Below are 461,373 nucleotides of genomic sequence, written 5' to 3'. Positions count from 1 at the left end.
CAAGCTTTAGCTGCAAGAAGCGTCCTATCTAATTTAGATGTTTATTTATCAGCTTGTCAGCTCGGAATTACAATCACTTCTTTAGGGCTTGGTTGGCTTGGTGAACCGACTGTGGAACATATACTACGACCGCTCTTTGAAAAAATTAATATTACTGGAACAATGGCTAACACTTTATCTTTTGTTATTGCTTTTAGTGTTATTACATTTTTCCACGTTGTATTAGGTGAATTAGTTCCAAAGTCTTTCGCAATTCAAAAAGCAGAAGCAATCACACTCAAATTTGCAAGACCGCTTATTTTATTTGATAAAATTATGTATCCATTCATTTGGCTACTCAATAGTACAGCTATATTTTTCACAAAACTACTCGGATTAGAACCTGCGAAGGAAAGTGAACTTGCTCATTCTGAAGAGGAATTGCGACTCATTTTAGGTGAAAGTTTTAAAAGCGGTGAAATAAACCAAACCGAATATAAATATGTAAATAACATTTTTGAATTTGATGATCGAGTTGCGAAAGAAATTATGGTTCCTCGTACCGAAATGATTTGCTTGTCTACTGAAAATACGTTAGAAGAAAATATGGATATCGTCGCTACTGAAAAATATACACGCTATCCAATCATTGAAAAAGATAAAGATGATATCATTGGAATGATCAATACGAAAGAAGTATTCCATGATCAAACGAAAGGTATTTATAAACCACTTGAATCTTATATACATCCTGTTCTAACTGTATTTGAAACAGTTCCAATTCGTAAAACGTTAGTCCACCTTCAAAAAAATCGCGTTCAGATGGCAATCGTTATGGATGAATATGGTGGTACTGCCGGACTTTTAACGATGGAAGATATTCTTGAAGAAATCATTGGAGAAATTCAAGATGAATTCGATGCTGATGAATCACCTATGATTGAAAAGCGTACACCTAAGCTTACTGTTTTAGATGGAAAGGTGCTTATTTCTGAAGTAAATGATATGTTTGGCCTACATATTGATGATAGTGATTTAGATACAATCGGAGGATGGCTTCTCTCTCAAGCAGTTGACTTAAATATTGAAGCTGGCTATTCCATTGAATATGCTGGTTTTCAATTTAAAGTATTAGAACTTGATGGACATCAAGTCAAAAAAGTTGCTGTACATAAACTAGATATTAAAAAGGAGCTATAAAGTGACTGTTTTATTAACAATTTGTATCATTGCCTGTTTCGTTGTTTCATTTCTCGCCTTTATTTATCCAATTATCCCTGGCATACTAGCTGTCTGGGCTGGATATTTGATTTACCATTTCGGTATAAATGGAGGCGAATTAACAACTTCTTTTTGGATTATTCAAGTCATTTTCACTCTTTTCATTTTCGTTGCTGATTTTATTGCAAATGGATATTTCTTAAAAAAATACGGTAGTTCTAAATGGGGCGAACGTGTCGGAATGATTTCTATCATTGTCGGCTCGTTCTTCTTCCCACCATTCGGACTTATTATCATACCGTTCTTATCAGTATTTATAACAGAACTAGTACATAAAAAATCGCCAAAAGATGCTTTTCTAGTTGGAGTCGCTACTGTAGTTGGTTTTTTAAGCAGTACAGTAGCGAAAGCAATTCTCCAAATCATTATGATTATCATCTTCTTGTGTTATATCATCTTTTAACCATCCCGACTTCGGGATGGTTTTTTAATATGCAATACCTACTCGACTATTTTCATATATATTTTTCTTACATAGATCCCATGCAAAGTGTGCTGTATCACCCACTGTAATTTTTGATCCACCCTCTGGCAATATATCTTTTTCAGTTCGATATACCTCTGTCGCCTCACCATCTATTAAATGTGTCGGACAAACAACTGTCCAACATAAATTATTACTATTACTTAGTACCTTATATGCAGCCAAATGATCTTCCGCTGCCGTTGTCGTTTTCCTTTTTGATTCCGGTGATTGAAAACGATATAAATTTAGATCTGTTCTTGCTTGTAAAATACCAGCTGTTCCTATTGTTATGATTCTACGAATCCCTTCTTCTTCCATTTTCTTTATAATTTGTGGCATACTCTTCGCTAATGTTCCATTTTGATCCGTTCCAAGTGCACTAATTACTATATCGCTTCCTTCTATCGCTTTCTTTATATCATTTTCGTTCAATACATTCCCTTCTATCACTCTTAACCTTTCATGTTGTATTTCTATTCTATTTAAATCACGCGCTAATGCAGTCACTTCAGCTGAATCCTTTAATGCTAAATTAATTATGTTTGAACCTACTCGTCCTGTTGCTCCCAATATACATACTTTCATTTGTTTTCCCCCTCTTTCATTCTCTTTCTATTTTTCAATAATCTCAGTCAATTTACAACAAAAAAGCTTCCTCATATATAAGAGGAAGCTTTATTATTACTTTATTTCTTTTCTTTAGAATCAGTAGACTTCTCGGTTCCGCTTGTTTCTTTATCCTTTTTGTCCTCTTGTTGTGTTGTTGTGTCGTCTTCTTTCTTCTTGTCCTCACCTTTACTACAACCTACCATTAATAAAGAACTTGCAAGTGCCATAGCAGTTAATGATTTAACCCATTTGTTCATTTGCGTTTCCTCCTTGTGATAGAATATGTACAACCTCATATTACTCTCTATTTTTAAAGGAGAGATTGAAAAACAGTAAATATACGGTAAATTTTTGTAAATTTTCCGATAACAAAACCTAATTTTAATTTATATATTTCATTTCCAATCGATACACAATAAAATTAGTTTTTTTCTCTCAATGGACGTAAAAAAACTAAGGCGCATACCATTTCGCCTTAGTTTCTCATGCAAACTTTTCATTTTCATATAGATGTGTAATCTTATATTCCTTCTTCATAACATATTGCCACACACTATAAGCGTAACGGTTCATTTTCAGGAAACAATTTTCCAAAAATGAGCGAAACTCTGGGTTAGCAACTTCCACTGCAACTTGAGCAAACTTTAAAGCTAATCGTTTCAAATGCGCAATATAACTGGTTGCAATATGAATATCCCCTGTATATTTACTAACTGTTTCCTTTCCCATTTCATGCAAATCAAACTCCATTGTTTCACAGGTTATATGCTGCACATTCTCTCCTTCTTGAAAATTTACTTGTTCATTATATGCTTGTAACATATATGGTAAATGGTGCTGTAATAGATTTTTTAATTCTTCGTCTCTGACCTTTCCAGCATACTCTCCAACCTTGTATATTAGCATATAACTATATTTCATTAATTCTTTCATACAGTCCATTAAAGCGCCTCCCTTCTCTTTTGTCCATATACTATAAATATGATGCTAAAACATTCGCTATTCTCGCTAAAAACCAATCCCATCTACTAATTTTCTCAAAATCTTCTTCAGAAAATCGTTTTGATTTATGAAAGTCTACCTGTAATCGACTCCATACGTCATCAACAACTGTTTTATCATATATGATACAGTTAGACTCACAATTTAAATAAAAACTTCTATTATCAAAATTCGCTGTCCCAATATCAACAATTTCTCCATCAATAATTGTTACTTTCCCATGAAAAAATCCATTTCGATATTGATAAATCTCCGCTCCAGCATGTAACATATCTTTCAAATATGGATAGGCAGCTTGTTTTAACAATATGGCATCACTTTTAAATGGCACGAGAATTTTCACATTAACACCACGATTTAATGCAGCTTTTAACTCTTTCACCATTTCTTTACTCGGTACAAAATATGGTGTAGCGATAATTAAAGACTTTTTAGCCTTTTTTAAAAGTGCCCCATACTTTTCCCATAAGCCTTTTCCATTTGAAAATAAATATTGATATTTCACATTCCCTAATGTAGGTATACTTTCATGTATAGGCATTTTTTCTCCTGTATCTTCTTTCCAATCTTCGGCGAACTTTCTTTCCATATCCGCTGCACCCTCACCATGGATGCGCACGTGATAATCACGCCATGGCCCAAACTTTGGATTTTGTCCAAGGTACTCCTTTCCGATATTAAAACCACCGACGTATGATACCTTTCCATCTATCGTAACAATACGTCTATGATTCCGTTGATGCAAAGAATAGAACACATTTTTCAGTTTCGGTTTTTTACTAAATGTAAACTTCACACCGTTTTCCTTTAATCGGCTAATTACCTTTTTCTTCAGCTTATATCCACCTATCCGATCGACTGACAATTTCACTTCTACTCCGCTAGATGCTTTTTTCTCTAATAACTGTAAAAACTCTTGGCTTATTTCATCTTTTCCTACAATATAAAAATGGATATATATATACTTTTCTGCATCGTTTATATCCTCAAATAATTTTCTATATAACTCTTCACCGTTCGTATATAATTGAAATTCACCTAATCGAACTTGTCCTAATTCATATTCACTAGCCATTTCCTTCCCCATTTCCACATCGATGTTCATCCAAATGAATACACCTATTAAACAAAGGATTATAGCGAAAAAGTGCTTCATGGATAAATTCCTTTCTCCACTTACTGTTATTTCTATATCTTCCCTTTTTTATTACATTATCATTCAAGAAAATATGTCATTGCATGATATATGTCCATATCAAACAATAGCTCATTTGCATATTGTATGTTGTATCTTAAAATAAAAGGAGGAAATAACAATGGGCTTCGCACATGGTAATGGATTTGCGCTATTAGTCGTATTATTTATCCTCTTAATCATCGTCGGTGCTGCTTGCTTCTGCTAAGTAGCTACTGTCATATGATATGTGGATGAAAAAACTATAAAAGCGGACACCTATTTTTAGGTGTCCGCTTTTCATTTTAAAACCATTTCCGACTGCTATAGTAACTTAAATGGCTAAATATTCATCTCAAAAGGTTAACAATGTGGCTACTTTCTTACTCTCTGCCTTACGTATATGACGCTGTTCTGCACGTAACACAGCAATACGATGTAATTCTTTCTCTTCTTCTGTTTCAGGGATAACACGCGGTACTGGAACTGGATTATTTTCCTTACTAAGTGCCACAAAAGTAACGAATGACGTTGCCGCTATACGCTTCTCACCTGAAATTAAATCTTCAGCTACTACCTTCACAAACACTTCCATCGAAGTTCTTCCCGTCCAAATTACGAAAGATTCATAACTAACACAATCTGAAGAACGAACAGGATGTAAGAAATCGACCCAGTCCATAGATGCTGTGACACATTCCTTTCTCGAATGTCTGGATGCTGAAATAGAAGCAACCATATCCATCTCCGCTAATATCTTCCCACCAAATAGCGTGTTATGATCATTTAAATCTGTTGGGAATACTCGGCTCGTTTTGAACACCCTTGACTCATTGGCTGTTTTCCCCTTTACTTCTGTCATTGTTATCACCCCTTTAATGATTTATCCCTAATATTTCAATAATCACTATACTAAATGAACTACACGTTTAATATTAACAACATTCAGAACTTTTAGTCCACAAAAAAGAACCGATTTTATCAATCGGCTCCTCTAAATACATATTGTTCTTTCGGCTGTTCAACTTTATTCCATTTTGTTACTTCTAATACAGGAATATTCGCATGAAACGGCTGATAAAACTCAGTAGTTATCTCTCCTTCTACTTGAATCCAGTCATCATTATTCCACTCTACGCCTTCTGGCTTTTTCACTAACATACCATACACACCAGAATCTGCTACGCAATGTATAATACCGAAACGGAATAAGAAGTATTGTTCTTTTTTAGAAGAATCATCCCTAAAAACAAACCCTTTAAAAGATAATTTTTTCCCAGTAAACTCGCCAGGATAATTATAAATTGTTTCCATACCCTTTAGGAAGTCTTCATCTTTCAAATTAATATTGTCTTTCGTAACAAACTCTTTCTTCCCTTTTTCCATTACACCACGGTATCCTTCTTTCCCGTAATAAATGCTCGTATCAGGTCTTAGAAATTGTCTTGTCATAAATGGATCCTTACTTTCTGCTTGTGCAACAGGAAAGTGAAATCCTTTCGCTTTAACAATATCCGAATCTAACGTCGCAATTGGGAAAAATAACCCTGAGATAATTGGAAAACAAAACAAGGAGTACGAAAATGCTTTTTTCCACCATGTATTCTCATCTTTTGAATGATCATGCCCGCAATGGCTATGGTCACAACTGCAATCATTTTTCTCTTTTTCCTTTTGGTGCTCTTTTTGGAAAACGACGATAATTTGTATAATCGTTAAGAAACCTAAAATAATTGCTGCTGTTGTTGATAAATAGGCATACTTCATATTGATATACTTCGTAATGTTACCGGAAATATGAAGCTGCGCAATTAATATTGTAAAACCTAATAATATATATGCTCGAAACATAACCTACCACCCCATCGCATAAATGAGTAGTGAGCTTGCATAAACAACAAGAGTAACTGTAACTATAACAACAATTACAAATTTAGTTTTAAATGTCGCAAGCATCATAAACATATTTTTAATATCCACCATCGGTCCGTAAACGAGGAACGCGACAAGTGAAGCTGTTGAAAACGTACTTTGGAACGAAGAAGCGATAAATGCATCTGCCTCTGAACAAAGTGATAATATATAAGCAAGTCCCATCATAACAGCTGATGAAGAAAACGGACCTTGTCCAATAGCAAGAAGTGTTGAAGTTTGTACAAACGTTTGTACCGCTGCTGCAATTAACGCACCTAGTACTAAATATTTTCCCATTGAGAAGAATTCCTCAACAGCGTGTGTACATACATCCCACATTTTTTTACGCAGTGGACGCTTATTATTCACTTCTGGGAAGTGATCATCTCTTAATTGATGTTCTTTAAACATAAAGGATAATATAATTCCAACGATAATGGCTACGATAATCGCTACAATAGAACGATACCATACCATGTGCATACTACTCCCAAAGGCAACATAAGTAGCAAATAATACAACTGGATTAATAATAGGTCCAGTTAACATAAATGCAATCCCTGCGTATGGTGGAACGCCTTTTCCAATTAATCGTCTTACAATCGGAACAATTCCACATTCACAACCTGGAAACAACATACCTAAAAAAGTAGCTAATAAAACAGACAGAAATCGGTTCTTCGGCATCCATTTTGCCACCATATCTTCTGTCACGAACATTTGAATGAATCCTGAAATAAATACACCAATGAGCACGAAAGGAAGTGCTTCGATCAATATGGAGATAAAAATTGTATTCATTTGCAGGAATGCTTTCGGTAATTGAAACAATTCCATGATGTATTTCCTCCAACTTTTCATTAACAATATGTAATTTTAACCCCATTTCATTAATTGAACAAGGTTTATATGGCATACATACCCTTTATATACATTACATTGTACAAGTTATATTCTATTCAAAATTTGAGATTTCATAGCAAAAAAGCTGCTCTAGCGTAGTTATATAACTATGCTAGAGCAGCTTTCTTATCGTTAAAAGTAACGTTTCTTCCAAAAAACAAAAGCTAACGTGAAAGATAGTGTTACACATATGATGAGTACAATTACAAAACCGTGGGCTTCCCCTTCAAACGGAACCTTTACGTTCATTCCAAAGAAACTAGAAACCATCGTCGGTAAAGATAAAATGATCGTAATTGACGTTAACAGTTTCATAACACTATTTAAATTATTTGATATAACGGAGCTAAAAGTATTCATCATTCCACTTAAAATGTGACTATATATTTCCGCCATTTCAATAGCCTGTTTATTTTCAATTAATACATCTTCTAATAAATCTTGATCGTCTTCATACATTTTTAAAAATGTACTATTACGCATTAACTTTTGAATTACAATTTTATTAGCCTTTAATGACGTTGTAAAGTATACTAAACTTTTCTCAAGGCCTAACAATGTGAAAATCTCTTTATTTTTCATTGACTGATTTAATTGATGCTCTAAATCAATTGTTTTTCGATTTATTTGCTTTAAGTATCTTAAATAATAAGTAGAAATCGTATATAAGAGCTGAAGTGCAAAGCGCGTCTTCTTAAACGTATAAAATTCTTTAATACGTTGATTAATAAAACGTTCAAAAATTGGATTCTCTTCTAAGCAGATTGTAACAAAACAATCCGGCATCACAATCATACCTATTGGAATCGTGTCATAAATCGAATTTCCTTCTTCGTCATGTCTAACTGTCGGAATATCCACGATAATTAAAGTATTATTGTCTTCCTTTTCAATACGAGAGCGTTCTTCATCATCCAAAGGGTCTTTAATGAAATCTAAGTCTACATTTAAAGTTTGTACTAGATATTGAATTTCTTCTTCTGTTGGATGAAGTACATTAATCCAGCACCCCTTTTGCATTTCCTCAATCTCTTGTAGTTTTCCGTTTCGGTCTGTTAAATATATATTTAACATACTATCACCCCGATTCTTTTTACATGTAGGAATCTACCTCTCTTAAATCACAGTTTTTAAACCGCCATTCTCAGCATATGAAACATACGTTTAAATTTCAATAGAAAAATTATTTTGAAAACGTTTTTATAAGAAAAATATTATAAAGTGAAACTTTAATCAGTGGGGGGCTTCATCCTCACCAATTATTAGCCCTTACAAATCGGGCTTTTACGGGTTATCCGCCCCCAACCAAACTTCTTTTTTTCGCTGAATTTTGAGGTGAGGGTCTCACTGCCCGTTAAAGCGGGATAAACATAGAAAAAGACAGAGTGCTCTCTGCCTTAAAAGCTTATGTTGCCTTTATAACATATTTAGAAAGCATCCACAAGTTAAACCCGACTGAAATCGTATAGCCCGCGTATGTTGAAATGATAAAACTTACATAATCGAAATACGGAAGCAATACAATATTTAAAACTATCTTCACAATAATTCCAATCACTAGTCCTAGCACCGTCTTCTGCTGTTGATTGATTCCTTGTAGCATAGCAGCCGTTACTGTAAAAAGAGAAAATAGTATGCAAGCAGGAGCATAATACTGTAAAATGATTCTCCCCATCTCTGGATCATTTCCAGCACCGAATAAAAGAGTATATACAGGTTTGGCTAACACCATCATTCCAATTGCCGCCGGTACCGTAATTGCTACTACTAATACATTTGTTCTCGTAAAATGTTTGTACAATAGCTTCGTATTTCCTGCTGTGTAAGCTTTCGTCATCTCTGGTACGAGAGACATACTAAAAGCTGTCGCAACGGATACCGGGATAAGCACAACCATTTGAACAAGACCAATTATCGCATTAATTTTTTCCGCTTCTCCTTGCATATACCCTATTTGTATAAGTAGTTTATTAATTGTAAATGTATCAATCGTCTGATACAACGGAATTGCTAAGCCCACCACAACAAAAGGAATAGAATATGTAAAGAGCTCCTTATACAATGAGAAAAAAGATTTCGTTGTTTGTGGTATACTTTCCATCTCTTTTTTCTTTAAGTGCCTTCTCCTTCTTATATAATACGCACTTAAAACAGTTAATCCACCTACAGCTCCCATAAATGCACCGAACGTTGAAATACCAACCGCTAGCGAAACAGAAGCTTTTAAAACATATAAAACGACAAAGCTTCCTATTAAAATGGTTAAAACCCGAAAAAATTGCTCTACAACTACACTTAATGCAGAAGGCCCCATCGATTGGAATCCTTGAAAGAAGCCCCTTAATAAACTCATTACTGGCACAAGTATTAACGCAAAACTTACAATTCGAATATTAGTAGTAACCGCTCCTACACTATTCCCCGTTTGATCATTCCCATCGATGACAAGTTTAGCTAAATGCGGAGCTAGCATATATAACGTAAAACACGAAATGACTCCCATTATAAACATAAACACGATTCCACTTTTCAACACTCTCTTAACCGTATGATAATCATTCAGTTGATCATATTTTGATACCATCTTTGAAACAGCTAGCGGTAATCCCATTGTTGCTATACTGAGCATGATGGTATAAGGACGATATGCATATGTGTATAGAACGTAACCACTCGTACCGACCATCGCTGTAAATGGTATAACATATATAAACCCTAACATTTTTGATATCATCGTTGCCATCGTTAAAAATATCGTTCCACGTATAAACGGTGACCCTTTCATCACATTCCTCCGCTACGCTTTATTATTACACATTATGGACAACTCCTTTTCTTTAGAACCGAAACAAACAAAAAAAGCCAATGAAAAATCATTGACTTTAACGCGCTGCTTTTTTCTTTTTGAAATACTTTAAACCAAAGTATAGAGCAATAAAAAGAACAGCTCCTATAATTATGTAATGTGTGTAATCAGATGCATACTCTTTAATTTGTCGCCAATTCCCACCAAGTTTTTCACCTAAGTATATAAATAGAATTGACCATGGAATGATCGCTACAACCGTATAAAGTGTAAATAGTTTTAATGGCATCTTAGCTAGCCCTGCTGGAATAGAGATCGCATGACGTACTACTGGGATAAAGCGCGCAGAAAATATTACGCCTGCTCCATAACGCTTAAACCAACCTTCCGCTATGTCTAAATGATGTTTATTAATAAGTAGATATTTCCCATATTTCTCTACAACCGGACGCCCTCCGTAGTATCCAAGCCAGTATAAAAAGATTTGCGCTAAAGTACCACCAATCGTTCCGGCGATAACTGCACCCACAAAACTAATTTTACCATTCGCTACTAAAAAGCCAGCATACGAAAGTACAATTTCACTCGGGATTACTTCAATCATTAAAGCAAGAGCTACTCCAAAGTAACCTAAGCTTGCAAAAAATTGCAATAACTGATCTATTATGTTTGCTAACATGTTCTTTTTTATCTCCTTTTTTCTTCACATACCATCCCATTATTACATAAAGGCTGCAATCTGCCAATATCTTCATTTTAACAATATGTACAATTCAAGCAGGATTAATCTATTAATTTCTCTTTCTGCGGGTCTTTCATGTAGGCAAACATCTCTTTAATTTGGTTTTCTGTATTTCTAGCAATTGATAAATTAGGCAATTCATTTTCACCAAAAAACTCCACCTCTTCTGTTTCAATGCTAGTTTTCTTTTCTCCACCAATAATCTCGCATCCAATGAAAATCTTATATACATGCGTCGCCGATGGAGATGGTTGATGTTTTTCTTTATCAAATATAGCTAGTAACTTAAAATGATCTACCTCATAACCTGTCTCTTCGAAAACTTCTTTTGCTACAACTTCGGTTGGCGTATAACCGACATCAGCCCATCCACCTGGCAATGCCCATTTCCCATCGCTTTTTTCTTTCACAAATAATAACTTTTCATTTTGAAAAACAACCGCTCTTATATCAACTTTAGGTGTTTGATAGCCTGTCTCACTTGCAAATAATTTCTCTACGACTTCCCAATCTGTTTTCGTATAATGTGACATCATTGAAATAGAAATATCTCGTAATTGCTGGAAACGCTCAATATCATACACATCCTTAGAATACGTTAAACCCGCTTGAGCTATAGATTGTATTTGTTTTACCCAATCAATCCATTTAATCGTCATATATCCGCATCCCCATTCTCTATCAAATATATTACTTCATTTTTATTGATACATCTTTATTATACAAAAAAAAGAGATTGATAACGTTTCAATCTCTTTCAAAATTAATCCAATTCATGTAAGTGGTCTTGTATATACTTTCTTCTTTTATTTATATATTCATAAATCATATCAGCCTCTTGATCAAATGTTTCTAATTTTTCTTTCATGTATGGATCTTGTAGTAAATATGGGCGAATCAATTCACACAACCCTTCTACTTTCGGCCTCATAAACGAAACTGTGAATTGATTTTCTAATATTTCTTCCAAAATACTTCGATACTGCTTTCTAAATACAGGTATGTCTAGCAATCTTGCACTTAACGTATTATACCCTTGAATGCGAATATATTCATGATTAAGTGGTCTCCCTTGTACATCTCGCCCCCAAGTCGCATCATAATCCCACGGTATAACTTCAAATAAATTTGTTTCATCGTTATGATATAGTGCATAGTTATGAACGAAACCATCAAAGTTTTGCGTAAAAATAACTCCTGCTAACCATCGTAAATATTTATCTACATGTAGAAACTTCCCAATTTCTTTTTCATAGGCTTCCCTCGTCAAAGTATTCGCTTGAAATACAAATTCACTCAGTTGTTCTTCACTATTTTTATTCGAATATTTAAATTCATAACCCGCAAAGAGCTCTGTCTTAACATCTTTATCTCGTTCACTCATTAATGAAAAATTCGCATCATCATCTATTGCATAATAAATAGAACCACTCGGTAATCCTCTATTTTTTAAAAAATTTTCATCAACCGATTCTAACTGTAAGTACACACCTTGAATTTGACCATTAATTTTTATAAATACATGTTGTGATTTTGGCGAAAGTACACCAATATCATGAAAAAAATCTAAAGATAATTTATTTCGTATGAGAGACGGATCCATAAACTCCGAATTCAAATGAAACTCTTTCGCACCTTGAAATTTTTTAGGCTTATAAAACATAACATGATAAGACTTTTTCTCAAATTCGCGAATATGAGCTCCTCGGTATACGATATCAATATCATACTTCTTTTTTCCATAAGTTAATTTTGCTGGCACTGGACTATCTGACCAAATGTCCTTTTTCAATTCCACTAAGTACATTGGATGAACAAAAAAATCATATGAAGGCAGCATGTTTTCTCATCCCTTCTCAGTTCTCTTCCTTCAATGTATGCGCCTTTTCTTGTCCATACATCCGCAATCATCTATTTATATAAAATTACACTCTTGTCCTGTTCAGAAAGATGCCTACATACATATCATGTTAAGGAAAAAGAATACCTTTTCACTTTAATACATGATAAGGAGGATTTCTATGAAACGTGATATTAGAAAAGCTGTCGAAGAAATCAAAAGTGCTGGGATGGAGGATTTCTTACACCAAGATCCAAGTACTTTTGAATGCGATGATGATAAATTCACTCATCATCATCATTGTACAACTGGATGTAAATGTACAACTGGGGGTAAATGTCCAAGAACAAGATGTACTCGCGTGAAACATTGTACGTTCGTTACAAAATGTACGCACGTAAAAAAATGGACATTTGTTACGAAATGTACACGTGTACGTGTTCAAAAATGGACGTTCGTTACGAAAGTAACGCGTAGAAAAGAATGCGTATTAGTTACAAAACGTACTCGCAGAAAACATTGTACATTCATTACAAAATGCATACGCTTTGAAAAGAAATTTTTCTGGACAAAACGAAGTTTCTGTAAAAAATGCGAATTCTTCCCTAACAGACACGGTCACTCTTGCGATGATTCATGTGATCATGGTAAAGACTGTCACGATAGTGGACACAAATGGAATGATTGCAAAGGCGGACATAAATTCCCATCTTGCAAAAATAAGAAATTCGATCACTTCTGGTATAAAAAACGTAACTGCTAGTTTTTATACCACCCAAAAAAGGCCGTTTTGCGGCCTTTTTTACATTTATTGAAAGTGACTTATATCTGCAAATTGTTTCACTTTACCAATACCCTCTTCAAATTCTATTATGCTCAAACTGGCACTATGCATAAATGGATCATCCCACACATTTTCTATTTCCATTCCCGCGAAATACCCTATAAGTAATTTTGCTGCTGCCGCATGAGAAACAATCAATATGTTTTGTCCTTTATGCTTCTCTAAAAGAAGCTGCATCCCTTCAATTACTCTTTCATAAACGGCCTCAAAATTTTCGCCTGATGTTGACTGAAAAAGATGTGGCTCATTCCAAAACAGATGTACTTCTTCTGGAAATTGCTTTTCTATATCCGCGATTGTTTGTCCTTCCCATATACCCATGTTAATTTCATAGAAATGCTCATCCGCTATAATGGGTATATCACGTTCCCCTTTTATTAACTCTGCCGTATGAAGTGTTCTTTCGCTCGGACTACTATAGATCGCATGGATTGGTAAATCTTTCATTCGATTCCCTAATTGTTTCGCCTGAACTATACCATTTTCAGTTAAAGCAGAATTTTTCCGTCCCTGCATTCGCTTCGCTACATTCCACTCTGTTTCACCATGCCTTGTTACATATATAGTTGTTTTCATTTCTTACTCCCCCTCACCATGTTGGTCGTAATTCCCACGGTTCAACTCTCCCTACAATCCACTCCGCTCGTTTACTTTCAATCCCTTTTATAACTCCATCAGCTATCTCTTCATGAGTAAGCCATCTTCCATATGTATCTTCTAAAATAAAACCTAAAATAATTCTATGATAAATACATCGCGTACTCCCTATTTTTTGTGCAGGCATACGTGATGCTTTACTACCTAAAATATGAAATAAACTATATGTTTTAGACGACAAATCTAGTTCTTTACAAATATTTGATAGTGCATGCTTTGCACTTGTGTGTACCCATGCAACAACTAATGTGATTGGGCCATTTTTCTTAATTGTACTTTTAATAGCTAGCTTTACATCTTCATCATTATGATAATCTAACGAAAGGCATGTAATATTTTCTGGTGCAGAACTCATTCGCTTAACATTTTCTAATTTCACTTCATCTCGCCCGATAATAGAAACATAAAATCCTTTCTCACAAAACCACATAGAAACTTTCTTTAGCATTCCTGTTCCACCAATTACAAGTGCATGCAAATGCTATCCCTCCCTAATAAAATGTCATATGAGGTTTCTCATCTCTATAATAATTTAAACGGTCTTGCAGTGTCCCTGAGTGAAACTCAAATTTATGACCGTCAGGATCAACAAAGTATATAGATTCGTAATCTCTTACATCACGTTCTCTTCCTTGTAAAATATGAACATCATTTTCTTCTAATCGCTGTATTAGACATTTAAAGTCTTCTTGTTCAACAGAAAATGCAATGTGCGTATAAGATTGATGAATCTCATTTCTCGAAATATGCGTCTCTTCATTAAGCGCTATCCATACTCCACATATGTTAAAATAAGCCAATTTTCTTCCTTTAACTAATAATTCTCCTTCTAATACTTTTTCATAAAACATAATAGAGTTTTCTAAATTAGATACCGAAAAACAAATATGATTGATTCCCCTTAACAACTATAATTCCTCCTTATACAAATAAAAGATGAGCGAAAATTCACTCATCTTTTATTATACTATTTTTTTGTAATATATGCCCATTTATAACTGAAGTCCCCGCCAAACGTATGGTTAGCAATGCCTTTTACAAACGGCTTCTCTAAATAAGCTGTACTTTGTTGGTACGTAGGAGAAATTGCTGCGTCTTGACCAATTAAGATTTTTTCAGCTTCCGCAAGTGCATTCCAGCGTGCTTTATCATCTTTTAATAGCTCTCCTTTTGATTTCGCTACTAAATCATCATACTTCGGATTAGAATAATCCATTTCATTAAATGAGCTTCCAGTAACAAACATATCAATATAAGTCATTGGATCCGGATAATCAGGGCTCCATGCAGATAATGAGAATTCGTATTGGAATTTCTTTTCTAAATCTAGCTTCTGCTTGTATGGTTGCTGTTTCAAATTTACTTTAATACCAGGCAAGTTTTTCTCTAGTTCTTCCTTAATAAAGTCGCCTACTTTTTTCCGGCTACCGTTATCATCGTTTAGTAATTCAACCGTAATTGTATCTTGACCAAGCTCTTTCTTCGCTTCTTCCCATAATTTTTTTGCTTTCTCTGCATTATCTTTACTATCACGGAAGTTTTTATTTACAGAGCGGAAATCTTTTCCATCCGGACCTGTCGTGAATTTTTCAGGTACTAAGAAATATGCTGGCAATGAACCGTCATTTAAAATGACATCAGCAATTCCTTTTTTATCGTATGCTAAATCAATCGCTTCACGTACTTTTTGGTTTTTAAATGTTGCATTTTTTTGGTTAAAACGTAAGAAATATATGCGTGGATCTAACTTCGTTTTAAATTCATCTGGCTTATTCTTTTTATATTTATCAACAAATTCAGAAGTTAAAATAACTCGATCTGCTTGATCACTATCATATAAATTTACTCCCGTGCTTGTTTCCTTCACAATACTTACATTAATTTCGTCTAATTTTACAGTATCTTTATCCCAATAATTAGGATTTTTCTTCAACTGATAATTTTGTTCATGTTTCCATTGACTCATTGTAAATGGTCCATTATATACTAATTTATCTGCTTCTAATCCGTATTTATCTCCTTGCTCTTTCACATATTTTTCATTTAATGGGAAAAATGTAGGGAACGACGTAAGCTCAAGAAAATAAGGTGCTGGTTGCTCTAATTCTACTACCAACGTTTTATCATCCTTCGCTTTAACACCCAATTGATCTGCTGGTAATTCACCTTTATTTACTTTCTGTGCATTTTTCACATCAAATAAAATGAATGCATATTCTGCCGCTAATGCTTTATCTAATGTACGTTGCCATGCATATACAAAATCTTGTGCTCGAACTGGATCACCATTTGACCATTTCGCATCACGTAATTCAAATGTATATGTCTTTTTATCTTCACTAATCTTCACATCTTTTGCCATACCTGGTGTTGGTTTATTATCTTTATCTAGACGATATAAACCTTCCATTGCATTTACAAATACACGGAAAGATACAGAATCCGTTGATTTAGATGTATCCATTGAAGGAATTTCAGCTGTTTCTAGCAAATTTAAAACTTGTTTATCGGCCATTCCCTTATTCGATTCTTTCTTCGTTGTCGAAGCCTTCTCACCATTCCCACATCCTGCAACCAATACACTTGTCGTTAACGCAAGTGCAGCAATTGTTGTTGTCTTTCTCTTCATTCTTCCTTCCCCCAATCTATATGTATAAGTTAAATCCTATATAATATATTTCATTATACAAAAGATTCTGATTATTTTAAATATTTATTTTAACAAACATAGAAAAAAGCGATCGGAAATTTCTTTCCAGCCGCTTTCTTGAATAGCATTTACTTGTAATCCATCCTCTATATCAAATGGATTTTGAACTTTAAATATTTCTTCCATCAGCTTCAAAAACTCTTCTTCAGTTTTAGATTCACCATTAACCATAAGTGAGTATGGTTCCACTTCACCTAATTTATAATCGACAACAAATTGAATCTTCACCTTTTGTCTTGGCGTTCCGGTGTTATATCCTTGGAATTCTACTAATTCTAACCCTTCCGTTCCACGATAATATATCCAACCTGAATTTTGAAAATAATTTTCGAAAGATTCACCTATTGAAAAGAAAGGATAGTCATAAAGCGAGCTTGTACGAACCTTTTGAATAACGTCTCGATCAGTCGGAAAAAAGAAATGACTAAAAAATATGCTAGCAACTGCTAAAATAGTAACAATTGTCGCTCCCATTTTGCTCGTTCCGCCGCTATCATTGATTAGATAGTTTTCAACTGATTTATCTTTTATTTCTCTTGCTTTTATTCGGTATATACGTCTTTCCGCAAATTGATAGTATAATCCATTTGCAAAAATCCCCATTCCAAACAGAATAAAAATGAGTAATAAAAACGTAAGAGGCACCATATTAATGATTGGCAACGCTACATTAAATCCCATATAATACGAAAATGCATCACACGCTACTAATAACAACATAAATAAAGCAGCTGGTACATAATACTTACGATATCCTAGCCAGCCTATATTGAAAATAGCAGCCCAACCATTCCAGCTCCACCTAGCAATCCGCTTATTCTCAAGATCCCATTTCCTTTTGTAATACGGATATTGTCTCCCTACATATACTTCCAGTTCTTTATCTATTAACGAGCTACCTTCCTCTTGTTCATTATCCAAGTTTCGCTGACAACTTGCACAATTTAACTGTTCCTCCTCGCAAGGTTGCCCACAATTTATACATTTCAAAACAATCCCTCTTCCCATCCATACGTCATTTCAAAATACCTTCGTGTTTTAATAACCACTCTTTCCTCCATAAACCACCAGCATATCCAACAAGCTTTCCACTCTTTCCTATTACACGGTGACATGGAACAATTATTGAAATTGGATTCCGACTATTTGCCCCTCCTATTGCCCGTACAGCTTTTATATTTCCAACTTTCTCTGCAATATCTAAATATGAAGCACTTACGCCGTATGGAATAGTATAAAGTGCATCCCATACATTTTTTTGAAATGCTGTTCCCTCCGCAGACAGCGGGACCGTAAACTCTTTTCTTTTCCCTTTAAAATATTCATCTAACTCATTTATACATTGTTCTATCATTTCATTTTTATTTTCTTCTTGTCGTTCATCAACAAATATAACAGACGTAATTCCTTCTTGATTCGCTGTAATTTCAAGCAAACCTAATTCGCTTTCATAATAAGCCTGGTACATATGCCATCCTCCAATTCAGTTCATATTAGTCATTGTAACACGAATATACAAAATTTTTCGTATAAGCGTTTTATTAGAGAAACAAAAAAGAGAATGGTAAAATATAAGAAAATTCAATCAAGGAGGCTATTTGATGAATTCCAAGCTTTTTTCACCTTATACAATTAAGAACGTTACACTAAAAAATCGTATCGTTATGTCGCCTATGTGTATGTATTCCTCGGGGAATGAGGATGGCAGCGTTACGAATTTTCATCTCATTCATTATGGAACTCGCGCTGCTGGCCAAGTAGGTTTAGTTATGGTTGAAGCAACTGCGGTGTTAGCTGAAGGACGAATTTCTAACAAAGACTTAGGTATTTGGGATGACAACCTAATTGAAGGCTTACATAAAACGACTACTTTTATACATGATAACGGCGCAAAAGCTGCCATTCAACTCGCTCACGCCGGAAGAAAAGCAGAATTAGAAACAGATGCGTTAGCTCCTTCAGCCATTCCATTTAATGAAACAATGAAAATGCCAATAGAAATGAGCAAACACCAAATTAAAAATACTGTATTAGCTTTTCAGCAAGCTGCAGTACGATCAAAACAAGCTGGATTTGATGTTATTGAAATACATGGCGCTCACGGTTACCTTATCAATGAATTCCTATCACCACTTACTAATAAACGGACGGATGAATACGGCGGCTCACCTGAAAACTGCTATCGTTTCTTACGCGAAATCATTGACTCGATAAATGAAGTTTGGAACGGACCGTTATTTGTCCGTATTTCAGCAAATGATTATCATCCTGAAGGGTTAACAGTTCAAGATTATGTTCAGTATACAAAATGGATGAAAGAACAAGGAGTAGATTTAATCGATTGTAGCTCTGGAGCTGTTGTCCCTGCACACATCGATGTTTATCCTGGGTATCAAGTACAATATGCTAAACATATTAAAGAGCATGCTAACATTGCAACTGGTGCAGTTGGATTAATTACGACCGGAGTACAAGCAGAGCAAATTTTAAACAATAACGAAGCTGATTTAATTTTCATCGGACGTGAGTTACTTCGCAATCCGTACTTCCCGAGAATAGCGGCCAATGAACTTGGCTTTGAATTGCAAGAACCATATCAATACAAGCGAGCGCCAGGGAAAATTCATACGAATAAATAAAACCGAGAAGTCATTCTTCTCGGTTTTATTTATTCTATCGTTGTAATTTCATTTGAATTATAAGTATGGATACCCGATTCTTCTCGCAGCGCGGTTATATACATCCCTTTCGCCACATCTTTAGCTGAAATTGGTTTATACTTTTTGAAAGCCCCTTTAAAGATAAAAGGAATAATACGAGATAACTTTTCAGCCATTTGTTCGCCGAAACGAAATTCTTGTCGATTTCCTACTAATAATGATGGTCTAAAAATGTGAATACCACCGATCACTAACTTTTGCAATTCTTCTTCCATTTTCCCTTTCACTTGTGAATAAAAGAAAAATGATTTAGGATTCGCTCCCATAGAAGACACGACAAGGAAATTTTGTACCCCTTGTTTTTCAGCTAAACAAGCAGCTCGTAACGTATATTCATAATCTACTTTTTTAAAATTTGCTTTTGTTTTTGCTTTTTTTATTGTTGTTCCTAAGCAACTAAAAACATCATCCACAGCAAAGAACTCTTTATATTCCTCTAATACCGAAAAATCAACTTGTTTCTGCTGTAACTTCTCATGTTGCAATTGCATTGGCTCTCTTACAAAAATAGTAACCGAATCGTAGTAATCTGATTCAAGTAATAGACGCGTTATCTCTTGTCCAACTAAACCACTTGCACCAAGTATTAACGCCGTTCGCTTATTCATATATGCATATACCTCTTATTTTACTTTTCTCTCCTTCAGTAAAATACAACCTTTAGGAGTTTCCTGCTCTTATTTTACCACAAGTAAAACACTATGCGTACGCATAGTGCTTTACTCACTCTTTTTTCTCATCTCTCTCTTGTAATTTCGTTATTGTTGTAGCGTCCCCTAAATTACTTATTAATCTTCTTAAAAAAATTAATACGAAAGATAATGGCAATACTACCGCTAATATTAATAAAATAGCTTCCATTAAGTAACCCAAGCGCTCATCCCCCTCTTTACCTCCTTTTCAATATATGAAAACAGCGTTGTCACATATGCATGCATTTGCAAAAATAATACACCTATATTTGACAACTTTATAACAAAAACAAATCGGAATGATTATTATTTATTGCAACTTTATTAAAGATGTATTATACTAAGTTCGCAAACTAAAACGTAATTATTCCGTTTTGTATTAAAATGATATTTTTCTTCTATAATTGGGGAAAATATATCCGTAAAAAAGAAAAGAGGAGAACTTCATGCCTAAAAGATTGACTATATTTTCATTCTTACTTATTTTTACCTTAATTTTCGCTGGCTGCTCAAATAAAAAAGAAAGTAATGCCAAGAAAGATGGAAAGCTAACAGTTTATACAACGATTTTCCCACTCGCTGATTTCGCAAAGAAAATTGGTGGCGACTATGTAAATGTTGAAGCAATTTACCCACCTGGTGCAGATTCACATACATTTGAACCAAGTCAAAAACAAACAGTACAAGTTGCAAAAGCCGATTTATTTGTTTATAACGGCGCTGAATTAGAACCATTTGCTGAAAAAATGGAAAAAACATTACAAAAAGAAAATGTTAAAATTGTAAATGCATCTAAAGGTATTGAGCTTCGTGCTTCTACTGAAGAAGAGCATCATGATCATGGAGATGGCCATAAAGAAGATGAACATCATCACGATAAAGACCCACATGTTTGGTTAGATCCTACTCTAGCAATGAAACAAGCAGAAAAAATTAAAAATGCACTTGTAGAATTACAACCTGAACATAAAAAAGAATTCGAAAAAAACTTTGCAGCACTTCAAACTAAATTTACTGATTTAGACGATGGATTTAAGGCAGCTGTAACGAACGCAAAAACGAAAGAAATTTTAGTTTCTCATGCTGCCTATGGTTACTGGGAACAACGATACGGCCTAAAACAAATTCCTATCGCTGGAATTTCAGCTTCTGATGAACCATCTCAAAAGCAGCTTGCTGACATTACAAAAACAGTAAAAGAACATAATCTAAAATATATTTTATTCGAAACGTTCTCTACTCCAAAAGTAGCATCCGTAATTCAAAAAGAAACTGGTACAAAAGTTTTACGCTTAAATCACTTAGCTACTATTTCTGAAGATGATGCAAAAAATAATAAAGATTACTTCACTTTAATGGAAGAAAACGTAAATACATTGAAAGAAGCAACAAACTAATCCATTATATTTTCTAGGCAGCTGAATCTGTTATTCAGCTGCCTTTTTATGTATTTATCCTTGACTTGACCAAAATAACAAGTAAAATTATCCATATTAGCTTGAAAGCTATATTAATTTAGAAGGTGAGTTGGAATTATGAATCTTCACATTTGTGAAGTAACAGCAAAAAATTGGCGTTCAGTAGTTGCTTTAGACGTCGCAAAAGATCAGCAACAATTTATTGAAAGTAACGCGTTTTCTTTAGCAGAATCATTATATGAAGGAAACGGAACGTCAGTAGGTTTATATGATGGCGAAACACTTGTAGGATACGCAATGTATGGATGGTATTCAGTAAAACATAAAAGTGTATGGCTCGATCGCTTTATGATTGACCAACAATATCAAGGAAAAGGATACGCAAAACGTTTCCTTCGCTTACTCATTCAATTCTTACAAGAAAAATTTGAATGTAAAATAATTTACTTAAGTTTACATCCAGACAACAAACTTGCAATGGGACTGTATGAATCATTTGGTTTCCGCTTAAATGGGGATATTGATGATGAAGGTCCAGTTGTAGGTGTTGTAATGGAGTTACTAATAGACGAAAATACAAGCCTGTGAAAACAGGCTTTTTATTATACAGTTATCAATTTTTAGTTTCTTTCCCTTATTTAATTCTGTTTTGTAATCTAATAGAATGCTCATAAAAAATAAGCCTGCAATTTACGCAGACTTATTTCACACACTCCTCGAAATGTTCTTGGAACCACTCTTTATTAATATCTTTTCCGATAAAAACTACTTCACTTACTCGCTCTTCACCCTCTTGCCACTCTCTATCGTACGAAGCGGCAAATAACGTATGTACACCTTGGAAAACGATACGTTTATCTACTCCGTCTATCGATAAAATTCCTTTGTAACGATATAAATATTCCCCTAGCTCTTGAACGACAGCTGACATCCACTCATTAAGCTTTTGTAAATCCAGCGGACGTTCTTCACGTAATACAAATGATTTCACACCTTCTAAGTGGTTATGTTCTTTATGAGGGTAAATTTGCAACGTATCTTTCGTTTTAAACGTTTGAATTTGTAATAAAGATGGTATATCTACCTCACAGTTAGTCGCCTCGATTAACTTTGCAGTCGGGTTAATTCCTTGAAGTTCATGCAAAAGATTTTCTTTCTCACTCTCTTCAATTAAGTCTAATTTATTTACTAAAACGACATCAGCAAACGCAATTTGCTCTTTTGCTTCTAATCCTTTTTCAAAATGTTTATGTATATGATAACTATCTACCACCGTTACAACACCATTAATTTGGTATGCAGATTGAATGACTGGATCTAAAAAGAATGTTTGAATAATCGGCCCTGGATTTGCAAGGCCAGTCGTTTCAATTACTAAACCATCAAAATCCATTTTCCCTTCTGCTTTTACGTCCAGTAACTGTTTTAAAGCAACAAGTAAATCTTCACGTACAGTACAGCATAAACAGCCATTTGTCATTTCCATAATTTCTTCTTCTACATTCATAATCAACTGATTATCAATGCCAATTTGCCCTATTTCATTTACAATCACTGCTAATTTCTTACCGTGATTTTCTGATAAAATACGATTTAATAAAGTCGTTTTCCCTGATCCAAGAAAACCAGTTAATATTGTTACTGGAATCATTCCTTACATCTCCTTATAGCTATATGTTTCTACATTATAGCATATAGAGAAAATCATTTTTTTAGCAAAACATATTTATTGTATGTACACCCCCCAAACTATATAATAATACGTAGTAAGAAAGCCTTTTCAAAATAATAATTATTCATCAAGGGGGTACTTATAATGGAACGAGTTCAAATGAATGAAACGCTAGAATTCTCTCGTATTATTCAAGGATTTTGGCGTTTAGCAGAATGGAATATGACGAAACAAGAATTACTTTCTTTCATTGAAGATTGTATGGATATGGGAATTACTACTTTTGATCACGCTGACATTTACGGCGGATATACGTGTGAAGGATTGTTTGGAGAAGCTTTACAATTAAAGCCTTCCTTACGAGAAAACATGCAAATTATTACAAAGTGTGGAATCGCTCCCCCATCACCGAAATTTCCAGAGCGATATGTTGCTCACTACAATACTAGTGCAGAGCACATTATTCAAAGTGCAGAAGCATCACTAAAAAATTTACATACAGATTATATTGACGTATTACTTATTCATCGTCCCGATCCTTTTATGGATCCAAATGAAGTGGCAAAGGCATTTTCACAATTAAAACAAGAAGGAAAAGTTCGTCACTTCGGTGTATCTAACTTCTTACCTTCACAATTTAATATGTTAAGTTCGTACTTAGATTTCCCGCTTATTACGAACCAAATTGAAGTTTCTGCATTGCAGCTTGAGCATTTTGAAAAAGGGACAATTGATTTATGCCAAGAAAAACGAATCAATCCAATGATTTGGTCACCTCTTGCTGGTGGGGAAATTTTTACTGGTCAATCCGAACGTGCCGTACGTGTACGCGAAACTATGCAAAAAGTTGCTACTGAGCTAGGTGTTTCTAGTATCGATACGGTTATGTATGCTTGGTTACTTGCTCATCCAGCTAATATGATGCCAATCGTTGGCTCTGGTAAATTAGATCGCGTAAAAACGGCCGCTCTTGCTACAAACGTTAACTTAGATCGTCAACAATGGTTTACAATTTTCGAAAGCTCTAATGGACATCCTGTACCATAATACACAAAAAGAAGAGCTGTTTCTTTACAGCTCTTCTTTTTTATATGTATTTCTCGTCATTGCAAATACACACATATCCCTTAATCCATTTCCATCTACCGCAACACTCGCACTTTCTAACGTACCTTCTAACTTAAAGCCTAATTTCTCAGGTATCGCTCTACTCTTCTTATTTAAAGAATCACAACGAATTTCTACACGGTTTGCTTTCAATTCAGAAAAAGCGTAATCCGTTATACCTTTCGCAGCCTCTACCATATAGCCTTTTCCGCTAAACCTTGTATCAATCCAATATCCGATTTCAAATTGAGGTATATCCCAATTAATACGATGTAATCCGGCTGAAGCAATAAATTCACCTGTTTCTTTCGAAAATACTAGTAATCTTAAATCCTCACGTTGCAAAAATTGAATATGTGATTTTCTAATACTTTCTTCTACTTCTTGCTCTGTTTGCTCTTTTTGTGCAAACACCATCCAAGGTTTTAGTTCTTCTATTGAAGCCTGAATTGCATCATATACAACTTTACCATCTCCTGGTTTCGGCATTCGAATAAAAAGCCTGTCAGTATAAAATTCAGAAGGAAAATCGAATAATAACGGATTCACTGTAAACACTCCCTATATTTCTTTTATATATAATAATATCCATCTCAAGTTATATAGTAAAGAATTTTCTGAATTGAAAACCTTTTACTCATTCACTTCCACCGCTACACGAATTCCAGATTCAATCGCACCTTGAATCCATCCGTGATATAGCGTTGTATGATCTCCAGCGAAGAATATTCTCCCCTCTGGTTTGACAATCGCTGGTTGCAACTCAGATTCTTGACCTGCTTGAAAAAGTGCAAATCCTCCAAGCGCATACGGATCCAATGTCCAGCTTTTTGATATTCCAGATATGAACTCATCATACACTTGACCACCTAATATTGTTGCTAAGTTGTGTAATGCGTAATAAATACGATCACCTTTTGATAAACCATCCCATAACAACGCGTCATAAGACCATGTATAGCTACCTAACATCATAGCCGGTCCTTTCTGCCCAATTCCATAACTTGGATAATAGGCATAACGAATTGGCAAATCTGTTATAATTCTGCCGCCTAATTGTCCTTGTTCTTCCCAAAATCGGCTTTTAAATTGAATTCCTATTTTCGTCGCAGGCATATAATGTAATTCACGAATTGCTTTCCATTTTTCATGAGATATAGAATCAAACGGATCTACTTCTACAAAACGCATTGTCGAAAACGGAATGGTAACAATAACTAAATCTCCTGTAATACTACTATATTCAAAAGTTTCCTCGTTCCGATAGAAAGCTGTCACACCATTATCGTGTTGATGTAGCTTCATTAATTTTTGATTATATATAATATTCTCTTCTAATTGCGGTAAAAATGACTTTGGCAATCTATCGTTCCCGCCCACAATTTCACAAAATCCGCTCTCCTCTTGCATAATGTATAGAAAGCGTAAAGTCTCTACAAACGATCGTTCCAAAAAACCTTCTAAATCTAATAGAACACCAATCATCTCAATTGTTACTGGCGAAAAGTAAGTATTATACTGATAAGGATGATACTTTAAAAATTGCCCAGTAGAGTATCTTCCAAAATCCTTTACTACAACGTCCCAATTTTTTTCTGGGTTCTTTTTTATAAAATTTATAATGGGCTGTACCGCTAACAATAATAATTCCTCTGACGTTTTTCCAACTTCATTCATTTCCACAGGATATCTTAGAATACTTGGATCTTTTTCATATTGTTTTAACGTCGTTTTCCGTCCATTTACGTATATAATATCCGTCTCATTCCTATTAATAAAAGGTCTCACCTGTAGCCCAAATTTTCTTATATATGTCATCGTTAATGTATGCGAATATGGAATCCTCATTGCTCCAACATCTAAATATAATCCGGTATCTTCCATTCTAACCGTTTCTATACGGCCACCTACCCGGTTATTTGCTTCAAAAATTTTCACATCATGTCCTGCAGCCTTTAATAAAGAGGCTGAAACTAACCCAGCCATACCAGCTCCCACTACAATAATCTGTTTTGGGCTTGTCGTCTTATTCAATCCTTTATCTATAACTTTTAACGCTTCATCCATTTCAGTGTTATACATTATATCTTTCTGCACAATTCCACCCCTTACTTCATCAAATGGACGTTAGTGGTTTAGTGCATTTTATTCATAAATCCCCATAAACATAACACCATTGCAATTTGAATATTCACTAAAAGTACATAAGAGACGGATCTCACTTTTCTTTATACTTCGTATAATATAGCAACTACAAAGAAGGAGTGGTTAAAAATGAAACATACCTATGACTATGATGCTACAAAAAAATATTTAGAATTAAAGAAACAAAACTTATGTAAAAAACTTAGCAATATGACACTATCTGAAAAAGAACGTGAACAACTAAAACGTGAAATTGACAACTATGAATATATTTTAAATCTAGTCGAAATGAATCATTATGAACGCGGATTTTCTCGTTAAAAGCGGAAATAAGATTATCCGCTTTTCATTTTGAGCATTTCACTACGCATTTTTCATAAGTAAATATATAATAGGATGTACATTAAGATTGAGAGGTATATTCTATGATCAAGTTAAGTGTATTAGACCAATCACCTATTTCAGATGGTAGCACAGCAGCCCAAGCTTTTTCACATACAGTTACGCTTGCACAAGAAATTGAAAAACTCGGATTCACACGTTTTTGGGTATCCGAACATCATAATTCCGTAAGCTTAGCTGGTTCAAGTCCAGAAATACTTATTTCTCATATTGCCGCAAAAACAGACCGTATTAGAGTCGGTTCAGGTGGTGTTATGTTACCGCATTATAGCCCATATAAAGTTGCTGAGAATTTCCGTGTTCTAGAAGCACTGTATCCGAACCGCATCGATCTCGGTGTTGGTAGAGCTCCTGGTGGTATGCCAATAGCAACTCGCGCACTTCAAGAAGGGAAAATGGTCTCACTTGATCAATATCCAGAACAAATTGCAGACGTTGCAATGTACTTACATGATCAAGTACCAGAAAACCATCACTATGCAAACTTAAAAGCCACTCCAGTTATCCCAACATCTCCTGAAATGTGGATGCTCGGTTCTAGCGGAGAGAGCGCTAAAATTGCTGCAAACAACGGAGCTTCTTTCGCATTTGCGCAATTTATTAATGGCTTTGGAGGCCCTGAAGTTATGAGGGCTTACCAAGAACAATATCAGCCTTCATTTTTAGGAGATAAGCCTAATTCAATCGTTGCCATTTTTGTTATATGCGGAGAAACAAATGAAGAAGCGGAAAAAATTGCTTCTAGTTTAGATTTATCAATCTTATTATTAGAGCAAGGAAAACGAACTACTGGTACACCTTCTATTGAAACTGCTCAAAATTATTCATACAGCGCTTATGATTTATTCCGTATAAAAGAAAATCGTCAACGTATGATTGTTGGTGATCCGTCTTCTGTAAAAGAAAAAATAATAAACTTAAGCAAAGCATACAATACTGACGAATTTATGATTGTCACGATTACTCATCAATTTGAACATAAATTAAAGTCTTATCGCTTATTAGCAAATGCTTTTAATTTATAATTCTAAAAAGAGATGCATCACATATGATGCATCTCTTTTTCTTACTACTTATTGTTTTTATTTCCTATATATTCAATAGCTTCTTTTAATAGCTCTTCAAAGTTAATAGGATAATCATGATCTAAGTCAGGCACAACTTTATACTTATGTTCTATATTCTTCTCTCTTAATAGTTGTACAAATTGCTGCGTGGATTCGAAACAATCTTCATCTTGATCCCCGCATACTATATATCCTTTTATATGTTTATCCTGCAGCACTCTTAGCAATTCATCCCATTCTTCAATCTCGGGAAGCCATGGTGCCATAAAAACAAAACCATCAACCTCTATATCTTTTTGCAAAATCGTATATAAAGCTACTCTTGCCCCTGCAGAAAAACCACCAATGATTACATTTTCTACTGTATGGTTTTCTATAAACTTATTGTAATGCCCTTTTAATTCTTCTTTCCCTCTCTCTATATCATCCCAAACAAATCCATCTGAAAACTGAATTTGTGAAGACTGTGGTAAAGCTAACGTGTAATCTTGTGTCAAAACTGATTTCCAATATGGCTCTACTATTTGAATATTTTCTTGGTCACCGTGCAATGTAAGTAGTAGATTTCCTTCTTTCTTGCTGTATATATATTTCACATCTGGTCTTTCCTTTTTATGTGCTAATTCTTCTCTTTCATTACATAATTGCACCATTGTATGAAATTCTTCAAATTTATGTAGTGATTTTAAATCTTCGTCGGAAATTAAATACTCATTTCCATACCAGAATCCCTTTTCTATAATGGCCTCTCTCATTAAATGTAATGCTTCTTTTTCAAGTCCCGATGCACTTGCGAGTGCATACTTAAAATTATATATTTGCGCCTCATTCCCTATTACACCTGTAGCGTTTTCCATTATATAATTGTACGCTTCAAAACTTCCTTTATTTGCATAACAACGTAACGTTTCATTTAATAATTGAATGTAAGTCATGCTATTTTTCATGTACCAATTCCCCCGAAACCTTTTATAATATTTTTTGCGAATCTTTATACCACTTTGTATAACTCACGCTAACAATACCTTATTCTCAAAATGATGCTTCATAGTTACTCTTCCCTGTCCAATACATTTAGTATAAATAATAATAGACTGAAAAATCAATATTTTAAAAAACAAAAAAAGACAACAATATATGTATTGTTGTTTTCATTACATCTACCCGCTCTTTTGTTTTTTTCTATCTGGTTTACTTGAAACTAAATAATGTTTTTCTGAAATATATAAGTCTCTTTTTAAGCTACGATTTAAGTAAGGTCCTAGCTTCATTCCGCATATGAGGCGATCTTCGCTACCTTCAACAATTGGGAACATTTCTTTTTCTGTTACGTATTGGTCTACTGCTTTTTGTACGACATCAATTTCTTTCACTAGGCTTAAATTTTCTGCTGTATGTTCAAATACCTCAAGCGTTTCCTTCGTTATGAGAAAATCATTTGTTGGAAATGCAGGTAAATACGGTTTTAACAAATCATAATTTACTGTATAATCTTCATTTACTAATACTGTATAAACGATATTAGCATTCGTTTCTAAAAACTGAGCCATCGCTTGTTCTAATTCATCTTTCGTAATTTCCCGCTCTTCTTTTCCAGTTCTGAAAAAGCGAAACATCGCATCGCCTCCTTTTTACTATATTATAGCATAAAAGAAAACTGAAAAATCATAAAAAAACCCATTGAAATAATTTTTCAATGGGTTTCTATTATATTTATCGTTATTTTAAGAATGCACTTAGCATCCATACATGCTGTTCTAATGTTGTATGAATTGCTAACAGCATGTCAGCTGATGTTTCATCACCAGCTTCACCTGCAACTTCCATACCTTCTTTTAATTCTTGAATAAGTGCAGAATAATCATTCACTAATGTTTGCACCATTTCTTCTGCAGATTCTTTGCTTGTCCCTTCGCTGACACTAGATGTTGCGAGATATTCTTTCATTGTCGCTAATGGTTTACCTTCTAAAGCTAAAATACGTTCTGCTAACTCATCAATATACGTTCCAGCCTCATTATAAAACTCTTCAAATTTCTCATGTAATGTAAAGAAGTGTGGCCCTGTCACATACCAGTGATAATTATGTAGTTTAACATATAACACATTCCAGTTTGCTACCTGCTTGTTTAATACTTCAACAACATTTGTTTTCGTACTCATACAATCACTCCTCTTATCATTTTGTAATGTTTATCTTTTAATAACCTAATTACATTTTACCATACATTCCCTTTCCTTTCGAACAATTGGCTTATATGTAACAAAGTTTTAACACCTTTAATGCTTCCCTAATATCATTAAATTCATGTATTTTTTCAAACACTTCATACGTCTAATTGTCCAAGCTCATACATATGCATAATAGTACATCAAGCTCATCATAGTAGAAAGAGGGATAACATGGACAATCAACAATGGCAAGTAGCAAAGAAAGTAGCCGCTACTTATATCGGAACTGTCGTTGGAGCCGGATTTGCTACTGGACGAGAAATTGTTGAATTTTTCACAGTGAATGGATTATACGGGACAATTGGCATATGTGTAAGTGGATTTTTTTTTATTTGGCTTGGCACAAAGATGATGTTACTTTCATCACAAATCGGGGCATTTTCAGCGCAAGAATTTAACAAATATTTATTTGGGGATGTATTTGGGAATGTTGTAAACACATTATTATTACTCGTTTTATTCGGCGTAACGAGCGTTATGTTATCAGGGGCTGGTGCAGTATTTGAAGAGCAACTTCGCTTACCAAGACAACTCGGTATTCTTATTACAGTTATCGCTTGTCTCATTATAAGTAGCCGCGGATTACAAGGTGTTTTTGAAGTAAATACACTTGTCGTACCTATTATGATGATTTTTATTATCGGACTTGCTATTACAACCTTTTTTCACGGTACAACTCCTATTAACAACACTATTCCTGCAGAGAGCTGGAATATGAAATGGATTACTAGCCCTATTACATATGTCGCCTTAAATCTTTCTCTCGCCCAAAGTGTTCTCGTCCCATTAGCCAGTGAAGTAAAGGATCGAAAAGCTATTTTTTGGGGTGGGATTTTAGGTGGTGCTGGACTTTCTTTAATTTTATTATGCAGCCATTTAGCAATCTTATCAGTCGATCAATTTTACCAATATAACATCCCAATGGCTGAAGTCATAAGAAGATTTAATGCAACTTTTCACTTCTTTTTCGTTCTCATTATTTTCGGTGAAGTTTTCACAACTTTAGTTGGTAATGTGTTCGGAATGACAAAACAGATGCAATCTATTACTGGGTGGAAAAATAACAATATTATTTTCTTCATTTTACTAATTAGTTATTGCTTTAGCTACATCGGTTACAGTGACTTACTTCACATTCTATATCCTATCATCGGATGGGTAAGTATTGTTATACTGCCAATCATTGCGTTTAAACAACTTCAAAAAACATAAAAAAGCATCCATGTTATTGGATGCTTTTTTATGCTCATTCACAATCATCACATACTTCCCAGTATGGTCCCATTTCTAATGCTAAATATGGCTTTAACTGCAACCGAATCATTCGACTAGGCATGCGCTCTAAAACAAATTGAATACCTTCTTCATCTTCGTCTAATTCAACTTTTGAAATCGCAATTCTTTGCATAGTCGTAATGGGAATTCCATCTTTATATAAAGTGATTTTCACCTCATCGTATTCATTAAAATATAATTCGACACTCATTTGATTTTTCAGTATTTCATCAACAATTTTAAATGTATTATTTTGTTCTTGGATTATATATTTCCATCCGCCTCTATCTTCTTTCGGAGCTGTTTGAAATAATGTCTCCAAATCCTCGTATAGCATAAGATAACCCCTCTCTTACTAAAAAACGATGAGTATTTTATATACCCTTTATCTCTATCACTATCCATAGCTATTGTACCATATATCAACGTTCTTACCGTATTCATTTGCTTCATACATACTTATAAAACAACTAATTCTATCTCCATTATTATGTATATTACCTCATTACTCCATACACTCTTACAAGTTCAAATAACGACAGACTTTAATCCATGTAAATATTGTCTACTCTCTGCTTTTATTAGCTCACAGCATTCACACTTTTACATATAGTAAGACTACCACAAATAAAAAAGGAGAGTGACTTATACCACTCCCCTCAAAAGACCTTCCCTATAGCTGCTAAAACTAATACGATTATTAAAATTGCAAATAATAATGAGACAATGAAACTAAAAATAGGTAACGCTTTCTTTTCATTCTTCTTAAATAGTAACTTTAAACTAAGAAAAATATTTACTGGTACAAATATAAAATAAAAATATTTAACAATTTGCACCGAGCTATTCGAAAGTGTTTTTAATATAAACACTTCAATTAGAAAAACAATAAAAAATGAAATACTTAGCCAAAATGAGACGTAACTAAGCCAAGAATGTCTTTTTGTCCCCCAATACACTCCCATAATACTCTCCTTTTATTTGTATTCTATACGTTAATAATTATACACAAAGCTAACAAATACCTCTATTTTTCGACAAACATTATGCAAAATACCATTTTAAACGTCATAAAGGAAGTTTACATCTCCATTTGATTTTACACAATAAAACAGACTACCCTCTATTGGCATAATGCTACTAGAGGTAGTCTGTTCTCTATTAGACTTTAAATCTGTCAATTAGTCCTTGCAACTCTTCAGCCATTTGAGATAACGTGCCTGCTGCAGATCCAATTTCCTCCATCGAAGCTAGCTGTTCTTCAGCTGAAGCCGCAACATTTTGTGTGCTTGTCGCATTATTTTGTGCTGTCATTGCAATTTGTCCTACCGAAATAGATACTTCATTTGCCCCTTTTGACATTCCATTAGCCGTTTCAACCATCGTCTTAATTTGATTAGCTATTTCATTTGTAGATTGTAAGATTTCAGCAAAGTTTTGCTTCGTTTCATTTGCGATAACAAGTCCAGATTGAACTTCCTCATTTACATGATTCATAGATTTGACTGTCTTACCCATATCATCTTGTATTTCACATATTAATTTACTAATTTCACTAGAAGATACGCTAGACTGCTCTGCCAATTTACGCACTTCATCTGCAACAATTGCGAAACCTCTTCCATGCTCACCGGCTCTTGCGGCTTCAATCGCCGCATTTAGAGCTAGAAGGTTTGTTTGATCTGCAATATTTTGAATTACTTCTAAAATATCACCAATTTGTTTTGATTTATTATTTAGTAATTGTATAACTGCATCTGATTGTGAAACCGATTCTGCAATAGACTGCATCTGGTTTACTGTTCTTCCTACTAGTTTCCCACCATCTTCTGCTTTTTCACGAGTATGTGCAGAAGCCGTATTAATAGATGATGAACTATTTGCTACATGTTGAATTCCTTCCGTTACATCAAACAGTAACATAGCGCCATTTTCTACGCTTGTTGTTTGCGTCGTTGCCCCACTTGATATTTCATCCATTGCGATTGTGATTTGCTCAGTCGCTTCACTTGCTTGCCTTACACTTGCAGTTAGCTCTTCTGATGCCGCTGCAACATGCCCAGCTGAATCGTTAATTCTTCCAATTAACGTCCGTAACGAATTCGTCATCTCATTAAAACCTTTAGCAAGTTGGCCGATTTCATCATTAGAATGAATTTCAATTGTTTGCGTTAAATCCCCTTCGCTTATTTCTTTAGAAGTAACAACTAATCTCTTTAAAGGCTTCGTAATTGAAAGTGTTACAAAATAAATAAGTGCCCCGCCTACTACTAATGAGATAAGCATAACAATTAACATATTATAAAATACAGGTTGAGCAGCTTCAATTACTTCACTTGAGTACATCGTCCCACCAATTTTCCAACCTGTTTTTACATTTGTAGCAAATACCATATTCTTTTCACTACCGCCATAAGAATATGAAAAAGCACCGTGATTATCTTCATAAATTTTCTTTGCCCAAGAATCAGCCGCTTTTTCCCCTGATTTTTCTTGTGGATGAGCAATTATTTTTTGCTTTCCATCTAAAATGAAGGCATATCCTTTTTTACCAATATTAATTAACTTTGATGTTTTTAATAAATTATCTAAACTTAAATCTAGCGCAACAACTCCATTTTTATCTTCTGTTTGTTTTGCGATTGTTACGACAATATGTCCATTTCCTTTTGCCTTATATGGCTCAGTAACAACAATACCACCTTGTTTTGCAACCGCATCTTTATACCAAGAACGCTCTGTTGGATCATAGTCTGCTGCCATTTGTATATTTGGTTCTTGTACAAATTTTTTATCATTTCCGGCAACATATACTTGTTCAATATCTTTATTTAAATTTATATATTGAGATAACATTTTTCTTAATTCATCCTGATTATCTCCTTGATACATATTCCCTTGAATTACTCGTGCAAAGTTATTCACATCGTTAAATTTTGCTTCAATCATTTGATTGATTAAATTATCTAATATTTTTATATTATCGTTAGCACTACTCGTAATTTGTGATTCAAAATTCTTTTTAGCAGTTTGATAAGACATGCCCCCGATTATAGAAACGGCTGCAATTAAAATTACAAAGAATGAAATTAATAGCTTTTTTGCTACTTTCATATTACGAAACAAATTTAATAGTTTACCCATTATGAACCTCCTAATTTTCAAATTTAAAAGTTAAATTGAGTTAATTATGAATATTTCCCGTTCCCTAATTATTATTTTCATAACCTATTATGGTGAATACTTTGTAAAGTTTAAACAATTAATTTCCTTTTGTCTATATATACGAATAATATTATTATAAAATTTACAAATAGAAAAAACCAAAGGGGCCCCTTTGGTTTTTACATTTTTTTATGTTGTTTAGAAATTTTCTTCCATTTATCACGCTCTGCTCTGGCAAGGATTGCATCTTGTTTCCTCATAAAATACGCCAGTTCTCTTTGTAATTTTTTATAGCTTTTCAAACGATCTATCGTAATAAGTCCATTTTCAATTGCACTATACACCGCGCATCCTGGTTCATTCTCATGCTTACAATCACGGAAACGACATGTTGTCGCAAATTCTTCAATATCAGAGAATGCTGTTTGAATCGCTTCGCTGCCTTCCCAAAGTTGCAATTCCCTCATGCCAGGCGTATCAATCACGAGAGCGCCACTAGGCAATTGGAATAATTCTCGATGCGTTGTCGTATGCCTCCCCCTACTATCCTCTTCACGTATATCTCCCGTTTTTGCTACATCAATTCCTATTAGAGCATTTAACAAAGTTGACTTTCCTACCCCTGATGATCCAACTAAAGCAATTGTTTTCCCTGAAGAAACGAATTGTTTCAACGAATCTATACCTGTATGCTCTAAACTATCAACAACGAAAATAGGAACACCAATTGCTATAGCTTCCGTTTCTACAATTTTCTCTTCCACATCATTACATATACTACTCTTTGTTAAAACAATAACTGGCATAGCGCCGCTTTCATACGCTAATAATAAATAACGTTCCATCCTTCTAACATTAAAATCATGATTAAGTGCATTCACTAAAAATAAATAATCTACATTTGCTGCTATAATCTGTTCTTCTGTTCTTGTTCCAGCCTCTTGTCTTGAGAAAGAACTTCTTCGCTGGAAAATACGATGAATAATTGCTTTCTTTTCATCTTCTATTTTCTTTATATACACCCAATCACCAACTGCTGGATAATCGCCTTTCGTAACTGCTTCATGCCGAAACTTCCCAGACAGTTCTGCCATATACTCACCATCATTACAAATAATTCGATATATATGCTTATGCTCGAGTAAAATTCGTCCTACTTCAAAGTTCTCAACAGCTTGTTCCTCAAAAAAAGAATCCCAGCCGAACGATTCTAAAATATTTTGATTCAAATTGATATCCTCCCTAGTGTAAGCTAAGCGGAAGGATCGTGCGCTCACTTATATAGTCTCGCCCTTTCCATCCACCTTTGTATTTGGTTTATTATTCATATAAGTTATTTTCGCCATAATACATCACCCCGTTCTTCTTTTAATTACTCTCATTATATGGAATTCTCCTATAAAAAGCTACATTATTTAACGTAATTTTCAAACAACTTTCTTTTGAGCATTCTAATTTGTCCTCGGTGACTAATTTCATCTTCTAGCACATGATACCAAAGATAGTGCTGGTTATATATTACACCGTTAGGCCACTTTCTTTCTGACATGAGCCACGGATCGCTCTACCCGCTTCCCCTAAATACAGTGCATCTTCCCATATTTCTAATTCTTCTTTTGTAAAGTCACGATTTTGAAATGAAATAAGCTGATGAACTTTTTCAATAGCTGCTATATGCTTTAATAAGGCGCCAATTGAATTTCCGCTGCTCTGCATAATTAAATCTAATTGCTCAACTGATAAATTTTTTACTTCGCCTAATGTTACAGCCCTCGTATGCTCCAGCATGCTTACTAATTCCCCTATATTTTTTGTATAACCATCTACACTTCTTATTCGATAATCTATCTTCATATCACGCACCCCTTTCTGCATTCATATTATTGTAAAAATGATTCATATAATAGACTGAAACCTTTCGAAATTTTCTGTTATAATTAAATTGAATACAAAATATACCCAAACAAACTTTCTCAATATGCTTATATGAAATATTAAAAGGAATCAATATAAAATAATCGAATCTTATTCACTAAAAGGAGTGGATTCGATGGAAATGTATCAATGGCTAACCGCTGTTCTCGTTGGTGGCATTACCGGCTTCGTTTCCCATCTAATCAATAACCAAGGTAAGTTATTGCTTCCACGCCGTTTGAAAACATTTTTTCATTTTGGATTTTTAACTGATATTTTTACTGGTAGCCTAGCCGCACTTCTTGGGCTCGTTTTATTCGATGTCACCGCGATAAAAGAAATTATAAAAGTATCCATTGTAACTGCTATTTCTGGCCAAACTTTCTTACTACATCAAGCTCTTGGTGGCGAACAGGCTAAAAATACGCAAATTGGGAAAGCTGATGAGAAGATTCAAGAAATTGACAAATTATTGCGACGTTAGTGTATACTTTCTTTTAAAATTATTGTTATAATGAGAAATAAATATTTTCTATTGCGTCGTTTGTCAGGAGAAAGGGTGTTTCGTATGACAAAAAAGAAAATAGAAGATTTCTTAACAAACTCCGAAAAAGAGGAACTGCTAGAAAACTATAAATGTTTACGAGAAGCCCGCACAAAAAGCGAAGCTAACTATTTTGGTGAAGCAGTAAACCATCTATTAAATAAAGCAAAACAACGAATTATTAAAGATGCAGGTATACATGATGAAAATGCTGCAACTGTTCAATCAAAGAGAAAAGCACTGTTTTAGCTACATTAGCTAAAACAGTGCTTTTTATTTAGAATTTTTTTCTTTCCATGCTATATTCTCTCCGCCTTTATCTTTCCATTTTTACAGTTTCAAAAGTCATCTAGACCTAAAGATCAACCTAATAATATTAGCCCACGCAAACCATTTTAATAATAGATAAAATAATTGAACTAGTAATGCTACAAACTAAATAAGTTTATTAAATCGCTTCTTTTAAATCTGAATGCGGATTTGGTCCGTATTGATTGTCATTTTCTTCACTTTCAATGATAAAAAATACAAGTAAAACAACGCTACCAAACGGTACAAAATTTAATAGTTGCCACCATCCCGTTTTCCCAATATCATGTAATCGTCGTGCACCAACCGAAAAACTTGGTATAATCATTACTAACATAAATAGCAACGCAATAATAGCAACTAACACCTCTGAAAATGATGATAAAAATAACAGTAGCCAAAAAATTACGATATTGGATAAACTAAAAATCCAGTACTCTTTTCGCGTAGCTCTACCACTAAAATTCCCATAATTCTTTAGAGCTTTCAAATACCATTGCATTTAAACCTCTCCCTTTTATCCCTAATAAAATTAAAATATGTAATTATTAACAGATAAGTAGAAATATAACACAACATTTATGTAAAATCCATATCCCCATCTAAATTGCCCTCTATTTAAATAGTTTTTTCCTTCGGCATTTTTCACATTACTTTCACATCTATTTCACAAATATAAGTAGTCCGATATGCTAAACTAAGTATATCCTTTTCCAAGGAACTATATGCCGATATATAAATCCCTATCTTTATAGGGATTTTTATTTTTTGATTCCTCATAACTTTGTTACAATACATTTCTTCTACTATTTCTATACTTTTAGTAACTACTTTAATTAAAAGCACATTCATGTATTCACACTCTTATTAATTCTGATTTGCGAAATATTTATACAAGCTTTATGATGCAATTCCTGTTTCACTATTTTCAGTAAGTTTTTCACTTTTTCTAAACAAAAATAAAGCTCCTATATATAGTAACGCAGTAAAACTACCTATAAGTATAAAATTGTGAGATACTGCAAATAACATTCCTGCTATTGCCGCACCAATCATTTGACCAATATACATAGAAGCATTTGCAAGCGCGGCTCCTGTTCCTCTTGCTGCACTAGATATGTTTTGTAAGTGCCTCATCATTAATACAAACAAAATTCCTGTCCAAAAAAACAAAGCAAAGAACGATAACTCCACCAATACAATGTTCTTTACATGTGGAAGTAATACATATAGCACTGCTGTAAATATAATTCCACCATAGAAAGAAAGGTTATAACCAATTTTATTTACGATTCTAGGACCAAAAATATTACCAGTTAAATTTCCTAACCCTAATACGAGCATAGCTGTACCTACTTCATGAACTTGTAAGCCAAATTGAATGGAAAGCCATACACCAAAAAATGAAAATGCAGCAAAATTTCCGGTTTGAAAAACAAAGTATGCAAAATAAGAAAGTGAAACCTTTGAATCTGTAAGTAATTGTTTATAACGCTGTAAAATCGCTTTTTTATTTCCACCTATATGAACCGACTGTATTTCTGGTAATACAACATAAATAAGAATGACAAGTAGTGCTGATAATATACCAATGAAATAGAATGGGATTGTATAATGTATCGTTGCTAAATAAGCTCCCAGTGGCAGCCCTAAAATTTGAGAGATTGATAACCCTGCTGTTGCAACCCCAATTGCTTTCACAATTTGCTTCTTCTCTATAAGGAGCGGAATAGATGCCCACACTTGTGGAGATACAAAAGCTGCACTTACACCTGCTAAAAATCTAAATGTTAGCATCCATAAAAAACTCGGTGCAATTCCACACAAAAACGTACTTATTGCAAAAAAACTCATACCTAGTACCATCACTTTTTTTCTGTTTAATCCATCTGATATAGGACCAGCAATAAGCGCAAATCCAGCATACCCTAAAGCATACGAACTCACCATCCATCCTGACAACTCAGTTGAAACATGATACACCTGTTGCAATGTCGGCAACAGTGGTGAAATTAAGAAAGTATCTGTACCGATCATAAACATTATCATAAAAAATACAGCTAGTACTCTGTTCATTTAGACCTTCTCCTTATATAAACAGAGGGTACTCTCCCTCTGTTTAACTAATCTTCTAAAATAGATTGGATTTCTTTCATGACTCTTTCATTCAATGCAACGTCTACCGCTTTCACACTTTCTCTTACCTGCTCTGCCCGCTTTCCACCAGGTATAACAGTATCAATTCCTTCTTTATTTAATAACCATGCTAATGCTAAATGAGACACTTCAATATCATTTTCTTTAGCTAGCCCTTTTAACTTTTCCACTTTCTTAAAGTTACTCTTATATGTATTTTCTTCAAATAGATTTACACTTTGGCGCCAATCGACTTCATTCAATTTGAAATATTCTGTATATTTTCCGCCTAACATTCCAAAAGCAAGAGGTCCATACGGAATAAATGAAATACCCGCTTCTATACAATACGGCAAAAGTTCTTCCTCAGCCGTACGTTCTAACATATTGTAAGGTGATTGTACAACATCTATATGACCATGTTGGTTCGCTTCTTTTAATTGTTCTATGTTTACGTTCGATATTCCAATTGAACGGATTTTCCCTTCTTCTTTTAAACGAGTAAGCTCTCCAATTGAATCTATGTAACTTGTTTCAGGGTTTGTAAAATGTAAATAATATAAATCAACATAATCAGTCTGTAATCTTCTTAAGCTATTTTCCACAGCATTTCTTAAATAACTTGGTTCATTGTTAATATAAGTTTCTCCATTTAACAACGGTTGAATTCCACCTTTTGTAGCAAGTATAATCTCATGGCGTTTTCTCTTTAATACCTCTCCTACTAATTCCTCAGATCTACCGACACCATATGAATCTGCTGTATCAAAAAATGTAATCCCTTGCTGAATAGCTTCTTCTACTAATTGCTTTCCTTCTTCTTCATTCACATTAGCATATAAATTATGTCCCCCTACTGCATTTGTACCTAAACCCAGCCTTGAAATATTTAATCCTGCCTTTTGCAATTTTGTATACTTCATTTTTTCTCCCCCTATATTTCTATCGTTCGAATATATTCGAACGATAGAAATATACCACTTTATATGTTATAGTGCAAATATCTTAACTTATACAAGTAGGTGAAATATGCGTACACTCTATCATCCAAATCGAGAAGAAATTCAATTTTCTTCTGTCTTATATGCACTTAGCGATCAAATTCGTTTACAAATTGTAAATATGTTACTAGAGAAAAATGAACAATCTTGTGGTGCTTTAAACATCCCTGTTGCAAAATCAACTTTATCTCACCATTTCAAAGTTTTACGTGAGTCAGGTGTTATGTACACGCGCCTTGAAGGAACACAACGTTTCATTTCAATTCGTGAAGAAGATTTAAATGCTAGATTCCCAGGTTTATTACAAGTTGTATTACATGCGACAGAGCCATATTAAAAAAACATCTCATATTCATATGAGATGTTTTTTTAATATGGCTATTCTTTTAATAAATCTAATAATCCATTACCTTCGGATGTACGTTCATACCCTAAAGGTACAGTTCTTTTAATAAGTTGTGCATATATTTCCGGCTCTGATAACTTTCGACCGTATTCTTTCTCACACTGTTTAATGAGCAAGGCAAGCGCTCCAGCAACATGCGGCGTCGCCATGGAAGTTCCACTTAACACTGCATATTTCCCATCTGGATACGTAGATAATATTTCATCACCTGGCGCTACTAGATCAATTTCTTGATTTGAATTACTAAAACATGTGATTTTCCGTTCTAAATTGACAGCGCCGACTTCAATTACTTCCGAGTAAGCACCTGGGTAATCTAGTTCCTCTGTATTATCATTACAATCTCCATTATTCCCAGCAGCACATACAACGAGAACATCCTGCTTTACCGCCTTTTGAATTGCTTCATGTAATTCTGGAACATCTTGCGGACCACCAAGTGACATTGAAATAATTCTCACTTTCTCTTGATTCGGCCCTCTCCAATTTACAGCATAATGAATTGCCTCAATAATTTGCTCATAACTTCCAGAACCATCTCCCGCTAAAACTTTTAATACTAACATTTTAGCAAGTGGTGCAACTCCTAATACACCGACACCATTTTCAGTTGCTGCAATCGTCCCCGCGACATGAGTACCATGTCCGTTATTATCAAGATACACATTTGGATCAGCTTCATAATCTTTTGTGAAATTTCTTCCGCCGATAATACGATCTTTTAAATCTATATGATTAGTATCACACCCTGTATCTAATACGGCAACGACTACATCTTGCCCCTTCACACTCTTTTCCCATACTTGCGGAGCGTGAATCAGTTGTACACCTGGTGGAATTTCATTTACTTGTTCTACAACCTTATTTACGGTAAATGGAATCAATTGTATACCTTTTTGTTTATTCACTGTACTACTCATCGTAATCCCTCCTGAAAATGTATTATTTTCATTTCAGACCACTTTTGAATACGTGTAAATGTAACATTCGTTTTATTCTTTTTGTTTTCCTTCTTTTCAAATATTTCTCAACATCATTTACTAACTCTATACTACTTTTGTATTTCCCCTATGATTTATAGGAAATAACAGCCTGGGTCATTCAACTAATAACCAAAATAAAAGGACCAATTAATGGTCCTCTTACAGTCTTTTAAAAGAATGATATGTAATTTGAAAAATAATATAAATTAAGACTAAACCTCACTCTTGTTTAAAAACTTTTCTATTTCTTTTACTAAATATTCCGCTCCCTCTATCCCAACAGTAATATTTCCATTTGCTAATGATATGTTCTGCTCTGAAACATCACCTGTGATTTGGCAAGCATTGTAAGGTTGATATTTTTGTAAAATGATTTTATCTGCTTCTACAAAAATTTCAAGCGGTGATTTGATTTGTATTCCCAATACATCGCGTAATTCTTTAGGGATAACAATTCGTCCTAATTCGTCTACTTTTCGAATAACTCCTGTTGCTTTCATATTTCTCCCCCCTTTCTCTCTATTAATTTTTTTCACCTCGCTTTTTCCATTTTATCACTTTTTAGCAATACTTGCCTCTTTTTAGAAAATTTTGTACTCGAGTTAAAAAAACACATTTAATGCATACGTAATCTCTCTTTCAATTGTTTTACATAACGGGATCTTATAAGTAAGAAGTATACAACTTGAATACCTATGAAAATACTTAATACAACTGTATTTTCTTTAAACAATGAGTACTCAAACATTTGCCCTAACGCCGTTAAGGCTACTGCCCCATGTAATGTTGCAACACCAATTGGAACGAAGAATAAAAGCGCCAATCGAATTGTAACTACCTTCGATAATTCCCTGCTTGTCAATCCAACTTTTCGAATCATTTCGAACAAGCGAACATCATCCTCCAAATCGGAGAATAAACGGAAGTAAAGGAAACTTCCTGCGCAAACGAAAAATACTATACCAATAAAGAAACCTACAAATAAAATCGGTCCTGCAATTTGTAAACTTTGGTTTTGCTCGTACTCTTCCGCACTAAACGTTGAATATTCTTGATACGGTTTAATTTGATGCGTAAGCTCTTTACCAATTTCAATCTCATCTTTCGTTCTTTCAGTTTTATACATATAATCTTTTGTCTCTATAAATCCATCTTGTAATGAATCATATTGATCATTAGAGATTACATAAACATTTCCTCTTAATATTTTCCCCAATGAAGATGAAGTAACTTTTTTCACCTTTAAACTTTCATTCATATTAGGTAAAGTAATTTCTTTTCTTTCTTTCATCGCTGGCCCTGGTATATCAGCTGACAAAAATACAACCTCTTTATTTGCTACAGTATTAAATGGTTCTCCCGTTAACTTTGCATATTCCTTATAGTCTGATTCTTTTATAAAAGTGGCGCTTCTTAACGACTGTTCCTCCGTTTTCTTTGTCGAAATATTAGTTTTTGAAGCTGCTATATTATGTTTCTTTAATCCTTTGTCAATCATTTGTATATGTTGTGATTCGTTACTATTCCCTTGCTTAGAATGGTAATGAAACGCAATTGGTCTCTCCATTATCCCTTTCGTCATGGATGCGAAGCCTACTAATGTCCCTATTGCGGAAAATGCTACAGTAGAAATAATGGTTACAATAAAGAACATTCTTGCGTTATCTCTCATACGATACGCTAAATCTGATAACGTAATAATATTAGTCTGTGTCCAATAGAAACGTTTACTTTTTTTACATAATCGAATAATAAAGACACTCAGCTGCTTGTACAAAAAATACGTCCCGATAATAACTACCGTTGTAACAGGAATCATCATAATAAATACCATTGCTCCATGTGATAGAAGAGCTCCTACATAGCCAGCACTAAGCAATACTACTGCTAATATTGAAGAAATGATTGATGCTTTCGGTTCCGGTTTCGCCTCTGCTGATCCTCTAAACAACTTCATAATCTTATTTTTACGAATCATTCCTGCACTAAACAATGATATGATCATAAATAAAATAAAAAACATAATACCCGTTACAACAATTGCTTTCATCGGTATGTAATAGGATAAGGAGATATCTAGTTTCAATATCATCGGAGCGACAAATAGTAATACCCCTGAAAATAACATACCTGAAAGAATACCAAAAATAATTGCCCCTATTCCAATCATAATATTTTCAAAAAAGATCAGACGCTTTAATTGATATTTCGTCATACCTAGCATCATTAAAATTCCTAGTTCACGCTTTCTCGTTTTTAAAAACATTCCCATCGAATATAAAATAAAGAAGAATGTAAATAAGTAAATAATAGACTGTGCAAAAGACATACTTACGAATACGTACTGACCTAATTCTCCTGCACTTAATGCCGGATGAAACGCAAAAAATGAATACACAAAAAAGGCCATAATTGCAAATGCACTACTCAAAAAATAGGCTGAGTATGTCCGTCTATTTCGGGTTACATTCCGATATGCTAGTTCTCTAATGTTCATATTACTTCTCCGCCCTTCTACTATCTATGTTTTTATATTAGTAAAGTGCGGAAATACCTTCCATCGATTCAAATGACAAAAACCTTACATTTTTGAAAGGTTTAAAAAAATTGCTTATACGTAGCACTTTATTTATAATGACTACATTCATATTCATACACACATCCTATTGTATATTCGTTAGTTTTGCGAAATAATAAAGGATAGAAGTATGTACCATTATACATATAAACTTATTTACCGCTTTAATATGAATAGGAGGAAAACATAATGACATTACAAGAACAGATTATGAAAGCATTACATGTTCAGCCTGTAATTGATCCAAAAGTTGAAATTCGTAAACGAGTTGATTTCCTAAAGGATTATGTAAAAAAAACAGGTGCAAAAGGATTTGTACTTGGTATTAGCGGCGGACAAGACTCTACGTTAGCAGGACGCTTAGCACAACTTGCAGTTGAAGAAATTCGTAACGAAGGTGGTAATGCAACGTTTATCGCCGTGCGTCTTCCTTATAAAGTACAAAAAGATGAAGATGATGCACAATTAGCATTACAATTCATTCAAGCAGATCAATCTGTTGCATTTGATATTGCTTCAACTGTTGATGCTTTTTCAAATCAATATGAAAACTTATTGGGTGAATCATTAACAGATTTCAATAAAGGTAACGTGAAAGCACGTATCCGTATGGTTACTCAATATGCAATTGGTGGACAAAAAGGGCTACTTGTTATCGGAACAGATCACGCTGCAGAAGCTGTAACAGGGTTCTTTACAAAATTCGGAGATGGTGGTGCAGATTTATTACCATTAACGGGATTAACGAAGCGCCAAGGACGTGCATTATTACAAGAGTTAGGCGCAGACGAGCGACTGTACTTAAAAATGCCAACAGCTGATTTATTAGATGAAAAACCAGGTCAAGCTGATGAAACAGAGTTAGGTATTACTTATGATCAATTAGATGATTATTTAGAAGGTAAAGCAGTTCCAGCTGACGTTGCAGAGAAAATTGAAAAACGTTACACAGTGAGTGAGCATAAAAGACAAGTACCAGCGTCAATGTTTGATGATTGGTGGAAATAAATTAAACATAAAAAAGAAGCTAATCTTCATTTAGCTTCTTTTTTATATGTTAACGATATACCCCTACTCTTTTCTCCAATAAATCTTGCAGGCAATCTTCATGTTGTTTACAAAATAACGGTGGCATGTCGTCTAACGGGAAAAACTTCAAATCCAACGTTTCATCACCATCTACTTTTTTGTCACCTCCAACTATTGAGAATGAAAAGAACATCACAATTGACTGGGCCTTGTCTCCATTTGGATATGATTGAAAATATTTTGTATACACTCCAATAAGCTCATTTATTTCTACATCATACCCGGTTTCTTCTTTTATTTCCCGGATTGCAGTTTCCGCAGCTGATTCTCCTATCTCCATTGCACCACCTGGAAAGCCCCAAGCGTTAAAGTCTCCTCTTTTTTGCAGTAATACTTCTCCTTCTTTATTAAATACACAACCACCGGCAAAGTTTAAGAAAACATAATCATGTCCTACTTTTTCACGTAATTCTTTTATATAATTCGCCATTCTCATTCCCCTTTCATACCTCTTCTATCGCTATTTCTTATCTTTTTCAAGCAATTCAATGATTCGATCTAGCTTCTGGTTCATATTAATCACGTGGTGTTTCTTTGCAGCACTGCTTTGTAATACTCTTCTAATAAACAAAGTAAATGATATGAAAAACAAAACGATAAGTCCGATTACTAAACAAGTATATATCAATGTAAAAATATCGCTTTCGAACAAGTTCATTCCACATTCACATCCTTATCCTTTTATTTTATCACATAATTCTTAATATTCAAAAGTAATCAATCAATAAATAAATAAAAAAAGCACCTTTTACAGGTGCTTTTTCCCATTGCTTAATACGTAAATGTAATTGTCGCTAATGAATAACCCGCCAATGCACTATAAGGCGCTACTTGATAAGACACACGCTTTGCACCTTTTGGCCAATTTATTTCATTTAATACTTTCTTTATATCTTGCATCGTCCCATCCATGGACTGCTTATATCGCACTTCTACTTTTTCTGGTTTGGCTGCAAACTGTTGCTGCAACTTTTGCTTAAATTCATTATAATTTTCTGCTCCGTATTCTGCAGATAAGTATTGTAAATTTGTTTCTTTTAACATCTGCTCATATACGACAGTTTTTGAGCTACCAGCTTTTATTTTGTTTGTTAATTCACCAAAATAACTTGTAGTTGCTGCTGGATATTTACTACGATCCCAGTCGTGATCTTTACTTAACTGTTCGTCAGACATGTTAAAATATGAGTAAGTTACACGCCCTGCTTTATCTGGTACTGGATCATCAAATGTAGTATCTAGGTGATACCATTTGTTTTCAATGTTCACTAAATTCCACGCGTGAGCTTGTCCGTTTCCTGTGCCTGTTACAATATGGTTTTGAATACCTGCCTCTTTTAACAACTCATACGTTAATAATGTATATCCTTGGCAAACGGCAGAACGATTCGCTAATGCTTCATATGCTGTATACGCTTGATAAGACGTATCATAAGACACATGCTTAACAACGTAATCGTGAATAGCTTTTACTTTCTCATGCTCATCCATCCCTGGTTTTACAATTGATCCAACAATTGATTTCGCCTGAGCTTTTACATATTGAGTTTGTTCTTTTGATTCACGGTATTTTACTTGCAGTGTAAACGTATAGTCCCCTGGCATTCCTTTAATAGAATATCTAGTAGACGCTACATTATATTTTACATACTCATCAGCATCTACAATTTTATTAAACTCACCATACAATTGATCCATAATATTTCTAGCATTTCTATCTTTTGTTTTATATGTGATTGTAATATTTTCTTCTCGATTATCAATCTGTTTTTTTAATTCTTTTCTGAAATCATCTAATAACTTTACATCTGATTGTGCTGTCACTGTAGTCGGATTTGTAGCTGCATAAGATACAGATGACGCTTGCAAGCCTCCCATTACTATAGTTGAACAAAGTGCGGCAGCTGTCACATACTTACTTGTCTTTCCCATCTTGTCACTCCTTATATTCTATAACTATACGAAAAAGTATCGTATAGTTTCAGAGTATACAATACTTTTTCGTATAGGTCATATGAGATTATGCATATTAACTAATTCACATAAAAAGGTTGTTCTTTTTAAAAGAACAACCTTTTTTCATTAGCATGTTTGTAATACACAGCATGTATTTTCAAAACGTTGATTTTTCAAATCTTCATTACTAATACAGAAATATAGCATCCCTAGTTCTCCCCAAACCATATTACAATTTTTATGATCTGAATCAATTTGGAATAAAAGAGTCATTTGCTGCGGGTCTACCCCCATATATTCTCCTGTCTCATATAACACTTCTTCTTGTACAGAGAATGGCTCACCAAACATTTGATGGTTATCGTAGTTATCTGGAATTAGCTCTTCAAGTAATTGCAAGAAACGATCTGAATCAGCCTCATCTTCAATGAAAAGTTCTGGTAATTTGTATGTCAGTTCAAAAGTAATTGCACACTGGTTATATTTCGCTTGTATTTCATTTTCTCTTCGTAATTGCTCTACAGGAACATCATAATAAAGTACACGCCCAGCTTCTGTTAGATTCACATTTTCTTCAAAATAATTTTCAATGCAAAAGAAATACAGCATCCCCGTCTTAGGAAGATTGTGATTCATACCAACGTTTTGTAAATCACTTAAGTTAAATTGCGCGATAAATTGTAGTGGATTTCCTTTATGCTTTGGATATTCAAATAAAGCTGGTAGATCAGGAACTCCTCCCATTTTCGAACTACCTATCGCAACAGTTCCCTGCTGCTTTGGCACAACTTTTATACAAGGAAATACAGTATTAATAAGTTCTTCTTTCAAGTGTGTTAGTTCATATTTATCAATTAATACTTCAATTTTTTTATTCATAAATTCTCCTTACATTTACATACTTATTTATATCATAGTACAAAGATTATACTTCATTCTTTACAAAATCAACAAGCCTCCCAAAAACGGGCTTATCCTTCGTACGCGAACAAGTTTAAAAAAGCATACTATACATTGTTCCTACAAACACGATAGTTCTTTAGTTCTTCCAGTACATTTTCCCCTCGTTCATTTTTATTTTTAATATAAGGAGGAATTCCACATGGGTTACGGATATAGTTGCGGCGGTTACGGTTACGGCGGTAGCTGTGGTGGTTGTGGTTACGGAGGTTTCGCTTTATTAATCGTTTTATTCATCCTTCTAATCATCATCGGAGCTAGCTGTTGGGGCGGCTTTGTAGGCTGCTAGTAAACTTAAAAACCATTGTAAAAAAGCACGTACAATACGTGCTTTTTTGCCATTTCCAAATCTTTTATTTGAAAGGAAGTATGTTTAATGAAGATCGATGGTGTTTTTGAAGGAGGCGGTGTACGCGGTATTGCACATGTTGGAGCAATTTGCGCATTAGCCGAAAAAGGTTATGAATGGGAACGTGTAGCTGGAACATCAGCTGGTGCAATTATCGCGGCACTTGTAGCGGCAGGATATTCTTGTTCAGAGCTAAAAACGATTATAACTGATATCGATTATAACAAATTTACGAAGAAAACCTTTATTGACAAAATCCCCTTTATCGGAAAAGGACTAAGTGCATGGACTACTCTAGGTATATACTCTAATGTATTTATAGAAGAATGGATTGAAGAATTACTTCGAAAAAAAGGTGTTCATTTATTTACTGATTTACCGGATCTAAACAAACTCAAAATCATCGCTTCTGATATTAGTAATGGTAAAATGGTTGTCTTTCCTGACGACTTACCAAACTACGGATTTTTAAATTATCGCTTCTCTATCGCTAAAGCGGTAAGAATGAGTAGTACAATCCCCTTCTTCTTTGAACCCGTAAAATGGAGAACTCCAAAATGGAAGCAGCCTTGTTATATGGTTGATGGAGGAATTCTAAGTAATTATCCAATTTGGATCTTCGATTCACCTACCACTCCTCGCTGGCCGACTTTCGGATTTCATTTTGTAAAAGATGAGATTCAAGCTGATCCTGCTCACTATAACGAGCCTATTTCCATGTTCAAAGGACTATTTAAAACAATGATGCAAGCTCATGATTTACGTCATTTAGATAAGGAATCAAAAGCAAGAACGATTACAATTCCAACAGGAACGATTACAAGTACTAATTTTGAACTGACAAAGGAAGAAAAAGAATGGCTTTACAATTCTGGTTATAACTCTGCTAATAAATTTTTACAAGCTTGGAACTTTAGGCAATATATCGATGAATATAGAAAAGGAAATCAAGACCGAAAGACAAATCGATTTTTTCGTCAACTTGACTCATAATATTATTACTTTGCGTATAAATACGAGAACGTTTAACAACTTAATAATAAATAAGTCTAGTAATTTCTTATATTACTAGACTTATTTATTATTATATAATCTCGTACATTGTTTAAGGATACGTTAACCCTTCGGCTTCCTCTGCAGTAATAACTATGTAACGATTTCCCGTTCTTAATCCTAACAGTTCTGCTTTTTCAATCGCTTCTTGCTTCGTCTCCGCATAAGCAGCTAAATATTTTTCTCCATTGATCATTTGGCAAATTACATATTGTTTCATTACTTTCTCCTCTTACTTTTTCATTAGTTGTGCAAGTTTTTTTATACCTATTTCAATTTCTTCTAACGTTGCGTATGAATACGATAGGCGCAAAAATTGATTTGCACTTCTATCATATAAAGTACCTGGGTTTAATAAAACCTTTTCTTGCAGAGCTTTATCAAATAAACTGCGATATGAAATGGTTACTTTTATATGTACCCATATATAAAATCCCCCTGTTGGTTCATGCCAAGTTGCTATTTCACGAAGATATTTATCTAACATTAGTAACATAAAATCTCTTCGTTTTTTCAATTCACTTCTTACAAAGCGCAAATGCTCATCATATAGACCATTTGTAAACCACTCTGCTGCAATTTGCTGGGATATAGTGCTTGAACCATAATCTGTTTGCATTTTTATGTCTGACAATCTTTGAATTACTGGCTCAGGTCCAACAATCCATCCAATTCTTAACCCTGGACTAATTACTTTGGACATGCTTCCAATATGTAGTACGATTCCGTTTTTATCATAGGCTTTTAAAGGTTTCGAACAAGGTGCATCAAACCATAAGTCTTGATACACTGCGTCCTCTATAATAGGTAATCCAATTTCATTACATATTTCCATCACTTCTATTCGTCTCTTCGCATTCATACTAAAGTTCGTTGGATTATGAAAAGACGGGATTGTATATAAAATAGATGCATTAAATTGCTTCTTATATTTTGTAATATATGATGTATTTAAACCGTTCTCATCCATTGGTATTCCAATGAAACGCATTCCTGCGGATTGAAAAACATTAAGCGAATATAAATAGGATGGTTTTTCTAATAAGATGGATGCCCCTTTTGGAAGAAGCCCCATAGAGATAAGTTGCAGCGCTTGAATTGCTCCGGAAACAATTAATATAGAGTCCGGAGATACACATATACCATGCCCCTTTAAGTATTCGGAAATCTTTTCCCTTAAATAAAAATTTCCTTTCGGCTCTTCATACCCAAGCGTCACATTTGACTTTAAAAGCTTATTCATAATTTCTTTCATCTTTTTCTCAGGTAAGAGACTCGGCGCGAGCTCACCTGTTCCTAATCGAATTACATGTGGATAAAATTCAGCTTGATTAATCTCCTGAATAGCTTGGAGATTCGGATAATGAAGTCCTGTTTCTACATAAGACTGCCAATTAGGCGGAGGTGCGTAAGTTGAAGCATTCTCATTATTATTTACAACAATTGTTCCTTTCCTGCCATTCCCTTCTATGTATCCCTTTGCAACTAGTTCATCGAAAGCCATTACAATTGTGCTTCGATTCACACCAAATGTATGTGCCAAATCTCTTTGTGAAGGTAATTTCGTTCCAACGGTCCATTCTCCATTAACGATCCTTTCTTTTATATACATTTCTATTTGTTTATACAGAGGAGTCGCTAGAGACATATTCGGTTTCCAAACGAATCTTTCCATTATATCACCTTATATTCTTTTTGGTTGGTAACCTCCCCAACCATATGGATGGATACAAATTTTCATTTCTTCTATACAATATACACTATCATAATGAATTAAAATAGGAGGTAATATGATGAGTGAAGCAATTATTCATGGTATCATTCTTGCATTTGGACTTATCATTCCATTAGGTGTACAAAATGTTTTTGTCTTTAACCAAGGTGCGAGCCAACCAAACATTTGGAGGGCAGCCCCTGTAGTATTAACTGCCTCTATATGTGATACGTTACTCATATTGATTGCAGTGCAAGGTGTCTCCCTTGTACTCCTTACTTTTTCTTGGCTAACTAACTCGTTATATATAATTGGATTTTTCTTTCTCCTATACATGGGCTTTGTTATTTGGAGAAGTAACCCTTCCAACGATGTAAAACAAGAAAAAAGTATGCCCTTAAAAAAGCAAATCCTTTTCGCAGCATCCGTTTCGTTATTAAATCCACATGCTATTTTAGACACAATCGGTGTAATTGGAACAAATTCTATTCAATACATAGGAAGTGAAAAATGGGCTTTCACACTTGCAACTATTATCGTTTCTTGGATTTGGTTTATAAGCTTAGCGTTAGCGGGGAAATTTCTAAAAAGACTAGACTCAACCGGAAAGACAATTTTATTATTAAATAAATTTTCTGGTCTCATCATATGGGGTGTCGCGCTTTATATGTTAAAACAAGTTATTTATTCTTAATGAACGAAAGAGAATTGCATGTTACTCAAAACATCATGCAATTCTCTTACAAATTATGAAGTAGGCTCTGGTTTCTGTTTTACCGTCTTTGCATCCTTTGCTGGTTTAATCCAAATGATTGCTATGACAGCACCAATGGCAGCGAAAATACTTGTCAAATAAAACACTTCATGGTCCGCCCCTTTCATGAAAAAAGAATATAAAGGTGGTCCAGCTGCTACACCGATAAATCGCATTGAACTGTAAAATGACGTAACTGTTCCCCTTTGCTCCTTTTCAATTCCTTGTGTAATGAGGGCATCTAAACATGGGAGTGCCATACCAATCCCTATCCCCATAATAACGAGACAAAGAAGTAGTAAATAAATCCCTTTTATAAATAAAGGAATGATGACTGATGCAGCTGCCATTAAAAAACCAATATAGATACACTTCTTCATAACATTTTGATTATCTCCAATTTTTTTACCGGCCATATATGAACTAAGTGACAGTACAAGTAACGGGATAGCAAGCACACACCCTTTCCATATACCATGAATGTCATACTTTGATTCCAGTATAGTCGACAAATAAAAGAGAATTCCGAATAAAATAAGCATAATAATTGCACCTAATGCAAAAATGGCAATTAACCATCTTCCTTTTTCTCGAAACGTAGACAGAATAGATTTTATAAACTCTTTAAGTGGTGGTACTTCTCCTTCTTGTTTCTTTGCCTTTACTAGAACAAGTAATAAAACAATTGATACTACGCATAAAATTGGAATCGCCCAAAATGGTAAGAACCATACAACGGCAGCAAGAGCAGACCCTAAAATAGGGCTCAGCACTTTCCCAAATGTATTGGATGTTTCTATGATTCCTAAACCTGTACTAACTTGTTTTTCGTCTTTGTATAAATCACCAACACACGGTATAACAACTGGCATTGCACCAGCAGCACCAATACCTTGAATCGCTCTACCAATCAATATCCAATTGTAGGGATTATCAACTTTCCAAGATACCCAACCAGTTATCGCTCCTCCTATAGCTGCAATCAGCAAACTCGGAACCATTACCATCTTTCGTCCCCATCTATCTGATAAATAACCAGCAATCGGTATAAGTAGAATGGCTACGATAGAGTAAATTGTAATAATCATGGATACTTGAAACGATGAAATATGTAATTTCTTTTCAATAGTCGGCAGAATTGGGATGAGCATTGAATTCCCTAATGTCATAACAAGTGGAACTGATGCAAGCGCAATTAAACAACAGTTTTCTTTTTTTAACATGTTGGCTTCGAAACCTTTCATCATATATTTCTTACCATATAATAGCCCCGCTGGAACGTAACTTTTCATTCCACCAGGGCTATTACATCTTTACTACTTCCCATTCACAACAAAAGAAATTGGGGAAATTATAGTATTATTCCTATTCTTTGAATCCAGTTCACAATATATCCATACCAATTAATTGAAAAAAAAAGAAAGGAAGAATCCTTCCTTTCTCCTATAACCTTCTACAATTAGCGAGTATATCCGCCACCAAGTTGTTGTTCTGCCATCGCTACAAGGCGTTTTGTAATTTCACCGCCTACAGAACCGTTTGCACGTGAAGAAGTATCAGCGCCAAGTTGTACACCAAACTCTTGTGCAATTTCATATTTCATTTGATCTAAAGCTGCTTGTGCTCCATGTGATGCTAATTGATTAGAATTACGATTTCTAGCCATTACCAATCACCTCCTTATTTATATATAAATTGTGTTAAATTCAAATTAAAATACATGGAAATTTTTGGTTATTTTTTACCATAAAAAAAGAGCCTCTAAAACGAGACTCTCACATCATTTCACATTACGAAGTTACTACTTCTAATTTTCTATTTATTAATACTTTCATTTCTTCTTTTAATATCTCTTTTGCATTATGTCCAAACCATTCTAAGGAAGCAAAAAGATCCGTACCTCTCACTTCCTGAATAATCTCATCATAATTTACAATACCTTCAAATAACGGAACCATACCAATACGACTTCCTGCTGCAGCATATACATTGTTAGGTTCAAACACATGCAAATAATCCGCTGAAGATATATTCTTAAAATGGTAATGTAGTGTCCACGGCTTTAATCGATGGAAACTGTCTATTGGATCTGCGCCAGACTCCCATATATGAAGAAAATCAAGATTTATTTTTAAATTCGGATGATTTACTTCTTCTAATAGTTCTATAGTAGAAGGCAATGTGTCCGTTAGTGTATTGGGATGTGTTTCTAACAGCACATACATATTGTGCTGAGCAAACACATCACAAATCTTACGTATTCGCTTCACATACTCTTTTCTCTCTTGTTCCGAGAAGTCCTTGCTCCCTTTTTGCCCAGCAAACGTGCGAATTTTATTCGTATTAAACCAATTAGCTAGTACTACAAGTTGTTCACTTTTCTCTATCGTTTTTTCAAAATCTGCTGATAATGATATATCTAAGTAATCACTTATCATCGTAATTTCTAAGTTTTTATCCTTTAGAAAAGTCAATTCTCGTTCTGTCGTTTCGCGTTCTTGTATATACAAATTTTGTGCATGTGTCCCCCACAATTCAATTCCTTCAAAACCGTTTTCATATGCAAATTGAACAATATCAGTAAATGAAATTAATTGATGACGAAATGAAATGGTACATAGCGAATATTTCATAGCATTAAACTCCCCTATCTTAAATTCAGTTAGCTTATTAAAGAGTTGCGACAGATTGATTTGTTTTCATACCTTTCCATGATAGAAACTGTCTCTCTAATTCCTTCTTAATCTGCAGTTCAATTGCATTCATTTCATCCAGTTTTTCAATAATTGATACTAGCATACCTTTATTATTCGTCATTGCCATTTTAATTGCACGATACTGTACATTTGTAAATCCTTGTACAATATCCTCTACCCGATCACACCAATAATCAAATTCTTGCTCCGAATATTGCAACGTTTCACGGAAGTATGCAAAGGCATGCTCATAACTATATTTACGAATTGCAAGTACTGGTATTTGTTTTACTGCTGCTACAAGTCCAGAAAGCGCATATCCTTCTTCCTCATTTGCCATTTTTACAATTAATTTTTTCAGTTCCATAGTCAGTTCATTGTCGTTCTTTTTGAATGTTTCTGTGAAATAACTAGCTACTGTTTCTTGCGTTGGCTCCCCAATTCCTTCTATATCAATGAAATACCCTCCACCAAATGGGTTATCTTGAATAGAGTGAAGTACTTTTTCTCTTTCCATATTTCCTTCCCAACGAAAATCTGGATCTAGCATGAACCACTCTTCTTCTTTCTCTGTTTTTGATATCATTAAATAATGTGGAAACGGTTTTTGATGAAATTTATTTTCCCTCTCTGGTAATAGAGACATATCAACCATTACAATGACATAACGATTTTCCGGCTTGTTTTCTACTAATTCTAAAAACGTTTCTACATTGCTATCTTTATCTTTTGCATGATCATACCATTCGTTTACTTTAATACCGTACAATTTTTCAAACCAAAGTAAATAATGATCATGGTTAATGTTTTCAGAGTGATATGAAATAATTCCGCCTTCTGTTATATCAAAATCTCCATCCCATAGTCCAAAATAAAATGGACGAAAATCAATGTCGCTACGCCTTTTTATAATTTCACAAAAACAACTCACTAAACAGTGCACTTTAATTGAAGTCATACTCTCATCCACTTTCCTAAAGGTTAGTTATTCACATTTACTTCCTGTAACGGCTCTAACTCCTCCATAAAATCAAGCAAAGATCCTACAGTAAGAAATGCCTTTGGATCTACCTCATCCTCTGGAACGCATAGCTTTACATCCATTTCTATGTATACAATAAGCTGTAACATCATTACCGAATCTATATATAAATCTTGATTTAAGCGCATCGTTTCTTCTAAATGCGTTACATTTTTCAGTTCCATTTTTTCTATCATAATTTTTAACACGGCATTCTTTAACGCTTCCCGTCTCATGTTGTAACCTCTCCCATCTCTAGTAACTTTCTACTTACTTTTCCAGTTTTATTTTTAGGAATTTCATTTACACTTTCAATTTCATACGGAACTTTATAAGAAGGTAAGTGCTGAATACACCATTCTCTTATTTTCACTGGATCAACATGAGAGATCACTTTCGCTTTAACTATTTCGCCCATCACAGGATGTTTCCCTCGATATACAATTGCCTCTTGCACACCTTCCAATCGAAGCATCGTTTCTTCTACCTCTATAGGAAAGACTTTTAATCCTGAAACATTAATTACATCGTCCATACGCCCCATAAAATGAATGCCACGCTCAGATTTATAACCTAAATCTTTCGTGAAAATTTCCTTATCATTCATTTTCACGACAATTTCTTCCGGTGCATTTTCATCTGAACCTATGCTAATACTTGCATGAGGTAGAGGGTTTCCTAAATCTAAATGGCTTTTCATATCATGACATATACTAATACAACCTGCTTCAGAACAACCGTATTGCTGCATCATATATGTTGTCATTTCTTTTAGTTTATAAAATAGTGCTTCTGGCAAAGGCGATCCTGATGTCATAATTTTATGAAACTGGAACGTTCCTAATGGAAAACTCCCCATAATGTGTAACATAAGTGGTACTGCATATATGATATGTTTTTCTGTATTGCGAACTATATTTAATGCGAATTTAGGATTTTTGTTCGTAATGATTACAGGTTTGCTCCCCCTCGTAATTGCTGATAACGTACCACATATTAGTCCGTATGAATGTGAAACAGGAGCCATAACGATTGGCACTTCATCTACTTCACAGTTTAAAGCTTCATTATAGGCAGTAATTTCTGTATCAACTTCCGTCCATGCTCTACGAATCAGTTTCGGTTCTCCCGTAGTTCCCGAACTATATTGCAATAAAGAAGGCTCTTCTAGTAAAAAGTTCCCTACTTCTAATTTTGTAAAATCGCCATATTCTCCATATAAAACTCCTACACAATTTGCACGCTTTGCCATTTCAATAACCGTTTCTTTTGGCGTATCTTCATGTATAAGTAATACTGATGATTTCTTTTCTTTTAAGAAAAACACAAGCGTAATAATATCGAATGGATCTTTCAGACAAAGTGCAAATCTATTTCCTTCTGCTTCTTGAAATTGTTCCAATTCCTCATAAACTTGTAATCTCAAATTAAAATCACTTTTGCTATACTCTTGTTTATTAACGATTAGCATAATTTCCCCCTGTAACAATTGATTTTTGTTTCATAAGTTTTCTTACTCTATACAATGGATTTGGAACTTCATGAACAAGCGATTCCACATCCATATATAATCGACGTTTCGTTAATTGTTCAGCATAGAATGTAGGTGCATATAATTGAATATTTTTAAATCTACCTTTCAAATGTGGATATATTCTTAAATGATCTTCAATTTCTTCAACAACCATCATCCAAAAATGTTCTTCTTTCAATCCATATTCATCCGCAAGTACGAATGCTAATTCTCCTAAATTAAACAGGAATAGTGCATCTAACACCATCTCTTGCAAACATTCAATGCCATCCATTTCAAAGAAATCATTCATTTTTCCATTCGCATATGTTTTATGCATTTTAGTAAAGTCGGGACATTTGTCAACTTCTTTCAAATATGGACGATAAAACTCAAGCCCTTCATGAAAATCCTTTAACGCAATACGAACAGGCACCCCTTCTTTATGGACTAGAATCATATTTTGTCCATGTGATTCCAGTGCGATGCCATGCTCTACAACAAGATGTATAACTGGTATTATCGCTTTTTGAATAAGTAATTGTAGCCAATCCTTCATTCCATATTTATTCAACCACGCATCAATAATTGGTGTACCATCTTTCTCTTTAGCGTATAAACCATTAAAAGGAATTGCATCCTCTTGTGCATCTAAATACTTATGAACGCTTTCGCGCCAAATACATCCTAATGAACCATATATAGCTTTCTTATTCGTGTCATACGTTACACTTGAAAACTCACTTAACAAGATTAAACGTGCTTCATCCATTAAATAGGCGTCATTACTTACAACATCATTTAACCAATTTGATATTACTGGTGCACTCACAACAGAGTATGGTTTCAGCGTACGAAGTGTTGAAGTGTTGAGTAAATTCATCGATAATTTAACGTACGGTTTCTTTGGACTCGTAATATTTCTTAACGTTCTCATTGACTGTTGCGCGCAATAATCGTCCTCTGATGTTCCTAAATAAATAATAAATTTACCCTGTATATGATCCGCATAATTTGAAATGATGAAATTCTCCCACTGCCATGGGTGAACAGGTATAAACACGTACTGTTTTGGATTACATCCCTTATTACGAATTCGTTCCATAAACTCTTCTAATTTACGATCGCCAATCTCCTCTTTTAAAAGGTTGTTATACATCACTTCATTCTCATAACCTACAGTCGCATAATTCTTATGTGCTGCAATCCATATGAGTTTTATTGGCTGCATAAATTCATAACCATATTGAAAATTGTCACGATATTGAAATCCAACACGTGCTTTATAACTAGGATGGTATGGATGGCCATCTATTAATTGGCTTTCAAACTCATCGTAAGATTTTTGAGTATATTCTCTCTTATTATTTCTTTCATATTGTGCAATCGTGTCTTTAAATATTGTTTGTTCTAATTCGTGCATAAAAGAATCTAATTTAGCTTGTTCTACACTAGTAACCCGAAAAACTTCTTCTAGAAATTGCGAGACAGACTGTATTTCTTGCTGTTCATCTTGAACTCTTACTATTAATGAGTCTAACGAAATACGTCCAAATGTCATCCGTTCCCTGCCATAGCATTTGTACGTGACACTTTTGTCTTCTTCATCAAGTCCTTGTATTAGAAAAAGAAGTTGTTCTTCTTTTTCTATGCGAACCGGTGTAATAATCCCCTCATAAATTAACGATTCTACTAATTGACGTAGCACTCTTCTTCGTACTGAAATGTAATCTTCTGATTCGAGCGCCTTCAATACTTTCGTATGATACATGTCCACTCTCATAAAACCCTCCACCTTATGACAAAATACCATTATTTGTATTACGTGAAATTTTAACGTTATTTATGAACGAACAGCCACTTCTCTAACGAGTGGATTATGTACTTGCACATAAATAGCTTGCTCCAATGGATTACTTAACTCATCGACATCGAAAAATCTCGTTAGTAAATTTGCTTTACACGCTAACTTATCTTCGTCCAATAATTCTCTTAAAAATGTAGAAGGTTCCCGGTTATATGGAAGAAATGATTCAAGTACAGACCTTAATTCCGAGAGAAGAATTTCCTCCTTAATTAATCCTGCTGTGCCAAAACCATTAATGAGGCCAAACATATGATTGAAAATTAAGTAGTAACGAAATCTCTCATCCACAATATAGTCGTCATATAAATTTCCAGTACGTTCTCCAATACCAGCTAATTCATTATTAAGCATCTCTTTCATTGAGTTACAGAAATAAAATCCTTGATTATCACGGAAATAATATTTGATCGGATAACCATCTTTTAGCTGAACAACGCTATTTTGCTGATGAGCTTCTAATGCAACACCATACTGTAAATACATCCATACCATTGGCTTTAAAGAAATATTCATATATCGTCTAAACCACTCTAAGCTTACTTCTTCACAGCTTTTACTTTCTAAATCTGCTAGGCGATGAATAATATTCGATAACCGCGTACGCTCCCCAGGTATAGCGTCTTGAACTAGCCCAGCAATTAATGTTGCGTCGTTTGCATGTTCACTATAAAAAGGATTCTCACGAATAATCACTTCAAATCCAGATTCTTGTGTTCCATAATTTAATGTAATAAAGGCTGGATCACAAATAAAATCAAATCCTGGAAATCTTTCTCGTACTTCACCAATAGCCGTATTTAACATTTCCTTCCCTTCAAGACCACTCTCAAGTTCTTTCAGTTTATTAATACGCATTGAATTCGTTACTTTCACCGGAAATGAAAACTTAAGCATATACTTCGAATTGGGATGATATAGCGTCCTTAGTGATGATGTTGCCATATAATACTTACCTACAGGACCAATATACTCAAGCAATTCTTGAACTATCAAATCTTGTACGTAAGCTTGATGCAAGAGCCATTCTGCCTGAAGCGGATGAATTGGAATTAATGCATATTGATCTTCCTTACAGTACTTCGCTATAAATTCCTTACTAACCATCTCATCATTACTTAATTCTTCTTTTATAATCATTGTTGTAGAATCTGATAATAATGATTTTTCATTTACTATACTTTTATGTGCCCGAAAATAATGAAGCTGACATTCTCCTTTTAATTCTGGAGAATACATTGCACTTTTCCAATCCAATATCCCCTGTCTACTCTTTGGTGTAGGATGAGTTAAATGCCCAAATAATAAAGACTGCTCCGCTTCTATAAAAGTTGTATGAAAACCGTATAATGCGGATGTATCTTCTATTCTCTCTTTTGTAAATTCCTCAATATTTTGACAACTACGGATAACTCGAAGCATAAGTTCCGCAGGATTCGTTCCTTCTCCGTAGTTGATAGACATCTCTTTTATTAAAAATGTAATAACTGTAACATAATCTGCTGTAATAACAGAATGACTATCTCCAATTTGATAATAAAATTGTTCTCCAAACAAATGGCGATCTGTTGATGATTTATATATAACTTCTCCATACAAAGTAACGTTCTGTGCCGATAGCCGACAACATAAATATGTGGGGACTGTATCTCTATTCAACGTATTACTGAAGATACTCTTCATTCTTTCATCCTCTGTAATCCATTCTCCACTCCCTGTTTCTCTTAAATAACAGTTTAAAAAGCTTTGTAATGTTGCATGTTCTGCGATTTGTTTCGCATGCTGCATGTTGGTCCTCCTCTTTATATTAACGCTATGAGAATTTCATATTACAATTGATAATTGAACATCGTTATCAATTATGATTCTAATTGATAATGATATTCAATTCAAGAGTATATTTCAGAATTTTTTTATCAAATTAAATTTTTATTTTTTTCTTTCTTTTCTTTAATCTAGTTAAAAGTACACTAGAAAATTTCTTGCTTTCAAACTAATTACCTACTATTTTTTATTAATCCATTTTTTGATGGATTAATAAAAAGGTACACCAAATGAGGTATACCTTTCCCTATGATATATTTACATAATATTATTATATGTATAAATCTATATAGCTGTTTGTTTTTGTAACAAATTTAAATCTCTCCAACAATACGCTGTTTCTTCTACCCTTACTCTCTCTAAAAATTTCGTATCAATTTTTTCCGGGTTAAATTTTTCATAAAACTTTTTAGAAGGATTATTCGTAACAACCCAAACTAAAAGTGATTGCATATCATTCTTTACACATTCTGATAGTAACGCTTGAAATAACTTTTGTCCTATTTTCATTCCTTGATACTGTTGTAAAAGGTAGATTGCATATAATTCTCCATCACAATTATATGTATCAGTTCTTTCTATCCCCCCATCGATGAATCCAACTATTTCTCCATTTAAATTCTCTGCTACAAATCTAAATTGATGATTACCTTCTTTTTGAAAAATATCTTCCCATTGTTTTTCTCGTTTCTCATATGCTATATTATCTAGAATTTCGTCAGCAAATATCCCTTTATACGTTGCTTTCCAACTATCGACATGCACCTTTGCTATACCTTGTATATCATCCTTTATTGCTCTTCTAATATGTATTCCCATCATTTCTCCCCCTTTATTACTCATCATTATATCAATTTCATTCCTTAAAAATCCAAATAAAAAAGAGTGAATTCACTTCACTCTTTTTTATCACAATTATCTACTTTCCACTTCAACTGAAACTACTCGATCAATCTCTTTCAGGGAACTATATAATTCTGTTGTATATAAATCTTCTGGAGCTAAAATAACCATCTCTAGTTGCTGAAATGCTCCACTATCTATATCTTTAATTTTCACGCGTTTCACATGCATGCCTAAATTTTTAATTTGCTTAAATATACCATCTAACTCATGATGCTCTTTAACAGTAATTTTTATAGATAAATCCTTTTGTCTTAATGAATACGGTCCTGCAATTTTCACAAGTTGCGGAAGTACATTAATCGCTAAAATAATTAAAACCATAGCAACTGTCGCTTGTAAATAAAATCCCGCACCAATTGCGATTCCTAAAGCTGAAGCAGCCCACACCATAGAAGCTGTTGTTAATCCAGAAATAACGTCATTACTTCTTCGTAAAATGACACCTGCGCCAAGAAAACCAATTCCACTAACAATTTGAGCGGCCAGTCGCATCGGATCCATATTTGTATGTCCTGGAACAGAATATACATGCACAGATTCAATTGAAACCATCGTAATTAAACAACTTGCTACAGAAATAACCATACTTGTTTTCACACCAAGTGGTTTATTCTTTAGCTGCCTATCTATCCCGATGAATAATCCTAAAAAGAGTGCTAAACCTAATTTGAGTAAAAATTCATATGACATATTCCTATTCTCCTTACTTTACAATGTTTCCCTTAGAATAACTCACTATAACTCTTTTATGATATCAATTCCAGTCTTTTCTATTCATTTAACGTAAAAAACCGAAAAAACATTTATAACGATGTTTCTCCGGCTTTTTATTACACTTTAGATTCTTCTTTATTTCTGATCTTTAATCTTAATTTCTGCACCTTTGTAGAATGCTAATTTACTGTCATTATACTCTTTTGTAAATTTGTTAAACTGCTCTTTCGACTTTTGTGCTTCCACATTTAATTCATTAACAGTTTTAACTTTTTCACCGATTTCTTTTAATTTCGTTTCTTTTACTTTTAATTTTTCATACAGTTCTTTTTCAGTTGCTAACACTTTCGTGTAATTTTCATTCATCTTTTGGAATGCATCATAACGATTCTTATACGACTCTTCTACTGCTTTTGCTTGTTTTTGTAACTTCTTATCTTCAATCTTCTCTATATTACTTTGAACAGATTTCGTTTCCTTCTGTGCTTTTTCTAGCATTTCTTTCTCACTTTTCAATACTTTTTCACGATCATCTACATTTGCAGTAGCTTGCTCTATTTTCTTCACAACTGCTTCATTATGATCTTTACCTTCTTGCAAAATTTGAGCATATAATTCTTGCCCTTGTTTCTCTAACTGCTCTAATTTTTTTGCTTCATCCACTAAAGATTTTTCTTGTGTTGCTGCTGTTTCAAAAGCTGTATATAGATTTTCTTCTGGCTTTTCACCGAAACAACCTGTTAAAAGTCCTACTGATAATGCTCCAACTACTGCTACTTTTCCATACTTCAACGTTCATTCCTCCATTACATACGGTTATCATGCCAGAAGTTCACTGGGAAGTGACTCTCTTCATGATAAGCTTCAAACTCATAACCTTTTTCTTTTAGCCCCTTTAAAATTGCTGGCACAGCAGCAACTGATTGCGGGTGAATATCATGCATTAAAATTACTTCTTGTGGTTTTGTTGCGTTTGTTAATACGTTTTGAGCAATTTGTGCTGCAGCTGCATCAACTGGCATTTTATTGTATCTCCAATCTAATGAATCAATTGTCCAATCCCATACTTTAAATCCGCCTTCTACCACTTTATTTCGAAGACCTTCATTCAATCCAGGCATCGAACCATATGGAGGACGTGTTAATTTAGGTGATTTCCCAATAATATTAGCGATTAAACCTTGATCTTCTTTCATCTCATTTACATACTCGCCATTTTTATATAACTTTGCGAAATTATGTGTCATACTATGCATGCCTACATAATGACCCTCAGCATTTTCACGTTTCACTAAATCAGGAAATTCTTTTACATTCGCTCCAATTAAAAAGAACGTCGCCTTCGCATCATGTTGTTTTAGCGTATTTAATAATTCAGCCGTATATTTCCCTGGCCCATCGTCAAATGTAAGATAAGCAACTTTTCTTTCTTTTCCATTAAAACGACTTGGTGCCGTTTTATTCATTTCAACTTTCGGCTGTTCACTTGCAAGCTGCACTACATTTTCTTGTTTCGCAACAGCTTTTGCTGGTGAAGTAATTGATTGAAACATGTAATACCCAATAGCTACTGCGGCAATCGCTATTAAAACGACTACTATTTGTTTAATTTTTAAAGCTTTTTCCATTCTATCGAATTCCTCTCCCTATTAATCTTATATATAAATCGCCCAATATAATTATACATCTATTTATTTTTATTTCACCATATAAATAGATTTTATTTGTATTATAATGGGAGTTTTATCAAAATTGTTGTTCCTATTCCTTCTTTGCTTGTAACACTAAGCACACCGCCATGAAGCTCTACCATTTTTTTAACGATAGCTAAACCAATACCTGCACCTGCAGCATGATTATTAATTTGGTAAAATGATTGCTCAATATATGGTAAATGTTCTTTAGCAATTCCAATCCCTTCGTCTCTTACCTTAATCACTGCTTGTCCTTCTATTTTAGTCGCTTCAATGTGTATTGTACTTTTTTTATGTGAATACTTAATTGCATTTTGAACAATATTCAAGAAAACTTGCTTTAACCTATTTCGATCTCCCATCAATTCAATTCGGTCTATAGTAGTAATAAATTGAATTTCCTTCTCTTCCGATTTAGGAGTTAATTGCCAAATCGTCTCCTCTAGTATATCGTACAACTGCACCTTTTGTTTATATAAATTAAAATGATTTGATTGTAATCTTGAAAAATCTAGCAATTCTTCTACTAAATGAATCAATCTATCTGTCTCACCTGAAATAATGCCCATACCTTGCTTTATTTCTTCTTCTGTTAAATGATCTACTGTTTTTAACGTCTCACTCCAACCTTTAATTCCTGTTAAAGGCGTTCGTATTTCGTGCGAAATAGAAGCAATGAATTCATTTTTCATCTGCTCAGCCTTATCTATTTTATAGGCCATATAATTTAAACTATGTGCCAATTCACCTAATTCTCCAGGATAATCTTCTTTAATTTTTTGCTTTAATGTGCCTTCTGCAATTTGTGAAGAGGCTTGAATAATGGATTCAATTGGCTCAACAAATGAATTTGCCAAACGTCTACTAATTAAGAAGGCGACTCCCGAAATAACAATACCTACAGAAATAGTAAACGTAATAATTTCAATAATCTTTTTATTTACATTTGTTAAAACAGTCGTATATTTTAAAACACCAATAGTTTGTCCTTGATGTATAAGTGGGCTTAGCACCTCTAGTTGTTTTTTATTACCTTTCGTAGTAACTTGATTATACATTTCACCTTCTAATAATGATTGTGGAATATTCACTTTACCTTCTACCTTTTCACCACTTGAAGATTGTATAACCGAGCCGTGACGATCAATTAACTGTAATTCTGTTCCTTCTAATTGAAAGCTACTAATTATGTCACCACTATATTCTTGTAATCGAATAAAGTATAGTGAATTGTATTCTGAAAAAAAACGTGTACTCGTTTTCGCATGAGACTCTATATATTGCACAATACCATTATAATAGTATCGATAAATTGAGACTGAAAATACAACTTCAAATAATACAAGCATAAGTGTAATGACCGTCATAAAATATAAAGTCACTTTCCGTTTCATCTCATACTTTCCTTCCACACATATCCTTTTCCCCACACCGTAAGAATAAATTCAGGTTCTGATGGATTACATTCTATCTTTTGACGTAACCGTCTCATATTTACATCTACTACTTTCGTCTCACCTACGTAATTGGTTCCCCAAATCATATTTAAAATTTCATCACGCGAAACTGGCTTTGAAGCCTGATTCATTAAATACTGTAATATCATATACTCTGTAGGTGTTAAATCGACTAATTGTCCATCTTTATACAATCTTTCTTCTATAATATTTAACGAAAATGGACCTGACGTAACAATATTCGTTTTTTCTTCATGTACTTCTATTCTTCTTAATAAAGACTGTATACGTGCAGTTAATACTACTGGACTAAACGGTTTTGCAATATAATCATCTGCACCTATTCCTAGTCCTTGCACCTTATCTTCATCTTGTACACGTGCGGTTAACATAATAATACCCATTTTTTTATTTTCTTTCCTGATAGCCTTACAAACTTCTAAACCATCAATCCCCGGTAACATTACATCCAGCAGTGCTATATCAACAGTTTGCTCACTCAAAATCTGTAATGCTTCTTCTCCAGTAGTAGCTTCTATTACATAAAATCCAGCACGTTTTAAATTTAAAACAATAAAGCTACGGATCGTTAATTCATCTTCTAAAACTAAAATTTTTGACATAATTCCCACCTCCTACTCTTGTTGATAATCCGCTAGCGGTTTTATATATGCTTTCACTTTTTCAAATTCCGATTGCTTCGGTACTGCATATACGTGAGAAGCCGTTTTAATTGCTGCGCTGTAGCCTTTTATATTGAACCATTCTTTCCGCTTAAAAATATGAACTTCAAGCCATATTTTATTTGTTCTTGTATCCAAAAACTTTTGAGAATTTGATTCTTTTTGCTGATCTGGTATTGTAATTTTCCCTATTAACTCTTTAGGAATTTTCACATAATACCCTTTTTCTATATCTATATATCGTTCTTCAATTGGTTTAATTCCAGATTCACTCCACTGTATGTAACGTTCAAAAAGCGGACTATCACCATGTGATTTATCCTCCCAACCTTTTGGACGTACAGTACGAACAAATTCAATAATGCCATCTTCATTAACATCTTTACTTTCTACAACATATTCATTAAATAAATCTTCTTTCCCACCTATAGGTAATACTTCATAATGATCCTGATCAAATTTTGCTACATAAGTTATACCTGAATGAGCGCCAACTCCTGCATCAATTACTACCGCCTTTAGTGATTTAGATATACGACCCATTTGTATTCTTTGAATACTATTTATAAATGGATCGTATGACACTTCAGATAAAGTCTTAAATTGTTCCATGAACTCAACTGTCAGCTTCTCATCTTTTTCAAATGTAACAAGGCTTATATCTTTCAGTCCATTTTCATTTAGATCCTCTATGAATAACTTCGTATAACTTCGATTATATATTTCCTTCATCTCTTCATTTTCTTCCGAAAAAACATACATAACATGTTCTAACGATTCACGATTTACAGAGATTCCGATTAACAACTCTCTCTTCCCGTTCCCTGTAAAATCACCGACTTCAACGATATCTACATCTCCACCATCAAATTTATGTGTGGACTTTATTCTCCAGCCATTTCCGATTTCTTCATATACGGCTAAATATACGCTATGATCTTCATTCGGCAATTTATAAAATAAGATGGCTTCTTTCTTATTATCTTGTTTAAAATTCATTGACCAAATCATCTGTTTATCTTTGTTAGACATTGGAGTAAGTAAGCGATAATTAACAGGTAAATCTTTATCAATTTGTTCCTTTAATTCATTAATCCATTTTTCATTTGTAGGAGCTTCCATTAGACTTGTTGGAGCTTCAGACATTTTACATCCAGTCAATATAAAGATAATTCCCATCATGCTTAACCATTTCTGCATATGATATCTTTCCTTACCACAAATTTTGAATATGTCCTTTTACTTTTTTACCTATCCATTATACTCATACATATGAGTATAATTTTTCTAAACTAAAAAATCGTTACAGAAAAGTTACAAATACATTCCAAAAAAAAAGATTGGCAAAAGCCAATCTTTTTTTATTATTCGTTTCGGACTGATTTTGGCGTTACACCTAAATGATCATTTAATTTTTTTGAAATATCTTTTACATTTTTTTCATTTGGAATGTAATAATAAATACCACCGATACGTTTATCTGTACCTTCTATTTGCATTTTTTCCATTTCCAAATTAGATCCTGCCATATTTTTTGTAATGGCCAGCATATCGTCAAATGTTAAGTTCGTTTTCATATTTTTATCAACCGCATCCAGTAAAGAGCCCATTTTGCTAATTGATTGAACAGACATCGCTTTTTTAGCAATTGCTTCTATTACAAGTTGCTGTCTCTGTCCACGCATTGCGTCACTATCAATTTTACGCGTTCTTGCAAGTGCAAGTGCTTGTTCTCCATTTAAATGTTGGTAACCTTTTTCTAAATGGATCATACCAGCCTGGTCTTTACTATCTTGTTCAGTGAAAGTAACTGGGACATCAATATCAATACCACCAATTGAATCGACAATTTGTACGAATGATTCAAAGTTAAACTTCACATAATAATCAACAGGTACATTTAAAAATCTTTCCACCGTATCGCGTGTACTTTCTACGCCACCAAATACGTGAGCATGAGTAATTTTATCTAATTTTTTTCTAGTTGGAATGTAAACACGTGAATCACGTGGGATACTTACTAGCTTAACAGACTTATCATCTTTATTAATTGTTGCTAATAAAAGTGCATCTGTTCGAACTGCTTCGCCATATTGGCTTTTTCTCATTTCACTTCCATCTACACCCATGATTAATATTGAAATATTATCCTTTAAAGGTTCGACTTCTTTATCACGCTTTGATGACTTATCAATTTTTGCATACGCATCATTTACAACAGCTTTTGCTTTATTATATATAAACGAACCATATCCTACTCCTCCAAAAATAAGTAGGAAAAATGGAATTAATATGAACCATTTTATTGACTTTCTTTTAGAACGCTTTTTATTACTTCTCGTATTTTGTTCTAATTCAGAGCTCATACCCATTCGCCTCTCTTTCTCTTTACCAAGTATAATGTAAGTCTATTTATCTTCATATTGAATTTCCTTTCACTAACCTTACAATTTTGTAAGGTTACTACTTAAACCCAATACGTATTCCATTTCACATTATACTCTCGTACTTATTTTTGGCAAGTCACTATTTACCAATTTCAAAAATTTAGCACTTCGCAACATGCGGATTTACAAATTTATTAACTCTTTCATTTTAAATTAGAATGTCTTTTTCCTAACAAACGATATGAATAAAGAATCCAGCTAATTATAAAATCTCTATGAATACAGTATATTTAACTTTATTATTTCTCAAACGGCGTATACACACTTTTCTTCCCCTGATTATCAATGTAAGCCGACTTTGCTTTTATTTTCGTTTTTTCTATTTCCATGTCTTCATTTGAGAAGTTCACAATGATTTTAATATCTTTTCCATAAGAAACAGATTGTACTAGCTTATCTTCTGACAAATACGCAAAATTCGTCATCTCTTCTTTTACTGCTTTTTCATGAACTTCATTCCAAACTTTTAGATGCTCTGTAATTTCTTTTTTATGCTTATTCCACTCTACTTCATCTAAATGGTACAACGGAGGAACATTATACAATAATTCAGACAGCATTCGATTTCCAACTTCATCTTTTACCTTTAAACTTCCCCATTCCCAATGATGCGTTGTAATAACGGAATCATTGTATACTAATTTATATAATGGTACCGAATATACTGGGTTTAAATATACTTGTTTATATTCTTCTTTCAATGGTACTTGTTTTGCATATTTTTCAGGCACATTTTGATTTGGTGACCAATATCCACCGACATAATACGGACTTGTTTTATTTTTCCGCATATCTTCATCGTCCCATTTAATAACAGGTGTTTCAATTCCGTGTGCAAATGCAATCGTACTACTAGCAAAATCATTTCCGCCTTCAGAACCAACGACCATACCCTTTTCTTGCGCAATGTAGTCCATTCGTTTTAAACGTGCTTTTAAATCTTGCTCTTGCGTCGTTATATGTTTCGCTGAATAGTCATCGTAAATTTCACCTGTCGCATCACAATCAATAAACCATGAATTATATTTAGGACCATTTTGTAATATATCATTCATGCGTTCCTTTACACTAGGCAGCGATAAAGTCGGGTTTAATTTGCGACCTCTACCTAAAAAGCCTTGCACCTTTTCTCCGTTTTTCTTCGTTACAGTAGCCTCTTCGTATAATGATGGGTCATTAAAGGATGCTGTGTTCCAATTTTTATCACTTTTTTCGTGAATGGAATGATACGAATCATACGGACCAACTAAATACCCCATTTCCTTAGCTTTTGTCACGAAATTAGGTTGCATAAATCCTTGTTCCCAGTTCGGCAGACCAATCCATGCTTTTTCTATTCCTGCCTCTTTCATTTCCTTTAGTATGTCCGTTCCATCTGCATTACCCCATTTACTTACCTCTTCAACCGCATCACCAAGTAGCGACTTTAATAAATGCTTATTTAAGCTATACAATTCTGTATTCGTTAAGTGACCTACACCTTTCTTTAATAGCACACTAGCTTCCTGATTAACGTTTTGAAAAATATCCTCTTTATAAAATTCCTTCATAGATAACACTTCGTTTATATAACGTAAAATAACATTTTTTTGATACTTATCAATAAAATCTTGTTTACTTACTTGATCTAATACATTCAGTTCCCCAGGCTCTGAACTATTCTTTTGAATAAGTTCTTTTATATGACTAAACAGCGGGCTATTTATTTGCTCTCTTAGTTTTGACCAATTTATATTACTTTCTGATAAACCATTTTGATTCCAAAAATAAAAATGCGCCGCTCCATATAACTTTTCGATTTCTTTATTTTTTCTAGCCTTTTCTTGTAATGTTTTAAATTCACCTTTTTGAACAATATCATCCTTATACAGTTTAGTAATGCTTACCGCATCATTATTTGTCACATATAATTGAAATCCATATGTTTTATTTTTATTTATGCTCGGAAATTCATGTGTAAAATCAAATCCTATTTTCGGATCCGAATGAAATTTCAATTCATTATTAAACATATTCTTTGCAATATATACAATTGAATATTTCGAACCATTTAATGCGAAAAACTTCATAGAAAATGATTCAGCAAATGAATATGCATCATCCTTTAAAAACTTCTTCCAATTCTCATCATTGCTCGGAATTTGCTTACCCTCCCATAACGGAAGTGTATAATTTTCAGCTTCTACTTTCGGCCATGTAAAGCTTTCTGCACCAGTCGATTCCACTTCAATGTTTAAGTGGTCTTTTTTCTTTTCTAATTTTATTTTTACTTTTTGATCTGGATATTCCCACGATGTACGATCCTTTTCTTTTTTTACATTCGATACCTTCATTTTCGGTAGGGGTTGTGATGCCTGTTCCTTTACCCCCTCATGTTCTACAGTTAATGTGAATGTTTCTGGATTTACATCATAAGTAAAATCTTTATACGTCGCTTTCTTTATTTTAGACTCTTGTACAGCATTACTACCTTTTACGTCACAACCGACTAAAGTCGAAAACGACATAGTTGTAAGAAGACATATCGCTATCATTTTTTTCATCCTCTGCACCTCCACCAATGAATATACAGGTGCTTTGTTACAGGAATGTGGCAAAAAATAATAGAGCTAGCATTTTGCTAGCTCTATTTGGAGTATTAAAAGTTGATATGAACAACTATAACTTGCTTAGAAGATATGTAATACAGTAACTGCGTTTTTTTCTCAATAATTATGAAACTAAGCAAATCAAAATTTTAACAAGCATTCTTCAACTGAAAAAATAAGTGTATACAATGTATCCTAAAAATAGTACTAAAATGATTATTCCTGTGCCTTTCCAATTCATACCGCCTGCTATATCAACTGGACTACCTGTTTCCGCTCTATTGAGTCCGTCACGTAAAGAACCCGTAGGATTACTTTTTAATTCACTTTGTCTCATACGCTCTCTTTTTTCTTCTGGTGACTCTTTATTCATGTAATCACCTCCAAAATGAATGCACTCTTTACTTACATTATTCAAAATCAACATTTGTTTTATATTTTCTTCCGAAAAAACCTAATTTAAAATAGGTTTGCAACGTAAAGAAAGCTAGCCATGCCAGCTTTCTTTACGATCCAATATGCTCTTCCTTATTTACAATAATACCTTTATGGTCGATTTCAAGCTCACATACTTTCATATCTGTAAATACTCTCGCTAACTGCCCAGCGATTTCTTGACGTTTCTCATATGGTGCTAATATAAAAATAGATGGTCCCGCACCGCTAAGTGCTGTGCCGTACGCACCAAATTCTTTTGCGCATTTACGAATAGATGGTAATAACGGTACGAGTTCTAAACGATATGGCTCGTGAAAATGGTCTCTCTCCATCATTTCACCTACAACTTCCCACCGCTTTTGACATAATGCAGCTACTAATACGTTACTTATCGCACTCGCTTTAACTGCCTCATGAAACGGAAACATCTTTGGTAATACAGATCGACTTTCATCTGTATTTAATTCTTCATTCGGAATGAGAGAAACTACACCTAATTCCTTGCTCTCAATTCTTACGACGGAAACATCCTTTCCATCAAGTGCTCCAATTACAGTTCCACCTAATATAGAAGCAGCAACATTATCAGGATGTCCTTCAAAATTTGTAGCAATTTGAACTTTTTGATCAGCAGTTAAGTTCAAATTGCCTAGTTGATTCGCAAGCTCTATCCCAGCTACAATCGCTGATGCACTACTTCCTAGCCCTCTCGTTAATGGGATATTACTAGTAACTTCTATTATATGGGGTGATATAGAAGGACATACTTTACATGCCGTGCTAACGATTAAATTTTTATCGTCTGCTGGAATTGATTCTTCAAAGGAATGGATTACTTGCCATTTATCAGCTTTTTCTTTAACCACCACATCTAAATACAATGACAAAGCTATTCCAACTGAATCAAATCCAGGACCAACATTCGCCGTACTAGCAGGGACACGAACGCTAAATGGTATCACGACATAATCACCCCTTTAATATGATCTTTAATTTGTTCTATATCATTTGACACATTTGCGATGTCTAGTTGATTTGAAGAAATAGCGATATCAGGATCCTTCAAACCATTTCCAGTTAATACTGCAACAACTGTTTCTCCCTTTTTGATTTTTCCAGATTCAACATGTTTAATTACGCCGGCTAATGAAGCATTTGATCCTGGTTCAGCGAAAACTCCTTCAGTTTTTGCTAATAACCTATACGCATGTAAAATTTCTTCATCTGATACCATATCTATTTCACCACGAGACTGCTCGGCAGCCTCTACTGCATACGACCAACTTGCTGGGTTACCGATGCGAATCGCTGTTGCAATTGTTTCAGGTTCTTCAATTACATGCCCTTTTACAATTGCAGCTGCTCCTTCCGCTTCAAAACCATGGATTCTTGGCTTCTTATAACCTTTTTCTTTCTCATATTCACAGAAACCTTTCCAATATGCTGTAATATTTCCTGCGTTCCCAACAGGGATAGCTAGAACATCTGGTGCATTTTGCAATTGGTCACAAATTTCAAATGCTGCCGTTTTTTGCCCTTCAATTCGATAAGGATTCACTGAATTTACTAACGTAATCGGCTCTTCTGCAGCAATATTTCTTACAGCCTTAAGTGCATCATCGAAATTCCCTTCTATTGAAATAATTTCAGCTCCATAAGCGACCGCTTGCGCTAATTTTCCATGTGCAATCTTTCCTTCTGGTATTACGATAATACATTTCATCCCAAGACGTGCCGCATATGCTGCAGCTGATGCTGATGTATTACCTGTTGATGCACAAATGATTGCTTCTGAACCTTCTTCTTTCGCCTTAGCAACTGCCATGACCATACCACGATCTTTAAAAGAACCTGTCGGATTCGCTCCTTCGTACTTACCGTATAGCTGAATCCCTAATTGTTTTGATATATTTAATAATGGAATAAGTGGCGTGTTTCCTTCCATTAAGCTGACATCAGGTGTATTTTCATTCACTGGTAAATAAGACGCATACTGTTTTAATAGTCCTTTATACATATTGTTTTTCCTCCTCAATAATGTAGTAACTGTTTATTTCACTTGCGACAGCTTCTATCGCTTCTAAAACTCGTTCAAATTGATACTTGGAAGTTCGATGTGTCACAACAACGACTTCTGCCAGTTCACGGTTTAAAGGTAATTGAATAACCTCTTTTAAACTTACAGAATAATTAACGAAACATTCTGTTATTTTTTGTAACATCCCAGGCTCATCTCGTAATGAAATACGTAAGAAATATTTCGAAACTACTTCTTCATCACCTTGTAATTCATAAGGAACTGGTTCTTTTAACGCACTTTTATTTTTCGGAACTTGATTCATATTTTTAACGATTGAAATAATATCACTTACTACAGCAGAACCAGTCGGTAACTTCCCAGCTCCGGGTCCATAAAACATTACTTCTCCTACCGCTTGGCCATGGACATACACCGCATTAAATTCATTATTCACATTTGATAATGGATGCTGGCTCGGTAAAAGCGTCGGTTCTACACTTAAATGAATGGCTGGTCCTTGTTTTTCAGCCTTACCAATTAACTTCATAGTAAATCCTAACTTTTCAGCCATTTGTAAATCTTCTTTTTCGACCTTTCGAATCCCTCTTACTTGCACATCATCTAATGAAACATTCATCGAAAAACCTAAGTTTGCAAGAATTGCTACTTTTCTTGCCGCATCTAGTCCATCTACATCTGCTGTCGGATCCGATTCTGCAAAGCCTAATTTTTGTGCTTCCTGTAAAGCCTCTTCATAAGACCATCCATTTTGACTCATTTTTGTTAACATATAATTTGTTGTACCATTTACAATTCCCATTATTTTTTCAATTTGATCTGATGCTAGCCCATCAGTTAGTCCTCTTAACACTGGAATACCGCCCGCTACACTCGCTTCGTAACATAAATCACAATCATTATCGTTCGCCAGTTGAAGAAGCTCTGCACCATATACAGCCATTAAATCTTTATTTGCTGTTACGACATGCTTTTTATTTCGTAAAGCCTTAACAATATGCTGCTTTGCTTCTTCAATTCCACCCATTACCTCTACTACAATATCAATATTTGAATCATTTAGAACTTCATCTGCATGACTTGTTACTGCAATTCCATCAATACAAACATCGCGTTCTTTTTCCAAATCACGTACAACGACTGTTTTCACTTTCACTTCGTATCCTGTATCAAGTGCGATTTTTTTATAATGTTCTTTCAAAATATGAACAACACCACTTCCGACCGTACCTAAACCTAATACCCCAACATTTATAACGTTATTCATCTTCTAATCTCCTCCTAAAAGTTTAATTGTTACATCTATAAATCACCTTACTCTGCTTTTTTGTCATGCAGGTGGTGGTTATTTCCGTACTTATAAATCGTTTCATATTACCGCACCTCCTTTCAAAGTAATAAAAAAACACACTCTTCCCTAGGAAAGGGACGAATGTGTTTTCGTGGTTCCACCCTTGTTCCAATCTAGACGTACCTCCTCCTAGATTGCTCAAGTTCAGATAACGGCTGATACCGTCAATAATTACTAGATTACTCGTTCACTATTGAAGTTCAAAGGTGGTAAAATCATTTCTCGTGTTAGGAAGCTCACACCCTTGGCTTCCCTCTCTGTAAACCGTAAAAATGATTTCGTGTCCTTATCGTTACTTTTTTCGTTCATGTTTATTTGTTAACTCATTATACTCGCATAAAAAACAAAATCAATAATATTTTTAATTATTTTAAATTTTCAATCTATAATTCTATAAAAAAACACATTCTTCCCTAGGAAAGGGACGAATGTGTTTTCGTGGTTCCACCCTTGTTCCAATCTAGACGTACCTCCTCCTAGATTGCTCAAGTTCAGATAACGGCTGATACCGCCAATAATTACTAGATTACTCGTTCACTATTGAAGTTCAAAGGTGGTAAAACCATTTCTCGTGTTAGGAAGCTCACACCCTTGACTTCCCTCTCTGTAAACCGTAAAAATGATTTCGTGTCCTTATCATTACTTTTTCGTTCATGTCTATTTGTTAACTTATTATAGTTATCAACTTTTTAAAAAGCAAGCCTATTTTTACTAACTATTTTCAAAATAATTTTTTATTATATTTCACAATAACATTATGCAACTGCCACTCAATTTACCTATTTTGTCATTTCTCCAGTTTATAAATCAACGGTTCATATATAAAGTGAAACTTTAATCAGTGGGGATTTTGTTTATCCCCACCTAACTTCTTTGTTTTCGCTGAATTTTGAGGTAGGAATCTTACTGCCCGTTAATGCGGGATAAATTCCCCATTCTAAAACCCGTACATACCCACCTTACAAAACTATATCAATAAAATTTTCAATACAATCTTTTTGTATAACTTTCTTCTAAAGAACGTGCAACATCTTCTTCTGAAGTATTCACTTTCGCATGCTCCAGCAACATTTTTGCTGCTGAAGGTAACTCTTTTTTATTTAACCAAGATTCTGATTCCCACATCTTAGAACGAATAAACGCTTTTGCACAATGAATGTAACACTCTTCTATTTCAACAACAATTCCAAGTAACGGATTGCGTCCATTCGCCTGCATTTCTTTCAAAATTTCTTCGTCGTTTGTAATATATGCTCGGCCATTTATTCTGAGTGTCTCCCCAAGACCTGGAATAAAAAAGATTAGTCCTACACGTGGATTTGAAATAATATTCAAAATGGAGTCTATACGACGATTTCCTGGTCTTTCTGGAATGATAATTTTATTATTATTGAGTACGTATACAAATCCAGGTGCGTCTCCTCTCGGCGAGGCGTCACACTCCCCCAACTTATTTGCAGTAGATAATACTAGAAAAGGAGATTTAGAAAGGAAATCTACACAATGGTGGTCTAATGATGAAATAACTTTTTTCAATGCTCGCTCACTTGGTTGCCCCAATATTTTTCGTAACTCTTCCTCTGTTGAAATAATCGATTTTATTTCCATACGCTCTATCTCCACTTATAATCGCCCCTTTTTCTTTATTTTCCCAAAATTCAATACGAATATTGTATAATAAAATTTGCAGAAAGGGGAATTACAATGACAGAGTGGTTAACAATATTTGATTCTGAAAGAAATACACTTGGGAAGAAATTACGCGATGAAGTGCATCGTGACGGTGATTGGCACGAAACATTTCACTGTTGGTTTGTAGAAAAAGATGCTAAAGATATATTCTTATATTTCCAGTTACGCTCTAAAAATAAAAAAGAAGCTCCATGTATATGGGATATTACTTCAGCTGGACATATTATGCATGATGAAGATGTACAAATTGGTGGTCTTCGTGAAATCGAAGAAGAATTGGGGCTTTCCTTTCAAACTACTGATTTAGTATACAAAGGAATCTTTAAAATAGACTATGAAATTTCAAATCTTACTGATCGTGAATTTTGTCATATGTATTTTCACAATGTCATCAATCCACTTCCATTCGCACCAGGTGAAGAAGTAGACGATGTGATGAAAGTACATGCAACTTCTTTTCTACAACTATTAAATGGAGAGATTTCATCTTTAAAAACGATTTCAGTCTTAAACAATAAACCGATTACGATAACATTTGAAGATATTTATCCGTATGATCTTGCATACTATGAATTTGTTGTTGCACAAGGAAAAGAACTACTAAAAAATAATAGTTTGTAAATATAATAGGACTCCTATCTATCATTGACTGAGAGTCCTATTTTCCTTATCATCATTGTTCAATTGTCTTTAATCTGTTCTCTACTCGTATAAATAAGCGAATGATTAACAATACCATAACCACCATAATCGCTATTATTGTATGTGGATATCTAAACAGTATACTAATAACACTTCCAATTAACATCATGATAAATCCGTTTTGCTTCATCACTTCTACACTATACCTGTTACCCGCATCCCATAATTCCTTATTTTTCATAGATCGTTTCGTACGATAACCATATGCCGCATTAATATCGGTCGGTGGATTTTTTTGAAGAATAATTGCCGCAAGTATAAAAATAATACCAATCAATATGCTTATTCCTATGTTTACGAGTGCATCAATCAATTATACCCCCCTAACTTACACTTTCATTATACGACACAACCTTTATTTTTCCAATTTATAACACATTCACTTTCTTTCTTTCGATGTCTGGAACATACTTGGAAGTGTTACAAAACGTGCCCCTTTCGTTTTTAACTGCGGAATGATTTTGTCTAGTGCATCAACAGATCCTTGTAAATGCCCACCTGGAGTAGAATGCTGCAGTATGACACTACCTGGAAATGAATTCCCTAACACATTATTTGTAATCGTATCGGCACTTACACCTTTCCAATCAACTGTATCAACACTCCACTGTACAATCATAAAATTTTGCTCAGTTGCCCAATTCAATTGATTTTCAAGTATTTCACCATACGGTGGACGTATAAATTTAGGGGCATAGCCGGCTAAACGTTTTAATATTTCTTCCGTTTTTATAATTTGATTACGGTACTCAACGTCATTTACTTTCGCTAAATTCGGATGACTGTACGTATGATTACCAATTACATGCCCTTCATTTGCAATACGCTTTACTACGTTCGGAAATTTTTCTGCGTTTTCACCAAGTAAGAAAAAAGTAGCTTTTACATTATGTTGTTTTAACTTATCTAATATTTTTGGCGTGAATTCTAAATCTGGTCCATCATCAAATGTAAGAGCGACTTCCGCTTTATTATACGGTCCTGAAAATGCGTACGCATATTTTTCAACCCATGAAAATGGTGTCCACGATCCACGATCATATGCTTTCATTTGTACTTCATAATTTTGAGGGATATATGCGTATGGCAATGAGTTTATATAGTCTCCATAATAAAATGAATTATATGGCATATAAGCATACGAAACATCTCGTTCTAGTCCCCATTGATATGGAGCAAACATTTGTGGCGAATAAAAATAATACATGATAAAAAACCTCCCTAAATTTTCATATGTGATTCATCTGCACTTTGTTAGAGAAATTGTTATTCATAAACAAAAATAAGACTGTCCTTAATTAGGACAGTCTTACTACTTTATATTATTAATAAATTGATGTACTATCTTTTGGCAAAGCTTTCACATGTTTTAAATAGTTCGTCACTTTATCATCCTCATCTTGCGGATATTGATATTCATACGTGTTAGCGATTTCGTTCGCCACTTCCCTAAATAAATCACTCATGACAAAGAATGACTCCCATATGTTTTCATATTCAGCATTAGAAAATGTCCTTTTAAATTGCTCCCACATATCTTCTTCAATATATTGCTCGAAATGCTTTCCAAACTTCCCTGTATTAACTGTAAAGTCTGTTTTCATACCAATATGCCATTCTAGCATTACAATGAACATATCTCGCACTGGTCCTTCAAGCATTCCTTTTGCATAAGAAAGTTCCTCTCTCCATAACCCTTTTGCCACATTTGTACTACACCACCAAAATTCATTACAGCAATCCAAAAACTCTTTTTCTGTAGGCTTTTTTATTAAGTAATCCTTATCGCTTGCTGGCGGGAATCCTTCCATACAATTATCTTTATCAAGAAGCAGTTTACTTAAACTATCTTGTCCAACGAACTTTTTTATTAACTCAACTGGAACTAGCGTTAAATCAATCCGATTCCCATCCATGAACTGCATTAAATACGGAAACTTCCCATCTTCATCTGGTTGAACTAACGACATTTCTTCTGGCATTTGTACTATCATTATTTCTCCAAATCTATGAACCCAATTATGATTAGACGTAAAAGATTGTATATCATTTACAACATACATAATATCATAGTCTTGAAAACAATCTCTTTTCACATTTGGATTTACACGCGATCCATTCATGATAACTGCTCGAATTCTTTCATCCTCTTTTGCTATATTTATAATTACGTCTAACATTTCTTTTTCAGTTCTCATCTACTTATATCCTCCAATTTTTTAATATATAATATAGTGTTATGTATATTGGAGGTCCACGAGCTAATCTCGTTATACACGATACATGTTATAATTTTTGAAACTTCTTTTTCATCCTTTTTCCTCCTTACATCACTCTTTTACAACTGCCATCCCTTTCAATTTCCCAATGCTTTCTACCATTCACTTTTAATTATACCGAAAATTCTGTCTCGAATACAAAAAATAAAGAAGGGACATCTACCCCTTACAGAATAGATATCCCTTCTTTTAAAGTTAAATTTAATTCCTATGGATTAGTAGACCAAAGCCCAGCAGATTTAATAAATGTACGTTTATTTAATTTCAGCTGCGCTACGATAAATTCTGCAATATCTTCTGCTTGCATTACTTTATCAGGGTTTCCATCAGTTAATCCTAAATCTACAGCCATATCAGTTGCTACTGTACTTGGAGTTAAAGCTGTTACACGAATGTTATGTTTGCGAACTTCCATCGCTAACGATTCTGTTAAGCCAAGGACACCAAATTTAGAAGCACTATATGCACTTGTTACAGGTGCACCTTTTTGTCCTGCTGTAGATGAAATGTTAATGATATCACCAGATTGTTGTTCAATCATGCTCGGTAAAGCTGCACGAGTTGCATAGTATACACCCATTAAGTTTACTTGAATGATTTTTTCCCAATCAGCAACGTCTAGTTCTAAAAACTTACCGAATTTAGAAATACCAGCGTTATTAATTAAAATATCGATAGATCCTAAACCATTTTTTAACGTTTCAATCGCAGTTGTTACTTCTTCGTATGAAGAAACATCAGCAGTTGCAATAACAGCTTTTACACCTTCTGCTTCTACTTCTTTCGCTACAGCTTTTAAGTTTTCTTCTGAACGAGCTAATAAGCCTACATTTACGCCTTCTTTCGCTAATGCGATTGCTACAGCGCGACCAATCCCTCTACCTGCTCCTGTAATTAAAGCATTTTTACCTTGTAATAATTCTGCCAAGTATAACACTCCTTAATCATCTCAGTTATGTATTATATTAAAATTGTATCTATGTTTATGTAAAAAGGCAATGATGCACTTTCATGTGCGTAGGTTACTTGTAGGTAACTGTAGAAAATTACTATGCATTCATTACACGTATTTATCATTATTCATGCAAAATAAAGACACCCTTCTCATAAGAGAGTGTCTGCGTATGAAATAAAAAATGGTTCTTTATCACTACACTATTTTTCTTCATAATTAGGAATACGCACAATAAATTCAGTACCTTTTCCTTCCTCACTCTCCACTTTTATCTCTCCTTGATGAAGGTCGAGTACTTTCTTTACAATAGCTAAACCTAAGCCACTTCCTCCATAGGCACGATTTCGTGAAGAATCCGCTTTATAAAAACGCTCAAAAATATGTTGTTTCTGTTCTTCTAATATACCAATTCCTGAATCATGGATACGCACTTCCACTACTGTCTCATGTTCCTTTAACTGAATAGTAATCGTACCACCGCTTGGAGTAAATTTAATACTATTATGAATTAAATTAATCCACACTTGACTCATACTTTCTTGGTCAGCAATAACATATACTTTTTCTAAATCTAGTTCTAACTCAATTTCTTTTTCAGCCCAGAGTGGTTCACTATTTAACACAATTTGCTTTAATTGTTGATCTAATCGATAGCTCACTCTTTCTGGTGTATACTCCTCTGATTCTAAAAGAGTTAGCTTTAGTAAATTTTGACTTAGTTTAGATAATCTCGTTGTTTCAGTTTCAATAATGGTAAGATAATGCTTTCTTTTTTCCTCAGAAAGATTATCGTCTTGTAGTGCTCTAGCAAATCCTTTTATAGAAGTTAACGGTGACTGTATTTCATGAGAAACATTCGATACAAACTCTTGTCTCATTTTCTCCATCGTATTCAGTTCATCTGTCATATCATTTATACTTTTTACGAGCACGCCAATTTCACCATCATACTTTTCTTCATTTCTTATTTTTACGGAGAAGTCTCCTTTTGCAATTTTTTGTATCGGTTCAATAATAGTCCAAATCATCGCCTCTCGTTTTGGTCTCATTAATATTCCAATCAATGTCCAAATAAGAATAATAAAGACAAAACCGACCATATCACTAATTAGAAAGGCAACAAACGGCGATACGTTTACGTCAAAAGCATTCAATAAACTAGTTGCTACATAAAATGCGATAGACCAAATGATAGTAAGAATAGAAAAGAGCGCTAATACTGCTCCAAATACTTTCAGCATCTTCAACTTACTCATTCGTTTTCTTTTTCTCATTTACTTACCTCTAAGCGATACCCTAATCCTCTTATTGTTTTAATACTAAATTTCGATTGCTCTTCTTGAAACTTCTCACGTAACCGATTAATATGAACGTCTAGTGTACGTTCATTCCCTTCAAAATCATATCCCCATATTTCTTCAATTAATTGCTCTCTCGAACAAGTTCTTCCCGATTTAGCCCCTAAAGTAAAGAGCAGCTCAAATTCTTTTAACGGTAACGTAACCGTTTGTTCTCCAGATGTAACTTCGAATGTTTTACGATTTAATAATACATTTCCAACTTGAATCGATTGCGAAACTGTAATTTGGTAACGTTTCAATAATGCCTTTACTCTCACTACTAGTTCTATAGGATCAAATGGTTTTACAAGATAATCATCTGTCCCAAGGTGAAATCCTTTTACTTTTTGTGATGTTTCTCCTTTGGCAGTTAGCATCAGAACCGGGATATCATAGTATTTTCTTAATTCAAAACATACATCAAATCCATCCATATTTGGCATCATGATATCAAGAATAACCATATCGACTTTTACGTCATCCATTTTCTGAAGTGCATCTACTCCATCAATTGCCTCATATGTTTGAAAACCTTCTCGTTCTAAAAATACAGAAACGAGTTCTCTAATGTGTGGATCGTCGTCTACTATTAAAATTTTAGGTATCAAAGGAACCATTTCCTTTCTACTTAGCATCTAATATATTTTTTAAAAATGAATCATCAGTGGAGTAAAATCCCACTGATGATTCATTTTATAATGCACCCTCTTTAATTTTCAATTGCTGCGTTGCAAACTCACGATACATATCATGCGTCTGTAATAATTCATCATGCGTACCACTACCTGTAAGATTCCCTTTTTCAATAAAGATAATTTTATCTGCATCTACAACAGTAGAAAGTCTATGTGCAATCACTAATGTTGTTCTGCCTTTCATTAAGTTATTTAATGCTTTTTGAACGACAGACTCAGATTTACTATCTAAGCTTGAAGTTGCCTCATCGAGCATAAGAATTTGCGGATTTCGAAGTAACGCTCGGGCAATAGCAATTCGCTGTCTTTGTCCCCCAGAAAGCTTCACACCGCGTTCTCCAACTTCTGTTGCATAACCGTTTGGTAAGTCATGAATAAACGCATCAACATATGCCATTGCAGCTACTTTTTCAATTTCTTCATCCGTTACTTCGCCTTCAACACCGTAACAAATATTATCACGAATTGTTCCATCAATTAACGGACTATCTTGTGATACGTAACCGATTTGACGTCGCCATGACTCTAATGAATAACTCGTAATTGATTCTTCCCCTAATTTAATGGCGCCACTAGTTGGCTCATAAAAACGTTCCAATAATGAGAATAACGTTGTTTTCCCACTACCACTTGGTCCTACAATCGCTGTCACTTTTCCAGATTCAATTGTGAAATCAATATTTTTCAAAACTTGCTCTTCTTCGTTATACTCAAAATGTACATTTTCAAGAACAATCGGTTGCTTAGCATTTGTCACTTTCACACCAGTTTCATGATCTTCTACTTCATATTCTAAAATCGTACTAATTCTTTCCGTTGCACCAATTGCCTTTTGGAATTGTGTAAAGAACATAGATAATTGACTCATCGGCATTACAATTTGAACTAAATACAAAATAAATGCTACAAGTTCACCGGTTGTTAATGCACCGCTAGAAACTCGCATCCCGCCATATCCTACGATAATAACAAGTAGTGCCATTAAAACAAACGACATAACTGGCGAAATTAATGCTTGCACTTTCCCTTCTTTCAAACCAAATTGTAATAACTTTTGTATACCTGTGTTACCCGTTTCATATTCTCTTTTTTCTGTATTTGAAGATTTCACTAAACGAATTTCTGATAACACTTGCGTTAACACACTTGTAAAAGATGCCGTTTCATCTTGAAGCGCTTTTGAAATCTTATACATTTTTCGTCCAAGTGGAACTAAAATTAATACAGACAACGGAATAACCGTTAAAAGTAACGCAGTCATTTTCCAATCTAAAACAAATAATACAATTAACGATCCAACAATTGAAATACCACCTGTTAATAAGTTTGACAAATGCTCAGAAATTAACGTTTTCACTACACCTGTATCATTCGTCATACGGCTAATTGTATCACCTGTTCTATTTTGATCGTAATAAGATACCGGCAAGATAAGTACCTTTTTCCACAAACGTTCTCTTAGTCCCGCTACAATCTTCTGCCCAATATAATTTAGTAAATATATAGACAACCCTGCCGCAATAGTTTGCATTACAAAGAAAGCAACTAATCCAACAATTTGTCCTGCACTAATTGAAGAAAGCGAAAAATTATCTACTAATCCTTTTGTAAGCATAGGAATAAATAAACTCGCTCCCGTAGAAAGCAAACTCATTAATAACGCAAAAACTAAAATTCCTTTCGGAGGATTTGTATCTTGAATAAGGCGTAAAAACTGCCTCCAACTCCCTTTTTTCTTCATTTCATTTCTAACTTCCATTCCTGTTCATCTCCTCGTGTTAAACCAAACTGTTCTTTCTAAAATTAGAATACGATACAAATGTAAACTGAATGTAAACACACTTTTTCTATTTTTACAAAATATACATAAAAACTCATCTTTACAACAGGTATAAACATCTGATATTATTACCTGGTACTTAATATTATTCTATGTAAATTATAGATAAATAATTTACAACACGATATAAATCTCCAGTTAGTGAAAGGAGTATCCTTTTTGCAAACAAATATACATTCTGAAAAGGAAACAATTATTTTTATTCATGGATTAGTTGGCAATCGTCGCGCCTTCAAAAAGGAGCAAAAACGTTTTTCTTCCTCCTACAACATTATAACTTATGACTTATTAGGTCACGGTGATGATAAAGGAGAAGCAATCGACTTTTCATTACAGCGCCTCGTAGATCAATTATTAAACTTATATGAGCATGAAGGTATTAAAAAAGCACATATTTGTGCGCTAAGTTACGGCTGTTACATCTCTACAATTTTTGCACAAATGCATCCAGAAAAAGTATTAAGTATTTGTCATATTGGAGGACATTACAATAACCCTTCTCGTTTATATAATGTATTTCAAAATTTTTGGGAGAAGCGAGGAGATGAATACTCTAAATGGCTCTCTCAATACGCAAATACTATTTTTCCAAGTGGTATACTAAAAGCAAATCCGTTCGCAGTCATTTCAAGAAATATTTACTACCGTTTCGGATTACAATTACATTCCTCCATAATTGCCCAGTCATTACGACATAGGTTAGAATTCGATTTAAAATCTAAATTAAAATCACTTCCTCACCCTATACTATGGGTAATGGGAGAGCATGATCATCTCTATAAATCTTGTCTATTTGATTTGAAATCTATTTTGCCTAACGTTCTATATAGGGAAATACCTTTAGCAGGACATGCAGCGAACTTATTTCGTCCTAACTATTTCCATGACTTATATGATCGATTTTTAAATGGAAAGTTAAAATAAAAACTATTAAACTTCCAATTTATTCAACTATAAAAAGGCTTCCCAAGTTTCCTTGGAAAGCCTTTTCTCTATACGAAAAGTATATAAAACTACTTTTTCTTAGTATGCTTTTGTGTAACCTAATAGGTGCTTGCTCCAGTAAGAGTTACTTACAGAACTAATACGTACACCAGTTGCATCTGTTTCTGCACTAATGAACTGACCGTTTCCTAAGTAAACACCCATGTGAGAAGGACCTGATTTATAAGTATTTTGGAAGTATACTAAATCACCTGGTTGTGGATTGCTAGTTTTTGTTTTAGAGCTCCAGTATCCAGCAACTGTTTGACGAGCGCCTTTATGACCAGTTTGATTTAATACGTAGTGAATGAATCCACTGCAGTCAAAACCAGCAGGTGTTGTACCAGCAGTTCTGTATGGTGAACCATTTAAAGATCTAGCGAATCCAGCGATTGAAGATGTATCTCCACCTGTTGTTGGTTTTTGTACGTCTTTACCTGGTTGTTGAACGTTATTTGTAACATTATTGTTATTTGTAACGTTGTTTACTCCGCCTTTTACAAACTTAACGAAGTCTGCACTTACGTAACCTGTGCGGCCGTTATGGTTAATTTTGTACCAACCATTTTCAGCACCAGTAACGTTTAATACTTTACCATTTGTTACTCCACCGATTACAGCGTTGTATGTAGCTGGGCCTGTACGTACTTTTAAAGCACCAGTGTTAACAACATAAGAACCACCAGTTTGAACTGTTGTAGTATTGTTGTTTGTAGTTGGTTGTTTTGTTTCGTTAGATACAGCAGAACCACCTTTTGTTACGAAGTCTTTGCTTACGTATCCAGTTCCACCATTGAAGTTGATTTTAAACCAATCTTGTACTTCACCTACAACTTGTACTGTTTTACCTTTGTTTACAGAACCTAATACTGTATGAGATGTACTTGGGCCTGTACGTACGTTAAGTGAAGAAACGTTTACTGTGTAAGTACCTGTTCCTTGTTGAACAGTCGTTCCTGTTTTGCCACCAGTCGTTACGAAGTCACCACTTACATAACCTGTTTGACCATTTACGTTTACTTTGAACCAACCATTTTCTTGTCCAACTACTTGTAGCACTTGGCCTGATTTTACTTTAGAAATAACGTTATGTCCTGTACCAGCACCTGAACGAACATTTAATACATCAGCAGTTACTGTGTATTTTAATTCAGAAGTTGTTTCTACAGTTTTTGTTTCAGTTACAGTCGTTTGAGTTTGAGTTTGAGTTTGAGTTTGTCCATTAATTTCTTTTAGCGCTTCATTTGAAACTTGTGCATGAGCAGAATCCATTCCTGGAACTGCAACGCCAGCTACAGAAGCTGCTGCTAAACCTGCAATTACTTTTTTCATAAGTTGTCTTTACTTCCTTTCCCTACTATCCTCTTAAAAAAAACTAAAACTTTAATACTTTACAATATTATCAAAGTAAAATATTCATCCAGTTCCATTTTTTAGCAAGAGTTTTATTTTTCACACAGAGTTCATTTTAAATGAACAAAGTGAAATCCGTGTGAACTTCATGTGAACTTTATCATTAAACACAGTGTTTCTGCAATGGTTTTTTCAAATTCCTTATATATCGCATGAAAATTCGACATTCTATTTAATATTTTAATATAAAATATCCCTTTTCTATCTATTATAAAAAATTCTATTAACCTAATACAAACTCAAGCATGTATTTCCTTATAAAGCTCCTTACATGAAGTATACTTTCATCATGACAAAAATCACTCTATTTATCAATAGTATAATATTTTTAGAAAACTAAATTTCTATACTATCTACAATTTTGAAATAATTTGACGAATTGTAAGATTTATTTCACAAAAGCCATTTCTCCTTTAAAGAAAACACACACTATACCAACTGTTCTCTTTTTCCGATAATGGAATTTATAGGATGTTTATAGTATTATATACATATCTTAATAAAAAAGAATTTTAGCGAACTGATTAAAGTTTCATTTTATAAAATGAAACTTTAATCAGGAAGGGTTTTATACATCCTCCGCTAATTATTAACCCTCACCACTCGGGCTGCCCATTGATGCGGAGTTTTATTGGAATAAAAAGAGGAGGCATATTTGTGAGAAATATAATAGATGATCCAATACAAAAAAACATAGAGCTATACTATACTTTTATTCAATTCGTTTCAATGATAACATTACAAAAAGTATCAGCTATTGAAACACGTAAAAATGAATTAAAAAATCAGATGAAAAATGCCGGACAAAAAACCCTTATTACGTATAAAAAAAGGTGAACAGGTTATATTCCTGTTCACCTTTTATCAAATTATTTTATTTATAAATTTTCACACGGTTTTCTAACGGTTGGAATTCTTTTTCACCAGCATGTACTACCGGTTTACCAAATGGCATTTGCGCAGTGAGTTTCCAATTTGCTGGAACATCCCACTCTTTTCTCACTTCTTCATCAATTAGTGGATTGTAATGCTGTAACGTAGCACCAAACCCTTCAATTTCTAAAGCTGTCCAAATTGCAAATTGTAACATTCCTGATGATTGCTGAGACCAAGTTGGGAAATTATCTTTATATAATGCAAAGTTAGCTTGAAGGCTTTCCACTACTTCACTGTCTTCAAAATATAAAACCGTTCCATAACCACTTTTAAATGCATTCATTTTTTCTTCAGTAGGTGCAAAGTTATTTTCAGGTACAATTTTTCGTAACGTTTCTTTCGTAATATCCCATAATTTATCATGTTGTTCTCCTAATAAAACAACAACGCGAGCACTTTGAGAATTAAAAGCTGAAGGTGTATGTTTTACAGCATGATAAATCACTTCTTGAATTTTCTCATCAGAAACTACTTGCTCTTTACTAATTGCATAAATAGATCTTCTGTCTTCAATTGCTGAGTAAAAATCTTTTGCCATCATAATTCCCTCCAATTTTCAATTGAGGCTATTTCATATGTATATATCATATTACGCCCCTCAAACTTATTATTAATAAGCTTATAACTTTATAATATCACAGCAACAAATAAACTCAAATGATAACACTTGTATTTAGAAGCTTTTTCCTTTTTAAAATAAAAATAAAAAGACTGTTTGTTGTTATCTAAAATTAGTAACAACAAACAGTCTTACTTATGTAGCGATCTAGATTCGTATTTTACTTACTTAATTAACTAATCCAAATGCATACGACATTAACTTATTTGTCTCTGTAAAACGTTTTGTTTTACTTGATGTCCCCATGACCACTGTAATAATTCGATTATCACCTTGCTTTGCAGTCCCAGTAAAACAGTATCCTGCACTATCTGTAAATCCAGTCTTTAGTCCGTCCATTCCTTCTATATATAAACTTTTATTATTTTTATTTAACATGTCGTTTGTGCTTATAACATTAATATTATTAAATGCTAGCTGACTTTGGCGTAAGTGAGTCACTTCTAATATTTCCGGATAATCTTTTATAAGATGATATGCCAATTGCGCTACATCAGCAGCCGTCATTTTTGTTTCACTTCCATCTGGCTCTTGTAATCCAGAAGCATTTGCAAATTTAGCATGTTCCGACATTTTTAACTGTTTCGCTTTTGCATCCATAAGCTGAACGAAATCTTTCTCCGATTTTGCCATATGTTCTGCTAAAGCCACAGCTGAATTATTAGCTGACTCAATCATTAATGCATGATATAAATCTTTAACAGTTAATGTATCATTAACTTGTACTGGGATTCTCGCTCCCTCTGTTTGTGCCGCCTTCGCACTCATTTTTACTGGATCTTCCCAGCGAACTTTCCCGTTATGTATACTCTCTAGTAAGAGATACGCTGTCATCATCTTAGACATACTAGCCGGTGCAAAAGCTTCATTTTCATTATATTGATAAATAATATCTCCATCACTCGCATCGATAATCATAGCTGCTTTTGCGTTAATTTCTGGTGGGATGTACTTTGGCGGGACTACTTTTTCAGTAAATCCTGCTTTAGGTAGTTCTGCCACTTGCAAAGGTTGTCCCTCTACATTCGCTATGCTCTTTTGATTTCCTTGGAATAAGAACCAACATATCCCTAAAATAATGACTAATAGGACTGTCATCCTTCCCCATTTTAACCGATTCATTTCAAAACTCCTTTAGCAAACCTTTTATACACTCACATTTAACCTTATCAACAATTCCTTTATACAGTCAAGGTAAAAGGTATATTTATTCATAGTACAGCAATGATTATTTTAATTTACTTATGTTAAACTTACAATATTGAAACGTAAGAATATTTAATAATAAAATCTCGTAAATAAAGCGAAACTTTAATCAGCCCCACCAATCAGGCTACCCGTCAAATAGCGAGATAAACTATTTAATAGAAGGGTTTCATACAAATGCTACTTCCAAAATCATTAAAATACGGAGACACAGTTGGGATTTACTCCCCTTCTTCACCAGTAACCTACACTTCACCAAAGAGATTTGAACGAGCAAAATCTTACTTACAACAGAAAGGGTTTCATATATTAGAAGGTTCATTAACAGGTCGATATGATTTTTATCGTTCTGGTAGTATACAAGAGCGTGCTGAGGAGCTAAATGTCTTAATAAGAAATCCTAATATTTCTTGTATTATGTCAACAATTGGTGGGATGAATTCAAATTCAATATTACCTTATATTGATTATGATGCTTTTCTAAAGAACCCTAAAATAATGATTGGGTATTCAGATGCAACTGCTTTATTACTAGCAATTTACACCAAAACAGGAATCCCTACATTTTATGGACCAGCTCTCGTCCCTTCCTTTGGCGAATTTGAACCTTTTGTTGATTGCACATACAAATATTTCGCTGAAACTTTACTACATGATCATTCTCTTCCTTATCATATAAAACAACCATTATTTTGGTCAGATGAATTTATTAATTGGGAAGAAAAGACAAAGGAGAAAGAACTTCGACCAAACGATTGGATTTCAGTAATTGATGGAAAAGCTACTGGGCGTATTATTGGCGGGAATTTAAACACGATACAAGGAATTTGGGGTAGCCCCTATATGCCACATATTCAAGAAGGCGACATTCTCTTCATTGAGGACAGTTCAAAAGATGCAGCTACTATTGAAAGAAGCTTTTCATTACTTAAAATTAACGGTGTATTCGATAAAATTTCAGGTATCATTCTTGGAAAACATGAGCAATTTGATGATTGTGGTACAAATCGAAAACCTTTTGAAATACTACTAGAAGTACTTCAAAATCAAAGAATTCCTTTTCTAGCTGACTTCGATTGTTGTCATACACATCCAATGATTACCATGCCTATCGGTGTTCAAGTAGAGTTGGATGCAACAAATAAAACGATACATATTGTAGAACCTTGGAAAAAATGAATGCATAGCTTCTATTGTTTTACAATAAAAGCCATGATACTATATAATTTGGAATGTGAAAGATTAAACAAAATATGTTCCAATATCTAACACTAGAAAAATTAGGTATAAATATATATTTATATGCAAAAGAGAGTGAATAAATGAAACCAACTATTAAAAATTACGTATTTTTACATGTAGCTTTTTTGATATATTCTATCATTATGGTTTACATGAAATGGGCAGCTAAATTCCCCATTGCTTCCATCTCATTTTTTGTTGCTTATTTCGGATTAGTTATACTTTTATTCGGATATGCAATTTTATGGCAACAAGTAATTAAACATTTCGAAATTTCAAAAGCATATTCACATCGCGGGATTATTATACTGTGGTCAATGCTTTGGTCAGTATTTCTATTTGGAGATACGATTCAGTGGAATCATTTACTTGGTGCAGCTATTATTATCGTCGGAATTGTGGTGGTGACAAAAGATGAATAGTTATATGTTATTATTTATTTTCGGGATAATTTTAGCTAATTACTCACAAATATTATTAAAAAAAGCTACTTTGCAACAATACGATTCTAGAATAAAAGAATATGTGAATCCTTATGTTATTATCGGCTACTCTTTATTTGTAATTAACGCCGGATTAAATGTTATCGCCATGAAGGGCATGGCATTAAAACAAGCATCAGCATTAGAATCCTTAAGTTATATCATCATATTAATTTTCGGTTGGTATTTCCTAGGAGAAAAAATAACGAAACGTAAACTCATCGGCAACATGATTATTATCGTTGGTGTAATCGTTTATTGTATCCAATAGTAAAAAGCTCCGTTTATCACAAACGGAGCTTTTTACTATTGACCTAAATTTTGCACTTTATCTTTCAAATCTCGAACTTGATCTACCGTCTGCATAAGCTCGGAGTTTTTAAATTGCTCTACATCCACTTTTCCTTCTTCTATCTTTGTCATCGCCGTATCAATTAACGCATTTAACTTTTCGTTATATCCGACGATTTGTTGATGAATATCCTTTGCTACATCAGGTGGCGTTAATTCATTGAATGCGGGTATATCTTGTTTAATTTCACTAAGCTTCGTTTCTAATTCTTTTCGAGCCTCGCTATCATTAACGGCCTTTTCTGCTAATGCTGGTGCATCATTTGCAAATGCACTTATTTCATTTACATAGTCTGTCGCCTTTTGAGCATAATCTATGGAGTTCTTTCCTTCTTCCACTATTGAACATCCCATTAAACCAATTGAAACTATAAATACTAATAAAATTGATTTTATTTTCATTTTAGACCCCCTTCGTCTTTATCATTGTCTGTAATTTTCTCTATACATAACTTCTAGCTAAATTGTTTATAACCTTTTTCAAATAGCTATTTATCCTCTTACATGCCCTATTATCGTTACAACATCTATTTCTATATGTACGCTTATAATATCTTCAATTATATCCATATATCCTTGTCCTATAGCTGTTCCATAGTGTAATGTAAGCCCCTTCTTTTCATACACTGACTTTGGCACTGAAAAAATAAATCTCCTCAAGTTTCTTTCATCAGCTGGTTCCATAATTAAAACAATCCCATCCTCATCAAACATATACGCTCGCCCTCCAACTTTACATTCACTATGGCTCAGTATTGCCTTGGTCAGCAAAATTTAAAACATAATAAGTTAAGATACACTCTGCTCTATCATAAAGTGAAACTTTAATTAGCCCTCACCAGTCGAATCTTTATCGGCAAATAGCGGGATAAAAATAAAAAGCATTCATTCTTTTTTGTTAAGAATGAATGCTTTTTAAAAAATCAATTTCTAACTCTAGCATCTTTTTTTGACGAGGTTTTACTTTCCTTACGGGAATTCCAGCGTAAATATACCAATCATCTAAACTCTCTTTTACCATACTCATCGCGCCGACTGCCGTACCTTCTCCTACAATTACATTTGGAAAAATAATAGAATTGGCACCAATAATCACATGTTTTTTTAAAATAACTTTTTCTGCTTTCACATTCCTATATTGATTCGGGACGGTTGGCCCCATTAATGTATTTCCACTGAAATCATCAAGTACTGCATATACGATTGTTTTAGCTGAGATGTTTGCAAAATCATGCATTTCAATCCCAACTTCCCCTCCATATAACGCTGTATACGCTGATATGTGCGAATAACTTCCAATTGTGATTTTACCACTTAAAATGCAAAAATCATCAATTCTTACATGATTGCCAACTGATATAGCACTCGGATTATATATACTTGCTTTTTTACTAACCAATACATTTTTCCCAACAGATAAAAATCCAATTTGCTTTAGTTCTTCTTGACTATAAAAACTATTCATCTACCGACACCACCTTCTGCTCTAAACAGATTACAATTTGCTCTACTAGTTCTTTCGTCATTCCTTCCCATAAAGGTAAACTTACGATTCGTTTTGCTATTTTATTCGTCTTTGTTAAATCTGTAGACTTATAGTTTTTAAAAAGAACTTGTTGGTGGCAAGATGGTGAAAAGTATAATCTAGCTTCTATTTTCTGTTTTTTCAGTTCTTCTATTACTTGTATATTGCGAACTTCTTCTGGACAAATGATAGGCATAAATTGGTGAATAACCGCTTCTGTCTTTTGGACTTTCCACCCTTTTTTCATTAACCCAGTATTTTGTAACAACTGTTTATACCATTCAGAAATACGGCTGCGTTCTTTTAATTTTTGATCCCACTTTTTTATAGTCGCTATCCCAATAGCTGCTGCGTATTCAGACATTTTACAATTAAACCCCATCATCGTACATTCACGATTTTTATCAAATCCGAAATTCCCCATTCTTTTAATACGTTGTATATCTTCTTCGTTTTTACTATATATGAGCCCTCCTTCACCAATTCCGAACGGCTTTGTTGCATGAAAGCTATATACAATCATTCCACTAAAATCTTGACCGTAATGCATCCCTCCATTCATTAATCCAAATCCCGGCGCCGCATCTACGACAACCGGAATCCCCTTCTTCTCTAGTTCTTCATATTCTTCTAAGTTCATCCATGATCCAAAAGTGGCGTACGGGATAACAATCGCAACCTCTTCTTTTAATTCTTCTATTTTATCCAAAAGTACGGTTTTATCCATATACCAATCATCTATTGAAATATCAATAAAGTACGGTTCCAATCCACACCAAATAGCGGCTAAGGCAGTCGCAGGGAATGTAAAGCTAGGCATGAGAGCATACTTTCCCTTTCTTCTTTTCTTTAGTTGAATAGCCGCCATTAACCCTAACGTTGCGTTTGCTACTGTTGTAACAGCTCCCCTGTTTTGAAAAAATGACGACATAATTGTTTCCTCAAAACGTTGATTTATAGGTCCATAATTCGTATATATGTGAGATGTATCAATTTCCTTCAATTCGTCCAAATACTCACTTACAGGTACAGTTGAAGCACGTAAAAAAGGAATATTCTCCATATCTATCTATTCCTTCCTATCATTTTCGGACAATATAGAGCATATCTGTTTCAGATAATCCAAACTTCCTAGCACTTTTCATTCCTTGTTTTTCCGCTATGTTATATAATTCTACCTTAAATCCTGCATTCATTAATCGTTGAATAAATCCCGATTGATTGTAAATTCTCACATGATCTTCTTGACCAAAAGCTAATTTCCTCAATTGTGGTGTTACAATTAATTCATTCTCTATAATAAAATCTACATTCATTACGATCGGTACTTGAATAATTCCCCATCCATTTGGCTTTAACACTCTATATAACTCTCGCATTGCTTTGTCATCATCAGGAACGTGTTCTAACACATGGCTACATAATATTACATCAAAAGTATTACTATCATATGTAATCCTTGTAACATCAATTTCCTTCATTAATGGATCCTTTGGTTCTAAGTCACCACATACATACGTAATATTTTTATACTCGTTAAACCAATCTCTTAACTTCGCTTCAGGTGCAATATGAAGCATTGTATAGTTTCTATTTAACAAGTCCGTTTCCGTTTCAATGTACGCACGATACAATCTTTCACGATCCATCGAATTGCAAACTGGGCATATCCCTGTATCTTTATTCCACATCTCAAATTTATATTTCGGAAAATCATAATGCGCTGGCCAAGGTGAAAATTTTTCAAATTGTTGATTGCAATATTGACAATAACAAGATTCTTTCTCAAACATATGAGCAACTAACTTGTTTAACCCTTTTTTTATCTTTTCATTATAAATTTGATCTAGTTCGCCATTTTTTACTGCATCCTTAACTATAAATCCCGCATTTTCTAAACAATAAGATAAACTCTCTTTATACTCACTTTCGGAGCTTAAAAATCCACTATTATATGCATCTATAATTAATTCAATCCACTCTTCAATTGTCATTAAAATAAAATGCATTTGTTTTTGATTTTGTCCACTATGTTGTCTAAAATAACTAAGAGGTTCTTGCATATAAACTACTTTTCCTTTCCTCATCATATCTAGCCAAGTTGCAATGTCATTAATAGCAGAATAAGCCTTTCCTTTAAAATATCCAAACTTCCCGTCAAACAAATCCCGATTAAACAAAACAGTTGTCGGCTCACCAACTACATTTTTTAAGTTTTTTAACATATAATTTCCTAATTCTTTTCCTTCAAAAAGTGTAGTTTCTTTCGCGATTTTCATATTTAATGTTGAAGGTGGTAATATCTCTCCATTCTCATCAATCAGTTCACGATATGACGTCACAAATGAAATATTTTCTAACGTCAAAAAGTATTTCATCATTCTCTCGATCTTTTCATGATGAAATAAATCATCATCTAATAAAAAGTTTATATAGTCCCCGTTCGCAAGTTCTACACACTTATTAAAGTTTTCGGCAACTAACGGCGTTTCATTTTTAACATATGTAATACACTTATATTCACGTAAGTACGGTTGAATCATGGCATTGACTTCATTATTTGTACTATCGTCAGAAATAATAATTTCAATATTTTCATATGTTTGATTCAAAGCGCTGTTGAGTGCTAATTCCAAGTAATAAGGTCTATTGTATGCAGGAATAAGTATACTTACTTTCGGTAATGAAGAATTATTATTTATATGTTGTTTTTTCTTTTCTATGTTTATTTTCTTCGCTCTAATTTTTTGGTAATAGTCTAATGTATATAATATTGATGATGGAACTATCCTTCTTGCATAATCTAGAAAATTAGTTATCGCTTTGTCTAACTCTTTTTCGGTGGATAAGAAACCATATTGTTCTCCTGCTATAATACTGTGTGAAAAATCTTCTAACCCATCCATCATTTTATTAGATTCATTTAACTGTTGATCTGGATGTAATCGAAAGTAACTCAGTGTCTCTGCTATATATACTGCTTTTCCTTTACTTAATAAAGATAACCATGAAGCTATATCTACGTTACATAAATACCGCCTCTTATCAAAAATCCCATATGGTTCTTGTAAATCATTTTTACGAAATAAAACTGTTGTCGGTTCTCCAATATAATTTTTTTGATCCACAATTACCTTATTTCCTAATTCTGTTCCCTCTATAATGGTATCCTCTTCAAATAAACGGACAGTCGAATAAATATGTCGCAGTTCTTTCCCTTTATCATCAATGACTTGACGATGAGATGTTACAAGCTTAATTTCATTATCTAAATCATTGAAAAAATACTTCATCATTTTTTCAATTTTATTCACATGAAATACATCATCATCCATTAAAAAATTTATATACTCACCGTTCGCTTCATTAAATAACATTAACGCATTTTCAAATTGTCCGAGAGTTGACCTATTTTTTATATAAATAATATTTGAATGATCACATAAGTATTTTTGTAACAATTTTTCTGTTTCATCATTCGTGCTGTCATCTCCAACTATAATTTCTATATTAGGGTACGTTTGTTCTAACACACTACATAACGCCTTTTCAAAGTAACTAGGACGATTATACGTAGGAATTAATACACTTACCAACGGAAGTTGCTCTACCATTTCTTCAGTTCTTTCAATACGAGTTCTCATTTTAACTCTCTCACCTCTTCGCATATTATTTATATACGCGACACAAAAATCACATTACTTTAACTGTATGGAGCCTATATACTTTTATGCAAACATGAAACAAAATATCATACTTTTCGTTCCTGAATAAACATATTTAATAATGCGGAAATTTTATTTGCACCTTTTTTATTCATATGATCACTATCATAAAAATCATCGTCACAAAATAATGGCGAATCAAATAGATCTATAATTTGAAAAGAATATTGAGTTTGAAAATCATTTATAACTTTATAAAAATCTTCTTTTAATTTCTTACTACTACAATTGAAATAATGTGAAGTAACAGGGAACACAACAATTAATGGCTTTATATCGTTTTTTAACAGTAATTCTAAATATTTCTTAAAAATCATTTTATTTTCAACTAAAGTATGAGGATACGCCAATTTAGCATGTGAAGCTGCTCTTATTTTCCCGTGTTCTTCAAAAGGAATATGAAGAGAAGTAGTATTCCATTCAGCATTTATCCAAGGCAGCGTCAATGATTCATCTTTTAGTTCGTCTAATAAAATATATTCAAAATGCAAATTAAAAATAGAAAGAAGTGGTTTCGGAGTATTTAGATGTGAGAATCCATCAGTGGGTAGAGGAGAATGAACTACAGTATGATGACCATCTTGAAACAATGGATAATATACTTTGTGAATTCTATATGATTCAGATGATAACGACATATCAAAGTAAAACGAGAAATAGGCTATTCCTATTAAACAATATTGAAATGAATGATTGTTTGATAAAAGTTGTGACGCTATTAAATAATCATAGTATAGATCTTGCGATGGAAGTGTTAATTTTATTGACTTTTTTGAGAGAAGCTCCGTACTTATGCCACAATGTGGATAAGACAAACCGGTAGCAAACAATTCATACGTCGGATCACTCTTTGCTTTTTTCATAGAAATGTATAAAGACATAAGATCCGGATTTATTTGATAGATAGAAATTAATTTATCCTTCCATTCATACATGTATTTTGTTAAATTAATAATTTTTGAACTTTGCACGCCCCTATTTATCAAGTCATTTGTAAGTTTTTCTGCGTCCCCTCTCCAAATGACTATATATTGAAAAGAACTTTCTATACGAACAACATCTGAAACGTCTACAACATGAACTATTGTTTTACATTTATTTTTGTCTAACGTATTTCGAATCCTCTCCCCTGATAACTCATCACTTAAAACAATGATTTTATATTGCTCCTTCATGTACATCCCCTCCATTATATGTATAATATGAAATTCATTTTTAATTCGTAACAATCATATACACCTGCAATCTAACAAAAAAATAGCTCCACCATTAGGCGTAGCTATTTTTACAATTATTGCTTATTCAAATCATATTCCTTTATCTAACTCATAAAGTTTACGATACTTTTCATTTTCTTTCAGAAGTTGTTTATGACTACCTTGCATGACAATTTGGCCACGATCAAGGAATATAACTTCGTCTACATGTTCTATTCCTACAAGATGGTGCGTAATCCAAATAACCGTCTTTTCTTCCGTTGCAGAAAACATTGTTTCGATTAAAGACAATTCTGTTTTTGGATCTAAACCGATAGTCGGTTCATCAAGTACAATAATTGGTGTTTCTTGCATAAGAGTTCTAGCAAAAGCAACCCTTTGTCTTTCCCCACCAGAAAACCGCTTTCCCATTTCATGCATTTTTGTTTGTAATCCGTCTGGAAGAGAAGTAACATGTGAAGCTAATTGTGCTTTCTCTAAAGCTTTCCATATCTCTTCATCCGTCGCCTCCGGTTTGCCAATTCGTACATTATTTCCAATTGTCGTATCAAACAAATGCGGCTTTTGATTTAATACAGAAATATATTTAGATAAAAGATTCGTATGAGCTCGTTCACCATTCAATACAACTTGGCCATTTACTGGGCTTAACGCCCCTGTTAACAATTTTAGTAAAGTAGATTTCCCTGTCCCACTTCTCCCTAAAATAGCAATTTTCTTCCCTGCTTTTATTTGTAATGATACATCTTTTAATACAATCTCATTACTATCTGGATAACTATACGATACGTGATTCAGTTCAATATCTACATGTTTTGGTTCAATATAATCTTTCTCTCCATGCAAATCCGTTTCATCATGTAAAACACTATCACTTTCTACGCCATTAAGACGATGGGTAGATTCTACGTACGACGGTATTCGATCGATGGCATCTGCAATAGGAATAAGCGCGTTTGTTACAGATAAAGTCATTAATACGAAAGCTGCGATAACTGTAGGAGCAATTTGTTCACTTGCCGCTTCATTCCCAGTCCATATGATCATCGAAATAACTACAATACCTACTACTAATTGAATGATACTGTCCCGAATATGATACCAGCGTTTCACTCTCTTTTCGATTTTTAACAACTGATCATTTTGTTTTACATACTCATTAATAAATTCATCTTTACGACCACTTGCTTGCCAATCAGATAATCCAAAAACAGCATCTGTCAGTTGTTGATACAAACGGTTTCTTCCTTGCTTTAAAGTAACATGATGTTTCTTCATCAAAAGTAATGATACAAACGGAAGAAGAAAAACGATAATAGCTAACATACAACCTACAATAAGTGCAAAAACAAAATCAAATGCACCGATAACAAGTACGAAGATACTATAAACAACTAGCGCTAATATGCTAGGAAATATTGTACGTAAATATAGGTTTTGCAAATGCTCTATATCTTCGGATAACACTCCTAACATATCACCCGTTTGAAATCGAGAACGGAAAAATAACGCCTGTGGTTCTACTATTCTATATAGCCTCGTTCTCATTTTTTCTAATATACGTAGTACGACATCATGTCCGACTAGGCGCTCTATATAATGAAATACAGCTTGCCCTATACTAAACGCTCTTGTTGCAACAATAGGAACATATACAGCCATTACATTTTCTGGTCTAAGGGCAGATTTTGAGATCAAATAACCTGAAATAAAAAGTAACATCGCTCCTGAACTAACTCCAAGAAGACCAAGGAAAATAGTTAAAGTCATTCTACCTTTATTTTGTTTTATATAAGGTTTAACCCAGTTACTCATTTCTCTCCCCTCTCTTCCCTATGAAAATGTAATGTCTCATTCTCTAAAAGTTCTTCATACGTCCCACTTTCTTTCATTTCCCCTTTATTTAAAATAAGGATATGGTCCATTTGTTTCATCCAATGTAGACGGTGAGTTGCTAAAAATACTAACTTTCCATTAAATAAACGTAACATCGCTTGCTTTATTTCAAATTCGGTTTCAATATCAAGATGTGCCGTAGGCTCATCTAATAAAATGATTGGTTTTTTACTTAAAAGCGCACGCGCCATAGCAACACGCTGTTCTTGTCCGCCACTTAGCATACGTCCACCTTCTCCAATTCTTTCGTGTATCCCATTTGGAAGTGATGTAACGAGTGAACGAAGGCCGACTTCATTAATAACTCTTTCAACTTCTTCATCTGTTGCATTTGTTTCATAAAAACGAATGTTATCCTTTAATGAAAGCGGAAAAATATAAGGTTGCTGCGGAATATAAGCAATATTTTTTTGCCACTCTTCACGAGTAGATCCATCAACTTCTAGACCATTTACTAACATCTTTCCACTCGAAGGAGATAAAAAACCTGCTAATACGTCGATTAACGTCGATTTCCCTGCACCACTTTCACCAATAACACCAATAGCACCGTTACCTTCCCAAGTAAAATTAATTCCTTCTAATATAGCCTTTTCAGATTCAGTATTATTAACTTTGATATCTTGTAATTTCAAGCTACTAGAGGCATTCCATACTATATCTTCATTTAAATCTTTCTTTTGTATTCCTTTTTGTTGTTGCAAAATCTCTTCTATTTGCTCCATCGCAATTTGTCCATCTAATGTCGCATGATAATTTGCTCCCACTTGTTTAATCGGCAGAAAATATTCCGGAGCTAAAATCAAAATTGTAAGAGCTGGTAATAGTATAATCGTTCCATCTATTAAACGTATCCCTAATCCAACTGCCACAAACGCAATTGATAAACTCGTAAAAAAATCTAATGCAAAAGAAGAAAGAAAAGCAACTCGCAAAGTACGCATCGTTGCTTTTCTATATCTTTTACTTACTTTTTCAATCTTTCCTTCGTGCTGTTCACTTTTCCCTAAATACTTTAATGTTTCTAAACCTTTTAACGTATCTACAAAATGATTCGAAAGTACACGATATATCTCATACTGACTATCTGCCATTTTTTGCGCTGCTAATCCGAGAAGAATCATAAATATGATCACGATAGGAATCGTTACAACTAAAATGATTCCAGACTCAATATCTAGCGTAAAAACATATAGTACAATTAGACCTGGAACGATACTACTTCTAATCATTTTAGGAATCGTTAATTCAATATATGTTTTAAATTTATCAATCCCCTCAATTGATAAGGTAACCAGATGACCAGTTCCAACAGTTTGAACATACCTTGGACCTAATGTGAAATATGCCTCTATCAATTGTTTTCTTAGTAACGACCCTGTTTTTTCAGCAAAACGTTCCACTAATATTTGTGATGTTCGAACTACTATGTTACGCGCTGCAAACGCGATACCAAAATACACAACTTCACTTAATATTGTTTGTACTGTCTCTCCATGAAATAAAAACGTAATAGCTCGTGCTAAAAAGATTGTTTGCGCAATAATACTAAAAGCTTCTAAAATACTAATAATCGTTAACGCTACATATAAAATACGGCTACCGGGATAAGACGGAAGTCCTCTTTTTCTTTTCATTAGTACTCCAAATCGTTGTCTGACTTAACAGGTTGTCTAAATACATAATAACTCCATATTTGACTTCCGATAACGAAAGGCAAAATAGCAATCGCAAAGTAAGTCATAAGTTTTAATGCATAAGCTCCTGATGCTGCGTTGTAAATTGTCAAATCATTCATTGCTCCTAAAGAGCTAATCATAACACGTGGGAACATACCGATAAATACACTCGCACTTAGTAAAATGATTGTTAAACTCGTCATAAAGAAAGCCCAACCATCTCTTCTTCTTTTATTTAATAAAGTGGACACTAATAGTGCTACAAAAGCTCCGATTGGTACCATAATCCATTCTGTTCCATGAGCAGTGAAAATGTCGGTTTTCCATAACCCCACACCAGCAAAAACAAGAAGTGTAATTAATGAAAATGGTGCAATTTTTATTGCAGCAATTCGTGCACGTTCTCTCAATTTACCAGTTGTACGTATCGTAAGAAATTGTAATCCGTGAACAATACATAGTAGGAGAAACATTACTCCTCCAAGTAACGCAAATGGATGAAGTAATTGCAAGAATCCACCTACAACATTTTTACTCTCATCAATAGGTACACCTACCATAAAGTTTGCAATCGCAACTCCCCAAAGGATAGGAGGTAACATACTTCCAATAAACATCCCCCAATCCCATGCACTCTTCCATTTATGATTATCTATTTTCGCACGAAATTTAAAGGAAACACCTCTTAAAATTAAAGCAAGAAGCATAAATACAAATGGAATATAAAAACCACTAAATAAAGTTGCATACCAGTGCGGAAATGCCGCAAACATGGCTCCACCAGCACAAACAAGCCATACTTCATTCGCGTGCCAGAACGGTCCTATTGTATTTAAGTAAACTCGTTTTTCAAAATCATTCTTTCCTAAAAACCTCGAAACCATTCCTACACCAAAATCGAAACCTTCCAGTACGAAGAATCCAACAAACAAGATTGCAATAACTAAAAACCACAACTCATTAAGAGATAACATACTCTTCCTCCTTATCAAATGGATCATGGCTTTGATAATCCTTTTTCGTTTTCTTATTCGTGTGGCCCTTAATGGTACGAACAAATAAGTACACACAAATTCCACCCATAATTAAATACATTGATGTGAATGAAATAAGTGAGAATAATACTTCACCGAATGTTACATTTGGTGATACAGCATCTTCTGTTTTCATTACCCCAAATACTACCCAAGGTTGACGACCCATTTCAGTCATAATCCACCCTACTGTATTACCGATGAATGGAAGAGAAATTGCATACACCATTAATTTTAAATACCACGTTTTTTCAGCTAAACGATCTTTTCTTGATAAGAACCATCCGTAAGCTCCTAGAAGAAGCATGAATGTTCCACTCATTACCATCGCTCTAAAACTCCAAAACATTGTATGCACTGGAGGAATATAATCTCCAGGTCCATATTTTTCCTCATATTGTTTTTGAATTTGATTCATCCCTTCAACTTGACCGCTAAACTTATCATACGATAATAGACTTAGCATATAAGGGATTTGAATTTCAAACGAATTTTCTTTCTTCTCTGTATCAATTTTCGAAAATACTGTAAATGGTGCTGGATCCTCACTTGTATTCCATAGCGCTTCAGCTGCCGCCATCTTCATTGGATGTGTCTTAATTAATTGTTGCGCTTGTGCATGACCAAAGAACAATACAAGCGCCGTTGTAATTGTTCCAACAATGATAGAAATGCGGAAAGATTTTTTAAATACTACAGTTTCTTGTCCTTTTGTAATTTTCCATGCACTTACACCAGCAATAAAGAATGCACCTGTTGCAATTGCCGCTGTAATTGTATGCGGGAATTGTACCCATAGTTGTGGGTTTTGAATAATGGCTAAGAAATCATTCATTTGCGCACGACCATCAGCTGCCATTTCATACCCGACAGGTGACTGCATAAATGCACTTGCAGTTAAAATCCAGAATGCTGATAACATCGTTCCAATTGAAAGGAGCCAAATACACATTAAGTGAATTCGCTTCGGTAATTTGTCCTCACCGAATACCCATAAACCTAGGAATGTAGACTCAATGAAAAATGCCAGTAATCCTTCAATTGCAAGCGAGGGACCAAATACATCACCTACAAAACGTGAATACGTTGACCAGTTCATACCAAACTGAAATTCTTGTAAAATACCTGTTACTACACCTACTGCAAAGTTAATAAGGAATAATTGCGTCCAAAACTTTGCCATCTTCTTATATACCTCTTGCCCTTTTACCACATACAACGTTTGCATGATCGCAATAATAAAAGCTAAACCAATTGACAGCGGAACAAAAAAGTAATGGAAAATCGTTGTTGATGCGAACTGTATTCGTGCCAATTCGAGCGTTTCCATACTAAAATCACTTCCTTCATAGTTTTTATAATAAAAGTTAATTGAGCAATCTTATCAAACTCAATTATTAAGAAATACGAAAAGACAAAAACATTTTGTATGTATTGTCGAAAAATATGAAGTTTCAGTTTTTCAAACTATTGTAATGCTATTTTTTACCTTTTCACTATTTCTGTAGTGTTTTATTCGTTAATCGAATTGTATAATATACCTGCATAGTAAATTCAGGTTATTTTTGACGTATTATTGACATCATTTTGTCTGAAATATGTCTTTTGTCATTTTTTTGAATCAGATTTTTCTCATTAGCAAAATGTGTTTTTTCAATATACTTCTTACTTTTATATCTATAAAACAATCGTTTTTTCTTCATACGCTTGACTTTTACTCGGAAAAATGTCCTCGAAAGCACCCACGATAAATGCTTATTTTTTGTCAAGAGAAAAATGTATTTTCAAAATTCAAACTCGAAATAATGTTATTCAAAAATAGAAAACAGCTTCCCTCTTCCTCGACTAAAAGTTCATTTTTTTGTCATTTTTCCAGAACAAATAAAAAAACTGAGAGTCGATTAAACTCTCAGTTTTTTTATTTATTTTGCTGTATGTTTTCTAACGGCTGGTAAAATTTCAGTAGCAATTAATTCAATATTTTTCTCAATTTTATCAAATGGTACACCGCCAAAATCAATTTGTGCCATAAAGCGTTGTTGGCCAAACAATTCATATTGGTAAAGCATTTTCTCAATGATTTGTTGTGGGCTACCAACCATTAAAGCATCACGGTAATCTATTGCATTTGTAAATTGCTGTTTCGGATACCCATCACCGCGCAGTGTAAGCATACCAGCATTAATGTGAGGGTAATATTCACTAAGTGCATCTTGTGAATTTTTTGCCGTATAAAATAAACTCGTTGTCGCAACTGGTAAACTAGCTGGATCAAATCCGCTTTGCTGAGCAGCCTCGCGGTAAGCATCTACTGACACTTTAAAGTTAATTGCTGGACCACCAAGTGTTGTTATCATCATTGGCACACCTGCACGTCCTGCTTTAATTGCACTAGCTGGTGGACCTCCAACTGCACGCCAAATTGGTAAGTTATTATTTTTCGCTCTTGGAATCACCGATGCATGTGCGAGCGGTGCTCTGAACTGTCCATTCCATGTTACATGTTCCTCGTTATTAATTTTTAATAAAAGATCCATCTTCTCTTCAAATAATTCTTCATAATCATTCACGTCATAACCAAGTAAACTATATCCTCCAATACGAGATCCACGACCAGCCACAATTTCTGCACGTCCATTAGAAATCAAGTCAATGGTAGCGAAATCCTCATATACTCGAACTGGATCAGATGTACTTAATATCGTTGCGGAACTTGCAATTTTTATATTTTTCGTAGCTTGCGCGACCGCACCTAAAATAACTGTATGAGCTTGCGTTGTAAAATGTGTTTGATGACTTTCGCCGACAGCAAACACATCAAGTCCTGCCTCATCTGCTAACTTAGCTGTTTCAATTAGTTCGTGAATTCTTTTCTCTGGCGTAATTTTGTCCCCATTATGTGGATTTAAAACATGATCACCAATTGAATATAATCCAAACTCAATTCCTTTTCTTGTATCTATACGGTATTTTTCCATAGTTACTCTCCCCTTTAATAAAGTAGTATTAGTTTTTTTCTAAAAACGTTGGTAAGTCAAGTTTATCTCCGTATTACCTACACCATCACTTGATTAGTCAATTGATGGTGTAAAAAAAATTACTCTTGCGGTAATTCTTTTTTTTCACTATGCTTATGAACTTTCGTCATCAGCTCATATAATATTTTCTGCTCTTCTTCATTTAATACATCATCAAAAAACGAAGATTGAAATGCAAGTTGCTCTGGCAATGCTCTCTCTAAAGCTGCTTCTCCTTGCTCTGTAAGACTAATTGTTTTCGTTTTCCAATCTTGTTTTCGTACAATATATCCTTCTTTTTCAAGACGAGTTAACATTCGAGAAATGCCACCTTGTGTAACAGTTACCTTTTCAGCTAACTCCATTTGTGTTAGTGGTTGATACGTACGTATTTGCAAAAGCACATCAAATTGAGCTGTCGTTAAATCAAAACGTTTTAAAAACTCATTTGACATTTGATTACTTTGGTTCGTAAATCGTATTAAACGTAACCATATTAATGATCCTATCGTATTATCACGCATGTTTTGTCACTTCCTAGCGTTCATCTTACTATCACTTTACTACGCAAGTGATAAAAAAGCAAGAAAAAATGTAATAAATATATCGATAGAGTATTGCATAAATAATGATAAGTAAGAATTCATATAAACATGAATTCTTACTTATCATTATTCTTAACTTTTCCTTTCATTCATTACTATATTTAAAGCTGCCATAGCTTTTGGCCAACCAACGTAAAAAGCCATATGTGTTATTAATGCAACCAATTCATTCTCCATAACCCCATTTTGTTTAGCTAGCTTCAGATGAAATTGTAATTGTTCTGTATTACCGAGACTGATTAGTGCTGACACAGTACACAAACTTCTTTCTCTTAATGTTAAAGTGGCATCTCGCCACACTTCCTCAAATAATATCTTTTCACTATAATGAGCAAATGCAGGTGCCATTTCTCTCATTTTCTTTTTAATATGTACTTCAATAAGTTCATTTTTCATTTTTCATTTTTTTCTCCCTTTATTTTCACCATTTGTGCTATTCCTTGACCAAATGACCAGTTTTCAGCAGCTGTCTCATTTAGTGTAATAAAAATATCCGAAGTTTTAACGCCGGAATATTCCGTAATTTTTAAGGATACCGATTGATACAAATCTTTTTTCTGTTGCACCGTTCTTCCCGGTCCACATGTAATAGAAACATAAATCATATTCTCTGTTCTCTTTTCTCCTCTTTCCAACAAATAATATGGATTATATAAAAATTTGTTTTGTTGGTAGGGTAAGAACATTTGAAAATAATCATTTTCAGGGATGTTAAAATGTTCAATTAATGAAAGATGGATACATTCACCCATTTTTTCCAACTCTTCTTCATTTAATATGTTTTCAGGATAATAAATCTTCACAAAAGGCATAGATTTTCATTCCTTTTCTTATTTTTTTATATGCAACAAAATTTCATCGTGAAATGTGTAAAATCTCATATACTGTAACACCTTTATTCACTGCAATTTCAGGCTTCTCTTCATAAAAATTAAACCTACTATACCCCCATTTATCCGGATTATAAACGATTACATTCCCTAAACACTTTTCGTTGTTTTGTACATTTTCATTCATCGTTTTTAATTGAGTCCCAATCAGTGTTTTACTTTGAGAAATACTTCCTGCATATTCAACAACATATCTACTTTTCTTAAATCCATCACTTAGATTAACCACTAATGGAACACCTATATTTATTTGTTGCCATCCAAAAGATTGTAAAATGTTATCGTAATACCCTTCAAAGATAAATTTATTCATCCCTTCATGACCATTCCAAATATATAAAGGTGCATAGCAGTTATAAAAATTCCCGTCTTTCTCCGTTTCCGTAATTAAATAAGCTTTAAAATTTAGTGCTTGGAAACCATCAGTTTTATAACCATTATCCTTTACCCTTTTCTTAATAATTCCCATGTCATAATCCTTTGGAAGAATGACCTTATATTGCATTCCAATCATGTTTATCACTCACTTTCTATCCTATATACATAATGATAAACCGATGATTGACTAACGTAAAATAGGTATAAATTATGTTTGGTATCATTTATAATGATAGTGCATAAGGGGCTGAGATATATGGAAATAAATGATCTTATTATATTCAAAACTGTTGCCAGTGAGGCTTCTATTAGTAAAGCTGCTAAAGAGTTAGGATATGTTCAACCGAACGTAACTGAGCGAATCAAAAAATTAGAACAAGAATTAGAAACGCCTTTACTACATAGAGATAACAAAGGTGTTTCCTTGTTACCTGCTGGTGACATTTTATTAGATTACACGAATCAAATATTAACTCTATTAGAAGAAGCGAAAGATAAAATTAAAACAAGTGGGTCTTCTTATATAATCGCGACGTCACAATCGATTTTGACTAATTATTTAAGTAAGCGTATTAAAGAAAATTTCATGAATTATCAAATATATGTAGAAAATAGTAGTCATTTGCCAAAATTACTGCAGCAACAAAAAGTTGATATGGTCATCACTTATGACGATGATTCTGGTGCAGGTTTTAAAAAAGTATTTACTACTTCAATTTCTATAGGCTTACTAAAAGATCAAGAAAAATGTATCATTGACTATTCAAAGGAACTCTTCTTCGTTAGTAATGACAAAAAGTGTCCTTTTAGAAATAAGACGATACAATTTCTAAAAGAAAATAATTTATCTCAGCGTCAACTTCAACAATTAGATTCTTATTCGCTTATGGAAGAGTTTATTCAGGACGGAAAAGGGATAGCCTTTTTGCCGATTAAAAATGATAAATTGGTACCAATTGAAGATGTTCCAGTTGAGAAATTAGCTGTTCATTTTTTTACAATTCAAAACTCTTTCAAACAAATCCCTGATGAACTATTTGGTTAATAAAAAATCCCTCCTTTATGAATCTAAAAGAGGGATTTTCATATTCTATACAATTGATTTTTCACACATTTTGCTCCACTTCTGCACTTTTCTCCTTCTTATTCCGTTTCATATTCTTCAGTCCCTTAACCGTGCCAACTAATCCTTTCGGGAAAACTAGCAATACGATAATGTACAATAAACCAAGAATAATCGTCCATCGTTCAAAGATCGGATACTCTGTAGCTAGTTCTGATAAATAATATTTTAGAGATTCAATAATTCCAGCTCCTGCAATTGCTCCAATTAACGTTCCAACCCCACCAATCATCGTCATCAATAATGCATTTAATGTCATTTCAATTGAAAATACAGTCGTATTAACAAAACGCAATGTGATAACAAATAAACCACCGCTAATCGCAGCTACTACTCCTGCAACAATGCTAGCAATAATTTTATAATGAAGCACTTTATATCCTAGTGCTTCAACACGTTGCTCATTTTGGGAAATTGCCTTTAATACTTTTCCAATAGAAGATTTGGTGAAAAGACGTAACAGAACAAAAATGATAAGTAAACATATAAGTGTTACATAATAAAACGTAAAACGATCACGGAATACGTCTGGTACACCAAATGTAAAACCATCTCCTCCGTGAGTAAGCCCACGCCATTTTTCAGCAAGTACAAAAAATAACTGTGAAATAGCAAGTGTTAACATTGCATAAAAATGACTTTTCAATCGTAAAGAAAGCAAACCAATTATATAACTAACGATTGCTGAAACGATAATTGCAGCTACTATTCCAATTAAAAAGTTCGTTATTGATACGCCTTGTCGATCAAATAAAAGTGCTACCCCATATGCTCCTATCCCAAAGAACATACAATGACCGAACGATACAATTCCTGTATACCCAAGCAATACATCAAAACTCATTGCAAAAATAGCAAAGATGAAGATTTGAGTGAACAAAATTAACAGGCTCCGTGAATCATTTACGAACGGAAATACACTTAAACAAATGAGCATACATACTCCGAAGTATACTTTAATTCGGTCCGATGTGTTGTTCACCATTTCACCCCTTTTCACCAACAAGTCCAGTTGGCTTCACTATTAAGAAAAATAGTAACATTAACATATTAATTGCAAGTGATAAATCTGGTATAAAATACGCTGTAAAAGCACCAGCTAATCCGACAATTAAAGAAGCAATAGCTGAACCTTGAACGCTTCCTAATCCACCGATAATTACTACTATAAAAGCTAAAATTGCATACTGCATGCCCATCTCGGCGAAAATAACGCCCGAATACGGTGCTAATAAGAATCCTCCCAAAGCTGCCATCCCTGCCCCTAATAAAAAGACGAAAGAAAATATCGCTTTTACATTAATACCAAGCGCTTGAACCATTTCTTTATCCATTACACCTGCACGGATCATAAGACCTATCTTCGTCTTTTTGAGTAATAGTAGTAGTGCAATGTAAATAATTATCCCAATCAAAATAACAAATAGACGATATTTAATTAATATAATACCTCCGAATGTAAAACTTCCTTGTAACCATAACGGTAATTTTGCACTAATAGGGTTTGGCCCCCAAAATATTTTAATACACTCACTAAGAACGAGCATTCCTCCAAGCGTAACGAGCAGCTGTCGAACGTGATTTCCATATACCGGCCTAATAAGAAACCTTTCTAAAATAAATCCTAGGAACATTCCCATGGCTACTGCTCCAACTAAAGCTAATATATAACTTCCTGTCACATTAAATAACCAAACACCTGTAAATGCTCCCCATGCAAATAAACCACCGTGTGCAAAGTTTAAAACGCTCATTAAACCGAAAATAAGTGAAAGACCTGATGCTAACAAAAAAATGAGCATCCCTGTTGAAATCCCATTTACAAATAAATTGATTAACACATCCATCCTTTTCACCTCGGATTCATGTTAAGAGATTCCTAAATATTTATGACACATTTCCTTATCCTTTTTTAATTCATTCATAAAACCGTTATGAACAATTCGTCCGTTATCCATAATGTAAAAATAATCGCCAATTTGACTGGCCATCATAAAATTTTGCTCAACAAGTAAAACTGTTGTTTTCTCTTTCATCTTCAAAATAGCTACCATTAATTTCTCCACCATTATCGGGGATAGCCCTTTGCTCGGTTCATCAATAAGTAATAATCCATCACTATTAATAAACGCTCTTGAAATAGCCAACATTTGCTTTTGCCCTCCGCTCAAGAGCCCACTTTTCTTATTCCAAAACTGCTTTAAATCCGGAAATAGTTCCAGCATCCACTCTATTTTCCCTTCTACTTCCTCACCTTTTCCCCTAGCAAGAGCGAAAGTTTCTTCTACTGTCAAATCATGAAAAATACCTTGATTTTCTGGTACATACCCTATTCCTTTCCTTGAAATTAAATGTGTAGGTAATCCACTCACTTTTGCACTATCATAATAAATTTCACCATCTGCAATGCGGTGAAACCCCATCACTGAACGTAATGTCGTTGTTTTCCCTGCCCCATTTCTACCAAACAGTACAGTAATCGTCCCTTTCTCAACAGCAAGAGATACTCCTTGCAAAATATGAAACTGATCTAAATACGTTTCTATATTATTCACTTGTAATAGTGCCACTATATAATCCCCCTAAATAAGCACTTTGTACACGCTCATCTTTCATAATTTCTTCTGGCAATCCTTCAGCCAATAACTCTCCATGAAATAAAACGATAAGATGATCTGACAAACCTAGTATCATATCCATTTTGTGTTCGATAAGTACAATTGTGCTCTCTGGATGTTTCTTAATATTTTCAATCACTTGTAATATAGCAGGGACTTCCTCAACCGAAATACCTGCCGTCGGCTCATCAAGTAATAACACATCCGTTTTTAAAGCTAATAACATCGCAAGTTCTAGCTTCCTTTTCTCTCCATGTGCCAAATCTTTCGCTAATACGTTCTCTTTTTCATGAAGTAATACTGTTTTTAAGAAACGTCTCGCCTCTCCAACTTGTTGCTTTAATTTTGCTGAACTCGGGAAAAAACTATAGTAATCTTGTACGAATGATTGAACACTTAAACGGACATTTTCAAGTACCGTTAATTCTGGGAATATGTTTGTAAGCTGAAAAGAGCGACCGATTCCTAAGCGTGTTCGATCTGAAATCGATAGTTTTGTAATATCTTGCCCTTTAAAATACACTTCACCTGTTGTGGGTGAAATCTGTCCACTTAGTAAATTAAATAACGTTGTCTTCCCCGCACCATTTGGCCCAATAATAGAAATGAGCTTTCCTTTTTGGACAGTTAAATTTACATCTTTAATAACTTGATGTTCACCAAAAGATACACTAAGATTTTTCGTCTCTAGCAAATGTGTCACGAAATCCCTCCCTTTAAAGCCGTGAGTATGAAAGAAATATGTATAAAGAGGGTCCCCCCTCTTTATACTAAAACAACAGAAAATTCAGTCTATTTATTTTGAACTGGTGGTTCTGTTTCTTTCATCGTTAATTCTCGCTCTAACACTGGCACCGGATAATCAACACCGTCTTGCTTTTTCAATGTGATAGAATACAGTGTCTGCATCGCTTGGTGGTCCTTCTCTCTAAACTTCATCTTTCCTTTCGGTGTATCAAATTCCATTCCTTCCATTTTCTTAATCAAGGTATCTACATCTGTATCACCTTTTGTTTTCTTTAAGGCTTCTACAATAGAAATTGCTGCTGACATTCCTCCCGCTGTAAACAAATCTGGCACTGCACCATTAAAACGTTTTTTATGCTCTTCAACTAGCCAATCATTCACTTTATTTTTTGGAAGTGTGTGATAATATACAGAAAAACCTTGCATACCTACTAATGCATCCATTGTTTTTAATGCTGGTATATCTGGCGCACCTGTAGAAATTTTAATACCTTGCGCTTCCACATTCATATCTTTCAACTGTTTCCAAGGTGAATTTGCCCCTGCCCAAACGATAAATAAATAATCTGGTTTTGAACTAATGATATTTTGAATATTCGCTGTAAAATCTGTTGAATTTGTATCCGCGTATTGCTCATTCACAATGTTCGCACCTAATTTTTTCGCACCCGCTTTAAATGCAGCAATCCCTTCACGACCAAAAGCGTTATCTGGGGCAAATGTTGCAATCTTTACATCTTTTTTCGCAATTGCTGCTGCTCCTGCAATCGCATCTTGTGAGGAACTTCTTCCAGTTCTAAAAATATATTTATTCCAGTTCTTCCCGGTAATACTATCCGCAACTGCCGGTTCTACAACCATAATCTTTTCATATTCTTCAGCCAGTGGTAAAACCGCTAACGTATCACTTGAACTAGACGATCCAACTAAAAAATCAACTTTCTCTTCTTCTAATAACTTCGTAGCTTTTTTAACTGCTACATCCGCTTTCGTTTCTGTATCTTCTACAACAAACTTAATCTTTTTCCCATCTACTTTCCCAGTTCCACCAGTTGCATAATCTAACCCTAATTCAAATCCGTTCACTGTTTGTTTTCCATACGATTCTAGCGGTCCTGTTAAAGAAGCAAGGACTCCTACCTTAATCGTTTTTTCATCCTCTGTACTTGTTTTCTTTCCTGAACAAGCTGCCGTTATTAATAACGAACCTAAAACACAACCAGTAAACATTGTTTTTAGCCACTTACGTTTTTTCATCGACATTGTGATCCTCCCCATACTTTACTTTCTGATAGAATCAAACACGCCAAAATCCCCTGTCCGTAATCATGACTAACTAATTCGATAGATAATGGAAAACTCTTGTAGTACCCTCTACATTCGGCACAAATATATAATCACCTTCCTATGTAATGGAAACGGACATACAATCAATATATATTCTGCAATCCAATTGAAAATACTGTTTCATTTCAGTAATGACCATACAAAAAGACTAACTTATTTTTAAGTTAGTCTTTTCCCCTTAATTAGAGTTAAGTTCTACTTTCTCTAACCCTTCAGCCAATTGTTTCTTATCTAGTCCTTCTCCTATTACTACTAAGTTTGTCGGGAAACCGAAGTCTTGTTCTAATAAAGTTGGTACTCCGAACGAATATTGGAATAGGTGAGGGTATTTATCTCCATGGAATTTCACAAAACCTTTCACTCGATAAATACTATCTGGTAAATTCGAAAGCCATTCATATAATTTGTCTTGATCAATCGGTTTCGTAAATTGATATGTCATTGTTTGTATATGTAAATGCTGTTTGACATGTAGTGTCTCGTGTTCCTCATCATTTGGAAATTCTGCTTCTTCTATATCTTTTAAAGATATATTACAATACTTTGTCTCATACATTTTCGCATGATCATTTATTGCCTTTACTTCTTCAAATACTGTATTCTTATCTTCATCTGTTAGTAAATCTGCTTTATTAACAAGAATGTGACTACCAAATTTCAGTTGCTCATGCAATAGCTGTTGTACATTTGCACTTAATATACTTCGATTTAACCACCTTACTGCATCTAAAACGACTACAATTGATTTCACTTCCAGAAAAGGAGCTAAAATTGGCGAGACACACGCGTCTAACACTTCAATTGGATGCGCAACACCTGTCGTTTCTATATAAATTACATCTGGTCTTTCTTGTTGGTATAACGAATGTAATTGTATTTCAAGCTCTTCTTTTAACGTACAACAAATACATCCTTTAAGAAGTTCTCTTAAAACATTCTCTTTTCCAATAATATCTGTATCTACTGAGTATTCACCAATTTCATTCATTAATACTGCAACTTTTCTATTCTTCTTTTTCTCTGCTAACAATAAATTTTGTAATAATGTTGATTTTCCACTACCTAAAAAACCACCTAATATATGAATCTCCACTTTATTCATTCAACCGACCATCCATTTCTTTACTTCAAATGTATTCAAAGCGTAATAATTACGATTTATATTTATCATTTTATTAAAAGAATGACCATTTGTAAATATAAGAGATTCACTGTTCATTTACTTCATATGCAACTCTAACTCCAGACTCAATTGCCCCTTGCATCCATCCATGTGTTAATGTCGTATGCTCTCCTGCAAAATGTACTTTTCCAGATGGTGGTGTAATATACGGAAATAACTCGAGCTCTTGGCCTGGTTCGAAAGCTGTAAATGCACCGCAAGAATACGGATTTTTACTCCAGCTAAAAGATGTTCCAGTGACAAACTCACTATAGACGATGTCCCCGTATATTTCCGCTAAATTTTTTAATGCGTACCGAATACGATCTCTTTGCGGGAGACTATCCCATGTTAACGCCTCATCTGCCCACGTATAACTTGCTATAACGATAGCTGGTCCTGGAGTATGAATGCCATAACTCGGATAGTATGTAAACCGTATCGGTAAATCAGTAATAGATTTACCGCCACACTGTCCCGCTTTCTCCCAAAATCTACTTTTAAACTCTATTGCAATTTTAGTTGCAGCAATATAATTTAATTCACGAATTGCTCTTTTTTTAAAATAAGAGAATAAATAGTATGGCTGAACTTCTACAAATCTTAACGCTGAAAATGGAATTGTAATAATAGCAAAATCACTTGTTATTGTAAATTGCTCTAACGTTTGTTCATGATTTCCTTGTAACATTACTTTATTATCTTCTTGTATAATTTTATCAACCTTATACGGCATTAAAATATGTTCCCTTAATTGTGGTAAGAATGCATTCGATAACTTATCCATTCCACCAGTTATTTCATAATATTTCGTTGTTGAAGTAAAGAAAATCATTTCACGTAATACTTCAATTAAGGACATTCCCATATAAGCTTCCATATCAAGAAGTACCCCAATCATATCTATCGCACCATCTGAATAATACTCCATTAAAAATGAACCAAGCGAATACGTTTTATACTTTTTTTCAACGATAAGCCAGTTTTTATCAGGATCCTTCTTAATGTAATTTAGTATTGGTTCTAATACTTCAATCATTAGCTCTTCTGCCGTTTTTCCTCTTTCTTTATCCAAAACCGGATATTCAAGTACACTTGGATCATTTTCAAACACATTCAATCTCGTTTGAATGTTATTCGTATAAATGATATCTGCAAAAGTTTTATTTATAAAAAGGTTTAAAGGTAGTTTAAATTTATGAATATACGCTAAGGTTAACTTATGGGTGTCAGGGATTCTCATCGGTCCCGCATTAAAATATAAACCCACACTAAATGGTTCCCGAATCGTATACACTCTGCCACCTATTCTGTTATTTCCTTCTATAATCGTTACTTCGTGCCCAGCCTCTTTTAATAAAGAACCTGCAACTAATCCAGAAATCCCTGCACCTGCAATCGTAATCCGTTTTGGGTTATTCTTTTTAACAAGCCCTGCATGAATAATATGAAGCATTTCTTCCATTGCTAATGGATTCCCCATGCCATTTCCCCTTTTACAAAGGATTTTACTGAATTATATTCGGTTCACTGAATTCCTATGTTTTGTTCGCGGATTTGCACGGATACATTTTCAAATACTTGAATATCTTTTATAAAATGTAATAAACTAGATATGACTCTATAGAAGTAAGACGTATTATCTTACATAATAAAATCAATGAAATTGCGAGGAATTTTGAAATGAAAAAAGGTATTAACCGTGTTGTATTAGTAGGAACAGGAGCAGTTGGATGTAGTTATGCTTACTGCATGATTAACCAGGCTGTAGCTGAAGAATTTGTTTTAGTCGATGTAAATGAGGCAAAAGCTGAAGGGGAAGCAATGGACTTAAGTCATGCTGTTCCATTCGCACCAGCTCCAACTAGAGTATGGAAAGGCAGCTACGAAGATTGTAAAGATGCTGACCTTGTAGTTATTACAGCTGGATTACCACAAAAACCAGGCGAAACACGTTTAGATTTAGTTGAGAAAAACGCTAAAATCTTCAAACAAATCGTTCGCAGTATTATGGATAGCGGATTTGATGGCATCTTCTTAATCGCAACAAACCCTGTAGATATTTTAACTTACGTAACTTGGAAAGAATCTGGTTTACCGAAAGAACGTGTAATCGGTTCTGGTACAACGCTTGATTCTGCTCGTTTCCGCTATATGTTAGGTGAGTACTTCGATATTGGTCCACACAACATTCACGCTTATATTATCGGAGAACACGGCGATACTGAACTTCCAGTTTGGAGCCATGTTTCCGTTGGTATCCAAAAACTACAAACACTGCTTGAAAAAGACAACACGTATAATCAAGAAGATTTAGACAAAATTTTCATAAACGTCCGTGATGCAGCTTACCATATTATTGAGCGTAAAGGCGCAACTTATTATGGTATCGGTATGTCACTTCTACGTGTTACAAAAGCAATTTTAAACGACGAAAATAGTGTATTAACTGTATCAGCTTACTTAGAAGGTCAATACGGTCAAAAAGATGTTTATATCGGGGTACCTGCTGTTTTAAATCGCGGCGGTGTTCGTGAAATTTTAGAGGTTGAATTAAGTGAAGATGAAGAATTAAAATTCGACCACTCTGTTCAAGTATTGAAAGAAACAATGGCTCCGGTTCTTTAATTAAGATAAAAAGCAATCCAATTTATTTTGGATTGCTTTTTATTTTCATTATCTCCTATGACTTTTTAGTGATTTTCTATCATTTCTTATTTTTTAGTCGCATCCTCATTATTTATATCAAGTACATCTAATAAAAAGATAAAGATTGGTATCCCGATAATAAGCCCCCATATTCCAAGGAAATGCTCTGAGAAGATAAGAATCATAAATGTGTAGAATATTGGTAAATTTGTTTTTGCAGACATAAACTTCGGATTTAAAAAATAACTTTCAAGAGCATGGATTACTGTTATGAATACGAGTATGTATACTACGTACATAACTCCGCCTACGTTGTAAGCAATGATACAAAGTGGAAACAAAGAAATAATCACACCTGCAACAGGAATCAACCCTAGTAAGAAAATCATAACAGCTAATACAAGTAGCTGTGGAAATCCTAAAACGATTAATGCAATGACAGTAAGAATACAATTTACAACGGCAATTAAAAACTGAGCCTCAATTACTTTGCCGAACGATCTTGCAAATCTTTCACCAAAATATGCAATTTCTCCATAAAAGATTTTTAACTTACTATCTTTAAACTTTGATGTAAATGTAATAATACGCTCTTTTTCTAATAAGAAAAATAAGCTTAAAATTAGAGATAATAATATTTGTAAACTTACCTTTCCTATATTTGCTATTGATTGATATATGACGTCTACACCTTGTTCTATATATTTTGATACTTCCATCCCATTAATTGTCGAAAGTGCATATTTAACGATTTCATTATCAGGTGGATTTTGAAAAAACAGTTTAAATTGATAAATTAATTGTGAAATTTGTATCGTCAGCACAGGTAAATATTTATATAATGTTGTGCCTATAAAGGAAACTAGTATTATATATAAACATGCAATAACAATTTTCCGGTTTACTTTCAATTTTCTTGAAATAAAACGTTGAAATCGATCCATTAAAAACGTCAGTATAAACGTAATTAATATTAAATTAATCATACTTTTTAATGCGTATAATACAAGCGCTACTATTATTAAAACGAGAAACCGTTGAAACCCTCTACTTCGAAAAAAACTCTTTACTTCATTCATTAAGAATTAACCTCCCCCTTCAATGGATGGAAATTGAATATATTACATTTTATGAACTCCTATAGACAATCTTTCTTACTAATTGAGAAGAATCCTTTTTTTCTTTTCATATTGTTAGATTCGTTTAACTGGAATCCACCAACATAATTTCGGTGGCAGTTATTTTTCATATAATCTTTTATAAACTAGGTGATTTTCTATTTTTGGACTGCTGTTCATACGCATATCCAATATTGAAAAGCTCTTTTTCACCAAACTGTTTCCCTACAAACACTACACCGATTGGTTCTCCATTTTTATCATATCCAGCAGGAACCGCTAATTCCGGATAACCAGCTACAGCTGATAGAAGGACTTCATCGTTATTAATCATAACTAGAGCATCCAAACCTTTTTCTACTAAATACCTATCTAGCTCTTTTCTTGCATTTTCTTGACTCGTTTGCACTACGTTTTCAAACTCTTCTTTCGTTATAGCAGATTTTTCAGACCCTTCAATTAATGTTTGTCCGTATTTTATTCGTCTTTTACTATCCTTTTTATTAAACGCTATAATCTCTTCTAACGATTTTACCGGTACATTCTTTTGCTGTGAAAGATAGTCGTTTACATTATGCTTGAACTCATATTCTAATGTTTGCAAATTATCTACACCCTCAGCACTTAACTGGATATTATCAGTTAATATCGCACCTGCATCTTGAAGGTCTTTTCTAATTTTTTCTGCTACTGCTTTTCTATTTTCATCTTGTTGGTCTACAGAAAAAAGAAGCCCTATCTTTTTCCCTTTTAATCCATCTATTGATAAATCCTTTGTATAATCAATCCTTTCTTTATCTTTCATTTTTTCTGTCATAACATCTTTTTCATCATAACCTATCATTACATTAAATAGCGTTGCTGCATCTTTTACTGTTCTTGCCATAGGTCCTGCTGTATCAAGAGTTTCAGCTAATGGAATAATTCCTGTTCTACTTACCATACCTAAAGATGGACGTAACCCAACTACTGATTGCTGCGCCGCTGGTGCAACAATCGATCCCGTCGTTTCTGTTCCAATTGCAAGCGGCGCAAAATCTGCTGCAACTACTGTAGCCGATCCTGAACTTGATCCTGAAGTATCGAATGTAATCGGACCGTACGGATTTAAATTTTGTCCTTTCTTCCCGCTATACCCGCTTGGCATTGTAAAAGATAAATAGTTCGCCCACTCAGACATATTCGCTTTTCCTAAAACAAATGCTCCTTCTTCTTTCAACTGCTTCACAATTGTTGCGTCTTGATCTGCAATCCAATCTTTTAATACATAAGTTCCTGCACTAGTCGGCATCACTTTTTCCGTCTGTACATTATCTTTTACAACGACAGGAATACCATATAAATTCGACTTTTTGTTTCTCCCCCGCTCTTGATCTAACTTTCTTGCTTCTTCCATCGCATTAGGATTTATCTCTGTAACAGAATTTAATGTTATTCCATTTTGATCATGTTCTTGTATTCTAAAGAGATAAATACTCGTTAATTCTTCATATGACAACTTTCCATCATCAATCATTTTTTGAAGCTCATCTATAGTCGCATTTACGACTTCTTTTTCTTTTATCTTTACATTTTCTATATTGATTCCTTTAAGCTGATTATGTATCGGTTGTAGCACTCTTTCTTTATCATATACAATACGCTCAGGTTCCTTTGGAAAATAATTTTTATACACGTAATATCCGCCGGCACACGCTAATAAGACAATGCCTCCAGTGATAGACAGCGTTACCTTTACCCATTTCTTCATGTTGCTTCCTCCACTCTATAAGATGCTTAGCTATACAAAAAAGAGAGTTACCTTTTACTTAACTCTCTCCAATCAAAATGCTAAATGAAAAAATGAAAGATTTCAATCTAATTACTTCTTTTTTTGCATTTGCTTTGCTAACATTTCTTTCACTTGATTATACGTTAACCCTGAATTTTTATTTAAACGCTTTACTTCCTCAACATCAGTACCTACCACTGTATATTTTTTCTCATCATTCATTTTTCTAATTCCCTTCTCACCGTATTATTTCTTATATTTCTTCCCTAAATGCGCATAAATTAACACCACTACAAAAAAGGAAGCTGTTTTTAAGCACAGCTTCCTTCTCGTTACATATTGTATTTCTTAATAAAATTTCACTACATCTTCAGTAGGCAAGAACGTTCTTTCTGCTGGTTGTTCGTTTGGTTCACCAAATGGCATTTGACCTACTAAGCTCCACTCTGCCGGAATGTTCCAAGTTTCTTTCACTTCAGCATCTACGATTGGGTTGTAATGTTGTAATGACGCCCCAATTCCTTCAGCAGATAATAGCATCCACACAGTATGTTGTAACATCGCATTTCCTTGATGAGACCAGAATGGGAACTGATCTTTGTATAATGGGGCATTTTCTTGCATTTTTTCTACAGTTGCTTGATCTTCAAAGAATAGAACTGTTCCTACACCTGCATGGAAGCCTTTTAGTCTTTCTACAGTCGCTTCAAAGTTTTCTGCTGGTACGCGTGCTCTTAGTGTTTCTTTAACGATATCCCAAAACTTTTCATGCTCTCCATCCATTAATACAACCATACGACCACTTTGCATATTGAAAGATGTTGGTGCGTGTAAAGCTGTTTTTAACACTTCTTCAATTCTTTCTTTCGTAATTGCATCGTTTTTTGTTACTTTACGAATTGAACGGCGGTTCACGATTGCTTCTTTTAAGTTTGTTGTAGTTGCTGACATTTTAATTCCTCCAAATGTTTGTTTTATAATTTATTTTGTTATTTCATAACAAGCGAATTAGCAATATCCATCGGTATTACATTGCATACCTTCAAATGAATTTGTTTTATCCTTTTCAATTTCTTTATCAATGACCCTTTCTAGTGTTTCTTTACTAGCAAGCCCTTGAATGACGTCATCTCCAATCATGACAGTTGGAACAGCCATAATATTCGCTTCATCATATGCGTGTTGAATTGCTTCTTGATGCTTTTCTTTATATTTACGAGTTACTAAAGCATCTTTAAATTCCGCCTCAGGAAGTCCTACTTCTACCGCTAATTTTGTTAACACATCAATATCTTCAATGTTTTGCTCTTCTTGGAAAAATGCTGTGAATACGCGGTGATGATACTCATTACCTAGTCCACGTTCTTTCGCAAATTGACATCCTTCGAAAGCTAAATGTGTATATGGATGTGGTGAAACACGTGGCAAGCGCATATCAATTCCAAACTTCTTCGCTGTCGGAAGAATGAAAGCATCCCATGAACCTAATTTTTCTGGTTCATTCCATGGATCTATTTTTGAATATGGACTTGGACGTAATTCAAATGGCATCCATTCAATCTCTACACCTTTCTCTTTCGCTACCTCATCTAATGGACCTTTTGCTAAAAAACAAAACGGACATATAAAATCTGAGTATACTTTCATTTTTACAGTCATAACTTTTACACCTTACCTTATCGTTGTAATCAAACCAGTTACATTGATGATAAAAAAATATAAATATTATTTAAACATTCATTTTTTCTTGCAAAGTTTCAAACAACTGCCCCATCGTAATATTTCTCAAAACTTCTTCCATCGCGGATTGCGCTTGAATTAAAATAATTTCTAACACCGCTTGAATATTCGCCCCAATTGGACAATCTGGATTCGGTTGCTCGTGAATATGAAATAGCTTGTCTTCTTCGACTACGTTCACTGCATGATACACATCTAACAATGTGATTTCATGTAAATCCTTTAGTAATCCCGCGCCACCCGGTCCACGATTTACGTAAACAAAGCCAGCTTGTTTCAAGTACGACATCATTTTACGAATGACTACCGGATTCGTATTTACACTTTCAGCCATATAGTCTGAAGTACAAAGTGAAGATGGATTGTTTTTCAAAATAGATAAAATATGAACAGCTATGGAAAAGCGGCTACTAATTTTCATCGTAATCACCACCTCGATGTAATCATTATAGTTACAACTAAAAAATAAGTCAATCCTTTTCATAGATTTTTTATAAGCAAATTAAAAAGTGCCCCATTATGATATATGAGACACCCCTTTTTATTCTGCAAATAGCGCTTGAAATTCTTCAATAAATAGCTGTACAGCGATTGAAGAATCCTTTAATGAAGGAACAGCTAAAGCAATTTCTCTCCATACTTGCGGTTCCAATTCTCTCGTTTGCACATTATGTGGTAAATTCGTTAAAGATAATTCAGCTAATATTGCAATGCCTAATCCTTCTTGAATCATATTTAAAGCTGTAGTAACGGTAGAAATTACATACTCAGCCCGAAGTGGTACGTTGGCTTGTTTAAACATATCAATGATGGGTGGTTCGTATCCGCCCTTACATAATATGATCGGTTCATTCTCCAAATCACGAATTGTAATAGAGTCCTTCTTACAAAGAGGATGATCCTCTCTTAAGATAGCAACCATTTTCCCCTTCGTTAACGGGACAATCTCCATCTCTTTATTAGGCAAAATAACAATTCCTATATCAACAACCCTCGATATTAACCAATCTTCAACTTCTTTAATTGTTCCTTCGCAAAGAACGACCTCTAAGCTCGGATACTTCTCCTTAAAATGGTTTATCATTTTCGGTAAGAAATGTGCAGAAGCACTCGGAAAACTCCCAATTCGAATCGTCCCCACTTCGTGTCCTTTCTCCATCGCAACTTCTTGTTCAATCTTCGCTACACCGTTCAAAATCTCTCTAATATGTACAAGAATCCTATTTCCTACATCCGTAACGAGTAGCCCTTTTCGTTTATCACGTATAAGAATAGTAACTCCTAACTCTGACTCAATACTTGAAATCGCATGACTAACAGCTGGCTGCGTCATATTTAACACCCTGGCAGCCTTCGTAAAACTACCTAAATCAACAGTTTTTATTAATACTTGCAGTTGTGTAATGGTCATAACTAATCACTTATACTCCTCATAAAAAAGATTCATTTTATTTATTACAGTCGATATCATATCATAGTGAAATGAATAACAACAAGGAGGTCTTTCAGTGACACAGCTTTCTCGAACTAAGACGGCCATCATCCTTACCTTTCTCGTTTTCATGTGGGGAATCAATTGGCCTTTATCAAAGTTTGCCCTGCATTATACACCACCTGTTTTATTTGCAGGCGTTCGAACTTTAATTGGAGGATTCATTTTACTTCTGTTCGCATTACCAAAATACAAAAAGTTACATTTAAAAGAAACGTGGCATTTATACGTTATTTCTTCCTTACTTAACATCATTATATTTTACGGATTACAAACTGTCGGCCTTCAATATATGCCTGCTGGTCTATTTTCCGCTATCGTATTTTTACAACCTGTTTTACTTGGTATTTTCTCATGGATATGGCTTGAAGAAGCAATGTACGGTTTAAAAATTTTCGGGCTTGTACTCGGATTTATTGGTGTAGGTGTTATTAGCTCTAGTAGTTTAACTGGACATATTTCTGTCATTGGCATTCTTCTTGCATTAGGATGTGCGATTGGCTGGGCACTTGGAACAGTATTTATTAAGAAAACTGGTCACCGTGTGAATGCCATTTGGATGGTAACAATTCAGCTTCTTATTGGTGGTCTTTGTTTAATCGGATTTGGCTCAGAATTTGAAAGTTGGTCTAGTATTGCTTGGAGTATGCCATTTGTTAGTGTACTACTCTTTATTTCATTCTTTGTTATTGCAATGGGGTGGCTTGCATACTTCACACTCGTTGGAGCTGGTGAAGCGAGTAAAGTAGGGGCTTATACATTCCTTATTCCCCTTATCGCTATTATTGTAAGTTCAATCTTCTTACATGAAGCCATTACAATGAGCTTATTTATTGGCCTATTATTTATTGTTGTGAGCATTTGTTTTGTAAATATAAAACCGAAAACACTTGCTGTAAGGCAGCAGGTTGAAGTGAAATAAATATGAGAAAGAGCCTACTATTTGTAGACTCTTTTTTATATCTTATTTTTTACGACGCACTACAAAAACACACGCACCTACCGAAGATACAATTGCCAAAATAGATAAAACAATCGCTATCAATTGCATATTACTAGTACCTTCATTCTTTTCTACATTAGATACTTCACCATGTTCTCCTGTTAATGACGTACCTTTTGCAATTGTAGTAAGTGAATGCGGTTTTTCAGCTTTCTCATCGCCTGTCCATTCAACAATTTCTCCGTCTTTATATTGTTGATATGCATCCCAAGCTATTTTTTGTTCTTTATCCGGATTTTTAGCGACGAAAGTAAATCGTTGGAACTGACCGGGTAAAATCCCTTCTCCTATTGCTTCCCATACTACAGTTTTCACTTTTCCGGCATTATCTTTTTGCTCTTCCATTTTCCACCCTGGCACTGGTTCATACTGTTGGAATTCCACACCAGACGGTATTTTCAGTGTAACTTTTGTTGTTGCTATATTCTTTTCAACTGGTACTTTTATCGTGTAAGTCTCCCAAGAACCGATGTCAGAAGTTGCTGGCTTCACAGTAACGTGCGCACTAACAGGTAACGAAAACATTCCCATTGCAATTACTGTTGCGATCATTGTTGTTCCTAATTTTTTTATGCGTTTCATTTTCAATTAGCTCCTTTTTATCTATACCTACTCTTTATCCCGCTATTCGCCGGGTAGCCCAATTGATGAGGGCTGCTTAAAGTTTCACTTTATCTGCCACCTACAATAAATTTATAATCCGTATCGAAGCTATCAAGCGATTTCGTTAATCCATGTACTTGTATATTCCAGTTTCCTGTCATGTTAATATACATACCTTCTGCTTCATATTCTCCCGGTGAAACTGCCGAAACTTTAAATGATCCTTTTCCCATATTCATATCTAACGATTGAGTCGTTAATATAATTTGTTCCATATCAGTAACGGGTTGTCCGTTCTCATCATTTAAAGTAATATGGAATATATTTTGTCCTACTCTATTAGGACTTACATTTAGCGTCATTTCATATCCATTATCTAATTGTTTACTCTCTGTAAAAGGTCCAGTAGGAGGCATCGGTGGTGTTTGTACGTTTGTCATAAAAGCTACGATTACGAAAATGATAATTCCAATGATAAACTCTACTTTCACCGTAGCACCTAATCCTTGCTTCGCTCGCATTCTCCCTTTCATATAATGAATAATTCCCAATATCCCCATGAAAATGAATAAAAGTATCTTTGTTAATAAAGCCAATCCATACTTCGTATCAAATAACGAGTGGATTGTTGGAATAAAAAATGTACTGTTAAAAAGGCCTGTTATTAAAATCACGATAACAGCACCTGTTGCCCACGGTGAAAAACGCTTAATCATATCCCAATACATATGCCACTTGTTATCCTCTTTACGTAAAAGAAGAATAATAGATGATAAACCACCAACCCATAATGAAGCTGCGAATAAATGTAGAAAATCCATAACGACAGCAATGTCTTTAAACTTTAAACCGTATGCGTGACTATTAAAGGCTTTCATAACAAGTAACCCTATAAACAATAGTATTGGAATACTCCATACTTTAAACGACGAAAACTTCTCATGCTTCACCGCAAAATACGTAACAATTATAAGCGTACTAATGAGAACCATTTGAGTAATCCATACATAACCAAAAACAGAAAGCTGTAATGTTTCTTTTAATAGTAAAGGATTGAATGCTTCTAGCCATGAAACATCAGCATTTATTTTCGCTTGCAATGGTAGGTTGAATAACAAGCTATTAAATATCCCAAATAAGGAGATCCATATTATGTTCTTACTCCTTGATCGAACCGAGGTTGCATTCCCTTTATACATAATAAGATTAAAGAAGAGAACTCCTAAAAATAGCGAGAAACTCGCATATAAAATTCCACGTTCCATAATCATATCGATTTGCGGGACATACCCCATCTCTTCCACTTGTACATCGTCTGTTCCCGCTTCTGCTAATCCAATACGGAATGGAATAACCCCTTGAATTGGATGTCCATCAGCTGAAATAGCTTTCCACTGAATAGAGTAGAGACCATTTTTGAGGTTTTCTTTTAATCCGGCTTCTAATAGTTTTTTATTTTTTTTATCAATATGAGCATCTTTTAAATCGACCCTTTTACCTGATGTATCTCTCACGTACAATGTATTAAAACGTGAAACTTGTATGTCCTCATCGAATTCAATTTTTACAACAGATGGTGCTCTCTTCAACGTTTCATTTTCCATAGGGTTTGATTTCACAACGTACGCATGAGCAGATGCACTTTTCGGTATCAATATGATAAGCACACATGCAAGTAATAACCATGTCCCTAATCTTCTCATTACTTTCACACTCATTTCACTTCTTTCTTCCTCATTGCTCTATTTTCATTCCTTTAACTTCCAAAGTTTGATTCTCCGTAGAAATATTAACCTGATTAAATATAAATTTCTATAAAGTATAACTCTTTATTTCTCTTCCACCTCTAAACTTCCAATATAATAGTAACTATTATGATAGATACAACTTACATTTTTAAAGTCGATTGTTATTATATCATAAAATATATTTATGTAAGTTATCAAAGAAGAAAAGTTATCGTGAATCATTTGTGAAGAAAATGTGAAATACATAAATAAAAAGGTATTACGTTATTACGTAACACCTTTAAAAAAATATCCCTCTCCTATTTCTCTTCCGGATAATCACAATACTCGATAATCGTTCCTTCAGTATCCGCTGGGTTAAGATAAATTAACCTTCTACCGTGCTTATTAATGCGTAGTGTATGCTCTAATGTCCGAATACCTTGTTCTTTTAACTCTTCTAGAGCCACATCTAAATCATCGACACGATACGCAACGTGATGAACACCTTTACCTTTTTGTTTAATAAAACGGGCAATTGGAGATGTCGTATTATTCGTCGGTGCAAGTAATTCAATTCTATCTCCAGCCACTTCAAGAATGGCTACTTCACTTTCCACACCAGGAGCTTCACTTACGTAACGATCTATTAATTCTCCTGATAGAACCTGTTCATAAAAACGTATCGTACTATCTATATCACGAACTGCGATTCCGATATGATCAATTGTTTTTTTCATTTTATTTCCCCTACTACTTTATTTTTTCTCATTATTAATAGTAACAAAAAAAGCTATAGAAACAAGTTCTATAACTTTTTTTATTTAACCTATTTTTTTATCCGCTCTAGTTGCTGGTTGAACTTGGTTTTTCACTTTTAAAATACTAAGTCCATATCCGATAAATCCACCGATAATCGCTGGGAAGATCCAGCCTAATCCTACTTCCTGCATCGGAAGGAATTTAGTGAACACTTGGCTTACTACTTCAATGTTAACTCCAGCTGCACTTAATCCATCGAATAAGCTGATGATAAATGTTACGATTAAGCTCACTTGATAAACTTCAGCTCTTCCTTTGAATAATGAATGGAAGAATGTTAAGAAAATCAATACGATTGCTAGTGGATAAATTGCTGTTAATACTGGAACAGAAACTGCGATTAACTGTGTTAATCCTACATTTGCAACAATTGCACTAAATACACATAGCGTGATTGCAATTGCTTTGTAAGGAACATTTGGGAATAACTTATGGAAGAATGAAGAACATGCTGATACAAGTCCCACACTAGTTGTTAAACAAGCTACTGTAATCATTAATCCTAATAATACTCCGCCATATGATCCGAAATAGTAGTTAGAAACTTTCGCTAATACTTCTCCGCCGTTCTCTAAATGTCCAAGCTTTGCAACACTTGAAGCACCCATATAAGAAAGTGCTGTATAGATAATTGCTAAAATAGATGCTGCAATAATTGTCGCTTTTGCACAAACGACCATAATTTGTGTTTTCGTTTTCGCACCTTTTTCTTTAATAGCATTGATAATGATAATCCCGAATACGAATGATGCAAGCGTATCCATCGTTAAATATCCTTCTTGGAATCCTTTAAAGAATGCATGTGATGTATAAGCTTCCACTGGTGCTTGCATATCTCCAATCGGATGTATAAAAGCAACGATTACTAAAATACCGATGAAAGTCAACTTAATTGGTGTTAAGATTTTTCCAACAATATCGACAATTTTCGCGGGATTTAGCGAAAAAAAACAAGTGATACTAAAGAATATAATTGTGAAAAGAATTAAAGGTGTAGAACCTACTCCTTCTGGCATAAACGGTTTAAGACCAATTTCATAAGAAACATTTCCTGTTCTCGGTATTGCAAATAACGGACCAATCGCTAAGTATAAAACTGTTGTAAACACAATCCCAAACACTGGGTGAGCACGACTAGCTAACGACTGCAAATCATCTTTACCTGAAAAACCAAATGCTAGCACACCTAGTAATGGTAATCCAACACCAGTTACTAAAAATCCAGCGTTAGCAATCCATACATTCTCTCCTGCTGATTGACCAAGCATCGCTGGGAAAATTAAATTTCCCGCTCCAAAAAATAGTGCAAATAACATTAATCCAATAACTACTATGAACGAAAACGGTACTTTATTCGCCATAATATAACCCCCATTCAAGTTTCCTTATCTCATTTTCCAATTTTAACTAATTGAATTTTCTGAATATTTAATTTAAGTATCAACTATTCTTGAACTCATTATAATTTGCTATATAATATTTTGCAATACTATTTTCGAACTTTTCTTTTATTTTATAAATATACATTTTTTAACATGAAAAATAGACTAAAAAACCAACATGGTCATCCATGTTGGTTTTTCCATTTACTATCATGAATTAAAATTTTGCTGCTACTTTTTTAACGTTTTCTAGACCTTCTTCAACAATTTGTTGTGAACGATCTGGATATTGATTGTGTCCTTCAATTACAACTGTCTCTGGATTTGTAATTCCCCAGAATCCAAGTACCGTTGTTACGTAATTAACTGCCATTTCCATAGGAGCCATTTGCTCTGAAGAGTAATCTGAACCACGAGCACCTAACACAACTACTTTTTTACCACCAACTAAACCTTCTGGGCCATTTGCTGTATATTTAAACGTTTTTCCAGCTTGAGATAAGTATGAAATATATGTGATTAATGGCGCTGGTACTGTAAAGTTCCATAATGGGAATGCAAATACAACCTTATCAGCTTCTAAAAACTGATTTAAATATTGATCTACTGTAGCAACTGCCTTCTCTTCTTCAGCAGTTAACTCCATGCCTTGGCTACGTTTATATCCACCTGAAATCGCGATATTTCCGTAATAAGGAAGATCTAATGCAAATAAATCTAATTCCGTAATTTCTGTATTTGGATTTGCTTCTTTATAAGTACTTACAAATGTTTCATACATTTTTGAACTAACTGCTTGCTCCGCTGGACGATCGTTTGCTTTTACAAATAATACTTTTGACATTTTTTTATTCCCCTCTACATTCGTATTTTCTTCTTTTTTACCAAATAATGAGCTAAATAGTCCCATTTTCTTCACCTAATCTTTCTTTTCATATTCATTATTCATCATCATAAAAATTCTTATTCTAAGAAAAAGTTCCAATAGATACCTTAAGTTACGCTATCACAACTTTTTGTTATTTAATTACCTTATGTAAGTGATTGTAATATAGTCACTTACTTTAGTCAAGTAACTTTTAATAAAAAATAAAATCTCAAATTAAAAATATTAACTAAAATACAATTGAACACCAAATACATCTTTATTACTTGTATAATAAACTTTGAGAGGAAAATTCATATATAGAAAGGATTTATTCATGAGCACTATAGAAAAGATTCAAACTTTTATTATTCTTTTTGCTGTTACATGCGGCATCGTACTCGGACAATTTAATATGATACATACGTATTCAGACAAATTTATTGTCCCCTTCTTATTTTTCATGCTATATGGATTATTCCTCAGCATTCCATTAAAAGAAATAAAAAACGGATTTCGCAATTTAAAATTTGCTGGAACAAGTCTTACTATTAACTTCTTATGGACACCTTTACTCGCTTGGGGGTTAGGAGCACTATTTCTTTCCGATCATCCAGCACTTTGGGTTGGATTTATAATGTTAATGGTTACTCCATGTACAGATTGGTACTTAATCTTTACTGAAATAGCGAAAGGTAATGTAGCACTTTCTACTGCAATTTTACCTGTAAATTTAATTTTGCAAGTACTGCTCCTTCCCATTTATTTATTTTTATTTGCTGGTGTCATGAAAACTGTAGCGATTTCTGTTTTAGTAGAAAGTATTGTTATCGTAATCGTCTTACCATTTATACTTGCACACGCTACAAAGTTCATTATGAATAAAATGAAAAAAGCTGAAACTCTCGAGAATAAACTCATTCCGTTTTTCAGCTCTGCTCAAATTGTATTTTTAAGTTTAGCAATAGTAGCGATGTTTGCATCACAAGGTAAATATTTACTGCAAAATATGAATGTCGTTTTATTATTACTCGTTCCTGTTCTATTGTTCTTCATCATTAATTTCTTACTAGGACAATTTATCGGGCGCATCATGCATTTATCTTACAAAGATACAGTAAGTCTAAGCTTAACAACGTTAGCAAGAAACTCACCTGTTGCACTCGCTATCGCTGTAACAGCTTTTCCAGACGAGCCTCTTATCGCACTTGCACTCGTTATTGGACCGTTGATTGAGTTACCGGTACTAGCTTTTGTTTCACAAGTTTTGTTGCTTATTAAGAAAAAACGGCAATACGCATAATAAAAACCGTCCCATTTTGGGACGGTTTTTATTATGGAAAGATTACATACAACACTTGCTTCTTATTTATCAATACAAATGAAATTACCGAAACTACAAACGTAATAATACCAATTGTAATAAAGTGAAACTTTAATCATTGGGGGTTTTGTTCATCCCCCAATGATTATTAGCCCTCACCACTCCCGCATTAACAGATCCTTTCTAATTAAAAATGATAGGAAACGTAAATATAACGAAAGCTGCCCAAAGTCCGTATATTGGCAAATACTTCGTAACGGCATCTTGGATAGCTTTTAGTCCTGATTTATTTTGCAAGAAACGCATATAGGCAAACATAATCCAAATGAGATTTGCCCAAATCAGTATGTTTACTCCTAAAACAGCAAGTCTATTAGGTGTAATCCCGTAAGAAGAAAGTCTGAATACTATGGCTGACAATGCGACAGTGTCAATAATAAGCGCCAGAACAATTAAGGAAAAATTTATATAATCTGAAATGTTCTTTTTCTCGTCCGAGTCACTCTCAACGATAGAAAATATAGTAACAGCCAATACGCCAAGCAGTATTCCGTTGAAGGCCATTAGGAAATTGCGATCCAAGAATGGATTTTTCCCGACCCAAATTACCGTTATAAGATAGATAAGCAAGGTAATCAGGACGAGAGGACTAAAAATTTTAGATATGTATGGTGTAATATTTTTAGCAAGCTTAAGATTCATTGATACTAAGTATGCAGTCACAATAGCGAGAGCCGCTGCTCCAAATAAAACAACATTACTAAAATAGAATTCTCCTATATCTAAGTCAACAAAGCTAAATAAACGCATGGTGAATACCGCAAGTATCATTCCGCTCACTGCCATGCTCCCGTAGAGAAGACAATATTCTAAATTAAATTTAATATAGGCTAATCTTGTACTGCCTTTTGAATATTCATTTCCTGTAAATGCAAGCCCTACTAAGACCCATAAAAATATAGGAAGATGTAAATACGCAAGTATGGTACTGTCTTTATAATTTACTGGCAGCGTATTAAGATAATACCCGGAAATTAGGAACAACGCTGCAAGGGAATAAATAATACTTTTTTTCGGAGTATTATTGTAAACAAAATAAGCAGCAATAAAGGGAATTACACCAAAAGCCAAGTTAATTGGAGCAATTGCTTCCTGCTCAACAAAGTGGAAAATGATCCTGGTGCTTATGCCGGCCAGAATAGCTAAAAGGCCCATGAATAAGAAACCTTTTTGAAACAAAGATGTTTTTTCTTTATTTACTTTCTCCTTGAAATGCAACCTTTCATACCAAGCAGCTAGAACCTGGGAATCAGGGTTTTGGTCCCATGCTTGTGAGAATGCTTTTTTAAAAGCTTTCGGATCTTTTCTATACATCTTCTCCAACTCATGGGGGTTATCCATATTTTTAACAATTAAATTGTTACTGTTCATAGTTATACCTCCTCTAATTAAAATAATAAGATTGTTACCTTTTAACAAAAGTACTTCACTCATTTATTATGATTTTGATTTTAATATAAAATTTATTGTTTTACAATAAAAAAATATCATTTAAAGACTTTTTTTTATCGTTAAATTTTATATTAAAGAAAAACAAAAGAGCATGACAATTTTATGTCATGCTCTTTTAACAAATTAATTCTCAAATACAAAGTTAATCTTATTATCTTTCCACTCTAATTTCGCATCAAACGTTTTCTCGCCCTTTTTAAAGCCTTTAATTAAATCCGTCTTTTCACCTTTTAAGAGCTTTGTCATATTCTTTTGCGAAATTGTTTTACTTAATATCTTCTTTGAAATGGTGAAATCACATTGCGTTGTATTATAGTTAGAACAACCGTAAAACGTTGACTTATCAATTACATCGCCATCACATTTTTTACAGCTACCAACCTTTTTACCCGTTGTAAATTTCGATCCTTTTCGTTCAATCGATTCAACATGTAGTCCAGTGAAATCCCACTTCTCAGACATTTCCACTGCATCTTCAATAATTTTAGCTGATAGCTTTTTCGTCTGTTCCATAAATGTAGCTGGTGAAGCTGTACCTTCACCAATTTCCGCAAGACGTTGTTCCCATTTCGCAGTCATTTCTGGTGAAGCTAGTATTTTATCACCAATTGCGGTAATTAATACTTTTCCTTTATCAGTCGCATACACTTGGTTTTTCTTTACATCTATATACTTACGGTCTTTCAGCATCGTAATAATACCTGCGCGAGTCGCTTCCGTACCTAAACCTTCTGTTTTCTTTAATACTTTCTCCAGCTCTTCATTCTCTAAATACTTACCAGCTGTTTTCATTAACGTAATAAGTTGTCCTTCTGTATAGCGCTTCGGTGGCTGTGTTTTTCCTTCTTTCACTTTCACCTTTACAACTTTTCCTTCTTCGCCTTCAGCTACAATTGGAAGAATGGTTTCGTCATCTTTATCGTCTTGGAAAATAACTTTACGCCAACCTTCTTGAATTTGCTGTTTTCCTTTTGAAATGAATTCAGCACGTTCATCTACAAGCGTTACAATCGTTGTATAGTCAAAGATTGCAACTTCATAATGAGCTGCAATAAGCCTTCTTACGATCATATCGTATATTTTCTTTTCATCACCTGAGAGTCTGCTTGGGTTTGTAACTTGCTCTGTCGGAATAATTGCGTAGTGATCTGTTACTTTCTTTTCATTTACATAACGCTTGTTATTCATAATGGATTCAACCGGAGCCGGTAATAAGCCTTTATATTCATCAAACTGACTTAACTTCTGTAAAATATCAGGGAACGTCGCTGCTTCTCCTTGTGTAACATAGTTAGAATCTGAACGTGGATAAGAAACAATCCCTTTTTGATATAGTGCTTGCGTTATATCAAGCGTCTTTTTCGGTGAAAACTTAAAGGCTTTATTTGCCGTTGCTTGCAGTGATGATAAGTTAAATAAAAGCGGCGGCTGAAACTCTTTACGCTCCGTTTTCATTTCCTTCACAACAGCCGGTTTCCCTTGGCAAAATGCCGCAATTTTATTCGCCATATCAGGGTCTTTTAAGCGGGATTCATTATCCTTTTCCCATTTTCCGTCATATTTCTTTCCTTCTATATTAAAGGTTGCAAACACTTCCCAGAAAGGCTCTGACTTAAAGTTTTCAATTTCTTTCTCTCGCTTTACAATCAATGCTAACGTTGGTGTCTGGACACGACCAGCAGAAAATACATCATTCATTCCTTTTTTCTTTAGCAAAATACTAAAGACACGTGATGCATTCATACCAACAACCCAGTCAGCACAAGATCTTGTGTATGCTTCGTAATACGTATTAATTGTATCTGATTCATCAAGTAGATTTTTAAACCCTTGGTAAATAGCTTGCTTCGTTAAAGACGAAATCCATAGACGCTTCATCGGCTTTTGCACGTTACAAAGATTAATAATATTTCGTACGATCAGTTCCCCTTCACGCCCAGCATCGCCTGCGTGAATAATTTCTGTTACCTGTGGATTATGTAACAGCTGTTTCACAACGTTAAACTGTTTATACTTCGACTTTGTTACTTCAAATTGAAAACGCTCTGGAATCATCGGTAACGTATTAAGTGACCATTTTTTCCACTCTGCGTGATAATGCTCTGGATTACATAACTGCGTCAAATGACCAATTGCCCATGTACAGTACGCTCCATTTGGAAATAACTCATTCGCTTCTACCTCTAAATATCCATCTTTCCGGCGATATTTAAACTGTGAAACAAGAGCCAACCCTTGATCTGGTTTCTCGGCAATAATTAATTTCATTTTATAACTCCCTATCTGTATTCCAGTGTTACTTTCATTGTCTATATGTTTAGAAGCGATGATAAAACAACAATCTTATTTATCATTCGCGGTTTGTCTCGCAAATGTGAGACCTATAATATTATACGCTTATTCTTTATGGCTTCACAATAGAAACTCATAATATAACAATTTCTTTCACATGCTTATAATTAAAAAAGACGCCCTAAAAAATCAAACGTCTCTTTGCCTACATCTATGAAATTGTGCAGATAATATGCAGATATTAATAAGCATAAGTACCCTCCATATAAACATATGATGAAATGAACGATAGGACAAGGAGGTATCATAATGTTTGCTTATACGTTAACTACCTTAACACTTTGCTGTACTTCGATTCTTATTACATCCTATATTTCCAAACGTAAGGGTACCCTAATGGAGTATATGGTATTTATTATGTCTTTTAGTATGAGTATCGGTTTAAGTATTGGTTTTTACTTAGGCATTCTCTTTAAGGAGGAATTACTATATTCTACTTTGCTTGCTATTTCAATTAGTGGTTTTATCGGCTTTTTAATCGGTCTACGTTTTCACCTATATACCGCTTTAGAAGGAATGTTCTCTGGATTAATGGCAAGTATGATGGGAGCAATGATTACAGAAATGTTAAACGCTCAACAAGCTCATAGTATATTGTTCATTAGCCTTTTACTTACTATAACGATTACTATGTCCTGTGTGATTCAATTATTATCGGAGAACTTTTCTACTTTTATCCAACAGCGTTTTTTGTCATTACTTTCAATTAGTGTAGTAATTATCGTTGCCGTATTCGCGACATTCCCAGATCATACTCCCTCACCTACATCCGGGCATGATCAACACATACATTAGTACTTGCAACAAAAATGAATAAGCAGTTATCCATAGGATAACTGCTTAATATTACTCTGGCTTATTAGGAATGTTTCGGTTTGGAACATAATCCGATTTGTAATCTGTATATTTTACTTCTGTTACCATCCCAGCTGAAGCATGGTGTAAATCATGACAGTGGAACATCCAATCGCCCGGATTATCTGCTACAAAGGCTACTTCATATTCTTCTCCCGGTTTTAAGTTCAATGTATCTTTCACAATTGGAGAACCTTCTATCGGTTTTCCATCTTTACTCAATAACTGGAAGAAGTGACCATGTAAATGCATTGGATGATCGTCCATTTTAGAACCATTTACTAATTTTACTTTTACTAAATCACCCTTTTTTACTTGAATTGGGTCAATATCTGGAAATACCTTTCCGTTAATTGTATATACCATTTCATTTCCATTCATTTGCGTATTTAAGTCCATATTATATGTGGCAGTATACTCTTGATTTAACGTGAAACTACCTAATTTTTTAGTACCATATTTCATTATATCTACTTTCGGTAATTTTTCTTTTTCGTCTGTTTTATCTTTCATCTCTTTGCTGCCATCATACTCAATAACAGCTTTCATTCCTTTTGCACCTTTATTTTTCGAATGGTCTTCAACATACCATTTCCCAGGATTATTAGCAGTAAATTCAATATCATAACGTTCACCCGGTGCGATTGAAATTACTTTATCCTTTATAACTTTTGGATCGTTTATTGGTTGACCATCTGTCGCAATTACTTTTATATCATGGCCATGAACATGTATATCATGTGATAGATAACCAGCATTGACGAGTCTAAGACGAACGTTATCTCCCTTATTCACTTTTAATGGCGCTACTAAATCACCGCTTTTTCCATTGATTGTGAATAAATCGTACATACTCATATCATGACCTTCCATCTTCATATTTCCATGGTCCATTCCTTCCATATTACTAGAGTCTTTTTTATCACTGCCCATGTTCATATCAGAATGAGCCATGCCGTTCTTATCATCATTCTTTTCCCCATTTTCATTACCTTTAGATTTATTACCTATTTGCCCTTTTGTCATTTCTTTTAACTGCTTATTCATTTCTTCTTTATCTGTAACCCATTCATCCAACATTAATGTGTAATCTTTATCATATTTTTCCTTTGTATCTTCTACAATGAGCGCTCCATACAAACCTCTATCTAATTGATTTACAGAATCTTGATGCGAGTGATACCAGTACGTTCCTGGTACGTTCGCTTCAAATTCGTAAGTGAAACTTTTTCCTGGTTCAACTGCATCTTGTGTCACGCCTGGAATTCCATCCATGTTATTTGGGACAGGATATCCATGCCAATGAATAGATACTGGTGCAGATAATTCATTTTTTAATGTCACTTTCACCTTTTCACCTTTTTTCACCCGAATTTCTGAACCAGGAGATGAGCCATTAAATGTCCAGACTGGAACAATAACACCGTTACTTAATTTTTGCTTTTCTTCTTTCGCTATTAAAGTAACTTCTGGTCCTTTTTCAACTTTCAATGGTGTTGTAGCTGTTTCAGTCTGTAGTGTTTTTTTATCATTCATATTTTTATGATCATTTGTTATATTTGTCGTCACAGAACAGGCAGCAATTAAAAATATTACAGAGACTGTAACGGCTATTAATACAAATCGCTTCATGGAAAATCCCTCCTTTTTCTTTTTCAAAATCATTATAGAAGTTGATTTTCAAGAAAATAAGGAGATGTAATTAGATCTTACGTAAGCTAATTGGAAGATTACTAAAAGCGGAGACATTACAAGAGGCGAATATTTTAGAAATACAAAATATTTTCCTTGTAGCGACTATACTAGCCGTTCTCGTATTTGTTTTGACGTTATTTCTTAAGAAACAATAACACTGCTATTATTAAATAAGAAAAATGTAGCTAAAATGCTCTTCACAAAAGAACTTACATTTTTGTATAATAAGAACTAATGTTCCTTACAAGAAGACAATAGACTCAAATTACACAAATATATCAAATAGAAGAGGATTGATATACGATGAAAATTGATAGACCAAAAATTTCACCAGAGTTATCTTCAAAGAATTTTCAAGATATTTTTTATGAAGAAGATCCAACATTGGAAGTGTGTGAAATTATAGACTCCACTTTCGAAAATGAATCTGTAGATAGAGTGCGATTATATGATGCGGTGATAAAAAACTGTAAGTTTACTAATACAGACTTTAGCAATATTGATATTACAGATGTTTGTTTTGAAAACTGTGATTTATCAAATGTTAATTTAAGCAATTCTTCTGTTCACAGAGTCGAATTTAAAAACAGTAAATTAATCGGAGTAAATTTCACAGAATCTAGCTTAGGAAATGTTAAATTTGAGAATTCAATTTTGAATTTAGCGGCATTTGGAAATTCCAAACTAGAAAAAATCATCTTCAATGAAACTTCATTAAATAATGCAGATTTTTTTGACTGTAAACTTAAAAAAGTTGAATTCCAATTATGTAGTCTTGATGAAGCTAATTTTGATCAGACATCACTGAAGGGGATAGATATTAGTTCTTCTACCTTTGATACACTTACAGTTTCAGTGAACGATTTAAGAGGATGTAAAGTATCAACATATCAAGCTGTTCAGTTTGCTACTTTATTAGGATTAATAATTAAAGATTAGTATTTCGAAGAAAAGAACCCTATCCCGAATCATGGATTTTTTAATTGTCCACGGTTCGAGATAAAGTTCAAATAAATTAGTGATGACTCTTTTATTATTTAACTACAGCTTGGTTTCCTTTTACATGTTCATTATTTACACTCATAAATTCTTCAATTTCTTCAACTTCCCTAATGATATCTTTTGATAAGTTTTCATACCCGTCTTTCGTTACAAGAATGTCATCTTCAATACGAATTCCAATTGATTCTCCTTCAATATAAAGACCAGGTTCAATTGTTATAACCATACCTTCTTCTAACACTCTATCTTTATATGTTCCTACATCATGTGTATCTAAACCAAGGAAATGGCTGACACCATGATAATAGTATTTTGATAACTCTTCATCTTCTTGAATTAAACCAATTGCTTTACACTCTTCTGCCAGTACCTTTTTTGTATGCTCATTTAATGCAGCGAACTTTAATCCTGGCTTAATAAGCGCTGTTGTTTCTTTTAATGCTTTTAATACAATATTATAAATTTGTTTTTGACGACTAGAGAATGTTCCATTTGCCGGGAATGTATAACTAATATCAGCGTTATAGTAGTCTTTTTGAGCACCTAAATCTAGTAATACTAAGTCACCATTTTGAATTTGTGCATCATTATCTTCATAATGAAGAACTGTAGCATTTTTCCCACTCGCCAAAATTGTATTGAACGCATGGTGCTTAATGCCAGATGATTTCAGTGTAAAATCAAATTGAGCTTCTAATTCATACTCCATCATGCCTGCTTTTGCATTTTTTAACACATTGTAAATACCATCTTTCGTTACAGCAATCGCTTCTTTAATAATTTCAATTTCTTCCTCTGTTTTAAATACTCGTAATTCACAAATGTTCGGATATACATTACCAATTGTTACGTGTGGGTATTTTTCTCTTACATGTTTAGCAAATGCTAATGTTTTTGTCTCCGTACCATTCCAATCACGACGTTCTATATCTAAATATAGATGCTTCGCATTTTCTGTAAAAAGTATATTTGACATTGTCTTTTCAAAGCTATCTAAATATACAACTTTCTTTATACCTGAAATTCCCTCTGCTTCTTCGCTAGAAACTGTCTTCCCAACCCATTTTTCCATTACTGGATCTGATTTTTCAATGAAAAGTGTCTCTTCTACACTATTCCCAAACTTTTTCAGCATAAAAATAACATTTGGTTCATCGATTCCCGTTAAGTAGTAAAAATTACGATTCGGTACAAATTTATAATGTGCATCAGCTGACATATGCGGTGCTTGTCCCGCAAATAAAATCGTAACGGATTCATCAGGTAATGTTTTCGTTAGTCTTTCTCTATTTTGAGCAAAAAATGTTGATTTCATAATACTCCCCCTAGTGTTCTATGTATGCTTGTAAAGCTAATTGTCCTCTGTTATTCATTTTATTATTGTTATAATTTTTCGTCAATTTTTAACCTTTTAGATGGTGTTGACATAATAAAAATTAAGCGTTAAAATAACTATATATTAGTAAGTAACTAATATAATTAAATCTAACTAGAGGTGAATCAAATGAAAAACATTTTATTCCGTATTAACGAATTGTCAAAAAAAGAAAAAGCAACTGGATTAACAGTTGATGAAAAACAAGAACAACAAATGTTACGTCAAAACTATACAGAAACATTTCGTGGAAGCCTAGATTCCATTTTATTAAACACAAAAATTGTTGATCAAAATGGTCTTAACGTTACACCTGCTGCATTACAAGATGCTCAAATACGTTTAAAATTAAGCAAATGAGTTCCGAGCTAAAGAATTCTAATAAAACATAAAAAGAGCTGGATTTCCTATATAGAAATTCCAGCTCTTTTTATTGTCTTTTTTAATTTAGTAAACGAGCGATACATCGCAATTCTCCACGACACAATCATCGCAAATGCAAGTAAGAAAAACATTCCGCTTAACTCTGCCAAATCAATTGATTGGCTTAAATATGACTTTAATGCCACGCGTACAGCTAATAAGCCTACTAAAATAAATATGAATGCTTTTGACGGTTTCATAAATATATGTTCGCCTTTTATTTCGAACTTAGTTGTTTTAATAAGAAAAATAGAGAAAATAAGCCCTATACTAATTGCCTCGACTATTTCTAACGATGTTAATCGAAACTCTGGTAAAAAGTACATCATTGCGCCTGTACTCATAAAAATTGGCGGCAATATAATTTTCTTTTTCGTTACCGGCTTTTTCGCTGCTTTAAAACGTAGAAACATTACCCCAACAGCCATACAAACTGCTACGACACTTGATAAAAGTGCTATCATACTTTCCACTCCTATCTATTTAAATGACTTTTTTAACAAAATCATAAACCAATAAGTAACTACATGCTGCATTATAGAATTTCTTCATTATATTCCTCCTGCTGTAAACTTTCCATATTCGCTGCAATCATTTTACGCAAAGTTTATGAACGGAATATGAACAAAAAAGCCATTCTGCAATTAATAATTGCAAAATGGCTTTTTAACTTATTTTAAATCGTCAATTGTGAAAGCACCTGGAAGTAATTGCTCAACAGTCACTTCTTTTTCATCACCTTTTACATTCGTTAGTAATACAGGCATTTTCGGATCACAGAATTCAGCAATTACTTGTCTACACGCACCACATGGTGAAATCGGTCCATCAGTTTCTCCTGTAATAACTAAGTAACTAAAATCGCGCTCCCCTTCTGATACCGCTTTAAATATTGCTGTTCTTTCTGCACAGTTACATAAACCATAAGAAGCATTTTCTATATTACAACCAGTATAGATTTTCCCTTCTTTCGTAACTAACGCTGCGCCAACAGGAAATTTAGAATACGGAATATACGCTTTCGATAACATCTTGTTTGCTTCTTCAATATATTTTTTCTTATCCATATTATTTCCCCCTCAAAGTAAATGAAATGATGATTAGTCAGTAATAACTGTATGAACTAATTTAGGAGCCACTGCTGTTTCAGCTATAGAAATATTCTCATAAATTTTTGCTTTTACATCTTCTACATTTTCACGGTTTGCGTAGATTGTTACGAAAGGCTCGCCTTCTTTTACTGCATCGCCAACTTTTTTACGTAACATTAATCCTACTGCTAAATCGATTTCATCTTCCTTCGTTGCACGACCTGCACCAAGTAACATAGCTGCAATACCAATCTCATCTGCAACAATGTTAGAAATAACACCTGAAGTTTTTGCAGGTACATCAATTACATACTTCGCTTGTGGCATTTTTTCTGGATTGTCTACAATTGAGCTATCTCCGCCTTGATTGCTTAAGAACTCTTTAAATTTCGCAGTTGCTTTTCCGTTTTTCATCACTTCAATTAGCATTTCACGAGCTTCTTCTAACGTATTTGCTTTTTTCGCAAGTACGACCATTTGACTTCCTAATACAAGTACTAATTCTGTTAAATCTTCTGGACCTTCACCTTTTAACGTATCAATCGCTTCTTTCACTTCTAGAGCATTACCAATCGCAAATCCAAGAGGTTGTGACATATCTGAAATAACTGCCATTGTTTGACGTCCTACGTTATTTCCGATACGTACCATTGCATGTGCTAATTCTTTTGCATCTTCTTCTGTTTTCATAAATGCACCAGCACCTGTTTTTACATCAAGTACGATTGCGTCAGCACCAGCTGCAATTTTTTTACTCATAATTGAACTTGCGATTAAAGGAATTGAGTTAACAGTTCCTGTTACGTCGCGTAATGCATAAATCTTTTTATCTGCAGGTGTTAAGTTTCCTGTTTGTCCAATAACAGCTACTTTGTCACGGTTTACAATATCAATGAATTGTTCTTTCGTAATTTCAACGTGGAATCCTTCTACCGCTTCTAATTTATCAATTGTTCCGCCTGTATGTCCTAAACCACGACCAGACATTTTTGCTACTGGTACATCTAAAGCAGCTACTAACGGTCCTAATACTAATGTTGTTGTATCACCAACACCGCCAGTTGAATGTTTGTCTACTTTAATTCCTTCAATTGCTGATAAGTCGATCGTTTCTCCAGACTCAACCATCGCCATCGTTAAATCTGCACGTTCGCGATCTGTCATATCTTTAAAGAAGATTGCCATTGCAAGCGCACTCACTTGATAATCAGGAATACTTCCGTCTGTATATCCATTAATAAAGAATTTGATTTCTTCAGTCGTTAATTCTTTGCCGTCACGTTTTTTTGCAATAATATCTACCATTCTCATTACAATCACCATTCCTTTTTATATTATATAAATCTATTAAAATAATAAGCCAACGATTGTTGCTGATAAGAAACTTACTAATGTTGCACCGAATAGTAATTTCAAACCAAATCTTGCGACTACATTCCCTTGCTTTTCATTTAAGCTCTTAACTGCCCCTGCAATAATCCCAATTGAAGAGAAGTTTGCAAATGAAACTAAAAATACAGAGATAATCGCTGTCGTTCTATCTGAGAAATTAAAGTTTCCTTGTGCTAAATCTGTCATAGCGACAAATTCATTTGATACTAATTTTGTTGCCATAATATTTCCGGCATTAACTGCTTCATGCCAAGGTACACCCATAATAAATGCAAATGGTGCAAATGCATAACCAAGAATTTCTTGGAATGAAATACCGATTACACCTTTAAATACTGCATTAATGAATGCGATAAGAGCAACGAAACCGACTAACATAGCTGCTACTGTAATCGCAACTTTAAATCCATCAATAATGTATTCCCCTAATACTTCAAAGAAGGTCTTCTTCTCTTCTTCTTGTACTTCTAACATATCTTCTTCCTCAGTAACTTCATATGGGTTAATGATAGAAGCAATGATGAAACCACCGAATAAGTTAAGCACTAAAGCGGTTACAACATATTGTGGTTTTAATAACACCATATATGATCCAACGATAGACATAGAAACTGTAGACATTGCTGATGCACATAATGTATACATTCTTTTCTCTGGCAATAACCCTAGTTGTTTCTTAACTGAAATAAATACTTCAGATTGTCCTAAAATCGCAGATGCAACAGCGTTATATGATTCTAGTTTCCCCATTCCATTTACTTTACTTAATGCTAGACCGATAGATTTCACAATAATAGGTAATACTTTAATATGTTGCAAAATACCTATTAAGGCTGATATAAATACGATTGGCATTAATACACTTAAAAAGAACGAAAACTCTTTTTGATTTACTAATCCACCAAATACGAAATTCACACCGTCAGCGGCATATTTTAATAACTCTCCAAAACCATCTGCTATTCCGCTAATTAATATATTCCCTACACTTGTATTTAATAATAGAAACCCCAAAATGAATTGTAATATAACCATCGTTATGATTGGACGATATTTGACTTTCTTTCTATCATTACTAGCAAGCCAAGCGATACCTAAAATCAATACGAGGCCAAAAACACCGATTAAGTATTTCATAAGCCGTTTCCTCCCATTCGTATCCGCTTACATTTTTTTCAATTATTAAAGCAATAGATATACTTTAAACGTATATCTATTGCTTTAACCTTTTATCGATTAGTAGTTATCTGTAGCACCTTTTGCATCATTTAATACGATTGCAACACTAGCACTTGCTCCAACGCGAGAAGCTCCAGCAGCTACCATTTTGTCTGCATCTTCACGTGTACGAACACCGCCAGATGCTTTTACACCAACGTTTGGTCCTACTGTTTTACGCATTAATGCGATATCTTCAGCAGTTGCTCCGCCAGTTGAGAATCCAGTTGAAGTTTTTACGAAATCAGCACCAGCTTTTACTGATAATTCACAAGCACGTACTTTCTCTTCATCTGTTAATAGGCAAGTTTCAATGATTACTTTTACAAGAGCTTTTCCTTTTGCTGCTTGTACTACTTCATAAATGTCTTTTTCAACAAGTTCGTTGTCGCCATCTTTCAAAGCGCCTACGTTGATTACCATATCAACTTCAGTTGCACCTTTTGCAATAGCATCTTTTGTTTCAAATGCTTTTGTTTCAGTAGTGCTTGCTCCTAATGGGAAACCGATTACAGTACAAACGTCTACATCATGTCCAGCTAGTTCATCAGCCGCTAATTTTACCCATGTTGGGTTAATACAAACAGAAGCGAATTTATATTCCTTTGCTTCTTCGATTACTTTCATAACATCTTCTTTAGTAGTATTAGCTTTTAAAATTGTATGGTCAATTAACTTTGCAATGTTCATTATCTTCACTCCTCATATCTTTTAACAACTTCATTCTAACTCTTAGTTGAACAAATGTAAATACACTTTTGAAATTTTGTTCATTCTTTTTTAAAAGGAATTTTCTTGTAGTAAATAAAGCGCATTCTAACAAAGAACACTTCCTATATAATCAAATTTTCTATGTTAACAATGGTAGTATGTATCTCCATATCCATAATTATTTTTAAAAAGGCAATTTGTGTTCAAAAAAGACTCCTATCATTCATACATAACAAAATAAAAGGAGTTCTCAATATGTTAATTTTGAGAACTCCTTTTATTTCTAACCTTTTTGATAATGTAACAGTTCTTTTGCTGTATGCTGATCGATAATTAATACATTTGCATACCCGCCACGTAACGCACCATCAATTGCTTTTATTTTTCTATTACCACCTGCAACTAAAATAGAGCGTTTCTTTAATTTCAGTTCCTCTAACTCAATTCCAATGGTACGCTTATTGATTTCTTCACTACTAATATTTCCGTCACCATCAAAGAAACGTGAACAAATGTCACCGACCGATTGTTTTTTGAGTAAATTTGTTTCATCCTTATCGAAATAACCTAATCGGAATAATAGCGCTTCGTCTCGCACTGTTCCTACAGTGAAAATTGCAATATTCGCTTGTTTTCCCATTTCGATAATGTGATGAATATGTCGATCCTGCTCCACTAATTCTTTTGTCACTGCATTATCAAATATAACCGGAAGAGGTAGATTTCTTGGCGTCGTTTGAAAAGCATCTGCAAATAAAGCTATCGTCTCATTCGCATATGTATTTACACTTGAATGACTAATACCACCTTTTAGCTGGACAACCTCTACCCCTTTTACATGTTGCGGTACGATTTTTCTAGCGATTTCATACATCGTCATTCCCCAGCTTACACCAACAATATCACCGTTTTTAACCGTCTTTTCCATATACTCAGCAGCATATTTACTTATATACTCTGTAATCGTTGCATATTCCGGTACTGGAGAAAACACAACATGTGCCTCTAACAAGTTGTACTTTTCTTTCAGTAAATTCCCAACGTTATCTAAATCCGCAAATGGATCGGCGATGCTAATTTGAACAAACCCTTTTTCTTTCGCGTACTTTAACAATCTAGAAATCGTCGGTCTTGAAATATTTAATTTGTTAGCAATTTCTTGCTGACTATAATCTGATTGATAATATAATCTTGCAACTTCAACGCTTAATTGTTGTTTATCTTTTTCCATAGTAACTCATTACAAATCCCTTCCTGTATTTCCCTTTCGTTACAAGCATTATACAGCTTTATGCAAAAAAATTCGACTACCGAATTTTATCTAACTGAACTTCTATTCCACTTATTATATACAATGAAACCTTATTGTGTAGATTTACAAACCCAATATAGAAACACTTACAACATATAAATCAGTTTATATGTAATTCATTCTTTATTGCTTTTCCTGTAGTAACGATAACAAAGCCGTTCAATAAGAAACATGAAACATCGTCTAAAAGCTATTCAAATACCCCTCATAAACAAAAGATACTGTTCATAAGGGGTATGTATTCAATTTAAGTTTATAAAAATCGGATGGAAACACTGCAAGTTCTCACTTATTTAGAATAAGAGAAAAGATGATGTTTTATTTGTTCAATAAAATAATGATGGTGTATATTATCGTTAGATACGCGACTTGCCATAATAGCTCCCTCCATTGAAGATGCAAGAAAAGAAGCGAGCGATATAATATCTATATCTTCTTTAAGTTCTTGTTTCTCTATTCCTTCTTTTATGAGAGAAGCCATTAACATTACTGTATCATCATAACCTTTTGCTGCTGCTTTTTGTAATTCTGGAAATACTCCAGTACTTTCAATTGCGCTATTAAGTAATGGACAGCCTCCAGCAATAGGAGGATTATTAGCTGCATCTTGATATACAAGGAAAATTGCAAGGATTTTATCGATTGCTGTCTTTTTATTTTCCATTGCTTTATGAAAATGACTCCACATAATCTCACCACTTTTGTCATAGGCAGCAAGGACAATTTCTTCTTTACTTTTGAATCTACGATAAATAGATCCTTTAGGTAGTTCAGTAGCTGTCATTATATCCTGTATGGATGTGCGAGTTATCCCATTAGTATTAAATAAATATAAAGATGTTTCAATAATTTTTTCTTTAATCTTATCAACTTTAGTCATACTTTGTAATCCTCCTAATAAAAACGAGCTTAATATTCCAGGTGATATTTACCATCTATTTTCTTGAATTTTTTTGTAAGTATAAATAAGTTTGGAACAAAAATATATTATCCATCCCTATATTATGTGAACCTCAAACCATACAGTTTGAAAAGAGGTAATCAAATTGTATTACCTATATCATTAAAATGAATTTTCTGTCAAAATTAACATGTCCAATTATTTAATTCAGTCCTGTTATACAACTAATTTCACCTACAATTGTAGAAGGTGTAAAAATATATAGTTAATTTTAACGTATAGACTATGATTATTATATATAATTTTTATTAATATGTTTAGCTAAAGTGTTTGAACTACTCCCACTTTCACTTCGTATATTAGGATATCTCCCGCAGTCCTTGCAGTTAAAAGCCTTATCACTTCATTCTATAAAAAGCTAATTGTCAAAAATTAATGAGTACTGAAATTTGCTTGTAAATAAGCAACTGAGATATAAATATATTTGTTATTTACCATTTTTATTTTATTAATAATTTATAAAAGGGGTTTAAAAAACTAGAAACTTATAGTATCATTAGTTTCCGAACCGAACGGTCCGGTTCGGTATTAAATAAATATATTTTAGAAGGAGAACCTAATGCAACAAGAAAAATCAAAGATTCTAAGTAATTTCATTATGGAGGCAATAAAGTGAACTTTATAAAAATGAATAAAAAAGAAATTATTATGTTAATAGTTTATACAATGTTTGCACTACTCCAAATTGGCTTGTTCATATTATTTGGCCTATCACTTTTAACTAACAGTAATTTAGTTGAATCAGAATTTGCTCTTAGTGCCATCGGTTTGACTGTACCTGCTATTGTAGGAATAATTTTCTTTAGGAAAGAAATTATTGAAAGTTTTACTTATTTTAAAGAGAAAACAATTTTGAAAATAGTAAGCATTCCTATGGTGGTTTTACTTATGGTAATTGTGGAAAATTCTATTATGCATTTTCTAAACATAGGTCAGCCAGAGAACCAAGAACAGGTCCTTACAAGGGGCGCAGAGGTGCCTATTATATTCACATTACTTCTATTTGGGATTATAGGGCCAATAATTGAAGAAATCATATTTCGTCATATATTAGTGAATCGTTTTTCGGAATATGTTGGTACTGCTATTGCATCCATCGTTTCGATTATAATTTTTGCAGGTCTTCATTCAAATCAACTTTCGGATCTTGCTATATATTTACCTGGCACGGTGATGCTTACTGCGGCTTATCTTATTTCTAATAGATCCCTTGCATATGTTATAGCGATACATATGTTAAACAATTTTATTCCTTTTATTTAATTGCATATGTCATAACAAGACATATGTAATTGAAGGTTTTGATGCAAAAATACTCTATGTTTCTATCGAGTATTTTTGGTACCAGAACCACTTTTTCTAAGGCATAAGAAATCTTATCAAAACTACAACTTATTAGGAGAGTGTCGGTCATGATTGTAACAACAACTTCTGGAATTCAAGGTAAAGAAATTATTGAGTATATTGATATTGTAAATGGTGAAGCTATTATGGGTGCAAACATTGTCCGCGATTTATTCGCTTCAGTTCGTGATGTTGTCGGTGGCCGTGCTGGTGCTTATGAAAGTAAGCTAAAAGACGCTCGTGATATTGCAATGGACGAAATGAAAGAACTTGCAAAACAAAAAGGTGCGAACGCTATCGTTGGTATTGACGTAGATTACGAAGTTGTACGTGATGGAATGTTAATGGTTGCTGTCAGTGGTACAGCTGTACGTATATAAGTAAATAAAAAAACGGTTCCTCCCTTGGAATTTATACTTTGAGGAGGGGCCTGGTTCTGTTGCAGATTTTAAAGAATAAAAAGAGATGTTGATAAAGCATTATACGTCGAAAAAACACAGTTTGAGTGTAAACTGTGTTTTTTTATATAGAAGCCTCATCCCATCACTATCAAGCTAAAATTTTGTGTTAACTTGTAAAAAATGTACATTTTTTACTTTGGGGTAATTTTGAATCCTTAAGCTTATGGGCATGTGCTGGTACCCTCTAATACTGTACAAATTTTTTATAAATGGTTGTAAGGTTCTACGTTTTTGACCATTCTGTACAACGATAACTTTGGTTTATTGATTTCACCTGTAATCTGGTAGCCTATCCTCTGATACAATTTAATGGCAAGTTGGTTCTCTTTCTTTACCGTCAGAGAGCATTTGGCAAAGCCTTGCAGCGAAGCCTGTTCCTCAGCAAACTCAATTAATCTGGTACCTATCCCTAGTCCTCGACTTTCGGGCAGTAAGGCAATTGTTCCGATGTGAAACTCGTCATCTTCTCCCTCCTTCAAGGTAAACATGGAATAAAGCATTTTGATATTCAGAATGTTATAAACAACAAAACCCAGCTTTCGGAACGAAAGCAGCTGTTTAAAAGTGGGCCAGGCAAGACGATTTAAAACGGGTATGGGATAGCAAGTAATCATCCCTAAAGTTTTCCCGTCCATTTGAGCTTCATAGGCGTATTGATGACTAAAACGGTTGTTCTCCTGCCGCCATAGCTTACAAAATGTCCAATCGACTGTGTTCTTCTCCTCAGATCCTGCAAGTGGAAACGCCATGTATTCCAATGCCATTACATTTAGCTGGGCGCCGACCATGGATTGATGAACAGCCTTTACAATAGAGATTTTATTCATTATCCTATTGCTCCTTTTCACTTTCTATATTATTAATATTAATTATCATGGATTTGAATCAGTTCACTTCCCTCTCAATTCATCCTTAGCTTTGAAACCATAATAAAATGTATTTAAAACAAGCTCTGCAGCAGATTTTTTAGCCACATTTCCTTCATGTACCTGTTCCCAGGTATGGAAAAGCAGAGCATAAAGCGTATTCAAAATCCATTCACTGCTAACTGTTTGCTGAAAGTAACCTCTTTGTTGTAGCAATTCAATAACGCGTCTTAAGGGTTCCCTCAGCTTCTCTTCTGCTTCACCTAATTCTTTGTTGTTAAATACAGATGCATCATGACCTAGAAAATAGATTTTGTCACCTAAAGGGATTAACGCTTCAATGAGTTCCGGGATATAGTTTTCGCTTCTTTCCTCATCCAGTGGAATCTGGTTTACAGTATCACTTACCAGTTGTATAGCCCGATGGCCCAAGAACAGCATCAATTTCTCCCTGCTTTCGACGTAGCGATGGAGTGTAGCAATTCCAATTCCCGCATATTCCGCAATTTCATTCATCGAAGCAGTAGGATTTTCAACAAGCAATATAGTAGCTGAATCAAGAATTGCATTAAATCTCGCTTCCTTCAACGCTGACAAGTCTTTCTTCATCGTCAATCTCTCCCTTTTTCTATATAAAGTCGTCATTTTTGATAGATAAATATATCATTTGATATTATAATAAACAATCTCAAATAAAGTGTCCAGCTGCTTAATGTAGCTTTTCAAAAAGAATTATATTCCTGAAACTGATAGTACTTTGAATGTTTCATTTTTAGTATTTCATTATTTAGATAACGATGAAGAAATTGAATTCTTTAATGTAATAAATACAAGAGCCAAAGGAAATGGTACGAGTTACTTTCTGCATAAAGTTATCGGTTTATTTTAAAATTCACTTCCGGGTATTGGGTTATCAGCCTTTTAAGGGTTGAGCCGTCATCCTTCTGTTTTACATACTGGTCAAAAAATGCCAGGCTGAATTCGTTAATAATACGATGAACTTCCTTTGGATTTTCACCTGGGCTTTGCAACAGAGGTGAGAACAAATGTAAATCGGTAAAGCTTGTATGATCCGTATGAGGAATGACCATTGACATACCACCGCCAGCTAACCCGCGTCCGTATCGCTCCCTCACTTCAAAGGGATCTGCTTCATCAGGCTCTTCTGCATTCATGAGCAGAAATGGTTTTCCAATGCCACTTTCAGGCAAGATTTCACCATACAATGTACCATCCATATTGATAGCTGCTTTGACACGAGAATCTTTTGCAAGTATTTGTGCTGCGGTAGCTCCACCGTAAGAGTGGCCAAACATTCCAATTCGCGAGGTATCCAGTCTTCCTGTAAAGAAACCGGTCTCATCGTTTTCGTTAAGTTTCTCTATCTGATTAAGGACAAAGCTGACATCTTCCTCCCATAATTTTATGTGACTATCTCCTTCATCAGTTAAATTGATGGGCTGTACGTAAGCAGTTCGACCACCTGGAAAGACGGTAGCTGCAGCATCAAAGGTATGATCGATACTTAGAACAATATATCCTTGACTAGCCAACTCCTCAACTTGAAACGTGTTTTGATTACGAAAACCATTAAAACCATGAGAGAAGAGTAATATGGGATAGTGATTCTCTGAGTCTGAGAGTTGTAAATCCATAAACGAATGAGACTTTACCAATTCCATGTGGCTGAATGCAAATGCAGGAATAGACAATGTTTTTTCCAATCCCTTGGAGAGCTCATTTATGTTACGAATATAAGGTTCTGGATCCCCCTTGCTTTTTTCAGCTGCAGGATACCAAATTTGCACCATCAGTTCGCGCCGATCGTTTGGATTTTTTGAATATGGTTCATTTCTCTGATGATCAACCCAATGATATAGCTTCGTACCGACCCTATGTGGACCAGTTGGTTCTTCAAATGAAAATACTGGCATAAGTAAGGGTAGCGCAACTGCTACAAACAAATAGATACATAGTAACGAAGTCTTAACTATGAATATACCCGAACTTCTAAAGCCCTTTTTCCGCCCAGCTAATAAATAGCATAAAATTAAGATAACCGGGGATACATATGCCGGAATCATCTGCCACCTAAAACCTTCTGCCAATAACTGAACTGTAACCATTACAACGGCAATCAAAGTAGCTAATTTAGACCACTTTTTCGTTTCTCTGCCTATTAACAGTATCCAACTCAATAGACTAAAATTCACTACTATCAAAACAACTTCCCAGAAATTCATTGGCCTATCTCCTTTGCATGCATTTTACTTCTAATTAAAGAGGTAGTTTTCAGCCTAAGCAAAAGCAGATGAAACACCTATATAGTTGCACCAATTATGCTTAGTAACCGTTTCATCCACTCTACTCCTTTATTCAAATTAAAAACTTAAAATGCCCAGCTACCTTTACGAAAAATTGGTTCTACAGTTCCATCTGGTAGAATACCGTCAATGTCCATCTCACTGCTGCCAATCATAAAGTCCTCATGTGTTACAGAAATATTTGCCCCTAACGTTTCAAGCTGATCGTTTTCTAAATCTCTTCCATCCTCTAAGCAAGTTGGATAAGCTTTACCAATCGCTAAATGGTTCGATGCATTTTCATCAAACAATGTATTAAAATATAAAATTCCCGATGCTGAAATTGGTGATTCATGTGGTACAAGTGCTACTTCACCTAAATAGCAAGAGCCTTCATCCACATTAATAAGCTCCTGTAATAAATCATGTCCTACCTGTGCTTCAGCTTTAACAATTTTTCCTTCTTCAAATGTCAGTTTAAAGCCATCGATAATATTCCCTTGATAAACTAATGGTTTTGTATTGCTTACATAGCCATTTACACCTTGTTTCATCGGTAACGTATAAACCTCTTCTGTCGGCATATTAGCCATAAAGATAGTATCATCAGGAGTTTTACCACCTCCAGTAACCCATTTATGCTGTGGTGCTAATACAATTGTTAAATCAGTACCTGGCGCTGTATAGTGAAGCTTCATATATTTTTTATTGTTCAGTAGGACCGCACGAGATTCTAAATTTGTTACATGTTCACGCCATTTTTCAATAGTACTGCCTTCACCAATACGAACAGCTTTAAAAATAGCCTCCCATAATGCTGGTACTTGATCCTCTGCTGCTAAATCCGGGAACACCTTCGATGCCCACTTTGGTGAAGGAACTGCTACCATCGACCAAGCTATTGAATCCTTCATTACGGCGTTGCGATTGTTTCTCAGAGCAGCTCCTGCTACCTTTTGATAGGTAGCTAGACGATCAGATGAAATACCTGTAAATTTATCAGGATCTGTAGCATCTATCATTAATAGTGCTCCTTTACGTTCGATCAGCTCATCATTCATTTTGACTATCCACTCTGGGAAGCGATTAAATTCTTCATCTGAGGCATAATCAAAGTACGCACGTTCCATTTCTTCATCCGAAAAATTAACATGAACACGCGCTGCCCCAGCCTTATAAGCCTCTTTCACAACTATACGGGCGAAATCCAGTGCAACTACTGATGTATTGACTAATAAGTATTGCCCTGGTTGAATATTGACACCGATTTTCACCGTAAGTTCTGCATATGCTTGTAATTTTTCTTCAAAAGTCATATTATTTACCTCGCTTTTATCAAATTGGTTTTGAATTCCCCTCACTAACCTGCTTTCATACCATACTTTCTAAACTTTGATTCAATTAATATTGGTTTGTTTTTCAAAAAATCTAATCGAAAGGTATCAAACACTACATCAAATTATAGAGTTCTTTATTGTGAAAGCTCACTCATTTCTTCCCAATCTTTTCAATGCTGCTGCACCTAAAGGTTTACCATCAATGGGGCGTTTAACATTCTCAATCACTTCTTTATCTTTACAAAAGTATTTTTGATAGATAAATATATCATTTGACATAAGATTAAATCATTTTAAACGAATTATCAAGTCGTAAAATTTAATTTTTAAAAAATTCGGTAAAAAAACTATATGAACATGGATTCTATCAAAGGGAGCGATAACGAAAAGATTTTTACGCACACATGGATAAAACACATGACAAACTTATATATAATTGCAAGTTCAACCCTTACAAAAAACAGGATAAAAAAATAAACAGCAGAACTAGTCCACTGTTTACTTCGCCACGCCTTCATGTAATTTTTCTGTATAATCTTTTACATCTTTCCAGCTATCTTTCGCTGTATGTAAATCTTCTTTTATAAACGTAAACTCTTCCGGACTAATTCCTTTTACGTTTTGTAGTAAATTATTATATTTTGCACCTACTGTATACCATTGATTTGATATGTTTTGTAGTGCTGTAATTGCTGCATCAATTGTTTCTGTCATGTTTGTTGTTTTATTTTTTACATCAGTCAAAATTAAGACTTCTGCTTGCGCTCCTGAAATTCTATCTTTTAAATTAGCGATTTCTCTTTCTGCATTTGCGATATCTTTTTTCGCAACCGCAATCATCGGCCCGCCAGCAAGACATGTTATTAGAGCTACGCAAAGTACGCCACCAGCAATGACCATATCATTACTCTTTTTAATCGAATCGTTATATGTATTTATTTGTTGCTCTAGAGCTGGAATACCAGCATTCGTACTTGCCAATATCGCTGTTAACTGATTTGTATCTTCTTTGAAACTATTTGTATCTTTCGCCATTCTATTGCGAAAAGCTTTCAAATTTCCTAATAATCCATCTACCTCATTTTGATTCTTTACAATATCTGCATACAACTTTTCTAAATCCGCTTTTAATTTTCCGCTATCCTTTTGATCAATCGCTATTAACATGTCATTATAATACGATTGAAAAGTATTATTGTAATTTATAATATTTTGATCTGTTTTCATAATTTGAGGCTTCATATTATTTAACCAATATGCTGCATTAATTTTTGCATCTCTTTGATGCTGAATCATATTTCCTTTAAATTCACTATTAATCGAACTTATTTTACTTAAATCCGTCTCTTGTTGATTTTGAATTAATTTTGCATATGAATCCATTGCAAATATGCTTGATGTCGTTTGTGCCATTACATCTTGGAATCCTGCTGGTCCAAGAGAATAGTTTTTCACATTTTCTTGTAGCACCGTTACATTTTGTTCTGCTGCAAAAGGATGTAAAGGAAATGCGTTACTCGTTGCCACCCCAGCAATCATTACCGCTAAAAGACATTTTTTATAAAATCGTTTCTGCATATTTTTCACCTATTCTCTTTATAAGGATATCAAAAGCTCCTGCTCACAACTGAACAGGAGCTTCAACTCATTCATCAACACTTAACGCCCTAACGATTCGTATTCGATTATGCTTTTTTCGTATCTACTACTTTAATATCTTCAGCATAAATCTTTTCTGCATAGTCTTTAATGTTTTTCCAGCTATCTTTCGCAATGTTTAAATCTTCTTTAATGAAAACAAGATCGTTTGGACTAATTGAATCCACATTTTGAAGTAAAGAATTGTATTTTGATCCCATTGTGTACCATTGGTTTGAAATATTTTGTAACGCTGTAATTGCAGTATCAATTGTATTTGTTAAATACTCTGTTTGTGTTTTAATGTTCGTTAATCCTGCTACTTCTAATTGCGCAGTTGTAACTTGTCCTGTTATCTTTTGAATTTCTGCTTGTGCATTATCAAGCTCTTTCTTCGCTAATACGATTCCAGCTGTACCACCGCCTACAGCTGCTGCACCACCTGCAATTAATGCTACTCCTAGCGGTGTTCCTGCACCCGTAGCAATAACTACTGCACCACCGATAATTGCAATTGGTCCTAGAGCTGTCGCAACAGATGAACCGATAATAATTGCATTATATTTACTAATCGCTTCATTGTACGTTGTAATTTGATTTTGCAGAAGCGGAATTCCTGCATCTTGACTAGCTAATATAGATGTAATTTGATTTGCATCACCCTTGAAGTTTTGCGTATCCGAAGTCATTTTATTTCGGAATTTCTTCAAGTCTTCTACTAACTGATCCACTTGCGCTTTATTTTCATTAATACTACTTGATAATCTAGTTAAGCCTTTCGTAAGAGTCGCTTTATCCTTTGCATCAACTGCAGCAACTAAAGTATCATAATAGTTTTGGAATTTCGTATTGTAGTTAATGATATTTTGATTCGTTGAAATAAGCTGTGGTTTTAATACATCTAACCATTGCTTCGCATTTCCTCTAGCTGTATCTTGGTGCTGAATTACTTTCCCTTTTAAAGCCGCATCAACAGACGATACATTTCCAAAGTTAACATTACCTTGTTTAATAATTGTTAAAGCGTACAGATCCATTACTAAAGCATTTGAACCTGTTCTTTCCATTGCATCTTTCAAGCCTTCTGGTCCTAATGAGTATTCTTCATAGTCATTATAAGCTTTTGCTACCGCATGAACTGGAGCTTGTTTCACTGTACTTTCAGCTGCATACGTATGAGCCGGCATAATATTTCCTGCTGCAAATACTGCCATCAGTGCTGATAGAGCCATTACTTTATAAGGTTTTTTTGTCATTTTTCTTCTCTCCCTATATCGCTAATTATTTTTCTGTTTAATGTACTTCAACGTTTGTAACGTAATCTTCAAATTGATTTGTTTGCTTATTCATTTCATCACTTACTTTTTTAATTTGATTGAAATGTTTTTGAAGTAAACTACTGTCTGTATACGTACCTTCTTCAACATTTGTTTGAATTTGAATCATATTATTATTTACAACTTTCCAATCCGTTAATAACGTTTCTAAAGTTGTAATTTGACGATCAATTAATTCTGTAAAGCTATTTACTTGATCTTCAACGAATGTAATTTGAGTCGCCTCTGCTTCAGTTTGTGATAACTTTTGAATAAGTGGTAATAGCTCTTTTTGCTTTTGTTGAATGCGAAGAGCTGCTTCTCTCGTTTGACTATCTGCAGCATTTACAATTTCATTACTTAAAGTACCGATAGAAACAAAATCGATTGTTTTCGTTTGTGCAGTTTGATTTGTGATTGTAAATACTTGTTTACCGATATTAATAGAACCTTTAATGATTTCTTGAGGTCTATTCAAAATAGTAGTTAGTTCAGCTTGAATTTCCCCTTGAATTCTTTTAATATCTTCTCTTAATTTCACAATATCTCCACTTGATCCTTGCAGTGTTTTTATTGCTTCATCGGCTTTAATTGATAAGTTGTTACTATCTTTGTCTAATACTGTTTTAAATCGATTTAACTCTAATAAATCTTGCTCCATACTCTCTTGGATGCTTTGTACTTGCAATTGTAATTTTCCATATGCACTCATAAAATCTGCTTTTGCTTGCTGATCTTCATTTACGTTTCCTGCTAGTTCATAGAGCTTACTATAATAGCTATTAAATCTAGTGCTGTATCTCATCATTTCTTGATTTAAGTCAATTAGCTTCGGATTATATTCATCAATCCATTCTCGTACATTCGCCTTTGCAAACTTTTGATGATTCGTTAAGCTACTCATCGCATTTACCTTAATGTCTGGCTGTTGCAAGATAATTAATCCGTATGCTTGAATAAGCGGTGATTGTGATCCTAACATTCTAATTGAATTGGATAATGTATTTGGAGCAATTACATTTTGCGCATATACTGTTTTCACTTCTGTTTGCCCCTCCTTAGCGTAAGCGCTTACAGGAATGAAGCAACTCGTAGATACTGCTGTAACCAATAACCCTGTAATTAAAGTCTTTTTCACTTTAACTCCTCCTATGTATTAGCAACTATTACTATCGCATTTTATTATTCTATTTTCTTGCCCATAATTTGAGATGATTAAAATAGAGAACGTTCTCACCGTGATCCATGTATGAACCACCTCTCTCGTATTGCTACAGTACTTACTTATCGTCACAAAACATTTTATTATTTTTCATATGTGTTTAGTATGAATAATATTGTATAAATTTTCTATTTTATAGAAATTCCCACATTCACATAGTGAATATATTACGTAAAAATATTATTCATTTCAAACTAAACAACATGCGTAAATATGAAATTTCGTTTTGTTTTCATATATGTTTTGTACTGTAAGGTCATTTAAACACAGCTGTTTATATAACGTAAAGAAGTATTTTCATTCCCTTTATTTTCAAGCTTTCATGTCCTTATTTCAAAATATAATCCGATTCACTTTATTGATTGAAATATCTACATATCACAACAGAAAACACTACTTGAAAATAACCGATAAAATTATATCGATATAATTTTTAAACTCATATGCAATTATGCATAGCATATACACAAAAAGGATAGCTTCATTTTCACGAAGCTATCCTTCAAAAATCTTCTTATTTTTTCAAATGATATGGAACTGTCGTAATAACAACATTTCTTTTATAAAGTAAATACGCACGTATGAGTAAACTGGATTGATTATGAAGAATGTTATGCCAACCTTTTTTCGGAATGAACTGTGGTATAACGACCGTAACGCGGTAATTCGATTCACTTGCCTTATATTGCACTGTATCAATGAACTTCGTTAACGGCTGAATAATACTTCTATAATGAGAATGTAATGTAACAAGCCTTACTTCAGGTTGCCACACCTTCCATTTCTCTTCAAATTTCTTTTCCTCTTCTCTGTCAAAAGCAACATATACAGCGATAACTTGATCTGCAGAAAGAGATTTCGCATAGTTCAATGAATTTTCTACTACATGCGTCATACCTGCTACAGGAACGACAATTACATTCCCCTCAATTGGAATAAGAGGTTCACAAGTTTTTAAACTTAATTGATCACCCACTGCATCATAATGCTTCTTAATTCGATGAAACAAGAAGATAATAGCAGGTAAGAAAATAAGAATCGACCAAACTTGTGCAAATTTAGTTAAAAAGAACATGCTCATTACGATAAAACTAATAACTGCACCAATTAAATTAACCGTTAATTTTAAAACCCATCCTTCAGGTTTTTCGCGAAGCCACTTTAATACCATCCCTGTTTGAGAAAGTGTAAATGGAATAAATACCCCTACTGCATATAACGGAATTAAATGTTCTGTTTGTCCTTGGAAAGCTACAATTAAAATAATCGAAGCAACTCCAAGTATTATAATACCGTTTGAGTAACCTAGACGGTCTCCTCTAATCGTAAACATTCTCGGTATGAATTTATCTTTTGCGAGGTTAACCGCTAATAAAGGAAATGCAGAATAGCCTGTATTAGCTGCGAGAATTAATATTAAAGCTGTTGTACCTTGTATGAAATAGTACATGAAATTACGTCCAAATGTTTGTTCAGCAATTTGAGAAACAACTGTTACTTCTTTACTCGGCGTCACTCCGTAATAATAAGCTAAAAATACAATTCCTGAAAATAACACAGCAAGTAATGCACCCATTGCAAGCAATGTTTTTGCAGCATTGTTTGGCGCAGGATCTTTAAAGTTCGGAATTGCGTTTGAAATTGCTTCAACACCTGTTAAAGCAGAACTACCTGATGCAAATGCTCTTAACAGTAAAAACAAACTAATACCCGCAACCGGCGTTCCGATCGGCGTGTGTAAAGTTGGTGAAACGTGACCAGTCAAAATATTATATATGCCTACACCAATTAATATAAATAGGGCTAAAACAAATAAATAAACAGGATATGCTAAAACAGAAGCTGATTCCGTTACTCCTCTTAAATTTAAGATCGTAATAAATATAACAAATATAATCGCAATGATTACATTATGTGCATGTAAACTAGGAAAAGCAGATGTTAGCGCATCTGTACCTGCAGATACACTTACCGCAACAGTTAAAATATAGTCGACTAATAAAGATCCTCCAGCAATTAAGCCTGGATTCATCCCTAAATTTTCTTTTGATACAACATACGCTCCCCCGCCATGCGGATAAGCAAAAATAATTTGACGATAAGATAAAATAAGGGCTGTCAATAATACTAATACCCCAACAGCGATCGGAATGGAATACCAATAAGCGATCGCTCCCACACCTGCTAAAGCAATTAAAATTTGTTCTGGACCGTAAGCAACTGATGACAATGCGTCAGAAGATAAAATAGCTAAAGCTTTCGTTTTATTAAGCTTTTGTTCTCCAAGCTCTGTTGATTTTAACGGTCTTCCAATTAAAAATCTTTTAATAGATGAAACCAATGCTGTCCACTCTCCAATAATTTTGTACGAACTTTTCTGCTTGTTACAGCCAGTAAACTATTTCTTCAGAAAACAAAAAATGTCTACAAGCCATAGCGAAATAGACTTGTAGACATTATTTTTTTTGTCGCACAAGCTCCACCTTCCTTCTCAATATAACGCTTACGAGGTTAGCTGTCGGATTCGGGCCTATGAGTAGCCCTACCTTTTTCAAGGATTCACCCCATCGGATTATGTACTAATCCGTAAAAACGGGTCCCCCGTACCATGCGGTTTCAGCGATTTAGAAAATTGAAACTGTGGATTATAATACTCCTTTATTTTCAAAAAGTAAACAAAAATTTTTAATAAGAAAAAAATTAAAATGATTGCGCATAATCCGCTGAGAAATATACATAATGAATATTAAAAATCCGCAAAGGAGACCCATATGTCTAAAGAAAAGAAGCCTATTTTTTCCGATTCATATTTAGATGCAGTAGCAAATGAAATTAATCAGTTATATGGTAAACGTGAACAGGAAATAAATTTGACAGATAGAACGAAAAGAAATAAATAATTTGTCATACAAAAAAATAAAAAAGATAGCAATACACTTATATATTGCTATCTTTTTTATTTTTTCATACATCTAATTCTATTACAGATTTGTTAAAGGTCATCTCTTCATACACCTTTAAATTTTGATATATAGATTCTAATAATGGTGCCGCTATAGAAAATTTCTCTGCTACATCCAGTAAATATCCTTGCAAGTGCTTCCCTTCAATAAACGAACCCTTTTCCATATCACGTTGCATTGATGACTTCATATCATACGAAATTTTATCAATCGTTTTCATATGTTCCTGGGCAATATTAGCCTTTACTGGAGCTCCTAATACTCTCATGATTTGTACAGATTCCTCAAACACATTACGGATAAAATCACGGCCGCCTTCACTTTCACGGATTGGTCCAATTGGTGCACGCATTAACGTTGTCACACCTGACATTACAGTAATAAATAAATATTTATGCCACATATCTTGCGTAATATTTTCACTTAAAACAAAACTAGATTTCGTACCTGAAAATGCTTTAGAAATATGCTTTACTCTCTCTGAATTTTGAGACTTAATTTCTCCAAACACAAGTCTGTTGGCAGCGCTAGTTTGTACAATTTCTCCTTGATCGTTTAACGTCGTCTCGATAAAGCATAAACCGCCAATTACTTTTTCTTCGCCGAATTCTTTTTGTAATAGCGATAAATGAGCGATACCATTTAACAATGGAATGATTACAGTATTTTCGCCAACAAACGGCTTCAAATCTTGAATTGCCTCGTTTAAGTGATACGCTTTTATTGAAAATAAAATAACATCAAATGGAGAAGCTCGCTCTTCTTTCGTTATTAATTTCGGTCGGAAGGAAAAATCCCCGTTAACACTTCGGATTACAAGTCCTCTTTCCTCTAATTGTTTTTTCCGTTTACTACGAACAAGAAACGTGACATCTTCTCCCTTCTCGACTAATCTGCCACCAAAAAATCCTCCGACTCCACCAGCGCCTAATACTAAAATCCGCATACAGCATCCCCCTTTTCAAAATACAATTTTATAACTTTTAGTATACATAACATTATACATGTTCCCTGCTAAATAAGCTGAATTTTCACTCTCAATTGAGTATAAAAGAGTGGTTATTTTCAAATAAATTTGGGCATGTTGTTTCTATAGCATATATGGAAAGGACACAATGTAGATGGAGGCAATACAATCAATTGAGGAAAAAGGTGTAGCAACAGCTATATTTCAATTTATATTCCCGTTTTCTTTTAAAACTGGATATGAACAAAATATGTTCCCTTTCTTACAAAAAAACGATTTTCGTCCTTTTCGGCTCGATCATCTCGATGATGAAAATACATATTATGGGGAGTTTAAAGTTTCACATCAAAATATGGAAGCATACTATCTTTCATTTACCAATAAAATTCTCTTTCCTCACTCAGAGCATCAAAAGGGCTTGCAACGTTATTCAAAGGACCTTAACTTAACTGGACATTTAACAACAAACCTTATTTCAATCCCATTCAAGATACACTCTATTGATGTAACACTTTGTCCTTATGAACTTGGCTTCTTAACAATTCGAACAGAAGTAAACACTGCTCCAAACATGACTTTATCTGAAGCAATCGAATTCGCTGCTCGCTTCCGTGTACTTGAAACTAAAAATGATACAAATGAGACTATTTGTATTGAATGTAACGGAAAAAAGTATTCCCAAGTGGAAAAATTCATTTTTGGTTATTTATTTCATGGTGTAACTGATTTCTTTGAAAAGAAGAGATTAAGAAGTTCATACTTTCAAACCTTCCCTTTCTTCGAAGACCAAAGAATGTACGTCCAAACTTTATTGTCACTAAAAGAAGGTATGGAACTTAATGAAGTGGATGTTTATCGTACTTCTAGTCTTTCCGGATTAACAAGTGATGGTAAGCCATATGTGAGTGCAAATAACCTTCCTTACATTCATGACTATTTAAAAAAACACGCTTACCAGAGATGGGCTCCAAATCGTTATTTCATAATGGAAGAACATATTTTTACATGTGTAACAAGTGAAGGAGAACGCGAAATCGCTAAACTTGCTAGTCAAATGTACGGGGAATTTTATTACGCTTTATTATTAAACCTATTCCATAAAATTGTTTTATTAAAAATGGCGAACGCCTATGCTGAGCTAAATATTGAACAAGATACTAATGAAATAGAGAAATTAATTTATTCGATCAATTCGTTCACTGCTAATTATTTTTCTTTAGAATTAGTATCCCAATCACAGAGTGAAGATATTTTCTTCCGCTTAAGAAAACTTTTTAATATTGAGGTTCTATACTCGAACGCGAAACAAAATCTTGATAGTTTGTTTAAATATCAAGAAAATGTCGCCTCTAAAAAAGATAGCCTTTTATTATTAATTTTAACGCTCTACTCTGTAGTGGGCCAAATGTTAGGGTTTACTATGATTGACCTTTTAAGAAACACCGATTCAAACAAAATATCGTCACCTCTTGAATTTTTCGCTCTATTAATTGCGATTAGCGGCATTGTCATTTCACTTATTTTAGGAGCCCAAAGTTTATACCAATGGGGTCTACAACATAAACGAAGAAAAGCTTGGGTAAAACAAACTGTACTTTCTGCCGTTAAAGAGAAAGAAGATAAAAATTAAAGAAGATTATTTTCAAATTCTTGGCCCGCTGCAGTAAGTGAATTTTTATCAGCGATTTTCCCATTATATCGGCGCAACTCGAAATATATCAGCGATTTTTTTAATATATCGACTTACCGACAAATAACAGGACCGGATAATAAAAAAAGGGTGCTCCAAAATTAAACTTGGAGTACCCCTTTTATTATACGAATTCAGTTTACTTCCCTGCTTCGATTTGCTCTAATGCAGCAGCTACTTGCTCTTCCGTTAATTCATGTTGTATTACGTAGCGGTTACGTGGACTTACACGACATTCATGAGAACATGCACGTAAATATTTCGCTTCGTTTTCTTCAGAACATAAAATTTTCTTATTACATTCTGGATTTGAACAGTTTACATAGCGCTCACAAGGTTCACCTGTAAAGTGGTCTTTACCAACGATAACATGTTCTTTTTGGTTTACTGGTACAGCAATACGCTCATCGAACACGTAACATTGTCCATCCCAAAGCTCACCTTGTACCTCTGGGTCTTTTCCGTACGTTACAATTCCGCCGTGAAGCTGACTTACATCTTCATAGCCTTCACGAACTAACCAACCAGAAAACTTCTCACAACGAATTCCGCCTGTACAATAAGTTAAAATCTTTTTACCTTCAAGTACTTCTTTATTTTCACGAATCCAATCTGGTAATTCACGGAATGATTCGATATCAGGTTTAATCGCACCTTTGAAGTGACCTAAATCAAACTCATAATCATTTCGTGCATCAATGATAACTGTATCTTCTTGTTTCATTGCTTCATAAAAATCTTTTGGTTCTAAATACTTGCCAGTTATTTCGTGTGGGTTAATGTCATCTTCTAGACGAAGTGTAACTAACTCTGGACGAGGACGCACGTGCATTTTCTTGAATGCATGACCATCAGCTTCATCTATTTTAAATACGATACCGTCAAAACGTGGATCATTGTTCATTGCTTCCATGTATTTCTCTGTTTGTTCTACAGTTCCAGAACAAGTTCCGTTAATACCTTCTTTCGCTACAAGAATTCTTCCTTTTAATTCAAGTGAATTACAAAATTCTAAATGCTCTGCCGCGAATTCTTCTGGGTTTTCAATTGTTGTGTACATGTAATATAGTAATACTCTGTATGGTTTTGTAGTTGCCAATGTATTTCTACCACCTATCTAATTTTTAAAATCATGTATAAGTTAACGTTCATATCAAAACATATATAATAAGAAAATGAATCCCATTTTCTTTTCTTTATACTATTTTCTATCAGTTAACAAAAATAAAAAACAAGATTACACATCAAAACACTATGGTTATGTTGTAATCCCAATATATTATATATCATACAAATGCAATTCCATCAATTAATATGCTGGATTATCGGCTTTATGTTCACATAAATTTCAAAATTGACCCTTTAATTTATTATGTTTCCCCACGTCATCACACCATAAACTCCCAATTTATTTTACGTTATCACACCATCCATTGCATAAAGGCATATAATTTGCATTAAGGAAACTTTCGTGTTCAAATGAAATTATCATATAACATATTTAAATGTATTGAAATAATGAGTAAGAATAAATACAATAATTTCATCAAGTTAACATTTTAAAGGGGAAAACTACTATGAATAAAGATATAACAAAAGATGAACATCTCCCTTCTGAAAGTACAACCGTACAATCAGCTCACTTAGCTTTAAGTGGAGAAACAAAAGGCTGGAAAAGACTGTTACCATTTTTAGGGCCCGCTTTTATCGCGTCCGTTGCTTATATTGATCCTGGCAACTTTGCTACAAATATCGCAGCTGGTTCACAATATGGATATTTACTATTATGGGTTATACTCGCTTCTAACTTAATGGCTGTATTAATCCAAACTTTATCGGCTAAATTAGGAATTGCTACAGGAAACAATTTACCCGAAATAGCTCGTGAAAACTTTCCAAAGCCTGTGTCTATCGGCTTATGGATACAAGGTGAACTAGTTATTATGGCTACAGATTTAGCGGAATTTATTGGAGCTGCATTGGGGCTTTACTTACTATTTGGAATCCCCATGCTACCTGCCGCTTTAATTACAGCAGCCGGATCATTTATTATCCTTGAATTTCAACGTAGAGGATTTCGTCCACTAGAAGCTATTATTACAGGAATGATTTTCATTGTAGTAATTGCTTTTGGGATTCAAGTTTTTTATGCAAAACCAGAATTAAGTCCCCTTCTTTCAGGACTATTTATTCCAAAATTCCAAGGTGTAGACAGTATATTACTTGCAGCAGGGATTTTAGGTGCGACAGTTATGCCGCATGCAATATACTTGCATTCTGCATTAACACAACGCCGTGTGGTCGGAACAACTGACGAACAAAAGAAAAAGATTTTTCGTTTCGAATTTATCGATATTATTATTGCAATGGTTATTGCTGGAGCAATTAATGCAAGTATGTTAATTGTAGCAGCTGCACTATTTTTTAAAAATGGCTTGCACGTTGAAGATTTAGATGTTGCTTACACTCAATTTACCAATTTAGTAGGTCCTGTATCGGCTGCATTATTTGGGATTGGACTTTTATCAGCAGGACTATCTAGCTCTTCTGTCGGTACAATGTCGGGTGATATTATTATGCAAGGTTTCATTCGCATGCATATTCCGTTATATTTACGCCGATTTATTACAATGATTCCACCACTAGTAATTATCGCTTTAGGTGTAAATCCAACATACGCTCTAGTCATGAGCCAAGTCGTCTTATCATTCGGTATTGCATTTGCATTAGTGCCACTTATTATGTTTACAAGTAATAAAAAGATTATGGGTGCACTCGTTAACCACCGCATAACAACATTTATCGCATGGATAATTGCTGCTCTCGTTATCGTTTTAAATATCTTCTTACTGTATCAAACATTTGTAGGGTAATGAAAAAGGGTATTCCAATTTTAATTTGGAATACCCTTTTTGGATGAAATGATTTTCTTCTAGTTACCACTTATGTATGCCCCTCTTTCCGGCATCATCACACCATTTTCAGTTCGAAAGTAAAGTGGCAATCCTTCCGCAAAAAACATACTTACTTTGGACGGATCTTGCCTTTGATGATGAATATGTAAATGCGGCTCACTTGAACTTCCTGAGTTACCAACTTGCGCAAGAATATCCCCTTCATTTACACGTTGCCCTTCTTTTACTTTAATTGAGCCTTTCTTTAAATGACCAAGGAACAAAAATGTGCCCGTTTCATCTAGTCGTAAATAAATATGATTACCAGCCATTGACTGAAAATTATCCGATCCCGGAACTAAATCTTGTTCATTATTATTAATTGATACAACCGTCCCAGAAGCTGGCGCCATTACTTTTGCTCCATATATTCCGTAATCCTCTAACTTACTACTTTTCACTTCAGCAGGTGGAATGAGAATATCATATGCCCACCTTTCATTTGGTTTTATAACGTGATAGTTCGTTTCTAACCGATCACCACCCCAACCGATTAATGCTCGTTCCTTCAAAGGAAGACGAACTACTACTTTAGGACTCATAGATTGTATATCTGCTGGGTAAGCAATTCTACCTATATTAGCAAACCAACCGAAAGGCCAAGCTCCAATTATAGAAAACAGAATGATTAAAAATAGAGTTCTATCTATCCGCTTTCTAAAAATGCCTTTCCAAAAAAATATTATTATTGATCCTATTAAGAGAAAAACGGAAATTACACTAAAAGCCTGTATACTCCACCAAACAAAGACTGATGTAACACCATTAGCTACATAAACTAAGATCCAACTTATAATTAAAAAAGAAACTATAATTACTAATAAAAATTTCTTCCACATGTCGCATCCCTACTCTCATATCCTTTTTCTCAATGATACAAAGTAAAAATTACGACATATAAAAGAAATACTTACGACTTTCTTACTTTTTTATACTGCGGTAATTTCACAGTAAAAACTGTTTCTTTATCATTACTACGTACAGTGATATCCCCTTGATGGAGCTCGGCTATACTTTTTGAAATTGCAAGTCCTATTCCTTTACCGCCCGTATGAGAACTACGTGATTTTTCACTACGATAAAACTTCTCAAAAATGTAAGGAAGGTCCTCTTTCGGAATACATTGTCCAAAATTTTTAATTTCTACTTCAACATTCATTGTTTTATTGAAAATTTCAATTGCAATTCCCTTTCCATCTCTCCCGTACATAATACTATTACCTATTACATTTTCAAATAGTCTCACTATAAGTGTCACATCAACTTCTACATGTAGCACTTCATCACTTTTAATATAAAAGCTCATATTGGCATCATCTAATTGTGGTACAAAGTCAATCATGATTTGTTCAATTAATGCTTTCATATCTACTTCATCTTTATGTAATTCAATCTCTCTATAATTTATTTGACAGTATTCTAATAAATCATCTACTTGATTTTTTAATTCATAACTTTTTCGCTTTAATATACTTACATACTGTTCACATTCTTCTCCATTCGAATGAAGTTTATTTCCTAACAGGTCCGCATAACCGATTAAAGATGTTACTGGCGTTCGTAAGTCATGAGAAATATTACTAATCATTTCATTTTTCATTTCCTGTGATTTTTTTTCATTCTCGATAGACTCTTTTAAACTTTTCGCCATTCTATTAACATTTGCCGCTAGTTCACCAATCTCGTCATTTTTCAAAATAGGTATATGTATTTCAAAATTACCGTCACTTATTTCCTTCACGTTCTTGTTAATTTGAGATAACCTTTTCATCAGTGTTTTTGTCATTAATGCAAAGTATGTTGTAGTAAAAATCAAAAAAACTATAAAATATAAAAATGAATATTTTTCCTCTAAAACATTAACCTGACTATATATATTTCCAACCAAAATTTGAAACACTATTATACTTACAGTCGCTAACAAGATGCTACATATGAATGCGATAAAAAACTTAGCTCTAATGCCTTGTAATGATTTAATCTTCAATTTTATATCCGACTCCCCAAACATTTTGTATAAACTTCGGTTCTTTTGGATTCTCTTCAATTTTATTTCTCAATCTTGCAATATGAACCATTACTGTATTATTACTTTCATAGGCTCTTTCGTTCCAAACGCTCTCATATATTTCTTCAATTGTGAACACACGATTCCTTGCAGCTGCCATTAAGTGTAAAATATCATATTCAGTTTTCGTAAGATTGATTCTCTCTCCATATAACATTACTGTTCTCGACACTTCATCTATTTCTAAACCTCTAATATTTATTTTCTTTTCCATTACTTGGGGAGCATTTTGATTGAAATATGTATACCTTCTTAATTGAGCTTTCACTCTTGCTATAAATTCAATTGTACTGAACGGCTTCACAATATAATCATCTGCCCCAGTACTAAATCCAATTACCTTATCTACATCCGATGATTTCGCGCTTAAAAACATAATTGGTAAACTATGTTTCTCTCTAATCCTTCTACAAAGTTCTATACCATCCATTTGAGGCATCATAATATCCAAAATAGCAAGTTGAATACTGTTATTATTTATTATTTCTAAAGCCTCTTCTCCGTTATGAGCACTAAAAACTTTAAAACCTTCTTGTTTTAAATTCACATTAATAAATTGAATAATATCTTTATCGTCATCTACAATTAATATCGAATTTTTTTCCATTTCCAAACCTCTTTTTTGAAATATATTCCACATCTAAGTTTATCATAAATCAAATCTACCCTTACACCTTGAATAATCTTTATTTTCAGATTAAATTATATAATAACAAATACATTCTATTTTCATGTGCAAAGGAGCGAAAATATGTTTCCTTTATTAAAAACTGAAAGACTTATTTTAAGAGAACTTACCGAAGAAGATGCACCGCGTATACTACAATGCTTTTCTAATACTAATGTACTGCGCTATTATGGCCAAAAACCGTTACAAGATGTTGATCAAGTGAAACAAATCATTCATAACTTTAAGTTGAGTTACAATGCAAGAAGCGGTATAAAATGGGGAATCGAATTAAAAGACAAGAAAGAACTCATCGGTACCATTGGTTTTCACGATTGGTCTTCTGAGCATAAACGAGCCAATATAAGTTATGCCTTTTTGCCTGAACACTGGGGAAAAGGATATGCGACTGAAGCTGTTTCTGAGGTTATATCATACGGTTTCCATACGATTCATTTAAAGCGGATTGGAGCAATTGTATTTCTTGAAAATGAAGCTTCCAATAAAGTACTATTAAAATTAGGTTTTGAAAAAGAAGGCGTTCTAAAAAATTATATGTATCAAGATGATATCCCATATGATACGAATTTTTACGCTTTATTAAAATCAGTTTAATAGAATTTATGTGTAAAAAACCTTACTTTTAAAAAGTAAGGTTTTTTGTATTTATTCATTAGCAATATAAGCATTCTTATAAGTATAAATACCACCAAATTGATGCTTTTCAATTCCTTTTACATAATCCTTTTGTACATATGCTGAGCCAATATGATAAAGCGGCGCCACCGCAGCATCTTCTAATAATACCTGCTCGGCTTTTCGCAACGCTTCCCATCGTTTTTCCGTATCTAGTACAAAATCCGTTTTCGCTTTCTTTATTAATTCATCGTAACGAACATTAGAATAATTCATTTTATTATTCGGATTCCCTGTCGTAAATAACTCTAAATAACTAATTGGGTCTTTATAGTCAGGTCCCCAATTTGCCATAGTTATATCGTAATCACCTATTTGTTCTAACTGTAATTTTTGCTTAAATGGCTGTTGTTTAATTTGTATCGCGAGTCCTTGCAAATTCTTCTCTAAATCACCTTTTATATATTCTGCCATACGTATTGCGTTATCTTGTTCGAACGTTAAGAACCCTAGGTTTACTTGTTCTACCCCAAGCTCTTTTTTCGCTTCTTCCCAAAGTTTTTTCGCATTTTGCAAATCATATGAGGAAATATCTCCATTTTCTTTTCTAAAATCTTTACCAGTCACTTCATTTACATGACCAACTGGTACAAGTCCACTTGCAGGTTTTGCTCCGTTATTAATAAAGTGAGCAACGAAATCATCTTTATTTAACGCTAATGAAATAGATTGACGCACCTTTTTATTTGCTAACGCGTTATTTTTTTCATTAAAACGAAGCATAGCAATTCCAGGATCACTCGACATATGTAATTCCTTATTCCCTTTATACTTGTCTACAACTTGCGAATTAATAGGTACTCGATCCAAATCTCCGGCTTCATATAAATTTACAGCTGTCATTGTATCCTTTAGGATATGAAAGTTTATTTCATCTAATTTCACTTTCTTTCGATCCCAATATGTAGTATTTTTCTTTAATTGAAACTCTTGTTCATGCTTCCATTTTTCTAATACAAATGGACCGTTATATATGAGATTACTAGGTTCCAATGCATAATTGTTTCCTTGTTCTTTCAAAAATGATTCATGCTGTGGTAAGTATATAGGTAGTGCTAACAACTGTAAAAAATACGGAACTGGCTGTTCGAGTTCAACTTCTAACGTATAATTATTTATCGCTTTAACCCCAAGTGCATCAAGAGGCATTGTTCCCTTATTGATCTCTTTCGCATTTTTTACATAAAAGAGCATGGACGCATATTGAGAGGCTGTTTCAGGGTTAATTGCACGTTTCCAAGCAAATATAAAATCATTTGCTGTTACATTATCCCCATTTGACCATTTTGCATCTTTACGCAAGTCAAATGTATATTTCTTACCATCTTCACTTCTTTTAAACGATTTTGCTATGGCTGGAGTAGGCTGATCTTGATCGTTTAATACATATAACCCTTCAAATATATTCTGCATAATGTGTGCTGATGTACCATCTGTTGTTTTCACAGTGTCCAGAGAAGGAATTTCTTCTGATACTGTTACATTTAACACTTGTTTTTTAACCTCTATGTCACTTTTATCCGCTTTATTATTACAAGCTGTTAATAATAAAGATGTAACAAGTGCCATTACCATTAAATGGCTCTTTTTTCGCTTCATGAGTTGTTCTCCTTAAATATAAAATATTATAAAGCGTAATATATTATAGCAGAAATACTAACAGAAAGATGCGACATTCTTTTGAATATTTATTCGTTCAAGAAAAAAGCTATCCTTTTAAAAGGATAGCTTTTTCAACTGCCACATAATTATCTATCTTTGCAGACCTCGTTTATAACGACTTGCTTCAAATATAATACGCTCTTCATCTAACGTTTTACATTCGCCATTCCAAACGACACGTTTTCCGTTAATAATTACATCGCTTATATCTTTTCCACTAGCAGCATATACAAGGTGTGATAACACTTCATCCGCTGGTTGTAAATGCGGCTTATTAGACGGGTCAATCGTAATAAAATCAGCACACTTACCAGCTTCTAGTGACCCTGTTTGTTTCATCCCGATTACTTCAGCAGCCCCTTTAGTCGCAAGTGTAAGAGCTGTTTCAACTGGTAATGCTGTTGCATCTTGGTGAATACCTTTTTGTAATAAAGTCGCTATGCGCATTTCTTCAAACATGTCTAAATTATTGTTAGATGCAACACTATCTGTTGCAATTCCTACTTTTATTCCTGCTTCTAGCATCGCTTTTACATTCGCTATACCAGAACCTAGTTTTAAATTACTATTTGGGTTATGTGCTACTCGAACATCATGTTCTGCTAAAAATGCACGCTCATCATCATTTAATACTACACCGTGTGCAATAACTGTTGGGCGTTTAAACAATCCGCAGCTCGCTGCATATTCTACTGGACGTTTTCCGTACTGTGCTTCAATATCACGTACTTCACGCTCTGTTTCAGAAAGGTGGATATGAACCATTGTTTGATTCTCTACTGCAATCCGTGCGCACTCTTCTAACAATTCTGTACTACATGTATATGGACTATGTGGTGCAACCATCGTAGTTAACATGCCACTTTCGTTATAGTAACGCTTCACATATTTCTCAGCTTCTTCAATCGCTTTCTTTTCATCGTCTTTCGTTCCGAAGCTAAATAAAGTCCTTGAAACAGCAGCTCGCATCCCGCTCCTTGATACCGTTTCCATAATTGCGTCTTGATCTACTCCAATTGGATTAAACATGTCAGAGAATGATGTTGTACCACTTTTCACCATCTCAAGTAATCCTAATTCCGTACTAGCGACCGCAATTTGGGGAGTAAATTGACTTTCCAGTGGCCAAATTCTCGTCTCAAGCCACGGCTGTAATAACATATCATCGCCAATACCTCTTAGGAGACTCATTACAACGTGTGTATGTGTATTTACAAGCCCTGGTAAAACCCACTTTCCTTTCATGTCAATTACTTCATCTACTTCAAAATCATTAGCGAATTCTCCGCTCTTTACATCTATAATTTGATCATTTTCTACAATGATATATCCATTTTCTATCACTTCGTTTTGTTCATTCATCGTTACAATTGTAGCGTTTACATAAGTTGTTTTCAAAAGTATTTCCCCTTTCAACTCTATGAAGTTCCCTTTAATAAGTTACCACCATTATAGTAACTTATTAAAGATTAAGAGTCAAAAGATAATTTTAATTCTTTCGTTATTTTTCCCTTCAAAATGCTATATTGTTTTTCATTTGTATCTGCAAATGCTTCTTCCCGATTTGACTTTTCATCCATATAATTCAATTTCCCATTGAATTGAGTCTCTGTAAAATCAAATCTCTGCCCATCTATAAAGTTATAAAAGTGCCATACCTCTCTTACTTTTGTCTTTTTAATTTCTCCTCCATATATGTCTTGAACGACAAGAGCTGTAACACCACATTGTCCCTTTGCTGGGTTTTCAATTATCCACTTTGAACTTGTTTCAATCGACCACGATTTTATTAGTGCTTCATATATTCTTTTTTCCTTTACATCATCCATTCTAATCTTCCCCTACTATTAATAGTTTTACACATCATATTTCAAAAGAGGCAGTACACGACCCTTAAAGACAGTTGATGGTGTCTCTCCTATTAACTGTGCTCCCATTTTCAAGTAATATCCTTTTGCATTCGGATCACTATCAATCGTAAAACTTTTTAATCCTAGTTCATTGGCTTTTTCTATTACATACTCCCAAAGTATTTTCCCGTAACCTTTTCCTTTGTAATCAGGATGAATGTACAAGAAATCGAGAGCTTTATCATTACGTAAAAATGAGAAAAAACCAATCTTCGCATTATCGTTTTCTAAAACATATACAAAATTATTTTTTATGTATTCTTCTGTAATTGTTAAATCTTCCTTACAAGCAAGTATGAATTCTTCACTATAATCCCACGTTGCTTTTGATTGTAGTGCGAGTTCACTTAATTCATTTGCTTCACTTAATAACGCTTCTCTTATCTTCATGATTCTTTTTCCTCACCTTCGATATGTAAACTACTAAATTGATTCGGAAAGCACTTCAAAAAACCTTTTATTTTCATAAATTAGAGATTATTTTTATAAATCTTTATTATAACCAGTACAATTTTCAACAATTTTTTTAAAGAAAAAGAACGCCATCCCTAAAAGTTGGCGTTCTCTTTTTCTAAAATTTAATCTTCAAACTCACTCATTCATTTTACTATTTTGTACGATACAAACCTATACAGTTTCTACTACCACTTCAAGCATTGTTCCATTTTTAGCATAATTCGTATGCCAAGAAAAAGCTTTTTCTAAAATATGAGGAGTTTGTCCACCTCTTGTTTTTGCTTCTTCGTAATAAGCACGTAGTTGATCACGATACATTGGATGTGCGCAATTCTCAATAATAAGTTCCACTCTTTCTCTTGGCGCAAGTCCCCTTAAGTCGGCATACCCCTGTTCAGTGACGATAACATCTACATCATGTTCAGTATGGTCTACATGAGAAACGAAAGGAACAATACTTGAAATGTTACCACCTTTCGCAATCGATTTAGTAACAAAGATAGCTAAGCGTGCATTTCTTGCAAAATCACCAGACCCACCAATACCATTCATCATTTTTGTACCTAAAACGTGAGTAGAGTTAACATTTCCGTATATATCTAATTCTAATGCAGTATTAATTGAGATTAATCCAAGGCGACGAATGATTTCAGGATGATTGGAAATCTCTTGCGGACGCATCATTAATTTGTCACGATATTTTTCAAAGTTAGAAAATACTTGTTGCATTTTCTCTTCAGAAAGCGTGATAGAACAACAAGAAGCAAAATTGACTTTTCCAGCATCCATAAGATCAAAAACTGCATCTTGTAAAACCTCGGAATATACTTCTAAATCTTCAAATTCTGAATCTAACATTCCATGCAATACGGCGTTAGCCACTGAACCAATTCCTGATTGTAACGGCGCTAAACGATTTGTTAATCGGCCTACTTTAACTTCTTCTCGAAGGAATTCTATTAAATGCTGTGCCATAATAACAGTTTCTTCATCCGGAGGAACAATTGTCGATGGCGAATCCAATTGATTCGTAAACACAATTCCCTTTACTTTTTCAGGATCAATTGGAATACCGATTGTTCCAATTCGGTCATCTGTTTTCACAAGCGGAATTGGAAGCCTCTCCCCTTGTTTACCTGGTTCATATAGATCATGTAGCCCCTCTAATTGCGCGGATTGAGCCATATTCATTTCAATAATAATAGACTTAGCATTTAAGGAAAACGCTAAGGAATTTCCAATTGAAGTGGTTGGAATAATCATTCCGTCCTCTGTAATCGCAACCGCTTCCAAAATAGCGAAATCTATATCCAGAACGTCAGCGCGGAGTAACTCTGCTGTATGAGACAAGTGTTGATCCACAAATAAAAAGTCTCCGTTATTAATTCCTTTTCGCATAGTCGCGTCAGCTTGGAAAGGTAATCTTTTCCCTAAAATTCCTGCCTCAGCAAATAATTTGTCTACATCCGAGCCTAAAGAAGCCCCAGTATAAACATTTACTTTAAAAGATTCATCATTCTTAACTCGGTTTACAAGCGCAAATGGGACTGCTTTTACATCACCTGCACGTGTAAACCCACTTAAGCCTAAAGTCATTCCACTTTGAATCCAGGTGGCTGCTTCTTCAGGTGTAACTACCCGATCTTTTAGACGTTGATCTCTGATTCTATCTAAATTATTCTCCATATGTAATCCCTCTCTCATTGAATATTCATAATTATTTTACACATTAACACTATCAAAATAGGGATTTTAGTATACAATGCCGAAAATTCAGACAGAACAGCAAATCTAGGTTCTAAAGCAGAAAAATTTAGAATCCTAGAAGCTTACGGAAATAACTAGCGTATGATTGACTAACTGGTACTCTCTCACCATTATCCATCGAAAGTACAAAAGTAGAATGGGTATCAGGATAAATCGCTTTAATATGATTAACATTTACAATAAACGAACGGTGACATCTAATAAATGAATCTTTCGGAAGCAAGTATTCGAATTCTTGCAGAGAGTATTTATGTGTTCCTGATAACTCTTCTGAATTCACGTACGTCTTTTTATCTTTAGCCTCTAAATACATAACCTTTGAAAAAGGAACCGGAATCCAGCCGTCTGTTGTTTTTAAAGTAACGACTGACTTCCCATCCGTTAAAGCTGGATAAATTGCCGTTACGCACCCTTCAAGCTTTCCATTGTTTGAAAATGGTACAGCCATTCCATGATAAGGAATACCAAAAACATCCCGATTCATAAACTCAGATGTTTTTTGATTCATCACCATCGCTTTATGAGCAATCGTTCCTTCCTTTATAGGATCCCCGACACTAATCTTTAAATCAATTCGTTTACTTGGCCGATAGTAAATATATTCTTTCGTATTCGAAACAGCAATTGAAATTTCATCTGAAAATAATTCCCCAACAACATCTAGTAATAAACCTAATGTTCTATCTTCCATTCTATTAACACCTCATTCACTATTATACTACTATTATGAACGAGCATCTGTTGCTTTATAAAAAGTTTGATTTTAGGTTACTTTTAAAATTAGTTTTATTCACTATTACTTCGTTACTACAAAAAACCTCACTTCAGAAAAGTGAGGTTTCCTCTCATACAATATTTCTTTATTTTTTGAACGACTATAGAATAAGATTTATTTTTTATTAAGTAAAGTGAATTTAAGAATTTATTGCCCCTATTTCTGTATAATAAATAATCCCAAATTACAAACAGTTTGGGATTATCTTTCTCATTTATTATGCGCATCTAACCACGAAATTAAATCTTTAAATACTTCATCCTTATTTACTTCATGAAACATTTCATGTCTACCATTTTCATATAAACGTAGTGTCACGTCTTTCACACCACATTTTTTATAGTTTTCATATACTTCTTTTACACCTTTCCCCATATCGCCAACAGGATCACGATCACCAGAGAATATATGTATTGGAAGATTCTTTGGCGTCTTCTTGTATTCTTCTAGTTTATTTACTTCTAATACTCCAGAAAATAATTCTCGGTAAAAACTCGTCGTACAAATGAAACCACATAACGGATCCGCAATATATTTATCAACTTGATTATTATCTGAAGATAACCAATCAAATTTTGTACGATTTGGCTTAAAGTTCGAATTGAAGTTTCCGAAAGATAAAAAGTTTAACATTGGACTTTTCGTTTTTGCCCCGCGCAATTTCATTTCGATTGTTGCTACTTTATGACCAATAGCTCCTAAAAGCCCTGGATTTCCACCTGTTCCTGAAATCAGAAATCCATCGTATAGTTCACCCCTAAGTTGTACAGCACGTCTTGATAAAAAAGAACCCATACTATGTCCAAGTAAAAACAAAGGACTTGACTGCTCTTCTTTTATCCTTTCTGAAACAAAGATAACATCCGATACAACTTGATTCCACCCTATATTTGGTTCAAAGTGACCATAATCTTCTTCTTTTTTTACTGTTTTCCCATGTCCTTTATGATCATGCGCATAAACACCATACCCTGCTTCCAATAAAGCATCTACAAATTCTGTATACACCCCTGCATGCTCTGTCATGCCATGTGCAATTTGAATAATTCCTCTCGGATCTCCTTCTGGTAACCACTTACGCAAATAAATTTCCGATCCATCCAATGCCGTAACGAAACTTTCCTGTACATTCATTTCGTCAGCCCCCAACTCTATTATGTATAGCTTTAAGAAAATGAATATCCATTCACTTTTCTTATTTTATATTATATGTAATTGCTTTCATTATGACAAATGATGTATTTTTCAGACTTGCTTTTAAACTAATTTCTTGACGAATTCAAAATAAAATTATATAGTTACTTACATAAAGTAACTATATAATTTTTAGGAGGTTCCTACTATTATGATGCCATCATTATTTTTAGCACATGGTTCGCCTATGCTCGCTATTCAAGATACAGACTATACACGATTTTTAAAAACACTTGGAGAAACATATAAACCGAAAGCAATTGTTATTTTCACTGCTCATTGGGAAAGTGAAGTATTAACGATTTCCTCATCAGATAACGAGTATGAAACAATTTATGATTTTGGAGGTTTTCCCCCTGAGTTATACGAAATCAAATATCGTGCGAAAGGCTCTTCTCATATTGCATCTATTTTAGAAACAAAATTTAAGAACAAAGGTATTTCAGTCCATCATAATATGACGAGAGGTTTAGATCATGGTTCATGGACACTCCTGCACCGCATGTATCCAGAAGCAAATATTCCTGTCGTGCAAATATCAGTCAATCCATTCCTTTCTGCAAAAGAACAATTTGAAATTGGAGAAGCACTTAAAGGACTCGGACAAGAAGATATTTTAGTAATCGGGAGTGGCGTTACCGTTCATAATTTACGAGCACTGAAATGGAATCAAACTACACCTAAAAAATGGGCAATTGAATTTGATGATTGGATTATTAAACATATGCAGAATAACGATAAAGATGCATTGTTTAATTGGGAGAAAAATGCTCCTCATGCACAATTAGCAGTACCAAGAGCAGAACATTTTGTTCCTTTATTTATCGCTATGGGAAGTGGTGAAAATAGCGGTGAAGTCATTCACCGTAGTTACGAGCTTGGTACATTAAGCTATCTATGTCTTAAATTTTAAAGAAAAGGATGAAGCATTCATTGCTTCATCCTTTTTTATTCACTTAGTTAACTAACTTCCAAACGTTGTTTCTCTGATACTTCTTCGTTCTTATTATGAAAATAAACCCAAATACACGCAATAAATAATAGTGAAGATGTAGAGAGGAAAACATATTGGAAACCTGCATGCGCTGCAATTTGTCCCCCGAGCACTGGACCAATCATATTTCCTAAAAACTGAAATGATTGATTATATCCAAATATTCGTCCCGTAACATGGGTTGGTGTATGTTGTTTTAGTAGAGTTTGTACGGAAGGTAATAATCCTGCTTGTGCGATACCTAATAAAAATCGAAGAATTAATAGTTGCCAAGCTGACGTTACAAATGCTTGCGGGATAAAAATAATTCCTGCAGCAAATAACGCTACAACTAACGTTTTTTGAGGACCGATATGATCTGATAATCTTCCTAGTCTTGGTGCTGCCAAAATAACTGCTAATCCTGTCGCTGACATAACTGCACCCGCAATTGTTTCAATATGTGCAGTATGAGGACCTACTAAATTTTTCACGTACAATGTAACAATTGGTTGAACTGACATATTAGCAAGTTGAATAATAAATGTTGTTACAAATAAACTAATAATTAAATGCTTCGCTGGGACCATCGTCCATACTTTTTTCGGCTGTGTTTTTTTTGCTTGAGCAGAGTGATTTTCTTCATGCAGGAAGAAAAAAACGATAAGAAAGGAAAGGAATAAAAAAGCTCCCGTAACAAGAAAGACATGACGCATTCCAATTAACTCAGACAAATAACCGCCAAGTAACGGGCCAAGTAACGAACCGCTCACACCACCAGTTGAAATTGTGGAAATCGCCCAACCTGAATGTTCTTTCGGAGTTTCTGCTGCAATAAATGTCATCGCTGTTGAAAGGAAACCAGATACTGCTCCCATTAAAAATCTTAGTGCGACTAGTTGATACACATCCGTTACAAACCCCATAAGCGTCATAATAATCGCCATACCGAGGCTAGCACGAATAAGCATCAATTTCCGTCCATGTATATCACCAAGCTTTCCCCATATTGGCGATACGATCGCACCCATTAAAAATGTTACACCAAATGCAAGTCCCGACCACTGTGCAATGCTTGAAGTGCCAGTTACTCCTAATTCCTCAATATAAAAAGATAAGAAAGGAATTACTAAACTCATACCGGCTGCAGTGGTAAAACAACCTAGCCAACAAATCATTAAATTCCGTTTCCAGCTGGCCATTTTCACACCTTCTTTCTTTAGATACCCATTCTACACCCTTTCTTGTAAAAAGTTTAGTAATTTGCTTTATATGCAAGATTTACTACAAAACCCGCTATTTTCTAGTAAAAAACACTACATCTCTACATCATTTTCATAATAAAACCAACTCCTCTATATGAAGTTGGTTACTTATTATCTATCGGTATTAAACGAGCATTACAATTTCTCTCGTAAAACTCAATGGGACCTGCTTGTCCAATAATCGCATATTCATATCCATCTTGCTTCATATTATATAAACAATGATGCAATAATTCTTTTCCTACACCTTTCACACGATTTTGTTTCGCTATGCCCATTGGACCAAACAAGCCTTTCTTTCCTCTCACTACATCGTAACAGGCGAAACCAACTATTACTTCCTCCTGCTGTGCAATATAGATAGGTAACTTTTCGTTATATGTCCGAAATCCATAATCAACCGACTGTAACCACCGTTCACCAAATTCATCCACTACAAATCGTGATAACTTATCAAAATCAGAAGGACTAACTCTTCTTACATGACAAAATAATGTATTATAAATAGATTTAAAACTATTTAAATCAACCGCTAAGTCTCTCGGTGCAGCTGTAATACGTAATATATCTTCTTGCATTTGTGTATGTATAAATCCACCAATATTTGTATCTACACGAAATAATGCATACATAACATGTCCTTCATTTACTACTACTTGCTGAAAGCGTTCCATACGTTTCTTCGCTATTTGTAAAATTTCTATCGCCTTATAAGATAGTTTATATTGCCCTATTTTTTTATACTCTTGATTATGTAAATCGAATTGTTTTCGTAACGAAAGTTTTTCTAAAAAATCTGGACCGACTTTGTGAAACAAATACATAAATAACTCAGCGCAAACTCCTGTACCTTCTTTACACATACCTATAAACAGATGGACTGGGTGAATTATGTTATACTCACTCTCTTTTGCTGCAATCTCCAATATTTTATGCACACGTTTTGTAAATTGAAATTCCTCCATATGTGTTTCCATCCTCTACTAATTTACTAACAAACCGTAACCATAAATAATTGAAACAATTACACCCACTACCAATATACCTGGAAGTAAATTTGCCACCTTGATTTTAATAATACTAAGCAAGTTCAATCCAATAGCAGATATCATAATGCCGCCCGTAGCCGTCATCTCCACTATAAATTTGTTCATTAATTCTTTCGGGACAAAACTATTAATTTGTGTTGCAAAAACTGCAATACCACCTTCATATAAAACAACTGGAATCGCCGAAAATACTACGCCAATTCCTAGAGTTGTCGTTAATATAATAGAAATAAATCCATCGATAATCGCCTTTGTAAATAAAATATCATGATTTCCGCGAATCCCACTGTCAAGTGCACCAAGTATCCCCATCGCGCCAATTGCAAAAATTAAAGTAGCTGTTACAAAACCTTCTGATATGCTACCTTTCCCTTTCGATCCAACTTTATTTTCTAGCCAATCCCCTAAATGTTTTAACTTTTCTTCTAATTGTAACCATTCTCCAATTACCGTACCAATCACTAAACTCAGTATGACAACAAGAAAGTTTTCACTTTTTAATGCCATTTGAAGCCCAAGCACAGTAACCGCTAAACCGATTGCGTGCATTATCGTCCCTTTCATACTTTCTGGAATCCTACTAAATAATTTACCAAGTAAAGTACCAAATATAATACAAATTCCATTTACAACTGCTCCTAATATAACCATTTCTCATTCTTCACCCTTCGAATTCTTTATTTCTATATTTTGGTTTATACATTGATTTACAGGTTATCTATATGTTAACTTAATATTGAGAATATTAACAAATGTTTTCCACTACATAACCCGCTATTTTTTGTAACTTTAATTACCTTTAATAGATTCAGTGTTAATTTAATTGCGGGATAATATTAAAAGGGAAGGTATATATGAAAACTTTACTAAAACGATTTTTGTTAATAGCCTTTTTCATTACACCGATTGTTTTATTAATCAATTACTCTTTTATTTCAAAAGCAAAAGACAAACCCGATTTGCAAAACAAATCTAGTAAAACCGCTTCAAAAAGCGAAAAGAAAATAGAAGACCAAGAAATCACACTCACCTTCTCTGGTGATACAATGTTTGATTGGCAATTACGTCCTATAATCGAAAAGAATGGGGCTGATTACCCATTCCAACATGTAAAAGAAGAAATAAAAAAAGCTGATATTTCTTTTGTGAATTTAGAGTCGGCATTTACAACGAAAGAAAAGAAAGCACCTGGGCAACTGTTTTGGATTAAAAGTGATCCATCTACACTACAAGCTATTAAAAACACTGGATATGACATCGTAAATATTGGGAATAACCACACACTTGATTATGGGCAAGATGGATTATTAGATACGATTTCTCACGTAGAAAAATTAAAGTTCCCTTACATTGGAGCCGGAAAAAATGCGAAAGATGCATATACAGCACGAGAAATGACCGTAAAAGGGAAAAAGTTTAAATTTCTTTCCTTCGTTCGATTTATGCCTGATTCTAATTGGGTAGCTGGTGAGAATAAACCTGGCGTTGCGAATGGCTATGATTTAAATCTTGTAACAAAAACAATTAAAGAGCAAAAACAAGATGCAGACTATTTAATCGTCTATATGCATTGGGGCGTTGAAAAATCAAATCGTCCGGTAGAATACCAAAAGCAATATGTACCTAAAATGGTTGAAGCAGGAGCTAACGCAATTGTCGGAAGCCATCCACATTGGTTACAAGGGTTTGAGTATTATAATAAAGTCCCTATCGCTTACTCATTAGGTAACTTTTTATTCCCGAGTTATGTGAATGGGAAAAGCGCTGAAACTGGCGTATTAACTTTAACTTTTAAAGGAAAGGATGTCCAAATGTCATTCAATCCTTATACCATTCGCAACAACCAAGTTTCCCCTGTAAATGAGGGAGAAAAGAAAAAAGCTCTTCAATATTTACAAACAATTTCAACTGATGTAGAAATTGATGATACAGGGAAAATAAAAAACAAACGAAACTAGACAGCTCGAGATCTATTTCTCTGTAATATACTTTACAGAATAGGTGATAAACATGCTGAAAGACTTATTAGAAAATGTAAGTTTGTTAGAAAACGTTTATAAAATGTCTATAGCAGTTCTACTTTTATGTTCCTTTTATTCTGTGAGACTATTTAAAAAAATAAAGCGAGAGAGAAATCTTACTCCTTTTGAATTTACAATGTATGTAATCATTCGTATTGCGATACTCTTTTGGTTAGCTAGCTTTATTCTTCTTGAATTTAATGAGTACCTAGTTTAACTATAAAAAAGATAGAACAAGCACTATATTCCCTCGCTTGTATCTATCTTTTTTATTTAGATGCTAACTCTTCCCTTCTATTAAATAAGCAAATCAAACAAAACAGGGTTTTTATTAAGCTCCATAAATTGAATATTATTTTCTTTAAAGCGAGTAATTAATTGCTCATAATCTCCTTTATGTTTTAATTCTACTCCGACTAATGCTGGACCATTTTCTTTATTATGTTTCTTAATATACTCAAAGCGCGTAATGTCATCTTCTGGTCCTAATCCTTTATCAAGAAATTCTCTTAGCGCACCTGAACGTTGCGGAAATTCAATGATAAAGTAATGTTTCAGTCCTTCATAAATGAGCGAACGCTCTTTCATTTCTTGCATTCTATCAATATCATTATTTCCACCACTTAGCGTACATACAACTGTTTTACCTTTTATTTCATCCCTGTATAAATCAAGTGCTGCAATAGAGAGTGCACCAGCCGGTTCAGCTACAATCGCATTTTTCTTATACAGTTCTAAAATCGTCGTACAAACTTTTCCCTCTGGTACTAAAACAATGTCATCAATTACATCTTTACAAGTTTCAAAAGTTAACTTTCCTACCTTTTTAACCGCTGCCCCATCAACAAAACTATCTATTTTCTCTAATGCGACATTATCATTTTGAAGAAAAGCCTCTTTCATAGATGCAGCTCCCATCGGTTCTACACCAATAACCTTTGTAGTAGGACTAACACCTTTTACATATGTACCAACACCTGATGCTAATCCACCACCACCGATTGCTGTAAAGATATAATCAACCGGTTTCTCCATATCATGCATAATTTCAACTGCCACTGTCCCTTGACCAGCAACGACATACGGATCATCAAACGGATGAACAAATGTCATTCTATTTTCTTCACAATAACACTGTGCTTCTTGGAAAGAGCTATCGAATGTATCACCAACTAATACAATCTCTGCGAAATCACCACCGAAAAATTGTACTTGTGATACTTTTTGTTTCGGTGTTGTTGTGGGCATAAATATTTTCGACGGAATCTTCAATAAATTACATGTATAAGCAACTCCTTGCGCATGATTACCAGCACTTGCACAAACAACACCGTTTTGTAACTTTTCTTTCGGTAAACTTTGAATCAAATTGTATGCACCACGAATTTTGAAAGAGCGAATTAATTGTAAGTCTTCTCGTTTTACATAAACGTCACAATCATATTTCTCAGATAAAACTGTATCACGTTGTAACGGTGTTTTAATAACGATATCTTTCATGCAATTATGAGCCATTAAGATATCTTCAATTTTCACTCTCTCCTTTACCTTTTGCACCATTATATATCATCCTTATCTCTTTTAAATTGGCTCAATCAAAATTTGGGATTTTCAGAACAGCCCCTGTATTCGCCGATGTTACCATTTGTGCATAACGTCCAAGCCAGCCAGTTTTCACTTTCGGTTCTGGTCGTTTCCATTCTTTTTTACGCTTTTCTAATTCCTCATCACTCACTCTTACTTCTAACAAACGTTCTTCAACATCAATACATACAATATCCCCTTGTTCAAGAAGTGCAATCATCCCGCCCGCTGCTGCTTCTGGTGAAATATGTCCTACTGAAATTCCACGTGAAGCTCCAGAGAAACGTCCATCCGTTAATAATGCAACCTCAGCACCTAATCCCATTCCAGCAATTGCTGATGTTGGTGCTAACATTTCTGGCATACCAGGGCCACCTCTTGGTCCTTCATAACGAATGACAACTACATCTCCTTTTTTCACTTTCCCAAGCATAATGCCAGCAAGTGCCTCATCTTGTGAATTAAAAATAACGCAAGGTCCTTCAAAACGCTTTACTTCTGTTGCACCGCTTTTAATAACCGCTCCATCTTTCGCAAGGTTGCCTTTTAATATACGCAATCCTCCTTCCTCACTATGAGGGTTTTCAAGAGAGTGAATAACTTCCTTATCTTTAATCTCTGCCTCAGCAATATTTTCTCTTAATGTTTGCCCCGTAGCAGTTATTCGATCAAGATGAAGTACTCCTTCTTTCCGGCTCATCTCTTTCAAAATTGCACTAATCCCGCCCGCACGATCAATATCTTCCATATGCCAATTGGAAGCAGGGCTTACTTTACATAAATGTGGTACACGTCTTGAAACGGCATCAATACGGTTCATATCGTAATCTAATCCAGCCTCTTGCGCGAGCGCCAATGTATGCAACACTGTATTTGTTGAACCGCCCATCGCCATATCAAGCGCAAACGCATCATCAATTGCTTCTTCCGTTACAATGTCTCTTGGTTTAATATCTCTTTCAATTAAAATTTTCAATTTCTCTGCTGCTTGTTTAATTAACTCTTCACGTCTTGGATCAATTGCTAAAATACTCCCGTTACCAGGAAGAGCTAAACCTAACACTTCACATAAACAATTCATAGAGTTCGCGGTAAACATACCCGAACAAGATCCACAAGATGGACAGCCATGATCTTCAATATCTTTTAATTCTTCTTCTGAAATTTTCCCAGATTGATAAGCTCCTACTCCTTCAAAAACGGAACTCAGATCAACAACTTCTCCTTTAGATGTTTTTCCTGCTGCCATCGGGCCGCCTGAAACAAACACAGTCGGAATATTAATACGTAGTGCAGCCATCATCATACCTGGTGTAATTTTGTCACAGTTTGGGATACAAATCATGCCGTCAAACCAGTGTGCATTTACAACCGTTTCTACTGAATCTGCAATTATTTCACGACTCGGAAGAGAATAACGCATACCAATATGCCCCATCGCAATACCATCGTCAACTCCAATTGTATTGAATTCGAATGGTACCATACCTGCCGCACGAACTGCCTCTTTTACAAGTTTCCCAAACTCGTTCAAGTGTTTATGCCCTGGAATAATTTCAATAAAAGAATTACAAATCGCTATAAAAGGTTTATCAAAATCTTCATCTTTCAAACCAGTTGCTTTTAATAAACTACGGTGCGGCGCTTTATCAAAACCTTTTTTAATCATGTCACTTCTCATCTTGTCAAATCCCCTCTTACATATTTTTCATTTATACTCTCTTACTCTATTTCTTTACTAATTCTTTCGGTGCATGAATCCAACTCATCATTTCACGAAGCTCTGCTCCCACTTTTTCTAATTGATGATTTTGCTCTGCTTTTTTCATTGCGTTATACGTCGGACGCCCTGCTTGATTTTCTAAAATCCATTTCTTCGCAAATTCACCTTGCTGAATTTCTGTCAAAACACGCTTCATTTCCTTCTTCGTTTCATCTGTAACAATTCTCGATCCTGTTACATAATCTCCAAACTCTGCCGTATCTGAAATAGAATGGCGCATAGTCGTTAATCCACCTTCGTACATTAAGTCAACAATTAGCTTTAATTCATGCAAACATTCAAAGTATGCAATTTCAGGGCGATATCCACCTTCCGTTAACGTTTCGAACCCGGCCTTCACAAGTGCAGTTACCCCGCCGCAAAGTACAGCTTGCTCACCGAATAAATCCGTTTCGGTTTCTTCTTGGAATGTCGTTTCAATTACACCCGCCCGTGTACAACCTACACCTTTTGCATACGCTAATGCTACATGTAGCGCTGTTCCCGTCGCATCTTGATGCACTGCGACTAATGCCGGAACACCATTTCCTTCTTGGAATACACGGCGAACGAGATGTCCTGGACTTTTTGGTGCGACCATCGCTACATCTACGTAACTTGGCGGATTAATTTGTCCGAAGTGAATGTTAAATCCATGTGAGAAAAGTAACATTTGTCCTTCACGAAGATTCTCTTCTACCTCTGCTTTATACACATGAGCTTGCTGTTCATCTGGCAATAACATTTGTACAACTTGTGCGGTTCGAACCGCTTCTGAAACAGACATTACTTCAAATCCATCCGCTTTCGCTACTTCATACGACTTACCAGGACGAACACCAACTACAACCTCTACACCAGAATCACGTAAATTTTGTGCTTGCGCATGACCTTGTGATCCATAACCAACTACTGCAACAGTTTTTCCTTGTAATAACTCTACATTTGCATCTTTTTCATAATATGTTTTCATATTCCATACACTCCTTATAATTTATTTACTTGCAGAACATCAATTAATTTTTTCAACTGACTAACAAGTAATGTCGCTTCATTTTCAGTACAAACTGCTGTGAGTTTCATTTCAGAAACACCACTAGTATCTCTTTCTTTTAAATGTAAAGAAGAAATATAATAACCACGCCGAGCAAAAATCCCACTTATACGTAATAAGACGCTTGGCTCGTTATGAATAACGAGTGAAAAAGTATGACTCATTCTTCCCACCTCTTCATAATCATTTCGTTATTCCCTTTGTTTGGCGGAACCATCGGAAATACGTTTTCACCTTCTTCTACACAAAAATCAACTACGACAGGACCTTCATGAGCAAATGCTTCTAACATCACTTGTTTTGCCTCGGTTGAATTTGTTGCTCTTAATCCCTTTACTCCATAAGCTTCTGCTACTTTCACAAAATCTGGTGATCCAATTTTTGATTCTGATAAACGATTTTCATAAAACATTTCTTGCCATTGCCTTACCATCCCTAAAAATTTGTTATTTATGATAAATACTTTTACAGGGATGTTATTTTCAGCAATTGTTTGTAGTTCTTGAATGTTCATTTGAAAAGAAGCGTCACCTGCAATACAAATGACAAGTTCTTCTTTTTTAGCTAGCTGAGCACCAATTGCCGCTGGAAAACCAAACCCCATTGTTCCTAATCCTCCAGAGGTAAGGAACGTCCGAGGTTTTCTTGCTTTATAGAAGTGAGCAGCCCACATTTGATGCTGACCTACTTCTGTTGTGACAATCGCTTCACCATTCGTTAATTCACTTACTAAGTTGATCACATGCTGTGGTTTTAACTCAGATTCTTTTTGCTTATAAGAAAGTGGATATTCTTCTTTCCATGTCTTTACTTTCTGAAGCCATTCGTCTGTTTGTGTATAAATAGACATATGTAACAGCATGTGTAACGCTTTTTTTACATCACCAACAATCGGATGTTCTACAGTTACATTTTTATGAAACTCAGAAGAATCAATATCAATATGTACTTTTTTCGAGTTTGGAGAAAAAAGTTCTAATTTTCCTGTTACACGATCATCGAAGCGAACACCTAATGCAAGTAGTAAATCACATTCTGTTACCGCCATATTAGCAGCGTATGTCCCATGCATACCAAGCATCCCTAGAAACAATGAATCATCCGGTGGATATGCACCAAGTCCCATTAAAGTTGAAACGACTGGAATACGGTTCTCCCTTGCGAATTCTAAGAGTTCATCGGATCCACCTGAATGAATGACACCTCCTCCAATATAAAGAAGTGGACGCTTAGATTTTGAAATTGCTTTAGCCACCTCTCTAAGTTTCATGCTGTCTGGTACAAGTTCTGGTTTGTACCCCGGAATATCAACTTCTTCATTAAAGAAACTGGTGACTTTTGCATTTTGAACATCTTTTGGAATATCAATTAATACTGGTCCCGGGCGCCCGCTTTTGGCGATGTAAAAAGCTTCTTGCACAATTCGTGATACATGATTCACATCACGAACCTGGTAATTATGCTTCGTAACAGGTACTGTAATTCCGACAACATCCGCTTCTTGAAATCCATCTTTACCAATTAAAGGCGTTGCAACTTGCCCGGTAATGACAACTAAAGGAATCGAATCCATATAAGCGTCTGCTAAACCCGTAACTAAATTTGTCGCCCCTGGGCCAGAGGTAGCAAAGACTACCCCGACCTTTCCAGAAGCTCTCGCATATCCTTCAGCCGCATGAATAGCAGCTTGTTCATGACGAGTTAAAACATGTTTCAAACCACTTTCGTATAAAGCATCGTATATTGGCAAGATTGCTCCGCCCGGATAGCCGAAAACGGTCGTTACACCTAATCTCTTTAAACATTGAATCACATGCCCAGCGCCTGTCATTTCTTCATACTGTAATTTCTCATACGCTGTATACTGCTGCTTCATTTCCATTAACTCCTCTCCTTATTTACGCTAAGCTTTCCGTCAGCCCGGGAACACGTACTCCTCTTTCTCTCGTTAATTTTTTAAATTCTTCGGTCAATTGTTTCGTTACACTTCCTGGTTTCCCATCTCCAATTTCTCTGGAATCAACTTTTACAACTGGAATTAACTCCGCTGCTGTTCCTGTTAAAAATACTTCATCCGCTACATATACATCATGGCGAGTGAACGGTCTTTCCTCACACGGAATACTCAGTCGCTCACATAGCTCGATAACACTATTTCTCGTAATACCTTCTAATGCTCCTAAATAGGATGGCGGGGTTAATACTTTTCCATCTTTCACAACGAAAACATTATCACCAGAACCTTCACAAACATATCCTTGTTGATTTAACATAAGAGCCTCTAACACTCCTGCTTGTGCTGCTTCAATTTTTACAAGTACGTTATTTAAATAATTCATTGACTTAATACGTGGATCTAACGCATCTGGCGTATTACGTCTTGATGCAACAGATACAACGCTTAGCCCATTATCATAAAATTCTTGTGGGAATAACTTTAATTGTTCTGCAATGATAATTACGCTCGGCTTCACACAACTTCTCGGATCGAGCCCTAAGTCACCTTTTCCTCTTGAGACAATTAAGCGAATGTAAGCATCAGTATATTCGTTTTTTTGGAGTGTATGTAAAACTGCTTCTTCCATTTCTTCTACCGTCATTGGAATTGTTAGTAAAATAGATTTCGCTGATTCATACAATCGTTTCACATGTTCTTTTAAACAAAATACATTTCCTCCGTAACTACGAATCCCTTCAAATACACCGTCTCCGTATAAAAAACCGTGATCATATACTGAAACAACTGCCTTTTCTTTTTCTACAAATTCCCCATTCATGTAAATGTACTGGTTTCCCATCTCACATCGCTCCTCTTTTTTTCTCTATTTTTTGCAATCTATTTCTACATCGATTGCTGAGATGAGTATTTTTAACAGAATATTCAGTATATAAACCTTAAAAATATACTCGTCTCAACAATCGATTACTTACATACTTGTAGCAATCCATTGCTGAGACGAGGGAATCGTGGTACCACTCAGCTTCCTTATACTTCTCACGAAATATAAGCTCTGCAAGTCCAATTAGACTTTTGTTTTTCTATCGGGAACAACCCCGCTACTTTTTACTAGTTTTCAAAAGTAGTGCTCCAAGGTGATTTTCAATGAGTGAATTGTTACCACCCTCACAGCCTCGGGGCAGCTCTCTGAAACAATCTTTATCATTTACTCTCCTCTTCTACGCATTCTCTTCTTCTATTTTTAAAAATAAAAACTCTCGCCTCAGCAATCAACTACTACAATTTAGTAGCTTTGATTGCTGAGGCGAGAGTTTCGCGTTACCACTCAGCTTCCTTATACTTCTCACGAAATATAAGCTTTGTAGGTCCAATCAGACCTCCGTCCTTTTACCGGAGACGATGCCGCCGCCCTCTACTCAGTTTCCCTTTCGCAAGCGATGCTCCGAGGTGATCTTCAATGATTCGATTGTTACTACCCTCACAGCCTTGGAGTAGCTCTCTGAAACGATCATAATCATCTACTTTCCTCTTCTTTGCATATACAACATATAAAGTTAGAAAATTCTTAATTAACTTTTATTTGTTACACGTATTATAGGACGTTGTTCTTTTCATTGTCAATATGTTTTTTCAAAAAAATCAAAATTCATTCTATTTATTTTTTCTCAAATCAAAATTGGAATGCATTACTTACATACACTCATATATTACTTAAGTATGTTTGCATTACTACATAAAGAAAAGCTTATAAAGTTTATGAGGAGATGAGGAAACTATGTTAAAAGGGAAAGTAGCGTTAGTTACAGGAGCAAGCCGAGGAATTGGACGAGCGATCGCTAAACGTTTAGCAAATGACGGTGCATTGGTTGCTGTTCATTACGGTAGTCGAAAAGATGACGCTGAAGAAACTGTTCATGAAATTCGATCAGATGGTGGCCAAGCTTTTTCTATCGGCGCAAATCTAGAATCCTTACACGGTGTAGAAAACCTTTATAACGCTTTAGATACTGAATTACAAAAGCGCACTGGTGAAACACAATTTGATATTTTAATAAACAATGCTGGCATTGGTCCTGGTGCTTTTATTGAAGAAACGACTGAACAGTTTTTTGATAGAATGGTTTCAGTAAATGCAAAAGCTCCATTCTTTATCATTCAACTAGCACTACCACGTTTACGTGACAATAGCCGAATTATTAATATTTCATCCGCTGCCACCCGCATTTCTTTACCTGATTTTGTTGCATATAGTATGACGAAAGGCGCTATTAATACAATGACTTTTACGCTAGCAAAACAGCTTGGAGCACGAGGAATAACGGTGAATGCAATACTTCCAGGATTTATTAAAACAGATATGAATGCAGAACTCTTGAGCGACCCAATGATGAAGCAGTACGCTACTACTATTTCCGCTTTCAATCGCTTAGGTGAAGTAGAGGACATTGCCGATACTGCTGCATTTCTTGCTTCTCCAGACAGCCGCTGGGTTACTGGACAATTAATTGATGTGAGCGGAGGATCTTGTTTATAAAAAACATATATTTTCAAATCTTTTTTATTGCGCAATAAAACAATTTATATAATACTATATAAAACATATACATTTAGGAGGATTACAGCAATGTCCGAAAAAACATACGAACTCGCAACCTTCGCAGGCGGTTGCTTTTGGTGCATGGTAAAACCATTTGATGAACTTCCTGGTATTCATAAAGTACTTTCTGGCTATGCAGGAGGTCATGTAGAAAATCCAACATATGAACAAGTAAAAGCTGGAACATCTGGACATTTAGAAGTTGTTCAAATTACATTCGATCCTTCTATTTTTCCTTATCAGAAATTACTAGACTTATATTGGCCACAAATCGATCCAACTGACGATGGCGGACAATTTTTTGACCGTGGTCCATCTTATCGTACCGCTATTTTTTACCATAACGAAACACAAAAAGGGCTTGCTGAAAAATCAAAACAAGCTCTTGCAGAAAGCGGTATGTTTAAAGATCCAATCGTGACTGAAATTCGTCCTGCTGCACCTTTTTACGAAGCAGAGGAATACCACCAACATTTCTATAAAAAGAATCCAGAGAAATATGCTACTGAGCAAAAAGAATCTGGGCGTGAAGACTTTATAAAAGAAAATTGGCAAAAAAAATAATAAAAACGCATCGTGCGTTTTTAGTACGTTGCGTTTTTAGTACGTTGCGTTTTTATTTTTGATAAAAGTACCATACAATTAACAGAACAATTGCTGTTAGTGACCAAAGTATTATCTCGTTTTTCACTCTATTCTTTTTCTTAGTCATTTCATTCCCTCCTAATAACTATTAAACATATTCAATTTTTTCTTTGTTTAATTGTCCATCTTATATACGTGAATACATCCTTACAAATTCTAATAGCAAGACCACCAATAATTCCGATTGCAATGGAAATTACTAGCATCTGTCCAAAACTAAAAGAATTTGTGTACATTATGTAGAGAACGATACATATAAGTAAAACATCCGGTAAAGAAAGTAAAAACCTTTTAAGCATTCCTTTATCTCCTCTATACTTTTTAATTTATATCTTCTACTGTAATTTTGAAATAAAATTTGTTCAAAAATTCCATTTACACCCTCATTTTATGAAAAATAATAAGAATCCCTTTTCAAAAGAGATTCTTATTCAGCAGATTTAAGTTTAATTATTTTCTACATATCCTATTCCATAATTACTCCTAAAATAGAATAATATTACTAATGATTTATTGTAAATTGACTATTTGCCAGGTAACCGAATGTCGCGCCAGCTAACTACATCGCATTGGCCAAATTCATTATTACCTACCGCGATCACCGTGCCGTCTGATTTTAGTCCGACTGTATGTGCACAACCAGCCGCTATCGCTACAATATCTCTCCAATCACTTACGTTACATTGACCATACTCATTCCAACCCACTGCCACCACGGTACCGTTTGATTTAAGTCCGATTGTATGATTCGTACCAGCCGCTATTGCTACAATATCTCGCCAGCCACTTACATCACACTGGTTATGTTTATCATTCCCCACTGCTGTCACCGTACCGTCTCGTTTAAGACCAACAGTATGAAGATACCCAGCCTTGACCGCTACAATACCTCGCCAGCTACTTACATTGCATTGACCATATCGATTATTCCCCACAGTCGTCAATGTGCCGTCCAATTTAAGACCGACTGTATGCCAGTCACCCGCTGTGACTGCCACAATACCTTGCCAACTGCTTACATTGCATTCTCCTTCTTTATTTCGGCCCACCGCTACTACCGTGCCATCCGATTTCAGGCCAATAGTACGACGCCACCCTGCCGCAACCGCTACAATATTATGCCAATCGTTTACATCACATTGTTCATGCTTATTCCAACCCACTGCTACCGCAGTACTGTCACATGTAAGACCGATTGTATGAGCATTACCCGTGTTCGTTGCCATATGAACATTGCCCACTGCGACTGCTTCAATATCTCGCCAGCCACTTACATTACATTCCCCTTCTTTATTCCGGCCCACCGCTACTACCGTGCCATCCGATTTCAGGCCAACTGTATGACAACGCCCCGCCGCTATCATATCTTTGGGCCATCGCTTCACTTTTTCTTTCGATAAAAGGTAATCCATGTTTTACCTCCTTGCATATAAGCAACTGTATCATAATAGATATTTTTATCAAATTTCATTATAAATCTACATTTACAAAGAAAGCTTATTGTACTTCTTCAAAAAATAAAAACCTCCAGTTTAAATACTAGAGGTTTTCTCGTTATTTCTTCAAGCGTTCAATAAAATCGTTCAATTTATCTAGCGATTTCATATTCTGATTGCAAGCTACACCATCTTTGCAAATGTAGTTTCCCTTTTTAACGAAAGTTCCTGGTACATCGCCTTTAATTTCAACTAAAAACATTCCTACTTCTTCATGTCCATGACATAACGAACAAATGCTTTTTTTATTTAAACTTTGGAACGTTCCTTGCAGACCAACAAATTTATTTTTATCATTTTTCGCTATAATAAATTTCCTGCTTGACCCCTTATCAATCCAGCTTAAATAAGATATTTCTTTCATATCCATTTCTTCCATATCAGGAAGTTTTAACTTTTTCGCTTTAGGAAATAATTTTTTTAATGTTTGTGCTGTAACTTCTTGAAACGGAATTACATACGGATTTATTTTCATTAAAAATGATTCTGCATCTTCTCTATTTTGAACTGTTAATACCGTATCAATTAACTCTTTCTGTTCATCCGTTAAATTCTCAAATACATGTATTATCTTTTCAATCGCAAGCGATTTTAACGCTTGAATTACACCTCTATCATTTGCCGTTGCATGCCCGTTTGCTAAAATATAAGCTTGTGATTTTATAAAATTATATTGATCACTTCTAATAAACGCTTCCATCTTTATCACTCCATACAAATTGTTGATCTAGTTTTATTGTATACAATGATTACATTTTTTGATATGTAAAAGATAACTTAGAAACAAACATTACATATATCACTTATTCTCTACCGCTGCATTTCCTGACAAAAGAAGCCATCATCTGTTTTCCATTCCGCATATAATACGTCTTCAAATTTAGTAATTCCTTTTTGCTTTATTTGTTTATAAAGCCATCCTTCATCAAATCCCGCTTCCCTCAAATTATCCTTAACTACTTTTCCATCACTAATTAATGAAATTGGTAAGTATACAGGCTTATGTTTTAAACTTAAATCATTTATAGTAGGAGATTCGTATTTACTTTTTTTCAGAACGCTTATGTTTCCGTTCGGTTCCAATATCATATATTCAACTTCTCGGATTGAAAATATATCTTTTTGTTGCCTAAGCATTTGTTGTAATTGGTTTATATCCAAATGATTTACGCTTAATTGTTCACGATCAATCTTTCCGTTACGAATAATAATTGAAGGATACCCTTCAAAAAACCTTCTTGTTCCTCTTACTTTTTGTGTTATCACTTCTATAGTATAAATTAAAATTACCCAAACAAATACTGAATATAAAATAGACCATACTTTAATTTTAGGATCATATATTGAATTTCCAACGAGCTCACCTAGGACGATTGCAGAAATAAAATCAAATGGCGTTAGCTGAGATATTTGTGTTTTCCCTAATATTTTTGTAGCAATTAATAGAACAAAAAAACCAACTAAAAGCTCTATCGTTATTTGTCCAATATGATTCATATATGTTCACCTTTCTACTTTTCAAGTGCTCTGTATACCATTTAGTAAAAAAACGGCACATTTTTTCTATTATCATGCCCGTTCACACCTCATATATCCAATACATATAAAACAAAAAGAGTCTGATTCAAAGTAATATATGAATCAGACTCTTTTCCTCTTATTTAGAATACACAATCTTTTTAATCGTTTCCCCAGAAAGAAAATATTCTTCTGCAAGTTGATGAATAGCAATCCCACTTTTAAACGCTTCTTTAATTGCTTTATTTCTTTCATCTAGTTGTTTTCTTCCGCCAGATCGTGTACCCCATTTATAATGTTTCGTTTCTTGTTTCGGAATGTAAATTGTTTCACCTTGTATATACTTTTGAATTTCAGTAATTAAACTCTCTGGTAAAACAGCATTAGCTTTTACGTATTTCATTTCTGCTCGCCCCTTATTTTTTATGGTTCATTTCAATAAGGTGCAAAGCCAAATATAAAAAATGATACGAGCTCATATAGGCGATTGTATATTACTTGTCTACCTCACGCAAAGTATCGCCATTTCCATACTTGGCTTTGCATGAGACGTTGCAGTGTCTGGCAATTGAATTATAATCGCCATATAAACACCTCCTAATATACCTTTTGCATTTTATTATATGATAAATTCCTTCTCCTTGCATCCACACCCTTCTTAAAGCACGAAATTACTTAGTTTGATATAATACTTTTTAACTGAATTAAAAATCATTGTGAGGTTACATTATGAAGAAAAAAATTATCATTACAATCGTTACACTATTCTTTATTATCACGGCATTATTCGGAACATACAAATTGATGAACGCAAGAAGCTTTCAATTATTTGGAGATTTAACACAACGCGTAGAAACAAATGAAAAAGTGATTGCTTTAACTTTTGATGATGGCCCTACTAACAATGTAAAACAAATATTACCGCTACTAGATAAATACAACGCTAAAGCTACTTTCTTTTTAATTGGAAATGAATTAGAGCAAAATTTATCGTTAGGAGAAGCTATCGCGCAATCTGGACACCAACTTGGAAACCATACATATTCTCATAATAGAATGGTTTTCAAAACACCTTCTTTTATTAAAGATGAAATAGAAAAAACGAATTCATTAATCCGCCAAACAGGATTTACAGACGAAATTGATTTTAGGCCCCCTAACGGTAAGAAGTTAATAGGGCTGCCATATTATTTAAATAAAAACAATATCGAAACAATCACATGGGATCTTGAGCCCGATACTTTTTATAAATCTGCGGCTGATAAAATTAAATACGTTAATAAAAATGTAAAACCAGGTTCTATCATTTTACTGCACTCTATGTATGATGAGTCTAATGAAAATTTACAAACGATTGAAGGTATTTTAGATTCTTTATCTAAGAAGGGCTATCAGTTCGTAACAGTAAATGAATTGCAAAAAAGAGCAAAATAAAAAGGTAGCGTATCTTTGTATGATACGCTACCTTTCTTTTTATATAATGCCAAGTACATTTAAGAATACGATAATAATCGCAATTGGTGCGATATAACGTAGTAAGAATAACCATAATACGAATAGTTTATAACCTTTATTTTTACTTACACCTAGCTCTTTCATTAATACATCTTTCTTCATTTTTAAAGGAACAAAGATAGAAACTAATAATACACCAAGTGGCATTAATACGTTACTTACTGCATAGTCCGCTAAATCAAAGACTGTCTTCCCGAAAATCTTCAGATCACTTAATATACCGAATGATAATGCTGATGGTACCCCAACAACGAAGATTAATAACCCTACGATTAAGGCCATTTTTTCACGTTTCCCTTTACCTTTTGATGTTAACGATGCAACACTAATTTCTAACATCGAAATTGCTGATGTAATCGTAGCGAAGAAGAATAGTAATAAGAAAACGATGAAGAATAATTTTCCGAATGCCATTTTACTGAAAATAGCTGGCAATACGATAAATAATAGTCCTGGTCCTTGAGATGGTTCCATCCCAAATGCGAACACAACTGGGAAAATTGCAAGTCCTGCAAGTAATGTAATAACAAGAGTTAAGGCTACGATAGAAAATGCTGAACGTGGTAAGCTTTCTTCTTTCGGTAAGTATGAGCTATACGTTACCATAACGGCTACCCCAACAGATAATGAGAAGAACGATTGCCCCATTGCGTATAAAATGACTTCTGATGTTACATGTGAGAAATCAGGTTGTAAGAAGAAACGAACGCCTTCTCCAGCACCATCTAACGTAAGTGCACGAACGATTAATACAAAGAATAAAACGAATAGTGCTGGCATGAAATATTTATTTACTTTTTCAACACCATTTTGTACACCTTTACTTACGATGAAAATAGTAATAAGGATGAATAATAGCTGTGATCCAACTGCTAAATATGGATTGGAAATGATTTCACCAAACGTAGCTTCGTATGCTCCATTTCCTTCCCATAGTCTACCTGTAATTGCATTCCATAAATATAATAAAATCCAGCCTCCTACAACACTGTAGAAAGAAAGTAATATGAAACATGTTACAATTCCTAATTTACCTAACCAAGGCCATAACGTTTTAGGAGCAATCTCTCTATATGCATCGACAGCCTCTTTTTGTGTACTTCTTCCAATAACAAATTCAGCTAATAATAGCGGTAAACCAATTAATAATGTGAAACCGATGAAAATTAGGAAGAACGCTCCGCCTCCTCCAATGCCGGCCATATATGGGAATTTCCAAATCGCCCCAAGACCAATTGCCGAACCTGCTGCAGCTAATACGAAACCTAATTTCGATGTCCATTGCTGTGAATTCATTTGTTAATCTCCTCTCTATCTCTTTTTCTTTGTTACAATTCGGTATTTATATTGTTCTATCAATACTCTTTTCTAATACGTTCACTTCCTCCCTAATAATAAAAAAACGCCCCTACGTAAATACGTAGGGACGACAAAATTATCGCGGTACCACCCTAGTTGTGAAGAACACTAAGAAACCACCTAAATAAAAACGCCCCTACGCAAAAACGTAGGGACGATAAAATATCGCGGTACCACCCTAGTTATGAAGCCACACCAAAGTTAGGACCTAAATAAAAAACGTCCCTACGTAAATACGTAGGGACGATAAATATCGCGGTACCACCCTAGTTGTGAAAAAATCTTCACCACTTTATTTGATAACGGTATAAACTACCGTCTTTCATTTCCTCAAAATATGAGATTTATGAAAGATGCTCCAGGACGAACTTCACGAATAATCTATATACTGATTCACACCAACCATCAGCTCTCTGAAATAGGGAGATATTCACTACTATACCCTTTCATTGCCCAAATATTATTTTCCGAATTGATTACTATCATTTTTATCACACATTAAAAATAGTGTCAACTTATATTTCGAATTTTTATGTATTACAATCTATTTAAAAATTCGAAATATAAGTTTTAGTTTAGAAAACAAGTAGCTTAGTACATAACGAATTCTAACAGGCAATAGAAAAAGAATTACGTATTATTGATACTTATTCAATAATACAAATCATCTAGAAACATAACCTGTCTCTCTGTATTCATTTTTTAAGAGTTTGATGGATACCAAGAAAATTTCGCATCACTATCCAGTGGTCTATTTTTCGTTTCTTCTTTACTTACACGAAACCATTCATTTAGAATTTGAGTTTTGGGCAATTGAGCAGCAAGGCTATCTTCCCAAATTACATGTGAGAACCAGGCTTTCGTTTCCCATTCAAACTGCAATTGTGCGAACGAAATTATAGGGTGATCAGCTCCACGAAATTGCTCATTTACTGCATTTGAAACTTCTGGAGCTTGCGGTAACAACTCGTTCTGAATTCTATTTCTTATCGTCTCATTTTCTAGCTGATCCCAGAAATACAATTGCCCATTTATTTGATAAAAAATATCAAATGAAGCCTCACCTTTCTTCAAATTCAATAACACGAAGGCACGTTCCACATCATTGTCAGCCGCTTTTACAGCATTAACAATTATATTTTGTGCCATTGATACCCAGTAACTAGTCGCTTCCTCTACCGGTGATTCAACATACAATTCTTCACTTAATTCATGAAGAGTAGCTTCTTGCTCATTTACTTTTTCAACTTTTTTAAAAAACCTATTAAAAAACCCCATAACTTCCCCCTTATTACTATTTTCTATTCCACAAAATAAAAAATAGATTTTTCTTGCTCATCCACATTTACTCCTGGCGCGTATGTATGAACTTGTTGCAACACTTCTTCTATTAGCAACTCTAACTCCTGCACACTTTTTTCTGGATTCCCTATTAATGTGTCCACCATACGTTCATATAATTTTTCAGGTTTAATAGTCATTCGTTCCACATTATTAGGCATCCATTTAAACGCTGGATGATGTACGTACATTTTATTCAAACCAAATAAAACACCGAATATGTTCCTTTGTACTTCGCAAATAACGTCATAAAGCATAAGCCAATCTTTCCGTTTTAAAAGCGCCTTTCGATTGTGCCAACGATTACTTAACCATAGATTTTCTGAAATCATCCGTTTTGCTAGTTCATCTGGATATGCCGCTACTTTTTCTTTTAATTCATTCACTTTCCCTTCTCCATACAAACTAACACCATCATGAATGGATGATACAATACATTGTTTTTCATAACTTATATCATATTGATCCACCACATCCGAAATCACTTTCTCTACTGTCTCTGTTAAAAAGTTACTAATCTCTAATTTAATTCCCTCTTTCGTTAAATACGTTTCCGACCATTCTTCTTCCTCATACGGATGATACGATAATATTGTCCCATCAATATGATGAATAGGGGCCCTACGATCCTCATCTTCTGGCGGTGTTGACCATAAAATATGTAATTCTATATCTGAATGTTCATCTTCAAGCTTTCTAGCTACTGAACCCGCTAAAATAATAGCTTCTACTTTCGGATTTTTCCTATAAATCTCTGAAATCTCTATCGCTTTCTCTTTTAATCCCATTTCATTTCCCCCTAAAATTGCAGTAATCCCCTATATTTCATTTATCTATTTCGATATTACAGCTTGCATTACCTTTTCAAATTCCTACTTAATCATATTTCTATCCAATAGCGCTGAATAACTTCACCAGTACGAGAAGAAACTACTTCATTTTCTAACACACCTCCAACCTTTTGAATCGTTTTAGCAGAACCGATATTGGATTTATCGCAAGTTATTAATACTTTCTGCAATCCTAATTTTTGCGCTTCAGCTAATGCAAGTTGTAGTTGTTTCGTAGCGTAACCGTGGCGACGTTTATTCGGATGGACACTATATCCAATATGACCGCTTTCCCGTAATAATTCTGGATTTAATCTATGTCTAATATTCACAAAACCTATAAGTTCCCCTTTTTCAAAACTTAAAAACTGACTAGATGGCACTCGATTAGCTAGTAAATTTTCTCCTAGTTCTTGTTTACTCACTTTTTCAAACCATTCATCAAGAGAATCAAAGTTTTGTAAAGAACTACTTCCATTTGGTTGTTCCCCTGAGTGTAAAAACGCTTGTCTATACGCCGTAATATGCTCACTATATTCATGGATTGGTTTTAATAGTTTCATTGTTCTTCTCCCCCTCTTCATTCCATAAAACAAACACCTTAATAGCAGCTACTCACTATTAAGGTGTTTCTATCCTTTTTATTCAAATAACCCCATGCTTAAATAACGTTCACCTGTATCAGGCGCAATACATAAAACTTTTTTACCAACGCCTAGGCGTTTCGCTATCATGATTGCAGCGTAAACAGATGCTCCAGAAGATGGCCCAACTAATAATCCTTCTTGTCTAGCTAAGTTTCTCATTGTCGTTAAAGCCTCTTCATCTGCAATTTGAATAATTTCGTTATACACTTCTGTATTTAAGTTTTTCGGAATAAATCCTGGGCTTGTTCCTACTAGTTTATGAGGACCTGGTACACCACCGGATAAAACGGGAGATCCTTTCGGTTCCACTACTGCAATATATAAGTTTGGCAATTTCTCTTTTAACGTTTCACCAGTCCCTGTAATCGTTCCGCCTGTTCCTGCCGTTGCAACAAAAGCATCAAGCTCTCCATCCATTTGTTCATAAATTTCAAGTGCAGTCGTATAACGGTGAATATTCGGATTAGCTGGATTTTCAAATTGTTGCGGGATAAAACTATTAGGTATTTGTTTTTGCAGTTCTAACGCCTTCACAATTGCTCCTGGCATTCTTTGTTCTGCTGGTGTTAAAACTACTTCTGCTCCGTATGCTTTCAATAAATTAATACGCTCTTTTGACATATTATCTGGCATAATTAAAATCGCTTTATACCCTTTAGCTGCTGCATTCATCGCTAAACCAATCCCTGTATTCCCGCTTGTCGGTTCAATAATTGTATCTCCTGGTTTGATGAGACCATTTTCTTCTGCAACGTGAAGTAAATTATAAGCAGCACGGTCTTTCACACTGCGCGATGGATTAAACATTTCTAGTTTCACATACACATCTGCTGCGTCTTCCGGAATAAATTTAGATAATCGGACGACAGGTGTATCTCCTATTAATTCCGTAACGTTTTCACACAATTTCATAGCGCATCCCCTATTCTATCGTTTTCTTATCACTTGGCAGTAACCATGAAGTGAGTCCAATTAATGGTAGACAACTACATAATAGCATAATAAATTGCAGGCTATATATATCTGCTAATTTCCCAAGAACTACAGCACCTAATGCTCCAAGTCCAAATGCAAGACCTACGATTAATCCTGACACCATTCCCACTTTTCCAGGCACAAGCTCTTGTGCATATACAACAATTACACTAAAACTACTTGAACTAATAAAACCGATACATAAAAATAACGGTACGACCCACACAAGTGAGACATGTGGTAATAACAGTGCAAGTGGCGCTGAACCTAACATTGAAAATACGATGATATTTTTCTTACCAAATCGATCTGCTAACGGTCCTCCGAAGAAAGTGCCTAACACACCAGCAATCATAAATGCGAATACGAAATACTGGGCATTTTTTATAGATAAACCGTAATGCTCTATTAAGTAAAATTGATAGAAATTCCCGATACCAGCACCGTACCAAGAGCGTACAAAAGTAAGAAAAACAAGAAGTATAATAACGAATTTAATGTGTGTACTTACAATTGCATTTTCCGCCTCAAGTGCAGCCCTCTTCTTCCTTCTTACAGCACCGGTTGCTAATTCATTTTTGTACCAATTCGATACGAAAATTAATAATGCAATTCCTACTGCTGCAAATGCTGTAAAACCTAATGAACCAATTTGACCGAGTGGAACGAAAATTAGCGCTGTAAAAATAGGAGCTAGAGAATTCCCCGTGTTTCCCCCAACTTGATAAATTGCTTGCGCTAACCCTCGTTTTGCACCTGCCGCCATATACGCAACACGAGCGCCTTCTGGATGAAAGACTGCGGAACCTAAACCAATAAATAAAACAGAAATAATAACAATAATAAAGTTTGGTGCAAACGCGAGTCCAATCATTCCAAGCATACTTGAAAACATGCCGAGTGGTAATAAAAATGGTGACGGCTTCTTATCTGAATACATACCAAACACCGGTTGCATAATCGATGACGTCATATTTAATGCAAACGCAATCCACCCTACTTGCATATAGGATAAATTCATCGTTTTTTCCAAAATAGGAAACAACGCCGGCACAACTGCTTGCATCGAATCATTTAAAAAATGCCCAAAGCTAATCGCAAATAAAATTCGATATATTGTCGGTGTTTCTACAGTTTTTTTGTGTGAAACTGCCTGCATATGTGAATCTCCCCTTTCTGTACAAAATATATATTTATTACAGTAGGTGTAATAAATTCTGACTTTTGAAACATTTCTATTCTATACTGCTTTCATTTCTTTTTCCAGAAATATAACTTAACTCCCGTCATTGACTTGCATCCTTGTAACTTTCAGCGGTAAAACAGTACAAAAAAAAGACAACCCAATCACATACTGGGTTGCCTCTTACATTAAATTGCAAAATGCTTATACTTCTCGTAATCACTCGTCTTACATTCTATTTGTAATTTGGTACCTTCGTTTTCGTAACTCGTAGATAAAACGTGTGCATGATTATTGAAATACGAAACTACCTGTCCTTGATCATATGGAATTAACATTTCACACTTCGTATATTCTTTATAGATGTGTGAGCGAATCATTTCTACAAGTTCTTCAATTCCAACATGTTTCTTCGCTGATAAATAAACGCGATCTTCTTGCACTTTCGGAATTTCAACATCTACCATATCTGATTTATTATAAGCATAGATCGTTGGAATATTTTCTACTCCAATTTTCTTTAACGTTTCATTTGTAATATCAATTAATTGTTCATAATTTGGATTTGCGTAATCTACAACGTGAATAAGTAGGTCTGCTTCCGCTACTTCTTCTAACGTTGAACGGAACGCCTTCACAAGATGATGTGGTAATTTACTTACAAATCCAACTGTATCTGTTAATAAAAATGATTTATTATCTGGCAAATCAATATTTCGTACAGATGTTTCTAACGTCGCGAATAACATATCTTTTTCAAATACTTGTTTTTCTTCTGTACCATTATAAATTTCAAGCATTGCATTCATCGTCGTTGACTTTCCTGCATTCGTATAACCTACTAATGCTACAACAGGTATTTCATTTTTCTTACGCTGCTTTCGTTGCGTTTGACGCTGGGCAACGAGCGCTTCTAAATCTTTATTCAAAACTGAAATTTGTTCTTCAATTTTACGACGGTCTAACTCTAACTTCTTTTCACCGACACCTTTATTTTTCGTACCAACGCCGCCGCTCTGTCTCCCTAACGATTCACGAAGACCGATTAAACGAGGCATCATGTACTGAAGGTGTGCTACTTCTACTTGTAGCTGTGCTTCTTTCGTTTTCGCACGTTGCGCAAAAATATCTAAAATTAAAATGGTACGATCAATTACCTTACAATCTAAATCCTCTTCTAAATTTCGAATTTGTGAAGGAGATAATTCATCATTAAAGATAACCATATTCGCATCTATTTCTTGTACATACGCTGCAACTTCTTCAATCTTTCCTTTTCCGATATAATGCGATGGATTTACTCGTTGTAAATTTTGCGTTACTTGCCCAATTACCTCTACATCACAAGCTTCCGCAAGATTTGTTAACTCTTCCATCGAATATGCAAAATCATCTTCATTACCTACATTTACTCCAACTAAAACTGCTCTTTGTAATACTTCTTCCATATATTTATTCCTCCATTTCGATTACGTAAAATAAAAAACACAGGTCGCTGCCTGTGTTTTCGTAAACGGATAAGGGTTCACCAAAGAAATAGAAGAAAGCTATGCTTTCATCCTATTTTATAGTCAAAAAGTCCCAAGATTGTATACGTATCCACAGTAAGTGTTCACTTATACAATCCCATTCTATTTATAAAGGCAAAACAAAAAGAGGGCGTATTCGTCCCTCCCTCTTTTTCACATATAAGCTTAATAAAGGGTTCCTTTAAAATAGGCAGACCAATCCCGTTCACTCTGTACACAGACAGAGCCTTTGAGCGCTATTCAATTATTGGCACAAAGTATTGAGACGTAATCTGATTAAGATCAAAGGAAGCCCCTCCGTTCATTTTAAGTTACATAAAGTGTAGCATAAGTAATTCGCTTTCACAAGTTTTAACAACCTATATCACACGAAAGAAAATCTTTATATTTTTACTTTAATCGTCATTTTTTGCGAGTTTTTCTCACAATAAAAATAACAAAAACAATCATCAATAACAAACCAATGGAAATAATAGCAACTTGCCGCCAATTTAAACCGCTCACCATCTCACCTTTTAAATCCACTTTCTTCGTCGGAACAGACTCTTTTGCAATTTGACTTAAAGCCGCTTTGTCCGCCCCTGCCTCATCCAATCTCTTCGTTCCACTACAACTATTTGTGTGTAATTGTTTTTCTGATCCTCTTTGAGTAGAAAATACTAAGTACTCTCCTCCTTCTACAAAGCGAAACATACAATCACCACCCTTTGTATATACGATAATTTGCGAAGAAGTTGTCCCTTTCCAAATTTTCTTCACTTCAAATAACACTTCAGTTCCAACCCCTGCTTTCCTTCCAACCTCAATTACTTTTCCCTCAAACACTACATCGTTTTTTTGAAATGCATCTTCTGTTGATACTTTAATACAATCACAAGCATAAGATTTCTCTGGAAAAATAATAAGAATAAAGCTACAAATGATGACGACAGGAAACATGTGTAAAATCCTTTTCAAGGAGCTCAACTCCCTTCATTATCAATTTTAGAAACTTCTCGTATATTATTTTTACAGCACTCGCCAAATTCCTTCATAGTAAGTTAAGTATTATCGTTTTAATACAACAAAAATCTTTATTGACATTTTTATAACCTAATATTAGTATCAGGTTATAAAAATAAAAGTTAGGAGATGTTCCTATGCATTCTAAATCTCGTATTATTGCAATTGGTACTTATGTTCCAGATCAAATATTGTCTAATAACGATTTAGAAAAGATGGTCCATACGAATGATGAATGGATTGTACAAAGAACAGGAATGAAGGAAAGAAGAATCGCTAGCGGCGAAGAATACTCCTCAAACTTAGCCATTAAAGCAATTGAAAATTTATGTACAACATATAAGAAAAACTTAGAAGATGTCGACTGTATCATTGTCGCTACTACTACTGCTGATTACGTTTTCCCTAGTGTTGCTTGCCAAATACAACAATACTTCAACATACCTCATACACTAGCTTTTGATTTAAATGCAACTTGTGCTGGTTTTACATATGGACTACACGTCGGTAATAGCTTAATCACTTCTGGATCACATGAAAAAGTACTTGTCGTAGCGACAGAGACATTATCTAAAGTTACTGATTATACCGATAGAACGACCTGTATTTTATTCGGTGATGGTGCTGGAGCTATTTTATTAGAAAGAGATGAAAACACCCCAAGCTTTATCGCTGCTCACATGGGAACAAACGGTGATGGCGGCATTCATCTATATAGAACAAACTTATCTACTACTATGAATGGCACACCACTGCAAACAAATGAAAAAATCGTTCAAAATGGAAGAGAAGTATATAAATGGGCAACACGCACAGTACCAAAAGGCATAAAAAATTTATTACATACCGTAAATATGCAAGTAGATGATATAGACTGGTTCATACCCCACAGCGCTAACTTACGAATGATCGAATCTATTTGCGAAAAATCTCAAATTCCAATACAAAAAACATTAACGAGCGTGGAATATATGGGGAATACCTCTTCAGTCACCATTCCAATCGCTTTAAATTTAGCTATAAAAGAAGGGAAATTAAATAACGGAGACACACTTTTACTATACGGATTTGGTGGCGGACTTACGCATTTAGGGCTTATTGTAGAGTGGAATTTAATTTAAGTGTATAAAAAGAGGTTCTAGTCAGTAACTAGAACCTCTTTTTCATTTAATTTCTTGCCCCTTTTCGAGACCATATCACAACAGGAATAAGTAATAACGCTAACACGCCTCCAGCCAATGACAATGCCGCATAACTTGAATTCGCTACTACCATACCTGACATTGCTCCACCAGCAGCTCCAGCTAGCGCAATAAAAACATCTATTTTCCCTTGTGTTTTAGCACGTGTAGACGGTGTTGTGGAATCAACGATTTGTGCTGTACCACTTATCAATCCGAGGTTCCATCCTAGCCCAAGTAAAGACAGAGCAACGATTAATAATAATAAAGAATCACTTGGCGCTATCGCAGCTATGACACCCGCTGCAAGTAAAATCACTCCACCAGCTATGCTCATTGTAGTTCGGCCAATTTTATCAATTAACATTCCTGTAACGAGAGATGGAAGATACATTGCACCTACATGAAAACCTATCACAAGTCCTACTGCACTTAAACCGTGACCGTGGTGTCCCATATGAACTGGCGTCATCGTCATAATCGCAACCATCACTATTTGCGTAAGTATCATTACGATTGCTCCAACTGTAATACCTCGTTTATTTTCTTTCGCTTCTTCTATTATTGGTTGTCCTTTATATGTATGTTCCTGTTTATATCTTTCTATTATGTTAGCAATAATCAAAGGATCTGGACGAAGCATAACAAAAAGAACTAGACCCGCCAGTATAAATGCTGCTGCCGATAGTATGAACGGACCTGCAAGTTTAGGAACTCCAATTGAATGAGCAAAACTTCCCATTACCCCTACTAAATTTGGTCCTGCAACTGCACCGAAAGTCGTCATTACCATCGTAATACTAACAGCCGTTGCTCTCTGCTTCTTATCTGCTAAATCTGTACCTGCATAACGAGCTTGTAGATTCGTGGCTGTACCAGCACCATATATAAGTAAAGAAATAAGTAAAAGAATAATACTATTTGTTAAAGCTGCCATTACAACACCAATTGCTCCAAATCCACCTACTATAAACCCTGTTGCAAGACCTATCCGGCGTCCATATCGTTGCGAAAGCTTCCCTACTATGAAAGCTGCTAATGCCGATCCTAATGTAAACATAGCAGTTGGTAATCCTGCAAACGCATCTGTTCCAAGCATTTGCTGCGCAAGAAGTGCGCCCACTGTAATACCAGCAGCTAGTCCTGCACCGCCAAACATTTGTGAAATGCTGACGATTATTAACGTTCGTTTGTATAGTTTTTGTTGCTCTTCTTCTGTGTACACATGATTATCTATTAAAGCCCCTGCCTTATCTAGCAATTCCCCATCCTCCTTTTAAAATTAATCCCTCTTGTTAATGTACTATGTATAACGTTACATATTCAATGGCATTTTCCATTCCTTCCTTTCATTCTAAAAAACTTTCTAATCATACTCGACTTATCCCATGCTATATTAAAAATACTACTATTCACAATAGGCAAGGAGGAAACAATGAAAAAAACAGTAGAATTATGTGAAGCTTGCAAACATGATCCAGTATATAAAATAGAAGAATCCGATCAAGCAAATCAACCTTATAAATTATGTAACCAATGTCATGAGCGTCTTATTTCGTTATCTTTACATCCTAAAGAATGGTACCACCTTGTAATGATTCACTCACCTTATAAATATTATTTGCATGATAGTTTTTATGAAGAAGATGGTAAAGCGAAGCAACCAAAATTAGAGATGAATGAGCACAAACTTACACCCGTGCCCACTTTAGAAGAAGTTCGCTCTAGTTTAGAGGAATTACTTGATTACACCATGACTAGATGGTTTCTTCAAGAAGCAGAAATTGAAGCTCTTAATAGGTACGATCAAAACGAAGTACTAGATGCTGTTATAAACCGCTTTTCAAACACAATGAATGGTGTAATTAAAACTAGATTACTTGAGATTGTTATATGTATACTAGGAGAATTCGCCTCAGATTGGATAAGAAAACTGTGGAAGGCATTTGATGAAGATTTACTTGCACCTCTTTCTCACGCTGCAGCTTATTGTTTACCATTTGAAGAAGCCTTTCCTTTAGTAATAGAAAGGCTAAAAACAGTATTAAAAAGTGAGCTTCCGACCACTTCCTTCATTTGTCTGCATTCTTTTCAATCCTCAGAAACATTAGATTGGATAGAGGAACATGCAGTATCATTTCATAACGATTGGGCGCGATTAGCTGCAGTATCACAACTAACTTGGAGACGAATTAAGTCTTGGCTAACAAAAGGACACCCTTTAAGTTTAATAGCACTTGATGCAATGGTTAGCTGTATACCTGCAAATGAAGATGTACTATATGAAATTGCTCCAAAAATTTTATTAGCAGATCCGTCAGAAATAAAGTCAACCTTAATAGCTTACAAACAAAGAGACAATGTTCCAACTGTCAAAAGAAGTGTTGAAACTATTTTAGAAAACAAGACAGAAATATTTCAATACATGAATCCTTTACAAATATCTATCAAAAAGAAACCACAAAACTTTTTAGTTATGGATGGCACAGTACAAATCCATGAAAACAGACTGGATGAATACGTAGACTTCATTAATACAAACAACTTTACTGATGTTTACATTAATGATCTTAGGTATAGTTTGCACCATATTAATTTTCTTGAACACTGCCCGCAAATTGAAAGCTTACACATTAGTAGTATATATATTACTGATTATTCAGCCCTATATAAATTAAAAAACTTAAAATCTTTATCACTAGAAGAACCACAAGTTCCACTAAACTTAACAGAGCTAGAAAGCTTTACAAATTTAGAGGAACTTCACATAAAGTGTAATAAAAACATTAAAGGCTTCGAATCTTGTCCTAACTTAAAAGAACTATACATTTGGAAATACAAACCGAAACAAAAGAACCTTGAAGAATTAATGTCTTTACAAAAAATTGAAAAACTAAGCATTACACAAGGGAACATTAATTCATTAAAAGGATGTAGGTCATTACCTAAATTAAAGCATTTAGAACTCAATTATTTAAGAAATTTAGAGCATATTGATGAAATTGAAAACAATGCTTCAACTTTAAAACACATCGAATTCGACCATTGCAGTAAGCTTAAAAACCACGAATATTTGCGCTATTTAACGGAATTAGAAACTCTCATCTTATCAAGTTGTGGTAACATACGAAATCTACAATTCATTAAAGAACTACAAAAATTAAAACATTTAAGCTTCGTGGATTCTACGATTGTAGACGGAAATTTAGAATCTTGTGTCGGAATTGATTTTGTTGGTTTTAATAATAAAAGGCATTATAGTCATAAATTTAAAGAATTAAATCCAGATTTTTCATACTAACGTAAGGAAAACAGGCTAATAGCAGCCTGTTTTCCTTTACGCTTCTTCTACTAATCTTCCCCTTCTCTTTTTACTCAAAGCTTTCCCTTCCCAAAACAACAAACTTACGAAAGCACAAATTAAAATAATTGGCACACTTGCTTTATATAAATCTGTAAAACTCATAGCCATCTGATTCTTGGCATAATGATTCACATCATTCGAAAATGTGAGTACCTCTTTCTTTATACTTTCCTCTTGTTTTTCAACTTCTTTTGTCACTTGCCTCATAACTTCTTCTCTTTTTACATCTCTATATTCTACTGGAACTTCTCTTAATATTTCATCCGTCTTGTCGCGAATCAATTCTTCCTTTTTCTCTTTACTTAATCCCATTGTCATTGCATTTTGTTTCTTATTTATATTCGACTCTAAACTTTGATTCTCTATTTTTTCTTTAGTCATTTGTAAAATTTCAGTTTGCTCAGTACTATTCACATGAATATTACGCACCTTTTCTTCTGCATAACGATATACTTTTTCTTTATTTACAGTTAAATTGTGAGTTAAGTTCGAGACAAATATTGCGACCGCCAATACAATTCCGACTTGTCGTAACATTGATACAACACTTTGAGAAGCAGTTAACAATTCTCCTTCAAACGAAGACGCACTTAAAACTGTAATTGGCCCCACTACTAAACCATATCCAACACCTAATATCATACATGGAATAATAATTTCTATATTTGTTGAATGAACATCAATCATTTGCAACCAATAGTAGGAAAGCCCCATAATAAGAAATCCTGACAAAATAATAGTTACTTTTCCGAGTTTTTTAATTAAAGTTGCTGCAACTGGTGAGACAAAAAATATCATTGCTGAAATAGGTGTCACTAAAAAAGCCGCTTCAATTTCCGTTCGACCTTGTAGTTTCGTCAAGAACGTTGGAAGCAATACAGTAACTCCAATTAAAAATAAATTACTTAATATAACAACGATAGACGCTCCGACAAACATTCGATCTTGAAATAACTTTAAATTCACCATTGGATTATGAATCTTTCGTTCTACTAAAACAAATAGAATAAGAGAAATAGTGCTAATTGCATAACAAGACAAAGCAATATTACTTTGCCATCCCCATGTATTACCTTTTACTAATATGAGAGTAAATGAAAAAATTGCTGTGCTACTTAATAGTAGTCCTATCCAATCTATTTTTGAGATAATACGTTCTTCATTTTTTATTTGTAGCATGATGCAACATAACACGATTCCTATTATACAAACCGGAACATTAACGAAGAACACCCATCTCCATCCTAAATTTTGTGTAATAATTCCACCTATTACTGGTCCCATAGCAGCTGACAATCCTTGTGTTACTCCTAAAATCGCAAGCGCAACATGCCTCTTAGCTAATGGCATAGCTGATACACCAATTACCATACTTGTTGGAAATAAAATCGCTGCCCCAATACTTTGTATAAAACGAGAAAAAATAAGAAAATCACCTGTATTAGCAAAAGCGCAAAGTACCGATCCACCACCAAAAATCACCAGACCCAGAATATACATCTTTGCTTTTCCAAAGATATCAGCTATCCGCCCTAACGGAATGGCAAGTACTGCAATCGTCATTGTATAAACATTTAATACCCAAGACATCTTTTCTAATGAAGTATTTACACTCGATTGTATTGCCGGTAAAGCTATATTCATAATTGTCGTATCAATCATACAAAGAAAGATACCTAGACACATTAAAAAGACAATCTTAATACCCTTTGATTGCTCCATCTTTATATACCCCTTTATTTATTGTGAATGCGTTTTTCATTCTTCTGTTTTATTGTTTTCTTTTGCCTCTAACTCTTCTAATTTTCTCTTCAAAGTCTCCACTTGTGCACTATACGATGCAATACCTACATCTAGTGAAATTTCTTCGACGAAAGTAATACCTACTCTCCACTTTTCATATTTCAATCGAAGATCTGCAATGTACGCTTCTTTTCTTTCAATTTCATCTTTAATCCATTTTTTTATTGTCACATCATCACTATAGTTGCCAAAATACATTCTCATTAAAAAATCCGAACGTAAAACATCCTTCTCTACAGGCGTCTGCATGTATTGATAAAACTCTTCACGTCCTTCATCTGTAATAAAGTACATTTTCTTATTCGGTTTCCCCTCTTGCATGACAACCTCTTTTTTTATTTTCCCTTCATTCTCCAATTGTCGTAACGTTGGATAAATCATTCCAAAACTTCCATCAAAAAAATGAGTAAATACGTCTTCAAACACAATTTTAATATCGTAACCAGACAATTCCTTTTCCATTAATAAACCTAAAACAACATCTCTTCCCTTCAAAGTAAAACCCCCACATAGTATATAATCAATAATCATATTAACAATGTTAATACGATTATTGATTATATACCTTATTCTGTTAATTGTAAAATGTTTCTAAATAAAAAAGTCCCATAATTTGGTTTCACCAATTCACAGGACCATTTTCTTTTTTACTCTTTAACACCTACATCTTGCAAAACTTCAATATCCTCTTTCATTTCATAATAATAAGAAGGCAATTCTATACCATGTTCTAAGAAATAATCCTCTATGAATGAAATAATGATTTTTAACGTTTTCACACGGGCATACAATTTATCGTTACTTTCAATAATATGCCACTTCGCATTTGGCTTACTTGTTCTTTCAAACATGTCTTCCATCGCTTCAACATACTCATCCCATTTTTCACGATTACGCCAATCTTCGTCTGTAATTTTCCATCTTTTCAAAGGATTTTTCTCTCTATCTTTAAATCTCTTTAACTGTTCCTCTTTACTTATATGGTAGAAGAACTTCCCTATTATGTAATGGTCATCTGTTAGTAGTTTTTCAAAATCATTAATCTCATCATATGCTCTCATCCACTCTTCCTTTGTAGCAAATCCTTCAACACGCTCAACTAACACACGACCGTACCATGAGCGATCAAAAATGGTGATTTGCCCGTACTGTGGAATTTTGCGCCAGAAACGTTGCAAATAATGGTAACGTTTTTCATGAGGTGCAGGCGCTCCAATTGGATTTACTTGGAACCCACGCGGGTCAAGATGTTCCGTCACCCGCTTAATTGCCCCACCTTTACCAGCCGCATCCCATCCTTCCATAACAAGCATAACCGCGATTTTTTCTTCTTTCAAAATTTGCTGTAATGCTAATAAGCGCCTTTGATATTTTTCGAGTTTCTTGTTGTACTTAGATTTTGATTCAATTTTTTTCGTTAAGTCTACTTTAGCAAGATGTCCATTTTCCATAAAACAAATCCCCCTTGTTGTATGACAATGTTATTTTAACATATTTTTGGGAATTTTTTCATATCCTAAATAGCTGTGTAGAAACATCTTTACACAGCTTCCTTCTCTAATTTCACATATACAAGCACATTTAACTACATTAAAATAAATAATTTATACGGAACTCTTAGTATTTTTTTATTAAAACGTAAAAATAACCCTTTTAAAAAGGGCAGCAATCTAAGTATAGAAAAAACAAATTTATTCTTTCTTACTACATAGGTAATGATGCTAGCTATAAGAGTAGTGAATAAGATATTGATTCACCACTCACAACAACCACTTTACATTATATGGTATATTTACTCGTAAAAAGAAGATAATAACAAGTAAATCCATTAAAGAATGGGAGCTCTAAAAAATGAAACGAAAAATATTAACTCTCTTTACGCTTATATGTTTAGCACTACCAATGCAAGCTAATGCTTACACATTTCAGTCACTACCGATTGCGTCAAAGTCTAAACAATGGTATGTCGAAATTGATAAATCTCATAACTCAAACAAGCAAGCAATTCAGCCAAAACAAGGTGTATTTGATACGTATAGTTTACTCGTAAAAAACATCGGTCATGATGTATCAAATGTATCTGTGGAAATACTTGATAACAATCCTACCTCTAAGGCTACCTTTAAACCTACTACACCTAATGAAAATATTTCTAAAAGTCATACAAGCTTTGACTACATGGTATTCCCATTAGACTTTAATAGTCATAATTTTAAAGTTGTAATCACTTGGGAAGAAAAGAATTTCTCTTATAACGGCCATCCGGTAAATGAAGGTAAAAAAATGAAACAAACATTTGTATTTAATGAAGACTAAGTCCTAATTTCTTTAGGGCTTAGTCTTCTTTTTTGAAACCTGCTTGTATCGCTTCCGTCACTTCTTTTGTGATTTCTAATTTTGTTGCTTCCATACTAATTTTTTTGTGCCAAATGTGTATGGAAGGCTTTTCATTACAAAGATGTTTTATTAATACTAGTTGATTATATGCTAAGTTATTTTCTATATAGGTCTAGCCCTCTTTTCCCATATAATCAATTAAATCGACGAATACTCGGTACAGACAATGCTATTCCAATTGTTAAAATTACTAAACTAGCTAGTGTTATAATAGTTATCTCGCCACCTATGACAGTAGCTAACCAGCCTACAACTACGTATCCTAATGGCAATAAAGCAAAAGAACCCAACATATCAAGGCTTGCCACTCTTCCGAATGCTTCTTCTGGTACAAGCTCCTGTAAACTCGTTTCCCAAATGAGTCCAAATATCATCATGCCAAATCCTTCAATTGCCATTAAGAATATTAAAGCGGGTGCCCAAGAAATGAATGGCATAATTAATAAAGCAATGCCACTCATTAAAACACCTCCATAAGCCAGTAATCCTCTCTTATGCCACAGCTCTTTCCCACCAAATATTAATGCGGCAATTACAGCCCCACCACCAGAAAAGGCCATGCCAAGTCCATACACGTAAGCTTCAAAATGATGATGAACATTAAATAACCATGGAATTAATACGACGATAATGCCGGCATAACAAATATTTATAAAAGAAAAAACTAAAATTGTAATCCACAGCCACGGATGACTTTTTAAAACTAAAACACCTTCCATAAACTCTTGTTTGTAATTAAGCTTACTCTTTTCAATGGGTTTTACTTTTTTAAACTTAATTTCTTTTAAAAATAATAAACATAAAAATGATAATAAGTACGTTGCTGCATCTAGTCCGAAACCTATCCCTGCAGATGCAACCGATACGATTAACCCACCAAGTGCTGGCCCAATTAATCGTATACCTTGATTACTCATTTGAGTGAGTGCGTTAGCTGCATTACGAATTTCAGGGACGAATACTTTCGCCCTTACAGCAGAATATGCTGGCTGGAATATCCCTTCCATAAGTCCGTATATGGCAACGAGAATATATAAAATCGTAATTGTTAATAAATCCATAAATATAAGCGATGCAAGTAATAGCATTAATATACAGCGGATTATATCCGTAAATAACATTAACCTAACCCGATCAATTCGGTCTACAATTAAACCCGCAAACGGTAAAGCAAGAATATTAGGTAGCATGTACATTGCCATCGTCATCCCCATTACAACTGTTGAACCAGTTAATGAATACACAACAACTGGAAGTATGACCATAGTTATCGAACTACCTAAGGCCGAGAGTAATTGTCCAATCCATAAAAACTTAAAGTGCGTTGATACTTTAACTGGTAATAATAATTTTCCAATATAACCTAAACTTTTCTCCTTTTGTATTTCTCCTTGCATGTCTCTCCCCTCTTTTCGAATGACTATAGAATTTATAATATATAACTGAAAATTTATAACATTCCATTTCTAATTATATAAGAAACAATTATGTTATGGTAAAATTATCAAAAAAATATAAAGGAGAATACATCATTATGCCTCCAAATTCACATAACATCGAACATCAGATCTATACAATGTGTATGATCCAACGTAACAATGAAATTTTACTCATAAAACGCCCCAGCCATCGAGGTTTCCCTGGCTACATCGCTCCTGGCGGCAAAGTAGATTTCCCCGAAAGTATCGTTCAAGCCGCTATAAGAGAAGTAAAAGAAGAAACCGGATTACTTGTTTCGGATTTAATTTTTAAGGGATTAGATGAATATGTAAATCCGAAAGGGAATGTTCGGTACATGGTATTCAACTATTGGACAGACTCATTTGAAGGTGAACTTCTTTTGAACCCTCCTGAGGGTGAATTATTATGGATACCAATCGATACAGCACTAAAGCTACCTATGCAAACTTGGTTTAAAGAAAGATTCCCATTATTTTTTGAAACAGGCACATTTGAAATTCAACGTGTTTGGGATAATGAGCTAAATAAACAAATTTCTATGACAATTACCCATACATAAAAAAGCTTGGAAACCCATCCAAGCCTTTCTTACTTCTGTGCAATTTTTTCAATCTTATAATGAATATGTAAAAATTCAAGTCCAAATAGCCACATGATATGATGAGCTGTTAACATTTTATCCTTACCCTCTGTAATGATGAAAGTCTCTGCTAACGGTAAACGGATTGTTAAGAACCGAGTATGTAAATAAATCCCCTCATCTCCCTGACCATTTTCTCTTAACTTACTAGTAATGATTAAATCATGACTATCATTATATAGTTTCAAAATACCAGTCATATTCGAATAAGGTAAAGGTAAGGCGATATTCATATATGTCTCATTCTTATTTGTATGCTTTGAATAAAGAGCTACAAAAATAGATTCACCTGCTTCATTTTTCCTTATCCAAGCCCTTACATTCTCTCTTCCATCTTTCTCATCTATTACACTAATGATAGAGCCATGCATCGTTTCCCAATTGCCGCCCATCCCTAAATGTATTTGTTCCACACGCTTGCTCATTTTCTCATAGCAAAGTGCGAACGGACGGAACCAACGAGCCCATTTAATATTCGATTGCAATTCATACTCTGCTGTATTTTCATAAAAATGAATCATACTTAAAGGAACCTTCGTCACATCAAATGCCTCACTATGAAAGTCATTTACTTTATCGACTAAACCGTTGTATTCCTTACTGTCTACTAAATTGTTGCTATATAAATAAGCCTCACCAATTGCCACATTTCCTCTTAACTTACTCATTGGTTTCCCATAGTATTTATAATTCGGAACACTCTTTTCAATCACCCAGCCGATAAATGCCGGTAAAGCTACTCCAATTCCATTGACAACACCATGAATCCAAACCATTTGAGCAATTGTAATCGTCATTACATGCTTCAAATTTCCGTATGAATATATAAGTGAGAACATAATTGTAACCATGAGTGTACTAGACGAAACGATTAGAAGAATCTTTGCACTGATAGCATTAAATTTTGCTCTCCAAACGTAAAATCCATACCCATAAATTGCACATAAATATAGGAACACTGCAAAAAATTCAAATATTCTTGAGTATGTAATTCCTATTGCAACTGTCATAGGTGAAATCATGATGATAAACATAATAGCATCATACACTTTACTTCTCTTTTCTCTTTTTCTCCCTATTAAACCAGCTGATAATGGCAATAGAAACGCCGAATAATGAAAATGTGCAGCTGTGAGTAAAACAATGTCAGAGCTAAAATGCATAATTGAAAGTTTTGCTACTGAAGCAAAAAACCAAAAACCACCTAAAAACAAATAAATAAACGCACTATCTATGACGGTCTCCTCTAACAGCTTCCATCCTCTTTCTAGCAATCTACTTACACCAAATAACGCAACAATTCCTGTATATACAAACCAAACTAGCGCAAATACATATTGATTTGTGACGAAAGCTAGCATTGCACAAATTGCTGCGATTGGATATAAAAATGATACGGATTTATAAAATAATAATTGCGATCCATCTCTTTTTCTTTTATCAATAATACAAAGTGACATTGGTATAAATAATAAAACAGATAATAATATAATTGCTTCAACAGGATTTATATTTGACCACTCACATATTAGAAAAATAACATAACAAGCAAGCCCAAATATTATATTTTTCATATCGTTTATTCCCTTTCCACAAATGTTCCCTTATATGAAAAAAGCGAACCAATTAACGGGTTTCGTACTTGTACATGAATTCGAAAACACTGAAGTGTTTCATCATAACTTTCAACAATTTTTGCCTCACCATACAAAAATTTTGGTAACGGCATTTTTCTTCCAAACATATAAAACCATTGTTTCTTTGAAGAAATATGCATTGCACCTAACTCATCGATATGAAAATGCAGTGTAGAAACGAGTAAATGTGGTTCACCAAAATAATCTAAAATTTCATTTTCGTTTTCATCCAATTGCATAACTGCATTAAAATATCTTTTCTTATTTCACCTATTGATTCCCCTTCTCCAGCTATTTCAAGCCCAAATCCAATCTTTGTTTTATACAAAAACTTCTGTGGTTCTCCTTCTTTTTTCTCTAAATACGAAATTTCAGTAAAGCGAGCATCCCACTCTGTATGTATATGTGGTTCTTGCGTATATTCCCATAATTTTTCCATCGTCGTGTTCATTTTTGTCGCAACATAAATAGGCTGTTTCCTTTTCATTCTCCCCACCTCCTATGCACTATAAGTTTAATGTACATGCAATGAATTTATTTTGCTACATTTTTCACAAACTTCCTCAGAAAAAAGAAAGAATTTTTAAAATATATATAAAACACTTGATTCCCCGAAAAATTTAAATTATTATAAAACAAATGTTACCAACAACTTCATAAATCAAACACTCTCGCCTAAAACGTGAGATAGAGGTTGCGATACTTATGAGTATTCTAATGGAGACACAGAGATGTCTATGAACTTAGATGAAAGGAAGTATTGCCGAAATTGATAAATTTCTCTGCATTTATCAATTGGGGCTGTTTTCGAATAGAAACAGAACTGTCATATGTACAAACGTGTACGTATGAAGAGCTATCTACAAAAAAGAGATATCATTTTTTATGATATTCCTTTTTTGGCGGTTTTTTTATTAGCTCCGTTTTCTGTTTCCCTTTTCCTGTAACAGCACCATCCTCACTTATTTGAGATGGTGTTTTTTGTTTGTCTTTCTGGTAACTACAGGAGTATTGGGATTGATATATTTCCTAATCTATTCTTAAAAATAGACGAAAGAAGGAATTTGTAATGGAAACAATTGTTCAAAAATTTGGTGGCACTTCTGTCGGAAGCGTCGAACGCATTCAACATGTAGCAAATTTAATTATTGAAGAATATGAACGAGGTCATAGCATTGTCTCTGTCGTTTCAGCAATGGGAAAAAGCACAGATGAACTTGTCGCACTCGCTAACGCTATCACAGAAAATCCAAGTAAACGTGAAATGGATATGCTTCTATCTACAGGAGAACAAGTAACTATTTCATTATTAACAATGGCACTGCAAGCAAAAGGCTATCATGCAATTTCATTAACAGGGTGGCAAGCAGGTATTACGACAGAATCTGTACATAGTAGTGCACGGATTACTGACATTCATACAGATCGTATTCAATCTTATCTTGCTGAAGGTACGATTGTTATTGTAGCTGGTTTCCAAGGAGTCAGTGAAGATTTTGAAATTACAACGCTTGGACGAGGCGGTTCTGATACAACTGCTGTCGCATTAGCCGCTGCACTTAAAGCAAAAAAATGTGATATTTATACGGATGTTACAGGCGTATATACGACGGACCCACGAGTTGTAAAAGATGCTTACAAATTAGACGAAATTTCTTATGACGAAATGTTAGAGCTTGCTAATCTCGGTGCTGGCGTATTACACCCGCGCGCCGTTGAGTTTGCTAAAAATCATAACGTAGTTTTAGAAGTTCGCTCAAGTATGGAACAAGAAAACGGAACAATTGTAAAAGGAGAATGTAACATGGAACAACAATCAATCGTTAAAGGTATTGCATTTGAGGATAATATTACACGTGTCACAATTAAAGGACTAGAACAAGGCTCGCTTTCAACAGTTTTCTCTACATTAGCAGCAGCACACATTAATGTAGATATCATCATTCAAAGTATTACAAATGAAGGAACTGTACATCTCTCCTTCTCCATTCACTCGAATGATTTAAGGGCAACTTTAGAAGTTTTGGAACAAAATCAAGAAACTCTTCACTATGAATCTGTAGAACATGAAAATCACTTAGCAAAAGTATCAATCGTAGGATCTGGCATGGTATCTAACCCAGGTGTCGCTGCAAATATGTTCACTACTTTAAAAGAAGAAGATATTCATATTAAAATGGTAAGTACATCAGAAATTAAAGTGTCTGTCGTTATTGACCGTCTTCATTTAGTAACAGGCGTTGAGGCGCTGCATCAATCATTTATGGCGAAAATTGAGCCTTTCGTGCAAATGAGCTAATTTGATATGTTTAGTAACGCTTATAAAAAAAACATATTAATCTACTTCCTTCCTATTAAATAAAAAGCTATTCGTTAACAAGATGCTATATGATATATTAAAAAACACCTTGTCACATTTTCCTATACTGTGACAAGGTGTTTTTGACTGAAAGGAATTTGTAACTACTTAGTAGTATAATTATGAGGATAATTAAATAATAAACTTTTATACATAAGGAGATAAGACTATGGCAAAAAACAAATTACTACGAATGGACAATGTCAGCATCGTTGTAGAATCCCTTGATAACGCAATCTCTTTCTTTGAGGAGATTGGCTTGAATCTCGAAGGTCGAGCAAATGTCGAAGGTGAATGGGCTGGTCGCGTAACTGGACTCGGTTCTCAGTGCGTAGAAATCGCTATGATGGTCACTCCAGATGGCCACAGCCGAATTGAACTTTCGCGATTTCTCACCCCTCCTACTATAGCAGATCACCGAAAAGCTCCTGTAAACGCCCTCGGTTATCTACGCGTCATGTTCACTGTCGAGGATATTGACGAAATGGTATCGAGACTCACTAAGCATGGTGCAGAGCTCGTTGGCGAAGTAGTTCAGTACGAGAACTCGTATCGTCTCTGCTACATTCGTGGAGTCGAAGGAATTTTAATCGGTTTAGCAGAAGAACTCGGTAATAAATAAGTAATGTTTTATAAAAAAGAGGGAATAGCTCTATATTTAAGCTATTCCCTTACTTCTATTAAAACAGATGAATGTTTTCTTTCTTGCAAGCTTCACGTAAATCGTCAGGCCATACAGAAGATTGAACTTCACCGATATGTGCTTTACGTAAGAAGTACATGCACATTCTTGATTGTCCAATGCCACCGCCGATTGTTAATGGTAGTACGTCTTCTAGTATACCTTTATGGAAATCATACTCACGTTTGAAGTCTTCACCAGTTTTCGTTAACTGCTCATCAAGTGATTTACTATCAACACGAATTCCCATTGATGATAACTCAAATGAAGATTGTAGTACTGGGTGCCAGAATAAAATGTCACCGTTTAATTTCCAATCGTCATAATCAGCTGCGCGTCCGTCATGCTTTTCACCTGAACGAAGTGCATCACCAATTCCGATAATGAAGACTGCACCGTGTTCTTTTGCAATTGCATGTTCACGATCTTTCGGTGTTAATTCTGGATATTTATCTTCTAATTCTTGAGAAGTAACGAAAACAATTTCTTCCGGTAAATACTTTCCAAGGAACGGATATTTTTCAAATAAGTGATCTTCTAAATCTTTGAATATTCCATAAATTGTTTGTACTGTTTTTTGTAAGTATTCAACAGTACGCCATTCTTTTTGAACGATTTTTTCCCAATCCCATTGGTCAACATAAATGGAATGCGTTGCATCAAGTTCTTCATCACGACGAATCGCGTTCATGTTTGTATATAAACCTTCACCAGCTTCATATCCGTATTCATGTAATGCAAATCGTTTCCATTTCGCTAGTGAATGAACAATTTCTAATTCTTCTCCTGAATGTAACATATCAAATTCAATTGGACGTTCTACACCGTTTAGGTGATCGTTTAATCCTGATTTTTTCGTTACGAATAATGGTGCAGATACGCGGAATAGTTCAAGGCGTTTTGCTAATTGGTCCTCGAAAAATGTTTTAACTTCCTTAATTGCGATTTGAGTCTCTCTTACTGTCATTAATGATTGATACATGGTGGTTTCCTCCTAAAATGTTTGGATGTTGTGAAAAGAAGCCAACAAAAAAAGCCCTTCTTTCCCAAAAAACTGGGACGAAAGGCTTTGGTTCCGCGGTACCACCCAAATTAGCAACAGAGGTTGCTCACTTATACAATACGGAGATGAAATATCTCGATACTGTTCTTCTTGTAACGGCGAAGTTCCCGGCTAAGTCTACTTTCCTATAAAGGATTTCGGTTAGCAACTCCAGGAGGTTCTTCATAATAGGCTTCGTATCAGGCTCACACCACCCCTGACTCGCTTAAACTACGTCCTACTACTACTCGTCCTTTCATAGTCGTTTTGTTGTCACATCTCTGAAACATTTTATTAATGATTATTCTATACAAAAAATAAAGAAAGTCAACAAAAAGTTTTAAAATATTTTTCAATTCTTTATTTTACGGCTTTATTGATTGTTGTTAATTTAACATCTTTACTTTTTCTGCCTCGTCAATCCAAAAAATGTTTCACTGACCGAAACTAACGTATACACAATAATTAATGTGATCGTTCGGAATATAGAATCCGCAGTATTTCTTATTATTTTCATTTTCTTTATAATTCCTTTCAGTTTACTTGCAATTTCATGATATACTATAGCATTCAAGCAGTTTGTTTTTACTTAAAACAAACATAGTCATTTATCCAGAATATTTTTCTAAAACATTGGCTATTATTAAATAAGATTTTTTATATAACGGAGTGATCATATGAGTAAAACGAAAGCAAAACCGAAAAAAGGTGTAGGACAAGGTACAGGAAGTAAAGGATGGAACCGTTGGCAATCAAGTGCAAAGAAAAAGGCAGCTGCCAAACCCTACAAAAGTAAAGGTACAAAGAAGTAATTTAAATAACATTTGATTTCTTTACTTTGTACAAAACAAAATATAATTATTACAACAAAAAAGCTATGCCCTCATAAATTTGAAGGCATAGCTTTTTTATATTAAATCATTAAAATATCTCGAATTTCTTCCTCTGTGATTGAGGACAATTTCTCTTCTCCCGGCTCAATCACTTCAGCGATTAAATTTTTCTTACTTTCTTGCAGTTCATGCATTTTCTCCTCAATTGTTCCCTGAGCTACTAGCTTTATAACTTGCACTGTATTTTTTTGTCCCATTCGATACGCCCTATCGGCCGCTTGTTGTTCAACAGCTGGATTCCACCATAAATCATATAATATTACTGTATCTGCACCAGTTAAATTAAGTCCGGTACCACCAGCTTTTAAAGAAATGAGAAATAGATCTCCTTCTCCTTCGTTAAACCGATCGCACAGCTCTACACGATCCTGCGCTGGTGTACTCCCGTCTAAATAAAAGTATGGAATTGCTTGTCGATTTAACTCACGACCAATAATGGAAAGCATCTTCGTAAATTGAGAAAAAATTAATATTCTCTTCCCTGTACTTCTACATTCCTCTAAAATCTCTAACAGTTGTTCAAATTTAGCTGAACTTCCTTTGTAATCATCAACAAATAAAGCGGGATGACAACAAATTTGTCGCAATCTCGTTAAACCAGCTAAAATTCTAATTTTATTTTTACGTAACGTGTCTTTGTCTAAATGCTTTAACGTTTCTTCCCTTAACTTCGCTAAATAAGCAGCATAGAGACTCTTTTGATCGGGTAATAACTCCGATGATTGTAAGTGCTCTATTTTCTCTGGCAACTCATTTAATACGTCCCCTTTTAATCGTCTTAATACGAATGGTTTCACTCGCTTCGCTATATCTTCACGCCTTAAATCACCGAACTCTTTTCTTCCTGGTAATAATTCCGGGAAGACGACATGGAAGATAGACCATAGCTCTTCTAATGAATTTTCTACAGGTGTACCAGTTAGTCCGAAACGGTATTCAGCTTGAATTGTTTTCACAGCTCTTGCCGTTTGCGTTGTAGGGTTTTTAAACGCCTGTGCTTCATCAAGAAATAGTGTATGAAATGGTCTTGCATATAATCTTATATCTCTTCTCAGTAATGGATATGACGTGATTACGACATCAAATTCCGTTATATCTTTCAAAATTTTCCGGCGCTCTGCTTGGTTTCCATCTGCAATAACTGCTCTAATATGCGGGGCGAATTTTTTCAATTCACTAAACCAATTATAAACAAGAGATGATGGTGAAACGACTAATATAGGCAGTTTCTTTTCTCGAATCTCAGGCAAAACAGAATCTATAAAAGCAATGCTTTGCAACGTTTTTCCAAGTCCCATATCATCTGCTAAAATACCGCCAAAACGGTAATGAGCAAGTGTTTTCATCCATTCGAACCCATATACTTGATACTTTCTCATTTCTGCATTTAAAGTATTTGGCACAGCAAACTTTAATTTTTTCGGGTTTTGAATGTTTTCTACTAACTCTTGAACAGAATCATCCAAACTTAAAACATTGCCTTCATGAAGTCCGTTCATCCATTTTACACTCCGAATAAGCGGAACATTTACCTCTTCTCCATGTAAAAATTCTTTCCGAATACCTGATTCTTTTATAAACTGATTAATTTCATTAAACTCTTTACTCTCTAGCGATAAAAACGAACCATTCGCCAATCGATAATATTTACGTTTCTCTTCAAGGGCCGCTAATACACCTTTAATTTCTGCTTCTGGTATTCCTTTTATATCAAAACGAAATGACAACCAATCAATTCTTTCTTTTCTTCTCACTCTAATAAGAGGAACTGCATCCCCTTTACTAATTCGCAATTTGATTGCTGTTGTCGCATAAATATCAACTAAACCTTTTAATGTTGGCACAACGTGATATAAAAAGTTATACTCAGCTTCTTCATTATGCATAAAGTAACCGCCTTCTGTTTTTGCAAAAGCACTTTCACTCATAATGTCTAAAATCTCTTTTTCCTTTTTCTCATCACGATTAAAAACAGACGGCTGTCCATCCTCTTCTAGCGGATTAATCATGACGTTCCCATAGTGAAATTCAAGACCTGCTAATAAGCGATTTTTCACGCGGTCTAAATACAATTTCGCTTTTAGCGAAGGTGTTTCAACACGATCCGATATTACTTCATCAATGTGTACAGTTCCGAGCTTCATTAATCCTGGTACAACTTTCGCGACGAAATGTTCCATCTTACTTTCTGGAATATAAAACTGATTACTATTTGAGCGACTCATCATCTTTTGTAATTCAATAAGTCGCATACAATCTTCAATGTGTAAGTGATATAATTTCCCATCGTAAAGTGCATTGTTATACATATCCATAACTTGTACACGATTTAAACCCTCTATATGAAGTGTAAATCCGCCATTATTTCCCTTCGTAAATTCAAAGTGTAACGGCAACAACCCTTTTGAAACTTGTAATCCCTGAAACAGTTGTTCATTTTGTTTCAGCTGTACATATTCAGCTTTAGAAAGTGAAAAGAGCATATCTTTCCATGAAGCTGGTGGTATAAATATCATACTTTCATCTTGTTTCGCATGTACTTCTAGCGTATCTTCATACATTTTTTCGTTATGATACATTTTAATGAGCTGCTGAATAATCGCATCCGTTTCTTGTTTAAAACTATGTACATCTGGTGTATATGTAAATTCATTTGAACAATGAAAAGACTCTCTTTTCTCCACCTTAAAAAGAAATTCTCTAATATGATTTATGAAATACACTTTGGCAAGTTTCAATTGAATTCCAAGAAGAGCCCCACCACTTCTCGTAGCAACTGGTGTACATATAAACTCAATATCTAATATTTCACGTGTATCAAAACGGTGTTGTTTACTTTTTGGCCTCAGTGGTTTGTCTGCAAACAGCTGAAACATACCACTTGTCAATTGATCATTTCTGCTACTAGTGGAGCTCATTCCACCTGTTTGTTGATTATAGTTTATTTGTATTAATACTGCTGCAACATGTTGACAGTACGTTTGAAAAGACGCTAATGAAGGACAACTACATTTTGCAACAACATCACCCTTTTTAGCTTTTGCTACTGTAACATGGAAATCCTCGTTCCCTTTTACTGTCGCCTCACAAATTTCTTTATTTTCATCGTAATGATCTATTATCACTTTATTTGATTTATAATAGGCTTCACCTCTTTTATATGAGGTCTCTCCGCACACTTCTTTAATAATCGATTTATTCAATGTGAAACTCATCGCTTTGACACTTCCTTAATATAAAACCATTTTCTCTTACTTAACATTTTACATGCTCCACGAGAAAATATAAAATGTTGATTTAACAAAAGAAGATGCTTATTTATAAGCATCTTCTTCACTCTATCTCCATCAACCTCTTCGCCTCAAAATACAACACTTGAATAAACTTCTTCGTATTAATTCGCGTATGACCAGAAGATGCGAGTTCATCTTTCGTCATTTCTGTCATCCGTTTTCTAACTACGGTAAAATCGAAAAATTTTGGAGCATAGCTTTCAAATTTTGGATTTGAAAAGTCTGTTAATCCTAAAGAAGCCAAATGATTTAACGACTGATAAATAGCTCGACGTACTCTTTGTTCAGACGCTTTTTTCTCTTTATCAATATCCGCCTCTAAAGCTAGATCCCCTAATTTCCTTATCGTAATATGATGAAAAATTTCTTTTAACGCAGGAAAGCCAAACTCAAATGTCTGTGCCTTTTCTTGACCATATAAATATTCCAGCATACTAAGTAAATCTTTACTTCCATTCTCTCCGGCAATACCGAGTTCTGATAGTAAAAAGCGCCCTAAATCCCCTATCTTTTTTCCTTCTTGCACTGGTTCAGTACGCAATTGCGGCTTTTCCCACTGAAACACGTTATTCAATGATTTTTGAATATCATGTATAGAACGCTCCAATCTAATACGCTCCATCACTTTGCGTACAACAGATACAACTTCGATTTTGTTTAATGGTTTTGTAATATAATATTCTACACCAAGTGTATATGCCTCACCTATAAGCTGCTTCGATTCCACTTGAGAAATCATAATGATTTTCCCCGTGAAAGTTGACGCAATGTGACGAACTGTTTCAATTCCGTCCCTCATCGGCATCAACAAATCAATAAATAAAATATCTACTTTTTTAAAATTTAGTTGATCCGCTTCAATAAAAGCTCCGTCATCCGCCTCACCAATTACTTCTCCAAGATCTCCATCTTCAATAATTTGCGAAAGCATCGAACGGAAAACTTCATCATCGTCTACGATATAATAAAACAAATCTATTCCCCTTCCTGCTTTAAACTATCCTCTGGTAAACAAACGATAAACTTACATCCTCTTTTATTTTCTCGGTCTTCTAATTTCACTTCTCCGCCTAGCTCTGTTACCATTTCATTTATGTAAGAAAGCCCAATACCAGTTGACGGTGTTCCCGTTTGATCATACTTGGAAGTAAATCCTGGCTTAAATACTAATTTCTTATACTTTTGTGTAATACCAGGCCCATCGTCAATTACTTCAAAAAATATATGCTGATTTCTTTTATATAGCTTAATAATAACGAAACCTTTATCTTCAATTGCTTCAACTGCATTTGCAACTAAGTTATTAAAAATTGATAGCACTGTATACACGTGGTATGCAGCATGCTCACCTTCTATATGTTTAGAAAAACGTATATCCTTTTCTAGCATTTCAGCATACTTCTCGTTTATTCTAACAATCATCTCTGCTAACTCATGTCCTTCTACATATTCAGCCACATTTTTATCTAATAACAGTTTAGATAATCCTGCAAATATCCTTTGATTATCCTTTTTTATTTCATGCACTTCCCCCGCTATTTTCAATGCTGTTTTACTACTTGAATCAGCGCTTACTTGTAAATTTCGATATAGTTGATATGCTTCTTGTGTAATTAACTCCGCATTTTGTAACGTCTTTTTCAAATGAACAGATTCCACATATAAATTAGAAAGATGCATTAACATATTTTCATTTTCTTTTCGAACTTGCGATTCTTTTAATTTCGTTTCATATAAATTCATCATATTTAAAAAACCAAGTGCAAAGAAACTACGAAAAATAGCAATAATAATAAGTTTATTCACTTCAGAAATCGTTATTGTTGTACCTAGTACTAACATGTGATAAAACGCAAGTTCTGACATACTTGCAACAATTTCAATTGAAATTCCAAGGCATCCAATAATGATTGGTTTCTGATGGAACTTATTTACCCTACAAAGCGAAAAAAAACTGCCATAAATAAAATAATAGAAGAACACAGGATAACGCAAATAAAATGATTCTGTCATATGAAATGAACCTTGCATGATCCAGTCAAGACATACTCGGAATAAGACTACAGATATACCAACAAGAATACCTGCAACTCCTGCTGGTACTCTTCTTAAAAATAATAATAAAAAGAAGAATAGCGGTGTACCGAAGCTAACTCGAAACGTATCATTAAAGGGATGAAAGTTCAGCTCCCCAGCAATCGGAACAACGACCATTAATATAATTAAAAGGGACATATCTTTCTTCCATAATTGATTCCAATTCAAAGGTGACACTTCCTATACTTTTTTTCAGTAGTAAAAGTGAAAGCCCGCTTATTGTTATAAACGGGCTTTTTTTCTATATTCTAACCTTTTCTACCGCTTTTATTTGGCGATACTCTGGCTTCCACATTGCTTCTTGCACTGCCATCTTGATATCGTTATCACTTAAGTTCACTCTTGCAACACCTTCTGCAACTGCAACTTTCGCTACTTCAATTGCAACCATTTCTGAGATATTACGTAATTCTTCGACCTCTGGTAAAATAGGTGCTCCTGGCTGACTTGTATCTACCATACTTGCAACTGCTTCAGCAGCCGCTGCGAACATTCCATCCGTCATGACGCTTGCTCGTACTACAATTGTTCCAAGACCAAGCCCTGGGAAAATAAGTGCATTATTTGATTGTCCAATCACATACGTTACACCGTTATATGTAACTGGTTCAAATGGACTTCCTGTTGCAACTAACGCTCTTCCTTCTGTCCACTCGATTAAATCTGCTGGTTTTGCTTCAGCAAGTGGCGTTGGATTCGACATTGGTAAAATGATTGGTCTTTCTACGTGAGAAGCCATTTCTTTAATAATCTCTTCTTTAAATGCACCTGCAACAGTAGATGTACCAATTAAAATTGTCGGTTTTACATGTTTCACAACTTCAGCAAGTCCGATCACATCATTTTCTTTCCACTCACTTACTTCTGCTTCTTTTCTTGCGTACTTAATTTGGAAATCAAGAAGATCTTCCATATTATCTGTAACTAACCCGTTACGATCAATACACCAGAAACGCTTATATGATTCTTCTTCAGATACGCCTACGCGGACCATCGCATCTCTAACTTGATCTGCGATACCGATTCCAGCCGTACCAGCACCAAATACAACAACGCGGTGTTCACTTAGCGGTACACCAGAAGCTTTCACTGCCGATAATACTGCCGCAAGTGAAACTGCACCTGTACCTTGAATATCATCATTAAACGTACAAACGTCATGACGATATTTATCTAAAATTTTTCGTGCGTTACGAGAGCTAAAGTCTTCCCAATGTAAAAGTGCTTTCGGGAATTGTTTGTTTACCGCTTGTACAAACGTATCAATAAATTCATCGTAAGCTTCACCTGTTATACGAGGGTGACGATTTCCAATATAAAATGGATTGTTTAATAGCTCCTCACGGTTTGTACCTACATCTAAAATTACCGGTAATACACGACTAGGATCGATTCCAACTGCAGCAGTGTAAACAGCTAATTTTCCGATTGCGATGTTAATACCACCAACGCCCCAGTCACCAATTCCTAATATGCCTTCTCCATCTGTTACAACGACTAAATCAATGTTCTCAGCTGTTGCACCGATATTCGTGAATGCTTCTTCGATACCTGATGGATCGTTAATTGATAAATAAACACCACGTGGTTTACGATATTCATGACTATATCTTTGAATTGCTACACCGACAGTTGGTGTATATACAATCGGTAACATTTCACGTAAATGATCTGTTAATATACGATAAAATAATACTTCATTTCGATCATGTAACGCAGTTAAGTATACATTCTTTAATAAATCATCCGGCTGAGAACTAAATTGTTCGTATGCTCGGCGTGCCTGTTCTTCTAACGTTAAAACCGCTGGCGGTAATAACCCTTTTAAACCTAACTCTTCTCTTTCATTTTGTGTGAAAGCTACCCCTTTATTTAAAAGTGGTGTTGATAATACTTCTGCTCCTCTTAATGTTGTTTCTAATGCACCATTAGAAGCTACTGTAAACTTGCTCATAACATCCCTACCTCTATTCATATATAGCATTTCTATATTGTAAACAAAAAAGAGGGGATTGTCCCCCTCTTCTTTTAATTTTTCTTTAAAAGAGTTGCTCCTGCAATCCCTGGGTGTGTCATCTCGAATGGATCTAGAATTAACTCTAAGTCTTCTTGTGACAATACACCATTTTTCACACAAAGTTCTCGAACGGATTGGCCTGTTGCAATTGCTTCTTTCGCAACGCGAGCTGCTGCTTCATAACCGATATGAGGGTTCACGGCTGTAATAATTCCTACACTTTTCTCAACATACTCTTTTAAGCGATCTTCATTCGCTTCAATTCCTTTTAAGCAATTATCTGTAAAGGCACGGAAACCGTTATTCATAATGCTAATCGATTGCAGTAAGTTGAAAACAAGTACTGGTTCCATCACGTTTAATTCTAATTGTCCTGCTTCTGAAGCAAGGCAAATTGTATGATCATTACCTATTACTTGGAACGCAATTTGATTAATAACTTCTGGCATAACAGGGTTTACTTTCCCTGGCATAATAGAAGAACCTGGTTGACGAGCTGGTAACATAATTTCCGCTAAACCAACACGTGGACCTGATGCCATTAAGCGAAGGTCATTTGCAATTTTAGACATATTCATCATACATACTTTAAGCGCTGCAGATACTTCAGTATAAGCATCCGTATTTTGCGTTGCATCTACTAAATCTTCTGCACCAACAAGCGGTAATTCACTAATTGCAGCTAAATGTTTTACAACTGCTTCAATATATTCTGGATCTGCATTTAAGCCTGTACCAACTGCAGTTGCCCCCATATTTACTTCATATAAATGTTGACGCGATTGTTGAATTCGTTTCATATCACGTTCAAGTACGCGAGAGTATGCTTTAAATTCTTGTCCAAGACGGATTGGCACCGCATCTTGTAAATGTGTACGACCCATTTTAATAACATGGTCAAACTGTTCTGCTTTTAATTCAAATACATCATGCATATAACCCATCGTTTGTAATAAGCCTTCTAATGCATTTAATGTTGCGATATGAATCGCCGTTGGGAATGCATCATTTGTTGATTGGGCCATATTTACATGACTATTTGGACTAATATAATGATAGTCTCCCTTTTCCATTCCTAATAATTCAAGAGCACGATTGGCAATGACTTCATTTGCATTCATGTTCATTGAAGTACCTGCTCCGCCCTGAATTGGATCTACGATGAAATGATCATGCCATTTTCCATCAAGAATTTCTTGAGCAGCTTCTGCGATTACACCGCCCTTGTTTAATTCCAATCTTCCTACATCTGTATTCGCAAGCGCTGCTGCTTTTTTTACAATTGCGAACGCTTTAATTAAACCTTCATGGATTTTGTATCCTGTAATTGGGAAGTTTTCAACTGCACGCATTGTTTGTACGCCGTAGTATGCATAGTTTGGTACTTCTTTTTCACCTAAAAAATCTTTTTCAATTCGAACACCATTTTTAACTTCAGTTAATGTTGCCATGATTATTCACTCCTTAACGATTTCTTATGCTGCTTTTGTTTCTTTGACTGTTTCTACATATTGTTTTGCTTTCTCATTATCGAATTCGCCTTCCCACTTCGACATAACAATGGCCGCTAATGCATTTCCTAATACATTGACAGATGAGCGAATCATATCTAAAATGCGGTCAATTCCCGCAATTAATGCGATACCTTCTAGTGGTAACCCCATTGAACCTAACGTTGCTAATACAACAACGAACGATGCACCTGGAACTCCCGCCATACCTTTGGATGTTAACATGAGAACGAATAATAACGTTATTTGCTCCGTTAGTGACATGTGCACACCGTACATTTGTGCAACAAACAATGCCGCTAACGCTTGATAAATAGCCGATCCAGTCAAGTTAAATGTATAACCTGTCGGAATTACGAAAGAGGCAACTGCCTTTGGACAACCGAACTCTTCCATTTTTCTCATTATATTAGGTAAAACAGCTTCTGAACTTGCTGTTGTAAACGAAAGAATCAGTTCTTCTTTTAAAATTTTCATTAATGTAAAAATGTTTACTCCAACCATTCGTGCATTAATACCTAATACAATCACAACGAATAGTATAACAGTTACGTATACAGCTAGCACTAGTTTTCCTAGCGGAAGTAATGTTGCTACACCAAATTTTGCAACCGTAACGGCAATTAATGCGAATACACCAAATGGTGCAAATTTCATAACTTGATTTGTAACCCAAAACATGGCTTCGAGTACGCCTTCAAAGAAGTTAAAGACTGGCTTTCCTTTTTCTCCAATTGCCGCAACTCCTAAGCCGAATAATACTGAGAAGAATATAATCGGTAATAGGTCACCTTGTGCAATCGATTCAAATACGTTTTTCGGTACAATGTGAACAATTGTCTCAGCAAAACCTTTCTTCTCTGTTGCATCTGCAGTCTGTTTATAAGAAGAAATATCACTTTGCTGTAAATTACTCATATCAACGCCAGTACCTGGTTGGAATATATTCGCTGCAAGTAATCCCATTAAAATAGCAATCGTCGTAATAATTTCGAAATAAAGAATTGTCTTACCACCCAGTTTCCCAAGCTTCTTCATATCTCCTACACCAGCTACTGCAACAATTAATGCTGAAATAACAATTGGTACTACAATCATCTTAATTAAGTGAATAAATATATCCCCAATTGGTGTGATATAAGAAATCGCCGTTTTATTGCCATAAAAGACTGCCCCTACTACAATCCCTAAAACAAGCGCGACAAAAATTTGTGTTGCCAATCCGAATTTTTTCATTTATGTTCATCCCCTTCATGCGAACGCTTTCAATTTGAATTTATAAAAGCTACTCACACATCTTATAAGCGAACCTACAAAATCATACAAAAACCTACAAGTTCGTCACAAAAAATTCAAATATTTTTCTTCTTTTTTTCATTGACACCATTTTGTTAAAAAACGATAAAATAAACTTGATAAGTAATCAGATTGTTTCGTATAATCAAAAAGATATATACTTAAAACAAATCAAAATGAAAAGGAGTGGATGTTATGAAAAACTATACAAAGCACTTCGTCCTATCTTCTTCTTTTCTTTTTCATTTTCTTAAAAAGGAACAAAGGCATTCGCCTTTGTTCCTTTTTTATTGCGATCTATATAGGGGGAATTGTTATGAGACCATATAAACGTGTCTTAATTAAATTAAGCGGCGGTGCACTTGCCGATCAAACTGGAAATAGCTTTAACTCCAAACGATTAGAACATATCGCAAACGAAATTTTATCCATTGTTGATTTAGGTATCGAAGTATCCATCGTCATCGGTGGCGGTAACATTTTTAGGGGGCATCTAGCTGAAGAATGGGGAATCGATCGCGTAGAAGCTGATAATATCGGTACGTTAGGTACAATCATTAACAGCTTAATGCTTCGCGGTGTTTTAACAAGTAAAACAAATAGAGAAGTACGTGTTATGACGTCCATTCCATTTAATGCAGTAGCTGAACCATACATTCGCTTGCGTGCAGTCCACCATTTAGATAACGGTTATATCGTTATCTTTGGAGGCGGAAACGGGCAACCGTTCGTGACGACAGATTATCCAAGTGTACAAAGAGCCATTGAAATGAATAGTGATGCCATATTAGTCGCAAAACAGGGTGTCGATGGCGTTTTTACAAGTGATCCGAAGCATAACAAATCAGCAAAAATGTACAGCAAACTAAACTATAATGATGTCGTTAGACAAAATATACAAGTTATGGATCAAGCGGCATTACTGCTTGCCCGGGACTACAATTTACCAGCACATGTCTTTAACTTTGATGAGCCTGGAGTCATGAAAAAAATATGTTTAGGCGAACATGTGGGGACGTTGATTAATGATGATGTTACGATGTTGGTGCATGAAAAATAATGATTTCCCACCAAAAAAGGGTGTCTTTTGTAGGCACCCTTTCCTAATTCATCATCACAAATAGAAGTCAACCAATCCCGCCACTTTCTCCTTACAACGCTCCCAAAAAGATAACTTTTCAAAAAACTCTTTCGTCATTTCTTTCGAATCATGAAAATCCTCTGTTAACGCCTTATTAACTTGTCCTACAATAGGACCACCATAAATATAAAAATTCATTTCATCATTTATATTGAAGCTACGCGAAGTAAAGTTTGTTGTACCAATAACGGTTAATTCATTATCAATAAGCATTAATTTGCCATGGAACATTCCTTTTTTATACCCATATACAGTAATCCCATTATTAACAGCTTGACGTATGTATGGATACGCCGCTTCTTTTATAAGAGGTAGATCTGGTTTATATGACCAAAGTATTTTTACTGTAACACCACGCTTTTGTGCTGCGATTAAAGCATTCATGGATTCTTTATTTTTTGCTATAAAATACGGCGTTGCAATTACAATGGAGTGCTGAGCTTGTTTTATGAGCTCTATATACTTTTCAGCAACGTAATGCCCATTGTAACTAGTCATAGTATGTAATGTATTCCCTTTACTAGCTTTATTCGTACTTCTCTTTATCTCTTCTTTCGTATCTCGTTTCCAGTCTAAAGCGAATTGCTGTTCTAAATCTTTTGCTCCTTCTCCTTTAAGTCGTACATGATAATCACGCCAATATCCAAATCGCTTATCTTTCCCTAAGTACTCATCTCCTATATTAAATCCGCCTGTATAGCCAATCTCCCCATCAATCGTCGTAATACGGCGATGATTACGATGGTGAAGTGAATAAAATCCGAATGGCAATGTAGGTTTTCTACTATATGTAAAATGTACACCACTTTTCCGCAATTCATTTATCACCTTTCTTTCAAATGATAAATCATTAATGCGATCAACTGATAAATAGACGTTTACTCCTTCTTTTGCCTTCTCTTTTAATAAGTTTAAAAAAGTATGACTACTTTTATCATCCGACAAAATGAAGAAATAAGTGTAGATGGAGCTTTTCGCTTCTCTTATATCAGTAAATAATTGTTTATAAAAAGGCTTCCCTTCTACATATAATTGAAAGTCACTATAATGAGGCGCATACTCTGTCGGCATGTTTTTCCCAGCTTCCATTTTCCTACCTAAGGTAACATCGATATGCATCCATATTAAAATAAAAACGAAAATAGCAATAGCAATAGAAGTAACTCGCAATATTTTTTTAATCATTTTGATTTCCTTCCAATCATATTCCTTACTATTTCGTAGTGTTTCATTTAAATATGTTTTCATACGAAATGTATTTCTTATTTTTATTGATACTAAACAGTTAAAGGAGATACGAATATGAGAAAAGGAAAAACTCCTATTGTTTTTATCCCAGGTCTTTTCGGTTCAATGAGCAATATTATTATTCCCGGCACTGGTAATTGGAGTTTTGGACTTTCTGCATTTGTTTACGAACCATTCATCATGATGCTAGAAAGTATGGGGTACGAACGAAATAAAGATTTGTTCATCTGTTTTTATGACTGGCGGCAGCGTATTGTTTTTTCTACACAAAAATATTTATTACAAACGATTGCTTATGCTAAAAAGATTACAGGTTGCGATAAACTAAATCTAATTTGTCATAGTATGGGCGGCCTTCTTGGACGTTCTTACGTTCAAAGTGCAACATATAAAAATGATGTGAATCAGCTTATAATACTCTGCACACCAAACGCTGGATCTTCACCAAATTATAGTTATTGGACTGGAGGTACTCTCCCTATCCATGCCTCTTCTAAAATAAATATCGTTCATTTTTATGTGGAACAATATATTTGTTACTTAAGCATCTTACATAAAATGAATAAAGTTGAGGCGATACACATTTACTTTCCAGGATTACAAGATGTTATTCCTTGTAAAGATTACGGAAATTATTTATTTATAAGATCCGGCTCTTCTATTACATTTCTTCCTTATAGTAAGATGAAAACGAAAAACCCTTTCCTCGATACATTAAATGAAAATAGATTTATTATACAAAAAAGAAATATTGAAACGACACTCATTGCCGGAGATGGAGAGGAAACAATTCAATATTTACAAGTCGTCCCTTCACATTCCAAACTGAAATGGACAGACGGCAAAGTCGTCGGTGATTTACTTACAAAACATGGTGACGGTAACGCTGTTCTACATAGCGTTTTTCTTCTAGAGGGAAATAAATATGTTTTGCATGCTTCACATAACGAAGTGCTCTACAAAAGCATTCCTATACTACAAAAGATACTCTAAATTCCAAAAAAAGGTATGGCATTAAGCCACACCTTTTCACATTAAACAAAATTCCTCGCATCATTATTTCTTCCAAACTTATAAATAGCAATTAAGAAGAATGCAATTGCGAAAGCGAATAAAATTAAAATGTTTAAATACAACTCCGAGAATGGTATTCCTTGTTGTAGTTTCGATACTGTGTCTAACAACCAGCGCTGTGGAAGAAAATTAGCTACTTTTTGTACTGCACTTGGCATAATGTCATATGGGAAATAACAACCCGCTAGTAAGCATGTTGGTACAATGACCATGTTTTGCATCGCATTTGCCGATGCTGAGTTTTTCGAAAAAGCTACAAGGACTAATGATATTCCAATTGCGATTAATGCAAATAGCATTAGTACGCCCATCATCACTATGAAAGGCATATTGATATTCGTATGAAAAACATTCGTTAGGAATAGGATTGTAATCAAAATTTGTACTGTTAGTATTATCATATTTACCCCGACATTAGATAATATGAACTTCTTCCCATCTATCGGCGTTGATAATAGTCTAAAGTACGTTCTATTCTCTTTTTCTTTTAAAATATGACCTGATAAGTTCGCTGCTGAAAACAGCATAAACATAATAAGGTAACCCATCGTTTGATTTGTCATATCTTTATTTTTCGAAGTATCTTCTAGCGTCTCAGTTTTCATTTTAAATGAACTTTTTTGATACCCTGCGTACATATTGTCGAATGTACTTTGATCTGTTCCTGCTACTTTACTAATAGCTGCTATATTATCAATATAATTATATAAATATGATTTTATAAATCCTGTTACTTGATCACCTTTAATCGATGAAATTTCAATATGCTCTGGTTTCCCTTCTCGAACACTTTTTGAAAAACCAGAATCTAATGTAATAACTCCATCAAGTTTTTTGGAAGTGAGTTTATCTTCTACTTCAGACTCCTTAACCTTACTCACATTCACATGATTTAATCCTTCTAAAAACTTTATCGTATCATTTGCTATTGGCTCATTTTCTTTATTTACAATCCCGATATTTAACGTTCCTTGCCCTGCATTTCCGTATATCGAAAAGGAAATGAGCGTCCCTATTATCGGCAAGCTAATTATAATGAGTAAACTTTTTTTATTTTTCAAAAGCACAGATAACGTTTTTTGTATGAGCCATAAAATATCCTTCATGCTATAGCCCCTCCCGTCTACGTAATGCAATAATTGCAATTAATAAAAAGAGTGCTGAAATTCCAATGTTTAAAGAAATGACTGGTAGTGCTGCCCCTACATCATTTGCATAAATAATTTTCATAACAGCTGTATTTGCCCAAGTTAATGGCGATAAATTCGTAACGAAATTTTCTTCTACTACGAAATATGCACCTCCAAAAATAGAAGCTAATTGCACAACAACCATAATAATTGCCCTAGACGCTTCAGCTGTTTTCGTGATATATCCGATTCCTAAACCGAAGCTAATTGCTAGAAAGACTTGTGTTAATAAAATAAGAAATATAATTCCAAGATGGTCGCCCCAATTCGCTTGAAAAACAAATTTACTAAATAACATGACGAGTAATATGCACAGGGCATTTGCTACTAGGCTACCAAGTACTTTTCCAATGAATATTTCAGCTTTACTTATAGGTGCAGCAATGAGACGATCTCCTGTTTTACGTATTCGTTCTCCTCGAATTAAAGAACTCGCTCCCATCGCAGCATATAGTGCAATCATCGTTGTCATTACAACCGCATAGTAATCCATAGAACCTGGTTTTTTCGCAGCTTGTAAAGATGTTTCTTTTATATAATCATTATGATTTCCGTTTGAAATAACCGTACTAACCTTAGTAGGATCTACTTTTGCAACTTCGACCGCTACATTGTACTTATCAACAAATGTTGTAAGCATTCCTTCCACAATACTTCCCTCAATACTACTTTTGTCACTCCCATAAAATTTTGCACCATCTTTATTTAACTCTACATAAGCGGCATATTTATTTTGCTTCACTTCTTCTTTCCCATCTATACTACCGGAAGCTTTTTTAAAATGAATACCTGATTTATCCACTTCTTTCGTAAATGCTTCAAATGATTGAGAAAACGTGCTACTCGCTTCATCTTTATATAGCACTTGTATATCTTTAATCGAATGACTATCACTATTAAATGCGTTGGTTAACGCTGTTCCTAACACAAGCATAAGCACAATCGGAAATGCTAACATAAAAACTAAAGTTCTTACGTCTCTGAAATCTCTTTTAATATGCATAATTGCAATATTGAAGATGTTCAATTGATGAACCTCCCTTTACCTTTTCTTCATTTACTTTTTATTTATCTCGTAAGTTTCTTCCTGTCAATGTAAGGAATACTGTTTCTAAGTTGGGAGCCTGCTCCTCTAATGAACGAATTTCAATATCATGATTGATACAGTGTTGAATGATTTTATTTAAATTATTTAATCCCGCATCAGAATTCACTTTAATTACGTTTTCTTCAATTTGAACTGCTTTCACACCGTTTATCTCTTTTAATTTTTCTACATCTAAATTCTCTACCGATTTCACTTCAATCCAAATATCTTTCGTGTCAGTAATAATTGCTTTTAACTGTTCTTTCGTACCTTCTGCAATTACTTTACCGTGATCTACTATCGCTATTTTCGTACAAATCTCTTCTACCTCTTCCATGTAATGACTCGTATAAATAATTGTACTTCCCATTTCATTTAATTTACGTACTGACTGCAAAATGTAGTTTCTTGACTGTGGATCAATTCCTACTGTCGGCTCATCCATAATAATTAATTTCGGTCTATGTGCAATTGCACAAGCAATATTCAATCTTCTTTTCATCCCGCCAGAAAAGTTCTTCGGATAGCTTTTCTGTTTATCACTAAGTCCTACAAATTGAAGAGCTTCCTCTACCCTAGCTTTTAATTCGGCTCCTCGTAATCCGTACAACCCAGCAAAGAATTTCACATTTTCATAGGCAGTTAGCTCTTCATAAATCGCAATATCTTGCGGAACAATACCGATATTCATTTTCGCAAATCGATTATGTTTCTTTATATTTTTTCCTAATATGCTAATTTCACCTTCATTACTTCTTAACAAACCAGCAATCATATTTATCGTTGTACTCTTACCAGCACCATTTGATCCTAAAAAGCCAAATATTTCTCCTTCTTTAATAGATAAAGACATATTATCAACTGCGATGAAATCACCAAATTTTTTCGTTAAATTTTTAATTTCTAATGTATTCATCATTTCACCCCTATTTCGGTTTCTCTGCTGTTATTATAAACAAAAAGAATGAACCTGCTCAGTGCAGAAATTCATTCTTTTCACATGAGAATATTCACTTTTTTCATATGAGATGGTTCATCTTCATCCCATTCTCTTATATCGGAAACAACATTGTCACTGAAAAACCACTTGTTCCATCTACAATAATTTTTCCGTTTACTGATGCTGTTCGCTCCTCCATCCCCATAATACCGAGACCTTTCTTAACAAAAGCTGCGCCTTTCCCGTTATCCTTCACTTGCACCTTAACCATCTTGTTAAGCACATGAATATCTATAGAAATAACTGTCGCATCAGCATATTTCATTGCATTTGTTAGTGCTTCTGTAACATTTTCACCGATAATTTTCCACTGAATGGGAGAAATCATATCTAAGTTCCCTTTGTATACAAAAGGAATATTCACATCATTCTTACCGGCAAATTCCTCTATGAATAATTTCATACGATGAATGCCAATTTGCTCAGTTGGTGGCTTCATATTTTTTAATGTAATGCGAATACTTTCAATTCCATCTTTTGAAATGTGAATTGCATTTTGTAATAACTCCGCAGATTTTTCTTTATCTATTTCCATTAATCTTTTTGCTGCTTCCATTTGAATAAGTGCACCCGTCATCGAGTGACCAATTTTATCATGAATTTCTTGCGATAACCGATTTCTCTCTTCTAGCTTAAATGTGTATTCAGATTGTCTTATGTACTCTTTATTTTCATGTAAGCTTTTCGTAAGTCGTTGCATATCTTTTCGCATCTTATCATTTTGCGATTCAAGCTTTACTACACGCGATATATATCGATCTGCCATAGTTAAAACGAGAAAAGAAAATGCAACAATTAATCCATAAGTCATTCGAATACTTTCATCTGCAATCGTAATTGGGAGCATCATAACGACAAAGCGTGGCCAATTCTTTTCTATGTAATGGAATGTAATTTCGTATAAGTTCAAAGGTAAAAACAAAATAAAAAATGGATGAACCCTCCATGTAAATAACATAACTATGCCAATGGACATACAGATTAATATTTTTTTATACATATCTTTTTTAAATATAGAAATCATTACGTTTACAGAGAGGTAAATAAGTAATGTAAATATAACCCATGGTAAATTTGCTACATTTGCGTAAATATAACTAAACACAATATATAAAAAGACAATTAATTTACTTACAGTTAACCAAAACTCCATATCATTAATCTACTTTCCCTGTTAAGTAATAAATCGCAATTTGTGTGCGATGTTCAAGTCCAGTTTTCCCTAAAACTGACGTAATATAATTTGCAATTGTTCCCTCAGATATAAAAAGCTGTTTCGAAATTTCTTTATTTGAGAAACCTTTTGCAATTAATGCGATAATACTAAGCTCCCTTTCTGTGAAAAGACTCTTATCAATTTTACATTCTTCCTCTTTACTTTCCATTAAATTAGACTTAATTTTATCGAGGACAACATCTTGCATAACAGTTTGACCGTTATATACTCCTTTTATCGCATCACGAATACGCTCCGGATCGTTATTTTTTAATAAATAACCTTTCGCTCCGTTTTTTACTGCATCCAAAATATACTCATCATCATCAAACGTCGTTAAAATAAGCGGTTTTGTTTTCGTCTCTTCACAAATGAACTTCGTCGCCTCTACACCGTTCATATTTGGCATACGAACATCTAAAAGAGCAATATCAACTTCATGCTTTTTACAATATGCTACAGCTTCTTCCCCATCATTTACAGTATCTACCACTTCGAACTCTTCGTATGTATTTAAAATAATTTTCATGCCTTCTCTAATAAAAGAGTTATCATCCGCTATTAATATTTTAATTTTCATGTTTGTTAGTATGGCCCTTCCCCTACTAACATTCACATCCTTTCTTCCCGTAACATTTCCTACTTGCTCATTATATACTTCTCTTTACCATTTTTTCACACCTTTTTTCATCTAGCTCTCCTACAAAAAATATATTATTCTTTTTTTACAATATGTGTAGGGTGACTTATCATTCTTTACGTCTATATAATAGAATGCGTCAAAAAGGAGGGAGAGACCGATTGAGGAAAAACAATTAATTGAAAAAGCAAAGCAAGGAAGCGAGCATGCTTTTCGTATCCTTGTACAAACATATCGTCATTATATTTTTCAAGTTATCTTTTCTATTTTAAGACATGAAGAAGATGCGAAAGATGTTACACAAGAAGTATTCGTAAAAATTCACACCTCTCTCCCAAATTATCAATTTCGCGGATTAAAAACGTGGATGGCACGTATTGCCACCAATCACGCTATTGATTATAAGAGAAAGAAAGCTAGAGAAAACGAAGAACTCTCCTTATGTAAAGAAACAGAGGAAAATATAAAATCCTCTCATAACATTGAAGCTTTACTATTGACGAAAGAGCAAAAATTACTCATTGCTCAAAAACTGAGAGAACTTCCCGAAAATTACCGTGACGTCGTTCTCGCACATTACTTAGAAGAAAAAAGTTATCAAGAAATTGCTTTACAGGAAAACATCGAAGTAAAAACAGTCGAAATGAAACTGTATCGGGCACGAAAATGGATTAAAAAACATTGGAAGGAGGAAGAGTTTCTATGATGCATTATTCAAAAGAAGATTGGCGCAATTATACATTAGATTTTATAGAAAGCAATGAACGTGAATCTATGGAAGAACATCTTTATGAATGTGATGATTGTTTAGCACTTTATATGGAAAGTATTGATGAACAACATGAAAACCTTCCAATGATAAATGATGATTCATTTACGAACGAAGTTATGACGCAAATTAATTTTGAAACACTACAGTCTAATAAAAATATAAAAACAAACTCACTAAAGCGCACAATCATTCACTACATAATTGCGACTGCGGCTACAATTATTTTTATGGTAAGTGGTTTATTCCAATATATTTTTACAGCGACATCAAATTTCGAGAAATCTTCAAAACATAACGAGTCTTCTATTTCACAACAAATTGTAAACAAATCGGTAGACACATCCAAAAAGAACGGAGGTTCAAAGCATGAATAAAAATCCCTTTTTAGCACTTGTATTAGGGCTAATTCCTGGGCTTGGACATTTATACTTAAAAAAGCTAGGACGGTTTATTTTATATAGCGGAGGATCTTTATTTCTATTCTCCTTTGCAGTATTTTGTACAATAGTAGTAAGAGAACGTGATATTGCTTTTCTTTCTCTATTTTTACTAGCCGTTCTATGGGCAATTAACTTACTAGATTTAGTTATCACCATTATAAAACAAACGAAAAAACAAGAAGCTGGAGAATTGATAAATTCCTCTAAAGAGAGCGAACGATTTTATATCATTCTCCTATCTATCATCCCTGGACTTGGCCATTTCCAATTAGGACTTATGCAACGCGGTCTTACGTTTTTAGTCGCTTGCGCTGGCTTAGGCAGCATGATTATATTTGTGACTTTATTAACATCTCAAGGAAGTTTCCTTATCTTCCTTATTACGTTACCTGTTTTATGGATTTATAATTTCTTTGACGTTGTTCAGCAACTACAGAAAAAAGAACGCGACGAGCAATTAATTGACCGTACTATTTTCGAAGATTTTGAAGAACATCAAGAGCAGGGAAAGAAAAGTAAAACATTTGCTTCTATTTTAGCGATGTTCCCTGGAGCAGGTCATATGTATTTAGGCTTACAACGCCGTGGTCTTCAGCTTATGGCAGCCTTCTTACTATCTATTTATTTACTCGACTTATTAAGACTTTCTGCATTTTTGTTTTTAGTACCAATCATTTGGTTCTATAGCTTTTTTGATGCGTTACAGCAAACAGCAAAATACGGAAAAGAACGAGTTCAAGACGAACCCATTATCGATTATTTTATAAATCATCAAAGATGGATCGGTATCGGATTAATTACACTCGGTGGTTATTATTTATTAAATCAAACAGTCCTTCCTATTTTGAATGATTATTTTGCAACTATATTTAATATTCATCTTAGTGAACTATATTATCGCTATTTCCAAACATCTATCGTTGCGTTCCTTTTAATTGGCGGCGGCTTTAAATTGTTACTTGGAAATAAAGAAAACAAAGGTGGGACAAGCGAATGAGGACTTGGCGTGTTGGAACATTCTCAATGGGGCTTTCTATTATATCGTTAGGATGCTTTTTACTATTTTCAGTCGTAAAAGGAATTCAAGTATTAGATACACTAACTGCATGGTGGCCAGTTTTACTTATCATACTTGGAGCCGAAGTTTTACTATATCTTCTATTTTCTAAGAAGGAACAATCATTTATTAAATATGATATTTTTAGTATTTTCTTTATCGGCGTTTTAGGAAGCGTCGGAATTGCTTTTTACTGTTTATTATCAACTGGATTACTAGAAGAAGTTCGTCATTCTATTAACACAACGAGGCAAACGAGTAATATTCCAGACGGACAATTTGATATACCTGAATCTATCAAAAAAATCGTAGTAGATGCAGGACATCAACCTCTAACGATAGAGGGAAATAATACAAATCAAATTCATCTTTTGGGAACTTATGAAATGACAACGAAAGCAAATGAAAAACTCAATTTAAAACGAGATGATTTCCTTTCAGTTCAAACGGCTGGAGAAACGATGTATATCACTTTAAAATCATTACCTGTTCAGCATACGTTATTTAATTCAGCACCACAGGTGAAACCAACGCTTGTTCTTCCGCAAAATAAAAATGTGGAAATCCGCGCTTCAAATAACGAACTATCTCTTTATCCAGGTCAATTACAAAATAATTGGTTTGTACAGGAAAGCTCAAGAGTGTCTGTCCATCTTGCAAAAGAAAGTGATATATCTTTAACAGCAGTAACGAATCAAAAAGAAACACATGGAAGTACACCTTGGGAACAAGTAGAAGATTTAACGAAAAACGAAAATACTTCTTCAGAAGAACATCCAGAATTAAACAACCAAGAACATTGGTATAAAAATTCGATTAAAACTGGAAATGGGACGTACAAGTTAAATATTGAGAAAGCTTATAATTTGAATATGAGTGTTCTCGAAAAATAAAAAACCTTCCGCAATTGCGGAAGGTTTTTCTCATATAATCGCTTTAATTCCTTCTAACACTAATCCAATCATAAATCCGCAAACAGCCCCGTTTACTCGGATCCACTGTAAATCTTTACCGACGTTATTTTCAATCATTTCGATTAACGTCTTATCATCTAACTTATCAAGGTTTTCTTGTACAAGCTTACCAATTTTCGAATGGTTCTTCTCAACAAGACTTACAACTTGTTTTTGTAACCAATCTTCTATTTTTTGAACTGTCTGTTCATCTTCTTTTATTTTATTCATTTGTTTTTGTAAAAATGGAATAACATATTTATCAGCAAATTCTTCATTATTTACAAAAGCAACTGCTCTTTGCTGTATTTGCTCTAGCATCTCTTTTATTTTGTCAGTAGCATTCCAATTGGCAATCCATTTTTCTTTCCAATTTTCTAATTCTTGTAGTAACGCTTCATTTTCTTTTACATTTATAATTTCTTGACGAATTTTCGCTAATATAAGTTGTCTCGTGCTATTATCTGCATCTTGTAAGCTGTTAATATTGCTAATAATAAACTTCTGCAAAATGCCGCCAATTTTATCTTCATCTACAATATTCATAAACGATTTCAATGTAAACTGTAAGAATCCATCTACTTTTATATTTTCCATCGCCTTCATACCTAAACTTCCAAGCTGGTAGCGTGCTTCATCTTGCGCTGTCCAATCTTTCACTTTTACTAAAATGTAATCAAGTGTCTTCTCATCATATTCTTGCACAACTAATTGATCAACAAGCACTTGTAAGATGTTACTTGTATTAATTATATGTAAATACGTCTTTAATTCTTTTTCAATAATAACCGCTAATTTTTCTGTATCGATTGAAACTATCGCCTTCTCAGCAATCGTTACAATGCCTTTTTTCACAGCATCAGACTGTATTTCTCTCTCTGCAATTTGTAGCACCATTTGTGCTAGCTGCATTTCTTTTACTTTATTCGTAATACTTTCTTTCGTTAGCCACTCATTTTCTAACGTATTGATGAGCCCTTTCGTTACTCGTTTACGGTTTTTAGGTAACAAAGCTGTATGCGGAATTGGAATTCCCATCGGGTGACGGAATAATGCTGTAACTGCGAACCAATCTGCAAGCCCGCCAACTAACCCAGCTTCAAATCCCCCTTGTATAATCTCTCCAGCTATCGTTCCTTGAAAAGGGATAGAAGCCGCAAAGCCTACACCCATAACCCCAAGCGAAATACCCGCTATATATTTAGTCTGTAATGACATCGTATACACATCCTCTTATTATGTAAAATAAAGCTTTTTGTTGTATTTATTCAATATTAGTTATCCTTTATATATACTATAAAGAACTATTGTGAAAATAACAAAGATTTTTATGTACATGAAAAAATGAGGCTACAACTAGCCTCATTTTTCTTATACCGTTAATTCCAAACCTTTCCTATAATATTCATTCATTACATCTTTTGGAACCATACTTCCACCCGTTCCCCACACAATATGAGTACCTTTTTTCACCTTCTCTGTTAACTGTTGCTTTTGTAAATACTCATCTTCTTTACATACTTTCACTGGCCCTATCATACCTGCTAGTGCAGAGGGCTCTAAATAAATATTCTCCGTATCAGCTAGTTCTTTTAACAATCTATATAACTCTTCATCGCTTACTGTGTAATTCCCACTCAAAAATGGTTCCATCGTTTTCCCGACAAATCCAGACGGTCTTCCTACCGCTAGTCCGTCCGCGTCTGTTACATTATCAATCCCGATATCTTGAACAGCAATTTTATCATGAAGTCCTGTCATTAAGCCGAGTAACATACATGGAGAGTGCGTAGGCTCTGCAAAGAAACAATGAACATTGTCTTTATACAATAACTTTAAACCGAATGCTACTCCACCCGGTCCTCCTCCTACTCCGCACGGAAGGTAAACAAATAAAGGATGGTCTTTATCTACTACAACCTCTAACTCTTCTAATTGCTTTTGTAATCGTGATGCTGCTACTGCGTATCCTAAAAATAAATCATGTGAGTTTTCATCGTCTACAAAATAACAGCTAGGATCCGCATCCGCTTGTCTTCTTCCTTCTTCTACTGCTTTACTATAATCATCTTCATATTCAATAACGTTTACACCTTTACTTCTTAATAAATCTTTCTTCCATTCTTTTGCGTCTGCTGACATATGAACAGTTACATTAAAACCTAGATTCGCACTCATAATCCCTATGCTAAGTCCTAAATTCCCTGTAGAACCTACTGCAATTGAATGTTTGGCAAAAAACTCTCTACATGTATCACTATCTAAAATGGAATAATCATCTTCTTCTGTTAACATACCGTGCTGCAATGCTAGTTGTTCAGCATGTTTCAACACTTCATAAATGCCGCCCCTAGCTTTAATTGATCCTGATATCGGAAGATGACTATCACATTTTAATAATAATTCTCCTAAAATAGGTTGCTTGTAAGTTGTCTCTAAAGCTTCTTTCATAGAAGGTATTTTTACTAAAGGTGATTCGATTATGCCGTTCGTCCCTTTCGTTTCAGGAAAAACTTTCGCAATATATGGTGCAAAACGCTTTAATCTCTCTTCCGCATCTTTTACATTCTCTTCATTAAGTGGTGAATCTTTTATTGCCCTTTCATACTTTTCTATGTGTGGGTTTATCCAAAATACTTCTTCTGTTGCAATAAGTTTATTCACTAATGGGTATTCTGCTTGTAATGCCCCTATTTCTTTCATTTTGTTTCCTCCTTATATCCTTGTAGCTCACCATATAATAAATTATAATTAAATTAATTTTAATATAGTTTAACACAAATCGTTCACTTTAGTTAATTTTAATTTAATTTATTTAAATATAATTTAATAATCCTTAAGGAGATTTTCATTATGGAAAATATAGATATTGGTAAAAAAATTGAAAAACAAAGAAAAGAAAAAGGTTTAACTAGTAAAGAACTAGCAAAGATGGCCAATATTACACCATCTATGTTAAGTCAAATTGAACGTGGGTCCGCTAACCCTTCTATTCAAACATTAAAAGTGCTTGCTAAAGCTCTTGATGTACCAACATTTAGCTTTTTACTTGAAGATACAAATACAGACGATTTAATTGTACGTTCCCATAAACGAAAGAAAATGATTATCGATAATTTATCATATGAAATGCTTTCACCTGATTTCACTGGAAATTTAGCAACAGCAATTATGACCGTCCCGCCTAATACAGCTTCATCAGAAAATGTGCTAGAACATAAAGGAGAAGAATTAGCATTTGTCTTAGAAGGGAAAATCACATTATATTTAAATGAGGAAGAATACGTATTAGAAACTGGTGACAGTGTAAAAATACCTGCTTATTTAAAGCATAAATGGGTGAATCATTTTGAGAAAAATGCGGTAGTCTTATTTTCTGTTACCCCGCCGATTTTTTAATATATGTAATAAAAAAATAGCCATGTACGGGGAATATCCGTTAATGGCTATTTTTTATTTTTTAGGCACCAACAAAATCCCTAAACTAATAATACAAAAGCTCATTATTTGCTGTACTGATAGACCAAACAGAACCGAATTTTGTTCACTAACAAGCGAAATAATAATATGAGCAAACCCCTCAACAATTAGAAAAATACTTATATTCCTTCCATTTCCGAGCCTTTCATTTTTCATCCATAACAAGCCCATTATACAAAGAGCAAGGATGATCTCGTATACGAAAATAGGGTGATATAATAGTTTAGATTCATATATTTTCATTCCCCATGGTAGTGTCGTTTGTGCACCTACTTCATGATGAAATAGAAAATAAAAGATAATGCTCACACACAATCCAAAAGGCAGTACATCAAGTAAAATACGAAGCGAAAATTCTTCCTTCTTACTTTTCCAAACAATGTATACACTAGCAATTACGCATCCTACTACAATATGTTGCATACTTCCAACAGCTAATAATGCTTGCACTGGCGATTCAAAAGCCCATACAGGATTTAAAATTACTGGTGCAAACTTCCATACAAATACGATGATAAGAAACGCATTTGTTACGGCATCCATCATTTTTTCATATGATACATTTTGATGCCTCATCTTTCGTTTCATCAACATCAATCCAAATAGACTTCCAATTATAAGAGATACGGGTTGTAATCTCACGATCCACTCCATCATCACGAAATCCCCTTTTAGCTCTCAATCAATTTCTTAAATTTCTTTTCTAATTGATCTGGTGGCAATACACCTCGTACATGATCTACTATAATTCCATCCTTATTAACAAAAAATGTCGTCGGTAAAGAGAATACTTTATAATCTAGTCCAGCTACTCCGTCCATATCTAGTAGAACCGGAAACTCAAATCCATAGCGATTAGCAAATGCGCTTGCTTCTTGTACTGGGTCACTAACAGTTGCATTCACCGCAAAAATTTCAACATCCTTTTTATATTTATCATACATATGAACTAAGTCAGGTGCCTCCATTTCACACGGCCCACACCATGATGCCCAAAAATTAATAATATATGGTTTTCCCTTGGCATCATTTAACGACTGCAACTTTCCGTCTAATCCTTTTAATGTGATGCCAGGTGCTTTAAAACCTACTTGTGGTAATACTTCTTTCTCTTGTAACTCTGCTTGCTTTGCTTTTCTTTCCTTTTCTTCTTTCTTTGAATTATAAAAGTTAACCCCCGCCCAAGCGAGAGCACCTACTAGTATAATAGCAATTAGTTTCTTCACTTTTCTTCCTCCTCATTTTTAAAAACCTGTAAATCCACCGAATAGACGAATAAAGAATGCTGTAATTTTCGTCATTTGATTTGTATACAATAAAATACCTGTTACAATCATCATTCCACCGCCAATTTTCATCATGACATTGGCATATGTAACAATCCATTTTACCTTCCCAATAAAGAATGCCATCACGAAAAATGGAACCGCAAACCCAAGAGTATACGCTGTAATATAAAGAAGCGCCCCTTCAGGATTCGTCGCGCCAAGCATGAGTACAGCTGAAAATATCGGTCCAACACATGGCGTCCAACCGGCTGCATATGTCATACCGACTAAAATCGAGCGAATATATCCAGTCGATTTACTTCTATACTGCACCTTTTTCTCTGCCATAAGCCACTTAGGCTGAAACAAGCCCGTCATAAATAGCCCCATTAAAACAATAAAAATCCCACCAATTTGTTGAATCAATTTTTGGTTAGATGAAAATGTTATTCCAATCCAACTTACCGATAAACCTAACGCGTAAAATATAACCGAAAATCCGATCATAAAAAATACTGTATGTATAATCGCTGATTTTTGCATAATCCCACGATTTTCTTTTAAATCTTGAATAGACACACCTGTAATATAAGATAAATAAGATGGATATAGCGGTAAAGAGCACGGTGATATAAATGACAACACTCCCGCCCCAGCCACAAGCCAAATTGTTAAATCTGCTGCATTCATTTTATTCCCCCTAAAACACTACAATGAGTAGTGTTTATTCTTAAAAAAAGAGGCTATATGCACTCTCCGACAATAAGTACAACCGACATACAGAATAAACCTACTGTTACATATACCGAATTCGTATGTAACGGAATAGTAAGCTTAACAACCTTTTCATTTAACACTTGCTCGATTCGTAAATTTATTGCTGTTTTTGCAAATGAAGCTGTAACACATCGATTTTCCATTGTCTTTATTTTAATTAATTTTAATAACGCGCTACCTAACTCAAATGAAGATTCCATTTTTTGCATCGCATATTTATCAGCAGCTAGCTCCTGATACGTATGATATCGCTGTAACAACCCTTTTAATATCGGTATGTACATCATTCCTTCTGCTAATAGCGTAAAACAAAATAATTTTAGCGGATCCCAATTCTTTTGATGATATTCTTCATGGAAAATAATCGCATCAATTTCTTCATTTGAAAATATTTGAAGCAACCCTTCCGATATGACAACTTTCGGACGAAATAGCCCAATTGTAAATGCCGCAACTTCCGTAGTCGGCAATATATATATTTGTTTTCTTTTTCGGACGAAAGGGATAAGTACTTTTTGTAATTTTTTACTATAGAAAAATTGTCGCCAAATTCTTTTGCACACGATTAATACAGTAAGTAATAATAATCCAGCGATTATAATACGAATCAGCGATAATTCTTTCATATGTTTTTCTAACTGGAACAAGCAAAAATTTGAAAGAAGGAACATCTTATTTTGAAACAGAAATGGATATGTAACGTAATACACTAACATACTGAAAAAGAGGATACTAACAATTACTGCTAACAATACGATTTTACGCATTTGCCATTTCATTTCATTAATCCTCTCTTTTTAACTGACTCAATTTGTCTTCTAACTTTTTTATTAAAGTCGGATCAGCCTGCTCTAACTCATCTAACATATGATTTACAACTAAATCTCCAAATTCCCCCATCAATTCCTGTGTCATTTTCTTCGTTTGATTGGATAAGAATTCTTCTTTTGTTTGTACAGCACGATATATACCACTTCTTTTCACAGTCTGTTTTTCTAAGTGTAATTTCTCTACTAACCTGTTCATAACTGTCATAACAGTGTTAAAATTCACAGGTGATTCTTCACTTAATTTCTGCTGCACTTCTTTAATAGTAATACCATCGCTAGACCAAACAATCTCCATAATTTTCGCTTCAAGCGGTCCAAAGAAATGATTTAACCCGTGCTCATTTAACTTATAGTTTTGAGTAAACATTGTACAACTCCTTTCACACTACGAATTGTAGTATAAATTAAATGAAAGGTCAAACGTAAATGATATATATGAAAATTAACTATCCATAAATACATAGGCTATTCCATTCATTTTAAACCTAATTTTTCTCCAAATGTATCAAAAAGATACTGCTCTAATATTTGTACACTAAACTTCTCATTACGTCCAAGTGCAAATAATTCCCGATCTTTCGCTACGATAGTATCTAACGGAATAGCTACATTATCCACTATTTTTGTAATTTCAATTATATTACTTTTTACATTTACTTCTGTTTTAAATTCAACGTTTTCTAACACTATATGTGAACGTCTTCCTGATGCAAAAAAAGTAAAATTAGGATTTTTAACAACGCCAATTTCAGTCTCTAACGCATATAAATAGTGAAAAATTACATCTCTGTGTCCATCTTTTATTATTTTTTCATCCTTCTCATCGTCTAAGTATTCTTTCAGCTTCGTTGTAAATTCAAATCGAAAATCCACTTTTTTCACGCTCCTTCTTTGTATTTCATATTAAATAAATATATTGAAATAATTTTAACATATTGTAATACAACTTCCTATTAAAAGTAAAAACTGTTTTAAAAAATCGCTATTATTTCCGATACCCTTTTAAAATATAAGTATAAATTCAATATGAATCAATGCGTCATTATATCTATTTAAACATATTTTTTCCATATTTTGAAACATTAGTATGAAATATTATATATCAATGTATGGTTTCTAATGCATTGGTATATATAGTCAGTAGTTTCTTTACTATTCCGATATACTTAAGCTACATTTTCTAATTATTGATTACATTACGGAAGGAATGTAACTCTCTTCTATCGAATTTTTATATAACAAAAATAATTAGGTGGTGCTTTACTATGAAATTAGCTGTCATTGGTGGCGGTGATTTACAAGATTCAAATCACTTGCCTATTAATGAACGCCTTATAGAATTAACAAATAAACAGTACCCAAAAATATTGTTTATTCCAACGGCTAGTCATGATGATGAAAGCTATATAAAATTATTTTTAGACACGTTTGAAAAACAATTACATTGTGAAGTACAAATTTTACGCATTACAACAGATTCACCTTCTAAGTATGAAATAGACGAGATGATTCATTCAGCCGATTTAATTTATCTAGGTGGCGGGAACTATATTCACATGCTTACGCAATGGAAAGAACATAGACTCGATGAAAAATTATTATTGGCTCTGCAACAAGGAACACTTATTGCTGGTTATAGCGCTGGTGCTATGTGTTGGTTCACGTCTAGTATCCGATCAGATTATGAGGGTTCTGGTTATATAGAGAGTAACGGTTGGGGAATTGTTAATAAAAGATTCTGTCCACATTATAATCAATTAAACAGAATGAACGCCTTCCATTCCTTTTTACAAAATCATCAAGGGAATATAGAAGGAATTGCACTGGAGGATAATTGCGCTTTATATATTACAGAGGAATCCTTTGAGATTATCGGTGAATCGGAAAAAGCATGGGAGTTTTATATGAGTGATAAAACACTCATTAGACAACATTTTGATATAACTTTAAAAAGCTATTTGTAAACCTGCACTTACGAAAAAATGTCCCTAAGTCTAATAACTTAGGGACATTTTTCTATTTAACTAACTAATCGTGTAATTCGTTTCTTTTGCCATGAAAGCTTATAATATGCATACTGCAATAGTAAGCTGACAATAAATGCTGCTGGATACCCGATCCAAATGCCTTCTATTCCAAGACTTGTATGGTAAGAAAGATAATATGCTACGGGTACTTCTACAAGCCAAATTGAAACAACTCCAATAACAGTTGGCCAAAGTACTGTACCGCTCGCTCGCATTGTCGCACTAATAATTTGTGCATGACCGAAAATTAAATAACTCCATAACGTAATCATAACTAAACTATGAGCAATTTCAATTGTAGTTTGACTCGTTAAAAATAGTGATAAAATGTCTCTTGAGAATAAGTAAATAAGAGATATTAACACACCACCGATGACGTAGTTCATAATAATTCCGGCCTTCACAACTTTTTGCAATCTATCAAATTGATTCGCACCAATCGATTGTGCCGCAAAAATAGAAACTGTAATACCAAGGCTAACTGCTGGCATTTGTACATAACTTGCAACTTGATTCACAACGCCGTAAGCAGCTGTTGCATCCGAACCGTAACGATTTACAAATGCGATTACGGCAATTTCAGATAATGAAACTAATATCATATTAATACTCGCTGGAATACCGAGCCTTAGTAATAGCTTTAATAACTCCCCATCCATTCGAAGGTATTTTCTAACTGTTCCATCTAGTTGTAATGGGTGATTTTTCTTCTTTAAATACACAAGCATGACAATAAACGTAATAACTGTAGATATAACAGATGCATAGGCCGCTCCATACACATCTAATTTCGGAGCTCCTAACCATCCAAAAATAAGAATCGGTAATAAGATCATATTTAGCGCTGTACTTACAATTAAAAAGTAAAATGGCGTTTTAGAATCTCCTGTACCTCTCATAAATGTTGTATATGCGAAATATAAAAATAATACTGGCATCGATATAAATAAAATCCGTGCATAATGTACACTTATTTCAATAATATTTTCTGGCGTTCCCATTAGACGCATAATATCCATCGCAAAAATACTGCCTATTATCGCCAACACAACTCCAATAATAAAGGTAAACGTCAACGTCGTACCAACGATAGCTTTTAAACGATCTTCGTTTTTAGCACCAAACGCCTGACCAATTAAAATAGAGCTTCCTGAACCGATACCAATTACAAATGAAACGAGCAAGAAAAATAATGGGAAGAATGCTGATATAGCCGCTAAATCATTAACTCCAAGCCATCTTCCTACTACTACCATACCAAATAATTGTCCAACTGATTGTAGTACATTACTTAATAATAACGGTACTAAAAACATCGACATCGATTTCCAAATCGGTTTACTCTCACTTTCCAACTTATGTGACTCCGCACCTTCTTTATTGTTATCTGCAGGTGGTTTCAAATTTCATTTCTCCTTTTATTAAACATCTATTTTCAATCTCTATCTCTTTGTATAGTTGTTATAATACTGTGCTTCTATTCATTTTCTTTTCGTATGATTATAACTTCACCCAATATTGACTTCCATCGGCTGTTCGATCTAAAAATCCATATTCGATTAAATATCTTCTTAAAGTTACAAAATCAGGGTATACATTTTCTATCACTGTATTTACTTCTTTTTCAGTATACTTTTTATTACTATCAAACTTCTTCACTAAATGGCGCAATATAATTAATTTACGCTTTTGTTTCTTCGGAAATTTAGAGAGAGGTCCATCTAATCCTTCTGTAAAATGAGCTTTTAATACTTCATCATTTTCTTCTTCCGTAATATTGTATCGATCATCCACCATCGTTGCTGTTCTATGAATTGGCACAAATTTCGTTTGTACTTTTGATTTTTCTTCTGATAATTCCATTAGCGCTAAAAATACTTTTGCTTGCTTCATTTTCTCTCGCAGTGTAAATCGATGATTACGAATTGTTGATGTACTTCCGCCATCCATCTCTTTTACAATTTCTTTATCATTCAGTCCCATATGGAAAAACTGAACCATTTTCTTTTGTAAATCCGTTAAACCAGTAAATTTCTTATCCATATTTAACAAATAATCAAACATAGACGTATGCTCATTTTGAATATGCAATTGGACGAACTTCTCTGCTTCATACAAAACTTGATTATCTTGATAAATAACACCTTTAATAAATGTTTCACCACAAGCTAAGCAAATGTACCCCTCTTTTTCTTCATCAAACACATACCCTTTCTTTAATTCCTCTATTGACGCATCCCAAAACTTCTCTGAAATATCGCTCATACTAAACACTCCTTCAAAATGTTTATTTAAAAACCAAACAAATCACTATATCGTTTATTATCACTTCATCATCTTATCACAACACAAACAAACATTTCAACGTTTCGTTTGCCCATTTTATAAACTTTTATAAAAACATCTATCGAAAGGATTTAATACAACGAAAAGCGAATATGTTTATACAAATTCATTTTATAGGATGTAAAATAGAACATGAATATTCTTCAAGACCTATGGTTTACCGTTAAGTAAATTGCACAGAATACATATGCGATTAGTGAATATGAAACCGGTATTCACTCATTCCAAAACTTCAGTATTCAATTTTAACTACAAAAAAGATGTTTCCGTATAAGAAAACACCTTTTACTTTTTATCCCGCTATTTACCGGGCAGTAAGCCTCCCACTGATTAACGTTTCACTTTATATATTCTATTTACAGTCTCTACTAAAACCTTACTTGCTTGTACAAATGTATGCTTTCGATTTCTATCTTCAACAAATTTATTAGCACAACTACTCATAATCATCATACAACTAATTATGACTAACGCTATCTTTCTATTCTTGTAAGTCACTTTATGCCACTCCACTATTACAAAACTTCTTTTGAATTTATCCCATCAAGAAATTTTACATGAATAATAAAATGTATGAATATGCAATTCTGCATATTCACACGTTTTATCACAATGTTATGATTTAATTTAGTTAAAGGACAAGTATACTGAGGTGACTAACTTGAAGTTTAAAGCGAAAAAAAATCCATTCCACGTCATTTTCATTACATTATTTATAATTATTTTTTTCATTTCGCTATTCTTCCAAAATGAAAATTCTATTTTTTTCACCCTCATGATGCTATTAAACATCGTGAATCTTTCTTCATTCTATTTCTCTCACTACAACATAACGGAATCATCTCTTGTTGTAAAACACGGTTTCATTTTTCATACTGAAATTCCATTTGAAGATATTCGTCACGTTAAATACTCTGGTAAAAAACTTCATTCAAAAAAATGGACTAGACAACAATTAGAAATCCATTACAATTTATTTGACTCAGTGACCACTTTCGTACCACTAGAAGAAGAAAAATTCATTTCACTCTTAAAAGACAACTGCCCACAGATGAAAGTAATGAATACGCCTGCTAACAAATAATATATTTTGAAGCTTGTAGTATTGCAAGTAGATGAAACATAAAAATGAACATCAAAAAAGCCAAGATTCTATAATAAGAACCTTGGCTTTCTCTATTACTCTTTTGGAGCAATCATTTTCTTTGGATCTACAATTTCATCAAATTGCTCTTCTGTTAGTAGCCCAGATTGCAATGCTGCTTCTTTTAAAGTTAACCCTTCTTTATGAGCATGCTTCGCAATTTTCGCTGCATTTTCATATCCGATATGTGGGTTTAGCGCTGTTACAAGCATTAGTGAACGATTCACATTTTCATTAATTACTTCTTCATCTGCTTCAATACCAACTGCACAATTGTCATTAAACGAAACAATTGCATCCGCTAATAAGTGAGCTGATTGTAAGAAGTTATAAGCAATAACAGGTTTAAATACATTTAACTCAAAGTTACCTTGGCTCGCAGCAAATCCGATTGTTGCATCATTCCCCATCACTTGCGCTACAATCATCGTTAATGCTTCACTTTGCGTTGGATTTACTTTCCCTGGCATAATAGAGCTTCCCGGTTCATTTGCTGGAATAATAATTTCTCCAAGACCACTACGTGGACCACTTGCAAGCCAACGTACATCGTTAGCGATTTTCATTAAATCCGCAGCTAATGCTTTTAATGCACCGTGAGTATATACAACTTCATCATGGCTCGTTAATGCATGGAACTTATTTGGTGCAGAAACAAATTGTTTACCTGTAAATTGACTAATTTCCTCTGATACCATCTCACCAAATTTAGGATGAGCATTGATACCTGTTCCAACCGCAGTTCCACCAATTGCTAACTCTTTCATATATGTATTACTCTCTGCAATCATACGCTCTGTTTTTTCAAGCATACGGTGCCATCCGCTAATTTCTTGCCCTAAAGTTAACGGCGTTGCATCTTGTAAATGTGTACGACCAATTTTTATAATATGTTCAAATGCAGTTACTTTTTCTGCTAAAGTTTCTTTTAATTTCGTAATTGCTGGTAATACGTGATTTTCTACTGCGATTACACAAGCTACATGAAGCGCCGTTGGAAATGTATCATTTGAACTTTGTGACATGTTCACATCATCATTCGGATGAATATGTACCTCAGATCCCTTCTCTTTCAAAATGTGATTCCCACGATTTGCAATTACTTCATTCACATTCATATTTGACTGCGTACCACTACCTGTTTGCCATACGACAAGCGGAAAATGTTCATTCCATTTCCCTGCAATGACTTCGTCAGCTGCTGCAACAATTGCTTCTGCTTTTTCTTCTGATAGCTTTCCTAATTTTTGATTGGTAAGTGCTGCACTCTTCTTTAAAATTGCAAATGCTTTTACAATTTCAAGCGGCATTTGCTCTGTTCCAATTGGAAAGTTTTCTTTACTACGTTGTGTTTGTGCTGCCCATAATTTATCAGCTGGAACTTTTATTTCTCCTAATGTATCTCTTTCAATTCTGTACTCCATGTTTTCATCCCCTTGAAAATATAATACCTACATCTCTTATAATAACAGACTTTCTCTTAAATGATAAGAATTCTCACTCTTATATATAGATATTCTATATTTATTTTAAAAAATTCCTCTTGACCTAAACTTAAGTTTAGGCTGTATCCTTTCCATTGTAACCTACTATAACACTACTGGAGGAATTCAATATGAAAAAATATGCTTTTATAACAGGTGCAAATAAAGGAATTGGATATGAACTTGTTCGTCAATTAGCAGAAAAAGATTATCACGTATTTTTAGGTGCTCGCAATGAACAACTTGGACAACAAGCCGTAGAATCTTTAAATGTTTCAAACGTTTCCTATATTCAAGTAGATATTTCAAATTCACAATCCATTCAAGAAGCAACAAAGAAAATTTACGAAACGACTGACCACTTACATTTATTAATTAATAACGCAGGCATAGCGCTAGACTTCAATATACTACCTAGTGAATTAAATATTGAAACTTTACGCCAAGGATTTGAAGTTAATTTTTTTGGAACTTTCCAAATGATGCAAGCCTTTTTACCATTATTAAAGAATTCGAGCAACAGTAAAATACTAAATGTAACAACTGACATGGCCTCACTAACAATGTTTGCTAATGGTGAAACACATCCAATTAATACACTAGGATATAATTCTTCCAAAACAGCTATTAATGCTTTAACATTAGCTTTTAGTAAAGAATTTGCCACTAACGGTCCAGAAGTATTTGGGGTAACTCCTGGTTTTACAACTACGGATCTTAATGGAAATTCCCCCGGTGGCCATACAACCACTGAAAGTGCTAAAATTATTATTAAATATGCATTAAGTGAAACAAACTATAATGGTAAAATACTTAACAAAGATGGCATTATACCTTGGTAATAAAAGGATGAATGATATGTATTATACAATTGGGCAAGTCGCCAAAATGCAACATTTAACTATTTCTCAAATACGTTATTACGATAAACAAGGACTGTTTCCTTTTCTGCAAAGAAACGAAAAAGGAGATCGAGTTTTTGATGAAGAAGCACTGAAATATTTAGAAATGATTTTGTGTTTAAAAAACACCAGTATGCCAATTCAAAAAATAAAACAATTTATCGACTGGTCTATGGAAGGAGAATCTACCATCCTTCAAAGGTTAGAATTAATGAAACAACAGGAGACCAATGTCTTACAGCTCATGCAAGACACTGAAAAAAACTTAAAAAAGATACAACAAAAAATTGCTAAATATGAGAATGAAATTACTTTAGCAAATGCTATTAAAAAATAAAAAAATCACCTTCTACATATTGTAGAAGGTGATTTTTATTTTATGATGCTTGCTTTCCTTTATCTGCATCATCTACATACCAGATGAATTTGCCTGTATATCCGTAAATAACTGCTAAAATTAACGATACGAAGCTTAACCACATAAACGGAACGTATGAGAACGTTGCTACACCTAAAATACCAGCCATAAAAATACCATTATCAGACCATGGAACCATACCTGAAGTTAACGTTCCACCTACTTCTGAGTTACGCGCTAATACACGACGGTCTATTTTTAATTTATCATAGCTATCTTCCATAATTTTTGGTGTTAAAATTAGTGATACATACATCGCACAACCAAATATATTAGCTAAGAATGCCACGATTAATGTAGACAATGTTACATTACCTGCAGAATTTAATTTCTTCTCAAATTTTGATACGATTACTTTTAAAACACCTAGTTTTTCAAGTAATCCACCAAATCCTAAACCGAAAATAATAACGGCTACTGAGCCAAGCATGCCGTTAATTCCACCACGGTTTAATAACTTGTCAACAAACTCAACACCAGATTGAATTGAGAATCCGTTATAAGCTGTTCCAATCGCCTCTCCAAAGTTCATCCCTTGGAAAAGAGTTGCCCAAATTGTACCAATTAAAGCTCCCATTGCAATTGTTGGCATAGACGGTTTCTTCATCGCTAATAGAACGATAACAATGACCGCCGGAACAAGCATCCATATTTTAATATCAAATTGCTTTAATAAAGCTTCTTTTAAAAATTCTACTCGATTCAAATCTACATTATCGCCGCCATACATCCAACCAGCTACAGTAAACATAATACTAGTAATAATATAAGCCGGAACATCTAATACGAGCATAGCTCGAACGTGAGCAATAACATCTACTTTCGCCATAGAAGCTGCAAGAACTGTGCTATCAGAAAGTGGTGATAATTTGTCGCCGAAATAAGCTCCTGAAAGAACTGCACCAGCAACAAGCGGAAGTGGTAAACCAAGTCCTTCACCAATCGCCATCATAGCAATACCTGCTGTTCCCACTGTTCCCCAAGACGTTCCTGTTGCGATAGAAGTTATAGAACAAATAATTAATGTTGCTAATAGGAATATGCTAGGGTGAATAAATTCTAATCCATAATAGATTAATGTTGGTACTACCCCACCAGCAATCCATGTTCCAATTAAAGCACCTACTGCAACTAAAATCAGTATCGCTTCTAATCCGTTAGAAATCCCTTTCGTAATTGCATCTTGCAATTCTTGATAACGAAATCCTAATCTTAATCCAAGCGCAATTACTAAAAACCATGAAATAAATAGCGCTAATTGAATTGGGAGATCAAAAATCGTTTGGAAGGAAAAGACAACAGCAAGAAATAGTAATAAAAGAACTATGATTTCTAGCATCGATGGTAATCTTACACTTTTCATTTTTTTCTCTCCTTACAAGTCGATAACATGACGTATGTCGTCTTACATGTATGTAATATACAATTAGCGAAGACAAAACAAAATTTTCATATTATTTCGATTTATTTTTCCAGTATAATATATTCACAACCCTTTCTATTGTAAAAGTAGATTACGTTTTTCGCAATGAAAAATATAAAAAATGTTGTATTTTTATTTATCCCGATATTTCCGGCCAATAAGACCTCCGCCTTAAAATTCAGTAAGTACAAAGCAATTAGTTAAGAAATTAACTACTGTAAAATCCCGGATTGACATGAACGTATTAAAGCTTCACTTTATTTACAAAGAACAATCCCATACTAACTTTTTTAATATTTGCTGCAACAAAACTTTTTACAACTATCTTAACTTTTTAATTAACACCATAATTTCCCACACAAAAATAGGGCACACATCATTAAAATGATGCATGCCCTACCTTTATTTATACATATTTTGTATTTCTTCTTTATTTTTAAGTATTTCCTCAAACTTATCACTACAACCCTTCGGAAATAACACTCCCAGTCCATATGAATGCGCAAATTGAAAATGAGGGTACTTCGCTTTTACCTCATCCCAAAACTTATACACGCCGAAATCACTACTTCTAACTTCAATATCATGAAATAATACAATACCGTTTTTCGCGACTTTCGGTATCCATGTATTATAATCGTGAGAAACAGCTTCATACGTATGATAGCCATCAATATGCAAAAGATTTATCGTTTCATCTTGAAACCGGTCTACAGCATCATCAAAAGTAGATCGAATTAAATTTCCTATATTAAGGTAGTTATCGCTCACTACTTTCTCTACTATTTGAAAAACCCCTTCTCCATATGGACCTGTATGCCCATCTCCAGCCCAAGTATCTACTGCAAAGCATTTAGTCGATAACCCTCCATCTTTTACTCCCTGGCAAAAACTAAAAAAGGAGGCTCCTAAATGTGTACCTAACTCAACTAAAGTTTCTGGTTTTTCAAATCGTACTAAGTCATATGCAAAATCTAAATGTCCACTCCAAGCAGATTGTGACCGAATAATAGGACTAAATGTTTCAAATTCAAATGATGGTTTATGAGTAACCCAGTTCATCGCATAACTCCTTCTGCACATATTTTTAACAAACCAAATTACTCTTATCTTTATTTTTTTATCGCCATGATTATGATTCTATTTCATGAAAATATGAAAAATTTATTCTTTTCTATTGAGGTAAAGCATCATATACATATGGATCAGTTGGCTTATTAATTTTCTCGATTTTGTTTACTTTTACAAGTGGAAAGACTGTTCCTTTATATGTCGTTTCATCTAATAATCCTGTTATTTTCACCCATGTTTCTTCTGGAATTTTTTCAATATTTTTCCCGGTAACAATCATCCCCCAGACTGATGCATCCGCAATACAACAAGTTATGCCATATCGAGCCACTACTACTTTATTACCCGTCACATCTTTATCCTTATATATAAACCCTAAGAATGTAATTTCTTTCCCTTTAAACCAATTAACATTTTGACCAATTACATTCATTGTTTGAACATAGTCCTTATCCTTTACTTGTAGTTTACGCTGTCCTAACATACTTTTTACTACTTGCTCTTCCGTTTTATAAGTCGTTGATAAATTTGATGTTTCTTCTGGATCAACGGATACTTCTCGCCCATCAAAATTAACCTGTTCCCCCTCTTTTTCATTCCTTTCCAGACTTCTCGACTGTACACTTTGATTCATACCCCTTTTTCCTGCTAAACTTCCATCAATTGTTACACTTCCAAAGAGAAAAGCACTAACTATCGGAACAACAAATAAAACATATACAAAGAAACTTTTTATCCCTGATTTTGATGTTGTATGATGTTTACAACAATTACAATCATGCTGTTTTTCTCTTCCATCTCCCCAAACTTGTACAATACCAAAAATTAAAATTACTACAAAAGCTATATACGTAAATTTAATCATTTTTGGAGCGATAAAATTATAAATATTCCCTGTTACAAGTAGTTTAAATAAGAGCATTGCTAAACCAATTAAAATAATGCCACGTATATAGCGATGATACGCCTTCTGCTCCTCTTTCTCCATTCTTTCTCACCTCCTATAACATTATGATTTGCAGAATGGTATACACAGATACAATGACAATTCCTATCAAAAAGAATACAAATCTCTTTTGAAAATACGCAAATAGCATTAACGTATTTTTCATATCAAGCATAGGCCCAAACACAAGAAATGCGAGAAGTGCCTTTACCGAGAAAACATGTCCAAAAGATGCGGCTATAAAAGCATCGGCTGCAGAACAAATTGATAAAACATAACCAAATCCCATCATAATAACGGGAGCAATTACTTCGTTATGTGCTACTACATCCAGTACATTCCGATCAAAAAACGTTTGAAATACACTTGCTAAAAAAGCACCTATCAATAAATACTTACCAGTATCAAAAAACTCATCTACAGTGTGATTCATAACATCTTTCCAACTCTTTTTTTTGCTTGTTTGAACTGAAACCTCTACGTCTTTTAAAACATTTCTTTCGCGATAGCAATAATACACAATTAGACCTATGAATAGAGCAACTAGAATTGTTATCCCAAAGCGTGCATATACAACGTAATCATTTTTTGGAAACGCATATACAGTAGATAAAAGAACGACTGGATTCATAATGGGTGCACTCATTAAAATAACAATGCCTACATGAAGTGGTAACCCCTTTTGAATGAGCCTTCTTACAATTGGTATAATGACACATTCACACATTGGAAAAAGAACTCCCACAAATACTGCTGGAATCATTGCAACAATTGGAGATTTCGGCATTACTTTTTGAATCATATCTTCCGTCACAAACACTTGAATACATGAAGAAACAATGACCCCTAATAAAATAAAAGGTATTGCTTCAAAAATGATACTTAAAAATACCGTATTCACATTCAACCATTCCTGCGGCATATTTTTATGCAAATTTACTAGACTTGTAAAATCTACAAAAAATAATAAAAAGAGAAACATAGCGATAAGAGCTATGCCTACTACTTCTTTTGAAACTCTATTAAAGACCAAGCTTCTCGCCTCCATTTTATTTATATGTAAACATGTGCTTGTCCAAATGCTTCATACTACAGCACAAATTTTATAGTCTATTTCTATTCTTAAATCGTAATCATTATGATTTATTATTGATTTTTCTTTTCCCATCGTTTAATATAAAACGTAATCATTACGATTTAAAGGAGAGATCATTTCATGAAAAAAGTACCTATCACTGTATTAAGTGGTTTTTTAGGATCTGGAAAAACTACCTTACTACATCACATTTTGACTAATAAGAATAACTTAAAAGTAGCTGTTATCGTTAATGATATGAGCGAAGTAAACATTGATGCATCTCTTATAAAAAAGGGTGGTTTTTCACGTACGGAGGAAAAACTAGTAGAAATTCAAAATGGCTGTATTTGTTGTACACTACGAGAAGATTTAATGATAGAAGTGAATCGTCTTGTGGAAAATGGTGATATTGACTATATTATTATTGAATCTTCTGGTATAAGTGAGCCTATTCCAGTTGCTCAAACGTTTACTTATACAGACGAAGTTCTTAACATTGATTTAACGAAAAATTGTCGCCTCGATACGATGGTTACAGTTGTAGATGCAAATAGATTTTGGGATGATTTTGCAGATGGAGAAAGTTTATTAGACCGAAAACAAGCAATCGATGAGAATGATACCCGGGAAGTTATTGATTTATTAATAGATCAAATTGAGTTTGCAAACGTAATTATTCTTAATAAGATAGATTTGCTAGAAAAAGAAGATGTGATAGAGCTTCATCATTTACTAAAAAAATTAAATCCTAATGCAAAAGTTCTTGAATCTTCGTTTAGCAAAGTACCATTACAAGAAATTTTAAACACAAATCTATTTAATTATGAAGAAGCCAGTCAATCGGCCGGCTGGATACAAGAATTAAATAGTGACCATCATACACCGGAAACGGAAGAATACGGTATCAATTCCTTTGTTTACCGCCGCAAATATCCTTTCCATCCCAAGCGCCTTATGAATTGGCTAGAAAAATGGCCTTTAGATGTTGTAAGAGCGAAAGGATTCTTCTGGCTGGCATCTCGTAATAATATGATAGGGCTTCTATCTCAAGCAGGTTCCTCTATTACAATTCAAGGAGCCGGTGAGTGGATAGCGGCATTACCTGAAACTGAAAGAAATCAAATGATTACAGAAGAACCAGAAGTATTGAAAAACTGGGATAAACAATATGGAGATCGAATAACCGAACTCGTATTTATCGGAATTGATATGAACCGTTCTTTAATTGAACAATCATTAGATAGTTGTCTATTAACAGAGAAAGAAATGAAACAAAACTGGAATACATTTATTGATCCTATCCCGGCTTTTACTTATACTTCATAATAATTAATAAAAGGCTTCAGTAGAATGAAGCCTTTTTACTTTATAGCACTCTTATTTAATAGGTTTGCTTTAATTATAAATACAATTGTACCTAAAACAATTAATATAGCATATACGATACCAACTACCCCCCCTATTTTTTCTAAGCCAAGCGGTAATATTATAGTAGCAACTCCAACTATATAAGAAAATGCTCCTGAAAGCTTCGCTAATTTATTTTTATCTCCAACAAACGTTTCTTCTTGATATCCTGCTAACAAAAACAACCTCTTTTTCACATGTATTTGATACCCTAAAAAAATGATAAGTAACCCAACAAATAAACAAACTAAAAATCCAGCTAACATATCCTCCCCCTCCTCTACAATATTTTACTATACATAAAAAAATAAAATTAGAAATTTCAGTTTATTAACGAGTCATTCTGTGATATATTGCATATTGTATTCAATTTGTATTTTTAGAAAGGAGAATTTTAGATCATATGGATTCAAATCGATTAAAAGGAATTATAATGGTCATAATCGGGGCTTGTTTATGGGGCTTGTCTGGTACAGCTGCACAACAACTTTTTCAATATGACAATGTTTCAACCGAATGGTTAGTTACGATCCGTTTACTTATATCTGGAATTATTTTGCTCATTATTTCCTCATTCGGAACGAGAAAAAAAGAGATATTTGGCATTTGGAAACAAAAATCTGATGCTATTAAAATGATTTTGTTTGGTCTATTCGGTATGCTTGCTGTACAGTATACGTATTTCGCTTCAATTAAAGAAGGAAATGCTGCCGTGGCAACATTATTACAATATTTAGCTCCTATATTCATCACTGTATACTTACTTTTCAAATGGAACGTTCGTCCATCAAAAATTGATTTCATTTCAATTACCCTTTCATTAGTAGGCACTTTTCTCTTACTAACAAACGGGTCTGTTCATAACTTGGCTGTTTCTACACCAGCTATTATTTGGGGTATTTTATCTGGATTATCTCTCGCTTTTTATAGTTTATATTCAAAGGAATTGTTAGAAAAATGGTCTTCCTCCGTTATCGTTGGATGGGGCATGATTATTGGGGGTATTGGTGTAACGATTGTACACTTTATTTCTACAAACGAATTCATTTTATTATCAACTATGAAATATGTAAAACTAAGTACCCTACCGCTCATCACATTTGTCGTCATTTTCGGGACACTTATTGCCTTTTATTTATACTTAGACAGCATACGATACCTGACTCCGAAAGAAACAACATTATTTGGTTGCACAGAACCACTCGCAGCTATTATTTCTTCTGTACTTATATTGCACGTGCCATTTCAATCTTTTCAGTTATTAGGCGCTTTTTGTGTCATTGTAATGGTGCTCATCTTAAGCCAAAAGCCGGATGAAGGGAAACAAAAATTAAAGCTTGTTCATGCAAAAAAGGAAAATATACAATGAAAGGATTGAATTCACTATGCCTGTCCCTCAAAATTATAAAAAACCAGGAAGAATTTCAGCAAAATCACTCGTTTTAAATCAACTACAAAATTGGATTATTGAAGGTGTACTGAAGCCCAATGAAAAAATTAATGATGGGGAATTGGCTGAGGCACTAGGAGTAAGCAGAACACCTGTAAGAGAAGCACTTCAAATATTAGAGCTTTCTGGATTAGTGGAAATGGTACCAGGGCAAAAAACAAAAATTGCTCCTATTAAGTTAGACGACGTATCTATCATTTATGAAACGATGGCTGGTCTTCACTCTATTATAGGAAAGCAAGCTCTTCAAAACATTACAGACGCTGATATTCAACTACTTTCTGAAATAAATGATCATTTTCAGCACTCTATAGAGAAAAAAAACGCAAAACAAGCTTTAGAATTAGATATACAATTCCACAATACAATTTCTTCTATTGCTAAAAACCAATATATTGAACCCTTTTTAGAAAATATGCAACTTCACGTTTTACGTCTTGAATATTTGTTTTTCCAAAACTTTGTTCCAGCAAGTCAATCTATTGAAGAACATCACTCTATCATTCAAGCATTACAGAAGCAGGACGAAAAACAAATGGAACAAATAATGACCCAAAACTGGCTCCGTCCCATGAAAGAAATACAAAAAATAATTTCTACGAAATAAAAGGAGAGCTGGTTACACAAAATCGTAACCAGCTCTCCTTTTACTAATCTATATAGCTATGCCTGAACATTTGCATAATCTTCCATATCTTCGTACTCTTTTTCCAATTCCTCTAAAGACAGCTCGTATAATTGTCGGTCGCGAATCTTAAACACACCTGCCCCAATTAACTCATCAATTAAATGCCTCTTACGATTTTCAACAGCAAAACGGAGTTGACTACTCATCTTTTAAAAAACTCCTTTCTACAATCATTGAAAATGATAATCTTTATCAATTACCACTTTTGATTATAAAAGATGACTCTTTATAAGTAAAGTAATTTCATGAAATATTTACCTTGCAAAGTATTTGTGGCCACATTATATATATGTATGCCGTGCGAAAAATGTTATGACACTTTTTCTTATCCTTTTTCTTTCATACTTTGCAAGTTGTCTCATCGTGATGAAATTCACCATCTATTTCTACTTGAATGGTGACATGTTCTACATGAAATTTCTCCTTTAATACATACGTAGCCTCTTTTAATACACTTTGCGTTTCATTACCTTTAATAATAAGATGACATGTTAATACTTGAAAATCTGATGTGACAGACCATATGTGCAAATCATGAACTTCTTTGACAATCGGAATATTTAATAACGTACTTTTTACCTCTTCAACATTTATGTGCTGTGGTGCACCTTCCATTAATATATGAACCGTATCACGTGTTACACGCCATCCACTAATAATGACTAAAATAGACACAAGAATACTAGCAACCGCATCTGCAGCAGTCCATCCGAAAAATTTAATAAGTAACGCAGCAATAATCGCTCCGACGGAACCCAATAGATCGCCTAGTACGTGCAGGAAAGCACTTCTTAAATTCAAATTACCTTTTACATCTCCGCCCCTCATTAATATCCAAGCTGATAAAATATTAATAAGCAGACCAAGGACTGCAATAATGAGCATCCCATTACTAGCAATCTCAACTGGTTCTTTAAAACGACGGATTGCTTCAATAAAAATGTATACCGAAATGACAATAAGAACGACACCGTTACATAATGCTGCTAACATTTCGACTCGCTTATACCCGTATGTTTTCGCAGTTGTTGCTGTTTTTTCTCCGAGTTTAAACGCAAGTAAACTTAAAGCTAAAGATACTGCATCACTTAGCATATGCCCCGCGTCAGATAGTAGTGCTAAGCTATTTGTTACAAATCCACCAACAACTTCTGCAATCATAAAACTTGTTGTTAGTAGGAAGGCAATTAGTAACGCCTTTTTATTTTTTGAATGACCATGATCATGCGAATGTCCCATACTTATACTCCTTTAAGTACAATATCTGTATGTTAGTATGAAACAAACTCCCCATCTTTATCCCGAATTGACTGATTGTAAACGCCCGCTTCCTCTGTATACACACTTCGCTATTTTTTAAACAATCCCTTTTTCTCAAATAAAACAAGACTACTTCTTTTTTATTTTCATATTGTTTACTAATGAAAGAATTTTTAAGGAGGTTACTTAAATGAAACGTTTATTTCTCTGTATGGAACGTGAACTTGTTGTAGTGAAAGAACACAATGATAACTATGAAACGACTTATCACTTACAAAATATGCAACCTACCTGTATCGCTGTTGATCCATTTCAAAAGAATCGTGTATATTGCGGAACATTTGGACGAGGTCTATGGTTCAGTGACGATAGCGGGGATTCATGGAGACCAATTGGAGATTCTTATCGTTACTTTGATTTCCCTAAAGAAGATGGTATTTTGCACTCCTCTATCACTTCCATAACAATAAGCTCAAATGAACAAGTTAACGGATATGGTGTCGTTTATGTCGGCACAGAACCGAGCGCTTTATTTCGCTCTGAAAATGGTGGTGAAACGTGGACTGAACTTAAAAATATGAAATCATTATTATCTTCTTATACGTGGGCATTTCCGCCTAGACCTTTTACCCATCACGTACGCTGGATTACAGTTGACCCAAATAACCCTAATACAATACACGTTTCAATCGAAGCTGGTGCTGTTATTCAAAGTAACGATAAAGGGCATACATGGATTGATAAAAAATTCGGTGCCCCTATCGATGCACATCAATTGCTTATGCACCCTGAAGCACCAAATCGCCTTTATGCATCATGTGGTGACGGATTTATGGGCGGACCTGATCGTGCATATCTTGAAAGTTATAACAATGGAAACAGCTGGATCTCATGTAGTGAAGGACTTGAACATCATTATTTATACAGCATGGCAATTGATCCAGCTGATTGTGATACGATTCTCGTTTCTGCCGCGCCAAGTGCTGATCTCGCTCATCATCGTATCCCTTATGAATCTTATATTTATCGAAAAACGAAAGATACTCCGTTCCAGCAAGTACAACAAGGACTACCATCTGCAATCGGTACAGTCATTTCGATGTTTGCTACAAACAAGGTAGAACCACATACGTTTTACACGTTAAATAACAATGGCGTCTTTCAATCCAATGATAGCGGCGAATCGTGGGAACAACTAAATATTTCGTGGAAAGATGAATATAAAACGCAGCATCCGCATGCATTGCTCGTTACTAGTTCTTAACAAAAAAAAGACTGCCTAAATGATTTTAGGCAGTCTCTCTTTTATTTCTTTAAATCAATGACAATATCATCTAATACAATACCCTTATTGCCTCCCAATCTTCGAGGTACAAAACGCTCCTTTACTTGTCCTTCAACTATTGTTACCGATCCATAATTTTCAGGATTGTGGATTCTTAAATTAACGTGAGGTGTTATTATTAACTTAGTAGCGTTCTCATTAAGTTGTTGGAATGTTTTACTCCAATTAAAATTATAAGAATCTTCACCTGAACCTCCATTTCCTTCTCCATAATACTGATTACCTAAATCATCTCTCACTTCTAAATCGACATCCACTCCATCCCATACACCCCTTATCTTTTGAGATACTTCTTGGTTGTAATATAGAATAAACGAAATTGGTGTTATTTCCATTCTCTCCATATTTACTTTGACACCATCTTTTTCTGTACTACCTCCAATCAATGTCTCTTTATTTTCTATTCCTTTTAGATTAATATTAAAATTCCAATCCCCTTTTATCTCTTCTTCAGTTTCTAAAATGGCTATACTTTGTACATTCCATTCAACATTCACTATAGTTTCTTTACTACCAACTAGATCGCTACTTGTTTTTATTAAACCTGTATATTTTCTATCTGCGACTTTAGTAATTTTATTGCTACCTGATTGGGTACCTGCTCCTTTAATAGTTAAAAAATCCAACGTACTTGGATTTTCGCCTAGATCTCTGTTACTTTCTATAGAATAGTTTATTGATACTGTCTTCCCATCAAAAATGGCATCATTAATCGTTATCTTTATTCCCTTGCTTTCTTTTGTCATATTTAGTACTGTAGTGTATTGTTTATAATTATAATGAGGCTCCATTATCTTCCCTGCGTCAGTTTTAGAGTTTTCATATAACCCCGTTCTACCATTATCTAAAAATCGGAATATGTCACCTACAATTGGCAACCCTCCAGCATATGTAGGAAAACCGATACCAAGAGTTGCAACTGATAATCCTACTAAAATAGATGCAGCAGCGACACCTTTTTTCCAACTTTTCATCTTTTTCTTCGTACGTATCGATTGTTTTACATTTCGTTTTACTTTTTCCTTTTCAATTTCAGAAGCCTCAATTTCTTCTAGTTCTTTTTCATCTATATCAATATCATTTAATAGTTCATAAATGTCTTTCATATTGCACTACCTCCAAAACTAATATTCGTAGCATTTTGTTGTAGTTTCTTTTTCCCCCGGTACACTCGATTATCAATTGCTGCCCGAGTTAATCCTAACTTGCCACCTATTTCCTCTGTCTTCATACCAAGTAAATATTTCATAATGAACACCTTTTGATCTAGCGGTTCTAATTGATTAATGAGCTTCAATAATTCTTCCCTATCTTCCATAACGATTAATTCGTCTTCTGCTGATTTTTCTGTACTGATATGAAACTCATCTGAAATGATTTCTACTGTTTTAGTCGATTTCCGGTAATAATCAATTGCTTTAAACTTCGCAATCGCTGCAATCCACTTTTTAAAATCACTCGGCTCTCCATGAAATTTATTTGCGTTATTCCAAATGGAAAGAAATATATCGTTTATACATTCCTCTATGAGTCCATCATTTTGAATTGGGAGTAGAACTTTATGCGTGATCCCCTTTATGAGTGGTAAGTATGTATCGACAACAAATTCTAACGCGTCTTCTTTTTGCCGCTGTAATCTTTTTATAAAATTTTTCTCATTTGATTTCATGTAGCGATTCCCCTTATTGTTTTGTAAAAGCTTTTACATCCTATATAACGTCTGAAAAAATTTTTTCTCTCATCTTTTTTATTTTTTGTATGTAATGGAATACTTTCCCTTAGCCATTGTCTCACATAACTATGCGTTCAAAGAAAATTTTCTCAAGTCTGTAATTTAATTCATGTAGTACACTATTTATATAGTCATTTTTTAACTTGATGTACATTTTATTTCGTTAATCTACTATTTTAATTTAGGAGATGAGATGTGTATGTGTGGAATTACAGGTTGGGTAGATTGGAAGGAAGACCTTTCAAATCAACATGTTATTTTAAAAAAGATGGCAAATCGTATTCAGCATCGTGGTCCAGATGCTGAAGGATTTTGGTTTTCACCTCATGCGGCCTTTGCACACCGGCGTTTAATTGTAATTGATCCAGAAGGCGGTACACAGCCGAAGACATTCCGTGCTGGTGATTATACGTATGCTCTTACTTATAATGGAGAAATTTATAATTTCCGTGAACTTAAAGAGCAGCTTCAAAAATGTGGGCATGCATTTGAAACCCATTCAGATACAGAAGTGTTACTACATGCTTATCTAGAATGGAAAGAAGACTGCGTACAACATTTAAACGGAATTTTCGCTCTCGCCTTATGGGATGATCAGAAGCAACAATTATTTTTAGCGCGTGATCATTTAGGTGTAAAACCACTCTTTTACACAGAAAGAAATGACAGCATTATTTTCGGATCTGAAATAAAAGCGTTATTAGCGCATCCATCTGTTCCTGCTGAAATTGATGCGGATGGCATAAATGAAATATTTGGATTAGGCTTATTTCGAACTCCTGGATGTGGCGTCTTTAAACATATTCAAGAAGTGCGTGCTGGACATTGTATAACGTTTACACGTCATAAAAAAGTAGTTACGAAGTATTGGAATTTAGAAAGTAAGTTCCATACAGACTCTATAGAAGATACATCTTCGCATATTTTATCTATTTTACAAGATACAGTAAAAAGACAATTAATTGCCGATGTTCCTCTCGTTTGTATGTTATCAGGCGGATTAGACTCTAGCGGTATTACTGCACTTGCGGGTAAAGAATTTGCTGCGGAAAATAAAACACTTCATACGTATTCCGTTGACTTTGTAAATAGTGCAAAAGATTTCGAGCTGACATTTGCTCGCACTGGTTTAGACGCTCCTTGGGTAAAACGCGTTTCTGAACATGTCGGGACAGCGCATCATGATATTATTGTGAATGCTGAAGAATTAGCAAATCACTTATTCGTTCCCCTTCATGCGAAAGATTTACCGAGTGCTGGTGAAATGGAAACTTCACTATATTTACTATTTTGCGAAATGAAAAAAGATGCGACCGTAGCTTTATCCGGTGAATCGGCTGATGAAGTATTCGGTGGATACCCTTGGTTTCATCAAGAAGAATTACTATATGTAGATAAGTTTCCTTGGCTAACAAATTGGAAAAATACATCTCCTCTTCTACTAAATGAAGTAAGTAACCAATGTAATCTAGAAAACTATATTGATACACGATTCCAAGAAGCGATACTTGAAGTACCTACTCTTGAAGGGGAAAGTAAAAAATCCGCGAAACAACGTCAAATGTTTTATTTATTTTTAACAAGATTCCTTCCTTTCTTACTTGACCGTAAAGATCGCATGAGTATGGCTGTTGGATTTGAAGTTCGTGTACCGTTTTGTGATTATAGATTAGTTGAATATTTATGGAATGTTCCTTTCAACATAAAAAGTATTGATAATATTGAAAAAGGCATTTTACGTAGAGCACTACAACCAGCTTTACCTGACGATGTACGCAATAGAAGAAAAAGCGCTTATCCAACTTCACAAGATCCACTCTACTTACAAACAATCCGTAATGTAACACTTGATATGTGTAGCAATAAAAACAATCCTATTTTCTCACTTATTAACCATTCCATCTTACTTTCAATTGCTGATCAAAGTAATAAAGAGATTAACAATTTTGAGGCAAGAAGTGCCATGGAGTATATGCTACAAGTAAATGAATGGTTAAAAACATATCATATTCATATTGCTTAACAAAAAGGAGTTCAAGGATAAAAGCCTTGAACTCCTTTTATATTAATTAGCACATTGTTTATTATCAGTATCAATAGACCACCCAATAATCGTGGCACAATCTCTACCTTTCCACTGCAGTACATTTGTTAATACTGGCTCAATCTGCAAGCTATTCCCGTCATGTAATATTTCTACTAAAGATTGATCATCATCAAACCTTCGTTTATCACACTCTAAAATACCGTCCGTTGCCATTACAATGTGATTCATTCCTTTTTCTAATCCTCTTACACCTGACGTAAAGCAAGGTGTATTTGCTGCAAAAATATTTTTCCTGCCAATATATTCGTAATTTTTCCGTTTATTTAATCGTCCTTTTCCATTTTTCGTTTTCTCAGAATGGAATAAATACGCGAAACAATCACCAACTGATAACCAATATAAAAATTCGCCTTTTCGTAAACAAATTAAGCAAGCGAGTTCCTCATCATCTTGATCACACTTTTTAATAAATAACTCATCTGTAAATAACGCTAATAAGTACATATGTGTATGATGAAAAGCTAAATGTATTGGATATGAGAATAACTCTTTTAGTTTTTCTTTTCTTTCCGAAATCGCTTCTATTATATAATCTATATTTTTTGTTTTGTGATGTGTATCAAAAATCATAACAAATTCAAAGTGTAATTCAGGATCCCACCAAGCCAGCACCGCATCTCCTCGTTCGTATGCATCACTCTCTTGATTTCCCCCATATACGCCGACTGAAAGAGGACCACATTTTTCAACATGTATTTCATCTACATACATCTGTTCATGACTAATCCATTTGAATGTATTCACAGCTATCATCCTCTCTCTTGCTAAATGTATACCTTTACACATAGATTACCTTATATTTCAATAAAAATAAACTTTTTCAACATTTTTTATCCAAATAAAAGGGTTTTATTTCTAAAATGACGAATATATCTTACTATACGATATAAAAAGGGGATTTATTATTATGAACAACATTAATCAACATTGGGAGAGCATTTATTATCACTTACGATACGAATACGAGGACAATCTTTCCCACCAAGCAATTCGTATTTTACAAATCGTTTCTCGTGAGAAAGATATAACAATTGGAAATGTCGCTACTGAGCTTAGTCTTTCTCATAACACAGCATCTGAACATATAAAACGCCTTATTCAAAAGGGTTTCATCGTTAAAGAGAGAAATAAAAAAGATGAAAGAGTGGTAAACCTTACATTAACAATTGAAGGAATTGAAGTATTAGAAAAACATACTTTACTAGATAAAGAAAAGATAAAAATATTAGAATCACAGTTATCAAAAGAAGAACAACAATTAATTGAAAAAGCATTTTCCTTATTAGCGAAGGAGGCAAAATATGCATTTCCTCGTTAAAGTAATCGTTTCGGCACTTATTATCGGCGTTATCACTGAAGTCGCTAAACACTACAGTACGATAGGTGGCTTTATTGCTGCCCTTCCTCTCGTGAGTTTACTTAGTCTATTTTGGATTTCATTCGAAGGCGGAAATAAACAAGAATTGAGTCAATTTGCTTTAGGGGTATTATATGGATTCCCCGCATCAGCACTACTATTATTTATTGTCTATATTGGTTTAAAAAATTCATTTACACTTAGTACATCTGTCCTACTTGGTATAGGTGTTTGGTGTATCGTTTTTGCTTGTCAAAAATTATTTCAAGCTTAGGAGGAATTAACATTCATAAATTTGTAGAAATAATGGGGCAAAATATAGAAGTACATATAAAAGGAGATGGTAAACAAACTGTAGTCATTCAAACCGGAATGACTTGCTCATTTTATGATTGGTTTCCTATTATAGAAAAGCTTTCAGAGCACTTTACAGTTGTTTCATACCATCGCCCAGGTTACGGAAAAAGTGATTTAGGCAATCAGCCGCGTACAATAAGGCAAGTTACAAAAGAGCTACATATGTTACTAAACAAACTAGCTATTCAAGAACCATTTATTCTAATCGGTCATTCCTATGGAGGATTATGTGCACAACATTTTGCGATGTTACATGAAGATAAGCTGCAAGCACTTATTTTAGTTGATTCTACTTCGATGAACTTACACCGTTTAGATGAACTTCATTTACCAATTTCTGATCAAACTGATTCTGATGATGTTTGGTTTCAAAAATATAATATATATTCCAAAATGGATGTAGACACACTTTATAATGAACTAAAACCTATTCTCACCGATCAATCAAAACAGCAAATTGAATTCTCTACCTCGCCTTCATTATATAAAGCGACAGCTTCTGAACTATCGGCGTGGAAAAACTGTGCTCTCTCACTAAAAGAGCTATGTAAAACATTAGAAATACCATTAATCGTTATCGGTAGAGATCCTCAATATTCTATTACTCAATTGACTAATGGTGGCATGCCAAAAGAGGAAGCAACACGACTTGAAGCAATGTGGCAAGAACTAATTCACGAACAATTACACCTCTCAACTAACAGCCAATATATTCTTGCCGAACATGCTAGTCACGGTATAGAAAATGATCGACCAGATATTATTATTGAGGCGATTCATTTCTTACAAATAAAAAAAGGAAGCAACTAAAGCTGCTTCCTTACTTATCTATTCATAATCTTCTTCATCATCGATTTCTTCGTAATATGAACTTCCATTACTTACATATATAGGGCCATTCGCAACATCAATACGTAGTACCCACGCCCATGGCACAGCTAAACGTTTATGTATCGCTCGCCAAAAGCTCATTGATTTTCTTTCGTACTCCTGGAACTCCTGAAGTAACTCTTTGTAGGAGGAACCGTCTAACTGAATATTTGCTTCTAACAAACGAGAATGGGCATAGTACTGTAACTCTAGTTCAGCAGCAATTTCCATTTCTTCTTCCGTTGCCATACCAATGATTGTTCCATCTTCTGGTGCAATTTCATATACGTTTTGAACTTCAATAAGCCCTTCTTTCTCTTTCTCAAACATGTAAACAGCCTCCTTTAACATATATTTTTTATGTTACAAAGTCATACTTCTACAATAACTTCTCTCTTTCCTCTTTTTTTGATAAACTTTTACAAAATATTTAACCGATGACCTGTTTTCTCTATTCTTTCAGCAGAAATGAAACGATTTTTATCAAAATTTAATTTATACACATCAGGCATATGAAGTGTTTTCCAAAACTCAAAATCATATTTCGAATTAAAATAATTCATGAGTAATACCATAATATTTCCATGCGTACCTATTACAATATTCTTACCTTCATATTGTTTTAATATATTTTGCATACATATTACAGCGCGCCTTTGTGCGATATCATTCGATTCTCCGCCTTCGTATGCAAAACTCCAATCTTCCCACACATTCTGCATAGCATCATTAAAATTTGATACCGGCTCTGTGCTCAATAATCTTTCACGCAAATCTTCTTCTGTTTGTATTGATAATTTATATGTATTCGCAATTCCTTGTACAGTTTGGATTGCTCTTTTGTACGGACTAGAAATAACAACAGCAATATGTGCATCTTTTAATAAGCTTGTAACGTTTTCTGCATCCAATTGTCCTTTTTCAGATAAAGGTCGCTCCCGTTCTTCTTTTGTATAGGTAGAATGAGCATGGCGAACGAAATATATTGTTGTCATTTTTCAATCTCCTTTCTTATTTTCAATTTATATTCAATAATAAGATTGGAAAATCCTGTATTACAAAAGAGCACTTTTCATAAGTGCCCCTTTGTTTACATAATAAAATTATTTCATTATAATTTATTTCTGAATTCCTCACTTATGACAATATCTCGAATAAAGTAATCCATATTACTTAGAAGTTTTTCAAATGCTTTTTCACTCAAATTGTTCATCATAAAGACAATCTCAATCTTATTCCCTTTTTTATCAGTACCATAGAAACTATTTGTTAATACAAATGCAGTAGAACCACCTTTCTGTCCAGCAAATTCGAACATACCCTCTCCTACGGTTCCTTTAAATATATTCTCAATCTCACCTTGCATTTGTGGTGTAAAATAATTTCTGCTATTTATCTTTTCCAGTAAACTCATGTAATCCTTCGCATTTGCACTTATAAACCGATCTGACCAAATACGCTGAAAGTCCATATCGGCTTTTAAAGATATCTCGCGTTTTGTCCATTCTTTCTCGTCTTTCATCCATTCATGTATTTGCCATACATGCTTAACATATTCATCATTAGACATATTACGTAGCTTGTCCAATGCTTTATTTTGAGGAATATGCAGTTCTTTTTCAACATAGCCCCTCATATATAATGCCCCTGTATACGTTGGATAAAATTCATCGTGACTATTTAAGCCTAACTCTTTCAAACTTTCATTTATCCGCGCTGCTCCAAGCTTGTCCAATAAATATGATGCATTCGCATTCGAACTATAATGGATCATTCCTTTCACTACTTCTTCTAAAGAAGTTTGACCACCCTTCACTAACTCTTTAACTTTTACATCATCTAGCCATGCAGGGTGTGCACCACCATCAGTATTTTTCACATAGTATTTTTCTAATTCTTTCAATGAAATTTGCTCGTCTTTTCTTATTTTCCCTTCAGCTACTTGCTTAGCATATTCAATTGCTATAACGATTTTCGACATACTTGCTAGCGGTAGTTTTTCTTTTTCATTTATTGATGTCAATGTTTCACCATTTCTTTTAACAATTAAAGAAGTTGTTTTATCATCCTTATGTTCTTTTATGTAATTTAGCACATAATTAGAGTCTTCTTTGGAATTGACATATTCCTTCACTGAAAAGAAAGCTATACAGCCTACTATAGTAATTCCAGCTATAATTCCAACAACTTTTAATCCCCTCATGATACTCCCCCTAAAATAAACATATTATATATTATACTAAATAAATTTCCCTTTTTAAGTAATAATTAGATCATTTATACAAAAACACTTCTTTTCTTAAACAACAAAAAAACATGCCTTCATTAGGAAAGCATGTTTTGTGATATCCTTCACATTGTTTAGTTAAAAAATAAATGTTTACTTACCATGATGTAACATTAAATCACTAAGTTCTTCTTCAATGTGATTTAATTTCGCAACGCCTTCTTTCCATTTATGAATATAACGTGAAACCCCAACAAAAAACAAAACAATAATTGTGGAAAGAATAATACCATATACGATTGCTACAGTACTCATAGTTACACTTCCTTATAATTAGTAATGTGGTTATTAGTTATATTTTTATTATAAACCTTTTTCTTTTAAAATACTTCGATTTCAACTTTTTGTAACAAAATTGATTTTTCTAACATTTCGTTCGTGAAAATGGCATATTTTTCACAAATTATACAAAACTTCACCATATGTACTATTACCATATGAGTTATATTATTAAATAGAATAAAGGGGATGATATACTATGACGACTTGGTTTATTGTAATGTTAGTTGTATTTGGAGCATTTAAAATTATCGTTTCTAGCCTTCCTAACTCTGTTATTGAATCCATTATTAGTCGCTTTGAAACACATCCACAACTCGAAGAAGAGAATGTGACTGTTACAATGAACGGAAATAACTTAGTAGGCGAACAGAAATCAAAAATTATTCATGATTTTAACGAAGGTTTATTTTTAGATCGCTATTATGCACCACCCCATAATGAAGGCACTCCTTTAATTATCAATGCAAAACGTGGTAAAAAAGATTTTACATTTTATATTTATAGTCATGAAGAGCATGTTGATGTTGTAAAACAATATAAAAAGAAGGTAGTTGCTTATAGTTTACGCTCTAAAAACCTTCAAAATAGTGATATGTTCGTGTCAGCTGATTTAGCTTAATACTCATATATAAAAAGGAATCCACGGCATATGGATTCCTTTTTACTATTTACTGAAAAATAAGCTCTGTCTTCAAACTATCTTTCGGTAACAACCAGCCTTTTTTCTCTAAATTCGCCATTAATAATTCCCTTTGCTTTGTCGCAATACTTTCTTCATTTGTTTTAAATGACACTTCTATTACGAAGTCATCTTCTACTTTTCCGGTATTACTTAATGGCCAAATTTCAATATTTGCTTTTATGTTTTCAAAATCTCCTGTATATCGTTTCATTAATACAGGACCGTAAATATGGGAATTCTTTAACATCTCTTCTCCCCAATTTGTATACAACCATTTGTTCATTTTCCCTGGTAATTTTTCTATTAACATGTTTTGAGCAGCTTGTTTATTTGGTAAATCAAGTATTCCATATCCTTTAGCACTGTAACTTTTCTTATTTGAAATGCTTAATGTTTTCTTCTCAAATCCCCAATCTATTTCCGCCTCATAACTATCCGTATTACTATCGAATCCTTCTTTTTCAGCTACTTCTAGTGCATCTTGAATTACACCATTTTGAATAGGATATCTTTTTTTATATGTTAGTTCAAAATCTTTACTAAATTCTTTCTTTCGAATTCTAGCAAACCAACCTTCCTCGCTTAAACTTTTATTCGCAGTATCTAAAAATTGCACTTGTATTCTTTCATATTTTGTACCAGCCTGGAAATGTTCTAACACCTCTTGCTTCATCTCTTTGTTATCACCTAATACTTGTTCTGGCTTCAATAATAACTTTACTTCAAAACTAGGTTTCATTGGACTAGCAGCAACCCCTTCCTTAACGTTATAAAGGAAACAACAAAAGAAAATGCTTACGAATACAAATACTTTTTTCATATACCTATCCCCTTTGCATTTCAAATGACTTCTATACGTTCCATTGCAAGTGAATATACATTTTCATATCCTGCTGAACTTAGCTTTTGTTGTAATCGATCCGTATCCTCTTTCAAAGCGTGCACTAGCACCGTATGTTCTGGTAATAATGTATTTAACATCTCTTTAACGTCTCTTATACTTTGGTGAACTTTATATGGAACTCGCTTCACCCTACATTCTTTACCTACATGCTCTTTCATAACTTTTTCTGCAAAACTCCCTTTCGCAATATGCCCAGTAAAAATAACGGCATTTCGCTTTTCATTCCGAAGTTGTTCATAATATAACTGCGCTCGTTTCGTTTGCATATTCGCATCACTCATTACAACTATTCCGTAACTATTTTGCATACTAATGTCATTATCCATCACTATTATGTTTCTTTTTAAACTCTCCATAATCCATTTAAATTCTTCATTATTTTTTATCCAATCTTTATATACGAACATCTCTTCAAATCCAGCCAAAATTTCTTTATCTACTATAAGCGGAAATGCTTTATATCGTTCATATAAATACAATACTATATCTTGCGCCCTACCAAGTTGTGGAAGCGGTAATAATGCTATTCCTTTATTTTGCATAACTCGTTCAATTTCTGCACATAGTTCGTTTACACGTTCATTTTGCGAAACATCATCTGTGTGATAAGCGGCATCCACAATTGCGATTTTTATATTGTGGCCCAATTTCTCAGGTAAATTAGCTCGTAGTATATTAGACTCTGCTGAATAGTCACCTGAATAAAATACGTATGTATTACACATATCAACTAAAAACCAAACAGCTCCCAATACATGGCCACTATATCCCCATTGAAACCGCAATGAAGGAGTAATTTGTATCCATTCATTCGGATTACTAATCTCATCAATATATACATAATTTAAATCTTTTATGTTTTGGTCACTATAAGGTACATTCCATCCTCGCGTCACATTGTAGTTTCTCCATTTTTCATAATAAGTTGGAAGTTGCTCCTTCGTATAACGAGTTGTCCAAATTTTTTTCTTATATCCATACTTCGCTAATAAAGGTAAACCCATCGTATGATCTTCATGAATATGTGATAAAAATACTGCATCTAAAAACGGTACAACTTCCCTCTCTATTTTTGGATAACTATCCTCATATGATCGATTAATACCACAATCAAATACTATTTTCGTTTCTTTATTTTTTACGAAGTAGCAGGAACGACCGTATTCTCCCGCTCCTCCCCACACTTCTATTCTCATCATGCTACCCCTTTTCGTTTTTGCTCCATATGCTGCAGAAATAATAAACATAGTGTTGTAAGTCCAACTGAAACGACAGCCATCGCCATTCCAATAGATACTTCTCCTTGTTCAAATTGAGCAAAAATAAATGTTGCTGACGTTTCTACTGATGGAGGTAGTACGAGAAGCGATGCTACTAACTCCCTTATCGAAATTGTAAATGTCATCGCCCATCCGGCAAGAATACCTGGGATAATAAGAGGCAATATTATTTTTCTAAAAATATAAATATAATTTCCAGAAAAAACACTTCCTGCCTGCATGAGAGAATCATCAATTTGTCCGAGTGATGATTTTACATATTGCACCGTGTAAGGTAAAAACAGAACAACATACGTTACGATAACCATGATTGGTGTATTATAAATTGACATAGGCATATATGGTGAATTCCAAAATAGAATAAGACCTACAACCATAACGATTCCTGGTACCATGTTCGGTAACATACCGCACATATCAAGACATTTTTCAGAGGTTTTTTTCCCCTTTCGAATCATAAGTGCCAAAAAGACTCCAATCATTACCGCGATAATCGCTGTTACGAGTGAAAAAAGAAAACTATTCCATAAAGCCTCTAATCCCGGAGATCCTATTGTAAACAATGCCTCATAATGGCTTGTTGTAAAGTTATTTACATGTAAACCGCCGCCTCTTAATTTTGACAAAGAAGCAATAAGTATAGAAAAGTATGGAATTCCAATTGATACGATTAATAAACCAATTACATACATCCATGCTACAACGCGCATAAATATAGACAAAGTATATCTTTTAGATTTCACACCTTTTCCACTAACCATTGCATATGAATACTTTCGATTCAATACATTTTGCATATACCAAATAAGCATACAAGCACTAAGTAATAAAGAAGATAATGCTGTTGCACTACTAAAATCAATTGGCCAACTCGAAATAAATTTATGGATTTCTGATGTTAACACGTGGAATCCTATTCTACGTCCGAATGTAGCCGGTGTTCCAAATTCAGCAATCGTCTTTACAAAAATGAGTAAAGCACCCATTACATAACTTGATACTAATAACGGCAATATTATTTTTCTTAAACGATAGAAAAAACTTCCGCCATGAACTGCTGCAGCTTCTTCTTTACTACTCCCAATCTGAAGTAACGTGTTTTTCAGCATGAAATAAAGGAATGGGAATAAATGCAGACTCATAATTAAGACCATACCTCCTAAACTAAAAAACGATGATGAAACTGTCTTTAGCATCGGAAAAAATTGTTCAAAATAGCCGTTAGGTTGCATGAACAAAATCCAGCCCATTGATCCAATATACGGCGGTGTCATAAATGGAATCATAAAAACAATATCTAACTTACTATACTTTCCTACATCTGTTTTGCTCATAATAAACGCCAATGGAAATGCAAATATTGTAGCTCCTATTACAACGAGTACACCTAGAAGCATCGAATTCAGAAAAATCCCAGCTAATCCACCACTCTGCATCACTTCAAAAGGCTTTAAAAAATTCCAACTGCTATTTTCATATACACTAGAAAATAAAATAAGAAAAAGTGGAATGACGATTAACATCGCCACAAGTAATAACGCTACCGTCATTCCAACTTGTCTTACTGATACGAATCGATTTACCATGGAATCACCATCTTATTGAAATACTTTCTTAAATTGTTTCCCTATTTCATCTTGCTCTTTCTCAACTGTTTTCCAATCAATATTTAATACTGGAATCTCTTCTACATTTGGTCTATTTTCAGCTTTTATATCTGTTCTACCAGGCAATAAATACGCTTTAGAAACTTGTTTTTGTACATCATCGGATAATAAATAATCAATAAACTCTTTTGCACCTTCAACATTTTTACTATCCTTCATAATCCCCACTGCACGTGGGCTAATAACTGTTCCGCTTTTTGGATATACGATATCAACAGGTTCACCCTTTGCTTTTGCGCTATACGTCATATAATCAACACCCGCAATGACCATATCTTTCGCACCTGTTACAACTGGGTCTAACGCTTCCTGGTTTGCTCCTGCTACTGTAACTTCATTTTTCTTAAGCTGCTCAAATAAATTCCATCCATCTTGTCCATTCTTTTTCACGTATCCTGTTACAAAGTCTAAAGCTGAACCTGAAAGTGCTGGATCTGGAAGATTCACTTTCCCTTTCCATTCTCCTTTCGTTATATCGCTCCAATCTTCAGGCGCTGTCTTCACATTTTTTGTATTGTACACAATCCCTAATGCTGAAGCACTATACCCGAAATAATGTCCTTTTTCATCTGACCATTCAGAACGCAGCTTATCAGCTTGTTTCGCCTCTTTATAAGCTAACGTTTGACCCTCTTTCTTTAATCCTTCCATCGCTGGTAAGGAAGCGAGTACGACAACGTCAACGACTGGATTTTTCTTTTCAGCTTCCATTCTCGCTAAAATTTTACCAGTTGTCCCTTGAAACATTTCCACCTTTATACCAGTTTTCTTTTCAAAGTCTTTTTGAATTTTTTCTGCTAATCCTTTTGGCCCTGCACTATATACAACAATTTTCTTTTCATTCGTATTTTTACTTTTTGCATCTGCATTACCTGTCTTTGAACTACAACCCGTTACTACAGTAGAAAATAGTAAAGTACATACAAATAAAGACTTAAGCGAACTGAATTTCTTCATACGATTCTCCCCCTATATGATGAATACATTTTTTTGGTACATATAACGATACTGGTTTCCCGATGCTTAGCTTACTATTGTGATAGGCTGTCCAGATGCCTAAAGTCCCCATATTTACTTTCACTTCATAACGTTCTCCTACATATGTAACGTGCTGAATTTCACCTGTATACATTTCGCACACATCATTTTTTGTCCAACTCACATGCTCTGGACGAATCATTTTTTCACCCTCTACAAGCCAATTCGCCTTACCAACAAATTTGGCAACAAATTCATGAGACGGTTTCACATAAATATCTTCCGGTGTTCCTTTTTGTAATACTTCTCCTTGTTTCATGACAATAATTTGGTCTGACATTGACATTGCTTCTGTTTGATCGTGAGTGACATACAGTGCAGTTAAACCAATGGAATGAACGATATCCATAAGCTCTATTCTCATTTCTTCTCGCAAAATTGCATCGAGTGCACTTAGCGGTTCATCAAACAAAATAAAATGAGGTTTTGTTACAATTGCTCTAGCGAATGCGACACGTTGTTGCTGTCCACCAGAAAGTTCGTGTGGATACCGTTTCTCCATACCTTGCAGGCGAACTCGCTTTATCGCATCTTCTACTTTTTCTCTTAAATGATTCGTTTGCTTTGTAGCTCTTAAACCAAATGCAACATTTTCAAAAACAGTCATGTGCGGCCATAAAGCAAAATCTTGAAATACCATACCGATATTCCGTTCATGAGGAGATGTCTTTATCTTTTTTGTAGCAGAATACATGCACTGGTCTCCAAAATATATTTCTCCCTTATCCGGTTCTTCAAGTCCTGCTATCATTCTAAGTAAAGTCGTTTTCCCACATCCCGAAGGTCCTAAAAGTGTAGTGAATTCCCCTTGTTTCATTACAATCTGCAACGGCTTTAACGCCTGTGTTTTTCCAAATGTCTTTTCTAATCCACTAATTTTAATATCCACCGTTTCACCTCTCTCCCCTCATTCTTAACCTGCTTTCATTCTATATGGAAGATTTATACTGAATGTTAATGTACTGTAAAGATTAAATTAAAAAACTTCTAATAAACTATTTATTTCTATAGATTTTTTCTATAGTTAAAATAAAAAAGGCGGCAATTCATAATGAATCTCTTAAAATTAGAAATTGTAGTACTTATTAAGAAATACAAAAAGCTTACAATCGTTGCAGAAAAACTTGGCGTTAAACAACCAACTATTACTTTTCATATAAAAAGCTTAGAAGAAGAACTCGGTGTGTCTTTATTCGAATTACGTTCTGGAAGGTATTTCTTAACAGAGGCTGGTGAGGCTTTGCACCATTATGCTTGTAAAATAGATGCACTTATGAAAGAAGCTAGACGTGTCACGCAAGAGTTTAGAGATTTTCATAAAGGTGCTATAACAATCGGCGCTAGTTATGTACCAGCGACTTATCTTTTGCCAGAAGTCGTTCATCAATTTCAATGCGAATTTCCCAATATAAAAATAACGCTACTAGTGAAAACAGCCCCTGAAATTCGAATGATGCTACAAAATCACGAAATCGATCTTGGGATAATTTCCGCTGCTCCATTTGATGAACCTCTTTTAAAACAAACGAATATAATGCCCGATACACTTGTTCTTGCCTTTTCCAAAGAACATCATTTTTCAAAGAAAGACAATGTATCGTTACAAAATATCGAAAAGGAACGCATACTATTGCATCGTAATCCATCTACAACGAGAGATTTACTTACACAATGGACGTTGGCGCACAACATTACATTCCAATCTGAAATTGAATTAGACTCATTAGAAACGATGAAACAAATTTTAAAATATGGTAATGGAATTGCCTTTATTTCTAAACTTGCTATCGAGCAAGAAATACAACGAAATGAGCTATGCTATATACCAATCCCTGAATTTGAATTTCAGCGTAATATTTATACGATTCATCATGAGGACAGATGGAATTCTAAAATCATTTCTTTTTTACTACAGAGCATCACTTCATTTGCAACAAAAAATTAAAAGGCTGTCGTTATGCACGACAGCCTTTTAAACTATAAATCTATTTATTTTTCTTTGCCTCAATTTTTGCTTGCGCCTCTTCAGCCTTATCTAATGCTTCTGATACTTTCTTCTCTTTTTCTTTCACTTCATCTATACTATCGACAGCTTTAATAATTTTATCGATTCCTTCTTCTTCTACCTTTCTACGCTTTACCACTCTTTCATTTACTTTCTCTTCCACATCTTTTGCTTTTTGAAGCATATTCTCTGCATTTGATGTTACAGCTTTTTCAAGTTCATCATCTTTTTTCTTTTGTAACACTTCATTTGCAATGTCTTTCGCTTCTAAATACTTAGCGTCTTTTAAGGCTGTTGCTCCGTGATCCATTTTCTCAGCAACTTCTTTATATGATTTCGCTTCGTTTCCTGATTTCTCTTTTTCTGCTTTTTCGAACCACATTGTTGCATCACTATACTTTTCATCTTTCAATGATTGCATACCTGTTTCAATATATGTGTCATAATTGCTACATCCAGCCATTACGACTAATAGAAAAAGCATAACAAAACTTAATTTTTTCATGCCGTTGTCTCCTTTTCTTTGCAAGCTCACTTTACTTTAACATACATGAAAAAGAGTTTCAAAAACTAAAATACTAATTCGGTCACTTTTATAATGATAAGTCGAATTTTCATTATTTTCTTATTTTTAAGCGGACACATCTACTTGTTTTTTCGCCATATGTTGCTTTACTCCAACTAATACAACTAACAATAACCCTCCGCCTATTGTCATCATAACAATGCTAGTTGGCAACATATCTAATAGTAGTCCATATACAATCATACCAAGTGGTGCGATTGCAGTCGCAATTGTTTCAAGTAGGCCAAACACACGCCCTAGGTAGCTCGGATCTGTCGTTTTTTGCATATGTACTTGCATTGGAATGTTTACAATCATAATTGCTATACCAGTTAACATCATAAAAGCAATATAGTAAATAAAACTTGCTACTTTTGGAATGATAACTAACAACGGAAAGACTGTACATAAACTTAAACCTGCAAACAAAAACAGTCCAGTATAAATAGAACGAAACGGAGTATTCACTTCTTTACGCACTGATAAAGCAATCGCTCCCATTAGCATCCCGACTGCTAACATTCCTTCTACAGTACCGAGTTGCTTTGAAGATAAATGCAATGTATGGACGATAATGTAAGGAAGTGCAACTGTTAGACCACACGCAAAAAAGTTTACCCACAATGCTATTTTCATTAAACCATATATTTCATGTTGTCTTTTTACATATAAAAAACCTTCTTTTATACTCGTCAAGAAATGCTCTGTACTCTCAGCCACTTCTTTTTTATATAAATCAAATACGATAAATAATTGCAAAATAACCGCTAAAAAGAACGTAATACTATTTAATAGGAAAAACGATTTAATTGAAAAGAAACCATATACAACTCCGCCAATAATCGGTCCTAAAATATTTGATAAAGAAGCCGCCGTTTGATTTAAAGCACTCGCTTTTTGAATACGTCCTTCATCTACTAAACTCGGAATAGACGAAGTTAATGCAACAGAATAAAAACTTGCACAAATTGATAATAATGCTGCTGAAATATAAATAAAAAGAAGTGATGGTCCAAATATAGTAGCAAGAATAAACATACTAAGCATCGTTAAGCTACTTAATAAATCAGTACCAATGACAAGCCATTTTCGATTCACACGGTCTGCTACAGCACCAGCAATTGGGCCACAGATCATCCTTGGAAGTGATCCGCAAACGAGCGTAGTTGCAAACCCCATCCCTGAACCAGTAGTCTTTAATACATATAACCCCATTGCGAACGTATAAATACCTGCGCCTAATAAAGACGTCATTTTTCCAATCATCATTAAAATGATATTTCTCGTTGCAATCTTCATTCTTGAATCATGTTGTCCTATACTTATATCTTCCATTTTTGACTCTCTCCCCTTAAAAGTTAAATTGTGTTAAACTTATTATATAATCAACTTTCCAATTTTCACAACAAAAAGTTAAATGCAATTAAACTTTTTAAATATAAAGGAGCAACAATATGGCAACTCTCGGCGAAAAAATTAAAGCATTACGAAAAGAAAAAAAGCTTACGCAAACAGCACTGGCAGGTTCGGAACTGACAAAAAGTATGCTTAGTCAAATTGAAAATGGAAAAGCTACACCTTCTATGAAAACATTACAATATATTGCGGAAAAACTTGAATGTGAAACGAGCTTTTTATTAGAAGAAGATGAAGGAGAAATTGTAGAACTCATTCAAAAAATGGAGCAACTAATAAAGGCAAATAAATGCGATGAAGTATATAAGACTTTACTACCTATCGTTCAAACAGAGCTACCTTCTACTTTAAATACAGCTCGCTTATATAAACAGTTCCTAACAGGAGCAACTATTATGAACGATTATCATATTGAATATTACGTTGAAACTGCTGTTTCTATATTTGAAAAATATACTTTATATCGAGAAAGCACTGAAACGAAACTACTGTTTTACTATATGCTCTTCAAACGTAAAAAATATAAAGAATGTTTACAGATGATTGCTACAATTCGTGATGAATATAAAGCGAAGAATTTAGAAATGGATCTCATTACACATATACAATTATACTTAAAAGAAGCCATTATTTTACTCGCATACGGCAATTATGAAAAATGTGAAAAAGTCATTTTAGATGCACTTGCATTTTCAAAAAAACATCAAGTGTATTATAAAACAGATGAATTTTATCGCATTTTATCTTACCAAAAAGTCATTACAGCTGATAAAGAACAGTATTTATATTACATAAAAAAATCGGAGCAATTTGCCATTTTTACAGAAGATATTCTATCCATTGCGATTATTGATATTTTAAAAGCTTACTACTACAACACAATTACTAATGAATATACAATCGCATTAGAACATCTAGAACAATTCCGAGAAAAACTAAAAGATGAACCAATCTTTCAAGACGATGGATTATATTATCTTGAAAAAGGAAAATCTTTGTATGGCTTAAAACGTTATAAGGAAGCTTTGGCAATATTAAAACACGCTACCATACCAGATTATATGAGTCATCCACTTGATCAATCGTGGGTATTAACAGCTGGGTCTTATCGTGCCCTGTGTCATATAAAACTTCAAGATAAACCAGCTGCTCTGAAAGAAGCAAAAGAAGCAGTTCAAACGATAGATGGTTATCCTGATTCCATCTTTTCTTCATTTATTAAAGAAACATTACAAATAATACAAAAACTTTAAGAATGTCTCTAAATGGTATATTATTCCTCTTTTTTAGCAAAGATAATAATGATGGGAGGAATATAAATGAATATACAACGTGCAAAAGAGCTTTCTATGTCAGCAGAACAAGCCAATGTCAATTTTCAAGGCATGCCTGTTATGATTCAACACGTCGATGAAAGCAATGAAACCGCCCGCATATATGAAGTAAAAAACCCAGGACGCGAATTAACTGTTCCAGTTAATAGCTTAGAGGAAATATAAGAAATGCCACTTCTCTTTTGAAGTGGCATTTTTCTTCTTTCAGATTACTTATTATAAATTTCTTCAACCCTTTATTTTACATGAGCTGAAAAAATAAGAATTTTCTACTTCTTTTCTTTTTGTGACCTGCTAAAATACAAACTATGGATTAATTATTCGTACTATACATTAAGGAGGAAAAATAATGGCATCTACTTTAGAAAAAAACAAGCCTTATTATGCAGTTATATTCACTTCTAATTTATCAAATGATACAACAGACTATAATACCGTTGCCGAAGAAATGGAGAAACTTGCAAAGCAACAACCTGGATTTTTAGGTGTAGAAAGTGCAAGAGGTAATTCTGGACTCGGAATAACAATTTCTTATTGGGAATCACTTGATGCGATTGAAAATTGGAAAAAGAACACCTTACATAAAGAAGCGAAAAAAAGAGGTCGTGAGCAATGGTATGAAAACTTCCACCTGCGTATTTGTCTTGTTGAGAAAGAAATTAAGTTTCATAGAGGTACTTTATAACTATGAAGGAAAAATTAGCTCTCGTTATTGTTCATGAAATATATGGTGTGAACGACCATATGCATCACGTTACCCAGCACTTTACTTCATCTCATATAGATGTATTCTGTCCTAATCTGCTACAATCGCAACCTGCATTTCATTATATTGATGAAGAAAAAGCATATCATTTTTTTATGAATCATATTGGATTTGAAGATGGAAAAAAGCAAATTGAAACATTCATTACTCATCTTTCTAGTCGTTACACACATATTGGACTTATCGGCTTTAGTGTTGGAGCTACCATCTCATGGCTATGTAGTAACAATCCGAAAATAGATTTTATTATCGGATGCTACGGTTCCCGTATACGTGACTATGTTCACATAAAGCCTACATGCGCTACACTACTTATATTCCCTGAAAAAGAAGCTAGTTTTTCAGTATCCGCTTTCATTCAAACATTGCAGCAACAGAATAACCCTTTATTAGAAATAAAACAACTACACGGTGAACATGGATTTCTAAATCCGTACACTGAAAAATATAACGGGCACTCTACAAAACAAGCATATAATGTAATAGATTCATTTCTTGTAAAAAACACTCTTATACAGGAGATGTAAATGACACTTACATTACTCTTACTTATTTTCATATTCATTGCCTTTTTCTCAGTGCTAACTATTATTTTCGTAACCGTAAAAAAGGGGGAGTTTTCCAAACGGCCCTACTTACAATCTATTATCGTTTGCATTTTTTTTTACAAATTGGATTTTATATTTATCAACTTTTTATTCGTTACTTCCCGAGAAAATTAGTGAGTTCCTATTCCTACCCATTTGGTTTTTCCTTTGTATTTTAGGTTTTATAACTTTCTTGCGCGAATGGAGAAATAATCGTGTATTTTCCATATGTATCGTTCTTCTTTCCTTTATTAGTTTTTTATTTGGGTTATTGTTGTTAGTTCTTTTGGGGATGTAATAGAAGAAGGAAGAAAAGCCAACTTTCAACTTTTCTTCCTTCTATGTTTACCTTTAGTTTTCACTGTCACTGATTCACAAGGTGTATAATATATTTGAGGTGTCGCCTTATCAACAAACATCATAAACGTAACGAAACCGATAATAAAGAAAATAAACAACGTTAACAAAATTGCTCCTATCGTTAAAAGTATCATAACACCACCCCTATATTTTCATGTTATTACACCTTTCGCTATTATATGAGCGTAATCCTTTTTAGAAAAAGAAACGTAACAAAATAATCACAACCACTCCTGTTAATACTGTACCTAATAAACTACGAGTATATATGGCTACAAGAAATGTTGGAATTGCTGCGATCAGGTAATCCCATTGCACCGTCTCATGCATAAATAATACTTGTGCTAAAAGTGCTGCTAATATTGCAATTGGTATGTAATTTAACCATTTTAAACCCCAGTCTGGAATTTGTAGTTTGCTAAATACGAGTAGAGGTAAAATACGTGGCACGAGTGTAACAGCTCCTGCTGCTAGTAAAAGTAATAATACATCTAATCTCATTTCCATTTTTCAATCACCACTCCAATCGTCGCAGCTAGTAAGGTTGCGATAATAACCGCTATACTATCTGGCATAAATAGGTGTGAAACGTATGCAAGTATAATCGCTACAATTGCAACACTTAAATGAATTGCTAGCTTTGGTTTACTACTTATGAGCTGAAGTACAAATAATCCGATAAACATCGCTGGTAATGCATAATCCATCCCGTATGTATGTGGATCTGGTATCCACTCACCAAACAGACCACCAATAATGGTAGCAAGAATCCAGTTTAAATAAGCCGTTACATTTAGCCCAATCATCCATCTTTCGCCTAAATATCCTTTTTGCGCTGCATGCTGCACTGCGACGCCGAACGTTTCATCTGTAATTTGCGAACCAATAATGACGTTTTTTAATAGAGGTAGTTTCGTAAAGTACGGTGCGAGGGCAGCACTCATTAATAAATGGCGTAAATTAACAAAAAACACAGTAAAAATAATTGCGGAAGCAGGAGCACCGGCTGCATACATACCAGCTAATATAAATTGGGCAGAACCTGCATAAATTAAAGTCGACATAAATGCAATTTCAATGATAGAAAAACCTGCTGTTTTTGCAATTACACCAGCTGCTATACCGATGCTCAAATAACCAAATACAGTTGGTAAACAATCTTTTACTCCTTGCTGAAATGTATCATCGCTCTGCAAAGCTACATGTGCCTGAGCTTTACTCATCTCTATCATCCTCCATTCCTTCTAAAGTTCGTTTTCCTGTTACGACATGGACTAAATCTATATTTTCACGCCATAACGTATCTAACTTATCAGCTCCAAATTCCTTCGTGATTTCTTCAACCATAATATCGTGCCGCACATACTCTGTAGCAACGAGAACTAGCGCTGGGTCATACGTTGTAACGGCCCATGAAGTGCTATCATTTGAAAAGTTCGCAATTAATACCTCCTCTCCATCACGAGCAATAACAGTTAAATGACCACCCATTCTCTTTTCAACAACGTGGGGCGTCATATAATTATGGTGAAACGTCGCTCCTATTTTTGTTTCTGGGGCTCCAAATAAGATTGAAAATATATGTACGCCTTCCTCTTCCTTTTGATGAATGTATGGCTCAATTTCATGCACTTGATCTTCCCATACAGAAATCCATAACTCTTCCTTTGCCCTATTAATTATATTGCATATCTCTTTTAAAACACGATCATTTGAACGAATATGCGAAATTACATCTATTTGTCGCTCTTGTTCTAAACAATTTAATTTCTCATCTAAAAATTCAAAGGACTTTTCAAAGTCTTTTCGCATTCGATTCATTAATTCGGTAGCTGGTACTGGTACATATTTAACTGGTTCAGAGGGTACAATATGCACCGCTCCTTTATCCATTAACTTACCGAGTACCTCGTAAATCATAGAACGAGGTACTCCTGTTTGTTTACTCACTTCATAGCCTGTTACTGGGGAGTGTTTTAACAATCCAATATACGCTTTACATTCATACTGGGAAAATCCCAACTTTTGTAATTCCTTTATAATTTCATCCATCGGTAATCCCTCACAATCTAAATCGCCCTTACTTCAAAACGACGATTTTGCTTCCCTTTACTTTTTACTTTATCAATAACAAGTGTTCCTATTTCACTCGTATTTTTCACATGTGTGCCTCCACAAGCTTGTTTGTCTAAATTTTCAATTGTAACAATGCGGATTTCTTGGATAGTAATTGGCAGGAGATTTATTGCTGTTTTAATCATTCCTACAGCATTTTCTGCTTCTTCGCGGCTCATATAACGAGTGGAAATTTCTTTATTTTGCTTAATAAGTTTATTCACTTCCTCAACAATTTCTTCTACTTCCACGCTCGATAACTCTTGTAACTCATTAAAATCGATACGTGCTTTATCAGGATAAATTTGATTTCCGGTGCATAGAGCTCCATACTTTTCATAAACGACAGCTCCGATAAGATGCAGTAAAGAGTGATGACGCATTAAATTATGACGTCTTTCCCAATTCATCTCTAATTTAACTGGACCTAATTTTACTTGAGCTTCATCTTTTATATAGTGAACTATTTCTCCCTGCTCCTTCTTTACTTTTTCAACCTCAAATACAGACCCATCTTGTACAATGACACCCGTATCACATTCCTGCCCTCCACCAGTTGGATAAAAAACTGTTTCTTTTACAAATACTTTATTCCCTTCTACTTTTATCACTTCTGTTTCACAACTCGTTTTGTATGCATCTTCTAAATATAATGCCGTTGTCATACTCTCACCTCTTTAGTAGTTATAGTTATACCTACTAATATAAAAAAGAAGCTCGGTAAAGTCAATTGATAATTCTGAAATTTAAAATTAATAAAAGACTCCTTTATTAGGAGTCCACTATCTCAATATTTCATTCGCTTCTTTTTCATAAATTTTATCAAATGACGTCATAACACGCTGTGATGCTTGAATCATCTTTTGATCTGTCATAAGATCTGCCATCTCTTTCGTCATATCTACATTTGAATTTTCTAGCATATGATTTTTTACTATTCCTGTTCCGTTCGGTAAATTAGCAATGTTTCCTTCTGCTAGTGTAAAGCTTTTGTTTTCACGTTGCACGAGACGAGCATTCGTTTCTGCATCTACTGTTTTTGTTTGTAACTGTGCAATTACTATTCTCTTAATATCTGGTTTTTGCAAAGTTCCATCGTTAACTTCTCTATAAATTTCTCCATTATTAGATACGAAGAACTCAACATTTTCAGGAATACGAATACGCTCATTATTGACATCCATAACATAAGCACCTGAAGATGTTTGTAAATATCGATCACTATTTAATGTGAAACTACCATCTCTCGTTAAAAACGTTTCATCATTTTTAGAAGTAACAAAAAATGATGTTGTACCGGCCGCGCCGTCATCTAAAAAGAAATCTGTAGCGCTATTTGTCATTTGTATATTTCCTTGTACTAAATTCACATGCGTTGCAGCTGGTACTACAGCGTAATCGACCGAACCGATATTTGTTACCGCCCCATCTCCGCGGCGATATGTGTCTTGTACATCAAATACTTTAGACGTCATATTTTCTGCTTTAAATCCTGTCGTTTGAGCATTTGCAACGTTATTCGAATGAACATTAATGCGCTGCATGTAATTCATCATGCCCATAGAACCTATATAAAGACCGTTCATATTCGTTTGAATAAGGCAAGCGCCTTATTCTTCACCTCTTTTCTACGATGTTTGTAACATTTGTTTTGCTAAATGTTCAGCTGTAGCGATATGTATATTTTTCTTTATGTCTTGGCCATCTGTCATTAATACAATAGGAGCTGATGATACTGCTGGAATTTTCAACAATTCGCCACTACTTGCTGTTTCATCAAATTTCGTAAACACAATACCATCTATATGAATATCTTTAAAGTTTGTAATAATTTCAATCATATCTTTACTTTTCATTGAAGCTGATAACGTTAAACAAATATAATCTGGTTCTACTTGTCCCATCGTTTCAATCATTTCTTCCACTGTTTCTGACGTACGATAATTTTTCCCTGCTGTATCAATTAAAATATAATCGACGCGTGCTTCTTCTTTAAAATACGTAAGCGCTCTTGTCATTGCAGCTTCATCACGTACAGCAATTACTTCCGATCCAATTGTCTTTACGTTATCTTGCAATTGCTGCACTGTCCCTATGCGCGAATGATCTGTCGTTATAAAACCAACTGTTTTGTTCTTACCGTGAAATTGCCATGCCATTTTCGCCAGTGTCGTCGTTTTACCAACGCCAGTTGGACCGATTAATGCAATTGTTTGTACTTCTTTTTCAAAGACGTTTTCCGTATTGAAATGAGATTTCATATCTTCCAATATGTACCTGATAACTTCTTCTTCCGTAATCATCGTTGCATTTTCAAACTTTATTTTTAACTTTTCAGCATATGCATGAATGAAATATTGTTCCACATCGTTTTGTTCTAGCATCCGAATTACTTTTTGAATAATAAACGGTACAGATTCTTGGTTTTCTTTCTTTGTAACCACTTCTTCTTTCTTTAGTGGAACGACTTGTTTCACAACTTTTTTCTTTTTCGTTACTTCCGTTTCTTTCGTCTGTTTCACCACAACAATTCCTTTTTCAAACAGCTTTAATAGTTTCTCTTTTTTTCTTGCCCATTCTTCACTATTTCCTGTTTGCATCGCCGCGTATGACATAGGAGTCGTTACATTTTCTAAATTGTGCAGTACTGATTGAATTCCATTCGCCTTCACAATTTGTTCTGAAGGATCATTCACAACATCCATTAACTGTTCATGAAATTGAGCTGTACCTTCATTCACTTCTTCCTGTTTTTCTTCTGGAAAAGCAACTAACATTTCATAATCCTTTTTCCAAAAAAACGGTATATTTCGTTTTACACTTTCATCGACAACGTAATAATAATCTGTACCATATTGGTCAAATAACTTTCGATACAATTCATTTTTCGAAGCTGCTTTTATTCGCATTAACGCTTCTTTCTTTTCTGTACTTTCCATTACTTCACCCCCTACTATTCAATATAGGCAATTTGATCCACAACAATTTCTGGTGCTAATTCGCTAATACAAAGTACTTGTGCTTCCACTTGATAACGTTCTAGCAGTCTTACAATCGCAAATCTAAAATCTTTTCTACGTGTTAATAACACTGGTTCTCTTCCCATTAAACGTGCTTGTTTAAAGACGCGCTGCACTTGCTCAACGACACGTGTTTCTAAATCTAAATCCCAGTTTAATAAGTAACCTTGATATGAATTATTCACAACATCCGCATCTAACTCGATTGAATCAGAGAAGAGCGCTGCATATATTTTTCCGTCTGGATTTTTCGCATTTTCACAAATAACTTTTGAAATACATTCACGAACAAATGATGTCACACCGTCAACGTGGTTTTGATAAATTTCTTTGCCGTCAATAATACCTTCAATAATTGTTGGTAAATCACGAATAGAAATACCTTCTTTTAGAAGTTGTTTAATAACATTTTGAACGAGTGATAAATCAATTTCTTTCTTCTTAATCTCTTCTAATAGAACGCCATTATCATTTTCAAGCGAATTAATTAAATCTTTTACATGTTGGCGCTGAATTAATTCGTGAAGATTACGTCTAACGACAACATCTAAATGTGTAATTAATATGCTAAGTGGCTCTAACACTTGATAGCCTTTCATTTGTGCATCTTGCACCATATGCTCTAAAATCCAATATCCATCTTCACCGAAAATTGGATCTTTCGCTGGCTCTGCATCTAAATCAGCCATTACGTTTGGCGTTTTCAATGCTAATAAATAACCTGATTTTAAAACACCCTCAGCCGCCTTCGCACCTTTAATACGAATAATGTAACGTCCGCGTGGTCTAAAACTAGTATTATCTTTAAAGTTAATTCCAGGAACATTAATACCGAGGTCAGTAATAATCGACTTCCTCATAAGAACAACTTTATCACGAGCTGTTTCCCCGTTAATTTTCTGCTTTACAAGTGCTGCTAAATCTAAACCGAGTTCTACTATAATTGGATATTTATCCGTAAATACTCCAAATGAATCTTCCACTTGTTGCAGTTGCTCATCTTCGCCTTGAATCATTTCTATTTCTTTTTGAAGCTCGTCTTCTTTTTCTTTCTTTATTCGATTTTTATTACGAATGCCCAAGAAGATAATCGTTCCGCCAACGAGTGCGAATGGTAGAAACGGTAGCGGAGTAAAAATACCCATTGCGATAAACAAACCACCGAGCGCATATACAACAACTTCATGTGCTAATAACTCTTTAAAGATTCCTTCCGTTACCGTATCCGGTGAACCATCAAATACACGCGTTACGATAATACCTGTTGAAATCGCAAGCATTAACGAACCGATTTGGTTTACGATTCCGTCACCGACAGTTAACTGTGTATAATGAAGAGCCGCATCTGCAAAGCTCATTCCTTGCTGCATCATTCCGACAATTAAACCGAAAATAATGTTTACGAATAAAATGACAATCCCGAAAATAACGTCCCCTTTAATGAACTTCCCGGCACCATCCATCGCTCCGTAAAACTCTGTTTCCATATTTAATTTTTTTCGTTTTGCTTGTGCATCTTTTTCTGAAATAATACGCTGGTTTAAATCAGCATCGATAGACATTTGTTTCCCTGGTAAAGAATCAAGTGTAAAACGAGCTGCTACTTCAGCTGTACGCGATGCACCGTTTGCAACGATAAACTGGAATATGATTAATACTGTAAAAATAACGATACCAATTAATAAGTTTCCGCCAATTACGAACTGGCCGAACTCTTCAATAACATGACCGGCATTTCCGTCTGTCAAAATCGCTCGCGTCGTCGAAACGTTAATCGATACGCGGAAAATCCCGATTAATAACAACATCGTTGGAAATGACTTTAATTCATCCCACTCGTTAATACTTGTCGCTCGCATATAAATAAGCACTGACATACTTAGTAGAAAAACGATAATGATATCAAGTATAAATGGTGGAAGTGGAATTAAGAGCGCCACTACGAATGACGCTGCTAAAAAGATAGAAAAATAGGTTCTTGCAGAATCTATCTTAAACAAAGAGATCTCCTCCAAACGCGCTATTATACTTCAAGTTCATTCGTCTGAATTAAATAGCGCATAACTTCAATTACAGCTACATATAAATCTTCTGGAATCGTCTCATCTTCCTCGACTTGATAATATAAAGAACGAGCAAGCGGACGGTTTTCCACCATTGGTATTTCTTGTTCACGGGCAAGCGTTCGTATATATAACGCGAGCTCATCTTCCCCTTTTGCAACGACAATTGGTGCTGCATCAACGTGTTTATTGTAACGAAGTACGACCGAAATATGAGTCGGGTTGTTTACAATAAACGTTGCGCCATCCATCTTCTTCGCAATTGTTCCTTGCAAGATTGCATGCATAAAGTTTTTTCGTTTCCCTTTAACTTGCGGGTCCCCTTCATTATCTTTATGCTCTTGTTTCACTTCTTCTTTTTTCATCTTAATATCTTGCTCGTACTCCCATTTTTGATAAATGAAATCAATAATAGAAAGAACGATTAAAATAATTAAAATTGCTAAGAAAATAAATTTAATTTCCCTAATAATTTCAGTAAGTGATGCAGTCCAGTTAAATCCAATCATACTGACAATTTTCTCTAAATTCTTTTTAAAGAGAACGTAAGCGACGTAACCGATTAATCCCATATAAAACAGTGATTTCAAAATATCTACTAAACTTTTACGACTAAACAGTCTCGTAAAATAGTTTTTCGGATTAATACGTGACGCTTTCGGTTTAATGACTTTAGAAGAAAATAGGAAGCCGACTTGAATCATATAATTGAATAAATGAAAAGCGTATACGAGTATTAATATCGGAGCTGATACTTTCAGTAATAAAATCCCCATTAAATAAAAATACTCGGTTGAATCTGTATTTTTTCCAATTTGATCAAACAGCACCGCTACGGAATTTGCAATCTCATACCCTAGCCAATCTCCGAAGAAATAAACGACAACTGCTAATACGAGAATGGAAAATAAATTATTTAAATCTTTACTCCGGGCAATATTCCCTTCTTCACGCGATTTTTTACGCTTCTGCGGGGTGGCCTTTTCTGTTTTATTATCCTTTGCCATGCGCGTCCCCCTACTTCGTTAAGAAAAAGTTAAATAGTTTCGTATATTCTTCAAGTAATACATCCGTCATATTTTTAAACACATAACCGAGCATCGGTACACTCATCGCAATAAACAAAATACCACATGTAATTTTAATTACGTATGCATTCATAAAAACGTTTAATTGCGGAGCGTTTTTTGCAATTAAAATTAGAACAAAGTTAATGATGAATAAACTTCCCATAAGCGGAAGAGCAATTTCAACCGCTGATGTGATCGCAAATAATAGCGTTGCGAGTAGACTATCTAAGAAACTAGTCGTCAGCAATTTTGAAATCGCCTCTGTATATTGAAACGACTTTAAAATCGTGGCAACGAAATAATTAATGCCGCCAAGTGAAATAAAAATAATGAGAAAAAATATATCAAAAATGGTTGATAGTAAAGTAGACTGTGAGCCCGCATTTACATCAAACAAACTTGCTTGTGATAAACCGATATCAAAGTCTAAAATATGCCCGGCCATTTTCGGAATGTTCCACAGCATTTCTACAATTTTTGAAAGTGATAATCCAATTACAATTTGCGTTCCTGCATAAGCTGCAACGTCCCAAACTGTCTTGATGTGAGAGACATCCACTTGATCAGCCACTGTAATTGAAAGAGCAAGTCCAACTGTAACCTTCGCCATTGCTGGAATGGATCGTCCTGAGAAAAACGGTAAAAAATATAAAAATGAAGTAATGCGGCAAAACGCAAAAAACGTCGCCGCCCATAATTCCATATTCATTTCAGTTCACCTATCTTAGTACGAACGCAATAGCGATGGGATTTTATCAAATAAATCTAGAATAAGCGTCGTTAACTCTTGAAACATCCACGGTCCTAAAATGATAATAACGAGGACAATACTCGCCATTTTCGGTAAAAATGTCAGCGTTTGCTCTTGAATTTGCATCATCGCCATAATGACAGCGATAATAATAACGACAATCATACTTACGCCGGCAACCGGCATTAAAATCATAACCCCTTTATAAAAAAAGGTTTGAAAAATATCTATAATTGGTGACGTATTCATTTATATGACTCCTATCACATAGCATCAAACGCTTCAGGCGACCGTCTTAAACATAATATCGACAATTTTTGTATATCCACCTAAATATACGAAAACGAGTATTTTAAACGGTAAACTTAAAATCATCGGCGGTACCATCATCATCCCGAGGTACATTAAAAGTGTACTAATAATCAAATCTATAAATACAAACGCTAAATAAATGAACATCCCTGTTAGTAAACCTTTTTGAATTTGCGTTAACGTAAAGGATGGTACAAGTGTAAATAAGGAAAGATCTTTCAAATCTTTCGGCAACTCTTCTCCGCGTACTTTCAGCATCATTTTCAAATCATGCTTATACGTATGCTTTGACATATATTCTTTCATAATAGGAGCTGTCGTTTCCGCAGCTTGGCTTACTGTTATTTTCTCTTTCGTCATCGGATCCCACACATCGCTCTTCAGTTGCCCGAGTACAGGCTGCATCGTAAAGAGTGATAAAAATAATGCAAGTCCAACAAGCACTTGGTTTGGTGGTAAATTCATTACCCCAAGTCCTTGACGTGTAATCCCAAGAACGATCATAAAATAAGTAAAATGTGTAAATAATAGAACGATAGAAGAAGATAATGATAAAAGGGTAACGAGCGCAAATAGTTGTACACTTGAATTACTCGTAAACTCTTTTCCATTTTCGAAATTAATAAAACCGTTCGGGGCCGCATACGCTGGATTTACAAAAATAATTGAAAAAACGATAGAAAATACGAAAATAACGGCTAATAATGATAACTGTTTCTTTATTCTCATGATGGATCCTCTACTTTTTTCGTTTCAGTCTTCACCGCGTCTTCTAGTGCTTGTTGAAACTGATTTCCTGTTCCGGTTAATTGCACAGACTGCACACCGTTATTACTAATAACAGTGAACACTTGCTTTCCGTCCACTTCAAATAAAAAGGCACTCGTTTGATGATTTAAATACACGCCGTCTTTTACTTGAATATGGCCATTTTCACCCTGCTTAAAAAACTGCTGTTTGCGCGTCTTTTTCGTCATATAATATGCACCGTAACCGAGCGCACCAAACAGTAAAACGACTTGAAATAAGGTCGTCATATACGACATATGACTCCTCCTCTACTCTTTATCTTGCATTTGACTTTGGGCTTTCATAAGCGCCGCTTGTTTCTTATCAGCTTCAATTTCAGAAATGATAATACCGAATTTCTCGTCCATTACGATTGCTTCACCGATGCCGACTTTCATATTACTTAAATACACATCTACTTTATGTCCTAAGTTTTTCTCTACTTCCAGAACATCGCCAACTTTTAACTGCTTTACATCACCAAGTGTAATAGATGACTTTCCAAGCTTTACACCGAGTTCAATCGAAATATCTGAAACAGTATCAATATGTGCCTTACCTGCTTCATTTCGCTTTCCTGCAAAATCTTCTAATCCCATTAATGACACGGGAGATACTTCATGCTTCATATGGATCCTCCTACTCTACAAAACTTTTAAATAGGAGCGCCTTACGCGTTCCATCTTTTCCAATAAAACAATTAAATTTATGCTTTCCATCTACATAACCAAGTAATTCATCCGAAACTTTCGTATGAAGCGGAATAATATCGCCTTCTTCAATTTGTTCAATCTCACTCATTGTCATTTTCTGCTCACCAATTGCAACGTGAACAGGTTTGTACACTTGATTTACTTTCACTTCCACTTCAGACGTATACTTTTTACGTTTATCTGAAGAATGTTCGACAATATTTTCAGACGTTAACTTATCCATAATTTCTTCAACAGATAAGAATGGAATTCCGATACGCACCGTCGTATTCCAAAAATCTGTTTTCATATTTACGTTAAGTAATGAAATAATATCGCTCGCTGTCGTAATCTTTAGTGCATTCGGATCTGTTTCTGTCGTTACAAATTTCGGTTCAATCGCAACAACACTTTCAAATGATTGCTCTAAATTTTTACAAAGAAGCAAGAATATATTATCAAGCGTTAAAAACTCAAACGCTGTTAACGGTCTACGCATCGTAAAGTTACGTTTACTATCTCCGCCAAGCCAACATTCATGAATATAAATAACGAATGCTAAATCAATCTCAATAACAATTTCTCCAAGCTCTGGTAAACCGAGATCAATTACGCAATATAAATAATAATCTTTCGGCATCTTCTCCACATACTCACTCGTAAATGGAACTTGCTCAACTGTTGAAGGTTCTAGTTCAATCGGAATACGCATACGCGCTGATAACGTCTGTGACGTCTGCTTTCCAAACGTAGAAGCAATCGCTTGCAAACTACGTAAATGCTCAACACCGAACTTCTCTGGTCTATTAAAATCATACTCTTGAAATTTCTCTTGCTTTCCTGCTTCTTGTGCGAAAGCTGGCATTTCCTCGCCTTCATTTACCGCCTTCAGCAGGGCATCAATTTGCTCTTGGCTTAATTTTTCGCCACTCATGACAATCCCCTTCCCTACCTTTTCAATTCAACGATTTCAACGTACATCTTTCCATTCTTCGTCAAAATCTTTCCGGTTCCAATCTCTTCATTCTCAAGCATAAGACGCACCGTATTTTTCGTTGAATTTTCAAGACGATACAATGTACCTTTCGTAATATGAAGCAGATCTTCAATTTTCTTTTTCGTATTTCCGATTTCAAAATAAATTGTTAACGGAATATCATCTTGTAATTTCAAATCTAGCCAACTCCCATATCATGTTCACGAAAATTTCATGTTCTCTCTATATATGAAACTTCTTATTTTGAAACGTCGATATTTAATATTTTTTTAATATATCCTTGCGTTTCTTTAAATGGCGGTACGCCTCCGTACTTTCTCACATTACCAGGACCAGCATTATAAGAAGCAAGCGCCAATACTAAGTCGCCGTTATTTTTCTTTAAATAACCGCTTAACTCTTTCACGCCACCTTCAATACTTTCAGCTGGTGAAAAGGGATTCTTCACACCCATCTCCTTCACATTCGCTGGCATAAGCTGCATAAGACCCATCGCACCGGCATGTGACACCGTTTTCGGATTAAAATTAGACTCTACTTCAATCATTTTTTGAATTAACGTTTTTGGAATTCCATATGTACGACTTACTCGATCAATAATATCCTCATACTTCCCTTCATTGGAAGAACGTATTTTTTGAATATTATACTTCTTCGTTAATTCCCACGTATCAGCGGCCTCATTTTTCGTTTCTGGGAAACGTCGTTCAAACTCTTTTTGCGCAACTTGCACTTCATCTGCTTTCTTCGTTTCAGCCTTTTCTTCAGGCTTACTCGCTTCCTCTACTTTATTAATAGTTTCTGCCGGTTTATTAACAACCGCTTCTATTTTCGTAGATTGTACCGGCTGACTCATATCTTCTACTTTTGCCGGCTGCGTAGTTTCTTTCGTCTCCTTCGCAGGTTCACTCTGCAACTTCTCTTGAAAACGGCTACTAACGAATGCTTGTGGACTACTTAGCTTTTGCTGAATTTGCCCTTTCTTATATGCAAGCACTTCTTTTACTATATTTCCAACTATCATAATATCACCTTTTCGGTAAACAAAGATAATCTAATATTAGAGTTTTTTTTTAAAGTTTGCAATAATCCTTTTAATAATTATGTAATAAAAAAATGAATATATTGTTAAACTGTTATTTTTTTATATTTATTAATTCGAATTTTTAGTTGACACCCGTTGTAGCAAGGATTACAATAAATCTCGAAATTGATTTTTTCGCATATTACCGTTTTTCAATTTGCAGAAAAGTCAATATAAAAAAATGGGGGTTTCTTAACATGAGAATTAATACAAACATTAACAGCATGCGTACGCAAGAGTACATGCGCCAAAACCAAGCAAAAATGAGCAACGCTATGGACCGTTTATCAAGCGGTAAACGTATCAACAACGCTTCTGACGATGCAGCAGGTCTTGCAATCGCAACTCGTATGCGTGCTCGTGAAAGCGGATTAGGAGTAGCTGCTAACAACACACAAGACGGTATTTCTTTAATTCGTACAACTGACTCAGCAATGAACTCAGTATCTAACATCTTACTTCGTATGCGTGACCTTGCAAACCAATCTGCAAACGGTACAAATACAGATAAAAACCAAGCTGCATTAGACAAAGAGTTTTCTGCATTAAAAGAACAAATCGATTACATCTCTAAAAACACAGAATTCAATGACAAAAAACTTTTAGATGGTTCTAATAAATCTATCGCAATTCAAACATTAGACTCATTCGACAAATCTAAACAAATTCAAATTAACTTAGCTGATACTTCTACAACAGCTTTAAAAATTGCTAACTTAACAATTGCTGACACTGGTTCTACTGCTGGAAGCGGAACAGCACTAACAGGTGCAGTAGCTGCTGACATTACTAAAGCAGCTACTGAAGCAGGCAAGTTGGTGGCACTTGATGGTTCTACTGGTAAAGGGGACACTAAAGGCTCATTAGTTACTTCTGTAGAGGCTTTTAAAACAGAATTTGATAAAGTAAAAAATAGCATGAATTCTTCTGATGTTGAAAAGATTTCAGCTGCTATCGAAAAATTTGAAACTGGTTCTGGTACTACATTAGATAACGCAAAAGAAATTGGAAAAATCTACGAAGCAGCTGTTGCCCAAAATGCACCTGTAGCAACTACTGACGTTAATGGAGCAAAAACTGCTGCAGATGCTTTATCTAACTTAGCTCTTAATGCAGCAGATGCAGATACAAAAATGGATACATTTGTTACTAATTTCAACACAATTAAACATGCTATGAATGCTGATGACGTAGAGAAAATTTCAGCTGCTATCGATAACTACAACAAAGTTGATGGATCTGGAAAAACAATTGAGAACGCTCGTGCAGTAGGTGCACTATTCTCAGCTGCTATCGCAGGTAAATCTACTAGTGGTGCTACTGCTGGAACAGGCAATGCATCTGCTGCAGTTAAAGCAATCGATGCTGCATTAGAAGCTATAGCTTCTAACCGTGCAACTCTAGGTGCTACATTAAACCGTCTAGACTTTAACGTAAACAACCTAAAGAGCCAAGCATCTAGTATGGCATCTGCTGCTTCTCAAGTAGAAGACGCTGACATGGCGAAAGAAATGTCTGAAATGACTAAGTTCAAAATCTTGAACGAAGCTGGTATCAGCATGCTTTCTCAAGCAAACCAAACTCCACAAATGGTTTCTAAATTATTACAATAAGCCATTTGAGTTAGTTTCCTGAATAAACCTCTCTGCTTGCAGAGAGGTTTATTTTTTCTATATAGATAGATTATTTATAAAAGCTTTCTTTTTTTCTTTTTATGTGGAAGAGAGCATCTGCGGTGCATAGAAGCGGTTAGTGCTTATCTTGATCCCCTCTTATGCTAAAACACAAATAGCAAATAAGCATAAGCCTTTTTATCTTTTCATGACCTTTTATTAACTTTAGAACACTAACTATATCAATCTATAAGGGGTGTCTATTATGCGTATTGGTACGAATGTTTTAAGTATGAATGCTAGGCAGTCGTTGTATGAGAATGAGAAACGTATGAATGTGGCAATGGAGCATTTGGCGACTGGTACGAAGTTGAACAACGCTTCGGATAATCCCGCTAATATTGCAATTGTGACTCGTATGCATGCGAGAGCGAGTGGTATGCGCGTGGCGATTCGTAATAATGAGGATGCGATATCGATGCTTCGCACGGCAGAAGCTGCCCTTCAAACTGTGACAAATATTTTACAGCGTATGCGTGATCTAGCCGTTCAATCTGCGAACGGTACGAATTCAAATAAAAACCGTGATTCACTGAATAAAGAGTTTCAGTCTTTAACAGAACAAATTGGCTATATTGGCGAGACAACTGAATTTAATGATTTATCCGTATTTGACGGTCAAAACCGCCCTATTACATTAGACGATATCGGTCATACAATAAATATGACGAAACATATTCCCCCTTCCCCTACACAACATAACATCAAGATTTCAACAGAACAAGAAGCAAGAGCGGCGATTCTTAAAATTGAAGAGGCTTTACAAAATGTATCACTTCATCGTGCCGACCTTGGCTCTATGATAAATCGTTTACAGTTCAATATTGAAAATTTAAATAGCCAAGGTATGGCGTTAACAGATGCTGCATCTCGAATTGAAGATGCAGACATGGCGCAGGAGATGAGTGATTTTTTAAAGTTCAAATTATTAACTGAAATTGCGCTTAGTATGGTTTCACAAGCGAATCAAATTCCGCAAATGGTTTCTAAACTACTACAATCGTAAAAGTTCATTTTCCATCTTTGGAACGATTCCATATAAAATAAAAGGGAAATACATATAAACTATGTATTTCCCTTTTATTTTGTACCCAAATTTTATTACTGTGTTACGGTCATAACTTGTCCACTACGATCAACCATTATTTTCATTTTACCGTCTTGTGCATTATATAGCCCTAGTTTATGTAATTCCATTTTACAATCTTGTACGAAAGTTGGTAATTTACGAATTTGATCGATATCAGAACTTGTAATGAAATGAATTAAAAGCTGCGTCATACCTTTAATATCTTGTACAAGCTCTTCTTTCTCTCGTTTTAACCTTTCATTTTCTAGTTGTAACGACTGCAATTCACCTTCTAAGCTACGTGTATTCTTTGCTTCTCTAGAACGCCCTGCTGCCATGCTAGAAAGCTTATAAATACCTTCCATAAACTGATGTAGTTCGTCTTCTTTCCTTTCACTACATTGATTAATTGTTTCAAAGTTATCAACGATACCAGATATAACTGTTACAAGATTTTTTTCATCTTCTTTATGCTGGATTTCTTCTTTTAATTCGTACTCATTTTCTTGTTTTCTTGCAACGATTGTCTCTTTTACTGGTATATATTTTCTCTTGCGTCCTGGTTTTTGTTTTTCAATATTTTCAAACGGTATTTCACGTTTTTTCAATTTATAATACGTATTTTGCAATTGACTTTCTGTTTTTGGAAAAAGATTTAGTTCATTTTTACTTACGTATTTTGAAATATTTAAAATGTTTAAACCGTGACGTTGACAAAATTGATACACTTCATACAGTAGCTCTAGTTCAGACTTCAGCCATGTAATTGCTGATTTTTCATATGCTCGCATCCCGCCATTTTTTTCTATATCTATTTGAAATAATACCATTCTATTATGTAAATCAACTAATTCTTCATACTTTACTTGGAATTCTTTTTCTATTTTTTTAAATTCCACCTCTAGTTGCATATCGTTCATTTTATTATTTGACATGTTTTGTAAAAGACCTAATACATTAATTGCTGTGTGGTGATACATAATCTGTGCCACTCCCCCTCATCCTTTCACAATTCTCATCTGACTCCCATGTCTTTTAAGAAAATAGCAATTTTTACATATCCATATTATAACAGTTCGAAATTATCTGTCAAATAATAAACATACAAAAATGTATAGAAAGTATAAAAATTTGGAAAATGTTTTTTTATTAATATGCAAAATTGCATATTAATTACATTTAATTATATTATATGGTATTTTGAATATTTTTTCACCGAAAAAATTTGCGTTACCACGAAATATTAATAAAATAACCATTGAAAATACGTTCTTTTATATTTTCAAATCAAAAATCTTCAAATGAAGATTTTTTCATACATACAGCAGCAAACACCCCCAGAAACCTTTCATTTTTCTGCCAGCTTAAAGTATAGAATACTAAAAAGGAATTAGCCATATGTAGCATTGGCTAATTCCTTCCTCTCTCTAACAAAATAGAGTTATAAACCCAGTCTTCAAATCCTCAATCGAAGTCTCACTTCTTCTTACCTAAAACTACTTCATACCTCTGAACTCACATCGCATGAGACTCTATTAAGCACTGAAAAATTCCTTACATAAGTAGTTCCTCTATTCCTACTAAATAGAAAAATGTTATACACCAGCTCTTCTAGTTACCTATATCTCAACATCGCATAGGGCTCTATTAAGCACTGACCGCTCAACACTTGGCTAGAGCTTCTATTCCGGCTAAATAGAAACTTTTAAAGTACTAACTTATCAACTAAACCAATTAGCTCTTGAATATCTGGCTTACTTACTTGAGCATTTGCTCCTACAGCTTCACCTTTATGGAATAATTCATTTGTAATTAATGAAGAGAAAATAATGACTGGTAAACGATTCATTACTTCACTATCCTTAACCACTTTCGTTAAATGATGTCCATCCATTTTTGGCATTTCAATATCCGTAATTAGCAAGTGAATATGTTCAAACATTTTTTCGCCTTGCTCTTTCGCTAATTTTTCAATTTGTGCTAACGCTTCTGCACCATTGCTGAAGAAGTTCATTTTCGTATATCCAGCTGATGATAATGTTTCTTCTAATATTTGGCGAAGCATCGCTGAATCTTCTGCAATGTAAATTACTTTTTCAGCTCGATCTGTTTTTTGTTCTAATCCTGCAATTGATTTATTGTCATAACCAGTGCCGCTAATTTCACATACAATTTTTTCATAATCTAATAGTAAGATGATTTTTCCATCTAGTTTTACAATACCAGATGTCGTTTCTTCTAGTCCCATAGATAATGAAGCAGGTTCATCAATTTGTTCCCACGAAATACGTTGAATACGATGCACTTCATCAACGCGGAAAATAACTTTCATTTGGTTTAATTCTGAGATGATAAATTTCGTTTGATCAAGTGGCTTTGTTGACTTTAAATTAAGAGCCATTGCCAAGTTAATAACAGGTAAAATTTCACCACGTACTTGAACAACACCTTCAACTGCATGATGAGATTCTGGCACAGTTGTAACAGGGAATGGATTAATGATTTCACGTACTTTCATTACATTAATACTAAATAGGTTTTCACCAACAGTGTACGTAACAATCTCTAATTCATTTGTTCCGCTTTCTAATAAAATACTTTGTGCTTGTGACATAAAGGTGTCGCTCCCCTTCCATTAATTCCGTATATCTAATTATTAAGCTTTATAAAAGCGAAAAAGTCAACTACCTATATAAAAAATATAGATAGTCGAACGATTCATTTTATTAAAAAACAATTAATCTTGTATAAACGAAGCAAGTGCCTCTAATAACACTTCTTGTGCTCCTACAATTTCGGTCGGCATTGCTTCCCATTTTTTCGAAAGCTCCGTCTCTACTCTTATTCTCAGCTCAGAATTCATTTCTGCTAGCACATATTCTTTCGTTGCTATATCAACATCAAGTAGCGCAAGTGCATATAATTCCGGGTCATTTATTTCTTCGAATAATCGTTTTAATACTACCGGTGCTATATGTTTTAATTTTTCAATATGAATTTCCTTATCCGAAAATAGTAACTCATATTGAATAAACGTAACATTTTCTTTAATCACTTTAAAATAACAATTATTTTTTTTATCATTCACAAAATAACCGTTTGGATCTGCGATAATACTTTCTACTTTACGAATTAAATCTGGCAAACTATTCGCCGCCATTACAGTCCGCTGCTCAACCTCACTCGGCGAAATGAATGTAACGCGATACTTATTTTGCGCCATCCTCCTCACCTCTCCTTTTATAAAAATCTATCGTCACATACTATCCAGAAGGCACTTGCCTACTATGAAATGATTATCTCAGTACGCCTCCATAGCTCTATTCTTACAACTAGGAGCTCTTCTGGACCATAACTGTTTATCAACACTAAACTTTGCTTACCTCTTCTTATACTACCCTAGTAACTCTCCATACCTCTATCCTTACACATCAGTCGAGGCCCTATTAGGCACTAACCGCTCCAAAACATCGCCAGGTCCTCTCTCAAAACCTAAAAAGTGCTTTTAAGAACCTTTCAATAACTCTATGTTATTAAACCAAAACGCTATTTGCTGATCCGTAATATTTGGCAACATAACAAAAAACTCACGACACTTCATCTCATCCTTAAACAGTTGATACTTCCAAACGCTATCGCTACCAACACTTATGAAATAAAACTCATGGATACGGCCAATGATTGCTTGTTTTTCACCAAATGAATACGGAGGCACTTGCTTAATTTCAAATTGATCTGGTAAATATACATGCTCTTCTCGTTCTATTTTTAATACTTGCTCGGCAAGTTCACGTTTATTTTCGAAAAAAGGCAATTGTAAAATTCGCTCTTGTCTTGTCATACGAATAAAAAACCCTTTCTACTCCATTACATTTTTTCCATGCGATATATTATCGAATTAAGTTTACAACTTCATTTAATACTTCATCTGAAACTTTAATTACTTTCGCATTTCCTTGGAATCCGCGTTGGTATAACATTAAGTCAACGAATTCTACAGATAAATCTACGTTTGCACCTTCTTGTGCACCACCGCGTACTTTACCTGCACCGTTTTGACCAGATGCACCAAGAGCTAAAATACCTGTTGTATTCGTTGCTGTATAGTTACCATTACCTGTTTTCATTAGTCCGCCTTCGTTTGGGAACATCGCAACAGCTAATTGACCTGCAGATTTCATACTTCCATCAGAATATTTTACCATTACGTATCCACCGTCAGCAATGAAGCAATCTTTAACCGTCGCTGCTGCTCTACCATCTACGTCTGTTACTGATAATGTTTTATCTGTTGGATGATTTGTTAAATGGCTTAAGTCTAATTTTATAGAACCGCCATCAAATGGAATATTGGCTCCTTGCTCTTTCGGATTTGGATTTCCGACAGCATCAAATGTCATATTACCACCTGCACCTGGAACATCCTTAAACTCTGTTTCTTTTTTCGAGTCATTACGCATTTGTACTTTATATGTATAGTTATGTTCACTCGTTTGTTTAAACTCTACACGCATTGTCCATGTATTCCCCGCATTATCATATACAGGTAAATCTTGTGTAATTTGTTTTTCACCAGTTGGAATATTCCCTTTAATTGTCCCTTTCGATGTTCGAATACCACCAATTGCTGTTCCCATTGGAATTTGCAACGGTCCTGGAATTCCAGATAAATCAACTTCACCAGTTGCCTCATTTGCAGGGTATGCAAATACGTATTGACCTTCAGTATTCGTAATATAGTAATCTGAAGATATCCCAAACGTACCTTTACGAGTAAATTCCATATTTCCGCCTTTTGAATCACCCACAACGAAGAAACCATTACCTTCCATTGCGGCTTGTGTTTTACCACCTGTTAACGTAATTGTACCATCACTATAATCCGTAACCGTACCACTCATTTTCACACCGTTACCAATACTTTTCGGATTTGTTCCGGCGTATTTACCGTCACCTTTTGCACCAATCGAATTGTTATATAGTAAATCATCAAACATTGCTTTTTGTTTTTTATAACCTACTGTTTGTGCATTGGCAATATTATTTGAAGTTACACTTAATGCATTTTGTGTTGCATTCATTCCTGTAATACTTGTATATAACGCTTTAATCATAACGTATGGACACTCCTTATGAATTTGTAGTTTTTACTTCTTCAGTTACTTTTTGATCGTCTTTCTTTGCGTCTTCTGGATTCGTTTCTCCAATCGGTTTATCAGACACTCTCTCAACGAAACGAAGAGATACAACTTTATTATTAATAACGAGCTGCACATCGTTATTTTCTGCAAGGCGAACTGTCTCTACTTGACCAGTTACTTTGTTTCCTTCGCCGTCAACACCTCTTACGTATTTCCCTAAAAACTTCATTCCACCATCAAGTGCTGTTGAATACATCGTTGATTGCAGCTTATCTACTGCTTTCGTCATATTCTGTACTTGTTCCATAAGAGATAACTGCGCTGTCTGATTCATCATTTGATTCATATCCATCGCATTAAATGGATCTTGATGTTGGAAACTTGATAAAAATAATTTTAGGAAATCATCTTTCCCCATTACCCCAGGAGTCTTTTGCGCTCCTGCCGAAACTCCATTACTTTGTTGCACTGGCGATTGTACACCATTAACAGGTACATTACTTTTTTGCGCTCCTGCTTGTAACGGAATATGATTTGTACTCGTTGTATTTAATCCAACTGTTGGCACGCTTTATTCCTCCAATAATCCCGCAAATTCTGTTGATTGTTGTTTTTCATGATTTGTATTTGCTAATTTTTGTTTTTGCCTTTGCTCTTGTTCTCGCTGTTCTTTACGATTTTCATCTTTATCTGAATAGCTAATTTGAATATTGATTTCTTTTTCTTTTAACTTTAATCTCAATTCATCAAAAATGATTTCAACACGTTTTTTCGCATCGTGTTTTTCCATTTCTACGTGAACGTCAATTTGATCTCCGTGTTTTTTCATAAACACTGTTAATGTACCAAGTTTTTCTGGATTTAACTGGAATAAAACACGTTCTTGTTTCACTACAAATTTTTGCAGCGCTTCTACTTGCGCTTCCATTTTCTTTCCTAAGTCAGGTAATGAAACTTTCTCAGCACCACTATTTGATTTCCCTACTTGTTCGGTACTCGTCGTTTTATTTAATAATTCTGCACCTGCAGAGCTCGAATCGTTTAATGCATCAACTTCTGGCAACTCTACCTTTGCATCATCGCTCTCAAGTTTCGGAAGATCTACCTCTTTAGACTCTTCTTGTTCCTTTGCAATATTACAAGTTTCTGTTTCTACAACCTTCAATGCTTGCATCGTTTGCTCTGGCATCTTCATTTTGTCTAATACCATTTGCATTGTATCTTCTAAACATATAGCATTTTTGATATTCATATTTGAAAGAAGTTCTTGTAATTGTTGTAATTCAGCTGCAGGTAATTCATTAAGTTTAATATTGCCATATTCTTTATATAGCTCTTGTATTTTTTGTATGTATTGATATAACAATTCCGGCTGCACATGTAATTGCTCAATTGCAACCATTTGCTCAGATACAGCTAATAACAACTGTTCTGTCTCTTTTTTTTCTTCTTTCTTTACAATTGGTTCTTCTTTCGTTACCGATGGTTTAGAAAGGTTATATTCTTTTTTCTCTTCTTTTGGTGCTTCTTCTCGTTTCGTTTTCTCCGTTTTCGGCTGCTTTTTATTTTCGATTCTCATCGTACGATCGAATGAAGAATCTTCATTTTTCGATTGTACTTCTAGCCCTTTTTCTTTTTGCGGAGGTAAACTTTGTTGCACCGGTAATACAGACTGTATCACTACATTCACCTCATCCATTCATACACATTTTCAAATCCAGAAGCATTTTTTCTTCCAGCTTTTCTTGTGCTTTCGCAAGCTTTCTGCAATCTTCTTGATACATCTCATCAATGACACGTTCTTTTTCTTTTACTTGCTCTAAAAGGCTTTCATTTTTTTGAATAAAACCTTCTGTTTTTTTAATTTTTCGATTCCATTCTTCTATTCTTTCAGGTGAAAACGTATGTGAAGAAAGCATGCCAGCCATAATACGTTGCCCAGTTTGTACGACTTTACTACGCGATTTCACAACATATAAATCATATTCTTTTTTTTGTTCTATTTTTCTTTTTTCAGCTGTTAATTCATACACTTCTTTTAAAATATGCTCTTTTTCTTGATTTATTTGCAATTTTATTGTGTCGTACTGCTGTTTATCCACCTGTTTTCATAGCCCCTTCCTATTATAACGTTCTCTTTTTCTATTATATAGTTTTTTTCCAAAAAAATCTGTGAAATATTAAAAAACAAAAAAATAAGACCTCTTGGGCAGAGGCCTTATACTATATGGTGTATCGCTTCAACGATATCATCAAATGGGAAACTATCCGATCGGCCTTGCTTTAAAAATGTATTTATGCCTTCTACTTTATTTTTACATTCAAAAATATAAGCATTTTCTTCATTTTCTTGAATCGTTCCTAACTTAAAATACAATTCATTTTCTTTATAAATTGATAAAATCTTTCTCATTTCATTTGCAAGTTGCCAATGATGTGGTGAAACGATTTCTTCCATAATCCTACTTACTGAATCTAATACTGAAATTGCAGGATAATGACTAAGCGTTGCAAGCTCACGCTTTAATACGATATGTCCATCTAAAATACCACGTGCTAAATCTGGTACAGGACCATTTAAATCATCCCCATCAACAAGTACCGTATAAATACCTGTTATAGATCCCTTTTGTGTTTTTCCAGACCGCTCTAACAACTTCTTCATATAACTTTCCATTAACAGTGTTTTACCACCAATCGGTAACTCTTTAACAGCAATATCAACACTTCTTCGTGCATCGGCAAAACGAGTAACAGAGTCCATCATAAGTAATACGTTATTGCCTTGATCACGGAAGTATTCAGCAATAGACGTTGCGAGTTTCGCTGCACGAAGTTGCATAAGGTGACTTTCATCTGACGTCGCTACAACAACGACGCTTTTTCGCATCCCTTCCTCGCCTAACTCTTTTCGAATAAAGTCTTTTACTTCCCGGCCACGTTCTCCTACTAAACTAATAACGTTTATATCAGCTTTTGCATTTTTTGCTATCATTCCAAGTAAAGTTGATTTACCAACACCTGACCCAGCAAAAATACCAATCTTTTGACCGATACCAATTGTTAGCATAGAATCAATTGATTTTATTCCTGTTTCAAATACATCGGTAATCTCTTCACGTTCAAATGCATGTATAGGCGGTGCATCTAGTTTTATTTTCTGTAATGGAATGTTTTCAGCTTCCTCATTTAACACTTCACCATTTGCACTTAACACTTTTCCGAGCAAGTGATTACCACGTGGTACAACAACATCTTCTGAAACTAGTGTCACTGAATCTCCATAACATACTTTTTCTGTCTGTTCAAATGGAAGTAGCATATTATTTTCTTTTTCAATGGCAATCACTTCACATAAGACGTTATGTTCTCCAACGAAGCAAACATCTCCGATCTTCGCTTTCGGCCCTTTTGCTACGAAAAACTGTTCTTGTACACTATGAACTTTGCCTACTTTCGTATACAGCGGTGTTTCAATGAACTTATTCCATTTTTCGTTCTCATTCATTAACAGGCGGCTCATACATTTTGCTCCTCAAATAACTTCTCTTCTTCCCATTTCTGACGAAGTTTCGCAAATATAGGTGCAAATTTAAATTCAAAGAACTCTTTCTCTTCTTCCAGAACAAATTCACCAAACTGCAGGGAGAAATCATATTTCCATTCTACTAATTGTAGTAACCAATATTCTTTCGTATTCTCCTTCTCTTCTTGAATACGTTCAAACGTTTCTGGATGTACTGTAATGATTAATTTTTCAAACGAAGTTGGCAATGTTTGCACGATGCCAGTTAAAATAGGTAGCACATCAAGCAATCGTGAATCTACCGCTTGATTCACAATTTTTTCTGCTAAATGAAATGATTGATCCCATAATAACTCTGTCCATTCATATGCTATTTCTTGTTGTTCTTTTTGAAACTGCACACGCGCTGCTTCCATCTGTTCCATTTGTTCATGAATATGCATTTGAAATTGTTCTTTATCTTGTAATAACTGCTGACGCTCTCGTTCTAGCATTTGCTGCTCTTGCCTTAGCTGATTCATTTCCATATGTAATGATTCTTGCTGGGCGCGAAGCTGTGCATGATCTGCTTGTAATTCTTCCTCTTCTATTTGGACTGAAGCTGGTTTTGGAAATTGTAATTCATACGTTTCTTCAGAAAAAGAAACAGAATTCTTCGGAATTCTGTTTTTAAATAAGGACATCCTCTTCACCTCTTTGAACGATAATTCTTCCTTCTTTCTCTAGCTTTTTCACTGTACCAGTGATCGTTTGCTGCGCTTTTTCAGCATCCGTCATCTTAAGCGGTCCTAAGCCATCTAATTCTTCTAGAATCATCTCTTTACGGTTTGAAGACATACATGTAAATAATTTCTCTTTAATTTCTTCTTTTGCAATTTTAAGTGCTTTCGCAAGAACACCGTTATCTGTAATTTCTTCTAATACACGGCGAAGCGCAAGATCTTCAAGACCAAGTAAGTCTTCAAAGACAAACATATTTTCTTTAATTTTCTCAGATAACTCATAATCGACTTCATCCAGTTTTTGAAAGACTGTTTTTTCAACACCTCGTGAAACATTATTTAAAATGTTTACGATTGTTTTCAAGCCATCAGTTTTATTAATTGCACTAAATGCCATATTATTTAATTTCGTTTTTAACAACTCACCAATTTGATTAATTAATTCACCATCAACTTGTTCTAGTTTCGCAATACCCATTACCGTTTCTACTCGCTTATGATCTGGCAATCTCTCAATTAATTGAGACGCAAGTTGCGGTTTAATATAAGAAGCGATAATTGCAATTGTTTGTGGTGACTCATCATTAAGCACTGTAAGAAGTGGTTCTAAATCTGTAAGTGAATTTAAGAATTCAAATGGATTATCTTTGTTATACCAAAGGTCTTCCAATAATTTTTCCAGTTCGTCTTCTGGCATGTTTTTAAATATACGACGAATATACTCTTTATCTGGAGTGACTAAGTTCAATTCTTTTACATTTAGTTCATATAAGAACTCTCCTAGTACATTCTCTAACGTTTCTGGTTTATATACACGAAACTTCGCAATTTCACGAAGTAATACTTCTTTTTCCTCAGCTGTCATATATTCAATGACTTTTGCTGCCACCCCTTCGTCTAATGTACGAATGAGGATGGCAGCTTTTTCTTTGGAGGAGATTTCATCTAACATCGTTGTTCCTCCCTTACTGTCCGTTTAACCATTTTTTAATTACTTTTGCAGTACCTTCTACATGTTCTTTCGTAGCATCCTGCACTTGTTCATCTAACGTTGGTTCTTTCGGTTCTTCTGGTTCAGGTTTTGGCTCTGGCACTATTTTTTCTTCAGGAATTTCCAAGATACTTTCATTACTTGCAGCAATTTCATCTTCTGCTAAGTATTCTTCATATTCCTCTTCTTCTTTCTTTCTCTTACGTCTTGCTAATAAGAACCATACTAGACCACCGATTGCTAATAAGCCAGCTGTAATTCCACCGAATAACCACCAGTTCATACCACTTTTTTCTGGCTCTTTCTCTTTTTCAGCTTTCGGCTGATCGAACTGAACAGTTACAACGTTAACTTGACCATTTATAAAGTTACCGTTCGGATCAGCTTGAAGTCCTGCCGCTGTTCCAATTGCTTCTTTGAAAGTAGTCATATCAATTCTTCGTTTTACTAACGTATCATTATCTACCCATACAACAACATTTGTTTTCGTTAATTCTGGGTGTTTCTTAATTGTTTCAACTGTTTTATCTATTTCATAGTTTTCGATTTTGTTGCCATTTTTATTATCATAGACAACTTTACCATTTTGATTATTGTTCGTACCGTAGTTTGGCACTTCACCGTTCGCTGTAATACCAGCACCTTGCTTCGTATCTGCCCCTTCTTGCGCAGTAGAGCTTTCTTCTTGCTCTTGTTTACTACGAAGTACACCTTTATCACCATACTTCTCTGACTGACGTGTAACTTCATCGTAGTTTACAGATACTTTCGTATTCACTTTATATTCATTCGGTTTAAACATCGTCATTAACGTTGCATCAATATCTTGCTTTAATTTACCTTCAAGTTGGTGCTGCATCTCTACTTCTTTCTCATAAGAAGAGGAACTACTAGAATGTGCTTCATCTGCTCCTTTTGAGATAACACCTTTTTTACTATCAATAACACTTACTTCTTCTGCTTTCACACCAGGAACCGCTGCACTAATCATTTGCTGTATACCTGCAACTTGATCAGCCGTTAACAATTGTCCACGTTTCACTCCAACCGTAATCGCCGCTGTTCCTTTCGCTTTTTCTTCATCAAAAATTGTCTCTTTTTCAGGCAATGTAATTTGAACATTTGCCGTTTCAACTGTCGCAAAGTTTCTTACAATATCTTGTTCCAATTGCTTCTTCGTACCGACAATTTGCTTCATTTTTTTATCTTGTTCACTTGAACCGAGAGAGCTTTCTAATAAAATTTCTTCACCGCTTTTCGAATTAAACGGTAAGCCCATCCCATTCATTTCTTTTCGAACCCATGGAGCATCATTCTTTTGCACACGAATTGAACCATCGGCCGCTAATTGGTAATCGACACCTAACTTCGATAATTCTGCTGTAATCTCTTGTTTATCTGCATCATTTAAATTTTGATATACAACAACATATTTATCTGGCAAGGTGAAGTATAAAAGTGCTCCTGTTACAATCGCTAAAAGCGCAGCACCGATTACTAACTTATGCCACGTTTTTAACGATTGGATAACATTTTTCATCTTTTCCATTTAAACACACCCGTCCACTTTCCTAAATTTGCATATTAATTAGTGACTTATAATTTTCAATAAGATTATCACGTACAAGAGCAGCCGTTTTCATTTGAGACTCAGCTTTCTTTTGCTGAATTAAAACGTCATGTGTTTCTCCTACCCCTTTAGTTAGTAAATCATATACTGCTGTTTGTGCATTGTTTTGCGTTTGATTCATATCTTCCAATAAATCAATAAACTTTTTCTCCGGAGCTACAGATGTTTGAGAAGTTTTCGGTGCACCAATTGACTGAATTGCTCCAAATGGTTGTGTATGTAACATTGGTTGAATTTTCATATTACGATTTTCCCCCTTATCCTCGGCCGATTTCTAAATCTTTATCAAGCATTTTTTTATTCGCATTTAATACACTCGTATTCGCTTCATACATTTTTTGAGCAACCATTACATTCGTCATTTCAGCAGTTACATCAATATTTGGATAACGTACATATCCTTCTTCATTTGCGTGCGGATGCGTCGGATCATACACTAAATTTTCCGTTTTGTCTGCTTCAATACTTTTTATTTTTACTCCATTAGTAGGAGCCCCATCTAACATACTTGCAAAACTATTGTTTGATTCTAACACCACACTACGACGCTCATATAAATCTGCCCCCGGAGCCGCCGTCGTATTTGCATTTACAATATTGTTAGAAGTAACTTCCATCCACTTTCTCGCTGTCGTTAGCCCTGAGCCACTTGCATTAATTGCCTGAAACATCCGTTGTCTCTCCTTCTACTTTTAACGTCCGCGTGCCGCTTGGTTAATTGCATATTGTGTATTAATTGCGTTAATTGAAATACCGTATAACTGATTTGCTTTCATTAAATCTAGCATTTCTGTCGTTACATCCACACTATTTCCGTCTTTATTCGTTTGCATTGATTTTGTTTGAATCTTTGCATATGTATTTTTCGTATTTACTGTCGGTAAGTGCATTTCATTCGTTTGATATAAATCTGGATTGCTCTTTAAATCAGCCGCATTATTTTTATATAAGGCACTACTTTTATTCATCTGCTCAGCAAATGTTACATCTTGTGCTTTATAGCCAGGTGTATTCGCATTTGCAATATTACTAGAAACAGTATTTCGTTTCGTCACTAAATAATTCATATAATGGCTTACATCACTCACTAAATCTGGCATATTCCACACCCTTCCTTTTCTAACGTAATGATCCACTGATAGAAGTTTCACTTCATTATTTATTTTCTTATATGCGTTTATTAAAATATTTACTATTATGTACCCTTACATATTTTATTCCATTTTTTCATTGTTGTCTTTAGAAAAATACAAAAATATAAAAAAGAATGCAAAAAACTGTATACACATAGTAATCTATAGAACATTTCAATAGATAAACTACAAACTAAAGTCCATTTTTCTATTATTTAGATTACTATTATTTTTTCATCACAGTCATAAAATGAAACCTCAATCAGCGGCGTTCTTTATGTAAACGAAGGAATAGACCCCCTTTTAAAAGGGGAATCTGTTTCCAAACGTTATTATTAATATTTACCGTAAAATGAATTAGCCTTCATTCGCCCATCATTTGTCATAATCATTTCTTCCAAAATCTTTTGCCTATCCCGAATATGCTGAGCTGCCTTAATAATGAACGGGCTTACTTCTGCTGCAACTTGCGCACGCGTTTCTTCATCCAATGTCATCATCCAGCGATTTAACATCTCACTCTTCTCAGCAAACTCTCTGTCTGACACTTGCAATTCACCGATTTCATTAAAACAGCTGACAAACGTCCGATAAATATCATTGTTCATTTTCAAGTGCTCCGCGGTAACCGTCTATTAAATCTTGTAACACTTTCACAATTGCATCAATATCTTTCGCTTCACGAGTTACTTTCATCGTTTGAATTTGAATGCTAATCCAATCATATAAACCATAGAGACTATCATATAAATCTTTCGTAATTTCAGGATTTAATTGAAGTTTTAGTTCTTCAAAAATACGTTCTAATTTTTCAAGAAGTGCGTCCCCTTCTTGTAGTTTAAAAGTATGTAAAAGTTCTTCTAAATTACGAAACTCTACAATACATCTTTCATAAATAAAAATTGTATTTTTAATCGGATTACTCGTCATAATATCATTTTGCATATAACGTTGCCATGCTTGCATACGATCACTTCCTCAACTTTCATTAATCATCACTTTTTTGTTTTGTCATTGCTTTAATTGTTTTTAGTTGGCTATCAAGCGCCGCCAATGTACTCTCTAGCTTTTGATACTTCTTCACAATTTCATCTTGCTTTTGCAAGTTTTGCGTCTCAATATCTTTAATCTTTTTATCTAAATCACTTACACGTGAGTCAATGTTTTTAACTCTCTCGCCGACCACACCTTTATCACCGAATAGTTTATCAAGCGGTTCTTCCATCATTTTTCCTAAACCGTTAGAACTAAAGAAAAATTGCTTCGCTGCATCGGGTTTTTCTTTTAATGCTTGTGTTAATTTTTCATCATTAACTTCCATCGTCCCATCTTGCTTTAATTGAATACCAAATGTGAATAAATAATTGCCATCTTGAGAAAATGTTACGACATTGTTCATTGCCTGACGTACACTTTGCATAATAGCTTGACCTTGGAAAGCTCCACCTTTTCCAGCAAAGATATCTACTGTAGAAACAGCTTTATTATAATCAGCTACCATTTTTTTAATAACATTCGATGCATCTGTTACGTTTGAATCACTTACTGTAAATTTCAAATCTATACCTTTTGCTTTTGGATCTGTTGTTGTACCAGCATCTGGCGCTCCTTCTACTTTCGGCTCAGTTACCTTTAACAACTCAATTTTCACACCAGGAAGAGCTTCAATTGTATTAGTAGAACCTTCCCCTTTGATACCATTAATAGTATACATAGCATTTTGTGCTTCATTGATTGTATTGAGCGCTGTGCCATCCGCCTTAGCTAAACCCATATCTTGAAATAGTGTAGATGTGTTCGCCTCAAACTTAATCTGTCCATCTGTTCCCTCTTTTTTCGAGGTCATGAAAATTTTATTTCCAAGTGTATAAGCTGATACGCCATAATCTCCATCATTAATCTTATTAATTAAATCTTTATATGTCATATCAGTTGTTACTTTTAGTTCTTTACCACCTAGTTTTAATGTTTCATCTTTAGGAAGCTTTGCATTTATATCTTTAATTTCATTTGAAGCTATTTGATGACGCTGTGCAAGCTGTGTAATCGTCATATTAAAAGTTCCTGCAATCGCACCACCATCAGCTTTTACATTAATATAACCGTCTTGTGTTGTCGTTACTTTTTTCTCATTTCCTTTAAAAGCCGCTAAGTTTTTAAAAGTTTGTGTAAAAGAACTAAATTCTGATTTTAAACTTGTATATAGTAGCTTATCATTTGTAAGGTCATTCTTTTCTTTCGTATATGGTGTTTTCCTCATATCTAAAGCATTCATTTCTAATTCGACGAAGTTAGAAGTATCGATCATATTATTTCCGAGGTTCCAAATTTGTTGTCTACCACCAATACCTGTCATCGTTGTTCCTGCCATTTTTCTCACTCCTTATAGATTACATGTAGTCTAAAATACTCGTTTTACTCATCGTACTAACCGCTTTAAGCGTCGCTTCATACGTTGCATTTATATATGCCAAGTCAGAAATTGCGACCGCTAAATCAACATCCTCAATTTCTTTACGGTTTTCTTGAAGCGCTAAATTTTGCTCACTTAAAATTGTTTTAAACGTCTCCATTGTGTTCATTGTTGAACCAACTTCAGTCGTACGGTTAATGATGCCATCTAAGTTTTTCTTATTTTCTCCTAATAACGGTTGTAACGCTTTTTGGTCACCTTTTTGCATCGCTTCGCTCATCTGTTTTAACGTTTTTATAACCGGGGATAATAATGCTTCTCCGTTACGAAATGCCTTTAATTCATAACCATCATTTAATTGCCAGTTCACATCATTTTTTCCGCCCTGGTACGTACCATCTTCTGTAAATGGTGACTTTTCTGCACTATCACCACCGAAAATATAACGACCTTGCTCTTTCGTATTCGCTAAATATACAACTTGTTTTAAAATTTGATCAATCTCTGCACCGATGGCTTTCAATTCTTTTTCACCATTTGGCTCATTTAATGCCTGTACCGTTAATTGATCTGCTCTCGTTAAAGATTTAAAAATACCTTGTAAAGTATTTTCAGTTTGTGTTAATACATTTTTTGAGTCAGCTAAATCTTTTTGCATTTGTTCAATATTCGCCAATGAATGTTGAATCGCAAATGATTTACTCGCTGCAAGTGGATCTTCACTCATAAGAAGATTTTTCTTCCCTGAAGTTACTTGATTTCTATGGTATTGTTGTTGCACATTCAAATCCATTAACTGATTCTTTGCCCAGTTTGCATTTTGAAATGTAGATACTCTCATTTCTATCTCCTCCTTATATATTTCCAATCAATTATTATCACTTATCGAATAATCGAAAATAGACTATCAAACACTTCATTCATCGTAGTAATAGCTTTAGAGTTTGCGACGAAATATTTTTGGAAGGCCATTAAATTTACCATTTCCTCTTCCATATTTACACCTTCAACGCTCATTTTTTCTTGTTGAATACCTTCTAGTAAGTCGCCATGAATTTTTTGATAACCATTTACTGCACTTTTATCAGATGCAACACGAACTATAAATTGGTCTAATGCTTGTTTATAAGAAAGACCTTCTTTATAATCGTCATCTGTAACTGCTGCTAGTTTATTTGCTGTTTCAGCAGACATTTTCATTTTCGAAACATCTTTTTGGAATTCTGGATTTAACTTCATATCCTTCGCATAATCTCCAACGAAGAAATCTTTTCCCATCACTGTATTTACTTGATTTTTCATCGAACTCATTAAGTCTTCGAGATTTTTTTTATAATTAACAATCTTCGCTTTCGTATCAATCGCTGATTTTATCGCCCCGCTAGTTACAGAGATCTCTGAACCGTAAATCTCAACTGACATTGGGTCTTTTTCTTTATTTAATTGAAGTGGATATGTATCTTGTCCATTTACTGTTAAAATACCATTCATTCTAACACTCGCGATATTAGGATTCATAGATTCATAAGATACTTCGATGTTTGCATACTTAGACATCTCTGTAACGATGCGATCTCGTTCGTCTAAAAGTTGATTCGGCACTTGTGTACCTGCTTGTCCAATTTTATGATTCGCTTCTGCTAAACTAGCAGCAAGACGATTAAATTCATTAACATGCGCCTCAATATCTTCTGCTGTCTGTGCTTCCACTGTATCTAAGTTTTTCGCAAGACGATTCACTTGACTTGTGAACTTCCCAGTTTCAGAAATTAATGTATCGTAGTAGTTTGGTTGTTCTGGATTTTTTGCCACTTCACGAAAGGCATTAAAGAAACCGTCCATTAAACTAGATAATGAATTCTTTCCTGTCGTTCCAACCATAGACTCTACACGTGATAAAGTCGAATTCATGTAGTTATAGTAAGAGAGTTGAGATAATTGATCATTAAACTGCTTCGTCTTTACCTCATCAGTAATACGGTCAACACCTAGCGTTTGTACACCGTAACCAATCCTCTGTTCTGGCGTATGACCATTGCTTGCTCCAACAGATCCGTAATTCACCATTTGACGCACATAACCCGGTGTATGAATGTTAGACAAGTTTTGTTTCGTTGTTTGTAACCCCATTTGAGCCGCTAACATACCCGATAGCGGTGTATTATAATCAGATAATCTCATAAAGCTTCACTTCTCCTTTACAATAGTTCGTTCATAAAGATTTGCGAATTATTGTTTCGCTCTAAGTTGTATTCAGAAACAGAATCCACAATACTTTCTGTAGTTTTTAATAGTACGTTTAAGTAATATTGATTTTTCAAAAGAATCATTTTTACATTCTCTTCTAATTCAGTTACGTTTTTTTGTAATTCTTCCATTTTTTCAATTTCTTCTTGAGAAAAATACGAAAATAACGCACTTACACGAAACGATTCAACTCCTTGTTCTTTACAGAACTGAACAACCATTTCTTCAAATGAGCTTGATAACCCTTTTAAACCATCAATGTACTGCAATTGCTCTACTTGTAACTTTTGAACTGCATTTACATTTTTATTTTTTAAATTCTCATATATTTGCTCTCCAAGCGCTTGAATATTTTCATACGCTTTTTGTATAATAACAAGCTTTTCATATAATTGTATGTACATATAGCTTCCTTCCTTTTACAAGACTAAATTTACAATTAAGCCATGGATTTCTCCAATTTGATTTAACATTTCTAAATGTCCTGTTTTCGTATTAATTAAATTCATAACATCTTCTAATTCATTCAATCCCATTTCTGCCTGTTTCACAATCGTCATTTTCTGTGAATATCCGTAACGCGGGTGACGAGACATGACATCTTTATACTGCAATACATTATCAACGTAAAAATTCAAAAATGATTTTACTGTATTTTTGTATTCCATTACATTATCAAGCGTTAATTCCATTTCAATTTTCTCTTTAATTTCTCCAATATTATCGACAAACGCTTCCATTTGTTCTAGTAATTTATCTTTTTTCGGATCTGCATGCAAATTATCCGAAAATGCAAGTCCTGTCCTGACATTTGCTTCTTTCGGCATTTGAGTAGCAGGCGGTATATGCGATAAAATTGGATTATGCGAGATAGAACGTAGCATATATATCACCTATTTATTTTTTTATTTCTTCCTAAACTTAATCGTAAAATCCAGTTATTTATAATTATACTCTGAACAGTAATATTTTGCAGTTATTTTTTATAAAAGATATGTTACAATTTAGCATGAGGTGGCACAATTCTATGAATATTTTCCTTTGTGGTTCAAATCAATTAACAGCATTAGATCAAGAAGAAATTAAAAAATTTTTAACTGACTATGCTCACAAACATAAAATTTACATATTATGTTATAAATCTATTGAAAATGAGGTTCTTCGTTTTTTCGTTGAGAATGAAAGACTCGCTCAAAATTTATGCCTTTACACGCTGCAACCATTGCAAGCAATTACAGATGAATTTCAAGAAGTCGTTGATTACTTAAAAAAACACGGAGCCGAATATGTTGCTTTTGATCATCCTTCTGACTCTATTTACCGATCAGATTATATGTTTTTTGTTAAACAAATTATTGAAGACACTGATTTAGTTCTCTGTTTTTATAATGGGGACAAACATACATCTGTCATCCCTGTCGATGTTGCAAAAGAAGCAGGTATTGATGCTGTCATTTATGATTTACCAGGATTACATGAAAAGCAAATGAAAAAAAGCTTTGAACAAAAAATTCGTATGATGTAAAGGGGGAGGCACAATATCATTATTGTGCCCATTGTAAATATGATAATTGAACAAGATTATGATCATTTTATCGCGAGTTTTAAACAACAATTCAATATGGACATCGCTTCATATAAACAAGATAGAATGCGCCGTAGAATCGATGCTTTCATTTCGAGAAAAGGCTTCGAAAACTACACTAATTTTTTAAACAAATTACGCGCTGATCAAAATTTATTTTTAAATTTTATTGACTATATTACAATTAACGTTTCAGAGTTTTTTAGAAATAAAGAACGATGGCAAACTTTAGAGTCGAAAGCACTACCAAAATTACTCGAACAAAATAGCGGAAAATTAAAGGTATGGAGTGCCGCTTGCGCTGCTGGTGAAGAACCGTATACACTCTCTTTAATTTTATCGAAGCATCTTGCTCCATTTCGTTTTGAAATTCAAGCAACAGATCTTGATTTTCATATTTTAGAAACCGCAAAACGCGGTCAATATACAGAACGTTCGTTAAAGGAATTACCTACTGATTTGAAAGAACGTCATTTCACAAAAGAGAATGATCTATATTCATTGCATCAAAACATTAAACAAAACGTCTCGTTTAAACAACATGACCTTTTAATGCAGTCATTCGATACAAATTATGATTTGATTATTTGTCGCAATGTAATGATATATTTCACAGAAGAAGCAAGAGTAAAACTTTACGAAAAATTTAGTCGTTCTTTACGAAAAGGCGGTGTACTATTTGTTGGTAGTACGGAACAAATTTTAACACCCGAACGTTACAATCTTCAGCGATTTGATACATTCTTCTACGAAAAAATATAAAAGAGGTCGTCACAATGGAGTGACGACCTTTTTACATAACTCGAATTAAAATAATACCGACAATCCATACAAAGAGAAAAAGAAGCGTCATAGACCATTTATGTTCTTGCATCGTTTGTTTCAATGCCTGTGATAATTGTGTCATGTTCATTTCCGCAAGCGCTCTCCATACACTTACATCCCGATCTTTAGCAATGCGGTCTGTAACACTAATTAAAATTGTTTCGTTAGACAATTTCGTTATATAAGCAGTAATAACCGTTACCATCAAATTTATATTTCCTTCTGAAGAATCACTTTCCACTCTAGAGATAAGTGCACTCACATCTAGTAACGGAATATGTACTTTTCTACCAAATGATAGTTGTACTTCAGCGAAATCATATGTTCCATCTAACAAAGGAAGTTCTTTTATATGCGCCTGCTTAACAAGCCCTTGTAGGCTTCTAATTACTTGTTCAAATATTTTTTCTGTTTGCTTACCTTCTCCAGATAACGTATGTAACTTTTTAAAAAGTTGTAACACTGTATCCATCTCTTTAGAAAGCATTTCCTTCATAATCTTTCCATCACTTAAACTTGCAAGTAAAATGCCTATTTCATTATTTTTCGAAATAATTTTAGACTGTCCAGTAAACACTAAATTGCTACGCTTTCGTTCTTTCTGGATTTCATGCTCCGAAATAGCTGCAGGCTGTTTTAATGGTTGTAACGCCTTATCTTCAATTGTCGTACGTTTAATCTCCATTTAAGCGCCTCCACTACTATGAAATAATTAGCCCCATTCTTTATTACTCTTTAAAACTAAAAACAGTACGAATAAACCTGACATGATAGTAAACACATCAGAAGCTTGCACTCCCTGTTCACCTTTTTCTTCTTTCTTGTCTTTCGGTTCTTCTTTTTGTTCTTTCTTTTTAGAGGCAACTTGTTTGTTATTTTTCTCTTTTTGGTCCTTCGCCTTATGTACTTCCTTGTTGTCTTCGAACGGCTCTTTTATAACGTAAGTAAATTCCTCTTTCTCTTTCAACGGTTCTTTTATAAACTTATTTACTTTCTCATCTCGCTTCGGAATTTGAACAACTGGCAAATTTTCTTCTGGAACCGGGTTTTTGACTTTGGAATCTTCTTGCTTCTCATTTTCTTTCTTATCTTCTAATTCATTTTCTAGTTTATTATCTAATTTATCTAATTTATCTTCTTTCTCTTCTATCTTTTTATCATCTTCATTTTTTGGCGCCAAAACAGAAATGGTATATTCACTTTCCTCAACAAGTTTATTACCTGCTGCATCTATTATCTCTACAAGTAATTCGTATGGCCCAGCCGGCAATGCTTCTGTTATTTCAAATACTTTTTGCCAATCCATATCATGCTTGTTGTAGTCTAATAAAAACGAAAGCTCTTTATTTTCTTTCCCTTTTAATGTAACGCGCACTTCTTTTACAACCGATTCTATATCTGATGCTTTTACTCGTATATGTATAGAATCTCCCTGTTTTCGTTCAACTAAGTTCTCTTTTACTTCATCAATAGTAACTTTCTGTAACTTTGGCAATTCTTTATCTATAGTTGGCGTTTCATTTTTAATACGAATGAGCGGGACTTTCACTTCATTTTTTATGAGCTCTTCTTTCTCATTCTCTTTGTAACTTTGAACGAGCTGAAGATTCCAATCACCTTGCAAATCAAAATCCCCTGCTTTATAGTTAGCAACCCAGCTCTTCGTTTCTTCATCATACTCAAAAGATAACATTCTTTCTTGCGCATATTGCTCCCCATTTTTTTGTAACTGCAATATACCTTTCATACTTTGAATGTTTTTCCCATTTGGTTCTACAGCAATTCGCACCTCTTCGCCAACTTTAAGCTCCGGCTTATTTACTGTAATAATTCCCTGTTCTGTTTCTATCTTTCTTTCACTCAATTGTTTATTTACTACTTCTTGTTGTTCTGCTTCTTTTTGTTTCTCTTCATCTTGCTTCGTTTCCACTTGCTCTGACGATTCTTGAGATTCCTTATTTTCTTCTTGTACATTCACTTCATTTATTTTTTGATCTGACTCAATTTGTTCCTCAGCCTGACTTTGCAAGGGGAAGAACAAGCATACATGTATGCATAGCCAACTCATTAGAAAAAACTTTACGTTTTTCATCTACTAGTTCAAACTCCTATTTCAATGCCTTATAGTGATTTCGTCACTTTTACTCCGAAAAATCCATCTACATTTACAAGTTCACCATACGCCACTAATACATCATTTACATAAATACGAATTGGTTCATCAATATCCTCATCTAGCACAACTGCTTCATTTTCTTGTAAACTTAATATATCTTGAATCGTTTTCACTGTACTTCCAAATACAAATTTCACGTTCATTTCTACATTTTGTAGAATGGACGTGTCCATATATACTGGTTCCATTTGTTTTACTTCTTTAAATTCAATAGGTTGCACAACTGGTTCTACAATTTTTTCTTCTTCAATTTCTTCTGTGGCAATCTCTTCTTCTTCCACCATCGGATACAGAAGTCGCCTTACCATTTCTTTCGCTTCAGAAATTGGCAAAATTTGATACATTTTCGATTGAAGCAGATCACCAATTTCAAGATTGAACGTAATTTGAACGAGTTCGTCCACTTCCATTGACTCTCCCAAATACTCCATTTCTTCTTTTAACGTTACAAATTTAACATTTGGCGGCGTCATGTCCATTTTTTCTTGGAACATTTCTGACATCGCCGTAGCAGCATGACCCATCATTTGGTTCATAATTTCTTTAATACCGCTCAGTTCTAATTCAGTAAGCTCTTTTTCCGGATCAACTTCCCCTGTTCCCATCATCATTAAATCTACCATTGTTAAGGCGACATCTTTCGTAAATACGAATACATTCTCATTCTTTAGCCCTTCAACAAAGTCGACATTTAAAATAACAAATGGCACTGGTACTCCATCATAATGACGAACATTAATTGCTTCCACATTTGGTGTACTAATTGTAACTGGCTGATTTAAAAGCGTTGACAATACTGTTGAAGCGGAACCAATTGAAATATTTGCAATTTCACCAAGCACATCTTTCTCTTCTTGTGTTAAATGCTCTTTTTCAACTTGTTCTTCTACAATCTCAGTTTCCACTACTTCTGATGGTTCGACTGTTTCTTCTACTTCACCAGATAATTGCATTAATTTATTTACCATTTGTTTCGCATGCTCAACTGAAACAATTTGTACAAGTTTAGAGTTTACAAGATTATCTATCTTTAAATCAAACGACACTTTAACAATCGTATGATTCCCATCGATTTCAGAGATTTTCTCCATTTCTTCTGATAACTTTACAACTTTAATCGTCGGCGGAGACATATCTACTGTATCTTGGAAGAATTCCGACATAGATGTAGCTGCGAATCCCATCATTTGATTCATCGCTTCTTGTACAGCACTTAGCTCTAATTCACCAAGTTCTTTTCCGTCCTCCACTTCACCTGTTCCCATCATCATTAAATCAGCAATGGATAATGCAACATCTTGCTTAAGGACAAGAAGGTTTTCCATATCTAATCCTTTTGTAAAATGAATGTTTAATACAACATGTGGAACTTCGACATCTCTTGAATCATATAAATCTACCAACTCTATGCGAGGAGCAGTAATGCTTACTTGCCTATTTAAAATTGTTGATAATACAGTCGAAGCTGAACCAAATGATATATTTGCAATTTCGCCAAGAATATCGCATTCTTGAGGCGTTAAATGCTCATTTTCTTTTTCTAGCACAATCGTGCTCGTATCCCCTTTTGTGTGTTGCTCAGGCATTTTCCCTGCCTCCTCATTTCTGTTTTTCTATCAAATAATATAAACTCTTATTTTAGCAAACTCATTAGTATAAAACGTTACTATGTATCCCATTATTAGATTCGTAGCAATTAGCCAAAAAGCTCCCCAATTGTATACAAGTGGGGAGCTTTCCTTCATTCCTATTATAAACCTTCTGGGTTTAAAATGAGGACCACTCGTCCATCACCGAGAATCGTCGCACCAGAGAAATAGTTAGAACTCTCTGCAAAGAAGTCACCTAATGACTTTAAGACTATTTCTCTTTGACCGATAATTGTGTTTACAATAAGTCCATAGCTGCGATGTGTATTACGAACAATTAACACAGGAACCATTTGACCATCATATGACGCAAACGCCTCATCTACTGTTTTTTCACCAAATACAGTACTTAAATGTTTCACTTCAATAATTTGATTACGATAATTTAACACATCTTTCCCTTGTAAGGATTGGATGTCTTCTCTCTTAATTCGAATTGCTTCAACGATATTTCCAAGAGGTAAAGCATAACGCTTATCATTCGTTTGAACAAGCATAGATTGAATAATAGACAACGTTAATGGAAGTTCAATTCTAAATGTACTTCCCTTTCCTTCCTCAGAATCAATAATTAAATGTCCACCTAAACTATGAATCGTATGTTTTACAACATCTAATCCGACACCGCGTCCAGAAAGATCTGATACAACTTCAGCTGTACTAAATCCTGGTTGGAAAATAAGATCAAACACTTCACGATCTGTTAATCTATTCGCATCCGCTTCAGTTACAACGCCATTTTTAATCGCTTTTTCTAATACTTTCCCTTTATTAATACCGTTTCCATCATCCGTAATTTGAATAACGACATGATTTCCACTATGAAAGGCTTCTAATTTAATCGTACCTGTCTCATTTTTACCTGCATCACGTCGTTTTTCAACAGTTTCAACACCGTGATCGATTGCATTTCGAATTAAATGAACGAGCGGATCACCGATTTCATCAATAACAATTTTATCTACTTCAGTATCTTCACCTGTAATTTGTAAATCGATTTTTTTCCCTAAATCTTTCGCTAACATACGTACCATACGCGGGAAACGATTGAACACAGTTTCAATCGGCACCATACGCATATTTAATAGTACATTTTGAATATCTTTTGAAATATCGCCTAATCGATTTAAATGTTCAATTAGCTCCTTGTTTTGAATTGTTTGAGCCAATTCATCAATGCGCCCACGTTCAATTACACTTTCTTCAAACATATTCATTAATCTTTCGATTTTCTCTAATTGAACACGAATTGAACGATTCTCCACTTTAGCATTTTTCGTTTTTGTAGTACTTTTAGCTGGCATAGTACTTGAAGGTTGATTCGTTGCCTCTATCGGTGATTTTACTTGCGTAACCACAGCAGGTTGTAGCTTTTCTTCTACTTGCACAACTTCTTGTGTCACGACTTTTTTAGAAGCTACTTCCTTCGATATAGGTTCTCCTTGCTTTACTTCCACTTTCTCAATTTCAGAAACATGAAGTACTACTTGTTTCAACTCTTCTATACTACAATCCGTATCCATAAATACTGTAAATTCAAATCCGAAAGCATCTGCTTCAATTTCTTCAATACTCGGAGCTGTTTTTTGTATATTCCCTACATTTTGCAATGCTTCAATACACATAATGGCACGTACTGCTTTTAAAATCGCTTGCTGTTCAACTGTTATATGCACTTCATGCGAAACTCCATCATCGGTGTCTATATGATTTTGCTCTATATGTTCCGTAGGAGTTTCTACATTGCCGTTCAATAATGCTTCTAATTTCTGTTTAGTTGAGGCTACATCAATATTGCCCATTCCACCTTGTTGCACATCTGCAACCATCTTCTCCAAATTATCAATGCACTCAAAAATCACATCAATAATATCCGCATTTACAACTATATTTCCATGACGAATTTCATCTAACACATTTTCCATCTTATGCGTTAAATCAGCCATTTCCGTAAATTCCATGCTCGCAGACATACCTTTGAATGTATGAGCGGATCGGAATATTTCTCCTACAACATCCATATCAGCAGGATTTTGTTCTAACACTAGCACATTTTCATTTAGCGACTGTAAATGTTCTTCTGACTCTTCGAAAAATATATTTAATAGATCTGTTTGCATTTTTATCCCCTACCTGTCTAACAAACATTTCATTTATGTATAACAATTTAGTGTTTTACAATGAGAAAAAAGGGGGCCACACGTCGATCCGCTATCACTGTTTTGATTCCTTGTGGCACCCCTTCTATATTAACTATTTGCTACTTTTGTTAAAGCTTCAATTACACGATCCGCTTGGAATGGCTTTACAATAAAGTCTTTTGCCCCGCCCTTAATTGCATCTAATACCATACCTTGTTGTCCCATTGCAGAACAAATAACAACCTTTGCACTTGAATCAATTTTAATAATTTCTTTTAATGCTTCAAGCCCGTCCATTTCTGGCATAGTAATATCTAATGTTACAATATCAGGTTGAAGTTCTTTATACTTTTGAATCGCTTCTACCCCATTCTCTGCTTCGCCGATAACTTCAAAGTCAGCATTACTTTTTAATAAGTTTTTAATCATCGTTCGCATAAACATCGCATCGTCTACTACTAAAATTTTATGTGCCATTCTTTTTAATTCTCTCCTTCTATGTATAAATATATCTTAATATTTCACCTTATCATTCTCACTCATTATACAAAATAAAATGATAAAATTTAATATTTTTTTAAAAGAATTTTCGTATTTTTATTATTTTATTATTAAAATAATAATATACTACTCTTTTATATAAATAACAACGCGACGGTTTTTTTCCCAGTTTTGCGGTGAATCATTTGGTACAATTGGCTTTGTGTCTGCATATCCTACCGCAGCTAGCCTTTTATCATCCACATTATACACTTCAATTAAATGGTGAATCATATTTGCCGCTCGTGCTGAAGATAACTCCCAATTAGAAGGGAATTTCTCGTTATGAATAGGTCTACTATCTGTATGTCCCTCTACAACAATTGGGTTAGGTACGGATTGAAAAAATCCAACTAATTGACTTATTATCCCTTTCGCTTCGGGCTTAACGTTTGCATCGCCTGTATCAAATATTAAATTATCTACTATAACGACGCTTACCCCTGTATCCTCCCGATATACATTCACTTGACTAATACCGTTATTATCTACATACGCTTTTAACTTCTTATATAATTCATCCATTCTCTTTTTTGAGATCATTTTTTCATCATTTTTTTCATGTGAAATATCTGGTATTGTATTTTCCATTACTTTTGCATCTACTTGCCCCGTATCACTAAACTTTTCAAGCATCTTTGACAATTTTACTGCATCTTGCTTTGATGTAGCAACTAGTAATACAAAGAAAGTTAATAATAACATCGTTAAATCTGTAAAAGTCGTCATCCAACGAGGTGATCCCTTTTGCGGTCCTTTACTCATCATACCACTCCTTGAAATATTAGGCTGCTCCTTTTACCTTTTTTACCTTTGTTTCGTATACGTATGTATCCAGTTTCAACTTTAATTTAGAAGGGATTTGTCCACGATACAATTCTGAAATTGCTTCTATTATAAACTTCTTCTCTGTATATAAATCTTCAATACCACGATATACTTTTTCCGCAAGAGGGATTACAATCATATTCGCAAGTACAGACCCATATAATGTCGTTAACATCGCAACTGCCATCCCTGTACCAATTTGCGATGTATCTTGTAAGTTTTGGAGCATAATGATAAGACCAATTAAAGTCCCTATCATGCCCCAAGCTGGAGCAAAATCACCAATTTTATCTAATAATGCTGCTCCTTTTCTTAACTCATACACTTCCGTTTCAATATCTTTCAATAACACTTCTTTTAATTCATCTTCATCGTAACCGCTTAACATTAATCGAATTCCTTTTTGAATAAAAGGATTATCCACTTGCTCTCCATCTACCTCTAAAGAAAGCAAGCCGTTCTTTTTAGACTTTTTCGAAAAATCGACAAACAAATCCGTTAACTGTTCTAAATCTTCTTCTCTTCTATGTAAAACAGTAAAAATGCTTTTCGTATATTTTTTTATTTCTCCAAATCGATATGCCACAACAATTGTCGCTGTTGTTCCCCCTATGACAATTAAAATAGATGAAACATCTAAAAAGTTTTTGAAAGCTTTTATTCCACCGCCGCCAAGCATAATTGCCGCTATCACTATAATGAAACCTACTATAATGCCCACTGGGCTAGAAATATCAAACTTCCTTTTTCTTCTTTGTGGTCTAGCTAATACTTGATTTTTCTCTCCCATATTTCTGCCCTTTCCTTTCCATTTTTATATAACATTTTTTTATTTTAATAATACGTTTTGACATATAACATGTATTATACGCTCATCATCTGTTTATCGCAATATACTCATGAAATTGACACATTTCATTTCTATATTAGAATTATATTATGAATAAATGAGGAGGATCACGATGGAACACAACATTTTACAAGTCATTGCATTAGCAGAAAAACTAAAATATGAAATGCGACATAGCTGGCTTTCCAACGGACGTCAAGAAAGTGTTGCCGAACATACATGGCGTATGTCTCTAATGGCCATTTTAGTTGAACCTTATTTGGATCAAAAAGTAAATATTGAGAAATTACTTAAAATGGTTATTATTCACGACCTAGTCGAAGCCGAAGCTGGTGATATCCCTGCATTTGATACAATGAATAGTCATGAATTACAGCTACAAAAACAAAAAAATGAACTAGAAGCTATTTTAAATATTAAACAAACATTAACAGGTTCTCTCGGTGAGGAATTATATGACTTATGGATAGAGTTTGAAGCGAAAGAAACGTACGAAGCAAAAGTTGCTAATGCACTCGATAAACTTGAGGTGAAAATCCAGCATAACGAAGCTGATATTGATACGTGGCTACCAATTGAACATAAAATGACGTTCCAAGTAGCAAAGCATACAAACTTTGATTCTTTCCTATCTAAATTACAAAAAATTATTGAACAAGATGGAGAAAAGAAGTTAATTGCTGCCGGCATTGATGTTGAGGCATGCAAGCAATAATGAAATAAGACACTCAACAAGAGTGTCTTATTTCATTATTGTTGATATAGCCTGCTTATAAATAAGCTGTTGTTTTCCATCCACTAAGATTAAAACTGTAAATTTATCCACTCCAACAATTTCTCCTACTATTCTAACGCCACTCTTTAAGAAAATTGTAACTGTACCTTTTTCTTCTTTTATTTGTTTATACAATTCTTCCTGTAAATGTTCCAATTACTTTCCTCTCCTTCCTGTGAAACATCTTAATATAAAAAACTATAAATTTTATTTATGCACTTTGTCTTTTATGTTCATAAACTTATTAATAAGTATATCTAAATCACGACTAAATAACAAAACTTTATCATGATCCAATCCGTGTCTCGCAACAAGTTGAATTAACTCTTTCTTTTTGTTTTCTATTTTATTTTTTAATTGTCCCATCTCCATCTCTATACTAAAACTCCCTTTTCCCATAATATTACTTGTAAAATTATAGTACATATTCTCTCATAAAAAAATAAGAAAATGGTTTTTTTTACAATTTTTTATTTTTTATGCCTAAATTATGAATTACGTAAAGGTTTATTTACAAATCACTAACATGCAATCCTAATGAATCTACAGGCATTTGTCTAATTATAAATGAGACTGGCTCGTTTTCTATACAAAAAACATACTGTATATAGTAGTCCATGAACCATATAGATTAACTTACTAAAAAGGAGGAAAACATATGAGTTATGGTGGAAGTTGCGCTGGTTTCGGCGGTGGATTTGCTTTGCTTATCGTACTATTCATCCTTCTAATCATCATCGGATGTAGCTGTTGGGGTGGCGGCGGATACGGATATTAATATATCCTATCCTTGAAAAATGAACGAAAAACTATAGAAAAACAGCTCAAATATGAGCTGTTTTTTTCATACTTTCGTATGAATTTACATCCCTCTTATTTGCGATTTCAACTAGCAACATATTGTTTACTATGGAATAAGAAACATTTTTACTAAGGGGGATTACAATGATTAGAGGTCTTTACGAAGCACATTTACCTGTCCGCAACTTAAAAGTATCAATACCTTTTTATGAATCACTAGGGCTAAAATTATATAAAAGAGGAGATAATATTGCTTTCTTTTGGATTAAAGAAAATGAGAGTTGGCTCGGCCTTTGGGAAGGCACAGAATACAAAGTGAATTATCACCCCTCTTTACGACATATCGCCTTTCAAGTAAGTTTACATGATTTAGAAAATGCGATTCATTGGCTAAATCAAAAAGGAATTTCAGCACGAAAAGACTTTGGAATGGAACCAATTGAACCGATTGTTTTTCCGGAATTAGCACATGCAGCCGTATACTTTAACGACCCTGATGGAAATAGTTTAGAATTGATTGCACAATTACCTGTTGGACTTTCTACAGCGGAAAAAGTGTATTTAAGTGAGTGGAAAGAACAAATTCAAACATCGTCATTACATAGGGAGTAATCTATTTATGTCGGTTTCTTATTCCACACTTCTTAAAACAAATAAAAACTTCAATAAACTATTTTATGGGCAAACATTAAGTGTACTTGGGGATTGGTTTCATACTGTAGCTTTATTAACATTTGTCTACAGCATAACGGAATCGCCGTTTATGATCGCACTTACTTTTATAAGTAAAAGTTTACCACAGCTTCTTCTTAGTCCATTCATAGGCGGAATTGTAGATCGTTTCTCTAAAAAGAATATTATGATTTTTACCGATATTACACGGGGAATTCTAGTCCTTACATACTTACTCGCAGGCTATAAAATTGAGATTATTTTCATTGCTAATATATGTTTATCTGTACTTGCTTGTTTATTTGGACCGGCTAAACAAGCAACCCTAAAAAATATCGTACACCAAAATCATTTCGTAACTGCTAACTCTCTTTCTAGTACAATTAATGGTTTTATGTCTATTATGGGGGCTTCTTTGGGCGGAGTAATTGCACAATCTTTACATATTGAGTTCGCTTTTTTAGTAAATAGCCTATCATACTTTCTTTCCGCCTATTTTATTTATAATATGAGTATTCCTGCTCATGATACTTGTAACAAGAACAAAGCATTTTTCACTGATATAAAAGGTGGTTATACATACATATTACAAACAAAAATCATTTTAACATTAATTCTTGTCGGCATTTCATGGGGGATTATTGGAGGCGCTTATCAACTACTTCTAACGATCTATGCCGAAAAAATTTTCCATACGAACATTGGGATTTTATATACGGTTCAAGGGGCTGGGCTTATGATAGGAAGCCTTCTCGTTAATCTTTATATATCCCATAATAAAGAAAAAATGAAAAAAGTATTCGGTTGGGCCTACTTATTACAAGGAATTTTCTTTCTCGGATTCATTCTATCCGATCAACTTATTATCGGTATCATTACTTTATTCTGTATGCGTATAGCAGGAGGAATTATCGTTCCACTTGATACGACATTACTTCAAACTTACACACACGAAAATATGATAGGTAAAGTTTTTTCATTCCATTATTCTATTTACGGATCTCTTATTCAGTTATCGATGTTTTTTACAGGAGGGCTGTTAGAAATTCTTTCTCCTCAAATGATTGGCTGTTTATTAGCTACATGCTGTATTTTTGTAAGTTTTATATGGCTGTTCTTGTTTTACCGCGGGGATCTCAGTGAATAATTTAATGATAATCAATACATTTTGATCCCACTCATTATTTGTTTCCCCATAATAAAATTGTTTAAAAATACAAGTCAGATTTTTTAGTTAAAGAGCCTTATATGGCAACACTATTTGAGAAAAAACTAGATATTTATGTTAAAATACAAATAAGTTTGTGAAATATTGCACTTAAATAATAGACTTTAACTAGTTAAACTTGATTAAATAGGAGGGCTGTTTTGGGTATCACATTCATTTTCATATGTATTATATTAGTGGCTTCTATTTTGCAAGCAAGTACAGGTTTTGGCTTTTCCATAATGGCAACCCCTTTCTTACTTATGTTATTTCTACCACAAGAAGCTATACAAATAAATATTATTTTATCTTTAATTATCTCCATTTCACTCATTTGGAAAATAAGAATGGACGTTGATTTTGTTCTACTGAAAAGGTTTATTTTTGGAAGTATAGTTGGTGTTCCTTTTGGCATTTTAATTTTCATTTCCGTTAACATAAACACTTTTAAATTAGCAGTTAGCATCCTACTCTTACTATTAACATTGTTGCTAATATGCAACGTTAAGGTTAGATCAACACAATCTAGAGATTTCATAGTTGGCGGATTATCTGGTCTTTTAACGACAAGTATCGGTATGCCAGGTCCTCCCCTGTTACTTTATTTTACAGGAACTAATACTGAAAAAGAGAAGTTAAGAGCAACTACATTAGCTTTTTATCTGTTTATATATTTCATTAGTCTAGTAACCCAAATACTCTTTACTGGCACAAACAAAACCATTTGGGAATCAAGTTTTTATGCCATTCCAATTGTATTTTTAGGTTTGTTTATAGGTCAAATTATTTTCAAATGGCTTAATCAACGAATTTTTAAAATATTTACGTATATTCTTTTAAGTTGTACAGGGGGTTATCTTCTTATTGAAAGTTTGAACTTGTTATAGAAGATGCCTTAGATTGTGCCATAACAGATATGTTCAAACAAAATTATTGCTGTATTTTCCGGCAGGGTATTCCATATCAAAACTTAAATAACTTTATTGACAGTTTACAATTAGCAATAATCTTTCTTTCATAAGATAAACATTTCAAATCAAATACTAAATAAAACGATAAACAGCGGCTATTATTCCGCTTTTACTTACTATTGGCATTTCATTCTCATTTTCTATCACTTTTGTAAAAAATTATTAATTTTTATTTCTATGTATATGATAACAAACAAAATACCTAAGTTCAGAAAGAATAAACAACTTTCTGGCCTTAGGTATTTCTCCTTCCCAAAAAGACAAACCTACATCACAGGTTTGCCTCTTTACTCACTTCTTATTTAATCCTTTTTCACTTAAGAACTCTTTCATATGCATTCTTTTTTCTTTAGACATAAACGAACTCATTGATTCCGTCCATGTTACATTTTTCTTGTTTGATGATCTTTCTTTATAATACGCGCTCATCGTTTCATCATATTCATTTAATAATTCATCATATTTCTTTTCATCATATCCATTTTCATGAAGGATTGCTGCTACTGGTAAACGTGGTTTCACTCCATGATCTTCATCTGGTACGCCGACTGTCATTCCGAATACAGGATATACTTTATCAGGTAAATGAAGCAGTTCACTCACTTCTCTCGGATTATTACGAATACCACCAATATAACAAATACCGTATCCTAGCGATTCTGCTGCTAGTGCTAAGTTTTGCGCAAAAAGCGAAGCATCTACCGTCGCAACGATAAAGTCTTCTACTCCCTCATGCTTTATCTCTGTACTATGTTTTTTACATGCAATTTCAAGTCGTTTTAAATCTGCACAACAAACAAAAAATGCTGCACAGTCCTTGACATGACGATTTCCGGATAGCTCTGCTAGTTTAGCCTTTAATTCCTGATCTGTTACATATATAACAGAATACGCCTGTACAAAATGTGATGAAGCTGCATGTTGCGCAGCGTGCACCATCTTTTCTACTACATCTTTCGGAATTGATTCTTCTTTATATTTACGAACTGAAACATGTTGCTCCATCTTATGTATGATCTCATTCATGAAAATCACTCCTTTTTTCTCTTCATAATGAAAAATTAACATATCTTTTTCAATTTTCACAACTTATAAGCACAAAAAGAGCAATTCTTTTTGAACTGCTCTTTTTTAAAACGTTTATCGATACGGTAAATGAAATTACACTTATCATATTACGCCGTTTTCAAAACTTTAATACCTTTTACGATATTCCAAATGAAGTAGTAAATTCCTACAAGAATGAACCCTGCATATGTGATAGCCATTCCAATTCCAGCACCGTCAGATTGATTGAAACCTAAACCGTACATACCTGATACTGCTAGTCCTCCAAATAAGATTGCGTATGGGAAAACATGTGACCAAAATGCTTTTTTCGCGTGATACTTCACTTCATCTTCTGCAACAAAGTACACGATAATTGGTAGTAAAAATGGTGCAAAAAAGATACTAAAGTAACATAACGAAGATAAAATATTATTTCCTTTCATCCGATTCACCTCTAAATAGTTTTTGTTACCTTCATTATGTCAGGAAATCATTCTAGAAACTATCGCTTTACCTTTCACGAACGTGACATATTTGTAAGATTTTCCTCAAACTAAATCCCGCCTGAGTTTCAGACGGGATCACTTTCACTATATTCGATTCATAAACCAATACTCTGTAATTGCTAAATATTCTCGTACATTCGATGGAATGATGATTGGTTTCGGTGTTTTTGCCGGAAGACCTTCTAATTGTAAACCTTGTTTGGCCGCTATTTTTTTCGCTCTAAACATGTGAAAATCGTTTGTTACGATCATACCTTTTTTCATATCGGCTGGAATTAACGGTTTTGAGAATGTAATATTCTCATCTGTACTCGTAGATTTGTCCTCCATTATAATGCGGTCTTCTGCAATATTTTGTTTTATTAGTCCTTGTTTCATTGCTAATGCTTCTGAAATGTCTTCGCCTTTTCCTTGTCCTCCAGATACGATAGCGATTGTTTTCTCATGTGATTTTAAATATTCAGCTGCTTTATCAATACGATATTGCAATGAATAAGATGGTTTCGTCCCATTTACTTTCGATCCTAGTACAATTATGTAATCAGCATCGTAGGTTGCATTCATATGCCCATGCTTATAAATGTGATATTGTAAAAAACCCGCATACACGGCGCAAATCATTATAACAACTAAAATGCCCTTCATTATTTTCTTCTTTCTCATATCCATATACTCCTATGTTCTTTGCTTCTTTCATGATAATATCCATTTATTTGTTTGTATACAGACAAATTCCAATTCAACCTAATTTATCCTCTAGAAAGTAATATTTATATTTCTTTCGGGAACAGTAAGTACAACTTTGCACGAAGGAGTGTCTCTATTGCTTCTCTTTTTATGTAACGTATCGTTCTTTTTTATTTTATTTTTACTATCACTTAAGATGCTCGGTAAATCAGCTTTAGCACAACTAACTCCTCATGATTTTGGTGCTATTATCTTTTTATCTTATTTAGCTTTTCAGGCCATACCAGTCTCTGGTGCTTTGCAAGCTTTTCTCGGTATGCTTGTAATTACATGTTTACATTTAATCCTTACAAAATTAAGCCTATTCAACAAACTAAATCGTTTTATTCTCGGGCACCCTATTATTTTAATTAAACATGGTGACATTATTTTTGAGAATTTACAAAAAAGTAGATATCCAATTGCTGAATTACTTTCTAACCTTCGCGTTGCAGGATATCCAAGTGTTCATGAAATTGAATACGCTATTTTAGAAGCGAACGGCGCTATTAGTATTTTACCAAAAAGAGAACTTGTACCATTAACTCCAAAAGATTTAAACATAGAAGTTAAGTATGCTGGATTACCAATTGCACTTATCGTCGATTCACAAATTCAATATGATAACTTAAAGTTAATACATAAAGATGAAAAATGGTTATATAAAGAATTAAAGGAAAAAGGAATTACAAATATTAAAAACGTTGCCTTTGCTTCTGTTCAAGAAACGGATGGATCTTTTGCGATTAGTTTAAAGGAATAAAAAATCCCCTTAATTGCTTAAGGGGATTTTCTTCATCATATCGCTTCTTTCTCTCCTGCCATATTTAATGGAACAGGATGTTTCATACGATTCATCGTAAATACGATAATCGCTGTCATTACTTCTGCAACTGGCATAACGAGCCAAATTCCGTTTATCCCAAATAATTTCGGCATAATCCATAACAATGGAATAATAAATAGTAATCCTCGGCTCATTATAATAAGTACTGATTTCTTCGTTTGTCGCACTGATTGGAAATACTCTCCATACACAATGTTATAACCTAAAAATACGTATTGGATAAAGAATAAGCTAATACCTGTTAAGGTTAACTCCAATAATTCTGGAGATTGAACATCAAATAAACCAATGATATATTTCCCGAAGAATAATCCGACAATTATCGCAATGCCTCCGAGGACAACTGCAATTTTCACAGCAAACTTCAATCCTTCACGAAGTCTCTCTGATAAATTTGCCCCATAATGGAAACTAGCAATTGGCTGTAATGCTGCTCCAACACCAAAGAATAATAGTAATGTCATTGCATGAATACTATTCACCATCGCATAGGAAGCTACTCCTACTTCTCCTGCATATTGGACGAATGCGATATTAAAACCAATCGTTACGATTGCAACCGTACTTTCTGCTGTAAAACTTGGGAAACCAATCACCATAATTTGTTTGACAGTATCCCATTCAAAATGGAATTTCGTCCACTTTAAAATACTACTTTTTCTAAAGAAATGAGTTAATAATACAAGGAAACCAATCGCTGCCGAAAGAATAGTCGCTGAAGCAGCACCTGTTACGCCCCATCCAAAGATAAAAATAAAGATATAGTCAAACACTATATTTAATACAGCTGTTACAACAAGACCAGCCATTGCTAAATTAGGATTTCCATCATTCCGTATGAATGTACTTAAAATATTTTCTAAAACGTATATCATTCCAAATGTTAATAATACGTGTAAATAGTCTAACGCATATGGTAGAATCACTTCATTTGCACCAAATAAGTATGCTAAATCTTCTATTCTCCATAAGCAAATCGCTGCTAAAATCCCTACGATAACAACTGCTACCGTCATGGATTGAGTAAAAATAGACCTTGCTCTTTCTCGTTTATTTTCGCCTAATGCAATGGAGTATAACGTTGCCCCGCCCATTCCGATCCATAATGAAATAGAGAAGAAAATCGAAAATGCTGGAATAGCCACGTTCACTCCTGCTAAACCGTTCGCCCCAACTCCTCTACTAATCATGACCGCGTCAATTACAATATTCACTGACATTAATACCATTCCAAGAACGGCTGGTATTAAATAAGAAATAAATAAGCTTTTTATCGGTTTTTCTCTTAATTTTTCTGTTGCTTCCATACTCTAATATGCTCCTTTTTTTCAACTCTCTTTTCTTAGTTTAAACCTTCAAGTAACTTGAAGGTCAAGAGAGAATTAAAAAAACAGGTAACTGACTTATACTAATGAATGTAAATTTGTAATCAATTCAAAAGTTTTCATCTTATTTTTTCACTACAGGAATTTGAATTTCTGTTACTTGCTCCTCTGGATTTTCTGTTACAGACCAATCAATCAATCCAATCTCAATCGAATCTCCATGTACTTCGTAACCTTCTTTATCAATGTATGTAAGTAACTCCTTGTACGTTGCATCTGTTTCTTCATACGGTCCATGATGATAAGAGCAAGCATATAAACCTTCTTTAATTTCATCTGAAGTATGCACTTCATACGGCATATAATCCAAAAGAATAAATACACTGCTATATGCTTGAAACTCATTTTGCATTAATCCTTTTTTCGCAACAGTTACACCAATATCTCCAGAAAATAAACTATCATCCATTTGCCTCATATTTTTTTGTAACGAATGAATGTAGTACTCAAACATATCATCCGTCGTATTTGGAGCAACCGCAATTGCTGTAATTTTTCGCTGCGGAATCTCTTTAATTACCATTTGTTCAGCTTTTGCTTTTGTTGCTTTCTTAATTAAATGAATTCTATGCTCCATTTTCGCCAAAGCATACTCAATTTCTCTTTGTTTCTTCAGCATCATCTCTTGTTGTTTTTCCAGTAAATTGAGTGCGTATGCTGGATTTCTTTCATCAATATATTTCTTAATTTCCTTTAACGGAATATTTAACTGGCGTAAAAATTTAATCGTATCTAACAGTGAAAATTGATCGATTGTATAATAACGATAATTCGTTTGAGGATCCACAATGGACGGATGAAAAATTCCTTTTTCATCATAATACCTTAATGTAGATTCTGCGATATTATGCATTTTCGCCATTTCTCCAATTGTAAAACGTTTATTTAATAACATCTTTTATTTCCTTCCATTTCTATTTATTTCATTATATGTTCATTTTCTCTTCAAAACAAAAAAGAATTCCCATACGAGAATTCTTTTTTACTATTAAACCTCTATTATTATAGGAAGAATCATCGGCTTTCGTTTTGTATTTGTATATATATACTTCCCTAACGCTTCTCTTACCTCCCTTTTCAAAATACCCCAGCTATTCACATTCTCTTTCTTTAAATTATTAATCGTAATAACAGCTAATTTATTTAATTCTCTTAGAAATTCTTCTGAATCACGGACATAGACAAATCCACGAGAAATAATATCTGGACCTGAAATTATTTCTCCATCCACTTTATTAAAAGTAATAACTATAACGAGCATTCCATCTTCTGAAAGTTGTTTACGATCACGTAATAATGCATTTCCAACATCTCCAATTCCTAATCCATCTACATATATATTTCCTGCCTGTATTCTTCTAGATTGAATTGCCACTTCATTACTTATATCTACAACATCTCCATTACGTACAATAAAGATATTTTCCTTTTCAATACCAATTGATTCTGCTAACAAACTATGGTGATGTAGCATTCTAAACTCTCCATGAATTGGAATAAAATATTTTGGCTTCATTAATGTAAGCATTAACTTCAACTCTTCTTGATATGCATGACCGGATACATGCACTCCAGTAGAACTACCTGATCCGTAAATCACCTTTGCTCCTAATGCAAATAAATTATCGATAATTCGAGAAACGTTACGTTCATTTCCTGGGATAGGGGTTGCGGCTATAATAACCGTATCTTCTGGTAAAATATCCACTTGTCTATAGTTTCCACTAGCTAAACGCGCTAAAGCTGCCATTGGTTCTCCTTGACTTCCTGTACAAAGTATTGCAACCTGCTTTGGATCTAAACGATTTACCTCATTTGCTTCAATCAACATACCTTCTGGAATATGTAAATAACCTTTCTCTAGAGCAACCTCTACTACATTTACCATACTTCTCCCTAGCAAAGCTAGTTTTCGATTTGTTTTTATACATGCTTCAACTATTTGCTGAACACGATTCACATTAGAAGCAAACGTAGAAATAACTACTTTTCTATTTGCTTTCATAAATATTTCCTCTATCCGTTCTCCTACTGACCTTTCTGATGGAGTAAAACCTGGGCGTTCTGCATTTGTGCTTTCAGATAATAAAGCTAGTACACCTTCACTTCCTATTTTAGCCATTTTATGAATATCAGGATGTTGATTATTTACTGGTGTTAAATCAAATTTAAAATCACCTGTATGTACTACAGTACCTTCTGGTGTATGAAAAACAATACCGAGACAATCCGGAATACTGTGGTTCGTTTTAAAAAAAGTTGCCTTAATAGAACCACAATCAATTTCTGATTCTGAATGAATAACGATTAATTCCGTATCATTTTGAAGATTGTGTTCCTTTAATTTAATTTCAATTAAACCTAACGTTAACTTTGTTGCATAGATTGGTACATTTAGCTGTTTTAAAAAATATGGTATTCCGCCAATATGGTCCTCATGCCCGTGCGTTACTATTAAACCGCGAATTTTTTCTTTATTTTCTTGCAAATATGTGACGTCTGGAATTATTAAATCAATCCCTAATAAACTTTCATCTGGAAATTTAGATCCACAATCAATGACGACAATATCATTTTCATATTGGATAGCATACATATTTTTTCCTATTTCATTTACTCCACCTAAAGCAACAATAGACAAGTTATTTTTTAATGCCTTCAAATTATAAATCCTCCCTTTCACAGTTATAGTTCGTGAAATAGTATGTAGAATTTATTATTTGTAATGGAAAAGGACTTCATACTATTTTATACATATAAAATTCACACACTACTCTTACACCTATATCCCAATAAGGCAGCTTCTTCCTCAAAAAGCTCCCATTTTTTCATTGATTTTTTATAAAATCTATTATATATTAATTACAGGTTCAAATTACGAGTTCAAAAGAACTTGTAATCAGACCCTTTTGTTTAATGGGTTTTACATATTTTCATTAGGCAAATTCCGAGAAATCGTATGATAAAATTAAAAATGACGAGGAGAGGATCAGATGGAATTCGAATTTTTCTTTCAAATTGCACTTATTTTATTAAGTACAAAGCTTGCTGGTGATCTTAGTGTTAGATTAGGTCAACCTTCTGTACTAGGTAAATTAATTGTCGGTATCGTTATCGGTCCAGCTGTATTAGGTTGGATTGAAAATTCAGAGCTTCTAACTCAATTAAGTAATGTCGGGGTTATTCTTTTAATGTTTATGGCTGGACTTGAAACAGACTTAGAAGAATTAAACGCAAATCGTAATTCTTCTTTAGCAGTTGCACTCGGAGGTATCATTCTTCCATTCGTAGGTGGTTACGTTTCCGGCCTTGTTATGGGAATGGAACAAGGAAACGCTGTATTCTTAGGATTACTTCTATGTGCGACAAGTGTTAGTATTTCCGTTCAAACACTTCGCGATTTAGGAAAGATGAAAACACGTGAAAGTACAACTATGCTAGGCGCAGCTGTATTTGATGACATTCTTGTTGTTATTTTATTAGCATTTGCAATGAGCTTCTTAGGTACTGATGATGTTAACTTAACAATGGTTATCTTGAAGAAAGTAGTATTCTTCGCTTCTATTATTTTAATCGGATGGAAAGGTGTTCCTGCGATTATGCGCTGGTTATCACCACTGCGCGTATCTGAGTCTATCGTGAGCGCGGCCCTTATCATCTGTTTCTCATTCGCATATTTCGGCGAATTATTAGGAATTGCTGGTATTATCGGTGCTTTCGCTGCTGGTATTGCAATTTCTCAAACAAACTACAAACATGAAGTAGAAAAGAAAGTAGAACCAATTGCTTACGCTATGTTCGTTCCAGTATTCTTCGTTAGTATCGGTATGAATATTACATTTGACGGTATCGGCAATCAAATTTGGTTCATCTTAGCATTAACTGTTATCGCTGTATTAACGAAATTAATCGGCTGTGGATTCGGTGCACGAATGACTGGATTTGACGCTAAGTCTTCTGCAATTATCGGTGCTGGAATGGTTTCTCGTGGTGAAGTTGCACTTATCATCGCAGGAACAGGACTTTCTTCAGGTCTATTGGCACAAGATTACTTTACAGCAATCGTTATTGTCGTTATTTTAACTACAATGATTACACCACCAATGTTAAAATACACTTTTGGTGCAAAAGATAAAGCAATGAAAGCAAGTAAATAAATTTACTATAATAAAAGGAGATTGCTATTTTATAAGATAGCAATCTCCTTTTTGTTTTATCTTTAAACAATCCCGTTCTTTTTTAACCATTTTTCAAAAATAATTCGTGCTTCATCATCATCAATATCATTCCCAAATGAATACACCATAATGCCATAATCATCTATATATTTACCTAGCTTCATTCCCTCCACTTTCTTATAAAAATCGTCTGCCTCATAGTGCGGAATATAAGCATCCCAAACTGGTTCATTTATTCTTTTGTACGCCATCACTTCTAAATCATATCCGTCTTCATAATATCCGATGTGATAATGTTTGTTCGGATCATATTTATCCATTAAAAGTCCCCTCCTACTAAACAAAAGCGAGCCTTATATTAAAGCTCGCTCCTCTCTCTATTTATTAAATACGTTCCATCGCCGTCTTCAACGTTCCAACAACGAAAGCAATCTCTTCACTTGAAATAACAAGAGGCGGCGCTAATGTTAAAACGTTATTATATCCTGCTGTTGTCATACCGTTTCGTCCTATAATTAAGCCCTTTTCTTTACAAGCATTTACAACACTTGCAATTTTGTCGTTATCAATTGGCTCTTTCGTCTCTTTATCATTTACTAATTCAATTCCAACTAATAGACCTTTTCCTCTAATATTCCCAACAAGCGGATGTTCCCCAATTTCATCTTTTAGTTGCTCTAATAAAAGGGAACCCATTTGCGCAGATCGCTCGATTAAATTTTCATTTTCCATAATCTCTAAGTTTTTAAGTGCTAATGCACAAGCTGCTGGATTTCCACCAAATGTATTAATATGGCGGAAGAATTCATATTCTCCTTTACCTTTAAAAGCCTCATATATTTCTTTTTTCACAGCTGTTGCAGATAATGGTAAATATGCGCTCGTAATACCTTTTGCCATTGTAATAATATCTGGCTTCACATCATAATTCATAAATCCGAATGCTTTTCCTGTACGTCCAAAACCGCAAATCACTTCATCACTAATAAGCAAGGCACCGTGTTTTTGACACGTCTCATGAACAGCTTTCATATAGTCTTGTGGTGGCATTAATATGCCCCCGCCTGTAATAATAGGTTCCATAATAAATGCAGCAATTGTTTCACTTAATTCCCACGTCATAACACGATCGACTTCTTTCACACATTCTACATCATAAATATGCTGCCCTTCAATTTCAGGCATACGGTAACAATCCGGTGGTGTTACATGTAAAAAACCTGAAGCAAACGGCTCATATTGATATCTACGCTGCGCTTGTCCCGTCGCTGCCATTGTCGCCATTGTATTCCCGTGATACCCACGGTAACGTGACATAAATTTATAACGATGTGGTTCACCTTTTTGAGCATAGTATTGTCTTGCTATTTTAAAAGCTGTTTCGTTCGCTTCTGAACCACTATTTGAGAAGAAAATAACATACTCTCCCCCAAGCCACTCATTTAACTTTTCAGCAAGCTTTATAGCTGGCTCATGGGATTGTGACATTGGAAAGTATGATAATGTTTGTAATTGCTTATAAGCCGCTTCTGCGAGCTCTTTTCTTCCATATCCACTATTGACACACCAAAGGCCACTCATACCATCTAAATATCTTTTTCCTTGTATATCTTCAACCCAGCACCCTTCAGCTTTTGCCCCTACCATTGTACTATTTGGACTAAAGGGACGCATTCCGTGCCAAACATATTGCTCATCTTTTGCTAATAATTCATCAGTTTGCTTCGTTTTCATCATTACTTCCACCTTCCATAACAACTTATTTTTCACAAAAGCTGCGCTGGTACCATGATGACTTAAATTTCTCCCTGCTATTTTCATTCCACAAAATTAAGACAAATCCTACTTACAAATCAGTAATATTTACAAGAAAATGACAAAAGAAAAAAGAGCTTTTCTTATCTATCGAAAAGCTCCTCTTTTATTTAATGTGAAGACGCATCGCTAATACCGTGACCAGTATTAGATTTCACGAGAATTTCATCAAATTTCGCTGCATCTTCTTTCTTACTAGATAAAACAGTTCCTAAATATGCTGCAAGAAATCCGAGCGGAATTGAAATAATTCCTGGTGTCGTATATGGGAATAACGCTTCCCCAACAAAAATAGCTTTTCCAGCTACAGGGTTCCAAACATTCGGACTCAACGCTACGAGAACAATAGCTGATACGAGACCTACAATCATACCAGAAATAGCACCCGTTGTATTAAAACGCTTCCAATATATTGTAAATAAAATCACTGGTAGATTTGCACTCGCTGCAACTGCAAATGCTAATGATACTAAAAATGCTACGTTTAATGTTTGGGCAAATAATGCAAGTATGATAGATAGTATCGCTACTCCAATAGATGCATAACGAGCCATGGATACTTGCTCTTTTTCCGTTGATTTTCCTTTACGAATGATTTCATTATAAAAATCATGAGCGAATGCTGATGCTGCTGTTAATACAAGACCTGCCACTACAGCCAAAATCGTTGCAAAAGCAATTGCTGATACGAAAGCAAATAAGAAGTCTCCACCTAACGCTTTGGCTAATAAAGGTGCCGCCATATTACCAGCTGGGTTTGCTTTAATAATTGCTTCATTTCCTACAAACGCTGCCGCACCAAATCCTAAGAAAATCGTCATAATATAAAATGCACCAATTAACCACGTCGCATATACGACAGATTGACGTGCAGTTTTTGCATCACGTACTGTAAAAAAGCGGACAAGTATATGTGGTAATCCAGCTGTACCAAGTACTAGTCCTAAATTTAAAGAAAGTGTATCAAGACCATCCTTATACTTTACACCTGGATTTAAAAATGAATCTTTTAAAGGTGTAGCTGTTTTCATTTGAGCGAACATTTCAGTCACGCTGAAGTTGAATTTTGCGAAAACGATAACAGAAATAATAAACGTACCAGCCATAAGTAATACAGCCTTTACGATTTGTACCCAGCTCGTTGCTGTCATACCTCCAAAAATAACATACACCGTCATAAGTGTTCCAACGATTAATACAGATGTCGTATATTCAATCCCTAATAATAATTTAATAAGTGCACCCGCGCCAACTAATTGTGCAATCATATAAAAGATAGAAATCGTCATCGTATTAAGAGCTGCAACTCCGCGAACTTTTTTCGCATCAAAGCGTGCTGCAATCATATCCGCCAAAGTGTACTTTCCTAAATTTCTAAGCGGTTCTGCAACAAGATATAGTACAACTAGATAAGCAACTAAAAAACCGATACTATAAAAGAATCCATCAAACCCAGTTAATGCGATTGCTCCAGCTATACCGAGAAATGAAGCAGCAGACATGTAATCTCCAGCAATGGCCAGACCATTTTGCCAACCAGTTAATCCCCCTCCAGCCGTATAAAATTCACTCGCATTTTTCGTTTTTTTCGATGCAAAATAGGTTATGACGAGCGTACCAAGAACAATAATTAAAAATAGTGCAAATGCAGTAGTATTCAAGTTCAGCCCCTCCCTTTTTGCATATCTTGCAGAATTTTTCGGGAGATTTCATCAAATGATTCTGCTTTTTTGCTATAAATCATACATAGTGCCCATGTCATGATAAATTGGGAAAAAGCAAATACCCACGCCCATGTAACGTCTCCAAATGCAGGTGTATTAAGCACCTTTGAATACGATGTTAGAATAGGTAATGCGATAAAAAAACTAAAAAAGAAAATACTCATTGGAATGATAAACTTCTTTTTCGTATTTAATAACAATTGAAATTCTTCCGACTGAACGACCTCTGTATAATTCACCTCATTTTGCAACTTACGTGCTGACGTATCGTCTCGTTTCATTAACCGATCCCCTCTCTTACTTGAAATACACTTCCCCCTTGCATACCTAAAGACTAAATCTTATAAATATTCAGAAACTTATATTCATTTTAGACAATCCATGCATTCATGCAAAGATTTTTTGATAGACATTTTTCGGCAATTTCCCCTAAATTTTTAATATACTTTTTCAAAATAAAGTGACACTTTACTTATTTATCCTCATTAAGACAAAAGCAGTGCTTAACGCACTACTTTTGTCTTTTTTTCCTTTTCTAAATTACGAGCCGTTTCGCTTAGCTCAACATCTTTTCCGTCTTTCAGTGTTCCAAATATAAAATCGAATACTGGATTTGAAACACCAAACCAAAACTTTTCATTTTTATAATGGTGTAATATATGTTGTTTTTTTAGCCATCTTCCAAACTTAGTGACAGGACGAATCGGTCTATGAGCAATATAATGTTTCCATTCGTAAACGAGCAGCATAATAATCATTCCGATTCCAAATGAAAGTGTAATAGTAACACTTTTTGTAATACCATATGCTATAAGTAAATATATAGTAAAACTAGGTATACTAAACCATACAGGTAAAAACAAAAGTTTTAAATCATCTGGATATACGTGGTGATCATAATGCAATCTTCTTAACATTTTTAATAGAAATGTGTTTTTAGGTGGCTTTATATGGAATAAAAAACGATGTGTCATATATTCATTAAGTGTATAGAAAACAATCCCAAACATACATGCTAACATGCCAAACCACGTAAAAAATTGCATTTTTAAAATAATAATGAAAACAAATAGAATGCTATACATAATAACGATATCATGTTGTAAAAAGAACTCTTTCCCCACTTTCTTCATCTTGTTTCCCCCTTTTCCCAAAAAACAGCCGCAACATATCGTTACGACTATTTCTTTTCTATTCTTATTCTATTCACTTTACAAATTTGCCTGCTGTTCTATTGTCGAGAAAAAATTGTTTGGTCCAAATATATTTTGCTTCGGAATAATATGTTCCACTGCAAACACTGTTACTTCTCCTCTTTGCACTTCTCCAATAATGAGCCCAAATATTTCATGATTTACTGCAAACGTCGGTTGCTTTGTTTGTAACAATCTTGCAGCATTATGAAATACCGCTTCATATAGTGGATTTCTATCAGTAATTTCTTTTCGGATTTTTGGCGCTAACGTAATTATAATTTCTTTTCCTTCAATAGTGGTTCGATACATAAAAATCTCCCCTTCAATCTTATGTGAACAACTGTAAAGCTTTGTATGCAAAATGTATAGAGTAACCTACTAAAATAATACCTGCTCCGGCTGTTATGTAGCCAAGCGCTTTTGGTTTTAATAAAGTTCTTCCAAAATGTACAGAAAAAGCAATATTTAAATTCCATAAAATAATACCAACAATAATGCAAAGACTGTACAAAAAAGCTTCTTGTTTCGTTACCTTCGTAAGTAATGAGCTAAGTGTACTTCCGTATATACCAAACCAAAAAACAAGATTTAATGGATTGGATATCGCAATTAAAAATCCTGCCATAAACGATTGCTTAAGGCCACCTACCTCTTCTTTTTTATATTCCATATTCGAGTCGAAAATTCCTTGTTTTACACTTTGAAATCCTAAATAAAATAACAAGAAAAAACCCGTGCAATACATGAAGGCTTGTACATATGTATACATAAACACAGAAGATAAACCGAAATAAATGAGAAGCATAAATAAAACATCTGCAGTCATTCCACCAATTCCAACAACCCAAGCGTGCCAAAACCCACGTTCAATTCCTCGTTTTAACATTTCAATATTAATCGGCCCTACTGGCGCAGCTAATGATATACCTAATACGATTTGCTGTATAATTGCTCCAAACATCGCTCTATCCTTTCTACTCTCTTTACTACTAGTTAATGATGTAATTTGAAAAAATAGACTAGCTTTCATAATAAAATACCCTTTTTTATCCAAAATATACAAAAGAGCCATCTAGGTGATGGCTCTTACTTTTCTATCCTATGAAGAAAAGGACATTTCCCTTTTATTGGCTCTACATCGTCTCCTATGAAATATTGTTTCCATTCATGATGTTCCGGGTCACCATAATGACTAATATTAGGATGTTTCGGCAATTGATCCCACTTTTCAACTCGCTCACGGACCATTTGTCTTGAATATGCTCCTTTAGGACGATCTCCCTCTAATCCATCAAAAATAGTGCGTGGCTGAAACCCAATAACGAGAGAATTCCCTAAATGTCTAGTTTTTCGTTGTTTATAAGCTGGCGCATTTCCAAATGCGAATATTGGCTCACCACCAAATGAAAATTCCCATAAATAATGGTCTGGATCTTCAGGAATTTGCTTTGGCCATGCTTGATTATCGTTTTCATGTAAATACTGTAACACTTTCCAAAAGGAATCACGGTAATATTCGAGTGGCTGTTCTTCACATTCCGGTTCTACAAAAAGGAAAAAGCCCCTTCTTACAATCGGCCTCTCTTTCATTAACTCTAAAAAAGATAACATTGTATGTGGCAAATGACTCCAATCATTATGAGAAAGAAATGAATAACGAAGTTCATTCTTTTTCAAAGCTGTTAAACCGAAATAACATGGAAAAGTTGGTTCTAACACAACATTTGAAAAAATCTCAAATTCTTTTGCAACCCAATCCGGTATGTCGGTTCTCGTTCTCATTCCTTCATTATCTAATAAGTAAGACTTATTCATTCTTTCACCTCATTATGTATAGCATTCAATTAAGAATATTACATACTCGGCCTGTCCTATACCTATTTAAAAATTTGACTGAAAAATTATTTAAAAATACAAAAAAATAAAATCGCTTACTTGACTAAATTCTCCCAATTCGTGTATATTTAAATTAATCATTTAGCAGAATATTCAAGAATATAGCATTTTTAGTTTATATTATTTTTTAAAATGAATTTCACTAAATGAAAATAGTAAACGCTTTTAGGAGGAATTGTAACATGCAAGGAAAAGTAAAATGGTTTAACAACGAAAAAGGTTTTGGATTTATCGAAATGGAAGGCGCTGACGATGTATTCGTACATTTCTCTGCTATTCAAGGCGACGGCTACAAAGCTTTAGAAGAAGGTCAAGAAGTATCTTTCGACATTACTGAAGGTAACCGCGGACCTCAAGCTGCTAACGTAGTAAAACTTTAATCCAACATATAACAGGAGGTTACCTTACTTGGTAACCTCCTTTGTTATTCCTTTGTATATTTCCGTTTTACAGAGCAAAAACTATGTGAAATGCGCACTATACAAAGGAGGAATTATTAATGGGATCAGAAGTAAATGATTTTGAAGAAGTGAAATTCCGTGTAGAAACAGCACAAAAAATGGTAGGATCAGCAACAATTTCAATGGATCCAGATACATTAGAGCATGCTACTACTGCTGTAGAAGCAGCTCGCTCTCAGCTTGAAATTATGAAATCTGTTGCGACTGATTTAGATGAACCATTTTTAATGAATGAGGAAAAGAAATTAAATAAATGTGAGCATCAACTAAACGAAGCAAGACACTAAAAAACATCCAGAGAATTTTCTCTGGATGTTTTTCATGACAACTGGTCCCCATACTTTTTCAATGTTTCTCCAACTGTACATTGCCTTATACAAAATGAATGAGCGTAATACTTACTATTTGTCTTTCGATTATGTTCTCGCAAAAAACATCCTTCACAATACGTTTCTAATAAGTCATTTACCTCTGTAATGAGTTGCTTTTTATCCACCTTTGCACCTCTCTATTCAGTTATTTCTTTATGACTATCAATAACTGTTCCTTCCAATGCTTGCGTAGCTAATTGATGTGCTTCTTTATTTTGTTTTCTAGATATCGGCTCACATATAAGTTTTAATTTCATTTGCTTCGCCTTTTGTTCAATTTGATCTAAATAATGATTTAAATGTTCATCATAACAAGGCCATTCTCCGGCTAATTGCTGCAGTACCACTTGTGAGTCTCCGCGAAGTGTAACTGCTTCATACTTAATCCCTAGTTCCTCGAGTATATTCATACCGTATAATAATGATGCATATTCCGCTTCATTATTATCATATATACCTTCTATATATGCATTGCAGCGAATGCGGTAGTTTGTATTTCCTTTTTTATAATACACACATATACCAACGCCAGCTTCTTTCGTTTGCACATCATACCCACCATCAAAATAAACGAGTATTTCTTGGGGCTCTTCCTCTACTTGCTTACTTAACTTTTTCATCTCTTTTAATGACCATTCTGCGTCCATTTCATCATAAAATGAGAATTCTTTTACTCTTCCTGTTTTCTCAAAATCCTCTGCAAATTGAAGTACTTCTTCTATGCTCATATACTCTGTTGTTAATTCCGTCTGCAACCCGCGCTTCGTTTTATACAACCAATGAATTTTATATTTCATACTACATTCCCCTCATATAAGACTTCTTATATGTAGCCAGCTAATGAAAGCCTCACTTTATTTTATTATATTTTATCTAGAGTCACAGCATAATATTCAATATGATTACATACAAAAAGAGCTATCCCATAGGAATAGCTCTTTCATCTATTACATAAATCTTTCAAATTGTACTCGCTTATTAATCCAGTACATTACAGGCATACCGATCGCCATTACTACGAATTCACCTGCTGCACATGTTAACCAAGTCCACATAAATGGTAGATCAAATGCAAGATGAAGTTCAATTGCAATCATAAACATTGTAATCGTAAAGATAACTGTATTAAAAATCATACGAGCCCAAACACCTTTAATAAACCGCATAGAAATAATCGTTGCAACTAATGCAAGAATAGATTGACCTACTCCAAATACTAAATCATAAGCGATCATAGGTGAGAAAAAGAGATTCGTTAAAAATACACCTAATACAATTCCGTAAATTGCTTTCTTGTTAAATACAACGAGATGATTAAACATCTCTGAAATACGAAACTGTACATTCGTAAAGCCAAATGGCTGAATAAGCATAGAAACAGCAATATATAATGCCGCTAAAATACCATTACCGACTAATGTTCTAATATTCATGACAAAATCTCCTTAGTTTTTTTACGTGGGATGGTTTCGAACCACGTTATTCGTTTTTTAGGCAACAAGATTATATTTTACGTGGTAGCCCCTCTTTCGTCAATAGATTCCTATCGTGAACTACCTTTTTTCTTTTAGACAACGTATAATAAAACATATGAAAGATTTAGGAGGTTTCACTTCATGACAGCAACAATTCAAAATGAAAAAGTGATCGTTTCCATTTCTGACAAAGGTGCAGAATTACAGAGCGTTCGCTTAAAAGAAGACAACATAGAATATTTATGGCAAGGTGATTCTACTTATTGGGGACGCCGTGCACCAATTTTGTTCCCAATTGTCGGTCGATTAGTAGATAATACATACTACGTAGACGGTAAACCATATTCATTAACACAACACGGTTTCGCCCGTGATCTTACTTTCTCTGTGAAAGAACAAAGCGAAACAAAGATCACTTATACCGTTACTAGTAATGAAGAAACATTAAAAAAATACCCATACGAATTCGAATTACTTGTTTCTTATGAGCTAGATGGACAAAGTGTTCATGTAACATATGAAGTAAACAATCCTACTTCAAAAGAGATGTTCTTCTCAATTGGAGCACACCCTGGATTCAACTTCCCTTTATTGGACGGTGAATCATTTACAGATTATCACTTATCGTTTAATGGTTTGGAACGCTTAGAAACAAGCGTATTAGAAGGACCTTATCTTTCAAACAAAAAGCAATTAATCGCTGAAAATACGACTGAATTGCCACTTACATATGATTTATTCAAAAATGATGCGCTTATTTTTGAACATATGAATACGAATGAAATTTCGATTCGTTCTCATAAACATAATAAATTTGTAAAAGTAGAATTTGATGGATTTCCCTTTGTCGGCGTATGGACACCAGGGAATAACGCACCTTTCTTATGTATTGAACCTTGGTATGGAATCGCTGATGAAGTAAATCCAGCAAAAGATTTCAAGGACAAAAAGGGAATTCAATCTTTACAAGCGAATGAAACATTTACATGTCGTTACAGCATCACAATCGGATAACTACTCTATCCCCTACTTCAAAAAAATATTTAAGTAGGGGATAATCTTATAATTTGGAGGTTTCTCATTTTGATTGAAGTATATATTGATGGTGCATCAAAAGGAAATCCTGGTCCTTCTGGTGCAGGAGTGTTTATTAAAGGCGTTCAGCCACCTGTACAATTATCAGTACCACTTGGAACAATGTCCAATCATGAAGCAGAATACCGCGCTTTACTTCTAGCATTAAAATATTGCATCGAGCATAATTATAGCACTGTCTCTTTTCGTACAGATTCGCAGCTTGTTGAGCGGGCTGTTGAAAAGGAATACGCAAAAAATAAAATATTTGCACCTCTTTTAGATGAAGCACTGCAGTACATAAAAAACTTCGATCTCTTTTTTATTAAGTGGATTCCAAGTAGTCAAAATAAAGTAGCTGATGAATTAGCTAGAAAAGCTATCTTACAAAATTAACGGGGGTATGAGTGTGAAAAAAGAGTGGATTGCTCCTCTTGCTTTATTATTTGTCTCTTTTATTTGGGGAGCTACGTTTGTTGTCGTTCAAAACGCTATGTCTTTCGTTGGTCCATTTACGTTTAATGGTATTCGCTTTTTATTCGCTGGAATTATTTTATTATTCGTTCAAATTATTTTCTCACAGAAAACTTCAAAACAAGAATTAAAACATAGTAGTTTAGCTGGATTAATGGTTGGGTTCTTCTTATTTGTCGGCTATTTATTACAAACATTTGGCTTACTCTATACAACTTCTTCAAAAGCAGGTTTCTTAACTGGGCTAAGCATTGTTATGGTCCCAATCTTATCATTTATCTTTTTAAAACAAAAAGCCACCATTTTCATCGTACTTGGTATTGCTGTAGCTACAACAGGTTTGTACTTATTAACAGCTGCTGATTCTTTCCAATTAAATATAGGAGATATACTTGTTCTTGGTTGTGCAGTCGCTTTCGCTGCCCATATTCTTATTAACGGCTTCTTTTCTAAAAAAATATCACCTTTATTATTAAGCACATCTCAAGTATTAGCTGTTGGTATATTTTCTTCTATTTGCGCTTTTTTGTTTGAAGATTGGGAAAAGTTATTTTCAGTATCACTATGGACGAATCAATCCTTTTTATTCGCACTCTTTCTAACTGCCCTGTTTGCAACATCTATTGCTTTTTTCATTCAAACATCGGCACAAAAACACACTTCTCCAACGAGGGTAGCAATTATTTTCGCAATGGAGCCCGTTTTTGCTGCATTAACAGGCGTTCTCGTTGCAAATGAACAACTTTCTATTTCTGCTATTATCGGATGTCTATGTATTTTTCTAGGCATGATTTTTGTTGAATTACCTTCCAAAACAAAAAAAGAAGCGCAGGCTGCGTGAAGTTACGCTTGTAACTTCCGCATAAAAGCCTTAGCGCTTTTTTTATCTGTAATTTCTTCCTCTTTCAATCGTTCTAATAACGCAACGAAATAACTACCATCAAACTGCAATTGATGTTTAATTGTGGCTTCTATTGCTGCGTTCACAATCCCATCAGATGCACCAGTATATCCTTGTCCAAACATAATAAACCCTTGTGCTTCCTCTGATAATTTAAATCCTTTCGTATGTAAGAATGAAAGATAATCTTCTACTGTTTGCATGTTATTCCCACCTACTCAAAAATTCTCCATCTCCTATCATACATGTTTTTACACGCTATGAGAATGAAATTTCTTTGACAACTTTGTAAATCAATCTTCTACTTCGCTTACAATGGAGGATTTTCTAACAATCTGAAGGAATATGTACAGTGGAACTTATTTCATATTAAAGGGGAGACACGATGAAACAAGCACTATTAATTATCGACGCTCAGCAAGAATTAATTGATGGAAATGAGCAAGAAAATGAAGTTTTTCGTAAAACTGAGCTATTATCTACACTAAATATAGCCCTGCAGAAAGCAATAGATTCAAATGCCCTTATTGTTTTCGTAAGAGATATCGATGTTGCTTCTGGTAGTGGCGAAGGATTTGAAGTACATAATCAAATTCAAATACCTCAGTCTGCAATCTTTATTAATAAAGCAGCAACCAATTCATTCTACGGCACTTCTTTACTTGAACTTTTAAAAGAAGAAAACATTAATCATATTGTTATAGGCGGATGTAAAACAGAACATTGCATTGACACTGCAGTTAGAGCAGCAACTGTACAAGGATTTGACGTTACATTAATTAAAAACGGTCATTCAACAACTGATTCTAATGTATTGTCTGCAGAACAAATTATTGGTCATCACAATAAAACTTTACACGGTCATTATAACGTTGATCATTTTTCTATGGTGAGAGATATCGAGGAAGACCTCTTTCAGCCGACTCATGATCAATATCGTGATTAGCGAAAAAGAATCCTTCATTCAGAAGGATTCTTTTTCACCCAAAAATTTGTGCTGCAATGCTATATAACTCATTATTCCTTTTTAATAATTGACCGCTATTTTTCATCATAATTGGTGGTGTATTCACCTTTTTAAAACCAGCAATCTCTAATACTTTCATGAAATCTTTCTTTCCTTCTAGTACATCAATTCTTAATTTACCATTATGCCCTTTTGCTAAATCATGTACAATTCTCATTGCCATCTCATCATTTTTAGCAACAACCGGCCCTATTATCTTATTTTCTGGTGTTTGTATGCTTAAACCGTAACCTAATACATTTTGTTCCTTGTCCCTTACAACGATACACTGTTCACTTTGCATAATTCTTTTCTTTAAAAACTCTTTTCTATTTGTTCCAAACGCATATTCATCTATTTTTATTATTTTTTCTAAATCACCCTCTTCATAATTCATCACATAATCTTCATTTCTTACACAATAATCTTTCGCATTGTATGAGTTACATATGTATTTAGAAACATAGCTTACTTCCCTGAATCCTAACTTTTCGTATAAAGGCTTTCCCTCATCCGTAGCAATCAACATAATGGGAGTATGAGCTAGTACACTCTTAATACATGAATCTGTTATCATCTTTCCAATTCCTCTTCCCTTATAATCTGGATGTACAATTACCATTCCGATAGATGCTAACGCCTCCCCATATAATATTATTGCTGCGCTAGCAATAAGTTCCTTTCGCTCATTCCATACACCGTATACAATACCTGCGTTAAAAATTGTTTCAACTTCTTCTCTGTTATAATCCCAACCAATATAAGAAGATAATGCTACAATGTCCTCTATTTTTTCTTGCCTAAGACGTTCCACGCTAATTTCCAATTCAATCATACTCCATCCCCTTATCTAGACATTTAAATCATTATTACGAAATCAACTTGTACATGTTTCCCTTTATTTGTCACACACATATGTTATTTTGACCAAGACTATATTGTAAATGAGGTGACAACATGCCCATTACGAATCGATTTTCTACCACCACTAACGGCGCACTCGCTATTACAGGCAATACTTTAGGCTTAAGTAAAATTAGTAATCAAAACCGTGCTGGTACAATCGGGGCAATTGGTGCATTCGTAACTACGAATACTGCTTTACAAGTAACTACTTTTCCTGCTGGTACAACGTTAAACTATACACAAAATAGTTCTACCGCTATTTTAAATATCCCTGCTGGTAGTACTATTCTTTACGCAGAACTCGTTTGGGGTGGAAACTATTTATCTCGTGATCAAAACATTACGAGTGTATTAGGAAACCCAGTTTCTTTTACAACACCTGTTTCAACATACTCGATTACTCCTTCAGCTGTTACAGCTTCAAATCAAACATTCGTTTCAAACTCTATTACATTTGGCTTTTACACTCGTTCAGCAGACGTAACAACTCTTATTCAAGCGGGAGGTTCTGGTTCCTATACTACAGGAGCGGTTCCTGGACTTGTAGATCCTATAGATGCTTCTAATGGAACAATTAATTCGGCTGGATGGACGCTTATCGTCGCTTATCAAAACGGGACATTGCCAGCAAGAAACTTAACCATTTATGTAGCTGGTAACCGTGTTTCTGCAGAAACTGGTAGTGCTGATGTCTCTGTTTCTGGATTTTTAACACCTTCAGGTGGACCAGTAAGCGGGAGATTATTTTTAAGTTCTACTGAAGGAGATGCAGATTTAACCGGGGATCAAGCTTTATTTGGACCAAATTTCAGTTCATTAAATGCTTTATCTGGACCAAACAATGCTATAAATAATTTCTTCGGTTCTCAAGTTAATAATGCTGCAGGAAACTTAGATACAACAGGGACATTTGGAACGCGAAATCAAAGTGCTTCTACAAGTACAAACATCTCCGCAGGAAGACAGGGCTGGGACATTACTTCTATTGATATTTCTCCTTATTTAACAAACTCACAAGTATCCGCCGCAATCCGTTTAACTACTAACGGAGACGCATATATGTTAAATACAGTAGGCTTACAAATTAATATAAACTCACCAAATATACAAGCGACGAAAAGCGTGAATAAAAGTGTTGCTGCAATTGGAGATATTCTCACTTATACAGTTACTATCCCTAACACCGGGCTTCTTCCTGCCAATAACGCTATTTTTATAGATAGTCTCCCTAACGGTACTTCTTTTATACCCGGCACTGTAACAGTAGATAACGTACCACAAACAAATGCAAATCCTGCGGCTGGTATATCTCTTGGAACAATTAATAATGGTGCTTCTCGTATAGTAACTTTCCAAGCTACTGTCGTTTCTCTTCCAAGTCAAAATCCTATCTCTAACACTGCTAATATTACATTTCAATATACACCAATCGCCGGAGGAACAACTTTTAATGGTCTTGCAACAAGTAACTCTGCTGGAACACAAATTAACCTTGCAGATATTAATGGAACAAAATCAGTTAACAAACTTTTTACCGATATTGGTGAAACATTAACTTACAGTATAGCCTTAGCTAATATAGGAAATATCGCTGCAACGAATGTGATATATACGGATCCGATTCCTAGCGGGACTACTTTCATTCCAGGGAGTGTAACTGTGAACGGAGTTACTCAAGCTGGCGCAAATCCCGCTAATGGTATAACAATTGGTTCAATTGCCGCAAATTCCACTACTACTATTTCATTCCAAGTGCTCGTTCCTTCTATCCCTCAAACAAACCCAATATTAAATAGTGGAACAACAACATATCAATACATTCCTGTACCTAATCAACCAGCAGTAAGTGGGACTGATACGACAAATATTGTCTCCACTCAAGTGAATAACGCCACTGTAACAATGGCAAAAGCAGTAGATAAAAATTTCGCAGATATTGGTGATACACTAACGTACACCGTTTCCTTTACAGGTACAGGTAATACAAATGCGAACAATGTTATTTTTACAGATATCATTCCTACTGGAACAACTTTGGTTCTAAACAGTTTAACAATAGATGGCACAACACAAGTGGGCGCAAATCCCGCTACCGGCGTGAACATTGGATCCATAACAAGCGGCACAACAAAAAATGTTGCATTTCAAGTAGTAGTAAACACAATACCCACGTCAAATGTCGTATCTAACGGATCAAGCGCTTCTTATCAATATACTGTCAATCCTAGCCAATCACCTGTTACAAAAAATATTTCTTCGAATCTCGTTTCCACTCAAATTAACAATGCGAATGTAACATTAACAAAATCAACAAATAAACAATTTGCTACAATTGGTGAAACAATAAGTTATACAATCCTTATTACAAACAGTGGAAATGCAGCCGCTAATAACGTTCAACTAACAGATCCACTTCCAAACGGTACGATATTGACTCTTGGTACTGTAACACTAAACGGAGTTTTGCAGAATGTAGATTCTCTCGTTGCTTTACCTATCGGCACAATTCCTGGTGGAGCTACTTTTACCTTATCCTTTCAAGTAACAGTCATTAACATTACTGCCCAAAACCCTATTATTAATAACGCTTTCGCCTCTTATATTTACACTGTAAATCCAAGTTTGCCACCGACTTCAAAAACAGCAAATTCTAATTCTGTTACATCAACAATTAGACTAGCAAATCTCCATGTTAATAAATCTGTAGATAAAACGTTTGCGGAAGTTGGCGATGTATTAACTTACACCTTTGCTCTTACTAACGATGGAAATGTTGCAGCGAACAATATATTACTATCTGATTCAATTGCGAATGGAACCGCCTTTATCCCAAACAGCGTTATAGTTAACAGTGTTACTCAGCCAGGCGTTACACCAGCTAGCATCAATATTGGTAGCATCAATGCTAATACTACAATTACAGCTTCATTCCAAGTAGTAATAACTAGCATTCCAAATCCAAACCCTATTTCAAATAGCGCTTCCATCTCCTATAACTTTATCGTTGATCCAAACGCTTCACCTGTAAGTAAGAACACTACTTCAACTACTACATTTACTCAAGTAAACGATGCAAATGTCATTTCAGCCAAAACAGTGGATCGAGCGTTCGCTACCGTAGGGGATACATTAACTTATACTGTTACTTTGACGAATGCAGGAAGTGTTTCTGCTGATAGCCCTACTTTCGTAGATACGAATCCAGACGGTACTACCTTTATTCCAAACACTTTTCTTATTAATGGTGTACTTCAAAATAACGCAAATCCAAATATAGGTGTTCCACTACCTTCCATTGCTGCTAACGGTTCACTTACCGTCTCTTATCAAGTAACCGTCACCTCTTTACCAACACAAAATCCAACATTAAATTCATCTAGTACACAGTATAGCTTTATTCTAAATCCGGGTGATCCACCAACTATAGAAACATCTGTAAGTAACACTGTAAGTACACAAATTAATTTAGCAAATGTTGTTATTGTCAAAGAAGTAGATTTAACTATCACCGACGTCGGGCAACCAATCACATATACAATTTCTTTAGCTAATCTTGGCAATACTACAGCAAATAATGTTATTGTTACCGATATAATCCCTAATGGCTCCACTATCGTACCAAATAGTATTTTTATAGGTGGTACTTTACAACAAGGTGCAGACCCTAGTAACGGTCTTCAAGTCGGCTCCATTCCTTCAGGTGGTTTTACAACGATTGTTTTTCAAATAAGTGCAAATGGGCTACCTTCACCAAACCCAATTCAAAACAGCGCTTCACTTCAATATAGCTTTATCGCTGATCCTAACTTACCTGCTCTCGTTAGAAACGCTGCTAGCAATATAGTAACTACACAAATTAATACTGCTAATATCGTTGCTACAAAACTCACAAGCACAAACTTCGCTGATGTTGGTGATGTCATACTATATGCAACTATTTTAACAAATAACGGGAATATCTCTGCTGCTAATGTAACGTTTACAGATATCATTCCAGCGGGTACCCTCTTCATTCCTAATACTGTAACGATTAATAATGTCCCTGTAGCTAACGCAAATCCTGCCACTGGCATTTCAATTGGTACGATAGGAGCGAATTCATCACGCACCGTTGCATTTCAAGTTTTTGTACCAACTATCCCTGCTGTAAACCCAATTACAAATCAATCAAGCACAACATTCCAATATACGTATGATCCATCCAAACCTGCTGTGATGCAGATGGTTGCTTCTAACACTGTACAGACAACTATTAATAACGCCTCAATTGCCGCTACTAAATCTGCAGATAAACAGTTTGCTAACGTAAATGATATTATTACGTACACGACTACTTTAACGAATAACGGGAACACACTTGCATCAAATGTAATATTTACAGATGTAATTCCAAACGGAACATCGTTTATTCCTAATAGTGTTACTGTAAATGGGAATACACTGCCTAATGTCAATCCAGCAAGCGGAATTGCAATCGACCCAATAAATCCGAATGCAAATACAATCATCTCATTCCAAGTACAAGTAAATTCTATCCCGAATCCAAATCCAATCCCGAACCAAAATAATACAACGTACCAGTATGTCGTAGATCCTAACTTACCTCCAGCATCCGCCAATACGTTAAGTAACGTAATAACAACTCAAATTAATAACGCTACTATTGTCGCTACTAAGTCTGTGAATACACCGACAGCTGCAATTGGTGATATTGTTACTTATACGATTGCAGTAACAAATACAGGTAATATCCCTGCTAGTGCAACTGTTTTAACAGATGGGCTTGGCGCAGGAGCTTCATTTATCCAAAACTCCGTAACGATCAATAATGTTCCACAACCAGGATTAGATCCATCACTTGGTGTTCACTTGGCAGATATTTCGCCAGGAGATACTATATTCATTACTTTTCAAGCACAAATTTTAGCGATACCACCTAGTAGCACATTAACAAATAATGCTCTTGTAAATTATGAATATACCGTGAATCCAAACCAATCTCCTGCTGTTGGTAGCACCGTAACAAATACAACAGTTACACCAATTATTGACGCTACTTTAGTAATAAATAAAAGCGCCAGTACAACTTTTGCTACAATCGGTGATACAATTACATTCACTTCAGCTGTTACAAACAACGGAAATACTACTGCGAACAACATTATTTTTACTGATACAATTCCAAACGGTACTACCTTTATCCCAAATAGCTTTAAGATAAATGGTGTAACCGTTCCGAATGCAAATCCACAAAACGGTATCAATATTGGTAACTTGAATTCAAATGCATCTGCTACACTCAGTTTTCAAGTAAACATTACAACACTTCCAAACCCTAATCCAATCCCGAATAAATCATCGCTTCAATATAGCTTTATTGTAGATATAAATGAACCGCCAGTTTCACGAACAGTTCAATCTAATAAAACCTTTACACAAGTAAATACTGCTTCTGTTATCGCAACAAAAACTGCAAGCAGTGCTTTTGCTGCTGTTGGAGATACAATTACGTATACAACTACCCTCATCAATAGCGGCAATACTACCGCAAACACACCTGTTTTTATCGATATATTACCACCTGAACTTTCATTCGTTCCTGATAGCGTACAAATTAATACCATCCCACAACTTGGATTTAGACCAGATAGCGGGATTTCTTTAGACTCAATTCCAGTTGGAGGAACGACAACAATTAGCTTTCAAGCTATCGTTGGCTCAATACCAATTACAAATCCAACTTTGAACCAGTCTAGCACGACATACTCGATCATTGTTGATCCTACCCAGCCGCCGGTGACAGAAACAGCTACAAGTAATCCAACTTTAGTTCAAATTAACGAAGCGATTATTCAAGCAACGAAAAGTGTGGATCGGCTATTTTCTGACATAGCACCTGGAAATTCATTTTTAACGTATACAGTTTTATTAGAAAATGTAGGAAACACAACTGCTACGAATATCATTTTTACAGATCCGATTCCAAATAACGCAGTATTTATAGAAGATAGCGTTCGAGTAGGCGGAGTTTTATTACCTGGAGTAAATCCAGCGAACGGGATACCAATTGGGGATATTATTGCAGGAGATTTTATAAATGTTACCTTCCGTGTGCAAGTAGTTAGCATTCCAAATCCAATTTTCACAATTGGACCAGGCGGACCAAACTCACCGGTTGTAAACGGCGCTTCTATTGATTATAAATTTATGACAGGACCTAATTTACCACTTGTTTCACGAAATACGACATCTAATTCTGTTTCGACACAAATAAATTCTGGAGAAATTGTGGCAATCAAATCTGTAGATAAAATTTTCGCAACGATTGGTGATACAATTTCTTATACAATTACATTAAGTAACCCTGGAAATGTCACTTCACAAAATATAATTTTCACGGATACTTTACCTGATGGGACGACATTCATATCTGGCACTCTTACAAACGATTCTGGTACACAGCAAATCGGAAATCCATCTAACGGGATTCAGATTGGAAATATAAACCCAAATGGAACGGCCGTGATTACTCTCAACGTACTTGTTACAAACATTCCAAGTATAAATCCAATTTCTAATTTTAGTTCTGTACAATTTGCACATGTAGTTGATCCTAGCCAACCTGCCGTAACACAAACGAACGTATCTAATGCTGTTTCGACAACAATTAATAGTGCAATATTAACGACCAAAAAAAGCGTTGATAAATCTATCATTTCTGTTGGAGATACGATTACGTATACAACAACTATTACAAATACAGGAAATACGACTGCAACGAATATAACGTTCACGAGCGCAATTCCAGCTAACACTACCTTTATACCAAACTCAGTCAAAATAAATGGGGTTCAGCAATCTGGTGCGCAACCAGCACTTGGAGTAACTATACCAAATATCGCTCCTGGTGAAACAGTAACCGTTACTTTCCAAGCAAATGTTCTTTCTGTTCCCCCTTCAAGTTCAATTATGGGTAATGACACAATTTTATATTCTTATTCTGTCGATCCAAACGGAACTCCTATTACAACTTCTACTTCAACGAATATCGTTACAAATCCGGTACTAGATGCTATGATAACGATGGCAAAATCGGTCGATCAAACAATTGTTACACTAGGTGATACCATTACCTATACAACCATTTTAACGAATAATGGCAATACAAATGCAACGAATATTACTTTCACTGATCTTATTCCAGACGGCACAACGTTCATTCCGAATAGTGTCACAATCAATGGCAGTACACACATCGGACTCGATCCTAATACAGGTATAACAGTCGGATCAATTGCTCCTAACAACTCAATATCTATCGCATTTCAAGTTACTGCTACTTCTACACCAAACCAAAATCCTGTAGCCAATTCCGCTACTGCTTCTTACACATTTATCGCTGATCCAAATGCACCGATTGTTTCAAGAAACGTTACTTCAAACACAGTGTTTACTACGATTAATACAGCTAACATTCTTTCATTAAAACAAGTCGATAAATCCTTTAGTCGTATTGGAGACACACTCACTTATACTGTCATTTTAACAAATAATGGAAACTCATCTGCACAAAATGTTATATTTACAGATACAGTGCCAAGCGTCACTACATTTATTGCAAACACATTTTCTATTAACGGAGTTCCTCAAAGTGGGGCGGATCCATCGAACGGTGTGAATATTGGGACAATAACAGCCGGGACTACAGTAACAGTTTCGTTCCAAGTTACTGTAACATCATTACCAAACCAAAACCCAATTGTAAATTTCTCATCAACATCGTATCAATTAGTCTCACCACCTGATGCAGAAACTTCAATTAGTAATCCTGTTTCAACCCAAATTAACGAAGCAATATTGTCTATGACGAAAAATGAAAGTGTATCCTTTGCAGATATCGGGCAAACTGCTTTTTATACTACTTCTATTACCAATGTAGGCAATACCGATGCAACTAATATTGTATTCACAGATACATTACCAAGTGGACTCACATTTGTTCCTAACACATTAACTGTCGATGGCGTTTTACAACCTAACGCGGATCCAAATACAGGTGTATTACTTGCAACACTTCCACCAAATGAAATATATAGTATCGTCTTTCAAGTTACAGTAAACAATATTCCCCCTAGTAACCCAGCACCAAATACAGCATCAACGACGTATGAATTTACTGTTGATCCTGTTAATCCTCCCGTTTCAAGTGCAGCTACTTCCAACACTACACTCCTTCAAATAAACAACGCAACTATTATTAGCACCAAAACAGCAGATCTTACTTTTGCGGATGTTGGTAATACAATAACATTTACACTTAACCTTCCTAATACCGGAAATGTGACCGCAACTGATGTAACTATTATCGATATTCTTGATAGCAATTTAAGTTTCGTTCCAAATAGTTTCACAGCTAATGGGCAAACCATTCCAAACGCCGATTTATCAACTGGTGTAAATATTGGTTCCATTAATGGTGGTAATACGGCAATCGTTACATTCCAAGCAACTGTTATTACACTTCCAACACTTAATCCCATTTCTAACTCTGCTTCTACCACATATCATTATGTCGTTGATCCTAGCCAGCCACTTATTACAACTTCCAATCAATCTAATACAACGACAACACAAATTAATAGCGCTATCCTTACTGCACAAAAAAATTCAAATGTATCTACGGTAGATATCGGGCAGGATATTACCTACACCGTTACAATTACAAATAGCGGAAATGTAAGTGCAACGAATGTTATTTTTACCGACCTTATTCCAGACGGAACTTCCTTTGAACCGAATAGCTTTACACTGAACGGAACTAGCATCCCAAATGCAGATATCATTACAGGCGTTCCAATCGGTGATATCGCGCCAAACGAATCTGTCATCGTAGCATTTAACATTATCGCCAATGAAATTCCGCCTATAAATCCAATTACTAATCAAGCTAGCGTTAGCTTTCAACATATCGTTAATCCAGCTAATCCCCCAGTTTCAAAAAATATTATTTCTAACAACGTTACAACAAAAATTGAAAGTGCTATTTTAAATACTATTAAAATAGGAGATAAAACTTTTGCAACGATTGGTGATACGATTACGTATACAACGACTATTACGAACACAGGCAATATTCCTGCTAACAACGCTATATTCTCAGACCCTTTACCATCGTGGACACAATTTGTTGCAGGATCAGTTATTGTTGATGGCACTCCATTACCATCCGCTTCGATTATTAACGGTGTTGGCATAAATACAATCAATCCAAATCAAACTGTTACAATCATATTCCAAGTACAAATCGTAAGTAATCCAACAACGTTCACACCTGAACTCCAAAACTTAGGATTTGTTAACTTCCAATATAACGTAGGCAATGCATTACTGGCTCAACCTGGCAATGTGGAAACGAATGTCTTCGTTACTTCTATTAATACAGCAATACTTTCAGCTGTAAAAACTGCTAATACAGCCTTTGCAAATATTGGAGATACGATCACTTATACAGTTTTGATTCAAAATAGCGGCAATACAAACGCTACGAATGTAAATTTCTCAGACCCAGTTCCAGCAGGAACAACCTTTGTTGAAAATAGTTTTGCTGTAAATGGAAGTACCATTCCAGGTGCAAATCCAAATAACGGAGTGAATATCGGAACAATTAGCTCGGATAGTTCCTTAACCGTTACTTTCCAAGTCATAGTTACATCAACTCCACCTTCAAATCCGATTACAAACGTAGCATCTATTCAATACACATTCATCGTTGATCCGGCCTCTCCTCCTGTTACAGGCACGATAAATTCTAATAGCGCTTCAACACAAATTAATAACGCGACTGTTACAACTGTTTTACAAGCAAATCGTTCAATTGTGTCTATCGGGGATATAATTACGTATACAGCAACATTAACGAATACTGGAAACTTCCCTGCAAACTCTGTATTACTCATTAATGGAGTTCCTGAAGGAGCATTATTTGTTCCAAATAGTGTTACGCTCAACGGGATTTCACTTCCAGATGCAAGTCCAACTCTCGGTATTCCCGTTGGTATTATCGCACCAGGTGATTCCGCTACTATTACGTTCCAATTTCTTGCAAGTTCTATTCCACCACAAGGAGCAATTATAAATCAAGCACTTACAAGTTACACGTATATTGTCGATCCAAGTCAACCTCCTGTTACAGCAACATCCTCGTCTAATACGGTTAATACAGCTGTTGTTGATGCATCGTTATCCGTAATTAAAAGTACAGATTCTCTCGTACAATCTACTGACGGTACAATCACTTACACAGTAGTCGTTCAAAATAACGGAAATACTACTGCAAATACAGTTACTTTAACAGATTTGGTCCCCGAAGGAACTGCCTTTATTCCGAATAGCGTAACTATTAATAGCGTTTCCGTTCCAGATGCTGATCCTAACGTAGGAATACCATTAAACTCCATCACACCGTCAGAAATCGTCACTGTAACATTCCAGGTTATCGTTCAATCTATTCCAAGCGTAAACCCAATTTCTAATACAGCCCGTATTGACTATACTTTTATCGCCGATCCAACTGCTCCTATCATCTCTCGAACAATTACGTCTAATCCTGCTTTCACACAAATTTCGGATGCGACTATCCTTTCTTTAAAAGCAGTCAATGCACAGCAAGCAACAACAGGTGATATTTTGACTTACACAATAACACTAGAAAATACCGGAAATATTCCAGCTACGAATCTCATATTTTCAGATACGATCCCCCAAGATACTACATTCGTAGAAAATAGTTTTACACTTAACGGAACAACTATACTTGATGCCAATCCAAATGTAGGTGTTACTTTACCTACTTTAGCAGCAAACGCTACTCACCTTATTTCGTTCCAAATTCTTATTAACGATTCATTCTCCCAAGAATCGATTACAAATCAATCCAATACAACATATACAATCCAACCAGACCCAGGGCAACCGCCTATTACTGAAATATCTACTAGTAATATCGTTATTACAAATTTCGTGCAAGCACAATTGGCAATTACAAAAACATCCAATCCAACAACTGTAGATATCGGTGGAACTATACTTTATATTTCTGAAGTGAAAAATATCGGTAATGTTGACGCAATAAATATTAATTTCACAGATTCTATCCCTGCTGGGACTACATTCGTTCCCGATAGTGTCACAATTAATGGTGTCCTTCAGCCAGGTGTAAATCCTGAAAACGGAATACCGATTGGAACAATTCCAGCAAACAGTTCCAAAACGATACTATTTCAAGTGCAAACAAATAATCCACCGAATGAAACTGAAATTGTAAATCAATCTTCAGCAACTTACCAATATGTAAGTATTCCTACAGCCCCACCAGTAAATCGCTCTGCAAATTCTAACATTGTTACAACATCACTTCAAAATGCAAATATTATTTCTGTTAAAAGTGCGGATGTAAATTTCGTATCAATCGGGCAAATGATTACCTACACAAATACACTTCAAAATATAGGAACCGTTCCGGCTAACAATATCGTGTTCATTGATAACATTCCAGAAGGTACTATATTCATTGAAGATAGCTTAGCAATAAATAATGTAATTCAGCCTGGCGTGAATCCTGAAAACGGAGTAACTCTCGGCACGATACAACCAAATGAAACAGTCACTATTTCATTCCAAGTACAACTTACAAATATATCAGAGGGCAATACAGTCATTAATATTTCAGACACTTCGTACGAATACCAAATTGACCCTAGTTCTCCAATTATTCAGCGTAGATCGTTATCAAATGCAGTAAATACTGAAGTGCGAACGGCAAATGTTAGTGCAATTAAATCCGCTAACAGATCCATTACACGTATCGGTCAAATCATCACATATACAGTCGCAGTTACAAACGCCGGTACAATACCTATTACAAATACTCTCCTACTTGACGCAATTGCTTCTGGCACCACATTCGTTCCAAATAGCATTCTTGTAGATGGCGTACCAAGACCTAACGAAAATCCAATTACCGGTATCAATCTTGATATAATTCTTCCAAATAATACGATTATTGTTACGTTCCAAGTAAGCGTAGTTTCTATACCGCCACAAAATAACATTAATAATATCGCCGTCATTCACTATGAGTATCGACCAGACCCAAGCACACCACCAATTTCAGAAACGACCTCTTCCAATGCTACAAACATACAATTTATTGATGCTATTCTTATTACTACAAAATCTGCTAATACTGTATTAGCTACTATTGATGAAACCATTGAATATACAGTATTCATTCAAAATAATGGATCGGCTACAACTAACTCCATCTTTTTTACAGATACTATAGCAGATGGAACAGTATTTATTCCAGGAAGTGTAATAGTTAATAATACTGTACTTCCTGCAGCAGATCCGAATATCGGCTTTTCCATTCCTAATGTCGCAGCAGGTCAAATGACTACAATAACATTCCAAGTTTCCGTTACGAATTTACCTACTGTAAATCCAAAACCTAATACTGCAAACATTGTCTACGACTTTATTTTCAATCCTGACTTTGCACCAATTCAAAAATCTACTACTTCCAATACTACTTTCGTTCAAATTAATGATGCTGATATCGTTTCACTTAAAACCGTTGATTTAACCTCTGTAACGATTGGTGACATTTTAACTTATACAACAACTTTAACGAATACAGGGAATACGGATGCCACTGCTGTTGTATTTACAGACAATATACCTGATGGAACAACCTTTATTGACGGTAGCGTTTTAGTAAATAACATTCCTCAGCTTAACGCCAATCCAAGTGTAGGTATACTTGTAGGAACGATTGCTCCTAACATTTCTATCCCAGTCACATTTTCTGTTACCGTCGTAGCTCTTCCTGCTAGCGGTCATGTTCAAAATCAATCAACTTCTCGTTATACAATTAACGTGGAAGAACAAATATCGACTAGCAATATTACCTTCACTGAAGTTATTTCCGCTAATGTAATTGCGACAAAAACAACACCTATCCAATATGCTGACTTACAAACTATCATCCCTTATACAATTTCCATCATAAATAACGGAAATATACAAGTCGAAAACATTATTGTTACAGATATTATCCCAGCAAATACGAGCTTTATAGAGAATAGTGTTATCGTGAACGGCAACGCTCGGCCAAATGACAATCCTCTTAACGGTATACAAATTGATACCATTCCACCTAATACGACAGCAACTGTTCTATTCCAAGTACGGGTTACTTCGATTCCACAAACAAATCCAATCTCTAACACGAGTACAATTGAATATGAATACACGGTACCAAATCGACCACCTATTACCGAAACTATTATTTCATCAGCTGCTTTAACAGAAATTAATCATGCGAATTTGAATAGTAATAAAGCTGTTGACCTTGCATTTGCAACGGTTGGTGATACGTTAACGTATACGATTACACTAAATCAAACCGGTAATGTTACAGTAAATGATGTAATCATTCAAGATATTATTCCTCAAGGTACTACGTTTATAGAAAATAGCGTCATTGTAAACGGAGAAACTCTTCCAGGAGTAAATCCAGTAAGCGGCATACCAATTGGTACTATAACTATTGGTGGAGATGCTATCGTTTCATTCCAAGTAACTGTGACTTCTATTCCAACACCAAATGAACTAAACAACAACGCAATTACTACTTTTAACTATATAGTCAACCCAAATAACGTACCTGTTACAAATACGACTACAACAAATACTGTCAAAACTACTGTCCAAAATGATAATGTCATTGCTTTTAAGTCTGCTGATGTAACAAACGCCTTACCTGGTCAAACTTTAACGTATACAATTACGATTACGAATAGCGGTAATGTAACGATTGAAGACCTTCTTGCCATAGACGCCGTACCAATAGATACGACTTTTGTTGCTGGTAGTGTTACGATTAACGGAATCAATCAGCCTAATGAGAATCCTGAAAATGGTATTACGTTAGGAAATCTTGCTCCTAATGAATTTGTTATTATTACGTTCCAAGTGACAATATCTTCTTCTACTCTTCAATCTACAATTAATAATGATGCTTCTGTTTCCTATACCGTTATCATTGATCCAACAAAACCACCTATTACAATTACAAAACAAACAAATACCGTTACAACGACAGTTATTGATCCGATGGTTCGCATTGAAAAAACAGCTGACAAATCTATTGTCGTTATAGGAGATATCATTACATTCACATTAGCGGTATTCAATCATTCCCCAATTCCTACAATCAGTACTTCTGTTATAGACACAATTCCAGCTGGTACAACATTTATAGAAAACAGCGTAACCATTAACGGCACTCCCGTTCCAAATGTTCGTCCAGACACTGGTATTAATATCGGCTCTTTACCTGCAGATTCAGTAGCAACTATAACATTTCAAGTTCTCGCAACTTCTATTCCTTCAAACAGTACAATTATAAATTCTGCAACAGTTACCGCTGCTTTTCAGTTGACACCACAGGATCCAATTATTACTTTCATTGTTAATTCAAATATCGTTCGTATACCAGTTCAATTTATAACTGCAACAGTCACGAAAAATGCTTCCGTCAGCTCAGCTTATTTAAATCAATATTTTGATTACACGGTACGCATTACAAATACTTCTGAAATTTCACTCTCAAATATTTCGTTACAAGATACTATTCCAGCAGGTTTACAATTTATAAATGGCACTGTCTTTATTAACGGTGAACGCTCTCCACTAGCGAATCCGAATATCGGTTTCCTAGTCGCTACTAATTTGGAACCAAACGAAACAATTATCGTGTTATTCACAGTACAAGTGATAAGCCCCCCTGTTAATAATCCCTTTAAAAATACGGCCAATATTTCGTTACAACTTCAAGTCTCGCCTACCGACCCACCAATTACAGTAACCGTTACAAGTAACGAAAACATCGTCACCTTTGTTCCAGAAAATCCAGATGAAGCACTTCCAAATTTAAATTGCTTCTTTGACGGTGAACGCTTCATTCGCATTACTCCTCGAAATGTACGAAATTACCTTTGGACTTGGATTTGGTGGAAGTAATTGAAACAAAAAAGAGATTGTTGTTTGGTTGAAACCAAATTACAATCTCTTTTTCATTACCTATATCCCACTACGTTGTAACTCGTCCAAGGATATACAATTAAACAACATCTCAAGTTATCTTAGTCGTAATAAGTTGGCCAGCTTCATTAATAGTAACTTTCCATTTCACTCCACTAGCAGTCTTCATGATTATACCTTTACTTGCCTCTATTTCAATATCTCCAAACATTCTTCCGCCAGTCGTCGCTAACCAAGCACTCCCATTTTCCATAGAAGATCTTGCAAAGATACGATTAATTCGAAAACGTTTATGATCTTGAGAATAACCACTTAATGTAATTCTAACTTTATATAACTGACCCGCCTTCATATTCGATATAATTGTATCGCCAACATTTAATGGAACATCCAACGCGATAACCCAACTTCCAGTTGCACTTAATGCATATTCAATTTTAATTTTCTTTGGGCTCTCTCCCCATCCAAAATACATTCCAAAACAATTTAACATTTGTATTGGTTTTTTCGTAAAATCCATTTCAATTACAACTGGATTACTATCTGGAACGTCAATATAGTTTACACTTTGTTCATCTATTAAATTAAAGCAATTTGTGAGATTTCCCCCGTACGGCACTTTTCCACTTACTTGCTTAACGTTATATTTCTGCTGAGCATTTACTAAAATATCATCTTGATTTCCTATTAAATGAGGTCTATTTAACGTCAAAGGTAACTGAATTCGTAGGGATTCTTCATAAGTAGACTTACAAACATTGTATTGTCCTTTATCTACAATAGTTGTCGAAAGCAGATTTGAAAAAAGGTAGTTACGATGAGAATTGGAAGAAAATTCAATAACAATTTGTTCACTACTCATCCGGTACGTATCCCAGATCATACAATCAAATGTATTATACGCACCTGAACAACGAATTACTTTTTCCGTTTGTTGTCTACATTGCACTTGAATATCATGAAACGTATTTCCTGAACTTTCATTTGGCAAATCACTATTTCCATCTACTTCAATCCCATACACACATCCATCAATAAATATAGATTGAAATACATTGGCGTTAATCCAGCAAGGTGTATTGATATCATTTATATATTCTGTCTTCAAATGTATTGCAGTTTGAAAGTTTTTAATTTGAATAAATTTAACTTGAAAGAAACTAATAAAATCCCATGCCTTTTGACAATAAAAATGTATAGCTTTTCCTTTATACGATGGAGTTGTATTTATTATATTTATATTTGATATAACAGATTGATTAGGTACTTCGATTTGTTGTGAACCAGAAACATAAATAACAGCAGATTGAAACAATGGATTTATAACTTGAAGAGTACCACCAACTATCGAAGCGTTACTTTGTAGCTCAAATGCATTAAAATCCCCATCAATTTGCAGTGTTACGGTAGGATCCAACTCTAATCTTACGTTTGATTTAATAACAATCGGCTTTACAATTTTGTACGTATTTACCCCTGTAATTCTAACCGTCGAAATTCGATTCGCTACACAATAATCAATAGCTTGCTGAATTGCTAATGAGCTATCATTTCCCGAGTTTGGAACTGCGCCAAAACAATCAATATGAACGCTACTTTCTGGCGCACAATCTTCTTGGGATGAAATATATTCTGACAAAATAAATTCACTCCTCATATTACCTTTTTCATATAATATGTGAGTTGTCTCTTAAAAGTTTCTATAATAAAAAAAACAAACGACCTACCCGGTCATTTGTTTTTTTTATATATATTTTTCGTTTCCTCTATCATTTTAGTTAACGAGAAATATCTCATTGCTTTCTCTCGTGCTTTCAATCTAATAGCAGTTACCTTTTCTTCATTCCCTTGTAGTTCCTCAAGCGCACTTGCGAATTCCGATTCGCAATATTCAGATATCAAAACACCTGACTCTCCATCTATTACCGCTTCATGTATTCCACCAACATCTATTGAAACAATTGGTGTCCCTGTAGCCATCGCTTCAATTACTACCATTGGAAACACTTCACGAAAAGATAATAAAAGTAAGGCGTCCATATTCCCTATAAACTCATGCGGCTCTGAAATATTCCCTAGCATCTTCACCCTTTGCTGCAATCCATATTTTTCTATTTCTTTCATAATCGATTCTTTCTCTGGTCCATCACCAGCAATATAAAACATAAAATCATTTCTCTTTTTCAACACATTTGCAATTTTGACAAATAGTTGATGGTTTTTCTCTTTGGATAATCTAGCTAATATCCCTATTTTATATGTAGATTCTTTCTTTTTCTGCTGGAATAAAAACTTTTCAATATCAACACCGTTATAAATTGTATTTATTTTTTCTTCTGCTACATGAATTGAAATTAAATTGTTCTTTTCAAACTCACTTACTGTAATAATATTGTTCACATATTTATTCATGAAATACCGAAAAAGCGTTGGCATTTTCTTTTCTAATATCGTTACATTGTGTTTCGTATAAACAATTTTCATCTTTTTTTTAATAAACTTTTGAAGTAGAAAAGCATATAATACCATTCGCAAACTATTTGCATGAATAAGTTCTATCTTTCGTTTACAAATTTCGTTTCGTAAATAATAAATATTTCTCAAATGATTCCATCGACTAAGTAATATAAAATTTTCTTTTCTAGTAAGGGATTCATATAGTTCTCCATCACCTGCAGCTGTATAAATCTTAAAATCCTCATAATGCAAATTTTTTTCTAATTTACAGAAATAATTTTCGGCTCCGCCAGTTATCAATTTATCAGTCATCAACAGTATATTCATAATTGCGTCTTCCCAACTACATTGATTTTATTTTTTTTATAAGCATGATAAGCATACTTACTAAAATAGTAAAAGCTTTGCACTGCATTAAGACTTTTTTGGTCCCTTAATAATTTCCAATACCGAAAAGCTGCTCTAACTTTATTTCTCGAAACAGAATTTGCTACAATTCGATACTTCGCTAATACTTGCTGTATCCCTTTTGCTTCATGCCCTTCATGTAATAAGTTCAGCCATAACGCTGTATCTTCCGGCTGTACACTAGGCATTTCGACATACGGAATTTTTTCACGATCAATCATCACCGTTAAACACCCGATAATTGTATTTCCTACTAAATAATGATAGTCAACAGATTTTGGTACACTCACTTCGCGATTTAATTCATTACCATTTTCATCAATTAAACTATACGACGCATATGAAAAAGCAATATTCATTTCTTCCATAAATAACAATTGTGTCTTCAATTTATGCGGCAACCATATATCATCACTATCTAAAAAGGCAATGTACCTTCCTCTCGCCTCTCGAATCGCTAAATTCCGAGCTTTAGCAGCACCAACATTTTCTTTTAATGATAATAACCTAATACGTGAGTCTCCTTCTATTATCTCTTTAATTTTTGCGGCAGATTGGTCGGTTGAACAGTCATCAACGATAATCATTTCCCAGTTTTCATACGATTGATTCTGTACAGATAAAATTGTCTCACCTATAAATCGTCTACTATTATAAGAAGGTGTTATTACAGAAACATGAGGCGCCTTATTATGTGCTGATAGACATTTTACCATCTATCTTTCCCCTTCCTTCATATATTGAAATATACTTCACAACAACTGCTAAAAATAAAAAGAACGCTTCGTTAATAATGAGTGACAATGACATCATCTGAAATAAAAATGCAATCATAGTCAATAGAAGGTATGGTTTTTCACGAAACAAAGTATGCTGCGCTAACTTAAACATTAATATGAATAAAAACGCACTATATAGAAGAAAACCAATTGTACCCGACTCAGACAAAATTTCTAAAAATGTATTGTGTACATATAATTTTTCATTAAATTGATACTCATAATAATTCGAGAAGTTAAACGCACCAATTCCGATATATGGATTGGATAAATAATATTTAAAAGCAGCTTCCCATAATGTAAATCTACCACTTCCATTATCATGGGAAAAATCAGAAATTCGTTTATTTAATATGTCATCTAATTGGCCCCCCATTACACTATTCGATAAACTAAAAATAACTACACTAAACAATACTAAACTCATAATTATTTTTATTTTTTTAGCGAAACTAGACATACATATATATACAAAAATGACAAGCACAAGCGCTAATATTCCCCCTCTTGAAAAGGTTAATAGACTCGTCGTAACACATAAAATTAACCCTAGAATGTTAGTGATATTTTGTAAATTCGTCATATAGTACATAAAAAATATTGTATTATAGAAAATAAAAATGTTAGGATCATCTAGCAATCCAATTAACCGTGGATATCCTCTATCAACTAATAATCCAGCAAAAATTTCTCTCTCTTCTCCACCGTATAAACTAAAGTATTGTAAACCGATTATATAGAGTAGTAGACTTACAACATTAAATACTATTCCTACATAAGCAATAGATGATTCAAGTACCACTATTTCAGTATTCCCCAATAAATTTCTCATTATAAAATAGCATCCTAAAACGAGTAGCACGCCAAAAATCATACGAATACTAGCATTTAAATACATAGAAAGAATTCCGCTTAAACAATAAATGAAATAAAACAGTAAAAATATAACTTCATGAAAATATAACTTTTGAATATGAAAGTCTTTAATTGTTAAACAAAAATATATGACTAAAAAAATCATATATATTTTCAATGAAAATCCAATATATAAATTGTATTTACTTAACATGACAAATAATATTAGAAGAATAATCCATCCCATTGATACTTTCATATTATTTTCCATAGGCTATATCCCCTGTTTCGTAATATAATCCTTTTTGCGTATTTTTCTTATAAAAGAAAGAAGAAGTTTTTTTAGCTCATAATCATATAGGAATATGGCAGCTACTACAATTAGTATATTAAGAACAAGCGCAATTAAATGATATGTATGCAATATATATTGCACTCCAATAAAGGTTACACCAAAATAAATTGTATACGGTATTACAATTTGGAATACAATTTTTTTCTTCACTACACTTACCGCTATATATCCCACTAAAGCGACTATTTCAAATAAAACCATAGCGTATGCCGCTCCTATCACTCCACCAAGACTACTAAAGCTATAAAGCATAACCCCACCTATCACCAATGCTACACACTGCACAACAGTCCTCTTATTTTGACAACCACTCGTCGTTAAACCGTCAGCAATGGCAATATTTAAACTTTGTAGCACAATAAGAAATGATAATATTTGGATTGGTTCTACTGCATTCCTCCATTCTTCATGAAAAAATATAGAAATAAAGTATGGTGCTAAATGATATAAACCGATCGCCATACATATTCCTACAATCGCCATTGATTTAATTTGAAGTAAATTTAATTTCGTATGCTCTTCTATATTATTCTGGTTATAATGCTTAAAGAGCACCGGAAAAAATGCACCTGCAATTACCCCTGGTACTTGATATAAAGCTGCCGGCATCCGGTACGCCACTGCAAAAACACCTACCATACTTAATGGCAATGTATAGTTAAGCAAGATAGGCGCTAATTGTGGCGTACTCATTATTAAAAAACCGCTAATAATAAAGGGAGTTAATTGCCAAAATAACGCTTTATGAATTACGACTTTCATATTCATTTTCGTCTTTCTTCTCATGATATATATACTGAATAAACCACCAATCATATACCCAAAAGCATATAAGCGAGCTGTTACATACACCGGTAACTCTCCGAAAATACAAAAACATGTAATTATAATGACAACTGATGCTGATACAACTTTTATGAGCGCTATATACTTCATACGTTCCGTCAGTTGAAAATAGGCAATCCCTATGTTTTGCCAAGTTAATCCTATTAACATGAAAAACATTACGTTTATCATCATATAAATTAAATTTTTATCCGCATACATATAATGAATAGCAATATAACCGATGATAGAAATAAAAATAAGTAGAATCATCCTTATTTTTATATACGATGATAAAATCTTCTCTAAATCTGCTCCATCCTTTGCCCCTTCTCGAAGAAACGTATTACTAAGTCCTAAGTCTGTAAAAAATAACATAACAAACGTCACTGCTATGGCAACACTAAACATCCCATAATGTTGTGCGTTAAAAAAGTTTGCTAAAACAATTAAACTGACGGCCTGAAGAAGGTTAGCTAAAATCGTACTATAAAATAGATGGATAATATTGCTTAGAATAGATCTACCCATACAAGTTCTCCTTTGCAAGTAACCTACTTACATATGTTGTTTGTTTACATATATATTTATCTTGCACCATTACCGTTCAATACAATTAAAACGGTTTTACATAAAATACGGATGTCCATCCGAAATGTTTTCATTTCAATATACTCCATGTCCAGCCTCAACTTTTCCTTTGGATCAAGATTATACCCTCCATTTATTTGTGCCCATCCTGTTAATCCTGGTTTTACTATTAAACGTTCCTTAAATTCTGGAATATACGCATCAAATTCATTATAAAAAAACTCTCTCTCTGGTCTAGGGCCTACAAAAGACATATCTCCTCTTAAAATGTTTAAGAGCTGTGGTAATTCATCAATTCTCGTTTTTCTTATAAACAATCCAACTTTTGTAATTCTTTGATCATGTTCTTTTGCCCATTGTGGTCCGTTCATTTCAGCATCCTTTACCATCGACCTTAATTTAAATACATTAAACTTCTTCCCGTTTATACCTAAACGTTCTTGAAAGTATATTGGAGCCCCTGATGTTTCTAAAGTAATCATAATACAAAAGAACAACATAATTGGTATTGTTAATAGTAACAATATGATTGAAAATATAATATCAAACAAGCGTTTTACACTTCGATTCAATATGCTAGGCTTTTCTTGAGCCGGAATCGTATACAACTTGGCTTGATTTGTTTCACGAATCATGGATCGTTACCCCCACATTCAAGAATATAAAATTATACCTATTAATTCACATTCTTTCCTATTTATATCCGCTATTACTTTTTGCACTGTACGTAATGAATCTTTTTGCTTTTTAACTGCTAAAACCACTCCATCGCATTTCCCTGCAATAATGTGCGTAGCAGGAAGTTCAAATACTTCAGAAGAATAAACGAAAATGTAATCAAAATCTTCTTTCCACTTAGCAATCGCATTATCAAATTCATCCATAGCAACTAAAGGCGTCCCTGTATGTACTGTTTTTTTTGCAGGAATACAATATAAGTAATTAGACAAATTACTAGAAAAAGATTCATAATTGCAGGAGGAAGAGCTTATTATATCGTTTACTGTTATCATGTGATCACTTTGTAATAATACATGTAGTTTAGGGTCAGAAAAATTCACATCAATAAGTAACACCTTTTTTTTCATTTCCGCAAACACTAGACCCATATTTACTATAAGCGAGGCAACAACACCTCTGTCCTTCGTTGAACTAACTGTGAACAGTTGTTTTCCGGATTTTTTCAGCTCGTGATACACCGTATAAAACTGCTCTTTCATCAGATCATCATGCAAATTGAATGGAAGCTGCTTCTTTGTCCTAAACATCGACATGTTCACCTCGATATATAGATGATTTTTTATCAACCTCTGTAGGTTTCTTTTTTCTATTTGGTTCCATATTTATGTGACCAATAACAGAGACTGTTGTTATTTTCTCTAAATCTTGTTCCGTGTATATACGTTCATCAAAATAATCTTGAAATACAGCTAAACCTATCCCAACAAAAAAACTAACAATTAAAGAAATAGGAATGATCAGTTGAAATTTCGGAAACAATTTTTCAGCCTGTTCCTGTAACTCAGGATCAGTTAATACTTTCACCCCTTGTACATTTGTGTACTGTTGAAAGCTTTTTTGTGATTGCTCTGCCAATGTCTTTACAATGTCTTTCACGATTTTCGGATTGGAATCTTTTACTGTAACAGTTACAATTTGTGAGTTGTCCGTATTCACAACCGAGATTTTTTGTGCTAATTCATAACTTGATTGCTCTAATTTCAAAGTTTTTTTGACTGTTGATATAATTAATGGGCTTTTTAAAATATCAACATACGATGTTACTAGTTGCTTATTTTCTTGTGTTTTATTTGTTGAATTTTCCTTATTAAACTCATCTAAATTCCCAACAAGAATTTGCGTTGAATATTGATATGACGGCTTTAAAACATACATAGAGATAAGAACTAAAGAAGCGGTTAAACAACACATCGTTAAAATAATCGTTACGAATCTTCTTTTCAGTAATTGTTGAAAATCTTTTATACTCATTTCTTGCTTCAATTATTTCACCGCCCTTTTCTGAATAACATCCTGCAAGTCACTCTTTACAGATAACCCTTTCTCTCTTCTATCCACTTGTTTTGTTACATACTTTCCGACTCCGAATGCAAATTTTTCTACATATACATACGAAAGCATTGCAAGTATAAACGAAAAAACAAGTGAAAAAATTAAAATAATAGGCAACGGTAATATTTCATGGAGCATGTATATAAGGGAAAACAACGATATAATATGGTATAAATAAAGACTGTAAGAAATCTTCCCCAAATATAACAAATATTTATTATGTAGCAAGGACGACAAAGTTGATATTGACAAACTTAATATGACAAATAAACATGCACTTATCGCCACTACGTAGTCTCGAAATATAAAATTATTGAGCAATTTCATTTCTCCAATAAGTCCTTCGTACATAAAAAGTAAAATCGCAAATAAAAACCATGCAATTTTCGTGTTTTTAGTACAATTACTATAAAAAACTATTAATTTATTTTTATACTTCGCAATTAGTGCCCCTAGTAAAAACAGCACCGTATAATGCAATGTTAATGCATAGCTTGTTAATGTTAAGCCCGAGCGAAACAAAAATAATATTACGACAGAACATATACTAAAACTAAACAATAATAGTAATGAACACCTTAACGTTTTTCGTAAGCAAATCATCAAAATTAACGGGAAAATTATTGATATTCGCATTTCATGGACAAGTGACCAAATCACACCGTTATATGCATCTGTATTATATTTCCCAACCAATAAAATATGTTGTGCGATTAAGCTTGAAGAACTTTCAATCGTCCATGAGCGATTAAACCATTCACTTAAATAAGAAATACCATATTCACTAATTGTAATCTGGCATACAATAGCTATAATTATTGCCACAATATAAGGAATATATATTCTGCATATACGTTTTAAAAGGTATGACCCATAGCTACTATAGTTTTTTTGAATAGATTCATACAAAACAAATCCGCTCAAAACAAAAAAGATAATAACTGATTCGTTACCACTACTAAAAATTAGACGAGCAGGCGTTTCTTTTAATAGATACACAACAAATGGTTTATTATCTTCATAACTGTAATTTTGAAATGCTGAAAAAATCATTAAATGATGACCAATCATTACTACTAATGAAGAAATCCCTCTTATAGAGTCCAATTCTTCGTATCTTTTCATCTTTTTACATCAACTCCTAATGAAATGATAATAATCATTTCAAAGCGACATCTTTATTCATATTCCTCTCCTTTCTTTTCATTCCAATTTTTCATATTAAAATGATTTTATAGTATAAATTTGAGTGTATTGTAACATTTTTTGTAATATTTTGAATAGAAAATCTCAAAAATTGGTATATACCAATTTCAACCTCGAAAAATGAGTAATATTGATAGAAAAACGCTATAAAAATATCTTGCATATTTACAAAATTAAAGAGCTAAATAGCGTTTTTTCAATATAAAATAAAAAAGATAGCCTACATAGGCTATCTTTTTTATTTTATTTAATTACTGGCACCACTATATGCTACATGTCGTTTCTCAATTCTCTCTTCAATTTCTTTCATATTTTCTTTATTATTTAATAGTGATTGTTTATTTTCAATTAATAATTGTTTAAACGATTTTCTCACTTTTTTTCTCATTTTCATTGTCCTCCTTGGGGGATGGTTTATATAAAAGATAAAGAATTATCTGTGTGTTCTTATAATAATTGATTGTTGTGAATTCTATTTGAACTTCATATGAAAATCTCGTTTATTTTCTGACAACTTTGTGAACACGAAAAAATGATTATCTAAAACTATGTTGAAATTAATTCACTTCATGATAAAAGTTATTATTTTCATCAACTTTTATCATTATATCTTGTCGAAATATTTATATATTTAAAATTGAGTTCGACATAATTTTATTTATTATCATACTGTTTACAAAAACAAAAAGAAGGTGTCACCAAGTCAAAGTTCGACTTATGCAACATCCCTCTTCCCAAACTATTTATAGCATATTTATTAATATTTCAGGTCTTCCCCAATTCATTTCTTCACAAACAAATCTAAGTTTTTCTTCATCCATTGTGTGTAATCCTTCTTCTAGTGAACATGAAATTGGAACTTCACAGTGAATTTGGGCTAATTGTAACGAAATATTTAAGTTCTCTAAATCACTTTCAATCTTCGTACGCTGCGCTTTTGTTAATGATTCTACATTTTCTAGTACAGCGGATACTGTTCCGTGCTCTTGAATAAGCTTATACGCTGTTTTTTCACCGATACCTTTTACCCCTGGATAATTATCACTTGTATCTCCCATGAAAGCTTTTGCATGGACGATTTGCCACGGCTCTACACCTTTTTCTTCCATGATTTTCTCCGGTGTGTAATATTCGTAATTTCCAATTCCTTTACGCAGAAGCATGACTGTAACGCTCTTATCAACAAGTTGAAGTAAATCCGTATCACCTGTTAAAATATAAACTTCAGCTTCATTGCAATATTGTTTTGCAAGCGTACCGATACAATCATCGGCTTCGTAGCCTTTCATACCGATAACTGGAATGGATAATTTTGCAGTCATTTCTTGCACTAAATCAAATTGAGGAATTAATTCTTCTGGTGGCGCTGCACGATTTGCTTTATAATTCGAGAACGATTCTGTTCTAAATGTCGTACTTCCCATATCCCAGCATGTAACGATATGTGTTGGTTCGATCGCTTGCGTAGCTGTTAATAAGTGTTTCATATAACCATGAATCCCGTTCGTAGGGGTTCCATCTTGTCGTTTCATAAATTGTCCGTAGACACTTGTTGCGTAAAAAGCACGAAATAATAGTGCCATACCATCAACTAATAATACTTTTTTCATAATTCCTCTCCTATTAAAAAAATAATAACCTTACGTTATCACGTAAGGTTATATAAATAGATTACCATTCTACGTTTTTGCTCAACTTTGTCTATTATACATTGTTTTTGTATATTTAGCATCATTAACACATTAAGACGTTCTACTACAACAAGTATGCAAGATGCCTGAATACGTATTTTTTCCAGTAGAAACAACGATAGCTTTTGCATTTCCACTAACAATATGCGAACCTTTAAAACATACATTTTCAAGCTCAAGTGGATTATAATCTTTCATCCGTTTTAATGGAATAAACCGTTTACGTTCAAGGTGATAGCAGCTCTCAAACTTCTCTATATTCGCTTCGTTTCCCGTTAACACAGACTCATTCACTAATAAATCATCTGCATAAATAATACGTACATCAGCTGGCACAGCATCTCCAGCCGAAAGAAAAATCATATCTCCAGGTACAAGTTCTTGCACAGGTATCTCCATCATTTTCAGTTCACTATTTAGCCCTGTACTACTAGAACATTCTACTCTAGATACAGTAATCGTTTCACGTTGTAATTCATCACACACACGTTGTTTTGAAAAACCTGGAATCATGCCACCTAGCTTCATCATTACTTCTGCAAGAAGTGCTCTTTTTGAAGTTAGTTCATTTCGGCCATATACTTGAATACGTTTTTGTGCCTCTTTCATTGATAGTCCGTCTCTTGTTGTTTTAAAATATGCAAATACAGATTTTACATCTCTTGTTGCAATTTCAATTAATAAATCTTTATTTTTTTGGAGCATTGTTTGTTCTTTTATTGATTTTTTACTTAGTTTATATGACGTGTTACCCACAGTTTTGTTTGCATATAACATATTATCGTCTCCTCCTTTACAACATAGGAAGAAACGCTTTGTTTCTCAATTTATCCACTTTACTGTGAAAGTGTCTCGCGCTTTATAAACGCTATATTGTGATAAATATAGAGGGAGGAACAAATCGTTTCCTGCCTACATCATATATTTTTGATTTGAAGTATATGGGTAACGGAACCGAGTCAGAATTTGACATGCTCCTCACCTCCTCGTTTAATTTTATAGTTTATAATATGAAATTACTCATAGCTTGGTAACAAAAAAGACCCCTACCCTTAAGAGAGTAGCGGCCATTACATACACAAATAAACGATTTCTAATATAATTAGAAATCTACGGACCTCTCCCTCACCGAGTTTTAGCACTGTATAGCATAGGTACATTACCAGCTACGTTAAGAAAAACCTTAATTCGATCATTCCTGTTGACCCATTGGCGTCTCTCGACATTTTTGGGCAGTAGCATTTCTCTATACAGGAGCCTCACCTAACAGAGACTTATTTTCATTACATTGAAAATGTTACTCTTATTTAAAATAGATGTCAACCGTAGCCTACAATTTTTTCAAATGGTATGGCAAACTAACGTATATAAAGTGAAACTTTAATCAGTGGGGGTTTTGTTCATCCCCCACTGATTATTAGCCCTCACCAATCGGTCTTTTACGGAATAAAATAAAAAACTTTACGTTTAAACGTAAAGTTTTTAATAAGTTATACAACCAGCAATTACAATCCCAATTGAAAGCGATAAAAACATAAGAAAAAGACCGACTGCTTGATTATCTTCTTCGAGACTTTTGTTTATATTAAAGCGTGGTGTAAGCCACTCAGCTAAATAAAAGACGATAATTTGAGCCAAAATCCCAACTGCTCCCCACGAAATCATATCAAGAAGTGAAATTGAATTAGCTGCTGTCGAATATAAAACGATAGCTAACCCAAGTAATCGCCCTCCAAGCACATAGCTTACCGCCTTATTACCTTGAGCCATTAACTTAAATTCCTTAACTTTCGTTGTCACTTCCATCAAGAACAGACCAATACATAAAAGTCCAAGTGTTACTGCTAAATATAATAAAAAATTAATCATTTTTCCCCCTCCTTTTTATACCTACCGGTAAATAGTACGATTCATTTCCTGTAATCTTTTCTCCCGCGCGAATACCGATACTACTCGCTTTTCCAGCAATTAAAAACGAACCAAACACATATGACAGTTTCTCGATCCCTTTTTCTGTTTCCAAGGATACGACTGGCAGTTCGATATACTTTTGAAATATCGGCAGTGACGCTTTATATGTTTGGTGTGCATTTTGAAGCATAATATTTTCGTCTTTATCGCGAATCGTAATTGTATCTCCTTCTCTCCCAAATGAAGGTTTTTGAACGAAAGAACCTTTTCCTAAAAATAAATCTGGTTCTAAATATGTAGGCAACATATATTCTTTAATCCACTGTTGTTCCTCGTTTGTATAAAAGACCTCTTCTTCTGCTAACCCCCAAATAAGACACTGAATTGATTTTGGCTGAAGTAAAAATGCTGACAAAGGATTTATTATAAAAAGCTTTCCGGCTTTTACAAGTTGCAGCAGTTCCACACCTACCAAATCTCCTGTTTCAGGATCTTGATCCTCAATTAAATCTTCTATCGGATATGTTTGGCGATATAAAACATCAATCTTCGCCCCATCTTTATCAACTAGAGCATCTTTTGTAATTCTAAGTTCTGACATTGGCACTACTTTATTTTCAACATGGCATAGCTGACTTAAATACATAGTGGTATTCCAATCCTCGATATGTTCATGATGTGCTGTAAAAACAACATTTGGATTATCTAATCCCTTTGTCGCTTCCATTACTGCTTTCGTTACACCAGAAGATAGCAATCGTTCTTGATCTGAGTTTGGATCATCATAGCCTAGATTTTCACATACTTTCCCATTCATTTGAAAACATTCCACAATAAAAGTTGGTGTATCACTATTAAACTCAAGCATTTTGATTTTGTTATCCTCTGTTACGGCAAAATCAAATCGCGAAATTACAGATTCAGGATAAAGCCCTTTCATTCTAATGAATGATAAGCTCGCAGGAGGAAAACCAAGCTCAAGAAGCTGTTCGTCACTTAAATTTCGCAAAAGTCTAGCAGTCTTAAAAAATATTTTACCCATTCGTTCAGTCGCTAAGTGTAATTGTTCCAAAGTCTGATTTGTTATAGAAAAAACATGAAACAAACTATACTCACATTCATATAAATCCGACCAAAAATTCGGATATTTTAAATAAAATTCTTTTCTATCCCTTATGTATTGCGACATATTTTAGCCCCCAAATCCTCCCTTTGAACCGCTTCCAATTCCACCTTTAAATTCAGCAGACGATTGATACGATTTAAACGCCGATGAATTTTTAAAAGTGGATTTATTTTGATAGTATCGCCCACCATAGAAGTAATGCCCACGATAACCTGAACTACTATCATCACACTGCCATACCCCAAGTTCATCATCCCAATCCCAATCAGAACAACTATTATCATTCGGTTTTGGGGGAAGATCTTGTGCGCAACCAAATAAAGTGCCAGTCATTAAAGACGTTACGACACCACCTACTAGCCATTTCGTTTTTGTCACCTTCGCACTCCCCTTTTTAAATTCTATTCCTATTATATAGGATGGCATGATAAAGTAGAAGAAAAAGGAAGAAGAGGGATTAAATGCGCTTAGAATATCGACTTAATGATGAAACGAAAGGGTATCCTGCTTTATGGAACTACGCCAATATTTCTAATTCTGAAATTATCGCACGCATGACTTGTGAATATTTTATTAAAGAGAAAAATACTTATATCGTTACTGCAACTTCGGTTGATCCAGACGGAACAGCAGTTATTTATATTCAAAAAGAAGTTTTCGCAAATGACCCTTCAGACCCTACATACTCCTACATCGGTTTTGAAATTAGAGAACTAAGTGAAACGAGTTCAAACATAATAGATAGTCAAGATGTATGGAACTATGAAGAAATTTTACCATCTCTTCATTCAGATATTATATATATTCAGCGAGACGGCATGTCTATGGAGTTCTCCTTAGATTCAAGAGAGATTGATGAAGACAGAAAGTGCTACATTTATTACGGAAACTTCACAGGTGAATCAAGATAATATTGATATATCTATGCAACAAAAAAACCTTACGTATAAAACGTAAGGTTTTTATATAGCCCCACATATGCCGTTCTCTCTAGATGTCCATAAACCTGCTCTCACAGGTGGATGCTCTCACAAATGTTTGTAACTTCCTTCTTAAAAAGATGGCATGTTAGCTACATTTAAATATTGAACTTCCATATTAAACTTATTGGTTTAAGACATGCATAAGCTACGTACACCGTAGGAATTTTATATAAGGTTAGTTGAAATAAGACCCCCGCACGTGCCGCTCCTCGTAAATGTCCAAAAACCCGCTACTCGCAGGTGGATGCCCTCACAGTTACCGTACATCTTCCTCCACAAGGAAGGCTTGATGATGGTCGCTAAATATTGAGCTTCCGTATAACTAACATCGGTTTTAGACATAAATAAGTTACGTACACCGCAGGATGTATTATTTACTTGTCGTTATATTATCACATTGTTTCCAATGTGTAAAATACAAAGTTTTTCGAGCAATCTCTTGCTTGTGACCTTATTTTAATACAAATTATTTTTGCATGCAAGTGATTAATCTTCTTCTTTTGCAATTTGATTTTCTGGATAAGAAATCCAATCACTCCAGCTACCTGCATACAATTTAACATTTTGGAATCCAGCTAATTTTAATGCAACGATATTTGGGCACGCTGTAACACCAGAACCACAATATACAATGGTTTCCTTATCTTTCGAAAGATTTTGGAAGCGTTCTTGTTGCCCAGCTCCATTCTTAAATTGTCCTGATTGCAACATTCCATCCTTCCAAAAATGGTTTACCGCTGTCGGAATATGACCTGCTTTATGATCGACAAGTTCCTCGACACCAGCATAACGCTTTGGCTCTCTAGAATCAATTAATGTAACATCCGCACCTGCACGGATATTCTCTCTGACCGTTTCCATCGTTACAAGCATATGATCTTGTATGTTTGTTTTGAATGTTTTTCGTATAACAACAGGAATTTCCGTTGTTGTCGGTAGTCCATTCTCTTTCCAAGCCGGGAAACCACCATCTAATATATATACTTTCTCATGTCCTACATAGTTACATAACCACCATAAACGAGCAGCATTTGCACCGGCTTGACTGTCATACGCAATTACTTTCGTATGTTCATCAATACCAGCCTCCGAAAGCTTGTCTGCAAACTCCTCAATATTTGGTAAAGGATGGCGGCCACCATGTTCTGCTATAGGACTTGATAAATCTAAATTCAAATCAAAATATAACGCATGAGGAATATGTCCTTCTTCATACTTTTCTCTACCCCAATTAGGATTCGCTAAATCAAAACGACAATCGATTATACGGACATTCTCATCTTCTATATGCTCACGTAACCATTCGACTGTAACTATCATCTTTAAAGACCTTCTTTCTCTTTCAAACGACTTACATACTCCATAACCATTTCTTCTGTAACATATTTACGCTGCAAGGTAACACCATTTTTTGCAAGATCATTAATTTGCTTCGTTACAACATTAATGACATCAACCGAAAATTCTTTCCCATTTGACGCAAGAGATACGGCAGCTTCAATAGCTGCTTCACGCTGTGCATCTAATTGTAAACATGCTTTTACACTTTCATTTTGTTTACGAGAATGTGCTGTAATTGCTTTATGTACTTCCATCTTCTCTTCCCCCTAAATAGTTATACGTTTTTATTCAATTCCATTGCAAGCCGGATCATATCACGACATACAATCCCATTTTCAATAATCTCTTCTTCATAATGCTTCGAAAAGTAATCAAAATCAATAGAAAAAATACGAAATCCACATTTTTGATATAAAGCAAGTTGTGAAACACTAGAATTGCCTGTACCAACTTCAAGTTTTGACATACCGTATCCTTTAGCAGTTTCTACAGCATGCCTTAATAGCTTCTTCCCAATCCCTTTTCCTTGCAAATGCTCTGCAACCGCAATATTCATGATTTCCATCGTCTTTGGCCTTGTTTCCAAAAGAACATATACACCGATAACGCTCCCCCCCTGCTTAGCTACGTATGTTAATCCTCTTTGTACATACGTAGCTATTTGCCGTTCACTTGGATCAGCAAGTAACAATAGAGACTTCGGTATAGCCTCTTTTGGAATACATTCTATTACAACAGACATAAAAAATTCCCCCTTCTCTATTGTTCTAAACCCTCCTTGTCTACCATAAGTAATAGAAAGGAGGGATTCACCATGGACAACAATGAGAAAAAATGCAACGTCATCTCTATTGATGGAAAGAAGAAGAAAAGCGACACGTATTCCTATCCAAAATTAGTAGTTGAAAACAAAACATATGAATTTTCTTCATTCGTCTTATGCGGTGAAACACCAGATGGCAGACGACTCGTTCTTACTCATATGATTTCTACCGATGAATTTGCTGGATTTGTAAAATCTTTAGATACTGTACTGCAAAAGAAAATTGAACGAATCTTTTTCTCATAACGACTATATAACATAAATTTCTTTTTCAATCTCTACTAACTGCTTTTGCAATTGTTCTTTACTTTGTTCATATAGAGATACATCGATCGTTTCAGCCAATGCAAACAATATACTTTCGTAATAGTTCATCACATCTTGCTGCATCACTTTTTGGAATAAGTTCCACTTCATATCCCACTCTTGCTTATAATGATGAACAAATAAATCTTTTTCATCAGCTACATAGTTTGATACGAACGGTTCTAATACAGATTTAGCGTCTTCTTGCATAAAAGCTTTGTCATTCTTTTCAAAAAAGCTTTTCTCATTTTTAAAATGTGCCAGTGCTTTTTTGAAATCTTTTATTTCAACTGAAGGGAACGGTTCTTTATGTGTAATATCTTTATATTCATACTCCACTGTTCCATTCATAGAAATTGATTCATTTTCTACTTTACAGTTCACTGCAATTTCGTCCTTTGCACGCTTCATCGCTTCGTCTATCCATTTTTCAAGGCGTAATGATGTCGCACGCATTTCTTGCAATAAATCATGCTGAATAAATGCTACTAATTCCATAACACACTGTTGCAATTGTGTTTTCACATTTCCATCCGTTCGAAGTGACGCCGGATTAATAAATTCAGTAAACACATCGTTATAGCGTAGGAATAGACGCTGTTGCACGTAATAAAGCAACTCTTTCACTTCATTTTGCATCGCCTGTTCTTCAGCAAGTACACTATATGATGAAATGATATGAAGTAGTTGATCACGCTCTGCTTCATATTTTTTCGTTTGCTTCTCTTTCTCTTCATTCCCCTGTTTTGCACCCTTTATCATGTTTACTAAAAGCTGATCTGCCCCTTGCAAAGCACCATATAGAGCATGCACAGAAACAAGCATTAAATCTCTCATCATAAAGGACGTAAATGATTCCTCAAACTTCGTAATCCCAGAGTTTTGTAAAATACCATACTTCTCTTTTTCAACATTCTTTCCTTGTTTCTCTTCAAGCGCACATAAACTTGAAATTGCAAATAAACGCGGATTTCTAATACCGTATTGCAGCAGCTGATCTGCGATATAACCTTTTACCATTTCAAGTTCTTCTTCAGACTCTGCTAAATCCGCCGCATTAATTAAGAAGAACATTTTATCAAGGGCAAAAGTATCCTTTACACGACCAAGCTGAATTAAAAATTCACGGTCAGCACGAGAGAATACATGGTTATAATATGTTACAAATAAAATAGCATCTGCGTTTTTAATATACTGGAATGCAACATCCGTATGGCGAGCATTAATAGAATCCGCTCCAGGTGTGTCTACAAGCGCTACTCCCTGCCTTGTTAAAGCACAATCATAATAAAGTTCCATATACTCAACGAAGCATGATTTCTCTTCATTCGCTACATAATCAGAGAACTCTTCTAATGTAACTTGTACTTGTTCTCCTAAATAAGTAGAAACTGCATCATACCCTTTTTGTACCGCTCGTAAAAAGCTAAATGTTGTTTTTTGCTTCCCAGTTGGTGAAGGATATTTCATAACTTTATCAATTTGTGCTAACGCTTCATCTAACGTAGCAATCTCATAATGAAACAGCTTATAAACAGCTTTCATATCTTCTAATAACGCTTGCTTTGATTTAAACTGAACAATTACTGTTCCGTGTGGTTTTTCCTCTGTAACCGGCAAAATTTGATTAATCGTTGCCGTCGTCGGGTTTGGTGATACAGGAAGTACTTTCTCACCGAGTAAGGCATTGGCAAATGATGATTTTCCAGCACTAAATGCCCCGAATAACGCTACTGTAAATTGTTTTGTTTCCACACGTCTTCTTTTCTCTATTACCTCTTGCTGTACATGTTTCAGCGCTGGCAATGGCTCTAATATCGTTTCAGCTTTTTTCACTTTCTCTAATATCCGCTGAATATTTAAAGCCGCCGTTCCTTTCAGCTCTTCTTCATGAACCGCTACGTTATCGCTTACGATTTCCTGCTCTTGTAGTGTAAATTTCTCACTAACAATTTGCTTTTCCCTTTGCAATATCTCATCTATTTGCAGCCCTTCAGGCGTAGCAACATGATCGTGCCAAACATTTCGTAAATAGTCTTCATATGCCTCCAAATTGTTACTGTATTGTAATTGTGTTTCTTTCGCCGTTTGCAGCATCGTATATGTTTCAATCTCTTCTTCAATACGAGCAACTGCTTCTCTCACCTTTTGCTTTAAAACGACCGCACTTTTATCAAAAATTTGCTGCGCTTTTATAAAATAACGTTTCTTCAGTTCATTCGCTACATCCGCTGTATAAAGAAGTAAGTAATCACCTGTGAAACCTGCGCCTTGTTTAATTACTTCAGCCAACATTTCTGGTCCGAAAGCAATTTCTAACCCATATATGTCTTTCCCAATTTCCTCCGTGAACAATCCTTCTTCTTTTAAGAAGGCTACAATAAATTCCTTCACATGAAAATCAAGCTGCGTTTCAACAGTCTTTTGAAGGGCAGAATAAAACGCCTCTACACGTCTTTGTTTTTCTTGCTCCGTCTTTCCTTTCGCAAATAGCAAACCGACCTTAAATTTTGTTAATTTCGTTTCTAAATATGCATTTGCCAATTCTCTCATTTCAAACGGCATTAAATATGCGTTATCTAATATAGCTTGTAAACCTTTTATAAATTCATTTCTCACATAAGATTCTTTACTTGCCTCACGATTTTTCGCTTCCGTTAACTCTTCCTTCTTTTCAACTACCTCTGAAATAGAAAGTGGTGATGCTAACTCTTCCTCATATTTCAAGAGAGCTTTTTCATTTTCAGAAACAATAAACGAGAAATGTTCTCCCATTAAATATTCTGTTTCTCGCTCCATTCCAGTCCTTACATACTGCTCTTTTTCTTTCATAATAGAAGTAATTAACGCTTCTAAGCTTCTAATTTCATTATGTGGATGGTTCATCATTCGTAATGACGTATAATAAACACCATCTACTTCAATATCCCAGTTAGAGAATGATTGTTTTACACTATCTTTATAATTCTCAAACGATAATTCATTTTCTTTATGTTTATCTATTTGATTTACAACGAGATAAACCGTTTTATTACGTTGTTTCAATTCTTTAACAAATTGTAAATTCACTTCCGATTGGACGTGATTATAATCCATCATATAAAAAATGACATCTGCCAGATGAAGTGTCGACTCTGTCGCTAATTGATGGGCATCATCTGTTGAATCAATCCCTGGTGTATCAACTAACATAACCCCTTCAGGAATCGGCGCGTCGTTTCGATAAATATGAACACCAATTACTTCATCGCCGTCTTTACAAATTTGTTTTAATTCTTCTGCTGAATATGCACCGTCATATTCGTACTGCTCTCCAGATTTAACCGTTACAACAACACGATCCATTCCTTTTTCAATTTTGACAACGTTAGCGCTTGTCGGAATTGGACTTGTCGGTAACAACTGCGCTTTATATAGATGATTCATCATCGTTGATTTCCCTGCAGAGAAGTGACCGCAGAACGCTATCATAAGCTGTTCTTGTTTATATTTTTGAATTACCTCAAACAACTTTAAACTATTCTCTGCATCGCCGTGTTTTTGCCACTCTTCATAAAAACAAACAAGTTTTTTCATACCGTTTGTCTGTACTATGTTTGTCATCCCCTTGTTCCCCTTTATCCAAGATGTATATACTTTTCCCCGCTATTTGCGAGCTCATAACCAGTGAGAGTTACACCTACCCATTGATTACAGTTTCACTTTACTATCATACTAAATTTTCAGCATATTCTCATTAAAAATAAAAAATCCCTTTCATTCTTTTTACAAATGAAAGGGATTTTATGTCATATCACTCATTTTGCTGTTCCTACTCCATTTAAAACATACTTCGCAATAACTGCATATACAGCGACTGTACCTGCTACTAATGCATATACCATACTTACGCACCAACCTTTTTTGATAATGATTATCACTTTTGAATACAGTTTATCATTAAAGAGAATCATTATCAACACTTTTCATAAAGAAAGCTCCTTATAAGAAGGAGCTTTACTGCCTGTTTTGAAAAAGGTTAAAACTTGTTGTGCACTCTTATTATATCTCATCCTACATAACTTAACAGTTTAAAAAAATGGAAATATCCCCTATCCCCTCCACCTTACATTTCGTATAATAAAAGGGAATTACTTAACAAGGAGGAAAAAAATGACACAAAATCTCACACAAGGCGAGAGGATACACTCCATTGATATTATTAGAGGAATAGCTGTACTAGGTATTTTTCTTGTGAATTGGCCTGTTATCGCCGGGGTTGACTCACGTGATCTTTCAGGAATTTACGAAGGGATAGACAGCTACATTCGCCTATTTTACGATATGTTTATTCAAACGAAATTTTATACAATTTTTTCGTTTTTATTCGGATTAGGTTTTTATATTTTTATGAGTCGTGCTGAAGCGAAAACAGATCATCCAAAAATTTTATTTGTTCGCCGCTTACTTATTTTATTATTATTCGGTTTCTTACATTACGTTCTTTTATGGGACGGAGACATTTTACATACTTATGCGATTGCTGGATTTTTCTTATTTTTATTTTATAAGAGAGAACCTCGTACTATTTTAATATGGGCTATCGTTTTATTGAGTATTTTTCAATTCATTATGCCAATGGCTGGTATTACGGTTGCATTGGTACCAAAGGAAGAGCTAGGTTTTTCCTTACCTATCATGCCATTAGAAGACTGGCTGTCACAAATACAAAATCGTTTCCATGCATTTTACGCTGATGGAATTGGATTAAATTTACTTATGCTTCCAGAAACAGTTGGGCTGTTTTTACTTGGTTTATACGCCGGCAAAAAGGATATTTTCCGCCGCGCGAAAGAGTTAGATCCAAAGCTTAAAAAATGGCAAATTATTATGTTCCTTTTTACATTACCAATGTGGTTCTTCATGGTTCGTTACTTCTTATCAAAACCATTTTATGAACCAATTTATATGCAGGTCTTTACAATGTTTAGCGGAAAAACGTTATTCATATTCTACATTTTCACACTAATGCGTTTATTACAAAAAGAAAAATGGCAAACGTTATTACGTCCATTCCAATACGTTGGACGAATGGCATTAACAAATTACATCTCGCATACAATTGTTACATTACTTGTATTTGGTCTATTTCTTAAAAATTATTATCCTGCTCCATTATGGGTTGGACCAATATTCTGCATTAGTTTCTACACGTTACAAATCTTTATTAGCCGCTGGTGGCTTTCACATTACCAATACGGGCCACTTGAGTACATTTGGCGTCTTGGTACTTACGGGAAAATGATGCCACTTAAAAAGAAAAGCAAGGTCTCATAACGAGACCTTGCTTTTTTACGCTTCTCTTACTGCATTTTGCATAGATACTGGCTCTTCTTCTACTTTCACTTTGCGCTGCGGCACCATATTAAATACGATATTTAAAAGTACTGCTGACGCACTTCCAAGTACAATTCCGTTATCTGTTAAAATACGAATGCTTTCTGGAAGTTGTGAAAATAATGTAGGAACGACTGTTACGCCAAGCCCAATTCCGACAGAACATGCAACGATTAATAAGTTTTCTTGTCTTCCGAAGTCAACGCTACTTAACATTTTAATACCATATGCCATAACCATACCGAACATCGCTAACATCGCACCGCCCAGTACTGATTTCGGAATAATTGTTGTAATAGCTGCGATTTTAGGAATGAAACCAAGTACGATTAACATACCACCGCAAGTATAAATAATAACGCGATTTCTTACTCCAGTTAATTGAACAAGTCCTACGTTTTGAGAGTATGTTGTATATGGGAACGCGTTGAAAATGCCACCTAACACCATCGCTAATCCTTCTGCGCGATAGCCTTTTGTTAATTCTTTTTCACCGATTTTTTTATTGCAAATATCAGATAATGCAAAGTATACACCCGTTGCTTCTACAATCCCTACACAAGCAACGAGAATCATCGTAATAATTGGTGTTAATTCAAATGTTGGTGTACCAAAGTAAAATGGTTGAATACCGTGGAACCAATCCGCCTCTCCAACCGCTTGCAAACTTACTTTCCCCATAAACGCTGCAACGATAGTACCGAACAATAGACCTAGTAAAATAGAGATTGAACGAATAAATCCATCAAAGAAACGATACATAATGATGATAAATAATAACACACCAAATGCTAATGCTAAATTTTCAAGACTACCGAAATCCTTACTTCCTACTCCTCCAGCCATATCATTAATTGCTGCTGGAACAAGTGTAACTCCAATTACAGTAACAACAGATCCTGTTACAACAGGTGGAAACAGTTTTACAAGTTTTCCAAATAATTTCGCAAAAATAACAACGAATAACCCAGCAGCAATAATTGCTCCATAAATTGAAGACACACCGTATTGTTTTCCAATCGCAATCATCGGTCCAACGGCTGTAAATGTACAACCAAGTACAACGGGAAGTCCTATACCGAAAAAGCGATTTGATAATGCTTGTAAAATTGTCGCAACGCCGCACATTAATAAATCAATTGAGACTAAATATGTTAACTCTTTTTGATTTAAACCAAGTCCACCGCCCACAATAAGCGGAACGATAATTGCTCCAGCATACATTGCAAGCATATGCTGCATACCAAGCGATGCAATTTTAAATGGATGCTGCTTCATCGTTTATTTCACCTCCGCAGTTTCTTGCTGTACAAATGTAACTGTGCCGTTATCAAGTGATGCAATTTCTGCTAGTGATTCAACACGAACGCCTTGTTCACGAAGCTTCTTTCCTCCATCTTGAAATGCTTTTTCAATAACAATTCCAATTCCTGCAATACTCGCTCCAGCTTGCTCTACTAAACTCATTAAACCTAAAGCAGCCTGACCGTTTGCTAAAAAGTCATCGATGATTAATACACGATCATTTTCATCGATATGATTTCGAGATAATGAAATTTCATTTGTTTCTTGTTTTGTAAATGAATATACGTTTGCAACGTACATATTATCTTGTAACGTTAACGATTTACGTTTTCGTGCAAAAATTACTTTTACACCAAGCTCTAATGCAGCCATAACTGCTGGTGCAATGCCTGAAGATTCAATCGTCACGATTTTTGTAATGTTCTCTTCTTTAAAACGTTTAGCAAATTCTTTTCCGATTTCTTGCATAAGTACTGGATCAATTTGATGATTTAAAAAAGCATCTACCTTTAATACGTCACCAGATAAAACCTTTCCTTCGTTCAAAATCTTTTCTTGTAATACTTTCATGTTTGTTCCCCCTCTTATGCAATAAAAAAACTCCAAAAGCCACCACCACTCGTTACAAGTGAGAGACGCGCTTTTGGAGTTTCGCAAAAAAAGAATGCTAAACAAGCAATTATATTCGTCCTCACTCATAGTCAAAGTATTTACGGTACTTCGGTAGAAACTTGCAGGCCATATCCCCGCGATTATATGAGTGTAGCTAACTATTTATTTTATAGAAGGATTATAACGTACTTTTTATGCTTTGAAAAGCATTTATCGAAAAAACACGTACAAATTTTTAAAAACTACTATTTTTGTTCGAGTTTTGCAAACTCTTTCATTTCCAATTACAACTTCGTTAAAATGATTGGCCCATCTTTTGTAATCGCAATTGTATGCTCATATTGAGCTGATAATTTCCCGTCCATCGTTCGTGCAGTCCACCCATTTAAATCTACTTTAGAATATCGCATACCTATATTTACAATCGGTTCAATTGTAATTACCATTCCTTCTTGTAACTGAGGTCCTTGTCCTTGTTTCCCAAAATGAAAAATTGCTGGTTCTTCATGAATCTCTTTACCGATTCCATGTCCCGTAAAGTCTCTTGCAACAGAAAAACCTTCATTTGTTACATAACTTTCAATTGCATAGCCAATATCTCCTACATGATTACCAATTACCGCCTGGTCAATTCCTTTATACAAAGCATTCTCAGCTACTAACAACAACTTTTCTGCTTCATCAGAAACTTTTCCAACTCTATACGTCCAAGCAGAATCTGAAAGACCCCCATTTAAGTTTACTACCGTGTCAATTGTTACAATATCACCCTCAGTTAAAGGAACATCGGCCGGAAACGCATGACACATTTCATCGTTTACAGATGCACATATCGCATATGGATATCCGTTGTACCCTTTCTGCTCAGACGTTGCACCATGCTGTTCTAAATATGCTTCAACAAACGTATTAATTTCTTTTGTAGTAATACCTGGTTTCATCATCTTCGCAATTTCTCTATGACATGAAGCAAGTAATTTTCCAGATTCATGCATTAACTCTATTTCATTTTTCGTTTTAATTATACTCATGCTGTCTCTCCTTACTAAACTTGCTATTTACTATTAAACTTCAATCATACACATCCTCTTCCAAAATTTCAAAACTTCCAATTACAAAAAGTATGATTTATTTCTGCATAAAAAAACAGAAGGAGATTCTTCTGTTTTTTAATCATTTTTACATATATAATTCATTTTCAAAAACTCAAAACAACTACCATTTGTTTTCTGTATAAACGTTCCAACTACTTCAAACCCTGCCCTTTTATACACTTTAATCGCTCTCTCATTAAATATAGCTACTGATAGTGTTATATACTTGCATCCATATTTTTCTTTACTAAAAGCTAGTATAGCGTTTAAGAACTGTAAACCAAATCCGTTCCCAGTCATATTAGGTCTCATTCCAAGACCAATATCAACCGTTCCGTCATTTATTTTACAAACAGTAAAATAACCAATGAGAGTGCCATTTTCCTTCACAGAAAATGTATGATCCCCTCTACTTTCATCATGTAAAAATTCAGCTAAATCTTCTTCATCTGCCTCTATATCGTAAAAGGAATATTTCCCTTCATAATGCCAGTTGTATGCAATTTCTTCTGCTTCTTCTTGCGTCATTACTTTATATGTATAGTCCATTCTCCCATCCCCCTTTAAAAAAGAGCTGCAATTAAGCAGCTCTTTTTTTACAACTCATAAATCTCTTTATATTTCGCTTCTAAATAATCGGCTAAGTAGTTTGCATTTAAGCCTTCACCTGTTACATCTTCTAAAATTTCAAGTGGCTTTTTCGTTTTACCGTATTGGTGAATGTTTTCTGTTAACCATTCACGAATTGGTGTTACGTTTCCTTCTTCTAATAATGCATCAAAGTTCGGAATGTCTTTTAACATTCTTTGCTTAAATTGCGCTGCATACATATAACCAAGTGCATAAGATGGGAAGTATCCAAATGAGCCACCAGCCCAGTGAACATCTTGCAATACACCTTGCGCATCATTTTCCGGACGAATTCCTAAATATGCTTCCATCTTATCATTCCAAGCTGCTGGTAAGTCCTTCACTTGTAATGTACCATCAAATAATTCTTTCTCTAATTCATAACGCACCATAACATGAAGCGGGTATGTAAGCTCATCTGCTTCTATACGAATGAATGACGGCTTCGATTCGTTAATTGCATCATAAAATTCATCGACTGACATATCATCAAATTGACCATCGCTATACTCTTTTAATAAATCATAATTTTTCTTCCAGAATGATTTATTACGGCCGATAAAGTTCTCAAAGAATAATGATTGTGATTCGTGAATACCCATAGATGTACCACTGCAAAGTGGTGTACCTTCAAATTGTTCTGCAATATTTTGTTCATATACTGCATGACCACATTCATGGATCGTTCCAAAAACAGCCATACGAAAATCTTTTTCATCATAGCGTGTCGTAATACGAACATCCCCTCTATTTAATGTAATTTCGAAAGGATGCACTGTTTCATCAAGACGACCTGCTTCAAAGTCATAATTCAATTGCTTTAATAGTTCTAATGTAAAGTTCTTTTGTTTTTCTTTTGAAAATTGTTCCGATAAAGCACTTGTTTTTAATCCTTTTTTAGACTCAGAGATTTCTTTTACAAGCGGCACGATGCGCTCACGAAGTTGACCAAATACGTGATCTAAAACTTCTACTGTAATACCTGGCTCATACATGTCTAATAATGTATTATATTTATATGTTTCATAACCCCAATATGTAATAAATTTCTTTTTAAATTCAACAATTTTTTCTAAGTATGGGCGGAACATTTCGAAATCAGATTTTTCGCGAGCTTCTTCCCACACACTCTCTGCTTTCGCTTCTAATTTCACATAAGCCTCATATTCAGCTTGTGGAATTTTTTTATTTCTATCATATTCTTTCCGACACTCTTCAACCATTTTCTTCGTTGTTTCAGAAAGTTTATCTTCACGTATTAAAGCTTCAAGCTCTGTTAAATAGTTTCCCATCTCATCTGAAGTCGACATAGCAAACACTTCTGACGAAAGCATACCAATTACTTCTGAACGCTGATCTACACCTTTTTTTGGTGCACCTGTTCTTAAATCCCAAAACATTAAACTTAATGCTTCTCCGTAATTCTGTATCTTCTTCACGTATGTTAAAAATTGTTTTTCTACCTCATATGTAGCAACTGTCATCGTATAAAAGCCTCCTTTTTCTACCTCAAACTTAATTCGACACGGAAACATAAATTCCTTTTATAATAGAAAAAAAGCTTGGCAAGCGCCAAGCTTTCTCCTTATAATTCTTTACCTTCTACCGGCAGTACATTTTTCACAGCTGCAACTACTTTCTCATCTTCTGAATCAGATAAGAAGATTGATATAGCACCTTTATCTTCACTTGTACGAATTAAACGCCCAATTCCTTGACGAAGTCGTAAAATCATATATGGTACATCTACATCCCAGAATGGATCATTTACGTGCTTACGTTTCGCTTCAAACACAGGATCGTTTGGAGGGAATGGTAATGACCAAATAATAACGTGTGATAATGATGAACCAGGAATATCTAAACCTTCCCATAAATGAACCGCACAAAGTACAGTCTCTTCTTCATTTTGGAAACGAGAAACGAGCTGGCTAATTTCCTGATCTCCTTCATATAAGAACGGAACCGACATTTGCTCCTTACTTACATACTCTTTGAACGCTGCAAGCTCTTGCGTTGTACGGAATAATACAAGCGTACGTCCATTTGTTTTTTGTATATTTTCAAGTGTATATTGACACTTTCTTTCCCATTCATTTTCTTTCGTATGCGATAGTAAGTTTACTGCCATTTGCTCTTCGTAATCAAACGGTGAAGCAACTGAGAATGATAAGTAATCTTTTACCCCTAGGCTATTAGCTGTAAACGCGAATGAATCATTGTTCGATAATGTCGCAGAAGAGAAAATATACGGTATTTTCTTCGAGAACACTTTCTCTTGTAATACTTCTTCAACTGCACGCGGCATAATCACTAATGTGAAGGCACCATCACCTTCTTCACCCCAAGTGATTACATTTTTCTCGTGCATGAACAGACGAAGTGAATGTTCTAATACATCTAAATGCTCATCAACAATATTTAAATCATACGTGTTTACTGTATGCATTTCACTTTCGAATACTAATGCATCTCCAACTTCACCGATTTTTGCATAAAGTCGTTTCGCTTCAGCTGTTACTTTTTCTGTCACAGTAATTTCTAAACGATCAGAACCGGCAATTTCTTTTTTGTTTTCTTGTAACACATCAAAGAATCGCTCTGTTTGCCAAATTGTTTCTTCTACTAAATGTGCAAACTCCTCACGAATATCGTTTTGTAGCAATCTCGTTAAAAGTTGCTCCATCATTGTTTGCTTTAAACGGTATGTTAAAGCTTTTTGAGCTGCATATTCTACAAGATGTCCTTCATCGAATACAACGCAGCTACTTTCTGGTAATAACGGAATTTGCCCTTCACGCTTACGAGCATCGTACGTCCAAATATGATCCATATAGAAATCTTGAGAACAAATAATTAAATCTGCTGCTTTACGATAATGTTCACGAGAAAGAGTTTGTCCACAACGATGACGAGAATCACAAGTAAAACAATCTTGGAAGTAATCCCAATTTACTTTTGACCATTCTTCGTCATTTAAAAGTGGAAATTCTTTTCTGTCACCATAGTGAGTAAAGTTTTGCATCGTACCATGATCGAATACAAACTGTGGTAACTCATAATATACGTCTTCAATTACTTCTGGAGCTCGTCCACTCATAACATCTTCAAGTTTACGTAAGCATAAATAATTATCCATTGATTTTGCAAGCCTTACATCAACAGATAGCCCTAATGCTTCAGATAACTTAGCGATGTCCCCTTCTTCTTTCACAAGCTGCTCAATTAACGTTTCATCTGCACAAGCAATAATAGCTGGTTTCCCAGTATAACGCGCGTAACAAATTGCATATAGAAGATATACAATTGTTTTCCCTGTTCCTACACCAGCTTCTGCGAACATAACTTTCTTTTCTTGGAAAGCGCGTTCTAACTGAAACGCCATAAAAATTTGTTCATCACGCTCTTCAAAGCCTTTTTCCGGAAGGATGTCGTAAAACACATCTCCAATCCACTCATTCAACTTATCATAAAAATTATCTTGTTTTCCTACTTCAAATGGTAATCTCTTCTCAGTAAACATCCTTAGCCTCCAACCAAAAAGTTTTTCTATAAAAAGATAATAGCAACTGCTACGCATATGTATGCATTTGCTTTCCCCTGTTGCAATACATAGAAATTCACGAAAAAAAATTTTCCTTTCGAAAAAGGAAAATTTTCTTCTATATTAATGACTTTAAATACCGTTTATCAATCGCTGTTTCATGTGAAAGAGCTGACAAATATTCTTCTTGTGCTTTTTGTATTTCATCTACAATCGCACCTTGACTATCCACTTCTTTTCCGAGCTCATCATACGTACGGTGAATAGCTTTTTGAATCATTGATAATTGAAAATTATCCATATGACTTCCTCCTTTACGCATTACATAATAGCCAGTATATGCGCGCTGGAGGAGTTTTATACTATGAATTACGCGGTGGACGTTTTCCTAAATATTGGTAGTAATCTGCCACCAAAACAAACTCATAAACCTAGTAATTTAAAGGTTTCCTCTAATTTCTTTTTTCCGAATCATTTGTTACTACTTCCATAATAATATGTCTAGAAAAAAAATACAATGGATTTATGTATTAGACACATCGTTTTATCTTAACATAATTAGATAACATCTTCAATAATTTATTATATCCTAATTATGAGATGACTATTTGATTCAAAACTGGACAATCTCATCGCTTCTCATTAATCATCTGTATTAGCAAAAAGAAATCGCATGATACTAAAGAAAAATAAGAAGACAAAAAAACCAGCAAAATACCCTGCTGTCACTAGCAAATTTGTATATTTCACATTAACATCTAATACATTCAAATAACCCAAAATAAGTAAATAGAAAGTAGATAAATTCACGCTCAATTCTGTTATATACCTTATCACATACCATCTTTCTCCATTTAACTTATAACAAGTAAGTTTCTCCCAATAAAAATGATATATAAGAAGTAAAAAAACTGATATTATCCCTCCTAATATCACTAAGTAGGCTAAAAAGTTCATTATCATTACAAATACTAACAGGACCTTCTTTAAATATTGATGAGCCATCAATCCCATAAATTGATTATTTAAATCTACAAAAAAATTATAATCAAAACTTTTAATAAAGAACAAAAAGGTCAACAATAAAAAAAGAATTACTTGTATTTTCTGTAATGAAATTTCTTTAAATTCCTTTATACTACGAATTGCTTGTGTTTCAAGTGCCATCTATTTACCTCAATTCTTAAACTTGTATTTTACAAAAATCACAGTATTTATACCCCTATATTTCTTACTAAATTCAACAATAACTTCCGGTTATTCGACATCTGCTAATTTAGATATAAAATTCATCAATTATAACTTCTCCTTTTCAAAAAAGAATTCTTTTTTACACTAGCACACTAATCTCACTATTTTATTAACCTGCCAAAATACCAATAAAAACAAAAACTATAACAATAATTATAATTAAAACCACACCACATCCAACTATATCCATGGTTTGCCCTTTATTAAATTGCTCTTTCCTTCTTTTATACTCTTCTGCATCATATTCCATGTTAATGAATTCACTGTTTCCAGAACGTTTATTTTCTGCTACTTGTTGCAAAAGTTTGGTGTACAATTTAATATCACATTCTATCAAATCTACATATCCATTATGATATCTAATTATTACATGAAATGTAGAATCATTCTTTGCAGACAAAGCCCCTGCTAACGCTCCTGCACCACCTAATGCAATATTCCCAATAACGCCACGAACTACAGCACTTTGCACATTTTTCACACTATCTTCACTAACAATTTCAAGCATTGAAATATTCTGTTTCCATTTTTTTGTATCAATATTTATCAATTCACTTTTTACTTTTTGCCCAATGATTAATTCTTGATTACGCCAATTTAATGTATATCCTTCTTTTAGTATCTGCCCTGTTACCGTCACCCCTGTAAATGGTTCTAAATTCCCCATCCCTACGCCCTCTTTCCTTTAATAAAATTTGCACTTTACTAATAAAAATACCATATTTTTCCATACACATAAACTTCCTATTATGTACTATTTAAAACGATTTTATATTACCCTTAACAAAAAACAGAAAATTCAGTTTTTTGTTGAAAAACAATTAAGTATAATATCTATTATATTCTATTCTTGCTATCATTATTTATAAGAATCTATAAAATCCAAAGGAGGATATCATGAACGTTCAAACAAAGGGGAATGAACAGATTACAAAGTTATTAGATAACTGGTATATAGAAATTCGAAAAAGAAATTTAAATAATGCAAAGCAACTAAAAAAGGAACTCGATAAAAACATTACCAGTGTAAAAGACGATAAAAATGTACTTTTATACCACTCTTTATTGAACTTCCGTTATCAATACTTGATGGACAGTTTAAGTATTGGCAAAGATAGTTTTAAAGAAATAGAATCTTTTGATATACCAACAGATGAACCTTTATTATATTATTACCATTTTTTCAAGGCAATGCACTCAAACATAACTGGTGATTATAATTTGGCAAAAGAACATTATGAAAAAGCCGAAATTAAATTAAAACAAATCCCAGATCAACTTGAACAAGCAGAATTTTATTTTAAACTTTCTACCTTCAGTTGCCATAACCAACAATATGTTTTAGCACTTAAACAGGTTTCTAAGGCAAAAGAAATTTTTTCTAAATACAATGGTTATGAATTAAACATTGGTTACTGTAATAATCTTTATGGATTAGCATGTATACATTTGAAAGAATATGAATTAGCAGAAGAATGTCTTATCTCTGCATTGGATATATTCCAAAAACAAAACGAAGAACAAGCAACCTTATACGTTCGACATAACTTAGGTTTTATGTATGCAAATCAAAACCTTTCAGAATTAGCAATTCGCTATTTATCCGAAGTAACTGAAAAAATGCCAGCAAACTATAGAGCGATTTTAATTGAAGCATGCGAACATGCAAAAATTAATAATAAAGAAAAAGCATTAGAACTTTTAAAAACAGGTTTAGAAATCAGTTTAAAATTAAAAAATGAGGAATACCAACATCGCTTTAATATCTTACTAACGATAAACAATGAGGTTTCTGGAGAACAATTAGAATCAATAATACTAGCAGGAATGCTCTATTTTGAAAAAGAAAACCTATACGAGTACATTAATGAATATAATGAAAAATTAGCAGTGAAATTTTATCATGAAGGCAATCATTTAAAGGCAAGTAAATACTTCTATCTAAGTTCAAATGCAAGAGAAAAAATTCATGATAAGGGGGCGTTAAAATGAAAAAAGTAATAATTAGTTTAACGGGAATTATGACTGCACTAACATTAACATTTGGTGTACTGGATTCTAAAGATACACATGAAACAATTTATACTGTAAAACAAATGTCGGATGGTCATACTGGTGGTTAATAGGTTGAATTAAAAGGGTGGTTGTAAAATAGATAACCACCCTTTTTTATTTTCATACTTCTTTAAAATCTTTAATTAAATAATTTATTTCGCTTAAAATATCTTTTAAAGTTCATTTAAAACATTTTTATTATGTAAAAGAAGGGCAAAGCCCCACCGAACGAAGTGAGGTAATGAGCCGAAGGCGAATCAAAGAGCGTTAGTGACCTTCCTTTTATACTATCTATTCTTTTTACTATCTATTTTCTATACCTATCACTTTTTGTCCATTTTTGAGACACTTTTTGTCCGAAAATGTCACCTTATTTCTCATTTTCGGACAAAAAGTGATATCCCATCGCATTTTAAACAAGTAATTTAATATTCCAAAATGTCCAAGAGGGTATCCTTAATTGCAATTTGGTACTTTTGAGACATGATAAATCTCATTGTTATCAAGGGGTTTGAGGATTCTCTAATTTGCCAACTTTATATATATTAAAACGAATTACGAAAACGAAAATCAAAAAGATTCACGACTCAAAAAAACGCCCTCCTAAATTTTGAAGTGAACCCGAATAGTGGTACATGAAAAAGGATGGATATTCCAATCGGACCATTATGGAGCAGTTTGGAATTAAAAATGTTTCCCAAATTAAGACGTGGATGAAGTGGTATCGTACCGGTCAAACGTACCGTTTTCAACAACCTGTAGGAAAACAATATTCTTATGGAAAAGGGCCAAAAGAGTTAAATGAATTGGAACAGCTACGGTTAGAAAATAAACAGTTAAAAACAAAATTACTGATATGGGGAAAGTATCTGGAAATCGAAAGGAATTAAACCCGGAAACTGTAGTTACTTTATGGACCGATTTCAAAACAAAACTAACGGTAAAAGAATTATGTAATGTATTAGAATTACCCTGGTCTACATTTTATCGTTGGTTACAACGAACAGTGGACCTAAGAGATGAGATAGAAGAGAAAATAAAGGATGTTTGTCTTCGGCATAAATTACGATATGGGTACCGAAGAGTGACCGCAACTCTTCGGAAAATGGGGCTGTGTGTATGGAATAGTAGCAACGGTTCTTTTCTTCCCATAAGTCATAATTGTCCTATTTCTCATGTCAATATCAGGCCACTTTAAATTAACTAATTCTTCTCTCCTAAGCCCTGTAGAAATCAATAGGACTATTACCATTTGATTTCTCATTAAAGCATAATTTGTCCCTTTATAATGCCCTCTATCAAAGTGTTCAAGAACACTCTTTACTTACTCATCTGTTAAAACATCTGTTATGGTATCTTCTTTACTAAATTTTATTTTTTTGAATGGGTTTTCTTCGACTATCCCTTCTTCTAGGTACTTAAAATACACCTTTAATGTTCGATTCTTTTCATTTATTGTAGATATACTATTTTTCAACTCATGCTTACAATAAATGAAAAACTCTTTTGCAACTTTTGACGTAACTTTATCAGTGTCAAATATCCCTTTATTTACACAAAAGGACTCAAATCTTTTCAAAATTTCTTTATAAGATTTCAAAGTATGTTTACTTAAATTACGTAATTCCCTATCATCTAAAAATTCTTGCATTACAATTTTATACAACAAAAAACCTCACCCTTTCTTCCTTTTTGAAAAAAGAATGAGGTTTATTTATTGGGCTAATATTTAATAACTTGTTCTAAGCGAACCAATTATGTTTTAGCCCTTCAAATGCCTTTATACTATGAATTACGCGGTGGACGTTTTCCGAAGTATTGGTAGTAATCTGTACGGATAAATCCGTTAAACAGTTTACGCTTCTTCGACGCATCTTTTCCATAACACTTCTCAAATGCTTCGTAGCTTGTTAATACATACGCTGACCATGTATCTAACGGGCGGAATACTTGTCCCATTTCTTTATACAGTTGTTCAACGAGTGCTTTTTCACTTAAACGTTCTCCGTATGGAGGATTCGTTACAACGTAGCCATAATCCTCTTTTGTTGTGAAATCTTTTACTTGCATTTGTTTAAATGTAATTAAATCGCCTAAGCCCACTTCTTCTGCGTTATCTTGAGCAACTCGAATCATACGATGATCAATATCTGATCCAATGATTTGTAATCGTTGATCATAATTCGCTAAATCTTCAGCTTCTTGACGAGCTTCACGCCAGTTTTGTTTACCTACCCAGCCCCACTCGTCAGATGCGAAACCACGGTTAAATCCTGGTGCAATGTTTTGTCCAATTAATGCTGCTTCAATCGGAATTGTACCTGATCCACAGAATGGATCAACAAATGGACGATCTGGCTTCCAGTTTGTTAATTTAATTAAAGATGCAGCTAATGTTTCTTTTAACGGAGCTTCCCCTTGATCCATACGGTATCCACGTTTATGAAGTCCAACACCGCTCGCATCAATTGTTAATGTTGCAATATCCTTGAGCATTGCAATCTCAATACGGAATAACGGACCATCTTCTTCAAACCAAGTTGTACGTTTATATGTTGTTTTTAATTTTTCAACGACAGCTTTTTTAACGATACGTTGGCAATCCGAAACACTGAATAATTCAGATTTTAAAGATTTACCGATAACAGGGAATTCTCCATTCTCTGGAATATAATCTCCCCAGTTTAATGCTTTCGTTTTTTCAAATAGCTCATCAAATGTCGTTGCTTTAAATTCGCCAACTTTAATTTTTACACGGTCCGCAGTACGTAACCATAAATTCGTACGACAAATCGCCTTTTCATCTGCTTCAAATGTTACTTTGCTGTTTTCTACTTGACATTCATAACCAAGATCGCGAACTTCTCGGGCAACTAACGCTTCAATACCCATTGCCGCTGTTGCAATTAAAGTAACTTTTCCCATTTGCATTCACCTCTTATGTATATTCAAACAATAATTAATAGCAATTGGTCCTATTAATTATTACATTTTACGAAAAATATTCTCATTAACCATTTTAACTCATACTTTATAACTTCATACAAATAAAAAGCCCTCCTCTAACAAAGGAGAGCTGAGTTATTTCATAGTTGGTTCATAACGTTCTGTAAGCCATGTTCTGTTCCTTTGTACTACAAACGGCCCACGCCTCGTACTCCGGTGGCAATCATCTATCTACAGGTTATAAAACCTGTCCTTTCCCGTCGTTCATTTCCTTGGAAAAGATTCCCCTACCATTATTTGGGTTTCTCGCTCGTGGGGTTTACCTCGTTCCACTCCTATCATTTCTTCAAGGACTTCGTCACTGTGGCACTTTAAAGGTAGTCAAACCATATCCGAAAGGACTTAGGTTTTTTCCCTGCCGTTAAACCAGCCTTACAGCCAGAATACCCTAGCTTATGAATTGGCTAGGCACGAACACTACAGCCATCTCAGGCCGTGCGAGCATGGACTTTCCTCTACAACGTTGGCGTTGCAGCGATTACCCAAACGTTATGACATCCATTAGTATAGTGGAAACAAAAAGATTTTGCAACGTTTTTTTCTATGTAAAATGCTTAAACCTTTTCCCACCTTACATCATTCGTATAACTTACTTCCAAATACAGCTTTTTCTAAGTTAGATAAGCGTTTTAAAATATCCGTATTCGTGTTGTTATAAACCGGTTGTGCAACTGGTGTTTGTACAGGTTGTTGTGGAACTTGCGTTACTGCTAGTTTTTGTTCCTCTAATTCACGCTTTAAACGAGCATTTTGTTGCTTTAATTGCTCAAACTCTTTGTGGAAAGCTTCATAGTCTTTAATGATCATATCAAGAAACTTGTCTACTTCTTCTTGCTGATAACCTCTCATACCTGTTTTAAATTCTTTTTCTAAAATATCTTTCGCTGTTAATTTAATTTTATCCGAAATCATTTTCTTCACCTCAAATTTTTACCAAAACTTTCATTAACTAAATTTTTTCAGAAACAATGCTTTTTGTCAATCATATATACGAGTACTATATTACATATTACTCTGCATTATTCCACTGTTCCTCTTCTATTATATCTTGTAAATCAGAAAAAAGAATGAAATAACTGTGATAATTTTCTATTTCCCCTTTTTTCTTTGCTGATTCTACAATATATTTGGGACTTCCTGGTTTTTCTTCATCGTATACCGCTAAAAGCGCATCACTTTTTTCAATAAAAAATTGATTTTTTAATTTAAATTGCTCTGGGCTTTCATACTTCCGTTTCGTGATACTATCAACATAGTCTGCTTGAGAAAGAATAAATTCGTAATATTCACGATTATCTTCTTTCCAATTTTCTTCTTGTTCTAAAAACGGAGTGAATACCGCTAATTTTAAATCAGGATATTCTACTTGCATTTCAAAAACAACTTCAGCAGCCCATAATTCTACACCTAATTGGCCGCTTATTATAACCCATTCTAAACCATCTTCTACAAAAGTGATTAATTTACGGTGTAATGCTTTCTTTATACACTCCACTCCTGGATGATCATTTTTAAATATTCCAAGTTCAAATGGCTTATATCCTGTTACTGCAATAACTTTCATATCAACACTCCAATTACAAAAAAAGAACTAGCATTTCGCTAGTTCTAACATATCATTTACTTTTTAAATATTCCACCAACGTTTGGTCCGATATTTGGACCTACTGGTGATACATTGTTTGGTAAAAACGGTGATACATTTGGTCCTGGTCCAAACGGTGATACATTCGGTCCTGGCCCAAATGGAGATATTTGATGACCGTGGTGGTGATGATGATGACCATGGCCACACGGTCCACATCCGCCACCGAATCCTGGGTCGATTGGGTCCACAACATTTACATTTGAATTTGTTTGCGGGAAGAAGTTTTGGTTTTTAATTTGTTGATGATGTACATGTGTTGTATGTGTTGGGAAAATGTGTGGCACCACCGTTGTTGAAAAAGAGTGTGTTACGCATTGTTTCGTCGGATGAATGACAGGAGCAGTCGTACAAATAGGTCCTGTAGGCTTATGCCCTCCAAAGCAAGGATGACAATGATGCATAGTTTTTTCTCTCCTCTCTCGTTAAAAAAATCTGATTACACTTTACAGTATGAGAAAAGAGAGAAAGCCGTTTGTTATATATACCCATTTATTACAAGGAAATTTGTCTAGTCCTTTATTTCATTTACATTGTTTTTATAGACAATCCTTCAACATCACTTACCAAAAAAGCCTCCAACTTGCTTTACAATACCTGTCACTTGATTCATCGCATTCATCATTTGTCCAGCTGTATTCATCATTTTATTTACATCATAGTTACCATCTGATGTTTTAAATTGAGAAACAAAACTAGAAAACTGACTTGGCTGTTGTTGCTTTTGCTTACCCTGCGTCGGGTACGGTTGTTTTGGTGGATAAAACATCGCTTGTTGATTAGCATACGGCGATGGTGGTGGCATATAATATTGCGAATTCATATAAGGCTGCTGCTGTGGTTGATTCATGTATGGTTGCTGAGCTTGTGATTGTTGAGCTTGATTCACATAAGGTTGCTGCTGTTGTGGTTGTTGAGCTTGATTCACATAAGGTTGCTGCTGTTGTGGTTGTTGAGCTTGATTCATAAAGGACACTTCAAACGGTTGATAATAATTTTGATTTCCATAATAAGGCTCGAAAGGATACATATTATACCGTAAATATGTATCCGTATTATATTGGTACATATTTTGCTGTGCATATGGATTCGTTTGCTGATATAAGTTAGGTTGTTGAAACATGCATTCTCTCCTCCTTCACATAAGTTTCTACATATATAATATGTACCTATAAAATAATATGTGTGATGGAGTATCTGTCTATTTTTGTCGGAAGTTTAAATTTTTAAAAAATTAAAAAAGAAAACCCTTCCATGCTATGATAATAAAGAAGAAGATTCTCATGGGGGAGGAATCAACATGGTATTAGGGGATTTAAAACAAGCGTTTTCTCAAAAAAAGGGGTATTGCACAGAGAATGCAAATGAATTATTAGACTTTGCGAGACATTGGTATCTCGAAGGAAAAATATGCATATCAGATTATCGAACATTAATAAAAGAATTAGAAATAAACGGCGCAACAAAACCTACAACAATGACAGAAGCATAAAAATAACAAGAGGGATCTCCCTCTTGTTATTTACATTGCTCAACTATATTTTGCAAAGTATACGAAATGGCTTGGTGTGTTTCAAAGAATCGTTTACCTTTACCTTTATTTACAAAGCATTGCAACACATTCGTTTGTAAATTATCATATACTTGATCAATTTGCTGTACATGTATATATTTTGGCTTTTCTTCTTTAATCCACTTATAAGCTAATTCTTTCCACTTCTTTAATTCCTCATCTACCATATCTACAAACGGTTTCATATCCTTATAAAAGTCGTATTCGGTTAGTTCTCTCTTTTTTACATTCGCTTCATTATTATACTGCATGAGTTTTTCTGAAGACTGTATTAATGCTTCATTCTTCATTTCTTTCCCACCTTATTATGCACTCACTACGACGTTTTGAAATGTCTTTACCCAATTCCCTTTCTCTTCGTGATGCACTAATTTATTTTCCATATGTTCAATATGCATTTCTGTTATTTCTATCTTATTGCATATTTTTTCACTCGCATCCTTTAATGCATGATTCATTCTAATCCCTATATTCATTTCCAGCAAATCGAGAGAACTTAACATTTGATCCATTTTTTTCATTACATCTTCCTTCTGAACCATCGCCATATACAAAACGCCTCCTTCTTTGCTTTTCCTTTGTCATGTAATTTCGCCGAATGATTCACCACTCCTGCCCACATGACAAAACTAGTTGTTATTCGTCAAAGAAATCATTTCGTATGTCATTTATAGAAATGGTAACAATACAAAAAGGAGGTGTATTACAATGGCAAAGAACAAAAATGAAAAAAAGAAAAACCAAAACAAACAACAAAATAAACCCGAGACTGGCAATCCAAAGCTAGATGGTCCAAACTTCCCTGCTACATAAAGCGAGACTTTATTACGAACAGTTAAATTTCAAGTCACCCTTAATCTCCTACTAGCATTACGTTTTGAGATTAAAGTTGTAGCACACATAGCAGGATTGTTTCAAATTAAGAAGTCCCGTCTTCAAAATGGAAGACGGGACTTCTTTTTTATTATATCATGAACTCATCCATCCTTTTAGCAAAACGATTTGCGATAGATAGCCTATAGATTTGTTCTCTCTTTCTTCTATACCATTCTGTTATATTAACTTCCCCTTTAGGTTCTTCAGGTACAAACAGCACATTCATTTTCATATTTGCACAAAACCAATCTCTCATTTTTATTTCTTCATGTAAAATAACAGGATAAATATCTCTAAGTGTTGGCGTATAAGACTTTCGAGTTTCCTTTGCGTAAACTTCATAATCTTCTCTAGACCCAGTATGTGTAGTTTGCAATGCAAACTTATAAAACGAACCATTATAAATTGGATGAAACAATAACCATGCTAATTTTTTTCCTAGTTCTATACGCTGTTGTAACGTTTCAAATTGATAAACCGAAAATCCATACATTCTCCCTTCAATTGTTGGGAAGATAACTGCACTAATATGAAGTCTTTCTTGTACTTTAAAAAGTGCAGTATGGAATACATGTTTTTTAAAATATGTGTTCTCAATGACTGGTTTTTGAATTTTATTTTGTTCATTTATAATAAGCGCTGTCATAAGCCTATTCATATCTCTTCTTTCCCAGAAAAGTAACCATTCTTTTTCCATAAAAATTGATACGTTGAAATATTGCAACAAATGAAAGAGAGGTGCACGTCTCTTCTTACTTTCCTCATACAATAATAGCTGAGGAAATGCATCTAAAAAAATAATCCAATTAGCCTGTTCGTACAGAATAAATAAATGTTTTTTTACCGTTCTAGGTAAAACAGTAGCATAATATCTCCCTTCTAAATCAGTCATATTCCAGCCCGCATTTCTCGAAACCATACTCGCTAAAAAGGCCCACCTGATTTCACTATTTCTTACATAATATTCTTGATAAGATTGTGTCCGAGAAATATTGTCCACATTAGCTATTTCTGTTTTCTTTTTAATATTGTGAATGATTGCTTTTTCTTCCTCTGTACAAAAATTTTTTTCTCGATTTTGTTTCATTTTCATATAATCATTCCATGTAAACATAAATAAGTCATCATACCTTTCATCAAAAAGGTCACATCTTTTTTCATTTTTTGATATAATCACCTTTGTAAGTAATTCTTAGCAAGTTGGGGGTGGACACACTATGACCATTCGTTACCCAAATGGAAAAAGGTATAATCAAGCTTCACAACCTCAAAAAACACCTATAAAAACACATACTTATAGTAATAGAGGTATGTCCCTTGAAGAGGAATTGAATGAAACAAATCAATATTACTTAACCCATAATATTGCATGTGTACATAAAAAGCCTACACCTCTTCAAATTGTAAAAGTAGATTACCCCGCTCGAAGTGCTGCAGTGGTAAAAGAAGCGTATTTTAAACAACCTTCTACAACAGATTACAACGGTGTATACAAAGGGAAATACATCGATTTTGAAGCAAAGGAAACAAAAAATAAAACTAGTTTCCCACTTCAAAACTTCCACCTTCATCAAATTGAACATATGAAGCAAGTGGTTGCTCATAATGGAATTGCATTTGTTATTATTAAATTTACACTTTTTGATGAATTTTATTTACTAGATGCAAAACATATTATTGCATTTTGGAATCGTCAAAATACTGGTGGACGCAAGTCGATTACGAAAGAAGAAATAGAAGAGCATGGATCCTTATTATCATGCGGTTATCACCCTCGGATTGACTATATCCGTGTACTAGACATGGTTTATTTTTCGTGATAGAGTCATCACTAAGGCTCTTTTTTCGACTTTTGGGGGAGAGAATGAAAGGTAGGAGAAAGTATAATGTCAGATAATTATCGTTCTCGTACAGAACGAAATCATGTGAAAAATCAAGAAAAAAAAACACATAAAGAAGAAAAACCAAAGAAAAAAGGCTCCTTTTTCAAGAAATTTCTTATAGGTTGTCTACTTCTTGGTATCGTTGGTCTTGTAGCCGGCGTTTCCGCTTTCTTTGTTATGGTAAAGGATGCTCCAAAATTAGACAAAGCCAAACTTGTTAATCCTTTATCAACAAAGTTTCTTGATAAAAACGGGAATTTCTTCTATGAATACGGTGCTGAAAAACGAACACACGTTACTTATGATCAAATTCCAAAAGTAGTTGAAAATGCATTCCTTGCAACTGAGGATTCGCGTTTCTATGATCATAATGGAATTGATTTTAAACGAACTACAAAAGCAGTTATGGAAAATGTCACTGGTGGTTTCGGTTCCCAAGGTGGTAGTACGATTACACAGCAAGTCGTTAAAAACTACTTTCTAACGATGGACAAAACTGCTAAAAGAAAAGTACAAGAATGGTACTTATCTTACAAATTAGAGCAACAATACTCTAAACATGAGATTTTAGAAATGTACTTAAATAAGATTAATTTGGGTAACCGTTCATACGGTATTGCGACAGCAGCGCAAAAATATTATGGTAAAGATTTAAAAGACTTGCAATTACATGAAGCTGCTATGCTCGCTGGTTTACCCCAAGGTCCAAACATTTATGATCCAACAAAAAAGGAAAATGTTGAACGAGCAACAAATCGTCGTAATGTCGTATTATCATTAATGAATCGACATGGTTATATAACAAAAGAAGAAATGAATAATGCCGTTAAGATCCCAGTAACTGAGGGCCTTCAACCGTCTTCAGAAGTAACTGAGATGAAGTATCAAGCATTTTTAGATGCGGTTGTAAAAGAAGTTGAAAAAGAATATCCTGATGTAAATATCGGTTCAGATGGTTTAACGATTCATACAACACTTGATCAAGATGCTCAAGATTACGCTGAAAAAATTATGGATGGTAATCTTATTAAGTATCCAAACGATCAATTCCAAGGATCATTCGTATTTATGGATACACAATCTGGAGAAGTTCGAGCAATTGGTGCTGGACGTAAAGAAAATAAGTCCACTTTCAAAGGTCATAATATGGCAACTGATTTAAAACGCCAAGTTGGTTCAACAATGAAACCAATTTTCGACTACGGTCCAGCGATTGAGAATCTTCAATGGTCTACTTACCATCAATTAAATGACTCTGAATATACTTATTCGGATGGCACAAAGATTAAAAATGCTACAGGGAGTTTTAAAGGTGACGTTTCACTTCGTGAAGCATTGAAGAAGTCATTAAACATCCCGGCTTTAAAGACAGCTCAAACAGTTGGACTTAATAAATCAAAAGAGTTTGCTGAAGGTTTAGGCATGACATTTGAAAATGGAGTACATGAATCTACTGCAATTGGTAGTAACGATAGTTCTCCATTAGCAGTAGCAGGTGCATATGCAACCTTCGGTAATGGTGGTAACTATAATAAACCACATTTCGTAAAAGAAGTAACCTTCCCGGACGGGAAAAAGAAAAGCTTTAAACCGAAAGAACAACGCGCTATGCAAGACTATACAGCTTACATGGTAACTGACGTTCTTCGTGACGTAGTAAAACCTGGTTCTGGTGGTACAGGACCAACAGCATATGTTTCAGGTGTTGACGTAGCGGGTAAAACTGGAACGCAAAACTTTGATGCAAAAGATTTAAAGAAATACGGCATTCCAGCTGATGCAAACAGGGATAGCTGGTTCGCTGGATATACACCACAATATACGATGGCTGTATGGACGGGTTACGTAAAGAATGGTCCAGAAAACTACATTAGTGATCGTTATACTAAAATTGCACAGCAAATGTTCCAAGTAATGATGAGCAAATTCGCTACAGATAAATCACGCTTTGAACGTCCTTCTTCTGTACAAGAAATAAACGGAGAATTATACGTAAAAGGTGCGAAAAAAGATGCAATTAAACAAATTAAAGTAGATGCCCCTAGTGGTCTGAATGTCACTTTTGATGGCGCTAGCACAGTTACACTAAACTGGTCTGGACCAGCAGAAGTCGATGCATATGCAGCCAGCTATAAAGCAACTGATGGTTCAAGTGGTAGCCTATCAATAAGTGGTACGACAGCTACTCTTGGTGGTATTAAACCAGGTGTTACTTACAGCTTCTCTGTAGTAGCGAAAAAAGGCACTGGAACAAGCCCAGCAGTTGGTGCATCCTTCACTGCGCCTGGCGGAACTCCAGATGCGAAAAAAGCTGAAGAAGAGGCTAAGAAAAAGGCCGATGAAGAAGCTAAGAAAAAAGCTGATGAAGAAGCCCAGAAAAAGGCTAATGAAGATAAAGTAAAACAAGACGAAGCTAAGAAAAAGGCTGAAGAAGAGGCTAAGAAACAACAAGAACAACAGCAAGAACAACAACGTAAACAGCAAGAAGAAGCTCAAAAGAAAGCTGATGAGGAAGCTAGAAGAAAAGCTGATGAAGAAGCTAAGAAAAAAGCTGAAGAAGAAGCTAAGAAGAAAGCTGAAGAAGAGGCCAAGAAAAAAGCTGAAGAAGAGGCTAAGAAACAACAAGAACAGCAACACCAAAATACCGGAGGAGATACACCTCACGCAGACGGTGCTGTTGTTACAACAGAGTCCTAATATACAAAAAAGAAGTCCGTTTCTCTTAACGAGAAGCGGACTTCTTTTTTGTTATCATTTTCTTTACATACAGCTTTTCTATTTCGATATACAACTGCGCTAATTGAATATAAGAATGATAATTACTCGGTTTCTTTATAATGAATGAATATCTTTCCATAAAATTAACAGGTTGCACTTTTAATTTATTCGTATTTATTTGCATTTCATTCAAACTATGAACAGGTTGTTCATTTAGCCAATAGACAACCGATAACAAGTGAGCTGCAAAAAGAATCATTGGTCCCTCAGCCTCTTGCTTATTTCTATTTCGAAACAGTATAGCAATGTCTTCATGCTTATTTTTCCATACATTCAACATCGCTGGAATGCTGTTTTCAATTTCCTTCCACGGCTCATACTGTCTTTCAATATCAAATATAAAGTAAGTATTTTGTATTATCTCTTCAAAAGAATTGTCTGTATGATACTTAACTAAATTTACACTTTCTTTAAAAAATGGTAAACAGTGAAATTCTTTCGGTATTTCTATAACTCGCTCCATCCTTTATTTCACCTTCATTCGCTTCTTTCCTTCACGACATACTTCTAACAGTCTGCACTCCTCACATTGCGGTCGTTGTGCTTTACAGTGATAACGTCCAAAGAAAATCATACGATGATGTGTAACTCCCCACTCATCCATCGGTACTTTCTTCATTAATGTTTTTTCTACTTCTAACACCGAATCTTTCCATCTACAAATCGCTAACCGTTTACTCACTCTTTCTACATGCGTATCAACAGCAATTGCCGGGATGCCATACGCTACCGAAACAACTACATTTGCTGTTTTTCTCCCTACTCCTGGTAATTTCGTCAACTCGTCACGGTCTTCTGGAACTTTTCCATTGTAATCATCCAGCAACATCTGACACAATTTTTGAATGTTTTTTGCTTTATTTCTATACAACCCAATAGAACGTATATCTTGTTGTAACTCTTCCAAAGATACACTTAAATAATCTTCTGGTGTTTTATATTTTTGAAATAAATTTTTCGTCACTTTATTTACAAGTGCATCTGTACATTGTGCAGATAGTGCTACCGCGATTACTAATTCAAAAGGATTCTCATGAATTAATTCACAATGTGCTTCTGGATACATATCTGCCATTGTGTCTAAACAATAGCGAATTTGCGTTTTATTTAACATATACTTCCTCCTATATTACTGCTCCAACCAATTATAAAAAGGCACTTTTCCAGTAAATTTCGTCTCTTGTTTTGTCATTTGTTGTGCTCTTTGTTGATTCGCTCTAAATTTTTGACCTTGATTTTGAGCCTGATCTACCGTTTTAATTCCATTCTTTTTCCATTCAAATAAAATACGATCAATATATCGGAAATTTAGTTTTCCACTCATTACAGCTTCTCTAAGAGCCGCTTGAATTAAATTTGGATGATGTTGATCTTGGTCCTCCCACATTCCTAACGTTTCACATTCGAACGGCGAAAGTGGTCTTCCAAATTCTTTTTCAAATACTGTATATAAATTTACTTGCAGCTGTTTTTTTTCTTTTTGCTCTTCCTCTATCGATTCATCCATTAAGAAATGTAATATTTTTTCCCATAACGGTTGTAAAGAATAACTTTCGCACATCATCGCTTCTGATCTTTGTCCACCTTCTAGTGATAAAAACCCTTTTTGAATCAATGCTTGAATTACTTCCATACATTTCATTTCCGTTATCGTCATCCGTTCAGAAATCTCTGAAGGAGTCGGAAACGAATTACCTGACTCTAAAAATGTGTGTACATGAAGTACGACCATAAATTCCGTCTCATTTAAACCTAATTTTTTATAATGCATCATAAGTAATTTTGGAATTGCAATGCTTCCCTGCTCAAACCACTGTAACATCATTTTCTTTTTCATCACCAAACACCTCGCTCTCTAGTATAACACACCTTTAGCTATTTCTTTTTGCCACAATTCGTCAAAAAAACCTCCCTATTAATGGGGAGGTTTTTTATATTACATGAATGAAATATAAAATTAAGCTTGCACTTTACTTTTCATAAATGTATGGATACGCTCTAATGCTTTCTCTACTTGTTCAAGAGATGTCGCATATGATAAGCGAACATTATTTGGAGCACCAAATCCTGTACCTGGTACAAGAGCCACTTTTTCCTCTTCTAATAGAGCTTTTGCCCAATCATCAACTGTTGCATATCCTGATAAAGCTACAGCTTCTTTTACGTTAGGGAATAAGTAAAATGCACCTTGCGGTTTAATGCAAGTAAAGCCAGGGATTTGAATTAATTTATCATAAATAATGTTTAATCTCTCTTCAAAGGCTTGACGCATTGTTTCCACAGGTTCTTGTGAGCCTGCATATGCCGCAATTGCGCCGTATTGAGCGATTGAAGTAGGGTTTGACGTACTATGACTCGCTAAGTTCGTCATCGCTTTAATAAGCTGCTTATTTCCTGCAGCATATCCAATACGCCATCCTGTCATAGAATGAGATTTAGATACACCATTAATAATAAGTGTTTGTTCTTTTAATGCATTAGAAAGCTGGGCAATTGAAGTATATTCTACGCCACCATAAATTAATTTTTCATAAATTTCATCAGAAACGATTAAAATATCATGTTCTAAACATACTTCTCCAAGCTGTTGTAATTCTTCTTTGCTATAAATCATTCCTGTTGGATTGCTCGGTGAATTAATAATAACTGCTTTCGTTTTCTCTGTAATTGCCTCACGCAGCTGCTTTGCTGTAATTTTGTACTCATTATCTTCTAAACCTTCTACATAAACCGGCTTACCGCCAGCAAGCTTTACTTGCTCTGGATAGCTTACCCAGTAAGGAGTTGGGATGATAACTTCATCTCCCTCATCAAGTAATACTTGGAATAATGTATACAATGCATGCTTTGCACCATTACATACAATAATTTCAGATGGATCATACGCAATACCTTGATCGCGAGTAAATTTCTTCACAATTTCTTGTTTTAACGATTGTAATCCACCTGTTGGTGTATACTTCGTATGCCCTTCTAACATCGCTTTATGTGCAGCATCCATAATATGCTCTGGTGTATTAAAGTCAGGTTCCCCTGCCCCTAATGCAATTACATCATGACCCTCTGCTTTTAATGCTTGTGCCTTTGCTGTAATTTCTAAAGTTGAAGACGGTGTTAAAGCAGCTACTCGCTTTGCTAATTTCATTTGTAGTTCCCCCTACATCTATTTTTCAATGCTATATCGTCTTAAAAATTTTCCATCTTTAAATTCAAGATAGTAATAACTATAACGATTGTCATCATCAATATATGTAACTTCCCATAGTGGTACATCATTTTCAAAGCCTAATTTCACTTTCATAATCTCTTTCGGCTTACTTTTTGATTCCTTACTTTCATTGCCGACTTGCTCTATTGTTCTTTGTATAGCCTCTTTTTCAGAAATACCTTCGCTCTTTTTCCTTACTACAGTATCCCCTTTTTTCTCAGGCACCCAAACGATAAGTTGTTCTCCCTTTTCATCTGTACCTTGCACGACTATATATGCAGATTTTCCGTTGTAATAATCAACAGATTTCACCTTTGTAAGCTTTGCTTTTTCTTTAGCAATTTCTACAAATTTCGACTCTTTTGGAATTTTCTTTCCCATCGCTTTATTATAAACATACGCCCCATATATTCCGCTAGCAACGATAACAATAATGATTGCAAAGATCCACTTTTTCATTGTATCACTACGTTCTGTAAATCGTAAATACAGCTGTTTCTTTATCTTTTTCGTCTAATGCTAGTCCGAACATGAGGTCCTGCTCTTTTAACGTACGATTTAAACTATCAACAATTTTATACAAATCCGACGAATATTTAATACGCGTCGTTGATAGTACTTCGATTTTCTTCTCCATGAAAAAACTCCTCCGTTACACAAAAATTTCTAATTATAGAAGAACGCAATGCGGTTACAATAAGAGTACATTCTTTACAACCCCTGCTTCATCACCCATCTATTATAGCAGGACATGTACAGCAAAAAAAGGTTTCAAGTCGAAAACCAACACATTTTGTATACAAGAAGTAAGAAAAATAAAATTCCTCCTACCCACATTTTTTACGCCTGAAGTTTATAAGTACTTCAGGCGTATTTTTCTTCCATTTTTATTCATTTGGTGGTTCTTCTAATTGTACTAACAATTCTTCTAATGGCCCTTCATAAAGAGGTACGTTAGGAATCGATTGTAGAAATCGTTTTCCATAGGAAGAACTCGTCAAACGACGATCTAACACTACTACCGTTCCTGTATCTGTATTCGTTCGAATTAAGCGGCCGAATCCTTGTTTGAAACGTAATATTGCTTGTGGAAGCGCTAATTTAGCAAATACATCTTCACCTTGATTTTTTAGCCACTCACCTTTCGCTTCCATCATCGGCTGATGAGGAGGTGTAAATGGTAGACGGACTATAACAAGACAACTTAAGGCATCTCCTGGAATATCTATTCCTTCCCAGAAACTGCTCGTCCCTAATAAAATTGATTTGTCGAATTCTTGAAACTTTCGAATTAAGCGGCTTCGACTTCTATTATTCACACTTTGGGTCAGTAATAAATACCCCTCTAATTCATCATTATTTTTTAAATTCGCATACGCTTCTTTTAACATTTCATACGAAGTGAATAAAACGAGCATTCTGCCTTTTGTGGCTTTCGCTATCTTTGCAATATGTTCCGATACAGATTCAATATATCGCTCATTACTTACTTGCTTAATAAAAGGTACATCCGTTGACACCATTAATTTCATCTGTTCATCATAACGAAATGGCGACGGAACCTTTAAAGTATTTGGAGCGAAATCATGTAAACCAAGTTCCTCTTTTATATAATCAAACGTATCGTTAACTGTTAGTGTTGCGGATGTAAAAATAACACTCTTTTTTTCTGTTAAAAATTCATCAGCAAATCTTTCACCAATATGAACAGGCTGTGCATATAGAACTGTTGAATGAATCGTCCCTTTCGTTTCAGTCTCCATCCAAGTTACATACGAATTCTTTTCTAATACGAGTAACTGTAATGATTCTGCCATCTTTCTCAGCAACTCAATTAAATGCATAAATTCACCTGTTACAACATGCATCTCCCATTCTAACTTACTTTGCAATATATCCACTTGCTTCTCAAGAGCAGTTACTACCCTTCTTAATTCATATATAAAACGATTTGTTAATTCGACGATACTATCCCACAACTTACCTTTTTCTAGTTCTGCGTTATACCTATAGATGAGCGGCATATTATTCGTTCCTTGCTCTTGCTTTGTTTGTTTAAATATAAAAGTACGTAACATTTGGAAGAGTTCATCCGCATCAAACTTAAGTTCCTTCAAACTATAACTTATCATACGGAAAGTTGAACGAGATGCTTGCTCTGATTTTTTCATCATTTTATATACTTTGGAGAGCACATCTTCTGTTTCTAGTGTCCCAAGACGAGATATAACCAATTGAAAATACATACAAGAGAACTGTTCACCCAATGTTCTACTCGCGGCTTCTTCAATATGGTGAGCTTCATCAAAAATAATATGTTCGCATGAAGCAAACAACGGTTCTTCACTTGAAAAATCTTGAAATAATAACGCATGATTTGTAATAACGATATCTGCAAATAAAGCTTTATTCTTCGCTCGCTGGTAAAAACAACGACTAAACCAATTACTTTGCATACCGCCTGGACTATACGCATCGCTACAAATACGATTCCAAAGTAACTTTCCGCCCTCAGGAATATTTAATTCGTCTCGATCACCTGTTTCAGTTTGCAATAGCCAAACTAAAATCTTCGCCTTTGTAAGTGCCATATCATAATTTTTTTCTTCCTCTTGCAAAGCATACTCAAATTTATGTAAGCATAAATAATGCTTTCTTCCTTTTAGAAGAGCTGCCTCAAATGAAAATGGCATTATTTTTTGTAATAACGGAATTTCTTTTTCTAATATTTGTTGTTGGAGTTGTACCGTTTGTGTACTTATAATGACAGGTTCTTCTTTTCTCTTTGCAAAATAAAGACTAGGAAGCAAATAAGCGAGAGTCTTTCCTGTTCCTGTACCGGCTTCAATTAGTGAAAAACGAGAATCTCTTAACGCCGTATATATCTCTTTCATCATCAGTTGTTGACTTTCTCTTCTTTCAAACTTTGGCATATGTGATTCCAATTTATCCATCGTTTTATTCAAGAAAGCATCAAACTTTGATGAACACGTTTCTCCAAGGTTTAAGGAATAGTTCCGCTTTTTCAGCGCAATATTTCGATGTATTTCATACTCCGCTATATCTTCTTTACCGTGCATTACTTTCTTTAAAATATTTTCAGAAAGCACATCAGCTATATCGCTTTGGAACACATCACTTAATTCATAAAGCGATTGCAACGTGACAAGTGGTAACTTTTCAATTTCATTTAAAAATTGTAAAAATAATTCCGCTGTTGCAAGAGCATCACTATCCGCACGATGTGGTTGATCGTGCTCTAGTTCATGCTTTTTAGCTAAATCACGTAATTTATAACTATCGGCTGTCGGCAAAAGAATTTGAGCCAATTCAACCGTGTCGATTTTCGGACAATGTATTTCTGTATATCCAGCTTGCCTTAATTCTTCATTTAAAAAATTCCAATCAAAGTGAACATTATGCGCAACGAAAGCCGCACCTTGTAATAGCTCAACAATCATCGGGGCTACATCTTGAAATAACGGGGCTTGTTTTACAAGACTTTCATCAATCCCTGTTAATTCTGTAATAAATGGTGGGATCTCTCTCTTTGGATTAACAAAAGACGAAAAAATCTCCAATATCTCTCCATCTTCTACTACAACAGCTGCAATTTGGGTAATTTTATCCTTCCCATCTTTCCAGGAGTTCCCTGTCGTCTCTAAATCAACAACGACATAACGCTTACTCATATATGTAACACCTCAATTTCTTACCTTTCAAACAACAATAATTTATATAATGTTACTATACCACGTTTTATCTCATCTTAATGAAAAGATGCACAAAAAAGCTATCTCCGCAATGGAGATAGCCTTTCTACTTATAATATCGTACCCGCTTTTTCAGCACCTAACATTTCAATAATTTGATTATTATCGTCTAGTACTGCAATTTTTGGTTCTTGTGTATGAATCTCTTCTTCCGTAACTAGCCCATAACAAATAATAATTACTTTGTCCCCTGGTTGTACAAGTCTTGCCGCCGCACCGTTTAAACAAACAACACCACTACCGCGTTCCCCTTTAATAACGTATGTCTCTAAGCGAGCACCATTATTATTATTTACAATTTGGACTTTTTCGTTTTCTACAATATTTACTGCATCCATTAAGTCTTCATCAATTGTAATACTACCTACATAATTTAAATTTGCCTCCGTTACAGTTGCACGATGTAACTTTGCTCTCATCATTGTGCGAAACATAGATGCTCCCCCTTATTTAACCGTTAATGTTATATTGTCAATTAATCTTACATTTTCAAACTTAACTGCAATAGCTAAAATGATTCTTCCTTCGACTTTCTCTACCATTGTTAATGACGGATATGCATATAAATCCGCATAATCTACAGTGCCTTTCGTATGCGTCTCAATATAATCTTTCACAAGATTTGTAATGATTTCCGGATTACGTTCACCTGCCTCAATTCTTTCTTTCGCTATACATAGGCTGCGGTATAAATGAAGAGCTTCTTCACGTTCATCTTGTGATAGGTACACGTTACGAGAACTTTTCGCTAAACCATCTTCTTCCCTTACAATATCAACTGGTACGATTGTAACTGGAATATTGAAATCAGTTACAAATCCTTCAATTACTGCAACTTGTTGAGCATCTTTCATACCGAAATAAGCACGCGTTGGCACCGTAATATTAAATAGTTTCATCAGTACAGTTGCAACACCAGCGAAATGACCAGGTCTTTGTTGACCGCATAATACGTCCGTGCGCTTCACAACTTCTACTGTTGTTGTTTGTTCTGCTGGATACATTTCTTCTACACTCGGATAAAATAAATAATCTACACCGTTTTCTTTTGCTACATTTTCATCTCTATCAATATCACGAGGATATCGATCTAAATCTTCATTTGGGCCGAATTGTAGTGGGTTTACAAATACACTTAAAACTACAATTTCATTTTCTTCTCTTGCCTTACGTAATAAAGTAGCATGGCCTTCATGTAAATAACCCATTGTTGGAACAAAACCAATACTCTTTCCACTTGCACGAAGTTCGCTTGTAATTTGCTGCATCTCTTGCACTGTAGTTACGATTTTCATTATTGTTTTCCTCCGTATAACGCTAAGCATTCTTCCTCTTTCATTGTGAACGAATGTTTTTCTTCAGGAAATTGCCTTGTCTTTACTTCAGTAACATATTGTGAAATCCCACGCACAATCTCCTCTTGAACAGACGTATATTGCTTCACAAATTTCGGAACACGATTTACGCCGTATGAGATAAGATCATGATAAACAAGCACTTGCCCATCTACTTTTTGTCCTGCACCAATCCCAATTGTTGGTATTGTTAGTTGCTCTGAAATAAGTTCTGCTAACTGCATTGGTACACATTCTAACACAAGCGCTATTGCACCAGCTTCTTCACATTTCTTTGCATCTTCTATTAATTTTTTTGCACTCTCCGCATCTTTTCCTTGCACTTTATATCCACCCAACACTCCTACAGATTGAGGGGTTAAACCTAAATGTGCTACAACAGGAATTCCTGCGTTCGTCAAATATTGAATCGTCGATATAACTTCTCCAGCACCTTCTACCTTCAGTGCGTGTGCCCCGCTCTCTTGAACGATGCGACGTGCATTCACCATCGTTTCTTGTAATGATACGTGATACGACATAAATGGCATATCAGTTACAATAAACGTCTCTTTCGCTCCACGGCGTACAGCTTTCGTATGATGAATCATATCCTCTACTGTTACAGGTACTGTTGAATCGTATCCGAGTACAACCATTCCAAGAGAATCTCCAACTAGAATCATATCAACTTCAGCTTCTTCTGCTAATTTAGCAGATGGATAATCATACGCCGTTAGCATTGTAATCGGCTCACCTTGCTCTTTCATCTTCAAAAAATCTGTTTTTGTTTTCAAAAACTACTCCTCCTTTATGCAGGAGAGAGGAGATGGCCGAAATCATATAAAAAACCCCTCTGACCATAAAAGGGCAGAAGGGTTGTGTGTTAGTCGGCATTATTCATCCCTCTGTCCCAGTCCGTTATTGGATCAAGGCAGAATCCAAGTTATTATTTTTCGTATGACTTCGAATCATGGTGCAGTTCGCTCTGATACTGCCCACATTCGAACTAATTATAGCAAACTACAAAAAGGAATTACTACATTTTTTTGAAAAAATAATTTTTTATTCTTATTACGGTATATGAAATTTAACACGAGAGTATATATGCTATACAGTTTTTATGGAGAATTCAATCCTGAAAAGATACATGTTTTTTCAACGCATGCTAAAAAAGTCCAAGTTAATTTTTTCTATAATCCATTTAACTGTATAGTATAACTCTTAAACTAATGATGCAGGTTAATTGAGGAAAGTACTTAACAAAGGAGAATTGCAGATGTCTATGAACAGGTGGTTATTTCGATTCAGCAGTTTGCTTGTAATGATTGTATGGTGGATGTCTTTAGGATCCTCCCATGTATTTGCCTCAGTTACTGTCGTAACACCCCCCACCGATTTAACGAAAGTGATTGAGGTTGAACTAAATGATGATTACTTTAATCCAAATGTTATCACGATTCCGCTTGAAGGATCAACAACATTACTATTGAAAAATAAAGGTAAAAACGAGCACACCTTTACAGTGAAAAAACTCGGCATTGACGTCGTAATCGAGTCAGGAAAAGAAAAGCATATTACCGTGAAACCTAAAAATACTGGTACATATGAATTAATATGTCGATACCATCTTCTTAAAGGAATGGCAGGCAAAGTAATCGTCAAATAACATGCCCTGCCAACTAGGCGGAAGATATTTTGAAATGAACTTTAAATATGAAAAAAATTTATTATCATGTTACAAATTCAACTCAAAACTATTGAAATAAAAAGAAGTTCCAAAAGAGGAACTTCTTTTACTTAATTTCAATATCTGCAGAATGAATATGATGTACTTTCCCCTCATGATCCTCCAGAAGTAATACACCATCCTCTGTGATTCCTTTTGCTAACCCCGTAATTGTCTCTCTCATCGTTCGAGCGGTAATTTCTTTCCCGATGCTCACAGCGTAACTTTCCCAAAGAATTTTAATGACAGAGAAACCATTTTGTAAATACTCTTCATATAATTTTTCTAGTTGTAAATAGATTTGTTGCATAAGTTCTGCACGAACAATCGGCTTACCTGATTCAATCGCTAATGAAGTAGCAATGTGCTGAATTTCTTCATCAAAATGTTCTTGCTTTTGATTCGCATTAATACCGATGCCCATAATGACAGCATTAATTTTATCAGGATCCGCTTGCATTTCTGTTAATATACCTACAGCCTTTTTACCTTGAATTAAAATATCATTTGGCCATTTTATTCCTACGTTTACACCCGTGCATTTTTCAATTGCCTGTGCAACACTAACGGCCGCTAACAAAGTAAGTTGCGGTGCATGATGAACTGGGATTGATGGGCGTAAAATAATACTCATCCAAATCCCTGTTCCTTTTGGTGAATGCCATTTTCTGCTTAAACGACCTCTTCCCGCTGTTTGTTCTTCTGCTACAACGACTGTTCCTTCTTCTGCACCTTCATAAGCAAGTTTTGCTGCAATGTGCTGCGTTGATTCAACAGTTTCTTCAAAATACACTGTTCTACCAATCCGCTTCGTTTGTAGCCCTAACTGAATTTCATTAGCGGTCACTTTGTCTGGCTTACTTGCAATTCGGTAACCTAATCGACGCACAGCTTCAAGTTCATATCCCTCACTCCGCAGATCCTCCATATGTTTCCACACAGCAGTTCTTGAACAACCAAGTTTATCACTAATTGTTTGGCCGGATACAAACTCGCCATCCGCTTCAGAAAAAACTTGCAATAACTGCTTTCTTATAGTAGATTGCATCCTTGTAGCCACTCCCTTATACGCTCTTTCTCATTAACTACGTTTCCTTGTACGATTGCTTCTTCGATTTTCTGAAGCATCTCAGCAACCCACGGACCAGGCTTTTTGTTTGCCCAGTTTAATAAATCATTACCAGTCACATTCATTTCTTGACGCTCCTGGATTGGCAATGCATGAAACATTGATTGTACTCGTTCAACAGATGTAGGGTCATAGCGTTCAATCATCGCTTCATATACTCTCTCTGCCATTTCAGCGATATGAATTCCCGTTTTATAAAGAAGGACTGTATCCCAATCCTTCTCCTTTCTAGTACGGATTGTCAATAAAACTGCAACAATATCTTTTATTTTTTTATTCGAAAACTTCCATTGACGTAAAAAGACAGATGGATGTTCTTCTCCGATACAATATAAGAAAAATGCCCACGCCTCAATATCCGTTTCGAAAGAATCCCATTTATACTGCGTAGCTTTTAACAGTCTCTCTTCTGACATTTGTAAATATGGCAAATGAGAAAATAGCTTCGTCTCTACTAATTCTTTGAGACCTTTCACACAATATGTACCAGTTAACAGTTTCTCAAACTCTACTGTAATACGCTCAATTGCTATATGTTCTAGCAAATGCCCATACGTTTCAATCGCTTGCTTCGTTTTCATTTCTAATGAAAAACCTAACGTGCTTACAAACCGAATACCACGCATCATTCGCAGGGCATCTTCTTGAAAACGATCCGCAGCATTTCCAACTGTCACAATTTCTCTCTGTTGAATGGCTTCCTGTCCAGCAAATAAATCGACCATTTTGCCTTCTTCTGTCATAGCAATTGCATTCATCGTGAAATCACGACGTTTTAAATCCTCTTCTAATGAACGAACAAATTGAACACTACTAGGTCTTCGAAAATCTTCATATTCGCTTTCTGTTCGAAAAGTAGTTACCTCATAGGGCTCACCATTTTCTACAACAATTACAGTTCCATGCTCAAGACCAACAGGAACATTTCTTGGGAATATAGCCATCACTTCTTCTGGTAGAGCAGATGTCGCAATATCAATATCTCCAATCGGCCTATCGATAATAAGATCTCGTACGCTCCCACCAACAAAGTAAGCCTCATGTCCTTGTTGCTTTAATGTCTCAATAATAGAACTAGCTTTTTTAAATCTTTCCATTTTTGTCATCCCTTAGTACGTCATAGTAAATCGTTTCATATTGTGAAACAATTTTTTCTGAGCGAAATTGCTCATAAACACTTTCTCTTGCTCGTTCTCCCATATTACGGTGAAGTTCCTCGTCCTTTAATAGCTGAATAGCTTGATTTGCCACTCCTGTTGTATCGCCAACTTCACATAAATATCCTGTTTCCCCGTGTTGAATAACCTCTGGAATACCTCCAACCCGTGTTCCGATACAAGGTACACCACACGCCATTGCTTCTAATAAAACAAGACCAAAACTTTCCTTCTCTGATAGAAGCAACATTAAATCACTCATCGCAAGTAGTTCTGCAACATTATCTTGCTTCCCTAGGAATAAAACGCGATCTTCAATATGTAAATTCTTCACTATCTGTAAAATCGTACAGAATTCTGGTCCGTCTCCAACAAGAAGCAACTTCGCATCTACTTCTTTAACAATTTTAGCAAATGCCTGAACAACATCCTGCACACGTTTCACTTTACGGAAATTCGAAATATGAATAAGTACTTTTTCACTCTCACTTATACCATATTCTTTCTTTAATTGAGACATATTACGCTTGAAATATACACGTTCGTCTATAAAGTTATATACCGTTTGAATTTCTTTACTTGGTTTTACAAGCTCATGTGTTTCGTTAATTAATGAATGCGAGACAGCAGTAACAACATCCGATTGCTCAATACCAAAACGAATTAAATTATTTAACGAAGGGTCGGAACCTAACACAGTAATATCTGTTCCATGTAAGGTTGTAACAATTTTAATACGCTCTCCGATCATTTGTTTTGCTAAATATGCACAAATTGCATGTGGTATTGCGTAATGCACATGTAAAATGTCTAAGTTTTCTCTTTGTGCAACCTCGGCCATTTTACTTGCTAACGCTAAATCGTATGGTGGATATTGAAATACAGAGTATTGATTTACCGTCACTTCATGAAAATAAATGTTTGGATATACTTTATTTAACCGGAATGGTAAACCCGATGTAATAAAGTGAATTTCATGCCCACGTTCCGCCAATTGCTTTCCTAATTCTGTTCCAACAACTCCAGAACCACCTACAGAAGGATAACATGTAATACCTATTTTTAATTTCATTTACATCCCCCTAATAAATCAGCATGTAATAAAACCGGTTTCTTACTCATAAATCCCTCGGCATACAAGACTCCAACTTCTTTTCCAAACATCTTCTCACGAGCAATCACAGTTTCAACGTAACCTTCTGTTAACGGTGTCTTAACACCATCACTCCCTGTTGAAAACTGACTTTCATACGCTTCTAATGCTTCCACCTTTATAGAGAGGTACTCACTTATATCTATACAAAAATTCGGTTTATGAAAACCATTAATCATATAATTATAAAAAGACTCCACACGATGTGGTGAAAGTTCCGGCATATATTTACGGATTCCTGCTGAAAAAATAGCCTCTTCCACAAGCTTTGCACAATTTGCATGATCTGGATGGCGATCTTCATAGTACGGCGCAAAAACTAGTTTTGGTTTACATGTACGGATCACCTTGACAATTTCACGTATATACTCTTCTTTCATATACAAACCACGGTCTGGCATCGCTAAATTCAGCCTCGTTTTTACTCCCATTATACGAGCTGCGACCTTCGCTTCTTCTTTTCTCAACTCTATCGTTCCATTTGAAGAAAGATCAGCTTCTGTTAAATCACAAATACCTACTTCATACCCTTGCTTTGTATATTTAGCGATGGTACCAGCCATGCCGATTTCAACATCATCGGCATGAGCACCAAACGCTAATATATGTAATCCACTCATAATTGTTCCCCTCATTTTCTTAACTTACGATAATCTAAATCTCCTCGCTCTAATGCGTGCATTAACATTTCAGCACTTGCCATATTCGTTGCAAGTGGAATCGCATATACATCACATAAACGAAGTAATGCATTCACATCCGGTTCATGCGACTGTGCTGTTAATGGATCGCGGAAGAAAATCACCATATCTAAATCGTTCTTTGCAATCATTGCACCAATTTCTTGATCTCCACCAAGAGGGCCAGATTGATATCTTGTTACAACTAATCCAGTCGCTTCCATAATGCGAAGCCCTGTCGTTCCTGTTGCAAATAATTCATGTTGTTCAAAAATTGGTTTATATGCGTATGCAAACGAAACCATATCATTTTTCTTTTTGTCATGTGCGATTAAGGCAATTTTCATCCGTTGTCTCCCCTTTAGTCGATAATATTTTCTAAACCGTACACAAGATGATCAAGGTTCATTACTGTCTCAATTGATAGTTTTACACCTGACATAAATGATGCACGATTGAATGAATCATGACGAACTGTTAACATTTGTCCATCTCCACCAAACATTACTTCTTGGTGTGCAATAAGCCCTGGCAAACGTACACTATGAATGTGAATACCGTCTACATTTGCACCTCGTGCACCTGCTAGTTGCTCTACTTCATTTGGATGACCTTGCTGCTTTGATTCACGATTTTGGCGAATTAACTCTACCGTTTTTACAGCTGTACCAGATGGTGCGTCTAATTTTTGATCATGATGTAATTCAATTACCTCAACATCTTGGAAATATTTCGCTGCCATTTGTGAGAATTTCATCATAAGAACTGCACCAATTGCAAAGTTTGGAGCAATAATTGTTCCTACTGCTTTTTCTTTTGCATTCTCTGTTAAACGTGTCAATTCTTCTTCTGTAAATCCAGTTGTACCAATAACCGAACGAAGTCCACGCTCAACTGCAAGTGTAACGTGTTGTTTCCCCACTTCTGGTGTTGTTAAATCTAACAACACATCTGCTTCTACTTCATCTAAACAAGTATGTAAATCAGCGTAAATCGGCGCATGTAATGCTGGCATGCCAGGTAAATCAGAAATCTTCTCACCACCATGCTTATAATCCACTGCTGCTACTAAATTAAAATGTTCCGTTCTTTCCATAAGAAGGACTGCTTCATGTCCCATACGTCCTCTTGGTCCGGCGATAATTACTTTAATTTCTTTCATTATTCTTTCTCTCCCTCATCAATACGTGTCCAGCGATCTTTATCACGTGTATTAAATTTATTCATTACAATGTTATGTGCTGTCTCTAAATCAATATTTAAACTATTTGCCATACAAATCATAACAAATAATACATCTCCAAGCTCTTCTTCAATACTTCTTTCTTTTTCAGTTGTTTTCTTCGGTTTCTCACCATAATAATGATTTACCTCTCTTGCAAGCTCTCCCATTTCTTCCGTTAAACGAGCCATCATTGCAAGCGGACTGAAATAACCTTCTTTAAACTGACCAATATATGCATCTACTTCTTTCTGCATATCTTTCATCGTTTTTGCTTCCATACTATTCACCTCTAATCCTTCCTCTTTCATGTTAGCCAATTCATCGCGATTTGACAAATATTATTCCCCGCCAAACACCTATTTGCGACCCATTTTTGGATAGACTATAATAAAGTGAAACTTCTTTTGTGATTTTTTTGCAAAAGATTAGTTGAACTAATCGGGTTCCTACGGCTGGTTTGCCTTTCTTCAGAGGTTTATCTCCTACCAGCCGTTGGTACGGGGTAAAGTGAAACTTCTTTTGCGATTTTTGCAAAAGATCAGCCCACACCAATCGGGTTCCTACGGCTGGTTTGCCCCTCTTCTTTGCTTCATCTCCTATCAGCCTTTAGAGCGGGATAAAGTGAAACTTTCTTTTGCACTTTTCACAAAAAATCAGCCCACATCAATCAGGTTCTTACTATTTTCACTAGCAACTAGAAATTACTTATTATTATGTTTTACCGTTTCAGCGGAGCAATGCAATCATTACATAATTAGGGGGATTTCTATATGACATCAAAATTGAAGATGCGAAATATTATTTTTATTTTAATTGGTTCCGCTATATTTTCTTTCGGTATTGTCAATATCAATATTGAAAACCACCTTGCAGAGGGTGGGTTTACTGGTATTACACTATTATTGTATTTTTTATTTAAGTTTGATCCTTCCTACTCAAACTTAATTTTAAATATCCCTATATTTTTTATTGGCTGGAGGTTACTTGGCAGAACGACATTTTTATATACATTAATTGGAACCTTTAGCGTATCTTTATTTCTATGGATTTTCCAGCGTTACGAAGTACTCAACTTACATTTAAACTTGCAAAATGATATGACACTCGCAGCTTTATTCGCCGGGGCATTTATCGGTATCGGCCTTGGAATAATATTTAAATATGGCGGGACTACTGGCGGTGTAGATATTATCGCACGACTAGCGCACAAATATGTTGGCTGGAGTATGGGGAAAACAATGTTTATGTTTGATGCTGTCGTTATCGTCGTCTCTATTCTTACCTATTTATCATACCGTGAGGGCATGTATACGCTAGTTGCTGTTTTTATCGGTGCTAAAGTCATTGATTTTATGCAAGAAGGAGCTTATGCTGCCAAAGGAGCGACTATTATCTCAGAGAAAAACGATGAAATTGCTGCCAAAATTTTATCTGAAATGGAGCGCGGAGCAACCTTTTTAAAAGCTGTTGGATCGTATACAAAAGTGGAACGTAATGTATTGTATTGCGTTGTTGCTAAAAATGAAATCGTGAAATTAAAGAATATCATTACTTCTGTAGATCCTCATGCTTTTGTCGCTGTAAGTGATGTACATGATGTAGTTGGTGAAGGGTTTACGTTAGATGAAAATAAAAACCCTTTACATAATTAAATGTAACTAGAAAAGCGCCTTAGCTTTTCTAGTTTTTTATTACAAGTCTTTTAAGCTTCTCAAAATCCTCATGAATAAGCTCCAATAAACTCCGATTATAAAAAATGGAAGCTGGATGAAAAGTCGGAAAAACATGATATTCTTTCTCTGACCATGTAAACTCTGCACTTTGCATATCCTTTAATTTTTGAATGGGCTGTTTTAATAATTGCCCGTGTACATCTGTGATTTTTTTATTTTTTCCTGTTAAACGTTGAAGACCGATATTTCCAAGCGTGACAATAAGCTTCGGATGTATTTTCTCTAATTCATAATCTAACAAAGGCGCATGGGCAACTATTTCTCCCTGATTTGGCGTTCTATTATACTTTTTTTGTATGATTTCACCATTTCGTTCTTTTTTCTCTCGCCATTTATAAGGTCTACTCCGAACAGCGCTCGTAATATATACTTCTTCCCTTGTAACGTGAATACGCTCTAAAAAAACCATTAATTGTTTTCCCGCCCTCCCGCTAAACGGAATCCCATTATGAATTTCTGTTTCACCAGGTGCTTCTCCTAACAACATAAATTTGGGATTTTCAGGACCTTGTCCACTTAAAAAACCTTCTAGTTGATAAGGAGCACTACGCTTTTGCACTTGTTTTACTAAATGGTCTGGATATTTCATTTCCCCCACCACCTTTCCGCATTACTTCTATTATTTCTATTTGCAATACATTATATAATTCAATCCACACAACAAAAAAAGACTATCAAAATTGATAGTCTTTAGTCGTCGCTACGCTGCATACCAGTATACATTAATACGAGACGTAATAATTCAAATACAGCTACAGCTGCAGCTGCTACATATGTTAATGCTGCCGCATTTAATACTTTACGAGCTTGCCCATATTCATCTGTTGATACAATACCTAACGCTTCAATTTGTTGCATTGCGCGCTTTGACGCATCAAACTCAACTGGCAATGTAACGAGCTGGAACACAACACCTGCTGCCATTAAAATGATACCTAATAACAATAGTTTTGACATTGTCGCAAATATACCAATCATAATAAATACCCATGATATATTCGATCCAAAATTAGCCACAGGAACTAACGAATGACGAATACGCATAAAGTTATAATCTTGTGCATCTTGAATTGCGTGTCCTACTTCGTGTGCTGCAACTGCTGTACCAGCAACTGAATGTCCATAATAGTTATCCGTTGATAATCGAACCGTCTTAGCGGTTGGATCATAATGGTCTGATAAATGACCTGGTGTTTCTTCTACAGCTACGTTGTATAATCCATTTTCATCTAAAATTTTTCGAGCCACTTCCGCTCCTGTCATACCTGATGTTGAATAAACTTGTGAATACTTGCTATAGGCACTACGTACTCTTGACTGTGCATACAACGGTATGATCATTATGATCGCGAAGTAAATTAAATAAAACATCATGAACCTCCATTGAAGTTTTAATTATAGTACTTCTCATTCTATTTTCTTCTGCCACTATTGTCAATGAATAAACCTTACAATCCATATCTTTATTTATTGCATTATCTATTTTTAGAATGTACATTACTTTTTCTTTTTTCTCTCTCTCCTTTATACTTTCTCCATCCAACATAAGTTAATGTGAATAAAATAAGTCCCCCAGTAATTGTCATAAACCAAATGAGAGAGGGTGCAATTTCATCTTTTTTTACTGTGTGAAATATCTTTTGCAAATCCCCTTTAATAATCCCTAATTGCATTTGGCCGCCTTTCGTTTTTAACATAACGTTACGAAATTCATCTAAATAAGATAAATGAACATTTACACGCTGGACCTCGTTTTCTGGCAAAGCAATCATTAAGCTTGGATAAATAATATTGAATTCATTTAAAAACGTATTTAACGTTTGTTGAAACTGCCCAGCATCTTCTTTTTCCATCGCTTTTTCCATTTGAGAAAAGGCATCCATTACTTTCCTTTCTCTTTCCATCCAAAGTGGTTGATATTTCGATACTTGTGCATCAACAGCAAGTTGTAATGCCAGCACATTATCAATTTTAGCTTGCTTACCTAAACCTTCTTCAGAGAGCGATTGTTGCGCCTTATCGTAAGCTAAAGAAATAACTCTAACTTGATCTGGTGTTACTTCCTGCTTCTTTTCATTCCCCTTTATTAAAAACTGCTCCGAGAAATGTTGTAATACTTGTACCGCTTTTTCATCTTCATTACGCTTCACTAACTGTAACGAGTCGTCTAACAACCCTGTTAGCTCATTCCACTCTTCAGCATATATACGTAACGGAAACATTATAATTAGAAATGCTATCAATCCAATTAATGTTCTCTTCATCCCGGTCCCCCCTTAACTACTAGTACAAAATATGTTAATTTGGACAAGAATAGAACAGAACTAGACCGAAAAATATATTATCGTTTTACAAAGAAAAAAATTCTCTTTAAGCAGAGAATTTTTTCTGTGACATCCTTTTCTTTTTTACAAGATATCTATATAAGCTGTAACAAAGTATACTCCCACCTAAAATGAATAATAAAATAGCACACGCAGCATGCATAAAGAACTCTTCTGGTAACATTAATATAATCGGATCCTTTTCAGGATCAAAAACCCAATAATCATTACTAAATAAAAGTTTATGGAATAATACAAAACTCTTTTCAAAATTAATAGCAATTGGTAACATAAGCGCTATCGGAAAAATGATTGTTAAAATCGATCCGTGCAGTAAAAACTTTTCATTTTTCTTTTTTAATAAATAAATTCCGCCTATCACTGCAATCATAATTGTCGCATACATCACATATTGAATCTTTACTAAAATATTTTTAACATCTACAAAATGAATACGGCCATTTGTGGACATATCTAATGTGGGCAAATGTAATGCTCCGTCATAAAACGGGGATAAATATGTAATAAGCACATCGTAATTTCTTTTAATTTCATCCTTCGTCATATCCGCTAAATCAGGAATATTTAAAAAATCAATTTCAAAATAATACAACCATTTTCCATACACAACTGCCGTTGTTGCTAGTGCAAAAATAGAAAATGCTATGCTATATGAAACAACTAAAGTAATCAATCGATCCAATATTTTTGTACCCCTCTTATTTTTCTCCATGTTCTCCCCCTAAATGTTCTAACCATCATAAAGAAAATTGTTTTCTTTGCTCACGTAAGCAACAATAATATGTAATACATAGTACAGCAATACTTAACCAAAACGTAAAATAACCAATTTCCTCTACAAACAAATGCATAATTCCATATCGCGGCATTTGCCAAAATAAATAATCAATTGCATCGTTATGCAACGTCCACACAGCTGCTACTATAAAATGCCATTTTTTTATACGATAGAATGGAGCATATAAAAATCCTTGTATTGCCATCGCGAAGTGCGAAAGCATTAACATGTAGCCCATAAGGCCTATAGGCCCTTTTACGTAAATCATAATCGCGTTTACAACAACAGCCCAAATACCATATTTTATTAAAGTTACAATCGCTAACGCTTCTATTAATCCCCAGTTTCTCTTTGCCAAAAAAGCAATTAAAACAAAGACAAAAAAGAGAGTCGCCATAGGACTATCTGGTACAAACGGCCAAAATATAGGTGACGTTTCTTTCAATTGATTTCCGTACCATATAAATCCATAAATTGTACCTAATAAGTTAACAATTAATAAAAATAATAATACCGAGCGTTGTCTTAACATTGCATACAAGTACACCAATCCGTATGTCCAACACCTTTCAAGCAAAGTAATTCATTCACTAAATCCTACTCTATTATAACAAACTTCATCCAACTAAATAAAAAAGCTGACTACAAATTTTGTAGTCAGCTTTTTTATTATTTTTTATTATACTTTGCAACGAATTCCGAAAGCTTCTTCAGTTCCTCATCCGTACCTTTAAATACACCTTTAGGCATTGAACCTTTTCCCTCTTTCGCAATTTTAGCAATTTCTTCTGGCTTTAAAGTTAAGTTTTGCAGTGCCGGTGCTGCTGCCCCGCCTTGTAAATTGTCACCATGACATGTTAAACAAGTATTTTTTTGCATTAATTTATAGCCATCATCATTTTTATCAACTGGCGCTGTTTTTACAATTGCTCCTTGTTTTTTTGCAGCTTCCCAGTCGTGGTGTGCTACAGATTCCCAAGTTAAAAAGATAATCGATGCAATTGCTAAAAGCATAAATCCAGTTGCCACAGGACGCTTCAATGGACGTCTTTCTGGACCTCGATCAAGAAATGGAGCTAACAGTAATGCTCCAAACGCAATCCCTGGCATAATAAATGCTCCAATTACAGTAAATGAACCGGAAGCATACGAATACTTTAATAACTGATACAAGAATAAGAAATACCAATCTGGAAGTGGTATATATCCAGCATCTGTTGGGTCCGCCATTCTCTCAAGCGGCGACGGATGCGCCACTGTTAAACATAAATAACCGATTAAAAAAACTGCACCAACCATCCATTCTTTTAACAAGAAGTTCGGCCAAAATGCTTCTGTTTTCCCTGGGTATTCAGAATAGTCTTTTGGAATATTTGGTTTCCGAGCTACTGGTACCCGAGAATCTCCTACAAACTTCATCCCTTTGCCGCGATGCATAATCTCCCTCCTTTAGTTCTTTCCCCTTTAATTTAGCAATCTCTTATAGTGGACCGGAAATACCTTGTTTGCGAATCATGATGAAGTGGAAGGCCATTAAACCTAGAAGTGCTGCTGGTAAGAAGAAGACGTGAATAGCAAAGAAGCGAGTTAATGTTTGAGCGCCAACAATTTCGGAATGACCAGCGAGTAATGTTTTAATATAAGGACCAATGAGCGGTGTTTGCTCTGCAATTTGAATCCCTACTTTTGTAGCAAATAAAGCTTTCATATCCCACGGTAATAAATATCCGGTAAAACCAAGACCTAACATAACAAAGAAAATAAGAACACCAACAATCCAGTTTAACTCACGGGGCTTTTTATACGCACCTTGGAAGAAAACTCTGAGTGTATGTAAAAACATCATTACAATTACGAGACTAGCACCCCAGTGGTGCATACCACGAACAATTTGCCCATAAGCAACTTCATTCTGTAAATAGTAAACTGATTCCCAAGCATTTTTAATATCAGGCACATAATACATCGTCAAAAACATTCCAGATAAAATTTGAATTACAGTAACGAAAAAGGTAAGTCCTCCAAAGCAATAGACGAATGCAGAAAAGTGATGTGCCGGGTTTACATGTTCAGGTACTTCATGATCAGCGATATCACGCCATATTGGTGTAATATCTAATCTTTCATCCACCCAATCATAAATTTTATTTAACATCTACTTTGCACCCCCTCTTGGCTTCGCTTTTCCTAGATACAGCGTTCCATCTTTCACTTTAGACTCGTACACATCAAGCGGAGCAAGAGGTGGCGTACCTTTAATGTTAATCCCATCTTTTGTATAACGACCCCCGTGACATGGGCAAAAGAATTGATTCGGATGTGCTTTGTCCGAATTCCAGTTAACTGTACATCCTAAATGTTTACATACTGGAGAGAACGCAACAATGTCTCCGCTTTCATCTTTATGAACCCAAGCTGATTTTGGTTCTTCAGACTTGTACCAACCATCAACCTGCTTCACTTTAAAATCGAAACGCTTCGGCTCTGTTGTAATATCCTTTACTTGCGCAACAGCAACCATATCTGTTCCCGCTTCTTTTCTTAACACCGGATCAAGCGCAAATCGCGTCATCGGCATTAAAATACCGGCAGCCATAAAGCCTCCTACCCCTGTGAGTGTGTAATTTAAAAATTGTCTTCTTGACACGCGATGTTCTTTCTCGCTCACGAAAATTTCCCCCCTCTATCAGAAATTGTCCCCTCGTGATAAATTATATAAAAAATAAAAACTAGGACACTATCATGATATAATACGCTCATGCACAGGTCAATATCATACTACTCATAATAATAAGAACTTTCTGTTTATTATGAGTTTCCCCATTTCTCTTCCAACATCACCATTATATTTTTTATATGTGCATGAATAACTTCTCTTTTTGCTTGATCACTAAATTGTTCTAATGCTAATGAAGGAAACCAAAACAAATCTCCCTGTAACTCTTGCATATCCTCTTTCCATGAAAAATCACTTGTAACATAAGCAATATGCTTAAAACCTTCACTTCGTAAATGATTTGTCCATTCTTGCAAACGACCTTTTTCATTCTTTTGACTTTCTACCAAATACGTAAACGCAGGCAGTAAAAGCACTCTTCCCTTATACTCTCTTTCCAATTCCGTGCTCAACAATTCGATAAATTCACCTTGTTCTACAACCATTTTCATTTCTTTTGCTGCCGAAATTGATAACAGCGGTATTACTCCTGTATCAACATACTCTCTTGCTTGCTCAAACTGTTCCACATCTTTTACAATCCACTTCAAATTCCTTCCCTCCTTCACTTACAAATGACAGAACTTTCACTTTATATATATTAAACCATACTAAAAGAGGTAAAAAAAGAAAAACTACCCAATATAGGTAGTTTTTCTTGATGAAAGTCTGAAATTTGTAAAAATTTATTAATCCAAATAAATTCTATAAAGTTTTTAACTCTGCCGTTAATCTATGAAACGCTTCCTTATCTTGCTTATCTAACGCTTCATCAATTTGTTTCAAAAGGCGTTCTCTCCTAAACGAAAATACACTTTCTTCCAAAAACCTTTCTGCAAGTAAACGATCTTTTTCATTTACTTCAATATGCTTTGGTAGATATGGGTTTTCTTCTAATACAGCTACATAATTCGCATTTTGAAACGATGATTTAAAGTTGAGTTGAATATAAATATCCTCATCTCGATTTAAACGAATATCATGAAACGATTTTTCAGCATCTGTTGTCATAACATTTTGTTTAAAAAAGTGAAACGGTGTGTCTTTCACACAATTCGCTGACATCACTAAGCCACGCGGACAATATTTTGCATGCTCTACGAAGTGGACTTTATGCATCAATTGGTCGTGACTCATTAAATAATTCAGAATCCATACACATTCACGCTGTTTCAGTTGGTAATTATTCAAAAACCATTTTACAAAATCCTTCTTCTCGTTTACAGAAACAGGGGTATTCATAGCAATTAAGTCCCTCCTCTGTCTTTCTCTTTTCTTTTTAGATTCAAGAAGCGGCATTCAGTTTCCTTCCAACTTATGAAAAATCCTCTAAATTATATAACAACTCTTCAATATGAATTTGTGTCGGGTCTAGTTGTAATAACTGGGTAAATACTTCTTTCGCCTCTTTTCGTTTTCCTTCTTCCAATAAGAAATAACCGTACTCTTCTAAGAAGTCTGGATGATTCTTAAAAGAAGTATATGCACTTTCATAGTGTTTTAATGCATCCGAATACATTTCTAATTGTTTTTTTGCATACGCAAGATCCCAAAGTAGTTGTGTATCTGGTTCTCCACTATCAATAGCACGCTCTACAATTGCAATTAACTCTTCGTACTTTTCTTGTTCTTTTAAGATATATGCATATTTTAATGTTGCACCTAAATGCCCTGGATCTAACTCAAGCGCTTTTTGAAGAACTTCCTCTGCTTCTACTATTTTTCCTAATTTCGCCGCAATGTTCGCTAACTCTACATAAAATGGAACTGAAAGCTCATCTACTTTAATTCCTTCATGAAGCGTTTCATAGCTTTCTTGAAGCATTCCTTCTTTTTCATAGCTTTTCGCTAAATACATGTACAGTGATGCGTACTCAGGGTCTAATTCTTTTAGTTCTTGCCAAGCACCGATTGCTCTCTGATATTCTTCACCTTGGTATAATGTGAAGGCATATCCAAATAATGAGTGAATATCTTTTTGTTCCTCTAGGCCTGCTTCATAATAAGAAATCGCTTCTTCCCAGTTTCCGATCGCGCTTAACGTTTCTGCGAGGCGAAGTGCGATCACAACCCCACCCATTACTTTATGTTCCGCTAATAGCGATTCATAATAAGTAATTGCCTTTTGTTCTTCACCTTTACTACTATATAATTCTGCTAACCCAAACGTAATAACAGGTTCATCAGGCATCATTTCTTTCGCCTTTAATAGTTTTTGCTCTGCTACATCATCAAAACCTTGCATTTGGAATAAATCTGCAACAAGTAATAACGATTGAACATATAAATCGTCATTTTCTGGAATATCATGAAGCACTTCAATCGCTTCATCTTCTTTATCTAGATCAATATATAATTCTGCTAAAAATACAGTGAATTCACTTTCTTCTGGATACAGTAAACGTAAGTCTTCAGTAATTGCTAATGCCTCATCTGTAAATCCAAGTGTATGATAGTAACGAGCGATATCATACTTCTCTTCATCATTCGCAATTTTTAATTGTTCTTTTAATAATTGTAATCCTTTTTCCGCTTCACCATTTTCAATATATGAAACAGCTTGTTCAAACTTTTGCATAAACGTCTCCTTTAATTCTAAAAAATATTCTCTTCTGTTCATTTATCATAAGCAACTCACTGTTAGAACGCAACCTTTAGAATGAGCATGCTTCTTCTTATACTTCTTCCTACAGAGTAGTTAATTGTTCAAAAGGTTCGGATATGACACCGATACCTTATCATCATCTTCTATTGTACCGCTTTCTTTTATGACCGTGCAAATAACTTCTCTCACTAATTATCAAGCCATACAAACCGTGGTTTACAGAATAACTTAATTAGCAGTCTTCAACCTTTATTTTGAATGCGATAAAAAAGGCTCCTATAATAGGAGCCTTCACAATCTCTTAAGAATATGTTTCTTCTTTCTGTACTTGCTCATTTACAAGCTCTTTCAGTAACTCTATAATTTCATCATTTTCTTCCTTCAAACCGACAGTAATACGAATACCATCATCGATACCAAATGCAGCACCAGAACGAACGATATATCCTTTTTTCATTAATCGTTCGAAAGCTTCATTACCTGGTATACCGAGTTTTAAGAAAATGAAATTTGTTTGAGATGGATAATAGAATACGTTATATTCTTTACAAAATGCATAATACTGATTTAAACCTTCAGCATTCTTTTGCACACAATCTTGTAAAAAGGCTTGATCTTCTAATGCAGCAAGTGCTACAGATTGGGCTACAGTTGATGTATTGAATGGTAACCTAGCTACTTCTAGCTGTCCGATTAACTTCGCATCCCCAATCGCATATCCGATACGAAAAGCAGCTAAACCATATGCTTTTGAAAACGTGCGTAAAACCATAAGATTTTCATACTTTTCAAGAAGTGGTAATGTTTGCGGATAGTCTTCTGCTTCCGCGTATTCATAATATGCTTCGTCCATAATAACGAGAGCCGACTTAGGAACTGATTCTAAAAATGAAAGTAATTTTTGTTTCTCAACATATGTACCTGTTGGATTATTCGGATTACAAATCCATACAATTTTCGTTTTCTCATCTACTTGCTCTAGCATTGCATCTAAATCGTGAATACCATCTTTAAGTGATACTTCACGAACTTTTGCTCCTTCAATAACAGCATGGTGATGATATTGTGAAAACGTAGGATTCGCCATTACAACGTTTGTTCCTTCATGTAGTAACGCTCGGCTAATCATTTGAATGACTTCATCTAATCCACTACCAAATAGTAGTTGTTCTGCTTTTACACCTAAATGTTCCGCTACTTTTTTCCGAAGTTCAAAGGCATATCCATCTGGATAAAGGGCATATTGGCTCGCTAAAGAAGTTAATGCTTCTGTCACACGTGCTGAGCAACCGAATGGATTTTCATTGGATGCTAATTTCACAATTTTTGATAAACCATATTCTCTTTTTACTTCTTCAATGTTTTTCCCAGGCACATACGCTCTCAAAGTTAACAATTGCTCTTTCACTCTCATTTTTCTTCCCCCAGTCATTTCATTCAATTTGATTACAATACGGTTATAGCCCCTTACTGTAATCTTTTGTCATAACCATCACTATTACGAGAATACCTCTAAATGAGCACTTCACAGCACTTCGCTATCATTTTAAACCATATCTTTTTGAAATGCCTCTAACGCAATATGAACAGTCTCATCTGAAATAGATACGACATTCACTACCCCATATTCCTGCATAAGCACCATATGAATTGCTCCTGCATTTGCTTTCTTATCTTGTTTCATCAATTGAACGAGGCGCTCTACATTCAAATCGCTTGGCATTTTTGGATAGCCGTATTTCAAGAACCACTGCTTCATATCTTCATAAGCAAGATCAACCTTGTACACTTGCTCACTTAAAAATATGGCGAATAACATTCCAACCGCTACACCGTCACCGTGAGTAATATTTCCATACCCTAGCTCTTTTTCAAGAGCATGTCCTAACGTATGTCCAAAATTCAAATGAGCACGTACACCCTTCTCTGTTTCATCTTGTGACACAACATTTGCCTTTACAGGAATCGCCTTCGTTAATATATGGATTAACTTCTCATCATGAAGATCCGCTAATGTTTGCACTTCTTCTTTTAACCAATGGTATAGCTCCACATCACCGATAAGAGCATGCTTTATCACCTCTGCATAACCTGAACGCCACTCTTTTTCAGGAAGAGACTGTAAAAACGGTGTATGATATACAACTGCTTCTGGCTGATGGAATGCACCAATCATATTTTTACCTAACGGATGGTTAATCGCTACTTTCCCACCCACTGCGCTATCGTGCGCTAATAAAGTTGTCGGAACCTGCACAAAGCGAATACCACGCATAAACGATGCAGCAACAAAACCAGCTAAATCTCCAATCATTCCGCCTCCAAGTGCAAGAATTAAAGAATTTCTATCTAATTTATTTTCAAGAGCTGACGTATGAGCCGCATAGAAATTTTCGAAAGACTTCTCTTTTTCGCCACTTGGTACAACAAACGAAAACACGTGCTGCTCTACTTGTAATGCATCGATAACTGTCTGTAAATGTAGTGATGCAACAGCTTCATCTGAAATAATCATTACGTTAGATACCGCTGGCTGCATATTTTGAACGATCGTTGTTAAGTTTGACAACACTTCTTTACCAACATGTACATCATATTCTTTTGATTTCGTTTGAATATGTATGTTTCCCATTAAAATCCCCTCGCATATTCATTATGTTTCTCAATATTTTCACGAATTAGTTCCATACGATCTAATCCGAATTGTTCTATTAAAGCTGTCGCTAATTCCCAAGCCACAACCGCTTCTGCAACGACACTAGCTGCTGGCACTGCACAACTATCTGAACGTTCAATGCTCGCTGTAAAAGGCTCTTTCGTATCAATATCTACACTTTGAAGAGGTTTATAAAGTGTAGGTATCGGTTTCATCACACCGCGCACAACAATTGGCATTCCAGTCGTCATACCGCCTTCTAATCCCCCTGCATTATTTGTTCTTCGTGTATATCCATGCTCCTCATTCCACAGAATTTCATCATGAACTTCACTTCCTGGTCTATGCGCTGCTTCAAAACCAATTCCAATCTCGACACCTTTAAAAGCATTAATACTCATAATTGCAGCTGCTAATTTCGCATCCAGTTTTCGATCATAATGCACGTAGCTACCTACTCCAATTGGCATCCCTTCCACAATTACTTCAACGATTCCACCAATTGAATCACCATTTGCTTTCGCATCATCAATCGCTTTCATCATTTGGTTACCAGCTTCGTCATCTAAGCAACGTACAGGAGATGCTTCGGTAATACTCTTTAATTCTTCAATTGAACTATACGTAATCTCCTTAGCTTGTACACCGCCAATTTCAATTACATGGCCCGCTACTTTAATACCAAGTTCTGCTAACACCTTTTTAGCAACCGCACCAGCAGCAACACGCACCGTCGTTTCGCGCGCTGACGAACGTTCCAGTACATTCCTCATATCTCTATGACCATATTTAATCGCACCATTTAAATCAGCATGCCCAGGCCTTGGTTTTGTCACTTTCCTTTTCATCTCTTTTTCTTCTTGCTCAGTTAAAGGCTCCGCCCCCATAATTTTTGTCCAGTGTGCAAAATCACGATTTTCAACAACAAGTGCAATAGGGGAACCTAATGTTTCTCCATGTCTAACACCACTTAAAATTTGCACTTGATCCGTTTCAATTTGCATGCGTCTACCGCGCCCATATCCCTTTTGCCTTCTAGCTAACTCTTCGTTTATATCATCTGCTACTAAAGACAATCCTGCCGGAACACCTTCTATAATCGTTGTAAGTTGTGGACCATGAGATTCACCAGCTGTAATATATCGCATACGTTATTCCTCTTTTCGTATATGTATTTATCTCACTATATTAACTTTTATCATTCTAAAAATATTAAAGAAATTATATCATAAATCGACCATTTTCTTATTCTATATTTGCGATAGTCCTAATTTAAATATCAATATATCATAACAGTTCAAACTTCGTAACTAACTGAAAATAAAAAAAGTGCAAGAAGAATACCCCTATTCTCCTTGCACTTTTTACTATTATCACAGTGATTAAAGCGTTTACAAATTATTTCAAAATAATTAGTAAATCCATTCATTCATTAATTTTGAGTAGTCAACTAATTCTTCTTCTTTAAAGAAAATAGCAATCTCGCGCTCTGCGCTTTCTAAAGAATCAGAACCATGGATAATGTTTTTCGCAACAGTTACACCGAAATCTCCACGAATTGTTCCAGGAGCTGCTTCATGTGGTCTTGTTTTCCCCATCATGTTACGAGCTGTATCTACTACACCTTCACCTTGCCATACCATTGCGAATACAGGTCCAGATGTAATAAAGTCTACTAACTCACCAAAGAAAGGTTTTTCCTTATGCTCAGCGTAGTGTTGTCCAGCAATTTCTGGAGTGACTTGCATTAATTTTGCACCAACTAATTGAAAGCCTTTTTTCTCAAAACGAGCTACAATTTCCCCAATGAAGGCACGTTGTACACCGTCTGGTTTTACCATTAGAAATGTTTTTTCCATAAAAAATCTCTCCACTTCTGAATTATGTATGTAATTGTATATCCCCACACACATATTATCACCCTTATCACAATTGTGCAATAGTTTTGAAATAGAGAGATTATTTTATTTTTTAGAATAAACCTTAAAATTTTCGTTTTCCAATATACTTTGCAACATTTTGTAATGCGTACTTTGCTTTTCCACGTGGGAGTGGTTTTATTATTTCTAAAGCTTTATGTAAATAACGTTCACTAAACGCAAATGCTTGATCAATTGCTGTACTATTTTTTACAGCATCAATAATTTCTTGCATTTCACTTGCTGTTGAATTTTCATGTACAGATGTGATTTTCTGACGAAGTACGGGATCTTCCATCGCATATAAAGCAGGAAGTGTAATATTCCCTTGTAGTAAATCTCCACCAGCAGGTTTTCCAAGTTTCTCTTCTGTAGAAACGAAGTCTAAAATGTCATCAATAATTTGATAAGACATTCCTACAAAATACCCATACCAAAATAGACGATTTACCGTATCACGATTAGCACCAGCAGCAATCGCTCCCAATTGACAACTCGCGGCAATTAATAATGCTGTTTTTCGCTTTATTCTTCTTAAATACGTTCTTAAATTTTGGTCATAATTGTATTTATCTTTAATTTGTTCAATTTCACCTTTACAGACTTCTAAAATAGTATGTGATAACGCTTGATGTGCCTCTGGAATTTCGATATTGGTTATACATTCAAGAGACTTAGCGAACAGATAGTCCCCTGTATACATCGCAATACGATCTCCCCATTTCGCATTCACAGTCGCACTGCCGCGTCGTAAAAATGCAGCATCAATAACATCATCGTGAACAAGAGAAGCCATATGAATAAGTTCTAACGCAACAGCAACATGCTTAATCGCATCTAACTTATAATCTCCAAATTTCCCTGCAAGCAACACAAATACAGGACGAATTCGTTTCCCACCAGCTTCAATCAGCTGTAATGCTGCCTCTTCTACTAATGGCTGTTCAGAAGCGACTGTCTTTTTTAATTCTTTTTCTATCACATTAATATCCGATCGTAAAAAAGAGTACATAAGTTGTAACTTCATATTGTTCACCTTAACCTAAAACTTCTTTTTCTATTTTGATTCTGGTTTAATACCTAAATGCATTGCTGCTACCCCAAAAGTAAATGGTTTCACTTGCACACGTTCAAGTCCAGCTTGCTCAAACATTTGAGCCAATTCTTTCATCCCTGGGAACGTACTAGCAGATTCTTGAAGCCATGAATATTCTTTATAACTTTTCGCAAACATCTTTCCAAATAATGGCATGATATATTTAAAGTATAAAATATACCCTTGTCGAAAACCAATCATTGTTGGTTGAGATGTTTCTAAACAGATTACTTTTCCACCTGGTTTTACTACACGCGTCATTTCTTTTAATACGTGCATATAATCCGGTACGTTACGTAAACCAAACCCAATCGTCACATAATCAAACGTATTATCTTCAAACGGAAGTTCCATTGCATTCCCATGTAGAAGTTCTACTTGTTTTAATTGTAACGCCTCTACCTTTTGCTTACCGACAGATAACATATTTTCACTGAAGTCTAAGCCAACAACCTTTCCTTGCTCACCTACGGCTCCAGCTAGCGCAATTGTCCAATCTGCGGTTCCACAGCATACATCAAGCGCTTGACTGCCTGGTTGTACATCCATAATTCGCATCGTTTCTTTCCGCCACGCTTTATGTCTTTGAAAACTAATTACAGAATTCATCACATCGTATTTATCAGAAATCTTTTCAAATACGTCATGTACTCTTTCTTCTTTTGATTGTTGCATGCTCGTACCTTCTTCCAATGTAAAATTGCTTATGTCTTCTATTTATTCCTTAACACAGAATTTATTTCATTTATGTCTGTGTGATTTTCTAAAAATTGTTTTTCTTTCTTTCTCAATTCCTTCATCCAACCATTAATCACTACTTCTGCTTTATCCCCTAAAGCATCTTGCATAGCTTGAAAAACAGGTGAATGTTGCTTATCAGCATACAATTGAATTTCTTTTTGAAGGCGATTTCCACCTAATACGTATGTGATAAATGGCTTCCAATGTGATAACTGAAAATGATCACATGTTTTTTGAAGGAGCGCAGACTCAATCGTTACTATGCTTTTCATTATGTCATCCGTCGTTTCATGCGCTTTTTGGTATAACATAATTTTGTGTTCATTTATCTCTTTAATTCCTTCAGCAAGTGCACGAATTAAAACAATATCACGATTCATAGACAATAAATAATAATATAGTCCACTATAGTAATCGCCTGCAAGTACTGTTAATTGACGACATTTATGGAATCCAATCTCTTCCTCGCCTGCTTTATTCGATACCCTTTCATGCGTATCAAGCGCAATTTGTACAAGCATAATTGTTACTACGTAATGCTCAATTTGTTCTATATGTAAGTTTGCACTCTTTAAAGCACCATATAACAATGCTATCTTTTCTTCATCAATAAATGGTTCTTCAATATAGTTTATAAAATAAGGATGGCGTAATTTCTCCATCAATTTTTCTTTTATACCCGCATACCCTCCGTAGATGTCACACACAAAAAATCACCCTTGTTTTCTAATTCATAAAACTTATTATAACACATACACTCTATTTTCTATAACCAAAACTTGGCTACACCTACCATTCATGTAAGCAATCTTTCTAATCTCACTCTGTCTAGTTAAAACTATATCATTTATTTACTAAAAAAAAAAAAGAAAAGCAGTTTCCCGCTTTTCTTTACTTCGTTTTAATAAACGATAAAATTTCACTGCGCGCTGCAGCATCATTTTCAAGCACACCACGCACTGCTGTCGTTACTGTTTTCGCACCTGGTTTTTTCACACCACGCATCGTCATACACATATGTTCTGCTTCTACTACTACCATTACACCATGAGGCTCTAGTACTTCCATAATAGAGTTCGCTACTGTTGATGTAATACGTTCTTGCAGTTGTGGGCGACGTGCAATTGTATCTACGGTACGAGCTAATTTACTTAACCCTGTTACCTTTCCACCTTGCGGAATATATGCAACGTGAGCAACTCCATAGAATGGTACTAAATGATGCTCACACATCGAATAAAATGGTATATCTTTTACTAGTACAAGCTCTTCGTGATCTTCTCCGAATACTTTATGCAAATGCTCTTTCGGATCTTCATGCATACCTGAGAACACTTCTGCGTACATTTTTGCAACACGCTTTGGTGTATCAAGTACTCCCTCACGATTTGGGTCATCCCCAATCGCCTCTAAAATAAGGCGTACTGCATGTTCAATTTGTTCTAAATTAACTTTTGCCATCCGCTAGCCCTCCCGAAAACCTAAAAGTGATACGAACACATTCTAGCATATTTATGTTTTTAAAAGCAAAAAGAAGAGTTCCCAAAAAGGAAACTCTTCTTCCCTGTTAATATGTAAGGATTATTTAACCGCATCTTTTAACGCTTTACCAGGTTTGAATGCAGGTACTTTACTTGCAGCGATTTCAATCTCCTCACCTGTTTGTGGGTTACGACCTTTACGAGCCGCACGCTCACGAACTTCGAAGTTACCGAATCCGATCAGTTGTACTTTATCACCTTGTTTTAAAGCTTCTAAGATAGAATCAAAAACAGCGTCTACTGCTTTTGTTGCGTCCTTTTTAGAAAGGGAACTTGCTTCTGCAACAGCATTGATTAAATCTGTCTTGTTCATGCCATTCACCTCCTCCCAAAGATAAGACTGTATAATGATCATAAAATGAGTCTTACTTTCATTTGTAGGCAATTTTTGCAAATTCTATACTACAAAGATGTAGATAAATCATTATCAACGCCTATATTATACGATTCTCCTTTATAATTCAATATTTTTAAGGAAATTGTTACTCTTAAAATGTGAAAATCTGATGAAACTTGACAATTTACAACAATGTATTAGATAATGACTGTTTATTTTTCTATTTTATAATAAAAAAAAACAAAAAATCCCTCTACAATGAGAGGGATTTTTTCTTATAGTATAATCGCAATTAATCCGCCAGATCCTTCATTAATAATTCTTTCTAGCGTTTCTTTTAATTTATATCTAGCATTTTCTGGCATTAAAGATAATTTCGCCTGAATTCCTTCTCGAACAATCGAGCTAAGTGAACGTCCAAATATATCAGAATTCCAAATTGATAACGGGTCATCTTCAAAATCTTGCATTAAATAACGAACTAATTCTTCACTTTGCTTTTCAGTACCAATAATCGGCTCAAACGTTGACTCTACATCTACTTTAATCATATGAATAGATGGCGCTACCGCTTTTAACTTCACACCAAACCTTGAACCGTGACGAATAATTTCTGGCTCATCTAAGCTCATATCCGCTAATGCAGGTGCTGCTACACCATATCCTGTTTGCTTAACCATACGCAGTGCATCCGCCACTTGATCGTACTCTATTTTCGCATGAGATAAATCGAGCATAAGCTTTAATAAATGATCTTTCCCTCGAATTTCTACTCCTACTACTTCTTTTAAAATCTGATCATATAATTCATCTGGCGCATATAAATCAATCTCCGCCACACCTTGCCCCATATCAATGCCAGCTAGGCTCGCTCGATCAATAAATTCATATTGACTAAACTGCCAAACAACGCGATCCACATCACGAAGACGTTTTATATCCTTCACAGTTTCTTGAACTGCTTCTTGATAACTTTGACGCAACCAATGCCCTTCATTTAGCACCATTACCCAACTCGGAAGGTTCACATTCACTTCTAATACAGGGAATTCAAATAGCGCTTCACGAAGTACATTATATACATCTGTTTCTCTTAAACTCTCCACACTCATTGCAATAACCGGGATATCATATTCTTCTGATAAACTTTGGCGTAATTGCTCTGTATCTGGATGATACGGCTGTACCGTATTAATTATCATAATGAAAGGTTTTCCTACTTCTTTCAACTCATTTACAACGCGTTCTTCTGCCTCTATATAATCTCTTCTTGGAATTTCACCAATTGTTCCATCTGTTGTAATTACAACACCAATTGTTGAATGTTCTTGAATTACTTTACGCGTGCCGATTTCTGCAGCTTCATGGAATGGAATAGGTTCTTCATACCAAGGGGTATTAATCATACGCGGGCCATTCTCATCTTCATAGCCCTTCGCTCCAGGAACCGTATATCCAACACAATCTACTAATCGAATATTCACTTCAAGTCCTTCATCTACTTCGATAGAAACCGCTTGGTTTGGAACAAACTTCGGTTCCGTCGTCATAATTGTACGACCAGCAGCACTTTGAGGCAATTCATCCTGCGCTCTTTGACGGTCAGACTCATTCTCAATATTTGGAATAACTACAAGTTCCATAAATTTTTTAATGAATGTTGATTTCCCTGTTCGAACAGCTCCTACAACTCCAAAATAAATATCACCGCCTGTTCGTTCTGCAATATCTTTAAAAATATCTACCTTTTCCAAGTGATTCCCTCCCTCAAAATTTTTGGGAATAATTCCGCGTTTATAGTCAACTAATACCTTCTCTAACGTTGCCTATAATATCTGATATAATATAATGGTATTCTAGAAGTTCGGACAATATATCATATAATTTTGTCCAATTTCATATGACTATTAAAAAATATCTTTTGTTTGCATCGTAAGTTGTATAACATAAAAAACCTTTCTTCTAGAACTTATTCACTAAAAGAAAGGTTCATGACTTATCATTTTAAAAAAATTGGTTCTCCGTCCTTTACTGTGTACGGTAAAGAATAAGCTGGTACAAACGGGGAACCTTTCGAAAGTATATTTCGAATATCTTCTCCCTCTGTAAACTGCCCTTCATTTTTTTTCAAAGCGTCATATAAGTCGATTCTATAATCAACAAAAACTTCTCCTTTTTCATTAATTACAAAAGGAAGTCCTTTACCAGAATATGGACTTGTCACTTGTGGCACATCTTTATATCCTAGTTTTTTGAAATCCAATTCATATACACCATCTGAAATTACTTTTTTAAAAGGTGGATATTGATGTTCATCACGATACATCCTAAGCTTTAAAGATAGTTCCTGAATTTGTTCAGCCATCCTAACATCAATTAACTTTACTGTCGGATTTGTTTCAACGTCTATTAATACGTATTGATATACTCCTCCACTTTCATACGCATTCCCTGGCGCTTCTTGTATGTAACGCGGGGCAATCTGTTGAAAATCGATTGGATACTTTTGATAAATAGGTGTACTCATATCCCTCGTCTTAATTGGCAATATCCCATCATTTTGCTCCTTAAATGTCACAACAGCTTTTTGAACAACCTGTAGCTGATCTTCATAAGGAACCGCATTTTGCTTCATATTTTCTTTCGGATACAGACACCCCGTTAAAAGGCTCATACAACAAAATATTAAAATAATATGGAATTTTTTCACTAGCATCACCTTTTCATACTAATCTAATTTGCTCCGTATGTAGTATTTTCGAGACCATTCCATTTACTGCTGTACAGGTCCACTAAATACAACAAGAAAAATAACAATTCCTGACACAATCATAAGGGTGTACGCTACTAACGCTGTAATCCCTTTCAAAAATTTATTCTTTATTCTATGTCTACTTAATAAAATAAAACTTACTGCAAAAAACATAAATCCAATTGCCCCTAAAGCCAACCACATTTTCATAAGCCCTTCTGACATATACACACCCCTTTTTATTAATCTATTTTTATACTATTTTAACAAATTAAAATCTTTAAACAAATACAAAAAGAACATTTTACTACAAATCGCGAGTATGTAACTTTAATCAATAGGTTTTCCAGCATTTCTCACCAATCTAGGCAAAAATAAAACCGAAGCGATTGTATCTCTCGCTTCGGTTGACCAAATATGCCCAAAAACAGCTCTATTCCCATTCTTTCATGGCTATCATATGCAATCTCCAAACTCTTTGTTTCTCATAATTTATTTTTTAAACATTTTGCTTAACGAGCCAAAATCTGTTGGCATATTATTATTAATAATCGCTTTTACAATTTGATCCTCTTGCTCTTTCGGCACTTCACGTCCCGCCATAAGAGCCACTTGATGAATTAATTGACGAAGTACAGTTTCATCACGTAAATTCGCATTTTGCACGGATGATGCTAATTTAAAAATATCCTCTTTATTTACTTTCGCTTCCTTCTCAATATTATTAAAAATATTATTATCCATTCTTTTCACCCTCTCCTCAAGTTACTCTTCATCCTATGCAAAAATGAAAAAATGGTGAAAAGACCCAAAAAATAAAAAAGCGACAGAAGTACAAATGTACTTCTGTCGCTTTTCTTTACAGTAAATCAGGTATAGCTTCCACTTCATGTTTTCGAACACGTCCCATCAATGAGCCTACTGCATCTTTTACGTTATTCCCATTGAACAGCACGTCATATAAAGC

General features: G+C 34.5%; 467 protein-coding genes, 3 other RNA genes, 7 pseudogenes, 5 riboswitches and 5 other annotated features (2 of these 487 only partly in view). Of the genes and pseudogenes, 106 read left to right on the top strand and 371 right to left on the bottom strand.

What is annotated here, in order from left to right; all coding sequences use genetic code 11:
- Together ACTFRU_RS13170 and ACTFRU_RS13165 are read left to right on the top strand one after the other, a co-directional pair.
- Positions 1 to 1,179, top strand: partial view of a hemolysin family protein gene (locus tag ACTFRU_RS13170; protein ID WP_000353738.1) — the 3' portion only. Its footprint begins 129 nt before the window's first position; only the last 1,179 of its 1,308 coding nucleotides appear in the window; its start codon lies beyond the left edge, outside the window; its stop codon occupies positions 1,177 to 1,179.
- A gap of 1 nt (position 1,180) precedes the next feature.
- Positions 1,181 to 1,663 carry a DUF456 domain-containing protein gene (locus tag ACTFRU_RS13165; protein WP_000217339.1) on the top strand — a complete coding sequence of 161 codons (483 nt, stop codon included), beginning with the start codon at positions 1,181 to 1,183 and terminating at the stop codon, positions 1,661 to 1,663.
- A 24-nt stretch (positions 1,664 to 1,687) separates the two neighbouring features.
- Here ACTFRU_RS13165 and ACTFRU_RS13160 read toward each other — a convergent pair whose 3' ends face one another.
- The 4 genes from ACTFRU_RS13160 to cls (ACTFRU_RS13145) form a co-directional block, all read right to left on the bottom strand.
- On the bottom strand, positions 1,688 to 2,311 hold the full coding sequence (locus tag ACTFRU_RS13160) for an NAD(P)-dependent oxidoreductase (protein ID WP_000861647.1): 624 nt from the start codon (positions 2,309 to 2,311) through the stop codon (positions 1,688 to 1,690).
- Positions 2,312 to 2,412: 101 nt separating this feature from the next.
- Positions 2,413 to 2,592 carry a hypothetical protein gene (locus tag ACTFRU_RS13155; RefSeq protein ID WP_001045960.1) on the bottom strand — a complete coding sequence of 60 codons (180 nt, stop codon included), beginning with the start codon at positions 2,590 to 2,592 and terminating at the stop codon, positions 2,413 to 2,415.
- 226 nt (positions 2,593 to 2,818) lie between these two features.
- The gene (locus ACTFRU_RS13150; protein ID WP_000340527.1) at positions 2,819 to 3,277 is read right to left on the bottom strand and encodes a spore coat protein; all 459 of its coding nucleotides are present in this window, start codon (positions 3,275 to 3,277) and stop codon (positions 2,819 to 2,821) included.
- Between the two features lie 31 nt (positions 3,278 to 3,308).
- Positions 3,309 to 4,493 (bottom strand): cardiolipin synthase, encoded by a 1,185-nt coding sequence (gene cls, locus ACTFRU_RS13145; RefSeq protein WP_041183980.1) that lies wholly within the window; start codon positions 4,491 to 4,493, stop codon positions 3,309 to 3,311.
- A 160-nt stretch (positions 4,494 to 4,653) separates the two neighbouring features.
- Here cls (ACTFRU_RS13145) and ACTFRU_RS13140 point away from each other — a divergent pair, with 160 nt between their 5' ends.
- Complete coding sequence (locus ACTFRU_RS13140; RefSeq protein ID WP_000505094.1) at positions 4,654 to 4,740, top strand: YjcZ family sporulation protein; 87 nt, start codon at positions 4,654 to 4,656, stop codon at positions 4,738 to 4,740.
- Between the two features lie 126 nt (positions 4,741 to 4,866).
- Here the strand turns inward: ACTFRU_RS13140 and ACTFRU_RS13135 are convergent, their stop codons facing one another.
- The 8 genes from ACTFRU_RS13135 to cotH all read right to left on the bottom strand — a co-directional run bounded on the left by ACTFRU_RS13135 (position 4,867) and on the right by cotH (position 12,716).
- Positions 4,867 to 5,373: an acyl-CoA thioesterase gene (locus ACTFRU_RS13135; RefSeq protein WP_000141164.1), complete on the bottom strand. Its 507-nt coding sequence runs from the start codon at positions 5,371 to 5,373 to the stop codon at positions 4,867 to 4,869.
- 119 nt (positions 5,374 to 5,492) lie between these two features.
- Positions 5,493 to 6,362, bottom strand: coding sequence for a TIGR03943 family putative permease subunit (locus ACTFRU_RS13130; RefSeq protein ID WP_000488043.1), 870 nt, complete (start codon positions 6,360 to 6,362; stop codon positions 5,493 to 5,495).
- A gap of 3 nt (positions 6,363 to 6,365) precedes the next feature.
- The gene (locus tag ACTFRU_RS13125; RefSeq protein WP_000418716.1) at positions 6,366 to 7,262 is read right to left on the bottom strand and encodes a permease; all 897 of its coding nucleotides are present in this window, start codon (positions 7,260 to 7,262) and stop codon (positions 6,366 to 6,368) included.
- Between the two features lie 198 nt (positions 7,263 to 7,460).
- Positions 7,461 to 8,402 carry a magnesium transporter CorA family protein gene (locus tag ACTFRU_RS13120; protein WP_000932389.1) on the bottom strand — a complete coding sequence of 314 codons (942 nt, stop codon included), beginning with the start codon at positions 8,400 to 8,402 and terminating at the stop codon, positions 7,461 to 7,463.
- Positions 8,403 to 8,733: 331 nt separating this feature from the next.
- Positions 8,734 to 10,113, bottom strand: a complete 1,380-nt coding sequence (locus ACTFRU_RS13115) for a putative polysaccharide biosynthesis protein (protein WP_000678845.1) — start codon at positions 10,111 to 10,113, stop codon at positions 8,734 to 8,736.
- A gap of 97 nt (positions 10,114 to 10,210) precedes the next feature.
- On the bottom strand, positions 10,211 to 10,813 hold the full coding sequence (locus ACTFRU_RS13110) for a DedA family protein (protein WP_000880691.1): 603 nt from the start codon (positions 10,811 to 10,813) through the stop codon (positions 10,211 to 10,213).
- 104 nt (positions 10,814 to 10,917) lie between these two features.
- Positions 10,918 to 11,535, bottom strand: coding sequence for an NUDIX hydrolase N-terminal domain-containing protein (locus ACTFRU_RS13105; RefSeq protein ID WP_139849597.1), 618 nt, complete (start codon positions 11,533 to 11,535; stop codon positions 10,918 to 10,920).
- 104 nt (positions 11,536 to 11,639) lie between these two features.
- Positions 11,640 to 12,716 carry a spore coat protein CotH gene (cotH, locus tag ACTFRU_RS13100; protein WP_000938001.1) on the bottom strand — a complete coding sequence of 359 codons (1,077 nt, stop codon included), beginning with the start codon at positions 12,714 to 12,716 and terminating at the stop codon, positions 11,640 to 11,642.
- A 181-nt stretch (positions 12,717 to 12,897) separates the two neighbouring features.
- Here cotH and exsB point away from each other — a divergent pair, with 181 nt between their 5' ends.
- Positions 12,898 to 13,479 carry an exosporium protein ExsB gene (gene exsB, locus ACTFRU_RS13095; protein ID WP_139849598.1) on the top strand — a complete coding sequence of 194 codons (582 nt, stop codon included), beginning with the start codon at positions 12,898 to 12,900 and terminating at the stop codon, positions 13,477 to 13,479.
- Between the two features lie 45 nt (positions 13,480 to 13,524).
- Here the strand turns inward: exsB and ACTFRU_RS13090 are convergent, their stop codons facing one another.
- From ACTFRU_RS13090 to ACTFRU_RS13065, 6 genes are all read right to left on the bottom strand, one after another.
- Positions 13,525 to 14,136: a phosphoserine phosphatase 1 gene (locus tag ACTFRU_RS13090; protein ID WP_000858826.1), complete on the bottom strand. Its 612-nt coding sequence runs from the start codon at positions 14,134 to 14,136 to the stop codon at positions 13,525 to 13,527.
- A 13-nt stretch (positions 14,137 to 14,149) separates the two neighbouring features.
- Positions 14,150 to 14,695, bottom strand: coding sequence for a short-chain dehydrogenase (locus tag ACTFRU_RS13085; RefSeq protein WP_000543107.1), 546 nt, complete (start codon positions 14,693 to 14,695; stop codon positions 14,150 to 14,152).
- A gap of 13 nt (positions 14,696 to 14,708) precedes the next feature.
- Complete coding sequence (gene fosB / locus ACTFRU_RS13080) at positions 14,709 to 15,125, bottom strand: FosBx1 family fosfomycin resistance bacillithiol transferase (protein ID WP_000943775.1); 417 nt, start codon at positions 15,123 to 15,125, stop codon at positions 14,709 to 14,711.
- Positions 15,126 to 15,184: 59 nt separating this feature from the next.
- Positions 15,185 to 16,846, bottom strand: a complete 1,662-nt coding sequence (locus ACTFRU_RS13075) for a peptide ABC transporter substrate-binding protein (protein WP_000824278.1) — start codon at positions 16,844 to 16,846, stop codon at positions 15,185 to 15,187.
- 84 nt (positions 16,847 to 16,930) lie between these two features.
- A complete protein-coding gene (locus tag ACTFRU_RS13070) occupies positions 16,931 to 17,935 on the bottom strand; it encodes a DUF2628 domain-containing protein (protein ID WP_440037676.1) in 1,005 nt (334 codons plus the stop codon).
- Between the two features lie 7 nt (positions 17,936 to 17,942).
- The gene (locus tag ACTFRU_RS13065) at positions 17,943 to 18,395 is read right to left on the bottom strand and encodes a methylated-DNA--[protein]-cysteine S-methyltransferase (RefSeq protein WP_000283907.1); all 453 of its coding nucleotides are present in this window, start codon (positions 18,393 to 18,395) and stop codon (positions 17,943 to 17,945) included.
- A gap of 133 nt (positions 18,396 to 18,528) precedes the next feature.
- Here ACTFRU_RS13065 and namA point away from each other — a divergent pair, with 133 nt between their 5' ends.
- Entirely contained in the window at positions 18,529 to 19,566 is a 1,038-nt protein-coding gene (gene namA, locus ACTFRU_RS13060) for an NADPH dehydrogenase NamA (RefSeq protein WP_076876562.1), read from the top strand.
- Positions 19,567 to 19,595: 29 nt separating this feature from the next.
- Here namA and ACTFRU_RS13055 read toward each other — a convergent pair whose 3' ends face one another.
- Both ACTFRU_RS13055 and ACTFRU_RS13050 read right to left on the bottom strand, forming a co-directional pair.
- Positions 19,596 to 20,255, bottom strand: a complete 660-nt coding sequence (locus ACTFRU_RS13055; protein ID WP_001042735.1) for an oxidoreductase — start codon at positions 20,253 to 20,255, stop codon at positions 19,596 to 19,598.
- A 115-nt stretch (positions 20,256 to 20,370) separates the two neighbouring features.
- Positions 20,371 to 20,520: a hypothetical protein gene (locus tag ACTFRU_RS13050; RefSeq protein WP_000540932.1), complete on the bottom strand. Its 150-nt coding sequence runs from the start codon at positions 20,518 to 20,520 to the stop codon at positions 20,371 to 20,373.
- 265 nt (positions 20,521 to 20,785) lie between these two features.
- On the opposite strand from ACTFRU_RS13050, the gene ACTFRU_RS13045 reads away from it, so the two are divergent.
- Positions 20,786 to 21,736, top strand: a complete 951-nt coding sequence (locus ACTFRU_RS13045; protein WP_242292112.1) for a metal ABC transporter substrate-binding protein — start codon at positions 20,786 to 20,788, stop codon at positions 21,734 to 21,736.
- 138 nt (positions 21,737 to 21,874) lie between these two features.
- Positions 21,875 to 22,345, top strand: a complete 471-nt coding sequence (locus ACTFRU_RS13040; protein ID WP_001048677.1) for a GNAT family N-acetyltransferase — start codon at positions 21,875 to 21,877, stop codon at positions 22,343 to 22,345.
- 112 nt (positions 22,346 to 22,457) lie between these two features.
- Here ACTFRU_RS13040 and ACTFRU_RS13035 read toward each other — a convergent pair whose 3' ends face one another.
- Positions 22,458 to 23,408: a CobW family GTP-binding protein gene (locus ACTFRU_RS13035; RefSeq protein WP_226368371.1), complete on the bottom strand. Its 951-nt coding sequence runs from the start codon at positions 23,406 to 23,408 to the stop codon at positions 22,458 to 22,460.
- Between the two features lie 165 nt (positions 23,409 to 23,573).
- Here ACTFRU_RS13035 and ACTFRU_RS13030 point away from each other — a divergent pair, with 165 nt between their 5' ends.
- Positions 23,574 to 24,476 (top strand): aldo/keto reductase, encoded by a 903-nt coding sequence (locus ACTFRU_RS13030; protein ID WP_000442820.1) that lies wholly within the window; start codon positions 23,574 to 23,576, stop codon positions 24,474 to 24,476.
- Positions 24,477 to 24,500: 24 nt separating this feature from the next.
- Here ACTFRU_RS13030 and ACTFRU_RS13025 read toward each other — a convergent pair whose 3' ends face one another.
- Positions 24,501 to 25,085, bottom strand: coding sequence for a GNAT family N-acetyltransferase (locus ACTFRU_RS13025; RefSeq protein ID WP_440037674.1), 585 nt, complete (start codon positions 25,083 to 25,085; stop codon positions 24,501 to 24,503).
- Between the two features lie 84 nt (positions 25,086 to 25,169).
- Positions 25,170 to 26,633, bottom strand: coding sequence for a flavin monoamine oxidase family protein (locus ACTFRU_RS13020; RefSeq protein WP_001168130.1), 1,464 nt, complete (start codon positions 26,631 to 26,633; stop codon positions 25,170 to 25,172).
- Between the two features lie 177 nt (positions 26,634 to 26,810).
- On the opposite strand from ACTFRU_RS13020, the gene ACTFRU_RS13015 reads away from it, so the two are divergent.
- Positions 26,811 to 27,002, top strand: coding sequence for a DUF3896 family protein (locus ACTFRU_RS13015; protein WP_076876555.1), 192 nt, complete (start codon positions 26,811 to 26,813; stop codon positions 27,000 to 27,002).
- A 104-nt stretch (positions 27,003 to 27,106) separates the two neighbouring features.
- Complete coding sequence (locus ACTFRU_RS13010; RefSeq protein WP_000594029.1) at positions 27,107 to 28,108, top strand: LLM class flavin-dependent oxidoreductase; 1,002 nt, start codon at positions 27,107 to 27,109, stop codon at positions 28,106 to 28,108.
- Between the two features lie 44 nt (positions 28,109 to 28,152).
- Here the strand turns inward: ACTFRU_RS13010 and ACTFRU_RS13005 are convergent, their stop codons facing one another.
- The 3 genes from ACTFRU_RS13005 to ACTFRU_RS12995 all read right to left on the bottom strand — a co-directional run bounded on the left by ACTFRU_RS13005 (position 28,153) and on the right by ACTFRU_RS12995 (position 30,313).
- The gene (locus ACTFRU_RS13005) at positions 28,153 to 29,097 is read right to left on the bottom strand and encodes an alpha/beta hydrolase (RefSeq protein WP_063245873.1); all 945 of its coding nucleotides are present in this window, start codon (positions 29,095 to 29,097) and stop codon (positions 28,153 to 28,155) included.
- 213 nt (positions 29,098 to 29,310) lie between these two features.
- Complete coding sequence (locus ACTFRU_RS13000) at positions 29,311 to 29,766, bottom strand: DUF3939 domain-containing protein (protein ID WP_000488210.1); 456 nt, start codon at positions 29,764 to 29,766, stop codon at positions 29,311 to 29,313.
- 103 nt (positions 29,767 to 29,869) lie between these two features.
- Positions 29,870 to 30,313, bottom strand: coding sequence for a Dps family protein (locus ACTFRU_RS12995; RefSeq protein ID WP_000105199.1), 444 nt, complete (start codon positions 30,311 to 30,313; stop codon positions 29,870 to 29,872).
- A gap of 240 nt (positions 30,314 to 30,553) precedes the next feature.
- Between ACTFRU_RS12995 and ACTFRU_RS12990 the strand changes: the two genes are divergently transcribed.
- Positions 30,554 to 31,594, top strand: a complete 1,041-nt coding sequence (locus ACTFRU_RS12990; RefSeq protein ID WP_000370210.1) for a YkvI family membrane protein — start codon at positions 30,554 to 30,556, stop codon at positions 31,592 to 31,594.
- Positions 31,595 to 31,628: 34 nt separating this feature from the next.
- On the opposite strand, the gene ACTFRU_RS12985 is transcribed toward ACTFRU_RS12990, so the two are convergent.
- The 6 genes and pseudogenes from ACTFRU_RS12985 to ACTFRU_RS12960 all read right to left on the bottom strand — a co-directional run bounded on the left by ACTFRU_RS12985 (position 31,629) and on the right by ACTFRU_RS12960 (position 36,676).
- Positions 31,629 to 31,994, bottom strand: a complete 366-nt coding sequence (locus tag ACTFRU_RS12985) for a DUF3979 family protein (RefSeq protein WP_000965068.1) — start codon at positions 31,992 to 31,994, stop codon at positions 31,629 to 31,631.
- A 322-nt stretch (positions 31,995 to 32,316) separates the two neighbouring features.
- Positions 32,317 to 32,622, bottom strand: a complete 306-nt coding sequence (locus ACTFRU_RS12980; protein ID WP_000539569.1) for a hypothetical protein — start codon at positions 32,620 to 32,622, stop codon at positions 32,317 to 32,319.
- A 196-nt stretch (positions 32,623 to 32,818) separates the two neighbouring features.
- Complete coding sequence (locus ACTFRU_RS12975; RefSeq protein ID WP_406741423.1) at positions 32,819 to 33,637, bottom strand: methyl-accepting chemotaxis protein; 819 nt, start codon at positions 33,635 to 33,637, stop codon at positions 32,819 to 32,821.
- 123 nt (positions 33,638 to 33,760) lie between these two features.
- Positions 33,761 to 34,699, bottom strand: a pseudogene (locus ACTFRU_RS12970) (HAMP domain-containing protein); the annotation flags it as partial.
- A 302-nt stretch (positions 34,700 to 35,001) separates the two neighbouring features.
- Positions 35,002 to 36,051 (bottom strand): ribosome small subunit-dependent GTPase A, encoded by a 1,050-nt coding sequence (gene rsgA, locus ACTFRU_RS12965; RefSeq protein ID WP_290102328.1) that lies wholly within the window; start codon positions 36,049 to 36,051, stop codon positions 35,002 to 35,004.
- A 182-nt stretch (positions 36,052 to 36,233) separates the two neighbouring features.
- A pseudogene (locus ACTFRU_RS12960) lies at positions 36,234 to 36,676 on the bottom strand (mycothiol transferase).
- Between the two features lie 196 nt (positions 36,677 to 36,872).
- On the opposite strand from ACTFRU_RS12960, the gene ACTFRU_RS12955 reads away from it, so the two are divergent.
- Both ACTFRU_RS12955 and ACTFRU_RS12950 read left to right on the top strand, forming a co-directional pair.
- Positions 36,873 to 37,220, top strand: a complete 348-nt coding sequence (locus tag ACTFRU_RS12955; protein WP_000426317.1) for a DUF4257 domain-containing protein — start codon at positions 36,873 to 36,875, stop codon at positions 37,218 to 37,220.
- A gap of 84 nt (positions 37,221 to 37,304) precedes the next feature.
- Positions 37,305 to 37,529, top strand: coding sequence for a hypothetical protein (locus tag ACTFRU_RS12950; protein ID WP_000162602.1), 225 nt, complete (start codon positions 37,305 to 37,307; stop codon positions 37,527 to 37,529).
- A 199-nt stretch (positions 37,530 to 37,728) separates the two neighbouring features.
- On the opposite strand, the gene ACTFRU_RS12945 is transcribed toward ACTFRU_RS12950, so the two are convergent.
- The 4 genes from ACTFRU_RS12945 to ACTFRU_RS12930 all read right to left on the bottom strand — a co-directional run bounded on the left by ACTFRU_RS12945 (position 37,729) and on the right by ACTFRU_RS12930 (position 40,648).
- On the bottom strand, positions 37,729 to 38,091 hold the full coding sequence (locus tag ACTFRU_RS12945; RefSeq protein ID WP_001198796.1) for a DUF805 domain-containing protein: 363 nt from the start codon (positions 38,089 to 38,091) through the stop codon (positions 37,729 to 37,731).
- A gap of 143 nt (positions 38,092 to 38,234) precedes the next feature.
- A complete protein-coding gene (locus tag ACTFRU_RS12940) occupies positions 38,235 to 38,441 on the bottom strand; it encodes a hypothetical protein (protein WP_001101741.1) in 207 nt (68 codons plus the stop codon).
- A gap of 48 nt (positions 38,442 to 38,489) precedes the next feature.
- A complete protein-coding gene (locus tag ACTFRU_RS12935; protein WP_001082492.1) occupies positions 38,490 to 39,665 on the bottom strand; it encodes an MFS transporter in 1,176 nt (391 codons plus the stop codon).
- Between the two features lie 47 nt (positions 39,666 to 39,712).
- A complete protein-coding gene (locus ACTFRU_RS12930; protein ID WP_290102326.1) occupies positions 39,713 to 40,648 on the bottom strand; it encodes an aldo/keto reductase in 936 nt (311 codons plus the stop codon).
- A gap of 106 nt (positions 40,649 to 40,754) precedes the next feature.
- On the opposite strand from ACTFRU_RS12930, the gene ACTFRU_RS12925 reads away from it, so the two are divergent.
- Positions 40,755 to 41,063 (top strand): ArsR/SmtB family transcription factor, encoded by a 309-nt coding sequence (locus ACTFRU_RS12925; RefSeq protein WP_001259906.1) that lies wholly within the window; start codon positions 40,755 to 40,757, stop codon positions 41,061 to 41,063.
- 41 nt (positions 41,064 to 41,104) lie between these two features.
- Here the strand turns inward: ACTFRU_RS12925 and ACTFRU_RS12920 are convergent, their stop codons facing one another.
- From ACTFRU_RS12920 to ACTFRU_RS12910, 3 genes are all read right to left on the bottom strand, one after another.
- Positions 41,105 to 42,052, bottom strand: coding sequence for a serine protease (locus ACTFRU_RS12920; protein ID WP_006928047.1), 948 nt, complete (start codon positions 42,050 to 42,052; stop codon positions 41,105 to 41,107).
- A 275-nt stretch (positions 42,053 to 42,327) separates the two neighbouring features.
- Positions 42,328 to 42,615 carry an AbrB/MazE/SpoVT family DNA-binding domain-containing protein gene (locus ACTFRU_RS12915; protein WP_000648324.1) on the bottom strand — a complete coding sequence of 96 codons (288 nt, stop codon included), beginning with the start codon at positions 42,613 to 42,615 and terminating at the stop codon, positions 42,328 to 42,330.
- A gap of 116 nt (positions 42,616 to 42,731) precedes the next feature.
- A complete protein-coding gene (locus tag ACTFRU_RS12910; RefSeq protein ID WP_078439156.1) occupies positions 42,732 to 44,612 on the bottom strand; it encodes an FtsX-like permease family protein in 1,881 nt (626 codons plus the stop codon).
- Positions 44,613 to 44,882: 270 nt separating this feature from the next.
- Between ACTFRU_RS12910 and nadE the strand changes: the two genes are divergently transcribed.
- Positions 44,883 to 45,701, top strand: coding sequence for an ammonia-dependent NAD(+) synthetase (nadE, locus tag ACTFRU_RS12905; RefSeq protein ID WP_000174901.1), 819 nt, complete (start codon positions 44,883 to 44,885; stop codon positions 45,699 to 45,701).
- Positions 45,702 to 45,750: 49 nt separating this feature from the next.
- On the opposite strand, the gene ACTFRU_RS12900 is transcribed toward nadE, so the two are convergent.
- The 4 genes from ACTFRU_RS12900 to ACTFRU_RS12885 all read right to left on the bottom strand — a co-directional run bounded on the left by ACTFRU_RS12900 (position 45,751) and on the right by ACTFRU_RS12885 (position 48,617).
- Positions 45,751 to 46,212, bottom strand: a complete 462-nt coding sequence (locus tag ACTFRU_RS12900; protein WP_000024999.1) for an NUDIX hydrolase — start codon at positions 46,210 to 46,212, stop codon at positions 45,751 to 45,753.
- 30 nt (positions 46,213 to 46,242) lie between these two features.
- Positions 46,243 to 46,440 carry a DUF4083 domain-containing protein gene (locus tag ACTFRU_RS12895; protein WP_001048091.1) on the bottom strand — a complete coding sequence of 66 codons (198 nt, stop codon included), beginning with the start codon at positions 46,438 to 46,440 and terminating at the stop codon, positions 46,243 to 46,245.
- Between the two features lie 113 nt (positions 46,441 to 46,553).
- Positions 46,554 to 47,714 carry a transglutaminase domain-containing protein gene (locus tag ACTFRU_RS12890; RefSeq protein ID WP_000520862.1) on the bottom strand — a complete coding sequence of 387 codons (1,161 nt, stop codon included), beginning with the start codon at positions 47,712 to 47,714 and terminating at the stop codon, positions 46,554 to 46,556.
- 150 nt (positions 47,715 to 47,864) lie between these two features.
- A complete protein-coding gene (locus tag ACTFRU_RS12885; protein WP_001034846.1) occupies positions 47,865 to 48,617 on the bottom strand; it encodes a YwqG family protein in 753 nt (250 codons plus the stop codon).
- Positions 48,618 to 48,840: 223 nt separating this feature from the next.
- On the opposite strand from ACTFRU_RS12885, the gene ACTFRU_RS12880 reads away from it, so the two are divergent.
- Positions 48,841 to 48,987 (top strand): YjcZ family sporulation protein, encoded by a 147-nt coding sequence (locus ACTFRU_RS12880; protein WP_000540425.1) that lies wholly within the window; start codon positions 48,841 to 48,843, stop codon positions 48,985 to 48,987.
- A gap of 87 nt (positions 48,988 to 49,074) precedes the next feature.
- Positions 49,075 to 50,040 carry a patatin-like phospholipase family protein gene (locus ACTFRU_RS12875; protein ID WP_000686794.1) on the top strand — a complete coding sequence of 322 codons (966 nt, stop codon included), beginning with the start codon at positions 49,075 to 49,077 and terminating at the stop codon, positions 50,038 to 50,040.
- A gap of 112 nt (positions 50,041 to 50,152) precedes the next feature.
- Here ACTFRU_RS12875 and ACTFRU_RS12870 read toward each other — a convergent pair whose 3' ends face one another.
- The gene (locus tag ACTFRU_RS12870; protein ID WP_000816389.1) at positions 50,153 to 50,320 is read right to left on the bottom strand and encodes a DUF3933 family protein; all 168 of its coding nucleotides are present in this window, start codon (positions 50,318 to 50,320) and stop codon (positions 50,153 to 50,155) included.
- Between the two features lie 12 nt (positions 50,321 to 50,332).
- On the bottom strand, positions 50,333 to 51,775 hold the full coding sequence (locus tag ACTFRU_RS12865) for an aminotransferase-like domain-containing protein (RefSeq protein WP_290102325.1): 1,443 nt from the start codon (positions 51,773 to 51,775) through the stop codon (positions 50,333 to 50,335).
- Positions 51,776 to 51,893: 118 nt separating this feature from the next.
- On the opposite strand from ACTFRU_RS12865, the gene ACTFRU_RS12860 reads away from it, so the two are divergent.
- A complete protein-coding gene (locus tag ACTFRU_RS12860; RefSeq protein WP_001287303.1) occupies positions 51,894 to 52,508 on the top strand; it encodes a LysE/ArgO family amino acid transporter in 615 nt (204 codons plus the stop codon).
- Between the two features lie 53 nt (positions 52,509 to 52,561).
- On the opposite strand, the gene ACTFRU_RS12855 is transcribed toward ACTFRU_RS12860, so the two are convergent.
- From ACTFRU_RS12855 to ACTFRU_RS12750, 22 genes are all read right to left on the bottom strand, one after another.
- On the bottom strand, positions 52,562 to 53,791 hold the full coding sequence (locus ACTFRU_RS12855) for an MFS transporter (RefSeq protein ID WP_113303231.1): 1,230 nt from the start codon (positions 53,789 to 53,791) through the stop codon (positions 52,562 to 52,564).
- A gap of 236 nt (positions 53,792 to 54,027) precedes the next feature.
- The gene (locus tag ACTFRU_RS12850) at positions 54,028 to 54,234 is read right to left on the bottom strand and encodes an alpha/beta-type small acid-soluble spore protein (protein ID WP_000113545.1); all 207 of its coding nucleotides are present in this window, start codon (positions 54,232 to 54,234) and stop codon (positions 54,028 to 54,030) included.
- A gap of 124 nt (positions 54,235 to 54,358) precedes the next feature.
- A complete protein-coding gene (locus ACTFRU_RS12845; protein WP_000877670.1) occupies positions 54,359 to 55,201 on the bottom strand; it encodes a sugar phosphate isomerase/epimerase family protein in 843 nt (280 codons plus the stop codon).
- A gap of 37 nt (positions 55,202 to 55,238) precedes the next feature.
- On the bottom strand, positions 55,239 to 56,222 hold the full coding sequence (locus ACTFRU_RS12840; RefSeq protein WP_149149516.1) for a DUF6005 family protein: 984 nt from the start codon (positions 56,220 to 56,222) through the stop codon (positions 55,239 to 55,241).
- 23 nt (positions 56,223 to 56,245) lie between these two features.
- Positions 56,246 to 56,521 (bottom strand): petrobactin biosynthesis protein AsbD, encoded by a 276-nt coding sequence (asbD, locus tag ACTFRU_RS12835; protein ID WP_001250560.1) that lies wholly within the window; start codon positions 56,519 to 56,521, stop codon positions 56,246 to 56,248.
- Positions 56,518 to 57,756, bottom strand: a complete 1,239-nt coding sequence (locus ACTFRU_RS12830; protein WP_000909583.1) for an AMP-binding protein — start codon at positions 57,754 to 57,756, stop codon at positions 56,518 to 56,520. Before ACTFRU_RS12830 ends, asbD begins: the two co-directional genes overlap by 4 nt.
- Positions 57,743 to 59,581, bottom strand: a complete 1,839-nt coding sequence (locus ACTFRU_RS12825) for an IucA/IucC family protein (RefSeq protein ID WP_001261828.1) — start codon at positions 59,579 to 59,581, stop codon at positions 57,743 to 57,745. Before ACTFRU_RS12825 ends, ACTFRU_RS12830 begins: the two co-directional genes overlap by 14 nt.
- A gap of 60 nt (positions 59,582 to 59,641) precedes the next feature.
- The gene (locus tag ACTFRU_RS12820; protein ID WP_001163343.1) at positions 59,642 to 61,450 is read right to left on the bottom strand and encodes an IucA/IucC family protein; all 1,809 of its coding nucleotides are present in this window, start codon (positions 61,448 to 61,450) and stop codon (positions 59,642 to 59,644) included.
- A gap of 321 nt (positions 61,451 to 61,771) precedes the next feature.
- The gene (locus ACTFRU_RS12815) at positions 61,772 to 62,308 is read right to left on the bottom strand and encodes a GNAT family N-acetyltransferase (RefSeq protein WP_163093506.1); all 537 of its coding nucleotides are present in this window, start codon (positions 62,306 to 62,308) and stop codon (positions 61,772 to 61,774) included.
- Positions 62,309 to 62,401: 93 nt separating this feature from the next.
- Positions 62,402 to 63,082: an MgtC/SapB family protein gene (locus ACTFRU_RS12810; RefSeq protein ID WP_000119510.1), complete on the bottom strand. Its 681-nt coding sequence runs from the start codon at positions 63,080 to 63,082 to the stop codon at positions 62,402 to 62,404.
- Positions 63,083 to 63,241: 159 nt separating this feature from the next.
- Complete coding sequence (locus tag ACTFRU_RS12805) at positions 63,242 to 63,898, bottom strand: YkyA family protein (protein WP_000873566.1); 657 nt, start codon at positions 63,896 to 63,898, stop codon at positions 63,242 to 63,244.
- Positions 63,899 to 63,912: 14 nt separating this feature from the next.
- Entirely contained in the window at positions 63,913 to 64,734 is an 822-nt protein-coding gene (locus tag ACTFRU_RS12800; RefSeq protein WP_000409484.1) for a peptidoglycan-N-acetylglucosamine deacetylase, read from the bottom strand.
- 101 nt (positions 64,735 to 64,835) lie between these two features.
- Positions 64,836 to 66,194, bottom strand: coding sequence for a sensor histidine kinase (locus ACTFRU_RS12795; RefSeq protein ID WP_000824532.1), 1,359 nt, complete (start codon positions 66,192 to 66,194; stop codon positions 64,836 to 64,838).
- Positions 66,191 to 66,880: a response regulator transcription factor gene (locus tag ACTFRU_RS12790; RefSeq protein WP_000036071.1), complete on the bottom strand. Its 690-nt coding sequence runs from the start codon at positions 66,878 to 66,880 to the stop codon at positions 66,191 to 66,193. The genes ACTFRU_RS12795 and ACTFRU_RS12790 overlap by 4 nt, the downstream gene beginning before the upstream one ends.
- Before the next feature lie 12 nt (positions 66,881 to 66,892).
- Positions 66,893 to 68,140 (bottom strand): hypothetical protein, encoded by a 1,248-nt coding sequence (locus ACTFRU_RS12785; protein ID WP_001174867.1) that lies wholly within the window; start codon positions 68,138 to 68,140, stop codon positions 66,893 to 66,895.
- 164 nt (positions 68,141 to 68,304) lie between these two features.
- Positions 68,305 to 69,306 carry an LCP family protein gene (locus tag ACTFRU_RS12780; RefSeq protein WP_001987131.1) on the bottom strand — a complete coding sequence of 334 codons (1,002 nt, stop codon included), beginning with the start codon at positions 69,304 to 69,306 and terminating at the stop codon, positions 68,305 to 68,307.
- Positions 69,307 to 69,626: 320 nt separating this feature from the next.
- A complete protein-coding gene (locus ACTFRU_RS12775; protein ID WP_142384878.1) occupies positions 69,627 to 71,930 on the bottom strand; it encodes a glycoside hydrolase in 2,304 nt (767 codons plus the stop codon).
- Positions 71,931 to 72,138: 208 nt separating this feature from the next.
- Positions 72,139 to 72,348 carry a DUF6366 family protein gene (locus ACTFRU_RS12770; RefSeq protein WP_001031482.1) on the bottom strand — a complete coding sequence of 70 codons (210 nt, stop codon included), beginning with the start codon at positions 72,346 to 72,348 and terminating at the stop codon, positions 72,139 to 72,141.
- A gap of 133 nt (positions 72,349 to 72,481) precedes the next feature.
- Complete coding sequence (gene thrB, locus ACTFRU_RS12765; RefSeq protein WP_000612098.1) at positions 72,482 to 73,375, bottom strand: homoserine kinase; 894 nt, start codon at positions 73,373 to 73,375, stop codon at positions 72,482 to 72,484.
- Positions 73,372 to 74,430 (bottom strand): threonine synthase, encoded by a 1,059-nt coding sequence (thrC, locus tag ACTFRU_RS12760; protein WP_000276437.1) that lies wholly within the window; start codon positions 74,428 to 74,430, stop codon positions 73,372 to 73,374. The genes thrB and thrC overlap by 4 nt, the downstream gene beginning before the upstream one ends.
- Complete coding sequence (locus ACTFRU_RS12755; protein ID WP_001066901.1) at positions 74,423 to 75,718, bottom strand: homoserine dehydrogenase; 1,296 nt, start codon at positions 75,716 to 75,718, stop codon at positions 74,423 to 74,425. The genes thrC and ACTFRU_RS12755 overlap by 8 nt, the downstream gene beginning before the upstream one ends.
- 154 nt (positions 75,719 to 75,872) lie before the next feature.
- Positions 75,873 to 76,104: a binding site (T-box leader), on the bottom strand.
- Positions 76,105 to 76,219: 115 nt separating this feature from the next.
- Positions 76,220 to 76,451 (bottom strand) — a binding site (T-box leader).
- A 335-nt stretch (positions 76,452 to 76,786) separates the two neighbouring features.
- A complete protein-coding gene (locus ACTFRU_RS12750; RefSeq protein ID WP_000402142.1) occupies positions 76,787 to 77,425 on the bottom strand; it encodes a pyridoxamine 5'-phosphate oxidase family protein in 639 nt (212 codons plus the stop codon).
- 81 nt (positions 77,426 to 77,506) lie between these two features.
- Here ACTFRU_RS12750 and ACTFRU_RS12745 point away from each other — a divergent pair, with 81 nt between their 5' ends.
- Entirely contained in the window at positions 77,507 to 78,115 is a 609-nt protein-coding gene (locus ACTFRU_RS12745) for an NUDIX hydrolase (protein ID WP_000141378.1), read from the top strand.
- A 52-nt stretch (positions 78,116 to 78,167) separates the two neighbouring features.
- Here ACTFRU_RS12745 and ACTFRU_RS12740 read toward each other — a convergent pair whose 3' ends face one another.
- The 7 genes from ACTFRU_RS12740 to ACTFRU_RS12710 form a co-directional block, all read right to left on the bottom strand.
- Positions 78,168 to 78,509: an SdpI family protein gene (locus ACTFRU_RS12740; protein WP_000564329.1), complete on the bottom strand. Its 342-nt coding sequence runs from the start codon at positions 78,507 to 78,509 to the stop codon at positions 78,168 to 78,170.
- A 66-nt stretch (positions 78,510 to 78,575) separates the two neighbouring features.
- Positions 78,576 to 79,403: a peptidoglycan-N-acetylglucosamine deacetylase gene (locus tag ACTFRU_RS12735; protein ID WP_000291222.1), complete on the bottom strand. Its 828-nt coding sequence runs from the start codon at positions 79,401 to 79,403 to the stop codon at positions 78,576 to 78,578.
- Between the two features lie 118 nt (positions 79,404 to 79,521).
- On the bottom strand, positions 79,522 to 80,394 hold the full coding sequence (locus tag ACTFRU_RS12730) for an aminoglycoside 6-adenylyltransferase (RefSeq protein ID WP_001258539.1): 873 nt from the start codon (positions 80,392 to 80,394) through the stop codon (positions 79,522 to 79,524).
- Between the two features lie 289 nt (positions 80,395 to 80,683).
- Positions 80,684 to 81,403: a 3-ketoacyl-ACP reductase gene (locus ACTFRU_RS12725; protein ID WP_000818985.1), complete on the bottom strand. Its 720-nt coding sequence runs from the start codon at positions 81,401 to 81,403 to the stop codon at positions 80,684 to 80,686.
- A 227-nt stretch (positions 81,404 to 81,630) separates the two neighbouring features.
- Positions 81,631 to 82,704 (bottom strand): envelope stress sensor histidine kinase HitS, encoded by a 1,074-nt coding sequence (gene hitS / locus ACTFRU_RS12720; RefSeq protein WP_001231629.1) that lies wholly within the window; start codon positions 82,702 to 82,704, stop codon positions 81,631 to 81,633.
- Entirely contained in the window at positions 82,701 to 83,378 is a 678-nt protein-coding gene (hitR, locus tag ACTFRU_RS12715) for an envelope stress response regulator transcription factor HitR (protein WP_000612413.1), read from the bottom strand. Before hitR ends, hitS begins: the two co-directional genes overlap by 4 nt.
- A gap of 85 nt (positions 83,379 to 83,463) precedes the next feature.
- Positions 83,464 to 85,224, bottom strand: coding sequence for an ABC transporter ATP-binding protein (locus tag ACTFRU_RS12710; protein ID WP_000453882.1), 1,761 nt, complete (start codon positions 85,222 to 85,224; stop codon positions 83,464 to 83,466).
- 240 nt (positions 85,225 to 85,464) lie between these two features.
- Between ACTFRU_RS12710 and ACTFRU_RS12705 the strand changes: the two genes are divergently transcribed.
- Positions 85,465 to 86,229: an alpha/beta fold hydrolase gene (locus tag ACTFRU_RS12705; protein WP_290102322.1), complete on the top strand. Its 765-nt coding sequence runs from the start codon at positions 85,465 to 85,467 to the stop codon at positions 86,227 to 86,229.
- Between the two features lie 99 nt (positions 86,230 to 86,328).
- Here ACTFRU_RS12705 and entFM read toward each other — a convergent pair whose 3' ends face one another.
- Positions 86,329 to 87,621 carry an enterotoxin EntFM gene (gene entFM, locus ACTFRU_RS12700; protein WP_000755497.1) on the bottom strand — a complete coding sequence of 431 codons (1,293 nt, stop codon included), beginning with the start codon at positions 87,619 to 87,621 and terminating at the stop codon, positions 86,329 to 86,331.
- A 738-nt stretch (positions 87,622 to 88,359) separates the two neighbouring features.
- Here entFM and ACTFRU_RS12695 point away from each other — a divergent pair.
- Positions 88,360 to 88,529 (top strand): annotated as a pseudogene (locus ACTFRU_RS12695) (DNA mismatch repair protein MutT).
- Positions 88,530 to 88,576: 47 nt separating this feature from the next.
- Here the strand turns inward: ACTFRU_RS12695 and ACTFRU_RS12690 are convergent.
- Together ACTFRU_RS12690 and ACTFRU_RS12685 are read right to left on the bottom strand one after the other, a co-directional pair.
- Complete coding sequence (locus ACTFRU_RS12690; protein ID WP_290102321.1) at positions 88,577 to 89,179, bottom strand: nitroreductase family protein; 603 nt, start codon at positions 89,177 to 89,179, stop codon at positions 88,577 to 88,579.
- 246 nt (positions 89,180 to 89,425) lie between these two features.
- Complete coding sequence (locus ACTFRU_RS12685; protein ID WP_001080870.1) at positions 89,426 to 90,379, bottom strand: D-alanyl-D-alanine carboxypeptidase family protein; 954 nt, start codon at positions 90,377 to 90,379, stop codon at positions 89,426 to 89,428.
- A gap of 261 nt (positions 90,380 to 90,640) precedes the next feature.
- Between ACTFRU_RS12685 and ACTFRU_RS12680 the strand changes: the two genes are divergently transcribed.
- The 3 genes from ACTFRU_RS12680 to ACTFRU_RS12670 all read left to right on the top strand — a co-directional run bounded on the left by ACTFRU_RS12680 (position 90,641) and on the right by ACTFRU_RS12670 (position 92,458).
- Complete coding sequence (locus tag ACTFRU_RS12680) at positions 90,641 to 91,642, top strand: S66 family peptidase (protein ID WP_000926333.1); 1,002 nt, start codon at positions 90,641 to 90,643, stop codon at positions 91,640 to 91,642.
- A gap of 143 nt (positions 91,643 to 91,785) precedes the next feature.
- Positions 91,786 to 92,127, top strand: coding sequence for an EamA family transporter (locus tag ACTFRU_RS12675; RefSeq protein ID WP_000805125.1), 342 nt, complete (start codon positions 91,786 to 91,788; stop codon positions 92,125 to 92,127).
- Positions 92,120 to 92,458, top strand: a complete 339-nt coding sequence (locus ACTFRU_RS12670; protein ID WP_001089868.1) for an EamA family transporter — start codon at positions 92,120 to 92,122, stop codon at positions 92,456 to 92,458. The genes ACTFRU_RS12675 and ACTFRU_RS12670 overlap by 8 nt, the downstream gene beginning before the upstream one ends.
- Positions 92,459 to 92,493: 35 nt before the next feature.
- On the opposite strand, the gene ACTFRU_RS12665 is transcribed toward ACTFRU_RS12670, so the two are convergent.
- The 15 genes from ACTFRU_RS12665 to ACTFRU_RS12595 all read right to left on the bottom strand — a co-directional run bounded on the left by ACTFRU_RS12665 (position 92,494) and on the right by ACTFRU_RS12595 (position 108,640).
- On the bottom strand, positions 92,494 to 92,940 hold the full coding sequence (locus tag ACTFRU_RS12665; protein ID WP_000695199.1) for a DUF6376 family protein: 447 nt from the start codon (positions 92,938 to 92,940) through the stop codon (positions 92,494 to 92,496).
- A gap of 90 nt (positions 92,941 to 93,030) precedes the next feature.
- The gene (locus ACTFRU_RS12660) at positions 93,031 to 93,252 is read right to left on the bottom strand and encodes a hypothetical protein (RefSeq protein ID WP_000459099.1); all 222 of its coding nucleotides are present in this window, start codon (positions 93,250 to 93,252) and stop codon (positions 93,031 to 93,033) included.
- Positions 93,253 to 93,436: 184 nt separating this feature from the next.
- The gene (locus ACTFRU_RS12655) at positions 93,437 to 94,003 is read right to left on the bottom strand and encodes an acyltransferase (RefSeq protein WP_001084193.1); all 567 of its coding nucleotides are present in this window, start codon (positions 94,001 to 94,003) and stop codon (positions 93,437 to 93,439) included.
- Positions 93,996 to 95,126, bottom strand: a complete 1,131-nt coding sequence (locus ACTFRU_RS12650) for a DegT/DnrJ/EryC1/StrS aminotransferase family protein (protein WP_000427964.1) — start codon at positions 95,124 to 95,126, stop codon at positions 93,996 to 93,998. The genes ACTFRU_RS12655 and ACTFRU_RS12650 overlap by 8 nt, the downstream gene beginning before the upstream one ends.
- A gap of 19 nt (positions 95,127 to 95,145) precedes the next feature.
- Entirely contained in the window at positions 95,146 to 97,707 is a 2,562-nt protein-coding gene (locus ACTFRU_RS12645; protein ID WP_290102320.1) for a glycosyltransferase, read from the bottom strand.
- A 107-nt stretch (positions 97,708 to 97,814) separates the two neighbouring features.
- The gene (locus ACTFRU_RS12640) at positions 97,815 to 98,963 is read right to left on the bottom strand and encodes a hypothetical protein (protein ID WP_290102319.1); all 1,149 of its coding nucleotides are present in this window, start codon (positions 98,961 to 98,963) and stop codon (positions 97,815 to 97,817) included.
- 132 nt (positions 98,964 to 99,095) lie between these two features.
- Positions 99,096 to 100,820 carry a thiol reductant ABC exporter subunit CydC gene (cydC, locus tag ACTFRU_RS12635; RefSeq protein WP_000073645.1) on the bottom strand — a complete coding sequence of 575 codons (1,725 nt, stop codon included), beginning with the start codon at positions 100,818 to 100,820 and terminating at the stop codon, positions 99,096 to 99,098.
- Positions 100,817 to 102,538, bottom strand: a complete 1,722-nt coding sequence (gene cydD, locus ACTFRU_RS12630; RefSeq protein ID WP_163093519.1) for a thiol reductant ABC exporter subunit CydD — start codon at positions 102,536 to 102,538, stop codon at positions 100,817 to 100,819. Before cydD ends, cydC begins: the two co-directional genes overlap by 4 nt.
- On the bottom strand, positions 102,538 to 103,554 hold the full coding sequence (gene cydB, locus ACTFRU_RS12625; RefSeq protein ID WP_000950083.1) for a cytochrome d ubiquinol oxidase subunit II: 1,017 nt from the start codon (positions 103,552 to 103,554) through the stop codon (positions 102,538 to 102,540). The genes cydD and cydB overlap by 1 nt, the downstream gene beginning before the upstream one ends.
- Positions 103,541 to 104,944 (bottom strand): cytochrome ubiquinol oxidase subunit I, encoded by a 1,404-nt coding sequence (cydA, locus tag ACTFRU_RS12620; protein WP_000448870.1) that lies wholly within the window; start codon positions 104,942 to 104,944, stop codon positions 103,541 to 103,543. Before cydA ends, cydB begins: the two co-directional genes overlap by 14 nt.
- 592 nt (positions 104,945 to 105,536) lie before the next feature.
- Positions 105,537 to 106,592, bottom strand: coding sequence for an LLM class flavin-dependent oxidoreductase (locus tag ACTFRU_RS12615; RefSeq protein WP_000417543.1), 1,056 nt, complete (start codon positions 106,590 to 106,592; stop codon positions 105,537 to 105,539).
- 119 nt (positions 106,593 to 106,711) lie between these two features.
- A complete protein-coding gene (locus ACTFRU_RS12610) occupies positions 106,712 to 107,155 on the bottom strand; it encodes a MarR family winged helix-turn-helix transcriptional regulator (RefSeq protein WP_001205523.1) in 444 nt (147 codons plus the stop codon).
- Positions 107,156 to 107,308: 153 nt separating this feature from the next.
- Positions 107,309 to 107,632 carry a carboxymuconolactone decarboxylase family protein gene (locus tag ACTFRU_RS12605; protein WP_000787197.1) on the bottom strand — a complete coding sequence of 108 codons (324 nt, stop codon included), beginning with the start codon at positions 107,630 to 107,632 and terminating at the stop codon, positions 107,309 to 107,311.
- Positions 107,629 to 108,048, bottom strand: a complete 420-nt coding sequence (locus tag ACTFRU_RS12600; protein WP_001117234.1) for a tautomerase family protein — start codon at positions 108,046 to 108,048, stop codon at positions 107,629 to 107,631. The genes ACTFRU_RS12605 and ACTFRU_RS12600 overlap by 4 nt, the downstream gene beginning before the upstream one ends.
- A gap of 43 nt (positions 108,049 to 108,091) precedes the next feature.
- Positions 108,092 to 108,640, bottom strand: a complete 549-nt coding sequence (locus ACTFRU_RS12595) for a DUF4865 family protein (RefSeq protein WP_242292465.1) — start codon at positions 108,638 to 108,640, stop codon at positions 108,092 to 108,094.
- 120 nt (positions 108,641 to 108,760) lie between these two features.
- On the opposite strand from ACTFRU_RS12595, the gene ACTFRU_RS12590 reads away from it, so the two are divergent.
- A complete protein-coding gene (locus tag ACTFRU_RS12590) occupies positions 108,761 to 109,549 on the top strand; it encodes a LysR family transcriptional regulator (RefSeq protein ID WP_440037671.1) in 789 nt (262 codons plus the stop codon).
- A gap of 61 nt (positions 109,550 to 109,610) precedes the next feature.
- Here ACTFRU_RS12590 and ACTFRU_RS12585 read toward each other — a convergent pair whose 3' ends face one another.
- The 7 genes from ACTFRU_RS12585 to ACTFRU_RS12555 all read right to left on the bottom strand — a co-directional run bounded on the left by ACTFRU_RS12585 (position 109,611) and on the right by ACTFRU_RS12555 (position 116,984).
- Positions 109,611 to 110,564, bottom strand: coding sequence for a branched-chain amino acid ABC transporter permease (locus tag ACTFRU_RS12585; RefSeq protein ID WP_002040965.1), 954 nt, complete (start codon positions 110,562 to 110,564; stop codon positions 109,611 to 109,613).
- A gap of 49 nt (positions 110,565 to 110,613) precedes the next feature.
- Entirely contained in the window at positions 110,614 to 111,474 is an 861-nt protein-coding gene (locus ACTFRU_RS12580; RefSeq protein WP_000382805.1) for a branched-chain amino acid ABC transporter permease, read from the bottom strand.
- Positions 111,475 to 111,495: 21 nt separating this feature from the next.
- Entirely contained in the window at positions 111,496 to 112,197 is a 702-nt protein-coding gene (locus ACTFRU_RS12575) for an ABC transporter ATP-binding protein (protein ID WP_001196696.1), read from the bottom strand.
- Positions 112,175 to 112,948: an ABC transporter ATP-binding protein gene (locus ACTFRU_RS12570; protein WP_000149338.1), complete on the bottom strand. Its 774-nt coding sequence runs from the start codon at positions 112,946 to 112,948 to the stop codon at positions 112,175 to 112,177. Before ACTFRU_RS12570 ends, ACTFRU_RS12575 begins: the two co-directional genes overlap by 23 nt.
- Positions 112,949 to 113,037: 89 nt before the next feature.
- Positions 113,038 to 114,255 carry a substrate-binding domain-containing protein gene (locus ACTFRU_RS12565; protein ID WP_000061996.1) on the bottom strand — a complete coding sequence of 406 codons (1,218 nt, stop codon included), beginning with the start codon at positions 114,253 to 114,255 and terminating at the stop codon, positions 113,038 to 113,040.
- Between the two features lie 262 nt (positions 114,256 to 114,517).
- Positions 114,518 to 115,441 carry a CobW family GTP-binding protein gene (locus tag ACTFRU_RS12560; protein ID WP_001044939.1) on the bottom strand — a complete coding sequence of 308 codons (924 nt, stop codon included), beginning with the start codon at positions 115,439 to 115,441 and terminating at the stop codon, positions 114,518 to 114,520.
- Positions 115,442 to 115,547: 106 nt separating this feature from the next.
- The gene (locus ACTFRU_RS12555; RefSeq protein WP_440037670.1) at positions 115,548 to 116,984 is read right to left on the bottom strand and encodes a flavin monoamine oxidase family protein; all 1,437 of its coding nucleotides are present in this window, start codon (positions 116,982 to 116,984) and stop codon (positions 115,548 to 115,550) included.
- A 200-nt stretch (positions 116,985 to 117,184) separates the two neighbouring features.
- Between ACTFRU_RS12555 and ACTFRU_RS12550 the strand changes: the two genes are divergently transcribed.
- Positions 117,185 to 118,129 (top strand): L-lactate dehydrogenase, encoded by a 945-nt coding sequence (locus tag ACTFRU_RS12550; RefSeq protein WP_000715321.1) that lies wholly within the window; start codon positions 117,185 to 117,187, stop codon positions 118,127 to 118,129.
- A gap of 86 nt (positions 118,130 to 118,215) precedes the next feature.
- On the opposite strand, the gene ACTFRU_RS12545 is transcribed toward ACTFRU_RS12550, so the two are convergent.
- From ACTFRU_RS12545 to ACTFRU_RS12515, 7 genes are all read right to left on the bottom strand, one after another.
- Positions 118,216 to 119,229, bottom strand: coding sequence for an AI-2E family transporter (locus tag ACTFRU_RS12545; RefSeq protein WP_048518828.1), 1,014 nt, complete (start codon positions 119,227 to 119,229; stop codon positions 118,216 to 118,218).
- Positions 119,230 to 119,407: 178 nt separating this feature from the next.
- Entirely contained in the window at positions 119,408 to 121,018 is a 1,611-nt protein-coding gene (locus tag ACTFRU_RS12540) for an amidase family protein (RefSeq protein WP_000759465.1), read from the bottom strand.
- 111 nt (positions 121,019 to 121,129) lie between these two features.
- Complete coding sequence (locus ACTFRU_RS12535; protein WP_000997344.1) at positions 121,130 to 121,261, bottom strand: hypothetical protein; 132 nt, start codon at positions 121,259 to 121,261, stop codon at positions 121,130 to 121,132.
- Positions 121,262 to 121,387: 126 nt separating this feature from the next.
- A complete protein-coding gene (locus ACTFRU_RS12530; protein WP_001277021.1) occupies positions 121,388 to 121,990 on the bottom strand; it encodes a nitroreductase family protein in 603 nt (200 codons plus the stop codon).
- A 57-nt stretch (positions 121,991 to 122,047) separates the two neighbouring features.
- Positions 122,048 to 122,698 carry a DsbA family oxidoreductase gene (locus ACTFRU_RS12525; protein ID WP_290102317.1) on the bottom strand — a complete coding sequence of 217 codons (651 nt, stop codon included), beginning with the start codon at positions 122,696 to 122,698 and terminating at the stop codon, positions 122,048 to 122,050.
- 70 nt (positions 122,699 to 122,768) lie between these two features.
- Positions 122,769 to 123,200: an Rrf2 family transcriptional regulator gene (locus tag ACTFRU_RS12520; RefSeq protein WP_042515328.1), complete on the bottom strand. Its 432-nt coding sequence runs from the start codon at positions 123,198 to 123,200 to the stop codon at positions 122,769 to 122,771.
- Positions 123,201 to 123,320: 120 nt separating this feature from the next.
- Entirely contained in the window at positions 123,321 to 124,190 is an 870-nt protein-coding gene (locus tag ACTFRU_RS12515; RefSeq protein WP_016122323.1) for a LysR family transcriptional regulator, read from the bottom strand.
- 97 nt (positions 124,191 to 124,287) lie between these two features.
- Between ACTFRU_RS12515 and ACTFRU_RS12510 the strand changes: the two genes are divergently transcribed.
- Positions 124,288 to 125,193 carry a DMT family transporter gene (locus tag ACTFRU_RS12510; protein ID WP_290102316.1) on the top strand — a complete coding sequence of 302 codons (906 nt, stop codon included), beginning with the start codon at positions 124,288 to 124,290 and terminating at the stop codon, positions 125,191 to 125,193.
- Positions 125,194 to 125,235: 42 nt separating this feature from the next.
- Here the strand turns inward: ACTFRU_RS12510 and ACTFRU_RS12505 are convergent, their stop codons facing one another.
- The 5 genes from ACTFRU_RS12505 to ACTFRU_RS12485 all read right to left on the bottom strand — a co-directional run bounded on the left by ACTFRU_RS12505 (position 125,236) and on the right by ACTFRU_RS12485 (position 130,718).
- Entirely contained in the window at positions 125,236 to 125,856 is a 621-nt protein-coding gene (locus ACTFRU_RS12505) for a YcnI family copper-binding membrane protein (protein WP_000821416.1), read from the bottom strand.
- Between the two features lie 89 nt (positions 125,857 to 125,945).
- Positions 125,946 to 127,595 (bottom strand): copper resistance CopC/CopD family protein, encoded by a 1,650-nt coding sequence (locus tag ACTFRU_RS12500; protein ID WP_149215513.1) that lies wholly within the window; start codon positions 127,593 to 127,595, stop codon positions 125,946 to 125,948.
- A 329-nt stretch (positions 127,596 to 127,924) separates the two neighbouring features.
- A complete protein-coding gene (locus tag ACTFRU_RS12495; RefSeq protein WP_000750854.1) occupies positions 127,925 to 128,344 on the bottom strand; it encodes a VOC family protein in 420 nt (139 codons plus the stop codon).
- Positions 128,345 to 128,428: 84 nt separating this feature from the next.
- Positions 128,429 to 129,787, bottom strand: coding sequence for a branched-chain amino acid transport system II carrier protein (brnQ, locus tag ACTFRU_RS12490; protein WP_001284786.1), 1,359 nt, complete (start codon positions 129,785 to 129,787; stop codon positions 128,429 to 128,431).
- A 238-nt stretch (positions 129,788 to 130,025) separates the two neighbouring features.
- Positions 130,026 to 130,718 carry an FMN-dependent NADH-azoreductase gene (locus ACTFRU_RS12485; RefSeq protein ID WP_000522528.1) on the bottom strand — a complete coding sequence of 231 codons (693 nt, stop codon included), beginning with the start codon at positions 130,716 to 130,718 and terminating at the stop codon, positions 130,026 to 130,028.
- 292 nt (positions 130,719 to 131,010) lie between these two features.
- Between ACTFRU_RS12485 and ACTFRU_RS12480 the strand changes: the two genes are divergently transcribed.
- Entirely contained in the window at positions 131,011 to 131,976 is a 966-nt protein-coding gene (locus tag ACTFRU_RS12480) for an arsenic resistance protein (protein ID WP_000103809.1), read from the top strand.
- A 204-nt stretch (positions 131,977 to 132,180) separates the two neighbouring features.
- Here ACTFRU_RS12480 and ACTFRU_RS12475 read toward each other — a convergent pair whose 3' ends face one another.
- Both ACTFRU_RS12475 and topB read right to left on the bottom strand, forming a co-directional pair.
- Positions 132,181 to 133,428 carry a DUF4153 domain-containing protein gene (locus ACTFRU_RS12475; protein ID WP_440037669.1) on the bottom strand — a complete coding sequence of 416 codons (1,248 nt, stop codon included), beginning with the start codon at positions 133,426 to 133,428 and terminating at the stop codon, positions 132,181 to 132,183.
- Between the two features lie 204 nt (positions 133,429 to 133,632).
- Positions 133,633 to 135,777: a DNA topoisomerase III gene (gene topB, locus ACTFRU_RS12470; RefSeq protein ID WP_000766771.1), complete on the bottom strand. Its 2,145-nt coding sequence runs from the start codon at positions 135,775 to 135,777 to the stop codon at positions 133,633 to 133,635.
- Between the two features lie 333 nt (positions 135,778 to 136,110).
- On the opposite strand from topB, the gene ACTFRU_RS12465 reads away from it, so the two are divergent.
- Positions 136,111 to 136,656 (top strand): hypothetical protein, encoded by a 546-nt coding sequence (locus ACTFRU_RS12465; RefSeq protein WP_000458537.1) that lies wholly within the window; start codon positions 136,111 to 136,113, stop codon positions 136,654 to 136,656.
- Between the two features lie 51 nt (positions 136,657 to 136,707).
- Here ACTFRU_RS12465 and ACTFRU_RS12460 read toward each other — a convergent pair whose 3' ends face one another.
- Positions 136,708 to 138,348, bottom strand: coding sequence for a multicopper oxidase family protein (locus tag ACTFRU_RS12460; protein WP_290102315.1), 1,641 nt, complete (start codon positions 138,346 to 138,348; stop codon positions 136,708 to 136,710).
- Positions 138,349 to 138,714: 366 nt separating this feature from the next.
- On the opposite strand from ACTFRU_RS12460, the gene ACTFRU_RS12455 reads away from it, so the two are divergent.
- Positions 138,715 to 139,350, top strand: a complete 636-nt coding sequence (locus ACTFRU_RS12455) for a pentapeptide repeat-containing protein (protein ID WP_000687270.1) — start codon at positions 138,715 to 138,717, stop codon at positions 139,348 to 139,350.
- A gap of 94 nt (positions 139,351 to 139,444) precedes the next feature.
- Here the strand turns inward: ACTFRU_RS12455 and ACTFRU_RS12450 are convergent, their stop codons facing one another.
- Positions 139,445 to 140,728 (bottom strand): aminopeptidase P family protein, encoded by a 1,284-nt coding sequence (locus ACTFRU_RS12450; RefSeq protein WP_000842981.1) that lies wholly within the window; start codon positions 140,726 to 140,728, stop codon positions 139,445 to 139,447.
- 189 nt (positions 140,729 to 140,917) lie between these two features.
- Between ACTFRU_RS12450 and ACTFRU_RS12445 the strand changes: the two genes are divergently transcribed.
- A complete protein-coding gene (locus ACTFRU_RS12445; protein ID WP_000789782.1) occupies positions 140,918 to 141,148 on the top strand; it encodes a DUF896 domain-containing protein in 231 nt (76 codons plus the stop codon).
- A gap of 47 nt (positions 141,149 to 141,195) precedes the next feature.
- Here the strand turns inward: ACTFRU_RS12445 and ACTFRU_RS12440 are convergent, their stop codons facing one another.
- From ACTFRU_RS12440 to ACTFRU_RS12410, 7 genes are all read right to left on the bottom strand, one after another.
- Complete coding sequence (locus tag ACTFRU_RS12440; RefSeq protein WP_000561075.1) at positions 141,196 to 141,675, bottom strand: CcdC family protein; 480 nt, start codon at positions 141,673 to 141,675, stop codon at positions 141,196 to 141,198.
- A gap of 207 nt (positions 141,676 to 141,882) precedes the next feature.
- The gene (locus ACTFRU_RS12435; protein WP_000358533.1) at positions 141,883 to 142,278 is read right to left on the bottom strand and encodes a cytidine deaminase; all 396 of its coding nucleotides are present in this window, start codon (positions 142,276 to 142,278) and stop codon (positions 141,883 to 141,885) included.
- Positions 142,279 to 142,311: 33 nt separating this feature from the next.
- Positions 142,312 to 143,613 carry a pyrimidine-nucleoside phosphorylase gene (locus tag ACTFRU_RS12430; protein ID WP_002093946.1) on the bottom strand — a complete coding sequence of 434 codons (1,302 nt, stop codon included), beginning with the start codon at positions 143,611 to 143,613 and terminating at the stop codon, positions 142,312 to 142,314.
- Between the two features lie 36 nt (positions 143,614 to 143,649).
- The gene (locus tag ACTFRU_RS12425) at positions 143,650 to 144,831 is read right to left on the bottom strand and encodes a NupC/NupG family nucleoside CNT transporter (RefSeq protein ID WP_000876188.1); all 1,182 of its coding nucleotides are present in this window, start codon (positions 144,829 to 144,831) and stop codon (positions 143,650 to 143,652) included.
- 99 nt (positions 144,832 to 144,930) lie between these two features.
- A complete protein-coding gene (gene deoC, locus ACTFRU_RS12420; RefSeq protein ID WP_001017441.1) occupies positions 144,931 to 145,602 on the bottom strand; it encodes a deoxyribose-phosphate aldolase in 672 nt (223 codons plus the stop codon).
- 304 nt (positions 145,603 to 145,906) lie between these two features.
- Positions 145,907 to 146,854, bottom strand: a complete 948-nt coding sequence (locus ACTFRU_RS12415) for a sugar-binding transcriptional regulator (RefSeq protein WP_000409781.1) — start codon at positions 146,852 to 146,854, stop codon at positions 145,907 to 145,909.
- A gap of 370 nt (positions 146,855 to 147,224) precedes the next feature.
- Complete coding sequence (locus ACTFRU_RS12410) at positions 147,225 to 147,815, bottom strand: TetR/AcrR family transcriptional regulator (protein WP_000169640.1); 591 nt, start codon at positions 147,813 to 147,815, stop codon at positions 147,225 to 147,227.
- Positions 147,816 to 148,508: 693 nt separating this feature from the next.
- Here ACTFRU_RS12410 and ACTFRU_RS12405 point away from each other — a divergent pair.
- A complete protein-coding gene (locus ACTFRU_RS12405) occupies positions 148,509 to 149,159 on the top strand; it encodes a CPBP family glutamic-type intramembrane protease (protein ID WP_001009308.1) in 651 nt (216 codons plus the stop codon).
- A 149-nt stretch (positions 149,160 to 149,308) separates the two neighbouring features.
- Entirely contained in the window at positions 149,309 to 149,620 is a 312-nt protein-coding gene (locus ACTFRU_RS12400) for a heavy metal-binding domain-containing protein (RefSeq protein WP_000637505.1), read from the top strand.
- A gap of 284 nt (positions 149,621 to 149,904) precedes the next feature.
- Here ACTFRU_RS12400 and ACTFRU_RS12395 read toward each other — a convergent pair whose 3' ends face one another.
- The 9 genes from ACTFRU_RS12395 to ACTFRU_RS12355 all read right to left on the bottom strand — a co-directional run bounded on the left by ACTFRU_RS12395 (position 149,905) and on the right by ACTFRU_RS12355 (position 160,724).
- The gene (locus ACTFRU_RS12395) at positions 149,905 to 150,528 is read right to left on the bottom strand and encodes a GNAT family N-acetyltransferase (RefSeq protein WP_001033856.1); all 624 of its coding nucleotides are present in this window, start codon (positions 150,526 to 150,528) and stop codon (positions 149,905 to 149,907) included.
- A gap of 63 nt (positions 150,529 to 150,591) precedes the next feature.
- Positions 150,592 to 151,176 carry a TetR/AcrR family transcriptional regulator gene (locus ACTFRU_RS12390; protein ID WP_000710981.1) on the bottom strand — a complete coding sequence of 195 codons (585 nt, stop codon included), beginning with the start codon at positions 151,174 to 151,176 and terminating at the stop codon, positions 150,592 to 150,594.
- Between the two features lie 263 nt (positions 151,177 to 151,439).
- Positions 151,440 to 152,810 (bottom strand): alpha/beta hydrolase family protein, encoded by a 1,371-nt coding sequence (locus ACTFRU_RS12385; protein WP_087875194.1) that lies wholly within the window; start codon positions 152,808 to 152,810, stop codon positions 151,440 to 151,442.
- Positions 152,811 to 152,956: 146 nt separating this feature from the next.
- A complete protein-coding gene (locus ACTFRU_RS12380; protein WP_290102314.1) occupies positions 152,957 to 154,186 on the bottom strand; it encodes an aminopeptidase in 1,230 nt (409 codons plus the stop codon).
- A 168-nt stretch (positions 154,187 to 154,354) separates the two neighbouring features.
- A complete protein-coding gene (locus ACTFRU_RS12375) occupies positions 154,355 to 154,486 on the bottom strand; it encodes a hypothetical protein (RefSeq protein WP_257790052.1) in 132 nt (43 codons plus the stop codon).
- A gap of 219 nt (positions 154,487 to 154,705) precedes the next feature.
- Entirely contained in the window at positions 154,706 to 155,785 is a 1,080-nt protein-coding gene (nheC, locus tag ACTFRU_RS12370) for a non-hemolytic enterotoxin NHE subunit C (RefSeq protein ID WP_001171994.1), read from the bottom strand.
- Positions 155,786 to 155,892: 107 nt separating this feature from the next.
- Positions 155,893 to 157,101 (bottom strand): non-hemolytic enterotoxin NHE subunit B, encoded by a 1,209-nt coding sequence (gene nheB, locus ACTFRU_RS12365; RefSeq protein WP_000162968.1) that lies wholly within the window; start codon positions 157,099 to 157,101, stop codon positions 155,893 to 155,895.
- A gap of 37 nt (positions 157,102 to 157,138) precedes the next feature.
- Positions 157,139 to 158,299 carry a non-hemolytic enterotoxin NHE subunit A gene (gene nheA, locus ACTFRU_RS12360; RefSeq protein WP_078187342.1) on the bottom strand — a complete coding sequence of 387 codons (1,161 nt, stop codon included), beginning with the start codon at positions 158,297 to 158,299 and terminating at the stop codon, positions 157,139 to 157,141.
- A 598-nt stretch (positions 158,300 to 158,897) separates the two neighbouring features.
- Positions 158,898 to 160,724: an APC family permease gene (locus tag ACTFRU_RS12355; RefSeq protein ID WP_000254901.1), complete on the bottom strand. Its 1,827-nt coding sequence runs from the start codon at positions 160,722 to 160,724 to the stop codon at positions 158,898 to 158,900.
- 144 nt (positions 160,725 to 160,868) lie between these two features.
- A riboswitch (cyclic di-AMP (ydaO/yuaA leader) is annotated at positions 160,869 to 161,015 on the bottom strand.
- Between the two features lie 139 nt (positions 161,016 to 161,154).
- Here ACTFRU_RS12355 and ACTFRU_RS12350 point away from each other — a divergent pair.
- Complete coding sequence (locus ACTFRU_RS12350; protein ID WP_000031873.1) at positions 161,155 to 161,283, top strand: hypothetical protein; 129 nt, start codon at positions 161,155 to 161,157, stop codon at positions 161,281 to 161,283.
- Between the two features lie 64 nt (positions 161,284 to 161,347).
- On the opposite strand, the gene panE is transcribed toward ACTFRU_RS12350, so the two are convergent.
- Entirely contained in the window at positions 161,348 to 162,292 is a 945-nt protein-coding gene (panE, locus tag ACTFRU_RS12345; RefSeq protein WP_290102313.1) for a 2-dehydropantoate 2-reductase, read from the bottom strand.
- A 175-nt stretch (positions 162,293 to 162,467) separates the two neighbouring features.
- Here panE and ACTFRU_RS12340 point away from each other — a divergent pair, with 175 nt between their 5' ends.
- The gene (locus ACTFRU_RS12340) at positions 162,468 to 163,943 is read left to right on the top strand and encodes a hypothetical protein (protein ID WP_049107659.1); all 1,476 of its coding nucleotides are present in this window, start codon (positions 162,468 to 162,470) and stop codon (positions 163,941 to 163,943) included.
- 199 nt (positions 163,944 to 164,142) lie between these two features.
- On the opposite strand, the gene trhO is transcribed toward ACTFRU_RS12340, so the two are convergent.
- The gene (trhO, locus tag ACTFRU_RS12335) at positions 164,143 to 165,102 is read right to left on the bottom strand and encodes an oxygen-dependent tRNA uridine(34) hydroxylase TrhO (RefSeq protein WP_000246231.1); all 960 of its coding nucleotides are present in this window, start codon (positions 165,100 to 165,102) and stop codon (positions 164,143 to 164,145) included.
- Between the two features lie 478 nt (positions 165,103 to 165,580).
- Between trhO and ACTFRU_RS12330 the strand changes: the two genes are divergently transcribed.
- Positions 165,581 to 166,876 (top strand): Nramp family divalent metal transporter, encoded by a 1,296-nt coding sequence (locus tag ACTFRU_RS12330; protein ID WP_001030679.1) that lies wholly within the window; start codon positions 165,581 to 165,583, stop codon positions 166,874 to 166,876.
- A gap of 59 nt (positions 166,877 to 166,935) precedes the next feature.
- Here ACTFRU_RS12330 and ACTFRU_RS12325 read toward each other — a convergent pair whose 3' ends face one another.
- The 3 genes from ACTFRU_RS12325 to ACTFRU_RS12315 form a co-directional block, all read right to left on the bottom strand.
- A complete protein-coding gene (locus tag ACTFRU_RS12325; RefSeq protein ID WP_033691928.1) occupies positions 166,936 to 167,796 on the bottom strand; it encodes a M23 family metallopeptidase in 861 nt (286 codons plus the stop codon).
- A 71-nt stretch (positions 167,797 to 167,867) separates the two neighbouring features.
- Positions 167,868 to 168,968 carry a sensor histidine kinase gene (locus ACTFRU_RS12320; RefSeq protein WP_164876547.1) on the bottom strand — a complete coding sequence of 367 codons (1,101 nt, stop codon included), beginning with the start codon at positions 168,966 to 168,968 and terminating at the stop codon, positions 167,868 to 167,870.
- Entirely contained in the window at positions 168,934 to 169,632 is a 699-nt protein-coding gene (locus tag ACTFRU_RS12315) for a response regulator transcription factor (RefSeq protein ID WP_000414517.1), read from the bottom strand. The genes ACTFRU_RS12320 and ACTFRU_RS12315 overlap by 35 nt, the downstream gene beginning before the upstream one ends.
- Before the next feature lie 144 nt (positions 169,633 to 169,776).
- On the opposite strand from ACTFRU_RS12315, the gene ACTFRU_RS12310 reads away from it, so the two are divergent.
- Positions 169,777 to 170,307: a GNAT family N-acetyltransferase gene (locus tag ACTFRU_RS12310; protein ID WP_000484225.1), complete on the top strand. Its 531-nt coding sequence runs from the start codon at positions 169,777 to 169,779 to the stop codon at positions 170,305 to 170,307.
- A 51-nt stretch (positions 170,308 to 170,358) separates the two neighbouring features.
- Here ACTFRU_RS12310 and ACTFRU_RS12305 read toward each other — a convergent pair whose 3' ends face one another.
- The 7 genes from ACTFRU_RS12305 to ACTFRU_RS12275 form a co-directional block, all read right to left on the bottom strand.
- Positions 170,359 to 171,987: a peptide ABC transporter substrate-binding protein gene (locus ACTFRU_RS12305; protein ID WP_440037668.1), complete on the bottom strand. Its 1,629-nt coding sequence runs from the start codon at positions 171,985 to 171,987 to the stop codon at positions 170,359 to 170,361.
- A gap of 153 nt (positions 171,988 to 172,140) precedes the next feature.
- Complete coding sequence (locus tag ACTFRU_RS12300) at positions 172,141 to 173,466, bottom strand: bifunctional S-methyl-5'-thioadenosine deaminase/S-adenosylhomocysteine deaminase (protein ID WP_002023818.1); 1,326 nt, start codon at positions 173,464 to 173,466, stop codon at positions 172,141 to 172,143.
- A 53-nt stretch (positions 173,467 to 173,519) separates the two neighbouring features.
- Positions 173,520 to 173,879: a YunG family protein gene (locus ACTFRU_RS12295; RefSeq protein ID WP_000342902.1), complete on the bottom strand. Its 360-nt coding sequence runs from the start codon at positions 173,877 to 173,879 to the stop codon at positions 173,520 to 173,522.
- Between the two features lie 27 nt (positions 173,880 to 173,906).
- On the bottom strand, positions 173,907 to 174,350 hold the full coding sequence (locus ACTFRU_RS12290) for a GNAT family N-acetyltransferase (protein ID WP_000701909.1): 444 nt from the start codon (positions 174,348 to 174,350) through the stop codon (positions 173,907 to 173,909).
- A gap of 237 nt (positions 174,351 to 174,587) precedes the next feature.
- Positions 174,588 to 176,102 (bottom strand): acetyl-CoA hydrolase/transferase family protein, encoded by a 1,515-nt coding sequence (locus tag ACTFRU_RS12285; RefSeq protein WP_440037667.1) that lies wholly within the window; start codon positions 176,100 to 176,102, stop codon positions 174,588 to 174,590.
- A gap of 127 nt (positions 176,103 to 176,229) precedes the next feature.
- Positions 176,230 to 176,874, bottom strand: a complete 645-nt coding sequence (locus ACTFRU_RS12280; protein WP_000390211.1) for a LytTR family DNA-binding domain-containing protein — start codon at positions 176,872 to 176,874, stop codon at positions 176,230 to 176,232.
- 294 nt (positions 176,875 to 177,168) lie between these two features.
- Positions 177,169 to 178,092 carry an alpha/beta hydrolase gene (locus tag ACTFRU_RS12275; protein ID WP_001102583.1) on the bottom strand — a complete coding sequence of 308 codons (924 nt, stop codon included), beginning with the start codon at positions 178,090 to 178,092 and terminating at the stop codon, positions 177,169 to 177,171.
- Between the two features lie 211 nt (positions 178,093 to 178,303).
- On the opposite strand from ACTFRU_RS12275, the gene ACTFRU_RS12270 reads away from it, so the two are divergent.
- Positions 178,304 to 179,065, top strand: a complete 762-nt coding sequence (locus ACTFRU_RS12270; RefSeq protein ID WP_290102311.1) for a DODA-type extradiol aromatic ring-opening family dioxygenase — start codon at positions 178,304 to 178,306, stop codon at positions 179,063 to 179,065.
- 47 nt (positions 179,066 to 179,112) lie between these two features.
- Here ACTFRU_RS12270 and ACTFRU_RS12265 read toward each other — a convergent pair whose 3' ends face one another.
- From ACTFRU_RS12265 to ACTFRU_RS12255, 3 genes are all read right to left on the bottom strand, one after another.
- Complete coding sequence (locus ACTFRU_RS12265; protein ID WP_000179302.1) at positions 179,113 to 180,327, bottom strand: multidrug efflux MFS transporter; 1,215 nt, start codon at positions 180,325 to 180,327, stop codon at positions 179,113 to 179,115.
- A gap of 167 nt (positions 180,328 to 180,494) precedes the next feature.
- Positions 180,495 to 181,355 (bottom strand): GNAT family N-acetyltransferase, encoded by an 861-nt coding sequence (locus ACTFRU_RS12260; protein WP_000390854.1) that lies wholly within the window; start codon positions 181,353 to 181,355, stop codon positions 180,495 to 180,497.
- Positions 181,356 to 181,373: 18 nt separating this feature from the next.
- On the bottom strand, positions 181,374 to 182,090 hold the full coding sequence (locus ACTFRU_RS12255) for a DUF554 domain-containing protein (RefSeq protein WP_113304305.1): 717 nt from the start codon (positions 182,088 to 182,090) through the stop codon (positions 181,374 to 181,376).
- Positions 182,091 to 182,293: 203 nt separating this feature from the next.
- On the opposite strand from ACTFRU_RS12255, the gene ACTFRU_RS12250 reads away from it, so the two are divergent.
- Positions 182,294 to 183,397 (top strand): CapA family protein, encoded by a 1,104-nt coding sequence (locus ACTFRU_RS12250; protein WP_000854540.1) that lies wholly within the window; start codon positions 182,294 to 182,296, stop codon positions 183,395 to 183,397.
- 52 nt (positions 183,398 to 183,449) lie between these two features.
- A complete protein-coding gene (locus ACTFRU_RS12245) occupies positions 183,450 to 183,677 on the top strand; it encodes a hypothetical protein (protein WP_000910233.1) in 228 nt (75 codons plus the stop codon).
- Positions 183,678 to 183,757: 80 nt separating this feature from the next.
- Here ACTFRU_RS12245 and ilvA read toward each other — a convergent pair whose 3' ends face one another.
- Genes ilvA through ilvE form a run of 6 tightly spaced genes read right to left on the bottom strand, consistent with a single transcriptional unit; the run spans position 183,758 to position 190,658 of the window.
- On the bottom strand, positions 183,758 to 185,020 hold the full coding sequence (ilvA, locus tag ACTFRU_RS12240) for a threonine ammonia-lyase IlvA (RefSeq protein WP_046392610.1): 1,263 nt from the start codon (positions 185,018 to 185,020) through the stop codon (positions 183,758 to 183,760).
- A gap of 31 nt (positions 185,021 to 185,051) precedes the next feature.
- Positions 185,052 to 186,725 (bottom strand): dihydroxy-acid dehydratase, encoded by a 1,674-nt coding sequence (gene ilvD / locus ACTFRU_RS12235; RefSeq protein ID WP_001255815.1) that lies wholly within the window; start codon positions 186,723 to 186,725, stop codon positions 185,052 to 185,054.
- 46 nt (positions 186,726 to 186,771) lie between these two features.
- Positions 186,772 to 187,779 (bottom strand): ketol-acid reductoisomerase, encoded by a 1,008-nt coding sequence (ilvC, locus tag ACTFRU_RS12230; RefSeq protein ID WP_000861143.1) that lies wholly within the window; start codon positions 187,777 to 187,779, stop codon positions 186,772 to 186,774.
- 14 nt (positions 187,780 to 187,793) lie between these two features.
- Positions 187,794 to 188,024, bottom strand: a complete 231-nt coding sequence (locus ACTFRU_RS12225; RefSeq protein WP_000019909.1) for an ACT domain-containing protein — start codon at positions 188,022 to 188,024, stop codon at positions 187,794 to 187,796.
- The gene (gene ilvB / locus ACTFRU_RS12220; RefSeq protein WP_290102310.1) at positions 188,021 to 189,736 is read right to left on the bottom strand and encodes an acetolactate synthase large subunit; all 1,716 of its coding nucleotides are present in this window, start codon (positions 189,734 to 189,736) and stop codon (positions 188,021 to 188,023) included. Before ilvB ends, ACTFRU_RS12225 begins: the two co-directional genes overlap by 4 nt.
- 22 nt (positions 189,737 to 189,758) lie before the next feature.
- On the bottom strand, positions 189,759 to 190,658 hold the full coding sequence (gene ilvE / locus ACTFRU_RS12215) for a branched-chain-amino-acid transaminase (protein ID WP_000528161.1): 900 nt from the start codon (positions 190,656 to 190,658) through the stop codon (positions 189,759 to 189,761).
- A 151-nt stretch (positions 190,659 to 190,809) separates the two neighbouring features.
- Positions 190,810 to 191,049: a binding site (T-box leader), on the bottom strand.
- Positions 191,050 to 191,594: 545 nt separating this feature from the next.
- Between ilvE and ACTFRU_RS12210 the strand changes: the two genes are divergently transcribed.
- Together ACTFRU_RS12210 and msrA are read left to right on the top strand one after the other, a co-directional pair.
- On the top strand, positions 191,595 to 192,353 hold the full coding sequence (locus ACTFRU_RS12210; RefSeq protein WP_000911822.1) for an SDR family oxidoreductase: 759 nt from the start codon (positions 191,595 to 191,597) through the stop codon (positions 192,351 to 192,353).
- A gap of 90 nt (positions 192,354 to 192,443) precedes the next feature.
- Entirely contained in the window at positions 192,444 to 192,980 is a 537-nt protein-coding gene (gene msrA / locus ACTFRU_RS12205; protein WP_001291883.1) for a peptide-methionine (S)-S-oxide reductase MsrA, read from the top strand.
- Positions 192,981 to 193,159: 179 nt separating this feature from the next.
- Here msrA and ACTFRU_RS12200 read toward each other — a convergent pair whose 3' ends face one another.
- From ACTFRU_RS12200 to ACTFRU_RS12180, 5 genes are all read right to left on the bottom strand, one after another.
- A complete protein-coding gene (locus ACTFRU_RS12200) occupies positions 193,160 to 193,360 on the bottom strand; it encodes a hypothetical protein (protein ID WP_000919314.1) in 201 nt (66 codons plus the stop codon).
- Positions 193,361 to 193,585: 225 nt separating this feature from the next.
- Entirely contained in the window at positions 193,586 to 194,473 is an 888-nt protein-coding gene (locus ACTFRU_RS12195) for an RCC1 domain-containing protein (protein ID WP_000385092.1), read from the bottom strand.
- A 142-nt stretch (positions 194,474 to 194,615) separates the two neighbouring features.
- Complete coding sequence (locus ACTFRU_RS12190) at positions 194,616 to 195,257, bottom strand: FusB/FusC family EF-G-binding protein (RefSeq protein WP_000387074.1); 642 nt, start codon at positions 195,255 to 195,257, stop codon at positions 194,616 to 194,618.
- 110 nt (positions 195,258 to 195,367) lie between these two features.
- Complete coding sequence (locus tag ACTFRU_RS12185) at positions 195,368 to 196,054, bottom strand: DUF421 domain-containing protein (RefSeq protein WP_001015543.1); 687 nt, start codon at positions 196,052 to 196,054, stop codon at positions 195,368 to 195,370.
- Positions 196,055 to 196,214: 160 nt separating this feature from the next.
- Complete coding sequence (locus tag ACTFRU_RS12180; protein WP_000878325.1) at positions 196,215 to 196,478, bottom strand: CD3324 family protein; 264 nt, start codon at positions 196,476 to 196,478, stop codon at positions 196,215 to 196,217.
- A gap of 326 nt (positions 196,479 to 196,804) precedes the next feature.
- Between ACTFRU_RS12180 and ACTFRU_RS12175 the strand changes: the two genes are divergently transcribed.
- Entirely contained in the window at positions 196,805 to 197,509 is a 705-nt protein-coding gene (locus ACTFRU_RS12175; protein ID WP_000726858.1) for a polysaccharide deacetylase family protein, read from the top strand.
- Between the two features lie 39 nt (positions 197,510 to 197,548).
- On the opposite strand, the gene ACTFRU_RS12170 is transcribed toward ACTFRU_RS12175, so the two are convergent.
- From ACTFRU_RS12170 to ACTFRU_RS12135, 8 genes are all read right to left on the bottom strand, one after another.
- Positions 197,549 to 198,886, bottom strand: coding sequence for a sodium-dependent transporter (locus ACTFRU_RS12170; RefSeq protein ID WP_001088187.1), 1,338 nt, complete (start codon positions 198,884 to 198,886; stop codon positions 197,549 to 197,551).
- 299 nt (positions 198,887 to 199,185) lie between these two features.
- Positions 199,186 to 199,408 (bottom strand) — a binding site (T-box leader).
- Positions 199,409 to 199,651: 243 nt separating this feature from the next.
- Positions 199,652 to 200,227 (bottom strand): hypothetical protein, encoded by a 576-nt coding sequence (locus tag ACTFRU_RS12165; protein ID WP_290102308.1) that lies wholly within the window; start codon positions 200,225 to 200,227, stop codon positions 199,652 to 199,654.
- A gap of 23 nt (positions 200,228 to 200,250) precedes the next feature.
- On the bottom strand, positions 200,251 to 201,078 hold the full coding sequence (locus ACTFRU_RS12160; RefSeq protein ID WP_440037665.1) for a DUF4037 domain-containing protein: 828 nt from the start codon (positions 201,076 to 201,078) through the stop codon (positions 200,251 to 200,253).
- A 92-nt stretch (positions 201,079 to 201,170) separates the two neighbouring features.
- Positions 201,171 to 201,683 (bottom strand): GNAT family N-acetyltransferase, encoded by a 513-nt coding sequence (locus tag ACTFRU_RS12155; RefSeq protein ID WP_025710145.1) that lies wholly within the window; start codon positions 201,681 to 201,683, stop codon positions 201,171 to 201,173.
- 78 nt (positions 201,684 to 201,761) lie between these two features.
- The gene (gene cysK, locus ACTFRU_RS12150) at positions 201,762 to 202,679 is read right to left on the bottom strand and encodes a cysteine synthase A (protein ID WP_000762283.1); all 918 of its coding nucleotides are present in this window, start codon (positions 202,677 to 202,679) and stop codon (positions 201,762 to 201,764) included.
- A 10-nt stretch (positions 202,680 to 202,689) separates the two neighbouring features.
- Positions 202,690 to 203,901: an MFS transporter gene (locus ACTFRU_RS12145; RefSeq protein ID WP_001149398.1), complete on the bottom strand. Its 1,212-nt coding sequence runs from the start codon at positions 203,899 to 203,901 to the stop codon at positions 202,690 to 202,692.
- Positions 203,902 to 204,113: 212 nt separating this feature from the next.
- Positions 204,114 to 205,373 carry a GTPase HflX gene (gene hflX, locus ACTFRU_RS12140; RefSeq protein WP_000393283.1) on the bottom strand — a complete coding sequence of 420 codons (1,260 nt, stop codon included), beginning with the start codon at positions 205,371 to 205,373 and terminating at the stop codon, positions 204,114 to 204,116.
- Between the two features lie 483 nt (positions 205,374 to 205,856).
- Positions 205,857 to 206,393, bottom strand: coding sequence for a hypothetical protein (locus ACTFRU_RS12135; RefSeq protein WP_002204811.1), 537 nt, complete (start codon positions 206,391 to 206,393; stop codon positions 205,857 to 205,859).
- Positions 206,394 to 206,593: 200 nt separating this feature from the next.
- On the opposite strand from ACTFRU_RS12135, the gene ACTFRU_RS12130 reads away from it, so the two are divergent.
- On the top strand, positions 206,594 to 207,577 hold the full coding sequence (locus ACTFRU_RS12130) for a ketoacyl-ACP synthase III (protein ID WP_290102307.1): 984 nt from the start codon (positions 206,594 to 206,596) through the stop codon (positions 207,575 to 207,577).
- Between the two features lie 46 nt (positions 207,578 to 207,623).
- Here ACTFRU_RS12130 and ACTFRU_RS12125 read toward each other — a convergent pair whose 3' ends face one another.
- On the bottom strand, positions 207,624 to 208,898 hold the full coding sequence (locus ACTFRU_RS12125; RefSeq protein WP_025710149.1) for an MFS transporter: 1,275 nt from the start codon (positions 208,896 to 208,898) through the stop codon (positions 207,624 to 207,626).
- A gap of 174 nt (positions 208,899 to 209,072) precedes the next feature.
- On the opposite strand from ACTFRU_RS12125, the gene ACTFRU_RS12120 reads away from it, so the two are divergent.
- On the top strand, positions 209,073 to 210,938 hold the full coding sequence (locus ACTFRU_RS12120; protein WP_025710150.1) for a hypothetical protein: 1,866 nt from the start codon (positions 209,073 to 209,075) through the stop codon (positions 210,936 to 210,938).
- A gap of 36 nt (positions 210,939 to 210,974) precedes the next feature.
- On the opposite strand, the gene ACTFRU_RS12115 is transcribed toward ACTFRU_RS12120, so the two are convergent.
- The 3 genes from ACTFRU_RS12115 to ACTFRU_RS12105 form a co-directional block, all read right to left on the bottom strand.
- Positions 210,975 to 212,723 carry an MDR family MFS transporter gene (locus ACTFRU_RS12115; protein ID WP_063264146.1) on the bottom strand — a complete coding sequence of 583 codons (1,749 nt, stop codon included), beginning with the start codon at positions 212,721 to 212,723 and terminating at the stop codon, positions 210,975 to 210,977.
- Between the two features lie 36 nt (positions 212,724 to 212,759).
- Positions 212,760 to 213,299, bottom strand: a complete 540-nt coding sequence (locus tag ACTFRU_RS12110) for a PadR family transcriptional regulator (RefSeq protein ID WP_006916931.1) — start codon at positions 213,297 to 213,299, stop codon at positions 212,760 to 212,762.
- A gap of 152 nt (positions 213,300 to 213,451) precedes the next feature.
- Positions 213,452 to 214,255 (bottom strand): polyphosphate kinase 2 family protein, encoded by an 804-nt coding sequence (locus ACTFRU_RS12105; RefSeq protein WP_016082097.1) that lies wholly within the window; start codon positions 214,253 to 214,255, stop codon positions 213,452 to 213,454.
- A gap of 400 nt (positions 214,256 to 214,655) precedes the next feature.
- Between ACTFRU_RS12105 and ACTFRU_RS12100 the strand changes: the two genes are divergently transcribed.
- The gene (locus ACTFRU_RS12100) at positions 214,656 to 215,120 is read left to right on the top strand and encodes a hypothetical protein (protein WP_025710152.1); all 465 of its coding nucleotides are present in this window, start codon (positions 214,656 to 214,658) and stop codon (positions 215,118 to 215,120) included.
- Between the two features lie 215 nt (positions 215,121 to 215,335).
- Here the strand turns inward: ACTFRU_RS12100 and ACTFRU_RS12095 are convergent, their stop codons facing one another.
- Positions 215,336 to 216,598 (bottom strand): MFS transporter, encoded by a 1,263-nt coding sequence (locus tag ACTFRU_RS12095; protein WP_001161164.1) that lies wholly within the window; start codon positions 216,596 to 216,598, stop codon positions 215,336 to 215,338.
- A 137-nt stretch (positions 216,599 to 216,735) separates the two neighbouring features.
- Between ACTFRU_RS12095 and ACTFRU_RS12090 the strand changes: the two genes are divergently transcribed.
- Complete coding sequence (locus tag ACTFRU_RS12090) at positions 216,736 to 217,221, top strand: 8-oxo-dGTP diphosphatase (protein ID WP_163093545.1); 486 nt, start codon at positions 216,736 to 216,738, stop codon at positions 217,219 to 217,221.
- 29 nt (positions 217,222 to 217,250) lie between these two features.
- Here the strand turns inward: ACTFRU_RS12090 and ACTFRU_RS12085 are convergent, their stop codons facing one another.
- The 3 genes and pseudogenes from ACTFRU_RS12085 to ACTFRU_RS12075 form a co-directional block, all read right to left on the bottom strand.
- Positions 217,251 to 218,876: a YndJ family protein gene (locus tag ACTFRU_RS12085; RefSeq protein WP_290102306.1), complete on the bottom strand. Its 1,626-nt coding sequence runs from the start codon at positions 218,874 to 218,876 to the stop codon at positions 217,251 to 217,253.
- 5 nt (positions 218,877 to 218,881) lie between these two features.
- Positions 218,882 to 219,205: pseudogene (locus tag ACTFRU_RS12080) on the bottom strand (DUF4166 domain-containing protein); the annotation flags it as partial.
- Positions 219,193 to 219,426, bottom strand: a pseudogene (locus ACTFRU_RS12075) (hypothetical protein); the annotation flags it as partial. The pseudogenes ACTFRU_RS12075 and ACTFRU_RS12080, both read right to left, overlap by 13 nt.
- Positions 219,427 to 219,619: 193 nt before the next feature.
- Positions 219,620 to 219,806, top strand: a riboswitch (Lysine riboswitch).
- A gap of 202 nt (positions 219,807 to 220,008) precedes the next feature.
- Here ACTFRU_RS12075 and ACTFRU_RS12070 point away from each other — a divergent pair.
- Positions 220,009 to 221,238 (top strand): aspartate kinase, encoded by a 1,230-nt coding sequence (locus ACTFRU_RS12070; protein WP_290102305.1) that lies wholly within the window; start codon positions 220,009 to 220,011, stop codon positions 221,236 to 221,238.
- Between the two features lie 229 nt (positions 221,239 to 221,467).
- Entirely contained in the window at positions 221,468 to 221,920 is a 453-nt protein-coding gene (locus ACTFRU_RS12065) for a VOC family protein (RefSeq protein WP_139849647.1), read from the top strand.
- A 58-nt stretch (positions 221,921 to 221,978) separates the two neighbouring features.
- On the opposite strand, the gene asnA is transcribed toward ACTFRU_RS12065, so the two are convergent.
- The gene (gene asnA, locus ACTFRU_RS12060) at positions 221,979 to 222,962 is read right to left on the bottom strand and encodes an aspartate--ammonia ligase (RefSeq protein WP_000284917.1); all 984 of its coding nucleotides are present in this window, start codon (positions 222,960 to 222,962) and stop codon (positions 221,979 to 221,981) included.
- A gap of 70 nt (positions 222,963 to 223,032) precedes the next feature.
- Positions 223,033 to 223,291, bottom strand: a binding site (T-box leader).
- Positions 223,292 to 223,699: 408 nt separating this feature from the next.
- Here asnA and ACTFRU_RS12055 point away from each other — a divergent pair.
- On the top strand, positions 223,700 to 223,834 hold the full coding sequence (locus tag ACTFRU_RS12055) for a DUF3934 domain-containing protein (RefSeq protein ID WP_000047588.1): 135 nt from the start codon (positions 223,700 to 223,702) through the stop codon (positions 223,832 to 223,834).
- 101 nt (positions 223,835 to 223,935) lie between these two features.
- Here ACTFRU_RS12055 and ACTFRU_RS12050 read toward each other — a convergent pair whose 3' ends face one another.
- From ACTFRU_RS12050 to ACTFRU_RS12025, 6 genes are all read right to left on the bottom strand, one after another.
- Positions 223,936 to 227,130, bottom strand: coding sequence for an SNF2 helicase associated domain-containing protein (locus ACTFRU_RS12050; protein WP_440037664.1), 3,195 nt, complete (start codon positions 227,128 to 227,130; stop codon positions 223,936 to 223,938).
- 118 nt (positions 227,131 to 227,248) lie between these two features.
- Positions 227,249 to 228,181, bottom strand: a complete 933-nt coding sequence (locus ACTFRU_RS12045) for a response regulator (RefSeq protein WP_000500302.1) — start codon at positions 228,179 to 228,181, stop codon at positions 227,249 to 227,251.
- Positions 228,182 to 228,183: 2 nt separating this feature from the next.
- Positions 228,184 to 229,482, bottom strand: coding sequence for a sensor histidine kinase (locus tag ACTFRU_RS12040; RefSeq protein ID WP_002023846.1), 1,299 nt, complete (start codon positions 229,480 to 229,482; stop codon positions 228,184 to 228,186).
- A 64-nt stretch (positions 229,483 to 229,546) separates the two neighbouring features.
- A complete protein-coding gene (gene malS / locus ACTFRU_RS12035; RefSeq protein ID WP_440037663.1) occupies positions 229,547 to 231,259 on the bottom strand; it encodes an oxaloacetate-decarboxylating malate dehydrogenase in 1,713 nt (570 codons plus the stop codon).
- 74 nt (positions 231,260 to 231,333) lie between these two features.
- The gene (aspA, locus tag ACTFRU_RS12030) at positions 231,334 to 232,773 is read right to left on the bottom strand and encodes an aspartate ammonia-lyase (RefSeq protein ID WP_016122264.1); all 1,440 of its coding nucleotides are present in this window, start codon (positions 232,771 to 232,773) and stop codon (positions 231,334 to 231,336) included.
- 24 nt (positions 232,774 to 232,797) lie between these two features.
- On the bottom strand, positions 232,798 to 234,069 hold the full coding sequence (locus tag ACTFRU_RS12025; RefSeq protein WP_000713293.1) for a cation:dicarboxylate symporter family transporter: 1,272 nt from the start codon (positions 234,067 to 234,069) through the stop codon (positions 232,798 to 232,800).
- A 376-nt stretch (positions 234,070 to 234,445) separates the two neighbouring features.
- On the opposite strand from ACTFRU_RS12025, the gene pyrH reads away from it, so the two are divergent.
- Positions 234,446 to 235,189, top strand: coding sequence for a UMP kinase (pyrH, locus tag ACTFRU_RS12020; RefSeq protein ID WP_001248059.1), 744 nt, complete (start codon positions 234,446 to 234,448; stop codon positions 235,187 to 235,189).
- A gap of 54 nt (positions 235,190 to 235,243) precedes the next feature.
- Here pyrH and cls (ACTFRU_RS12015) read toward each other — a convergent pair whose 3' ends face one another.
- Positions 235,244 to 236,455, bottom strand: a complete 1,212-nt coding sequence (gene cls / locus ACTFRU_RS12015; RefSeq protein WP_048656979.1) for a cardiolipin synthase — start codon at positions 236,453 to 236,455, stop codon at positions 235,244 to 235,246.
- Between the two features lie 117 nt (positions 236,456 to 236,572).
- On the opposite strand from cls (ACTFRU_RS12015), the gene ACTFRU_RS12010 reads away from it, so the two are divergent.
- Complete coding sequence (locus ACTFRU_RS12010; RefSeq protein ID WP_001225397.1) at positions 236,573 to 237,511, top strand: esterase/lipase family protein; 939 nt, start codon at positions 236,573 to 236,575, stop codon at positions 237,509 to 237,511.
- Between the two features lie 41 nt (positions 237,512 to 237,552).
- On the opposite strand, the gene ACTFRU_RS12005 is transcribed toward ACTFRU_RS12010, so the two are convergent.
- The 5 genes from ACTFRU_RS12005 to ACTFRU_RS11985 all read right to left on the bottom strand — a co-directional run bounded on the left by ACTFRU_RS12005 (position 237,553) and on the right by ACTFRU_RS11985 (position 242,665).
- Positions 237,553 to 238,698 carry an ABC transporter permease gene (locus ACTFRU_RS12005; protein WP_000651881.1) on the bottom strand — a complete coding sequence of 382 codons (1,146 nt, stop codon included), beginning with the start codon at positions 238,696 to 238,698 and terminating at the stop codon, positions 237,553 to 237,555.
- A 1-nt stretch (position 238,699) separates the two neighbouring features.
- A complete protein-coding gene (locus ACTFRU_RS12000) occupies positions 238,700 to 239,809 on the bottom strand; it encodes an ABC transporter permease (protein ID WP_001020156.1) in 1,110 nt (369 codons plus the stop codon).
- 37 nt (positions 239,810 to 239,846) lie between these two features.
- A complete protein-coding gene (locus tag ACTFRU_RS11995; RefSeq protein WP_001093818.1) occupies positions 239,847 to 240,785 on the bottom strand; it encodes an ABC transporter ATP-binding protein in 939 nt (312 codons plus the stop codon).
- A 136-nt stretch (positions 240,786 to 240,921) separates the two neighbouring features.
- Positions 240,922 to 242,022: a sensor histidine kinase gene (locus ACTFRU_RS11990; protein ID WP_000397683.1), complete on the bottom strand. Its 1,101-nt coding sequence runs from the start codon at positions 242,020 to 242,022 to the stop codon at positions 240,922 to 240,924.
- Between the two features lie 4 nt (positions 242,023 to 242,026).
- Positions 242,027 to 242,665 carry a response regulator transcription factor gene (locus ACTFRU_RS11985; RefSeq protein ID WP_000694093.1) on the bottom strand — a complete coding sequence of 213 codons (639 nt, stop codon included), beginning with the start codon at positions 242,663 to 242,665 and terminating at the stop codon, positions 242,027 to 242,029.
- 220 nt (positions 242,666 to 242,885) lie between these two features.
- On the opposite strand from ACTFRU_RS11985, the gene ACTFRU_RS11980 reads away from it, so the two are divergent.
- Genes ACTFRU_RS11980 through exsE form a run of 4 tightly spaced genes read left to right on the top strand, consistent with a single transcriptional unit; the run spans position 242,886 to position 245,887 of the window.
- Positions 242,886 to 243,431, top strand: coding sequence for an RNA polymerase sigma factor (locus ACTFRU_RS11980; RefSeq protein ID WP_306418681.1), 546 nt, complete (start codon positions 242,886 to 242,888; stop codon positions 243,429 to 243,431).
- Entirely contained in the window at positions 243,428 to 243,871 is a 444-nt protein-coding gene (locus ACTFRU_RS11975) for a hypothetical protein (protein ID WP_000972345.1), read from the top strand. Before ACTFRU_RS11980 ends, ACTFRU_RS11975 begins: the two co-directional genes overlap by 4 nt.
- Complete coding sequence (locus tag ACTFRU_RS11970; RefSeq protein WP_166694884.1) at positions 243,864 to 244,934, top strand: hypothetical protein; 1,071 nt, start codon at positions 243,864 to 243,866, stop codon at positions 244,932 to 244,934. Before ACTFRU_RS11975 ends, ACTFRU_RS11970 begins: the two co-directional genes overlap by 8 nt.
- Complete coding sequence (gene exsE, locus ACTFRU_RS11965; protein ID WP_001261426.1) at positions 244,931 to 245,887, top strand: exosporium protein ExsE; 957 nt, start codon at positions 244,931 to 244,933, stop codon at positions 245,885 to 245,887. Before ACTFRU_RS11970 ends, exsE begins: the two co-directional genes overlap by 4 nt.
- 30 nt (positions 245,888 to 245,917) lie before the next feature.
- On the opposite strand, the gene ACTFRU_RS11960 is transcribed toward exsE, so the two are convergent.
- Positions 245,918 to 247,165, bottom strand: coding sequence for a DUF445 domain-containing protein (locus ACTFRU_RS11960; RefSeq protein WP_102956140.1), 1,248 nt, complete (start codon positions 247,163 to 247,165; stop codon positions 245,918 to 245,920).
- A gap of 153 nt (positions 247,166 to 247,318) precedes the next feature.
- Positions 247,319 to 248,650: a D-serine ammonia-lyase gene (locus tag ACTFRU_RS11955; RefSeq protein ID WP_016122258.1), complete on the bottom strand. Its 1,332-nt coding sequence runs from the start codon at positions 248,648 to 248,650 to the stop codon at positions 247,319 to 247,321.
- A 150-nt stretch (positions 248,651 to 248,800) separates the two neighbouring features.
- On the opposite strand from ACTFRU_RS11955, the gene ACTFRU_RS11950 reads away from it, so the two are divergent.
- Positions 248,801 to 249,346, top strand: a complete 546-nt coding sequence (locus ACTFRU_RS11950) for a helix-turn-helix domain-containing protein (protein WP_000427653.1) — start codon at positions 248,801 to 248,803, stop codon at positions 249,344 to 249,346.
- A gap of 54 nt (positions 249,347 to 249,400) precedes the next feature.
- Here the strand turns inward: ACTFRU_RS11950 and ACTFRU_RS11945 are convergent, their stop codons facing one another.
- From ACTFRU_RS11945 to ACTFRU_RS11920, 6 genes are all read right to left on the bottom strand, one after another.
- Positions 249,401 to 250,081 carry a prolipoprotein diacylglyceryl transferase family protein gene (locus tag ACTFRU_RS11945; RefSeq protein ID WP_290102518.1) on the bottom strand — a complete coding sequence of 227 codons (681 nt, stop codon included), beginning with the start codon at positions 250,079 to 250,081 and terminating at the stop codon, positions 249,401 to 249,403.
- A 17-nt stretch (positions 250,082 to 250,098) separates the two neighbouring features.
- Positions 250,099 to 250,653, bottom strand: a complete 555-nt coding sequence (locus ACTFRU_RS11940) for a TlpA family protein disulfide reductase (protein ID WP_000733174.1) — start codon at positions 250,651 to 250,653, stop codon at positions 250,099 to 250,101.
- Positions 250,654 to 250,671: 18 nt separating this feature from the next.
- Positions 250,672 to 251,385 (bottom strand): cytochrome c-type biogenesis protein CcdA, encoded by a 714-nt coding sequence (ccdA, locus tag ACTFRU_RS11935; protein ID WP_000990443.1) that lies wholly within the window; start codon positions 251,383 to 251,385, stop codon positions 250,672 to 250,674.
- A 53-nt stretch (positions 251,386 to 251,438) separates the two neighbouring features.
- Entirely contained in the window at positions 251,439 to 252,251 is an 813-nt protein-coding gene (locus tag ACTFRU_RS11930; RefSeq protein WP_102956138.1) for a M56 family metallopeptidase, read from the bottom strand.
- 4 nt (positions 252,252 to 252,255) lie between these two features.
- Positions 252,256 to 252,669 (bottom strand): BlaI/MecI/CopY family transcriptional regulator, encoded by a 414-nt coding sequence (locus tag ACTFRU_RS11925; RefSeq protein ID WP_000495053.1) that lies wholly within the window; start codon positions 252,667 to 252,669, stop codon positions 252,256 to 252,258.
- A gap of 107 nt (positions 252,670 to 252,776) precedes the next feature.
- Positions 252,777 to 253,175 carry a DUF3942 family protein gene (locus ACTFRU_RS11920; protein WP_000347525.1) on the bottom strand — a complete coding sequence of 133 codons (399 nt, stop codon included), beginning with the start codon at positions 253,173 to 253,175 and terminating at the stop codon, positions 252,777 to 252,779.
- A gap of 392 nt (positions 253,176 to 253,567) precedes the next feature.
- On the opposite strand from ACTFRU_RS11920, the gene ACTFRU_RS11915 reads away from it, so the two are divergent.
- Entirely contained in the window at positions 253,568 to 254,266 is a 699-nt protein-coding gene (locus tag ACTFRU_RS11915; RefSeq protein ID WP_000762111.1) for a peptidase E, read from the top strand.
- 56 nt (positions 254,267 to 254,322) lie between these two features.
- Here the strand turns inward: ACTFRU_RS11915 and ACTFRU_RS11910 are convergent, their stop codons facing one another.
- The 3 genes from ACTFRU_RS11910 to ACTFRU_RS11900 all read right to left on the bottom strand — a co-directional run bounded on the left by ACTFRU_RS11910 (position 254,323) and on the right by ACTFRU_RS11900 (position 257,173).
- Entirely contained in the window at positions 254,323 to 255,732 is a 1,410-nt protein-coding gene (locus ACTFRU_RS11910) for an MATE family efflux transporter (protein WP_048568561.1), read from the bottom strand.
- A gap of 97 nt (positions 255,733 to 255,829) precedes the next feature.
- Positions 255,830 to 256,594, bottom strand: a complete 765-nt coding sequence (locus tag ACTFRU_RS11905; protein WP_078385197.1) for a DUF2087 domain-containing protein — start codon at positions 256,592 to 256,594, stop codon at positions 255,830 to 255,832.
- A 411-nt stretch (positions 256,595 to 257,005) separates the two neighbouring features.
- Positions 257,006 to 257,173, bottom strand: coding sequence for a hypothetical protein (locus ACTFRU_RS11900; protein ID WP_000221433.1), 168 nt, complete (start codon positions 257,171 to 257,173; stop codon positions 257,006 to 257,008).
- A gap of 163 nt (positions 257,174 to 257,336) precedes the next feature.
- On the opposite strand from ACTFRU_RS11900, the gene ACTFRU_RS11895 reads away from it, so the two are divergent.
- Positions 257,337 to 257,759 (top strand): PH domain-containing protein, encoded by a 423-nt coding sequence (locus tag ACTFRU_RS11895; protein ID WP_440037661.1) that lies wholly within the window; start codon positions 257,337 to 257,339, stop codon positions 257,757 to 257,759.
- Positions 257,760 to 257,854: 95 nt separating this feature from the next.
- Here ACTFRU_RS11895 and fumC read toward each other — a convergent pair whose 3' ends face one another.
- Positions 257,855 to 259,243, bottom strand: coding sequence for a class II fumarate hydratase (gene fumC, locus ACTFRU_RS11890; protein ID WP_440037660.1), 1,389 nt, complete (start codon positions 259,241 to 259,243; stop codon positions 257,855 to 257,857).
- 191 nt (positions 259,244 to 259,434) lie between these two features.
- Between fumC and ACTFRU_RS11885 the strand changes: the two genes are divergently transcribed.
- Together ACTFRU_RS11885 and ACTFRU_RS11880 are read left to right on the top strand one after the other, a co-directional pair.
- Positions 259,435 to 260,145, top strand: coding sequence for an SDR family NAD(P)-dependent oxidoreductase (locus tag ACTFRU_RS11885; protein ID WP_006923251.1), 711 nt, complete (start codon positions 259,435 to 259,437; stop codon positions 260,143 to 260,145).
- Positions 260,146 to 260,161: 16 nt separating this feature from the next.
- The gene (locus tag ACTFRU_RS11880) at positions 260,162 to 260,542 is read left to right on the top strand and encodes a MerR family transcriptional regulator (RefSeq protein WP_016122254.1); all 381 of its coding nucleotides are present in this window, start codon (positions 260,162 to 260,164) and stop codon (positions 260,540 to 260,542) included.
- Positions 260,543 to 260,582: 40 nt separating this feature from the next.
- Here ACTFRU_RS11880 and nhaC read toward each other — a convergent pair whose 3' ends face one another.
- From nhaC to ACTFRU_RS11860, 4 genes are all read right to left on the bottom strand, one after another.
- Positions 260,583 to 261,986, bottom strand: a complete 1,404-nt coding sequence (nhaC, locus tag ACTFRU_RS11875; protein ID WP_368970574.1) for a Na+/H+ antiporter NhaC — start codon at positions 261,984 to 261,986, stop codon at positions 260,583 to 260,585.
- Between the two features lie 462 nt (positions 261,987 to 262,448).
- The gene (locus tag ACTFRU_RS11870) at positions 262,449 to 263,108 is read right to left on the bottom strand and encodes a class I SAM-dependent methyltransferase (protein ID WP_001104667.1); all 660 of its coding nucleotides are present in this window, start codon (positions 263,106 to 263,108) and stop codon (positions 262,449 to 262,451) included.
- A 112-nt stretch (positions 263,109 to 263,220) separates the two neighbouring features.
- Positions 263,221 to 264,105, bottom strand: coding sequence for a TIGR03943 family putative permease subunit (locus ACTFRU_RS11865; protein WP_078385194.1), 885 nt, complete (start codon positions 264,103 to 264,105; stop codon positions 263,221 to 263,223).
- Between the two features lie 13 nt (positions 264,106 to 264,118).
- Positions 264,119 to 265,111 (bottom strand): permease, encoded by a 993-nt coding sequence (locus ACTFRU_RS11860; RefSeq protein WP_002023790.1) that lies wholly within the window; start codon positions 265,109 to 265,111, stop codon positions 264,119 to 264,121.
- 168 nt (positions 265,112 to 265,279) lie between these two features.
- On the opposite strand from ACTFRU_RS11860, the gene ACTFRU_RS11855 reads away from it, so the two are divergent.
- The gene (locus tag ACTFRU_RS11855) at positions 265,280 to 266,467 is read left to right on the top strand and encodes a GTP-binding protein (RefSeq protein ID WP_006923257.1); all 1,188 of its coding nucleotides are present in this window, start codon (positions 265,280 to 265,282) and stop codon (positions 266,465 to 266,467) included.
- A gap of 35 nt (positions 266,468 to 266,502) precedes the next feature.
- Here the strand turns inward: ACTFRU_RS11855 and ACTFRU_RS11850 are convergent, their stop codons facing one another.
- Entirely contained in the window at positions 266,503 to 266,814 is a 312-nt protein-coding gene (locus tag ACTFRU_RS11850) for a DUF3784 domain-containing protein (protein WP_006923259.1), read from the bottom strand.
- Positions 266,815 to 266,951: 137 nt separating this feature from the next.
- Between ACTFRU_RS11850 and ACTFRU_RS11845 the strand changes: the two genes are divergently transcribed.
- Together ACTFRU_RS11845 and ACTFRU_RS11840 are read left to right on the top strand one after the other, a co-directional pair.
- Positions 266,952 to 267,917 carry a DMT family transporter gene (locus tag ACTFRU_RS11845; protein WP_000378080.1) on the top strand — a complete coding sequence of 322 codons (966 nt, stop codon included), beginning with the start codon at positions 266,952 to 266,954 and terminating at the stop codon, positions 267,915 to 267,917.
- A gap of 16 nt (positions 267,918 to 267,933) precedes the next feature.
- Positions 267,934 to 268,605, top strand: coding sequence for a GntR family transcriptional regulator (locus tag ACTFRU_RS11840; RefSeq protein ID WP_002023787.1), 672 nt, complete (start codon positions 267,934 to 267,936; stop codon positions 268,603 to 268,605).
- A gap of 56 nt (positions 268,606 to 268,661) precedes the next feature.
- Here the strand turns inward: ACTFRU_RS11840 and fbpA are convergent, their stop codons facing one another.
- Together fbpA and ACTFRU_RS11830 are read right to left on the bottom strand one after the other, a co-directional pair.
- Positions 268,662 to 268,832, bottom strand: coding sequence for a Fur-regulated basic protein FbpA (gene fbpA / locus ACTFRU_RS11835; protein ID WP_000098303.1), 171 nt, complete (start codon positions 268,830 to 268,832; stop codon positions 268,662 to 268,664).
- Positions 268,833 to 269,025: 193 nt separating this feature from the next.
- On the bottom strand, positions 269,026 to 269,925 hold the full coding sequence (locus ACTFRU_RS11830) for a cation diffusion facilitator family transporter (protein WP_440037659.1): 900 nt from the start codon (positions 269,923 to 269,925) through the stop codon (positions 269,026 to 269,028).
- Positions 269,926 to 270,136: 211 nt separating this feature from the next.
- Between ACTFRU_RS11830 and ACTFRU_RS11825 the strand changes: the two genes are divergently transcribed.
- Entirely contained in the window at positions 270,137 to 271,210 is a 1,074-nt protein-coding gene (locus tag ACTFRU_RS11825; protein ID WP_049108330.1) for a WD40/YVTN/BNR-like repeat-containing protein, read from the top strand.
- 41 nt (positions 271,211 to 271,251) lie between these two features.
- On the opposite strand, the gene ACTFRU_RS11820 is transcribed toward ACTFRU_RS11825, so the two are convergent.
- Both ACTFRU_RS11820 and ACTFRU_RS11815 read right to left on the bottom strand, forming a co-directional pair.
- A complete protein-coding gene (locus ACTFRU_RS11820; RefSeq protein ID WP_006923267.1) occupies positions 271,252 to 272,397 on the bottom strand; it encodes a DUF4179 domain-containing protein in 1,146 nt (381 codons plus the stop codon).
- Entirely contained in the window at positions 272,394 to 272,960 is a 567-nt protein-coding gene (locus tag ACTFRU_RS11815) for a sigma-70 family RNA polymerase sigma factor (protein ID WP_046392557.1), read from the bottom strand. The genes ACTFRU_RS11820 and ACTFRU_RS11815 overlap by 4 nt, the downstream gene beginning before the upstream one ends.
- A 262-nt stretch (positions 272,961 to 273,222) precedes the next feature.
- On the opposite strand from ACTFRU_RS11815, the gene asnB reads away from it, so the two are divergent.
- On the top strand, positions 273,223 to 275,046 hold the full coding sequence (asnB, locus tag ACTFRU_RS11810; RefSeq protein WP_440037658.1) for an asparagine synthase (glutamine-hydrolyzing): 1,824 nt from the start codon (positions 273,223 to 273,225) through the stop codon (positions 275,044 to 275,046).
- A 42-nt stretch (positions 275,047 to 275,088) separates the two neighbouring features.
- Here asnB and ACTFRU_RS11805 read toward each other — a convergent pair whose 3' ends face one another.
- On the bottom strand, positions 275,089 to 275,916 hold the full coding sequence (locus ACTFRU_RS11805; RefSeq protein ID WP_002023784.1) for a protein phosphatase 2C domain-containing protein: 828 nt from the start codon (positions 275,914 to 275,916) through the stop codon (positions 275,089 to 275,091).
- A gap of 121 nt (positions 275,917 to 276,037) precedes the next feature.
- On the opposite strand from ACTFRU_RS11805, the gene ACTFRU_RS11800 reads away from it, so the two are divergent.
- The 3 genes from ACTFRU_RS11800 to ACTFRU_RS11790 are packed head-to-tail and all read left to right on the top strand — an operon-like array spanning position 276,038 to position 277,654.
- Positions 276,038 to 276,448, top strand: coding sequence for a MarR family winged helix-turn-helix transcriptional regulator (locus ACTFRU_RS11800; protein ID WP_016122242.1), 411 nt, complete (start codon positions 276,038 to 276,040; stop codon positions 276,446 to 276,448).
- Positions 276,432 to 276,761 (top strand): DUF3147 family protein, encoded by a 330-nt coding sequence (locus ACTFRU_RS11795; protein WP_000545640.1) that lies wholly within the window; start codon positions 276,432 to 276,434, stop codon positions 276,759 to 276,761. The genes ACTFRU_RS11800 and ACTFRU_RS11795 overlap by 17 nt, the downstream gene beginning before the upstream one ends.
- Positions 276,722 to 277,654, top strand: coding sequence for an alpha/beta fold hydrolase (locus ACTFRU_RS11790; RefSeq protein ID WP_375366170.1), 933 nt, complete (start codon positions 276,722 to 276,724; stop codon positions 277,652 to 277,654). Before ACTFRU_RS11795 ends, ACTFRU_RS11790 begins: the two co-directional genes overlap by 40 nt.
- 18 nt (positions 277,655 to 277,672) lie before the next feature.
- Here the strand turns inward: ACTFRU_RS11790 and ACTFRU_RS11785 are convergent, their stop codons facing one another.
- The 5 genes from ACTFRU_RS11785 to ACTFRU_RS11765 all read right to left on the bottom strand — a co-directional run bounded on the left by ACTFRU_RS11785 (position 277,673) and on the right by ACTFRU_RS11765 (position 280,438).
- A complete protein-coding gene (locus ACTFRU_RS11785; RefSeq protein WP_000461779.1) occupies positions 277,673 to 278,044 on the bottom strand; it encodes a hypothetical protein in 372 nt (123 codons plus the stop codon).
- An 89-nt stretch (positions 278,045 to 278,133) separates the two neighbouring features.
- A complete protein-coding gene (locus ACTFRU_RS11780; RefSeq protein ID WP_440037657.1) occupies positions 278,134 to 278,709 on the bottom strand; it encodes a histidine phosphatase family protein in 576 nt (191 codons plus the stop codon).
- A 116-nt stretch (positions 278,710 to 278,825) separates the two neighbouring features.
- A complete protein-coding gene (locus ACTFRU_RS11775; protein ID WP_044306861.1) occupies positions 278,826 to 279,917 on the bottom strand; it encodes a serine hydrolase in 1,092 nt (363 codons plus the stop codon).
- 177 nt (positions 279,918 to 280,094) lie between these two features.
- Complete coding sequence (locus ACTFRU_RS11770) at positions 280,095 to 280,256, bottom strand: hypothetical protein (RefSeq protein WP_000108701.1); 162 nt, start codon at positions 280,254 to 280,256, stop codon at positions 280,095 to 280,097.
- 65 nt (positions 280,257 to 280,321) lie between these two features.
- Positions 280,322 to 280,438: a hypothetical protein gene (locus tag ACTFRU_RS11765; RefSeq protein WP_001987133.1), complete on the bottom strand. Its 117-nt coding sequence runs from the start codon at positions 280,436 to 280,438 to the stop codon at positions 280,322 to 280,324.
- A gap of 41 nt (positions 280,439 to 280,479) precedes the next feature.
- Between ACTFRU_RS11765 and ACTFRU_RS11760 the strand changes: the two genes are divergently transcribed.
- The gene (locus tag ACTFRU_RS11760; protein ID WP_000214581.1) at positions 280,480 to 280,902 is read left to right on the top strand and encodes a YfmQ family protein; all 423 of its coding nucleotides are present in this window, start codon (positions 280,480 to 280,482) and stop codon (positions 280,900 to 280,902) included.
- A 49-nt stretch (positions 280,903 to 280,951) separates the two neighbouring features.
- Here ACTFRU_RS11760 and ACTFRU_RS11755 read toward each other — a convergent pair whose 3' ends face one another.
- The 5 genes from ACTFRU_RS11755 to ACTFRU_RS11735 are packed head-to-tail and all read right to left on the bottom strand — an operon-like array spanning position 280,952 to position 286,743.
- The gene (locus ACTFRU_RS11755) at positions 280,952 to 281,785 is read right to left on the bottom strand and encodes a hypothetical protein (RefSeq protein WP_440037656.1); all 834 of its coding nucleotides are present in this window, start codon (positions 281,783 to 281,785) and stop codon (positions 280,952 to 280,954) included.
- A 20-nt stretch (positions 281,786 to 281,805) separates the two neighbouring features.
- Positions 281,806 to 283,068 (bottom strand): MBL fold metallo-hydrolase, encoded by a 1,263-nt coding sequence (locus ACTFRU_RS11750; protein WP_175567076.1) that lies wholly within the window; start codon positions 283,066 to 283,068, stop codon positions 281,806 to 281,808.
- Entirely contained in the window at positions 283,065 to 284,735 is a 1,671-nt protein-coding gene (locus ACTFRU_RS11745) for an ABC transporter permease (RefSeq protein WP_025709169.1), read from the bottom strand. Before ACTFRU_RS11745 ends, ACTFRU_RS11750 begins: the two co-directional genes overlap by 4 nt.
- A gap of 12 nt (positions 284,736 to 284,747) precedes the next feature.
- A complete protein-coding gene (locus ACTFRU_RS11740) occupies positions 284,748 to 285,773 on the bottom strand; it encodes an extracellular solute-binding protein (protein WP_440037655.1) in 1,026 nt (341 codons plus the stop codon).
- On the bottom strand, positions 285,751 to 286,743 hold the full coding sequence (locus tag ACTFRU_RS11735) for an ABC transporter ATP-binding protein (RefSeq protein WP_016122236.1): 993 nt from the start codon (positions 286,741 to 286,743) through the stop codon (positions 285,751 to 285,753). Before ACTFRU_RS11735 ends, ACTFRU_RS11740 begins: the two co-directional genes overlap by 23 nt.
- A gap of 162 nt (positions 286,744 to 286,905) precedes the next feature.
- On the opposite strand from ACTFRU_RS11735, the gene ACTFRU_RS11730 reads away from it, so the two are divergent.
- Positions 286,906 to 287,799: a LysR substrate-binding domain-containing protein gene (locus ACTFRU_RS11730; RefSeq protein ID WP_440037653.1), complete on the top strand. Its 894-nt coding sequence runs from the start codon at positions 286,906 to 286,908 to the stop codon at positions 287,797 to 287,799.
- 40 nt (positions 287,800 to 287,839) lie between these two features.
- Here the strand turns inward: ACTFRU_RS11730 and ACTFRU_RS11725 are convergent, their stop codons facing one another.
- Together ACTFRU_RS11725 and ACTFRU_RS11720 are read right to left on the bottom strand one after the other, a co-directional pair.
- On the bottom strand, positions 287,840 to 288,364 hold the full coding sequence (locus ACTFRU_RS11725; protein WP_440037651.1) for a hypothetical protein: 525 nt from the start codon (positions 288,362 to 288,364) through the stop codon (positions 287,840 to 287,842).
- Positions 288,365 to 288,490: 126 nt separating this feature from the next.
- Complete coding sequence (locus ACTFRU_RS11720; RefSeq protein WP_000389503.1) at positions 288,491 to 289,759, bottom strand: MFS transporter; 1,269 nt, start codon at positions 289,757 to 289,759, stop codon at positions 288,491 to 288,493.
- 119 nt (positions 289,760 to 289,878) lie between these two features.
- Between ACTFRU_RS11720 and ACTFRU_RS11715 the strand changes: the two genes are divergently transcribed.
- The 5 genes and pseudogenes from ACTFRU_RS11715 (at position 289,879) to ACTFRU_RS11695 (ending at position 292,825) form a co-directional block, all read left to right on the top strand.
- Entirely contained in the window at positions 289,879 to 291,093 is a 1,215-nt protein-coding gene (locus ACTFRU_RS11715; RefSeq protein WP_000212351.1) for a helix-turn-helix domain-containing protein, read from the top strand.
- A 66-nt stretch (positions 291,094 to 291,159) separates the two neighbouring features.
- Positions 291,160 to 291,339: an H-type small acid-soluble spore protein gene (locus ACTFRU_RS11710; protein WP_001025737.1), complete on the top strand. Its 180-nt coding sequence runs from the start codon at positions 291,160 to 291,162 to the stop codon at positions 291,337 to 291,339.
- Positions 291,340 to 291,523: 184 nt separating this feature from the next.
- Positions 291,524 to 291,859 carry an antibiotic biosynthesis monooxygenase family protein gene (locus ACTFRU_RS11705; protein ID WP_000168853.1) on the top strand — a complete coding sequence of 112 codons (336 nt, stop codon included), beginning with the start codon at positions 291,524 to 291,526 and terminating at the stop codon, positions 291,857 to 291,859.
- 2 nt (positions 291,860 to 291,861) lie between these two features.
- Positions 291,862 to 292,467: a dienelactone hydrolase family protein gene (locus tag ACTFRU_RS11700; protein WP_000660128.1), complete on the top strand. Its 606-nt coding sequence runs from the start codon at positions 291,862 to 291,864 to the stop codon at positions 292,465 to 292,467.
- Positions 292,468 to 292,825 (top strand): annotated as a pseudogene (locus ACTFRU_RS11695) (hypothetical protein). It begins immediately after the preceding gene.
- 25 nt (positions 292,826 to 292,850) lie between these two features.
- Here ACTFRU_RS11695 and ACTFRU_RS11690 read toward each other — a convergent pair.
- The 17 genes from ACTFRU_RS11690 to ACTFRU_RS11610 form a co-directional block, all read right to left on the bottom strand.
- A complete protein-coding gene (locus tag ACTFRU_RS11690) occupies positions 292,851 to 293,021 on the bottom strand; it encodes a DUF3951 domain-containing protein (RefSeq protein ID WP_000602244.1) in 171 nt (56 codons plus the stop codon).
- A gap of 61 nt (positions 293,022 to 293,082) precedes the next feature.
- On the bottom strand, positions 293,083 to 293,394 hold the full coding sequence (locus ACTFRU_RS11685) for an AzlD domain-containing protein (RefSeq protein WP_000425946.1): 312 nt from the start codon (positions 293,392 to 293,394) through the stop codon (positions 293,083 to 293,085).
- On the bottom strand, positions 293,385 to 294,110 hold the full coding sequence (locus tag ACTFRU_RS11680) for an AzlC family ABC transporter permease (RefSeq protein ID WP_048558355.1): 726 nt from the start codon (positions 294,108 to 294,110) through the stop codon (positions 293,385 to 293,387). The genes ACTFRU_RS11685 and ACTFRU_RS11680 overlap by 10 nt, the downstream gene beginning before the upstream one ends.
- The gene (locus ACTFRU_RS11675) at positions 294,103 to 294,939 is read right to left on the bottom strand and encodes a TrmB family transcriptional regulator (protein WP_016513054.1); all 837 of its coding nucleotides are present in this window, start codon (positions 294,937 to 294,939) and stop codon (positions 294,103 to 294,105) included. The genes ACTFRU_RS11680 and ACTFRU_RS11675 overlap by 8 nt, the downstream gene beginning before the upstream one ends.
- Before the next feature lie 17 nt (positions 294,940 to 294,956).
- Entirely contained in the window at positions 294,957 to 295,667 is a 711-nt protein-coding gene (locus ACTFRU_RS11670; protein ID WP_440037650.1) for an alanyl-tRNA editing protein, read from the bottom strand.
- Positions 295,668 to 295,784: 117 nt separating this feature from the next.
- Positions 295,785 to 296,588, bottom strand: a complete 804-nt coding sequence (locus ACTFRU_RS11665; RefSeq protein ID WP_001013939.1) for a flagellar basal-body rod protein FlgG — start codon at positions 296,586 to 296,588, stop codon at positions 295,785 to 295,787.
- A gap of 42 nt (positions 296,589 to 296,630) precedes the next feature.
- Positions 296,631 to 297,941, bottom strand: coding sequence for a flagellar biosynthesis protein FlhF (flhF, locus tag ACTFRU_RS11660; RefSeq protein WP_000446167.1), 1,311 nt, complete (start codon positions 297,939 to 297,941; stop codon positions 296,631 to 296,633).
- A 14-nt stretch (positions 297,942 to 297,955) separates the two neighbouring features.
- A complete protein-coding gene (gene flhA / locus ACTFRU_RS11655; protein ID WP_000472534.1) occupies positions 297,956 to 300,022 on the bottom strand; it encodes a flagellar biosynthesis protein FlhA in 2,067 nt (688 codons plus the stop codon).
- Between the two features lie 23 nt (positions 300,023 to 300,045).
- Positions 300,046 to 301,092 carry a flagellar type III secretion system protein FlhB gene (flhB, locus tag ACTFRU_RS11650; protein ID WP_001030111.1) on the bottom strand — a complete coding sequence of 349 codons (1,047 nt, stop codon included), beginning with the start codon at positions 301,090 to 301,092 and terminating at the stop codon, positions 300,046 to 300,048.
- 10 nt (positions 301,093 to 301,102) lie between these two features.
- Complete coding sequence (locus tag ACTFRU_RS11645; protein WP_001055718.1) at positions 301,103 to 301,864, bottom strand: flagellar biosynthetic protein FliR; 762 nt, start codon at positions 301,862 to 301,864, stop codon at positions 301,103 to 301,105.
- 15 nt (positions 301,865 to 301,879) lie between these two features.
- Positions 301,880 to 302,155 (bottom strand): flagellar biosynthetic protein FliQ, encoded by a 276-nt coding sequence (locus tag ACTFRU_RS11640; protein ID WP_001098085.1) that lies wholly within the window; start codon positions 302,153 to 302,155, stop codon positions 301,880 to 301,882.
- A 33-nt stretch (positions 302,156 to 302,188) separates the two neighbouring features.
- The gene (locus ACTFRU_RS11635) at positions 302,189 to 302,947 is read right to left on the bottom strand and encodes a flagellar type III secretion system pore protein FliP (RefSeq protein ID WP_001220582.1); all 759 of its coding nucleotides are present in this window, start codon (positions 302,945 to 302,947) and stop codon (positions 302,189 to 302,191) included.
- Positions 302,944 to 303,264, bottom strand: coding sequence for a hypothetical protein (locus tag ACTFRU_RS11630; RefSeq protein WP_000121178.1), 321 nt, complete (start codon positions 303,262 to 303,264; stop codon positions 302,944 to 302,946). Before ACTFRU_RS11630 ends, ACTFRU_RS11635 begins: the two co-directional genes overlap by 4 nt.
- A 12-nt stretch (positions 303,265 to 303,276) precedes the next feature.
- Positions 303,277 to 303,636 (bottom strand): flagellar motor switch protein FliN, encoded by a 360-nt coding sequence (gene fliN / locus ACTFRU_RS11625; RefSeq protein WP_000680010.1) that lies wholly within the window; start codon positions 303,634 to 303,636, stop codon positions 303,277 to 303,279.
- A gap of 10 nt (positions 303,637 to 303,646) precedes the next feature.
- Entirely contained in the window at positions 303,647 to 304,633 is a 987-nt protein-coding gene (gene fliM, locus ACTFRU_RS11620) for a flagellar motor switch protein FliM (protein WP_000012360.1), read from the bottom strand.
- Between the two features lie 14 nt (positions 304,634 to 304,647).
- Positions 304,648 to 304,872, bottom strand: coding sequence for a flagellar motor switch protein FliN (locus ACTFRU_RS11615; protein WP_000775712.1), 225 nt, complete (start codon positions 304,870 to 304,872; stop codon positions 304,648 to 304,650).
- A 62-nt stretch (positions 304,873 to 304,934) separates the two neighbouring features.
- A complete protein-coding gene (locus ACTFRU_RS11610) occupies positions 304,935 to 305,720 on the bottom strand; it encodes a lytic transglycosylase domain-containing protein (protein WP_078385178.1) in 786 nt (261 codons plus the stop codon).
- A 257-nt stretch (positions 305,721 to 305,977) separates the two neighbouring features.
- Here ACTFRU_RS11610 and ACTFRU_RS11605 point away from each other — a divergent pair, with 257 nt between their 5' ends.
- Together ACTFRU_RS11605 and ACTFRU_RS11600 are read left to right on the top strand one after the other, a co-directional pair.
- Positions 305,978 to 307,393 (top strand): flagellin N-terminal helical domain-containing protein, encoded by a 1,416-nt coding sequence (locus ACTFRU_RS11605; protein ID WP_088859457.1) that lies wholly within the window; start codon positions 305,978 to 305,980, stop codon positions 307,391 to 307,393.
- Positions 307,394 to 307,658: 265 nt separating this feature from the next.
- A complete protein-coding gene (locus ACTFRU_RS11600; protein WP_088859456.1) occupies positions 307,659 to 308,459 on the top strand; it encodes a flagellin N-terminal helical domain-containing protein in 801 nt (266 codons plus the stop codon).
- A gap of 95 nt (positions 308,460 to 308,554) precedes the next feature.
- Here the strand turns inward: ACTFRU_RS11600 and ACTFRU_RS11595 are convergent, their stop codons facing one another.
- The 22 genes from ACTFRU_RS11595 to ACTFRU_RS11490 form a co-directional block, all read right to left on the bottom strand.
- Positions 308,555 to 309,502 carry a DNA-binding domain-containing protein gene (locus tag ACTFRU_RS11595; RefSeq protein WP_000274682.1) on the bottom strand — a complete coding sequence of 316 codons (948 nt, stop codon included), beginning with the start codon at positions 309,500 to 309,502 and terminating at the stop codon, positions 308,555 to 308,557.
- Positions 309,503 to 310,227: 725 nt separating this feature from the next.
- On the bottom strand, positions 310,228 to 311,136 hold the full coding sequence (locus ACTFRU_RS11590; RefSeq protein WP_000075943.1) for a chemotaxis protein: 909 nt from the start codon (positions 311,134 to 311,136) through the stop codon (positions 310,228 to 310,230).
- Between the two features lie 123 nt (positions 311,137 to 311,259).
- Positions 311,260 to 311,745, bottom strand: coding sequence for a hypothetical protein (locus tag ACTFRU_RS11585; protein WP_000068298.1), 486 nt, complete (start codon positions 311,743 to 311,745; stop codon positions 311,260 to 311,262).
- 282 nt (positions 311,746 to 312,027) lie between these two features.
- Positions 312,028 to 312,363 carry a DUF3964 family protein gene (locus tag ACTFRU_RS11580; protein ID WP_000198166.1) on the bottom strand — a complete coding sequence of 112 codons (336 nt, stop codon included), beginning with the start codon at positions 312,361 to 312,363 and terminating at the stop codon, positions 312,028 to 312,030.
- Between the two features lie 49 nt (positions 312,364 to 312,412).
- Positions 312,413 to 313,636, bottom strand: coding sequence for a flagellar hook protein FlgE (locus ACTFRU_RS11575; protein WP_000588320.1), 1,224 nt, complete (start codon positions 313,634 to 313,636; stop codon positions 312,413 to 312,415).
- A 16-nt stretch (positions 313,637 to 313,652) separates the two neighbouring features.
- Positions 313,653 to 314,231 carry a flagellar hook assembly protein FlgD gene (locus tag ACTFRU_RS11570; protein WP_001143463.1) on the bottom strand — a complete coding sequence of 193 codons (579 nt, stop codon included), beginning with the start codon at positions 314,229 to 314,231 and terminating at the stop codon, positions 313,653 to 313,655.
- 3 nt (positions 314,232 to 314,234) lie between these two features.
- On the bottom strand, positions 314,235 to 315,344 hold the full coding sequence (locus tag ACTFRU_RS11565; RefSeq protein WP_000616450.1) for a flagellar hook-length control protein FliK: 1,110 nt from the start codon (positions 315,342 to 315,344) through the stop codon (positions 314,235 to 314,237).
- Positions 315,345 to 315,354: 10 nt separating this feature from the next.
- On the bottom strand, positions 315,355 to 315,765 hold the full coding sequence (locus ACTFRU_RS11560; protein ID WP_000360859.1) for a hypothetical protein: 411 nt from the start codon (positions 315,763 to 315,765) through the stop codon (positions 315,355 to 315,357).
- A gap of 116 nt (positions 315,766 to 315,881) precedes the next feature.
- Positions 315,882 to 317,186 carry a flagellar protein export ATPase FliI gene (locus ACTFRU_RS11555; protein WP_000088690.1) on the bottom strand — a complete coding sequence of 435 codons (1,305 nt, stop codon included), beginning with the start codon at positions 317,184 to 317,186 and terminating at the stop codon, positions 315,882 to 315,884.
- Positions 317,183 to 317,872: a FliH/SctL family protein gene (locus tag ACTFRU_RS11550; RefSeq protein WP_016122221.1), complete on the bottom strand. Its 690-nt coding sequence runs from the start codon at positions 317,870 to 317,872 to the stop codon at positions 317,183 to 317,185. Before ACTFRU_RS11550 ends, ACTFRU_RS11555 begins: the two co-directional genes overlap by 4 nt.
- Positions 317,859 to 318,863: a flagellar motor switch protein FliG gene (gene fliG, locus ACTFRU_RS11545; RefSeq protein ID WP_000883356.1), complete on the bottom strand. Its 1,005-nt coding sequence runs from the start codon at positions 318,861 to 318,863 to the stop codon at positions 317,859 to 317,861. The genes ACTFRU_RS11550 and fliG overlap by 14 nt, the downstream gene beginning before the upstream one ends.
- Before the next feature lie 13 nt (positions 318,864 to 318,876).
- Complete coding sequence (locus tag ACTFRU_RS11540; protein WP_000413931.1) at positions 318,877 to 320,451, bottom strand: flagellar M-ring protein FliF C-terminal domain-containing protein; 1,575 nt, start codon at positions 320,449 to 320,451, stop codon at positions 318,877 to 318,879.
- A 22-nt stretch (positions 320,452 to 320,473) separates the two neighbouring features.
- The gene (gene fliE / locus ACTFRU_RS11535; RefSeq protein WP_000701670.1) at positions 320,474 to 320,773 is read right to left on the bottom strand and encodes a flagellar hook-basal body complex protein FliE; all 300 of its coding nucleotides are present in this window, start codon (positions 320,771 to 320,773) and stop codon (positions 320,474 to 320,476) included.
- Positions 320,774 to 320,789: 16 nt separating this feature from the next.
- Positions 320,790 to 321,203 carry a flagellar basal body rod protein FlgC gene (flgC, locus tag ACTFRU_RS11530; RefSeq protein ID WP_000484680.1) on the bottom strand — a complete coding sequence of 138 codons (414 nt, stop codon included), beginning with the start codon at positions 321,201 to 321,203 and terminating at the stop codon, positions 320,790 to 320,792.
- 21 nt (positions 321,204 to 321,224) lie between these two features.
- Positions 321,225 to 321,683 carry a flagellar basal body rod protein FlgB gene (gene flgB, locus ACTFRU_RS11525; protein WP_370445031.1) on the bottom strand — a complete coding sequence of 153 codons (459 nt, stop codon included), beginning with the start codon at positions 321,681 to 321,683 and terminating at the stop codon, positions 321,225 to 321,227.
- Positions 321,684 to 322,000: 317 nt separating this feature from the next.
- Positions 322,001 to 322,273, bottom strand: a complete 273-nt coding sequence (locus ACTFRU_RS11520; protein WP_016124342.1) for a hypothetical protein — start codon at positions 322,271 to 322,273, stop codon at positions 322,001 to 322,003.
- Positions 322,263 to 322,631, bottom strand: a complete 369-nt coding sequence (locus ACTFRU_RS11515; protein WP_001149516.1) for a flagellar export chaperone FliS — start codon at positions 322,629 to 322,631, stop codon at positions 322,263 to 322,265. Before ACTFRU_RS11515 ends, ACTFRU_RS11520 begins: the two co-directional genes overlap by 11 nt.
- A 22-nt stretch (positions 322,632 to 322,653) precedes the next feature.
- Positions 322,654 to 324,036 carry a flagellar hook-associated protein 2 gene (locus ACTFRU_RS11510; protein ID WP_059303962.1) on the bottom strand — a complete coding sequence of 461 codons (1,383 nt, stop codon included), beginning with the start codon at positions 324,034 to 324,036 and terminating at the stop codon, positions 322,654 to 322,656.
- Positions 324,037 to 324,055: 19 nt separating this feature from the next.
- On the bottom strand, positions 324,056 to 324,919 hold the full coding sequence (locus ACTFRU_RS11505) for a flagellar hook-associated protein 3 (RefSeq protein ID WP_001266403.1): 864 nt from the start codon (positions 324,917 to 324,919) through the stop codon (positions 324,056 to 324,058).
- A gap of 41 nt (positions 324,920 to 324,960) precedes the next feature.
- Positions 324,961 to 326,259 (bottom strand): flagellar hook-associated protein FlgK, encoded by a 1,299-nt coding sequence (flgK, locus tag ACTFRU_RS11500; protein ID WP_414764423.1) that lies wholly within the window; start codon positions 326,257 to 326,259, stop codon positions 324,961 to 324,963.
- A gap of 17 nt (positions 326,260 to 326,276) precedes the next feature.
- A complete protein-coding gene (locus ACTFRU_RS11495) occupies positions 326,277 to 326,729 on the bottom strand; it encodes a hypothetical protein (protein ID WP_000275878.1) in 453 nt (150 codons plus the stop codon).
- A 15-nt stretch (positions 326,730 to 326,744) separates the two neighbouring features.
- Positions 326,745 to 327,209 (bottom strand): YaaR family protein, encoded by a 465-nt coding sequence (locus ACTFRU_RS11490; RefSeq protein WP_000946323.1) that lies wholly within the window; start codon positions 327,207 to 327,209, stop codon positions 326,745 to 326,747.
- Positions 327,210 to 327,352: 143 nt separating this feature from the next.
- On the opposite strand from ACTFRU_RS11490, the gene ACTFRU_RS11485 reads away from it, so the two are divergent.
- Positions 327,353 to 327,850, top strand: a complete 498-nt coding sequence (locus ACTFRU_RS11485; protein ID WP_001020110.1) for a flagellar motor switch protein FliG — start codon at positions 327,353 to 327,355, stop codon at positions 327,848 to 327,850.
- Between the two features lie 39 nt (positions 327,851 to 327,889).
- Complete coding sequence (gene cheR / locus ACTFRU_RS11480) at positions 327,890 to 328,672, top strand: protein-glutamate O-methyltransferase CheR (protein ID WP_000582879.1); 783 nt, start codon at positions 327,890 to 327,892, stop codon at positions 328,670 to 328,672.
- A gap of 31 nt (positions 328,673 to 328,703) precedes the next feature.
- On the opposite strand, the gene ACTFRU_RS11475 is transcribed toward cheR, so the two are convergent.
- The 7 genes from ACTFRU_RS11475 to ACTFRU_RS11445 all read right to left on the bottom strand — a co-directional run bounded on the left by ACTFRU_RS11475 (position 328,704) and on the right by ACTFRU_RS11445 (position 336,859).
- Positions 328,704 to 329,420, bottom strand: a complete 717-nt coding sequence (locus tag ACTFRU_RS11475) for a hypothetical protein (RefSeq protein ID WP_000403951.1) — start codon at positions 329,418 to 329,420, stop codon at positions 328,704 to 328,706.
- Positions 329,421 to 329,447: 27 nt separating this feature from the next.
- Positions 329,448 to 330,827 carry a transglycosylase gene (locus ACTFRU_RS11470; protein ID WP_226369100.1) on the bottom strand — a complete coding sequence of 460 codons (1,380 nt, stop codon included), beginning with the start codon at positions 330,825 to 330,827 and terminating at the stop codon, positions 329,448 to 329,450.
- A gap of 29 nt (positions 330,828 to 330,856) precedes the next feature.
- A complete protein-coding gene (locus ACTFRU_RS11465; RefSeq protein ID WP_001115005.1) occupies positions 330,857 to 332,497 on the bottom strand; it encodes a flagellar motor switch protein in 1,641 nt (546 codons plus the stop codon).
- 164 nt (positions 332,498 to 332,661) lie between these two features.
- Positions 332,662 to 334,680 carry a chemotaxis protein CheA gene (locus tag ACTFRU_RS11460; RefSeq protein WP_001192618.1) on the bottom strand — a complete coding sequence of 673 codons (2,019 nt, stop codon included), beginning with the start codon at positions 334,678 to 334,680 and terminating at the stop codon, positions 332,662 to 332,664.
- Positions 334,681 to 334,809: 129 nt separating this feature from the next.
- Positions 334,810 to 335,178 carry a response regulator gene (locus tag ACTFRU_RS11455; RefSeq protein ID WP_000940565.1) on the bottom strand — a complete coding sequence of 123 codons (369 nt, stop codon included), beginning with the start codon at positions 335,176 to 335,178 and terminating at the stop codon, positions 334,810 to 334,812.
- A 150-nt stretch (positions 335,179 to 335,328) separates the two neighbouring features.
- The gene (locus ACTFRU_RS11450; RefSeq protein ID WP_000033627.1) at positions 335,329 to 336,006 is read right to left on the bottom strand and encodes an OmpA family protein; all 678 of its coding nucleotides are present in this window, start codon (positions 336,004 to 336,006) and stop codon (positions 335,329 to 335,331) included.
- A gap of 19 nt (positions 336,007 to 336,025) precedes the next feature.
- Positions 336,026 to 336,859, bottom strand: coding sequence for a flagellar motor protein MotP (locus tag ACTFRU_RS11445; protein WP_440037649.1), 834 nt, complete (start codon positions 336,857 to 336,859; stop codon positions 336,026 to 336,028).
- Between the two features lie 172 nt (positions 336,860 to 337,031).
- Between ACTFRU_RS11445 and ACTFRU_RS11440 the strand changes: the two genes are divergently transcribed.
- Positions 337,032 to 337,634 carry an HD domain-containing protein gene (locus ACTFRU_RS11440; protein WP_000400766.1) on the top strand — a complete coding sequence of 201 codons (603 nt, stop codon included), beginning with the start codon at positions 337,032 to 337,034 and terminating at the stop codon, positions 337,632 to 337,634.
- Positions 337,635 to 337,661: 27 nt separating this feature from the next.
- On the opposite strand, the gene hfq is transcribed toward ACTFRU_RS11440, so the two are convergent.
- Positions 337,662 to 337,850 carry an RNA chaperone Hfq gene (gene hfq / locus ACTFRU_RS11435; protein ID WP_025688342.1) on the bottom strand — a complete coding sequence of 63 codons (189 nt, stop codon included), beginning with the start codon at positions 337,848 to 337,850 and terminating at the stop codon, positions 337,662 to 337,664.
- 51 nt (positions 337,851 to 337,901) lie between these two features.
- Positions 337,902 to 338,120, bottom strand: coding sequence for an aspartyl-phosphate phosphatase Spo0E family protein (locus ACTFRU_RS11430; protein WP_000291688.1), 219 nt, complete (start codon positions 338,118 to 338,120; stop codon positions 337,902 to 337,904).
- 232 nt (positions 338,121 to 338,352) lie between these two features.
- Here ACTFRU_RS11430 and ACTFRU_RS11425 point away from each other — a divergent pair, with 232 nt between their 5' ends.
- The 4 genes from ACTFRU_RS11425 (at position 338,353) to ACTFRU_RS11410 (ending at position 341,261) form a co-directional block, all read left to right on the top strand.
- Positions 338,353 to 338,472, top strand: a complete 120-nt coding sequence (locus ACTFRU_RS11425; RefSeq protein ID WP_000120179.1) for a YjcZ family sporulation protein — start codon at positions 338,353 to 338,355, stop codon at positions 338,470 to 338,472.
- Positions 338,473 to 338,639: 167 nt separating this feature from the next.
- The gene (locus tag ACTFRU_RS11420) at positions 338,640 to 339,107 is read left to right on the top strand and encodes a VOC family protein (RefSeq protein ID WP_137074112.1); all 468 of its coding nucleotides are present in this window, start codon (positions 338,640 to 338,642) and stop codon (positions 339,105 to 339,107) included.
- Positions 339,108 to 339,114: 7 nt separating this feature from the next.
- Positions 339,115 to 340,314 carry an MFS transporter gene (locus ACTFRU_RS11415; RefSeq protein WP_137074111.1) on the top strand — a complete coding sequence of 400 codons (1,200 nt, stop codon included), beginning with the start codon at positions 339,115 to 339,117 and terminating at the stop codon, positions 340,312 to 340,314.
- A 221-nt stretch (positions 340,315 to 340,535) separates the two neighbouring features.
- On the top strand, positions 340,536 to 341,261 hold the full coding sequence (locus tag ACTFRU_RS11410; RefSeq protein WP_000513085.1) for a sulfite exporter TauE/SafE family protein: 726 nt from the start codon (positions 340,536 to 340,538) through the stop codon (positions 341,259 to 341,261).
- Positions 341,262 to 341,636: 375 nt separating this feature from the next.
- Here the strand turns inward: ACTFRU_RS11410 and nfsA are convergent, their stop codons facing one another.
- The 3 genes from nfsA to ACTFRU_RS11395 all read right to left on the bottom strand — a co-directional run bounded on the left by nfsA (position 341,637) and on the right by ACTFRU_RS11395 (position 343,522).
- The gene (nfsA, locus tag ACTFRU_RS11405) at positions 341,637 to 342,371 is read right to left on the bottom strand and encodes an oxygen-insensitive NADPH nitroreductase (protein WP_016122206.1); all 735 of its coding nucleotides are present in this window, start codon (positions 342,369 to 342,371) and stop codon (positions 341,637 to 341,639) included.
- A 149-nt stretch (positions 342,372 to 342,520) separates the two neighbouring features.
- A complete protein-coding gene (locus ACTFRU_RS11400; protein ID WP_016124336.1) occupies positions 342,521 to 342,838 on the bottom strand; it encodes a DUF4870 domain-containing protein in 318 nt (105 codons plus the stop codon).
- 147 nt (positions 342,839 to 342,985) lie between these two features.
- Positions 342,986 to 343,522: a YdcF family protein gene (locus tag ACTFRU_RS11395; RefSeq protein ID WP_440037694.1), complete on the bottom strand. Its 537-nt coding sequence runs from the start codon at positions 343,520 to 343,522 to the stop codon at positions 342,986 to 342,988.
- Between the two features lie 202 nt (positions 343,523 to 343,724).
- Between ACTFRU_RS11395 and ACTFRU_RS11390 the strand changes: the two genes are divergently transcribed.
- Entirely contained in the window at positions 343,725 to 344,390 is a 666-nt protein-coding gene (locus ACTFRU_RS11390) for a DUF421 domain-containing protein (protein ID WP_000923927.1), read from the top strand.
- A 35-nt stretch (positions 344,391 to 344,425) separates the two neighbouring features.
- Here ACTFRU_RS11390 and ACTFRU_RS11385 read toward each other — a convergent pair whose 3' ends face one another.
- The 3 genes from ACTFRU_RS11385 to ACTFRU_RS11375 form a co-directional block, all read right to left on the bottom strand.
- Positions 344,426 to 345,781 carry an MATE family efflux transporter gene (locus tag ACTFRU_RS11385; protein WP_000388389.1) on the bottom strand — a complete coding sequence of 452 codons (1,356 nt, stop codon included), beginning with the start codon at positions 345,779 to 345,781 and terminating at the stop codon, positions 344,426 to 344,428.
- Positions 345,782 to 345,923: 142 nt separating this feature from the next.
- Positions 345,924 to 346,754 (bottom strand): MerR family transcriptional regulator, encoded by an 831-nt coding sequence (locus tag ACTFRU_RS11380; protein ID WP_000925935.1) that lies wholly within the window; start codon positions 346,752 to 346,754, stop codon positions 345,924 to 345,926.
- A gap of 93 nt (positions 346,755 to 346,847) precedes the next feature.
- Positions 346,848 to 348,521 (bottom strand): ribonuclease J, encoded by a 1,674-nt coding sequence (locus ACTFRU_RS11375; protein ID WP_000645621.1) that lies wholly within the window; start codon positions 348,519 to 348,521, stop codon positions 346,848 to 346,850.
- Between the two features lie 331 nt (positions 348,522 to 348,852).
- Here ACTFRU_RS11375 and ACTFRU_RS11370 point away from each other — a divergent pair, with 331 nt between their 5' ends.
- A complete protein-coding gene (locus ACTFRU_RS11370) occupies positions 348,853 to 350,016 on the top strand; it encodes a cation:proton antiporter (RefSeq protein ID WP_000393901.1) in 1,164 nt (387 codons plus the stop codon).
- 62 nt (positions 350,017 to 350,078) lie between these two features.
- On the opposite strand, the gene ACTFRU_RS11365 is transcribed toward ACTFRU_RS11370, so the two are convergent.
- From ACTFRU_RS11365 to ACTFRU_RS11330, 8 genes are all read right to left on the bottom strand, one after another.
- On the bottom strand, positions 350,079 to 350,357 hold the full coding sequence (locus ACTFRU_RS11365) for a DUF3986 family protein (RefSeq protein ID WP_025688352.1): 279 nt from the start codon (positions 350,355 to 350,357) through the stop codon (positions 350,079 to 350,081).
- 64 nt (positions 350,358 to 350,421) lie between these two features.
- Positions 350,422 to 351,771, bottom strand: coding sequence for an aspartate aminotransferase family protein (locus ACTFRU_RS11360; RefSeq protein WP_000850962.1), 1,350 nt, complete (start codon positions 351,769 to 351,771; stop codon positions 350,422 to 350,424).
- Positions 351,772 to 351,962: 191 nt separating this feature from the next.
- Positions 351,963 to 353,513: a solute symporter family protein gene (locus ACTFRU_RS11355; protein ID WP_001098239.1), complete on the bottom strand. Its 1,551-nt coding sequence runs from the start codon at positions 353,511 to 353,513 to the stop codon at positions 351,963 to 351,965.
- A gap of 2 nt (positions 353,514 to 353,515) precedes the next feature.
- Complete coding sequence (locus tag ACTFRU_RS11350) at positions 353,516 to 353,857, bottom strand: DUF485 domain-containing protein (protein WP_000817366.1); 342 nt, start codon at positions 353,855 to 353,857, stop codon at positions 353,516 to 353,518.
- Positions 353,858 to 354,079: 222 nt separating this feature from the next.
- Positions 354,080 to 354,709, bottom strand: coding sequence for a sterol desaturase family protein (locus ACTFRU_RS11345; RefSeq protein ID WP_000755401.1), 630 nt, complete (start codon positions 354,707 to 354,709; stop codon positions 354,080 to 354,082).
- Positions 354,710 to 354,787: 78 nt separating this feature from the next.
- On the bottom strand, positions 354,788 to 355,081 hold the full coding sequence (locus tag ACTFRU_RS11340; protein ID WP_440037648.1) for a cytoplasmic protein: 294 nt from the start codon (positions 355,079 to 355,081) through the stop codon (positions 354,788 to 354,790).
- A gap of 19 nt (positions 355,082 to 355,100) precedes the next feature.
- Positions 355,101 to 355,844, bottom strand: coding sequence for a LysE family transporter (locus ACTFRU_RS11335; protein WP_001196841.1), 744 nt, complete (start codon positions 355,842 to 355,844; stop codon positions 355,101 to 355,103).
- 14 nt (positions 355,845 to 355,858) lie between these two features.
- Positions 355,859 to 356,587 (bottom strand): YqcI/YcgG family protein, encoded by a 729-nt coding sequence (locus ACTFRU_RS11330; RefSeq protein ID WP_086411365.1) that lies wholly within the window; start codon positions 356,585 to 356,587, stop codon positions 355,859 to 355,861.
- A 263-nt stretch (positions 356,588 to 356,850) separates the two neighbouring features.
- On the opposite strand from ACTFRU_RS11330, the gene cspB reads away from it, so the two are divergent.
- Both cspB and ACTFRU_RS11320 read left to right on the top strand, forming a co-directional pair.
- A complete protein-coding gene (cspB, locus tag ACTFRU_RS11325) occupies positions 356,851 to 357,048 on the top strand; it encodes a cold shock-like protein CspB (protein ID WP_001161731.1) in 198 nt (65 codons plus the stop codon).
- Positions 357,049 to 357,167: 119 nt separating this feature from the next.
- Positions 357,168 to 357,416: a DUF2564 family protein gene (locus tag ACTFRU_RS11320; protein WP_000534392.1), complete on the top strand. Its 249-nt coding sequence runs from the start codon at positions 357,168 to 357,170 to the stop codon at positions 357,414 to 357,416.
- A 32-nt stretch (positions 357,417 to 357,448) separates the two neighbouring features.
- Here ACTFRU_RS11320 and ACTFRU_RS11315 read toward each other — a convergent pair whose 3' ends face one another.
- The 3 genes from ACTFRU_RS11315 to ACTFRU_RS11305 all read right to left on the bottom strand — a co-directional run bounded on the left by ACTFRU_RS11315 (position 357,449) and on the right by ACTFRU_RS11305 (position 358,933).
- A complete protein-coding gene (locus tag ACTFRU_RS11315; RefSeq protein ID WP_002023738.1) occupies positions 357,449 to 357,625 on the bottom strand; it encodes a zinc-finger domain-containing protein in 177 nt (58 codons plus the stop codon).
- Between the two features lie 12 nt (positions 357,626 to 357,637).
- On the bottom strand, positions 357,638 to 358,297 hold the full coding sequence (locus tag ACTFRU_RS11310) for a ribonuclease H family protein (protein ID WP_440037647.1): 660 nt from the start codon (positions 358,295 to 358,297) through the stop codon (positions 357,638 to 357,640).
- Between the two features lie 150 nt (positions 358,298 to 358,447).
- Complete coding sequence (locus ACTFRU_RS11305; protein ID WP_001026471.1) at positions 358,448 to 358,933, bottom strand: QueT transporter family protein; 486 nt, start codon at positions 358,931 to 358,933, stop codon at positions 358,448 to 358,450.
- 6 nt (positions 358,934 to 358,939) lie between these two features.
- Positions 358,940 to 358,984: riboswitch (PreQ1 riboswitch) on the bottom strand.
- 132 nt (positions 358,985 to 359,116) lie between these two features.
- Between ACTFRU_RS11305 and ACTFRU_RS11300 the strand changes: the two genes are divergently transcribed.
- The 3 genes from ACTFRU_RS11300 (at position 359,117) to ACTFRU_RS11290 (ending at position 361,364) form a co-directional block, all read left to right on the top strand.
- Positions 359,117 to 359,989, top strand: a complete 873-nt coding sequence (locus ACTFRU_RS11300; protein ID WP_061113376.1) for an aldose 1-epimerase family protein — start codon at positions 359,117 to 359,119, stop codon at positions 359,987 to 359,989.
- Between the two features lie 69 nt (positions 359,990 to 360,058).
- Positions 360,059 to 360,445: a reverse transcriptase-like protein gene (locus ACTFRU_RS11295; RefSeq protein WP_000573880.1), complete on the top strand. Its 387-nt coding sequence runs from the start codon at positions 360,059 to 360,061 to the stop codon at positions 360,443 to 360,445.
- Positions 360,446 to 360,458: 13 nt separating this feature from the next.
- Entirely contained in the window at positions 360,459 to 361,364 is a 906-nt protein-coding gene (locus ACTFRU_RS11290; protein ID WP_140335646.1) for a DMT family transporter, read from the top strand.
- 2 nt (positions 361,365 to 361,366) lie between these two features.
- Here ACTFRU_RS11290 and ACTFRU_RS11285 read toward each other — a convergent pair whose 3' ends face one another.
- Complete coding sequence (locus tag ACTFRU_RS11285) at positions 361,367 to 361,627, bottom strand: DUF6123 family protein (protein WP_001195212.1); 261 nt, start codon at positions 361,625 to 361,627, stop codon at positions 361,367 to 361,369.
- A gap of 182 nt (positions 361,628 to 361,809) precedes the next feature.
- Between ACTFRU_RS11285 and ACTFRU_RS11280 the strand changes: the two genes are divergently transcribed.
- Positions 361,810 to 362,370: a cysteine hydrolase family protein gene (locus ACTFRU_RS11280; protein ID WP_016122201.1), complete on the top strand. Its 561-nt coding sequence runs from the start codon at positions 361,810 to 361,812 to the stop codon at positions 362,368 to 362,370.
- A 34-nt stretch (positions 362,371 to 362,404) separates the two neighbouring features.
- On the opposite strand, the gene ACTFRU_RS11275 is transcribed toward ACTFRU_RS11280, so the two are convergent.
- A complete protein-coding gene (locus tag ACTFRU_RS11275) occupies positions 362,405 to 363,265 on the bottom strand; it encodes a GNAT family N-acetyltransferase (RefSeq protein ID WP_440037646.1) in 861 nt (286 codons plus the stop codon).
- A 122-nt stretch (positions 363,266 to 363,387) separates the two neighbouring features.
- On the opposite strand from ACTFRU_RS11275, the gene ACTFRU_RS11270 reads away from it, so the two are divergent.
- Positions 363,388 to 378,420: a DUF7507 domain-containing protein gene (locus ACTFRU_RS11270; protein ID WP_440037645.1), complete on the top strand. Its 15,033-nt coding sequence runs from the start codon at positions 363,388 to 363,390 to the stop codon at positions 378,418 to 378,420.
- 112 nt (positions 378,421 to 378,532) lie between these two features.
- On the opposite strand, the gene ACTFRU_RS11265 is transcribed toward ACTFRU_RS11270, so the two are convergent.
- The 15 genes from ACTFRU_RS11265 to ACTFRU_RS11195 all read right to left on the bottom strand — a co-directional run bounded on the left by ACTFRU_RS11265 (position 378,533) and on the right by ACTFRU_RS11195 (position 393,096).
- Positions 378,533 to 380,080 (bottom strand): hypothetical protein, encoded by a 1,548-nt coding sequence (locus tag ACTFRU_RS11265; protein ID WP_440037644.1) that lies wholly within the window; start codon positions 380,078 to 380,080, stop codon positions 378,533 to 378,535.
- A 92-nt stretch (positions 380,081 to 380,172) separates the two neighbouring features.
- Entirely contained in the window at positions 380,173 to 381,225 is a 1,053-nt protein-coding gene (locus ACTFRU_RS11260; protein ID WP_440037643.1) for a glycosyltransferase family 4 protein, read from the bottom strand.
- Complete coding sequence (locus ACTFRU_RS11255) at positions 381,222 to 382,022, bottom strand: glycosyltransferase family 2 protein (protein ID WP_000237694.1); 801 nt, start codon at positions 382,020 to 382,022, stop codon at positions 381,222 to 381,224. The genes ACTFRU_RS11260 and ACTFRU_RS11255 overlap by 4 nt, the downstream gene beginning before the upstream one ends.
- A complete protein-coding gene (locus ACTFRU_RS11250) occupies positions 381,997 to 383,211 on the bottom strand; it encodes an O-antigen ligase family protein (protein ID WP_000429870.1) in 1,215 nt (404 codons plus the stop codon). The genes ACTFRU_RS11255 and ACTFRU_RS11250 overlap by 26 nt, the downstream gene beginning before the upstream one ends.
- A 3-nt stretch (positions 383,212 to 383,214) precedes the next feature.
- The gene (locus tag ACTFRU_RS11245) at positions 383,215 to 384,651 is read right to left on the bottom strand and encodes an oligosaccharide flippase family protein (protein ID WP_440037642.1); all 1,437 of its coding nucleotides are present in this window, start codon (positions 384,649 to 384,651) and stop codon (positions 383,215 to 383,217) included.
- Positions 384,652 to 384,707: 56 nt separating this feature from the next.
- Entirely contained in the window at positions 384,708 to 385,346 is a 639-nt protein-coding gene (locus tag ACTFRU_RS11240) for a sugar transferase (protein WP_000617648.1), read from the bottom strand.
- Between the two features lie 18 nt (positions 385,347 to 385,364).
- Complete coding sequence (locus ACTFRU_RS11235) at positions 385,365 to 385,985, bottom strand: CpsD/CapB family tyrosine-protein kinase (protein ID WP_002100874.1); 621 nt, start codon at positions 385,983 to 385,985, stop codon at positions 385,365 to 385,367.
- Positions 385,972 to 386,715, bottom strand: coding sequence for a YveK family protein (locus ACTFRU_RS11230; protein ID WP_000807054.1), 744 nt, complete (start codon positions 386,713 to 386,715; stop codon positions 385,972 to 385,974). Before ACTFRU_RS11230 ends, ACTFRU_RS11235 begins: the two co-directional genes overlap by 14 nt.
- On the bottom strand, positions 386,716 to 387,909 hold the full coding sequence (locus tag ACTFRU_RS11225) for an acyltransferase family protein (RefSeq protein WP_440037641.1): 1,194 nt from the start codon (positions 387,907 to 387,909) through the stop codon (positions 386,716 to 386,718). It lies immediately after the preceding gene.
- Between the two features lie 328 nt (positions 387,910 to 388,237).
- Positions 388,238 to 388,378, bottom strand: coding sequence for an FbpB family small basic protein (locus ACTFRU_RS11220; protein WP_001228048.1), 141 nt, complete (start codon positions 388,376 to 388,378; stop codon positions 388,238 to 388,240).
- A gap of 355 nt (positions 388,379 to 388,733) precedes the next feature.
- Positions 388,734 to 389,600 (bottom strand): 5'-3' exonuclease, encoded by an 867-nt coding sequence (locus ACTFRU_RS11215; RefSeq protein WP_000757075.1) that lies wholly within the window; start codon positions 389,598 to 389,600, stop codon positions 388,734 to 388,736.
- Positions 389,601 to 389,732: 132 nt separating this feature from the next.
- The gene (locus tag ACTFRU_RS11210; protein WP_000964949.1) at positions 389,733 to 390,458 is read right to left on the bottom strand and encodes a P-type ATPase; all 726 of its coding nucleotides are present in this window, start codon (positions 390,456 to 390,458) and stop codon (positions 389,733 to 389,735) included.
- 335 nt (positions 390,459 to 390,793) lie between these two features.
- Positions 390,794 to 390,959, bottom strand: a riboswitch (M-box (ykoK) riboswitch).
- A gap of 204 nt (positions 390,960 to 391,163) precedes the next feature.
- Positions 391,164 to 391,550, bottom strand: coding sequence for a DUF350 domain-containing protein (locus tag ACTFRU_RS11205; RefSeq protein ID WP_000606857.1), 387 nt, complete (start codon positions 391,548 to 391,550; stop codon positions 391,164 to 391,166).
- Positions 391,543 to 392,781, bottom strand: a complete 1,239-nt coding sequence (locus ACTFRU_RS11200) for a glutathionylspermidine synthase family protein (protein WP_102956106.1) — start codon at positions 392,779 to 392,781, stop codon at positions 391,543 to 391,545. Before ACTFRU_RS11200 ends, ACTFRU_RS11205 begins: the two co-directional genes overlap by 8 nt.
- Positions 392,782 to 392,784: 3 nt before the next feature.
- Positions 392,785 to 393,096: a hypothetical protein gene (locus ACTFRU_RS11195; RefSeq protein ID WP_000169030.1), complete on the bottom strand. Its 312-nt coding sequence runs from the start codon at positions 393,094 to 393,096 to the stop codon at positions 392,785 to 392,787.
- An 83-nt stretch (positions 393,097 to 393,179) separates the two neighbouring features.
- Here ACTFRU_RS11195 and ACTFRU_RS11190 point away from each other — a divergent pair, with 83 nt between their 5' ends.
- Positions 393,180 to 393,629 (top strand): hypothetical protein, encoded by a 450-nt coding sequence (locus ACTFRU_RS11190; RefSeq protein WP_086395962.1) that lies wholly within the window; start codon positions 393,180 to 393,182, stop codon positions 393,627 to 393,629.
- A gap of 54 nt (positions 393,630 to 393,683) precedes the next feature.
- Here ACTFRU_RS11190 and ssrS (ACTFRU_RS11185) read toward each other — a convergent pair.
- From ssrS (ACTFRU_RS11185) to ACTFRU_RS11165, 5 genes are all read right to left on the bottom strand, one after another.
- A non-coding RNA gene (gene ssrS / locus ACTFRU_RS11185) (6S RNA) lies at positions 393,684 to 393,867 on the bottom strand.
- 21 nt (positions 393,868 to 393,888) lie between these two features.
- A non-coding RNA gene (gene ssrS, locus ACTFRU_RS11180) (6S RNA) lies at positions 393,889 to 394,071 on the bottom strand.
- Between the two features lie 116 nt (positions 394,072 to 394,187).
- Complete coding sequence (locus ACTFRU_RS11175) at positions 394,188 to 395,021, bottom strand: sulfurtransferase (protein ID WP_071740361.1); 834 nt, start codon at positions 395,019 to 395,021, stop codon at positions 394,188 to 394,190.
- Between the two features lie 2 nt (positions 395,022 to 395,023).
- Entirely contained in the window at positions 395,024 to 395,296 is a 273-nt protein-coding gene (locus tag ACTFRU_RS11170) for a YpbS family protein (RefSeq protein WP_000451817.1), read from the bottom strand.
- A gap of 20 nt (positions 395,297 to 395,316) precedes the next feature.
- On the bottom strand, positions 395,317 to 395,784 hold the full coding sequence (locus tag ACTFRU_RS11165) for a GNAT family N-acetyltransferase (RefSeq protein ID WP_086395960.1): 468 nt from the start codon (positions 395,782 to 395,784) through the stop codon (positions 395,317 to 395,319).
- Positions 395,785 to 395,856: 72 nt separating this feature from the next.
- On the opposite strand from ACTFRU_RS11165, the gene ACTFRU_RS11160 reads away from it, so the two are divergent.
- A complete protein-coding gene (locus ACTFRU_RS11160) occupies positions 395,857 to 396,111 on the top strand; it encodes a DUF3931 domain-containing protein (protein ID WP_000369740.1) in 255 nt (84 codons plus the stop codon).
- Between the two features lie 3 nt (positions 396,112 to 396,114).
- Here the strand turns inward: ACTFRU_RS11160 and ACTFRU_RS11155 are convergent, their stop codons facing one another.
- Both ACTFRU_RS11155 and ACTFRU_RS11150 read right to left on the bottom strand, forming a co-directional pair.
- Positions 396,115 to 399,774, bottom strand: coding sequence for a dynamin family protein (locus ACTFRU_RS11155; RefSeq protein WP_440037640.1), 3,660 nt, complete (start codon positions 399,772 to 399,774; stop codon positions 396,115 to 396,117).
- Between the two features lie 194 nt (positions 399,775 to 399,968).
- Positions 399,969 to 400,133 (bottom strand): hypothetical protein, encoded by a 165-nt coding sequence (locus ACTFRU_RS11150; protein WP_002182615.1) that lies wholly within the window; start codon positions 400,131 to 400,133, stop codon positions 399,969 to 399,971.
- Positions 400,134 to 400,323: 190 nt separating this feature from the next.
- Here ACTFRU_RS11150 and ACTFRU_RS11145 point away from each other — a divergent pair, with 190 nt between their 5' ends.
- The gene (locus ACTFRU_RS11145; protein ID WP_440037639.1) at positions 400,324 to 401,487 is read left to right on the top strand and encodes a DUF418 domain-containing protein; all 1,164 of its coding nucleotides are present in this window, start codon (positions 400,324 to 400,326) and stop codon (positions 401,485 to 401,487) included.
- A 15-nt stretch (positions 401,488 to 401,502) separates the two neighbouring features.
- Here ACTFRU_RS11145 and pbuX read toward each other — a convergent pair whose 3' ends face one another.
- The 9 genes from pbuX to ACTFRU_RS11100 all read right to left on the bottom strand — a co-directional run bounded on the left by pbuX (position 401,503) and on the right by ACTFRU_RS11100 (position 410,650).
- A complete protein-coding gene (gene pbuX / locus ACTFRU_RS11140; protein WP_000809224.1) occupies positions 401,503 to 402,825 on the bottom strand; it encodes a xanthine permease PbuX in 1,323 nt (440 codons plus the stop codon).
- A 3-nt stretch (positions 402,826 to 402,828) separates the two neighbouring features.
- The gene (locus ACTFRU_RS11135) at positions 402,829 to 403,422 is read right to left on the bottom strand and encodes a xanthine phosphoribosyltransferase (protein ID WP_000866483.1); all 594 of its coding nucleotides are present in this window, start codon (positions 403,420 to 403,422) and stop codon (positions 402,829 to 402,831) included.
- Positions 403,423 to 403,530: 108 nt separating this feature from the next.
- Positions 403,531 to 403,632, bottom strand: a riboswitch (purine riboswitch).
- A 116-nt stretch (positions 403,633 to 403,748) separates the two neighbouring features.
- Positions 403,749 to 404,495 (bottom strand): type I methionyl aminopeptidase, encoded by a 747-nt coding sequence (locus ACTFRU_RS11130; RefSeq protein ID WP_000022487.1) that lies wholly within the window; start codon positions 404,493 to 404,495, stop codon positions 403,749 to 403,751.
- Between the two features lie 138 nt (positions 404,496 to 404,633).
- Positions 404,634 to 405,107, bottom strand: a complete 474-nt coding sequence (locus ACTFRU_RS11125) for a GNAT family N-acetyltransferase (protein WP_440037638.1) — start codon at positions 405,105 to 405,107, stop codon at positions 404,634 to 404,636.
- Between the two features lie 47 nt (positions 405,108 to 405,154).
- The gene (ypwA, locus tag ACTFRU_RS11120; protein WP_000215074.1) at positions 405,155 to 406,672 is read right to left on the bottom strand and encodes a carboxypeptidase; all 1,518 of its coding nucleotides are present in this window, start codon (positions 406,670 to 406,672) and stop codon (positions 405,155 to 405,157) included.
- Positions 406,673 to 406,773: 101 nt separating this feature from the next.
- Entirely contained in the window at positions 406,774 to 408,711 is a 1,938-nt protein-coding gene (locus tag ACTFRU_RS11115; protein WP_000493700.1) for an ATP-dependent DNA helicase, read from the bottom strand.
- A gap of 139 nt (positions 408,712 to 408,850) precedes the next feature.
- Complete coding sequence (locus tag ACTFRU_RS11110) at positions 408,851 to 409,033, bottom strand: DUF3921 domain-containing protein (protein WP_000368570.1); 183 nt, start codon at positions 409,031 to 409,033, stop codon at positions 408,851 to 408,853.
- Between the two features lie 341 nt (positions 409,034 to 409,374).
- Positions 409,375 to 409,899 carry a hypothetical protein gene (locus ACTFRU_RS11105; RefSeq protein ID WP_001162866.1) on the bottom strand — a complete coding sequence of 175 codons (525 nt, stop codon included), beginning with the start codon at positions 409,897 to 409,899 and terminating at the stop codon, positions 409,375 to 409,377.
- Positions 409,900 to 410,092: 193 nt separating this feature from the next.
- Complete coding sequence (locus tag ACTFRU_RS11100; protein ID WP_000527307.1) at positions 410,093 to 410,650, bottom strand: hypothetical protein; 558 nt, start codon at positions 410,648 to 410,650, stop codon at positions 410,093 to 410,095.
- A 230-nt stretch (positions 410,651 to 410,880) separates the two neighbouring features.
- Between ACTFRU_RS11100 and ACTFRU_RS11095 the strand changes: the two genes are divergently transcribed.
- The 3 genes and pseudogenes from ACTFRU_RS11095 to ACTFRU_RS11085 all read left to right on the top strand — a co-directional run.
- A complete protein-coding gene (locus ACTFRU_RS11095) occupies positions 410,881 to 411,975 on the top strand; it encodes a Rap family tetratricopeptide repeat protein (RefSeq protein WP_001102770.1) in 1,095 nt (364 codons plus the stop codon).
- Positions 411,972 to 412,106, top strand: a complete 135-nt coding sequence (locus tag ACTFRU_RS11090) for a hypothetical protein (protein WP_013141855.1) — start codon at positions 411,972 to 411,974, stop codon at positions 412,104 to 412,106. Before ACTFRU_RS11095 ends, ACTFRU_RS11090 begins: the two co-directional genes overlap by 4 nt.
- A 567-nt stretch (positions 412,107 to 412,673) precedes the next feature.
- A pseudogene (locus ACTFRU_RS11085) lies at positions 412,674 to 413,158 on the top strand (IS3 family transposase); the annotation flags it as partial.
- Here ACTFRU_RS11085 and ACTFRU_RS11080 read toward each other — a convergent pair.
- The 8 genes from ACTFRU_RS11080 to ACTFRU_RS11045 all read right to left on the bottom strand — a co-directional run bounded on the left by ACTFRU_RS11080 (position 413,102) and on the right by ACTFRU_RS11045 (position 417,812).
- The gene (locus tag ACTFRU_RS11080; protein ID WP_157404505.1) at positions 413,102 to 413,290 is read right to left on the bottom strand and encodes a tyrosine-type recombinase/integrase; all 189 of its coding nucleotides are present in this window, start codon (positions 413,288 to 413,290) and stop codon (positions 413,102 to 413,104) included. The pseudogene ACTFRU_RS11085 and the gene ACTFRU_RS11080 sit on opposite strands and share 57 nt — an antisense overlap.
- A 72-nt stretch (positions 413,291 to 413,362) precedes the next feature.
- Complete coding sequence (locus ACTFRU_RS11075; protein ID WP_000276812.1) at positions 413,363 to 413,704, bottom strand: tyrosine-type recombinase/integrase; 342 nt, start codon at positions 413,702 to 413,704, stop codon at positions 413,363 to 413,365.
- 119 nt (positions 413,705 to 413,823) lie between these two features.
- Complete coding sequence (locus ACTFRU_RS11070) at positions 413,824 to 414,963, bottom strand: THUMP domain-containing class I SAM-dependent RNA methyltransferase (RefSeq protein ID WP_000521224.1); 1,140 nt, start codon at positions 414,961 to 414,963, stop codon at positions 413,824 to 413,826.
- Positions 414,964 to 415,143: 180 nt separating this feature from the next.
- Positions 415,144 to 415,534: RNase P RNA component class B (gene rnpB / locus ACTFRU_RS11065), an RNA gene on the bottom strand.
- Between the two features lie 86 nt (positions 415,535 to 415,620).
- Positions 415,621 to 415,956, bottom strand: coding sequence for a cell division regulator GpsB (gene gpsB / locus ACTFRU_RS11060; protein WP_000622431.1), 336 nt, complete (start codon positions 415,954 to 415,956; stop codon positions 415,621 to 415,623).
- A gap of 97 nt (positions 415,957 to 416,053) precedes the next feature.
- Positions 416,054 to 416,608, bottom strand: a complete 555-nt coding sequence (locus ACTFRU_RS11055) for a DUF1273 domain-containing protein (RefSeq protein WP_440037637.1) — start codon at positions 416,606 to 416,608, stop codon at positions 416,054 to 416,056.
- Positions 416,609 to 416,664: 56 nt separating this feature from the next.
- On the bottom strand, positions 416,665 to 417,093 hold the full coding sequence (locus ACTFRU_RS11050) for a CotD family spore coat protein (protein ID WP_000546270.1): 429 nt from the start codon (positions 417,091 to 417,093) through the stop codon (positions 416,665 to 416,667).
- A gap of 155 nt (positions 417,094 to 417,248) precedes the next feature.
- Positions 417,249 to 417,812, bottom strand: coding sequence for a YppG family protein (locus ACTFRU_RS11045; RefSeq protein ID WP_016122190.1), 564 nt, complete (start codon positions 417,810 to 417,812; stop codon positions 417,249 to 417,251).
- Between the two features lie 177 nt (positions 417,813 to 417,989).
- Between ACTFRU_RS11045 and ACTFRU_RS11040 the strand changes: the two genes are divergently transcribed.
- Positions 417,990 to 418,181 (top strand): YppF family protein, encoded by a 192-nt coding sequence (locus ACTFRU_RS11040; protein ID WP_000242652.1) that lies wholly within the window; start codon positions 417,990 to 417,992, stop codon positions 418,179 to 418,181.
- Between the two features lie 26 nt (positions 418,182 to 418,207).
- Here the strand turns inward: ACTFRU_RS11040 and ACTFRU_RS11035 are convergent, their stop codons facing one another.
- Entirely contained in the window at positions 418,208 to 418,552 is a 345-nt protein-coding gene (locus tag ACTFRU_RS11035) for a YppE family protein (RefSeq protein WP_000786939.1), read from the bottom strand.
- Between the two features lie 15 nt (positions 418,553 to 418,567).
- On the bottom strand, positions 418,568 to 418,810 hold the full coding sequence (locus tag ACTFRU_RS11030; RefSeq protein WP_001252036.1) for a hypothetical protein: 243 nt from the start codon (positions 418,808 to 418,810) through the stop codon (positions 418,568 to 418,570).
- Between the two features lie 85 nt (positions 418,811 to 418,895).
- Here ACTFRU_RS11030 and ACTFRU_RS11025 point away from each other — a divergent pair, with 85 nt between their 5' ends.
- Positions 418,896 to 419,075 carry a hypothetical protein gene (locus ACTFRU_RS11025; protein ID WP_001987054.1) on the top strand — a complete coding sequence of 60 codons (180 nt, stop codon included), beginning with the start codon at positions 418,896 to 418,898 and terminating at the stop codon, positions 419,073 to 419,075.
- Positions 419,076 to 419,226: 151 nt separating this feature from the next.
- Here the strand turns inward: ACTFRU_RS11025 and ACTFRU_RS11020 are convergent, their stop codons facing one another.
- The gene (locus tag ACTFRU_RS11020) at positions 419,227 to 420,252 is read right to left on the bottom strand and encodes a DUF2515 domain-containing protein (protein WP_042866562.1); all 1,026 of its coding nucleotides are present in this window, start codon (positions 420,250 to 420,252) and stop codon (positions 419,227 to 419,229) included.
- 103 nt (positions 420,253 to 420,355) lie between these two features.
- Between ACTFRU_RS11020 and recU the strand changes: the two genes are divergently transcribed.
- Positions 420,356 to 420,958, top strand: a complete 603-nt coding sequence (gene recU, locus ACTFRU_RS11015; RefSeq protein WP_000155598.1) for a Holliday junction resolvase RecU — start codon at positions 420,356 to 420,358, stop codon at positions 420,956 to 420,958.
- Positions 420,959 to 421,024: 66 nt separating this feature from the next.
- Positions 421,025 to 423,718 (top strand): PBP1A family penicillin-binding protein, encoded by a 2,694-nt coding sequence (locus ACTFRU_RS11010; protein ID WP_065223979.1) that lies wholly within the window; start codon positions 421,025 to 421,027, stop codon positions 423,716 to 423,718.
- 25 nt (positions 423,719 to 423,743) lie between these two features.
- On the opposite strand, the gene ACTFRU_RS11005 is transcribed toward ACTFRU_RS11010, so the two are convergent.
- From ACTFRU_RS11005 to panB, 10 genes are all read right to left on the bottom strand, one after another.
- Positions 423,744 to 424,262, bottom strand: a complete 519-nt coding sequence (locus ACTFRU_RS11005) for a YpoC family protein (RefSeq protein ID WP_016122187.1) — start codon at positions 424,260 to 424,262, stop codon at positions 423,744 to 423,746.
- Positions 424,263 to 424,265: 3 nt separating this feature from the next.
- On the bottom strand, positions 424,266 to 424,913 hold the full coding sequence (nth, locus tag ACTFRU_RS11000) for an endonuclease III (RefSeq protein WP_000933030.1): 648 nt from the start codon (positions 424,911 to 424,913) through the stop codon (positions 424,266 to 424,268).
- 15 nt (positions 424,914 to 424,928) lie between these two features.
- Entirely contained in the window at positions 424,929 to 425,636 is a 708-nt protein-coding gene (gene dnaD / locus ACTFRU_RS10995; RefSeq protein ID WP_000728542.1) for a DNA replication protein DnaD, read from the bottom strand.
- 120 nt (positions 425,637 to 425,756) lie between these two features.
- Positions 425,757 to 426,944: an aspartate transaminase AspB gene (gene aspB, locus ACTFRU_RS10990; protein WP_000761560.1), complete on the bottom strand. Its 1,188-nt coding sequence runs from the start codon at positions 426,942 to 426,944 to the stop codon at positions 425,757 to 425,759.
- Positions 426,945 to 426,962: 18 nt separating this feature from the next.
- Complete coding sequence (locus ACTFRU_RS10985) at positions 426,963 to 427,466, bottom strand: cell wall elongation regulator TseB-like domain-containing protein (protein WP_000758739.1); 504 nt, start codon at positions 427,464 to 427,466, stop codon at positions 426,963 to 426,965.
- Positions 427,467 to 427,473: 7 nt separating this feature from the next.
- Entirely contained in the window at positions 427,474 to 427,644 is a 171-nt protein-coding gene (locus ACTFRU_RS10980; RefSeq protein ID WP_000412179.1) for a YpmA family protein, read from the bottom strand.
- Between the two features lie 250 nt (positions 427,645 to 427,894).
- Positions 427,895 to 430,699: an ATP-dependent DNA helicase DinG gene (gene dinG / locus ACTFRU_RS10975; RefSeq protein ID WP_000044956.1), complete on the bottom strand. Its 2,805-nt coding sequence runs from the start codon at positions 430,697 to 430,699 to the stop codon at positions 427,895 to 427,897.
- Positions 430,700 to 430,830: 131 nt separating this feature from the next.
- Positions 430,831 to 431,214 carry an aspartate 1-decarboxylase gene (gene panD, locus ACTFRU_RS10970; protein WP_000490184.1) on the bottom strand — a complete coding sequence of 128 codons (384 nt, stop codon included), beginning with the start codon at positions 431,212 to 431,214 and terminating at the stop codon, positions 430,831 to 430,833.
- A gap of 12 nt (positions 431,215 to 431,226) precedes the next feature.
- On the bottom strand, positions 431,227 to 432,075 hold the full coding sequence (gene panC, locus ACTFRU_RS10965; RefSeq protein WP_000707025.1) for a pantoate--beta-alanine ligase: 849 nt from the start codon (positions 432,073 to 432,075) through the stop codon (positions 431,227 to 431,229).
- Positions 432,075 to 432,911, bottom strand: a complete 837-nt coding sequence (panB, locus tag ACTFRU_RS10960; protein WP_000851108.1) for a 3-methyl-2-oxobutanoate hydroxymethyltransferase — start codon at positions 432,909 to 432,911, stop codon at positions 432,075 to 432,077. The genes panC and panB overlap by 1 nt, the downstream gene beginning before the upstream one ends.
- 482 nt (positions 432,912 to 433,393) lie before the next feature.
- Here panB and ACTFRU_RS10955 point away from each other — a divergent pair, with 482 nt between their 5' ends.
- A complete protein-coding gene (locus ACTFRU_RS10955; RefSeq protein ID WP_065212122.1) occupies positions 433,394 to 433,783 on the top strand; it encodes a cupredoxin domain-containing protein in 390 nt (129 codons plus the stop codon).
- Between the two features lie 127 nt (positions 433,784 to 433,910).
- On the opposite strand, the gene ACTFRU_RS10950 is transcribed toward ACTFRU_RS10955, so the two are convergent.
- The 7 genes from ACTFRU_RS10950 to ACTFRU_RS10920 are packed head-to-tail and all read right to left on the bottom strand — an operon-like array spanning position 433,911 to position 439,465.
- On the bottom strand, positions 433,911 to 434,891 hold the full coding sequence (locus ACTFRU_RS10950) for a biotin--[acetyl-CoA-carboxylase] ligase (RefSeq protein WP_001192063.1): 981 nt from the start codon (positions 434,889 to 434,891) through the stop codon (positions 433,911 to 433,913).
- Positions 434,876 to 436,069 carry a CCA tRNA nucleotidyltransferase gene (locus tag ACTFRU_RS10945; protein WP_000439321.1) on the bottom strand — a complete coding sequence of 398 codons (1,194 nt, stop codon included), beginning with the start codon at positions 436,067 to 436,069 and terminating at the stop codon, positions 434,876 to 434,878. Before ACTFRU_RS10945 ends, ACTFRU_RS10950 begins: the two co-directional genes overlap by 16 nt.
- Entirely contained in the window at positions 436,056 to 437,201 is a 1,146-nt protein-coding gene (bshA, locus tag ACTFRU_RS10940; protein WP_000768305.1) for an N-acetyl-alpha-D-glucosaminyl L-malate synthase BshA, read from the bottom strand. The genes ACTFRU_RS10945 and bshA overlap by 14 nt, the downstream gene beginning before the upstream one ends.
- Positions 437,198 to 437,902, bottom strand: a complete 705-nt coding sequence (bshB1, locus tag ACTFRU_RS10935) for a bacillithiol biosynthesis deacetylase BshB1 (protein WP_440037636.1) — start codon at positions 437,900 to 437,902, stop codon at positions 437,198 to 437,200. The genes bshA and bshB1 overlap by 4 nt, the downstream gene beginning before the upstream one ends.
- Positions 437,903 to 437,913: 11 nt before the next feature.
- Positions 437,914 to 438,309, bottom strand: a complete 396-nt coding sequence (locus tag ACTFRU_RS10930) for a methylglyoxal synthase (protein ID WP_440037635.1) — start codon at positions 438,307 to 438,309, stop codon at positions 437,914 to 437,916.
- 14 nt (positions 438,310 to 438,323) lie between these two features.
- On the bottom strand, positions 438,324 to 439,124 hold the full coding sequence (dapB, locus tag ACTFRU_RS10925; protein WP_000658813.1) for a dihydrodipicolinate reductase: 801 nt from the start codon (positions 439,122 to 439,124) through the stop codon (positions 438,324 to 438,326).
- Positions 439,124 to 439,465 (bottom strand): nucleotide pyrophosphohydrolase, encoded by a 342-nt coding sequence (locus ACTFRU_RS10920; protein WP_002108639.1) that lies wholly within the window; start codon positions 439,463 to 439,465, stop codon positions 439,124 to 439,126. Before ACTFRU_RS10920 ends, dapB begins: the two co-directional genes overlap by 1 nt.
- 492 nt (positions 439,466 to 439,957) lie before the next feature.
- Here ACTFRU_RS10920 and ACTFRU_RS10915 point away from each other — a divergent pair, with 492 nt between their 5' ends.
- Positions 439,958 to 440,839 carry a YitT family protein gene (locus ACTFRU_RS10915; RefSeq protein ID WP_000202121.1) on the top strand — a complete coding sequence of 294 codons (882 nt, stop codon included), beginning with the start codon at positions 439,958 to 439,960 and terminating at the stop codon, positions 440,837 to 440,839.
- A gap of 28 nt (positions 440,840 to 440,867) precedes the next feature.
- Here the strand turns inward: ACTFRU_RS10915 and ACTFRU_RS10910 are convergent, their stop codons facing one another.
- From ACTFRU_RS10910 to ACTFRU_RS10790, 25 genes are all read right to left on the bottom strand, one after another.
- On the bottom strand, positions 440,868 to 441,509 hold the full coding sequence (locus ACTFRU_RS10910) for a uracil-DNA glycosylase (protein WP_000876878.1): 642 nt from the start codon (positions 441,507 to 441,509) through the stop codon (positions 440,868 to 440,870).
- Positions 441,510 to 441,610: 101 nt separating this feature from the next.
- Positions 441,611 to 442,294, bottom strand: a complete 684-nt coding sequence (locus ACTFRU_RS10905) for a zinc metallopeptidase (RefSeq protein ID WP_011109966.1) — start codon at positions 442,292 to 442,294, stop codon at positions 441,611 to 441,613.
- Positions 442,295 to 442,395: 101 nt separating this feature from the next.
- On the bottom strand, positions 442,396 to 443,184 hold the full coding sequence (gene ypjB / locus ACTFRU_RS10900) for a sporulation protein YpjB (RefSeq protein WP_000831584.1): 789 nt from the start codon (positions 443,182 to 443,184) through the stop codon (positions 442,396 to 442,398).
- A 106-nt stretch (positions 443,185 to 443,290) separates the two neighbouring features.
- On the bottom strand, positions 443,291 to 443,977 hold the full coding sequence (gene lit / locus ACTFRU_RS10895) for a lipoprotein intramolecular transacylase Lit (protein ID WP_440037634.1): 687 nt from the start codon (positions 443,975 to 443,977) through the stop codon (positions 443,291 to 443,293).
- Between the two features lie 25 nt (positions 443,978 to 444,002).
- Positions 444,003 to 444,593 (bottom strand): DUF1405 domain-containing protein, encoded by a 591-nt coding sequence (locus ACTFRU_RS10890; protein WP_025709269.1) that lies wholly within the window; start codon positions 444,591 to 444,593, stop codon positions 444,003 to 444,005.
- Between the two features lie 119 nt (positions 444,594 to 444,712).
- Positions 444,713 to 445,480: a menaquinol-cytochrome c reductase cytochrome b/c subunit gene (qcrC, locus tag ACTFRU_RS10885; RefSeq protein ID WP_000554603.1), complete on the bottom strand. Its 768-nt coding sequence runs from the start codon at positions 445,478 to 445,480 to the stop codon at positions 444,713 to 444,715.
- Between the two features lie 43 nt (positions 445,481 to 445,523).
- Positions 445,524 to 446,198, bottom strand: a complete 675-nt coding sequence (qcrB, locus tag ACTFRU_RS10880) for a menaquinol-cytochrome c reductase cytochrome b subunit (RefSeq protein WP_000932700.1) — start codon at positions 446,196 to 446,198, stop codon at positions 445,524 to 445,526.
- A complete protein-coding gene (gene qcrA / locus ACTFRU_RS10875; RefSeq protein WP_001290418.1) occupies positions 446,199 to 446,711 on the bottom strand; it encodes a menaquinol-cytochrome c reductase iron-sulfur subunit in 513 nt (170 codons plus the stop codon).
- Between the two features lie 140 nt (positions 446,712 to 446,851).
- Positions 446,852 to 447,310 carry a YpiF family protein gene (locus tag ACTFRU_RS10870; protein WP_000871313.1) on the bottom strand — a complete coding sequence of 153 codons (459 nt, stop codon included), beginning with the start codon at positions 447,308 to 447,310 and terminating at the stop codon, positions 446,852 to 446,854.
- 154 nt (positions 447,311 to 447,464) lie between these two features.
- Positions 447,465 to 448,001, bottom strand: a complete 537-nt coding sequence (locus tag ACTFRU_RS10865) for a ReoY family proteolytic degradation factor (RefSeq protein WP_001095925.1) — start codon at positions 447,999 to 448,001, stop codon at positions 447,465 to 447,467.
- Between the two features lie 73 nt (positions 448,002 to 448,074).
- Positions 448,075 to 449,337 carry a tetratricopeptide repeat protein gene (locus ACTFRU_RS10860; RefSeq protein WP_001168671.1) on the bottom strand — a complete coding sequence of 421 codons (1,263 nt, stop codon included), beginning with the start codon at positions 449,335 to 449,337 and terminating at the stop codon, positions 448,075 to 448,077.
- 328 nt (positions 449,338 to 449,665) lie between these two features.
- Positions 449,666 to 450,778, bottom strand: coding sequence for a histidinol-phosphate transaminase (gene hisC / locus ACTFRU_RS10855; protein WP_440037633.1), 1,113 nt, complete (start codon positions 450,776 to 450,778; stop codon positions 449,666 to 449,668).
- A gap of 132 nt (positions 450,779 to 450,910) precedes the next feature.
- The gene (gene aroB, locus ACTFRU_RS10850) at positions 450,911 to 451,996 is read right to left on the bottom strand and encodes a 3-dehydroquinate synthase (RefSeq protein WP_000526821.1); all 1,086 of its coding nucleotides are present in this window, start codon (positions 451,994 to 451,996) and stop codon (positions 450,911 to 450,913) included.
- Positions 451,996 to 453,168: a chorismate synthase gene (aroC, locus tag ACTFRU_RS10845; protein WP_001269384.1), complete on the bottom strand. Its 1,173-nt coding sequence runs from the start codon at positions 453,166 to 453,168 to the stop codon at positions 451,996 to 451,998. The genes aroB and aroC overlap by 1 nt, the downstream gene beginning before the upstream one ends.
- Before the next feature lie 264 nt (positions 453,169 to 453,432).
- Positions 453,433 to 453,879: a nucleoside-diphosphate kinase gene (gene ndk, locus ACTFRU_RS10840; RefSeq protein WP_000415883.1), complete on the bottom strand. Its 447-nt coding sequence runs from the start codon at positions 453,877 to 453,879 to the stop codon at positions 453,433 to 453,435.
- A gap of 124 nt (positions 453,880 to 454,003) precedes the next feature.
- Positions 454,004 to 454,966, bottom strand: a complete 963-nt coding sequence (gene hepT / locus ACTFRU_RS10835) for a heptaprenyl diphosphate synthase component II (protein WP_000776077.1) — start codon at positions 454,964 to 454,966, stop codon at positions 454,004 to 454,006.
- A 30-nt stretch (positions 454,967 to 454,996) separates the two neighbouring features.
- A complete protein-coding gene (gene menG / locus ACTFRU_RS10830; RefSeq protein WP_001187674.1) occupies positions 454,997 to 455,710 on the bottom strand; it encodes a 2-heptaprenyl-1,4-naphthoquinone methyltransferase in 714 nt (237 codons plus the stop codon).
- Positions 455,711 to 455,748: 38 nt separating this feature from the next.
- Complete coding sequence (locus ACTFRU_RS10825; RefSeq protein WP_000332854.1) at positions 455,749 to 456,483, bottom strand: heptaprenyl diphosphate synthase component 1; 735 nt, start codon at positions 456,481 to 456,483, stop codon at positions 455,749 to 455,751.
- Positions 456,484 to 456,667: 184 nt separating this feature from the next.
- Positions 456,668 to 457,237 carry a GTP cyclohydrolase I FolE gene (gene folE, locus ACTFRU_RS10820; RefSeq protein ID WP_001151482.1) on the bottom strand — a complete coding sequence of 190 codons (570 nt, stop codon included), beginning with the start codon at positions 457,235 to 457,237 and terminating at the stop codon, positions 456,668 to 456,670.
- Between the two features lie 120 nt (positions 457,238 to 457,357).
- Positions 457,358 to 457,630: an HU family DNA-binding protein gene (locus tag ACTFRU_RS10815; RefSeq protein WP_001043860.1), complete on the bottom strand. Its 273-nt coding sequence runs from the start codon at positions 457,628 to 457,630 to the stop codon at positions 457,358 to 457,360.
- Positions 457,631 to 457,929: 299 nt separating this feature from the next.
- Entirely contained in the window at positions 457,930 to 459,408 is a 1,479-nt protein-coding gene (gene spoIVA / locus ACTFRU_RS10810) for a stage IV sporulation protein A (RefSeq protein ID WP_000416519.1), read from the bottom strand.
- A gap of 245 nt (positions 459,409 to 459,653) precedes the next feature.
- On the bottom strand, positions 459,654 to 460,364 hold the full coding sequence (locus ACTFRU_RS10805) for a hypothetical protein (protein ID WP_000713407.1): 711 nt from the start codon (positions 460,362 to 460,364) through the stop codon (positions 459,654 to 459,656).
- 63 nt (positions 460,365 to 460,427) lie between these two features.
- The gene (locus tag ACTFRU_RS10800) at positions 460,428 to 460,631 is read right to left on the bottom strand and encodes a DUF2768 domain-containing protein (RefSeq protein WP_001289008.1); all 204 of its coding nucleotides are present in this window, start codon (positions 460,629 to 460,631) and stop codon (positions 460,428 to 460,430) included.
- 267 nt (positions 460,632 to 460,898) lie between these two features.
- Positions 460,899 to 461,150, bottom strand: a complete 252-nt coding sequence (locus ACTFRU_RS10795) for a stage VI sporulation protein F (RefSeq protein WP_000369754.1) — start codon at positions 461,148 to 461,150, stop codon at positions 460,899 to 460,901.
- A 115-nt stretch (positions 461,151 to 461,265) separates the two neighbouring features.
- Positions 461,266 to 461,373: the 3' portion of an NAD(P)H-dependent glycerol-3-phosphate dehydrogenase gene (locus ACTFRU_RS10790; RefSeq protein ID WP_000161763.1), read on the bottom strand. The gene runs 915 nt beyond the window's last position; 108 of the gene's 1,023 nt are visible here — the last part of the coding sequence; its start codon lies beyond the right edge, outside the window; it ends in the stop codon at positions 461,266 to 461,268.

It is taken from the genome of Bacillus cereus group sp. MYBK220-1 (assembly GCF_051916445.1).
Classification (GTDB): Bacteria; Bacillota; Bacilli; order Bacillales; family Bacillaceae_G; genus Bacillus_A; species Bacillus_A cereus.
This window is presented reverse-complemented; position numbering and strand designations above follow the sequence as displayed.

Excerpts from the sequence above, each read along its gene's own strand:
- pbuX (WP_000809224.1), bottom strand. The coding sequence starts at position 402,825 with ATGAAGCAGCATCCATTTAAAATTGCATCGCTTGGTATGCAGCATATG.
- ACTFRU_RS12305 (WP_440037668.1), bottom strand. The coding sequence starts at position 171,987 with ATGAAGCGAAAAAAGAGCCATTTAATGGTAATGGCACTTGTTACATCT.
- aspA (WP_016122264.1), bottom strand. The coding sequence starts at position 232,773 with ATGGCAACATTAACTGAAGTTAAAAATGGTGTTCGAATTGAAAAAGAT.
- aroB (WP_000526821.1), bottom strand. The coding sequence starts at position 451,996 with ATGGGAAACATACATATTCAAACGAAATCAAAAGAATATGATGTACAT.
- ACTFRU_RS11340 (WP_440037648.1), bottom strand. The coding sequence starts at position 355,081 with ATGTATCGAACCACTATTGAAGGAAAAGAAATTATAATTACGTTAGCG.
- panD (WP_000490184.1), bottom strand. The coding sequence starts at position 431,214 with ATGTTTCGCACAATGATGAGAGCAAAGTTACATCGTGCAACTGTAACG.
- ACTFRU_RS12255 (WP_113304305.1), bottom strand. The coding sequence starts at position 182,090 with ATGGTTATATTAGGAGCAGTTGTAAATGGAATTTGTATTATATTTGGT.
- ACTFRU_RS12650 (WP_000427964.1), bottom strand. The coding sequence starts at position 95,126 with ATGGAGAATATTCCTTTTTTACGTGCTTCAACTGTACCTGTAAGTGAG.
- ACTFRU_RS11690 (WP_000602244.1), bottom strand. The coding sequence starts at position 293,021 with ATGATACTTTTAACGATAGGAGCAATTTTGTTAACGTTGTTTATTTTC.
- ACTFRU_RS10950 (WP_001192063.1), bottom strand. The coding sequence starts at position 434,891 with ATGCAATCTACTATAAGAAAGCAGTTATTGCAAGTTTTTTCTGAAGCG.
- ACTFRU_RS11130 (WP_000022487.1), bottom strand. The coding sequence starts at position 404,495 with ATGAGTATAATTAAAACGAAAAATGAAATAGAGTTAATGCATGAATCT.
- ACTFRU_RS12325 (WP_033691928.1), bottom strand. The coding sequence starts at position 167,796 with ATGTGGAAGAAATTTTTATTAGTAATTATAGTTTCTTTTTTAATTATA.
- flgC (WP_000484680.1), bottom strand. The coding sequence starts at position 321,203 with ATGTTTCAGGCAATTAATGCAAGTGGCTCAGGGCTAACGACAGCGAGA.
- ACTFRU_RS10905 (WP_011109966.1), bottom strand. The coding sequence starts at position 442,294 with ATGATGTTTTATTTAATTTACTTCGCGATCATAATGATCATACCGTTG.
- ACTFRU_RS12505 (WP_000821416.1), bottom strand. The coding sequence starts at position 125,856 with ATGAAACGCATAAAAAAATTAGGAACAACAATGATCGCAACAGTAATT.
- hisC (WP_440037633.1), bottom strand. The coding sequence starts at position 450,778 with ATGAGAGTGAAAGAGCAATTGTTAACTTTGAGAGCGTATGTGCCTGGG.
- ACTFRU_RS11160 (WP_000369740.1), top strand. The coding sequence starts at position 395,857 with ATGGACAACAATGAGAAAAAATGCAACGTCATCTCTATTGATGGAAAG.
- ACTFRU_RS12645 (WP_290102320.1), bottom strand. The coding sequence starts at position 97,707 with ATGAGAACTCGTATTGAAAGAACTGAAGAAATGGTAGAGCAACTTCCG.
- ACTFRU_RS12605 (WP_000787197.1), bottom strand. The coding sequence starts at position 107,632 with ATGAAAAATGAACTTATTGAAGTACATATTAAAAAGAAAATGAGAGAA.
- qcrC (WP_000554603.1), bottom strand. The coding sequence starts at position 445,480 with ATGCATCGCGGCAAAGGGATGAAGTTTGTAGGAGATTCTCGGGTACCA.
- ACTFRU_RS11450 (WP_000033627.1), bottom strand. The coding sequence starts at position 336,006 with ATGAGTAAAGGACCGCAAAAGGGATCACCTCGTTGGATGACGACTTTT.
- ACTFRU_RS12245 (WP_000910233.1), top strand. The coding sequence starts at position 183,450 with ATGCTGAAAGACTTATTAGAAAATGTAAGTTTGTTAGAAAACGTTTAT.
- ACTFRU_RS11190 (WP_086395962.1), top strand. The coding sequence starts at position 393,180 with ATGCGCTTAGAATATCGACTTAATGATGAAACGAAAGGGTATCCTGCT.
- ACTFRU_RS11985 (WP_000694093.1), bottom strand. The coding sequence starts at position 242,665 with ATGAAAATTAAAATATTAATAGCGGATGATAACTCTTTTATTAGAGAA.
- ACTFRU_RS11870 (WP_001104667.1), bottom strand. The coding sequence starts at position 263,108 with ATGAACTGGGTTACTCATAAACCATCATTTGAATTTGAAACATTTAGT.
- ACTFRU_RS13105 (WP_139849597.1), bottom strand. The coding sequence starts at position 11,535 with ATGACGATTAAATGGATTGATTGGGTAAAACAAATACAATCTATAGCT.
- ilvA (WP_046392610.1), bottom strand. The coding sequence starts at position 185,020 with ATGGTGCAAAAGGTAAAGGAGAGAGTGAAAATTGAAGATATCTTAATG.
- dnaD (WP_000728542.1), bottom strand. The coding sequence starts at position 425,636 with ATGAAAAAGAAAATGATGTTACAGTGGTTTGAGCAGGGAAGCATTGCA.
- ACTFRU_RS12945 (WP_001198796.1), bottom strand. The coding sequence starts at position 38,091 with ATGCAATGGTATTTGAAAGCTCTAAAGAATTATGGGAATTTTAGTGGT.
- ACTFRU_RS10910 (WP_000876878.1), bottom strand. The coding sequence starts at position 441,509 with ATGAAATATCCAGACCATTTAGTAAAACAAGTGCAAAAGCGTAGTGCT.
- fliM (WP_000012360.1), bottom strand. The coding sequence starts at position 304,633 with ATGAGTGGCGAAAAATTAAGCCAAGAGCAAATTGATGCCCTGCTGAAG.
- ACTFRU_RS11115 (WP_000493700.1), bottom strand. The coding sequence starts at position 408,711 with ATGTTTACTGAGAAGAGATTACCATTTGAAGTAGGAAAACAAGATAAT.
- ACTFRU_RS12195 (WP_000385092.1), bottom strand. The coding sequence starts at position 194,473 with ATGGATTACCTTTTATCGAAAGAAAAAGTGAAGCGATGGCCCAAAGAT.
- fliE (WP_000701670.1), bottom strand. The coding sequence starts at position 320,773 with ATGAAAATTCAACCAATGTTACATACACAACCATTTGGAGCAATTCAG.
- ACTFRU_RS11125 (WP_440037638.1), bottom strand. The coding sequence starts at position 405,107 with ATGGACTATACATATAAAGTAATGACGCAAGAAGAAGCAGAAGAAATT.
- ACTFRU_RS12435 (WP_000358533.1), bottom strand. The coding sequence starts at position 142,278 with ATGGATAAGAAAAAATATATTGAAGAAGCAAACAAGATGTTATCGAAA.
- ACTFRU_RS12465 (WP_000458537.1), top strand. The coding sequence starts at position 136,111 with ATGTTTGCTTATACGTTAACTACCTTAACACTTTGCTGTACTTCGATT.
- ACTFRU_RS10920 (WP_002108639.1), bottom strand. The coding sequence starts at position 439,465 with ATGGAAGCAAAAACGATGAAAGATATGCAGAAAGAAGTAGATGCATAT.
- ACTFRU_RS11155 (WP_440037640.1), bottom strand. The coding sequence starts at position 399,774 with ATGACAAACATAGTACAGACAAACGGTATGAAAAAACTTGTTTGTTTT.
- nadE (WP_000174901.1), top strand. The coding sequence starts at position 44,883 with ATGACATTACAAGAACAGATTATGAAAGCATTACATGTTCAGCCTGTA.
- ACTFRU_RS11260 (WP_440037643.1), bottom strand. The coding sequence starts at position 381,225 with ATGAATATACTGTTGATGACTGATAAATTGATAACTGGCGGAGCCGAA.
- ACTFRU_RS12560 (WP_001044939.1), bottom strand. The coding sequence starts at position 115,441 with ATGAATAAAGTGGAGATTCATATATTAGGTGGTTTTTTAGGTAGTGGA.
- ACTFRU_RS12115 (WP_063264146.1), bottom strand. The coding sequence starts at position 212,723 with ATGGAGCAATCAAAGGGTATTAAGATTGTCTTTTTAATGTGTCTAGGT.
- ACTFRU_RS12330 (WP_001030679.1), top strand. The coding sequence starts at position 165,581 with ATGAATAAAGATATAACAAAAGATGAACATCTCCCTTCTGAAAGTACA.
- ACTFRU_RS11950 (WP_000427653.1), top strand. The coding sequence starts at position 248,801 with ATGGAAAATATAGATATTGGTAAAAAAATTGAAAAACAAAGAAAAGAA.
- ACTFRU_RS12890 (WP_000520862.1), bottom strand. The coding sequence starts at position 47,714 with ATGGGAAAGACAAGTAAGTATGTGACAGCTGCCGCACTTTGTTCAACT.
- ACTFRU_RS12265 (WP_000179302.1), bottom strand. The coding sequence starts at position 180,327 with ATGGCCAGCTGGAAACGGAATTTAATGATTTGTTGGCTAGGTTGTTTT.
- ACTFRU_RS11335 (WP_001196841.1), bottom strand. The coding sequence starts at position 355,844 with ATGGCTCTTTTGTATATTTTGGATAAAAAAGGGTATTTTATTATGAAA.
- ACTFRU_RS12540 (WP_000759465.1), bottom strand. The coding sequence starts at position 121,018 with ATGAAGAAATGGGTAAAGGTAACGCTGTCTATCACTGGAGGCATTGTC.
- ACTFRU_RS12800 (WP_000409484.1), bottom strand. The coding sequence starts at position 64,734 with ATGGAAAAAGCTTTAAAAATTAAACAAATAGTAGTCGTTTTAATAGCG.
- ACTFRU_RS11445 (WP_440037649.1), bottom strand. The coding sequence starts at position 336,859 with ATGGGAGAGAAAAATCAAGTATTAGCTAGACCACAAAGAAGAAAAAGG.
- ACTFRU_RS13015 (WP_076876555.1), top strand. The coding sequence starts at position 26,811 with ATGAAACATACCTATGACTATGATGCTACAAAAAAATATTTAGAATTA.
- ACTFRU_RS11595 (WP_000274682.1), bottom strand. The coding sequence starts at position 309,502 with ATGTATCACCACACAGCAATTAATGTATTAGGTCTTTTACAAAACATG.
- cydD (WP_163093519.1), bottom strand. The coding sequence starts at position 102,538 with ATGAAAAGAAAAAGAGGACTTCCGTCTTATCCCGGTAGCCGTATTTTA.
- cysK (WP_000762283.1), bottom strand. The coding sequence starts at position 202,679 with ATGAAATTGTGTGAAAACGTTACGGAATTAATAGGAGATACACCTGTC.
- ACTFRU_RS12675 (WP_000805125.1), top strand. The coding sequence starts at position 91,786 with ATGAAACCAACTATTAAAAATTACGTATTTTTACATGTAGCTTTTTTG.
- ACTFRU_RS12095 (WP_001161164.1), bottom strand. The coding sequence starts at position 216,598 with ATGCAAGGAGAAATACAAAAGGAGAAAAGTTTAGGTTATATTGGAAAA.
- ACTFRU_RS12980 (WP_000539569.1), bottom strand. The coding sequence starts at position 32,622 with ATGGGAGTGTATTGGGGGACAAAAAGACATTCTTGGCTTAGTTACGTC.
- ACTFRU_RS12260 (WP_000390854.1), bottom strand. The coding sequence starts at position 181,355 with ATGGAGGAATTTCAATTTACAAAACGTGTGCATAAAATATTGGAGATT.
- ACTFRU_RS12145 (WP_001149398.1), bottom strand. The coding sequence starts at position 203,901 with ATGCAGGCAGTTTCACACAAAAAAACTGTAGAAACACCGACAATATAT.
- ACTFRU_RS11760 (WP_000214581.1), top strand. The coding sequence starts at position 280,480 with ATGACGACTTGGTTTATTGTAATGTTAGTTGTATTTGGAGCATTTAAA.
- ACTFRU_RS11035 (WP_000786939.1), bottom strand. The coding sequence starts at position 418,552 with ATGAAGAATGAAGCATTAATACAGTCTTCAGAAAAACTCATGCAGTAT.
- ACTFRU_RS11575 (WP_000588320.1), bottom strand. The coding sequence starts at position 313,636 with ATGATTAAAGCGTTATATACAAGTATTACAGGAATGAATGCAACACAA.
- ACTFRU_RS11640 (WP_001098085.1), bottom strand. The coding sequence starts at position 302,155 with ATGAATACGTCACCAATTATAGATATTTTTCAAACCTTTTTTTATAAA.
- ACTFRU_RS12005 (WP_000651881.1), bottom strand. The coding sequence starts at position 238,698 with ATGAAGGATATTTTATGGCTCATACAAAAAACGTTATCTGTGCTTTTG.
- ACTFRU_RS12520 (WP_042515328.1), bottom strand. The coding sequence starts at position 123,200 with ATGAAAATTAGTAGCCGCTTTTCCATAGCTGTTCATATTTTATCTATT.
- ACTFRU_RS12670 (WP_001089868.1), top strand. The coding sequence starts at position 92,120 with ATGAATAGTTATATGTTATTATTTATTTTCGGGATAATTTTAGCTAAT.
- cydC (WP_000073645.1), bottom strand. The coding sequence starts at position 100,820 with ATGAGTAACTGGGTTAAACCTTATATAAAACAAAATAAAGGTAGAATG.
- ACTFRU_RS11470 (WP_226369100.1), bottom strand. The coding sequence starts at position 330,827 with ATGAAAAACGTAAAGTTTTTTCTAATGAGTTGGCTATGCATACATGTA.
- panE (WP_290102313.1), bottom strand. The coding sequence starts at position 162,292 with ATGCGGATTTTAGTATTAGGCGCTGGTGGAGTCGGAGGATTTTTTGGT.
- ACTFRU_RS11365 (WP_025688352.1), bottom strand. The coding sequence starts at position 350,357 with ATGGATAAATATGATCCGAACAAACATTATCACATCGGATATTATGAA.
- ACTFRU_RS11855 (WP_006923257.1), top strand. The coding sequence starts at position 265,280 with ATGAAAAAAGTACCTATCACTGTATTAAGTGGTTTTTTAGGATCTGGA.
- menG (WP_001187674.1), bottom strand. The coding sequence starts at position 455,710 with ATGCAACAATCAAAAGAAGAAAGAGTACATGACGTATTTGAAAAGATT.
- fumC (WP_440037660.1), bottom strand. The coding sequence starts at position 259,243 with ATGGAGTACAGAATTGAAAGAGATACATTAGGAGAAATAAAAGTTCCA.
- ACTFRU_RS12425 (WP_000876188.1), bottom strand. The coding sequence starts at position 144,831 with ATGAAATACTTAATCGGTGTTTTTGGCCTCGTATTGATTTTAGGTATC.
- ACTFRU_RS12430 (WP_002093946.1), bottom strand. The coding sequence starts at position 143,613 with ATGAGAATGGTAGATATTATTGCAAAAAAACGTGACGGCAAAGAATTA.
- aspB (WP_000761560.1), bottom strand. The coding sequence starts at position 426,944 with ATGAAATTAGCAAAGCGAGTAGCTGCTTTAACACCGTCTTCAACTTTA.
- ACTFRU_RS11240 (WP_000617648.1), bottom strand. The coding sequence starts at position 385,346 with ATGATTCGTGAAACAAATCAAGCCAAGTTGTATACGATTCCGGCTCAA.
- ACTFRU_RS11505 (WP_001266403.1), bottom strand. The coding sequence starts at position 324,919 with ATGAGAGTATCTACATTTCAAAATGCAAACTGGGCAAAGAATCAGTTA.
- ACTFRU_RS11740 (WP_440037655.1), bottom strand. The coding sequence starts at position 285,773 with ATGAAGAAATTCAGTTCGCTTAAGTCTTTATTTGTATGTACTTTACTA.
- ACTFRU_RS11005 (WP_016122187.1), bottom strand. The coding sequence starts at position 424,262 with ATGGAGCGAGTTATAGAAATACCGAAAGAATTTCACTGTTTACCATTT.
- ACTFRU_RS12170 (WP_001088187.1), bottom strand. The coding sequence starts at position 198,886 with ATGAATTCACAGCAATGGACATCGAAATTAGGTTTCGTATTAGCTGCA.
- ACTFRU_RS11465 (WP_001115005.1), bottom strand. The coding sequence starts at position 332,497 with ATGCCTGAGCAACACACAAAAGGGGATACGAGCACGATTGTGCTAGAA.
- entFM (WP_000755497.1), bottom strand. The coding sequence starts at position 87,621 with ATGAAAAAAGTAATTGCAGGTTTAGCAGCAGCTTCTGTAGCTGGCGTT.
- ACTFRU_RS11800 (WP_016122242.1), top strand. The coding sequence starts at position 276,038 with ATGAACAACATTAATCAACATTGGGAGAGCATTTATTATCACTTACGA.
- ACTFRU_RS13035 (WP_226368371.1), bottom strand. The coding sequence starts at position 23,408 with ATGATTCCAGTAACAATATTAACTGGTTTTCTTGGATCAGGGAAAACG.
- cls (WP_048656979.1), bottom strand. The coding sequence starts at position 236,455 with ATGATTAAAAAAATATTGCGAGTTACTTCTATTGCTATTGCTATTTTC.
- ACTFRU_RS12935 (WP_001082492.1), bottom strand. The coding sequence starts at position 39,665 with ATGAACAGAGTACTAGCTGTATTTTTTATGATAATGTTTATGATCGGT.
- ACTFRU_RS12940 (WP_001101741.1), bottom strand. The coding sequence starts at position 38,441 with ATGAATGTGCTTTTAATTAAAGTAGTTACTAAAAGTATAGAAATAGTA.
- ACTFRU_RS12910 (WP_078439156.1), bottom strand. The coding sequence starts at position 44,612 with ATGAACATTAGAGAACTAGCATATCGGAATGTAACCCGAAATAGACGG.
- ACTFRU_RS12160 (WP_440037665.1), bottom strand. The coding sequence starts at position 201,078 with ATGGGATTAAAAGAGAAAGCGATAGAGATTTCAGAGATTTATAGGAAA.
- ACTFRU_RS13065 (WP_000283907.1), bottom strand. The coding sequence starts at position 18,395 with ATGTACCAGGCTTATTATGAAAGCGAATTAGGTTTGCTTGAAATTACA.
- ACTFRU_RS12660 (WP_000459099.1), bottom strand. The coding sequence starts at position 93,252 with ATGTTTGATGAGGATGGGATTGTTTTAATTATGGAACCAGCTGATGAA.
- ACTFRU_RS11685 (WP_000425946.1), bottom strand. The coding sequence starts at position 293,394 with ATGGAAATGAGATTAGATGTATTATTACTTTTACTAGCAGCAGGAGCT.
- ccdA (WP_000990443.1), bottom strand. The coding sequence starts at position 251,385 with ATGAATGCAGCAGATTTAACAATTTGGCTTGTGGCTGGGGCGGGAGTG.
- ACTFRU_RS11925 (WP_000495053.1), bottom strand. The coding sequence starts at position 252,669 with ATGTTTACTCAAAACTATAAGTTAAATGAGCACGGGTTAAATCATTTC.
- ACTFRU_RS11370 (WP_000393901.1), top strand. The coding sequence starts at position 348,853 with ATGGAATTCGAATTTTTCTTTCAAATTGCACTTATTTTATTAAGTACA.
- ACTFRU_RS12350 (WP_000031873.1), top strand. The coding sequence starts at position 161,155 with ATGTCTAAAGAAAAGAAGCCTATTTTTTCCGATTCATATTTAGATGCA.
- ACTFRU_RS11825 (WP_049108330.1), top strand. The coding sequence starts at position 270,137 with ATGAAACGTTTATTTCTCTGTATGGAACGTGAACTTGTTGTAGTGAAA.
- ACTFRU_RS11235 (WP_002100874.1), bottom strand. The coding sequence starts at position 385,985 with ATGTCGATGTTTAGGACAAAGAAGCAGCTTCCATTCAATTTGCATGAT.
- ilvE (WP_000528161.1), bottom strand. The coding sequence starts at position 190,658 with ATGGGAAACCAGTACATTTACATGAATGGGGAATTTGTAGAAAAAGAA.
- ACTFRU_RS11945 (WP_290102518.1), bottom strand. The coding sequence starts at position 250,081 with ATGGAGTGGATCGTGAGATTACAACCCGTATCTCTTATAATTGGAAGT.
- ACTFRU_RS12515 (WP_016122323.1), bottom strand. The coding sequence starts at position 124,190 with ATGACCATTACACAACTGCAAGTATTAATAAAAACTGTTGATTTAGGT.
- ACTFRU_RS12770 (WP_001031482.1), bottom strand. The coding sequence starts at position 72,348 with ATGAATAAAGAGTCACCAGAAGAAAAAAGAGAGCGTATGAGACAAAGT.
- bshA (WP_000768305.1), bottom strand. The coding sequence starts at position 437,201 with ATGAAATTAAAAATAGGTATTACATGTTATCCTTCTGTAGGTGGTTCT.
- ACTFRU_RS12745 (WP_000141378.1), top strand. The coding sequence starts at position 77,507 with ATGACAGAGTGGTTAACAATATTTGATTCTGAAAGAAATACACTTGGG.
- ACTFRU_RS12295 (WP_000342902.1), bottom strand. The coding sequence starts at position 173,879 with ATGGATGATGTAAAGGAAAAAAGAATATATGAAGCACTAATAAAATCG.
- ACTFRU_RS12565 (WP_000061996.1), bottom strand. The coding sequence starts at position 114,255 with ATGTCGATGAAAAAACGTAAGTGGCTAAAAACAATGTTTACTGGTTGT.
- cls (WP_041183980.1), bottom strand. The coding sequence starts at position 4,493 with ATGAAGCACTTTTTCGCTATAATCCTTTGTTTAATAGGTGTATTCATT.
- cspB (WP_001161731.1), top strand. The coding sequence starts at position 356,851 with ATGCAAGGAAAAGTAAAATGGTTTAACAACGAAAAAGGTTTTGGATTT.
- asnB (WP_440037658.1), top strand. The coding sequence starts at position 273,223 with ATGTGTGGAATTACAGGTTGGGTAGATTGGAAGGAAGACCTTTCAAAT.
- ACTFRU_RS12915 (WP_000648324.1), bottom strand. The coding sequence starts at position 42,615 with ATGAAAGCAACAGGAGTTATTCGAAAAGTAGACGAATTAGGACGAATT.
- ACTFRU_RS12200 (WP_000919314.1), bottom strand. The coding sequence starts at position 193,360 with ATGCTTAAAAGGTTTTTACTTTCTTTACCGGATGTTTTACTTATATGT.
- ACTFRU_RS12495 (WP_000750854.1), bottom strand. The coding sequence starts at position 128,344 with ATGAAAAAAACAATTGATCATATCGGAATCGCAGTTCGTGATATAGAT.
- ACTFRU_RS11600 (WP_088859456.1), top strand. The coding sequence starts at position 307,659 with ATGCGTATTGGTACGAATGTTTTAAGTATGAATGCTAGGCAGTCGTTG.
- ACTFRU_RS12985 (WP_000965068.1), bottom strand. The coding sequence starts at position 31,994 with ATGCTATACGAGGATTTGGAGACATTATTTCAAACAGCTCCGAAAGAA.
- ACTFRU_RS12685 (WP_001080870.1), bottom strand. The coding sequence starts at position 90,379 with ATGAATCGGTTAAAATGGGGAAGGATGACAGTCCTATTAGTCATTATT.
- ACTFRU_RS11805 (WP_002023784.1), bottom strand. The coding sequence starts at position 275,916 with ATGTGTAAAGGTATACATTTAGCAAGAGAGAGGATGATAGCTGTGAAT.
- ACTFRU_RS12585 (WP_002040965.1), bottom strand. The coding sequence starts at position 110,564 with ATGCTCATTTGTTTAAGTGTATTTCCGTTCGTAAATGATTCACGGAGC.
- ACTFRU_RS10955 (WP_065212122.1), top strand. The coding sequence starts at position 433,394 with ATGTCTATGAACAGGTGGTTATTTCGATTCAGCAGTTTGCTTGTAATG.
- ACTFRU_RS11360 (WP_000850962.1), bottom strand. The coding sequence starts at position 351,771 with ATGAAAACGAAGCAAACTGATGAATTATTAGCAAAAGATGAGCAATAT.
- ACTFRU_RS11400 (WP_016124336.1), bottom strand. The coding sequence starts at position 342,838 with ATGAAAGGAAATAATATTTTATCTTCGTTATGTTACTTTAGTATCTTT.
- ACTFRU_RS12640 (WP_290102319.1), bottom strand. The coding sequence starts at position 98,963 with ATGAAGGAGCAATATAAAATCATTGTTTTAAGTGATGAGTTATCAGGG.
- ACTFRU_RS12485 (WP_000522528.1), bottom strand. The coding sequence starts at position 130,718 with ATGGGACTATTTAGCTCATTATTTGGTAAAAAAGAAGAAAATACGAAT.
- ACTFRU_RS12390 (WP_000710981.1), bottom strand. The coding sequence starts at position 151,176 with ATGAAGAAAGACTTGTCAGCGTTGAAGGAAGCGAGATTTAATGCAATT.
- ACTFRU_RS11970 (WP_166694884.1), top strand. The coding sequence starts at position 243,864 with ATGAATAAAAATCCCTTTTTAGCACTTGTATTAGGGCTAATTCCTGGG.
- ACTFRU_RS13090 (WP_000858826.1), bottom strand. The coding sequence starts at position 14,136 with ATGAAAACAACTATATATGTAACAAGGCATGGTGAAACAGAGTGGAAT.
- ACTFRU_RS11250 (WP_000429870.1), bottom strand. The coding sequence starts at position 383,211 with ATGGAAAATAATATGAAAGTATCAATGGGATGGATTATTCTTCTAATA.
- ACTFRU_RS12825 (WP_001261828.1), bottom strand. The coding sequence starts at position 59,581 with ATGAGAGTGGACATGTATCATACGAAAGTATTGAAGGCGCTCGAATCA.
- ACTFRU_RS12120 (WP_025710150.1), top strand. The coding sequence starts at position 209,073 with ATGAAAAAAACAGTAGAATTATGTGAAGCTTGCAAACATGATCCAGTA.
- nheB (WP_000162968.1), bottom strand. The coding sequence starts at position 157,101 with ATGACAAAAAAACCTTATAAAGTAATGGCTCTATCAGCACTGATGGCA.
- cydA (WP_000448870.1), bottom strand. The coding sequence starts at position 104,944 with ATGGAAACGCTCGAATTGGCACGAATACAGTTCGCATCAACAACGATT.
- ACTFRU_RS11455 (WP_000940565.1), bottom strand. The coding sequence starts at position 335,178 with ATGGCACATAAAATTTTAGTAGTAGACGATGCGATGTTTATGCGAACG.
- ACTFRU_RS12665 (WP_000695199.1), bottom strand. The coding sequence starts at position 92,940 with ATGAAAATAAAATCAATTTTATTAGTATTTATAGTTTCAATTGGTTTA.
- ACTFRU_RS12600 (WP_001117234.1), bottom strand. The coding sequence starts at position 108,048 with ATGCCTTTTGTGAAGATTTATTATCCTGAAAACATATTAAATGAAGAA.
- ACTFRU_RS13115 (WP_000678845.1), bottom strand. The coding sequence starts at position 10,113 with ATGAAAGGGTCACCGTTTATACGTGGAACGATATTTTTAACGATGGCA.
- nhaC (WP_368970574.1), bottom strand. The coding sequence starts at position 261,986 with ATGAAAAGTGTAAGATTACCATCGATGCTAGAAATCATAGTTCTTTTA.
- ACTFRU_RS11270 (WP_440037645.1), top strand. The coding sequence starts at position 363,388 with ATGCCCATTACGAATCGATTTTCTACCACCACTAACGGCGCACTCGCT.
- ACTFRU_RS11745 (WP_025709169.1), bottom strand. The coding sequence starts at position 284,735 with ATGGTAAATCGATTCGTATCAGTAAGACAAGTTGGAATGACGGTAGCG.
- ACTFRU_RS12010 (WP_001225397.1), top strand. The coding sequence starts at position 236,573 with ATGAGAAAAGGAAAAACTCCTATTGTTTTTATCCCAGGTCTTTTCGGT.
- ACTFRU_RS11210 (WP_000964949.1), bottom strand. The coding sequence starts at position 390,458 with ATGTTATATGCAAACAAAACTGTGGGTAACACGTCATATAAACTAAGT.
- ACTFRU_RS12780 (WP_001987131.1), bottom strand. The coding sequence starts at position 69,306 with ATGAGCTCTGAATTAGAACAAAATACGAGAAGTAATAAAAAGCGTTCT.
- asnA (WP_000284917.1), bottom strand. The coding sequence starts at position 222,962 with ATGTATCAATCATTAATGACAGTAAGAGAGACTCAAATCGCAATTAAG.
- ACTFRU_RS12735 (WP_000291222.1), bottom strand. The coding sequence starts at position 79,403 with ATGTATTATTTTTATTCGCCACAAATGTTTGCTCCATATCAATGGGGA.
- ACTFRU_RS11860 (WP_002023790.1), bottom strand. The coding sequence starts at position 265,111 with ATGGAGGCGAGAAGCTTGGTCTTTAATAGAGTTTCAAAAGAAGTAGTA.
- ACTFRU_RS11915 (WP_000762111.1), top strand. The coding sequence starts at position 253,568 with ATGAAATTAGCTGTCATTGGTGGCGGTGATTTACAAGATTCAAATCAC.
- ACTFRU_RS11780 (WP_440037657.1), bottom strand. The coding sequence starts at position 278,709 with ATGACAACAATATATTTCGTTCGCCATGCTCATTCTACCTATACAAAA.
- ACTFRU_RS10945 (WP_000439321.1), bottom strand. The coding sequence starts at position 436,069 with ATGGAAAGATTTAAAAAAGCTAGTTCTATTATTGAGACATTAAAGCAA.
- ACTFRU_RS12975 (WP_406741423.1), bottom strand. The coding sequence starts at position 33,637 with ATGGATGAAATATCAAGTGGGGCAACGACGCAAACAACAAGCGTAGAA.
- ACTFRU_RS11420 (WP_137074112.1), top strand. The coding sequence starts at position 338,640 with ATGATTAGAGGTCTTTACGAAGCACATTTACCTGTCCGCAACTTAAAA.
- ypwA (WP_000215074.1), bottom strand. The coding sequence starts at position 406,672 with ATGACAGTTGCTACATATGAGGTAGAAAAACAATTTTTAACATACGTG.
- ACTFRU_RS12610 (WP_001205523.1), bottom strand. The coding sequence starts at position 107,155 with ATGCGTGATAATACGATAGGATCATTAATATGGTTACGTTTAATACGA.
- ACTFRU_RS11755 (WP_440037656.1), bottom strand. The coding sequence starts at position 281,785 with ATGAAAAAAGTATTTGTATTCGTAAGCATTTTCTTTTGTTGTTTCCTT.
- ACTFRU_RS11485 (WP_001020110.1), top strand. The coding sequence starts at position 327,353 with ATGAATATTTTCCTTTGTGGTTCAAATCAATTAACAGCATTAGATCAA.
- ACTFRU_RS11820 (WP_006923267.1), bottom strand. The coding sequence starts at position 272,397 with ATGAAAGACATTTATGAACTATTAAATGATATTGATATAGATGAAAAA.
- dinG (WP_000044956.1), bottom strand. The coding sequence starts at position 430,699 with ATGAGTAAGCGTTATGTCGTTGTTGATTTAGAGACGACAGGGAACTCC.
- ACTFRU_RS11990 (WP_000397683.1), bottom strand. The coding sequence starts at position 242,022 with ATGGAGTTTTGGTTAACTGTAAGTAAATTAATTGTCTTTTTATATATT.
- ACTFRU_RS13040 (WP_001048677.1), top strand. The coding sequence starts at position 21,875 with ATGAATCTTCACATTTGTGAAGTAACAGCAAAAAATTGGCGTTCAGTA.
- ACTFRU_RS11030 (WP_001252036.1), bottom strand. The coding sequence starts at position 418,810 with ATGGCGATGGTTCAGAAGGAAGATGTAATGAAAAAAATGGATCAAATG.
- ACTFRU_RS11675 (WP_016513054.1), bottom strand. The coding sequence starts at position 294,939 with ATGGATGAAATTATAAAGGAATTACAAAAGTTGGGATTTTCCCAGTAT.
- ndk (WP_000415883.1), bottom strand. The coding sequence starts at position 453,879 with ATGGAAAAAACATTTCTAATGGTAAAACCAGACGGTGTACAACGTGCC.
- ACTFRU_RS12875 (WP_000686794.1), top strand. The coding sequence starts at position 49,075 with ATGAAGATCGATGGTGTTTTTGAAGGAGGCGGTGTACGCGGTATTGCA.
- recU (WP_000155598.1), top strand. The coding sequence starts at position 420,356 with ATGACCATTCGTTACCCAAATGGAAAAAGGTATAATCAAGCTTCACAA.
- ACTFRU_RS11730 (WP_440037653.1), top strand. The coding sequence starts at position 286,906 with ATGAATCTCTTAAAATTAGAAATTGTAGTACTTATTAAGAAATACAAA.
- ACTFRU_RS12280 (WP_000390211.1), bottom strand. The coding sequence starts at position 176,874 with ATGGAAGATAGAACATTAGGTTTATTACTAGATGTTGTTGGGGAATTA.
- ACTFRU_RS11080 (WP_157404505.1), bottom strand. The coding sequence starts at position 413,290 with ATGGTAATAGTCCTATTGATTTCTACAGGGCTTAGGAGAGAAGAATTA.
- malS (WP_440037663.1), bottom strand. The coding sequence starts at position 231,259 with ATGAGCAAGTTTACAGTAGCTTCTAATGGTGCATTAGAAACAACATTA.
- ACTFRU_RS11960 (WP_102956140.1), bottom strand. The coding sequence starts at position 247,165 with ATGTCATTACAGACTAAATATATAGCGGGTATTTCGCTTGGGGTTATG.
- ACTFRU_RS11665 (WP_001013939.1), bottom strand. The coding sequence starts at position 296,588 with ATGAACGGTCTTTATATAGGTTCTATGGGCATGATGAATTACATGCAG.
- ACTFRU_RS10860 (WP_001168671.1), bottom strand. The coding sequence starts at position 449,337 with ATGCAAAAGTTTGAACAAGCTGTTTCATATATTGAAAATGGTGAAGCG.
- ACTFRU_RS11205 (WP_000606857.1), bottom strand. The coding sequence starts at position 391,550 with ATGATTAATTTTTTATTATATTTAGCAGTAACACTTGGACTTTTATGT.
- ACTFRU_RS10915 (WP_000202121.1), top strand. The coding sequence starts at position 439,958 with ATGACATCAAAATTGAAGATGCGAAATATTATTTTTATTTTAATTGGT.
- ACTFRU_RS11610 (WP_078385178.1), bottom strand. The coding sequence starts at position 305,720 with ATGATAGTTGGAAATATAGTAAAAGAAGTGCTTGCATATAAGAAAGGG.
- ACTFRU_RS12785 (WP_001174867.1), bottom strand. The coding sequence starts at position 68,140 with ATGCAGAAATGGTTAAGCATGATGGGAATTATCTTTATATTGACTGGA.
- ACTFRU_RS11040 (WP_000242652.1), top strand. The coding sequence starts at position 417,990 with ATGGTATTAGGGGATTTAAAACAAGCGTTTTCTCAAAAAAAGGGGTAT.
- ACTFRU_RS12180 (WP_000878325.1), bottom strand. The coding sequence starts at position 196,478 with ATGAAATACGTAAAAGCTAATGCTGTTTTACCAGAGAGTTTAATTACT.
- ACTFRU_RS11300 (WP_061113376.1), top strand. The coding sequence starts at position 359,117 with ATGACAGCAACAATTCAAAATGAAAAAGTGATCGTTTCCATTTCTGAC.
- ACTFRU_RS12475 (WP_440037669.1), bottom strand. The coding sequence starts at position 133,428 with ATGAACAGTAACAATTTAATTGTTAAAAATATGGATAACCCCCATGAG.
- ACTFRU_RS11590 (WP_000075943.1), bottom strand. The coding sequence starts at position 311,136 with ATGTCACAAGCACAAAGTATTTTATTAGAAAGCGGAACAAATGAATTA.
- ACTFRU_RS12860 (WP_001287303.1), top strand. The coding sequence starts at position 51,894 with ATGAGTGAAGCAATTATTCATGGTATCATTCTTGCATTTGGACTTATC.
- ACTFRU_RS12900 (WP_000024999.1), bottom strand. The coding sequence starts at position 46,212 with ATGGCGAATTATATAAAAGAATTACGTGAAAAAGTAGGACATGATTAT.
- ACTFRU_RS12865 (WP_290102325.1), bottom strand. The coding sequence starts at position 51,775 with ATGGAAAGATTCGTTTGGAAACCGAATATGTCTCTAGCGACTCCTCTG.
- ACTFRU_RS12130 (WP_290102307.1), top strand. The coding sequence starts at position 206,594 with ATGCATTCTAAATCTCGTATTATTGCAATTGGTACTTATGTTCCAGAT.
- ACTFRU_RS11490 (WP_000946323.1), bottom strand. The coding sequence starts at position 327,209 with ATGCTACGTTCTATCTCGCATAATCCAATTTTATCGCATATACCGCCT.
- ACTFRU_RS10985 (WP_000758739.1), bottom strand. The coding sequence starts at position 427,466 with ATGAAAAAGTGGATCTTTGCAATCATTATTGTTATCGTTGCTAGCGGA.
- ACTFRU_RS11605 (WP_088859457.1), top strand. The coding sequence starts at position 305,978 with ATGAGAATTAATACAAACATTAACAGCATGCGTACGCAAGAGTACATG.
- ACTFRU_RS11580 (WP_000198166.1), bottom strand. The coding sequence starts at position 312,363 with ATGACAAGACAAGAGCGAATTTTACAATTGCCTTTTTTCGAAAATAAA.
- ACTFRU_RS10980 (WP_000412179.1), bottom strand. The coding sequence starts at position 427,644 with ATGGAGAAGAAAATCGAAGTACTATCAACGACGCGTATTAAATATTCG.
- ACTFRU_RS12065 (WP_139849647.1), top strand. The coding sequence starts at position 221,468 with ATGGCAAAAAACAAATTACTACGAATGGACAATGTCAGCATCGTTGTA.
- ACTFRU_RS12375 (WP_257790052.1), bottom strand. The coding sequence starts at position 154,486 with ATGTCAAATGATATATTTATCTATCAAAAATACTTTTGTAAAGATAAA.
- ACTFRU_RS12870 (WP_000816389.1), bottom strand. The coding sequence starts at position 50,320 with ATGAAACAATATGTAATTTGCCAAATGATCAATGGAGAAAAATATTTA.
- ACTFRU_RS12755 (WP_001066901.1), bottom strand. The coding sequence starts at position 75,718 with ATGAATAACGTTATAAATGTTGGGGTATTAGGTTTAGGTACGGTCGGA.
- ACTFRU_RS12690 (WP_290102321.1), bottom strand. The coding sequence starts at position 89,179 with ATGATGGCAAAAGATTTTTACTCAGCAATTGAAGACAGAAGATCTATT.
- ACTFRU_RS11670 (WP_440037650.1), bottom strand. The coding sequence starts at position 295,667 with ATGACAACGGCATTATATTTAGAAGATGCATACAAAACGAGTTGTGAA.
- ACTFRU_RS11550 (WP_016122221.1), bottom strand. The coding sequence starts at position 317,872 with ATGTCCTTATTTAAAAACAGAATTCCGAAGAATTCTGTTTCTTTTTCT.
- ACTFRU_RS12590 (WP_440037671.1), top strand. The coding sequence starts at position 108,761 with ATGGAAATAAATGATCTTATTATATTCAAAACTGTTGCCAGTGAGGCT.
- ACTFRU_RS12290 (WP_000701909.1), bottom strand. The coding sequence starts at position 174,350 with ATGAAGATAAGAGAAGCGTTATTAAGTGAAGCAAATGAATTAAGTGAA.
- ACTFRU_RS11475 (WP_000403951.1), bottom strand. The coding sequence starts at position 329,420 with ATGGAGATTAAACGTACGACAATTGAAGATAAGGCGTTACAACCATTA.
- ACTFRU_RS11830 (WP_440037659.1), bottom strand. The coding sequence starts at position 269,925 with ATGGGACATTCGCATGATCATGGTCATTCAAAAAATAAAAAGGCGTTA.
- ACTFRU_RS12840 (WP_149149516.1), bottom strand. The coding sequence starts at position 56,222 with ATGACTTCAATTAAAGTGCACTGTTTAGTGAGTTGTTTTTGTGAAATT.
- ACTFRU_RS12525 (WP_290102317.1), bottom strand. The coding sequence starts at position 122,698 with ATGACTGTAAAAATGAAAGTATACTCAGATTTTATATGTCCGTTTTGT.
- ACTFRU_RS11135 (WP_000866483.1), bottom strand. The coding sequence starts at position 403,422 with ATGAAAGTATTACAAGAAAAGATTTTGAACGAAGGAAAGGTTTTATCT.
- ACTFRU_RS12400 (WP_000637505.1), top strand. The coding sequence starts at position 149,309 with ATGATTGTAACAACAACTTCTGGAATTCAAGGTAAAGAAATTATTGAG.
- ACTFRU_RS12455 (WP_000687270.1), top strand. The coding sequence starts at position 138,715 with ATGAAAATTGATAGACCAAAAATTTCACCAGAGTTATCTTCAAAGAAT.
- ACTFRU_RS12810 (WP_000119510.1), bottom strand. The coding sequence starts at position 63,082 with ATGTCATATGAATTTTTACTCAAATTAGGTTTAGCACTCTTTTTAGGA.
- ACTFRU_RS12380 (WP_290102314.1), bottom strand. The coding sequence starts at position 154,186 with ATGACTTTTGAAGAAAAATTACAAGCATATGCAGAACTTACGGTGAAA.
- ACTFRU_RS11765 (WP_001987133.1), bottom strand. The coding sequence starts at position 280,438 with ATGGTAATAGTACATATGGTGAAGTTTTGTATAATTTGTGAAAAATAT.
- ACTFRU_RS12815 (WP_163093506.1), bottom strand. The coding sequence starts at position 62,308 with ATGATGGGAATACATATTAGAAGAGCAATAAAGGATGATATACAAGGT.
- fliN (WP_000680010.1), bottom strand. The coding sequence starts at position 303,636 with ATGAAGCATGAAGTATCTCCCGTGTCATTAATGGGATTAGAAGATTTT.
- ACTFRU_RS11880 (WP_016122254.1), top strand. The coding sequence starts at position 260,162 with ATGTATTATACAATTGGGCAAGTCGCCAAAATGCAACATTTAACTATT.
- ACTFRU_RS12285 (WP_440037667.1), bottom strand. The coding sequence starts at position 176,102 with ATGGAGAATAATTTAGATAGAATCAGAGATCAACGTCTAAAAGATCGG.
- ACTFRU_RS13110 (WP_000880691.1), bottom strand. The coding sequence starts at position 10,813 with ATGTTAGCAAACATAATAGATCAGTTATTGCAATTTTTTGCAAGCTTA.
- ACTFRU_RS13150 (WP_000340527.1), bottom strand. The coding sequence starts at position 3,277 with ATGGACTGTATGAAAGAATTAATGAAATATAGTTATATGCTAATATAC.
- ACTFRU_RS11095 (WP_001102770.1), top strand. The coding sequence starts at position 410,881 with ATGAACGTTCAAACAAAGGGGAATGAACAGATTACAAAGTTATTAGAT.
- ACTFRU_RS11215 (WP_000757075.1), bottom strand. The coding sequence starts at position 389,600 with ATGAAAAAAGTATTATTAGTTGATGGTATGGCACTATTATTTCGTGCT.
- ACTFRU_RS11310 (WP_440037647.1), bottom strand. The coding sequence starts at position 358,297 with ATGAAATATAAAATTCATTGGTTGTATAAAACGAAGCGCGGGTTGCAG.
- ACTFRU_RS11105 (WP_001162866.1), bottom strand. The coding sequence starts at position 409,899 with ATGGCACTTGAAACACAAGCAATTCGTAGTATAAAGGAATTTAAAGAA.
- ACTFRU_RS13055 (WP_001042735.1), bottom strand. The coding sequence starts at position 20,255 with ATGAATAAGCGAACGGCGTTAATACTTGGTGCAAGTGGTTTAGTTGGA.
- ACTFRU_RS11385 (WP_000388389.1), bottom strand. The coding sequence starts at position 345,781 with ATGGAAGCAACAGAAAAATTAAGAGAAAAACCGATAAAAAGCTTATTT.
- ACTFRU_RS11930 (WP_102956138.1), bottom strand. The coding sequence starts at position 252,251 with ATGAAATGGCAAATGCGTAAAATCGTATTGTTAGCAGTAATTGTTAGT.
- ACTFRU_RS11770 (WP_000108701.1), bottom strand. The coding sequence starts at position 280,256 with ATGAGTACTGTAGCAATCGTATATGGTATTATTCTTTCCACAATTATT.
- ACTFRU_RS12085 (WP_290102306.1), bottom strand. The coding sequence starts at position 218,876 with ATGAAAAATATAATATTTGGGCTTGCTTGTTATGTTATTTTTCTAATA.
- ACTFRU_RS11440 (WP_000400766.1), top strand. The coding sequence starts at position 337,032 with ATGGAACACAACATTTTACAAGTCATTGCATTAGCAGAAAAACTAAAA.
- ACTFRU_RS12925 (WP_001259906.1), top strand. The coding sequence starts at position 40,755 with ATGCGTACACTCTATCATCCAAATCGAGAAGAAATTCAATTTTCTTCT.
- ACTFRU_RS11055 (WP_440037637.1), bottom strand. The coding sequence starts at position 416,608 with ATGAAAGTTATTGCAGTAACAGGATATAAGCCATTTGAACTTGGAATA.
- ACTFRU_RS12990 (WP_000370210.1), top strand. The coding sequence starts at position 30,554 with ATGGACAATCAACAATGGCAAGTAGCAAAGAAAGTAGCCGCTACTTAT.
- ACTFRU_RS10930 (WP_440037635.1), bottom strand. The coding sequence starts at position 438,309 with ATGAAAATTGCCTTAATCGCACATGACAAAAAGAAAAATGATATGGTT.
- ACTFRU_RS11170 (WP_000451817.1), bottom strand. The coding sequence starts at position 395,296 with ATGGAAGTACATAAAGCAATTACAGCACATTCTCGTAAACAAAATGAA.
- ACTFRU_RS11725 (WP_440037651.1), bottom strand. The coding sequence starts at position 288,364 with ATGAAAAAATTAAGTTTTGTTATGCTTTTTCTATTAGTCGTAATGGCT.
- ACTFRU_RS12055 (WP_000047588.1), top strand. The coding sequence starts at position 223,700 with ATGAGTAAAACGAAAGCAAAACCGAAAAAAGGTGTAGGACAAGGTACA.
- fliG (WP_000883356.1), bottom strand. The coding sequence starts at position 318,863 with ATGTTAGATGAAATCTCCTCCAAAGAAAAAGCTGCCATCCTCATTCGT.
- ACTFRU_RS12090 (WP_163093545.1), top strand. The coding sequence starts at position 216,736 with ATGCCTCCAAATTCACATAACATCGAACATCAGATCTATACAATGTGT.
- ACTFRU_RS12190 (WP_000387074.1), bottom strand. The coding sequence starts at position 195,257 with ATGGAAGCGTTTATTAGAAGTGATCAATATAATTTTATAAAATCACAA.
- hepT (WP_000776077.1), bottom strand. The coding sequence starts at position 454,966 with ATGAAGTTACAACTTATGTACTCTTTTTTACGATCGGATATTAATGTG.
- ACTFRU_RS12795 (WP_000824532.1), bottom strand. The coding sequence starts at position 66,194 with ATGAAACGGAAAGTGACTTTATATTTTATGACGGTCATTACACTTATG.
- ACTFRU_RS12100 (WP_025710152.1), top strand. The coding sequence starts at position 214,656 with ATGAAACGAAAAATATTAACTCTCTTTACGCTTATATGTTTAGCACTA.
- ACTFRU_RS11430 (WP_000291688.1), bottom strand. The coding sequence starts at position 338,120 with ATGTACTATAATTTTACAAGTAATATTATGGGAAAAGGGAGTTTTAGT.
- ACTFRU_RS12155 (WP_025710145.1), bottom strand. The coding sequence starts at position 201,683 with ATGAAACTATTAAAACCAATCCATGAATATAGTGAGCATATTACGGCG.
- ACTFRU_RS12460 (WP_290102315.1), bottom strand. The coding sequence starts at position 138,348 with ATGAAGCGATTTGTATTAATAGCCGTTACAGTCTCTGTAATATTTTTA.
- ACTFRU_RS10800 (WP_001289008.1), bottom strand. The coding sequence starts at position 460,631 with ATGTCAGAAGGGCTTATGAAAATGTGGTTGGCTTTAGGGGCAATTGGA.
- ACTFRU_RS12310 (WP_000484225.1), top strand. The coding sequence starts at position 169,777 with ATGTTTCCTTTATTAAAAACTGAAAGACTTATTTTAAGAGAACTTACC.
- ACTFRU_RS12545 (WP_048518828.1), bottom strand. The coding sequence starts at position 119,229 with ATGAATGAAGTAAAGAGTTTTTTTCGAAGTAGAGGGTTTCAACGGTTT.
- cheR (WP_000582879.1), top strand. The coding sequence starts at position 327,890 with ATGATAATTGAACAAGATTATGATCATTTTATCGCGAGTTTTAAACAA.
- brnQ (WP_001284786.1), bottom strand. The coding sequence starts at position 129,787 with ATGGCGAATAAAGTACCGTTTTCGTTCATAGTAGTTATTGGATTAATG.
- flhB (WP_001030111.1), bottom strand. The coding sequence starts at position 301,092 with ATGGCAAAGGATAATAAAACAGAAAAGGCCACCCCGCAGAAGCGTAAA.
- ACTFRU_RS11715 (WP_000212351.1), top strand. The coding sequence starts at position 289,879 with ATGGCAACTCTCGGCGAAAAAATTAAAGCATTACGAAAAGAAAAAAAG.
- ACTFRU_RS12955 (WP_000426317.1), top strand. The coding sequence starts at position 36,873 with ATGGAAATGTATCAATGGCTAACCGCTGTTCTCGTTGGTGGCATTACC.
- ACTFRU_RS13160 (WP_000861647.1), bottom strand. The coding sequence starts at position 2,311 with ATGAAAGTATGTATATTGGGAGCAACAGGACGAGTAGGTTCAAACATA.
- ACTFRU_RS12730 (WP_001258539.1), bottom strand. The coding sequence starts at position 80,394 with ATGAGAACTGAAAAAGAAATGTTAGACGTAATTATAAATATAGCAAAA.
- ACTFRU_RS11585 (WP_000068298.1), bottom strand. The coding sequence starts at position 311,745 with ATGGCGCAAAATAAGTATCGCGTTACATTCATTTCGCCGAGTGAGGTT.
- ACTFRU_RS12885 (WP_001034846.1), bottom strand. The coding sequence starts at position 48,617 with ATGAATAAAAAAATTGAAGTATTAATTGATAAATATGAACTAACACAC.
- ACTFRU_RS12820 (WP_001163343.1), bottom strand. The coding sequence starts at position 61,450 with ATGCAGCATGCGAAACAAATCGCAGAACATGCAACATTACAAAGCTTT.
- ilvD (WP_001255815.1), bottom strand. The coding sequence starts at position 186,725 with ATGAGAAGTGACATGATTAAAAAAGGTTTTGATAAAGCGCCGCACCGT.
- ACTFRU_RS11220 (WP_001228048.1), bottom strand. The coding sequence starts at position 388,378 with ATGAGAAAAAAAGTGAGAAAATCGTTTAAACAATTATTAATTGAAAAT.
- ACTFRU_RS11275 (WP_440037646.1), bottom strand. The coding sequence starts at position 363,265 with ATGATTGAATTGGAAATTAGCGTGGAACGTCTTAGGCAAGAAAAAATA.
- ACTFRU_RS13135 (WP_000141164.1), bottom strand. The coding sequence starts at position 5,373 with ATGACAGAAGTAAAGGGGAAAACAGCCAATGAGTCAAGGGTGTTCAAA.
- qcrB (WP_000932700.1), bottom strand. The coding sequence starts at position 446,198 with ATGTTAAATAAAATTTATGATTGGGTGGATGAAAGATTAGATATTACA.
- ilvC (WP_000861143.1), bottom strand. The coding sequence starts at position 187,779 with ATGAAAACATATTATGAAAAAGATGCAAATGTAGAGTTATTACAAGGA.
- ACTFRU_RS11865 (WP_078385194.1), bottom strand. The coding sequence starts at position 264,105 with ATGGAGAAAGAGGAGCAGAAGGCGTATCATCGCTATATACGTGGCATT.
- ACTFRU_RS11795 (WP_000545640.1), top strand. The coding sequence starts at position 276,432 with ATGCATTTCCTCGTTAAAGTAATCGTTTCGGCACTTATTATCGGCGTT.
- ACTFRU_RS12340 (WP_049107659.1), top strand. The coding sequence starts at position 162,468 with ATGGAGGCAATACAATCAATTGAGGAAAAAGGTGTAGCAACAGCTATA.
- ACTFRU_RS12950 (WP_000162602.1), top strand. The coding sequence starts at position 37,305 with ATGACAAAAAAGAAAATAGAAGATTTCTTAACAAACTCCGAAAAAGAG.
- gpsB (WP_000622431.1), bottom strand. The coding sequence starts at position 415,956 with ATGATTTCGGATAAAATTAAATTAACAGCGAAAGATATTTTAGAAAAA.
- bshB1 (WP_440037636.1), bottom strand. The coding sequence starts at position 437,902 with ATGAGTGGATTACATATATTAGCGTTTGGTGCTCATGCCGATGATGTT.
- ACTFRU_RS11020 (WP_042866562.1), bottom strand. The coding sequence starts at position 420,252 with ATGTTTACATGGAATGATTATATGAAAATGAAACAAAATCGAGAAAAA.
- ACTFRU_RS11700 (WP_000660128.1), top strand. The coding sequence starts at position 291,862 with ATGAAGGAAAAATTAGCTCTCGTTATTGTTCATGAAATATATGGTGTG.
- ACTFRU_RS11320 (WP_000534392.1), top strand. The coding sequence starts at position 357,168 with ATGGGATCAGAAGTAAATGATTTTGAAGAAGTGAAATTCCGTGTAGAA.
- ACTFRU_RS11395 (WP_440037694.1), bottom strand. The coding sequence starts at position 343,522 with ATGATTTGCGCCGTGTATGCGGGTTTTTTACAATATCACATTTATAAG.
- ACTFRU_RS12025 (WP_000713293.1), bottom strand. The coding sequence starts at position 234,069 with ATGAAAAAATTCGGATTGGCAACACAAATTTTTGTCGCGCTTGTTTTA.
- exsB (WP_139849598.1), top strand. The coding sequence starts at position 12,898 with ATGAAACGTGATATTAGAAAAGCTGTCGAAGAAATCAAAAGTGCTGGG.
- ACTFRU_RS10865 (WP_001095925.1), bottom strand. The coding sequence starts at position 448,001 with ATGAATACCCCTGTTTCTGTAAACGAGAAGAAGGATTTTGTAAAATGG.
- ACTFRU_RS11345 (WP_000755401.1), bottom strand. The coding sequence starts at position 354,709 with ATGAAGAAAGTGGGGAAAGAGTTCTTTTTACAACATGATATCGTTATT.
- nheC (WP_001171994.1), bottom strand. The coding sequence starts at position 155,785 with ATGCAGAAACGATTTTATAAAAAATGTCTTTTAGCGGTAATGATTGCT.
- ACTFRU_RS12105 (WP_016082097.1), bottom strand. The coding sequence starts at position 214,255 with ATGGAAAATGGACATCTTGCTAAAGTAGACTTAACGAAAAAAATTGAA.
- deoC (WP_001017441.1), bottom strand. The coding sequence starts at position 145,602 with ATGAACATTGCAAAGTTAATTGACCATACAATTTTAAAAGCTAATACT.
- ACTFRU_RS11495 (WP_000275878.1), bottom strand. The coding sequence starts at position 326,729 with ATGTACATACAATTATATGAAAAGCTTGTTATTATACAAAAAGCGTAT.
- ACTFRU_RS13030 (WP_000442820.1), top strand. The coding sequence starts at position 23,574 with ATGGAACGAGTTCAAATGAATGAAACGCTAGAATTCTCTCGTATTATT.
- namA (WP_076876562.1), top strand. The coding sequence starts at position 18,529 with ATGAATTCCAAGCTTTTTTCACCTTATACAATTAAGAACGTTACACTA.
- ACTFRU_RS12275 (WP_001102583.1), bottom strand. The coding sequence starts at position 178,092 with ATGAATGTACAGGAAAGTTTCGTTACGGCATTGGATGGATCGGAAATT.
- ACTFRU_RS11850 (WP_006923259.1), bottom strand. The coding sequence starts at position 266,814 with ATGTTAGCTGGATTTTTAGTTTGTTTATTTGTTGGGTTACTTATCATT.
- ACTFRU_RS11905 (WP_078385197.1), bottom strand. The coding sequence starts at position 256,594 with ATGAGCGATATTTCAGAGAAGTTTTGGGATGCGTCAATAGAGGAATTA.
- ACTFRU_RS11225 (WP_440037641.1), bottom strand. The coding sequence starts at position 387,909 with ATGAAAAGATACGAAGAATTGGACTCTATAAGAGGGATTTCTTCATTA.
- ACTFRU_RS12165 (WP_290102308.1), bottom strand. The coding sequence starts at position 200,227 with ATGGGGTTTTTTAATAGGTTTTTTAAAAAAGTTGAAAAAGTAAATGAG.
- ACTFRU_RS12895 (WP_001048091.1), bottom strand. The coding sequence starts at position 46,440 with ATGAACTTGTTCGAAAGCGATATTTTTACATTGATATATACTTGTTTA.
- aroC (WP_001269384.1), bottom strand. The coding sequence starts at position 453,168 with ATGCGATATATTACAGCTGGTGAATCTCATGGTCCACAACTTACAACG.
- ACTFRU_RS12790 (WP_000036071.1), bottom strand. The coding sequence starts at position 66,880 with ATGTCAAAAATTTTAGTTTTAGAAGATGAATTAACGATCCGTAGCTTT.
- pyrH (WP_001248059.1), top strand. The coding sequence starts at position 234,446 with ATGAGACCATATAAACGTGTCTTAATTAAATTAAGCGGCGGTGCACTT.
- ACTFRU_RS13130 (WP_000488043.1), bottom strand. The coding sequence starts at position 6,362 with ATGTTTCGAGCATATATATTATTAGGTTTTACAATATTAATTGCGCAG.
- ACTFRU_RS13045 (WP_242292112.1), top strand. The coding sequence starts at position 20,786 with ATGCCTAAAAGATTGACTATATTTTCATTCTTACTTATTTTTACCTTA.
- nfsA (WP_016122206.1), bottom strand. The coding sequence starts at position 342,371 with ATGAATGAGATCATACATAAGATGGAGCAACATGTTTCAGTTCGTAAA.
- flhF (WP_000446167.1), bottom strand. The coding sequence starts at position 297,941 with ATGGAAAGTACAGAAAAGAAAGAAGCGTTAATGCGAATAAAAGCAGCT.
- ACTFRU_RS11200 (WP_102956106.1), bottom strand. The coding sequence starts at position 392,781 with ATGTCGCAATACATAAGGGATAGAAAAGAATTTTATTTAAAATATCCG.
- ACTFRU_RS11175 (WP_071740361.1), bottom strand. The coding sequence starts at position 395,021 with ATGATAGTTACAGTCGAATGGTTACGTGAGCATATAGAAGATGAGAAT.
- thrC (WP_000276437.1), bottom strand. The coding sequence starts at position 74,430 with ATGTATAAAGGACTATTAAAACAGTATGCGTCTTATTTACCAGTGAAT.
- ACTFRU_RS12535 (WP_000997344.1), bottom strand. The coding sequence starts at position 121,261 with ATGAATGATGAGAAAAAATATACAGTGGTAGGTACTGATGTTGAGGAA.
- ACTFRU_RS11555 (WP_000088690.1), bottom strand. The coding sequence starts at position 317,186 with ATGAGCCGCCTGTTAATGAATGAGAACGAAAAATGGAATAAGTTCATT.
- ACTFRU_RS11425 (WP_000120179.1), top strand. The coding sequence starts at position 338,353 with ATGAGTTATGGTGGAAGTTGCGCTGGTTTCGGCGGTGGATTTGCTTTG.
- ACTFRU_RS11330 (WP_086411365.1), bottom strand. The coding sequence starts at position 356,587 with ATGAATAAGTCTTACTTATTAGATAATGAAGGAATGAGAACGAGAACC.
- ACTFRU_RS12855 (WP_113303231.1), bottom strand. The coding sequence starts at position 53,791 with ATGTTAAAAAAAGAAAACTGTTGTTTAATTGCGCTTGCATCAGTTCCA.
- ACTFRU_RS12550 (WP_000715321.1), top strand. The coding sequence starts at position 117,185 with ATGAAAAAAGGTATTAACCGTGTTGTATTAGTAGGAACAGGAGCAGTT.
- ACTFRU_RS11285 (WP_001195212.1), bottom strand. The coding sequence starts at position 361,627 with ATGCAAACAGTAGAAGATTATCTTTCATTCTTACATACGAAAGGATTT.
- folE (WP_001151482.1), bottom strand. The coding sequence starts at position 457,237 with ATGGCAAAAGTTAATTTAGAACAAATTGAACATGCAGTACGCCTTATT.
- ACTFRU_RS11145 (WP_440037639.1), top strand. The coding sequence starts at position 400,324 with ATGACACAAAATCTCACACAAGGCGAGAGGATACACTCCATTGATATT.
- ACTFRU_RS11415 (WP_137074111.1), top strand. The coding sequence starts at position 339,115 with ATGTCGGTTTCTTATTCCACACTTCTTAAAACAAATAAAAACTTCAAT.
- ACTFRU_RS12555 (WP_440037670.1), bottom strand. The coding sequence starts at position 116,984 with ATGGGGAATCCATTAGCAATGGAAGAAATGCTTCATATTATTCATGCA.
- ACTFRU_RS12845 (WP_000877670.1), bottom strand. The coding sequence starts at position 55,201 with ATGAAATATTCGCTATGTACCATTTCATTTCGTCATCAATTAATTTCA.
- ACTFRU_RS10815 (WP_001043860.1), bottom strand. The coding sequence starts at position 457,630 with ATGAACAAGACAGATTTAATCAATGCTGTTGCAGAAGCAAGTTCCCTT.
- ACTFRU_RS11245 (WP_440037642.1), bottom strand. The coding sequence starts at position 384,651 with ATGGGTAGATCTATTCTAAGCAATATTATCCATCTATTTTATAGTACG.
- ACTFRU_RS11520 (WP_016124342.1), bottom strand. The coding sequence starts at position 322,273 with ATGAACAATGATATTTATCGGACGTTTGTCAGCTGTTTTAATGAAATC.
- ACTFRU_RS11510 (WP_059303962.1), bottom strand. The coding sequence starts at position 324,036 with ATGGCAGGAACAACGATGACAGGTATTGGTGGTAGACAACAAATTTGG.
- dapB (WP_000658813.1), bottom strand. The coding sequence starts at position 439,124 with ATGAAAGAAATTAAAGTAATTATCGCCGGACCAAGAGGACGTATGGGA.
- msrA (WP_001291883.1), top strand. The coding sequence starts at position 192,444 with ATGTCCGAAAAAACATACGAACTCGCAACCTTCGCAGGCGGTTGCTTT.
- ACTFRU_RS12680 (WP_000926333.1), top strand. The coding sequence starts at position 90,641 with ATGCTACTTCCAAAATCATTAAAATACGGAGACACAGTTGGGATTTAC.
- ACTFRU_RS11255 (WP_000237694.1), bottom strand. The coding sequence starts at position 382,022 with ATGGTAAAATGTCTATCAGCACATAATAAGGCGCCTCATGTTTCTGTA.
- cydB (WP_000950083.1), bottom strand. The coding sequence starts at position 103,554 with ATGTTATCTCTTAATGAGTTGTGGTTTTTAGTTATTGCAATCTTGTTT.
- ACTFRU_RS13070 (WP_440037676.1), bottom strand. The coding sequence starts at position 17,935 with ATGGGAAGAGGGATTGTTTTGAAATGTATAAATTGTGGGCAACCTTGC.
- ACTFRU_RS11090 (WP_013141855.1), top strand. The coding sequence starts at position 411,972 with ATGAAAAAAGTAATAATTAGTTTAACGGGAATTATGACTGCACTAACA.
- ACTFRU_RS12655 (WP_001084193.1), bottom strand. The coding sequence starts at position 94,003 with ATGAATAGTTTTTATAGTCAAGAAGAACTAAAGCAAATTGGATTTTTA.
- ACTFRU_RS12410 (WP_000169640.1), bottom strand. The coding sequence starts at position 147,815 with ATGACTAAAGTTGATAAGATTAAAGAAAAAATTATTGAAACATCTTTA.
- ACTFRU_RS11775 (WP_044306861.1), bottom strand. The coding sequence starts at position 279,917 with ATGAGGGGATTAAAAGTTGTTGGAATTATAGCTGGAATTACTATAGTA.
- ACTFRU_RS13125 (WP_000418716.1), bottom strand. The coding sequence starts at position 7,262 with ATGGAATTGTTTCAATTACCGAAAGCATTCCTGCAAATGAATACAATT.
- ACTFRU_RS13075 (WP_000824278.1), bottom strand. The coding sequence starts at position 16,846 with ATGAAGAGAAAGACAACAACAATTGCTGCACTTGCGTTAACGACAAGT.
- ACTFRU_RS11100 (WP_000527307.1), bottom strand. The coding sequence starts at position 410,650 with ATGGGGAATTTAGAACCATTTACAGGGGTGACGGTAACAGGGCAGATA.
- ACTFRU_RS12175 (WP_000726858.1), top strand. The coding sequence starts at position 196,805 with ATGAAGAAAAAAATTATCATTACAATCGTTACACTATTCTTTATTATC.
- hflX (WP_000393283.1), bottom strand. The coding sequence starts at position 205,373 with ATGGAAGAAGTATTACAAAGAGCAGTTTTAGTTGGAGTAAATGTAGGT.
- ACTFRU_RS11975 (WP_000972345.1), top strand. The coding sequence starts at position 243,428 with ATGATGCATTATTCAAAAGAAGATTGGCGCAATTATACATTAGATTTT.
- ACTFRU_RS12315 (WP_000414517.1), bottom strand. The coding sequence starts at position 169,632 with ATGGAAAAAAATTCGATATTAATTGTAGATGACGATAAAGATATTATT.
- ACTFRU_RS11460 (WP_001192618.1), bottom strand. The coding sequence starts at position 334,680 with ATGCAAACAGATCTATTAAATATATTTTTCGAAGAGTCAGAAGAACAT.
- ACTFRU_RS11995 (WP_001093818.1), bottom strand. The coding sequence starts at position 240,785 with ATGAATACATTAGAAATTAAAAATTTAACGAAAAAATTTGGTGATTTC.
- ACTFRU_RS12050 (WP_440037664.1), bottom strand. The coding sequence starts at position 227,130 with ATGAGTTTCACATTGAATAAATCGATTATTAAAGAAGTGTGCGGAGAG.
- ACTFRU_RS11785 (WP_000461779.1), bottom strand. The coding sequence starts at position 278,044 with ATGTTTGAGAAAGAGAAAGAAGGGCTTATTGAAGTTCAAAACGTATAT.
- ACTFRU_RS11380 (WP_000925935.1), bottom strand. The coding sequence starts at position 346,754 with ATGTTATTAAATAAACGTTTTACAATTGGAGAAATGGCGAAAATGCAT.
- ACTFRU_RS11165 (WP_086395960.1), bottom strand. The coding sequence starts at position 395,784 with ATGTCTGTTGTAATAGAATGTATTCCAAAAGAGGCTATACCGAAGTCT.
- ACTFRU_RS11110 (WP_000368570.1), bottom strand. The coding sequence starts at position 409,033 with ATGGATAATTTTCAATTATCAATGATTCAAAAAGCTATTCACCGTACG.
- ACTFRU_RS12440 (WP_000561075.1), bottom strand. The coding sequence starts at position 141,675 with ATGATAGCACTTTTATCAAGTGTCGTAGCAGTTTGTATGGCTGTTGGG.
- ACTFRU_RS12225 (WP_000019909.1), bottom strand. The coding sequence starts at position 188,024 with ATGAGTCATACTTTTTCACTCGTTATTCATAACGAGCCAAGCGTCTTA.
- ACTFRU_RS10795 (WP_000369754.1), bottom strand. The coding sequence starts at position 461,150 with ATGGATAATAATATTTTTAATAATATTGAGAAGGAAGCGAAAGTAAAT.
- ACTFRU_RS11540 (WP_000413931.1), bottom strand. The coding sequence starts at position 320,451 with ATGGAAAAGATGAAAAATGTTATCCAATCGTTAAAAACGTGGCATAAG.
- ACTFRU_RS11680 (WP_048558355.1), bottom strand. The coding sequence starts at position 294,110 with ATGAGTAAAGCTCAGGCACATGTAGCTTTGCAGAGCGATGATACATTT.
- lit (WP_440037634.1), bottom strand. The coding sequence starts at position 443,977 with ATGGAGAAAAATAAGAGGGGTACAAAAATATTGGATCGATTGATTACT.
- panC (WP_000707025.1), bottom strand. The coding sequence starts at position 432,075 with ATGAAAATCGTAACTACAGTGCAAGAGATGCAGCAAATTACAAGCGAA.
- ACTFRU_RS12450 (WP_000842981.1), bottom strand. The coding sequence starts at position 140,728 with ATGAAATCAACATTTTTTGCTCAAAATAGAGAAAGACTAACGAAAACA.
- asbD (WP_001250560.1), bottom strand. The coding sequence starts at position 56,521 with ATGAGACGGGAAGCGTTAAAGAATGCCGTGTTAAAAATTATGATAGAA.
- ACTFRU_RS11720 (WP_000389503.1), bottom strand. The coding sequence starts at position 289,759 with ATGGAAGATATAAGTATAGGACAACATGATTCAAGAATGAAGATTGCA.
- exsE (WP_001261426.1), top strand. The coding sequence starts at position 244,931 with ATGAGGACTTGGCGTGTTGGAACATTCTCAATGGGGCTTTCTATTATA.
- ACTFRU_RS11305 (WP_001026471.1), bottom strand. The coding sequence starts at position 358,933 with ATGAATATTAGAACATTAGTCGGTAATGGTATTTTAGCGGCATTATAT.
- ACTFRU_RS12270 (WP_290102311.1), top strand. The coding sequence starts at position 178,304 with ATGATGCCATCATTATTTTTAGCACATGGTTCGCCTATGCTCGCTATT.
- ACTFRU_RS12210 (WP_000911822.1), top strand. The coding sequence starts at position 191,595 with ATGTTAAAAGGGAAAGTAGCGTTAGTTACAGGAGCAAGCCGAGGAATT.
- ACTFRU_RS11280 (WP_016122201.1), top strand. The coding sequence starts at position 361,810 with ATGAAACAAGCACTATTAATTATCGACGCTCAGCAAGAATTAATTGAT.
- ACTFRU_RS12500 (WP_149215513.1), bottom strand. The coding sequence starts at position 127,595 with ATGAGTGTGAAAGTAATGAGAAGATTAGGGACATGGTTATTACTTGCA.
- ACTFRU_RS12615 (WP_000417543.1), bottom strand. The coding sequence starts at position 106,592 with ATGGAAAAATACCGTATAGATACAAGAAAAGGAATTGAGTTTGGATTA.
- topB (WP_000766771.1), bottom strand. The coding sequence starts at position 135,777 with ATGAAATTAATTATTGCCGAGAAACCAGATCAAGGGTTGGCTCTTGTT.
- ypjB (WP_000831584.1), bottom strand. The coding sequence starts at position 443,184 with ATGAAGAGAACATTAATTGGATTGATAGCATTTCTAATTATAATGTTT.
- ACTFRU_RS12385 (WP_087875194.1), bottom strand. The coding sequence starts at position 152,810 with ATGAATTTCTGGGAAGTTGTTTTGATAGTAGTGAATTTTAGTCTATTG.
- ACTFRU_RS12930 (WP_290102326.1), bottom strand. The coding sequence starts at position 40,648 with ATGAAGTATACAAAATTGCAAAAGGCAGGATTAAATATTTCAAGGCTG.
- ACTFRU_RS13120 (WP_000932389.1), bottom strand. The coding sequence starts at position 8,402 with ATGTTAAATATATATTTAACAGACCGAAACGGAAAACTACAAGAGATT.
- ACTFRU_RS11955 (WP_016122258.1), bottom strand. The coding sequence starts at position 248,650 with ATGAAAGAAATAGGGGCATTACAAGCAGAATACCCATTAGTGAATAAA.
- ACTFRU_RS11705 (WP_000168853.1), top strand. The coding sequence starts at position 291,524 with ATGGCATCTACTTTAGAAAAAAACAAGCCTTATTATGCAGTTATATTC.
- ACTFRU_RS12775 (WP_142384878.1), bottom strand. The coding sequence starts at position 71,930 with ATGAAAAAAATGATAGCGATATGTCTTCTTACAACTATGTCGTTTTCG.
- ACTFRU_RS12710 (WP_000453882.1), bottom strand. The coding sequence starts at position 85,224 with ATGGAAGTTAGAAATGAAATGAAGAAAAAAGGGAGTTGGAGGCAGTTT.
- ACTFRU_RS11515 (WP_001149516.1), bottom strand. The coding sequence starts at position 322,631 with ATGCAAGCATGGCAACGTTATATGCAAAATGATATTATGACGAGTAAT.
- ACTFRU_RS12480 (WP_000103809.1), top strand. The coding sequence starts at position 131,011 with ATGAGCACTATAGAAAAGATTCAAACTTTTATTATTCTTTTTGCTGTT.
- fbpA (WP_000098303.1), bottom strand. The coding sequence starts at position 268,832 with ATGAGTAGTCAACTCCGTTTTGCTGTTGAAAATCGTAAGAGGCATTTA.
- ACTFRU_RS12920 (WP_006928047.1), bottom strand. The coding sequence starts at position 42,052 with ATGAGTAGTACAGTGAATAAACAAAAAGGTATACAATTGATTCCATTT.
- ACTFRU_RS13140 (WP_000505094.1), top strand. The coding sequence starts at position 4,654 with ATGGGCTTCGCACATGGTAATGGATTTGCGCTATTAGTCGTATTATTT.
- ACTFRU_RS12320 (WP_164876547.1), bottom strand. The coding sequence starts at position 168,968 with ATGTTTGGGGAGTCGGATATAAAATTGAAGATTAAATCATTACAAGGC.
- flgK (WP_414764423.1), bottom strand. The coding sequence starts at position 326,259 with ATGAGATTATCTGATTATAATACACCGCTATCGGGTATGTTAGCGGCT.
- ACTFRU_RS11350 (WP_000817366.1), bottom strand. The coding sequence starts at position 353,857 with ATGAAACGAGACGATACGTCAGCACGTAAGTTGCAAAATGAGGTGAAT.
- ACTFRU_RS11630 (WP_000121178.1), bottom strand. The coding sequence starts at position 303,264 with ATGTCGTATATGACGACCTTATTTCAAGTCGTTTTACTGTTTGGTGCG.
- ACTFRU_RS11750 (WP_175567076.1), bottom strand. The coding sequence starts at position 283,068 with ATGATGAGAATAGAAGTGTGGGGAGGAGCGGGAGAATACGGTCGTTCC.
- ACTFRU_RS11645 (WP_001055718.1), bottom strand. The coding sequence starts at position 301,864 with ATGAATATGGAATTATGGGCGGCGACGTTTTTTGCGTTTTGCCGCATT.
- ACTFRU_RS12850 (WP_000113545.1), bottom strand. The coding sequence starts at position 54,234 with ATGGCTAGAAATCGTAATTCTAATCAATTAGCATCACATGGAGCACAA.
- ACTFRU_RS12185 (WP_001015543.1), bottom strand. The coding sequence starts at position 196,054 with ATGAATCATATTGGACAAATAACGATAGAGCTTTTAGTTGGTTTTTTT.
- ilvB (WP_290102310.1), bottom strand. The coding sequence starts at position 189,736 with ATGAAGCAGCAGTATACAGCGTATGAGAAATTACAGTATGAAGAAATG.
- ACTFRU_RS11710 (WP_001025737.1), top strand. The coding sequence starts at position 291,160 with ATGAATATACAACGTGCAAAAGAGCTTTCTATGTCAGCAGAACAAGCC.
- ACTFRU_RS11885 (WP_006923251.1), top strand. The coding sequence starts at position 259,435 with ATGAAAAAATATGCTTTTATAACAGGTGCAAATAAAGGAATTGGATAT.
- ACTFRU_RS12135 (WP_002204811.1), bottom strand. The coding sequence starts at position 206,393 with ATGTTTCCTGTCGTCATCATTTGTAGCTTTATTCTTATTATTTTTCCA.
- ACTFRU_RS11840 (WP_002023787.1), top strand. The coding sequence starts at position 267,934 with ATGCCTGTCCCTCAAAATTATAAAAAACCAGGAAGAATTTCAGCAAAA.
- nth (WP_000933030.1), bottom strand. The coding sequence starts at position 424,913 with ATGTTAAATAAAACGCAAATTCGCTATTGTTTAGACACAATGGCAGAT.
- ACTFRU_RS11010 (WP_065223979.1), top strand. The coding sequence starts at position 421,025 with ATGTCAGATAATTATCGTTCTCGTACAGAACGAAATCATGTGAAAAAT.
- ACTFRU_RS12395 (WP_001033856.1), bottom strand. The coding sequence starts at position 150,528 with ATGAATAAAATCTCTATTGTAAAGGCTGTTCATCAATCCATGGTCGGC.
- ACTFRU_RS13155 (WP_001045960.1), bottom strand. The coding sequence starts at position 2,592 with ATGAACAAATGGGTTAAATCATTAACTGCTATGGCACTTGCAAGTTCT.
- ACTFRU_RS12995 (WP_000105199.1), bottom strand. The coding sequence starts at position 30,313 with ATGAGTACGAAAACAAATGTTGTTGAAGTATTAAACAAGCAGGTAGCA.
- ACTFRU_RS12530 (WP_001277021.1), bottom strand. The coding sequence starts at position 121,990 with ATGTCAGCAACTACAACAAACTTAAAAGAAGCAATCGTGAACCGCCGT.
- ACTFRU_RS11815 (WP_046392557.1), bottom strand. The coding sequence starts at position 272,960 with ATGAAATCAAATGAGAAAAATTTTATAAAAAGATTACAGCGGCAAAAA.
- ACTFRU_RS13010 (WP_000594029.1), top strand. The coding sequence starts at position 27,107 with ATGATCAAGTTAAGTGTATTAGACCAATCACCTATTTCAGATGGTAGC.
- ACTFRU_RS12070 (WP_290102305.1), top strand. The coding sequence starts at position 220,009 with ATGGAAACAATTGTTCAAAAATTTGGTGGCACTTCTGTCGGAAGCGTC.
- ACTFRU_RS12830 (WP_000909583.1), bottom strand. The coding sequence starts at position 57,756 with ATGCTAATCGTTAATAAACAAGAGTATAGCAAAAGTGATTTTAATTTG.
- ACTFRU_RS12445 (WP_000789782.1), top strand. The coding sequence starts at position 140,918 with ATGAAAAACATTTTATTCCGTATTAACGAATTGTCAAAAAAAGAAAAA.
- ACTFRU_RS12250 (WP_000854540.1), top strand. The coding sequence starts at position 182,294 with ATGAAAACTTTACTAAAACGATTTTTGTTAATAGCCTTTTTCATTACA.
- ACTFRU_RS11045 (WP_016122190.1), bottom strand. The coding sequence starts at position 417,812 with ATGTTTCAACAACCTAACTTATATCAGCAAACGAATCCATATGCACAG.
- ACTFRU_RS12580 (WP_000382805.1), bottom strand. The coding sequence starts at position 111,474 with ATGGATGTGTTAATCAATTTATTTGTAAATGGGATTTCAACAGGGATG.
- hitS (WP_001231629.1), bottom strand. The coding sequence starts at position 82,704 with ATGAGAAAAAGAAAACGAATGAGTAAGTTGAAGATGCTGAAAGTATTT.
- ACTFRU_RS11845 (WP_000378080.1), top strand. The coding sequence starts at position 266,952 with ATGGATTCAAATCGATTAAAAGGAATTATAATGGTCATAATCGGGGCT.
- ACTFRU_RS11070 (WP_000521224.1), bottom strand. The coding sequence starts at position 414,963 with ATGGGAAAAGTTACTTTAATTGCAACAGCGGCAATGGGTATTGAAGCG.
- ACTFRU_RS13005 (WP_063245873.1), bottom strand. The coding sequence starts at position 29,097 with ATGAAAAATAGCATGACTTACATTCAATTATTAAATGAAACGTTACGT.
- ACTFRU_RS12415 (WP_000409781.1), bottom strand. The coding sequence starts at position 146,854 with ATGGAAAAAGATAAACAACAATTAAGCGTTGAAGTTGCAAGATTATAT.
- ACTFRU_RS12880 (WP_000540425.1), top strand. The coding sequence starts at position 48,841 with ATGGGTTACGGATATAGTTGCGGCGGTTACGGTTACGGCGGTAGCTGT.
- ACTFRU_RS11050 (WP_000546270.1), bottom strand. The coding sequence starts at position 417,093 with ATGCATCATTGTCATCCTTGCTTTGGAGGGCATAAGCCTACAGGACCT.
- ACTFRU_RS12595 (WP_242292465.1), bottom strand. The coding sequence starts at position 108,640 with ATGATTGGAATGCAATATAAGGTCATTCTTCCAAAGGATTATGACATG.
- cotH (WP_000938001.1), bottom strand. The coding sequence starts at position 12,716 with ATGCTGCCTTCATATGATTTTTTTGTTCATCCAATGTACTTAGTGGAA.
- ACTFRU_RS11635 (WP_001220582.1), bottom strand. The coding sequence starts at position 302,947 with ATGAGAATAAAGAAACAGTTATCATTATTAGCCGTTATTTTCGTATTT.
- ACTFRU_RS13000 (WP_000488210.1), bottom strand. The coding sequence starts at position 29,766 with ATGTTTCGCTTTTTCAGAACTGGAAAAGAAGAGCGGGAAATTACGAAA.